The 461373-nt window shown below is 40.3% G+C and carries 402 protein-coding genes, 4 tRNA genes, 2 other RNA genes and 1 riboswitch (2 of these 409 only partly in view); of the genes, 166 read left to right on the forward strand and 242 right to left on the reverse strand.

Going from position 1 to position 461373, the window contains the following annotated elements; all coding sequences use genetic code 11:
- The 7 genes from H4075_RS12670 to H4075_RS12700 all read right to left on the reverse strand — a co-directional run.
- Positions 1-434: the 5' end (the start) of a serine hydrolase domain-containing protein gene (locus H4075_RS12670; protein WP_182801209.1), read on the reverse strand. The gene continues 970 nt to the left of window position 1, outside the view; the window shows 434 of its 1404 coding nt (coding positions 1-434); it begins with the start codon at positions 432-434; its stop codon lies off the left edge, out of view.
- 373 nt (positions 435-807) lie between these two features.
- Entirely contained in the window at positions 808-1425 is a 618-nt protein-coding gene (locus H4075_RS12675; RefSeq protein WP_182801210.1) for a hypothetical protein, read from the reverse strand.
- A 371-nt stretch (positions 1426-1796) separates the two neighbouring features.
- A complete protein-coding gene (locus H4075_RS12680; RefSeq protein WP_182801211.1) occupies positions 1797-2732 on the reverse strand; it encodes a methyltransferase domain-containing protein in 936 nt (311 codons plus the stop codon).
- 302 nt (positions 2733-3034) lie between these two features.
- Complete coding sequence (locus H4075_RS12685; protein WP_182801212.1) at positions 3035-3613, reverse strand: cupin domain-containing protein; 579 nt, start codon at positions 3611-3613, stop codon at positions 3035-3037.
- A 120-nt stretch (positions 3614-3733) separates the two neighbouring features.
- Complete coding sequence (locus H4075_RS12690; RefSeq protein WP_182801213.1) at positions 3734-3961, reverse strand: CDGSH iron-sulfur domain-containing protein; 228 nt, start codon at positions 3959-3961, stop codon at positions 3734-3736.
- 354 nt (positions 3962-4315) lie between these two features.
- Positions 4316-4894, reverse strand: a complete 579-nt coding sequence (locus H4075_RS12695) for a hypothetical protein (RefSeq protein WP_220494750.1) — start codon at positions 4892-4894, stop codon at positions 4316-4318.
- A gap of 131 nt (positions 4895-5025) precedes the next feature.
- A complete protein-coding gene (locus tag H4075_RS12700; protein WP_220494752.1) occupies positions 5026-5616 on the reverse strand; it encodes a 2OG-Fe(II) oxygenase in 591 nt (196 codons plus the stop codon).
- A 125-nt stretch (positions 5617-5741) separates the two neighbouring features.
- Between H4075_RS12700 and H4075_RS12705 the strand changes: the two genes are divergently transcribed.
- The gene (locus tag H4075_RS12705) at positions 5742-5951 is read left to right on the forward strand and encodes a VF530 family protein (RefSeq protein ID WP_182801215.1); all 210 of its coding nucleotides are present in this window, start codon (positions 5742-5744) and stop codon (positions 5949-5951) included.
- Positions 5952-6031: 80 nt separating this feature from the next.
- On the opposite strand, the gene H4075_RS12710 is transcribed toward H4075_RS12705, so the two are convergent.
- The 9 genes from H4075_RS12710 to H4075_RS12750 all read right to left on the reverse strand — a co-directional run bounded on the left by H4075_RS12710 (position 6032) and on the right by H4075_RS12750 (position 14600).
- Positions 6032-6598, reverse strand: coding sequence for a DUF4256 domain-containing protein (locus H4075_RS12710; protein WP_182801216.1), 567 nt, complete (start codon positions 6596-6598; stop codon positions 6032-6034).
- Positions 6599-6657: 59 nt separating this feature from the next.
- Positions 6658-7236 (reverse strand): YdeI/OmpD-associated family protein, encoded by a 579-nt coding sequence (locus tag H4075_RS12715; RefSeq protein ID WP_182801217.1) that lies wholly within the window; start codon positions 7234-7236, stop codon positions 6658-6660.
- A gap of 8 nt (positions 7237-7244) precedes the next feature.
- Positions 7245-7649, reverse strand: a complete 405-nt coding sequence (locus H4075_RS12720; protein WP_182801218.1) for a DoxX family protein — start codon at positions 7647-7649, stop codon at positions 7245-7247.
- Between the two features lie 6 nt (positions 7650-7655).
- The gene (locus H4075_RS12725) at positions 7656-8120 is read right to left on the reverse strand and encodes an SRPBCC family protein (RefSeq protein ID WP_182801219.1); all 465 of its coding nucleotides are present in this window, start codon (positions 8118-8120) and stop codon (positions 7656-7658) included.
- 6 nt (positions 8121-8126) lie between these two features.
- Positions 8127-8450: an ArsR/SmtB family transcription factor gene (locus tag H4075_RS12730; protein ID WP_182801220.1), complete on the reverse strand. Its 324-nt coding sequence runs from the start codon at positions 8448-8450 to the stop codon at positions 8127-8129.
- A 199-nt stretch (positions 8451-8649) separates the two neighbouring features.
- Positions 8650-9033 (reverse strand): nuclear transport factor 2 family protein, encoded by a 384-nt coding sequence (locus H4075_RS12735; protein ID WP_182801221.1) that lies wholly within the window; start codon positions 9031-9033, stop codon positions 8650-8652.
- A gap of 191 nt (positions 9034-9224) precedes the next feature.
- Positions 9225-10055, reverse strand: a complete 831-nt coding sequence (locus tag H4075_RS12740; protein WP_182801222.1) for a hypothetical protein — start codon at positions 10053-10055, stop codon at positions 9225-9227.
- A gap of 105 nt (positions 10056-10160) precedes the next feature.
- Positions 10161-12446, reverse strand: a complete 2286-nt coding sequence (locus H4075_RS12745) for a cation:proton antiporter (RefSeq protein WP_182801223.1) — start codon at positions 12444-12446, stop codon at positions 10161-10163.
- A gap of 921 nt (positions 12447-13367) precedes the next feature.
- Positions 13368-14600 carry an ABC transporter permease gene (locus H4075_RS12750; protein WP_182801224.1) on the reverse strand — a complete coding sequence of 411 codons (1233 nt, stop codon included), beginning with the start codon at positions 14598-14600 and terminating at the stop codon, positions 13368-13370.
- Between the two features lie 156 nt (positions 14601-14756).
- Here H4075_RS12750 and H4075_RS12755 point away from each other — a divergent pair, with 156 nt between their 5' ends.
- From H4075_RS12755 to fsa, 3 genes are all read left to right on the forward strand, one after another.
- A complete protein-coding gene (locus tag H4075_RS12755; protein ID WP_182801225.1) occupies positions 14757-16061 on the forward strand; it encodes a type IX secretion system plug protein in 1305 nt (434 codons plus the stop codon).
- Between the two features lie 126 nt (positions 16062-16187).
- An RNA gene (gene ffs, locus H4075_RS12760) (signal recognition particle sRNA small type) lies at positions 16188-16287 on the forward strand.
- A gap of 73 nt (positions 16288-16360) precedes the next feature.
- Positions 16361-17014, forward strand: a complete 654-nt coding sequence (fsa, locus tag H4075_RS12765) for a fructose-6-phosphate aldolase (protein WP_182801226.1) — start codon at positions 16361-16363, stop codon at positions 17012-17014.
- An 89-nt stretch (positions 17015-17103) separates the two neighbouring features.
- Here fsa and H4075_RS12770 read toward each other — a convergent pair whose 3' ends face one another.
- Together H4075_RS12770 and H4075_RS12775 are read right to left on the reverse strand one after the other, a co-directional pair.
- A complete protein-coding gene (locus tag H4075_RS12770; RefSeq protein WP_182801227.1) occupies positions 17104-17796 on the reverse strand; it encodes an SIR2 family NAD-dependent protein deacylase in 693 nt (230 codons plus the stop codon).
- Positions 17797-17818: 22 nt separating this feature from the next.
- Positions 17819-18448: a flavin reductase family protein gene (locus H4075_RS12775; protein WP_182801228.1), complete on the reverse strand. Its 630-nt coding sequence runs from the start codon at positions 18446-18448 to the stop codon at positions 17819-17821.
- A gap of 52 nt (positions 18449-18500) precedes the next feature.
- On the opposite strand from H4075_RS12775, the gene H4075_RS12780 reads away from it, so the two are divergent.
- From H4075_RS12780 to H4075_RS12805, 6 genes are read left to right on the forward strand one after another with little or no spacing between them, the layout of a single operon-like run.
- Positions 18501-19982, forward strand: coding sequence for a cryptochrome/photolyase family protein (locus tag H4075_RS12780; protein WP_182801229.1), 1482 nt, complete (start codon positions 18501-18503; stop codon positions 19980-19982).
- Positions 19979-20251, forward strand: coding sequence for a TIGR03643 family protein (locus H4075_RS12785; RefSeq protein WP_182801230.1), 273 nt, complete (start codon positions 19979-19981; stop codon positions 20249-20251). The genes H4075_RS12780 and H4075_RS12785 overlap by 4 nt, the downstream gene beginning before the upstream one ends.
- Before the next feature lie 3 nt (positions 20252-20254).
- Positions 20255-21703: an SDR family oxidoreductase gene (locus H4075_RS12790; protein ID WP_182801231.1), complete on the forward strand. Its 1449-nt coding sequence runs from the start codon at positions 20255-20257 to the stop codon at positions 21701-21703.
- A complete protein-coding gene (locus tag H4075_RS12795; protein ID WP_182801232.1) occupies positions 21700-22083 on the forward strand; it encodes a DoxX family protein in 384 nt (127 codons plus the stop codon). The genes H4075_RS12790 and H4075_RS12795 overlap by 4 nt, the downstream gene beginning before the upstream one ends.
- A gap of 7 nt (positions 22084-22090) precedes the next feature.
- The gene (locus H4075_RS12800; protein WP_182801233.1) at positions 22091-23185 is read left to right on the forward strand and encodes an FAD-binding domain-containing protein; all 1095 of its coding nucleotides are present in this window, start codon (positions 22091-22093) and stop codon (positions 23183-23185) included.
- 50 nt (positions 23186-23235) lie between these two features.
- Positions 23236-23952, forward strand: a complete 717-nt coding sequence (locus H4075_RS12805; protein ID WP_182801234.1) for an SDR family oxidoreductase — start codon at positions 23236-23238, stop codon at positions 23950-23952.
- 59 nt (positions 23953-24011) lie between these two features.
- On the opposite strand, the gene H4075_RS12810 is transcribed toward H4075_RS12805, so the two are convergent.
- From H4075_RS12810 to H4075_RS12820, 3 genes are all read right to left on the reverse strand, one after another.
- Positions 24012-24518, reverse strand: coding sequence for an SRPBCC family protein (locus H4075_RS12810; RefSeq protein ID WP_182801235.1), 507 nt, complete (start codon positions 24516-24518; stop codon positions 24012-24014).
- A 2-nt stretch (positions 24519-24520) separates the two neighbouring features.
- Positions 24521-24814, reverse strand: coding sequence for a hypothetical protein (locus tag H4075_RS12815; protein WP_182801236.1), 294 nt, complete (start codon positions 24812-24814; stop codon positions 24521-24523).
- Positions 24815-25288: 474 nt separating this feature from the next.
- Positions 25289-25372: transfer RNA gene (locus tag H4075_RS12820), tRNA-Leu, on the reverse strand.
- Positions 25373-25542: 170 nt separating this feature from the next.
- Here H4075_RS12820 and H4075_RS12825 point away from each other — a divergent pair.
- Positions 25543-26742, forward strand: a complete 1200-nt coding sequence (locus H4075_RS12825; protein WP_182801237.1) for an NAD(P)-dependent oxidoreductase — start codon at positions 25543-25545, stop codon at positions 26740-26742.
- 9 nt (positions 26743-26751) lie between these two features.
- Here the strand turns inward: H4075_RS12825 and H4075_RS12830 are convergent, their stop codons facing one another.
- The 3 genes from H4075_RS12830 to H4075_RS12840 all read right to left on the reverse strand — a co-directional run bounded on the left by H4075_RS12830 (position 26752) and on the right by H4075_RS12840 (position 29950).
- Entirely contained in the window at positions 26752-27513 is a 762-nt protein-coding gene (locus tag H4075_RS12830; protein WP_182801238.1) for a tRNA1(Val) (adenine(37)-N6)-methyltransferase, read from the reverse strand.
- Positions 27514-27581: 68 nt separating this feature from the next.
- The gene (tsaD, locus tag H4075_RS12835) at positions 27582-28622 is read right to left on the reverse strand and encodes a tRNA (adenosine(37)-N6)-threonylcarbamoyltransferase complex transferase subunit TsaD (protein ID WP_182801239.1); all 1041 of its coding nucleotides are present in this window, start codon (positions 28620-28622) and stop codon (positions 27582-27584) included.
- 80 nt (positions 28623-28702) lie between these two features.
- Positions 28703-29950 carry an ABC transporter permease gene (locus H4075_RS12840; RefSeq protein WP_182801240.1) on the reverse strand — a complete coding sequence of 416 codons (1248 nt, stop codon included), beginning with the start codon at positions 29948-29950 and terminating at the stop codon, positions 28703-28705.
- A gap of 166 nt (positions 29951-30116) precedes the next feature.
- Here H4075_RS12840 and H4075_RS12845 point away from each other — a divergent pair, with 166 nt between their 5' ends.
- Together H4075_RS12845 and H4075_RS12850 are read left to right on the forward strand one after the other, a co-directional pair.
- Complete coding sequence (locus H4075_RS12845) at positions 30117-31709, forward strand: peptide chain release factor 3 (protein WP_182801241.1); 1593 nt, start codon at positions 30117-30119, stop codon at positions 31707-31709.
- A gap of 125 nt (positions 31710-31834) precedes the next feature.
- A complete protein-coding gene (locus tag H4075_RS12850; protein ID WP_182801242.1) occupies positions 31835-32374 on the forward strand; it encodes a GNAT family N-acetyltransferase in 540 nt (179 codons plus the stop codon).
- A gap of 38 nt (positions 32375-32412) precedes the next feature.
- Here H4075_RS12850 and H4075_RS12855 read toward each other — a convergent pair whose 3' ends face one another.
- Positions 32413-32928: a YkgJ family cysteine cluster protein gene (locus H4075_RS12855; protein ID WP_182801243.1), complete on the reverse strand. Its 516-nt coding sequence runs from the start codon at positions 32926-32928 to the stop codon at positions 32413-32415.
- Between the two features lie 240 nt (positions 32929-33168).
- Between H4075_RS12855 and xerD the strand changes: the two genes are divergently transcribed.
- Together xerD and H4075_RS12865 are read left to right on the forward strand one after the other, a co-directional pair.
- Positions 33169-34074 carry a site-specific tyrosine recombinase XerD gene (xerD, locus tag H4075_RS12860; protein WP_182801244.1) on the forward strand — a complete coding sequence of 302 codons (906 nt, stop codon included), beginning with the start codon at positions 33169-33171 and terminating at the stop codon, positions 34072-34074.
- Between the two features lie 26 nt (positions 34075-34100).
- Entirely contained in the window at positions 34101-35192 is a 1092-nt protein-coding gene (locus H4075_RS12865; protein ID WP_182801245.1) for a glycoside hydrolase family 18 protein, read from the forward strand.
- A 9-nt stretch (positions 35193-35201) separates the two neighbouring features.
- Here the strand turns inward: H4075_RS12865 and H4075_RS12870 are convergent, their stop codons facing one another.
- The 6 genes from H4075_RS12870 to H4075_RS12895 all read right to left on the reverse strand — a co-directional run bounded on the left by H4075_RS12870 (position 35202) and on the right by H4075_RS12895 (position 41115).
- Entirely contained in the window at positions 35202-35660 is a 459-nt protein-coding gene (locus H4075_RS12870; RefSeq protein WP_182801246.1) for a hypothetical protein, read from the reverse strand.
- 28 nt (positions 35661-35688) lie between these two features.
- Entirely contained in the window at positions 35689-36963 is a 1275-nt protein-coding gene (locus tag H4075_RS12875; protein WP_182801247.1) for a coiled-coil domain-containing protein, read from the reverse strand.
- A gap of 230 nt (positions 36964-37193) precedes the next feature.
- A complete protein-coding gene (locus H4075_RS12880; RefSeq protein ID WP_182801248.1) occupies positions 37194-37784 on the reverse strand; it encodes a T9SS type A sorting domain-containing protein in 591 nt (196 codons plus the stop codon).
- Positions 37763-38086 (reverse strand): hypothetical protein, encoded by a 324-nt coding sequence (locus tag H4075_RS12885; RefSeq protein WP_182801249.1) that lies wholly within the window; start codon positions 38084-38086, stop codon positions 37763-37765. The genes H4075_RS12880 and H4075_RS12885 overlap by 22 nt, the downstream gene beginning before the upstream one ends.
- An 11-nt stretch (positions 38087-38097) precedes the next feature.
- The gene (locus H4075_RS12890) at positions 38098-39144 is read right to left on the reverse strand and encodes a carboxypeptidase-like regulatory domain-containing protein (RefSeq protein ID WP_182801250.1); all 1047 of its coding nucleotides are present in this window, start codon (positions 39142-39144) and stop codon (positions 38098-38100) included.
- 93 nt (positions 39145-39237) lie between these two features.
- Complete coding sequence (locus tag H4075_RS12895) at positions 39238-41115, reverse strand: vWA domain-containing protein (RefSeq protein ID WP_182801251.1); 1878 nt, start codon at positions 41113-41115, stop codon at positions 39238-39240.
- A 96-nt stretch (positions 41116-41211) separates the two neighbouring features.
- Between H4075_RS12895 and H4075_RS12900 the strand changes: the two genes are divergently transcribed.
- The 3 genes from H4075_RS12900 to H4075_RS12910 all read left to right on the forward strand — a co-directional run bounded on the left by H4075_RS12900 (position 41212) and on the right by H4075_RS12910 (position 43983).
- Positions 41212-41793 (forward strand): RNA polymerase sigma factor, encoded by a 582-nt coding sequence (locus H4075_RS12900; protein WP_255460188.1) that lies wholly within the window; start codon positions 41212-41214, stop codon positions 41791-41793.
- Between the two features lie 66 nt (positions 41794-41859).
- Positions 41860-43074, forward strand: a complete 1215-nt coding sequence (locus H4075_RS12905) for a carboxypeptidase-like regulatory domain-containing protein (RefSeq protein WP_182801253.1) — start codon at positions 41860-41862, stop codon at positions 43072-43074.
- A 75-nt stretch (positions 43075-43149) separates the two neighbouring features.
- Positions 43150-43983, forward strand: a complete 834-nt coding sequence (locus H4075_RS12910; RefSeq protein ID WP_182801254.1) for a DUF2911 domain-containing protein — start codon at positions 43150-43152, stop codon at positions 43981-43983.
- Positions 43984-44047: 64 nt separating this feature from the next.
- Here H4075_RS12910 and H4075_RS12915 read toward each other — a convergent pair whose 3' ends face one another.
- The 5 genes from H4075_RS12915 to H4075_RS12935 form a co-directional block, all read right to left on the reverse strand.
- On the reverse strand, positions 44048-44524 hold the full coding sequence (locus H4075_RS12915; protein WP_182801255.1) for a hypothetical protein: 477 nt from the start codon (positions 44522-44524) through the stop codon (positions 44048-44050).
- Between the two features lie 27 nt (positions 44525-44551).
- Complete coding sequence (locus H4075_RS12920; protein ID WP_182801256.1) at positions 44552-46267, reverse strand: sodium:solute symporter; 1716 nt, start codon at positions 46265-46267, stop codon at positions 44552-44554.
- A 113-nt stretch (positions 46268-46380) separates the two neighbouring features.
- Positions 46381-46551, reverse strand: a complete 171-nt coding sequence (locus H4075_RS12925; RefSeq protein ID WP_182801257.1) for a hypothetical protein — start codon at positions 46549-46551, stop codon at positions 46381-46383.
- A gap of 25 nt (positions 46552-46576) precedes the next feature.
- Positions 46577-49144: a PIG-L family deacetylase gene (locus H4075_RS12930; protein ID WP_182801258.1), complete on the reverse strand. Its 2568-nt coding sequence runs from the start codon at positions 49142-49144 to the stop codon at positions 46577-46579.
- A 142-nt stretch (positions 49145-49286) separates the two neighbouring features.
- Positions 49287-50693 carry a nucleoside recognition domain-containing protein gene (locus H4075_RS12935; RefSeq protein WP_182801259.1) on the reverse strand — a complete coding sequence of 469 codons (1407 nt, stop codon included), beginning with the start codon at positions 50691-50693 and terminating at the stop codon, positions 49287-49289.
- Positions 50694-50918: 225 nt separating this feature from the next.
- On the opposite strand from H4075_RS12935, the gene ychF reads away from it, so the two are divergent.
- On the forward strand, positions 50919-52019 hold the full coding sequence (ychF, locus tag H4075_RS12940; protein WP_182801260.1) for a redox-regulated ATPase YchF: 1101 nt from the start codon (positions 50919-50921) through the stop codon (positions 52017-52019).
- Between the two features lie 143 nt (positions 52020-52162).
- Here the strand turns inward: ychF and H4075_RS12945 are convergent, their stop codons facing one another.
- A complete protein-coding gene (locus H4075_RS12945; protein WP_182801261.1) occupies positions 52163-52414 on the reverse strand; it encodes a type B 50S ribosomal protein L31 in 252 nt (83 codons plus the stop codon).
- A gap of 396 nt (positions 52415-52810) precedes the next feature.
- On the opposite strand from H4075_RS12945, the gene H4075_RS12950 reads away from it, so the two are divergent.
- Positions 52811-52948 carry a hypothetical protein gene (locus H4075_RS12950; RefSeq protein ID WP_182801262.1) on the forward strand — a complete coding sequence of 46 codons (138 nt, stop codon included), beginning with the start codon at positions 52811-52813 and terminating at the stop codon, positions 52946-52948.
- Positions 52949-53254: 306 nt separating this feature from the next.
- Here H4075_RS12950 and H4075_RS12955 read toward each other — a convergent pair whose 3' ends face one another.
- The 14 genes from H4075_RS12955 to H4075_RS13020 form a co-directional block, all read right to left on the reverse strand.
- Positions 53255-53746, reverse strand: coding sequence for a YajQ family cyclic di-GMP-binding protein (locus tag H4075_RS12955; protein WP_182801263.1), 492 nt, complete (start codon positions 53744-53746; stop codon positions 53255-53257).
- Between the two features lie 149 nt (positions 53747-53895).
- A complete protein-coding gene (locus H4075_RS12960) occupies positions 53896-56370 on the reverse strand; it encodes an outer membrane beta-barrel family protein (RefSeq protein WP_182801264.1) in 2475 nt (824 codons plus the stop codon).
- A gap of 294 nt (positions 56371-56664) precedes the next feature.
- The gene (locus tag H4075_RS12965; RefSeq protein WP_182801265.1) at positions 56665-57954 is read right to left on the reverse strand and encodes a prolipoprotein diacylglyceryl transferase; all 1290 of its coding nucleotides are present in this window, start codon (positions 57952-57954) and stop codon (positions 56665-56667) included.
- 91 nt (positions 57955-58045) lie between these two features.
- Positions 58046-59068, reverse strand: a complete 1023-nt coding sequence (locus H4075_RS12970) for a Smr/MutS family protein (protein ID WP_182801266.1) — start codon at positions 59066-59068, stop codon at positions 58046-58048.
- 142 nt (positions 59069-59210) lie between these two features.
- The gene (locus H4075_RS12975) at positions 59211-59678 is read right to left on the reverse strand and encodes a DoxX family protein (RefSeq protein ID WP_182801267.1); all 468 of its coding nucleotides are present in this window, start codon (positions 59676-59678) and stop codon (positions 59211-59213) included.
- 91 nt (positions 59679-59769) lie between these two features.
- Positions 59770-60222 carry a methylglyoxal synthase gene (locus H4075_RS12980; protein WP_182801268.1) on the reverse strand — a complete coding sequence of 151 codons (453 nt, stop codon included), beginning with the start codon at positions 60220-60222 and terminating at the stop codon, positions 59770-59772.
- A gap of 1 nt (position 60223) precedes the next feature.
- Positions 60224-61915, reverse strand: a complete 1692-nt coding sequence (locus H4075_RS12985) for an amino acid permease (RefSeq protein WP_182801269.1) — start codon at positions 61913-61915, stop codon at positions 60224-60226.
- Between the two features lie 87 nt (positions 61916-62002).
- Positions 62003-66958, reverse strand: a complete 4956-nt coding sequence (locus H4075_RS12990) for a PKD domain-containing protein (RefSeq protein ID WP_182801270.1) — start codon at positions 66956-66958, stop codon at positions 62003-62005.
- Positions 66959-67166: 208 nt separating this feature from the next.
- Positions 67167-68129 (reverse strand): polyprenyl synthetase family protein, encoded by a 963-nt coding sequence (locus H4075_RS12995; RefSeq protein WP_182801271.1) that lies wholly within the window; start codon positions 68127-68129, stop codon positions 67167-67169.
- 235 nt (positions 68130-68364) lie between these two features.
- Complete coding sequence (gene rnr / locus H4075_RS13000; protein WP_182801272.1) at positions 68365-70455, reverse strand: ribonuclease R; 2091 nt, start codon at positions 70453-70455, stop codon at positions 68365-68367.
- A 6-nt stretch (positions 70456-70461) separates the two neighbouring features.
- Entirely contained in the window at positions 70462-71538 is a 1077-nt protein-coding gene (gene lpxK, locus H4075_RS13005) for a tetraacyldisaccharide 4'-kinase (RefSeq protein WP_182801273.1), read from the reverse strand.
- Positions 71525-72097 (reverse strand): 5-formyltetrahydrofolate cyclo-ligase, encoded by a 573-nt coding sequence (locus H4075_RS13010; protein WP_182801274.1) that lies wholly within the window; start codon positions 72095-72097, stop codon positions 71525-71527. The genes lpxK and H4075_RS13010 overlap by 14 nt, the downstream gene beginning before the upstream one ends.
- Positions 72094-72642, reverse strand: coding sequence for an RsmD family RNA methyltransferase (locus H4075_RS13015; RefSeq protein WP_182801275.1), 549 nt, complete (start codon positions 72640-72642; stop codon positions 72094-72096). The genes H4075_RS13010 and H4075_RS13015 overlap by 4 nt, the downstream gene beginning before the upstream one ends.
- Entirely contained in the window at positions 72630-73481 is an 852-nt protein-coding gene (locus H4075_RS13020; protein ID WP_182801276.1) for a DUF3822 family protein, read from the reverse strand. Before H4075_RS13020 ends, H4075_RS13015 begins: the two co-directional genes overlap by 13 nt.
- 189 nt (positions 73482-73670) lie before the next feature.
- Here H4075_RS13020 and H4075_RS13025 point away from each other — a divergent pair, with 189 nt between their 5' ends.
- The 5 genes from H4075_RS13025 (at position 73671) to H4075_RS13040 (ending at position 77655) form a co-directional block, all read left to right on the forward strand.
- A complete protein-coding gene (locus H4075_RS13025; protein WP_182801277.1) occupies positions 73671-75029 on the forward strand; it encodes an MATE family efflux transporter in 1359 nt (452 codons plus the stop codon).
- 99 nt (positions 75030-75128) lie between these two features.
- A complete protein-coding gene (locus tag H4075_RS13030) occupies positions 75129-76046 on the forward strand; it encodes a hypothetical protein (protein ID WP_182801278.1) in 918 nt (305 codons plus the stop codon).
- A 323-nt stretch (positions 76047-76369) separates the two neighbouring features.
- Entirely contained in the window at positions 76370-76792 is a 423-nt protein-coding gene (locus H4075_RS13035) for a hypothetical protein (protein WP_182801279.1), read from the forward strand.
- Between the two features lie 53 nt (positions 76793-76845).
- A complete protein-coding gene (locus H4075_RS21625) occupies positions 76846-77031 on the forward strand; it encodes a hypothetical protein (protein ID WP_220494754.1) in 186 nt (61 codons plus the stop codon).
- Positions 77032-77034: 3 nt separating this feature from the next.
- Positions 77035-77655, forward strand: a complete 621-nt coding sequence (locus H4075_RS13040) for a metallophosphoesterase family protein (protein WP_255460454.1) — start codon at positions 77035-77037, stop codon at positions 77653-77655.
- Positions 77656-77681: 26 nt separating this feature from the next.
- Here the strand turns inward: H4075_RS13040 and H4075_RS13045 are convergent, their stop codons facing one another.
- The 8 genes from H4075_RS13045 to H4075_RS13080 form a co-directional block, all read right to left on the reverse strand.
- Positions 77682-78326 (reverse strand): protein-glutamine glutaminase family protein, encoded by a 645-nt coding sequence (locus tag H4075_RS13045; RefSeq protein WP_182801280.1) that lies wholly within the window; start codon positions 78324-78326, stop codon positions 77682-77684.
- Between the two features lie 43 nt (positions 78327-78369).
- The gene (locus H4075_RS13050) at positions 78370-79089 is read right to left on the reverse strand and encodes a hypothetical protein (protein ID WP_182801281.1); all 720 of its coding nucleotides are present in this window, start codon (positions 79087-79089) and stop codon (positions 78370-78372) included.
- Between the two features lie 25 nt (positions 79090-79114).
- Positions 79115-81310: a B12-binding domain-containing radical SAM protein gene (locus H4075_RS13055; RefSeq protein WP_182801282.1), complete on the reverse strand. Its 2196-nt coding sequence runs from the start codon at positions 81308-81310 to the stop codon at positions 79115-79117.
- A 57-nt stretch (positions 81311-81367) separates the two neighbouring features.
- On the reverse strand, positions 81368-82126 hold the full coding sequence (locus H4075_RS13060) for a tetratricopeptide repeat protein (protein ID WP_182801283.1): 759 nt from the start codon (positions 82124-82126) through the stop codon (positions 81368-81370).
- The gene (gene folB / locus H4075_RS13065; RefSeq protein WP_182801284.1) at positions 82123-82485 is read right to left on the reverse strand and encodes a dihydroneopterin aldolase; all 363 of its coding nucleotides are present in this window, start codon (positions 82483-82485) and stop codon (positions 82123-82125) included. Before folB ends, H4075_RS13060 begins: the two co-directional genes overlap by 4 nt.
- A gap of 59 nt (positions 82486-82544) precedes the next feature.
- On the reverse strand, positions 82545-83486 hold the full coding sequence (gene trxB, locus H4075_RS13070; protein WP_182801285.1) for a thioredoxin-disulfide reductase: 942 nt from the start codon (positions 83484-83486) through the stop codon (positions 82545-82547).
- A 90-nt stretch (positions 83487-83576) separates the two neighbouring features.
- Complete coding sequence (locus H4075_RS13075) at positions 83577-84467, reverse strand: DUF4249 domain-containing protein (protein WP_182801286.1); 891 nt, start codon at positions 84465-84467, stop codon at positions 83577-83579.
- Between the two features lie 172 nt (positions 84468-84639).
- On the reverse strand, positions 84640-85500 hold the full coding sequence (locus H4075_RS13080; protein WP_129132464.1) for a sigma-70 family RNA polymerase sigma factor: 861 nt from the start codon (positions 85498-85500) through the stop codon (positions 84640-84642).
- A gap of 281 nt (positions 85501-85781) precedes the next feature.
- Here H4075_RS13080 and H4075_RS13085 point away from each other — a divergent pair, with 281 nt between their 5' ends.
- The gene (locus H4075_RS13085; protein ID WP_182801287.1) at positions 85782-86804 is read left to right on the forward strand and encodes a threonine aldolase family protein; all 1023 of its coding nucleotides are present in this window, start codon (positions 85782-85784) and stop codon (positions 86802-86804) included.
- 47 nt (positions 86805-86851) lie between these two features.
- On the opposite strand, the gene H4075_RS13090 is transcribed toward H4075_RS13085, so the two are convergent.
- The 6 genes from H4075_RS13090 to H4075_RS13115 form a co-directional block, all read right to left on the reverse strand.
- Positions 86852-89008 carry a carboxy terminal-processing peptidase gene (locus H4075_RS13090; protein WP_182801288.1) on the reverse strand — a complete coding sequence of 719 codons (2157 nt, stop codon included), beginning with the start codon at positions 89006-89008 and terminating at the stop codon, positions 86852-86854.
- Positions 89009-89286: 278 nt separating this feature from the next.
- A tRNA-Pro gene (locus H4075_RS13095) sits at positions 89287-89360 on the reverse strand.
- Positions 89361-89456: 96 nt separating this feature from the next.
- Complete coding sequence (locus tag H4075_RS13100; RefSeq protein WP_182801289.1) at positions 89457-90401, reverse strand: DUF2167 domain-containing protein; 945 nt, start codon at positions 90399-90401, stop codon at positions 89457-89459.
- A gap of 83 nt (positions 90402-90484) precedes the next feature.
- Complete coding sequence (locus H4075_RS13105) at positions 90485-91471, reverse strand: phosphodiester glycosidase family protein (RefSeq protein ID WP_182801290.1); 987 nt, start codon at positions 91469-91471, stop codon at positions 90485-90487.
- Between the two features lie 6 nt (positions 91472-91477).
- Positions 91478-92407, reverse strand: a complete 930-nt coding sequence (gene lipA, locus H4075_RS13110; RefSeq protein WP_182801291.1) for a lipoyl synthase — start codon at positions 92405-92407, stop codon at positions 91478-91480.
- A 30-nt stretch (positions 92408-92437) separates the two neighbouring features.
- Positions 92438-93265, reverse strand: coding sequence for a hypothetical protein (locus H4075_RS13115; RefSeq protein WP_182801292.1), 828 nt, complete (start codon positions 93263-93265; stop codon positions 92438-92440).
- A 100-nt stretch (positions 93266-93365) separates the two neighbouring features.
- Here H4075_RS13115 and H4075_RS13120 point away from each other — a divergent pair, with 100 nt between their 5' ends.
- Positions 93366-93770 (forward strand): OsmC family protein, encoded by a 405-nt coding sequence (locus tag H4075_RS13120; RefSeq protein WP_182801293.1) that lies wholly within the window; start codon positions 93366-93368, stop codon positions 93768-93770.
- On the opposite strand, the gene H4075_RS13125 is transcribed toward H4075_RS13120, so the two are convergent.
- The 5 genes from H4075_RS13125 to H4075_RS13145 form a co-directional block, all read right to left on the reverse strand.
- Positions 93760-95028, reverse strand: a complete 1269-nt coding sequence (locus H4075_RS13125; protein WP_182801294.1) for a DUF2851 family protein — start codon at positions 95026-95028, stop codon at positions 93760-93762. The genes H4075_RS13120 and H4075_RS13125 overlap by 11 nt on opposite strands.
- Before the next feature lie 105 nt (positions 95029-95133).
- Positions 95134-95700: a Maf family nucleotide pyrophosphatase gene (locus tag H4075_RS13130; RefSeq protein WP_182801295.1), complete on the reverse strand. Its 567-nt coding sequence runs from the start codon at positions 95698-95700 to the stop codon at positions 95134-95136.
- Positions 95700-96644: a geranylgeranylglycerol-phosphate geranylgeranyltransferase gene (locus tag H4075_RS13135; protein WP_182801296.1), complete on the reverse strand. Its 945-nt coding sequence runs from the start codon at positions 96642-96644 to the stop codon at positions 95700-95702. Before H4075_RS13135 ends, H4075_RS13130 begins: the two co-directional genes overlap by 1 nt.
- A gap of 128 nt (positions 96645-96772) precedes the next feature.
- A complete protein-coding gene (locus tag H4075_RS13140; RefSeq protein ID WP_182801297.1) occupies positions 96773-97297 on the reverse strand; it encodes a KdsC family phosphatase in 525 nt (174 codons plus the stop codon).
- Between the two features lie 24 nt (positions 97298-97321).
- Positions 97322-98089, reverse strand: a complete 768-nt coding sequence (locus H4075_RS13145; protein ID WP_182801298.1) for a Rossmann-like and DUF2520 domain-containing protein — start codon at positions 98087-98089, stop codon at positions 97322-97324.
- A 65-nt stretch (positions 98090-98154) separates the two neighbouring features.
- Between H4075_RS13145 and H4075_RS13150 the strand changes: the two genes are divergently transcribed.
- From H4075_RS13150 to H4075_RS13180, 7 genes are all read left to right on the forward strand, one after another.
- Positions 98155-98997 carry an alpha/beta hydrolase gene (locus H4075_RS13150; protein ID WP_182801299.1) on the forward strand — a complete coding sequence of 281 codons (843 nt, stop codon included), beginning with the start codon at positions 98155-98157 and terminating at the stop codon, positions 98995-98997.
- A 37-nt stretch (positions 98998-99034) separates the two neighbouring features.
- Positions 99035-99472 carry a DUF3592 domain-containing protein gene (locus tag H4075_RS13155; protein WP_182801300.1) on the forward strand — a complete coding sequence of 146 codons (438 nt, stop codon included), beginning with the start codon at positions 99035-99037 and terminating at the stop codon, positions 99470-99472.
- 154 nt (positions 99473-99626) lie between these two features.
- On the forward strand, positions 99627-102221 hold the full coding sequence (gene topA / locus H4075_RS13160; RefSeq protein ID WP_182801301.1) for a type I DNA topoisomerase: 2595 nt from the start codon (positions 99627-99629) through the stop codon (positions 102219-102221).
- A gap of 367 nt (positions 102222-102588) precedes the next feature.
- Complete coding sequence (locus H4075_RS13165; protein ID WP_182801302.1) at positions 102589-104514, forward strand: TonB-dependent receptor plug domain-containing protein; 1926 nt, start codon at positions 102589-102591, stop codon at positions 104512-104514.
- Positions 104515-104643: 129 nt separating this feature from the next.
- On the forward strand, positions 104644-106197 hold the full coding sequence (amaB, locus tag H4075_RS13170; RefSeq protein WP_255460189.1) for an L-piperidine-6-carboxylate dehydrogenase: 1554 nt from the start codon (positions 104644-104646) through the stop codon (positions 106195-106197).
- A 170-nt stretch (positions 106198-106367) separates the two neighbouring features.
- Positions 106368-108065 carry a S8 family peptidase gene (locus tag H4075_RS13175; protein WP_182801303.1) on the forward strand — a complete coding sequence of 566 codons (1698 nt, stop codon included), beginning with the start codon at positions 106368-106370 and terminating at the stop codon, positions 108063-108065.
- 98 nt (positions 108066-108163) lie between these two features.
- Positions 108164-108673 carry a DinB family protein gene (locus tag H4075_RS13180; protein WP_182801304.1) on the forward strand — a complete coding sequence of 170 codons (510 nt, stop codon included), beginning with the start codon at positions 108164-108166 and terminating at the stop codon, positions 108671-108673.
- A gap of 41 nt (positions 108674-108714) precedes the next feature.
- Here the strand turns inward: H4075_RS13180 and rnpB are convergent.
- Both rnpB and H4075_RS13190 read right to left on the reverse strand, forming a co-directional pair.
- An RNA gene (gene rnpB, locus H4075_RS13185) (RNase P RNA component class A) lies at positions 108715-109079 on the reverse strand.
- A 148-nt stretch (positions 109080-109227) separates the two neighbouring features.
- Positions 109228-109644 (reverse strand): BrxA/BrxB family bacilliredoxin, encoded by a 417-nt coding sequence (locus tag H4075_RS13190; RefSeq protein ID WP_182801305.1) that lies wholly within the window; start codon positions 109642-109644, stop codon positions 109228-109230.
- Positions 109645-109849: 205 nt separating this feature from the next.
- On the opposite strand from H4075_RS13190, the gene H4075_RS13195 reads away from it, so the two are divergent.
- Positions 109850-110281: an Hsp20/alpha crystallin family protein gene (locus H4075_RS13195; RefSeq protein WP_255460190.1), complete on the forward strand. Its 432-nt coding sequence runs from the start codon at positions 109850-109852 to the stop codon at positions 110279-110281.
- A gap of 121 nt (positions 110282-110402) precedes the next feature.
- Positions 110403-111656 (forward strand): hypothetical protein, encoded by a 1254-nt coding sequence (locus H4075_RS13200; protein ID WP_182801306.1) that lies wholly within the window; start codon positions 110403-110405, stop codon positions 111654-111656.
- A 50-nt stretch (positions 111657-111706) separates the two neighbouring features.
- Here H4075_RS13200 and H4075_RS13205 read toward each other — a convergent pair whose 3' ends face one another.
- Entirely contained in the window at positions 111707-112159 is a 453-nt protein-coding gene (locus H4075_RS13205; protein ID WP_182801307.1) for a nuclear transport factor 2 family protein, read from the reverse strand.
- 59 nt (positions 112160-112218) lie between these two features.
- Between H4075_RS13205 and H4075_RS13210 the strand changes: the two genes are divergently transcribed.
- Positions 112219-112770 carry a T-complex 10 C-terminal domain-containing protein gene (locus H4075_RS13210; protein WP_182801308.1) on the forward strand — a complete coding sequence of 184 codons (552 nt, stop codon included), beginning with the start codon at positions 112219-112221 and terminating at the stop codon, positions 112768-112770.
- 78 nt (positions 112771-112848) lie between these two features.
- Here H4075_RS13210 and H4075_RS13215 read toward each other — a convergent pair whose 3' ends face one another.
- From H4075_RS13215 to thrS, 5 genes are all read right to left on the reverse strand, one after another.
- Positions 112849-114282, reverse strand: a complete 1434-nt coding sequence (locus H4075_RS13215; RefSeq protein ID WP_255460191.1) for a type III PLP-dependent enzyme domain-containing protein — start codon at positions 114280-114282, stop codon at positions 112849-112851.
- A 167-nt stretch (positions 114283-114449) separates the two neighbouring features.
- On the reverse strand, positions 114450-114794 hold the full coding sequence (gene rplT, locus H4075_RS13220) for a 50S ribosomal protein L20 (protein WP_182801309.1): 345 nt from the start codon (positions 114792-114794) through the stop codon (positions 114450-114452).
- A gap of 44 nt (positions 114795-114838) precedes the next feature.
- Positions 114839-115036 (reverse strand): 50S ribosomal protein L35, encoded by a 198-nt coding sequence (gene rpmI / locus H4075_RS13225; RefSeq protein ID WP_182801310.1) that lies wholly within the window; start codon positions 115034-115036, stop codon positions 114839-114841.
- Positions 115037-115329: 293 nt separating this feature from the next.
- Positions 115330-115908: a translation initiation factor IF-3 gene (gene infC, locus H4075_RS13230; protein WP_182801311.1), complete on the reverse strand. Its 579-nt coding sequence runs from the start codon at positions 115906-115908 to the stop codon at positions 115330-115332.
- An 84-nt stretch (positions 115909-115992) separates the two neighbouring features.
- The gene (thrS, locus tag H4075_RS13235) at positions 115993-117924 is read right to left on the reverse strand and encodes a threonine--tRNA ligase (RefSeq protein WP_182801312.1); all 1932 of its coding nucleotides are present in this window, start codon (positions 117922-117924) and stop codon (positions 115993-115995) included.
- A 138-nt stretch (positions 117925-118062) separates the two neighbouring features.
- On the opposite strand from thrS, the gene H4075_RS13240 reads away from it, so the two are divergent.
- The 6 genes from H4075_RS13240 (at position 118063) to H4075_RS13265 (ending at position 126804) form a co-directional block, all read left to right on the forward strand.
- On the forward strand, positions 118063-119106 hold the full coding sequence (locus H4075_RS13240) for a hypothetical protein (RefSeq protein WP_182801313.1): 1044 nt from the start codon (positions 118063-118065) through the stop codon (positions 119104-119106).
- 615 nt (positions 119107-119721) lie between these two features.
- Positions 119722-120324, forward strand: coding sequence for a hypothetical protein (locus H4075_RS13245; RefSeq protein ID WP_182801314.1), 603 nt, complete (start codon positions 119722-119724; stop codon positions 120322-120324).
- A gap of 169 nt (positions 120325-120493) precedes the next feature.
- A complete protein-coding gene (locus tag H4075_RS13250; protein WP_182801315.1) occupies positions 120494-120913 on the forward strand; it encodes a hypothetical protein in 420 nt (139 codons plus the stop codon).
- Positions 120914-121041: 128 nt separating this feature from the next.
- Positions 121042-122127, forward strand: a complete 1086-nt coding sequence (locus H4075_RS13255; protein WP_182801316.1) for an efflux RND transporter periplasmic adaptor subunit — start codon at positions 121042-121044, stop codon at positions 122125-122127.
- 26 nt (positions 122128-122153) lie between these two features.
- Positions 122154-125399 (forward strand): efflux RND transporter permease subunit, encoded by a 3246-nt coding sequence (locus H4075_RS13260; RefSeq protein WP_182801317.1) that lies wholly within the window; start codon positions 122154-122156, stop codon positions 125397-125399.
- Entirely contained in the window at positions 125377-126804 is a 1428-nt protein-coding gene (locus tag H4075_RS13265; protein WP_220494758.1) for a TolC family protein, read from the forward strand. The genes H4075_RS13260 and H4075_RS13265 overlap by 23 nt, the downstream gene beginning before the upstream one ends.
- A gap of 227 nt (positions 126805-127031) precedes the next feature.
- On the opposite strand, the gene H4075_RS13270 is transcribed toward H4075_RS13265, so the two are convergent.
- Positions 127032-129008, reverse strand: coding sequence for a KUP/HAK/KT family potassium transporter (locus tag H4075_RS13270; RefSeq protein WP_182801318.1), 1977 nt, complete (start codon positions 129006-129008; stop codon positions 127032-127034).
- Between the two features lie 233 nt (positions 129009-129241).
- Between H4075_RS13270 and H4075_RS13275 the strand changes: the two genes are divergently transcribed.
- Complete coding sequence (locus tag H4075_RS13275) at positions 129242-130318, forward strand: sensor histidine kinase (protein WP_182801319.1); 1077 nt, start codon at positions 129242-129244, stop codon at positions 130316-130318.
- Positions 130315-131004: a response regulator gene (locus H4075_RS13280; protein ID WP_182801320.1), complete on the forward strand. Its 690-nt coding sequence runs from the start codon at positions 130315-130317 to the stop codon at positions 131002-131004. The genes H4075_RS13275 and H4075_RS13280 overlap by 4 nt, the downstream gene beginning before the upstream one ends.
- Before the next feature lie 216 nt (positions 131005-131220).
- On the opposite strand, the gene H4075_RS13285 is transcribed toward H4075_RS13280, so the two are convergent.
- Complete coding sequence (locus tag H4075_RS13285) at positions 131221-131685, reverse strand: hypothetical protein (RefSeq protein ID WP_182801321.1); 465 nt, start codon at positions 131683-131685, stop codon at positions 131221-131223.
- A gap of 173 nt (positions 131686-131858) precedes the next feature.
- On the opposite strand from H4075_RS13285, the gene H4075_RS13290 reads away from it, so the two are divergent.
- Positions 131859-132956, forward strand: coding sequence for a D-TA family PLP-dependent enzyme (locus H4075_RS13290; protein ID WP_182801322.1), 1098 nt, complete (start codon positions 131859-131861; stop codon positions 132954-132956).
- A gap of 133 nt (positions 132957-133089) precedes the next feature.
- Here the strand turns inward: H4075_RS13290 and eutC are convergent, their stop codons facing one another.
- From eutC to eat, 3 genes are read right to left on the reverse strand one after another with little or no spacing between them, the layout of a single operon-like run.
- Complete coding sequence (eutC, locus tag H4075_RS13295) at positions 133090-133863, reverse strand: ethanolamine ammonia-lyase subunit EutC (protein WP_182801323.1); 774 nt, start codon at positions 133861-133863, stop codon at positions 133090-133092.
- Between the two features lies 1 nt (position 133864).
- A complete protein-coding gene (locus H4075_RS13300; RefSeq protein ID WP_182801324.1) occupies positions 133865-135238 on the reverse strand; it encodes an ethanolamine ammonia-lyase subunit EutB in 1374 nt (457 codons plus the stop codon).
- Positions 135239-136555: an ethanolamine permease gene (gene eat / locus H4075_RS13305; protein WP_182801325.1), complete on the reverse strand. Its 1317-nt coding sequence runs from the start codon at positions 136553-136555 to the stop codon at positions 135239-135241.
- A 146-nt stretch (positions 136556-136701) separates the two neighbouring features.
- On the opposite strand from eat, the gene H4075_RS13310 reads away from it, so the two are divergent.
- The 9 genes from H4075_RS13310 (at position 136702) to H4075_RS13350 (ending at position 145307) form a co-directional block, all read left to right on the forward strand.
- Positions 136702-137967: an NRAMP family divalent metal transporter gene (locus tag H4075_RS13310; RefSeq protein ID WP_182801326.1), complete on the forward strand. Its 1266-nt coding sequence runs from the start codon at positions 136702-136704 to the stop codon at positions 137965-137967.
- A 112-nt stretch (positions 137968-138079) separates the two neighbouring features.
- A riboswitch (cobalamin riboswitch) is annotated at positions 138080-138351 on the forward strand.
- Between the two features lie 112 nt (positions 138352-138463).
- A complete protein-coding gene (locus tag H4075_RS13315) occupies positions 138464-139435 on the forward strand; it encodes a ribonucleoside-diphosphate reductase small subunit (RefSeq protein ID WP_182801327.1) in 972 nt (323 codons plus the stop codon).
- 138 nt (positions 139436-139573) lie between these two features.
- Entirely contained in the window at positions 139574-141970 is a 2397-nt protein-coding gene (locus H4075_RS13320) for a ribonucleoside-diphosphate reductase subunit alpha (RefSeq protein ID WP_182801328.1), read from the forward strand.
- 143 nt (positions 141971-142113) lie between these two features.
- On the forward strand, positions 142114-142551 hold the full coding sequence (locus H4075_RS13325; RefSeq protein ID WP_182801329.1) for a hypothetical protein: 438 nt from the start codon (positions 142114-142116) through the stop codon (positions 142549-142551).
- Positions 142552-142680: 129 nt separating this feature from the next.
- A complete protein-coding gene (locus tag H4075_RS13330) occupies positions 142681-143145 on the forward strand; it encodes an HAD domain-containing protein (protein WP_182801330.1) in 465 nt (154 codons plus the stop codon).
- Between the two features lie 102 nt (positions 143146-143247).
- The gene (locus tag H4075_RS13335) at positions 143248-143517 is read left to right on the forward strand and encodes a hypothetical protein (RefSeq protein WP_182801331.1); all 270 of its coding nucleotides are present in this window, start codon (positions 143248-143250) and stop codon (positions 143515-143517) included.
- A gap of 61 nt (positions 143518-143578) precedes the next feature.
- Complete coding sequence (locus tag H4075_RS13340; RefSeq protein ID WP_182801332.1) at positions 143579-143788, forward strand: hypothetical protein; 210 nt, start codon at positions 143579-143581, stop codon at positions 143786-143788.
- Positions 143789-143797: 9 nt separating this feature from the next.
- Positions 143798-144103 carry a hypothetical protein gene (locus tag H4075_RS13345; RefSeq protein ID WP_182801333.1) on the forward strand — a complete coding sequence of 102 codons (306 nt, stop codon included), beginning with the start codon at positions 143798-143800 and terminating at the stop codon, positions 144101-144103.
- A 232-nt stretch (positions 144104-144335) separates the two neighbouring features.
- Complete coding sequence (locus H4075_RS13350; RefSeq protein WP_182801334.1) at positions 144336-145307, forward strand: methylenetetrahydrofolate reductase; 972 nt, start codon at positions 144336-144338, stop codon at positions 145305-145307.
- Positions 145308-145416: 109 nt separating this feature from the next.
- Here the strand turns inward: H4075_RS13350 and H4075_RS13355 are convergent, their stop codons facing one another.
- The 4 genes from H4075_RS13355 to H4075_RS13370 form a co-directional block, all read right to left on the reverse strand.
- Positions 145417-145809 carry a GreA/GreB family elongation factor gene (locus tag H4075_RS13355; RefSeq protein WP_182801335.1) on the reverse strand — a complete coding sequence of 131 codons (393 nt, stop codon included), beginning with the start codon at positions 145807-145809 and terminating at the stop codon, positions 145417-145419.
- 282 nt (positions 145810-146091) lie between these two features.
- Positions 146092-148779 (reverse strand): glycoside hydrolase family 3 protein, encoded by a 2688-nt coding sequence (locus tag H4075_RS13360; protein ID WP_182801336.1) that lies wholly within the window; start codon positions 148777-148779, stop codon positions 146092-146094.
- Between the two features lie 181 nt (positions 148780-148960).
- Positions 148961-151324 (reverse strand): TonB-dependent receptor, encoded by a 2364-nt coding sequence (locus tag H4075_RS13365; RefSeq protein ID WP_182801337.1) that lies wholly within the window; start codon positions 151322-151324, stop codon positions 148961-148963.
- 141 nt (positions 151325-151465) lie between these two features.
- Positions 151466-152044 carry a DUF3347 domain-containing protein gene (locus H4075_RS13370; protein WP_182801338.1) on the reverse strand — a complete coding sequence of 193 codons (579 nt, stop codon included), beginning with the start codon at positions 152042-152044 and terminating at the stop codon, positions 151466-151468.
- A 223-nt stretch (positions 152045-152267) separates the two neighbouring features.
- Between H4075_RS13370 and H4075_RS13375 the strand changes: the two genes are divergently transcribed.
- Positions 152268-154250, forward strand: a complete 1983-nt coding sequence (locus H4075_RS13375; protein ID WP_182801339.1) for an ABC-F family ATP-binding cassette domain-containing protein — start codon at positions 152268-152270, stop codon at positions 154248-154250.
- A gap of 555 nt (positions 154251-154805) precedes the next feature.
- Positions 154806-155183 (forward strand): rod shape-determining protein, encoded by a 378-nt coding sequence (locus H4075_RS13380; RefSeq protein WP_182801340.1) that lies wholly within the window; start codon positions 154806-154808, stop codon positions 155181-155183.
- Between the two features lie 174 nt (positions 155184-155357).
- Here H4075_RS13380 and H4075_RS13385 read toward each other — a convergent pair whose 3' ends face one another.
- The 3 genes from H4075_RS13385 to H4075_RS13395 form a co-directional block, all read right to left on the reverse strand.
- Entirely contained in the window at positions 155358-155732 is a 375-nt protein-coding gene (locus tag H4075_RS13385; RefSeq protein WP_182801341.1) for a hypothetical protein, read from the reverse strand.
- Positions 155733-155997: 265 nt separating this feature from the next.
- On the reverse strand, positions 155998-156420 hold the full coding sequence (locus H4075_RS13390; protein ID WP_182801342.1) for a hypothetical protein: 423 nt from the start codon (positions 156418-156420) through the stop codon (positions 155998-156000).
- Between the two features lie 281 nt (positions 156421-156701).
- Positions 156702-156775 (reverse strand) — tRNA-Arg (locus H4075_RS13395).
- A 155-nt stretch (positions 156776-156930) separates the two neighbouring features.
- Between H4075_RS13395 and ung the strand changes: the two genes are divergently transcribed.
- Positions 156931-157608: a uracil-DNA glycosylase gene (gene ung, locus H4075_RS13400; protein WP_182801343.1), complete on the forward strand. Its 678-nt coding sequence runs from the start codon at positions 156931-156933 to the stop codon at positions 157606-157608.
- The gene (locus H4075_RS13405) at positions 157605-158348 is read left to right on the forward strand and encodes a lysophospholipid acyltransferase family protein (protein ID WP_182801344.1); all 744 of its coding nucleotides are present in this window, start codon (positions 157605-157607) and stop codon (positions 158346-158348) included. Before ung ends, H4075_RS13405 begins: the two co-directional genes overlap by 4 nt.
- A 2-nt stretch (positions 158349-158350) precedes the next feature.
- Here H4075_RS13405 and H4075_RS13410 read toward each other — a convergent pair whose 3' ends face one another.
- Positions 158351-161179, reverse strand: coding sequence for a putative LPS assembly protein LptD (locus H4075_RS13410; RefSeq protein WP_182801345.1), 2829 nt, complete (start codon positions 161177-161179; stop codon positions 158351-158353).
- A gap of 54 nt (positions 161180-161233) precedes the next feature.
- Here H4075_RS13410 and H4075_RS13415 point away from each other — a divergent pair, with 54 nt between their 5' ends.
- The 3 genes from H4075_RS13415 to H4075_RS13425 all read left to right on the forward strand — a co-directional run bounded on the left by H4075_RS13415 (position 161234) and on the right by H4075_RS13425 (position 165304).
- The gene (locus H4075_RS13415; RefSeq protein ID WP_182801346.1) at positions 161234-162205 is read left to right on the forward strand and encodes an N-acetylmuramoyl-L-alanine amidase family protein; all 972 of its coding nucleotides are present in this window, start codon (positions 161234-161236) and stop codon (positions 162203-162205) included.
- A 204-nt stretch (positions 162206-162409) separates the two neighbouring features.
- The gene (locus H4075_RS13420; RefSeq protein ID WP_182801347.1) at positions 162410-163399 is read left to right on the forward strand and encodes an MlaD family protein; all 990 of its coding nucleotides are present in this window, start codon (positions 162410-162412) and stop codon (positions 163397-163399) included.
- 6 nt (positions 163400-163405) lie between these two features.
- Positions 163406-165304 (forward strand): OstA-like protein, encoded by a 1899-nt coding sequence (locus tag H4075_RS13425; RefSeq protein ID WP_255460455.1) that lies wholly within the window; start codon positions 163406-163408, stop codon positions 165302-165304.
- Here the strand turns inward: H4075_RS13425 and nhaD are convergent.
- Positions 165301-166578, reverse strand: a complete 1278-nt coding sequence (nhaD, locus tag H4075_RS13430) for a sodium:proton antiporter NhaD (protein ID WP_182801349.1) — start codon at positions 166576-166578, stop codon at positions 165301-165303. The two genes, H4075_RS13425 and nhaD, sit on opposite strands and share 4 nt — an antisense overlap.
- Positions 166579-166827: 249 nt before the next feature.
- Here nhaD and H4075_RS13435 point away from each other — a divergent pair, with 249 nt between their 5' ends.
- The 3 genes from H4075_RS13435 to H4075_RS13445 all read left to right on the forward strand — a co-directional run bounded on the left by H4075_RS13435 (position 166828) and on the right by H4075_RS13445 (position 169992).
- Entirely contained in the window at positions 166828-167286 is a 459-nt protein-coding gene (locus H4075_RS13435; RefSeq protein WP_182801350.1) for a hypothetical protein, read from the forward strand.
- An 81-nt stretch (positions 167287-167367) separates the two neighbouring features.
- The gene (locus tag H4075_RS13440) at positions 167368-168867 is read left to right on the forward strand and encodes an NAD(P)H-hydrate dehydratase (RefSeq protein WP_182801351.1); all 1500 of its coding nucleotides are present in this window, start codon (positions 167368-167370) and stop codon (positions 168865-168867) included.
- A gap of 12 nt (positions 168868-168879) precedes the next feature.
- Positions 168880-169992, forward strand: coding sequence for a BamA/TamA family outer membrane protein (locus tag H4075_RS13445; RefSeq protein ID WP_220494760.1), 1113 nt, complete (start codon positions 168880-168882; stop codon positions 169990-169992).
- A gap of 55 nt (positions 169993-170047) precedes the next feature.
- Here the strand turns inward: H4075_RS13445 and H4075_RS13450 are convergent, their stop codons facing one another.
- The 3 genes from H4075_RS13450 to H4075_RS13460 all read right to left on the reverse strand — a co-directional run bounded on the left by H4075_RS13450 (position 170048) and on the right by H4075_RS13460 (position 171524).
- A complete protein-coding gene (locus tag H4075_RS13450) occupies positions 170048-170443 on the reverse strand; it encodes an Hsp20/alpha crystallin family protein (protein ID WP_182801352.1) in 396 nt (131 codons plus the stop codon).
- Positions 170444-170598: 155 nt separating this feature from the next.
- Positions 170599-170958, reverse strand: a complete 360-nt coding sequence (locus H4075_RS13455; protein WP_182801353.1) for a hypothetical protein — start codon at positions 170956-170958, stop codon at positions 170599-170601.
- A gap of 11 nt (positions 170959-170969) precedes the next feature.
- Positions 170970-171524, reverse strand: a complete 555-nt coding sequence (locus tag H4075_RS13460; RefSeq protein WP_255460192.1) for an RNA polymerase sigma factor — start codon at positions 171522-171524, stop codon at positions 170970-170972.
- A gap of 377 nt (positions 171525-171901) precedes the next feature.
- On the opposite strand from H4075_RS13460, the gene H4075_RS13465 reads away from it, so the two are divergent.
- The 4 genes from H4075_RS13465 (at position 171902) to H4075_RS13480 (ending at position 177761) form a co-directional block, all read left to right on the forward strand.
- Complete coding sequence (locus H4075_RS13465; protein ID WP_182801354.1) at positions 171902-174274, forward strand: sodium-translocating pyrophosphatase; 2373 nt, start codon at positions 171902-171904, stop codon at positions 174272-174274.
- A gap of 163 nt (positions 174275-174437) precedes the next feature.
- Positions 174438-175241, forward strand: coding sequence for a DUF4382 domain-containing protein (locus H4075_RS13470; RefSeq protein ID WP_182801355.1), 804 nt, complete (start codon positions 174438-174440; stop codon positions 175239-175241).
- A gap of 146 nt (positions 175242-175387) precedes the next feature.
- Entirely contained in the window at positions 175388-175768 is a 381-nt protein-coding gene (locus tag H4075_RS13475; RefSeq protein ID WP_182801356.1) for a BlaI/MecI/CopY family transcriptional regulator, read from the forward strand.
- A 4-nt stretch (positions 175769-175772) separates the two neighbouring features.
- The gene (locus tag H4075_RS13480) at positions 175773-177761 is read left to right on the forward strand and encodes a M56 family metallopeptidase (protein ID WP_182801357.1); all 1989 of its coding nucleotides are present in this window, start codon (positions 175773-175775) and stop codon (positions 177759-177761) included.
- 3 nt (positions 177762-177764) lie between these two features.
- Here H4075_RS13480 and H4075_RS13485 read toward each other — a convergent pair whose 3' ends face one another.
- From H4075_RS13485 to H4075_RS13495, 3 genes are all read right to left on the reverse strand, one after another.
- Positions 177765-178787 (reverse strand): PorP/SprF family type IX secretion system membrane protein, encoded by a 1023-nt coding sequence (locus tag H4075_RS13485; RefSeq protein WP_327059377.1) that lies wholly within the window; start codon positions 178785-178787, stop codon positions 177765-177767.
- Between the two features lie 10 nt (positions 178788-178797).
- Complete coding sequence (locus tag H4075_RS13490) at positions 178798-183168, reverse strand: gliding motility-associated C-terminal domain-containing protein (RefSeq protein WP_182801358.1); 4371 nt, start codon at positions 183166-183168, stop codon at positions 178798-178800.
- Between the two features lie 91 nt (positions 183169-183259).
- Positions 183260-183859: a WbqC family protein gene (locus H4075_RS13495; protein WP_182801359.1), complete on the reverse strand. Its 600-nt coding sequence runs from the start codon at positions 183857-183859 to the stop codon at positions 183260-183262.
- A gap of 294 nt (positions 183860-184153) precedes the next feature.
- On the opposite strand from H4075_RS13495, the gene H4075_RS13500 reads away from it, so the two are divergent.
- On the forward strand, positions 184154-184615 hold the full coding sequence (locus H4075_RS13500; RefSeq protein WP_182801360.1) for an LEA type 2 family protein: 462 nt from the start codon (positions 184154-184156) through the stop codon (positions 184613-184615).
- A 350-nt stretch (positions 184616-184965) separates the two neighbouring features.
- Here the strand turns inward: H4075_RS13500 and H4075_RS13505 are convergent, their stop codons facing one another.
- A complete protein-coding gene (locus tag H4075_RS13505) occupies positions 184966-185325 on the reverse strand; it encodes a heavy-metal-associated domain-containing protein (RefSeq protein WP_182801361.1) in 360 nt (119 codons plus the stop codon).
- A 21-nt stretch (positions 185326-185346) separates the two neighbouring features.
- Entirely contained in the window at positions 185347-185982 is a 636-nt protein-coding gene (gene pyrE / locus H4075_RS13510) for an orotate phosphoribosyltransferase (protein ID WP_182801362.1), read from the reverse strand.
- 225 nt (positions 185983-186207) lie between these two features.
- Here pyrE and H4075_RS13515 point away from each other — a divergent pair, with 225 nt between their 5' ends.
- Positions 186208-186825, forward strand: a complete 618-nt coding sequence (locus H4075_RS13515) for an NUDIX hydrolase (protein ID WP_182801363.1) — start codon at positions 186208-186210, stop codon at positions 186823-186825.
- Between the two features lie 85 nt (positions 186826-186910).
- Here H4075_RS13515 and H4075_RS13520 read toward each other — a convergent pair whose 3' ends face one another.
- The gene (locus H4075_RS13520; RefSeq protein ID WP_182801364.1) at positions 186911-187306 is read right to left on the reverse strand and encodes a VOC family protein; all 396 of its coding nucleotides are present in this window, start codon (positions 187304-187306) and stop codon (positions 186911-186913) included.
- Positions 187307-187515: 209 nt separating this feature from the next.
- On the opposite strand from H4075_RS13520, the gene H4075_RS13525 reads away from it, so the two are divergent.
- The 4 genes from H4075_RS13525 to H4075_RS13540 all read left to right on the forward strand — a co-directional run bounded on the left by H4075_RS13525 (position 187516) and on the right by H4075_RS13540 (position 189672).
- Positions 187516-187785, forward strand: a complete 270-nt coding sequence (locus H4075_RS13525; RefSeq protein WP_182801365.1) for an RNA recognition motif domain-containing protein — start codon at positions 187516-187518, stop codon at positions 187783-187785.
- A 47-nt stretch (positions 187786-187832) separates the two neighbouring features.
- Complete coding sequence (locus tag H4075_RS13530) at positions 187833-188087, forward strand: short-chain dehydrogenase (protein WP_182801366.1); 255 nt, start codon at positions 187833-187835, stop codon at positions 188085-188087.
- A gap of 31 nt (positions 188088-188118) precedes the next feature.
- Complete coding sequence (locus tag H4075_RS13535; protein WP_182801367.1) at positions 188119-188499, forward strand: hypothetical protein; 381 nt, start codon at positions 188119-188121, stop codon at positions 188497-188499.
- Positions 188500-188598: 99 nt separating this feature from the next.
- On the forward strand, positions 188599-189672 hold the full coding sequence (locus H4075_RS13540) for a 3-oxoacyl-ACP synthase III family protein (protein WP_182801368.1): 1074 nt from the start codon (positions 188599-188601) through the stop codon (positions 189670-189672).
- A gap of 9 nt (positions 189673-189681) precedes the next feature.
- Here H4075_RS13540 and H4075_RS13545 read toward each other — a convergent pair whose 3' ends face one another.
- A complete protein-coding gene (locus tag H4075_RS13545; RefSeq protein WP_182801369.1) occupies positions 189682-190929 on the reverse strand; it encodes a DEAD/DEAH box helicase in 1248 nt (415 codons plus the stop codon).
- A gap of 362 nt (positions 190930-191291) precedes the next feature.
- Between H4075_RS13545 and H4075_RS13550 the strand changes: the two genes are divergently transcribed.
- The gene (locus H4075_RS13550) at positions 191292-191735 is read left to right on the forward strand and encodes a cold-shock protein (RefSeq protein WP_182801370.1); all 444 of its coding nucleotides are present in this window, start codon (positions 191292-191294) and stop codon (positions 191733-191735) included.
- A gap of 75 nt (positions 191736-191810) precedes the next feature.
- On the opposite strand, the gene H4075_RS13555 is transcribed toward H4075_RS13550, so the two are convergent.
- From H4075_RS13555 to H4075_RS13590, 8 genes are all read right to left on the reverse strand, one after another.
- Complete coding sequence (locus H4075_RS13555; RefSeq protein ID WP_182801371.1) at positions 191811-192560, reverse strand: sterol desaturase family protein; 750 nt, start codon at positions 192558-192560, stop codon at positions 191811-191813.
- Between the two features lie 114 nt (positions 192561-192674).
- The gene (locus H4075_RS13560) at positions 192675-193649 is read right to left on the reverse strand and encodes an ABC transporter ATP-binding protein (protein ID WP_182801372.1); all 975 of its coding nucleotides are present in this window, start codon (positions 193647-193649) and stop codon (positions 192675-192677) included.
- A 53-nt stretch (positions 193650-193702) separates the two neighbouring features.
- A complete protein-coding gene (locus H4075_RS13565) occupies positions 193703-194137 on the reverse strand; it encodes a hypothetical protein (protein WP_182801373.1) in 435 nt (144 codons plus the stop codon).
- A 141-nt stretch (positions 194138-194278) separates the two neighbouring features.
- Entirely contained in the window at positions 194279-194596 is a 318-nt protein-coding gene (locus H4075_RS13570) for a CHY zinc finger protein (protein WP_182801374.1), read from the reverse strand.
- 10 nt (positions 194597-194606) lie between these two features.
- Positions 194607-194993, reverse strand: coding sequence for a DUF3037 domain-containing protein (locus H4075_RS13575; protein ID WP_182801375.1), 387 nt, complete (start codon positions 194991-194993; stop codon positions 194607-194609).
- Complete coding sequence (locus H4075_RS13580; protein ID WP_182801376.1) at positions 194971-195768, reverse strand: HipA family kinase; 798 nt, start codon at positions 195766-195768, stop codon at positions 194971-194973. The genes H4075_RS13575 and H4075_RS13580 overlap by 23 nt, the downstream gene beginning before the upstream one ends.
- An 88-nt stretch (positions 195769-195856) precedes the next feature.
- On the reverse strand, positions 195857-196288 hold the full coding sequence (locus H4075_RS13585; protein ID WP_182801377.1) for an acetyltransferase: 432 nt from the start codon (positions 196286-196288) through the stop codon (positions 195857-195859).
- A gap of 12 nt (positions 196289-196300) precedes the next feature.
- The gene (locus H4075_RS13590; RefSeq protein WP_182801378.1) at positions 196301-196990 is read right to left on the reverse strand and encodes an alpha/beta fold hydrolase; all 690 of its coding nucleotides are present in this window, start codon (positions 196988-196990) and stop codon (positions 196301-196303) included.
- A 91-nt stretch (positions 196991-197081) separates the two neighbouring features.
- On the opposite strand from H4075_RS13590, the gene H4075_RS13595 reads away from it, so the two are divergent.
- Both H4075_RS13595 and H4075_RS13600 read left to right on the forward strand, forming a co-directional pair.
- The gene (locus H4075_RS13595) at positions 197082-197762 is read left to right on the forward strand and encodes a helix-turn-helix transcriptional regulator (RefSeq protein WP_220494763.1); all 681 of its coding nucleotides are present in this window, start codon (positions 197082-197084) and stop codon (positions 197760-197762) included.
- 80 nt (positions 197763-197842) lie between these two features.
- Positions 197843-198343, forward strand: coding sequence for a DinB family protein (locus H4075_RS13600; RefSeq protein ID WP_182801380.1), 501 nt, complete (start codon positions 197843-197845; stop codon positions 198341-198343).
- A 32-nt stretch (positions 198344-198375) separates the two neighbouring features.
- Here the strand turns inward: H4075_RS13600 and H4075_RS13605 are convergent, their stop codons facing one another.
- The 6 genes from H4075_RS13605 to H4075_RS13630 form a co-directional block, all read right to left on the reverse strand.
- A complete protein-coding gene (locus H4075_RS13605) occupies positions 198376-199626 on the reverse strand; it encodes an FN3 domain-containing metallophosphoesterase family protein (protein WP_182801381.1) in 1251 nt (416 codons plus the stop codon).
- 71 nt (positions 199627-199697) lie between these two features.
- The gene (locus H4075_RS13610) at positions 199698-200324 is read right to left on the reverse strand and encodes an endonuclease III domain-containing protein (RefSeq protein WP_182801382.1); all 627 of its coding nucleotides are present in this window, start codon (positions 200322-200324) and stop codon (positions 199698-199700) included.
- Between the two features lie 57 nt (positions 200325-200381).
- Positions 200382-201140 (reverse strand): DNA alkylation repair protein, encoded by a 759-nt coding sequence (locus tag H4075_RS13615; RefSeq protein ID WP_182801383.1) that lies wholly within the window; start codon positions 201138-201140, stop codon positions 200382-200384.
- An 18-nt stretch (positions 201141-201158) separates the two neighbouring features.
- On the reverse strand, positions 201159-201605 hold the full coding sequence (locus tag H4075_RS13620) for a VOC family protein (RefSeq protein WP_182801384.1): 447 nt from the start codon (positions 201603-201605) through the stop codon (positions 201159-201161).
- Positions 201606-201784: 179 nt separating this feature from the next.
- A complete protein-coding gene (locus H4075_RS13625) occupies positions 201785-202486 on the reverse strand; it encodes an outer membrane beta-barrel protein (RefSeq protein WP_182801385.1) in 702 nt (233 codons plus the stop codon).
- 150 nt (positions 202487-202636) lie between these two features.
- Positions 202637-203512, reverse strand: coding sequence for a TolB-like translocation protein (locus tag H4075_RS13630; RefSeq protein WP_182801386.1), 876 nt, complete (start codon positions 203510-203512; stop codon positions 202637-202639).
- Between the two features lie 140 nt (positions 203513-203652).
- Here H4075_RS13630 and H4075_RS13635 point away from each other — a divergent pair, with 140 nt between their 5' ends.
- The gene (locus H4075_RS13635; RefSeq protein ID WP_182801387.1) at positions 203653-205281 is read left to right on the forward strand and encodes a beta-N-acetylhexosaminidase; all 1629 of its coding nucleotides are present in this window, start codon (positions 203653-203655) and stop codon (positions 205279-205281) included.
- Positions 205282-205292: 11 nt separating this feature from the next.
- Complete coding sequence (locus tag H4075_RS13640) at positions 205293-207125, forward strand: AAA domain-containing protein (RefSeq protein WP_182801388.1); 1833 nt, start codon at positions 205293-205295, stop codon at positions 207123-207125.
- On the opposite strand, the gene H4075_RS13645 is transcribed toward H4075_RS13640, so the two are convergent.
- The 7 genes from H4075_RS13645 to H4075_RS13675 form a co-directional block, all read right to left on the reverse strand.
- The gene (locus tag H4075_RS13645) at positions 207126-207605 is read right to left on the reverse strand and encodes a hypothetical protein (protein WP_182801389.1); all 480 of its coding nucleotides are present in this window, start codon (positions 207603-207605) and stop codon (positions 207126-207128) included.
- A gap of 2 nt (positions 207606-207607) precedes the next feature.
- Positions 207608-208633, reverse strand: coding sequence for an FKBP-type peptidyl-prolyl cis-trans isomerase (locus H4075_RS13650; RefSeq protein ID WP_182801390.1), 1026 nt, complete (start codon positions 208631-208633; stop codon positions 207608-207610).
- A gap of 129 nt (positions 208634-208762) precedes the next feature.
- Positions 208763-210724, reverse strand: a complete 1962-nt coding sequence (locus H4075_RS13655) for a T9SS type B sorting domain-containing protein (RefSeq protein ID WP_182801391.1) — start codon at positions 210722-210724, stop codon at positions 208763-208765.
- Between the two features lie 184 nt (positions 210725-210908).
- A complete protein-coding gene (locus H4075_RS13660) occupies positions 210909-213419 on the reverse strand; it encodes a S9 family peptidase (RefSeq protein ID WP_182801392.1) in 2511 nt (836 codons plus the stop codon).
- Positions 213420-213640: 221 nt separating this feature from the next.
- Positions 213641-214351 (reverse strand): membrane or secreted protein, encoded by a 711-nt coding sequence (locus H4075_RS13665; protein ID WP_182801393.1) that lies wholly within the window; start codon positions 214349-214351, stop codon positions 213641-213643.
- A gap of 25 nt (positions 214352-214376) precedes the next feature.
- Entirely contained in the window at positions 214377-215612 is a 1236-nt protein-coding gene (locus H4075_RS13670; RefSeq protein ID WP_255460193.1) for an exo-beta-N-acetylmuramidase NamZ family protein, read from the reverse strand.
- 99 nt (positions 215613-215711) lie between these two features.
- Positions 215712-216137, reverse strand: a complete 426-nt coding sequence (locus tag H4075_RS13675) for an SRPBCC family protein (RefSeq protein ID WP_182801394.1) — start codon at positions 216135-216137, stop codon at positions 215712-215714.
- A 191-nt stretch (positions 216138-216328) separates the two neighbouring features.
- On the opposite strand from H4075_RS13675, the gene H4075_RS13680 reads away from it, so the two are divergent.
- Positions 216329-217138, forward strand: coding sequence for a cyclase family protein (locus H4075_RS13680; RefSeq protein WP_182801395.1), 810 nt, complete (start codon positions 216329-216331; stop codon positions 217136-217138).
- 72 nt (positions 217139-217210) lie between these two features.
- Here the strand turns inward: H4075_RS13680 and H4075_RS13685 are convergent, their stop codons facing one another.
- The gene (locus H4075_RS13685) at positions 217211-218206 is read right to left on the reverse strand and encodes a YihY/virulence factor BrkB family protein (protein WP_182801396.1); all 996 of its coding nucleotides are present in this window, start codon (positions 218204-218206) and stop codon (positions 217211-217213) included.
- A gap of 230 nt (positions 218207-218436) precedes the next feature.
- Here H4075_RS13685 and H4075_RS13690 point away from each other — a divergent pair, with 230 nt between their 5' ends.
- Positions 218437-219033 (forward strand): PhnA domain-containing protein, encoded by a 597-nt coding sequence (locus H4075_RS13690; protein ID WP_182801397.1) that lies wholly within the window; start codon positions 218437-218439, stop codon positions 219031-219033.
- Positions 219034-219100: 67 nt separating this feature from the next.
- On the opposite strand, the gene H4075_RS13695 is transcribed toward H4075_RS13690, so the two are convergent.
- From H4075_RS13695 to H4075_RS13730, 8 genes are all read right to left on the reverse strand, one after another.
- Positions 219101-220861 (reverse strand): CHRD domain-containing protein, encoded by a 1761-nt coding sequence (locus H4075_RS13695; RefSeq protein WP_182801398.1) that lies wholly within the window; start codon positions 220859-220861, stop codon positions 219101-219103.
- A gap of 143 nt (positions 220862-221004) precedes the next feature.
- Positions 221005-221922, reverse strand: coding sequence for a glycoside hydrolase family 16 protein (locus H4075_RS13700; RefSeq protein WP_182801399.1), 918 nt, complete (start codon positions 221920-221922; stop codon positions 221005-221007).
- Positions 221923-222097: 175 nt separating this feature from the next.
- Entirely contained in the window at positions 222098-222883 is a 786-nt protein-coding gene (locus tag H4075_RS13705; protein ID WP_182801400.1) for an alpha/beta hydrolase, read from the reverse strand.
- Positions 222884-222967: 84 nt separating this feature from the next.
- Positions 222968-223573: a Crp/Fnr family transcriptional regulator gene (locus H4075_RS13710; protein ID WP_182801401.1), complete on the reverse strand. Its 606-nt coding sequence runs from the start codon at positions 223571-223573 to the stop codon at positions 222968-222970.
- A 50-nt stretch (positions 223574-223623) separates the two neighbouring features.
- Complete coding sequence (locus H4075_RS13715) at positions 223624-223908, reverse strand: hypothetical protein (RefSeq protein ID WP_182801402.1); 285 nt, start codon at positions 223906-223908, stop codon at positions 223624-223626.
- 40 nt (positions 223909-223948) lie between these two features.
- A complete protein-coding gene (locus tag H4075_RS13720; protein ID WP_255460194.1) occupies positions 223949-224452 on the reverse strand; it encodes a YqgE/AlgH family protein in 504 nt (167 codons plus the stop codon).
- Between the two features lie 64 nt (positions 224453-224516).
- On the reverse strand, positions 224517-225563 hold the full coding sequence (locus H4075_RS13725; protein WP_182801404.1) for a serine hydrolase domain-containing protein: 1047 nt from the start codon (positions 225561-225563) through the stop codon (positions 224517-224519).
- A gap of 153 nt (positions 225564-225716) precedes the next feature.
- Positions 225717-226049, reverse strand: a complete 333-nt coding sequence (locus H4075_RS13730; RefSeq protein ID WP_182801405.1) for a hypothetical protein — start codon at positions 226047-226049, stop codon at positions 225717-225719.
- 612 nt (positions 226050-226661) lie between these two features.
- Here H4075_RS13730 and H4075_RS13735 point away from each other — a divergent pair.
- The 3 genes from H4075_RS13735 to H4075_RS13745 all read left to right on the forward strand — a co-directional run bounded on the left by H4075_RS13735 (position 226662) and on the right by H4075_RS13745 (position 228574).
- Complete coding sequence (locus H4075_RS13735) at positions 226662-226976, forward strand: hypothetical protein (RefSeq protein WP_182801406.1); 315 nt, start codon at positions 226662-226664, stop codon at positions 226974-226976.
- A 51-nt stretch (positions 226977-227027) separates the two neighbouring features.
- A complete protein-coding gene (locus H4075_RS13740; RefSeq protein ID WP_182801407.1) occupies positions 227028-227180 on the forward strand; it encodes a hypothetical protein in 153 nt (50 codons plus the stop codon).
- Between the two features lie 212 nt (positions 227181-227392).
- Positions 227393-228574, forward strand: a complete 1182-nt coding sequence (locus H4075_RS13745) for a T9SS type A sorting domain-containing protein (protein ID WP_182801408.1) — start codon at positions 227393-227395, stop codon at positions 228572-228574.
- A gap of 190 nt (positions 228575-228764) precedes the next feature.
- On the opposite strand, the gene H4075_RS13750 is transcribed toward H4075_RS13745, so the two are convergent.
- Positions 228765-229112 carry a hypothetical protein gene (locus H4075_RS13750; protein WP_182801409.1) on the reverse strand — a complete coding sequence of 116 codons (348 nt, stop codon included), beginning with the start codon at positions 229110-229112 and terminating at the stop codon, positions 228765-228767.
- A 320-nt stretch (positions 229113-229432) separates the two neighbouring features.
- A complete protein-coding gene (locus H4075_RS13755) occupies positions 229433-231898 on the reverse strand; it encodes a TonB-dependent receptor domain-containing protein (protein WP_182801410.1) in 2466 nt (821 codons plus the stop codon).
- A gap of 218 nt (positions 231899-232116) precedes the next feature.
- Between H4075_RS13755 and H4075_RS13760 the strand changes: the two genes are divergently transcribed.
- Positions 232117-233325 carry a glycosyl hydrolase gene (locus H4075_RS13760; protein ID WP_182801411.1) on the forward strand — a complete coding sequence of 403 codons (1209 nt, stop codon included), beginning with the start codon at positions 232117-232119 and terminating at the stop codon, positions 233323-233325.
- A 186-nt stretch (positions 233326-233511) separates the two neighbouring features.
- Here H4075_RS13760 and H4075_RS13765 read toward each other — a convergent pair whose 3' ends face one another.
- The 4 genes from H4075_RS13765 to H4075_RS13780 form a co-directional block, all read right to left on the reverse strand.
- A complete protein-coding gene (locus tag H4075_RS13765) occupies positions 233512-233985 on the reverse strand; it encodes a DUF1772 domain-containing protein (protein WP_182801412.1) in 474 nt (157 codons plus the stop codon).
- Between the two features lie 46 nt (positions 233986-234031).
- Entirely contained in the window at positions 234032-234763 is a 732-nt protein-coding gene (locus H4075_RS13770) for a hypothetical protein (RefSeq protein WP_182801413.1), read from the reverse strand.
- Positions 234764-234831: 68 nt separating this feature from the next.
- Positions 234832-235680, reverse strand: a complete 849-nt coding sequence (locus H4075_RS13775) for a helix-turn-helix domain-containing protein (protein ID WP_182801414.1) — start codon at positions 235678-235680, stop codon at positions 234832-234834.
- Between the two features lie 121 nt (positions 235681-235801).
- Positions 235802-236668 carry a hypothetical protein gene (locus H4075_RS13780; RefSeq protein WP_182801415.1) on the reverse strand — a complete coding sequence of 289 codons (867 nt, stop codon included), beginning with the start codon at positions 236666-236668 and terminating at the stop codon, positions 235802-235804.
- A gap of 387 nt (positions 236669-237055) precedes the next feature.
- Between H4075_RS13780 and H4075_RS13785 the strand changes: the two genes are divergently transcribed.
- Positions 237056-238159, forward strand: coding sequence for a CARDB domain-containing protein (locus H4075_RS13785; protein WP_182801416.1), 1104 nt, complete (start codon positions 237056-237058; stop codon positions 238157-238159).
- Positions 238160-238351: 192 nt separating this feature from the next.
- Here H4075_RS13785 and H4075_RS13790 read toward each other — a convergent pair whose 3' ends face one another.
- The 5 genes from H4075_RS13790 to H4075_RS13810 all read right to left on the reverse strand — a co-directional run bounded on the left by H4075_RS13790 (position 238352) and on the right by H4075_RS13810 (position 247277).
- Entirely contained in the window at positions 238352-239122 is a 771-nt protein-coding gene (locus H4075_RS13790) for a Type 1 glutamine amidotransferase-like domain-containing protein (protein WP_182801417.1), read from the reverse strand.
- Positions 239123-239497: 375 nt separating this feature from the next.
- A complete protein-coding gene (locus H4075_RS13795) occupies positions 239498-241711 on the reverse strand; it encodes a hypothetical protein (protein WP_182801418.1) in 2214 nt (737 codons plus the stop codon).
- Between the two features lie 322 nt (positions 241712-242033).
- Complete coding sequence (locus H4075_RS13800; protein WP_182801419.1) at positions 242034-245174, reverse strand: VPS10 domain-containing protein; 3141 nt, start codon at positions 245172-245174, stop codon at positions 242034-242036.
- Between the two features lie 311 nt (positions 245175-245485).
- Positions 245486-246388 carry a hypothetical protein gene (locus tag H4075_RS13805; RefSeq protein WP_182801420.1) on the reverse strand — a complete coding sequence of 301 codons (903 nt, stop codon included), beginning with the start codon at positions 246386-246388 and terminating at the stop codon, positions 245486-245488.
- A gap of 61 nt (positions 246389-246449) precedes the next feature.
- The gene (locus H4075_RS13810) at positions 246450-247277 is read right to left on the reverse strand and encodes a helix-turn-helix domain-containing protein (protein ID WP_182801421.1); all 828 of its coding nucleotides are present in this window, start codon (positions 247275-247277) and stop codon (positions 246450-246452) included.
- Between the two features lie 70 nt (positions 247278-247347).
- On the opposite strand from H4075_RS13810, the gene H4075_RS13815 reads away from it, so the two are divergent.
- Positions 247348-248979 (forward strand): M28 family peptidase, encoded by a 1632-nt coding sequence (locus H4075_RS13815; protein WP_182801422.1) that lies wholly within the window; start codon positions 247348-247350, stop codon positions 248977-248979.
- A 133-nt stretch (positions 248980-249112) separates the two neighbouring features.
- Positions 249113-250417 (forward strand): hypothetical protein, encoded by a 1305-nt coding sequence (locus H4075_RS13820; RefSeq protein ID WP_182801423.1) that lies wholly within the window; start codon positions 249113-249115, stop codon positions 250415-250417.
- Between the two features lie 7 nt (positions 250418-250424).
- Here H4075_RS13820 and H4075_RS13825 read toward each other — a convergent pair whose 3' ends face one another.
- A complete protein-coding gene (locus H4075_RS13825) occupies positions 250425-251321 on the reverse strand; it encodes a hypothetical protein (RefSeq protein ID WP_182801424.1) in 897 nt (298 codons plus the stop codon).
- Between the two features lie 241 nt (positions 251322-251562).
- On the opposite strand from H4075_RS13825, the gene H4075_RS13830 reads away from it, so the two are divergent.
- Complete coding sequence (locus H4075_RS13830) at positions 251563-252015, forward strand: hypothetical protein (protein WP_182801425.1); 453 nt, start codon at positions 251563-251565, stop codon at positions 252013-252015.
- Between the two features lie 42 nt (positions 252016-252057).
- Here H4075_RS13830 and H4075_RS13835 read toward each other — a convergent pair whose 3' ends face one another.
- Positions 252058-252933 carry an NIPSNAP family protein gene (locus H4075_RS13835; RefSeq protein WP_255460195.1) on the reverse strand — a complete coding sequence of 292 codons (876 nt, stop codon included), beginning with the start codon at positions 252931-252933 and terminating at the stop codon, positions 252058-252060.
- A 33-nt stretch (positions 252934-252966) separates the two neighbouring features.
- On the opposite strand from H4075_RS13835, the gene H4075_RS13840 reads away from it, so the two are divergent.
- From H4075_RS13840 to H4075_RS13850, 3 genes are all read left to right on the forward strand, one after another.
- Complete coding sequence (locus H4075_RS13840) at positions 252967-254067, forward strand: nickel-binding protein (protein ID WP_182801426.1); 1101 nt, start codon at positions 252967-252969, stop codon at positions 254065-254067.
- A gap of 112 nt (positions 254068-254179) precedes the next feature.
- Entirely contained in the window at positions 254180-254563 is a 384-nt protein-coding gene (locus H4075_RS13845) for a DUF4242 domain-containing protein (RefSeq protein WP_255460196.1), read from the forward strand.
- A gap of 268 nt (positions 254564-254831) precedes the next feature.
- On the forward strand, positions 254832-255437 hold the full coding sequence (locus H4075_RS13850; RefSeq protein ID WP_182801427.1) for a hypothetical protein: 606 nt from the start codon (positions 254832-254834) through the stop codon (positions 255435-255437).
- A 78-nt stretch (positions 255438-255515) separates the two neighbouring features.
- Here the strand turns inward: H4075_RS13850 and H4075_RS13855 are convergent, their stop codons facing one another.
- The 3 genes from H4075_RS13855 to H4075_RS13865 form a co-directional block, all read right to left on the reverse strand.
- Complete coding sequence (locus H4075_RS13855) at positions 255516-256022, reverse strand: fasciclin domain-containing protein (protein ID WP_182801428.1); 507 nt, start codon at positions 256020-256022, stop codon at positions 255516-255518.
- Positions 256023-256170: 148 nt separating this feature from the next.
- A complete protein-coding gene (locus H4075_RS13860; protein WP_182801429.1) occupies positions 256171-257445 on the reverse strand; it encodes an aminotransferase class V-fold PLP-dependent enzyme in 1275 nt (424 codons plus the stop codon).
- A 40-nt stretch (positions 257446-257485) separates the two neighbouring features.
- On the reverse strand, positions 257486-258202 hold the full coding sequence (locus tag H4075_RS13865) for an SDR family oxidoreductase (protein WP_220494764.1): 717 nt from the start codon (positions 258200-258202) through the stop codon (positions 257486-257488).
- A 126-nt stretch (positions 258203-258328) separates the two neighbouring features.
- On the opposite strand from H4075_RS13865, the gene H4075_RS13870 reads away from it, so the two are divergent.
- From H4075_RS13870 to H4075_RS13880, 3 genes are all read left to right on the forward strand, one after another.
- A complete protein-coding gene (locus H4075_RS13870) occupies positions 258329-259573 on the forward strand; it encodes a PQQ-dependent sugar dehydrogenase (protein WP_182801430.1) in 1245 nt (414 codons plus the stop codon).
- A gap of 176 nt (positions 259574-259749) precedes the next feature.
- Complete coding sequence (locus H4075_RS13875; RefSeq protein ID WP_182801431.1) at positions 259750-260283, forward strand: DsrE family protein; 534 nt, start codon at positions 259750-259752, stop codon at positions 260281-260283.
- Between the two features lie 62 nt (positions 260284-260345).
- Positions 260346-261074: an EcsC family protein gene (locus tag H4075_RS13880; RefSeq protein WP_182806686.1), complete on the forward strand. Its 729-nt coding sequence runs from the start codon at positions 260346-260348 to the stop codon at positions 261072-261074.
- A gap of 9 nt (positions 261075-261083) precedes the next feature.
- On the opposite strand, the gene H4075_RS13885 is transcribed toward H4075_RS13880, so the two are convergent.
- The 3 genes from H4075_RS13885 to H4075_RS13895 form a co-directional block, all read right to left on the reverse strand.
- Positions 261084-262460, reverse strand: coding sequence for a DUF418 domain-containing protein (locus H4075_RS13885; protein WP_182801432.1), 1377 nt, complete (start codon positions 262458-262460; stop codon positions 261084-261086).
- A 175-nt stretch (positions 262461-262635) separates the two neighbouring features.
- Positions 262636-262989, reverse strand: a complete 354-nt coding sequence (locus tag H4075_RS13890; protein ID WP_182801433.1) for a VOC family protein — start codon at positions 262987-262989, stop codon at positions 262636-262638.
- A gap of 166 nt (positions 262990-263155) precedes the next feature.
- On the reverse strand, positions 263156-263647 hold the full coding sequence (locus tag H4075_RS13895; RefSeq protein WP_182801434.1) for a DinB family protein: 492 nt from the start codon (positions 263645-263647) through the stop codon (positions 263156-263158).
- Positions 263648-263804: 157 nt separating this feature from the next.
- Between H4075_RS13895 and H4075_RS13900 the strand changes: the two genes are divergently transcribed.
- Both H4075_RS13900 and H4075_RS13905 read left to right on the forward strand, forming a co-directional pair.
- Positions 263805-265256 carry a DUF418 domain-containing protein gene (locus H4075_RS13900; RefSeq protein ID WP_182801435.1) on the forward strand — a complete coding sequence of 484 codons (1452 nt, stop codon included), beginning with the start codon at positions 263805-263807 and terminating at the stop codon, positions 265254-265256.
- A 40-nt stretch (positions 265257-265296) separates the two neighbouring features.
- Entirely contained in the window at positions 265297-266619 is a 1323-nt protein-coding gene (locus H4075_RS13905) for a DUF418 domain-containing protein (RefSeq protein WP_182801436.1), read from the forward strand.
- 73 nt (positions 266620-266692) lie between these two features.
- Here H4075_RS13905 and H4075_RS13910 read toward each other — a convergent pair whose 3' ends face one another.
- Together H4075_RS13910 and H4075_RS13915 are read right to left on the reverse strand one after the other, a co-directional pair.
- A complete protein-coding gene (locus H4075_RS13910; RefSeq protein WP_182801437.1) occupies positions 266693-266878 on the reverse strand; it encodes a hypothetical protein in 186 nt (61 codons plus the stop codon).
- Positions 266879-266980: 102 nt separating this feature from the next.
- Positions 266981-267787 (reverse strand): M48 family metallopeptidase, encoded by an 807-nt coding sequence (locus H4075_RS13915; RefSeq protein WP_182801438.1) that lies wholly within the window; start codon positions 267785-267787, stop codon positions 266981-266983.
- A 301-nt stretch (positions 267788-268088) separates the two neighbouring features.
- On the opposite strand from H4075_RS13915, the gene H4075_RS13920 reads away from it, so the two are divergent.
- From H4075_RS13920 to H4075_RS13930, 3 genes are all read left to right on the forward strand, one after another.
- Positions 268089-268409, forward strand: coding sequence for a carboxypeptidase regulatory-like domain-containing protein (locus H4075_RS13920; protein ID WP_182801439.1), 321 nt, complete (start codon positions 268089-268091; stop codon positions 268407-268409).
- 79 nt (positions 268410-268488) lie between these two features.
- Positions 268489-269343, forward strand: coding sequence for a L,D-transpeptidase (locus H4075_RS13925; protein ID WP_182801440.1), 855 nt, complete (start codon positions 268489-268491; stop codon positions 269341-269343).
- A 497-nt stretch (positions 269344-269840) separates the two neighbouring features.
- On the forward strand, positions 269841-270719 hold the full coding sequence (locus H4075_RS13930; protein WP_182801441.1) for a lytic transglycosylase domain-containing protein: 879 nt from the start codon (positions 269841-269843) through the stop codon (positions 270717-270719).
- 142 nt (positions 270720-270861) lie between these two features.
- Here H4075_RS13930 and H4075_RS13935 read toward each other — a convergent pair whose 3' ends face one another.
- Together H4075_RS13935 and H4075_RS13940 are read right to left on the reverse strand one after the other, a co-directional pair.
- Positions 270862-271542 carry a GNAT family N-acetyltransferase gene (locus H4075_RS13935; RefSeq protein WP_182801442.1) on the reverse strand — a complete coding sequence of 227 codons (681 nt, stop codon included), beginning with the start codon at positions 271540-271542 and terminating at the stop codon, positions 270862-270864.
- Positions 271543-271606: 64 nt separating this feature from the next.
- Complete coding sequence (locus H4075_RS13940; protein ID WP_182801443.1) at positions 271607-272590, reverse strand: hypothetical protein; 984 nt, start codon at positions 272588-272590, stop codon at positions 271607-271609.
- Positions 272591-272827: 237 nt separating this feature from the next.
- On the opposite strand from H4075_RS13940, the gene H4075_RS13945 reads away from it, so the two are divergent.
- Positions 272828-273274: a peptidylprolyl isomerase gene (locus H4075_RS13945; RefSeq protein ID WP_182801444.1), complete on the forward strand. Its 447-nt coding sequence runs from the start codon at positions 272828-272830 to the stop codon at positions 273272-273274.
- A 90-nt stretch (positions 273275-273364) separates the two neighbouring features.
- Here the strand turns inward: H4075_RS13945 and H4075_RS13950 are convergent, their stop codons facing one another.
- The 11 genes from H4075_RS13950 to H4075_RS14000 form a co-directional block, all read right to left on the reverse strand.
- Complete coding sequence (locus H4075_RS13950; RefSeq protein WP_182801445.1) at positions 273365-274330, reverse strand: Gfo/Idh/MocA family protein; 966 nt, start codon at positions 274328-274330, stop codon at positions 273365-273367.
- 46 nt (positions 274331-274376) lie between these two features.
- Positions 274377-275474 (reverse strand): SGNH/GDSL hydrolase family protein, encoded by a 1098-nt coding sequence (locus H4075_RS13955; protein WP_182801446.1) that lies wholly within the window; start codon positions 275472-275474, stop codon positions 274377-274379.
- 179 nt (positions 275475-275653) lie between these two features.
- A complete protein-coding gene (locus H4075_RS13960; RefSeq protein WP_182801447.1) occupies positions 275654-276241 on the reverse strand; it encodes a hypothetical protein in 588 nt (195 codons plus the stop codon).
- Positions 276238-276723: an RNA polymerase sigma factor gene (locus H4075_RS13965; RefSeq protein WP_182801448.1), complete on the reverse strand. Its 486-nt coding sequence runs from the start codon at positions 276721-276723 to the stop codon at positions 276238-276240. Before H4075_RS13965 ends, H4075_RS13960 begins: the two co-directional genes overlap by 4 nt.
- Position 276724: 1 nt before the next feature.
- Positions 276725-277561 carry an alpha/beta fold hydrolase gene (locus tag H4075_RS13970; protein WP_182801449.1) on the reverse strand — a complete coding sequence of 279 codons (837 nt, stop codon included), beginning with the start codon at positions 277559-277561 and terminating at the stop codon, positions 276725-276727.
- Positions 277562-277770: 209 nt separating this feature from the next.
- A complete protein-coding gene (locus H4075_RS13975) occupies positions 277771-278847 on the reverse strand; it encodes an acyl-CoA dehydrogenase family protein (protein WP_182801450.1) in 1077 nt (358 codons plus the stop codon).
- Positions 278828-279454 (reverse strand): nicotinamide riboside transporter PnuC, encoded by a 627-nt coding sequence (gene pnuC / locus H4075_RS13980; protein ID WP_182801451.1) that lies wholly within the window; start codon positions 279452-279454, stop codon positions 278828-278830. Before pnuC ends, H4075_RS13975 begins: the two co-directional genes overlap by 20 nt.
- Positions 279455-280146: 692 nt before the next feature.
- Complete coding sequence (locus H4075_RS13985; RefSeq protein WP_182801452.1) at positions 280147-281985, reverse strand: C1 family peptidase; 1839 nt, start codon at positions 281983-281985, stop codon at positions 280147-280149.
- Between the two features lie 323 nt (positions 281986-282308).
- Positions 282309-284843, reverse strand: coding sequence for a pullulanase X25 domain-containing protein (locus H4075_RS13990; RefSeq protein WP_182801453.1), 2535 nt, complete (start codon positions 284841-284843; stop codon positions 282309-282311).
- A 649-nt stretch (positions 284844-285492) separates the two neighbouring features.
- Entirely contained in the window at positions 285493-286293 is an 801-nt protein-coding gene (locus H4075_RS13995; protein ID WP_182801454.1) for an MBL fold metallo-hydrolase, read from the reverse strand.
- A gap of 72 nt (positions 286294-286365) precedes the next feature.
- Positions 286366-286929, reverse strand: coding sequence for a Crp/Fnr family transcriptional regulator (locus H4075_RS14000; protein WP_182801455.1), 564 nt, complete (start codon positions 286927-286929; stop codon positions 286366-286368).
- Positions 286930-287201: 272 nt separating this feature from the next.
- Here H4075_RS14000 and H4075_RS14005 point away from each other — a divergent pair, with 272 nt between their 5' ends.
- From H4075_RS14005 to H4075_RS14020, 4 genes are all read left to right on the forward strand, one after another.
- Positions 287202-287693: a YdeI/OmpD-associated family protein gene (locus H4075_RS14005; RefSeq protein WP_182801456.1), complete on the forward strand. Its 492-nt coding sequence runs from the start codon at positions 287202-287204 to the stop codon at positions 287691-287693.
- 428 nt (positions 287694-288121) lie between these two features.
- Positions 288122-288835: a hypothetical protein gene (locus tag H4075_RS14010; protein WP_182801457.1), complete on the forward strand. Its 714-nt coding sequence runs from the start codon at positions 288122-288124 to the stop codon at positions 288833-288835.
- 216 nt (positions 288836-289051) lie between these two features.
- Complete coding sequence (locus tag H4075_RS14015; protein WP_182801458.1) at positions 289052-290842, forward strand: MEDS domain-containing protein; 1791 nt, start codon at positions 289052-289054, stop codon at positions 290840-290842.
- A 97-nt stretch (positions 290843-290939) separates the two neighbouring features.
- Positions 290940-291695: a GDSL-type esterase/lipase family protein gene (locus H4075_RS14020; RefSeq protein ID WP_182801459.1), complete on the forward strand. Its 756-nt coding sequence runs from the start codon at positions 290940-290942 to the stop codon at positions 291693-291695.
- Between the two features lie 207 nt (positions 291696-291902).
- Here the strand turns inward: H4075_RS14020 and H4075_RS14025 are convergent, their stop codons facing one another.
- The 4 genes from H4075_RS14025 to hutH all read right to left on the reverse strand — a co-directional run bounded on the left by H4075_RS14025 (position 291903) and on the right by hutH (position 299662).
- A complete protein-coding gene (locus H4075_RS14025) occupies positions 291903-292595 on the reverse strand; it encodes a hypothetical protein (RefSeq protein ID WP_182801460.1) in 693 nt (230 codons plus the stop codon).
- Between the two features lie 153 nt (positions 292596-292748).
- Positions 292749-295652 (reverse strand): TrlF family AAA-like ATPase, encoded by a 2904-nt coding sequence (locus H4075_RS14030; protein ID WP_182801461.1) that lies wholly within the window; start codon positions 295650-295652, stop codon positions 292749-292751.
- Between the two features lie 553 nt (positions 295653-296205).
- Entirely contained in the window at positions 296206-297981 is a 1776-nt protein-coding gene (gene hutU / locus H4075_RS14035) for a urocanate hydratase (RefSeq protein ID WP_182801462.1), read from the reverse strand.
- Between the two features lie 187 nt (positions 297982-298168).
- On the reverse strand, positions 298169-299662 hold the full coding sequence (gene hutH / locus H4075_RS14040; protein WP_182801463.1) for a histidine ammonia-lyase: 1494 nt from the start codon (positions 299660-299662) through the stop codon (positions 298169-298171).
- A gap of 424 nt (positions 299663-300086) precedes the next feature.
- Here hutH and H4075_RS14045 point away from each other — a divergent pair, with 424 nt between their 5' ends.
- The 3 genes from H4075_RS14045 to H4075_RS14055 all read left to right on the forward strand — a co-directional run bounded on the left by H4075_RS14045 (position 300087) and on the right by H4075_RS14055 (position 302200).
- The gene (locus H4075_RS14045; protein WP_255460197.1) at positions 300087-301082 is read left to right on the forward strand and encodes a WD40/YVTN/BNR-like repeat-containing protein; all 996 of its coding nucleotides are present in this window, start codon (positions 300087-300089) and stop codon (positions 301080-301082) included.
- A 197-nt stretch (positions 301083-301279) separates the two neighbouring features.
- Positions 301280-301594, forward strand: coding sequence for a GIY-YIG nuclease family protein (locus tag H4075_RS14050; RefSeq protein WP_182801465.1), 315 nt, complete (start codon positions 301280-301282; stop codon positions 301592-301594).
- Positions 301595-301786: 192 nt separating this feature from the next.
- Positions 301787-302200, forward strand: a complete 414-nt coding sequence (locus H4075_RS14055) for a hypothetical protein (protein ID WP_182801466.1) — start codon at positions 301787-301789, stop codon at positions 302198-302200.
- Between the two features lie 25 nt (positions 302201-302225).
- On the opposite strand, the gene H4075_RS14060 is transcribed toward H4075_RS14055, so the two are convergent.
- From H4075_RS14060 to pyrR, 4 genes are all read right to left on the reverse strand, one after another.
- On the reverse strand, positions 302226-302558 hold the full coding sequence (locus tag H4075_RS14060; RefSeq protein ID WP_255460198.1) for a DMT family protein: 333 nt from the start codon (positions 302556-302558) through the stop codon (positions 302226-302228).
- Positions 302559-302563: 5 nt separating this feature from the next.
- On the reverse strand, positions 302564-303496 hold the full coding sequence (locus H4075_RS14065; RefSeq protein ID WP_182801467.1) for an aspartate carbamoyltransferase catalytic subunit: 933 nt from the start codon (positions 303494-303496) through the stop codon (positions 302564-302566).
- Positions 303497-303584: 88 nt separating this feature from the next.
- Positions 303585-303920, reverse strand: coding sequence for a four helix bundle protein (locus H4075_RS14070; RefSeq protein ID WP_182801468.1), 336 nt, complete (start codon positions 303918-303920; stop codon positions 303585-303587).
- A 103-nt stretch (positions 303921-304023) separates the two neighbouring features.
- Positions 304024-304533 (reverse strand): bifunctional pyr operon transcriptional regulator/uracil phosphoribosyltransferase PyrR, encoded by a 510-nt coding sequence (pyrR, locus tag H4075_RS14075; protein ID WP_182801469.1) that lies wholly within the window; start codon positions 304531-304533, stop codon positions 304024-304026.
- Between the two features lie 58 nt (positions 304534-304591).
- On the opposite strand from pyrR, the gene H4075_RS14080 reads away from it, so the two are divergent.
- Complete coding sequence (locus H4075_RS14080) at positions 304592-305290, forward strand: DUF2459 domain-containing protein (RefSeq protein ID WP_182801470.1); 699 nt, start codon at positions 304592-304594, stop codon at positions 305288-305290.
- A gap of 47 nt (positions 305291-305337) precedes the next feature.
- Here H4075_RS14080 and H4075_RS14085 read toward each other — a convergent pair whose 3' ends face one another.
- Positions 305338-305910, reverse strand: coding sequence for a porin family protein (locus H4075_RS14085; protein ID WP_182801471.1), 573 nt, complete (start codon positions 305908-305910; stop codon positions 305338-305340).
- Positions 305911-306383: 473 nt separating this feature from the next.
- On the opposite strand from H4075_RS14085, the gene H4075_RS14090 reads away from it, so the two are divergent.
- The gene (locus H4075_RS14090; protein ID WP_182801472.1) at positions 306384-306935 is read left to right on the forward strand and encodes an outer membrane beta-barrel protein; all 552 of its coding nucleotides are present in this window, start codon (positions 306384-306386) and stop codon (positions 306933-306935) included.
- Between the two features lie 37 nt (positions 306936-306972).
- Here H4075_RS14090 and pruA read toward each other — a convergent pair whose 3' ends face one another.
- Together pruA and prfB are read right to left on the reverse strand one after the other, a co-directional pair.
- Positions 306973-308604: an L-glutamate gamma-semialdehyde dehydrogenase gene (gene pruA / locus H4075_RS14095; protein ID WP_182801473.1), complete on the reverse strand. Its 1632-nt coding sequence runs from the start codon at positions 308602-308604 to the stop codon at positions 306973-306975.
- 181 nt (positions 308605-308785) lie between these two features.
- Positions 308786-309881 (reverse strand): peptide chain release factor 2 gene (prfB, locus tag H4075_RS14100; protein ID WP_407657665.1). Its coding sequence is split into 2 segments (ribosomal slippage): positions 308786-309832 and positions 309834-309881, totalling 1095 coding nucleotides; the frame shifts between segments, so codons are not numbered across the junction.
- Positions 309882-310006: 125 nt separating this feature from the next.
- Here prfB and H4075_RS14105 point away from each other — a divergent pair.
- Positions 310007-310831 carry an alpha/beta fold hydrolase gene (locus tag H4075_RS14105; RefSeq protein ID WP_182801474.1) on the forward strand — a complete coding sequence of 275 codons (825 nt, stop codon included), beginning with the start codon at positions 310007-310009 and terminating at the stop codon, positions 310829-310831.
- Here H4075_RS14105 and H4075_RS21760 read toward each other — a convergent pair.
- Positions 310824-311627: a helix-turn-helix domain-containing protein gene (locus H4075_RS21760; RefSeq protein ID WP_327059378.1), complete on the reverse strand. Its 804-nt coding sequence runs from the start codon at positions 311625-311627 to the stop codon at positions 310824-310826. The two genes, H4075_RS14105 and H4075_RS21760, sit on opposite strands and share 8 nt — an antisense overlap.
- 524 nt (positions 311628-312151) lie before the next feature.
- Between H4075_RS21760 and H4075_RS14115 the strand changes: the two genes are divergently transcribed.
- The 3 genes from H4075_RS14115 (at position 312152) to dnaG (ending at position 319179) form a co-directional block, all read left to right on the forward strand.
- Complete coding sequence (locus tag H4075_RS14115; protein WP_182801475.1) at positions 312152-315592, forward strand: tail fiber domain-containing protein; 3441 nt, start codon at positions 312152-312154, stop codon at positions 315590-315592.
- 5 nt (positions 315593-315597) lie between these two features.
- Positions 315598-317124 carry a T9SS type A sorting domain-containing protein gene (locus tag H4075_RS14120; protein ID WP_182801476.1) on the forward strand — a complete coding sequence of 509 codons (1527 nt, stop codon included), beginning with the start codon at positions 315598-315600 and terminating at the stop codon, positions 317122-317124.
- A 126-nt stretch (positions 317125-317250) separates the two neighbouring features.
- Positions 317251-319179, forward strand: a complete 1929-nt coding sequence (gene dnaG / locus H4075_RS14125; protein WP_182801477.1) for a DNA primase — start codon at positions 317251-317253, stop codon at positions 319177-319179.
- Here dnaG and H4075_RS14130 read toward each other — a convergent pair.
- The 9 genes from H4075_RS14130 to H4075_RS14170 form a co-directional block, all read right to left on the reverse strand.
- Positions 319176-319790 carry a phosphatase PAP2 family protein gene (locus tag H4075_RS14130; protein WP_182801478.1) on the reverse strand — a complete coding sequence of 205 codons (615 nt, stop codon included), beginning with the start codon at positions 319788-319790 and terminating at the stop codon, positions 319176-319178. The genes dnaG and H4075_RS14130 overlap by 4 nt on opposite strands.
- Before the next feature lie 13 nt (positions 319791-319803).
- Positions 319804-320325 carry a class IV adenylate cyclase gene (locus tag H4075_RS14135; protein ID WP_182801479.1) on the reverse strand — a complete coding sequence of 174 codons (522 nt, stop codon included), beginning with the start codon at positions 320323-320325 and terminating at the stop codon, positions 319804-319806.
- Between the two features lie 57 nt (positions 320326-320382).
- Entirely contained in the window at positions 320383-320829 is a 447-nt protein-coding gene (locus H4075_RS14140) for a hypothetical protein (protein WP_182801480.1), read from the reverse strand.
- Positions 320830-320982: 153 nt separating this feature from the next.
- The gene (locus H4075_RS14145) at positions 320983-321795 is read right to left on the reverse strand and encodes a M48 family metallopeptidase (protein WP_182801481.1); all 813 of its coding nucleotides are present in this window, start codon (positions 321793-321795) and stop codon (positions 320983-320985) included.
- Between the two features lie 75 nt (positions 321796-321870).
- Entirely contained in the window at positions 321871-322497 is a 627-nt protein-coding gene (gene plsY, locus H4075_RS14150) for a glycerol-3-phosphate 1-O-acyltransferase PlsY (protein WP_182801482.1), read from the reverse strand.
- A gap of 1 nt (position 322498) precedes the next feature.
- Complete coding sequence (gene prmA, locus H4075_RS14155) at positions 322499-323317, reverse strand: 50S ribosomal protein L11 methyltransferase (RefSeq protein WP_182801483.1); 819 nt, start codon at positions 323315-323317, stop codon at positions 322499-322501.
- Between the two features lie 77 nt (positions 323318-323394).
- Positions 323395-325572 carry a polyribonucleotide nucleotidyltransferase gene (gene pnp, locus H4075_RS14160; RefSeq protein WP_182801484.1) on the reverse strand — a complete coding sequence of 726 codons (2178 nt, stop codon included), beginning with the start codon at positions 325570-325572 and terminating at the stop codon, positions 323395-323397.
- A 160-nt stretch (positions 325573-325732) separates the two neighbouring features.
- The gene (rpsO, locus tag H4075_RS14165; RefSeq protein WP_182801485.1) at positions 325733-326005 is read right to left on the reverse strand and encodes a 30S ribosomal protein S15; all 273 of its coding nucleotides are present in this window, start codon (positions 326003-326005) and stop codon (positions 325733-325735) included.
- An 85-nt stretch (positions 326006-326090) separates the two neighbouring features.
- Positions 326091-326558 carry a nuclear transport factor 2 family protein gene (locus H4075_RS14170; RefSeq protein ID WP_182801486.1) on the reverse strand — a complete coding sequence of 156 codons (468 nt, stop codon included), beginning with the start codon at positions 326556-326558 and terminating at the stop codon, positions 326091-326093.
- 305 nt (positions 326559-326863) lie between these two features.
- Here H4075_RS14170 and H4075_RS14175 point away from each other — a divergent pair, with 305 nt between their 5' ends.
- Genes H4075_RS14175 through H4075_RS14185 form a run of 3 tightly spaced genes read left to right on the forward strand, consistent with a single transcriptional unit; the run spans position 326864 to position 329501 of the window.
- Positions 326864-327226, forward strand: a complete 363-nt coding sequence (locus tag H4075_RS14175; RefSeq protein ID WP_182801487.1) for a hypothetical protein — start codon at positions 326864-326866, stop codon at positions 327224-327226.
- Positions 327227-327268: 42 nt separating this feature from the next.
- On the forward strand, positions 327269-328390 hold the full coding sequence (locus tag H4075_RS14180) for a glycosyltransferase (RefSeq protein ID WP_255460199.1): 1122 nt from the start codon (positions 327269-327271) through the stop codon (positions 328388-328390).
- On the forward strand, positions 328383-329501 hold the full coding sequence (locus tag H4075_RS14185) for a glycosyltransferase (RefSeq protein ID WP_182801488.1): 1119 nt from the start codon (positions 328383-328385) through the stop codon (positions 329499-329501). Before H4075_RS14180 ends, H4075_RS14185 begins: the two co-directional genes overlap by 8 nt.
- Here the strand turns inward: H4075_RS14185 and H4075_RS14190 are convergent.
- Complete coding sequence (locus tag H4075_RS14190; protein ID WP_182801489.1) at positions 329482-330168, reverse strand: cell division ATP-binding protein FtsE; 687 nt, start codon at positions 330166-330168, stop codon at positions 329482-329484. The two genes, H4075_RS14185 and H4075_RS14190, sit on opposite strands and share 20 nt — an antisense overlap.
- Before the next feature lie 60 nt (positions 330169-330228).
- Here H4075_RS14190 and H4075_RS14195 point away from each other — a divergent pair, with 60 nt between their 5' ends.
- From H4075_RS14195 to H4075_RS14205, 3 genes are all read left to right on the forward strand, one after another.
- Positions 330229-330636: a GldM family protein gene (locus H4075_RS14195; protein ID WP_182801490.1), complete on the forward strand. Its 408-nt coding sequence runs from the start codon at positions 330229-330231 to the stop codon at positions 330634-330636.
- Between the two features lie 79 nt (positions 330637-330715).
- Positions 330716-331087, forward strand: a complete 372-nt coding sequence (locus H4075_RS14200) for a BlaI/MecI/CopY family transcriptional regulator (protein ID WP_182801491.1) — start codon at positions 330716-330718, stop codon at positions 331085-331087.
- A gap of 449 nt (positions 331088-331536) precedes the next feature.
- A complete protein-coding gene (locus tag H4075_RS14205) occupies positions 331537-333567 on the forward strand; it encodes an N-acetylmuramoyl-L-alanine amidase (RefSeq protein ID WP_255460457.1) in 2031 nt (676 codons plus the stop codon).
- 1 nt (position 333568) lies between these two features.
- Here the strand turns inward: H4075_RS14205 and H4075_RS14210 are convergent, their stop codons facing one another.
- Positions 333569-334741, reverse strand: a complete 1173-nt coding sequence (locus tag H4075_RS14210) for an AIR synthase related protein (RefSeq protein ID WP_182801493.1) — start codon at positions 334739-334741, stop codon at positions 333569-333571.
- A gap of 71 nt (positions 334742-334812) precedes the next feature.
- Between H4075_RS14210 and H4075_RS14215 the strand changes: the two genes are divergently transcribed.
- Entirely contained in the window at positions 334813-335748 is a 936-nt protein-coding gene (locus tag H4075_RS14215; RefSeq protein WP_182801494.1) for a bifunctional riboflavin kinase/FAD synthetase, read from the forward strand.
- A 27-nt stretch (positions 335749-335775) separates the two neighbouring features.
- Positions 335776-337404 carry a glucose-6-phosphate isomerase gene (gene pgi, locus H4075_RS14220; protein ID WP_182801495.1) on the forward strand — a complete coding sequence of 543 codons (1629 nt, stop codon included), beginning with the start codon at positions 335776-335778 and terminating at the stop codon, positions 337402-337404.
- Between the two features lie 56 nt (positions 337405-337460).
- On the opposite strand, the gene H4075_RS14225 is transcribed toward pgi, so the two are convergent.
- The 3 genes from H4075_RS14225 to H4075_RS14235 all read right to left on the reverse strand — a co-directional run bounded on the left by H4075_RS14225 (position 337461) and on the right by H4075_RS14235 (position 340177).
- Positions 337461-338255, reverse strand: a complete 795-nt coding sequence (locus tag H4075_RS14225; RefSeq protein WP_182801496.1) for a M57 family metalloprotease — start codon at positions 338253-338255, stop codon at positions 337461-337463.
- 165 nt (positions 338256-338420) lie between these two features.
- Positions 338421-339215: a M57 family metalloprotease gene (locus H4075_RS14230; protein WP_182801497.1), complete on the reverse strand. Its 795-nt coding sequence runs from the start codon at positions 339213-339215 to the stop codon at positions 338421-338423.
- 152 nt (positions 339216-339367) lie between these two features.
- Positions 339368-340177: a M57 family metalloprotease gene (locus H4075_RS14235; RefSeq protein WP_182801498.1), complete on the reverse strand. Its 810-nt coding sequence runs from the start codon at positions 340175-340177 to the stop codon at positions 339368-339370.
- Between the two features lie 271 nt (positions 340178-340448).
- Between H4075_RS14235 and H4075_RS14240 the strand changes: the two genes are divergently transcribed.
- Positions 340449-343031 (forward strand): S8 family peptidase, encoded by a 2583-nt coding sequence (locus tag H4075_RS14240; protein ID WP_182801499.1) that lies wholly within the window; start codon positions 340449-340451, stop codon positions 343029-343031.
- 51 nt (positions 343032-343082) lie between these two features.
- Here the strand turns inward: H4075_RS14240 and H4075_RS14245 are convergent, their stop codons facing one another.
- A complete protein-coding gene (locus H4075_RS14245; protein WP_182801500.1) occupies positions 343083-343982 on the reverse strand; it encodes a nucleotidyltransferase family protein in 900 nt (299 codons plus the stop codon).
- Here H4075_RS14245 and H4075_RS14250 point away from each other — a divergent pair.
- The 3 genes from H4075_RS14250 (at position 343981) to H4075_RS14260 (ending at position 346589) form a co-directional block, all read left to right on the forward strand.
- Complete coding sequence (locus H4075_RS14250) at positions 343981-344943, forward strand: 1-aminocyclopropane-1-carboxylate deaminase/D-cysteine desulfhydrase (RefSeq protein WP_182801501.1); 963 nt, start codon at positions 343981-343983, stop codon at positions 344941-344943. The genes H4075_RS14245 and H4075_RS14250 overlap by 2 nt on opposite strands.
- 54 nt (positions 344944-344997) lie before the next feature.
- Entirely contained in the window at positions 344998-345699 is a 702-nt protein-coding gene (locus tag H4075_RS14255; RefSeq protein WP_182801502.1) for a hypothetical protein, read from the forward strand.
- Positions 345700-345782: 83 nt separating this feature from the next.
- Entirely contained in the window at positions 345783-346589 is an 807-nt protein-coding gene (locus H4075_RS14260; protein WP_182801503.1) for a hypothetical protein, read from the forward strand.
- Here H4075_RS14260 and lipB read toward each other — a convergent pair.
- Positions 346584-347309 (reverse strand): lipoyl(octanoyl) transferase LipB, encoded by a 726-nt coding sequence (gene lipB / locus H4075_RS14265; protein WP_182801504.1) that lies wholly within the window; start codon positions 347307-347309, stop codon positions 346584-346586. The genes H4075_RS14260 and lipB overlap by 6 nt on opposite strands.
- 57 nt (positions 347310-347366) lie before the next feature.
- On the opposite strand from lipB, the gene H4075_RS14270 reads away from it, so the two are divergent.
- On the forward strand, positions 347367-348443 hold the full coding sequence (locus H4075_RS14270) for an RluA family pseudouridine synthase (protein ID WP_182801505.1): 1077 nt from the start codon (positions 347367-347369) through the stop codon (positions 348441-348443).
- A 190-nt stretch (positions 348444-348633) separates the two neighbouring features.
- Here H4075_RS14270 and def read toward each other — a convergent pair whose 3' ends face one another.
- The 4 genes from def to H4075_RS14290 form a co-directional block, all read right to left on the reverse strand.
- Positions 348634-349212: a peptide deformylase gene (def, locus tag H4075_RS14275; protein WP_182801506.1), complete on the reverse strand. Its 579-nt coding sequence runs from the start codon at positions 349210-349212 to the stop codon at positions 348634-348636.
- Positions 349213-349373: 161 nt separating this feature from the next.
- Entirely contained in the window at positions 349374-349784 is a 411-nt protein-coding gene (gene ruvX, locus H4075_RS14280) for a Holliday junction resolvase RuvX (RefSeq protein WP_182801507.1), read from the reverse strand.
- Positions 349785-349889: 105 nt separating this feature from the next.
- Positions 349890-350825 carry a UbiA-like polyprenyltransferase gene (locus H4075_RS14285; protein ID WP_182801508.1) on the reverse strand — a complete coding sequence of 312 codons (936 nt, stop codon included), beginning with the start codon at positions 350823-350825 and terminating at the stop codon, positions 349890-349892.
- Positions 350826-350840: 15 nt separating this feature from the next.
- Positions 350841-351377: an RNA methyltransferase gene (locus H4075_RS14290; protein ID WP_182801509.1), complete on the reverse strand. Its 537-nt coding sequence runs from the start codon at positions 351375-351377 to the stop codon at positions 350841-350843.
- 264 nt (positions 351378-351641) lie between these two features.
- Between H4075_RS14290 and H4075_RS14295 the strand changes: the two genes are divergently transcribed.
- From H4075_RS14295 to H4075_RS14310, 4 genes are all read left to right on the forward strand, one after another.
- Positions 351642-353360 carry a DEAD/DEAH box helicase gene (locus H4075_RS14295; RefSeq protein WP_182801510.1) on the forward strand — a complete coding sequence of 573 codons (1719 nt, stop codon included), beginning with the start codon at positions 351642-351644 and terminating at the stop codon, positions 353358-353360.
- 732 nt (positions 353361-354092) lie between these two features.
- Entirely contained in the window at positions 354093-355601 is a 1509-nt protein-coding gene (locus tag H4075_RS14300) for an Ig-like domain-containing protein (protein WP_182801511.1), read from the forward strand.
- Between the two features lie 747 nt (positions 355602-356348).
- Positions 356349-357572: an Ig-like domain-containing protein gene (locus tag H4075_RS14305; protein WP_182801512.1), complete on the forward strand. Its 1224-nt coding sequence runs from the start codon at positions 356349-356351 to the stop codon at positions 357570-357572.
- 628 nt (positions 357573-358200) lie between these two features.
- Complete coding sequence (locus H4075_RS14310; protein ID WP_182801513.1) at positions 358201-359439, forward strand: Ig-like domain-containing protein; 1239 nt, start codon at positions 358201-358203, stop codon at positions 359437-359439.
- Between the two features lie 138 nt (positions 359440-359577).
- Here the strand turns inward: H4075_RS14310 and H4075_RS14315 are convergent, their stop codons facing one another.
- From H4075_RS14315 to fusA, 3 genes are all read right to left on the reverse strand, one after another.
- Positions 359578-364806, reverse strand: coding sequence for a SprB repeat-containing protein (locus H4075_RS14315; protein ID WP_182801514.1), 5229 nt, complete (start codon positions 364804-364806; stop codon positions 359578-359580).
- Between the two features lie 786 nt (positions 364807-365592).
- Positions 365593-365793, reverse strand: a complete 201-nt coding sequence (locus H4075_RS21825) for a T9SS type A sorting domain-containing protein (RefSeq protein ID WP_182801515.1) — start codon at positions 365791-365793, stop codon at positions 365593-365595.
- Between the two features lie 56 nt (positions 365794-365849).
- The gene (gene fusA, locus H4075_RS14325; RefSeq protein ID WP_182801516.1) at positions 365850-367994 is read right to left on the reverse strand and encodes an elongation factor G; all 2145 of its coding nucleotides are present in this window, start codon (positions 367992-367994) and stop codon (positions 365850-365852) included.
- A 478-nt stretch (positions 367995-368472) separates the two neighbouring features.
- Here fusA and H4075_RS14330 point away from each other — a divergent pair, with 478 nt between their 5' ends.
- On the forward strand, positions 368473-369822 hold the full coding sequence (locus H4075_RS14330) for a hypothetical protein (protein WP_182801517.1): 1350 nt from the start codon (positions 368473-368475) through the stop codon (positions 369820-369822).
- A 120-nt stretch (positions 369823-369942) separates the two neighbouring features.
- On the opposite strand, the gene H4075_RS14335 is transcribed toward H4075_RS14330, so the two are convergent.
- From H4075_RS14335 to rpsL, 4 genes are all read right to left on the reverse strand, one after another.
- The gene (locus H4075_RS14335; RefSeq protein WP_182801518.1) at positions 369943-372207 is read right to left on the reverse strand and encodes a DUF3857 domain-containing protein; all 2265 of its coding nucleotides are present in this window, start codon (positions 372205-372207) and stop codon (positions 369943-369945) included.
- 5 nt (positions 372208-372212) lie between these two features.
- Complete coding sequence (locus H4075_RS14340) at positions 372213-374084, reverse strand: transglutaminase-like domain-containing protein (protein ID WP_182801519.1); 1872 nt, start codon at positions 374082-374084, stop codon at positions 372213-372215.
- Between the two features lie 277 nt (positions 374085-374361).
- The gene (gene rpsG, locus H4075_RS14345; protein WP_182801520.1) at positions 374362-374829 is read right to left on the reverse strand and encodes a 30S ribosomal protein S7; all 468 of its coding nucleotides are present in this window, start codon (positions 374827-374829) and stop codon (positions 374362-374364) included.
- A 25-nt stretch (positions 374830-374854) separates the two neighbouring features.
- A complete protein-coding gene (gene rpsL, locus H4075_RS14350; RefSeq protein WP_182801521.1) occupies positions 374855-375235 on the reverse strand; it encodes a 30S ribosomal protein S12 in 381 nt (126 codons plus the stop codon).
- Positions 375236-375511: 276 nt separating this feature from the next.
- Between rpsL and H4075_RS14355 the strand changes: the two genes are divergently transcribed.
- Positions 375512-380332 carry a PKD domain-containing protein gene (locus H4075_RS14355; RefSeq protein WP_182801522.1) on the forward strand — a complete coding sequence of 1607 codons (4821 nt, stop codon included), beginning with the start codon at positions 375512-375514 and terminating at the stop codon, positions 380330-380332.
- A gap of 98 nt (positions 380333-380430) precedes the next feature.
- Complete coding sequence (locus H4075_RS14360) at positions 380431-381753, forward strand: sulfatase-like hydrolase/transferase (RefSeq protein WP_182801523.1); 1323 nt, start codon at positions 380431-380433, stop codon at positions 381751-381753.
- Between the two features lie 53 nt (positions 381754-381806).
- Here H4075_RS14360 and H4075_RS14365 read toward each other — a convergent pair whose 3' ends face one another.
- Together H4075_RS14365 and H4075_RS14370 are read right to left on the reverse strand one after the other, a co-directional pair.
- On the reverse strand, positions 381807-382580 hold the full coding sequence (locus H4075_RS14365; protein ID WP_182801524.1) for a hypothetical protein: 774 nt from the start codon (positions 382578-382580) through the stop codon (positions 381807-381809).
- A 117-nt stretch (positions 382581-382697) separates the two neighbouring features.
- Positions 382698-383762 (reverse strand): branched-chain amino acid aminotransferase, encoded by a 1065-nt coding sequence (locus H4075_RS14370; protein ID WP_182801525.1) that lies wholly within the window; start codon positions 383760-383762, stop codon positions 382698-382700.
- 17 nt (positions 383763-383779) lie between these two features.
- Between H4075_RS14370 and H4075_RS14375 the strand changes: the two genes are divergently transcribed.
- From H4075_RS14375 to H4075_RS14395, 5 genes are read left to right on the forward strand one after another with little or no spacing between them, the layout of a single operon-like run.
- Complete coding sequence (locus H4075_RS14375) at positions 383780-384364, forward strand: hypothetical protein (RefSeq protein ID WP_182801526.1); 585 nt, start codon at positions 383780-383782, stop codon at positions 384362-384364.
- 7 nt (positions 384365-384371) lie between these two features.
- On the forward strand, positions 384372-384950 hold the full coding sequence (gene rdgB, locus H4075_RS14380) for an RdgB/HAM1 family non-canonical purine NTP pyrophosphatase (RefSeq protein WP_182801527.1): 579 nt from the start codon (positions 384372-384374) through the stop codon (positions 384948-384950).
- Between the two features lie 12 nt (positions 384951-384962).
- Positions 384963-385496 carry an RNA polymerase sigma factor gene (locus tag H4075_RS14385; RefSeq protein WP_255460200.1) on the forward strand — a complete coding sequence of 178 codons (534 nt, stop codon included), beginning with the start codon at positions 384963-384965 and terminating at the stop codon, positions 385494-385496.
- A gap of 12 nt (positions 385497-385508) precedes the next feature.
- A complete protein-coding gene (locus H4075_RS14390; RefSeq protein WP_182801528.1) occupies positions 385509-386525 on the forward strand; it encodes a hypothetical protein in 1017 nt (338 codons plus the stop codon).
- Positions 386526-386543: 18 nt separating this feature from the next.
- Positions 386544-386975 carry a thioesterase family protein gene (locus H4075_RS14395; RefSeq protein ID WP_182801529.1) on the forward strand — a complete coding sequence of 144 codons (432 nt, stop codon included), beginning with the start codon at positions 386544-386546 and terminating at the stop codon, positions 386973-386975.
- A 37-nt stretch (positions 386976-387012) separates the two neighbouring features.
- Here H4075_RS14395 and H4075_RS14400 read toward each other — a convergent pair whose 3' ends face one another.
- The 4 genes from H4075_RS14400 to H4075_RS14415 all read right to left on the reverse strand — a co-directional run bounded on the left by H4075_RS14400 (position 387013) and on the right by H4075_RS14415 (position 390905).
- Positions 387013-387840 carry a tetratricopeptide repeat protein gene (locus tag H4075_RS14400; protein WP_182801530.1) on the reverse strand — a complete coding sequence of 276 codons (828 nt, stop codon included), beginning with the start codon at positions 387838-387840 and terminating at the stop codon, positions 387013-387015.
- 48 nt (positions 387841-387888) lie between these two features.
- The gene (locus tag H4075_RS14405) at positions 387889-388620 is read right to left on the reverse strand and encodes a shikimate dehydrogenase family protein (protein WP_182801531.1); all 732 of its coding nucleotides are present in this window, start codon (positions 388618-388620) and stop codon (positions 387889-387891) included.
- Positions 388620-389390 carry a phosphosulfolactate synthase gene (locus H4075_RS14410; RefSeq protein WP_182801532.1) on the reverse strand — a complete coding sequence of 257 codons (771 nt, stop codon included), beginning with the start codon at positions 389388-389390 and terminating at the stop codon, positions 388620-388622. Before H4075_RS14410 ends, H4075_RS14405 begins: the two co-directional genes overlap by 1 nt.
- A gap of 93 nt (positions 389391-389483) precedes the next feature.
- Positions 389484-390905: a tetratricopeptide repeat protein gene (locus H4075_RS14415; RefSeq protein ID WP_182801533.1), complete on the reverse strand. Its 1422-nt coding sequence runs from the start codon at positions 390903-390905 to the stop codon at positions 389484-389486.
- 153 nt (positions 390906-391058) lie between these two features.
- Between H4075_RS14415 and H4075_RS14420 the strand changes: the two genes are divergently transcribed.
- Positions 391059-391409: a hypothetical protein gene (locus tag H4075_RS14420; RefSeq protein WP_182801534.1), complete on the forward strand. Its 351-nt coding sequence runs from the start codon at positions 391059-391061 to the stop codon at positions 391407-391409.
- 40 nt (positions 391410-391449) lie between these two features.
- Here H4075_RS14420 and H4075_RS14425 read toward each other — a convergent pair whose 3' ends face one another.
- Positions 391450-392115, reverse strand: a complete 666-nt coding sequence (locus tag H4075_RS14425) for a hypothetical protein (protein ID WP_182801535.1) — start codon at positions 392113-392115, stop codon at positions 391450-391452.
- A 113-nt stretch (positions 392116-392228) separates the two neighbouring features.
- On the reverse strand, positions 392229-394079 hold the full coding sequence (yidC, locus tag H4075_RS14430) for a membrane protein insertase YidC (protein WP_182801536.1): 1851 nt from the start codon (positions 394077-394079) through the stop codon (positions 392229-392231).
- A 272-nt stretch (positions 394080-394351) separates the two neighbouring features.
- On the opposite strand from yidC, the gene H4075_RS14435 reads away from it, so the two are divergent.
- Positions 394352-395548: a DUF4407 domain-containing protein gene (locus tag H4075_RS14435; RefSeq protein WP_182801537.1), complete on the forward strand. Its 1197-nt coding sequence runs from the start codon at positions 394352-394354 to the stop codon at positions 395546-395548.
- 156 nt (positions 395549-395704) lie between these two features.
- On the opposite strand, the gene H4075_RS14440 is transcribed toward H4075_RS14435, so the two are convergent.
- The 3 genes from H4075_RS14440 to purL all read right to left on the reverse strand — a co-directional run bounded on the left by H4075_RS14440 (position 395705) and on the right by purL (position 400641).
- Positions 395705-397354 (reverse strand): CTP synthase, encoded by a 1650-nt coding sequence (locus H4075_RS14440; protein WP_182801538.1) that lies wholly within the window; start codon positions 397352-397354, stop codon positions 395705-395707.
- Positions 397355-397499: 145 nt separating this feature from the next.
- Positions 397500-398294 carry a pyrroline-5-carboxylate reductase gene (gene proC, locus H4075_RS14445; protein WP_182801539.1) on the reverse strand — a complete coding sequence of 265 codons (795 nt, stop codon included), beginning with the start codon at positions 398292-398294 and terminating at the stop codon, positions 397500-397502.
- Between the two features lie 112 nt (positions 398295-398406).
- Positions 398407-400641: a phosphoribosylformylglycinamidine synthase subunit PurL gene (purL, locus tag H4075_RS14450; protein ID WP_182801540.1), complete on the reverse strand. Its 2235-nt coding sequence runs from the start codon at positions 400639-400641 to the stop codon at positions 398407-398409.
- Between the two features lie 85 nt (positions 400642-400726).
- Between purL and H4075_RS14455 the strand changes: the two genes are divergently transcribed.
- From H4075_RS14455 to H4075_RS14470, 4 genes are all read left to right on the forward strand, one after another.
- Positions 400727-401977, forward strand: a complete 1251-nt coding sequence (locus H4075_RS14455; protein WP_182801541.1) for a hypothetical protein — start codon at positions 400727-400729, stop codon at positions 401975-401977.
- 146 nt (positions 401978-402123) lie between these two features.
- Positions 402124-403137, forward strand: a complete 1014-nt coding sequence (locus H4075_RS14460) for a glutamine synthetase beta-grasp domain-containing protein (protein WP_182801542.1) — start codon at positions 402124-402126, stop codon at positions 403135-403137.
- A 157-nt stretch (positions 403138-403294) separates the two neighbouring features.
- Positions 403295-405484 carry a glutamine synthetase III family protein gene (locus H4075_RS14465; RefSeq protein ID WP_182801543.1) on the forward strand — a complete coding sequence of 730 codons (2190 nt, stop codon included), beginning with the start codon at positions 403295-403297 and terminating at the stop codon, positions 405482-405484.
- A gap of 114 nt (positions 405485-405598) precedes the next feature.
- Complete coding sequence (locus H4075_RS14470; protein ID WP_182801544.1) at positions 405599-406423, forward strand: hypothetical protein; 825 nt, start codon at positions 405599-405601, stop codon at positions 406421-406423.
- A 65-nt stretch (positions 406424-406488) separates the two neighbouring features.
- Here the strand turns inward: H4075_RS14470 and accC are convergent, their stop codons facing one another.
- From accC to efp, 4 genes are all read right to left on the reverse strand, one after another.
- Positions 406489-407826: an acetyl-CoA carboxylase biotin carboxylase subunit gene (gene accC, locus H4075_RS14475; protein WP_182801545.1), complete on the reverse strand. Its 1338-nt coding sequence runs from the start codon at positions 407824-407826 to the stop codon at positions 406489-406491.
- A gap of 108 nt (positions 407827-407934) precedes the next feature.
- A complete protein-coding gene (gene accB / locus H4075_RS14480; RefSeq protein ID WP_182801546.1) occupies positions 407935-408423 on the reverse strand; it encodes an acetyl-CoA carboxylase biotin carboxyl carrier protein in 489 nt (162 codons plus the stop codon).
- 174 nt (positions 408424-408597) lie between these two features.
- On the reverse strand, positions 408598-411225 hold the full coding sequence (locus H4075_RS14485) for a DUF7619 domain-containing protein (protein WP_182801547.1): 2628 nt from the start codon (positions 411223-411225) through the stop codon (positions 408598-408600).
- A 287-nt stretch (positions 411226-411512) separates the two neighbouring features.
- Positions 411513-412079: an elongation factor P gene (gene efp, locus H4075_RS14490; RefSeq protein ID WP_182801548.1), complete on the reverse strand. Its 567-nt coding sequence runs from the start codon at positions 412077-412079 to the stop codon at positions 411513-411515.
- Positions 412080-412173: 94 nt separating this feature from the next.
- Between efp and H4075_RS14495 the strand changes: the two genes are divergently transcribed.
- Entirely contained in the window at positions 412174-412677 is a 504-nt protein-coding gene (locus H4075_RS14495; protein ID WP_182801549.1) for a redoxin domain-containing protein, read from the forward strand.
- Positions 412678-412746: 69 nt separating this feature from the next.
- Here H4075_RS14495 and H4075_RS14500 read toward each other — a convergent pair whose 3' ends face one another.
- The 3 genes from H4075_RS14500 to H4075_RS14510 all read right to left on the reverse strand — a co-directional run bounded on the left by H4075_RS14500 (position 412747) and on the right by H4075_RS14510 (position 415835).
- The gene (locus H4075_RS14500; protein WP_182801550.1) at positions 412747-414759 is read right to left on the reverse strand and encodes a M56 family metallopeptidase; all 2013 of its coding nucleotides are present in this window, start codon (positions 414757-414759) and stop codon (positions 412747-412749) included.
- 67 nt (positions 414760-414826) lie between these two features.
- Positions 414827-415186: a BlaI/MecI/CopY family transcriptional regulator gene (locus H4075_RS14505; RefSeq protein ID WP_182801551.1), complete on the reverse strand. Its 360-nt coding sequence runs from the start codon at positions 415184-415186 to the stop codon at positions 414827-414829.
- A gap of 133 nt (positions 415187-415319) precedes the next feature.
- Positions 415320-415835 (reverse strand): SRPBCC family protein, encoded by a 516-nt coding sequence (locus H4075_RS14510; RefSeq protein ID WP_182801552.1) that lies wholly within the window; start codon positions 415833-415835, stop codon positions 415320-415322.
- A 116-nt stretch (positions 415836-415951) separates the two neighbouring features.
- On the opposite strand from H4075_RS14510, the gene mdh reads away from it, so the two are divergent.
- Positions 415952-416881 (forward strand): malate dehydrogenase, encoded by a 930-nt coding sequence (gene mdh / locus H4075_RS14515; RefSeq protein ID WP_182801553.1) that lies wholly within the window; start codon positions 415952-415954, stop codon positions 416879-416881.
- A gap of 250 nt (positions 416882-417131) precedes the next feature.
- Positions 417132-417707: a hypothetical protein gene (locus H4075_RS14520; RefSeq protein ID WP_182801554.1), complete on the forward strand. Its 576-nt coding sequence runs from the start codon at positions 417132-417134 to the stop codon at positions 417705-417707.
- A gap of 34 nt (positions 417708-417741) precedes the next feature.
- Here H4075_RS14520 and H4075_RS14525 read toward each other — a convergent pair whose 3' ends face one another.
- From H4075_RS14525 to H4075_RS14550, 6 genes are all read right to left on the reverse strand, one after another.
- A complete protein-coding gene (locus H4075_RS14525) occupies positions 417742-418371 on the reverse strand; it encodes a response regulator (protein ID WP_182801555.1) in 630 nt (209 codons plus the stop codon).
- A gap of 45 nt (positions 418372-418416) precedes the next feature.
- Complete coding sequence (locus H4075_RS14530) at positions 418417-421467, reverse strand: sensor histidine kinase (protein WP_182801556.1); 3051 nt, start codon at positions 421465-421467, stop codon at positions 418417-418419.
- A gap of 50 nt (positions 421468-421517) precedes the next feature.
- Entirely contained in the window at positions 421518-422513 is a 996-nt protein-coding gene (locus tag H4075_RS14535) for a glycosyltransferase family 9 protein (protein WP_182801557.1), read from the reverse strand.
- A 78-nt stretch (positions 422514-422591) separates the two neighbouring features.
- Complete coding sequence (locus H4075_RS14540; protein ID WP_182801558.1) at positions 422592-423851, reverse strand: MFS transporter; 1260 nt, start codon at positions 423849-423851, stop codon at positions 422592-422594.
- 12 nt (positions 423852-423863) lie between these two features.
- Positions 423864-424916 carry a DedA family protein gene (locus tag H4075_RS14545; RefSeq protein WP_255460201.1) on the reverse strand — a complete coding sequence of 351 codons (1053 nt, stop codon included), beginning with the start codon at positions 424914-424916 and terminating at the stop codon, positions 423864-423866.
- A complete protein-coding gene (locus H4075_RS14550) occupies positions 424885-426183 on the reverse strand; it encodes a dicarboxylate/amino acid:cation symporter (protein ID WP_182801559.1) in 1299 nt (432 codons plus the stop codon). Before H4075_RS14550 ends, H4075_RS14545 begins: the two co-directional genes overlap by 32 nt.
- 150 nt (positions 426184-426333) lie before the next feature.
- Between H4075_RS14550 and H4075_RS14555 the strand changes: the two genes are divergently transcribed.
- Positions 426334-427953 (forward strand): amino acid permease, encoded by a 1620-nt coding sequence (locus H4075_RS14555; RefSeq protein ID WP_182801560.1) that lies wholly within the window; start codon positions 426334-426336, stop codon positions 427951-427953.
- A gap of 95 nt (positions 427954-428048) precedes the next feature.
- Positions 428049-428771, forward strand: coding sequence for a YebC/PmpR family DNA-binding transcriptional regulator (locus H4075_RS14560; protein WP_182801561.1), 723 nt, complete (start codon positions 428049-428051; stop codon positions 428769-428771).
- A gap of 72 nt (positions 428772-428843) precedes the next feature.
- On the opposite strand, the gene H4075_RS14565 is transcribed toward H4075_RS14560, so the two are convergent.
- The 5 genes from H4075_RS14565 to H4075_RS14585 all read right to left on the reverse strand — a co-directional run bounded on the left by H4075_RS14565 (position 428844) and on the right by H4075_RS14585 (position 437505).
- Positions 428844-430091, reverse strand: a complete 1248-nt coding sequence (locus H4075_RS14565) for a hypothetical protein (protein ID WP_182801562.1) — start codon at positions 430089-430091, stop codon at positions 428844-428846.
- Positions 430092-430109: 18 nt separating this feature from the next.
- Positions 430110-433223, reverse strand: a complete 3114-nt coding sequence (locus H4075_RS14570) for a membrane dipeptidase (RefSeq protein WP_182801563.1) — start codon at positions 433221-433223, stop codon at positions 430110-430112.
- A gap of 12 nt (positions 433224-433235) precedes the next feature.
- Positions 433236-434522, reverse strand: coding sequence for an OmpA family protein (locus H4075_RS14575; protein ID WP_182801564.1), 1287 nt, complete (start codon positions 434520-434522; stop codon positions 433236-433238).
- Positions 434523-434594: 72 nt separating this feature from the next.
- Positions 434595-435239 carry a response regulator gene (locus H4075_RS14580; protein WP_182801565.1) on the reverse strand — a complete coding sequence of 215 codons (645 nt, stop codon included), beginning with the start codon at positions 435237-435239 and terminating at the stop codon, positions 434595-434597.
- A 49-nt stretch (positions 435240-435288) separates the two neighbouring features.
- Positions 435289-437505: a tetratricopeptide repeat-containing sensor histidine kinase gene (locus tag H4075_RS14585; RefSeq protein ID WP_182801566.1), complete on the reverse strand. Its 2217-nt coding sequence runs from the start codon at positions 437503-437505 to the stop codon at positions 435289-435291.
- A gap of 100 nt (positions 437506-437605) precedes the next feature.
- On the opposite strand from H4075_RS14585, the gene H4075_RS14590 reads away from it, so the two are divergent.
- A complete protein-coding gene (locus H4075_RS14590; protein WP_182801567.1) occupies positions 437606-438001 on the forward strand; it encodes a thiol-disulfide oxidoreductase DCC family protein in 396 nt (131 codons plus the stop codon).
- 130 nt (positions 438002-438131) lie between these two features.
- Here the strand turns inward: H4075_RS14590 and H4075_RS14595 are convergent, their stop codons facing one another.
- Both H4075_RS14595 and H4075_RS14600 read right to left on the reverse strand, forming a co-directional pair.
- On the reverse strand, positions 438132-441464 hold the full coding sequence (locus H4075_RS14595) for a hypothetical protein (protein WP_182801568.1): 3333 nt from the start codon (positions 441462-441464) through the stop codon (positions 438132-438134).
- A gap of 30 nt (positions 441465-441494) precedes the next feature.
- The gene (locus H4075_RS14600) at positions 441495-441947 is read right to left on the reverse strand and encodes a TIM44-like domain-containing protein (protein WP_327059379.1); all 453 of its coding nucleotides are present in this window, start codon (positions 441945-441947) and stop codon (positions 441495-441497) included.
- A 241-nt stretch (positions 441948-442188) separates the two neighbouring features.
- Here H4075_RS14600 and H4075_RS14605 point away from each other — a divergent pair, with 241 nt between their 5' ends.
- Both H4075_RS14605 and H4075_RS14610 read left to right on the forward strand, forming a co-directional pair.
- Positions 442189-445293, forward strand: coding sequence for a sensor histidine kinase (locus H4075_RS14605; RefSeq protein WP_182801570.1), 3105 nt, complete (start codon positions 442189-442191; stop codon positions 445291-445293).
- Entirely contained in the window at positions 445284-446048 is a 765-nt protein-coding gene (locus tag H4075_RS14610) for a LytR/AlgR family response regulator transcription factor (protein WP_182801571.1), read from the forward strand. Before H4075_RS14605 ends, H4075_RS14610 begins: the two co-directional genes overlap by 10 nt.
- Here the strand turns inward: H4075_RS14610 and H4075_RS14615 are convergent.
- The 3 genes from H4075_RS14615 to H4075_RS14625 all read right to left on the reverse strand — a co-directional run bounded on the left by H4075_RS14615 (position 446045) and on the right by H4075_RS14625 (position 450042).
- Positions 446045-446845, reverse strand: coding sequence for a PhzF family phenazine biosynthesis protein (locus tag H4075_RS14615; protein WP_182801572.1), 801 nt, complete (start codon positions 446843-446845; stop codon positions 446045-446047). The two genes, H4075_RS14610 and H4075_RS14615, sit on opposite strands and share 4 nt — an antisense overlap.
- An 80-nt stretch (positions 446846-446925) precedes the next feature.
- Complete coding sequence (locus H4075_RS14620; protein WP_182801573.1) at positions 446926-447528, reverse strand: trimeric intracellular cation channel family protein; 603 nt, start codon at positions 447526-447528, stop codon at positions 446926-446928.
- A gap of 135 nt (positions 447529-447663) precedes the next feature.
- Positions 447664-450042 (reverse strand): alpha-ketoacid dehydrogenase subunit alpha/beta, encoded by a 2379-nt coding sequence (locus H4075_RS14625; protein WP_182801574.1) that lies wholly within the window; start codon positions 450040-450042, stop codon positions 447664-447666.
- Between the two features lie 220 nt (positions 450043-450262).
- Here H4075_RS14625 and H4075_RS14630 point away from each other — a divergent pair, with 220 nt between their 5' ends.
- From H4075_RS14630 to H4075_RS14645, 4 genes are all read left to right on the forward strand, one after another.
- On the forward strand, positions 450263-450739 hold the full coding sequence (locus tag H4075_RS14630) for a DUF1573 domain-containing protein (protein ID WP_182801575.1): 477 nt from the start codon (positions 450263-450265) through the stop codon (positions 450737-450739).
- Positions 450740-450757: 18 nt separating this feature from the next.
- A complete protein-coding gene (locus H4075_RS14635) occupies positions 450758-451138 on the forward strand; it encodes a DUF1573 domain-containing protein (protein WP_182801576.1) in 381 nt (126 codons plus the stop codon).
- A 97-nt stretch (positions 451139-451235) separates the two neighbouring features.
- Entirely contained in the window at positions 451236-452435 is a 1200-nt protein-coding gene (locus H4075_RS14640) for a pyridoxal phosphate-dependent aminotransferase (protein ID WP_182801577.1), read from the forward strand.
- A gap of 45 nt (positions 452436-452480) precedes the next feature.
- Positions 452481-452554, forward strand: a tRNA-Met gene (locus H4075_RS14645).
- Positions 452555-452617: 63 nt separating this feature from the next.
- Here the strand turns inward: H4075_RS14645 and H4075_RS14650 are convergent.
- Complete coding sequence (locus H4075_RS14650; protein ID WP_182801578.1) at positions 452618-453382, reverse strand: oxygenase MpaB family protein; 765 nt, start codon at positions 453380-453382, stop codon at positions 452618-452620.
- A 171-nt stretch (positions 453383-453553) separates the two neighbouring features.
- On the opposite strand from H4075_RS14650, the gene H4075_RS14655 reads away from it, so the two are divergent.
- Positions 453554-453847, forward strand: coding sequence for a hypothetical protein (locus tag H4075_RS14655; RefSeq protein WP_182801579.1), 294 nt, complete (start codon positions 453554-453556; stop codon positions 453845-453847).
- A 30-nt stretch (positions 453848-453877) separates the two neighbouring features.
- On the forward strand, positions 453878-454156 hold the full coding sequence (locus tag H4075_RS14660; protein ID WP_182801580.1) for a hypothetical protein: 279 nt from the start codon (positions 453878-453880) through the stop codon (positions 454154-454156).
- A 35-nt stretch (positions 454157-454191) separates the two neighbouring features.
- On the opposite strand, the gene H4075_RS14665 is transcribed toward H4075_RS14660, so the two are convergent.
- Positions 454192-454944: a sulfite exporter TauE/SafE family protein gene (locus H4075_RS14665; protein WP_182801581.1), complete on the reverse strand. Its 753-nt coding sequence runs from the start codon at positions 454942-454944 to the stop codon at positions 454192-454194.
- A 175-nt stretch (positions 454945-455119) separates the two neighbouring features.
- Between H4075_RS14665 and H4075_RS14670 the strand changes: the two genes are divergently transcribed.
- Both H4075_RS14670 and H4075_RS14675 read left to right on the forward strand, forming a co-directional pair.
- Positions 455120-456592, forward strand: coding sequence for an alkaline phosphatase PhoX (locus H4075_RS14670; RefSeq protein WP_182801582.1), 1473 nt, complete (start codon positions 455120-455122; stop codon positions 456590-456592).
- Positions 456593-456667: 75 nt separating this feature from the next.
- Positions 456668-458479, forward strand: a complete 1812-nt coding sequence (locus H4075_RS14675; RefSeq protein ID WP_182801583.1) for a cytochrome-c peroxidase — start codon at positions 456668-456670, stop codon at positions 458477-458479.
- Positions 458480-458482: 3 nt separating this feature from the next.
- Here H4075_RS14675 and H4075_RS14680 read toward each other — a convergent pair whose 3' ends face one another.
- The gene (locus H4075_RS14680; RefSeq protein ID WP_182801584.1) at positions 458483-458653 is read right to left on the reverse strand and encodes an LPXTG cell wall anchor domain-containing protein; all 171 of its coding nucleotides are present in this window, start codon (positions 458651-458653) and stop codon (positions 458483-458485) included.
- A 277-nt stretch (positions 458654-458930) separates the two neighbouring features.
- Between H4075_RS14680 and H4075_RS14685 the strand changes: the two genes are divergently transcribed.
- From H4075_RS14685 to H4075_RS14700, 4 genes are all read left to right on the forward strand, one after another.
- Entirely contained in the window at positions 458931-459230 is a 300-nt protein-coding gene (locus tag H4075_RS14685) for a cytochrome c-type biogenesis protein (RefSeq protein WP_182801585.1), read from the forward strand.
- Between the two features lie 176 nt (positions 459231-459406).
- Positions 459407-460111, forward strand: a complete 705-nt coding sequence (locus H4075_RS14690) for a hypothetical protein (RefSeq protein WP_182801586.1) — start codon at positions 459407-459409, stop codon at positions 460109-460111.
- A 1-nt stretch (position 460112) separates the two neighbouring features.
- Positions 460113-460955, forward strand: coding sequence for an MlaE family ABC transporter permease (locus tag H4075_RS14695; RefSeq protein ID WP_182801587.1), 843 nt, complete (start codon positions 460113-460115; stop codon positions 460953-460955).
- Positions 460952-461373, forward strand: partial view of an ABC transporter ATP-binding protein gene (locus H4075_RS14700; RefSeq protein ID WP_182801588.1) — the 5' portion only. 364 nt of this gene lie beyond the right edge of the window; the window shows 422 of its 786 coding nt (coding positions 1-422); it begins with the start codon at positions 460952-460954; its stop codon lies off the right edge, out of view. The genes H4075_RS14695 and H4075_RS14700 overlap by 4 nt, the downstream gene beginning before the upstream one ends.

Raw genomic sequence — 461373 nt, forward strand, 5'->3', positions numbered from 1 at the left:
CAATAATTAAAATTATTGGTATAGTCGCCAAAGCCGCTGGTATGATTTAGCAGGTTGCGAACCGTAATAGAATCCCATCCTGAAGGTGCATCCGGAAAATATTTAGACAGCTTATCGTCCAGGTTCATTTTACCATCCTGCACAAGGAGCATTACAGCAAATGCAGTGAACTGTTTGCCTACAGAGCCCGCCTGGAAAACGGTTTCGGGTTTTACAAGAACTTTATGTTCGAGATTAGAGTAGCCATAGCCTTTTACATAATCAATTTTTCCATCACGTACAACTACAAGAGAAAGTCCCGGTATTCGTTGGCTCTTCATTTCTGCATTTACCAATGAATCAACATGCCACTTTATTTTAGATGTTATTTTGCTTTGTGCAAAGCTGTTGAAGTATTGCAAAAAGAAAAATAGTAGGAATAGTTTATTTTTCATTCGTTACAGTTATTTCTTATTAATATTTCTCTTTTTTTGGTTCAGGTAACAATTTGATACATGCCTATTTTTAGGATGAAAGTTTTAGTTTCTAGTATTCAATTTATAAGGTTGTTTAAACTCGTTATTAAATTGGAATGGCGTGTCTCTGTAGGGTGACATACAACGAGCAGGTATTGCCGATGCTTGGGAATTTTATATTCGTCCGCCCGGAACCACTGCCTGGCTTTTTGATAAAGTTAAATATTAAGAACTAATGCTTGGCTTTATTCGTCAAGCCCTGAACTGCAGCACAGCAGAATTACCGCTGCTGATTACTCCAATGTCAAGCCCCACTATTGGCAATACCAATGTTAGCAGCATGTCATAGGAATTAGCTTTTCTTTTTACTATTTGTTAATACTGTCGGGTTATAAGTTGTAGTGCCTGAAGATTCCGGAAAATGTGTTGGTTGTCCGAGTATTTTGTCTTGGTCGGAAAAATTGATTTCAACTATAGACATAAACCCGTCATTAATTTTTGCTTTATTTAAAGAGTTGCTTGCTTTTTTAATTTCGTTATTAAATTTTTGTACCGCTAACTTAAAATCACTAAAAAGTTGCTCCAAAACAAAAATCTTTTTTCCGTCAACAGACCTCAAATGCAACTTTAAGTCTGCTTTATTTTTACAATTTGACGTCAATAATATTGTGTCGCCCGGTCTGTATTGATGAATTAAAGGGCCTCTAAAATCTTTAAACATCCAGTCTCCGTTGTTTTTATACCATTTGTTTTTAAAAAGATTGGAAAGTGCATTCTTAAATCTTGTGTCGGATTGTCCAAAATCATTAAAATCTTTTTCGTCATAGAAACTGCCCATAAATTCAATTCCTAATGCAATAAGTATAAAAGCAATAAAATCTTGCTTATTAGAAATCAGGCCATCAATGTCAGCAATTATTATGTCGAGATGGTCGAGTCCTGAATTTGTCTTTTTGATTATAGAGTTCATAGATGCTTGCTGCTAACGCTTGTATTTGCGCTATTATACGCAACATATCCCAAATAACAAAGCTTGTAAATCAAATATTTAGTGTTCGCCCTTTTGTATTGTTGTTGCGCAATTGCATATTTCATACACCTGTGTGCAAACGTTTCATAAGCGTTTGCACATGCTTTATAACTGTTTATCTTTTTCAAGCCGTAAAGAAAAAATCAAAAGCCTGTTCTTATGTATAATGTTAGCCTTCCCTTTACATTGGGTCTGTCCGGCGGCTCACGAAGTAGACCCCCGGAATTTATATTTTCTAACTCCAAGGATCGGTTACATCAACCCCGGACTAGCCCACCACTTACCACTTACCACTTACCACTTACTACTTATTACTCACCACTCCCTTTCTTAATATGCAAAAACAGGTTGATGCCTTCCGGCTCTCTGCCAACGTGAATTTGTTTGGGATGAGCTCCTGCTGCTATGGCCAGCTCAATGAGCTGATCAGCGCTGCGATGGTTCAATATCCAATCGCCCACCATTTCCATGTAAATGCGGCTGGGGTTTTCATCACTGAAATTGCCGATGATAATTTCACCATCTTTTGTTGCAAATGCAATCAGTTTTTTCAATACTGCTACAAAGCTGCGGTCGCAGAAATAATCAAACAAACCTGCTGACCAAACAATGTCGAATCGTTCTTCGGTACGAAACTTAAAAATGTTTTGATTGATGAATTTAATTTCACCCGCATGCGATGCATTGATGTTTGTTGCATGTTCTATTGCCCGGCTATCCATTTCCACACATGTCACCTTCATACTTTCAGGTTGAATGATTTCAAAAAGTTCCTTGAGGTCTCTTGCAGGTCCGCTTGCCACATCGAGCAGGCGTAACGGTTTTTTTGAATGTTCAATGCGGTTGGTCATTACATTTTTAAAATAATCTTTACGGTTACGAACTGCTTTTGCTGCCACGTGCTCCAGCGAATATTGATCCCAGTAATAATAACCGGTTGATGGTTGTGCTTCGTTGAGGTAGATGCGTTCGATGATCATAAAATCACCGGCATAGCCATAGGGCTTGTTACGGATATGCCCCATAACAGAATCACTTGTTTGTAAAAAAACACATTGCTTCAATAACTTACTGCCAACTTCGGCAGGCAGTTCTGCTGCTTTTATTTTTTTACCGATTTCTTCAAACAGGTAGTCGGCATAAGCATATTGATGTGGACGTGGGCCTCCCTGTTCAATAAGGTTTTCAATTTCAGCTACAATAAAATCCTGCTGTGCAATTTGAGTTGAGATAGGTGTTGTGTGCATTTTTTTGTGCGTTTGATAAATAAAATGTTGATGTAAATGCCCATGAAGATGAATCCTTCAATTGCATTTCATAGCACAAAAATGTATGCAGAAACACGAGCCGGCAATTAAATACAACCGAACAGTAGAATAATTAAGTTGAACAGTTGATAAAATAATTTGAAATCTAAGAGCGGGATTATTGGTTAACGAAACCCGGCATACCTTGAAGCTCACGCAGAGGATGCAACGAACAACAGCACACATAAAAAGATCAACAGCCCGGAAATACTGTTTTTTGTTTGTCGACAAGAACTTTTCGCTCATGATTTTTTTAACTGGTTTAACGGTGGCCCCATGTGCACAAAACCATGTGCCTTCCTCGCTGCATCTTTTTCTTCTTCCGTCATTTTAGCCACCACCCCGTCATTTACGAGGTTAAACCATTCTTCCATTTTACCCGCTGGTTGAAACAACATAATGAGTTTACTTTCTGCTTCGCCCACTTTGGCAAATGTATGTGGCACACCACGAGGCCCAAATACACAGTCGCCGGCTTTTGCATGAAAAATTTCATCACCTACTTTAATCATGTATTCGCCGGTGATAATATACCACCACTCATCCTGGTGCGGATGATAATGCAGGGGTGGCCCTCCTTCTTTCAAACGGGTTGAATCAAAGATGTACAAATCTCCATCGGTATCCTTGCCGGATACTTTGCAGTAAAATTTATCTCCGTCAAAAAGAGAAAGCGGTTTATTAAATCTGTCTGATCCGTTTTTTACCAGAATACCTTTTTGAGCTCTTTGTTTTGTGATGTTTTTTGCAGCAAGTTTAAACGGAGTGGCAGCTATGCCGCCCACTGCCAAACAAAACTTCAGAAAGGAACTTCGTTTCATAAAATCTGTTTATCGTGATGTAGAATAGAACTTTCCTGCTCACTCCAACAACCTTACAAAACGCCGGCGATACTTGTACTTACTCCCCCGCCAACGTGAACATTCCCATATGGTAAATGATTAAACTGTTTTTTTAGGTGGTAAATCAAAAGCAATGGCCTCATGTTCAAAATGCCCTTTGTGTGAACTGTCACAGAATGGTTTATTTTTCGACAAACCGCAACGGCATAACGAAACAATTTCCCTCCCCTGCAGATTATACACAGCACCGTTTTTATCCACTATCTCAAAACTGCCTTCAATTTTCAATGACCCGTTGTTATTAACCGTAATTTTTGTTTTTGACATCTCTGTTTAATTTCTTTAAAAGTACATACTAAATTGAAAATGATGTTGAATAGCTTTTTCTGCAGCGCAGCTCCGTTTGCAAAAAAACAGTGTTTACGATACAAAATCTCATTATGCAGATGTGCAGATGGCTTTGTAATCCTTCATGTTAATGATCAATTAAAAAAAGACAAACAAATGACTGAGAAATTGCATGCATCGCTGTTTTTTAAACCATATTTGGATTCATCATTGTCGAATTTCCTATATAAAGAAATTCGAGCGGCCGACTCTTTTCAGAGTTGGCCTTTTTAATGAGCGCTGTTGATGATGCGATCAACAATGATGTAACCGGGAAGTAACAAGAGCGTTCAATTAAAAAACACCGGAAATAGTAACCCCAACAGCATTGGCTCTGTACGATACGTTATCGGCATCCTTATACGTCATTAATGTGTAAGACAATGCAAACAAACCGTAACCCGCTTCAAATTGCAAACCCGGTGAAGATGTAAATTTTGCATTTGGTCCCAGCCCATCAAACTTCAGATTAATTGCCTGGTGCGAAACGATACCCGTTGCAAAGCGCCATTTTTTTACAGGCATATAATTAAGTGATAGCTGCAAAGGAATACGGGTAAGACGTATATGCGCATTGTCGGCTTTGGTTGTAAGGTATTTTATACCCACACTCCCACGCAGGAATAATTTTTCTGATTTGTTTAAACGCAACTGACCGCCTGCAAACAAAGTGCCTCCTTGTCCGCTGTTCATTTTTTGTACGCTGCCATCCGTAAAATAAACTTCTGCAAGGTTATCGCCTCCAAATTCGAAGGCTGCTCCCAGTAAAAAGCGAACCGGCTTCTGATTCCCTGAAGTAGTTTTCGTTTGTGCGTTGCCGGTAAAGGCAGGGCTAAGCAAAAGAATAAGGATGATCCGTTTTAGTTGATGCATACAGGTTTTGATTTTGGGGCACGAAAATAATGGAAAGATCAACTTCATGATTTACCTGTTGAACTTTTTCTTTCCGGTTGATGAGTTCATCAGGTTTCATTACCCGATAGTAGTTACGGATTGCATCTTTCTCATGACTTTAACCATCCCGTAATACTCATTCGTGGTTTGTTGCTGAGTAACACTTCATGTTCCAGCTCACTGCTTTTAAAGAAAACTGTTTTGCCGCTTGTGGGAGATATATTTTCGGTATGATCGTGATGATGAATACTCAGCTCTCCCCCATCGCCTTCTTTCCATTCACTGTTGAGATACATGATCATGGAATACTTGCGGCTGTTGTTATTTTTAAATTGATCGAGATGTTTTTTGTAGAAACTCCCCTGTTCATACAACGCATAATGAAATTCGTAACCGGTGATGCCGGTGTAGCAGGTTTCGTTCAGAAAAACAATGAAGCTATCCATAAGATCGAAGAAGGTATTCTCATGTGCGTTGTTATGCTTCCTGTCGAGCCAATAAATAACATCGCTTCTGAATAATTGATCATAGTGAACATTTATGTTTCCTCCGGTACCGGCCGATTGCATTTCATGAGAAGCATAAAGTGTTTGCAGATTTGCTTTTAACTGCAACGAAAGCGTTTGACTTAAAAAGTTTTCTGCAATTCCTACGTTGTTATTGATGAAGCTGTTGACGAGTGTATTAAAAATCTTTTCCAATAAACGGGTTGAAGCGTGAGCGAAGGTGAAGATAGACTTATTAAATCCAGCCAACCATAATAAAAACATCCGTACTGCTGCTTCAGAAAAAATGCTGTTCTTTGCCGTAAGATCAAACACTGCACATGCAACAATCGAACGATCCCCTGCACGGTAAAACTCTCGAAATGATTGTAACGGCTCTTGTTGACCATTTTGGCTGGAAAGAGTTGGGACAGATCATCCGTATCAATTGCTTTAACAGCAACCCCAGTATTAAATCGAGTCTTACGTTTTTACGCAAAACGCCGTGGGCAAGAAAGAAGGTGGAAGAATTGTATCTGTCAATTTTATAATTACCCGGGACTTAAGTGCGGGGTAATGAAGTTTCGATGGTTAAGGGCTTTAGCCCTGATATTATAATTACAACAACTGGCTAAACCCGCAGCCAACCACGAAAGCCCCGTGCTGCATAGTAAGATTCTGCACCATTGTGATAAAGAAACACAGTATTGTACCTGCGGTCGCAGAACAATGCACCGTTGAGTTTTCTGATAGCGGGAGGAGTTAATATCCAGCTTGAGGTTTTTAAATCAAATTCGCCTAGTTGCTGCAGTTCACGGTACTGTTCTTCTGTCAACAATTCAATACCCATATCGTTAGCCATTTCAACTGCACTGTTTGCAGGTTTATTTTCCTTGCGTTTTTCCAATGCTTCATGATCGTAACAAATACTCCGGCGGCCTTTCGGACTTTCAGCTGAGCAATCATAAAAAATATAGTCGCCGGTTTTCTTATCAACCCCAACAATATCAGGTTCACCACCGGTTATTTCCATTTCATTAAGCGACCACAGTTTTGCGGGACTTGCTTCAAGTTTCTTCTGCACATTAACCCACTCAATACCTTTATGGCGCTTCATATTTTTTTCGAAACGTATTTTCAAAATGTTGATTAATTCTCCATTCTGTGAAGCTGATAACTTCTTTTTAGAATTACTCATTGTTTTATTTATTCGTGATGATAATTGACCATTGCGTATTGCTCATTGCATATTCACCACTAATCATCCAATCCTTTCCCATCGAGAATTTTCTGCAAATATTTTTCAACTCTTGCTTCTCTTGTCTTGGCTTGTTTGGCTGAAGAGAAATGAAGCAGGTACCCTCTTTGTCGCCCCGGTGTTAATTTTTCAAATGCTGCTTTCAGTGCTTTGCTCCTGGCTAACTTCTTTTGAAACTCTTCGGGCATATTGTATTCAGCAACTTTTTTCAACTTTACCTTCAACCCGGCTTTCTCTATTTCAATGGCTTCATAAATATAAGCTTTCAATATTTTTTCCAGCTTCACTATTTCCTTACTGTTGGTGAAGCGTGCCTGCCTTGCAGACTGTACATTCTCTGTTTGCTGAATAAGAATACCACTGGCGTCATTCAGCAATGCGCCTTTAAAAAATAAAACAGCACAGTATTCTTTAAACACGTGTATCAACACAATGTTACTGCCTTCATGCATGTAACAGGGACAACCCCACTTCAACTCTTCTGTTAATCCACAGGAAAGAATGATCGTTCTTAATTTAGTAATCTCTTTCTCCCATTTTTCGTTTTTACTGAAGTAAAAATCAACTTTCGGATTCATATCGCTTATTATTGATTCGCTAAGATGAGCTTTCTATCTGCAGGACGGAAATACCATGATACTACAGTGAGTAACAACAGCAGCAGCGAAGGAAACAGTTCATTCACCGAACTGCCTGCTCTTATATGCGAAAAGATGGCACCTGTTGTGAGAAAGAAAAAACCCGCATAAGCCCATTCTTTCAGCAAAGGAAATTTTGGTGAGAGTACAGCTACAACACCGAGAATTTTCCAAACACCGATGATGGTTAGAAAATAAACGGGATAGCCTAGTGCTTTAATACCATAAACACTGGGCGGTGCCACAGCTCCTTCCTGTTCTACTTTTAATAATTGTTGAATTCCTGTTGCTGTCATTCCTAAAGAAAGCCAGACGGTAGCGATCCAATAGATGATTCGGTTTATTTTGGTCATGGTATGTTATTTTAATTTGCTTAGAATTTCCTGTATACGGTTATGTGCCATATTGATCCCTTGCGCAAACGGCATTTGCAACAATTGATCCCGTTGTACAACTGAGCGATAAATCACATGCATTGTGAGTTTACTTGTATCATCGGTGAGTTTTTCAAAATCAAGGTATTCAAGCCAGGCATCAAACGGCGTATTCTCCATTTCAAACGTGCGTGTGATCTTTTTCTCCGGGATAAACTCATGAATAGTTCCATTGAACGCATGTTTGTTCCCCATGGGATCAGTTGTTTCGAATTGATATGCACCGTGCTTTTTACTTTCAAGTTTCAGCACTTTCGTGCCCATCCATTGTTCAACGATCTCTGCCTCTTCATATGCTTTAAATAATAACTCTACCGGCAGATCAAACTCCCTGGTGATGTTTAGTTCCTGTTTACCTTCTTCGGCATTTATTTTTGTTTTCCGTTCCATGTCACTCTATTTTTTTGTTTTGTAGTTCTTCATAACGCTTTCCAGTTTATTAAACCGGTCATCCCACATGTTGCGGAATGGCTCAATAAAGTCGGCCACTTCTTTCATTTTCTTTGCGTTGATGTGATAAGAAATTTCCCTGCCGCTCTGTTCTTGCTTTAACAGCTCACATTCCGTGAGTATCTGTAGATGTTTTGAAACGGTGGGTCTCGCTGTGTCGAAGTTGGCCGCTATTGCGCCTGCGGTCATTGATTGTGAAGCAACCAGCAGCAGTATCGCTCTTCTGGTGGGGTCGGCAATTGCCTGGAATACATCTCTTCGCAAGTTCATTGTGTAGCTATTTGGCTACAAATGTATATGTAGTTATTTAGCTACACAAGTTTTTTTGAAGTTTTTTTCTCAATATATGTTATTGAGAGATGGTACGCTGTGGAGTTATAATGAGGATCGGCCAAACGTCTTTGCATTGTTGCTCTTTGGAGATAGTACCTTTCAATTGATGAGAACTGCCTGCAGACAGGAGATGTTTTTAATAGAAGAATTGCTCAAGAATGATCTTGCCGTCTTTTACTTCGTAAAGCATAACTTCGTTCAATTGTATTCGTCCAAATCCACGAACAGTAGCATCCATTTCTCTCCCAACTGCAAAATGATTGCCTGCAACAACCGGTTCGGTTGTTGACGCACCATGAAATGCTTCGATCTTGCTTACAAAGCTTTCACCTTTTTTGCGAACAGCATCTTTGCCTTCCGCATAACCCATATAAGCTGAGTTGGGTGGATCTACACTTCTTACATCTTCCGCAAAAAGTTCTTCCTGAATTTCAAACCATTTTTCCTGTTGGGCAAGTTCATTGAATCGTGATGCAACTTCCTGCGTTGTGAGTACATGGTTTTGTGTTGAGGTTGTCATTTTAGCTATTTGTGATTGTTAAGAATTAACCTGTCACAAATTTATTGCCCAATTCATGTTTACGTGGGGCGTAAATTGGACTTTATAGCGGGTTGATCTAGACAGGACTTCAATCACCGTCATAAAAAAACCACTGCACCTTAGTATGGTTGCAGTGGTTTGAATATATGTTGACAAGGAACTTCTGGCTTCTATTTTGTTTTTAATTCCAATACACTGCAATCAGTATCGGTTGAATAGCTGCCGCCCGGTGTAAATTCAAAATTCCAGGTAAAACTGCTGGCAGTTGTTTTAGCCGTTGCATATATTCTTCGTTTACTAATTGTGGGAAAGCAAACTGTGAACGTGCCGTCTTCATGACATTTGGGTGTATATGTTAGCGTGGGGATGTATTTTTCCAATTTACCGATGTAGTGATTATCTACATATATATCAATGATCACTGGATCATGTGTATAAAAACTCTTTGCATAAAATTCGGCATACACATATTCATCAAATTCTTCTTCGTCTTTCGCCGACATCTGGTAAGCGCCGCTCACATTTACATTCTTGAATGTAAAATTGTAGGTTTCGGTACCGGCACCACTGCCTTCAAGAACATCAATTACTTTAACGGAACGTGGCAGGCGGGGAAAATCAATACGCAGCATCATGGGCGTTCCCAAATTGTAAAGAAAAAATTTACTATCGGCTCTTGTGGGCAGACCATATGTATTGCTGGCAGTATACGTTTTACCGGTTGCCTTATCAACAATACGGAGATTGTTAAGATACAAACCTGAGAAAGCTGTTGCCTTATTTACACAGGTATAGGTAACATACAATGTTGTAGTACTGTATGATTGCCGGATATAAGCAAGCTTTAATGTTCGATCGTTGTTTAATTGTTTAGGAGCCACATTGTAATCTTCAAGATCATCAGGACTGGCCTGCTGAGATGTAGCTGTGAACGATTGAACAATTAAAACAAAAAAGAAAATAGTTTTCAAATAAAATGAAGGATTGGGTACTGTGTGCATCAGGTTGGTAATTTTATCGGTCAAATTTAGTAAATCTGAATTAGCCGCCAATACCCACAAAGGAGTAGTCTTGAATAGATTTCCTGCCATAACCGGAAACAAACACTATTGTTCTTCTTCTTTTGTTGATACGATAAGTGTTGATGGAATGCTTTGCAGCCAACGGCTTTTACTCTCCACCATTTTCTTCCAGCTTTCAAAACTGATCAGTATCAGATCCTGCTGTTTCAGGAATTCTTTTTCCACACCTGTTTGTGTAATGAGTAAGATATGATTGGGTAAAACCTGTTGCGCCTCTCTTATTTTTTCCAAAATGTGCGGATTGTTTTTGATATGCCCTTCCGTATCGAGAATAACCACCTGCGCTCCGTTGTTCTCAATAAATTTCTGTGCATAGCTGATGAGAAAAGCATCTTTCTCATCATAAAACGGAATACAGATATGATCCGTCTTTTCGAAATTCTTATCAATAAAAACGCCCACAGGAATAGTTGATTTCGATAAGATCAATTTTGTGCCTTCATCAAATGTGGAGTTTCCGAATAAATTTTCTTTACCTGTTACAGTGTTCAGTAATTTTTCAGGATTGATGATGCGTGTGGTGAAGCCAAGTAACTTACCCAAAAAACTCCCTTCATAGATCGACTCTTCCAGTTCAATCAACAGCAGATCATAATCGCCTTTGTTAGCAAGAGTTGTTATTTCACTGTCCACATCGGCCGATGCTTTAAACAAAGTGGTGATCTCCTGATCCACCTTTACGGATTCCGCAACAACCGGTTCGAATAGTTCCTTTTCGTATTCATCAATATCAAACTGGTGCAATTCATTTGTTGGAGAAATATGCATAGCCGTTAAAGCAGCACTGTCCTTCCTTCTTCCGGTTAAACTGTTTGCCAGCTTTAATAAAACTTTCCCCGATTCAGGATTGCCAAATGAAAAAAGTATTTTGAATTTGCTGATCACTTTTATTTCTGTTACAGGTTCTTCCTGTTTTGATTTAAACAACCAGTTGATCAGGTCCAATGCTGGCCCTGTCATAAATGTGGTGACCAATGCCATGATCACCATCATGGCAAAAATTTCAGGTGTGAGCACACCAAGATCATAACCGATATTCAACACTACAAGCTCCATCAGCCCTCTTGTGTTCATCAATGCACCAATGGTTAAACTGTCTTTCCAGGTTTGTCCGGTATATTTTGCAGCCAATGCACTGCCTGCAAATTTTCCTACCACCGCCACCAGGATAATTAGTCCGGTTACTTTCCATAAGTAAGGATCGTTGAGCAACCCTATCCGTGTACGCAAACCGGTGAATACAAAAAACAACGGCAGCAACAACACCACAGCTACATCTTCAATTTTTTCAATAAAGAGATTTCTGAATTTAATGTTCTCCGGCATTATGGCACCCGCCATAAAAGCACCAAACAATGCATGGATACCGATCACTTCAGTTGCGTAAGAAGAAACGATCAACGTTAGAAAGAAGATGGCAACAATTGATTTACTTAAACTTTCTTTTGATGCATGCAGATCACCTACACGTTTTAAAAACGGCCTCACCACTTTTATCATCAGCAAAACATAAGCAACTGCTAATAAAATAGTGTAGAATGAACTTACAATAGAACCTGCTTTTACAATGGCGATTACTGCAGCAAGGATGCACCACGCTGTGATATCATCAGCAGCAGCACAGGTGATTACAATAGTACCAAGCTTTGTTTTATGAATGCCTCGCTCCTGCACAATTCTTGCCAGCACAGGAAACGCTGTAATGCTCATGGCAATACCCATAAACAACCCGAATGAGATGAACTGAATACCAACCGGAGCGAATGATTGATAAATGAAATAAGCTAACCAAAGACCCAACGCAAATGGAAAAACAATACTTGCATGACTGATAACCACCGCATCCTTTGCTTTTGTTTGCAGCACTTTAAGATCAAGCTCCATACCAATCACAAACATGAACAGGATAAGACCTATCTGACTCAGGAATTGCAGATTGCCCAACGACTGTAAGGGAAATAACGTAGCTGAGAATTCAGGAAAAACAGTTCCAATAACAGATGGGCCCAACACAATACCGGCAATGATTTCACCGATGACGGTTGGTTGCCCGATTTTCTTAAATACCCATCCAAAAAAACGTGCGGCAAAAATGATGGTAACAATTTGCGCCAACAGAATCGCTAAGGGATGCTGCAGGTTATGAAGAAGAGAATCGGTAAAATCGTCCCACTTTTTTTTTTCAGAAACAGCGATCTTGATCTGTCTGCCCTGTTCCAGTTTAATGCCCATCAGGATGATCCAATACATTAAAACAGAAAATGCACCAATGGTCGTTATATAGAAAAAGCCGTTCTTGAATTTTTTCATTTACGCCGTATTTAAAATCTGTTAGCTACAATGCAAAAACGGGGCTACTAATTCGAGAAAAGCGAATTTACGGTTTAATGCAATTAATTTTCTTGAAGGAATAAGATTTTAGGAAACTGAAAGATGAAGAAATTGTGAACCCTGTTGAAATACTTTTATCGACAATGATTGCAAGGGAAAAAGAGTTAAGCGCTATGGGTGGTTGGCAAGTTGATAAAAACGAAAGCAGTTATCATTTGGCGCAGAGATAACTCTGCGAAATCCTCTGCGTTCTTATTTCTCTGCGGCAAAATTATGTAGCAATGGTTTGCCGACAGATCCCTCCTTCGTCGGGATGACAGCTTTGCCGGGCTTGTGTACAAATGCTCATCATCTCTTGTCATTTCGAGGAACGAGAAATCTGATGAGGTATTTTTCGGAGCTCCTCACTTTTTTCGAAACTGGTCATAAATAAAATCGTGAATATACATCTGCTTATAATGTCGCATTTTATAAGTAATGACAATGCCGTAATCGAAAGTTTCTATTGTATTAAAATTATATTTCTTCCCATTATTCATAATAACAGTTGCATCAAAAAAACCTTTATTCATTTTTAACTCAAAGCTTCCAGCAAATGTCCTGTCATTTATCAACTCGCAAAATTTATTCTTAGATTCTTTATCAACGATAATGATTGAACGGGGTATTGCGCTATCTCCTAGTCGATTAACAATTTCGATTCGGTCAATATTAGAACAATCAATCTGTTCTACATCATGCGAAATACAGGCATAGAAAAGAAATGGCGAGAGGAGTATCAGTAGTATATGTTTCATCCTATCAAGCATGTTGCTTTCGTTTATTACTATACATCAAAAGCTAAAATGGAACAGTTCATCGCCTTAACCACAATTGGGTGTTCGTACCTCGTAATTGTTATCATTCAAACCTTAACGCCTTCACCGGGCTCATCTTTCTTACCAGCAAAGAAGGAATGAATAGAATCAGGAAACTCACTACAAACGTCACCACATTAATCAGCAGTACTTGCCACCACAACACACGAACCGGTGCAGTAGAAACATAATAAGCACTCTCATCGAGTTTAATAAAACCAGTTGCTTGCTGTAACCAGCAGATACCAAGACCGAGCAATGTGCCCAATGTAAGACCCACCACTGCAATGATCAACGCCTGGTTCCAGAAAATCACCTGCACCTGACTGTTAGTAGCGCCTGTTGCTTTTAGTAGCCCGATCATACGGGAACGTTCGAGTACAAGAATAATGAGGCAGGAAATTAAATTGATCACCGCCACAATACACATGATAATTAAGATCACCGTTTTGTTGGTGCTTTGTAATGCCAGCCAATCGAAGATGTTGGGATAAATTTCACGTAGTGGTGTACTGAACCAGACAACAGGTAACTCATCCAGCAATTCATTGTTTGTTTTATAATCAGTTCGGTAATCGTTCAAGGTTACTTCATAACCACCGATCTGCGTATTGCTCCATCCATTTAATCTACGGATGAGGTTCATATCAATAATGGCAAATGTTTTATCGTATTCTTCAATGCCTGTTTTATAAATGCCACTTACCATAACAGGCCGCACACGTGGAGCCGTACTGTTGTTGTCAATAAAATAAATGAGAATGCGGTCGCCCACTTTGGCATTGATCTGTTTCGCTGTGTAGGTGGAGATAACGATCTGGTTATTCTGTACACTGTCATCAAACTCCAGCCACTTGCCTTCCTGCATAAACGGCTGCAATCGTTCTTTGGAAAATTGTTTATCCACTCCTTTCAGTAAAACACCTTCAATGGTTTCGCTGGTTTTAAGCATCGCCGATTTGGTGGCGAATGCATCCACCAGTTTTACATTAGGGTGAGCTTTGAGTGAATTGTACACCGTATCGTTTTTCTCAACAGGTAATTCTTCGGCCAAACCGGAAACGGATGATTGCTGTTGCTGCACACGCAGGTGTCCCCAAAAGCTGAATACCTTACTGCTCACCGTGTATTGAAAACCTTCCACAAATGCAAACGCAAGGATCATCACCGCAACACTGATGGCTGTGGCAGCCGCCGATAACCGGATGATGAACCGTGAAAAAGATTGGTTTCGTTGAAAAACCAACCGCCGTGCTATGAAGGATGCAATGTTCAAATCTTTATCTTTGAAAGGTTGTAAAACTAATGGTTTCTGTCATAAGGTTGCCAACCTTGTAACGGGTTATTGATTTTTCAAGATAATATTTGAAGGTTGGCAACCTTCTGCTCTTGTTTTTAATCTCTGTAACAGCAGGTTTTAAATTATCGCATCATGCAACAGATAAAACGCCTTTTTGCTTGTCTTGTTTTGGGTTTCTTTTTCAGCAATACTCTGATGGCACAGGAAGCTGATAAAATTTACAGGAGCAATATCCGTTCAGTAAAGTTTCATGTAAAAGGCGATCAACTCAGCTACCCTATTATACGACTTAACAGCGGCGATCAACTGGAACTGCATTTTGATGACATGGATGCCGATGTAAAATATTATTCCTATACATTCACACTTTGCAATGCCGACTGGACACCAGCGATGTTGAGCCAGTTCGATTACATGAAAGGCTTTTCGAATGTACGTATCAATACTTACCGTAACTCTTCGCTTGTACTTACCCGTTACACACACTATACGGCCAACCTGCCCGATCGTAATACAACTCCCACACGCAGCGGCAACTATCTGTTGCGGGTATTTACCAATGGCGATACATCGCAGGTGGCATTCACCAAACGTTTCCTGGTGATCGATCCAAAAGTTACAGCAGGTGCAACTGTTGTGCAGCCATTTAATTCAACCGTGTTTAAAACACATCAGAAAACACAGTTCAGCGTAAACGTGCAAAACATCAAGCCCACCAATATTTTTCAACAGATCAAGGTAGTGATCCTGCAGAATTACCGTTGGGACAACAGCATTACGAATCTGCAGCCAACTTTTATCCGTCAGAATATACTTGAGTACAATACCGAAGCACAGGCATTGTTTCCTGCACAGAAAGAATGGCGCTGGGTTGATCTTACAAGTTTTCGTTTACAAACCGATCGTGTAGAAAAAGGTGATTATACCAATACAGGCCAAACACTTTTTATAAAACCCGAAGGCGAGCGGAAAGATCTTCGTTACATGTATTACCGTGATTTCAATGGTTTTTACCAGTTAGGAAATATTGAACAGAACAATCCTTACTGGCAAGGCGATTATGCAACGGTATATTTCCGTTATTCAACTCCTGACCGAAAAGAAATACCCAACAAAGATTTGTATCTCTTTGGCGAATTCACCAATTATGAATTAACGGATGCCAACCGTTTAAAGTTTAACGCAGAAACGGGTATGTATGAAACAAAACAGTTTCTGAAGCAGGCCTTGTACGATTATATTTATGTAACAAGAGATAAAACCAGCAAACAGATCAGTACGGAAGTAACAGAAGGAAACTGGTGGGAAGCCGAGAATACGTACACCATCCTTATTTACTACAAACCATTAGGCGGCCGTGTTGATGAATTGGTTGGTATGACGCAGGTGAACTCATTAGCAAACAGACCGAACTTTAATAACAACCGTATATTGTAAGAAGTAGAAGAATGCCGTACATTTTCTACCGCCGTGAGATTTTGCAACCGCTGACGGAGTTTTAAACATACTTTCAACTTTTCACTTTCTGCTTTTCACTTAATCTTCATTCCCTTATCTTTGCGCCGGCAGGTCTTGCACGACCAGCTCCTGCTGAACTCCCCCAGGGTGGGAACGCAGCAAGGGTAAGCGGTTGTAGCGGTGCGATGTAAGTAACCTGCCATTTTTTTCTTTTCCTGTTTGAAGATGCCCCTGACAAACGAACATTTTTTCATCTTCAAAACAACCAAACATTACGCATGAAATTTTTCATTGACACAGCCGACCTTTCACAAATTAAGGAAGCGAACGAATTAGGTATTCTTGATGGTGTTACTACCAACCCTTCATTAATGGCCAAAGTAGGCATTAAAGGAACCGATGCAATTATGCAGCACTACAAAACCATTTGCGAAATGGTTGATGGCGACATCAGTGCAGAAGTGATCAGTACCGATTTTGCAGGCATGGTAGAAGAAGGAAAGAAACTGGCTGCCATTCACCCGAACATTGTGGTGAAAGTGCCAATGATCAAAGATGGTATCAAAGCCTTAAAATATTTTAGTGACAACGGTATTAAAACCAACTGTACGTTAGTATTCAGTGCAGGTCAGGCAATTCTTGCTGCTAAAGCAGGTGCTACCTATGTCTCTCCGTTTATTGGTCGTATTGATGATGGCGGTTGGGATGGTATGGCATTGATTGGTCAGATCGCTAATATTTATTCTTTGCAGGGTTTCGAAACAGAAATTCTCGCTGCTTCAATCCGCACACCTTTGCATATTATCCAGGCTGCTGAGTTAGGTGCAAATGTTTGTACCTGTCCGTTGAGTTCAATCCTTGGTTTGTTAAAACACCCGTTAACAGATATTGGCTTGGCGCAATTTTTAGAAGATGCGAAGAAATTTCAATAATTGAATTCTTTCTCAATAAGAAAAGCTGTTCCAAAAGGAACAGCTTTTTTGTTTATGACTTGCCCGGGTTTAAACCCGGGGCAAGTCATTTATTTTAATCGCAATAATATTTCCCGCAGATCCTTTACCCCTTCCGTTGCAGGCTTTTCAATCGCTGTTACATTATGTATTGCTGATGTGTAAGGAATTTTCTTATCAACAATAAATTTCGGAATGGCATCATCGGCTACAGTAATTAATCCTGCTGCCGGATACACCACCAACGAAGTTCCAACCACTGCGAAAAAATCAGCTTGGTGTACAACCGGTACAGCCACTTCAATCATTGGCACTGCTTCTTCAAACCAAACAATATTCGGACGAAGTTGAGCGCCGTCTTCAGCAGTATCGCCTAAATTGATATCGCCTTTAATCTCATACAGCAACTCTTCATCACGTTCGCTCCGCATTTTAAAAATCTCGCCATGTAAATGCAATACGTTGGTAGAGCCGCCACGTTCATGCAGGTCATCAATATTTTGGGTGATGATCGTTACATCAAAATCATGTTCCAGTTCGGCCAGACCGAAATGTGCAGCGTTGGGTTGAGCAGCTGCTACATCCCTCCTTCTGTAATTATAAAAGTCGAGAACAAGTTGCGGATTCTTTCGCCACGCTCTTGGTGTGGCTACATCTTCAATTTGATAACCTTCCCACAAACCATCGCTGTCACGAAATGTACGCAAGCCACTTTCGGCACTGATTCCTGCACCGGTCAATACCACCAATTTCTTTTTCTGCATACATCAAAAATAAAGAAAGACTTTAATCGATGCGGGTGAGTTCTTTGCCCGGCTTTGCATAACTGTATCTCGCCAGTTTCTCTGTCGAGTAATACCCGTCAATACCAAGTGAAGTGACGATGTTGGCTTTCTCCAGGTCGAGGAAACCATCAGTTGCTAAGATCTGTTCATCAATGAAGACTCCTGTTACTGCACCAATCACAAAAAATGTATTGTTGAATTTGATGGGTATGATCTCTTTCAATTCCATGGCATATTTCACAGGACTTTCAAACACAAAGGGAGATTTGCTGTATTCCGTCAATTCTTCGGTTAAACCAACAGCATTAAACTCGCTCTCTGCATATTTTGCACTTGTTTGATGCGCCTGTTCAATGAGATTTGCAGGAATAAGATTGATGGTGTACGCTCCTGTTGTTTCGATATTGCTGATGGTATGTGGAGCGGCTTCCTTTGGTCGGTTGACAAAGCCGATCAATGCAGGGTCGGCACCGATGTGTACAATATTGCTGAAGATGGCAAGATTGCTGATCCCTTCGTTATTAACTGTTGCAATTAAACTGGCACTTTTGAAACCGCTGAGACTGTTGATGAAATTACCTCGGTAAAAACGTTCCCAACCCTGAATATCTGAAAGACTGAAGAAAGCCATTGTTCTTTTTAATTGTTAAACATTCTGTAGTGAAAATTGTTTTACTGTTCGTATGTCTTCGGTTACATTAATTTTCCCTCATCAGCTGTTTAAAGAACACCCGGCCATCAATCGTGGTCGCTCTGTTTATCTGGTGGAAGAATGGTTGTTTTTCCGTCAATATAAATTTAATAAGCAGAAACTGCTGTTGCACCGTGCATCCATGCAGTTTTATGCACAATGGCTGAAGGAAAATAAATACAGGGTGAATTATGTCGAAAGTACCGAAGAAGAAAATGATGTTCGGAGTCTGATCACCTCTTTAGCAAATAAACAGATCAACGAAATTCATATTGCTGATGTGGCCGACAACTGGTTATTGAAGCGTATTAAAGAAACCTGTCTGCAACATAAGATCAAACTCATCATACATGACACACCCGGATTTATCAATACGATGGATGAAGTGGCTGATTACTTCAGCAAAAAGAAAACTTACTTTCAAACCGACTTCTATACACATCAACGTAAGCTTCGAAAAATATTGTTAGAGAAAGATGGCAAGCCCCTCGGCGGCAAATGGACCTTTGATGCAGAGAACCGGGAAAAATATCCGAAGAAACAAACGCCTCCGGCTGTCAACTTTCCAAAACCAAACAAGTTTATCCAAGAAGCAACAGAATATGTAGAACAATATTTTGCTGAAAACTACGGTTCTGTTGATGCGCCGCATTTTTTTGTTTGCAGCTTTGATGAAGCGGAAAAATGGCTCGATGATTTTATTGAGCAACGCTTTCAGCAATTTGGTATTTATGAAGATGCTATTGTAACGAAAGAAACGATTCTTCATCATTCAGTACTTACACCGATGTTGAATACTGGTTTGCTTACACCGCAACAGGTGCTGGACAGAGTGTTGAAGGAAGCAGCAAAACACAACATACCACTTAATTCACTGGAAGGATTTGTTCGGCAGATAATGGGCTGGCGTGAGTTCATCCATATAGTTTATGAACTTGAAGGAAGCAAACAACGAACCAAAAACTATTGGCAGTTCAAACGAAAAATACCGGAGAGTTTCTGGAACGGTACTACAGGCATATTACCAATTGATGAAACAATAAAGAAAGTACTGAAGACAGGTTATTGTCACCACATTGAACGGTTGATGGTGCTGGGCAATTTTATGTTGCTCTGCGAATTTGATCCGGATGAAGTGTATCGTTGGTTCATGGAATTATTTATTGATGCATACGACTGGGTGATGGTGCCGAATGTGTATGGCATGACGCAGTTTGCAGATGGTGGATTGATGACCACCAAACCTTACATCAGCGGCAGTAATTATTTAATGAAGATGAGTGATTATGAAAAAGGGAACTGGCAAACTGTTTGGGATGGATTGTTCTGGCGGTTCATGCATGTACATCGGGATTTCTTTTTGCAGAATCCACGATTGGGTATGTTGATTAACACATTTGATAAGATGGCGATTGAAAAACAGCAAACACATTTACACAATGCTGAAAAGTTTTTAAAACAACTCGACCAATGAATTTTACACTAGAAGATAAAGACCGCATTATTGAAATGGCCTGGGAAGACCGCACTCCGTTTGAAGCCATTGAACTGCAGTTTGGCTTAAAGGAAAAAGATGTGATTGCTTTTATGCGGGCTAACAGCAAACCATCGAGCTTTCGCATGTGGCGAAAACGCATGGCCGGTCGCTCTACAAAACACACAGCATTGAGAAGTGGTGATGTGAACCGTTTTAAATGTAACCGTCAACGAACTATCAGTATGAATAAAATCAGTAAACGATAAACAATGAATATCCTCCTTACAGGTGCCAATGGTTATATCGGCCAGCGACTCATTCAGTTGCTGTTGCAGGAAGATCATCTCATTTATTGCTGTGTTAGAAACAAAGAACGTTTTGATGCAGAGTATCGTCATCCGAAAATCAGGATCATTGAAATTGATTTTCTAAATCCCGGTACCGTCCAGTTACCGGTTGAATTGGATGTTGCATTTTATCTCATTCATTCTTTAACATCGGCTGCCGGAACATTTGAAGCAGAAGAACAAACCTGTGCAGAAAATTTCAATCGACTCATCAAACAAACAAATACACAACAAATCATTTATCTCGGAGGCATAGTTAATGCAGCGCATTTATCGCAACACCTCTCCTCCCGTTTGCATGTGGAGCAAATTCTCAAAGCAACCAATATTCCGTTAACCATTTTACGTGCAGGTATCATTGTGGGTTCGGGCAGTGCATCATTTGAGATAATCCGTGATTTGACAGAGAAACTACCGGTCATGATCACCCCACGTTGGCTCAATACGAAATGCCAACCCATTGCGGTGCGAAATGTGTTGCAGTATTTGATGGGTGTAATGTTGAAAGAGTCTACCTACAATCATGATTTTGATATTGGTGGAAGGGAAATACTGACTTATAAACAAATGATTCTGCAGTTTGCAGAAGTACGTGGATTGAAGCGCTACATCTTTACACTCCCTGTAATGACGCCACGCATTTCTTCCTATTGGTTATATTTTCTTACATCAACCACCTATTCTCTTGCAGTGAACCTGGTTAACAGTATGAAAGTGGATGTGATTTGCAGACCGAATAATCTTGAAAAAGAATTAAATATAAATCCATTCACGTACAAAGAAGCGGTGTCACTTGCATTTGAAAAAATTGAACAAAACATGGTGGTGAGCAGTTGGAAAGATGCATTCAGCAGCAGCAAAACATCCTTGCAGTTAATGCAATACATGCGGGTGCCTGAGTTTGGTTGTTACAGAGATGTAAAACATCGGGAGATAAAACCGGAACAAATTGATGCGATACTGAATAAGATCTGGAGTATTGGCGGACAAACAGGTTGGTATTATGGAAATCAACTCTGGCTCCTTCGTGGTTTTCTTGATAAGGCTTTTGGTGGTGTTGGTTTACGTCGTGGACGAACGAATACCAACAAAATCGAAGCAGGCGATGCATTGGATTTCTGGCGGGTACTGGTTGCAGATAAAACACAAAAACGTTTATTGCTGTATGCCGAAATGAAATTACCAGGCGAAGCATGGCTGGAGTTTCGCATCATGAAACGAAAAAATAAATTGCAGTTAAGGCAGGTTGCAACTTTTCGTCCAAAAGGAATCTGGGGACGGTTATACTGGTATTGTGTAGTTCCTTTTCACTTTTTAATTTTCAATGGCATGATCAATCAATTGATTAAAGCAGAACAACAAAAAACATGAAGAAACAGCTACCCAAAATTGCCGTTTATCTCTTAGGCATTTTCTTTATTCTTGGAGGCGTTAATCATTTTATAAACCCGGATTTTTATTTACCGCTTATACCTGATTACATTCCTTATCACTCTTTACTTAACTATGCCAGTGGTTTCGGCGAAATACTGGCAGGTATTGCTGTGCTCATTCCTTCAACAAGAAAACTTGGCTGCAATGCCATCCTGTTTTTATTGATCGCTTTCCTACCTGCACATATTTACTTTATACAGAAAGGCGGTTGCTTGAGTGATTCACTTTGTGTGCCTGCATGGGTGGCATGGGTTCGTTTACTTGTTATACATCCTATATTGATTTACTGGGCTTACAAATGCCGTACGATTAAATAAGCTGAACATGATTTCATTTCCTACAGACTACTCTTCCATTATTGAACGGATTGAAAATGTTGATCCAATCCGTTACGGGAAAACAAGAAATTTTATTGATGGTGATGTCACCTATCTCTCACCTTATATTTCACGAGGTGTGATCAGTGTAAAACAAGTGAAAGAAATTGTAATGCAGAAAGGTTACAAACCGTATCAAACAGAAAAGTTTTTGCAGGAACTTGCCTGGCGTGAATATTTCCAGCGTGTATGGCAGTCAAGAGGTACAGCTGCCATCAACGTTGCATTAAAACAAGAGCAGATTGATGTTCAACATGAAAAAATGATCAGCAGTGTTGCAAACGCCACAACCGGCATTGAAGCCATTGATGAACAGATCAACAAACTCTACGAAACAGGTTACATGCACAACCATGCACGTATGTACACGGCCTCCATTGTTTGCAACATCGGTAAAGCGCATTGGCATAAACCAGGTAAATGGATGTACTATCATTTATTGGATGGCGATCTTGCAAGTAATAACTGCAGCTGGCAATGGGTTTCAGCGGTCTTCTCTTCCAAAAAATATTACTGCAATCAGGAAAATATCAACAAATATTGTAACAGTCATCAAGTTTCAACATTTCTTGATAAGAGTTATGAAGAATTACCGGAGATGAATATCCCGGATGCATTGCAACAAACAGTTGAATTATCATTACAAACGGTGTTACCAAAAGCGGATACAGTCAACATCGATCCATCAAAACCGGTATTGATCTATAACTCCTACAATCTCGATCCCAACTGGCGCAAAGAAGAAGATGCCAACAGAATACTGTTACTGGAACCTTCGCATTTCGCTAGTTATCCTGTAAGTGAAAAAGTATTGGAGTTCATCCTTGATCTGTCAAAGAACATTGAAGCCGTTCAGCTTTTTGTCGGAGAGTTTAACGAACTGTTGCAATTAACAGGCGATGCGGTCATCATTTCCAAAGAACAGCCGGCCTTTGAACATTATACAGGAACAAAGGACAGTCGTGACTGGATGTTTCCGCAGGTAACGGGTTACTTCAATTCCTTTTTCAGCTTCTGGAAAAAATGTGAACGTTATTTATAGCCATCGTTCAACCAAAGCATTTCTTTTTTGTTGAAGCATAAACTCATTTCATGGAATCGGTAAAAAATAAACACGTATTGATCGTTGGGGCAACGGGCGGCATTGGCAGCAGAGTGGCTAAATTATTAGCTGGCAGCGGCGCTCATTTATTCCTTGCAGGCCGTAACAGCGAAAAACTTGCAGCATTAGCCAATGAATTAAATCTTCCTTCATCCAAAACACTGGCACTCGACATCAGCAAACCGGCAGAAGTAGCAATTTTAAAAGAACAGTTCTTTGCGCAATATCCAACCATTGATGTATTGGTGAATGCGGCAGGTCTTGGTATCATTAAATCATCCGATACTTTAACGGAAGAGGAATTCATGCAAACCATCCACACAAATCTTTATGCACCCTTCCTTCTGGTTAAAGCATTTTTACCGAGCATGAAAGAAACAAAGAAAGGATTGATCATTAATATCCCCGGCATTCTTGGCAAAGTGCCAATGCTGGGTGCTGCGGCTTACAGTGCATCGAAGTACGGACTGAACGGCATGATGCAAAGTATTCGTGAAGAAGTGAAGCGTACGGAAATACGTATTACCAATTTATTTCTCGGTGGTGTTGATACGCCTTTCTGGGATACAATCGATTTACGTGTGCAGCGGGATAAAATGGTGATGGCTGAAGAAGCTGCAAAAGCCATTTGGTTTTTGTGCCAGCAGCCAACAAGTGCTGTGGTAAGTGAAATGGTGGTGCAACCGTTCAATCATCAAGCGATCTAAAAAGAAAAGCATCCCGACTTTGTCGGGATGCTTTTCTTTTTATGCAAGCGGTTTTTCGTTTATGCTGCTTTGTGAAATTCCACACTATTCGTTTGTGTTGTGGGCCACTTGCCAAACAATTCTTCAACCACTTTAATTCTGTATTCAAAGATTTGTTTCAGCTGTGCTTTAACAAGTAATGCATTAGCGATGTTACCTAAAAAACCAAGCGGATTGCGGTAATGTACAATATCCGTCATCTCCACTCCACCATCAATCACTTTAAAATGATGTTGATGATGCCATAGTTGATATGGACCAAAGCGTTGCTCATCTACAAAAAATTCTTTGTCTTTTACATGAGTGATCTCGGTCATCCAGTAAATGGGAATTCCTAATATCGGTTTTACTTTATACTCGATAATCTGACCGGGATACATTTTTTCTCCATGATGTTTGGATAGTATCTTAAAGCCAAGATTACCAGGTGTGATCTTTTGAAGATTGGCCGGATTAGAAAAAAATTCCCAGGCTGTTTCAATATCAACAGGAATTTTCTGAACAGTCTTTAACGAAAACGTTGCCATATTTAATTGTAAAGATTATTGGCGATCACAATTTCAGGGTATTCATTTTTTTCACTTGCCCATTGGTATAAAAGGTCGCTGCCAATAGGTTCGTAAATATCTCTTTTCAAAGGATCGGTGGGCAGTTCCTTCATTGGCACGAGCACTAAAAAATGCGGTTCTACGTAATCGTAATGTTTATCAACTGTCAACCCTTTAACCTGAACAAACTTATAACCCTTGCTTTGCAACTGATCTAATGCTTTTTTATTGAATTCGATTGTGGCACTCCGGGCTTCTGCAATTCCTTTTCGCATGGTGATTGAATTATGTAATGAATAATAAACGGGAGGCGAAATTGTTCGCTCAGCAAGGGATTTTAACGAATGTTGATCGAACGATCGGCTTTCAAAGTTACGAATTCAACAAACGACAACTTTCATAAACTTGAACGAATGATGGGAACGATTGCGTAAGTAGCTAAACAGAAATATGCTTTTGTGTCTCTATTATTTAAACAAACGAACAAGCGTAAAAACTTAGTGACGACAATTGTAAACAAGCATATAAAGAAATTCCCGTCAGACGAGGACGCCAGGCAGGCAATAAAAAACCCGCCTTCAGTTGAAGTGCGGGTAAAAAAAATTGTGCCCACGAAAGGAATCCCCGCCTGACCGAATCATTCGGCAGGGAACCTTCACATCCTTGCGAATGTTGATAGTTATTCTTTACAATAAATAAATCTGAAAAACAAAAAACCCGCCTTCAAATGAAGAGCGGGTAAAAAAATGTGCCCACGAAAGGAATCGAACCTTCACATCCTTGCGAATGGCAGATTTTGAGTCTGCTGCGTCTACCAATTCCGCCACATGGGCATGTAACGATGATTTTTTAAAGAACTTATCCCGCAAGCTCAAGTTTGTCACCGAAACAGTGAGGCTTTCCTTTGGGGCTGCAATATTACAGAATCTTTGCTTTCGTATGAAATTTTTTATGCCTTATCCTTTTTCTTAAATCTTATATTGCAAGCCCTTAAACGATTGAAATGCTTACGATAGGACTTATCAGAGAAGGAAAAACACCCGCCGACAACCGTGTGGCACTTACCCCTGCCCAATGCAAATGGATTCATAAAAATGCTGCCGCAGTAAAAATTGTGGTGCAATCCTCGCCTCAGCGCTGTTTTACCGATAAAGAATACCGCTCAGCAGGAATTGAAGTGATTGAAGACATGAGCCACTGCGATGTATTGTTCGGTATCAAAGAAGTACCGGTTGAACAACTGATTCCCAACAAAACATATCTCTTCTTTTCGCATACCAAAAAAGCCCAGCTGCATAATCAAAAACTGATGCAGACAATGGTAGAGAAAAAGATCACCCTCATCGATTACGAATGCTTGACGCATGATGACGGACAACGTATCATTGGCTTTGGTTTTTTTGCAGGTGTGGTGGGCGCTCATAATGGCATGATGGCGTTTGGCAATCGCACCGGTGCATTCAAGTTAGGACGTGTAGGTGATGTGCGTGATTACCGTCAACTCATCCATACTTATTTTGGATTGAAATTACCGAAGATCAAAATCGCCATAACAGGCAGCGGCCGTGTAGCACATGGCTTACTTGAGATCATGAACCTGTTAGGAGTTAATGAGGTGGAGCCGTTCGATTATTTACATCGTCAATACGAATACCCGGTATATGTGCATTTGAAAGGCCGTGATCTGTACGAACGAAAAGACGATGGCACGTATAACCGTGATAACTTTCATGAACATCCCGAAGAGTACAAATGCAGCTTCTCACCTTTTGTAAAGCAAACTGATATTTTACTGAACGGGGTGTATTGGGATAAAACCATTCCGTCGTTGTTTTCGTTGGATGAGTTTCGGAATGCATCGTTCAATATCCAGACCATTGCGGATATTACAAACGATACAGGCGGTTCTATTCCGATCAACATTGGCGATTCAACCATTGCAGATCCAGTTTACGGAGTTGATAAAATTACATTGCAGAAAACGGCTCCCTACTTACCTACTTCGGTTGATGTGATGGCTGTTGGTAATTTGCCGAATGAGTTACCAAGAGATGCTTCCCGTTATTTTGGTGAACAACTCATTAAATATGTGTTGGAAGATCTGGTGAAAGGTAGTTCCACTATTTTAGATCGTGCAACGATGTTGAGAAAAGGTATCTTGATGGAGGAATACAGTTATTTGAAAGAATATGCAGGTGTCTGACCGAAATAGTTACAGATACAAATAATAGTCCTTCAGCAAATTCACAAATTGAGTTGTGTATTCATTGTTTTCGTCTTTAACAGCAAGTTCTTCAACAACAGGTTCTGTTGTCGTTTTACTAAACAACAGCATTGATCTAAAGTAACCATGCTTAACTGTTTGCTTTACCTGTATATGAGTACGGAGATGCAGATTATACCCTTCGGCTAATTCAATCATCCGCTCTGTACGCACATAAGGAAGCAACACAGCAAAGCTTCCATCATCTGTTAAATTATCATTCACAATCCTGATCAATTCATCCAGCTTTAAGCCTTCATCATGCATTGCTACATTTCTGTTTGCAGTACCTGATTTCAAATCACCTTCATAAAAAGGAGGATTAGAAATGATAAGATCATATTTTTTTGAGAAGCTGAATTGTTTTACATCAGCATGGAAAAGCTGCAATCGCTCTTTCCAAATTGAAGCTTCAATATTTTCTTCTGCTTGTTGATAGGATGGTTCATCAATTTCAATTCCATCGATCAATGCATCATACTTTTGAGCAAGCATTAGCATTAACAATCCAGTACCTGCACCAATATCAAGAATAGTGAGTGGTGAATGGTGAGTGGTGAGTGTGTTTGATCCACTTCGTACCTCGTACTTCTTACTTCGTACTTCCCCGGCAATCCACGCCCCAAACAAACAACTATCGGTGCTCACTTTCAACGCAGCTTTTTCCTGCTGAACTGTAAATTGTTTGAATTGAAAATAATTATTGGGCATGAATGATGAATAATGAGTGATGAGTATCGGACTACGACTAACAACTATCGGCTAAAGGCTAACTAAAACTACCATTCCGCCCTTGCACTCGGCTGCACACTCAACGATGCAAAATCATTCGCCAGGAACTTGTGATAACCTGTAATAGCGATCATGCCTGCATTATCGGTACAATATTCAAATGAAGGGATAAACGTTTTCCAATGATACTTCTCGCCCATTTCAGTAAAGGCTTTACGTAATCCGCTGTTGGCACTCACTCCACCTGCCAAACAAATTTGTTTGATGCCTGTTTGCTGCGATGCCTTTTTCAGTTTGTTGAGTAAGATCGAAATAATACGTTGCTGAACGGAAGCACAAATATCATTGAGGTTTTCGGCAATGAACTGCCTTTGTTGTTCTTCACTTGCCAAAAACTCTTCCTTGTAAACAAGGCTTGTTCCTGCATTGCGCAGGAAATAAAGAATAGATGTTTTCAATCCACTGAAACTGAAATTAAGTTCAGGAATTTGCGGTTCAGGAAATTTGAACCGATCAGGATTTCCGAGTTGTGCATACTTATCGATCAACGGCCCACCAGGGTAAGGAAGCCCCAGCAACTTCGCTGTTTTATCAAATGCTTCGCCTGCAGCATCATCAATCGTTTCGCCCAACACTTTCATTTGCGTAGCACTTTCGCACAAAACAATTTGCGTATGTCCGCCACTAACTGTTAAACAGAGAAAGGGAAAGGAAGGTTTTTCTTCCGGAATTAAATTCGCCAGTACATGCGCCTGCATATGATGCACAGCGATCAATGGAATATCCAACGCAAGTGAAAGTGATTTGGCAAACTGAGCACCCACCAACAACGAACCGATCAAACCCGGGGCTTGCGTAAACGCAACAGCGCTGAGTTCAGTTTTTTCGATACCTGCTTTCTTCAACGCTTCATCAACAACAGGAACAATATTCTGCATATGTGCACGGCTCGCTAATTCAGGCACAACACCGCCGTATTGCTCATGCACAGCCTGTGTGGCAATTACATTTGAAAGAATAACACCGTCACGACAAACTGATGCTGATGTTTCATCGCAGGAAGATTCAATAGCGAGAATTGTGATCAAAACAGGAATGAAGAATTAATAATTAAAAATGGGAAATGTAAAATTACAGCAACCTGACCATTCATCATTCATTTCTCATTTTACTTACTCCTTATCGCCACCACCGGATCCATCTTTGCTGCAATAAATGCAGGAATAATACCCGCCAATATGCCTGTGAAGATGCATACAGCAACAGCTCCAAGAAATAAACCGATAGAGATAAATACTTTGAATTTAAATACGGCTGAAAGGATAAATGTTAATCCAAACACGAGTGCAAGTCCGATGATACCACCCAGCACACAAAGGAATGCACTTTCCATCAGGAACTCGGCAAGAATTGTTCTGCGTTTAGCACCTATTGCTTTTTTCAAACCAATAATACTTGTGCGCTCACGAACAGTTACGAACATGATATTGGCCACGCCAAAAATGCCGACAATAAACGAGAGAATTGTAATAGCAATACCACCAATGGTCATACCATTAAAAATAGAAGTGATCTGTGTGGCACCACTGCTAACATCGTTCAAAGCAAAATTATCTTCCTGTTTAGGATTGAGTTTACGCACACTACGCATTACACCACGTAACTCATTCTTCATGTCTTCGGTTGGTACATTTTCTTTTCCTTTCACGATCATAAAACCATCACTGCGGCTTTCGTTACCCACCTGGCTGGCAAAACGGTAAGGAATAATAATTACGTTATCAAAATCCCAACCACCCAGCATGTTTTGGCCCTGCTTTTTTACAATACCAATCACATTTACTTTACGTCCTTTTATCTCCACATTTTTACCTAAAGCGTATTCTGCTTTTTCAAATAATTTTTCTGCAACATTATATCCCAACACCACACTGGCAGTACCGTATTCAAATTCATTGGTTGAAAGATAACGTCCCCACCCTATTTCAACAGGTTGAATTATACTAAACTCTTCAGTAACACCATACCAGCTCACACTCGAAAGCGACACATCTTTGTAATCAATAGCAGATGCATTGAAATAGGTATAAGCCACATTACTCGCCAGCGACATTCGCTGCTTTACAGGAGCCATTTCTTTAAACTTCGAATTAGGTCGGTTTGCATATTTCCACCAGGGGTATTCGCCACCGCCGCCCCATGGCCATTTCTGAACATAAATTGTGTTATTGCCGAACGATTTGAATTCGCTTTTAATACTGCTCTCAAGGCTGCCCACTGTAGCCATTACACTGATGATGCAAAAAATACCAAACGTAATACCCAACAGGCTTAAAAAAGTCCGCAGTTTGTTCTTCCGTAACTCCTGAGTGGCAAAAAGGAGGCTGTTCCAGAAAATTTCGAAGGTTTTACGCATACCCAAATTTATAGTGATTTGTCGATGCACAAAGAAAATTGTTACAAATGGAAGCCCTCTGCGGCTTACCTTTGCGGGCTTGAAAAAGAGCCGATAGCCTTCGTCGCAAGCCATTAGCAATACCTGCCGGCTTGCAGCGAACAGCTTGAAGCTTGCAGCTTTAGTTATGAAGTTTACAAACGAAATCAATCGCCGACGGACATTCGCTATCATTTCTCACCCGGATGCCGGTAAAACAACGCTCACTGAGAAGTTGCTGTTGTTTGGCGGTGCCATCCAGGTGGCAGGTGCCGTAAAGAGCAACAAGATCAAGAAACACGCAACGAGTGATTTTATGGAGATCGAACGGCAGCGTGGTATCTCCGTGGCTACATCGGTTATGACCTTTGAATACAACGGCACACTTATTAACCTGTTGGATACGCCTGGTCACAAAGACTTTGCAGAAGACACTTACCGTACGCTCACGGCAGTCGACAGTGTTATTCTTGTGATTGATAGTGTGAATGGTGTAGAAGATCAGACCCGTCGTTTGATGGAAGTTTGCCGGATGCGTGATACACCGGTGATCGTTTTCATCAACAAAATGGATCGTGATGGTAAGAACCGTTTTGATCTGCTGGAAGAAGTGGAGAAAGAATTGAATCTGCATCTGCACCCCATGACATGGCCCATTAACAGCGGCAAAGATTTCAAAGGTGTGTATGATCTCGATAAAAAATCATTGGTACTGTTTACCCCCAATACAAAAGCGAGTGATGAAGATGTGGTAGAGATCAAAGATCTTTCTGCTACTGTACTTGATGAAAAAGTAGGCGAGATTGATGCCAAAACCTTGCGTGAAGATGTGGAACTGGTGGATGGTGTGTATGGTGATCTTGATACAGCTGAGTACCTGAAAGGAAAAGTTGCACCTGTATTCTTTGGCAGTGCCGTAAATAATTTTGGTGTGAAGGAAATGCTAGATACGTTTATCCGCATTGCACCTCTGCCGCAAAGCCGTGAAACTTCAACCCGTCATTTAGATGTGCAGGAAGATAAATTCAGCGGATTTATTTTTAAGATCCACGCCAACCTTGATCCGAAACACCGTGACCGTATTGCGTTCCTGCGTGTGTGCAGCGGTAAGTTTGAGCGTAATAAATATTTTCATCATGTGCGTTTAGATAAGGATGTACGTTTCAGCAATCCTTATTCGTTCATGGCCCGTCAGAAAGATGTGATTGAAGAAGCTTACCCCGGTGATGTGGTTGGTTTGTTTGATACCGGTAATTTTAAGATTGGTGATACCTTGACCGAAGGTGAAGATTTTTACTTCACCGGCATTCCTTCTTTCTCACCAGAGTTGTTTAAAGAAGTGGTGAATAAAGATCCTATGAAAACAAAGCAACTGGAGAAAGGTTTGTTACAGTTGACTGATGAAGGTGTTGCACAATTGTTCACACAGTTTGGCGGTAATAAAAAGATCATTGGTTGTGTGGGCGAACTGCAGTTTGAAGTAATACAATACCGTTTGTTACAGGAATATGGCGCCAGTGCCGAGTTCAGAGCTATGCCTTATTACAAAGCCTGCTGGATCACCAGTAAGGATCAAAAGAAGCTGGATGATTTCACCCGTTTTAAAACAAATAATATTGCAGCCGATAAAGACGGGCATTTGGTGTACCTCGCACAAAGTGAGTGGTTCTTAAATACAGAGCGTCAGAACAATCCTGATATTGAGTTTCACTTTACGAGTGAGATACATAAAGAGGGATAAGAAGAAGTAGGAAGTACGAGGAACGAAGTACGACATACCTGATCTCTCGAAGCACATTTTACACCCTGGCGATAATTGCAGATTGCAGAATTACGATTTCAAATTAACAGCAGCAGCAACTTGTAATGATACTTTTCACATCAGAACGCTTATACGTACAGCCTTACACAAAGGATGATGCAGATATTTTCTTTGCATTGAATGGCGATGCAGAGATCATGCAGTATATCCGTGAACCGAAGAGTAAAGAAGAAAGTGATGCTTTCCTGGAAGAAAATCTAAAATTCTACAATGATCATCCCGGTTTAGGCCGCTTTGCGGTGTTTACAAAAGACGACAACAGCTTTGCAGGTTCCTTCTCACTCCTGTCAATTGATAACAGCGAAAACATTCATCTTGGATATGCGTTGCTGAAACCGTTTCACGGCAAAGGATTAGCAACGGAGTTAGTAGTGGCTTCGTTTGATTATGTATTCCGTACCATTCCGAACGAGAGCGTTCATGCATTAACGGTTGCTGAGAATATTGGCTCGCAGAAAGTGTTATTGAAATGCGGCTTCAGGTTTATTACGACAATGGACCATGAAGGTGATGAAGTAATGGTTTATGAGTTACAAAGGGACAAGGCACAAGATTCAAGTAACAAGTCTTTAACTCACCGTTAAAAAAGTCCTGCATCAGCCATCCTAAATCAGAAATCCAGTTAAACCTTCCCTATCTTCTCCATCATCTTTTCTACCAATTTATAAGTAGCAGGGCAATACTCAACATTCTGTTTGTACACATGCACCCACTCGGTAAAATTCTTTTTGGTGTGATGAGGGAATGTGGCACAATCAACAGGACGTATTTCGTAAATAGAACACTTATTATCTTTTAAGTTGAGGAACTGGCAAGGTTGCTTTTTGTTCATTATATCACCGGTGCTGCGTTCTTTGTACAACCACTTTGCGGTAAACTCTTCCGGTGTTTGATCGAAGTGAGCAGAGATACGTTTAATATCCTGCTTGGTGAAAGTAGGGGTCATTGTTTTGCAACAATTCGCACATGCAAGACAATCTGTTTCTGCCCACACTTCTTTGTCCATTTCCTTTGCAATTTTATCTACACCTTTTGGTTTCACTGTTTCCAATCGGGTAAGGAAATAACGGAACCGACGACGGTTAGTGTTCATTAAACGCTTAAAGAAAGGAAGGTGCATGGGCTTCGATGATTGCATACAGGGATTGATTATTAAGCAGCGAATATAATGAGCAATTGGCAATGAACAATAGGCCACGGAGAATAAGCAATTAGCAAGATTGAATTGGCAATAAGCAGTGGGCAATAGGCAATCTGCAATGAACCTCATTCTTGACTCTCTCAATCTTTCCGTCTTTCCGACTTCCAGACTTTCCATTCTACCCACTTTCTTACTTTAAAATCTTCTTATCTTCCAAACTTCAACCGTGTTTGTAATATGTGGGATCCATATAAGAAAGGATTTAAAGCTTACCTGCAACTGGAACGTTCGCTGAGTGAAAACTCGGTGGAAGCTTACCTGCATGATGTCGAAATGCTTACACAATACCTGCAAACTGTAAACGATCTGAAGAACCCATCAGAGCTTGTATTGAAAGACCTGCAACAATTTACAAAGTGGGTAGCTGAACTTGGCATGAGTGCCGGTAGCCAGGCAAGGATCATCTCCGGGCTCCGGCAATTTTATAAATACTGTTTGCTTGAACAGATCAGTACAACCGATCCTACTGCATTGCTTGAAGCGCCAAAGCTGAAACGAAGTTTACCCGATACGTTGAGTTATGAAGAGATCGAAAGCATGATCAACAAGATCGATCTCAGTAAACCGGAAGGTGGGCGTAACAAAGCCATTCTTGAAACAATGTACAGCTGTGGTTTGCGTGTAAGTGAAGTGGTGAATTTAAAATTATCGAATCTTCATCTCGATGTAGGCTTTATTCGTGTAATTGGCAAAGGCGATAAAGAACGCTTAGTGCCAATTGGCAGCAGTGCCGTTAAATACATTACGATTTATGTAAAAGATATTCGTGTGCATGTGCAGCCGAAAAAAGGAAAAGAAGATTTTGTTTTCCTCAACAGGTATGGCAGCGAGTTAACAAGAGTCATGATCTTCCTCATCATTAAGCAACTGGCAGCACAGGCGGGTATTACAAAAAATATTTCACCACATACCTTCCGGCATTCATTTGCCACGCATCTGGTGGAAGGTGGTGCCGATCTGCGTGCCGTACAGGAAATGCTGGGACATGAAAGCATTACCACCACTGAAATTTATACCCATCTCGACAGGGAGTATCTCCGCAAAACGCTGGAAAAATATCACCCGGGTTTTGGGAAGAAATAATTAATTAAACTACGAATACTAAAGCGATGAAACAACGCATTTATTTCACTCTATTCTTGCTCCTTTTTTCTTTTACATTTTGTGCAGCACAAAAAGGCAGCAAGATGGAAGTGATCGCTTATTATTCAGGAAGTATTGACGCGATTGACAAATACAATGTTGAAGAACTCACACAGATCATTTTTTCATTTGGACATTTAAAAGGGAATCGGTTACACATCAGCAATGCAAGAGATACGGCCAGGATTCAAAAACTTGTATCACTCAAACAGCGTAATCCAAAATTAAAAGTGTTGTTATCACTTGGTGGCTGGGGAGGTTGTGCACCATGTTCTGATGTGTTTTCAACTGCTGATGGTAGAAATGAATTTGCGGTATCAACAAAAGAACTACTAGCTTTTTTTAAAGCAGATGGCATTGATCTCGATTGGGAATACCCGGCTATTGAAGGACATCCCGGTCATGCATATAAAAAAGAAGACAAGGCGAATTTCACTTCGCTGGTACAGGCACTTCGCAAGTCATTGGGCAAAAAGGCAATCATTAGTTTTGCTGCGGGCGGATTTGATAAATTTTTACAGGAATCGATCGACTGGCAGGCTTTAATGCCAGTGATCAATTATGTAAACCTGATGAGTTATGATCTTGTAAGCGGCTTCAGTACTGTTACAGGTCATCACACCCCACTCTATTCAAACAACGAACAGAAACAATCAACTGATAATGCGATCAGGTATTTCAAATCGATCAATGTGCCTCTGCAAAAAATTATTATTGGTGCTGCTTTTTATGCACGAACCTGGGAAAATGTAAAAGATGTAAATAACGGTTTATACCAGAATGGAAATTTTAAACACTTCATTTCATATAACCAGTTTGACCAGCGATTAAATAAAGACAGTGGCTTTGTTTATTTCAGGGATAGCTTGGCCCGGGCACCCTATGCATATAATAAACGAAACAACACATTCGCCACGTTTGATGATGAAGTGTCTGTTGCTGCAAAAGTGAATTATGTAAAACAACATCAACTCGGCGGCATCATGTTCTGGGAATTGTCACTGGATAAACCGGTGAACGGTTTACTGGGTATTATCAATAAAGAGAAAAACAAATAACACCACTATCTAAACCGGCAAGAACATCAGTAAACTTTTCACTTGCTCCCTGATACGCTCGACAGCCGTTGAGCGATGCTTAAATTCAATGCCGTGTATCTCAGCCATTAATTTTTCAAGTTTTGCTGCCGAACTATACAAATGTTTCGTAGAATAAAGTTTGCCATTCTGCAATGTGAACGGGATCGATATATCTAACCTGTTGGCATAATAACGGCTGCCCAATTGAAACTGCATCCGGTAATTGTTATTGATAGTTCCGGGCTCAAAGATCAGGATCATATCATGAAGCCTGTCGAAGCGCCAATGCTTTTCATAAAAAAGAAAATTAAATACCTGTAATTGATAAGAAGGATGTATAAAAATGGCATCCCTGCCTGCTGCCTGCAGGGATGCCAAACTGATCACTTCTTCTCCTAACTTGTTTTGCAGCTCTTTTGAAATTTCAGCGGTATTGAATAACAACATATTTATCATTAAGGGATATCAGAAAATCTTAACGGTACTGCATTTCGCCTTCGCCATTTACTACAGCTGCCTCCGCAGTTGCATGATTAAAATGAGCAAATCTTGTTTCAATATCTTTCATGGCCAGGATCATTTCTTTCGACAGTTGTTCACGCTCACTGAGTTTATGCTGTAACAGTTCAATCTGCAAAGAGAGTTCGTCTTTTTCACGAATGAATTCTGCAATGGTTTGTTCTTTCTCGTGAACCTGTTTACTCATCAGCGTAAGGGATGATTCAAACGCCTGTAATTTTTCTTTCCAGGTATTCTCCTTTTGTTCAAGCGATGAGTTTACCAACTGAAATTGTTCTTCCAGCTGTTGCTTCTCTTTCGCTATGTGTTGCAACTCCACAATATCCTCTTCAACCATTCGCTTTTCCTGTTGCAACCTTGCTATATTTTCATTTAACCGTTCATTGCTGGCAAGCAATTGTTCATACGAATAGGTATCACGCAGTATTGCAGTTAAATGATCTCTGAATTCTTCAACTTTTTCTGCCACTTGCGTAGCATGAATGCGGGTGGCAGTAATGCCGGCCTTTTGTACAAGAATATCTTCATTTATATTATTTGTTGCTGCTATATTATTCAGTTGTTGCTTTAAGCGTTCAATTTCTTCTTCTAATGCCTGCTCCCGTTCAGTAGTTTTGGCGAGCAACACCTGTTGCTGCAGTTGCTCAACCTGCAATCTTGCTTCTGAGAGTTCAACACCAAACTGCTCTTTTAATTTTTCTGCTTCGGCAAGCTGTTCCTGCAGCTGCTCTTCAAACTTTAATTTATCGTGGTTAAACTGCTCCACCAACAACTCCTTTGAGCTGTTGCTCTCCCTCAATTGCTCGTATGCTTCGTTTACATGAAGTTTTTCCTGTTCGGTATTGCGTAATTGTTGTTCTAACTCAAGTAAACTACGCTCCTGTCTTGCTATTTTATCCTGAAGATTCTGTAATATTTGTTGGCCAGCCTCTGTTTCTACATCTTCTCCTTCAATAACATTGCCTTGCCGAAGTTGCTCGATATGTGTTAACGCTTTTGCATACTGCACCTGCAGTTCCATATGTCTTTTTTCTGCTGCTTTCAATTCATCCTGCAACATCAATTCAGCTTCTTCTTTACGTAATATCTCTGAGCTGAATTTATTCTGCAATGTTTCCAATTCAAGTTGCAACTCTTCAGTTTCGTTTATACCAGTTCTTGAACGGTACTTATCGAAGAAGAGTTTTGCCAGATAGCCTGTTGCCAGTGCCAGCAAGATGGTTAAAAACAATTCAGGTGTGTTTAAGGAATAGATTGTTCCCGGGATCACATAAACATTCATAATAAATTCTCCTTTATGTAAGTTTCATTGCTACAGATCAATTCAGGGGTAAATCGTTCAACAAAAAGGATTTGCGGGAGTTATCAGCTAAAATGCAAATATCAAACCAAACTTATTTTTTGTGGATAAGAAAGAAGGCCGCTAAAGCGGCCCGTTTATAAGTGTTCTTCCTATGCTGTTTATTGAACAACTATTTTACTGCTTTGGATAAGCTTCTTTTGCTCATCTATTATCTGAACGATGTACATACCGGGCAGAGTTTTGCCGTTTAAATGTATTTGCTCCGTTTCGCCTTTACCGCTGACCTGTTTTTGAAAACTGGAAATCAATTGGCCTGAAGAGCTAATTATTCTGATTTGATATTGACCGGATTTTACGTTAGAGAACGAAATATTGATGGAAGTAGATTGTGAAACAGGATTGGGATAAACATAAAAAGCACTTTTTGCAATTGATAGCATCTCATTTTTTTGATCCAGAGGTTCTAATTTAATCTCACTTTTACTATTTAGAATACTCTTTAAGTTTAGCTTGCTGGTTTTATAACCAATCGATGAAACGATTATGTCATAATCATTTGTCTTTAATGAATCTGTTTCAAATCGTCCGTAAGCATCTGCAATAAAATAACTCACTTTACCTGTTTTTACTGACTTTGCTTCTACTGTTGCATTACTTACTGTTAGCAAAGTCTTAGCATCCCGAATAACAAATTTTCGATGATACGCTTTTTTGGTTGTAATGATGATTACGCCATGTAATGCACGCAACCATAAATTGATTCGGCTGTTGGCGTTTTCAAAATTTGTATTTCGAGAATGTCAGCCGGATTTATTTGAGCGATATCCGAGGACTCATACAATACCCCATTAACAACATACAATGGAATGTTATTACTGCTAATACTTCTTGAACATCTAATGCGAATAGTTAATGCCGGGCCGGGACGCCCACCTTGTAATATCTGTTGAACTGCAGTTGGCGCTGCTGACGGCAATGCAAACATTTGCTCCTGGCTAAACGAGTGACAAACCAACAAGAGCCACCCGATTAAACTCATACATTTTTTCATGAGTATCGTTTTTATTGAACTGAAAGTTTTGTTGTCTGTACCAGTTTCTTTTGCTCATCCAATACCTGCAGCACATACATACCTGCGGTCATGTTACTACTAAGGTGTATCTGTTCTGTTTCACCTCTGCCGCTGATCTGTTTTTGGAAACTGTAAAACAATTGTCCTGTTGCATTCAATAAACGTATTTGGTATTGCCCGGGTTTAACATCGGGGAATGAAATGTTGATAGTGCCTGTTGCAGCAACAGGATTGGGATAAACTTTTACTTTAGCCGGCAGCAATGTATCTAAAATAGAAACCCTGCTACGTGTTATGATTGAAACAGCGCCAGTCATCCCTCCCATTCTTCGGGTTTGATACCCTACTACTATTACACCCAACATGTCAACTGTGGCCGCTTTCATTTTTACTATAGCTTCATTCGCCCTTTTCAGTTCACTGGCTTTTATTTCTTTCATTTCATAACCAATACTGCTGAATTGGAGCTCCGATTTCTTTGAAGGAAGATAAATGGAATAGAGCCCTTTTTCGTTTGTTACAACTCCCTGGTTCGTGCCCTTTATCATAATTGAAACACCCGCCAATGGCTCTTTTGTTATTTCATCAATTACGCTTCCTGAAATAAATAAAATTTTTTGTTGCCTTGAGGTACTATACCCGCCAATTACTATAACTTGTTCCTTAGCTGTTTCCGATGATGGCAAACAAACTGTCTTATTTGCCTGTTTCGGCACCTGCTCTTTAAACTGTCCCTTCGCTTTTGTTGCAAACAAAAAAGCTGGTAACAATAAACCGGCTGCATATTTCAAGAAAGATGAAGCTGGTTTCAATTCTATTTTCTGAATAGGTCTGTCTAACTGGTCATCGGTAAAACGGCCGCAGGCAGAACCATTGTAATTATTAAAGAACGAAATGATCTCTTCATCTGTTTGCATAGTGAAATCAACAACATTCTTTTGACAGGAAGAACAGAATCGTCCCTGTTCAACCGGCGTCATTTTGTTCCAGTCTTCATGACAGGGATCAGCAATACTGAGGTATAATTTTTCGCTCATAGCAGTTTTGGTTTAGTGGTGAATAAAAAAGAGACTGTGTGTTATTGGAGGATTAGGGCCAGGCCGCTAAAAGCGGCCAGACCCGGTGATGCATTAGTCAATCACTACACTTTCATCTCGCTTGGTATGTTTCTTTGCCAATGATTGCACATTCTGTACAAGCTTGATAAATTCAGTTCGATATCCCTCTTTATCCGCACCAATAGCGGCATTGGCCTGGCGGATCACTTTTTCATACGTGGTATTGCCTTTAAATTCAGAGTTGCGTAACAGCATACCAAACTGTGCAACAGCAGTGGCAAAACGGAAGTTTTCTGATGTTTTCTCAAACGGTATCTTTTCATCGAGTAACGGATGAACCATCAGCTTACTTTCATTTGCATCGGGTTCTTTATAACGGAACTTAATGGTCATGATTTCGTTTTTCAATCCACTTTTTTTATTCTTCGCTGGTTGCTGGTATTTCAATTCATCTACATCTTCAATAAAATCACTTTCAACACCCACCGGAATAATTTCATATAAAGCTGTAACAGTATGTCCGCTTCCTAATTCACCAGCATCTTTTTTGTCGTTATTGAAATCTTCTTTATTCAATAAACGGTTTTCGTAACCAACCAAACGGTAAGCCTGTACCAATACCGGGTTAAATTCAACCTGCAGTTTTACATCTTTTGCAATGGTGAACATGGTGCCGCCAAATTCATTCACCAATACTTTCTTTGCTTCATTCATTCCATCGATGTAAGCATGATTGCCATTGCCTTTATTCGCCAGCTTCTGCATTTTGTTGTCTTTGTAATTACCCATGCCATAACCAAGCACGGTTAAGAATACACCGCTTTTGCGTTCTTCTTCAATCAGGCGTTCCATTGCATCATCGCTGCTCATGCCCACATTGAAATCTCCATCGGTACAAAGGATCACACGGTTATTTCCTCCTTTTTTGAATTGTTCTTTAGCAACATTGTAAGCAAGCTTGATACCTGCACCACCTGCTGTGGAACCACCAGCTTCCAATTTATCAATGGCAGCCATAATTTTTTCTTTATGCATTCCATTTGTAGAAGGTAATACCAAACCGGCAGCGCCGGCATAAACTACGATTGCCACATGATCCTGTTCACGCAATTGATCCACCAATAATTTCAATGACGCTTTCACCAAGGGGAGTTTATTTGCATCACTCATTGATCCGCTTACATCAATCAGAAAAACAAGATTAGATGGAGGAAGATTTGTTGTAGCAATTTCTTTTCCCTGCAAACCAACCATCACCAGTTTATGTTCTTTGTTCCAGGGGCATGCACTCATTTCAGTATTGATGCTGAATGGATCGTTACCAGTTGGCTGCGGATAGTTGTATTTGAAATAATTGATGAATTCTTCAACACGCACTGCACCTTCGGCAGGCATTTGTCCATAGTTGATCATGCGGCGAACATTACTGTAAGAGGCACCATCAACATCAATGGAAAAAGTAGATAGTGGTTCATCAGTTACTTTACGGAAACGGTTTTCAGTAATGCCATCGTAGTCTTCAGTATTGTAAACTTCAGCATCATGCATTGATAAACCTGGTGCTCTTGAACCATAAATTGCAGATGGTGTTGAATAAGTCAACTCTTTTCGCTTTTTTGTTCCATAACCAATCACCACCACCTCTTCCAGTTTTCCTACTGATGGTTTTAATTTAATGTTCACAGTTTGCTGGCTATTCAGTTTTACTTCTTGAGTTTCGTAGCCAACATACTGAAACAACAATGTACTTTTTGCTGATGCCACTTTTATACTGAAGCTTCCGTTGGCATCAGTAGCAGTTCCGTTCTTTTGTCCTTTCTCCGTAACTGAAACGCCTGCTAATGCAGCGCCGGTTTCGTCTGTTACTTTACCGGTAACAAGTACAGGTTCATAAAATGCAGTGCTGAACATGGCAGCAATAAAAACGAGTGTGGTGAATATGTAACGCATAAGTTAAGATTTGGGAATAGGATGCAGCCATTTTTAGAATTACACAACATCTCCAAAAAATATTTTTACCTAACTTCCCGCCTCAACCTGTTTGGCTTGGCATTTATTAAGGCAAAAGATGAAACCACATTAACTGACGCAGAGCTGGTACAACTGTACCGGGCAAATGCTGATTTGAATGTGCTCAGTAATCTTTACCAGCGATACATGGACCTGATCTATGGTATTTGCCTCAAGTATCTGAAAGACCCGGAAGCAGCGAAGGATGCCGTGATCAATATTTATGAAGAGCTGATCGCTAAACTGAAGCAGCACGAAGTGAGTAATTTCAAAAGCTGGTTATACACGCTCAGCCGTAACCATTGCCTCATGCAGCTACGGAAAGAAAAAGGTCATCATACAGTTGAAATTCCTGAAACGTTTATGCAAAGCGGCGAATTAATGCATCCAGATGCCGTAGAGCAAAAGGAGGAACAGCTTAACAGCATGGAAAAATGCCTTGAACAACTGCCGGCAGAACAAAAAACCTGTGTTACTTTGTTTTACCTGCAGGGCAAATCTTATGACGAGATAACTGTACAAACGGGCATTGAATGGAATAAAGTGAGAAGTTATATACAGAATGGACGAAGAAATTTGAAACTTTGTATGGAGAAAAAAGCAGCCGATAGTATTTAGTTATCAGTAAAAAGTAAAAAGATCAATTACAACGCACACGATATTGAACGTTACCTCAAACGGCAAATGAATGCTGCCGAGATGCATGCCTTTGAACGGGCCATGATGGACGATCCGATGCTGGCCGATGCAGTGGATGGTTATCAATCTGTAATTACTGAACGAAATATTGATGCTGATCTTGCCGATTTAAAAACAAAAATCAATCCCAAAAAAGAAAATGGGAAAGTGATCACGGGCTTCTTTCGCCCTTGGATGAGTGTGGCAGCAGGTCTAATTATTGTTTTAACGGCGGTATTGTTTTACCGTTATCAAAACCAAAACTCACCAGCGGAAATAGTTGCCGTGAAGGAACAGAAAGCAGAAGATACCGTTCCAGCACTGAAAGAAACAGTTGTTGATTCAACTACAGTTGCAATAAATGATGCACAACCTGTGATCACGGTTTCACCAAAAGTTTTACCACTTAAAAAAAGCAAGCAAGTAAAAGACAATGCTGCTTTAACAGAGGATAAGAGTGATTTTGCAAAATCGGAAGCAGTTGCCGCTCCACCGGTTTTGAATGAAGTTGTTATTGCACCCGCAACACCGAAACCTGCTGCAGCTCAAAAGAAAAATGAACCCTTTACTTATTCCATTGCCGATTCAGAAACAAAAGCAAAAACTAAATTACCAACACTCAATAAGTTTACCGGGGTTGTGGTTGATGAAAACAATAATCCCCTGCCCTTTGCAAATATTACAGAAGTAAAAAGTCGTGTTGGAACCTATGCCGATGCAAAAGGTAACTTCACTATGGTAGCTGCCGATTCTGTTATATCTATTGAAACAAGATCGGTAGGTTACAGCAATGCAAATGTGTTGTTACGCAATAACCAGCAACAAAAAATTGTATTGAAAGATGAGGCTGTTACTGCAGGCACCCCCACCCGGGATCAATTGTTTGAGCGGAACCGTAACCGCACTTCGGTGATGAAAGAAGAAGTAACAGAAATGGAAAGTGAGCCAGCCGACGGATGGGATAAATATTCAACTTATGTGCTAAATAATCTCCGGACTCCTGATATCAACGACAAACGCAGGTTCAACGAAACGCAATTACAAAAAGAAGTAGAACTTTCGTTTGATGTGAATCCCGATGGCAGTATTGCCAATTTTAAAGTGGAACGTTCCAACTGCAGCACCTGTAACACCGAAGCCATCCGCATTATCAAAGAAGGGCCAAAATGGAAATCGAAAACAGGCAAAAAAGAACGGGCACGGTTTACCGTTCAATTTTGATTTTCGGCAATTTATCAATACTTCTTCCGGCTTTCGTGCAACTCCCTACCTTTGCGTCCTAAATAATATTGTTATATGAAAAAGTTACTTCTCGTTGCCTTTTGTATGGGCGCACTTGTAATGACAGAAGCACAGCAATTAAGAACACCACAACCTTCCACAACGCAAAGCGTTAAACAGGAACTCGGCTTGGGAACAATTGAACTTTCTTACAGCCGTCCGAACATGAAAGGACGCAAAATTTTCGGCGATCTCGTTCCTTTTGATAAAGTATGGCGCACAGGTGCCAATGGAGCAACTACCTTAACCTTTACTGATGAAGTAATGATTGGTGGCACAAAAGTACCTGCAGGTAAATATGGCTTGTTATCGATCCCTTCTGCTGGCGAATGGACCATCATCATCAGCAAACAAACTGATGTTACATCACCTGCTGCTTACAAGCAGGATATGGATGTTGTAAGGGTAAAGGCGAAACCAATGCAACTTCCCTGGAGCTTTGAAACCTTTGGTATTTCTTTTGAAAACATCAAAGACAATGGCTGCGAAGTAATGATGGCTTGGGATAAAACATTAGTTTCTTTCCCTATTACAACAGATGTTGATGGCAAAGTAATGAAGCAGATCGAAACCATTATGAAGAGCGACAGCCGCCCTTATTTTGCTGCTGCATCATATTACGCAAGCAATGGCAAAGATCTGAATCAAGCGATTGTTTGGTTTGATAAAGCTATTGAGCAAAATCCAAAAGCATTCTGGGTGTATTATCAAAAAGCAAGTGCATTAGCTAAGCTTGGCAAAAAAGCAGAAGCAATTGCTGTTTCTAACAAGTCAATTGAATTGGCGAAAGAAGCAAAGAATGATGATTATGTAGCTTTAAATGAAAAGCTGCAAAAAGATCTGAAATAATATTTCTTCCAGTAAACAAAAAACCTCACAGCATGCTGTGAGGTTTTTTTATGCGGCAACATTTTTATTTTACGATCGGGTAACTGTTCTGTGGTAACGCTAACGGTGGCGTAAGATCAGCTGTATTGAATTTGTTGAGTGAAAAGTAACTCTTATCACAGCATTCTGTTTGTCTTGTATTATAACCAAAGAGAAGTGAATCAGTAACAGTATTGTTCAATGAAAGGTAATAGGTTGAAAAATCTTTGTTAACGGTAAACCCGGTGATATAATTAGTATCGGCAATCACCTGGAAAGAACGTTTGATATTTTCAACTGCACCACTGCTTGTTCGCTTGGCAAAGATCTTTACATTGGCTGTATCATATCGCTTTTTCACACCACCAATGAGATCATTACCTGTACTTCCAACCAAGCGGAAGGAAAACGCAGGGAGAATCGGATTTCCGCAATCTGTTCTTGCACAATCTGCGCCACCGCAGCGGCTGCCTAAAATGGAGAAAACCAAAACCGATGAAACGATCAAAAACTTATTCTTCATGGCGCAAAAATAACAGCATTTAAGTAATCAGGCCTTTTCTTTACCTGTTAAAGTTTGTATGATGAGCGACAACAGTACAACAGCCACAGCCCCAATTACATTCAACCACAGGAAAGAAATAATATCGAGATAATACACGCTTATCACAATCACCTCTGAAATAATTGCTGCGATAAACACAGCATTCCCCTTTACCTGCTTCAGATAAAAAGCCACGAGGAAGATCCCAAGTATCGTACCATAGAACCAACTGCCGAGAATATTTACAGCTTCAATTAAGCTGTTGCCGAGGTTATATGCAAAAAAGGCAATGATCATACAGAAGATGCCCCACAGCAACGTGTAGATCTTACCCCAGCGATATTCTTCCCGTTCTGTCAATGGCTTTTTTGAAAATTTCTGGTGAAAATCGCACATGGTACAAGATGCCAATGAATTCAATGCGGCAGCAATACTGCCCCACGCTGCAAGAAAAATAATAGCAATGATCAATCCAACAAGTCCAGTTGGTAATACATCACCAACAAAACGCAGAAAGATATAGTTGGTATCGTTTGTATCTGCATTGGGATCAGCTTTTTTGATCAGGCTTTTCATTTCTGTCCTGATGGCTTTGCCTTTCGTTTCAATTTCCTGCAGTTCCTTTCTTGCTACATCAACAGCTGCGTTCTGCTCAGTTTTTCTTGCATTGGTCAACGCAATGGCAACTGTCTTCTTCTGTTCCTGTAACTGATCATAATAGTTACTTGCTTCTTTATACTCATTCGCATAACTGCTCTTTAGCACCACTGCTTCCTGTGTTTTATTAAAGAATGCAGGTGCTTTAAAGAAAGAATAATAAGCAAAAAGCAAACAGCCAATGATGAGGATCAAAAATTGCAGAGGCACTTTCACAAAGCCATTCATTAATAATCCCAAACGGCTTTCACGTGTGTCCTTTGCCGTGAGGTAACGCCCAACCTGGCTTTGATCAGTTCCAAAATAACTCAACGCTAAAAAGAAACCACCAATCACCCCACTCCAGATATTATAACGGTCTTTCCAATCAAAACCATTTTCCGTTACACCTGTTGTGATCACATTCAGTTTACCGGCTTTACCTGCCACATGCAATGCATCTGTAAAACCTAATCCTTCCGGCAAAGATGTAATGGCATAATAACCGGCAATGAACATCGCTGCGTATATGATGATAAACTGCACTTGTTGTGTATAGGCAACCGCTTTCGCTCCGCCTGTTACAGTGTAAACAATCAATAAGCCACCTGTTACAATATTGGTAACATAAATATCCCAACCCAGCATACTGCTTAATACCAACGATGGTGCGAATATGCTGATGCCCGTACTTAAACCTCTCGACAGTAAAAAAAGAAAGGATGTGAATGTTCTTGTTTTGAGATCAAACCGTTTTTCTAAATACTCGTAGGCAGTAAACAGTTTCAGTTTATGAAATACCGGAACAAACACAATACATACAACGATCATGGCAAACGGCAAACCAAAATAGTATTGCACAAAGCGCATCCCATCGGTATACGCTTGTCCGGGTGCAGTTAAGAACGTAACAGCACTTGCCTGTGTACCCATGATGCTTAACAAAATCACCCACCAGGGCATTTGCCTGTTGCTGAGAAAATAACCTTCGAGGTTTTTAGAATGGCGGCTACGGTAAACGCCATATACAATAACAGCCAGCAGCGTTACTATAAGAACGATCCAATCGGTGAGTTGAAAATTCATGCAAACTGTTGGGTGAAGAAATAAAAGAAAACAATGAGCAGGATGAGTACAGTTGCCACAGCAATATACCATCCATTCCAGCCCGATTCATTTTTATTTGACAAGTTGTTCATTTATTCTTTTTCGTCATTACGTGGACGTAAATAATACATCATAAACAATGCGATACCAATACCCAACAGCAGACCATAAGCAATTCGTTTGCTGATAAAACCGATCAACAAACCAAGCCCCAACCCTACTAACAATGTGCGTTCAATACCTGCCTGTTTCTTTGTGCTCATACCTGTTTACTTATCTACTTCAAACTTATTTATTCGGCTTCGCCAGCAAGTTAGCGATTAACCTGTAAGAACCCGGAACACCTGCAGGCAGTTGCCGAAAGAAAGCCAATGCCGAATATACAAATCTTCCTTTGCCATAATCAGCAACGATCAAACTCCCGTTACGCTGCGGCTCACCAGCATCATTCATGCCAAACAGCGATGTAAATTTTGCATCGATATTATCGGCTTCGTACACGCTGCGTTCCTGTACCCAACCTTCAAAATCCTTTTCGGTGATCTTGTTCGGATAGTTCAATACGACATGATTTGGCGCAAGAAAATTCACTTTTGCATTTTCCTCCGTTACACGGTTCCTTGAAATAACAAATGGATAGGGAGAGATTTTTGATCGCAGCTGACCTAATTGATTGCTGGTGTTGTACTGCACCAGCAACACACCACCTTCTTTCACATATTGCATCAACTCGTCGTACGCATTACTCAACCATTCATGAATATTGTATGCACGAATACCTGTTACCACCGCATCGTATTGTTTCAGGTTAGCATACGTTACTTTGTCTTCTGTAAGCATTTCAACCGTGTAGCCTAATTGCTGCAAACTGTAAGGCAGAAAATCACCGGCACCATTAATATAGCCGATCTTCTTTCCAACAATCTTTGCATCAACCGTTACAACTTTTGTAACAGCATCAGGGAAATAAGTGATCACAGGAATATGATCGTATTGAATTTTACGTACACGTTGCTTATTGATAAATGAAACACCTGAAGAATAATTGGGTTGTATAAATCCTGACAACCCATTACTAAACTTTTCAGGTCTCACTTTTGCATTTAATTGATAATCGTTTCCTTTAACGAATTCAAACTTACCATTGTCTGAATTCACTTTCCATCCTGAAGCACCATTGATTGAAACAGTTCCATTTGTTTTAATGGTTGCCTGTGGTATAAATGAAAAACTGATTTGCTTTGACGTTGTGTCTTTAAACAGCAAAAGCGAATTTCCTGCTTTGATCAACGCAGGTGGATACACGATAAGTTTTTCATACAACTCTCCTTTTACAGGATCGGTATGTTTATACATTACCGGTTTTACAAACGAAAAATCAGTTCCGTAAACTGAAATATGAAATACAGCGGTATAAGACGAACTGTTTTCTGCCATTCCAATTTTTCGTTGATCATCCACCGTAAAACTTCCGGTACTCATTGGTTTTACGATCCAATATGGTTCGGTCACTTGTCGTTTTACAAGGATGCGTCTTGCAAAGTTTATATTTTGATTTGGCGTGAGTTGCTTATCAAATGTTGAGTCAACAAAATAAGGCTGCTCACTCATTTCTTTTTTCAACGCTTCATCATACCAACTAAGTTTTGATTTCAAGCTGTCACGGCTTGCCAACAATGAACTGCTATCAAGCATCACTCTCTTTAAAAGAACCGGGATCGCTGTACGGTTGATCACATTAAAGTTTACACGCAAACTATCGCCTGTAACAATATATTCCTGGTTAGTGCTCGCCTCCATCCATAAACCTGCGCATGCTTCAATCAATGACTTTACTTCATTGAGCTTTTTTATTTTCCAGTCGCCATCGTTTACTTTTTCAATTGCGTTGTATAAAGCAACGAGTGATTGAACAGATGCTGAAGGATTTTGAACTGAATAGTTTGCTACGATCTGATCGATCATCGCATTGATAGCTGCGCCACCTTCAAACCTGCTCCAATCGTTGATAATTCCTTCAGCCAGATCTTGCTGTACAGGTTCTCCTGCAGTAAGTGTAAAAAATTCCGTTGATGATCCACGCTGACTAGGCACACCAAATCCCTGGCTCTTGTGCATGCTTCTGCTTTCACTGGCAATTTCGCCATAGCCTTTACCAAGTAATGGATTAAAAGCACCCACATCTAATTTTAGCTGATCATTTGATGTGGTATTATTTCCACCAAAATTGAAGGTGTTCCAGAAAATCCGTTTTGTCTTCCATGGCTTCACACCATATTTGAATTGTTCAGGAAAACGGTTGGGATCAGCAGCGGCATCAAACGCCTCACGTGCAAGTACAGCCGAAGCTGAGTGATGCCCATGCCCTGCCCTGTTATCGGGAGGAAAACGTGTAATGATCACATCAGGTTGAAACTTGCGTATCACCCAAACAACATCACTCAATATTTTTTCTTTCTCCCAAATGCTTAATGCTTCTTCGGTTGTTTTAGAGAAACCAAAATCATAAGCACGTGTAAAGAATTGTTCAGCACCATCAATGCGTCGTGCCGCCAGTAATTCCTGTGTGCGGATAAGTCCCAGTTCAATACCCTGCTCATCACCAATAAGATTTTGTCCGCCATCACCACGTGTCATGCTTAAATAACCGGTGCGGTATAAACGCTCTTTGCTGAAATAAGCGAGTAATCTTGTATTCTCATCGTCGGGGTGAGCAGCAACATAAAGGACGCTGCCAATGACTTTGAGTTTCTTAAGCCCGAGCAAAATTTCCGCACTGTTCATTGTTTGCGGAGTTTGCGCTTTGGCTGTAAACAGTATAACGAATGAAAGAATAAAAGCGATTCCTTTTCTCATGGAAGACAATTGTTGGCTGCGAAGATAGAGTTTGCCCCTATCTGTTTCCTACCGATGCTGTAAATTTTAAATGATTAACATTTTTGCAATAAACATATTCCATACAATCACTTGCGTCTGACTACTTACCACTTACCGCACTTTACAATGACGAACCGAAAAATAAATACGCCAGTAAGATGGATGTGATAATACCAACGAGATCGGCCAGCAACATGGCGCCTACGGCATAACGGGTATTCTTAATTCCCACAGCTCCAAAGTAAACAGCGATCACATAGAATGTTGTATCACTGGAACCTTGCAACACCGATGACAAACGACCGGCAAAAGAATCGGGACCAAATGTTTTCATTGTATCAATCATCATACCTCTTGCACCACTGCCGCTTAATGGTTTAATAAGTGCCGTTGGTAACCCATCAACAAAACGTGTATCAGCTCCCATCCACATAAAAATTGATTTCATGCCATTGATCACAACATCAAACGTACCACTGGTGCGCAAAAGACTAATGGCAACTAACATCCCAACTAAATAAGGAATGATGCGCACAGCAGTTTCAAATCCTCCTTTTGCTCCTTCAATAAATGCATCAAACACATTGATCTTTTTATACAAAGCCCCCAAAACGATCGCAAGAAAAATAAACAGGATCAAGCCGTTGCTGAGCACGCTGGAAAAAGATTGAACACCATCTGCATCTAAGCGAACAAGATAAAGTACCAATGACGCAATGATAGCGGAGATACCAAGTACCCATGCCAATATCACCGGTTGAAACACATTGATCTTTTGTTTGAATGAAACGATAAACATCGCTGCCATCGTTGCAGCAAATGTGGCTACCATACAAGGCACAAAAATATCGGTGGGATTGCTGGCTTTCAGTGACGCCCTTGCAGCAATAATTGTAACAGGAATAAGTGTTAAGCCTGAAGCATGCAAACATAAAAACATCAGTTGTGCATTGCTGGCTGTTGTTTTGCTGGGATTAAGTTCCTGCAGACTTTCCATTGCTTTTAAACCGAATGGAGTTGCTGCATTATCTAAGTTGAGCAAATTGGCACTAAAGTTCATCATCATATGCCCGAATGCAGGATGGCCTTTCGGTACTTCAGGGAAAATGCGTGAAAAGAATGGACCGATAATACGTGATAACAAATTGATGCCGCCCGCTTTTTCTGCAATACTCATAAAGCCCATGAACAGGGCCATGATGCCGATAAGACCAATACAAATGGTCACAGCATCTTTACAAGTTTCAATCACCCCATTTGCATTCTGAACTCTTACCGCAACAACCTCTGATCCTTCTCTTTTATAGGTGATCTTATTCTCAGTAACTCGTGAAGAAGTATCTAAGGCCTGCAGAATAGCCGGAGAAGCACTTGTAGAATTCATCGACTTCACTTCCAGCGAATCACCATTTTTGCCGATGATCATAGAAGAAAATATCTGCTTTTCCCCCCCCATGGGCAGGTACTTGAATAACGCAACTGTGATTGCTATCAGGATGAACGCACTCCAGATTCTGCTTAACGCCATACTTCAATTTTAGATTACGGATTGAAGATTGCAGATTTTTACGAAACAGCCAAAACCATCTTTTCACAGGTTTCGCTGCTAAGTTTCGAAGGCTTATCTTTGCGCCTCGAAAAAAAGCAGATTAGAATTGTTGTGGTTGAAGTGTGCAACGCAAGGAACGGTGAATAGAATTAAAGGGCCGACAACAAAATCTGAAATCTAACTTCTAAAATCGTATATCGAATCATGGGTTTAAAAGCAGGTATTGTGGGTTTGCCAAACGTTGGAAAGTCGACCTTGTTCAACGCCGTAAGTAACAGCGCCAAGGCACAGGCGAGTAATTATCGTTTTTGTACCATTGAACCCAATGTTGGTTTGGTGGATGTGCCGGATGTGCGGATTGATAAACTGGCGGAACTGGTGGTGCCGGATCGAACTGTTCCAACACAGATCGAGATCGTTGATATTGCCGGTTTGGTGAAAGGTGCCAGCAAAGGTGAAGGCTTGGGTAATAAGTTTTTGGCAAATATCCGTGAAGTAGATGCGATCATTCATGTGATCCGTTGTTTTGAAGATGAAAATGTGTTGCGTGAGGAAGGTGCCATTAACCCTGTAAGCGACAAGGAAATTATTGATACCGAATTGCAGTTGAAAGATCTTGATACTGTTGAAAAGAAAATTCAACGTATCGAAAAACAGGCACGTGTTGGTGATGCAAAAGCAAAAGCTGAGCTGGAAGTCTTGCTCGCTTGTAAAGCACATTTGGAACAGGGTAAAAGCATTCGTGGTTTAGATCTGAACAGTGCTGAACTTGATCTCATCCAGGATTCTTTTTTCCTGACGCAGAAAAAAGTATTGTATGTGGCGAATGTGGATGAAGCCAGTATGCATACGGGTAATAAATATTCAGAGGCTTTGATTGCCGCTGTAAAAGATGAAGGTGCAGAAGTGATTGTGATGAACAACAGCATTGAAGCACAGATCAGCGAAATGGAAGATCCGGATGATAAGCAATTGTTCATGGATGAATATAAGATGACAGAGCCTGCATTGAATCGTTTGATCCGCACGACATACCACCTTCTTGACCTGCAAACATATTTCACGGCGGGTGTTCAGGAAGTTCGTGCATGGACCTTCCACAAAGGCTGGAAAGCGCCACAATGCGCTGGTGTGATCCATACCGATTTTGAAAAAGGCTTTATCAAAGCGGAAGTAATTGGGTACGATGACTATGTTACCTATAAAACCGAAGCTGCAGCACGTGAAGCAGGAAAATTAAGAATTGAAGGAAAGGAATACCTGGTGAAGGATGGCGATGTGATGCATTTCAGGTTTAATGTGTAATAAGACTTGCAATAAAGTTTAAAAGCGGCGCTTAAAGAGCCGCTTTTTTATTTGCCCATCATTTGTAACTGGGCGCAAAAAAATCCCCCGGAAAACCGAGGGATAACTTATTTACTGAATGGCTCTTAAAGAAACTGTTCAGCTTATGCTTTCTTAGCGTATTTTTTCTTGAATTTGTCGATACGACCAGCAGTATCCACAAGGATATTCTGACCAGTAAAGAATGGATGACTCATGCTGGAAATCTCCAGTTTAATAAGAGGGTATTCATTACCATCTTCCCATTTTACTGTTTCTTTTGACGGGGCAGTAGAACGGGTTAAAAATGAATAGCCGTTACTCATGTCTTTAAACACTACAAAACGGTAATTAGCGGGATGAAGTTCTTTTTTCATAATTCCTGGGAGTTTTCAGCACGGATTTGGCCGTGCATTTTTTTTAACGAAAGCGCAAAAGTAAAGATTCTGTACTACTGAGCCAAATGAAATTTTAGATAGATCACGGCCGTCCAAAAATAGTCGCCGGCGGCTTTCAGGCAACTCTTTTCTTTTTATTCTGAAAAAGGCAACATAAACTTAAACTTATGTACTAATGAAAGGTCTGATAAAAGCTGAAATTTGTCCGATAAAACTGGTAAATGCTCAATCGCTTTTAAATAATGATGGCCAAGACTGATTCTATAAAATTTCGATACAAAGAGTATGAAAAGCACTTTTTTTATTGTTCCTTTGTCCTCCTGTGAAATCCATAAGGTTCAATATCCGGATTATTCCAACTATTAAACGAACATTATGTTGACTCACCTATTGGTAATCGGATCGATCATTTTTCTTTTTGTAAGCATTCAATGGCTTTCCCGTCGCAAGCAGGCAAAATTCCGCCAATCAGCACAACGTCAATTTCATCCAAAACAGGAAGCTGCAGCCTGAGTTTCGTCTATTTTATTCTTCTTACCTAGTTGATATAGGGGCATAAAAAAAGCACCGAATTGTTCTTTATAATCGCTTGCGCTTTTATACTTACTAACCCAGTGCTTCCGGAATCAGCAATTATCTTTTAACGGACTTTTGCTGCTCCACCACTTTCACTTTTATTGCTAAAATTTCCAGCGGCTTTGTATGTTAAAAGTAGTCTTTGATTCCTATTCGTTCCAACTTTCAGGGGGCTTTGATATGCACCAGTTAAGCACCTGGTTATCCACCGGAAACAGCCCAAAAACCTCAGTTCTGCACAGTTTATGAACGCATGTTCTCGAATTGTAAAGGAACGCCGAGATCCCAGCCTTTAGAAGCCTGGATCACTTCCTGCAGATCATCAATTTTTTTCCCCGTAACCCTAACAATATCATCGTTAATGGAAGCCTGCACCTTTAACCCGGAGTCTTTTATCAGCTTTACGATCTTTTTGGCATCCTCCTGTTTCAAGCCATTGCGCACCAGTACTTCTTTCTTAACGAGTTTACCACTCTGGAACGATTCCTTGCTTTGATCGAATGCTTCCGGTGCTATCCCCTGCTTGTGTGCACGGCTGATCAATACATCGATCAACTGCCCCATTTTCATTTCATCTTCCACCTCAATATTGATCTTAAACTCTTTCTTGTTCAAATCAATTTTCACATGACTTGCTTTAAAATCAAAACGATTGGTGATCTCCTTGGTGGTAACGTTCACCGCATTGTCCAGTGCCTGGGCATCAACTTTACTAACAATATCAAATGATGGCATAACTAAAAATTTGAAATAAGACGTACAAAATACGAAGTGTTTCAATGCAAAAATAAATGTTGTAAAATAAAAACGGTCTGTAAAAAGAAACCCCGGTAGAAACCGGGGTCGTCAATCAACATGAGAAAATATATAGAGAGAATAAAAACTTATTCAACTGATTTCACACGATTTTGTTCATCTGCTGCACCGCTTGCTTTACGACGGCCATTACCGTTGATCTTTCCTTTACTGAAACGGTAAGTGAATGTCATACCCACAGTTCTTGAATCTCTTCTTTGTTGGAAATTTGCGTGGATCAAACCATATTTGATTTCGCCTTGTCCTCTTTGTGTCCAGAGAATATCTCTAACACTTAACCGGAGCGTTCCTTTTCCTTTTAAAACTGGTTTGCTTACCCCAAAATTCAATTCACCTAAAGGCCGGATATGAAATACTCCTTCATAACCTGCAGTTCTGTAAAAACCACTGATTTCAGTTGTCCAGTCTTTTCCAAATCTGTATGAATTAGAGGCACTCAACACCATTGTTGTTCTGCCCAATGTTACGAAATCGCCATTTACTAAGCCTTCAAACTTGTTATTGTAAACATTCACATAAATATTACCGTTCCACTTTTTAATTTGTTTGAATGCACTTACTGCGATACCAAATTGTTGTTGTTTGGCTATGTTTGCACGTTTGATGTAAGATTCGTTTCTTTCTTCATTCTGTTCCAGTACTTCCTGAATAATATTATTCGTATTGGTATAATTCAATGTGGTAGTTAAGAAACCTTTATAAGTATGTGACAATTCGATGTTATGGCTGAACTGAGGTCTCAAGTTAGGGTTCCCTTGCTCGTATGTATAACGATCAATAAATTCTACAAAAGGATTTAAACTTTCATAATCAGGTCTGCGGATCCTTCTTCCATAATTCATACCGAATGAATGTTTTTCATTAACTGCATATTGAATGTATACAGTTGGAAACAGTTGTGTATAGTTTAAATTAAACGTTGTATCAAAATCAGCGAATTTTTCGTTGTCTTTATCGTAAGCATAGCCTTTAGAATAACCTTTTGCTGAAGTATTCTCTAAACGCAATCCAACTTGTGCACTGATCTTTTTGTTGATTTGCTTGCTGAAGTTGACATAAGCTGCATTGATATTTTCTTTGTACACAAAATCATTACGACGGGCTGAATCCAACTGCCTATTGTTATTGATCAAACTATCGTAACGTGCAACATTATCTGTTTCAACAAAACTTGTTTTAAATCCAGCTTCAAACTTCAATCCTTTTTTAAATGGTTGAACATAATCAACCTTTGCGCTGTAGATGTAGATGTTCTGCGGAAGATTACCATACAATGTATCAGGCATTTTAGGTTGATTTCCATTTTCATATTTATTAACCAGACTTTGAGTATTAGTTGCACTATATCTTAAGTGATCCACATCAGCAGAAATTTCTTTTCCTGTTGTATCAAATACATGTCTGAAATTAAAGTTTGTACCAAAATGTTTCCAGGTTGATGAATTATCTGCTTTACCCATTGTCTTGCTCAGTAAAGTATGATCTGGGCTAAAAATATTAATGTCACTTGTGCTGAGGAATTGACCAGGGCTATAGAAGCCATTTGCTGTAACACCCAAAGTTGTTTTCTTTGTTGCGAAAAAGTCCATCCCTACTTTACCGTTCAAGCTTCTGTTCTTATGAATCATTCTTGTCTCCTGTTCAAATAATGAAACAACTTCTTTAGTTACGGAATTTGAAAAACTACGTTGAATATCTAATTCCTGGAAAGAGTTTCTTGCATTGTAATTTCCGTTTGCAAAAAGATTCACTTTGTTTTTTCTGTAGTTAAATGTAAAGCTGTTGGTATAACGCTGGTAACGTCCTTGTGTGTAGCCGGTTGTTACACTTCCGTTATATCCAAATTGCAAAGTGCGCTTGGTTTTGATGTTGATGATACCACTGTTGCCTGCTGCATCATATTTTGCAGGAGGGTTGGTCATGATCTCAATCTGATCAAGTTGCGGACCTTGCAGGTTACGCAAATAATTGGCGAGATCTGCACCGGATAAGTAAGCTGGTTTGCCATCAATAAACACCTGCACTCCGGCTTTACCTTTCAAGCTGATGTTGCCGTCTTTATCAACGGTAATACCGGGCGACTTTTCCAATACTTCCAAAGCATTCGCTCCGGCATTTGTTGGAGAAGCATCCACGTTTACAACCAGCTTGTCGGCCTTTTGCTCAAACATGGGCCTCTTTGCTGTTACGGTTACTTCTTTCAAACCTTTTGCTTCAGGTAACAGATTGAACGATGGAACAGTGATCTCCGCCCCTTCTTTCACTTCAATTACACCACTGATCTTTTTTTGGTAACCTACGCTGGTAATGCCAAGCAGGTAAGAACCATTTTTTACAGATTCAAATGAATAAGCACCGCTTTTATCGGTGATAGCCGCTTTTACAAGCGAGCTGTCTTTGCCACGCAACAGCGACACGGTAATGCCGGAAATGGGCTTTTGGCTTTCGTCTTTTACATCGCCTTTTACACGTGAAGCTGTTTGAGCAAATGAGAAGGTGCAGGTTAGCAAGGCCGCAGTTAGGAATGCAGAAATCTTTTTCATGATGATGATAAGTTTGATGACTCGGTTTAAAATGATAAGGTTTAACAGTTGACAGTACCTGTTCTTTTCTATTACATGTCAAAATTAGGTTCTATGTTTTGCATAGTACATTGTTTTATGCTGAACGGTAATTTTAACTTATGTTCGGCAAAACAATGACATACATGTGACGGCTGACGCACAAACATGTTACAAAAAACCTCCACATTAGGGACGAGCGGAAGAAATTGGATATAGCTGGAAAAAAGAAAAGGCTTCCGGTAAGAAGCCTTTATAAATGTGAAATCAGGAAAGTTATTTGGAAGATTCGGCTTTTCGCTTCGCTACAAAATAGAGAACGATCCCTAAAATTACCAAGCCCAACGAAATAAGCTCAGCCTGTGTAGGTTGAAAAGGAAGGTCTTCATACTTTGTATTTACCCTGATCTTTTCAATAAAGAAACGCTCCAGTCCATTTAAAACAAGATAAAGGCAGAATAATCCCCCCGCCAGTTTTATGCGCCCACGGGCAAATAAAAGAATACCGAAAAGCAAAAGACACATCACGGTTTCATAAAAAGGAGTTGGGAAAACAGGCAATGGAAGATAATTGCAATGTTCAGGCTGATCGCAACCCGGAAGCTTTACGCCCATGCTGTTTACATTGTGCGGATAGGTATACGCCACCATCCAAACAGGAAGGAATGAAGGCCCTTTGAAATTTACTGATGGTACATTCTCAACTTTAAATTCACGGCCAAACTCCTGGCGGATATATGTTGTATTATTTTGTACTGCCTGTTGAAATTCACCGGGTTTTGCCAACTGAACTGTAGCGGTTGAGTCGGTTACATAAGCTGCATTAGGCACACCCCAGTCGCCATCGCCGGCAACCTGGCAACCAATCCGACCAATAGCATATGCCAGCATCAATGTTGGTCCCATGGTATCTGCAAGGTGACGTATTGAAATTCCTTTACGTTTGGCATATACAATAATGGCAATGGCAGCACAGATCAAGCCCCCGTAAAACGTTAAACCGCTGAATGATACCAAAGAACCGATTGGATCAGCCACAAATTCATCCCAGTTCTCGAGGTTATGAAACACTTTGGCCCCGGCAAATCCAAAAATGGCAGCCATTACAGTGATATCTCCTACCCTTTCATGTGGCCAAACACGTACTTTGCGTTCCTCTGGCTTGGCCGCTTTCTGTTTATTTTTTTCGTACCACTTTAACCAGGCAAAAAACACTGCAAGTGCAATACCCGCACCCCAACTGCCTTCTGATGAGAATATATATTCCTGGGGATTTACGCCATCGCCTGCATTCATGAATGCGCCAATGATCTTGTATCCCATTAAAAAACCCAGCAATGCATTCAATAGCAATTCAGTTGTTGTGGCTGGCTGACCAAACATCCGCTTTTCTTCTTTCGGAAATAAAAAGCCCTGCTTCTCTTTTCGTTGAAGCCCTTTTGTTAATACAATAGCACCTGCAATGAATGCAAGCGCCACAAAGAAGCCAAATGAATTGAGAAATCTCGCCCCTTCCCACTCCACACCAAATGCATCTTTTAAGAAATAATACAGATTAGGATACATGCTGAATATTTGAGTTGCAATGATACTTGAAAAATTTGGATTGATGCAGGGAGCTGCCTTTTACTGATGCAACCTGCAGAAAACAGCTTTATCAGTATTGAAAATAAATTTCTGTTGCGCCATAACCATACAAAGGATGGTATTGGTTCACAAACGATTTTACTTCTGATTTAAGACGGAGAATATCATGAATTTCATCCCGCAATTTTCCTTCGCCTACACCATGAATAATAATGAGTGTTGGTTGCATGTGCAAGACAGCCAGTTCATAATATTTTTCAAACTCACGCAACTGTGCCGTGAGAATTTCAAAATTGCTGAGATGTTTCCAGTCGTTGCTGATCTTTTCAATATGCAGATCAACTACCGAACGTGCCGGTGGTATATGCTGACGGGCCTGACCTGCATCGTACACTTTAAACCCGGCTGCTGATAGCTTATGCAGATCAACTTTATCAGTATGCACTTTATCGGGATAGGTTTCCATTAACAGGTAACTGAAACTTGCTTCCTGTTTTTTGAGCATTTCTTCAATTCGCTGAAACAGTTGTTTTGCTTTCATCTTGAGCGATGCTTCAAAATGATCAGCTTTCTTTTTATCAGGTGTTACCAAAGAAAATTCAAAATCAAAACGTGGTGCATCGTTCAGCTTTTCAAATTCCACATCATGAATATAAAAATCGTTGAACGGAAGAATTTCATTGCGAAGATTAAATTCACTTTCGCCGGTATAGCGTAAATGATAATCGAATTTAAAATGTGTATCAGTATTGTTCACGAGATAAATGCGGAAATATTCCACCACGTCATCATCGAAAATATCTTTATCAAACACCGGCAGAAAAGAGATCCATACCCCTTCGGCAACATTGTAACCTTTAATGGCACTACCCTTTTCTTTTTTTACATCATCTACATATTTCTTTTGTTTGGGTGGCGGTGCTTTCTTTTCGGTAAACCGTTTGAAGTATGGGAAATCAATCTGATCAGTATATACGGGGAACTGAACGCCTCCAACATCAACAGTCACCATTTTCTTGTCAATAATGTCAACCACTTCACCTTCCTCATTTGAATGCAGCAACAATACCTTATCTCCTATCTGAAATTTCATACACTACTTTTTATTTGATCTTATACACGAAGTAAACCCGAATGTTCGTATTAAGCTGCAAAAATAACCCCGGTCAACAAATCCTGTTCAAACAATCGTTGTAAGAATTTATTGCCGGGGTAATCACACCACACTGGAACCATCAGCCCCACTTATGTTTGTGAGGCCGCTCATCAGGATTTTTCCGCATCCATTCATCCACACTTAGCTTACCGCTGCCCTCTACCACAAAAAACACCAGCAGGATGAGGATAAGCACAGATAACCATAACTCTGAATGTGGTTGAAAAATACCGCCCGATATGTTTACGAAAATAATAGCGCCTAATAGAACGGGGATCTGCACCAGGCAGGCAAACCTTGTAAGTAAACCAAAGGCCACCATAAGACCACCCAGCAAATGTGCAAACACTACATAGTGTGCAAGAAGTCCGGCAGATAAAGAACCGAGAAAACCACTATTAGCAATCAAATCAACCAAGGGTTGCATGTTGTTGATGAACTGCACACCTTTTAAGGTAAGGATGATTCCCAAAACAATACGGATGAAATCGATCCATTTAGGGTGATGTGTATCGCCCCATTTTTCCATGCGTTGTACGAAATTCATAATGGCAAATTTTAAATGTGAAAGAAGCTATGCAAAAGTTACAACGGTTTTCCCGCTTTTGCAAGCCAAATTCTGCACATAAAAAAGCCTTTTACTTGATCTTACGCTTGAGATATTGACTGTAATCTTCCAGCTGAATAGTATAATCGTCGAGGATAAGCGGTGATGTAAAAATGAAATCGGCTGTTGCCCGGTCGCAGGCTGTTGGAATATTCCAGGTAACGGCTAAACGAAGCAATGCTTTTACATCGGGATCATGCGGTTGAGCTTCCATAGGATCCCAAAAGAAAATGAGGATATCAATTTTCCCTTCGGCAATCAATGCACCAATCTGTTGATCACCGCCTAATGGACCACTGAGCAATTTCGTTACCGGTCGATCGAGTTTTTCTTCGAGCAATTTACCGGTAGTGCCCGTGGCAAATAGTTCATGTTTTGATAAAGCAGTTCTGTTGAAATAAGCCCAATCAATAATATCAGTTTTTTTATGATCGTGTGCCACTAACGCAATGCGCTTGCGGACTTTCATTTTTCTTGTTGGCATACTAAACTTGTTCTGTTGCTAATTTGCTTTTGCGGTAACCATAAATAAAATAGATCACTAACCCGATTCCCATCCATACAAAAAACCAGAACCAGCTGTTCACCGGAATTTCGATCATCAGGTATAAACAACTCAATGCGCCTAATACAGGTATCAATGAATATTTCCGAATAAAAGTAAATACAGATAATACAATTGCGATTATGATAAAGAGCAGGAATAACACTTCCTGGTGATTTTCATTAAACAGGTTTGTAACCGAAGCTGTTACTCGTTCACGGAAGAGGAAGATAAAACCGGCAACGATCAATGGAAGAATAAACTGTGCATTGATATACGGCAGCTTGAATTTACCTGAACCTTCTGCACGAAGCTTGGGCAACAACAAAACACCTAAACACACCAATACAAATGCAAACAAGGTGCCGATACTTGTAAGATCCGTCATAATCGATGAAGGAAGAAACAAAGCAGGAATACCCACTAAAAATCCTGTTACAATTGTTGCAAAAGCAGGGGTCTTATATTTCTTATGTACGTTTGAAAAACGTTTTGGTAATAAACCATCACGGCTCATGGTCATCCAGATACGTGGCTGACCCAATTGAAATACTAGCAACACACTTGTTGTAGCTACCACTGCACTGATGCTGATGATATAGCCGATCCATTTCAAACCCAATTTATCAAATACATAAGCAAGAGGGTCATCAACTTTCAATTCGCTGTAATTCACCATACCGGTTAATACCAATGCAATGAGGATATAGAGGATCGTACAAATAAGCAACGCATACATCATACCTCTTGGCAAATCACGTTGCGGGTTTTCACATTCTTCTGCCGTAGTACTGATTGCATCAAAACCAATATAGGCATAGAACACAGCACTCACACCCTGCAATACACCTGTAAAACCATTCGGCATAAACGGATTCCAGTTTGCTGTATCAACATAAAAGAACCCAATAATAATAACGAAAATGATCACAATGATCTTGAACACCACCATCGCATTCGCACTCTTTTTACTTTCTTTCATACCAATATACGCCAGTGCAGTAATGAGTGCTACGATCAAAAATGCAGGAAGATTCAGAAACAATTTTGTTCCACCTAAATCAGGTGCACTGTTAAATCCATTGATGATGGTTTGCATTTCAGGAGTTGCTGCAGCACCTGTTGCTAATTGTGCATTAACAGCAGCCAATGCTTCCTTTGCAGTTGTGAGATTGGTCGTTAACCAAAACGGCAAATGAATATTTAATCCCTGTAAAAGATTATTAAAATAACTGCTCCAGCTGATAGCCACCACAATATTACCGATGGCATATTCAAGTATCAAGGCCCAGCCAATGATCCATGCAACCAATTCACCAAAACTCACATAGGCATAAGTATAGGCACTACCGCTCACGGGCACACGACTGGCAAACTCTGCATAACACAAAGCAGAAAAGCCGCAGGTAATAGCGGTGATCACAAATAACAATGAAACACCAGGACCGCCGTGAAAAGCTGCCGAACCAATAGTTGAAAAGATACCTGCACCAATAACGGCGGCAATACCAAAAAAAGTAAGATCACGTACATTCAGTATCCTGTGTAATTTACTTTCACTGCCATGTATTTCACCCTCACCATCCGGAAGTATAGCATTGATCTTTTTTTTACGAAATAACTGGTTGGCCATATTAGTTGCTTTTTGCGGTGTTCAAAATAGGGAAAAATGATGAAACACAAATTTCATTGAAAGAAAGAATAGATTTTTTTGCCGGCCTTACCTGATAATGATAACCGTTCCGCTTCGCACAAAACTTTCGCCGGTGGCATCGCAGGTGAGTTGGATGGAGTATGTAAAGCTGCCGATTGGCGCCGGATAACCTTTATAATTACCGTCCCATTTTGCTGCGGGATCGTCAACCGAAACATTTTTTCGTTCAAACACTTTGTTTCCCCAACGATCGTAGATCACAAATAATTTAATGAGCGATGCTCCATTACCCAGCACAGAGAAATAGTCATTCTTTCCATCACCGTTTGGTGTAAACGAATTAGGGATGAATATCTGGCTGCCGTTGCAGAGTATTTCAACAGTTACCGAATCGGAAGCTGAACAGTTTTTATCTGTCTTTGCTTCAACAATATAAGTGATGGTTCTGTTCGTTGAACTTACAGGCGATGGGCATTGTACACAACTCAGAAAATCAGGTGGCCGCCACATCCATGTGCTGATGTTATTACTTCCTGTGGCATTTAACTGTACGCTGTTGCCGGGAAGCGACTGCACATCGGGCCCTGCATTTACTGTTGGTCTTGGATGAACCACAACATTTATATCCAGTGTATCAGTAAAACAATTTTCAGCATCATAACCAACAACGGTATAAGTTGTTGTTGAAGTTGGTGACGCTGTTGCTGAACCTGATGATGTTGAACCAAGCCCTTGCGTATTGTTGATCCATTTATAAGATGATGCACCTGTAACAATTAACTGTGCAGATTCGCCTTCGCATATTGAATAATTATTATTTCCGGTAATGCTGATCGGCTGCACTACTCTTACGGTTACTGAATCTGTTTTCTTACAACCATATTGATTAGTTACAAGCACACGGTATGTGGTAGAAACAGAAGGTGAAGCAAATGGAGATGCAGATACTGGATCAGATAGTCCGGCAGCAAGCGACCATTGATAAGCTGTTCCACCTGCTGCAGTCAATTGAATACTGCTGCCTAAACAAACTTTTGGTTGCGTTGGCGATAGTTGAACAACGGGTAATGTATTTACCGTTAAGATATGCATCGCTGTATCTAAACAACCTTGATTGTTGACTACGAGTGTAATTGGGTAACTGCCTGCCGTAGTATAAGTTTGTGCTGATGGATTTTGCGTAGTTGCTGTTTGTCCGTTTTTAAAATCCCAGCTCCATTGTACGCCATTGGTAATCGTTGCAGCAGAAGTAAAAGTTGCAGTTTCACCTGCGCATATAGCAGATGGTGCGGTAATTGTTCCTTTGGATGATTCTTTTACAACAACTGTTTCTGTTACATCTTTTACACAACCTGAACGTGCAGTAACACGTAAAGTAACAGTATAAGTTCCAGGCGAGCTATATTGAAAAACAGGATTTGCTGTATTTGCTGTATCGGCCGCATTACCTGTACCGAAATTCCATTTATAAGAAAGGAAGTTTTGATTTTGTGCTGCACCTACGCTATACACTTCAGCATTGAAATTGATCTTTACCTGGTTACATGCCTGCAACGGAATACCCTTGATCTTAGCCGACAAACTATCAATGGTGATTTTTTCTGTTGATGGCGCAGCAACTGTGCAACCATCCGTATTTGTAATAAGAAGCGATGGTTTATAAACACCCGGCCCACGATAAGAATGCACCGCACTACTATCGGTTGATGAAAACAATTGTCCATCACCAAAATCCCATACATAATTGGTAACACCCGTTGCAGATGCATTAAAGTTGACCGGTTGTGAAGAACAGGTTTCCTTCGGATCGAATTTAATCGCAGCATCCAAGCCTTTCACTTTTACAGAATCGGTATAGGTGCCTGTTAGTCCATTGTAACCATATACATACAAAGTAACAATGTAAGTACCGGCTTTGGTATAAATATGAGATGGATAATTGACGTTGTCAGCAGTGGTACCATCGCCAAAATCCCATTTCACTCGCACGGCTCCTGCCGAAGTATTATTAAACCTTGCCATCACCGGCGGACAACTTGCATTGCCAACAAAGGAGGTATTGAAATTAAATGCCGAATTAAAATCTCTTACCACAATAATCTGCGTTGCTTCTGATGTGCAACCTGTTACCGGGTCGCTTGCTGTGAGTTTAACAGTATATGTACCTGCTGTTATAAATGTATAAGCAGGTGAATGCTGTGTGCTTGTTACACCATTACCAAAATCCCAACTGTATTGCGTGTTGTAGGTGTTAAATGTATTGCTAGTATTATTAAAATTTACAGTTGTATTCAACGGAACGTTGGTGCCGGATGTATAAAACGAAGCCTTAGGACCGTTGACCTGTACAAACCCTGTGTAATATTCGCTTGTTGAAGTACAACCCGAAGCATCGGTAACTTTCAGTGTTGGATAATAATATCCGGGGCTGGCATACGTATGCGTTACCAATCCTCCGTTTGCAGCAGCCTGGTACTGTCCATCTCCAAAATTCCATTCACGGGAAATAATAGGTGTAACACCTGCCATGTCTGATGTATCATTGAAAACAACCGGCAAATTAAAACAGTGGTTACTCACCTGCACTTCAAATTTTGCACGCACACCCCTTACCTTGTATGTTATATAATTCGTGGTATCCAAACAATTGGTAAGCTTGTTTAATAAAATAAAACGTAGTTTACTTTTTGCAGGATCAAGGTAGTCGGCTAACAAATAACCGGTCATGGGTGTAATGTCAATATCAAAATAGCGGTTAACTCCATTGTATTCGGATCCGTCTTCGTACTCAACTCGATAAATTAAATAATTATAATTTCCCAATGGTGATACCGCAAGTCCGGATACAGCATAACTGAGTTTCTCTTCAAGGCACAGATCAGACTTATTCACGGTTAGTTGTGGCTTTTTTCTGATAATGACTGTAACCTTTGCAGAATCGGTTACTGTACAACTTCCGTTTGTAACACTTAACTTGACGTAATATATTCCCGTTGCAGTATAGGTATGTTTTATTTGCGACTGGTATGTTGTGTAGTTTACGGGAGTACTGCCATCGCCAAAATCCCAGCGCCAGCCTGTTGCATTTTCCGACTTTTCGGTAAATGTTATATCTCCACCTGTTCCGCTGCAATCAGGATAAATCGAATCAAAATAAACAAAGGGTGCTTTCACTGTAATGTAGTCGATCTTAGTCATCGTATCCCTGCAATAATTATTTGTTGCAACTAAACTGATGCTGTATTTTCCTTCAGCCTTGAATTTGTAAAAAAGATCTTTCCCAAAATAAGGGTCAATGCTGATGGTTTTTTCTCCATTGATGAACCACTCACCAAAACCCGACATATTCGTTGACAAATTTTTAAACTGTGTAAGTGAGTTTCCGCATATATCCGTTCCTTGCATTGAAATGAAATCAGCAACCGGCTTCGGTAATACCTGGATATTGTTATACTGTACAGTGCCTGAACAACCGCTTACAGTTGTATAATTTAAAAAAACATTGTGTGTGCCAACTGCTGAAAACAAATATTCGGGTGTTGGGTCGGTTGAAGTACTTCCATCGGGAAAAATCCATTTATAAGTGGCAATCGGCTCACTTGAAGATGTGGTAAATTTTATTGTATACGGTATACATGAATAAAAAGGATACGTACTGGAAGAAAGTACCCTTATTTCAACCAGTGCACTGGCAACAGAAACATATTTCGATATGGTGCTGCTACAGCCTTCTGCATTACTAACTTTTAAAAACACATTGTAAGTGATATTCCTGGGATAAGTGTGAACAGGATTTTGAATAGTTGAATTAACAACCTGGTTATAATAATCGTATTCAAAAGACCAGTCCCATTTTATTGCGCCAGGGGTGGTATCTCTGAACTGCATTCTGGCAGGAGCGCCGCATTTATCAATCAACGAATCTACAAAGCCACGCAGCCACACTCCTTCTTTCAGGTTAACAGTTTTGGTTACCGAATCTTTACAGGTTCCAAAAGTATTTACCAGCTTAATATCATAACTGCCCTTTTGCGTGTAATAGTAAGACAACCCGTACAATTCATTATAAACAGATCCATCGCCCATGTACCACAACGATTGTGTTGGAGCCGGCGCACTTGAGGCTGTCAGCTGTAAAGCATTACCTGTACAGATATCGGTACCACTCAGTGTAAAATCCGATTTGAAGGAAGCAACATTTACCAGATTTTGTTTTGACTTTACTACGCTGCAACCATCTGCTGTAGTAACAGTTAATTTAACAGAATAAACGCCCTTTTGTGCAAAAACATGTTTGGGGTCTTTTTCGGCAGAAGTAGTTCCATCTCCAAAATCCCACCCGTAACTTAATACTCCCGGCCCTGCGCTTTTGTTTGTAAACTGTACTTCATCTGTAATACGGCAAAGAATGGCCTGATCAACTTCAAAGTCTGCAGTCAAGGGATCGAGCACATCAATAATATCATTCTTCACAATTGTGTTATAACAACCGTATTGATTTACCACCGTCAGACTTACTGATGCTTTTTGTTTGATCTGATAGGTGTGCGTTGTTGTGGGTGAATATGTTTGTTGTGTTGAACCATCACCGAAATCCCAGAAATAAGAATTAATGATACCATCACCCGCAATAGATGTGCTGTTGAATGTAACCGTTAGCGGAGAACATCCCTTTACACTTGAAAATGTAAAATCAGCCTGCGGCTTTTTGTACACTTTCACTTCTCTTGTTTTAGTTGAAGTCTGATTACCATCTTTAACCGTTAATGTAACAGTGTAAGAACCTTCCGTTAAAAAAACTGCTGACGGATCTTTTAACGAAGACAAATTACCGTTTCCAAAATTCCAGCTATAAACTGTGCTTGCCGAAATGCCGGTTGAGAGATTACTGAAGGAGGTTTTTAAAGGAACACAACCTTGCCCGTTTGTAATAGAGAACTCCGCATTCAGCTGTGCGTTTAATGTCAGCGAAATGAACAGGAGAAAAAAAGTAAGGATGGTTTTGGTTACTATTCCGGTCATGATTAACGGGCGGAACAATGATAGTGCAAAATGATCTGTCAGCGAAGTTTTGCTGAACCTTTTTTGCCTTTCTAAGTACATTCTTTTCAGCTGTTTTTGCAATGTCCATCAGACAAAAAAAACACTGCAAAATCAAGAACATAAATAAGTGAAGCAATTTTACACATTAGTGTGCTATTTCGGCTTGTGAGCGATGATTACCGAAAGATCAATACTCACGCTGCACTAAAAATTGAGCAAGTTGTTTTAGTGGCTCTTTTCGTTTATTCAGTACCGCAATATCTTCTAAATGCTGCATGGCTTTTTCCAAGTATTGATTTTTTAACTGCATCGCCCATTCATCCACACCTGCTGATTTAAAAATTGCAACTACCTGTTCCACTTTATCAGCAGGATTATTTTGCATCAGTTCTTTCAACTGTTTTTGTTGTGCAGCAGAAGCTGTTTCCAATGCATGGATCATTAGAAAGGTTTTTTTATTGGCTTTGATATCGCCACCAACCTGTTTACCAAACTTTACCGGATCACCAAAGCAATCAAGATAATCGTCCTGCACCTGGAAGGCGATACCGAGGTTGCGACCGAATTGATAAATGTGATCTGTATTACCAATGCTTGCTCCGCCGATCATTGCACCAAGCTTTAAACTCGCTGCTAAGAGTACCGATGTTTTTAATTCGATCATCCGTACATATTCATCGAGATGAACTGTTTCTCTCTTTTCAAAATCCATATCCATCTGCTGACCTTCCGATACTTCCAGTGCAGTTTTATTGAACAATGCAAGAATAGGTTTCACATCGCCTTCTACCCTGCCCAGATAATCGTACGACATAGTTAATGCAACATCCCCTGCAAGAATAGCGGTGTTAACTCCATGAATCGAATGCACGGTTTGTTTACCTCTGCGCAGTGGAGCTTGATCCATAATATCATCGTGGATCAACGAAAAATTATGAAACAGCTCAATGGCTGTTGCTACCTGCCAGGCATCAGACTTGATCTCATCAAACAACTCGTTGCCCATTAACACAGCAACAGGACGCACACGCTTACCACCAATGCTGAGGATATGCTGTGCCGCATCATACAACGATGCCGGTTCATTGGGAAAATGACGCTTGTTAAAATATTCTTCGAACTGCTTTAGTAATTGCTCAAACGACTGCATAGCTTTTGATCTCTGATGTATGATTTAGGATGTCTGATTTATGAACGCATGCAAGATAATGAAGTATGGTTATGATGCAACTCAGGTGTTGGTCGGTACGGTCACAGACCGTCAGACCGCTGGTTGATATTTTTTGATAAACAAAAGACTTGAAATGGTCTGACGGCCTACAGCCGTGCCGACCAATGTGCTACGCCAATCCGAAATCATACATCCTGAATCCGACATTAACCTCCTACTTCTTCCCTCTCTTCTTCTTCGGATGCTGAAACTTCGTTGGCTGCAATACTTTTTTCTCAGTAGAATCAATATGCCCCAATACCAATTCATAATCAAGTTGACGCTTTTCCAGGTTCGCTGCCACTACTTTGATCGTTACTTTATCACCCATTCTGAAACTGCGACCGCTGCGTTTACCCACCAGGCAATAATCTTCTTCCATATGTCTGAAATCATCAAAATCACTCAGCGAAAATAAACTCACCAAGCCTTCGCATTTATGTGCAACAGTTTCAACCCAGAAGCCAAACGATGCGACACCACTCACCACCCCTTCGAACTCTTCACCAAGGAACTGGCTCATGTATTCCACTTGTTTGTATTTGTTGGCAGCACGTTCGCTTTCCATAGCCGAACGTTCACGCTCACTGCAATGTTTGCATTTCGCTTCCATCTTCTTATCGATCTGTGGTTGTTTATCCAGACATTGCTGCAACACACGATGCACCAATACATCAGGATAACGACGGATGGGTGAAGTGAAATGACAGTAATGTTCAAAACCCAGACCATAGTGACCGATATTCTCAGCAGTATAAACGGCCTTGGCCATGGTGCGGATGCCCAACGCTTCCAATACATGCTGCTCAGGTTTACCATGTGCATCTTTCAGCATCTGGTTAAACGATTCGGCAATACGTTGCGGCGATGATACATCAAACGTGTGCCCGTATTTTTTAGCGAATACCATAAACGGACCAAGTTTTGCTTCATCGGGTGTATCGTGTACACGGTAAGGAAACGGAACAGGTTTCTCTTTTACCGTGATCTTACCAATAAACTCTGCCACATGTTTATTTGCCAGCAACATAAACTCTTCAATCAGCTGATGCGCTTCTTTACTTTCTTTAATGGTAATACCGATCGGTTTACGGTTTTCATCTAACACAAAACGCACTTCCTGCGAGGAGAAATTAATCGCTCCTTTTTTGAAACGCTCTTTCCGCATCTTTTGTGCAAGGGTGTTGAGCAACATAATTTCATCGCCATACAAACCCTCACCACCTGCTTCAATAATTTCCTGCACTTGCTCATAGCTGAAGCGATGATTGGAATGAATGACTGTTCTTCCCAGCCACACATCTTTGATCTCGCCTTTATCAGTCATTTGAAAAACGGCAGAGAACGTATACTTATCTTCTTTCGGACGAAGCGAACACAATTCATTCGAAATACGCTCGGGCAACATGGGCAATACACGATCAGGTAAGTACACAGATGTAGCTCTCGCATACGCTTCATCATCGAGTTTTGTTCCCGGCTCAACATAATAACTTACGTCAGCAATGTGTACACCAATCTCATATAAACCATTTGCATTTTTCTTAATGGAGAGCGCATCATCAAAATCTTTTGCATCAACAGGATCAATCGTAAACGTTAATACATCACGAAAATCCCGGCGCTTCTTTGCTTCGGCGTCACTCACACCATCAGGAAAACGTTCGGCCTGCTCCATCACTTCATCATCAAAACTTAAATTGAAACCTGCACCCAGCAAGATTTGCTTCATGGCAATATCGTTCTCAGCTTCCTGTTTCACCAGTTCAAGCACTTCACCTTCAGGTACACGTTTGGCCTTATCCCATGACGTTAGTTTCACCACTACTTTATCATTATTCACTGCGCCATTCAACTTATCTGTTGGGATAAACAGATCGGGCATTGGCCTGTCTGTCTCCGGAATAAAAAAGCTGTAATTCTTTTGGATACTGATGCGGCCAATGAATTGCGTTTGTTTCCGTTCGATGATACGGACGATCTCTCCTTCCACTCTTCCGCCGCCGCCACCACTTTTGGTGATCTGCACTTCAACTGTATCGCCATGCAGTGCAGTATTAAAATGTTGCGGACGAACAATGACATCACGTTCCATGTCCACCACAGTAACATAACCCATACCGCTTCTTGTAATATCAATAACACCACGATGACTTGCACCCGGATGTTTATGTTTGCCACCCGAAACCTTGGATGATTTATGTTTTGCAGATGAATCTTTGGATTCTTTCTGCTTCGATTCTTTGTTGATTTTCTTTTTCTTCATAGTGTTTTATTTCTTGGAGAACTGCTGAATAAAATCAATCACTGATTTTTTCAACTGCTCTTCCCTGTTAAACAAGATACGATGACGGATGGGTAAAACGAACAACGGAAGATCTTCCAGTTCTTCTTTGAACTTTACCAACCGCACCGCATCTTTCTCAGTTGTAATAATAATTTTTGCTTCGTGATCCATTTTGCTGAAACGCTTACGCACCTCTTTCAGATCATCAATACTGAAAATATGGTGATCACTGAAGGTTATTCGTTCATACGTGTAAGAGTTTGAGAGGATATGTTCTTTCAACGGTTCAATATTGGCAATACCTGTGAGTAACAAAACTTCCAGTTGCTTGTGCAGGTGATACTCCTGTTGCGGATGCAGAATATGATAAGGCACGCCGTATTCAATGGTTGAAAAGAACAATTGCTGATGTGGCAACGGGTTGATCTCTTCTTCAATTTTCTTCTGCTCAACTTCGGTTAATGCAGCCGGGCATTTGGTTACCACAATGATCTCTGCACGTTTGTAACTGCTTCGCTCATCACGCAGGTCACCGGTGGGCAAAAAGAAATCACGGGTAAAAAGATTACTGTAATCCGTCAACAAAATATTCAACCCTGCTTTAATGGCCCTGTGCTGAAAACCATCATCCAAAATGATCGCCTGTGTTTTTGGTCGGTCGTGCAACAATTGTGGTATGGCTTCCAGTCTCGATTCACCTACAGCCACTACCACATCAGGAAACTTTAAGTGAAACTGCATGGGTTCATCACCAATTTCCAATGCGTTGGTTGTATCGTTTGCCAATACATATCCTTTTGTTTTGCGTTTGTAACCACGACTGAGAGTTGCAATATTCACTTCATCTTTTAATAACCGCAGCAAATATTCTACCATTGGCGATTTGCCTGTGCCGCCCACACTCAGGTTGCCCACACAAATGATGGGCATATTCACCGATGTGGATTTGAGCACATTATTATCGTACAGTCTGTTGCGCAGCCATACAATTGCACCGTACAGCAAAGCAAACGGCACCAACAAAAAACGAATGGATTGGAATGTGAGATTAGCCAAATTCATATATGCGCTGTGGCGTAATGCAATAGTTTAAAGGTATATCAAATTGTGCACGGTCGGTGATGGTATCAATAGCTTCAAAATAACTCAATCCAACCTTCAGCACATCGGGCCGGCATTTAGACAAAAACTTATCGTAAAAACCTTTGCCGTAACCAACACGATAACCGTCTTCATCAAAGGCTAAAAGTGGAACAAACACCAGGTCGATCTGTTCTTCGCTGATAAGATTCCCGTTCACAGGTTCATGAATACCCCATTTGTTCTTCATTACATCCACCATCTCGTCATACTCAATATGGAGCAGTTCATTTTTTTCATGATCCATACGTGGTATAACGATCTTCAACTCCGGGTTACGGAATTCGAGGTAATGCAGCAAATGATCGGTTTCTATCTCCTGCTGTTCTTTAATGGCCAGGTAAGTGTGAACGTAAAAAAGATCAGGTAAAGGCAGTTGCTGAAAATGGATGAGAATAAGATCATCAAACCTGTTACGTTCTCCCACGGTGAGGCTTAACCGCTTTTCTTTAAATACTTTCCTTGCCTCTTTTTTCGTCATTCTTCTTTGGGTTTGTTTACGAAGATAGAAAAGATGGTGGTGCCGTAGTTACGTTCCGCCCTGTAAAACGGGAACTGTGTATAACTGTTGCGGGGAGTATGTTCCAATACAAACCAACCACCTTCATTCAGTAATTCATGTTTAAAGATCATCTTGGGCAGTTCATCAATAGTGCCCAAGGCATATGGCGGACCTGCAAAAATGAAATCAAACTTTTCATTGCACTGCTCAATGTATTTGAACACATCCATCTTCACCACTTTCAGATTGGTACCGAGTTTATTATTGGTCTGCTGAATGAACGCAGCCATATTGGTATCTTTTTCTACAATGGTTTGATCGGTTGCGCCACGGCTCGCCAGTTCGTAGCTGATGCTGCCCGTTCCGCCAAACAAGTCTAATGTTTTCAGACTTTCAATATCGAGATTGTTTTCAATTACATTGAACAAGCCACCTTTTGCAAGATCAGTTGTTGGTCTTGTGTAAGGCATTTTAGCCGGTGGCTGAAATGTTCGTCCGCCGAATTTTCCACTTATGATACGCATGATAAAACCTGGTCGAGTGAAGCTGATAAATGTACCGGGTGTTCTTCGGTTGCTGCCGGGAAACTAAACTGCAGTTCATCTTTCAACTGCAAATTTAAAATGTAGAGATGCAACACATCATACAAAGCCGAATGCTGATCGATCATCCCCTGCAAATAAACAGTGGTTTCTTCCTGGGTTAGATCGAGCTGTTGCATGGCGTTGAGAATATAATACAACACATCTTCGGGTGTGTGATAATTATACGACTGCAATAATAACCAGTTGCCGTTTTTCTCAACTGTTAACTGCACTTCATTAAAACGGATGGTTGCTGTTACCCTTGCTCCTCCTGCTGCTGTTTTTGTTAACAGTAAGGATTGCACATGCCACCACTCTCCTTTCGGGAAACGTTTATTTAATAACGATGCAAGATCTGCATCAACAGCGTAATGATTCACTAAGCTTTGCTGCAACACAATATCTTTCACTAATACACGGTTTGTTTGCGGACCATGCACCAGTTGTAATAATTGTTCTTTACCCGCTTCGGTGTTGAGGATAGCAGGCACCAGCACATTTAAAGGAGCATATTGCAACAAGATCACTTTCTGGTAATTGGTGTGCACCCATGTGTAAGCGGCTGCAATGGCGCTGAGCTTTTCCTCCAATTGTGCAGCGCTGATCTGTTGATCAAGTTCAAACACGATCCAACTGTTCACTTTCTTTTCCGTGGGCTGAAACGATGCAAAACCAATAAACCCGGTACCCGTTTGCACCAGAAGATAAGCTGTTGCAGTATCAACATGTTTTGCTTCGTTCGATTCAATAAATACAGATGGGTGTAACACAGTTATCATTGTTCAATTGCTGCAATAATATGAATAATACGGCTGATGCTGAAGAATCGTGCCAGATTTCAGGACAGAGTCACGGATAACACAGATCATTGCTGATAAGTACGGATTTTGTTTTCCATCTGTTCCATCCGTCCAAATCCGTGTCATCCGTGACTCTATCTTGCTTATTTTCGCCAAAAACGACATTGCTTGGAAACAGCTTTACCGAAGAATAACCTGCAACTGGAAATTACCAACCGACAAATTCTTTCCATTTCATTACCCATCAGTTTATCGCTGCTGGTACCCTTTCTTAATTTCACGGCCAATAATTTTTTCCTGAGTGGATTGGGTGAAGCTGCACTCGGCACGGCTGGTATTACCGGTGTTTATTTCCTGGTGGTGGCTGTTGTTGGCAATGGATTGAACAATGCCATTCAATCGCTCATTGCACGCAGGGCCGGTGAAAACAGGTTGGAAGAGATCGGTAAGATCTTTTCGCAGGGTGTGCGTATCGCTTTCATTTTTGCATCAATCGGTATTACACTCACTTATTTGTTCGCACCCATGATCTTTGATTATGCATTGCGTTCACAAAACATCGATTCCAGTGCGGTGAACTTTTTAAAGATCCGTGTATGGGGACTTCCCTTTCTTTATCTCTTCCAGATGGGGAATGCATTTCTGGTGGGAACGAATAACAGCCGCTACCTCATGATCGGTACGTTGTTTGAAGCAGGTGCCAATATCTTTTTTGATTACGGATTTATTTATGGTCATTTCGGATTACCTGAGCTGGGTTTTAATGGTGCGGCTTATGCATCGGTGCTGGCAGAGTTCATTGGTATGATCGTAGTGTTCCTGCTGATTTTTATTAAACGACTGCATCTGCGTTTTCATTTATTCAATTACCTGCGTTACAGTAAAGAACTCACAAAACTCATTCTGAATATTTCTGCACCATTGATCGGACAGTTTTCCATCAGTCTTATCAGTTGGCTCATCTTTTATATTTTAATTGAACATCACGGCGAACGGGCTTTGGCTATTTCAAATGTGATGCGGAATATTTTTTCACTTGCAGGTATATTCATCTGGGCCTTTGCTTCCACTACCAATGCCATGGTGAGCAATATCATTGGCCAGGGACGGAGTCATGATGTACACAAACTCATCAACCGCATTATGAAGCTGAGTTTTATTTCAGCCTTCTTTATGTTTATCCTCTTCAATGTATTTGCACATGAGTTGTTATCGGTATTTCAATTGTCGAAAGAGTTTGTTGATGCGGCGGTACCTGTGTTGCGGATTGTAACAACGGGGATGTTGTTTATGTCGATCTCTGTTGTGTGGCTCAATGCAGTAACAGGCACAGGCAATACACGTATGAACCTGATCATTGAAGCGGTGACGATTGTTGCTTATCTCGTTTATGTGTATCTCGTATTGGAAGTGTACAAACTAAGTCTGCTATGGGCATGGGCATCTGAATTAATTTACTGGAGTGTGATCTTTGTCATGGCGTTTAATTATTTGAAGAGCGGGAAGTGGAAGGGAAAGGTGATATAGTGCATAACACGAAAGAATTGACTCACACGCACTCCCTTGCTGAAAATGAATTATATCATAAATTAGAGAGTTGGCAGTAAACATATTACAGCCGAAATCATGCAAACAGGAATACTCAAAAATATTAGAACAGACAAAGGAGAAGATCAATTTCAGATTCGTTTTCTAAAGAATGAGGGCGTCGGGCTTTTGACAACAAAAAACAACACCAACTATCTTATTCTAGATAGCTTGGATTATTGGTACGACCTTATACAGAATGAATATCCCAAAAAGAAAAAATGCACTTGCAATAATGAATGGTTTAATCTTCAATTTGAATATATAATAAGACTGGGAACCGATGATTATAGAGAAATAAAAATCACAACAACTTGTACAAATTGTAATAAGACAGCAAAACCAATTTCTATCGATATAGATTATTCGCCAACAAATCATCTTTTATCAAACCCATTAAATTATTGCGAGGCTCCAAACATAAAATACAAATTCAGTGAGTTGACCAGTTATTGGTCAGGAGACAACTTAAAAGACTTTTTATTTTTTATGTTCAACGACCTCAATTTAAAAGCATATTGTTGGTTTTTTAAGTATCCGGATAACCATAGGTTTTTCGAAAAAGTAACGTTTGAAAAAGCCCTCGAAATAATAACATTTAATCATCGGTATTTGAATTTTTACTTTACGAAAGATGAAATAAATATTGACGACATTAAGAAACTTGAAGATGAAAAGGGCGTTTATATAAAAAAAGACCTTTGGAGGAAAAATGAAATCATAGAACTTTCATCTCCATTTGTCATTAGTGATTACGGACTTCTATACTACATTCATTTTTGCAATCAATTCCTTTACAAAGGCGAAGTGAAAGACAAATCAAAAGCCTTTGAAAAAGACACAACTAAATTGAAAAATTGGTTAAAAGGAAAATTTATCACCAAACGTGGAAGAAATTGCTTTGACGGCGAAGAAGCATATACCAAATTCATAACAAAACATAATTCCTTACGATAAATTCACGCAGGCTCACGTAGGCGCAAGCATCCGCTTGTGCCATCAGACTATTCATTACTATTATCAAACCAATCGTACCTATGGTACGAAAAAACACGCCACACATTTCTTCTTCCAATATGTTGTACCTGACGGCACAAAGACGAAGGAACCTCAACCAACTATATTTTCTGTTCGGCTGTTCCCTAGGAACAAACCATTGGTAGAAAAACAACAAACAGATGTACAGCGTGCCCTAGGTACGCAATCTTTTTGTATCCACAATTCCCGGCGTTACGAAATAATTTATCTTACAGCCCAATCACTACTCAGCTTCCGTTTATATGAAACGAAACCTTAGCATCTGGACAAAACTATTTATCGCTGCATTCTGTTTCGGTATTGCCATTGTTGGGTTTATGCTCAAACTACCTTCTATGTTCCGGGGAATGGATAAAGAAATGCATGCTGCCTTTTATTTTCTTGCTGCGGCTTTTTTAAACATCCTGTTTGCAAAACGAAATCTCATCATTCACGCTTTCATCTTTGGTTTCCTGTATATGTTTGGCTATGTCATTGAACTGGCGCAGGAATATTCCAACAAATTCTTTCACAAACGAATTCATGGCCGCTTTGATCCCGAAGATGTTGCATCGAACCTGCAGGGGTTGATTTACTTTTCTGCCATCTGGCTGGTGTACGTAGCAATAAGCTTCCTTTTAAAGAAATCAGCTCCTGTAAGAGAAGCATCCACAACTGCAGAATAAGAACAAACTGTGACCTGCTGTTTTTTTTCGTTCTGAATACTTAATTTCATTTCATGCAACGAAGACTCTTTTTACAGAAGATCAGTTTATTGAGTTCATCGCTCATGGCAGCGCCCTATCTCAGCTTTGGAGGAACAATACAATCAGCAACTCCAAGACTTAAGTTTATTACAGCATCCGACGGACATTGGGGACAGCCGAATACTGATTTTGAAACTTCCCATCGCAACCTCATCTAAGCGATCGGCAAAGAAGAACATGTTGACTTTGTGGTGTTCAATGGCGACCTCATACATGACAAGCCCGAGCTGATGCCGGATGTAAAAAAAGTATATGATACATTGAACGTACCTTACTATGTAGCAAGGGGTAACCACGACAGAGTAAGTCCGGAAACCTGGTTGCAGATTTGGAAACAGCCTGAAGATTTTGCATTTGTTTCGAAAGAAAAACATGGCATCATTCTGCTCAACTGTTCAAACGAAGCAGGTAAATATCTCTGTGCAAATGTTGAATACGCAAAATTAAAACTGGAAGAGTTTAAAAATTTGCCGCAGGTGTTTCTATTTGTACATATCTCACAAAACACCTGGACACAACATGGTGTTTCCTGTTCTGAATTGATGGATACGATCGCTGAATATCCAAATGTAAAAGCAACTTTTCACGGCCACGATCATGATGTAGATGGCATCATGCTTTACAAGAAAAAACCTTTCTTGTGGTCGGGTCATTTTGGAGGGAACTGGGGTAATCCCTTCCCTTCGTACCGTGTGTGTGAAGTTTCAGAAGATGGAAAGACCGTTGTTACTTATCTCAAAACAGTAAAGGATGGCACTGTTTTAAACAGGCATAACTTATGATTGATTGATCAACATCACTGTATTTCTTAACCAACAAACAGTGTTGGCTTTGCTGCTTTCAATTTCTTCAATCGTTCTTCGGTTGCTTTGATCCTGTTCTTATTAAAACAAAGCCGTGCTTTTCCAACCGGAGAAACAGCATTGATACCGGCCAGCCCCTGTATCATCCATTTCGTATTTTGTTTATCTCTCTGATGCCAGTTGTCTTTCCAGATCTTTCCTGCAGGAAAAATATACCAATCTGCAGATTTAATGAGATGATAACTATGTGGATAAGCGGTTACAGCAGCAGCCCAATCGTAAAGTGTTTGTAATTGTTTGGATGTTGCCGGATCAATTACATAAAAAGTAATCCTGTCGTCTTCTTTCACCTGCAGTAATGCACAAACATGATAGTTCCATAACTGTTTCAATCCGCCAATATGATTGCGGAGGAAAGCACCACTGAACACCCAGCCTTTGTAATTTGGAATTTTCCAGGCATCTAATAACACACAAACAGCATCTGCCCTTGCTTCGCAATTGTTATGTACATCGTGCCATTTAAAGAGAGAATGGTTCTGAAAAAAAGTAAACAATTTCTCCGCTTCTTCTTTTGTTACGGACGCATCTGGATGTGTTGTATCAGATAAGAGATAATCAAAAAGTGTAGGAACCAAAACTTCATCCATTACAATGAAGGTAAAGTATTTGAGTGGAGATATCTAAGGCATGCTACTGCTTTTGCAACCTGAACTCCATGTTCACCGATCCCTGCAGTTGCAACTCAACGGTTGAGCCTGCGAATTTCGTTACCTTAAACTTGCTTTGCTGTTCGCCATTATAAGAATTCACACTTGTTCCAAAATCAACAGAGATCATTTGGGATGCTTCGTCAAAAGTCCAGGTACCGTTTTTTGTATTGCCACTGGTTGATTCGGGTACATATTGAATAGTAGAACAGGGTTGCTTGATCAGGTTCACATATTTCGAATGCTTATAAGCTTCCACCCATTCAAACGAATTGGCATCTTTTAAAATAAGATCGTAAGCAGTCAATTGCGTCCACACCGTATCACGCATTACGATTGTTCTTCCACAATCGGAAGAGATTACTCCAACAATTGATCCTGCAGATTCATAGTAAGCGCAATTTATATCAGAGAGATAATATGACTGACCAACCCTGCTGTCGTTTACGCAATACAGCTCTTTTACATAAGTTGTTTTGCCGTAATTAAAATTGGTCCATACGCCTTGAGGATTCGATGAATCAGGCCCTTCTTTTGTGGCAACAAATTTCCACTTGCCTTTGAGATCGTTAAGCGTAACCTCCGGTTCATTTTCGCCGGATTTCTGACAGCCAATAAAGAGTGTGGTTAAAACAAATAGAACAGGAATACAATTTTTCATAAACGTTGTATGGATTGGATTGTAAGCTACAAATAATTTCATAATCTGAGGAACAGGTATGGCATACCTACAACTTCAACAGTCCCGCCTTATACAAATTGCTGATGGGTTTATTATCCCAGAACAATTCAAAATCTTCAAGTTCCTGCTGTTCATAATCATCTTTTATTTCCTGCATGCTCAACAGTTTCTCGTTCTGTACATTGATTTTTGGTAAGAGTTGCAGTAACCACTCTCCTTTTGCCGTGTCGGTATTGATGGTAATGTTTTCTTTTTTTGTAACAAAGGTGATTTGTAATACTTCCCAAGTGCTTCCCTTCTTTGATTTAGTGATCAATTCTGATTGCAGTACAGTTCCGAGGAATACCACTTTGGCTGCCGGTTTAAACAAGGGAATCTCATCATCGAGCAACACCTTTACAATGTGATCAGGTGCAACGGTGGTCTTTGGCACTTTCACATCAAACCATTTTTGCAAAGGATCATCCAGGCAAAGTCCCTGCATATAATTAAACAATGATTTCTTTAAACCAAAACTGAAACTTTCATGATCAGCACCCGTTTCATCAATATGCTCCACATCATTATCTGCAAATAAAATAGCTACTTCTTTTGCTTTCTTTACTTTGAAATGTTCCGGGTTCATACCAACCGGACTATGAGCTGTCATTGCAAATTGATGCCAGAATGCAGATTGCAATACCCCTGTCTTAAACATCTGCCGAACCATTTCTAACGAATCAATTGTTTCCTGTGCTGTTTGTGTTGGGAAACCATACATGAGATAAGCATGTACCATAATGCCTGCTTCGGTAAAATGTTTGTTCACTTTTGCTACCTGCGCCACAGTTACACCTTTACTGATAAGTTCCAGCAAACGATCACTTGCAACTTCCAGCCCGCCGCTTACTGCAATACAACCGCTTGCTTTTAAGAGTAGACAAAGATCACGTGTGAAACTTTTTTCAAAGCGCACATTCGTCCACCAGCTTACTACCAATTTTCGTTTAATGATCTCCAATGCCAATGAACGCATCAATGCAGGTGGTGCAGCTTCATCTACAAAATGAAAACCATTGTTACCTGTTTGTGCAATGATCTCTTCCATACGGTCGCACAAAAGTTTTGCAGCAATGGGTTCGTACAGTTTAATATAGTCAAGCGAAATATCACAGAAGGTACACTTGCCCCAATAGCAACCATGTGCCATCGTTAATTTATTCCAGCGGCCATCGCTCCACAAACTATGCATCGGGTTTACCACTTCAATTACTGAAATATAATCGTGTAACAGCAGATCAGTATAATCAGGTGTGCCAACTTCGGTTTGCTTATAGTCTTTACAGGAACTGTTGTTGATGTAAGTAACGATTCCATCCTGCAATAGAAATGTACGCTTCAATTGAGTTGCATCAATTTCTCCTGCGATAAATTTTAACAGTTGTTCGATGGGCGCTTCACCATCATCAAGCGTAATAAAATCGAAGAACTCAAATACACGTTCATCTTTTAAGGAACGCAGTTCTGTATTAGGGAAACCACCACCCATTGTTACCTTGATGTGTGGATGATTTGCTTTGATCCATTGTGCACTTCTGAACGCCGCATATAAATTTCCGGGAAAAGGAACAGAGACGGCAACAAATTTCGGTTGAACTTTTTCAATATGCTTTTGCAGGCGTTCAATCAATAATTCATCAACAAGCGTTAAAGGTTTTTGGAGTTCTGCATACAGTTCATCAAAACTGTTGGCACTTCTTCCCAAACGTTCTGCATAACGACTGAAACCAAAATGCTCATCAACACATTCTTTAATGAGATCGGCCAGGTCTTCAAGATAAAGTGTAGCGATATGTTTGGCTTTATCCTGTAAACCCATTGCACCAAATGCCCAATGAAAATCGGTAAGCTCGGCAAACCTTCCTGCTTCAGGCAATAAGTTTCGTGATGCGATCAAATGTGCAATGGTTGGGTTTTTTCCCTGCAGAAACAACACCACGTCATCAATACTTTTGATGTACTCTTCTTTTAAAGCAATTATACGTTTTGCATTGGCAGAACAATTTTGTTCATCAGCAATGGATGAAAATACATTTGATAAGCCTTTCTTTGAAAACAATTGCAGGGTTACTTCAATTCCAAGATCACTTTGAAAAGAAGAAATACCTTTTGTATTGAGAAAACCTTTCAGGTAAGCCGTTGCAGGATACGGCGTATTTAATTGTGTAAAAGGAGGCGTAAATAAAAAAACCGTTGCGTTCAAATGTGGCGATTAATCTGCAAACGTACATGAAATTTTTTGTCTGTAAATCCCGGCTGCTTATGCTTTCCAGGTAGAGAGTAATTGCTTTGCTTCAGATTTAATGGTGGGATCATCCGCAGCAGTATTGGGCAGGCGTAACAAATGATTCAATGTTTCAATTGCCTTGGCCTTTTTGTTATTACGGTGATAGGCTTTGGCCAGTTCAAGATAATTCAACACAAACTCAGGACTCAATGCTTTTACTTTTTCATAATAGTACACTGCTGAGTCGAGTGAGTTTTTTTGCAGTCCACCAAAGAACACTTTTACTGCGGCCTTTTCCATCCCATTCAAATTACTTACTTCGTAATGCCAGCGGGCAATCACAAACAGTGCTTTAAAATTTTGCGGATTGTAAAGGAGTGCCCTATCAGCATAATTCTTGATCTCACGAACGTATTCTACTTTTTCTTTTCCGTTTTTAAGTAATGACATCCGTGCGTAGGCAAATGACATGGCAACATTGGCTTCACTGTCTTTTGGATTCACCCGCAACGCACGTTCAGCATAGATCTTTGCTGCTTGATAAAAATCCATTTGCTTTTCTTTCGTTGACTGACGACGGCCAATACGACTGGCCAACTCGCTGCAACGGGTCAATGCATGCAAATGGGTTGGCTGTTGCTTAATAATTTCTTTAAATTTCTGGTAGGCTTCTTCTTCTTTCAATTGCCGTTCGAGTATATCGCCCTGCCTCACAAGTTCTTCAACCGACTGTGCAAATGAGACACCCGTAAATATGAGTGCACTAAAAAAAACAACAATTACTTTCTTCATGTGATCCGGTTAAATGTTTTATGCAAGGTTATGCCGGTTTTACCTTGAAAGTTTTCAATGGGTGGCGAACACTTATCAATTTCCACCTTTATTTCCATAATAACGGGAAAACGGGTCTTAATCGTATCACAAATATCCTGCGCCACTGTTTCTATCAGACTGCTTTTTTGCATCATTCGTTGCTTCACAATCTCAAACAAAGCAACATAATTGATTGTTTGCTCGATAGATGTGATTGGCCCGGCAGGTTCATAATACACCGAAAGATTTACTTCAAACGGTCCGCCTGTTTTATCTTCTCCGGCATATAAACCATGGTGTGCATGAAATTTCAACTCTTTTAAATGAACAGCTATCATGTGCCGAAAATAAAAAAGTCCTGCTGTATCAGCAGGACTATCTTTTCACAACAATAGAATTATACAACTCCTTTTGCTGATAAATAACGTTCTGCATCCAATGCAGCCATACAACCACTGCCTGCAGCGGTTACTGCCTGGCGATAAATTTTATCCTGCACATCGCCACCTGCAAACACACCTTCTACATTTGTTTTTGAAGTACCGGGAATGGTCTTGATGTAGCCGGCTTCATCCATATCAATAAAATCTTTGAAAATTGCTGAGTTAGGTTCATGACCGATAGCAACAAAGAATCCCTGCACAGGTATTACCGATTCTTCATTTGTTTTATTGTTCAACACTTTCATGCCATCTACTTTATTGTCGCCAAGTATTTCGATGGTTTCAGTGTTCCAGTAAACTTTGATATTCGGCGTGTTGAGTACACGATCCTGCATTACTTTACTTGCACGCATCGCATCTTTACGAATCAACATGTGCACTGTTGAACAAAGCTTACTGAGATATAATGCTTCTTCTGCAGCGGTATCGCCGGCACCAACAATGGCCACTTCTTTACCACGGAAAAAGAAACCATCGCACACTGCACATGCGCTTACACCATAACCATTGAGACGTTGCTCACTTTCCAATCCAAGCCATTTCGCACTTGCACCGGTACAAATGATCACGCTATCAGCTTCAATGAGCTTTTCATCATCGATCCAAACTTTATGTGGTGTTGAACTGAAATCTACTTTTGTTGCCAATCCATAACGGATATCGGCACCCATGCGTGCTGCCTGCTTTTCAAAATCAACCATCATCTCGGGACCTTGTACTCCTTCTGCATAACCGGGGTAGTTTTCCACTTCTGTTGTAATGGTTAACTGTCCGCCGGGTTGAATTCCCTGGTATAACACAGGTTTCAGGTTTGCCCTTGATGCATAAATAGCGGCGGTATAACCTGCAGGACCTGATCCAATAATCAAACAATGTACTTTTTCTGCTGCTTCCATATTCGTCTTCAAATTTTTAAGTCGACAAAAATAGTCCTATCCATCCAATTGAAATGTAACCGTGGTTACATGCGCAGCCGGTGTGGATAATTAACGGGGAATAATAACCGTAGTAAACTGGTTGGCATAACCGCCAAAATAGCCTAATGCACCATTACTGATATTGCCCAGTATTTTGGTGGGAGAAGAAAACGGGTTGCCGATGCTTTGGTAACTGAACTCTACTGTTCGCCAGAAATCGAATGTGGCTTTATCAATATTGCTGAATTTGACGGTAACAGTATCTCCTTTTTTGAAAAATCCATACTCATCAAAATCCAGGTCAACATTACGATCAATGCCACGGTCCACATCAACCATATAAGTTGTGCCATTCACAAACGCATCATCAAACACAGAGTTAAAACCAGGCAAGAACGGTTCGCTGTTAACTTTGGTGAAATAACGTGCATAATCGCCAAATGGCTGCGGGTCTTTCACTTTTGCCCTTACAACTATCTTTTTGCTTGTATCAGGCGTATTGGGCGCCTTTACCCACCATAGTGAATCGATCGTTTTTCTTATCTGCGGAATATTTGTTGTGGCATTGTATTCTTTTTGCTGCCAAACAATACGGAGCTGGTATTGCTTCCCTAATTCTCCTTTTATGATTGTTAAAGGATTTGCTGGGTCGCTGCTGTAAAAACTAAAGGGAACAGTTGTACCCGGTATCACCATGTCGTACCTGCGTAGCTGATGTGTGGTGCTGCCATTGGAAATAAAAACCTCTGCATCTTTCACCAATGAATTGCTGATCACATCGGCTGAAACTTTTGAAAAATAGTTGAGGCTTTTTGTAAGGATCACTACCGGATCTTGCCCGTTTTCAATAGAAGCATCAACAGTGAGTAACTGAGCGGCGTCTTTCAGGTCAAAATCTACTTTCTTTTCACATCCCAGCAGTAACAGGAACAAACTGCTGAGCAATACAAGTCGTTGCATAGATCAAATTTACGTGATGATCTTTTCAGATAAACATGAAGAATATGCTAATTGTTTATTTGGATTTGTATCCCGGCTGCGCTCAATACAAATAAAAGCCCCTTGACTACCGCTCGGGACACAAAAAACCCCGACACTGAGGCCGGGGTTTGATACTTAATACCCATTATAATTAATTTCCGAGATAGCTCTTCAGCGCATTGCTGTAGCGGGCTTTCTGTAAACGTTTGATCGCTCTTTCTTTGATCTGGCGGATACGCTCTTTGGTCAAATCATATTTCTGACCGATCTGCTCAATGGTAACACCATTTTCGCCATCCAATCCAAAATAAGCATTTACGATCTCCGCTTCACGTGGGCTGAGAGATTTCAACACACGACGGATCTCGTTACGCAAAGAATCCTTCATTACATCTTCATCTGTATCATCACTGCCTTCCAGCAAATCACCCATTGCTACATCTTCTGCTTCGTGCACAGGTGCATCTAAAGAAGTGTGACGGGTATTGCTTTGGAAGATATTGTTGATCTCTGTTTCGCTCATTTCAAGAATATCAGCAAGCTCCTCAGTTGAAGGCTCACGCTCATGTTCCTGTTCAAACGCCATGTATGCCTTGTTGGCTTTATTATAAGTACCGATCTTATTCTGTGGCAAACGCACCAAACGACCCTGTTCAGCCAAAGCTTGCAGAATTGATTGACGGATCCACCAAACAGCGTAAGAAATGAATTTAAAACCTTTGGTTTCATCAAAACGCTGAGCGGCTTTGATCAAACCGAGATTACCCTCATTGATCAGGTCACTTAAAGATAAACCCTGGTGTTGATATTGCTTGGCTACTGATACTACGAAACGAAGGTTCGATTGTACCAATTTATCCAAAGCTCGCTGATCACCCATTTTAATACGCTGAGCAAGAGTTGTTTCCTCCTCGGGCGTGATCATGGGGATCTTTGATATTTCCTGTAAATACTTCTCAACCGCTTGTGAATCACGATTGGTAATCTGAGTTGCAATTTTGAGCTGCCGCATATTAAATTCCTCTTAATTGTTTGAAACGTTACTAAGACAGGGAAAATCGACCGGGAGTTGGGAAAATCTCGTTAAGAATCCACTGTAACCGTCTGCAAAGTTAATCATCAATCGCCGTTTTTCATAGCCCATGTGTATAATTGCGGCTCTTGTAGGCATCCTTGTATCGTTTTCAGTGGAAACTTAACACTGATAAACAACAATTTAAAGGTTCAGAAAGTTTATTTTCAGACGATAATTTTACATAAACGGTTAACTTGCCTACTCAATAATTAATTGATATGGAATGGATTGATTTAAGAAGTGATACTGTAACCCAACCAACCAAGGGGATGAAAGAAGTTATGTGGCAGGCTGAGTTGGGTGATGATGTGTTTGGAGAAGATGCCACTGTTAATAACTTGGAAGAAACCGCCGCAAAACTGTTTGGAATGGAGGCTGGATTGTTCTGTCCATCAGGCACAATGACCAACCAGATCGCCATAAAAATGCACACCCAACCCGGTGACGAAGTGATCTGTGATGAATTAAGCCATGTTTACCAATACGAAGGCGGAGGTATTGCCTTCAACTCCGGTGCTTCTGTACGATTATTACAGGGCGATCGTGGGCGTATAAAAGCCACCCATGTTTCAGATGCCATTAATAACAGGGATGATGTGCACAAAGCCATTTCAAGCTTAGTGGTGCTGGAAAATACCAGCAACCGTGGCGGTGGCAGTTGTTATGAACTCGAAGATATAGCGGCCATTAAAGACGTCTGCAAAGCAAATAACCTCATCCTGCATCTTGATGGTGCCCGTCTTTTCAATGCCTTGGTAGCGAAACAACAATCGGCAATGGATTACGGACAGTTATTCGATTCTATTTCTATTTGTTTGAGTAAAGGGCTTGGCTCACCTATTGGCAGCGTGTTGCTCGGAACAAAAGAAAAGATAAAAAAAGCAAGACGACTCCGGAAAGTATTTGGCGGCGGTATGCGGCAAGCCGGGATCATCGCTGCTGCAGGTTTATATGCATTGGAACATCATGTTGAACGATTGGCAACAGATCATGAGCATGCGAAATTGATTGAAGCAACGCTGCTGAATAATCACAATGTGGAAACCGTATTACCGGTTGAAACCAACATCGTCATCTTCCGTGTAAAAGAAAACATCAATGCAGATGAACTTGTATTGAAGCTAAAAGAAAAAGGCATTCTTTGCTTTACAATGGGTAAACAGCAGATACGTTTTGTTTTGCATCTTGATGTAACAGAAAGCATGGTTCAACGTACAATTGAGTTGCTACAAAAAATATAAACCCCGGCGTATGCCAGGGTTTAATTATTTCGATCAATTTAAAATTATCATTTACCGTCGGTACGTGCAGCCTGCTTATTCTGCGCAATAAAGTACTGCTGAATCATATCGTTCATGATGTTCACAGTTTCACCAAGATGAAGATCATTTTTAAGTCTGTTAATAAAAGACTTGTTACGTTCTTCTTTGTTGGTATTTCCTTTAATAGCTGCAAGATCAACCTCAAGGTTAGAAACCTCTAATGGCGCACTCAGCTTCGTTAAAGAATCGATTGTTTGAATAGTGTTGCCCAACGTTTTCTTGTCCTGGCGGAACTTATCGATCTTCAATGAGAAATGCTTGTCATCATATTTCGATAACCAATCGCTTTTTTCACCAATCAATTTGAATGTAGGACTTTGGCTGATACGTTGTTTACTTTGCTGAACAATGTAATTGAAATCAAAATCAGATTTCCATACTTTGTATTGTGCACTTCCGATCTCATCCCATGTCAAAGCGAAAGGTTCATCTTTTTCACGAAGCTTCAGGTATTCGTATTGATCAGGCAGAACAACATCAGGTACCACACCTTTCAATTGTGTGCTTGCACCTGTAACACGATAGAACTTTTGTAGTGTTAATTTGATATTGCCGAGTTCAGATGGGTTATTGCTTGTCCAGCTTGCACGGTCAAGTTCAATATTACGTTGCACTGTTCCTTTACCATAAGTTGAAGTGCTGCCTACAACCAATCCACGTTTGTAATCCTGGATAGCTCCGGCAAAAATTTCAGAAGCAGATGCACTGAATTCATTCACCATTACAGTTAGTGGGCCATCCCACAATACATTTTTATTTCTGTCACGAAGGATAGTTGGCGATTCATCTCTGCTCTTCACCTGCACAACAGGGCCTTCTTCAATAAATAACCCAACCATTTCAACAGTTTCCATTAAGGATCCACCACCGTTGGTACGAAGATCAATGATCAAACCGTTTACTCCTTCAGCTTTTAATTTGATAATTTCTTTTGCAACATCCTGTGCACAACGGTTGCCGTTTGCGTCCTGAAAATCAGCATAAAAAGCAGGAAGATAGATGTAGCCGATCTTGTGATTATCCGGTCCTTTAATGATTGTACTCTTTGCACGGTTTTCTTCAAGGTCGATCTTTTCACGGATCATTGTTACCACCTTAATGGCTCCACTTGGCTTTTTGATCGTAAGTCTTACTTCCGTACCTTTCTTACCACGAATCAAACGTACTGCATCAGGCACTTCAAAACCAATCAAATCCTGTGGTTCAGCAGCTCCCTGTGCTACTTTCAATACAAAATCACCAACTTCAATTTCGCCCGACTTTGCAGCAGCGCCACCGGCAACTACTGAAGTAATTTTGATATTCCCTTCTTCTTCCAAAAGTGAAGCTCCAATACCAAAAAATTCGCCACCACTCATTTGCTCGTCAAATGCAATTTTTTCCAATGGAGGTAAATAGCTTGTATGCGGATCCATCGTTTCAGTGATACTGTTTACGAGGTAATTGAAACGATCTTCATCTTTAAAACGGTTGCGGAAACGGTCAAACATACGATCGAAGGTTTTCAACACTTTTTCACGTGCTTCTTTTTCCATCTGCACAGTTGTCTTCGCTACAAAACCGTCTTTGCCTTTATTTTTTTCCTGTTGTTCAACAAGATCAACATAACGGTCGAGTGTGTAATATTTTAATTTCAGACGCCATGCTTCCTTGCGCTCAGCTTCTGTTTTTGCATATGTACGTTTATCCTCATCATCCATATACTTTTCTTCCACTGAAAAATCGAATGGCTTACTAAGTATTTCTTTGTACAACAGCGCTACTTCTTCCATGCGCTTTTTATACACAGTATTTACAGCATAAAACGATTCAAGACGGGCCCCATGGATCTCATCATCAACTTTTGTTTCATATTTCTTGAATTGATCGATATCCGATTTCAGAAAATAGGTTTTGTCTCCATCAAGATCCTTCAGGAACTTGGCAAACACCGTTTTTGAAAACTCATCATCGATCTTTTTGGGGTTGTAATGCCCCTCTTCCAAAAACTCACCAATCAACTGCAGGATACGTTCAAAACGGTTGGTTGGTTCATTGCGGGTAGCGGATGATTGTACGGCGTAAAAGATACTGCCCCCCAACATGAGGACCAGTATGATCAGCAAACTCTTTTTACTAAACATATATTGGATAAAATTTGACATAAAACAATTACCGTAAAAATAACGAGAAAAGGCGTGCCATTATTGGCCGTTTATACAAATACAGGCTTTTAACAAGCTGTTTGGTCAAAAGTTGTGCCCTAAAATGATCTGATTCAAGCTTACAGCGTACTTACACTCATTATTTACGCTTGTAAAAGCATTTTTTTTACTGGTGATTTCATTCTTATATCAGAAATACAGGCAACTGTTATTTGGGAAAGATGACTAATAACGTTCACATCAAAGGAAATCAGAAGTCGGGATGACTGGATTCGAACCAGCGACCTCTTCGTCCCGAACGAAGCACGCTACCGGACTGCGCTACATCCCGATATTGACCGTTAAGTTGGATATTCAAATTTATAAAGAATTAAAAAACCAGGACAGTAGCCCTGGTTTTCCATTTTACAATGCCGCAGTGTTATTTTTATACTTCAGCCGTTGGTTCTTGTTGTTGTATCTCTTCTTCTTTCTTTTTTCTACCGGTAATAAAACGCCACACACCTCCACCTACTGCCGCCAAGGCAATGATCACCAGTTTGATATTTTTCAGGATCAACGCAAAGAAGCCAACTTTCGCCAGCACTTTTCCTGCTACAAGCCCCCCAACAGTCCAGGCTGCCACATTATCAACCTTCGAATCAAATTCAGCATAGGTATTTCCTTTTGTGAATGAAGGAATCGCAAGTACTTTGTCAATATCATTTTTCACCATTGCCAATTCTGTCATTGAAGCAACAGCATTGAGCGAAAGCACTCCTTTGCGGCCAAGTATGCGCACTTCATAATTGAGCGTATTGCCATCTGATGCTTCGCCAAATTTCAATTCTTTTGCCCAATGCAATACTTTGCCGTTCTTATCATAAAAAGGCTTTTGTGCCCAGCCAACAAAATGGATAGCTTCATACCCTTGCTTTGCACGCTCTTCGTTTTCTGCCTTTTCGCCTGTCTGCATTTCTTTGAGCATGTCATCATAATTAATTTTATCTGCATCATCATCCTTAACATAGCCCATTGGATCGTAGGTGATCACAAACGCATAACTGCTGTCAGCAAACGGACTGCCTTTATCGGGAAAAAGCATCCCTAGTACACCGTCCTGCGGAGGATTACCCCAAATCTCAGTAATGATATAAGTACTTTGTTCTTTGTTTAAAAACTTGAATCCCTCGGGAACATTTAATTGAGCAACACCATTGTCGAGAGAAATGATTCCGGTTTGGTATTTCATGGCTTTTTCAACCGAGTCGGCCAAACGTAAATAACTTACAATATCTTCAGTTGGGCGAGCAGTAGTAGAGTCACCATATACACCCGCCAATAAAAAAACAGGAAGAACAAATGCAATAAATGCAGACATGGTCTTTTTCATGCAGTTAATTTTGGTTTCGCTAAAAATAATGAAATATCAATATGCTGCAGAACGATTTTTCAACTTAAATAAAAGAGTAAGTATTAATCTGTAGTGATCATAAAAACACCGGGTACCGCACGTTGCCCCTCTTTATCACTTGGCTTGATGGTTTCCTTTCCATTCACCAACATGCAGCTGCTACCGCCACCGTCGAGGTTTAATGCTTCCACGCAACCAAGATCAAGTAACAGTTTTGCCAAGTGCGTTAATGAGGCACCTTCTGCAATACCGGGTATACGACCTTGCACAACAAGAATGATGAGCTTGCCATCGGCAGTATAGCCCATAGCAGTTCGTGGATGCTTATCATCAATGGCTTTACCTGTGAACATACGCTCTTCATTGTTGGTAACTTTTACCGTACTCTCCTGAACAAGGACCGGACCTCCGGCAATGGCGGTTTGCATTTTCCATTTCTGAAACCGTCGCTTATACAATTCACTATGTAACCGGTATGTATATTTTATTGACTTGATTTTGTGTTGTACAATAGGAAAAGAATCTTTTACAGGTCCGTACACTTCCTGAGATGCAAAAGCATGTTTCTTAGAACTATCGGTATACAACCAGGCCACATCAGCCTTTCTTTTTTTATTGATGCCAATCGCAGAACGAAACGTGTGCATATACATCAATGTATCTTTTCCTTTCAATGCAGTTGTATGAACATTGTACGAAACCAGTTTCCCATCTTTTATCACTGCATTCAAATTCCTGTTCGTAGCAAAATCAAAAAAAGTTCCGTTCACCACCAGCAATGGCTGTTGGTTCTTATCATAAAACTGTTGCGGGGTAAAGCGGCGTTGATAAGTTGTATCTGTTTTAAAGTTCAGTTTCCTGTCTTTCAGATCGGCAATTACATAGTAAGCAATGTTTGGTTTACCATCAATTAGATCAGTTGTTGTAAACACATGAACCGACGATGGTATTGATCCATAAAGCGAATCAACATTTTGCCACTTCACTTGCGCCAAACAAAAAGGAGCAGTGATGACGTACAACACTGCTCCAAGTAATATTTTCTTCATAAAGATCTATGCAATAAAATTCGCTTTCTCTTCTTCCCATTTCGCTTTACCATAACCGGGAAGCACATGCTTTTCGCTGTGATAACTTGAACGTACCAACGGACCACTCTCTACATAATCCAATCCAATGGTATAACCAATTTCACGGTACTCAGCAAATTCGTCAGGATGTACGAAGCGTTGTACAGCTAAATGTTTTTTTGTCGGTTGCAGGTACTGCCCAATTGTTACCACATCAACACCATTATTCTTCAAATCATTTAATGTCTGTATTACTTCTTCTTTCGTTTCACCCAAACCCAACATAATGCCACTCTTCACCCGCATACCGTTCTCTTTCAGGTAACGCAACACATCCATACTGCGCCAGTACTTTGCCTGTATGCGCACCTGGCGTGTTAAACGCTCCACTGTTTCAATGTTATGTGATACCACTTCCGGATGTGCTTCCACAATACGCTGTACATTCTCCATCTGTCCTTTAAAATCAGGGATCAGGGTTTCCAATGTTGTGTCGGGATTCAATGCTTTTACTGCACGAATGGTGTTATACCAGATAATACTGCCGCCATCTTTTATTTCATCACGGTCTACAGATGTGAGCACAGCATGTTTTACCTTCATCAAGTGAATAGCTTCAGCAACACGTTGCGGTTCATCCCAATCAACCGGATCGGGGCGGCCAGTTGCAACGGCACAAAAACCACAGCTGCGGGTACAGGTATTACCCAATATCATAAACGTGGCTGTACCTTCTCCCCAGCACTCGCCCATGTTTGGACAATTACCGCTTTCGCAAATAGTATGAAGTTTATTCTTATCAACAAGGTTGCGCACGTGGCGATAACTTTCGCCAATAGGTAAACGAACTCTTAACCAATCCGGCTTTTTCAGTTTCTGCTCTGCGGCAGCATCATTCACTACAATTTCCTGCATAATTTCAACTAAATGAGGGGCAAAGTTAGGCTACTTTCGTTTACCAAACATAAGGGCAATGTAGCCGTTAAAAAACACCTGCTGATCAGGGTTCAGGAGCATGATCTGCACTTTACGGGAATATGCTTCGATATTCATACCTATTTCAATAGCAGTCACCACTTCATTGAAACGTCCGTAATCGAAACGGAGAGCTGCTTTTGCATGAACGCCGGGTACAAACTTCAATTCGTTCCAGCCATAACGCAAACCGGTGCCCATAAGAATATTTGGAGCAGGTGCCAGGAAGAGACTGCTGTCGGCCGGTGTGTATTTTATATTTCTTGTGCCCTCGGGGCTATTATCCTGTACACGAACATAATAAGGACGTTCAAATCCGGCTGAAATTCCACCGGCATAAATAGCGTGCACCGCTACACCGTTCTTATTTGTTTTACCACCGAGCATTCGTTGCTGGCCGTATGATAATTTCAATTGGTAAAAACTGTTACGCTTACCATAAACATAAGGATTGCCTATTTGCAGGAACCCATTATTATTTAAAACGTTGTTGATCTTTTGTTCTTTGGGATGCTTTTTTTCGTTGAGCTCAAGTGCAAAAAGATTGGTCGTTTTTACAGTTTTCAAATAACCTTTTTCATAAACCACGCCCCACCCATCAGTGTTAAGTCGTAATCCAAAAACATTTTGTTTATTGAAAACAAGTGCACCCTCTTCCTGCTGACGGATAAGATTATCAATTTTCTCCCTGCGTGCATCCTTCTTTGCACTACGCTCTGTTTTGCGGCTATCCTTTTCCTGCGCAACAGTTGTACTCACTACCAGAAGAAGAGCGAAGCTGAGGTATATTATTTTCACAAGCCTGAAATTATTGTTTGAACGTAAATTTACAGATTAAAACGATAGATGCGGCATTGTGGTATATTGCCGCCAATTTCTGAACTATAAATTTAACAACATGACCTCCTCAATTGTTTATAAAGGTGAATTACGTACCGAAGCAGAACACCTCCACAGCCACAGAAAAATTGAAACCGATGCCCCGCTCGATAACCAGGGTAAAGCAGAACGTTTTTCTCCAAGTGACCTTGTTGCAACTGCGTTAGGCAGTTGTATGCTCACCATTATGGGTATTAAAGCAAGAGATATGCAGGTTGATCTTGAAGGTGTGCAGATCGATATTCAGAAACACATGAAATCGGAGCCACGTCGTATTGGCGGGGTTGATGTAACCTTTCATTTCCCTTCCAACCTTCAGTTAGATGAGAAACAGAAAACCATTTTGAAGAATGCTGCACTCACCTGCCCCGTTGCCAAAAGCATTCACCCCGAAATTGAACAGAACGTAGTGTTCAACTGGTAAGTTTCATTTTTAAAATACTGTTACCAACAGCACATTGCAGACAACGCTTTGCAGTGCAGTAATTCTTTTTGAGGTAAAGCAATGCCTGAGAATCGAATGCTGACTGGTGAGTTGCGCCTGCAGTTTCCCATTGCTGTGTAATACTGTTTTTCTCTTTGGGCATTTGTTGTAACCATTGAATGGCTTTCTCTTTAGTGCCTTCATTGTGCTGATCATCGGCATAAACATACAACAATGGAATAACGGTATTGATAAGCAGGTTATCGATCATTGTTTTACCCAATTGCTTTTTTCGATATGCACTTTGTTCATTCAACATGTAATGATAATGCCAGTAATCATTTGCTGTTACAGAAAACATTTGCCTGATGGCTTCAACGCTTTTTGCTTCCATCACATTTGAAAACAAATGACTTGATTGATGGATAAGCATTGCCAGCTGTGCCAACCTGATCGTTGGAAAATTGGATGGCCGCATCCGCAAAAAATGAATGGGATGAGCAACCGGCTTCAACTGATGTTTCTGCTGCAGAAATTTATATTCCTTCTGTAGCATGATGGGATAATCTTCTCCGAACTCTCCTGTTAATAACCCTGCCTGCCCCAACAGCAACGCTTCAATTTGATGGATATGGTTCTTATGTTTGGCTAATAAGGTAACAGGTAAGCTTTGCGCAATTGACTCAAACGCCTCAGTATTTAACGGACTGCCGAAATTCCGTGCAAGCAATTGCCAGAAAGCTTCTTCCCAATGACGATTGGTTTGGTTCAGTATATTTTGAATATGCTCATTTTTCTGTTGCAAACGTTCAGCTACCATTCGTTCTTTCCAGCTATCCCAAACAATTGTATTTACTTGTTGCAGCTGATTTTCGCAGGCTACAAAACTGTTTTGTTCCATCAGTTCACGATAGTGTTGCAACAAAGATGTTGAAATGCGATTCTTTAGTTCAAGTACAGGAATTTTGCCTGCAGTTTTTTCATCGTGTTCATATACCACGTGCAGGATCACATTGTTGTAATGCTCATCATTGGTATGACCATGTTTTTTCCAATCACTTGTTTTAAGATGAAGCTCAATGGTGCCCGCCCATGTAACATTGTTGATAAACAATTTCGCATGTAGAAAATCAGGACCTTGATTTGTATTGAGCAAGCCTTGTGAAAGAATTTGTACAGGCTCGTGTTGAACAGTAGAAAGTTGATCACGGTTAAAGTATAGGTGCTGCCAGATGAATTGCAGCAGGTGTTCGTTCATGGAAATAATTTGAAAATGTACAAATTTGAGAATTTGAAAATTAAAAAAAGAAGGTCAGATTGTCAACCCCCTCTACTGCATTTGCATGCTCAAATTTTCAAATTGCTAATTGTCAAATTCCATAATGGCTTTCATCACCCTGCTCACTGGCAAGCCCATTACATTATAAAAATCACCTTTTACACGTTTGATACCTACCACACCAATCCATTCCTGGATGGCATAAGCACCCGCTTTATCGTAAGGCTTGTATTTGTTTACGTAAAACTCGATCTGCTGCTTGCTGAGCTGATGAAATTCGACTTCTGTAATATCAGCGAATGCCGTTTCCGTATCATCACGCATCAACACCACACCGGTGATCACCTGGTGAACCTGTCCCGAAAGTTCACTTAATATCTGTATTGCATTTTCTTTACTTGTTGGCTTGCCGATCACTTTTCCATTCAATACCACAATGGTGTCAGCAGCAAGGATCAAACGGTCGTGACTCAATTCTTCTTTTACCGCCAATGCTTTGTTGCGTGCAATGTACACGGGTACTTTTTCAATACTCAACGTTGCAGGGTACATTTCGTCTGTCTCCTTCACCATTACATCAAAAGGAATTTCTGCCCATTCGAGTAATTGTTTGCGCCGTGGCGATTTTGAAGCAAGTATGATCCGTTCCATCAGGCAAAAAATTTAAACAATACCATGGAGACTATTCCGGTGAAGATCACAGCCTTGATCCATTTGCTTAATGCAGCAAAATCTTTTGTTTGCTTTGCATTAAACAACAGGTATAAACAATATACAGCCGGCAATATGATCAACACAAGATTATAGCCCGCTGCTATCCACATTTTAAATTGTAATACATAGAAAAAAACAATAAGAAGCAGTGCCAGCAAGATCACTAACCAAATGCTGGTAAACACTTTTGAGAATGATACGCCCCAAACAATGGGCATTGTCTTGCAACCGTATTTTGCATCACCATCCATATCTTCAATATCCTTCACCACTTCCCGGATAAGTGTAATCACAAATGCAAAACTTGAATAAAGAATGGCCAGCCGCAATAACTTTTGATGTGCTCCGGGTTGTACAGGATGCATCAGGTAAAAACTTTGCTGCACTGTTAAGAGATACACCACAAAAACAACCCATGCAGTAAGCAATGAAATGAGAATATTACCGGTCAATAATTTCTTTTTAAACGTGGTACTGTAAAACCAAAGCACAAATACACAACCGGTATTGGCGAATCCAATGATCCAGTTGCCATTCTGTAAACCAATATAAAAACCCATCAACACACCGGCAAACGAAAAGAAGAGATGAAAGAATATAGCCCAACGTCTGCTGATGCTGCGATCTACCACCATACGGGTTGGCTTATTCACCAGATCAATATTCAGATCAAAATAATCGTTGATGACATAACCGGCAGCTGCGATGAACACTGAAGAAATGCTGAGAACTGCAAAGAGCTGATGATACATCCTTGGCATGTACAGGTTACCAAAAAGTACAGGCTGTGCCACGCAATAGAAAAACAACAGCTGTGTTAACGCAATAAAAACAAGATTGGGCCAACGAATCAGTTTAAAAAAATCAGCGAGCTTCTGCATCTGTTTGTTTATGCGGTGAAGATAAGTTGAAATGCGAATTAAGTTAAGAGTTATAAGTTATGAGTTACGTGTGGCTCTCTACATTTAACTCATACCACATAACCCGTAACCAACTTTATAAGTGAAAATTACAATGCACTTATTCCGGCTGCATCAACCACCCAATCGTCATTCAGCTTTAACACTTTTTCAATTACTTCCCGCACACAACCTTTACCGCCGTTGATGGTTGAAATGAAGGTTGATACAGCTTTGATCTCAGGCACTGCATCCGCCGGGCAGGCAGAAAGCCCCACCAGCTTCATGACTTCCAGGTCGGGAATATCATCACCCATAAACAAAGTTTCTTCCCACTTGAGATGATTCGACAAAAGGAACTGTGCCAGCACTTCTTCTTTATCCTTCACCTTCATAAACACATTGCGTATACCAAGATATTCCAACCGTTCCGCACATGGTTTACTCACACTTCCCGAAATCACGGCAACGTTATAGCCTTTCTTCACAGCTAACTGCAAAGCATAACCATCTTTGATATTCATGGTGCGGATATGTTCGTTACCGGGCATGATGATGAGTGAGCCGTCGGTAAGCACACCATCCATATCAAATACAAAAGTCTTAATACTGGAAAAACGTTCGAGCAGGTTCATATAAAATTGTTGCGGCCGAAGTTCTTATTTTTTTCGATACAGCCTCCGGATGCTTTCGGAAAGTTCGTGGTAGAGATCCTGCAGATGCTCATCGATCTCCAGCAACAACAGATGTTTCTTGATCGTTTCTTCATCGCCTCTTCGTGCCGGACCTGTTTGCATATCCACTGCACGACCTTGGGTTAACCTGCAGGCCACTTCAATAATAAGCGGATGTAATAGTTTAAAATCAAGATGACGGTCTTTGCAATAATCTTCGGTCAACGCATATAAATGATTGGTAAAGTTGCTCACCATTACCGCTGCCAGGTGCATTTTTAATCTCGTATCATCATCGGCCGGTTGTACGTTGTCGGAAAAGGAAGCAGCAAAATCAGCCAGCAGCACATTCACTTCATCCGAATTTCCATCCACCAAAAAAGGAACCGGGGGAATAACGATCATTTCCTTTCGCAGACTTTGCAATGGATACAGCACACCATAGTTAGGCGAACTGTTACGCAACACATCTTTGTTTACACTACCTGCAGTATGCACTAATATCTTCCGTTTTAAATGCAACTGTTTTGCCAGTTCAGGAATTGCAGTATCTGTTACTGCCATGATACAAATGTCTGCTTCAGCGGTAATATCTTCTAATGAAGTAATGGCTCTTGCATTCACTTTAGCGGCAAGCGCTTCGGCATGTGCAGCATTCCTGCTCCACACCTGTGCAATTGTGTGGTCTGCTTTTTTGATCATTTTAGCAAGCACAGTGGCCGTATTACCAGAACCGAGAAGAACAATGTTCATACAATGCAACAGTTAATGAAACGGAAGAAGTAATTTGCAACAAAGTAAAACAGTATTCCTGAAATATGAAACTCGCCCAGAAATTAGTGATCGGTTATTACAGGGCAAAGCTGAACCTGTTCGCCAAGCTATCAAAACGTAAAGCAGCTGAAAAAGCATTCGAATTATTCTGCACACCATATATATCTAATAAAAAGAAAGCACCGGCGGTGTTTGATAAAGCAGAGAAACTGCATTTGAAATTTGAGAACTATCAGTTAGTGGGTTATCGCTGGAATCATCCACAACCCAAGAAGGCACTTATCCTGCATGGCTTCTCCTCTACCGTTAAAAAGTTTGATCATTTTGTAATGCCACTGGTGAAGAAGGGTTACGAAGTAATTGCATTTGATGCACCGGCACATGGCGACAGCAGTGGCAAAACCATCAATGGTTTCCAGTACAGGGATGCGATCAAAGCAGTGTATGAAAAATTCGGACCCATTCATTCCTTTATTGCGCACTCGTTCGGCGGTTTAGCACTTTCACTTTTTATGGAAGAACAGCAATACCAGGAAAATAAAAAACTGGTATTGATCGCCCCGGCCACTGAAACCGACAGTGCCATCAACAGCTTTGCTGCTTTTTTAAATATTGACGAAGAAGTGAAAGCAGAAATGCGCAAGATTATTCTCGAACGCAGTGGGCGAACGACTGATAGAATTTCTATTCGTCATGCTGCACAAAAAATAAAAGCAGAAGTATTATGGATACATGATGAAGACGATGATGTAACGCCATGGGCCGATGCAGAAAAAATTCAACTGGACAATCACTCCAACTTTCAGTTCATGCTCACCAAAGGTTTGGGGCATCGACGCATTTACAGAGATAATAAAGTGAAGAAAGCGATTATGGAGTTTTTGTAAAAGCCAACCTACCCTAACTAAATTCGAAGCCCGGACTATGAAGCTAACAGAAAAAATTATTCAACTAAGGATCAAACTGATCATATCTATTTATATCATCCTGTTTGCAGGAGTTGTGTCAGTTACACGAACACCCGATTTCTTTTCAGGAAAAATTACAAATGGGGTTATTGATACATTTGTAACTACGCATGTACATGTAAAAAATTCATCTTTTGAATCGCAGCCTTTTCCGGCAATCTCCTTCAAACCTGCGAATGACAGTATTATTTATTATGCGTATGCTGACAGGAATTTTTACCTGCGGCCCTACCGGGTTGGCGATATAGTTAAAGTAATCTACAACCCTCAAATACCTGGCGAAGCCAGTTTATATTCTTTTCCGTATTACTGGATTGGTATGATTGAATTGTGGTCAGGATTTTTTGTTTTAGCGTTTATACTGCTCATTTTTGCTAAGCAAAAAGTTATTTGAGTCAGACACAAATCGATTGATTTTTCTTCATTTTCTATCATTCATTTACCTATTCTTAAACACCCCTCCCAGCACTCTTTTCTTCCATTTATCAATCATTTTATAATATTGTGCTGCCGATGTCCTCTAAAAAGCCGGCTTGTGGAACCAATTTATGGCTAAGAATTTACTGATTGTAGAGAGCCCTGCCAAAGCAAAAACGATAGAAAAGATCCTTGGAAAAGACTTCGAGGTGAAGAGCTGCTATGGCCATATCCGTGACCTTGAGAAAGATGAAATGGGTATTGATGTCAACAACAATTTCGAACCCCGTTACATTGTCCCCGACGAAAAAGAAAGAGTGGTAAAAGACCTGAAAGCGCTGGCCAAAAAAAGCGACGAAGTATGGCTGGCAACGGATGAGGACCGTGAAGGAGAAGCCATCAGTTGGCATTTATGTGAAGTGTTGGGCCTCGATCCCTACAAAACAAAACGCATTGTTTTCCACGAAATTACCAAGCCTGCCATCCAGAAAGCGGTGCAAAATCCACGTACCGTTAATATGGACCTGGTGTATGCCCAGCAGGCAAGAAGAATATTAGATCGTATCGTGGGTTTTGAACTCAGTCCTGTTCTTTGGCGCAAAATGAGCATGCGGAACAACCTCAGTGCCGGCCGTGTGCAAAGTGTGGCCGTTCGGTTAATTGCTGAACGTGAGCGTGAGATCAACGCCTTCGCTCCCACTTCTTCTTTTAAAATTGAAGCATTGTTTACCGCTAAAGATCTTGGCGATCGCAACGTTACATTTAAAGCCGAAGCAAAAAAGCAAAATGCTGCAGAAGATGCAGAGAAGTTCTTGAACAGTTGCAAAGGCGCTTCGTATAAGGTAAAGGACATACAGGTGCGTCCCGGCAAAAAATCACCGGCACCTCCTTTCACCACTTCAACCTTACAACAGGAAGCCAGCAGAAAGCTTGGTTATTCCGTAAGCCGCACCATGCAGCTTGCTCAAAAGTTGTATGAAAGTGGTAAGATCACTTACATGCGTACTGATAGTGTGAGTTTGAGTGATACTGCCCTTGGCGATCTTACACGTACTATAAAAGGTATGTATGGCGATAAGTATCACCAGTTTCGCAAATTCAAAAACAAAAATGAAAGTGCTCAGGAAGCGCATGAAGCCATCCGTCCTACTTACATGGAAAATACAACGGTTGAAGACCAGGATCTGAAACGTTTGTATGAACTCATTTGGAAACGTACGATGGCAAGCCAAATGGCTGATGCCGAACTGGAACGCACAACAGCCAATATTTCTATTTCTACCAATAACGAAGAATTAAAAGCCGAAGGTGAAGTATTAAAGTTTGATGGCTTTTTAAAAGTATATCGTGAAGACCGTGACGATGATGAAGTGAATGAAGATGAAACGCAGGAAGGTATGTTGCCGCCGTTAGCTGTTGGTCAGCAATTACCATTTATTGAGATGAATGCAACAGAACGTTTCACCCGTCCTGCTCCACGTTATACAGAAGCATCGCTTGTAAAGAAACTGGAAGAATTGGGTATTGGTCGTCCTTCGACTTACGCCCCAACTATTTCTACGGTATTGAAAAGAGGTTATGTTGAGAAACGTGATAAAGAAGGTGTACGTCGTGATTTCCGTGTATTGCAGTTGAAGAACGATGCTGTGAGCAAAAGCATGGAACAGGAAAACACCGGTGCAGAAAAATCGAAACTCTTCCCTACCGATCTCGGTTTGGTGGTAACGGATTTTCTGAAGCAACATTTTGAAAGCATCATGGATTATGGCTTCACCGCACATATTGAAGGTGAGTTTGATGATGTGGCCGAAGGCAAGTTGAAATGGAATGCAATGCTGGAAGAATTTTACAGTCCGTTTAAACGGGATGTAGATAATACCATTGAAAATGCAGAGCGAATTAAAGGCGAACGTGAATTAGGTATAGATGCTGAAAGCGGCAAAAAGATCGTTGCACGTATGGGACGCTTTGGACCAATGGTGCAAATTGGCGATGTGAGTGATGAGGAGAAACCACGTTTTGCTGCATTGCGAAAAAACCAAAGTATTGAAACCATTACTTACGAAGAAGCGATGGATCTGTTCAAACTTCCATTAACGCTGGGTGAATATGAAGGTGAAGAAGTAAGTGTGAATGTTGGTCGCTTTGGACCTTATGTAAAATTTGGTGAGCAGTTTATTTCTATTCCACGTGGTGAAGAACCATTGGAAGTAACCATGGATCGTGCAATAGAACTCATCAAAGAAAAACAAACAGCCGATGCACCTGTTGCCATGTTTGAAAACAAACCGGTAACAAAAGGCAAAGGACGTTTTGGTCCGTTTATTAAATGGGATGGTTTGTTCATCAATGTTCCCAAGCGATATGATTTTGAAAATCTTTCAAACAACGATATCAATGAATTGATCGAAGCAAAGGTGGAGAAAGAAGCAAATCGTTTTATTGTTCGTTGGCCCGATGAAAACATTGCAGTGGAGAATGGACGCTGGGGACCTTTCATCCGCTTCGGCAAAAAAATGTTGAAGATCGATAAGAAAAAAGATGGTGAAAAATACACCACAGAAGAAGTGGCGCAAATGCCTGTGGAAGACATCAAGAAAATGATCGAAGCACAAATGCCGGGTGCTTTCTCCAAACAAATAAAAGCAGCAGCAAAAAAGGCTGCTACGAAAAAGAAAGCAGCGACAAAGAAGGCCGCTACTAAAAAAGCAGCAAAGAAGAAATAATCGAAAGTCCCGTTATAAAACGGGACTTTTTAATTTAATGAGCTACACAAATGTTACTGCAACATTTCATCAAACTGCGTCATGTCGACGAAGGATACATCTCCGAAGAATTGTATTGAAATAATTTAATTAGAATCTCAATACTTAACTCTTCTGAATTTTAGAGATGTCTCCTTCGTCGACATGACGTGGTAAGAGTTAGATTAATTACATCAGAAAAACTTTTGCAGCTCTGATTATCCATTCAACCGATTGCACAAACTGACATTTACTAATAACACTCATTCATTAGTATTTTCATTGAGAAAAATCAGTCATTTACACTTCCACTACCTATATCTTTGCGACGATTATAAACTTAAAACGAATGAAACTGCTAAAACTCTCACTCTCGAGTCTTGCCCTCTTGAGTATGTTCTCCAACAGTAATGCACAACAAAAAGAAATTGAACTCGACCCTATTACTGTTACTGCTTCTTTAACTCCGGTTAGTGCTTCAAAGACCGGTCGAAACATTTTAATTATTAAAGGTGATGTACTGCAAAAACTTCCTGTGCAGTCAATTGATGAATTGCTGCGTTATGTACCGGGTGTGGAAGTGCAAAGCCGTGGACCAATGGGTGCGCAGGCTGATTTCACCATTCGTGGAGGTACGTTTCAACAGGTGTTGGTGATACTTGATGGCATTCGTTTGAATGATCCGTTAACAGGTCACTTCAGTTCTTATATCCCCATCTCTCCTGCCGAGATCGATCGTATTGAAGTGTTGAAAGGTGCATCTTCTGCGATCTATGGTACAGAAGCTGTTGGTGGTGTCATTCATATCATCAGTAAAACATTCGCTGCAAAGAAAAATACCAACGGACATAAGATCAATGCACAATTAACTGCTGGTGATTTTGGCTTATTCAATGCACAAGCTGGTGCATTTATTCATCAGAAGAATACAACTGCATCTGTTGGTGTGATCACGAATAATACAAAAGGGCAACAACTGCGTGGCACAAAAGGTTATTTCAACCTCACCACTATTTCTGCTTCTGTTAAACAAGCACTATCTGAAAACACAAGTGTTGCTTATCGCTTTGGCTATGATGATCGTGATTTTAACGCTCAGAATTTTTATACAACATTCTTAAGTGATACTGCGACAGAATCAGTGATCAGTCGTTGGCATCATCTCAAATTCATGCACAAAAAAAACAAGCATAGTTTTTCGTTTGATGCAGGTTATAAAGAAGCAAACGATGTGTATCGTTTCCGCAAAGCAGTTAGTGCAAACGTGAATAATTCATCGTTGTTTCAGGCACTGGCCTTACACGATTATAAAATCAATGATAACTCAACCATTACATCAGGTGTGCAATTTATCAGCCGTAAAATTGTTTCGAACGACAGAGGCAATCATGAAGTATCGAATGCAGGTGCATTTGTGGTGTTGAATCAAAAGATCGGAAAAGCATTGCAATTAAATCCTGCCTTGCGTGTTGACTGGAATGAGCGTGCCGGTTGGGAATTGATTCCACAGTTGAACGCTTCGTATCGTTACGAATCATTTTTATTCCGTGGAAGTGTTGGTCGTACAACAAGAGATGCCGATTTCACGGAACGTTTTAATAACTATCAGCGTAGCCCTGTTCCATCCGGTCAACGTATCGGAAATCCTGATCTGATCTCAGAAGCATCTTTGAGTTATGAAGTGGGTGCTGATTATTATCTCAACTCTTCATTAAAAATTTCAACCACCTGGTTCGAACGTTTCCAACAAAACCTGATCGATTACGTCTTCACGTCTTATGCAAATATGCCCCGCCAGGTAAATCTTGTTCCCGGTGGTAATTATTTTCTTGCAAATAATATCGACAAAGTAAATACTACAGGTATTGAAACCGATGTGCAGTACACGCACGAGTTTAGTGATAAGCATTCATTATCCGGTGGACTTGGTTTCGTATGGATGCGTAGCCGCAGCAGTGATACGATTCCTTCGCTTTATGTTTCAAACCATGCAAGAGAACTCATCAACTTTAATGTGATGTACCGTTATAAAAAAATTGCAGTGAGTACAAATGGTTTATTCAAAGCAAGAAGACCACAATCAATTGCAGCACCGTTCGTTCCAATCAGCGCCAATTATTTTATTTTGAATACACGTGTTGATCTCTTTTTGCTGAAAGACAAACTGGGTGTATTTGTACAGGCCGATAATATTTTCAACCGTCGTTACAGCGATCTGCTCGGCAGCATTATGCCAACACGTTGGGTAATGGGTGGAATAAAAGTGAATTTATAAATATCGCTTTAAAAACATCAAACTGTATATCCTCTCCCTGGAGGGGCCGCATGCGCTCAAAAAAAGAACAACCGAAAGGGGTGGGTGAAAACTCGCCCCTTCGTTTTATCCGAACTAATTTCTTGATATTTGCAGTCCATAAAAACGATTGATCGTATGCATGATTTTATTCAACAACTCGGCATCAAAGCACAGAATAGCGGCGTTTCAACAGGAATAAACTGGTTAACATCAAGCGGTGAAACAATTACTTCTTCTTCACCCGTTGATGGAAAAACAATCGCATCAGTTACTTCAGCCGATAAAGCAACGTATGAAACAGTGATTGCAAAAGCACAAGCAGCCTTTGCAGAGTGGCGCACATGGCCTGCACCTAAACGTGGTGAAATTGTTCGACAGATCGGTGAAGCATTGCGTGCAAAAAAAGAACCTCTCGGTCGATTGGTATCTTATGAAATGGGTAAAAGTTTACAGGAAGGTTATGGTGAAGTACAGGAAATGATCGACATCTGCGATTTTGCGGTCGGTCTCTCCCGCCAATTACATGGATTGACCATGCATAGCGAACGCCCATTGCATCGCATGTATGAGCAATGGCATCCGTTAGGTATTGTTGGCATTATCTCAGCATTCAATTTCCCCGTTGCAGTGTGGAGCTGGAACACCATGCTTGCATGGATCTGTGGAGATGTGTGCATTTGGAAACCATCAGAAAAAACACCTTTGTGCGGCATCGCCTGTCAACATATCGTTGCAGAAGTCTTTGCAAAAAATAATGTACCCGAAGGTGTGAGTTGTTTGATACAAGGTGGCAGAGAAATTGGTGAATGGATGAGTAACGATACTCGTGTCCCGTTGGTATCTGCAACAGGAAGTACTCGTATGGGCAAATCAGTTGGTGCAGCTGTAGGACAACGTTTAGGCAGAAGTTTATTAGAGCTAGGTGGTAACAATGCCATCATCATCAGTGAACATGCAGATCTTAACATTGCGATTCGTGGTGCCGTGTTTGGTGCTGTTGGAACGGCTGGTCAACGTTGCACTACTACCCGTCGCTTGATTATTCATGAATCGGTCTACGATACGGTTAAAGAAAAATTGGTTGCTGCTTACAAACAATTAAGCATTGGTGATCCGTTGAATGAAAGCTACCATGTTGGTCCATTGATCGATACTGATGCAGTAAACGCATATAGCAAAGCAATTGAACAATGTAAAGCCGAAGGCGGACATTTCATTGTGGAAGGCGGCGTTTTATCAGGTGCCGGTTATGAAAGCGGCTGTTATGTAAAACCATGCATAGCTGAAGCAAAATCAGGTTTCAAAATTGTTGAGCATGAAACCTTTGCCCCTATTCTTTATTTGTTGAAATATAAAACCATTGATGAAGCAATTGCTATTCAGAACGGCGTGCCGCAAGGTTTATCATCTTCCATCATGACCTTGAATATGCGTGAAGCGGAGCAGTTTTTATCAACTACCGGCAGCGATTGTGGAATTGCCAATGTAAATATCGGAACGAGCGGCGCTGAGATAGGCGGTGCCTTCGGTGGCGAAAAAGAAACCGGTGGCGGCAGGGAAAGTGGCAGCGATGCCTGGAAAAATTATATGCGCCGTCAAACCAACACGATCAACTATTCAACAAATCTGCCTCTGGCTCAGGGAATTAAGTTTGATATTTAAGTATCCCTTAACAGCCTTTGCCAATAGATTAAACGACTAATCAACAGCCGTCTGAAAAGCAATGAGGGCGGCTGTTTCACTCAAAAAATTCTGCAAAATGTGGGTAAACGGTATATTTATTTGCCCAACATGCCGCAACTTTACAAATCGTTTTAAAATAAGAAAGACATATGCAGTTAAACAAAGTGTTGCTTGTAACATCCGTATTCGCCCTCTCCTCGATCTGTGCCTTCTCCCAGGCTTCTGTAAAAGAAGATCAGTTTAAAGGCTGGCATCTCAAAAATCAATCTTCTGATGGATTTTATGGTATTAGTCTTGAACAGGCGCTTGAGTTTGTAAAAAACAAAAAAAGCACAACCGTTATTGTGGCGGTGATCGACAGTGGTATTGATACCTTACACGAAGATCTGAAGCCGGTATTGTGGCGTAACCCAAAAGAAATTCCCAACAACGGAATTGATGATGACAAGAATGGTTATGTAGATGATTACTATGGCTGGAATTTTCTTGGTGGTAAAGATGGCAAAAATGTAAAAGAAGATTCTTACGAAGCTGCACGTTTGTATCATGCACTCAAACCTAAATATGGTGGCACTGTTGATGAAAGCAAATTGTCAGCAATTGAAAAAGAAGAATACCGCATTTTCAAAAAAGCACAGGGAGATATTGAACATGGTTCAACTGAAGCACAAACACAAGTTGTATTTCTGAAAAGTTTGTACAACAAATCAACTGTTGCTGACAGCATATTGAAATTGAAATTCAAACCGGAATATACTGGTAACGATCTGGCAACATTTAAACCTGCCAATTCAAAAGAAGCCGATGCAAAATCAACCATGTTTGCATTGTTCAAAGGTTTTGAATTGATGGATGCCAACAACGACTTCATCATTAAAGAGTTTACCAGTTATTACCAGGGCCAGGAGAAAAAAGCTTCTGCTTCAACTAGCGCTCCTAAAGATTATCGTGGTGAAATAGTAAAAGATAATTATTACGATTTCAATGATCGTTTTTATGGCAACCCCGATGTTATGGCGAACACTCCCTTCCATGGAACACATGTAGCCGGCATCATTGCCGCTGCACGTAACAATGGTATTGGTGTCGATGGTGTAGCAAATGATGTACGCATCATGACTATCCGTGCCGTGCCTGATGGTGATGAGCACGATAAAGATATTGCACTTGCTATCCGTTATGCTGTTGATAATGGTGCGAAAATCATCAACATGAGTTTTGGTAAAAGTTTTTCCCCACAAAAGAAATGGGTTGATGACGCAGTTCGTTATGCACAAAGCAAAGGTGTACTATTAGTACATGCAGCAGGTAACGATGGTAAGAATGTAGACAGTTCTGAGAACTATCCTAACCCGAATATTGTTGAAACAAAAATGAAAGCTCCCAACTTTATTACTGTTGGTGCAAGCGGCGATCCCAAAACAGGTGGTCTTGCTGCAGACTTCAGTAACTATGGTAAAAAGGAAGTGGATGTATTTGCTCCGGGTGTAAAAATTTATTCAACTATTCCCGGTGGTAATACTTATGGATTTGCACAAGGAACAAGTATGGCGAGCCCTGTGGTAGCTGGTTTAGCAGCGTTCATTCTATCCTACTATCCTGATCTGTCACCGGAACAGGTGAAGTTTTGTATTGAAAAAGGTTCAGTTAATCCAAACATGCAGGTAACAAAACCCGGCAGTGAGGAGAAAGAAGATTTTGCAAACTTCAGTCGCACAGGTGGTTTATTAAATGCATACGAAGCAATTAAAGTTGCTGCAACATTAAAAGGTGAACGCAACACTACTGCTCCGGCAGCACCTAAACCGCAACCAAAACCAAAAGTTAAGAAATCGAAAAAAGGATAATACTTTGACTTTAAAACCCGCTTTTCAGCGGGTTTTCTTTTTATGTTTACAATATCTGAAGCAGTTTGCTGTTATGCATATTCCAAAACCTGATTATCATGTCACGACCAACCACTAACGACTACTCATCTTTTTATCACAACTATGTAATGAATGTGCAGGAAGATGATGTAAAGAAAGCTTTCGAAAATCAATTTGCAGTACTCGATTCTTTTCTTGCATCAATACCGGATTCAAAAGCTGATCATGCTTATGCTGAAGGTAAATGGACGGTGAAACAATTATTGCAGCACATGATCGATGCGGAACGCATCTTCACCCACCGTGCACTATGGTTTGCACGCCAGAGCCCCTCCCCACTTAGTGGTTTTGATGAAAATGAGTATGCGGCCATTGCGGATGTAAGCAAACGCACAATACAATCGTTGGCCGATGAGTTCAAAGCCGTTCGCAAAAGCAGCGAATTGCTGTACAATAGCTTCTCCTGGAAAGAATTAAATACCAGCGGTATGGCTAATAACAACTCCATTACCGTGAATGCAATTGGGTATGTAACACTCGGGCACTTTCTGCATCATAAACGCATCCTCGAAGAACGATACTTGTAAAAAAGGTCAGGCTTCCGTTGTAACGGAAGCCTGATGTTTTAAAATACTGTAAACCTGTAAGCCGGATTTTGTCGAGAGCTATCATTTATCTGTCCAACAACTTACGCTGAAGGATCAATCTGCCTACCCTCCGTCATCGAACGAGCCGTTCTCAGGCGACGGTATATGTGGCATTTCAGCACGTAAGGTTTACCCCGCTATAACATTGCTGTTATAACCCGTAGGCTCTTACCCTACGTTTTCACCTTTTCCCACCATAGCCTTGGCGTAGGTGGGTAGTTATTTTCTGTGGCACTTTCTGTTGCTCCGCCTGAGGCGGAACACCCGGCTCTTCACCGGTACGTTGCTCTATGCTGTCCGGACTTTCCTATCCCGCCGAAACGGGAACGATAGCTTAGTTTACAGTAACTGCAAAAATAAGATTTTGGGCTGAGGTATGTCCTACTTATTGCAGGATGGAACATTTTATCAATCGTTATAAGTATGACATACCTATCACCCAAAAAAATCCCCCAACAAAAGTTGAGGGATGCGATAAACATTCAATGTGTTAGCTAGTTGCAATGCTCTTCAAATGCACTGATAAGATTTTGTGCGATCATTTGCGCCGGACGACCTTCGATGTTGTGGCGTTCGATAATGTGAACCAACTGACCATCTTTAAATAATGCGATAGCCGGTGAACTTGGAGGATAAGGCAACAAATGCTCACGGATCTTTTTCACTGCATCAATATCAAAACCAGCGAAGCTGGTCAATAAATGATCAGGACGCTTCGTGCTGTTATGCACAGCCATCAACACACCTGGTCTTGCACTACCTGCCGCACAACCGCAAACTGAGTTAATAAAAACGAGACTTGTCCCTTTCTGCGTTAATGCACTGTCAACCGACTCTGCTGATAACAATTCATCAAAACCACCTTCAGTCATTTCCCCTTTCATGGGTAATACTATTTCTGCTGGATACATAATGTAATAGTTTAAATTTTATGCAAAGCTACAGGAATTGAAAATTCAATCAGTAAAAAAAGAAATTTTGACAGAACCATTGCAGGATAGTAGACTTTTTGTCGCATTTATATTCGTAAATCTGAAATGACGGCGCAAAAAAACCTGTTGGAATATGCTTTGATGATTCCATACCATTATTAAAAACAATTAAAACTTTAATACTATGACAATGGTAAAATTGCACAGCCCCGTTCAGAAAAACCTCAACAACTTCTTTGATGAGTTTTTCAATGAGTTACCTGCTTTTGGTAAAACAGTCAACAATCTTTTTTCTCCTGCAGTAAACATCGTTGAAACTTCTGATGCTTATCATCTTGAGCTAAATGCTCCGGGCCGCAATAAAGAAGACTTTCATGTTTCTGTAGACAAAGGTTTATTAACCATCAGCTACGAGAAAAAAGAAGAAGCGAAGAATGAAGATGCGAAAGTAGTTCGTCGTGAGTTCAGCTTCCAAAGCTTTAAACGCAGCTTTACAGTTGATGAGAAGATCAATGCAGAAGCTATCCAGGCGAAATACGAAAATGGTTTGTTGAAATTGTTACTGCCTAAGAAAGCAGAACAGCAACAACCTGTGAAAACGATCACTATTCAGTAATAGATTTCATATAGCTTGTTTTATAGCAGTTGGTTTTGGTTACCCCGTTGTTTTTACAACGGGGTTTTTGTTTCTGTTAACAAGTGTTTCAGCAGACATGATTATCTTCGCCACAATCGACATGAAAGCTCTATTAACCCTTCTTACCGGCCTGTTTATCCTGTTGAGCACCAAGGCACAGGATATTCCTGATTCTGTTCATGCAATTCCACCTGCAGTGGATACAACGTTGCGTATCCGCAACCTGAACCCTTATTTTACATTACATGTAGACAGCTCACTCAGTTATAAACTGGAGATCAACAAAGAGATCACTAATTATTATTGGTACCTTAAGAACTCACCTGTTGGTTTACGCATCAATAAAGACAACGGCCTGCTCACATTCAAAGCAGATAAAGCTTATTTTCTTTCCGGACGATTGAAGTATGACGTTGAATACAAAGTGCAGCTTGGCGTTCAAAATTTAAATAACCCGGTTGAAAAAGCTGATACAGTTTTTACGATCGTATTCTTTAACACAGAGATCATTCAATCGAAAATAAGACCATCGGTTTCATCAACAGTAACAGTTGACGAAGGTGATACTGCACGTTTTGTGTTGAACTGTGAGAACGGCAACTTCCCCATCGAATACATCAATTTTGAAAGCAGCATTCCGATAAAACCGGAAAACGCCATCACCAAATGCAAAGATGAATTTGTGTGGTGGATCCCGTATGATTTTGTGAAAGATAACGATAGCGGGAAAGTAAAAATATTTCGTTTGTTGTTTGTTGGCGCCGATAAATTCAGAAACAAGGATACGGCTACAGTACGCATTATTGTAAGGGATGCAATTAACTATCCGCTGAAAAAGCAGGAATATGATAAAGTTGTTACCGATTATAACCGATACATCCAGCAATTAAAATTCACTTTCCGCACGCTTGATAAAAAAATTAAACATACCCGCAACAAAAGAGTTGCTTTTGATATGACTTCGTCTTCCTCAGCTTTAGCAGGAACCATTCTGAGTACATCAAAAAATGAAGAACAGAAAAATGTAGGTCGTGTGTTGCCTGCGGTTGGTGTAACCCTCGTACCCGTAAAAGAAGCTGTTGCACCAAATAAAGTAAACGATCAGAACTCTGTTTCAGTGGTGCGTACAAGTATCAGGCGATTAGAATATATTCTGCAGGAGAACGGACTGGTGAGTGAAAAGGATCCCGACATCATTACCAAAACAACAAAGCTGAAAACCGATCTCAAACAAATTCAGTTACAGCTCATCGATGTACCGCTTGAAGAGATCAACATTGAAGACCCTAAAGATGCCAACAAATATTTCGATGATCCAAAAGTGAACAGGAAGTATCGAAACAAAAAGAAATAAATAAAGAAGCCGATGAACATTCATCGGCTTCTTTATTGTTTGTGTACATTTTATTTACAATCCGTCTTCCGTCTTGTATCGATCAGGTACTGCACCTTCCATACTCCATTGATCCGAACAAGTTGAAACGAGTTTACGCCGCAATGGCTGAAGGTTCCTTTCAAATAAAATTCATACGGCGTCCATACACTTGCCAACGCACCATCAATATGAACTGCTCCAAAACTTATACGTTCATCAGCATCACCTTTGTTTGATTTACCAACAAAAGATGCGAACTGACTGATGTTATCAGTACGTATCATCGTTGCCCCTTCTTTTGTACGACTGATGGTTTGCAACACAGCCCATTCAGAGAATACATTTTTCAATGCAACTGAGTCAGCATTTTTCATCGCTGCAAATAAATTGTTAACAACAGCCTTTACAGAATCTTCGGTGCTTTGAGCAGAAGCATATGCAGCAAGCAATATTGTTAAATAAAGCGTAAGAACACATTTCATACCCGTTGTTTTTGGCATTTGGCAAATAGTTTGAATTACAAGTATAAAACATACCTACTATGCTAAACTTAAAATTCTACAAATGGTCAATAGCCCTGATGATGATCGTAGCAACTACTTCAGCATCGGCTCAGATATTTCCGAAAGCAGGAGATATTTTCGGCAACCGTACAAACCGCCCCGTTGTAAGACAGGATGGTAGCCGTCAATGGCCCGACGGAACAATTCAGTATCCGGATGGAACAACACGTTACCCCGATGGCGCTGTGCGTTATCCTGATGGCCGCATGAGCTATCCACGTAACCAACGCAACAATGATTACGGATATAATAGCAACAACAACTGCAATCATCGCAATCTGCCTCCTGGCCAGGCCAAGAAGGTTTATGGTGGTCATGCAAAGGATTATGCGAAAGGAAGAGGCAAGGGTAACAAGAACGGCAATTGCAATCATCGCCACGATGATGACAGGGATTGGGACGACAGAAATGTAAGAACCTATCCGCAGCAATATCCACAGTATCCAAGTTATCCGCAACAACGATACCCAAACAACACACCGCAAAACGGTGGTAAAAGACCAAGTCGCACCAGCAACCCTAACTTATAATTAGTAAGTAGTAGCAATTGAAATAAAAAAGCCCCCCGATAAATACATCGGGGGGCTTTTGCTTTATCTGTTGTTTGATTAGTATCCCAATATCTTCAGCATACTTTGTGCCGTTTGTTCTTTTGCATACACCCAATCAACCAGTTTACCATTCTTGTCGTGCCCGACAATGATATGCTTCGGCGAAGGGATCATACAGTGCTTAATACCACCATAACCGCTGATCTGATCCTGGTAGGCACCAGTATGGAAGAAGCCGACATACAAAGGCTCAGCAGCACTGTCGCCATTTAATTTGGGCAGAAACACTTCATTGATATGCTCCTCTGAATCATAATAATCATGACTGTCGCAGGTAATGCCACCAAGCACCACACGCTGGTAATCATTATCCCATTTATTGATCGGCAACATCAGGAACTTTTCACCAATACCCCAGGTATCAGGCAACGTAGTAATGAATGATGAATCGATCATGTACCAGTTCTCACGGTCGTTCTGTGTTTTCTGTGCAAGCACAGAATAGATATGCGCCATGCTCTCTCCCACTGTAAAACTTCCGAACTCTGTATAAATATTTGGCATTGGTACACCGGCTTTCTTACAGGTCTTTTTGATTGTGGCTACAATTTCGTTGATCATGAATTGATAGTCGTACTCAAAACCAAGCGAGTGCTTAATCGGAAATCCGCCGCCGATATTGATTGAATCTAACTCAGGGCAGATCTTCTTCAACTGGCAATACAGGTTCACCACTTTATTCAACTCACTCCAGTAATAAATATCATCTTTAATTCCTTTGTTCAAAAAGATGTGCAGCATCTTCAACTGGAAACGGTCTTCATTTCCTTCGATCTTATCAACATAAAACTCGAGAATATCTCTTGCACGAATGCCAAGACGAGACGTATAGAAAGGAAAGTTCGGTTCTTCTTCTGCAGCTACACGAATACCTACTTTAAAAGGCACTTTCACTGTTTTCTTATACTGCTGTAATTCTTCCTTGTTATCCAGAATAGGTGTAACGTTTTTGAAACCGGTATTCAGCAATTTGGCGATACGTGTGATATAACTCTTTTGTTTATATCCGTTACAAATGATCTGTATATCCTTCGTGATCTTTTTCTTTTGATATAGCTTGTTGATGATTTCAATATCGTAAGCAAACGAAGTTTCAAGATGCACTTCATTTTTTAATGTTTCTTCCACTACAAAAGAGAAGTGACTGCTCTTGGTACAATAGCAATAAAAATATTTGCCTTCGTACCTGTGCTTTTTAAAAGCGGTATCGAACATCTTCTTCGCCTTTTTGATCTGCATACCGATCTTTGGCAGATAAGTCAGCTTCATGGGCGTACCATACTTATCGATCAGGGCCTTGAGATCAAGATGGTTAAACTGCAGGTAACCGTTTTGTAAATGAAAATCTTCTTGCGGGAAGTTAAATGTTTGATGCACCAGGTCGGTGTACGTTTGGTTGGTCAGTTGATAACTACGTGGGTCGTTTGTCACCTTTAAAATTTTGCACAAACTTATTGTAAAAATAAATGCTGGGGGATGAAGATTTTTGAGAGCTACGAAGACAAGGAGAAGAAGCCCTCAGTTATGAGCCGTTATTAGCTGGCGAAAACAAAAAGCCCCAACATTTCTGTCGGGGCTTCGTATAAATCAGTTGATGATTATTTTACTGATGCAACCAGTTGCTTAAAGCTTTCCGGTTCGTTCATCGCTAAGTCAGCAAGGATCTTACGGTCAAGATCAATGTTTTTTGCTTTCAGCTTGTTGATGAATACAGAGTAAGTCAATCCTTCTTCTCTTACTGCTGCGTTGATACGTGCGATCCAAAGTGCACGGTATTCACGCTTCTTGAGTTTACGACCAACATAACTGTAGGTCATACCTTTTTCAACTACGTTTTTGGCAACGGTATAAACGTTTTTACGTTTGCCATAAAAGCCTTTGGCTTGTTTGAGAATTCTTTTGCGGCGCTGCTTCGATGCAACTGCGTTTACTGAACGGGGCATATCTTAATGTTTTTAAATTATAAATTAGTGTTTACAGCTGCATCTTATTTAAGACGCAATAAACGTTTTACAAAATGTACATGAGATTGTGCTACTTCTCCGTCCATACGCATGTTACGCTTACGTTTCTTTGATTTCTTTGTGAGGATGTGACGTTTGAAACTCTTCTGATGCATGATCTTACCGGTGCCGGTTACTTTAAACCTTTTTTTGGCACTTGAGTTCGTTTTTACCTTTGGCATTTGAATGCTCTTTAAGAATGATACCCTGCTGGCGGCTCTGCACAGGCAGAACACTTAGGGGGCCGTTTGGGCAATACCGGCTGTTTTCAGCCTCCCGATTTGGGAGCGCAAATGTAGGAAATAACTGCTTAAAAGAAGGGATTGGGGGTAGTTTTTTTGTGGTTGCTCGCAAAGAACGCAAAGTTGCAAAGACGCAAAGGCAGCTTGTTCCTTGTCCCTTGTGCCTTGTTCCTTTCTTCTTGTGCCTTATTACTCAATGAAAAAACCGCCTATTTCGAAGGCGGTTTCTGCTATTATTCAGCGTTTTCTTTCTTTTTCTTCGCCGTTCTTGGCGCAATGATCATCAGCATCCGCTTTCCTTCCAGTTTTGGAAATCCTTCAACCTGGCCCGCATCTTTCAGGCGCTCTGCAAATTTCAGCAGCACCAGCTCTCCTCTTTCCTTAAACTGGATGGCACGACCCTTAAATTGTACATAAGCCTTCACCTTATTGCCTTCTTTGAGGAAGTTTTCGGCGTGCTTTGCTTTAAAATCAAAGTCGTGGTCGTCCGTATTTGGTGTAAAACGAATTTCTTTCAGTTCAGCCGACTTACTCTTCGACTTCATTTCCTTTTCCTTCTTCTTCTTCTCGTAAAGGAATTTATTGTAGTCGATTGCTTTACAAACAGGCGGAACCGCCTGCGGAGAGATCTCCACCAGGTCTAAACCTAAGTCTTGTGCAATTTGTAATGCTTTCTGAGTTGGGTAAACGCCCACCTCAATATTATCACCAACCAGGCGTACTTCCGGTACACGGATCATGTGGTTGATGCGATGTTCTGGCTCTTTACGGGGAATAAAACGTCCCCTCGGAGGTCTTTGTGGAAATGCCATATTAATTCTGCTTCCATACCCCTTTCAGGAAGCAACTGTTCATTTGTGTTTATAATTCTCTTCAGGGGCAGAAGAGAAATAAAATTATTCTGATTTTCTTTCTTTGATCTCAAGTGTGGCAGCAGCAATAAATTCATCTGCATCAAACACACCTGCATCACCTTTACCTTGTTTACGAACCGCTACTTTTCCTTCGTTCACCTCTTTCTCACCCACCACCAGCATATAAGGAACTCTTGCCAGCTCGGTATCCCTGATCTTCTTTCCTATTTTTTCGCTGCGGTCGTCAATCTCAGCACGAATATCTGCTTTTTTCAGTTTATTCAACAGGGTTTTTGCATAATCCATGAACTTATCACTGATCGGCAGAATTTTCACCTGCAAAGGTGCCAGCCATAACGGGAATTTGCCCGCATAATGCTCCAGCAAAAAGCCAATGAAACGTTCGTGGGTACCAAGCGGTGCACGGTGAATGATCAATGGCACTTCCGGTTGGTTGCTTTGATTGGTGAACGACAGTTTGAATTTGTTACCGCTGTTGAAATCGACCTGGTTGGTGGCCAATGTAAACTCACGGCCAATAATGCTCCAGATCTGTACATCGATCTTCGGTCCATAGAATGCCGCTTCATCCTGCACTTCAATGAAGGGAATATTTGATTCGATGAGCACTCTGCGTACCATCGCTTCTGTTTCCTGCCACAGTTCGGGTTCGTTCACATATTTCTGACCCAGCTTAGCAGGATCATGCAAACTCAGACGCATCACATATTTATCTACGCCAAATATCTTGAAATACTTCAGGTACATATCATTCACCGCACGGAACTCATCGGCAAACTGATCACGGTTGCAATAGATATGCGCATCGTTCATGTGCAAACAACGTACACGCATCAAACCAAACAACTCCCCACTCTGCTCATAACGGTAACAGGTACCGTATTCGGCAATGCGGTACGGAAGATCTTTATAGCTCTTTGGCTCAGCATCAAATATTTTATGATGATGCGGACAGTTCATCGCCTTGAGATAATATTTCTCGCCATCCATTTCCATTGGAGGAAACATACTATCTGCATAATACGGCAAGTGACCACTGGTGAGGTACATGCTTTCTTTTGCGATATGCGGCGTAACCACACGCTTGTAACCTGCTGCTCCTTCGGTTTCTTTTGCCAGTTTTTCCAGCTCTTCGATAATGATGGTTCCGTTGGGCATCCATAAAGGCAAACCCTGACCCACATCATCATCCATGGTGTAGATACCCAGTTCCTTACCCAACTTACGGTGATCCCTTTTCTTTGCTTCTTCCAGCATCGCCAGGTATTCATCCAGTTCTTTTTGTGACGGGAAGGTTACACCATACACACGTGTAAGCTGTTTATTTTTTTCATCGCCTTTCCAATAGGCACCGGCAATAGAAGTTAATTTGATTGCTTTGATAAAACCGGTGTGCGGAATATGTGGCCCACGACACAGATCGGTAAACTCACCTTGAGAATACAAGGTAATACCACCATCTTCAAGGTTCTGCAACAGATCGAGTTTATATTCATCGCCCTTTTCAGAAAAATAAGCAACGGCATCCTGTTTGGAAATTTCTTTGCGCTGGTAAGGACTGTTCTTCTTCGCCAGTTCATTCATCTTCTTTTCCAGTATCCCCAGGTCTTCCTCGTTCATCTTCTTATCGCCTAAGTCCATATCATAATAAAACCCTTTCTCCAAAGCCGGACCTACCCAGAATTTCACACCCGGGAATAAGCTTTCAACAGCTTCCGCCATTAAATGGGCGCTGCTATGCCAAAACGTGTTCTTTCCTTCAGCATCATCCCACGTCAACAGTTTCAAAGAAGAATCGTTGTTAATGGGGCGTGTGAGATCCCACACCTGTCCGTTAACATTTGCGGCCAACACTTTTCTTGCTAATCCTTCGCTGATTGATTTGGCGATGTCGAGGGCTGATGCACCTTGCTCATACTCCCTTACTGCGCCATCGGGAAAACTGATCTTCATGAACTTCGTTTGATTTTTTAGGTGGACAAAGGTAACGAATCATTGCTGAAGGAAAATTAACAAAGCCTTTCGCCTGCCCTTTTTTTTCAAATGTGTAATTTGCGGAAGTATTGAACAGAACTTACATTCAAGAAACACATGAAGAAGATTCTTTTACTGGCTTTCCTATTTTGTTCTGCAAACCTGTTTGCCCAAAAATACAGTGGACAATGGAGCGGCAGCTTTGATGCCAAAGGCGAACCCGGAGGATCACGCACGGAGTATTTCCTGGAACTTGAAGTAAACGGCACAAAAGTAGAAGGAACCTCTACCACCTACTTCATTATTGAAGGCAAACGTTTTTATACCATCTGCGCCATTGAAGGCAATCTCGATCCACGCAGCAAAACCATTACTGCCAAAGAAGTAAAACGTGTAAAGGCGAATACACCCCAATGGTTCAAAGATTGTTTCCAGGTGCACACACTCACTTATTTTAAGAAAGGCGATACTGAAGAACTGGAAGGGAACTGGAAAGGTGCACGTGATGAAGATAAATGCGGCATGGGCACAACGGTGCTTTCACGTAAGCAATTGGTGAAAAACATCATCACTACACCGCCGGCGCAAAATAATAATACCGTACGTACCAATCCGAAGCCTGCTCCGGCACAACAAAAGCCAACAACAAAACCAACCACTCCGCCAAAAGAGAAACCGGAAGTTGTAAAAACACAACCGAAGAAAGAAACGCCTGTTACAACAGGTCCGGCAATTACGAAAGTGGACAATCAAACAGAAACAAAAACAAACGCTGAAGTAAAAGCAAATATTCCTGCACCTAAACTGCCGAATGGTTTAGAGAAACGTGAAAGCAAAGTGTTTGAAACAATACCCATTGAAGAAGAAGAGATCACCGTGAATTTGTATGATAATGCAGAGATCGATGGAGATATTATTACGGTGTTATTCAATGGTGAAGTTGTTGTATCGCAAAAAACACTGAGCGATAAACCCATTGTTGTAAAACTGAAAGCAATACGTGGACGAGATAATACACTCACCATGTATGCAGAAAACCAAGGACGCATACCACCCAACACCGCTATTATGCGTGTGCAAAACGGCGAACAATACCACAAAGTATTTTTAAGTGCCGATGATAAGAAGAATGGCAGCGTGGTGTTTCGGTTTAAGAGTTGATGCGATAATAAAAATAATTCAAGCCACTACTTTTGCAGTGGCTTTTTGTTTTTAGCATAATTATTTATCTATAATACTTTAACAACTCAAGTAAAAAGAAAAGTAAAAAAATAATGCAAGATTTAGAAAAACAACTTGACGAGGGTCTTGACTGGATTATACACCAATTGACAAAAGGGAATACAATAAAGGGGCTTAAAAATAACAAGATATATTTTGAATTTGAACAAGTCAAAGAGTGGAAATTGAAATATGGGTTTCAATTTCAAATTTATTCAAATGACCATTTTATCGATAACAAGCCGCATTTTCATCTTGTAAAAAAAAAGTAGCGATATTGATTGTAGAATATTCTTTGATGGAACTATTTATGATTGTAAAGGAAAAGGGCAGCTAGACCGTAGAGCAAAGGAAGCGATTGACTATTTCTTAGAAAATCCCGAAAATCAAGATATTCTCAAGAAGCTTTGGAATAATAAAAATCCTAATTTACTTGTTTAAATCGAGAAGCATTTTCTTACAAGTTGGTGCCTCCACCAACCGAAATAAATTCACAACTTTTAGTTGGTGAAGGCAGCAACCACTAACCAAAAAGTAGAATAGGAAACAACAATTATGCATCAAAATGAAACAAAAGCAGCCAAAAGAATACTTGTCACGAGTAAGAGCATTCTCCTGATAACAATACCTGTTTCAGCATTAACAATTTTCAGCATTTGGTTTTGGGGACTTGGCGAGCACAGAACATTATTTGAAAATTCTATTTTGTCAACAAGCATTCTATCGATTGCTTTTTTCTTATTCCTGACTATTGGCCTATACAAAGGAATTAAACTAAAAGATGACCTTGGAAAAATTACAGACAAAATAAAAATTGACAATATACCCGACCTATCCGGCATGGAATTGTCAGGTGACATGCTTGACGCTGACGAAGGAATTGCAGGTATTATCTTCGGAATTATTGCCTGGCTTTTGTTTTCGATATTTCTTATAGTTTTTATTTGGTTTTTCAGTGCAATTGTTTGGGCCATGATATTAGCATTTGCTGCTATGCTATACTGGATATTTTTCAGGGCATTACGACTTGTTTTCAAAAATTCAAATAAATGCAAAGGGAAGCTAATGAGCAGTATGCTTTACGGATTGGGTTATACAGTCCTTTACAACTTTTGGATCTATGGCATTATGTTGACAACACATTATTTGATAAAGTGACCGCATGCATGTAAAGTCACCTTTCAGGTGAACAGACATAGTGCCCTCCCCTAACGCCCGTTATCATGTTAATTTTTTCTACTTTTTTAAGATGTAGCGATCTGTTTGTACTTTCGCCAACTGAATGCAGGGAAAAAGCACGAACATAAAATTCACCAACCAACTTTATTTGTCAGTAAAGGCAGCGTTTAAATACTGTCTGTTCCTGCTTTTTGTATTCGCCTTTTCGTTGCAACAGTTTTCTGCATTTGCTTACACACAACTGGCAGCAAACACAACAAAAGAAAACGGTTCCCATCTTCATTCACAACGCATCTTTTCGAACGCACAGCTTTCATATCATCTGCCCTTCCAGCCAAACCCGCTGGAATGGGAAATGGAATTTGTTGAAGAAGATGATGAACACAACAACAGAAAGATCTCCGTTGATGATTACAGGACCCAGTTTAGTAAGACGCATTCATCAGATGAATTAGCATATGCTACCGGTTTAAAAAGCCGTTACCTGCAACTGACATCCTCTGTCAGCAAGCGGCCATCCATTCCTTTTTTTATTCTCTACCATTCCTGGAAGAGCCACCTCTCTTAAATTTTCGGTAACAGCCAAACGTTTGCAGTATATGGATCATTCCATATAGCCATCATTGCATTGGAGCATTCATATATGCTTAATGAATGTTCTGTTTTATTTATTTACCAATCTTAAAACGAAATTTAATGAAGAGGATATTTATTCTCGCCATTGTGGCAACTGTATTTATTTTTTCATCCTGCAAACACAAAACGGAAGAAAAAGAAGCAGAAACAAAATTCTTAGTCACCAGCCCTATTGAACGTGATACGATCGTTTACAAAGAATATGTTGGTCAGGTTCAGTCTTCGAGTCATATTGAAATACGTTCGCAGGAAAGAGGTTATCTCGAAAAGATCTTTGTAGATGAGGGACAGTTTGTAAAGAAAGGTACCCTGCTGTTCAAGATCATGCCCATTATTTACCAGGCAGAAGTAGCAAAAGCAAAAGCCGAAATGGAGTTTGCTGAAATTGAATACAAGAACACCAAAAGTCTTTCCGATAACAATGTTGTATCGCCCAATGAACTTGCGCTTGCCAAAGCAAAGCTGGATAAAGCAAAAGCAGAGCTGGCCTTAGCACAGGCACATTTAGGTTTTACAGAAATACGTGCACCGTTTGATGGTATCATGGATCGTTTTCAGAAACGTTTAGGAAGCCTCATCGACGAAGGCGAATTGCTCACTACACTTTCTGACAACAGCAGGATGTGGGTATACTTTAATGTACCTGAAGCCGAATACCTCGACTATATTCAGAAAGCAAAATCAGCAAGCGCACAAAAAGTGCAACTGCAAATGGCCAACAAAGAATTGTTTGAGTTACCTGGTGTTGTTGAAACCATTGAAGCTGATTTTAATAATGAAACAGGCAACATCGCTTTCAGAGCAACATTCCAAAATCCAAAAGGAATTCTTCGCCACGGTGAAACAGGAAACATTATGATGCCTGTTAATCTAAAAAATGCTGTACTCATTCCGCAAAAAGCAACCTTCGATGTGCTGGATAAAAAGTTTGTGTACATCGTTGATGAAAACAATGTACTGAAGGCAAGACAGATCACCATCGCACAGGAATTACCACACTTATATATCGTTGCTTCGGGGCTTAGGGCAACAGATAAAATTCTTGCAGAAGGTTTAGGTAAGGTGAAGAACAACGAGAAGATCACCTATGATTTTGTTCCTTTTGCAAAAGAATTAGCTGAGTTAAACAATTTACACGCCGAGTAAGGCAGGAACCAAAAAACTATATTACAATGTTTAACAAGTTTATAAAAAGACCGGTTCTTGCTATTGCCTTATCTGTCGTGATCGTTTTCATGGGATTGTTGGCAATTAAAACATCACCGGTTGCACAGTTTCCGGAAATAGCTCCACCAAGGGTAAACATCTTTATTGAGTTTCCCGGATCGAATGCAGACGTATTGGTGAAATCAACACTTACAATCCTCGAACGTGCAATCAATGGTGTACAGGGTATGCAATATATTTTGAGTGATGCTACCAGTGCAAGTGAAGCAACCATTGAAGTAATCTTTGAACCGGGCACCGATCCAACTCTTGCGGCAGTAAGAGTAAAATCAAGGGTTGACCAGGTGATGACCAACTTACCTCCGTTGGTACAACGTGAAGGTGTGATCATCTCTCCGTTACAACCAAGTATGTTGATGTACCTGAACCTGTACAGCAAGGAAAAAAATGTGGATGAAAAATTTCTATTCAACTATGCCAATACGTATATCCTTCCCGAACTGCAACGGATTAAAGGGATGGGCTTTGCACAGGCAATCGGAAGTCGTTCGTTTGCCATACGTGTATGGCTGAATCCGGAACGAATGAGAGCTTACAGTATTTCTGCTGATGAAGTATTGAAAGCAATTGATGAGCAAAGTGTATTGGCAAGACCCGGACGGGTTGGTTTGAGTTCCGGAAAAACGGCGCAATCGCAGGAATATGTGTTTACCTACAAAGGCTGGTACAATACACCTGAGCAATACCAGGATATCATTATCAAAGCCAATTCCAATGGCGAATTACTAAAGCTGAAAGATATTGCTGAAGTTGAAGTTGGAAGTGAATTTGTTGATATCTACTCAAACAAAGACGGGCATCCTTCAGCATCACTTGTACTCAAGCAAAATCCCGGCAGTAATGCGAGTATTGTAATTGAAGAAGTAAAAGCAAAACTGCAGGAATTAAAAAAAGATTTTCCTCCAGGTATTGATTACGAGATCAACTACGATGTATCAAAATTTGTGGACGCATCAATTGAGAAAGTATTGCACACACTGGTTGAAGCATTTATTCTGGTAGCCATTGTGGTGTTTATTTTCCTTGGCGATTGGCGATCTACATTCATCCCCATTCTTGCAGTACCAGTATCACTCATCGGTGCATTTACCTTAATGAAGTTCTTTGGGCTAAGTATCAACCTCATCACCTTATTTGCATTAGTACTTGCCATTGGTGTGGTGGTGGATGATGCCATTGTGGTAGTGGAAGCGGTGCATGTGAAGATGGAAGAAGAAAACCTCTCTCCTTTCGCTGCAGTGAAGAAAGTGATACGGGAGATCAGTGGTGCCATCATTGCCATCACATTAGTAATGATCTCGGTATTTGTTCCTGTTGCATTTATGACGGGACCTGTTGGTGTTCTCTATCGCCAGTTTTCATTGACAATGGCAAGTGCCATTTTCATTTCCGGTTTTGTAGCGCTTACACTTACACCTGTGTTATGTGCCATCTTACTGAAGAACACGCACGGTAAACCAAAAAGGAAAACGCCGATCAGTATGTTTCTCGATTGGTTTAACAGAACCTTCGAACGTGTTACCGGTAAGTACACCAAATTCCTTACGCTGATCGTAAACAGAAGAGTGATTACGTTCGGAGTTTTAATTGCATTTGCGTTTGGTATAGCTGGTGTAAACAAAGTGTTACCTGCAGGATTTATTCCCAGTGAAGACCAGGGACAGATCTATGCCATCATTCAAACACCACCAGGTACAACGCTTGAACGTACCAATGAAATATCAAGAAAGCTTCAGTTCATTGCCAGGAAGATCGAAGGCGTTGCATCAGTTACTTCGCTTGCAGGTTATGAAATTCTTACTGAAGGACGTGGATCAAATGCAGGTACTTGTTTGATCAATTTAAAAGATTGGTCGGAACGAAAGCAATCTGTAAAAGAAGTGATCGAAGAGTTGGAAAAAGAATCCAAAGACCTTCCGGCCAACATCGAATATTTTGAACCACCTGCTGTTCCGGGTTATGGTACATCGGATGGTTTCTCCTTGCGTTTATTAGATAAAGGCAGTGATGTAGATTACCAGGAATTCGACCGTGTGAATGCAGAGTTTTTAGCAGAACTGAAAAAAAGAAAAGAGCTGAATGGATTATTTTCTTTTTACTCAGCGAAGTATCCGCAATATGAAATTATAGTTGATAATGAATTAGCGATGCAGAAAGGTGTTTCTGTTGGTGATGCAATGGAAAACCTCAACATCATGATCGGCAGTACTTACGAGCAGGGCTTTATCCGTTTCAATAACTATTACAAAGTGTATACGCAAGCCGGTCCTGAATTCAGGAAGCAGCCATCAGACATTCTCAACATGTTTATTAAGAATGATCATGGTGAAATGGTTCCCTACTCTGCTTTCATGAAAATAAAAAAGACACAGGGGCCAAATGAAATTGCACGTTATAACTTATACATCTCCTCTTTAATTAATGGTATACCTGCTAAGGGTTATTCATCAGGCGATGCCATCAGAGCCATTAAAGAAGTAGCTGCACAAAAATTACCACGTGGTTATGACATTGCATGGGAAGGTCTTTCGTATGATGAAGCAAGAAGAGGAAACGAAGCGTTGTATTTATTCCTTGTCGTACTCTTCTTTGTGTATTTGATTCTGGCTGCACAATATGAAAGTTTTCTGTTGCCGTTTGCAGTGTTGCTTTCTCTTCCGCCGGGTATATTCGGTTCGTTCCTGTTGTTAAAAAGTATGGGCTTAGCGAATGATGTGTATGCACAGGTTGGGCTGATCATGTTGGTTGGTTTGCTTGGAAAGAATGCAGTGTTGATCGTTGAGTTTGCTGTGCAGAAACACAACAAAGGCGCTACTGTTCTGGATGCAGCCATTGAAGGTGCAAAAGCCCGTTTCCGTCCCATCTTAATGACCTCGTTTGCATTTATTGCGGGTTTGATTCCTTTGGTACTTGCTACAGGACCAGGTGCTGTTGGTAACCATACCATTGGTGCATCTGCATTGGGTGGTATGTTGTTCGGAACAGTTTTCGGTGTCATCATTGTACCGGGTCTTTACTTCATATTCGGTAAACTGTCTGAAGGCAGACATCTCATTAGAGATGAAGATGAAAATCCGTTGAGTGAAGATTTTGTTGAAGGTGGCTCTGATGCTGCGTTGAGCAAACGAATCAAAAAAATTATCAAACGAATCAGAAATAAAAAAGAAGATGAAAATGAAAATAACAGCTAAACATCTTGCACTATTTATCTGCATCGTATGGCTTGGTGCCTGTAAAGTTCCTGCTGTGAGCAGTAAACAGGAAAACAAGCATACTCCTGCGGCTTACAGTAACTCACAGGATACAACCAACTCGGCACAGATAAAATGGAAACAATATTTTACCGATCCAAACCTTCTTGCATTGATCGATACAGCGCTCATTAATAACCAGGAGTTGAATATCACGCTGCGTGAAATTGAAATGAGTAAGAATGAGATCATGGCGAGGAAGGGAGAATACCTGCCCTTCCTTCATTTGAAAGGCGGCGCAGCAGCTGAAAGAGCAGGTAAATACACTTGGGATGGCTTATCTGAAGAAGACTGGAAAACAAGACCCGAAAAGGGGCATCCGTACGTTGGTGATTTTATGATCGGCACTTATTTTACATGGGAGCTGGATGTGTGGAAGAAATTACGTACTGCAAAAAAAGCAGCGGTGGTAAAGTATTTATCAACCATTGAAGGAAAAAACTTTATGGTCACGAATATCATTGCTGAAATAGCCAGCTCTTATTATGAGTTGATGGCACTTGATAATCTGCTGGCTATTATTCAACAGAATATTGAGCTGCAAAGCAATGCCCTGCAGGTGGTGAAACTGGAGAAAGATGCAGCGAAGGTTACACAGTTAGCAGTTAACAGGTTTGAAGCTCAATTGCTCAATACAAAAAATCTGCAATACGAAATTCAACAGAAGATCATTGAAACAGAGAATAGGATCAATTTTTTGGCGGGACGTTTTCCGCAACCTGTTGTACGCAACTCTGCAGCATTTAATAACCTTGTACTTGATCCGATCTTTGCAGGCATTCCATCTCAACTGCTATCCTATCGTCCGGATATTCGGCAAGCTGAATTAGAACTTGCAGCAGCAAAATTAGATGTGCAGGTAGCGAAAGCGAATTTCTATCCTTCATTCAGTCTTACAGCCGGTGTTGGCTTGCAGGCATTCAATCCGGTGTATTTGATCACACCAGAATCGATACTGTATAATTTAGCTGGCGACCTGGTTGCACCACTCATTAATAAGAATGCAATTAAAACCACTTACTTTAACGCCAATGAAAAGCAGATACAGGCTGTTTACAATTATGAGCGTTCTATTTTAAATGCGCATATTGAAGTGGTGAATCAGCTTTCAAGAATGGATAATTTCACGAAGAGCTATGAAACAAAAGCGAAGGAAGTGGACATCCTCACTCAGTCGATCACTATTTCAAACAACCTGTTCCGTTCCGCAAGGGCAGATTATATAGAAGTACTGTTAACACAACGTGAAGCATTGGAATCGAAAATTGATCTGATCGAGATCAAGCTGAAACAACTTGATGCCAAAGTAAATATTTACAAAGCGTTGGGCGGCGGTTGGAACTGATACTTAGTTAAATCAAGGCTTCATCAAAAATATAATTTGATGAAGCCTTGATTATTTAAAGACAAGCAATCAAAAGAGAGCTGGAATTGCGAAAGTTATATAACGACTGCAACTAAGAACTGACTTTTGGCATGAGGTGAATAATTTTTTGAACCACGAGATATAGTATTGCCAACGCTATGATCCAGAAAAACAGCACGATCAACACAGAAACAATATTGTTTCGTTTATCCCTCATACTCTTCCACTCGTTTTAACCGAAGATTACTTACCGGTGCAACGATCAACGGAAACTTTTCTACTGTTACATTACTCGGATCTAATCCAAATCCTCTTTCTTCGGAAAGTGAAATTTCCTTTAACCAGAAATGGAACTTCATCAGAATCCTTTCCCAGAAAGGCAATTCATTATCCTGGCTTAAATACTTTTCCATAACAATGAATTGCACATCACCGGCTATATGGTTTCGTTCAAGGCTAACATAACGGCTCGTTACGTTCACTTCACGGTTTTTCACCAGGTCTTCCACTACTTTCCTGAACATACTGTCAATACGAGTCTGAACCCTGAATCCTAAACGAAATTCGATCCTGATAATATCATTGGGAATGATATGCGTAACACTGTATTCCGTTGTATATGGGTCATCAACCGTATCAACATGAATAAACCAGTAGATATCGGCCCGTTTGGGCTTTCGGTTCATGATGGAATAAATGATCTTATGCTCAATCTCCTTGGGGTTATCAGCACTGGTGAGATAAATAAGATGTGTTGCATATTTAGGCACTGTAACATCGTTACTTAATTCCTGTAGCTTTTGTATGTAATGATCAAGACGTACAAATTCGATGTATCGGTTCTTGATCTTTCTTGCTCTGAACCAATCGTACATTACAAAGAACAACAGCCCTCCCACCAGCAATGTAACATAACCCCCATGCGGAAACTTCTCCAGATTTGCATAGAAGAAACTGAACTCAATGGCAAAATAAACAGCCAGGTATAAATAGATGAAGCCGGGTTTGGTACGTCTTGTAACAAGATAGTTTGCAAACAGCACCGATGTAGCGATCATGGTAACTGTAATGGCAAGACCGTATGCTGCTTCCATATTTGAAGCTTTTTTAAAGAACAGGACAATACCAATACAACCTGTAAACAATAAAAGATTTACAGCAGGTATATACAGTTGTCCTTTTGCCTCCGTGGGATAATTGATCTTAAATTTCGGGAAAAGATTGAGCCGCATAGCTTCACTCACAAGCGTGAACGATCCGGATATTAATGCCTGGCTGGCGATGATGGTGGCAGCAGTGGCAATCGTTATACCGAAGTAAATAAACCAATGCGGCATGATACCGTAAAACGGATTAAACCCTTCTTCGATCAGTGACGAGCTGATCAACTCACCATGATGATTCAGCAGTAACCATGCTCCCTGCCCCAGGTAATTAATGATCAAACAGGTTTTTACAAATATCCATGAATAACGGATGTTCCATTTGCCGCAATGCCCAAGGTCGGAATACAATGCTTCTGCACCTGTGGTACACAAAAACACACCACCTAAAATGTAAAACCCTTTAGGGTAAGCGATCAACAGCTTAATACCGTAATAAGGATTAAACGCTTTGAGTATCGACAGGTCTTGCACTAGCTGGGCAAATCCAAGAGCAGCAAGCATTACAAACCATACTGCCATAACAGGTCCGAATGATCTTCCAATAAAAGCTGTTCCAAACTGCTGCAAAAAGAAAAGCACCGAAAGAATACAGATCACAATGATGATCACCGTCCATTGGCTGATATCATGAAATGCAGGAATTTGTTTCAACCCCTCAATGGCCGATGTTACTGAAATAGGCGGCGTGATCATACCATCAGCAAGCAATGCAGCACCACCGATCATTGCCGGTATCACCAACCATTTTCTTCTGCGGCGCACAAGTGCAAACAAAGAAAAGATACCACCTTCACCTTTGTTATCTGCACGCAACGTAAGAATAACATATTTCACCGTTGTTTGCAGTGTAAGCGTCCAGATAATCAACGATAGCGAACCAATGATCAGTTCCTCTGTAATCGTTTTGCCGCTTGTGATGGCGTTTAAAACATAAAGTGGTGAAGTACCAATGTCGCCGAAAATAATACCCAGTGCAATCAAAAGACCTGCAAGACTTACCTTGTTATGCGATGACATTTATCATTTAATTTTGAAGATCAAAAGTAGGTTGGGTAATCAGCGGAAACGAAAACCGGCCAAAATCCTTATAAAATCTTTATACGGTTTAAATGCATGCTATCTTCTGGGAAATAAACTGCATATTACATTTGATCTGAATTTCATAAAACGAAATGAGCCACACCAAAGGTTGAAGCCAACCGAGGTGTTAATCGGCGAATACGATGTGACAAAAAAATATCAATGAACACATGAATAAACTGCTGTTCAATAATCTCACAAAGTCAAAACAATACTTGTTAAGCATTGCTGTTATTGTTGTTGTTGCAGCATTCTGTTTCCTCTTTTCTGATTTTATGGGTTACAGGGTGGCAGCATTGGTGCTGTTGGTAACAGTTTCGCTGCTGGCGATGATCTTTGATGTATTCCCTGTTTTATTCTCAGCAGCATTGAGTGCCCTTATCTGGGATTTCTTTTTTATACCACCACGTTTTACCATTCATATTGACACAACAGAAGACAGTATTCTCCTTGCCATGTACTTCGTGATCGCATTGATCAATGCAGTACTTACTTATAAAATAAGGCAGATCGAAAAAGATGCACGTCTGAAAGAAGAGAAAGCAAACAGCGTGAAGCTTTACAACACCATTCTCAATTCATTATCGCATGAATTAAGAACACCTATTGCTGCGATCATTGGTGCTACTGATAATTTGCAGACCAACCCCCATCTTACGAAAGAAAACCATGAGCAACTCATTGCTGAAATTGCAAAAGGAGCTTTCCGGTTAAACCAGCAAGTAGAAAACCTGCTCAACATCTCCCGTTTAGAATCGGGCCATATACAACCGAAATACGATTGGTGCGATGTAGAAGAATTAATTTACCAGGTTGTACACTCGGTTGAAGAGAATCATAAGAACAGGAAAATAAACATCAGCATTAAACCCGGACTTCCTTTTTGCAGTATCGACAAAGGCATGCTCGAACAGGTATTATATAACCTTTTAAGTAATGCAGCGATACACACACCCGACACTTGCAGTATCACCATATCAGCGGTATGTCATGCAGACATCCTGCAAATCATCATTGAAGACAGTGGCAATACATTCATTGATACTGAAGCCAACGATATACTCAACAAATTTTCAAGAGACAGTAAAAGCAAAACAGCAGGCTCAGGTCTTGGTCTATCCATTGTAAAAGGGTTTACGGAAGCGCTTGCGGGTAATGTGGAATTGGAAAAATCTTCATTGGGTGGCGCAAAATTTACGATATCGTTTCCTGTACGATCAAATCGATTTGAAACCATTAAAGCATGAACAAATCAGAAATATTAATTATCGACGATGAACCCCAGATGAGGAAGCTGCTTGAAATTACCTTGCAGAGCAATGGCTATTTGTCAAAAACGGCTGCTTCAGCAAAAGAAGGTTTGATCATGGCTGAAAATCATCCCCCGGAATTGATATTGCTTGATCTTGGTTTACCTGATGAAAGTGGTCACAACGTATTGCAAAAACTCAGACAGTGGTACACAAATCCCATTATTATTCTATCGGTGCAAAAAAATGAATCGGATATTATCAAAGCATTGGATAACGGCGCAAATGATTATTTATCTAAACCATTTCGCACAGGTGAATTGCTGGCCCGTATCCGTTCTGCATTACGAACCATCAATACCGATGAAGGTGAAACAACCATCTCATTCGGTGATCTGAGTGTTGATCTTTCAACAAGATCTGTCTGGAAAAATGATCAGTTGTTGAAACTTACTGCAACAGAATACAACCTGTTGGCATTGCTCATCCGCAACGAAGGCAAAGTGCTTACACATCAATACTTACTACGTGCCATTTGGGGGCCGGGCTATATCAATCAATCGCAATACCTTCGTGTATTTATTGCGCAGATCAGAAAGAAGATCGAAGAAGATCCCAACCGACCGCTTTATTTATTGACTGAAGCCGGTGTTGGCTACCGCTTTATCAGTACTTCTAATTGAAATAACGTAAGTATTCGCTAAAACTATTTACCTATTGATTTTAAAGCAGTATCGTCATTTAACTTTCAGATCATCACATGCGGCGAATAAATAAATTTTCAGGAATCCGTTTGATTGAAATCTGACACAAGTGAGAAATGAAAACTGTAACGCAAATAATTGCATGAGGTGAACGATTTGTTCACCTCATGCAGTTCAATTAAATTCTGTTCAACATTACTTACCCGTCACCGAATTTTTATTCGCTTGTACTATCCCTGCCAGCAAGCGACCCTGTGGTGCTTCTTTAGAACTGTAATAAAGATAGATGGTGCCGTTACCGAGCTTCTCCTGTGAATCAAGGATCTCTTTTACTGCTACCGTGATAGCAAAGTTTTTTCCTTCGCTGTTATCAAACTCCCAACGCTTTACTGTTTTTTGATCTGAATTTTTCAGTTCCAATATGCGGCTTTTGCCAGCCATACCGCAATGATAATATTTCACCTTCAGTTCGCTTTTGCTCTGAGCTTCCGTGAGCTGGATATTCTTCAGCTGTTTCATCTCCTGGTTAAACTGCTGCAGCACCAGTTTATTATCAACATAAATTTCGAACCCCTCCCCGCCCATCGGTGTAACGAAAGAATAAATAAAGGAGCTGGCCGCAACCAGGAATACCATAACGAATAACTGTTTTGCTTTCATAACTATTAATTTAAAAATGATGTAGATAGATGAACAGTGTAAAGTTGAGAAAGCATTCAGCCGCCTGCTAATTAGTTTGACCAATGGAGGCTGTTACTTGATGTAATGCCAAAACCGTCCATTTGGATGTATTACCACAATCAAGTAGTTTTAAATCCCTCAACCTTTTTACTATGAATTGGTATAACATAAAAAATATCGATACGATCGACTCTCCTGCCTTGCTGCTTTACAAAGAACGTGTGCAACAAAATATCAATCGTGCAGTGGAGATGATCAAAGATGTGAACCTGCTTCGTCCGCATGTAAAAACAAACAAGACTGCAGAAGTATGTGCGATGATGATGACTGCAGGTATTACCAAGTTCAAATGCGCCACTATTGCAGAAGCAGAAATGCTGGCGATGTTGAAAGCAAAAGATGTGCTGCTGGCTTATCAGCCTGTAGGGCCAAAAGCAAAAAGGTTATTAGCACTAGTGCAGCAATATCCGCAAACTACATTCGGATGTGTGACAGATAATATTGAAACAGCAAGAGCATTAGCAGATCTGTTTTCTGCTGCCAATAAACTGATCAACGTCTATATCGATCTCAACACAGGCATGAACAGAAGTGGGATTAAACCGGCAGACGCATTTGTTTTAGCTGAGCAGTTGATCAGCTTGCCCGGTATTCAATTCAAAGGATTGCATGCATACGATGGACATTTACGGGATACTGATCTGCAACAACGTCAGCAAAAAAGCAATGCAGCATTTGATGAAGTGCTTACGTTGGCAACACAAATCGAAAAGCTTACCAACAAACCAATAACCATTGTTGCAGGTGGCTCCCCAAGTTTTCCAACACATCTTAGACGAAATGTTGAATGCAGTCCCGGCACATTTGTTTATTGGGATTGGGGTTACAAGCACCAGGTGCCTGATGAGCCGTTTGATTATGCAGCGCTTGTTCTTACAAGAGTAATTTCTATTGTTGATGGGCAAACCATCACCACCGATCTCGGACATAAATCTGTTGCTGCTGAAAATCCATTTCCACGTGTTCATTTTTTAAATGCCTCAGATGCCACTCCCTTTTCACAAAGTGAAGAACACCTGGTGTTGAAAGTAGCAGATAGTAAATCATTCAAAGTGGGTGATGTGTTATACGGCGTGCCTGTTCATATTTGTCCTACCGTTGCGTTGTATGATAAAGCAGTTGTTATTGAAAACAACGAAGCCGTAACAACATGGAAAGTGATAGCGAGAGACCGTGCTATAAATGTATAGGCTGCAACAATTTATTATAAGTTAGCTATCTTTTTCCGCCGCAGAGAATAGAGAACGCTAAGACATGCGCAGAGTGTACACTCTGCGTTAACTTCTATTCTCTTTTCTCTGCGGTAAAAATTCAGGTTAACCATTATTCTTTCTTCTTTTCTTCAAGAATATCCAGCTCCTCATCTTTCAACAACACTCCGCTATACTGCAAACGAAACGATGCAGTAATGAGGTAATGAATTTTTGCTGCAGCTTTTGCATAGTCCATTCCTTCAGGCCGGATATTGGAAATACAATTCCTGCTTTCATCTGTTAATCCAACAGTCGGATTATAGGTTAAGTAAGCACCCATACTATCAGCAGCGGATAAACCTGGCCGTTCACCGATCAATACCAACGACAGCTTTGCATGCATCAATGAACCAGTGGTATCGCCAACAGCAACTCTTGCCTGTTGTGCAGTTGTGATGGCAATCGAAAAATTCGATTCTTGTAACAAAGGGATCAGCAATTGCAACAAAGGCACTGCATGATGATTAACAGCCGTTGCTGACAAACCATCTGCCAGGATCAATACAATATCAAAAGAAGCACTTCTGTTTTGCAGGAGCTGAACAGATGCATCATTCAACTGGCGGCCAAGATCAGGATGAAGCAAATATTCATTCCTGTCTTTAGCTTTGCTGTGCAAGGAATAAACCGGCAGATTGAATTGCTGTAACTGCTGTACCAATTCCTGCGAATGCAAACGTGCATACACAGCATCTCTTGCATGTGCATGTGCAAGTCTGAATTTGAGCAGCTCTTTTAACGGAATAGCATTACCAGTTCGTCCCAATGCGATCCTTGCAGCCGTAAATTGTTTTAACGGATGCCATGCATCTTCTTCAACAGTTTTCTGTTTTTGAATATCCATGTTATATGTTCTTCAACAAATAATGATTGGCATCGATCGTTAACCTGTTTCCTGCATCATCCAATATGCCCTGCTGTATTAACCACGCTTCAAATTCAGGCGAAGGTTTTTTATTAAGCACTTTGCGTACATACAATGCATCATGAAAAGAAGTGGATTGATAGTTGAGCATAATATCATCAGCACCCGGCACACCCATAATAAAATTGCAACCGGCTACACCAAGTAACGTGAGCAGTGTATCCATATCATCCTGATCGGCTGCTGCATGATTGGTGTAACAAATGTCCACTCCCATTGGCAATCCCAATAACTTTCCACAGAAATGATCTTCCAATGCTGCACGAATGATCTGCTTGCCATCATACAAATATTCCGGACCAATAAATCCAACAACAGAATTCACCAAATGCGGTTTGTAGTTGCGTGCAACAGCATAAGCTCTTGCTTCGCATGTTTGCAGATCAACGCCTTCGTGTGCATTAGCTGATAAAGAAGACCCCTGCCCTGTTTCAAAATACATCACATTGTTACCAACAGTTCCTCTTTGCAGACTTTTTGCTGCTGCATACACTTCATCCAATAAGGCAAGTGAAACGCCAAAGCTGTGATTTGTTTTTTCTGTTCCGCCAATCGATTGAAAAACCAGATCAACAGGTGCGTTGCGTTGAATGAGTTGCAACGTAGTGGTAACATGACTCAACACACAGCTCTGTGTGGGTATATTGAATTTATTGATCACATCGTTAAGCATGTGCAATAATGTTTCCACTGCTGCCGGACTATCAGTTGCTGGATTAATACCGATCACAGCATCGCCGCTGCCATACAACAATCCATCCACCATACTGGCTGCAATACCTTTTACATCATCGGTTGGGTGATTAGGTTGCAGCCTCGTTGATAATCGTCCCTTTAATCCAATCGTATTCCGGAAACCTGTTACCACTTCACATTTCTGTGCCACTGCAATTAAGTCCTGGTTACGCATCAGCTTACAAACAGCAGCGATCATCTCCGGCGTAAACGCAAATGCCAGTTGTTGCAGGAGTTTTGTATCTGCTTCATCACTCAACAACCAGTCACGCAGCTCACCTACGGTAAAATGGGCAATGGCTGCAAAGTTGTTTGCATCATGTGAATCAATGATCAGTCGGGTAACAGCATCTGTTTCGTAAGGAATCACTGCTTCATTCAAAAATGTTTTTAAAGGAATATCTGCCAATGCAATTTGTGCTGCAATACGTTCTTCATACGTTGATGCTGTTAACCCGGCCAATGCGTCACCGCTGCGGTAAGGCGTTGCTTTGGCCAACAATGTTTTCAAATCATCAAACACATAAGTAAAACTTCGTATGGTGGAGCGATACGCCATCTACTGATTATTGCCTGCAGTTAGTTGTTTGTGTTTACCTAAAGTTACAAACAGTATCAGGAGCAGCGCTAACGATGCAAAAAAGATAATACTGAGCAAGGGATTATAATAAACAATGGCAACAAGACATATCGTTGCCAACAACAAAGCAATAACAGGAAAGTAAGGGTATAACGGAGCTTTGAACGGTCGCTCAAGTAAAGGTTCTTTCTTCCGCAGCACAAATAAACTCACCATGCTGATGATGTACATCACAATAGCGCCAAGTACAGAAAAAATGATGAGTTCATTTGTTTTGCCTGAAACAATGGCAATGATACCGATGATACCCCCAACAATTAAAGCCCTGTGTGGTGTTTGAAAACGTGGATTCAGTTTCGCCAACCCTTTAGGTAAGTACTCTTCTCTTGCCAATGAAAACAATTGTCGTGAATACGTAAGAATAATACTGTGAAAAGAAGCAATCAATCCAAACAGACCAATACCGGCGAATAGTTTGGTGAGCTCACTATCTCTTCCTAACGCAATACCTACGGCTTCGGGTAAGGGATAATCAATATTCGTTAAGTTTTTCCAATCGGTAATGCCTCCTGTTAAGATCATTACACCCAATGCCAGTAATACCAATGTTACAATACCTGAAATATACCCTTTAGGAATTGTTCGCTTTGGGTCTTTTGTTTCTTCCGCCACCATTGCCACTCCTTCAATCGCCAAATACAACCAGATAGCAAACGGCAATGCCGCAAACACGCCTTTCCAGCCAAAAGGCAAACTATCCTGCATAAAATTCTTCAACTGAAAATGCGGTGCTACTATTCCCATAAACACCAACAGCTCGATCACTGCGAGCAAGGTGACCAGCAATGTAAACAGTGCCGATTCTTTAATGCCCAGCATATTGATGGCTGTAAACACAACATAACAACCAATGGCGGTGTACATCACATTCATGGATGGATATAGAAAATGAATGTAGCTGCCCAATGCATAGGCAATGGCCGGTGTGGCAAATAAAAATTCGATCAAGCTGGCATACCCGGCGATCAATCCACCAATCGGGCCAAGTGCTTTATGTGCATAGGTAAACGGACCACCTGCATTAGGAATACTTGTTGTAAGCTCCGTAAAGCTGAAGATAAATGTGATGTACATCACCGTTACTGCAAGTGTCGCAATGAGCATGCCCATGGTGCCTGCTACTCCCCATCCGTAATTCCAGCCAAAGTATTCGCCTGAAATAACCAATCCCACAGCAATGGCCCATAAGTGAACTGCCGAAAGCGCTTTCTTTAAACCGGGTTGTTTTGCTGCCATAATTTTATAACGGTATTTTCAAAAATAACTTTTCTTATCATTCATTGCAGTATAGTAACGAAGAACAATCTGTTGTGTGAGCACAATCAGTGAAGTGCACCAGTTCTTATCGTATCTTTTACGTGTCTATCTCAATTGTTTATTTCATGCATCATAAAAAAAGTTCTTCGCAAAAGCTGGTAGGGTTGTGGAAAAAGCTTGGCCCGGGATTAGTGACAGGCGCAAGCGACGATGATCCTTCAGGTATTGCAACCTATTCGCAGGCGGGTGCTGCTTATGGCTTATCTACTCTCTGGACTTCGATCGTTGCATTTCCACTCATGGCCATTATACAGCAAATGTGCGCACGCATTGGTTTGGTTACATCGCAGGGATTAACAGGTACCCTAAAGAAACATTATCCCAAACCTGTGTTGTATGTAATGCTGCTGTTCAGTTTTCCGGCAATTGTGATGAATATTGGTGCCGATATTGCAGGCATGGGTGCCGTCGGCAACCTGTTGTTTCCTGCGGTTGATGCAACTTATTTCAGCGTTCTGTTTACCATCATTCTATTGGTTTTGATCATTTACCTGCCCTATCAAAAAATTGCGGCTGCTTTAAAATATCTCTGCATTGTCATGCTTGTTTATTTTATTGTTCCGTTTTTATATAAGCAGGACTTCGGAGAAATCTTAAAATCGACTTTTATTCCTACCATCAAATTCGATAAAGATTTTATTGCGATTCTTGTGGGCATACTCGGCACCACCATTTCACCCTATTTGTTTTTCTGGCAAGCTTCTGTTGAAGTAGAAGAAATGAAACACAGGAAAAAACACCTGGTTGTTGATAAAAGACTGGTACATGCTATGAACAGGGATGTAGACCTGGGCATGAGTTTCTCCGGTTTTGTGATGTACTTCATTATTCTTACCACCGGTACTGTTTTGTTTAAAGAAGGTATTCACCAGATCGATACCGTTGAACAAGCCGCCAGTGCATTAAAACCTTTGGCCGGAGATTTAGCCTACCTGCTTTTCTCCATTGGTGTTATTGGCACTGGGTTGATCGCTATTCCGGTGTTGAGTGGTTCGATCTCTTACATCATCACTGAAACATTTGGCTGGGAAGAAGGGCTTGATAAGAAGTTTCACGAAGCAAAAGCTTTTTACATCATCATTGCAATATCGCTTATCCTTGGTTTATCGCTCAACTATGTAGGAATATCGCCTGTAAAAGCGTTGATCTACACGGCCATTCTCTATGGTATTACGGCACCTGTGCTCATTGCGATTATTCTGCACATTTCCAACAACAAAGAAATTATGGGTGAGAATGTAAACAACCGCACAGAAAATATCGTTGGTTTTATTGCTTTGGCAATCATGGCGATCAGTGCAGGTACCTTATTATACCTGCAATTTGCGTGAAACTAAGTGCAGATGCGGGTTTTCGTTCAACCTGTTTCCGGCCAACAATTCTTTTTCTTTTTTTTCAACATAACGTGAATAACAACTTCTGCTTATTCAACCGATTGGGGTTTATTTTACAGTCCGTCTCGGTTGACAATACGCTTCAGCGCATTGCATTAAAAGGGAATCAGGTGTAAATCCTGAACTATCCCCGTAGCTGTAAGTTCTTTCAGTGAATGCTGAATAGTCAATGGTGAATGCTTCCTCAGCGGAAACACTATTCACCATTCACAACTCACCACTCACCTGTTGACTCTACATACCACTGTTCCGCTTCAGGCGAAATGGGAAGGTGCTCAGCAGCGAACAAGTCAGAAGACCTGCCGGTTGGAAAATTTAGTCACAACGCTTTCGGGAGAAAAGCATTTGTACTGATCGTTTTCGTCACCTCTAAAGTGACTCACTCTTTCAGCACTATACTTGTCCCCGGTAGTCAACACGTAAAAGAAGAAAAATGAAGCAAGAAGAAGAAATCCTGTTAAAGGAAAACAAAGACCGTTTTGTAATTCTACCAATTAATTATCCTGAAATATGGAAACATTATAAGCAGCACGAGGCAAGCTTCTGGACAGCTGAAGAAATTGACCTGAGCGGCGATCTGAAAGATTGGGAAAACCTCAACAGTGGCGAACGTCATTTTATTTCCCATGTACTCGCCTTTTTTGCAGCAAGTGATGGTATCGTGAACGAGAACCTGGCGGTGAATTTCATGAGCGAAGTGCAGTTGCCCGAAGCAAGATGTTTTTATGGTTTCCAGATCATGATGGAAAACATCCACAGCGAAACCTATGCACTGTTGATCGATACTTATATTAAAGACCCGCAGGAAAAACATAAACTGTTTCATGCGATTGATACCGTTCCTGCTGTAAAGAAAAAAGCAGAATGGGCCCTGCGTTGGATCGAGAACGGAAGTTTTGCGGAGCGTCTGGTTGCCTTTGCTGCAGTAGAAGGTATTTTCTTCAGCGGTAGTTTCTGTTCTATTTTCTGGATGAAGAAACGTGGCTTGATGCCGGGTTTAACATTCAGCAACGAATTGATCAGTCGCGATGAAGGTTTGCATTGCGAATTTGCCTGCTTACTCTACAGCATGTTGCAAAACAAACTTACTGAAGCAGAAGTAAGAGCCATCATTACTGATGCTGTGGAGATTGAAAAAGAATTCATCACGGAAGCGTTGCCTGTTGCCTTGATTGGTATGAATGCAAAACTGATGCAGCAATACATTGAGTTTGTGGCTGATCGTTGGTTAGCAGAACTGGGTTGTGCAAAAGTGTACAATGCCAGCAATCCATTCGACTTTATGGAAATGATCTCCCTGCAGGGCAAAACAAATTTCTTTGAGAAGCGTGTAGGCGATTACCAGAAAGCCGGTGTGATGGGCAATAAAGAATCGCAGATGTTTTCAACGGAAGAAGATTTTTAAGAACTGTGAGTGGTGAATGGTGAGTCGTGAGTGGTGCCGAACAAATAGAATACTATTAAACTGGGTACGCAGCTCACCACTGACTACTCACTAATTACCAAATTACATTATAGCAAATCATAAAACTTACACCCCATTATGTTTGTAGTAAAAAGAAACGGCAAAACAGAATCAGTAAAATTCGATAAGGTTACAGCGAGGATCGAGAAGTTGAGTTACAGCCTCAGTCCAATGGTGAACCCTATTGATGTTGCCAAGAAAACAATTGAAGGTATTTACGAAGGCGTTGCAACAACCGACCTCGATAACCTCGCAGCAGAAACTGCAGCATCACTCACCATTACACATCCTGATTATGCAATTCTTGCATCACGCATTGCCGTGAGCAACCTGCACAAGAATACGATCAAGAGTTTCTCGCAAACCATGCGAAACCTCTACAACTATGTTGATAAAGCAACAGGTAAAAAATTACCGTTGATTGCTGATGATGTAATGAAGATCATTGAAGATAATGCGGAGCTGTTAGACAGCACCATCATTTACGATCGTGATTTTGCATTTGATTATTTCGGTTTTAAAACACTGGAAAAATCATATCTCTTAAAGATCGATGGAAAAATTGCAGAACGTCCGCAGCACATGTACATGCGTGTGGCTGTTGGTATTCATAAAGAAGATATTGAGAGCGTGATCAAAACCTATCACTTAATGAGTGAACGTTGGATGACGCATGCCACTCCTACTTTGTTCAACGCCGGTACACCAAAACCACAAATGAGTTCATGTTTTCTTTTAACGATGAAGGAAGACAGCATTGATGGTATTTACGATACGCTGAAACAAACAGCAAAAATTTCACAAAGCGCAGGTGGTATTGGTCTGGCTATTCATAATATCCGTGCAACAGGTAGTTATATCGGCGGCACCAATGGTACCAGCAATGGTATCATCCCGATGCTGAAAGTATTTAATGATACAGCACGCTATGTAGATCAAGGCGGTGGTAAGCGTAAAGGTGCATTTGCGATTTATCTGGAACCATGGCATGCAGATGTATTCGAATTCCTCGATCTGCGTAAGAATCATGGTAAAGAAGAAATGCGTGCAAGAGATCTGTTCTTCGCACTGTGGATCTGTGATCTGTTTATGAAACGTGTGGAAGCAAATGGCGAATGGAGTTTGTTTTGTCCAAACGAAGCACCGGGATTAAGTGATTGCTGGGGTGATGAATTTGAAAAACTTTATACCAAATACGAAGCAGAAGGTCGTGCAAGAAAAACCATCAAGGCGCAAGACTTATGGTTTGCTATTCTGCAATCGCAGATCGAAACAGGCACACCTTACATGCTGTATAAAGATGCAGCCAACAGCAAATCAAATCAACAGAACCTTGGTACCATTAAAAGTTCCAACCTGTGCACAGAGATCATGGAATTCACCAGCCCGGAAGAAGTGGCGGTATGTAACCTGGCATCACTGGCACTCCCCCGTTTTGTAATTGACGGCAAATTCGATCATGAGAAATTATACGAGGTTACTTACCAGGTAACCAAAAATCTCAACAAGATCATCGACAACAATTATTATCCTGTTGAAGAAGCAAGAACATCAAACATGAAACACCGTCCTGTTGGATTAGGTGTACAGGGTTTGGCTGATGTATTCATCTTGTTGCGTTTGCCGTTTGAAAGTGACCTCGCAAAAATGTTGAACAAAAACATTTTTGAAACCATCTACTTTGCGGCAATGACTGCAAGTAAAGATCTGGCGAAAGAACAAGGTGCTTATGAAACCTTTGCAGGTTCACCGGTATCGAAAGGTATTTTCCAGTTTGATATGTGGGGCACCACACCAACCGACCGTTGGGATTGGGCTACACTGAAAGAAGAAGTAAAACAATTTGGTGTACGTAACTCGTTGCTGGTTGCGCCAATGCCTACAGCTTCTACATCACAGATCTTTGGCAACAACGAATGTTTTGAACCATACACCTCCAACATTTATACACGTCGTGTATTAAGTGGTGAGTTTATTATTGTCAACAAACATTTGCTGAAAGATTTGGTGAATCTTGGTTTATGGAACAACAGCATGAAGAATAAGATCATTGCAGCCAATGGTTCTATCCAGCACATTGAGGAGATCCCTGTTGATATCAAAGAACTGTACAAAACAGTCTGGGAGATCAAGCAACGCAATATCATTGACATGGCTGCTGATCGTGGTGCATATATCTGTCAATCACAATCGTTGAATTTGTTTGTTGATAATCCAACGGCTTCCAAACTCACCTCGATGCATTTCCACGCCTGGAAGAAAGGTTTGAAAACAGGTATGTATTATTTGCGCACACAAGCTGCCACACAAGCGGTGCAGTTTACCGTAGAGAAACAGGCGAGCAATGAAATAAGCCCGGTGATTCCTTCAACAGAAAAAATACAGGCAGCACAAACAACAACCGACATTGAACCTACGCAAGTAGATGGCCCAACCTGCAGCATGGAAGATGGCTGTATCAGTTGCGGTTCGTAAAATGATAAAGAAGAAAATAGAAATCCCCTTGTTGAAGCAAGGGGATTTTTTGTGTTGATTAACGAGAAGTTTGGTTTTATGAGGAGTGGCGTATAATTTAGTGTTGTACGCAAATTTGACCATCACAAGCTTTTAACAAGTCAATGGGCTATGAACTTCATATAACAAGGCGGGAACATTGGGCTGACACAGAAACCTCGGACATTTCAATAGAGGAATGGCTTACTTATGTAAACAGTGATAAAGAACTGGAGTTGACGAATGGTTATGACATCAAAATTGGTTCAGAAGCCTTGCATCAAAATGTAATAGGCTATTGCGAGTGGAAGGCTCATCCTACAGAGCAAGAAGCAAACTCAAGACCTTGGTTTTCTTATTGGAAGGGAAGTGTTGACACAAAGAACCCCGATGCACCGACCATTCGCAAAATGATACAGATTGCTTCGGCATTAAAAGCTAAGGTGCAGGGTGACGATGGTGAATTCTACACAGAAGAAGATGTGGCTAATATAGAAAAAGAAGAAGAACAAAGAGCCTTAGCTAAACAACAGACGGAAAAGCGTTGGTGGAAGTTTTGGTGACACTTGACGATGCGTACAACATCAGCTTTCGTTCGCAGGCGAGTCTGGTGAAACCGACTCGCCGTATAATGGAAAAGAAAAGAAGCAATAACGGCGAGTCCCTCTCAGGAGAATCGACTATAAAAAAAGATGATAATCTTACTAGATATAGACGGAGTTTTGGTAACGACCCCATCTTGGAGGGCGACAGAAATTCTTGCAGACGGTTTTATGAAATTTAATGACAATGCAGCGACGAACTTACAGCGTCTGATTATAGAAACTGAAGCTGACATTGTTTTAACCTCAACTCACAGAGTTAATTACTCCATCGAGACTTGGAAAAAGATCTTTAGGCAACGGGGTATTTTGACGAATTCAATTGCAAAACTTAACGAAAAAAAATCAATCGAAACAATGTTGAACAGAGCAACAGAAATTAAAGAGTGGTTTGACAATGGTGGTCACAAATATAATTTTGTAATTATTGACGACGACCTTTCGCTTAATGATTTGCCAGTAGCTATTAAGAGCAGATGTGTCATAACAAGTCCGTTAATTGGACTGAACGAAGATGCGACTAACAATGCTTTAAAAATCTTGCTGGCAAAATAACGGTCTTCATTCGCAGGCGAGTCTGGTGAAACCGACTCGACGTATAAAACACCACCAGATCGCCAAAGCATTCATTTTAACCACAACTATTGATAAATCCTTATGATTATAGAATTTAAAATTCTTAAAGTATTCGACCATCACAATCGTGGGCAATTTATCGTAGCACGACAATTAAATTTTAAGGAGCCTCTTGTTGTAAAAGAAGGCTCGTTATTAAATGGCATTCCAATCTTTCACTATTTAGAGATGTATCCCTTTTCAAAAGAGGAAGACCCTCAATTTGACATTTACGTTTTTCGACCAACAGAATTGAAAGGTTATCCAAAGGAATTTTTTCAAGAAGGGCAAGTCGTTGAACTCACTGTATAAAATTCGTTATACGGCGAGTCTTTTGCCGTTGTTGGTATTACCTAAGCCCAACAATGTACATATGAACAGACTTGCACCCTGCCGCCGTTGTTGTGTCTCCCGATCAACAACACTTACAACAACACAAAGAACATCTCACATTCATTTCACCAATCGTACCTACGGCACGAAAACATCATTCAACAACATCATTCTACCCGGCAATTGTTCCTACGGAACAGAATACAACCCTACTCAACAAATGAATGCACATAATAGCCCTACTCCGTAGGAGCAACTGGTGGGTAGACAAATACAAAAGCAAGGAAAGCGTGCCGTAGGTATGCATGGTCTTTTGCCGTTGTTGGTATTACCTAAGCCCAACAATGTATCTATGTATGAACAGACTTGCACCCTGCCGCCGTTGTTGCGTCTCCGACCAACAACACATGCAACAAAACAAACAACATCTCATCTTCACTTCACCAATCGTACCTACGGCACGAAAACATCATTCAACAACATCATTCTACCCGGCAATTGTTCCTACGGAACAGAATACAACCCTACTCAACAAATGAATGCACACAATAGCCCTGCTCCGTAGGAGCAACTGGTGGGTAGACAAATACAACAGCAACGTGAGCGTACCGTAGGTACGCATGGTCTGATAAAGTGCATCGTTTTTATCCGTTATACGAGGGCACCAGACAATGAACCCCTTCAAAACCCAAATTAGCTTATAATAAAGCTGCTCTTGAATTTTCCTATCAATTGTTTGTTTGTCTGCACCTACCTTTGACCGTTCTTATAACTAAATTGAACTGTTTATACAACGAATGAAATCATTAAAGGAAAAAATAGAAGCCCGGGAAAACGGATTACTGCTTTACAGTTTTGCGCCGCCGAAGATCACTACCGAAAAAGAAAAACTGCAGATCATTGCAGAAAAGCAGATCAACCGCATCAACGATCTTGCAATTGATGGCTTGATCCTTTACGATATCCAGGATGAAAGTCACCGTACAAACGAACAACGCACATTTCCGTTCATCCAGACTGTTCCACCCGAAGAGTATTTCCGGAATTATTTGAGCAGCATCAAAACACCCAGCATTATTTATAAAAGTATTGCCAACCAAACAAAGGAAACCTTCAATGAATGGCTCAGCAAAAACAACGATCTCGAAAACTTTGTGTTTGTTGGCGCATCTTCCAGTGCACAGATCGCTGAAACAAACTTTGCATTAACCGATGCATACGATCTGCGAAAGGATCAGCATCAGCATTTATTGCTGGGTGGTATTACTATTCCGGAGCGTCATTCCAAAAAAGGCGACGAGCACAAACGTATCTTTTCTAAAACAGAAAAAGGCTGCAGCTTCTTTGTATCGCAATGCGTGTACAACGTGTACGAATCAAAGAACCTCCTCTCCGATTATCACTACGATTCGATCGATAACAGCTATGAACTGCAACCCATCTTCTTTACACTAAGCCCATGCGGTTCCATCAAAACTTTGGAATTTATGAAGTGGCTGGGCATTGAAGTGCCGAAGTGGTTGTACAATGATCTGAAACATGCGAAAGATATTTTAAATACATCGGTAAAAACATCGATCATGATCGCTGATGAAATCTTAGAATTCGCAGCACAGAAACAAATACCGGTTGGCTTTAATGTTGAAAGTATTTCGAACAAGAAAGATGAGATCGATGCAGCAACGGAAATACTCAATACAATTGCGGATCGTTTAAAGCATACAAGAAAGAAAACCAGTGCTGAAAAAATTACAGCAGCAGAAGTATAATTGTTTTCATATTTAATTTTCAGCGCAACAAATAACTTAAACCCCTTGTTTACTCAACAAGGGGTTTCTTCTTTCATTCAGTCCTGTGTCAATTAATACATTGCTCTTCTCAGGCGGGCAAAGGCGTTTGCACTTCCTTAATCAGAATACGTTTTAAACCGGAGGGCATTTCCCATATCACTTCTTCGCCCTGGCGAAAACCAATAATGGCAGCAGCCATTGGCGAAAGTATAGATACAAATTTCCGTTTGATGTCGACAGCAGAAGGCATTACAATCGTAAACTCATGCGTCTTTTTTGTTTCCACATCTTCAATACAAACTGTTGATCCGATCCGTATTGTATTAGGTGGAAAGGAATCATTCTTTACAATAATAGCTCTTGCTATTTCATGTGCAAGACTCATCTCGCCCTGTTTAGCAGAACCGGGCAATGCTACCAATTGTTTCAGTTTAGAAAAATCTTCTTCGCAAAGAACCACCGGGTTCAATTCGTTGTTCATAACGCATGTATTTAAAGTTTAAGAAAAGAAAATAACAGAAAGGACCATCCCCGATTGGTTAGCAGGAACCAACAGGGCAAACAGGGAGAAAGATAAAAGCGTATGTGTTGCAATTATGCATAAACGGCAAAGATAACTGAATGCATCAGTTGTAAAGTGTTACAGTATTGTGAAGGGTTGCAGAAAAGGCAGCCTATGACAGTGTCAATAACTTTAAAATAGATTTCAGTGGTAAAAGTTGAGCAGTACAGCTTTTTTCTATTTATATACAAGCACTCATCTTCATTTTACTTCCAGCAGAGTCCTTAACCGTATATCCATACTGGAGCTGCCGATCATGATACGAAATGCACCCGGCTCAATGACTTCTTTCATATTTACATCAAACATTTTGAGCATGTCGGGTGTAATGGTGAAAGCTACTTCTTTCTCTTCTCCCGCTGCAAGCGTTATACGTTGAAATCCTTTTAATTCTTTAAGAGGTCTTGCTACAGACGACAACTCATCACGGATATACAGTTGCACTACTTCATCGCCTTTTACTTTTCCCGTATTTTTCACTTTGAATGATACACGCATACTCTCACCTGCACGAATAACTTCCTTATCCATTTTCAACGAAGTGTAATCAAAACTGGTGTAACTCAACCCAAAGCCAAATGGAAATAATGGCTGACCTGTAAGATTATTATAATCATCCCCACGGCCAGTTGGTTTGTGATTATATACAAGCGGCAACTGTGCTTCTGCTACAGGAAAAGTTATCGGCAATCTTCCGGCCGGGCTATAGTCACCAAACAACACATCGGCAACAGCGTTACCACCTGCATCACCGGGATACCAGATATCGAGCACACTGTTTACTTTATCCAACCAATTGGTCATGGTAATGGCGCTTCCGCCAACCAACAATACCACAACAGGTTTGCCTGTTGCAGCAACACGTTTGATGAGTTCTTCCTGCTTACCCGGTAACGATAATAAAGCACGGTCGTTAAATTCCCCTTCTTCAATTCCAACTACCACAACTGCAACATCACTGTTCTTTGCAACCTGTACAGCTTCCTGTATTTTCTGTTCACTGTTATCCTGCACGCCCACATTCCAGATCAAACGCATCCATGCATTACCTGCAGGTTCGTAATATTCAATACGGATATCATACTCCTTCCCTTTTTCAAAATAATGATCAACAAGTGCAGTTGAGTACGATTGTTTTTTCCAGTTATCAATGATCATCTTATTGTTGATGTATAATCGATAGCCATCATTTCCATCAATACCGATTTTGTAGTTGCCGGTTACAGGCGATTTTAATTTACCTGTCCATCTTCCGGAGAAAAAATCATAATTGATCTTTGCCTGGTCGGGAGAAAACAAAGTCCATTGAAATTTTATTTCTTCATCAATACGTTCAACCACAGGTTGTCCCTGCATGGTTACGTTATTGAAATATTCTGCCTTTAACCCTTTTACTTTCTTTCCATCTTTTACAGTTGATAAATTGCTACCGGGTACAAAGGCCCATGTCTTATGTTCTCTTCCGGGGCCGGGAGCATACAATACATTCGTCGTCTTTCCTGTTTTTGCTTTGATGCCATCAAGTATCGACACTTTTATATTGCCGGGACCGCTGTAACCACCCAATCTTTTTTCAACAGCATCAACACCAATGACTGCAATTCGTTCTGTTGATTTATTTAATGGCAATACGTTTGTTTGTTTGCCGGGTGCGCTTGTATTTTTCAATAATACAAATGAGTTGCGTGCAGCTTCTCTTGCAAGATCGTGATGCAATGCAGCAGTCCATTGCCCGGCATCTTCTACCTTTGCATAAGGATGTTCAAACAAGCCCAGTTCAAATTTGATACGTAACACTCTTGCCACAGCACTGTCAATAGCAGCCTGGTTCATTGTTTTACCAAGGAAATGCGGATCAAATAATGTATGATGTTCAAAGGCTGTTTGAAAAATAACATCCAATCCGTTCTCAACAGATGTCTTTCCTGCTTCTGCATAATCTTTTGCTGTAAAGTGTAACACATTGGCACCGCCTGTTGCGCCTGCATCAGAAATAACAAAACCATTGAAGCCCCATTCCTTTTTTAATTTTTCATTCAGCAGCCAGTTGTTGGCTGTACAGGGAGAACCGTCCAGTGAATTATACGCCGTCATCATACTTCTTGCGCCACCCTTTTGCACCACTTCTTTAAACGGAACGAAATAAGTTTCCTCAAGCAATCTGTTGTTGTAGTGTATAGGGTAACTGTCTCTTCCACCTTCACCATGATTCACAGCAAAATGTTTGGGAGTAGTAACAACACCACGTTGTTCAAATGCCTTTACAAAAGCAATCCCCATAGTCGAAGTAAGAAAAGGATCTTCACCATAGGTTTCTTCCACTCTTCCCCAACGTACATCTGTTGCAAGGTTTACAACCGGAGAAAGTATCTGGCGAATACCTCTTGCTTTTGTTTCCATTGCAATAGCCGCAGCCACTTTATTCATCAGCGATGTATTCCATGTAGCAGCCAATGCAATGGCCTGCGGGAAAGCAGTTGCTTCATAACGCACAAGACCATGTAAGGCTTCATCAAATGCAATGATGGGAATGCCTAACCTTGTTTGCTCAACAAAATATTTTTGTATTTCATTGATCTTGGTAAGTGTTTGTTTGCCTGTTTGTCCCGGTTTATAGTTGAGGATTTGTGCTGCTGCACCATGTTGTTGCTGAACTGTATTCACCTGGAAACCAAAGATGCCATTTTTGTATTGCGATGGATTATCGCCAAGATCGCCGGGTATCATGAACAACTGCCAGAATTTTTCTTCCGGCGTCATACGTTGCAGCAGATCTTGTACTCTTCTTTCTATTGGCAAATCCGAACGTTTGTAATCCGGTATTGCCTGGGCTTGTAAATGAACTGTTGCAACAAGGACGGCTAAAAGAAAGAAAATAATTTTTCGCATAAACAAGCGTATTCGATTTTATTCATTGCTAAGCAGCAAGGTGGCAAATCTAAGCAAACTCTAAATATTCTTTGTTGAGTCCTTAGGCACGAAGAAACACGAAGTATAAAAGCAGAGAAGCCAATTAATTTGATTCCTCTTTGTGCTGCTTTGCGTCTTCGTGGCTTTGAGATAAATGCGTTTACAACTTAAAATTCAAGGTGACACTTGGGATGATGGGGAACAATGATACCTGTCTTGCTTCCACTTCCAATGTTCCCTGCAAAGGATTTCCTTTTTGATCGTAGTAAATAAAGTAGGGGTTTTGCCGGCTGTACGCATTGTACACACTGAACACCCATTCTGTTCTGAGCTTACGCACTTTCTTTGGTTGAGGTGTTAACGTAGCAGAAAAGTCGAGGCGATGATAAGCAGGTAAACGGTATTGATTAATGCGGCTATACTGCTGCGTGAGCACACCATCCACCAAAAAGAAACGTTCAGGCAATGTGAAAGCATTACCGGTACCAAATACAAACACAGCCGAATATTTCCATTTCTTGTTTTGCTGATAGTTGGTCACAACACTCAGATCATGCCGGCGATCGTAACGGCCGGGATATTTATCACCATCATTCAATTGAGGGAACCTGCGCCATGTCCATGAAAGAGTATAACCGATCCAACCTGTAAACTTACCTCTTGCTTTGTTTACATAAAACTCAGCACCATAACTCCATCCTTTACCAAATACAAAACTTTCTTCGGGATCACCAATGCCCGGTGTATACCCTTCTTTGTATTCGATCTGGTTCTGCATGGTTTTGTAATATACTTCAACAGAGGTCTCCCACATGTTATCCTTAAAGTTTTTAAAGAACCCTGCTGCATACTGCCAGCCGATCTGTGGTTTTACTCTGTATGTACTCGGCACCCAGATATCAGTTGGCAACGTAGTTCCCGAGTTGCTCACCAAATGAATAAACTGCAGGTTTCGTGTTACCGCTCCTTTCAACGAGGTTTCATCATCTAATGCATAACGAAAAGTAACACGTGGTTCAAAACCGCCATAGGTTTTTATTTTATCATTACGGCCAAACACCGTGCTGTCGAGTTTATTACCATCAGGATCTTTTACAAACAGTTTGTAAGGGCCTACCTGTTGAAAACTGGTGTAACGGATGCCATAATTAATTTTCAATGCATCATTCACTTCCCAATCGTCCATGATGTAGGCAGCCATTTCATGGGCGAACTTGTTATTCACTGTTTGAGGTTCAAACGTGATGTCGCCGCTTTTACCACTGGCTGTTTGCGGATTGAATTTATGATAGGTATAGTTGATACCATACTTCAACTGATGACCACTTATGGGATAATAATCAAAATCGATCTTGGCACTCACATCACGGATGGCTGAATTGAGATTGATCTCAAAATCACTTTGTGTGCCACCGAATGCAAATTGATAATCGTTCCATACCAGCGATGTGTTGGCAAAGAGTTTACTGTTGAACACATGATTCCAACGTACCGTACCGGTTGAATTACCCCATGGAATACGTGCACCGAAGCTGCGTTCTTTGTTGTTGAATGTAAACACATCCCGTCCGAAATAACCACTTGCATACAAACGGTCTTTCTCCGAAAATTTATAGTTGAATTTTGTATTGAGATCGTAGAAATAATAACCACTGCCGTAGAAAGCACTTTCTTTTTTTATGAAAGGCTTTGCAAGAATATCTACATACGTTCTTCTTGCCGATACAATGAACGATGCTTTTTCTTTTACAACAGGACCTTGAATTGATACACGTGAAGAGATCGTACCTATTCCGCCTTCTACCTGGAACTTTTTGTTATTGCCTTCTTTCATGGCAATATCCACCACACTGCTGATACGGCCACCATAGTTAGCCGGCATACCACCTTTGATCAAACTCACATTCTTCAACGCATCACTGTTGAATACCGAGAAGAAACCAAACAGGTGACCGGGATTGTACACCACTGCATCATCTAACAAAATCAAATTCTGGTCGGGCCCACCACCACGCACATACAAACCACTATTGCCCTCACCTGCATTACGTACACCCGGCAACAATTGCAATACTTTAATCGGGTCAACTTCACCTGCAAGGGCCGGAATCGATTTGATCTGGTTCATGCTCAGTTCAAACTTGCCCATTTGTGCGCTCTTAACATTCAGATCACGTTTTTTGGAATAGATGATCACTTCCTGTGCAATGGAAATGCGTGGAGCAAGATCAAAATTGAGTTGGGTATTACTCTTCAGATCAAGCTCAATTTCTTTGGCAACAAACCCAACATGAGATACTGAAAGTGTATAACTGCCTTTATCGAGTGTGATAGAATAAAATCCGTATTGGTTAGAGCTGATGCCTTTGCTGCGGCCTTTAACGCTGATGGTGGCACCAATGATAGTTTCATTACTGGTGCTGTCTTTTACATAACCGCTGATGGTGAATTTCTCTTGTGCAGTTGCAGCAAAAACTGTTACAATACAGATCAGCAGTGAAATGACAGGTTTAAAATAGTACATGCGGAAAATTTCCCGTTTTATAAGTGTCCTCCTATTACAAGTGATCGGCAGCAATTGTTGTCGAAAATCGTGAATCGTTAGTCGTGAATAAAACAGTTCCGGATTTTCCACTCACGACTAACGACTCACCACTCACGTTTCTTAGAATTTCAACGTCTCCTTTACTTCACCGCAAGTCAACATTTTCTTACCGAAGTAAGGATTCATAATACTATCAGCATTGCTGAGCCAATAAGCACCTTTATCGTTAAATGCCATCGGGCAATATTGATAGTAGATAGTAGCACCTGTGGGTTTAATTACACGCACCATATCGTAAAATGCATTCGATACCATTTCGAAAGATTCACGTTTTTTCTCCAGTTCTTTTTCGCCCAACATACCACTCAGTTCTGCAGCAACATCACCTGCACGACCGTTGATACTCGAGAAACCAAGTGTATCAAATTTCTGTACCTCATCGAGCTTTAAACTGTCGAGTAAGGATTTTAATGCTGCACCTGCCGCATTCACTTTCACTGTATCGCTCGCAACAAACGCATCTTTCAGGCTATAATACGCATTCAACACATTGTTCATCGATTGGTTGAATGTTTCGCTGTATGCATACCCGGCTGCAGCTTTCGGTTCAGTCGTTGTTGTTTCTTCTGTTTTGTCTTCTTTGTTTTTACAGGCTACCGCTAGAAAAATGACGGAGAGGATAAGCAAAGTCTTCTTCATAAAAAAAATTTTGGCAAAGATAAGACCTACGGGGTTTGCTGCGAGCTGTCAGGAATACCAAACATTCAACCGCCGTCAGGGTTACCAACCGCTGACGAGGTTCCCGCTTCGTACTTCGTACCTCTTACCTCGTACTTCGTACTCAATCCCTCTTACCTCCTACTTCTTACCTCTCACCCCGCACTTAAACCTTATCTTTGCGGCTCATTTTTAAGTAAGAATTATGTTAGCTGGTTTTCAGAATGTAACGTTTGAGTTTGGTGCAAGAGCTATTATAGAAGATTCTACCTGGCATATTCACCCCAATGAACGCATTGGTTTGATCGGGTATAATGGTACGGGCAAGTCTACCCTCCTGAAACTGCTGGTGGGCGAATACCAACCTTCCAAAGGTGAGGTGATCCGCAGCCGCAATACCAGCATTGGCTATCTGCACCAGGACCTTCTGAGTTTTGATACCAGCGAATCGATTTTACAGGTGGCGTTGGGTGCGTTTGAAAAAGTACTGCTGCTCGAAAAAGAAATTGAAGAGCTGGGTATTCAGTTAGAGAAGAATCATGAAGATGAGGCTCTCCTCCATCTTTATTCTGATAAGCTCCACGAAATGGATACGCTGGATGGTTACAATATCCATCATAAAACAGAAGAAATTCTGCAGGGGCTTGGTTTTGCCAATGCCGATCTGCAACGTCCGTATAAAGAATTCAGTGGTGGCTGGCGCATGCGTGTGCTGCTGGCGAAAATGATCTTACAACAGCCCGATCTGTTGTTGCTGGATGAACCGACAAACCACCTTGATCTACCGAGTATTGAATGGTTAGAGAAATATCTGTTGCATTATCAAGGTTCAGTAGTGATCGTGTCGCATGACCGTTGGTTCCTTGATCGCATGGTGACCAAGATCGTAGAAGTATTTCAGCAAGGCTTGCATATCTATGGTGGTAACTATTCTTTCTATCAACAAGAAAAGGAAATACGGATGGAATTGCAGATGAAGGCGTTTGAAAATCAGCAGGACTTTATCCGTCAGCAAGAACGTTTTATTGAACGTTTCCGTGCAAAAGCCAGTAAAGCCGCTGCTGCACAAACTGCTATTAAGAAATTAGAAAAGCTGGATGTGATTGAAGCACCAACAAATGACCGTCCGAATATCCGTATCAACTTTGCGATTGATAAAATGCCGGGTAAAGTATTGTGCGAATTAAAACATGTAAGCAAACATTACGGCGCCACCAGAATTGTAACGAACGCTAGTGCAGAAATTGAACGGGGTGATAAAATTGCGTTGATCGGTGCGAATGGTAAAGGTAAATCTACCCTGCTCCGCATTATCGCAGGTGTTGAACAATACGAAGGTGAACGCAAATGGGGACACAATGTTGATGAAAGTTTTTATGCCCAGCATCAGTTGGAATCATTAGGTCTTAATCATACACTGCTTGATGAATTAAAAACCTGCGGCACACAGAAAACCGACCAGGAGTTACGCACCCTTCTTGGTTGCTTTCTATTTGGTGGCGATGATATCGATAAAAAGATCAAAGTATTGAGCGGTGGTGAAAAAGCAAGAATTGCATTGGCAAAAACGATCATCAGCAAGGCTAACTTCCTGATGCTCGATGAACCGACGAACCACCTGGATATGCATTCGGTTGAACTGTTGATCGAAGCATTGAACAAATACCAGGGCAGTATTATTTTGGTGAGTCACGATCGTTTCTTTGTTTCGCAAACAGCCAATAAGATCTGGGAAATTGTGGATGAAGAAATCAAGGAATTTAAAGGCACTTACACTGAATATTTAGAATGGAAAGAGCGGATGGCGAAACGAGAAGCCGATAGTAAATCATCTGCAGCTGCCAGTGAAAAAAAAACGGAAATAAAAAAAGTAGTTGAGGAAAAACCGGCAGTTCAACAACAGGCACCTGTTGCAGATACCAAACAGGTGATCAATAAAGAAGCGAAGAAAGAATTGCAGAAGCAGCAACGTATTTTACAGCAGTTGGAAGAAAAGATCAACGCTACCACCATTGAAAAAAATAAAATGGAAGCGCAACTCTCCGACCCTTCTACCTATTCTGATAAAGACAAATTCAAGCAAACCGAAACTTCTTATCAAAAGCTCAGCAAGGATCTGAAAGAATTGAATGCAGAGTATGAAGCGGCGTTTGAGAAGGTGATGGAGTTGGAGAGTAAGATGGGATGATTTATGAATGAATGGGCAATAGTCAAAAGGCAATAAACAAAAGTGGTTGCTTGCATTATCTAACCAAATTACTAGCAGCTAACCCGAGAGTGAAATAAAATGAGGACAATAAAATTCATTGGCTATTTATTCCATCGTTATTATTCAAAAGGATCTAGAGCTAGTATCCCCTATTTCAGTGCCATTTGTTCAATGACATTATTAGTTTTCATACATCTAATGCAAATTCTCATTCTTCTCAACAGCATTCCCGACATCACGGCCGATAAGTTAACTAAGAGGTTAATAGTTTTTTTAACAATGCTGCCCATATATTTCGTGATGACGATTCTTTTCAAAAAAAGTGATTTAGCTCCACTTAAAGAGAAATATGATCGGGATTGGGACAAGGTTTTTAAAGGTAATGTCTGGTTGGTGTTTTACATCATCACTTCATTTGCCTTATTAATTATACTTATGTTGTGGAAAAAGCACAATGGCGCAAGCCTCTCGCTTGTGCCGAATTACAAAAACGCTATGGTTCTATAATCAAACCAATAAACTACAAGGCATCCTATGTTCAAATTAAAATCCATCTACATCAAAATCAAACGCAATCATGTTGAAGTAACAGATTTGAATACTGGTGAAACAGTTACCCAACAAGCGATACGACCTTTCTCAAGCGTAAGAAATGTTGTCAGTAGTTTTAACCCTGCTAACGAAACTATTCAATCAGCCTTAGAAAAACTTGGTTTAAAAGGAAGATCCTTTCTATCAAAGATGAATATCCTGATTCAACAACTCGAAGGGCTTGAAGGCGGGTTAAGTGACATTGAAAAAAGAGCACTTCGGGATCTTGCAGAAATGGCCGGAGCAAACAAAGTTTTTATACTTGAACAAACTGAGCCCCTTTCTGCTGAAGTCGCATTGGCTTATCTCAAAGAAATGTAATCAAGCTTATACATCTATTTCAAAACAAGTTTTCGTTTACCTGTCAGATGATGGCGTCGGACGGGCCTACTTCCGATTTTTCACTTTCCCCTTTCGATTTAAAATAAAAAGCCATCCTTAAGAATAAGGACGGCGTATTTACCTATAAGAGAACCAACAGTTCGTTGAATATATTTAGAATGATTGCTCGCTTACAATTCTGTAAGTGCCATCATTGTTCATTTGTTTAATGCGGTAATATGTTTTTGAAGATGCCGTTTTCTTCATTTTGTATTGATAGCTGTAATGTGCCTCATTTGCAAAACCACCCAATACAATTGCAGATGCTTTATATGCAATACCATCAACACTTGTTTCAACTTCGTAGTAAATGTCTTTGGGTTCGTTATCTGCTTTCCACTCAAGCACAACAAAAGCGCCTTTCTGTTCAAACTGAACATCATAAACTTTCGGCCAGACTTGTTTGGAAAAAATAGTTCCGGAGGTGCCTGTGTTTACAAACAACAGGATCATGAAGGCAGCAATTACAGGTACAAATTTCGTTTTCATTATATACAAATTGATAAAGTACAATCTCGGGTATAGGATTGGAATCAATTTGGTTCAAATAAGGAATTTTGGAAGGGGCTTCCGGATATGAGATATTAAAAGGGGAATTAAATCGGTGGAGAATATTTGTTAGGGCCGGATTCAATTCTGACCGTAAAATTACTGTCTTCTTTTACATATGCAAGTTTTTAGCAGAATATTTTCAGCTTTTTTTCTGTGATAACTGCGCTCGTTTGCTGAAACTCAATGCAGACAAGGCTTTGCTCTATTTATAATTAAACTTCATACCCACACACGCAAAGAAATAATTGGGAATATAGTTTGCTGAATAGTAAAAATTTCCTTTTTTAAACCGCTTTGTGTTGTATTCAATCCCTCCGATCCAGGAATTTGTATTGAGTGCTTTGTGGCTGCTTGATACCTGTTTGCGTACATAACCGCCATACATTCGAACCGACTTTGATAATTTATATCCCACCTGAACATTCATTAACAAGGGCTGTGCATTATCGATCAGCGCAAAATAACCGATACCGATGGTTGTTTTTTTCTTTAGGGAATAACCTACCTGCAGATCAGCACCGGCATTACCGTTTGTTGTAACACCTCCCCCGGCTTGTAAATAAACCTGTGAACGGACTGCAGTAAAACTTAGCATGAACACGCAAAGACCTAAAACCTTTTTCATTCGTTTTCTCTTTTATATAAGCAATTGGGATTACGGCCTTTTAAAGGTTTGCTTAAGGATCTTCAGGAGAATTGGATATACGTGTAATAACTATTACAACTAAATGAAAAGGTTGTTCGGTGAGAAACGGGGTAGCGGATGTTTAACGAAGGAAATTGGTACGGAGGGGTTTTAAGAAGTTAGCCAGCAATCGTTCGGGTATAAATATAGAGGTTAATTTGAGAAACCGGTTGTAGAATTTATGCGACAAGAAAAAAGCCTCATTTAATGAGGCTTTTTTGTGATCCGGATTGGATTCGAACCAATGACCCTCAGCTTAGAAGGCTGATGCTCTATCCAGCTGAGCTACCGGACCAGCTGTTTTATTAATATGTAGTAGCGTCTTCGAACCTTTGACCCTCCCGATTTAGAAATCGGGATGCTCTCTATCCAGCTGAGCTACCGGACCAGCTTTTGATTAAGAGGCAGCAAAGGTAATTTTTTGTACCATTGCATCCAAACGTATTGTGCATGGATGTTCAGATAGAAGATAGTTGGAAAGAAGAGTTGAAACAGGAGTTCAGCAAAGCCTATTTCCAACAGATCGTAGCCTTTCTTAAAACCGAAAAAATACAGGGCAAAACTATTTACCCGCCCGGCTCTCTCATATTCAATGCTTTTACCCAAACACCCTTCAATAATGTAAAGGTGGTGATCATTGGCCAGGACCCCTATCACGGGCCAGGTCAGGCGCACGGACTTTGCTTTTCGGTACAGGATGGAATTAACCCTCCGCCATCCCTTATTAATATCTACAAAGAAATAGAAAAGGACATGGGCGTTGGCATGTCGGCCAAGCATGGTAATCTTATTAAATGGGCACAACAGGGTGTGTTATTGCTCAATGCTTTTCTAACGGTAAGGGCAAATGAGCCTGCCAGTCATTCAAAAATTGGCTGGGATAATTTCACGAATGCTGTCATCAAAACAATTTCAGATCATAAAAAAGGAGTTGTGTTTTTGCTCTGGGGAAAATTTGCACAGGAAAAACAAAGCCTCATTGATGAAACCAAACATCATGTGTTGAAAGCAGCACACCCCTCGCCTTTCAGTGCCGATAAAGGCTTCTTTGGCTGCAAACATTTTTCGCAAACGAATGAATTGTTATTGAAAGAAGGACTTGAACCCATCGATTGGAAATTACCATGAACGTTTTAAAAAACATACTTGGACGCATATTCGCTTTGTGGGCAATGCTTACGTTTATTGCCACCATGCTTATTATATTAATACCTACATGGGCAATGGGTCTGTTGCCTGAACCAAAACGTACACGCTGGTTTATTGCCATGTCCAGAATCTGGATGGGTGTGTGGTTACCTCTTGCTGGTATTCGATTAGTAATAAAAGGAAAAGAGAAATTTAAAAAGGGCGAAAACTATGTAGTAGTGTGCAATCATAATTCTTTTATGGATGTACCTGTTACATCGCCCGGTATACCCGGCGCCAATAAAACGATTGCAAAAATTGAAATGGCGAAGATTCCGTTGTTTGGCATTATCTATCGCAGAGGAAGTGTATTGGTCGATCGGAAGAGTGAAGAAAGCAGATTGAAAAGTTATGCTTACATGAGACGAGTGTTGGATATGGGTTTGCATATGTGCATTTATCCGGAAGGAACAAGAAACAAAACCAACCAGCCGCTGAAAGAATTTAAAGACGGTGCTTTCCGTTTAGCCATTGAAACAAAGAAAGCAATTGTTCCTGCTGTATTATTCAACACAAAAAAAGTATTACCGCAACATAAAGGTTTTTACTTCTGGCCATCAAAAATTGAAATGCATTTTCTCGATCCTATTGCAACAAGCGAACTTGGAAAAGAAGATATAAAACAACTTCGTGAACATGTGTACGAATTGATGTGGAATTATATTGAATCAAGGAAATAATACTACTGCGGTAAGTTATAGAAGAACTTGGAGCGGTTGATACGCAGATCTCGCAGCAAACCTGATTTTGGATTGATGCTGATACTGAACGAACGATAAATACCAACCGGTGTAACGTTAATGGCCAATTGCCAGCAATGCAGATCTCTCGAAATAGAAGTAGTTAAATACTGTAATGTTTTTGTTTGAATATCAAACGTACCATTCGCCTGCACTTTCCATTTCTCTGTTAAATTAAAATCGCCGTTGAAGTTCACCGATTGTGTGATCAATGTTTCGAACCCGGAGTAATCCAGTTTTAATTGGCGGTTCAGATTCAAAGAATAGCTGAAGCTTAAACTCCAGGGAATATTAAAATCAGCAAACTCACCTGGGTTACGTTGTATTGCATTCAGCTCACGGCTTTGTTCATCATAATCTCCATTATTCCGCCTGTTGCGTTCTGATTCTTGTTTTTCTTTTTCTTTCTTTTCGTCTTTTGGTTTGCTTTTGAATTGCGTACTCACTGATACAAACCCACTGGTAAAACGGCCTAACGAAAACTTATCGGCCTGCCATGCATATTCCCGTTTACGGAATCCTGTTTTAGGATCTACCTGGTAAGGCGAAACATTTGCACCGGCAGTTAAGCTGATCTTTTCAAACAAATTACTACGCAGGTAAAAATTAAAATCACTCAGCGCAAATGAATCGGCAAGCATATTATAACTGGTGCTCACACCAAAACCATCTATCAGGCGTACCTTTTTATCTGCTGCCTCTGAAGTATCTTTTTTATCCCGCACTTTCATCTCCAGGTTATTATCGATCGATAAATTGATAGAACCCGAACGGCCATCAGGAATATTAGCTGCCTGTGAGCCATTAAACTTATCGAACCATAATTCTCGTCCTGTTGAATCAACCTGTGCACGGTACCATTTGCTCCTGTTCATATCCGGTCTGTATCCCAATCCAAACGTGGGACGAATAACATGACGCAACGCTTTGACGTTTCCTTTCTTAAAATCAAGTTTACCAAACACAGCCGTACTGAAGTTCAAACCAAAGCTCATTTGCCGTTCCTGGTAAAAACCTTTTTCACTAACTGTTTCAACCGATTTGGTTGCAGGGTTCCAGCGGCGTACAAAAGTGCGTGAGTGCCATGTTTCATCGTAACTGATGGCAGGACCAACCTGCAAGGGTCCTAATGCAGGTAAAGAAAGCTGAATAGGAATACTGTGTCGTGCACTCCATGTTGCCGTATCGAGTAAATGTTTGAGTGTAAAGGTTGAATCAGTAAATGAAACCTGGTTACGGAAAGTTCCATTATACGACACACCTAGTTTTTCGTACCATTTAGGCGTACCAACAAATTCTTTTTTCTGAAAAGGATACAGTGTGTTCACAGTAAAACCAATATCGGGCAAGCTGATATTGTATTGTTTCTGATTCGTGTTTTGATTATGATTTGCAGTTACCGATAAATTAAAAGGTTTGCCCGCCCATGTACGTTGGTAAGCAATGGAAGATTGCAAGGTATTATTGAAGTTCTGCGACGCATTGTTGGGGAAGTAACGGTTAAACAAACTCGTGGCAACGTTTACACTTGCACTGAATGATTGCCCGGGTCTTGCCTTGCCATCTAAACTATGATTCCACTGAACAGAAAAGTTACGGTTTGGCGGAACATAATCAGGATCGCCCTTGAAACCAATTTTTGTATTGAGGTAACTGATGTTGAACCCGCCATTGTAGCGGTAACGCTTACGATATGTTGGTGAAAGAAATAAGCTATACGAACCGTATGAATAAATATTGGCCCTGATGGTAGCATCCCAATATTCACCAACTGTTTTATAATATCCCAATCCTTCCAAACCAAAACCCAACTGATCATTCGCTACAGGTTGCGGTGGTAACAGTCCTGTTCTTCTACCCTGTTTCATGGGGAATAAACCAAACGGCAAACCAAGAGGGATCGGCACGTTTTCAAACTCAGGTCGCACCAAACCTGTAACAGCCACTTTATTGCTGATGAATTTTACTTTACGTGCTTTAAACGCAAAGTGTGGTGTATCATAATTACAGGAAGTGAACCTTGCTTTCTCAGCAAAGAAAACAGTTGGGCTGATACGTTTTACTTTCTCCCCATAGATAAACATCTCCCCTTCCTGCGTATAAGTACCGATGGTTAAGCCACGTTGTGTTTTAAAATTATAACGGATGGTATCTGATGTAAATGCACTTTCACCTTGTTTGAAGGCCGGCACGCCAATTGGTTTGCCCGTACTGTCCTTGATAGAAAAAGCGGTGAGTATCTGTGTGGGTTGATCGAGCCGTATAACAGAAGCATCGAGTGCCACATCTTTAAACTTAACCGATGCTTTGTTATAAAGGAAGATCTGTTTACCCGGGATATCGATCACCATTGAATCTTCGGCTTCAAAATCAACCGGCGCATCAATAGAATCTTTTGACAGTTTAAAATCAAACGTATCGATCTTCTGCACCAGCGAATCTTTGCGTTGTAAAGAATCGACAAGATTGACTGAATCTTTTTTAACCGGCACTGTATCAATTAACATTCTGTTCTGCTGCGCTGCTGCGCCTTCTCTCGTCTGTAATGCAGGTTTAGTGATCGGCTGTTTTTTTGGTTTAACAGGTGTTGTATCAGCAACTGCAAATGTTAAAGCTTGCAGAAAATGAGATGATGAATGAAATGCAGAGCGACCACTTACCGTTAGGCCATAGAGCAGCAATGCTGCAACAGCGGTGATGAAAACAGATTTATGATTAACTTTACGGCGTTGGAACATATACGGTGGCGACAAAAATAGCCACAATTGCATTAACGAACTGTGAATGTTGCTTTTGAATTACTAACTCAAAACGAAATTCGAACTATGAACAAGAACTGGTTTCCCGGAATTGCCTGTTTGCTGATGGTGGGTGTGGTGGCTATCTCCTTCACCAGTAAAAAAAATAATACATCTGCTGCAGCAGGAAAGATCAGGACCATTGTTATTGATGCCGGCCATGGTTTTAAAGGAACTATTGGTGCACGCCATGGCTCATTTGGCACAGAAGTATCCGAAGATCAGATCTCGTATGAAGTTGCCAAACGATTGGTGACTATTCTTCAGAAAGAAATGCCTGAAGTGAAAATTCTTGAATCGAGACCCTCCATTTATTTTGTAGAGAACAAGGCACGTGCTGAATTTGCCAACAATAATAAAGGCGATCTGTTTGTATCCATCCACTGCAACTATGTTCCTAAACTGAGAGAAGTAGTGAGAGAAGGCTCTCGTAAAGAAACCTACTATGTTACAACCGGAAAAGGCAAGAGCAAAAAACGTGTAAAGAAAACAAGAACAGTTCCTGTTTATAAGACCTACTACCACGCCAATCCTGCACACGGCACCGAAACCTATGTGTTTGCCGCCCACAAACAGGACGATAAAGAAGATTTCATTCTTGAAAACGGCGATATTTTCAGCAATGAAGAAGATGATGGTACTATTAATGCCAACATTAACGACCCCATTGTGAAACAACAAGTAGCCCTCTGGACCAAACAGTTTTTTGGGAACAGCGTAAAACTGGCCTCTATTGTTGAGGAAGAATTTGTAGGCATCGGCCGTTTCAGCCGTGGTGTGAAGCAACGCCAGAAAGGTATTTGGGTATTGCAGGCCACTGCTATGCCAAGTATTTTGATCGAGTTGGGCTTTTTATCGCACAGACCCGAAGAGGAATACCTGATCAGTGAAGAAGGCCAGCAACAAATGGTTGAAAGTATCGCCCGTTCAATCAAGCGCTACAAAGACCTGGTGGAAAAACCTGCGGTGCAAAATGCGGCTAATAATTCCCGTAAGTAATTAGTTTACAATTTTTAACAGCTGTTTCTGCCCTTCTTCTTGGCGGCGGGTAAACATTTCTTATTTTTGGCCAGAGATGCAGCAAAATGCTTCTCCTTCACCAACTCATGAAATGAGCCATAAAATTTCCGAGCTATTATCATTTACCAGCTCTCCAAATTTTACGGCGAATTGCATGTGGCCAAAAGCAATTAAAATTAACACATGAAAGTTTCCAACGAAACCAAGGTAGGCGCCTTAACCGTAATAGCTGTTACCCTTTTGATCCTCGGTTTTAATTTCCTGAAAGGCAAAACCATACTCAAAAAATCAAATGTGCTGTATGCACGTTTCCCCGATGTATTGGCGCTTGAGCCGGCCAACCAGGTGAAAATAAAAGGCTACCGGATCGGCAATGTGTACAAAATCGATAAGCTGGATGAGGATGTGAGTGAGGTCATTGTTACAATAAATCTTCTGGATGAAATTAATATCCCCAGTAATTCTGTGGCCATTATTAACAGCAGTCTTACGGGTAATCCATCCATCAGCATTCTTCCCGGCGATTCTAAAACCTATCTGAAAAAAGGTGATACCCTCCAAAGTCTCAGTAACCCAGATATTCTTTCGAAAGTGATGACAAGCATTGACCCTGTGATGGCCAATGTGAAGCAGGCGGTTGATTCGCTGAAACTATTGTTGAGTAATGTGAATAGTATGTTCGATGAAAACACAAAATCGAACCTGAAACATACAATTGCCAACCTGAAAACCACATCCGATAATTTATCGGTGATGCTCAACAGTAAAAATGGTGCATTGGCAAAAACATTAACCAATGTTGAAACCTTTACTACCAATCTCAATACCAATAACGAGAAATTGAATACCACAATTGAGAACTTCAAAACAACTTCACAAAAGTTATCGGAACTGGAGTTGAAAGAAACAGTTACCAATCTTAACAACAGTATCACACAATTACAGGGAATTTTGCAGAAGGCTAATAGCAAAGATGGTTCTCTTGGTATGCTTATCAACGATCCGAAACTGTATAACAACCTGCAGAACACAACCCGCAGCTTAAATATTCTGCTGGATGATTTTAAACTGCACCCGAAACGTTATGTAAGCTTCTCTGTATTCGGCAAAAAAGACAAAACAGAACCATTGAATGCGCCATTGGCCGATAGCATCAATAACAATCAAAAATAATTGAACGTGTTTGTTCGCATTGGTTTACTGTGCTGTTTGCTTTTTTGTGTGAGTGTATTATCTGCCCAGCAAAAAACACTTCCTCCCCGCCCCTCACAATCAAGTGATACGGTAAGGATCGTTGAGATCCTGAAGACCAATCGCTTTGATTTCAGAACAATTGATTCTGCTACACAATTGCAGATACTTGTGGGTGATGTACACATTCGCCAGGGACGCACATTGTTTTGGGCCGATAGTGTTGTGTACAATGAAAAAACAAATTTCATGCAGGCCTATGGAAATGTACACATCAATGATGCGGACTCTGTCAACATTTACTCCCAGTACATGCAATACGACGGCACGAAGAAACTAGCCACCTTTCGTGAAAAAGTAAAACTCAGCGATGGTAACAGTACACTGTATACGGATGAGATGGATTACGATATGAATGGAAAGGTGGGTACCTACCGTAACGGTGGTCGTATTGAAAGTAAACAAACCACACTATACAGCAAAGAAGGTTTTTATTACGCCGATATAAAAGATATTTACTTTGTTGGCAATGTAAAAATGAGTGATCCCGAAGTGGCGCTGGCAAGTGATTCGCTGTTATATAATACCAGCAGCCAGGTTGCAACGTTTATTGCTCCAACAACTATTAAGAGCGGCCAATCGATCATCAATACAAGAGAAGGTTATTATGATCTGAAGTTGAAGAAGGCAAAGTTCGGCAGCCGTTCACGCATGCAGGACAGCACTTCCACTATGATCGCTGATGATTTTGCTTTTGATGATAAATCCGGTTATGGTGAAGCAAAAGGAAATGTACAATATAAAGACACTGCACAAGGTGCATTACTGTTTGCCAACAGGGTTTTCTTCAATAAAGAGAAAAAGAATTTTCTTGCCACGGAAAAACCGGTGATGGTAGTAGTACAGAATAAAGATTCGGTATTTATTGCAGCCGATACCATTTACTCAGGATTGATGAGAGACCTGGCGGGGATGAAGAATGGTTACATCAGTGCATTTGATACACTAAAAGGAAAACAGGTTATTAATGTGGATTCGATCTTACAGAATGATTCCAGTAACATCATGAAGGATTCATCCATAGTTGTTACTGATAGTATTACTATTGTTCAATCAAAAGATACCATTGCAGCAGTTGTTGAAAAACCAATCATCGTTGCACAAAAAGACAGTATCAGCAACAAACCTCCCCCACTCAAAGTAAAACCCGTATTGGTATTAAGCGATTCAACAAAACTGCCGACCGTAGATAGTAATGCTGTTGCAGCTATTGATTCATCTACTATTAAAAAAATACGACCCAAAGAAGAAACAGATACACTTCGTTTTATTACGGCCTTTCGTCATGTCCGCATCTTTAATGATTCATTGCAGGCTGTAGCCGATAGTTTATTTTATTCAGGGGTGGATAGTGTGTTTCAACTCTTTCATGATCCAATTGCATGGAGCAAAGGCAGCCAGGTAAGCGGCGATACTATTTACATCTTCACCGAAAACAAAAAGCCAAAGCGTCTTTATGTTTTTGAGAATGGTTTGCTTGTGCAAAGTGTAAAGGAAAGTTCAAGCTTCTTTAACCAGATCAAAGGACGAACCATCAACGGTTATTTCATCAATGGAGAACTTGATTTTGTAAAAGCAAAAGGCACCGCAGAAAGTATTTATTACGCACAGGACGATGACAGTGCTTTTGTTGGCATGAACCGCACTACTGCCGATATGATTGATATGTATTTCAAGGAACGCAGTCCGCAGAAAGTAAAATTTACCAGTTCGGTAAAAGGCACCACCTTCCCTATTCGTCAGCTGCCGGAAGATCAAAAGAAACTCTCTAATTTCCAGTGGCTCGAAAACAAACGGCCAAAAAATAAACTCGAGTTATTCCTTTAATACAACAGAGCTCTCTCGAGAAGGAAGACTGCAATTGCCGCAAAGAAACCAACCAATGCCAGCCAGCTTATTTTTTTTAGATACCATACAAAATTGATGGCTTCAATACCCATGGCTGCTACACCTGCTGCCGAACCAATAATAATGGCGCTGCCGCCTGTACCTGTAGTTAATGCAAGAAATTCCCAAAACGGATGATCTGTTGGATAGGTTGAAAGATCATACATTCCTTGTGCTGCTGCAACAAGCGGAACGTTATCAACCAATGCAGAAAGCAAACCCAACGCTGTTCCAATTAAATAATCGTTTTTGAAAAAAGCATTGAGATGCGTGGCTGCCTCTTTTAATAACCCGTTCGACTGTAAAGCTGCAACAGCTAATAAAATACCAAGAAAAAATAAAATACTGGGTGTATCGATCTTTTGTAAAGCACCTGCAACACTGTACCGTTGCATCAGCGTCTCCTCTTTCTTTTTATGAAGAACAGTTGTAATGATCCACATACAGCCCAACGCAAGTAACATACCCATGAACGGTGGTAAATGAGTAACGGTTTTAAACAGCGGAACAAAAACAAGGAAGCCCAACCCGGTAGCAAGAATAATCTTTCCCTCTTTTTTATCAGCATCTGTAGATATAGCTTTTGGCATAGCAATGATCTTCTTCCCCCTGAACCTGTACATCACAATCAACATGGGAATGGCAGATGCTATCAAACTCGGCAGAAACAGTTGCTTGATAATATTTACGGCGGTTATTTGTCCGCCGATCCACAACATGGTTGTGGTCACGTCGCCCAATGGCGACCATGCACCACCGGCATTGGCGGCAATAACGATCATACCTGCAAACCAAAGCCTGTCTTCTTTTTCACTCAACAATTTTGTACATAAGGAAGTCATGACAATTGTTGTTGTCAGGTTATCGAGTATGGCCGATAAGAAAAAAGTAATAAATGTTACAATGAGCAATAGCCTGCTCTTACTGGTTGTGTTGATCTGGCGGGTAATAATAGCAAAGCCATTGTGTGAATCGATCAGCTCCACAATCGTCATGGCACCCAACAGGAAAAACAGGATTGAAGCAATTTCGCCAATATGATGCATCAACGCCTCGTTTACTACATGTGATGTACCACTTTCAATCATAAAAATGGTCCAGCAGATTGCTCCTGTTAGCAAAGCTGTTGCTGCTTTATTGATCTTTACAATATGTTCAAATGCGATCAGTAAATAGCCAAGAATAAAAATACCGATGATTAAAAATGTAGCCATACTGAACCAGGTTGAAAGCTTCAAATATAAAGCATAATAAAAGAATCGTTACCCGGAAGTGGTATTCAATTTACTTCAAACCGGAAACTCATTTCCTGCCACGTTATTTGTTAAGTTTTCTTTCACACAGATAAACAAAAAACAGCCGTTATAATGATAGCGAACCCGGTAATTGAGTTTAACAAGTTGCATGATAACCGCAGATCTTATTGGCATTATTTTAGTTTATAAGAACGCAATTTTATTTCCATGATTCAAAAAAGTATTCTTGCATCGTTTGTTCTGATTCTGTTTTTTGTCAACTCCTCTTTTGCACAATACCGTCACCAGGCAGGTGTGCGCTTAGGCAGTGCCGACCAGGTTGTATCAACCGGTTTTACTTACCGTTATCATTTCAATAATGGCAAAGCAGTGGAAGCAATTCTGAATCTCAGAGATCCTATTGCATTAGGCGCTTTGTATGAAGTATTCAAACCTATTAACGCTGTTCCCAACCTGCAATGGTTTTATGGAGGAGGTGCCTATGTTGGGTTTAAGGGAGATGATAATTTCGGTATTGCCGGTATTGCTGGTCTCGATTACCAGTTTAATGAAGTGCCGATCAATTTATCAATCGACTGGAAACCCGAATTAAACTTTATTCAATCGGTTCGTTTCCGTGCATCCACTGTTGCTGTATCTGTAAGATTTTCGTTCCTTAAAAAATAATTTCGTTCTCTTGGTTTCTGAAAAAGGTCTGATCTTCATCAGGCCTTTTCTTTTTCATGATTGCTATTGTAACTTTAGTATATGAAGATGTTTACTGCCGATCAGATCAGGGCATGGGATGCATATACCATCGCACATGAACCAATTGCTTCCATTGATCTCATGGAGCGTGCTGCCCTGGCCTGCAGCAACTGGATATTGCAACATCTTTTCTCAAAAAAGAAACTGCACATTTTCTGCGGCAAAGGAAACAATGGTGGTGATGGATTAGCTATTGCACGACTTCTTTTGCAGGAAGGGGTTTCTGTTGTTACTTATATTTATGAAACAGGCACCAAAGGCACCGATGATTTTCAACATAATCTTGAACGGCTGCACAAGCTTACCAAAGAAATTCATTTCATTCAATCAGCAGAATTCTTTCCCGCTTTAACTGCTGATGATGTGGCGATCGATGCATTACTTGGCACCGGCCTGAATAAACCAATCGATGGTTTAATGCTGCAACTGGTAGAGCATATCAGCAACTCTCCTGCTGCTGTTATTTCCATTGATATACCAACAGGCATGTTTGCTGATAAAAGCTGTAAAGAATATACCTGCACAAGAGCCGATCATACGTTGAATTTCCTGGTGTACAAGCTTTGTTTTATGATGCAGGAAAATGCGGATTGGTTTGGCGAAGTTCATCTGCTTGATATTGGATTACATCCAACTTACTATTATGAAACAATTGCGTTTCATCAACTCATTGATCAGGAGATCATTTCATCCATTTATCGTAAACGAAAGCCATTTTCACACAAAGGCGTGTTTGGTCATGCGTTGATCATGGCCGGCAGTTATGGAAAAAACGGTGCAGCCGTTTTATCTGCAAAAGCTGCTTTGCGAATTGGTGCAGGATTATTAACGGTGCATACGCCGAAGTGCGGATATACGGTATTACAATCAACAGTGCCTGAAGCAATGCTTGAAACAGATGTTGAAGAACAACACCTGTCAACATTGCCAACAGATATGTCGAGATATACTGCTATTGGTATTGGACCCGGTATAGGATTGCATGAACAAACGGCAGAACTTTTAATGAACCTGTTGCACACAGCACATCAACCCGTGGTACTCGATGCTGATGCATTAAATCTGTTATCGATCAAAAAAGATCTGACGAAACACTTGCATGAAGAATGTATACTTACTCCTCACCCAAAAGAATTTGAGCGTTTGTTTGGCAAAACAAATAATGATTTTGAACGCAAGGAACTGGCACTGCAAAAAGCGGAAGAGTTGAATTGTGTAATTGTATTGAAAGGACATCACACATTTATTGCCAGCCCGAATGGTGATGCATGGTTTAACAATACAGGCAATGCCGGTATGGCAACAGCAGGCAGTGGCGATATATTAACCGGAATATTAACCGGCTTGCTGGCACAAGGTTATAATGCAGAAGAAGCAGCGATACTCGGCGTGTACATTCATGGAGCAGCAGGTGATCTTGCTGCACAACAGTTATCGCAGGAAGCAATGATGGCGGGTGATATCAATCAATACATCGGCAGCGTATTTCTTCAACTGTAACAAACTAACTACATGCAGTTGAAGATCTTTCTGAAATTGTTTACCTCTACCCTGCTGTTCATGTATAGTGCGTTTGATGCCGCCGCACAAACAAAAAACGATTCATCAATTAACAAAAGTCATTTACTTGCATTGCCGGTTATTTCCAGATCCATTGAAACGGATTGGTCGTTTGGCGCCGGTGGCACTTATACATTTTATACAACAAGGAAAAAAGATTCTACTACCCGAACCTCCTCAATTCGTTTTCTCGGAAGCTATTCACTGCGAAAACAATTTTTATTTACAGTGAATGGACCGGTATTCTTTCCCGGTGAAAAATATATTCTCAACAGTCATTTCTCCTTCAGTTCTTTTCCTGATCGTTTTTGGGGAGTGGGCAATCATACACCTGACGACAACGAAGAAGAATATGTTTTCAAACAATTCTATGTTCGACTGCATGGTGAACGGCTCCTTGGGAAAAATTTTTTTGCGGGATTGATTTACGATTTTCAACGGGTGATCAATATTAATACACAACCGGGTGGTTTGTTTGATCAGCAAAATGTTGCGGGCAAAAATCCATATCAGGTTTCAGGTTTAGGATTAAGCTTTTCATGGGACACACGTAACAATACCTTCTGGCCAAACAAAGGACATTTATTTTCGTTGCAGGCAACGCATTATACATCGCTGTTATTTTCTGATCATCGTTTCAACAATATTATTGCCGATGCAAGGTGGTTCAAACAGATCACACGTAAGCAGATACTTGCATTGCAAGGTTATATCTTTTTAAATACAGGTGCCGATGTGCCCATTAGAAGTATTGCATCTCTTGGTGGCGCCGACAGGATGCGTGGTTTTTACAGTGGTCGTTACAGGGATGATCATTTGCTGAGTTTACAAACAGAATATCGTATTCATTTGTATAAACGCATCAGTGCTGTTGGCTTTGCCGGTATGGGTGATGTGGCAGGACGTTTCAGTAAACTTTCAATGCAGCGTTTGAAATATTCGTATGGTGGCGGACTTCGTTTTGCTGTAAACAAAAATGAAAAACTGCATATCCGTTTCGATTATGGTTTTGGAAGCGGCAAAGGCAACAATGGTTTTTATTTGCAGTTTGGAGAAGCGTTTTAAAAACAAAAGGCAGTCCGTATAAACGGACCGCCTTTGAACTTAACCAAAAACCAACCTAACTGATCTTTATCTCCTGTTGCTTGGCTTGCGCACCTGCAATAACAGGTAAGCTCACCTGCAACACACCATCTTCATACTTTGCTGAAATAGCAGAAGCATCAATGGTTTCATCCAGCGTGAACGTACGTACAAAACCACCACGGCTGTATTCACGCAATACCCAATCGAATTTTGGAAAACCATCCGGTGGTGTGTAGGAAATTGTTAACTCATTCCCTTTTACATTCACCGCAAAATGCTCCTTGATTCTGCCGGGTGCAAATACCAGCATTTCGAAACTGGTTTCGGTTTTGTAAATATTAACTGCGGCTCTTTGCATTGAACGGTAAAGCAGGTGCCGTTTGCTGCTTCCGTAATGATCGCCTTTTGCGGCGTGTGACTGATGATACATAGTCATTTCTTTTTTGTTAGAAAAAATGTTTACCCTAAAAAAGACGGGCAGTTAAAAAAAATACTTTAACTGTTTTTGTTAACGATGCTGCACAAAAAACCCGGGCATTGCCCGGGTTAAAAAATGTTCTGTTTTGTTTTATGTGATACTGAAATTTATTCAGCACCTTGCTTTGTTTCCACTGTTGTAGTTGTTTCTTTTTCTGTAGGATAATGACCACATCGCTTCCACCACTCCTGTTTAAAACGGGCTTTCTCTTCATCGGTCATAGTACTCCAGTTTTGTTTCCAGCCGGGGCCACCTCTGTGTTTTCCTTTTCCGCCAAAACCGCTGAACAATATCTTACTCAATAAAAGTATACCTATCGCCTGCCAGAACGAGATCATGTTAAAACCTGTTGCAGGCACCAATGCTGTATTCCACAAAAACATCACGAGCCATCCAAACCCAAACACTGCTGCTATGATCAGCAGGGGTATAAAGGCCATCCATTTTTTACTCTTATTCCTCATCATCGTTAAAAATATTAATTGTTTAGAAAATCGTTGTACAATGTTTCAAGTCTTGTGCGCAGGTGTAACACTGCATACCGCTTGCGTGAGATAATGGTTTTAATATTTTCGTTTTCACGGTCGGCAATTTCCTGCAGCGTCATATCTTCCAGCTCATTCCATACAAATACGTTTCGTTGCTTTTCAGGAAGTTCCTGCAGGGCATCCATCAACTCATCCCAAAACAAACGCTGCATGCTTTGTGTTTCCGCATCTTCATCCTCACTCCGGAGTATGGATGAAAAGAAACTTGTACCCTCATCATCTTCATAAGAATAATCATCGATCAACGCATCTTTCTTCTTTCTCGATTTATCAATAATACGGTTGCGGGCTACCCGGAATAACCAGCCCCCTATATTATTAATATCATCCACAGCCGGTAAGTTGCTGAACTGGTACCAAACATCCTGCAGAATGTCTTCCGCATCTTCATTGGTCTTTACACGGCTACGTATAAAGCCAAACAACTGCCTGCTGTAGCTGCTTATGGTTGATATGATCGTTTGCTGTCGGGCCATTGCCTCCATGCCATCGTACATTTGTTTAAGAAAGAACGAAGGCTGATTAATTTTACTTTAAAGATGGGGAAAAAGGGACAAGGTGCAAGATTCAAGGTGCAAGGCACAAGAAAGAAAGTCCAAATTCCAAAAAACAAAAGCCAATAGCAAGAGGTTAGACGAAAGGCATGCCCCAACTTAGAACTTAAGACCTCAGAACTTCCTCCCCGAACTCTTTAGCATAGCCAAATCCCAAAAATCAGTCCTAAACAACCCGTTTTTTCAGCTTTTCCACAACACTTAACGCCTTATATTATTTTACACCCATTCCCCTATCTTTGCCGCCCTTGATCACGCTGGCTTTTAGGGTGATCTTAATAAAAATCAACAACATAGAATTATTGTTTATGGAGAATTTGATTTATCTCGTTCCCGCTATGGCAGTCGTTGGCTTGCTGTACATGTTTGTGAAGTACAACTGGGTTTCCAAACAGGAAGCCGGTAACCCAAGGATGCAGGAAATCAGTAATTACATTGCTGAAGGCGCAATGGCCTTCTTAAAAGCTGAGTGGAAAGTGCTTGGCTATTTCGTAGTTATTGTTGCTATTCTATTGGGCGTAATGTCAATGGCCAATCCTAACAGCCACTGGAGCATTGCCCTCGCTTTCATTGTGGGTGCAGTATTCAGCGCAACTGCCGGTTATATTGGTATGAAGATAGCTACCAAAAGCAATGTACGTACGGCACAGGCTGCACGTACAAGTTTAAGCAAGGCATTAAATGTGTCGTTCACAGGTGGTTCTGTAATGGGCCTTGGTGTGGCAGGTTTGGCCGTGCTTGGTTTGGGTGGTTTATTTATTATACTCAAAGCCATCTTTGTTCCTGCAGGTGCAGATGTAAATGGTGCAGAAATGCTCACCGCAATTGAAGTGCTTACGGGCTTTTCATTGGGTGCTGAGTCAATTGCCCTGTTTGCCCGTGTGGGTGGTGGTATTTATACAAAAGCGGCCGACGTAGGCGCTGATCTTGTTGGTAAAGTAGAAGCAGGTATCCCTGAAGACGATCCACGTAACCCGGCAACAATTGCTGATAACGTAGGTGACAACGTGGGTGATGTGGCTGGTATGGGTGCCGATCTGTTCGGTTCTTATGTAGCTACTGTGTTGGCAACAATGGTACTAGGCCAGGAAACCAAATCAATCGATGCATTCGGTGGTATGGCTCCTATCTTGTTACCAATGATGATCGCCGGTATCGGTATTCTCTTTTCGATTGTTGGTACCTGGATGGTTCGTGTAAGCGACAATGCAGGCATCAGTACAGATAATGTACAGAAAGCCCTGAACATGGGTAACTGGGGATCAATTGTTCTTACAGCTATTGCCTGTGTTGGCTTGGTTTATTTTATTCTTCCTGAAACAATGGTGCTGCGTGGTGCTGAATTCACCAAATGGGGTGTATTGGGAGCTATCGCAGTCGGTTTGGTGGTAGGTGCATTAATGAGCATCATTACTGAATATTATACAGCTATGGGTAAACGCCCCGTGCTGAGCATCATCCGCCAGTCTTCTACAGGTCATGCAACTAACGTAATTGGTGGTTTGGCTGTTGGTATGGAATCTACCTTCCTTCCAATTCTTGTATTGGCTGCAGGTATCTATGGTTCATTCTTATGTGCCGGTTTATATGGTGTGGCCATTGCTGCTGCGGGTATGATGTCGACTACTGCGATGCAGTTGGCAATTGATGCCTTCGGTCCTATTGCCGATAACGCAGGTGGTATTGCTGAAATGAGCGAATTGCCAAAAGAGGTTCGTGAAAAAACCGACGTATTGGATGCTGTGGGTAACACCACTGCTGCTACAGGTAAAGGTTTTGCCATTGCTTCTGCTGCTTTAACAGCGCTGGCTTTGTTTGCTGCCTTTGTTGGTGTTGCCGGTATCAGCGGTATCGATATTTATAAAGCTGATGTATTGGCTTGTTTATTTGTTGGCGCAATGATTCCGTTCATCTTCTCTTCACTGGCCATTCGTGCTGTGGGTGAAGCTGCGATGGCAATGGTGGAAGAAGTGCGCCGCCAGTTCCGTACCATTCCGGGTATTATGGAAGGTACAGGCAAACCTGAGTACGATAAGTGTGTGGCGATTTCAACAGAAGCTTCGATCAAGAAAATGATGTTGCCCGGTGCTATCACCATCGCTTCTCCATTGATCATTGGTTTTGCAATGGGACCTGAAGCATTAGGTGGTTTCCTTGCCGGAGCTACTGTAAGTGGTGTATTGATGGGAATGTTCCAGAACAATGCAGGTGGTGCATGGGACAATGCGAAGAAGAGTTTTGAAAAAGGTGTTGAAATTAACGGCGAAACATTCTATAAAAAATCAGAGCCACATAAAGCATCTGTAACGGGTGATACCGTTGGTGATCCGTTTAAAGATACTTCCGGTCCGTCAATGAACATTCTTATTAAATTGATGTCGATCGTTTCATTGGTTATTGCTCCTACTCTTGCACAGATGTATGGCACAGGCGGTCATGCAAACCATGAGCAAAAGGTGGAAGTTAAAATGGAACAAACAACTTCATCAACAGACGCGAAATTTGAAAACCCATTCGTAGCAGCTATTGTTGCTGATGGTTTAGTTGATGCAAAGAAATTCAGTATCGAATTAAAGGATGATCAACTCAGCATTAACGGTGCTGTGCAGCCGAAAGAAGTATTGGAAAAATACCAATCACTGCTGAATGGTAAAACAGAATTAAAGATCGATGTGAACTGATCGATCATATGATAGATTTTAATGAACTGACCCCGGGATTTTTCCTGGGGTTTTTCATATCCCAACAAAAAAATCCCTGTAAATTGCCGTTTTGTAAAAACTGGAATGATGTTTGGATAAGTATGCATCACGAATTGGATTCTTTAACAATAAAATTTACTTTATGAAACTGAAATTCAGTACAATCCTTTCAGGGATTGTGATCATGACTACAGTGTTACTGGCTGTTGGTTGCCAAAAGAACAAGAGCAATGGCGATAAGCCCCGTTTACAGGTTCGTTTAACCGATGCACCGGATCCTAATGTAAAGGAAGTTTGGGTTGATATTAAAGGTATCGCTATTAAAATGGGCGACAGCGCCGAGATCACTTTGGCAAATTCATATCCCGGTCTTTACAATCTGCTCAACTTTACGAACGGTAAGGATACCATTCTTGCTGATGCCGAAATTCCTGTAGGCCGTATTTCACAGATCCGCCTCTTACTTGGCGATAACAATTACATCATTACAAAATCCGGTGAAAAAATTAATCTCACTACACCTAGTGCACAACAATCTGGTTTGAAAGTACAGATTCAGCAGGATGTTACAGGTGGCATACTTTATCGCCTCATATTAGATTTTGATGCCGGTAAATCGATTGTAAAAGCAGGCAACAGTGGTCAGTATATTCTGAAACCAGTATTGCGTGTGCTTTCATTTGTTCCATCTGGTGGTAGCGTAAAAGGTGTAGTTGCTCCTGATTCAATTGTAACAGCCATTTATGCGATCAAAGGACCTGATACAATCGCATCAACCTTTACACAAGTGGGTAACGGTAACTACATGATCAAAGATATTCCTGCAGGTAGCTACAGTTTCTCCTATGTTCCAAACGATACGATTCATAAAACAGCAACACGTACAGTTCCTGTAACACTTGGTCAAATTACTATTGTTGATACAGTGAAACTGGAGAAAAAATAATTGTTTCCTTTGATGTCCGTTTAAACCGCCCATGTTTGGGCGGTTTTTTTTATGCCCTAGCTTTTGTTAACCATTTCTGAATTTTACGAGCGGTCTTGGTTTTTACGAACAGGGTCGTATATTTGATACGAAACAAGTCGTAAATAATGAATATTAAGCAACTGAAACCTACGGAGAGTGAATTAGAGATCCTTCGTGTTTTATGGGAGCGTGGCGAAGCAACCGTAAGAGACGTACACGAAGAACTGAGCAAAACCAAGGATGCCGGTTATACCACTACCCTGAAGTTGATGCAGATCATGCATGAAAAAGGAATGGTGAAACGTGACGAAAGCAGCAAAACGCATAAATACACCCCGTTGATCTCTCGTGAAAAAACACAGAAACAATTTGTAGGTAAAATGATCGATACGTTGTTCCAGGGGTCTTCTTCACAACTGGTGATGCAGGCACTGGGTAACCACAAAGCATCGAAAGAAGAGCTGGATGAAATTCAAAAACTAATTGATAACCTGAAACAGCAGTAACCGCATGCAGGATCTATTCCAATCTGCATTTTTACAGGCTTTGGGAAAAGCAATTGCCGACAGTATCTGGCAAATGGGTCTGTTGTTTTTGCTTTATCAGCTGCTTGTATTTTTATTCCGCATCAAACAGGCTACCGTTAAAAACTTCACCAGTACTGTTTTTGCATTGGGCGGATTTGTATGGTTCATTTCAGGCATTGCACTACGCTGGCAACAACAACTTCAACAGAAAACAGCACTTATCATCAGCGAAGGCAATTTGAATAATTCGCTGCTGAGCAATTTTACAAAAGATAATCGCTGGGAATTATTCTTCAACTGGCTCGATTATAAAATACAGTTTGTTCTCCCCTATCTCTCGATTGCTTACTTATTTGTATTGCTTTGGTTTGGGGTGAAACTGATCGTGCAGTTACAAGCTGCAAATTCGTTACGCTATAAAGGGTTGAGTTCTGTTAACGATGACATGCAGGAGTTCTTCTCCTATTTAGTTGAAACAATGGGATTGCAACGTCCTGTTCAGCTTTTCATCAGCAAACAAATTGATATACCCGCTACACTTGGTTTCTTAAAACCAATTGTATTGTTACCTGCAACAGCAGTTACACATTTAACAGCTGCACAATTAGAAGCAGTATTGTTACATGAGTTGGCGCATATTAAACGCAATGATTATTTCTGGAACCTGTTACTTTCTGTTTCAGAAACCATGTTGTTCTTTAATCCATTTGCATTATTACTCATTGGTATTGCAAGAAGAGAACGGGAAAACAGTTGTGATGATCATGTAATGAACTTTCAGCAGAATGCAGCGGTGTATGCAGAAGCATTACTGAATGTAGAGAAAGCAAGAATTCAAAACCCGCAACTGGTCATGGCACTTGGTGACAACAAACATCACCTGATGGATCGTGTGAAACGTATCCTCAATATGCCTGCTGAGAAAAACAAGATAAGTACCAGATTACTTGCATTAGTCCTCTTCACGATTGTGTTTGCTTTAATGGGTTGGTTGATCAAAGAACGCCAACCGGTTAAAGAAGAAATGAAGCAGGCTGTATTAAAAGAGCAACCATTAAAGGAAAAAATCAAGACCGTTTATTTTACAACAGACGCCGTAGTGAAACAAAAGAATGATGCTGTGTTGCTGCGTGATGATCAACAGAAAATCAGACTCGAACTGAAGGATAAAATAAATGAAGAAGATATTCTTGTATGGAATGAAAACGAAGACAAAGAGATCAAGTTTGACAAAGTGATCTTTAATGATCTTCCTGTTGAGTGGTTTGAGCAATTGGTGAAGCCAGGCGTACGTGTTCGTGTACCTGATGTGAAGCAAAGACCGGGCATCCTGTTGCATCATGGACCTGACTCTGCCTTTATTGCTGAACGGGAAAGAGAAATGGAATTGTATGTTGAAAATGTTGATCGTTTAAAACAATGGCGTGAACGTTTTCCGCAACCCAGGATGCGTAACAAAGGTGGCGCAACAATGATGCAGTATCCTAAAGGCGCAAACTTTGATTCACTCATGCAAAAATTAAGCGGCCAGTTTAATTTTACCTTTGAAGGAAACCACCCATCTCCTGAAGTTATGTTCCGTGAATACTTTACAACGGAAAGTTTTTTTAATCATTCAAAAGGAGCTGCTCAGCAACAGGCAGCAGATGATGAGAAGAAAGAGCGCCTCAAAACTAAATTCATTATTAACCGCAAGCCAAGAAAAGATACAACCGATAATGCACAAGTGAAAAGCAGAATACAGACTGCAGCACCTGTAGTTGCTTATCTCTATAACGACAAGGGATTACGTGAAGACATGCAACTGGCACAACAACATGTGCAGATCATTTTAGAAAACAATCATGTGCGGTTGATGAATCAACAACCTTGCGGCTGTCCCGATTCATTGCAGGTGGAAGGACAACGGACTCCACAAACTCCACCTCCACCAAAACGAGTTATCAGAAGATTAGAAGTGATCAAACTGTAATCATCACCAAACACGGCGTGGACAAAGATCGCCGTACTTATTTCCTAACAAAAAGCCGATCACAATTTCATGTGTGCCTCTTTGTGCGTATTGCAGAAGATATTTTGAATTATTTACATCATAGGAGTAACCTACGTTCACTACATTGGAAATATTGAAGCCAGCCATCGCCGCAAAACCTTCTTTAATGCGATAGTTCCCTCCTATCCAGAAACGGTCCTGGTATTGTGCTTTCACATTTATATCTACATACAATGGCATGCTTGGAATATAACGCAGCATCACGGATGGCATCACATTCACATCTTCACCAACAAGCACACGGTAACCGGTTGTAACAAATACATGCGGCACCAATGTTGATTTATATAGATTATCATCTACCAGGTTTATTTTCTGCGGAATGATCTGCTGCACCGATGCACCTGCAAAAAATTGATCAGAATAAAGCCATAGCCCCGCATTCAGTTCAGGTTTTATCTTACGCAGCTCACTTGTAAAACCACCAATTGCAGGATCAACAGGATTTGCCAATTGAATTTTTGAAGCATCCACATTAACACCTGAAATACCTGCAGCGAAACCTGCAGATAAATTAAGTTTTGGTGTAAGTCCTAAATGATAAGCATACGATGCTGTTGCATAAAACCGATTGATGTATCCTGTTTTGTAATTCACCACACTTGCTCCCACTCCATGATGTGCTTCAGCAGCAGTGTATTCTTCCCAATATTGTTTACCTCTTGGATTTTCGCCCGGCACTCCAAATGAAGTAGCACTGGTTCTGTAATCTTCTTTACCTATTGGTGTGTGTATGGTTGCGTAAACTGTTTGAGGTGCCCCGGGAAAACCAACCCATTGGTTGCGGTAACTCAATTTTATATCTGTATAATTTTCTATTCCTGTTAATGCAGGATTAAGCACATAAGGATTTAAAATGTATTGGGTATAATGCGGACGTTGCTGTGCTGCAGCTATCACTCCTATCATCATCAAACCAAAAACTAATAATTGCTTTCTCATCATTGCTGCTGCATTATCGTAAAATAGTTACATAACCTGTTATCCGTTTGCGACCGTTTTTTGGATCGAGCACATAGTAATAAGTACCGGCCGGCAAAGGCGATCCTTTGTACTTACCATCCCACGGTGTGGAATAACCTACAGAACGATACATCATTGAACCTGCCGTATTGTACACTTCAATAACAGCCCCCGGATAATCATTCAGGAATTTGATTTCCCAGAAATCATTGATGCCATCACCGTTCGGTGTAAATGTATTTGGCGGCGTTGGTGATTTAAGAATTTTCACAAAGAGATCATCGGTTGCCTTACAGCCAAACCCGTTTGTAACAGTGAGTAAATAAGTGATATCATCTTTTGGTTGCAGAATTGTTGGTAACTGCAACGTAGCATTATCCAGATAAGTTGATGGCGACCATAAGAATTGTAAACCTGTTCCACTCGCCGTAACATTTGTGATCTTACGAACACCATCTTCCAGCACAGTAAGATCAGACCCCGCATTTACAATGGGTACCGGCCACACTTCAATTGTTTGATCACTTGTACTTACACAACCATTGCTTGCATTGAACGTGTAACGGATATTATGCGTACCAACGCCTGCACCTGAAGGATTGAATAATCCATTTGCATTTACTCCCGGTCCTGTGTAAACGCCCGTACCACTAAGCCCTCCCATTTCGTTACCCTGCATTAATTGGAACGGCACATCATTTAAACAAACACCAAACAATGCATTGAACTGCGTAAGCGGACTTGCATTAACGGTGATGGTTTTACTCATCTCATTTACACAAAGAATACCTGAATAAGATCTGTAACGAACCTGGTATGTTTTGGTCAATGGCGATTGAAATTCAGGATAACGATGTTTGTACACTTTACCGGCAGCAGGTTGATCATCGGTTTCTACCACAGTTGGCGCATTGGCATTATCCCAATAGATCTCTACTTTGGTGACGCTGCCAAAATCAACAGTTGATCTGTCTTCCAGTTCAACATCCTGGTTACTGCAAAGTGCATTTGCTGAACGCACTGAGAAATCAGCTTTTGGAATAGAACCATTCACGGTAAACGGTATAGCAACAGCAGAATCACGACAACCATCTTTTGATGTTACCTCAAGCGATAATAAATAGTTATCTGCTTTATTAAACTTCACTGAAGGCGTTTTAGATGTACTCGTTACAGGCGTTGGGCCCGACACAATTGCAGGAGTACCTGTATTAAATTTCCACAAGTAACTCATTTGCCCTGCACTGCCATCTGCAATGGAAGATGTATCTGTAAAGATGGCTTGTGCATCACTCAAACAAACTTCAGGCAATACAAAACCAACTTTGGGCAATGGATTAATGCGCATAGTACGCACAAGTGTATCGCTGATACAACCCTTCGAATTTTCTGTTACAAACCGAATGGTATAATCACCCCAAACGGTATAAGTATGCGTTGCAGTAAGATTCGTGTTCGTACTTGTATTGCCATCGCCAAACTGCCAATAGCTTCTTACAATTGAACCCGTGTTTGCAGTTGACGTATTAGTAAATGTGATCGCATTCTTTTCACAAACCAAAGTGCTTGTGGTGAAGTTTGCTGTTGGCCACGGATTCACCACAACTGTTTTTACAACCGTATCACTTACACAGTTCTGATCAGTAAATACCCAAAGTGTTGCAGTATAAGTACCGGGGTTCGTAAAATTCTTTACCGGGTTTTGTTGTGTTGATGATGTACCATCACTGAAACGCCACTCCCATTTTGTAACAGGATGTGTAAACCCGTTTGATGCATTGGTAAATGTTATTGGTGTTTGCCAGCATACTTCAGCAGGTGCAGTAAAATCAGCTTTGGGCTGCGGATAAATTTTATCTACTGCTTTCGTAGTTGAATCAGTACAACCATAAGCAGTTGTTATTTTAAGTTTTGCATTAAACGGTCCAACTGATGGATATAGATGAGAAGGACTTTGAATGGTTGAACTATTCAATGCCCCGCTTGCAGCATCACCAAAATTCCAGAGATAATTAAATGCGCTTTGCGATCCATCAGCAATGGTTGAGGTGCTGTTGAAACTGATTACAGGATTCGGCATACAGCCATACGAAACAGTAAAATCAACCACAGGATTTGGCCTGATGGTAAACGGCAAAGAATAAACCGGGCTCAAACAACCGGTATTTGTTTTCAGTTGTAAGGTAGCGGTATAATTTCCTGTTGCAGCAAAAGTGGAACTTACGTTTGCCGCCGTTGTATTATTAATTGGCGAACCTGTACCAGTATTCCATGTCCAGTTTGTGATTGCACCAAACCCTCCGGGTAGTGAAGATGAATCTTTGAACGTAAGTGTTTTGCCAACACATAACGGATCAATAATTCCAAACTTTGCAACAGGCGCCTTTGTAACCGTAATGAACTGCTCGGTGGTATCACTTAAACAACCTGCATCCGTCATGGCCACATATCGAATCTTAAATTGCCCGGGATTGCTGAATGCTTTTGAAGGATTAAATGTGCCGGCAGTAGTTGCATCGCCAAAATCCCAATAATGTTTGATGACAGGTCTGCCACTGCTTGTATTAATGCCTGTGAAGGAAATCAATGAATCGGTACAACCTGCAGACGGCGTGTTTGCCCATGAAAAAGTTGCTGCCGGCGGATCAAGCACTTCGAGGTCGAAATTGATGATCTGTTCACCCAAACAACCATCGGGCGTTGGGTTGTTCACTGTTACCACAACAGGATACTTCCCTGCTGTATTGTAGACGTAATTACCCGGCAGTTTAAATACATACAATGTTTTGCCATTCAGTATAAATGTTGAATCAGCAACAGGCGCATTATCAATTACATCAGGATAGCCTGTGAAATCCCACTTCATACTGATAGGTAAATATGGAAGGGTAAGTGAAAGATTAAAAGGCGAGCTCTTACAGGCAACCGGACTTTTAATCACCGCATTGGCATTCTGCGTTGTTACATACTGATACAAATCGATCACATTGGTACCTGCGTTATAACCATACGATTCGGCGTTACCAAAACCATAAGCAATGGCATTGAAACCGGAATCTGATTGGATGGTATAAACACCGGAGGTTGGTAAACTTTGTTTCAGGTAAGAATAATTGGCATCGCCGGGGTGAACCGTAAATGCACCGGTTGGTAATGTATTACCACTTGCATCTTTTAATCTGAATGAACTAACGCCAGTCCCTTTATTCGGGATCACGACGTTTATATAATGCTGTGTGATGGCAAAGTTTGAGGTAGCATTCCAGATTACTTTGTTGATATTTTGTTCAACCGGACTTAGATATATTACTTCAGGATCACTGGGAGCTGTATTACCACATGCTCCTTGCGATGTAAAATACTGGGCAACGGTAATAGGGTTGTCAGCCTCTATCAACATCGGTTGATTGGTTAATGGAAGATCATAATAAAAGCCTCCAACCAATGAGGCCGATGGAAGTGTTACACCATTTACTTTTACCACGGTTCCTGAACTCGATACACAAATCCTGTAAAGATTGTATGCCTGCGGACTCGATGCAGTTGCAGTCAAATACTTTTTACCCCAGGCGTTCTTGGGAAATGCCTGGGCCATATAATTATCAGATGACGATGACGTACTGTTTGTTGGACAGGTGATACTGATACGACCGCTTCCGGAAAACACAGCGATTTTTTTACAGCCGCTTCCTGTGTTGATCGAACGAATAAAAGTTCCTGTAAGATCGACACCTGAATGATTGTTACCCGAGGAAGCATTGGTAAACTGCCCCATAATATTATATACTTGTCCCTGGGTAAGTTTTACAGTAAATGGAACTCCCGCTGGATGGCCTAAGGTTGGCTGGCTCGGGATAATTTCAACGCTGGTAGTACCGGTATCGGCAGCAATTACATAGGCCCATGAATTAGAATTTACCGTATTTGATCTGTTCTGAAAATTGATGGAGTAATATTCACGTCCCAATGTATTGGTTGGAAAAAGAATGGTAGCACCCGACACACTCTGGTTATAAATATGGGCATAAGCCACGATGGGTTGGTCACTTGTAATATGGATACCTTTGTTTTCAGGAGCTGAACTTTCGTTCATTAAACGTGCATCCTGTGCGCCTGTTTTGGGCAAAGGACTTGATGCTGAAACTGTGTTAGCGGGAACGAAATATGTAGCAGAGTAACCAAGGCCCGGAATAGTGACCGTTACATTTGTGGGGGCTTCTGTGGCAAAGTAGAGCACCATTTCCTGACCGTTGCCTGTTGTCATCACCTGGTGATAACCGTAAGCAACCCAAAAGTCTCTTCCTTTATTGGAGAAATCCTGGGCGAAGGAGTACAGATTAGTCAGCAGCAAGCAGGCTGACATCAACATCAATTTTCTCATTACGTAAGCATGTGGATGTGGACGTACAAGTTAAGTGTTTTCTTGTACAAGACAGGGTGCTACCAGACCAATTTCAGGAAATTTTTATCCTGCGGAGATAATCTGTGGCAAGCGGTCCTTCACAAAATAACAAATCCAGGATGCCAAGGTTCGCCACAAAGCCATGTCTTTCTGAAAATACCTGTTGGTAAACAGGGAAGTTTTCAGCCGGAACTGGTTCGCTTTTTCCTGGTCGATGTGAATTTAGTTTCATCGCCTCCCCCTCGGTATAAGCCAAAATGTCAACTTTCAGTTTTAAGCGTTGAAGACAGTATCCCATACTTTTCAGGTTCAGATCAAGCAGATATTTTTCCTTCTTCAAAAACAGTTGCTCCAGCTCCGGGGCATAATCTTCAAACCAGGGAGCCTTCCGGTAATTGTCGTGGATGCCCCGCCAATGGATCCGCTGCCAGGGTTCGGCATAGTTGATCTTCACATCCTTCCATTTTACTTTTTGATCACGACCACCTTCCAACGGCACCGAGAGAGGGAGGGGACCATTTGCGCCCATCAGCTGCATACGGTTCAAATGGAGGGCACGGAAGTAGCTTTCGTATGCAGAAAAATACACATTTGTTTGATTGATAAACTTTAAATAAGAGTAAATACTTCCAAAATATTGTAATTCAATCATTTGATTAATTTTATTTACCTCCAAAACGAACGCTGAATCATGATTCATTTTACAAGCCCTATTTCGATTTTTTGACTCAATTAAAGTAGTTTATTAATTCTAATAAAACATAGTTAACTGACTTTAAAACAATTTTTTAAATAATTTTTTTTAACCTACATTTTTGGGTGTTGATTTTCAGCCTTCTGCGTACTGGAATCAGCTAACTATTTTAGCGCAAATTTAAGGCTTCTTTAAAAGCCGGCCGAAGAAATATCAACAGCTTGGCTTAATTTGCGGCAAAACAATTTGAACGTGTACAGGCTCCCCTCGCTCCTTTTTTTGATCTGCATCTTTAGCCTTTCCTGCAACAGTTTTAAGATCCCTGAATACAAGGAATTTCAAAACCTGCGGCTTGAGTCGATTGGATTGAATGAGACCACGGTGTACATGGAACTGGTTTACAACAACCCGAACCGGATTGGTTTTCGGGTTAGTCATACTGAATGTGATGTGTATGTTGATGATGTTTATTTGGGGAGGGCGCTTAGCGATACGTTGATCAAGGTTGCCAGAAAGTCAGATTTTATTATTCCACTCCGGATCAAAACCGATATGAAGAATGTGTTTAAAAATGCCTGGTCGGCATTGTCGGCTCGTGAAGTAACGGTGAGAGCATCAGGTGTAATTACAGCCGGAGTTGGCGGACTTTACAAAACCATTCCGTTGGCTTATGAAGGCAAACATGAGGTTGGGTTGTTTGAACCGAGGCCATAAAATTTTATCCGGAGTCTGTTCGGGCCCTCTTCGTACCTCGTTCGGAGTTTCTACGTCGCACCCCGGAGAAGATCCGAACATGGTACGGCAATGGGGCGAAGGAGGTCATGATAAGATCGTCCTGATTTTTGATATTATCGAGAGTTAAACGCTGAAACGGGAGAACCGCCTCAACGTATTTTTAGCCCACCATGGCCCGGTTTCCGTGTCGCTGTCTGAGCGCTTTAAGTACGCTTTATCCTGCCTTTATTTATGCTTTATCTATAAGGGATGTCAAGTCTTTGTCTAGTCCTAAAATAGCATAAAAAAATCCCGGCAGTAACTATCAGGATTTTTCTATTTCTATTTTTTTAATTCTTCTTCGGTGGTCCTCCTCCATCTTCCACCCGTTTGCAACAGACCGGCAAACGTTTATAAACTTCTTCATTTGCTTTTTCATCATCTGCATCAAAACCAAGATTATTCATAGCGGCCCTGATATTTTCAATATTGGTGCGGTCGCTGAGAAAAGTAATTGTTGTGATCTTTTTCCTGATATCTACCACAACTTTCGCCACCCCTTCTTCCACTTTCATGAATTTTTCGATCTTGTCTTTACACTCCGCACATTGCGCCTGTGGTGTTTTTATCTGCACAACAATGGGCTTTTTGTACTGTGCAGAAAGGCTCACCGTTACGGATAGAAATAATACAGTTAAGAACGTCTTCATCGGTTTATATTTTCACCCAATTTATTTAATTCCTGTCCAATTTGCCGGGTCGGCGCTCCATTTTAACAAAACTTCCTGTTCGCTTGCTTCTACAATGTTCTTTTCAATGGCAAGTTGAATGAGTGTTGAGTAGTTTGTGAGGGAGCGATAGCCAAGATCATACTTTTCAAACGCCTGTTTTGCCACATCAAAACCATAGTTGAAAATTGAGACCATGCCAATCACCTCTACACCTGCCTGACGCAATACATCCACCACCTGCAGACTGCTTTTTCCCGTTGAAATAAGGTCTTCAATTACCACCACCTTTTGTCCGGGTTCGTATGAACCTTCGATTTGGTTACCCAACCCATGTTCTTTTGGTTTTGGACGAACATAGATATAGGGCAGCTTTAACTGATCGGCAGCCATGGCTCCCCATGCAATACCTGCAGTGGCAACACCTGCCAGCAGTTCTGCTTCAGGAAACTCTTCGAATATAACGTTGCACATCTCACTTTTTATGAATTCCCGTACGTGTGGAAAGGATAATACCTTGCGGTTGTCGCAGTAGATGGGGCTTTTCCAACCACTTGCCCAGGTAAAGGGCTCTTTTACATTTAACCGAATGGCCTTAACTTGTAATAGTTTCTCAGCAACAGCTTGTTCATTTGTCATGCGGCGAAGGTAGGAAAAGAGCGTTTAGCTTCCAGCGATTAGCCATTAGCAACTGGCAAAAGACAAAAAGGAATTGGGAGTTGGGAATTTGGGATTGAGAGTCAAACAACAGGCAATGAACCATAAGCAATGCGCAAAAACTATAGAAGAGAGAATCTGCAATCGTAAATCAAAAATCTGCAATGAAAAAGTCCCGGACCTTCAACCCTAAACCTTAAACCTTTTATGTATATCAAAATCTACTTTGGCGATAAGCCTGTTTTTCTTTGCGATGAAATTGATGAGATGATCCATGAATACATGCATCACCCTGATGCGGTGTTTATTGATGAAATATCAGGTCCCGCCATTAAATCCTTACTTCACGAAATTGTGAAAGAAGAATTTCATGCAGGTATTTTATGGAATGAAAACCTGGAAAAGTTGAAGAAAGCTTTTTTTAAACATTTTACCATTGTAACTGCTGCAGGTGGATTGGTGGAGAATGAAAAAGGAGAATACTTATTGATTCATCGCAGAGGTAAATGGGATCTGCCAAAGGGCAAGCTTGATCCCGGTGAAACTATTGAGCAATGTGCCGTGCGTGAAGTGGAAGAAGAAACCGGTTTACAAAAACCTGAACTAAAAAAACCAATCACCATTACTTATCATACCTATGATGAATTTGGTAAACACATTCTGAAAGACTCACATTGGTATAAGATGAAAGTAAAAGGGGCGCAAACCATCAAACCACAAACAGAAGAAGATATACACGATATTAAATGGGTGAAGAAAAAAGATCTTTCAACGTATATGGAAAATACGTTCCCTTCTATTAAAGATGTGTTGGCGTTGGTTTGAGATTGTGACCCACCCCTGTCTATAATCAGGTAAGTGTGACATACTGAAGCCCCCAAGGAGGTGACAAACAGTTTGCACTTTGTTATTATTTTTCTATCGGCTCAATTAAGTCCCACAGGTTTCCATAAAGATCTTCGAATACAGCAACAGTCCCGTATTCTTCTTTTGATGGAGGCCGCAGGAACTTTATCCCTGCAGAAAGATAGTATTCATAATCACGCTTGAAATCATCGGTGTATAAAAAAAGGAACACCCTGCCGCCTGTTTGATTTCCTACTCTGCTCAATTGTTCTTCGTTGGCTCCTTTTGCCAGCAACAGATATGTATTGCTAGTACCTGGAGGTGCCATTACCACCCATCTTTTTGCTTCACTTAATGTAGTGTTTTCTATTAACTGAAACCTCAGTTTATCCCTGTAAAATGCAATGGCTTCGTCGTAGTCTTTGACAACCAATGCTAATTGTGCTATTCTTTGCTGCATAAGATCAATTAAGTGTTAAATATAATACCGCCCGATTATCCTGCTTAACAAGGCCATGCAGCGAAAATAAATCGCCTGATGCGGTCAATAAAGCTTACCTTTACACGTCATTTGAGTAACTTCTGTAAGCGAATTATCATTTCCTACCTCGTATTTTTCTTTTACACCAGTATTCTGCTCAAGTTTTTAATATTTAAATTCTCCTTGGTATGAATATTTATGTCTCCAATTTAGGTTTTAACGTGCAGGATGCCGAATTAAAACAACTTTTCAATTCGTATGGCGAAGTTACTTCTGCCAAAGTGATCATGGATAAATTCACAAATCAGAGCCGTGGTTTTGGTTTTGTGGAAATGCCTGATGATGCTGCTGCACAAAAAGCAATTGATGAGCTTAACGGTACTTCAACCGATGGCCGCTCATTGAAAGTTACTGAAGCAAGACCCCGTGAGGAAAAACCACGTACCAACAGATGGTAATTTTTAATACCGTACAACTTATTTTATCACTTTAATCAGAATACAGTATGACGAATGATATGATTGAAAAGTTTATTGAAACAAAAAATCGTGAAAATTCTCAAGTAAACATTCACTTTAAGCAGAGAGATACTGTGAAAGGTGTTTTTATCCGTAACAATGACTATGACGAGCTGAAAAGTAAAAACTTCTGGCGCATTGTTTCAGAATCAAAACTGGAAGAATGGAAAAAAACAAAAGACAATACGCTTGCCCGCATTTTTAATGGTGCAGAATTTACCCGTTTAAGCGAAATAAACTAAACTGATATCGGTATCAATAAAAACTCTGAATATGTTTACACAAACCTGGAAAAAATATTTACCAGTGATTTTAATCCTGATGAAAAGAGCTTCACAGGAAGATCAGGTATTAAAAGTGAACCAAACCGATTTTGAACGGGCAGCAGGCGGTCGTAAAATTAAATTCAGCTTTGGCAACGTAGAGTTGAAGAAGGCGAAATTAAATTCACAGGCAAAGCATTCTCCTTTTGCAAAAGATTTTGCAACAGTTATGCAGGAAGATGATCTTACACGAGGTTTTCTTTTGCAACGCTGGTTTGAATTTTCGATGAGTACCGATTTTCAACTCACAATCAAACAACATCCACTGGAAGCAGAACCGTCGCAAGACACTGCGGAACTTGAAAATAATGAAGTAGCACTAGCTGAATAAAGAATTGCAAAACACATCATTCAGCTGTCCTTAAACTAACAGCCTATACCGCTGTCTGCAACAATTGCAGACAGCTTTTTTCATTTCAAGGATTATTTTATGCAACGTTCCGTAATTACAGGTACAGGCTCCTACATACCTCCCGTTATTCAAACAAATACAGATTTTGCAAAGCACTTATTTTATTCCGAGGATCATCAGCCATTGCCTACTCCGCCCGGCGAAGTAGTAGAAAAATTTAAGCAGATCACCGGCATTGAAGAACGCAGGTACACTTCGGATGATTTGAGTACCGCAGACATTGGCGCTGTTGCAGCAAAAAAAGCATTAGACGATAGCGGTGTTGATCCGGAAACCATCGATCAGCTGATTGTTGCACATAACTTTGGCAATGTATTAAAACATACGATTCAAACGGATGCAGTGCCTTCTCTTGCTGCAAGTATCAAACATCAACTCGGCATAAAAAATCCAAACTGTGTGGCATATGATGTTTTGTTTGGTTGTCCCGGTTGGTTGCAAGGTGTAATACAAGCTGATGCATTTTTTAAGGCGGGTATCGCTAAAAAAGCGTTGATCGTTGGCGCTGAAACATTATCAAGAGTAATTGATATATATGATCGTGACAGTATGATCTTCAGCGATGGTGCCGGTGCAGCTGTATTGGAATATAATGAAACAGGTGAAGCTGGTACAGGCATTCTCAGTGCATCCGTGCAAACACATTCATTGGAAGAGGTTGATTACATCAACATGGGACCTTCATTTTATCCCGACAGTGATCCGCATGTACGTTACATTAAAATGAAAGGAAGAAAAGTGTATGAATATGCGATGAAGCATGTGCCTGCTGCCATGAAAGATTGTTTAGATAAAAGTGGTGTTTCTATTTACGATCTTAAAAAAGTTTTCATTCACCAGGCCAATGAAAAAATGGATGAAGGCATTATCAACCGTTTATATAAACTATATAATATCCCTACACCAACTGAGCATGTAATGCCCATGAGCATTCATTGGCTTGGTAACAGTTCAGTGGCAACTATCCCAACACTTCTTGACCTTGTTCGCAGGGAAGAAATTAAAAATCACCGGCTTTCGACCGGTGATGTAATTATGTTTGCCTCTGTTGGCGCAGGTATGAATATTAATGCTGTCTGCTACCGTTACTGAACGTTATGATCAACGTTGTGAAAACGTTTTTCCATAACGACGACCACCACCCGCACTTCTCATAGTACTCACAGGTGCCGCACCAGCTGATGCCGCCACAGGTGAGTTGTGCATAAAGCTGATATCAAACGGATGATCTTTTACAACATCGATCTGCTTTTTGATCAGTTTCTGAATATCGGTGAGGAATGTCTTCTCACTCCAATCACAAAACGAAATGGCAACGCCACTTGCTCCTGCCCTTCCTGTACGACCAATACGGTGTACATAAGTTTCAGGTACGTTTGGTAATTCGAAGTTGAATACATGCGTCAATTCATCAATATCAATACCACGTGCAGCAATATCGGTTGCAACAAGCACACGTGTTTTACGCTTCTTGAAATTGCTCAATGCATTTTGTCTTGCATTCTGCGATTTGTTTCCATGAATAGCTTCTGTACGTATACCGGCATTATTCAGATTCTTCGCTAATTTATCAGCTGCATGTTTCATTTGTGTAAACACGAGTACTGATTCAATACTGGTGTCTTTCAACAACTGCACCATCAACGGAAGTTTATTCTGCTTCTCTACATAATAAACAGATTGCTGAATGATTTCGACAGTAGATGATACCGGTGTTACTTCCACCTTTACAGGATTGGTAAGCAACATCGATGCTAACTGTTGAATTTCCGGAGGCATGGTTGCCGAGAAAAATAATGTTTGACGCTTGGCAGGTAATTTAGCAATGATGCGTTTTACATCATGCACAAAACCCATATCAAGCATACGATCTGCTTCATCCAATACAAAGTATTTGATGTTGTTGAGGTTGATGTGACCCTGTTGCATCAGATCGAGTAAACGACCGGGGGTAGCAACAATAACATCCACACCACGTCTTATAGCTTGCACCTGGCTGTACTGCGGTACGCCGCCAAAGATCACCTGGTGTTTAATGTTCAGGAAATGACCATATGCGTTTACACTTTCACCGATCTGGATGGCCAGCTCCCTGGTGGGTGTAAGAATAAGGGTTTGTAATTGAGCCTGTTTTTTGCCTGAATGTTGCTGCTCAAGATGCATGAGCTGCAAAACAGGAATAGTAAAAGCTGCTGTTTTTCCGGTACCGGTTTGCGCACATCCAAGCAAATCTCTTTGTTGTAAAATGGCGGGGATTGCTTTTTCCTGGATAGGTGTTGGGCTGCTGTAGCCTTCTTTGCTCAATGCCTGTAATACAGGCTCAATGAGCTGTAATTCGTTAAATAACACGTAAAAGTTTTTTAGTTTAAAAATGTGATAAGGCTACCAAAAAAGAATTTGATACTTTATCTGCCTTAGGTTAACATTCACATATTTGAGGAGGGTAACTACTACACAAACAGGGAGAGATAACAATAAGAGAAGCAAAGCTACCTATTTTTTGGCCAATACAGGTATTTATTTTCTATGGGCTCAATCGCAGACGTTTTCCACAATTAGCAAAAGCGAATGATCAACACATAGTTTTCGCTTATTGATCGGCAGTAAAATCGTACCTTTAACCAGTCTTCAGAAATTACAATCCCTTTTTCTCAGAACTTTTTGGCAATTCCGGCAACGGGGATTCTTCTATCATTAAATCATTTATACGTATGGCTGATACTTGGAACAAAAAAGAAAGAGAAAAGAAAAAACAACAAACAAAAAAGGAAAAAGAAGAACGCAAACAAGAGCGTAAGGAAAATTCAAAAACAAAAACGCTCGATGATATGCTTGCGTATGTGGATGAAAATGGAAACATTTCAGCTACACCTCCCGACCTGAGCAAAGTAAGAAAAGTAAAACTTGAGGATATTGAGATTGGTGTGCCTAAACAGGCTCCTGTTGATCCTGCAGATCTTATCAGAACAGGTATTGTTACCTTCTTTAATGAATCAAAAGGATATGGTTTTATTAAAGACCTTCAAACCCAGGAAAGTGTATTTGTGCATGTGAACGGTTTAAAGGAAGCAATCAAAGAAAATAACAAAGTGAGTTTTGAAGTGGAGATGACACATAAAGGTGCCAGCGCCATTAATGTGAAACAGGTTGTTTAAAAAACTCAGTTACTGAAATACAAAAGGTATCGCATTAAGCGATACCTTTTTTGTTAGCGGTATTTTTATTGATAGCTACGGCTTATCTACTTCACGGAACAACAGCATATCGCCTATACGTGCTGAAGCACCATCATAAAATCCTGTTTCATATTCGTATGCTGATGGATTACGGAATGTTCCAAAGAGCAGATCAAACAAGGGCAGATCAGAATAGTTATACGCATGAATTCCTTTTGCATGATGCACAGTATGACTTTCAGGCCGCTGAATAAAATATCCTAACCATACAGGTGTTTTAATATTTGCATGCTGAAAGATGCTGAAAAAATTTGTTACCAGCAGGATAACAGTAATGGCCTGCGGTTCAAATCCTGTAAGGATTGAAAAACAAATGGTACCGAGTGCTGTCCATCCAATAATATCGAGCGGACTGAAATAAAATGCACCATAGGTATCTAAACGTTCTGCACTGTGATGCATCTGGTGAAACATCTTCCACAAATATTTATTACGGTGCATGGTTCGGTGCCACACATACATACCAAATTCATACAACAGGATACCTGCAACTGCTCCGCCAATTGTACCTAGCCCGGACAAATCGAGTAACTGAGCTGATGGTAAATAACTTGCCCACAGCAATGGCAGGTAAGATGAGATGTAGAAATAGCAGATGAATACAATGATGCCTCTCAGCTTCCAGTATTTTACAACAGGAAGTTTACGGCCGGGAAAAACAGCCTCCCATATCATGAGTGTTGCATACATGCCGAGAATGGCAAGTGAAATCGGATCTAGTAAAAGGTCTAATGGTGATGGCATATACTGATGTTTATTGTTTCAACAGATATGCAAAACTCCATTATTACAATGCCTCACACAATCCCTCACTCAGGGAAAGAGCTAACCAAAACCGGTGATAAAAAAACTGGTGAATTATAAGTACCAGCGATCGCCAGCAGAAATATTAAAACCAAGCACCTCTCCTTTTTGTGGCGTACGACCACTATGAAATACATTGAATCTTTGCTGTTTTAATACTACTTCAAGTAACATATATGCACCACGATAATGCACAGCTTCAACAATTCCTTTTAAAGATGAAATTCCATTTGTACTGATCTGCACTTGATGCGGGCGAAGAAAAAGTTTTTGTTGACCGCTTGAAAGATTCTTTTCTAAATGAATGACTGTAGTATCGATCAAACTGTAATCACCTAATAAACCTGCTGCATATTCATTCACTGGTTGCAGATATACCTGCTGTGCTGTTCCTTGCTGTACAATTTGTCCATCTTTCAACAGTAATAATGTATCGGCCCATGAAAGCAGATCAGCAGGCTCATGACTAACCATGATGCAAGTAATGCCTAACTGATCACCAAGATCATGAATCACCTGCTTCATAGTTTGTTTATGCAGGAAATCAAGATTGGAAAACGGTTCATCCAATATCAGAAGTTTAGGAGAACCTGTAAGCAGCCTTGCCAGTGCTATGCGTTGCTTTTCGCCGCCTGAGAGTTGATGGGTTCTTCTCCGTAACAAATGTTCAACCTGGCAAACAGTATAGATCTGCATGGCTTGCTCCGGCGTGAGTTTGTTGGCCATTTCTAAAAAATCGCCCACCCAATAATTATTCCGGAGTTCAAAATGTTGTGATAAATAACCAATGCCTTTGTGACCGGGAATAAGTTGATCCCACGGACCCAATACTTTTTCTCCAAGAAAAAAAACTTCACCTGCATCGGGTTGTGCAAGGCCTGCGATTATTTTCAGCAGTGTTGTTTTGCCCGATCCTGTTTCGCCTGCAATACCAATTTTTTGAAAAGCAGTTTGTGTAAAACTGATGCCGTTTACTGCAACAGTATCTCCTTCCTTTTTATACAAATCATTTACCTCTAAAAAAGCCATGCCCGAAAATAGAACATAAGCTTAATACAGCAAACTGTCATTGCAAGTCATACTTATTGACTGTAACGTTGAGCCAGTGAATGGGAGATCACTTTAAACTCCTGTTCTTTCATTGCAAGTTGATAACTGTTATCAATAGCTTTGATGTTGGGGTTGGAAAGATGTCGCTCATTATATGGTCTTATGAGATCTATTTCACGAACGACCTTGCCATTTTCATCAATGGTTTTTGCAAACACCCTGTATTGAAAATGCCATGGGTTCAACTGATCATCAGCACCGTTGGAATTATAGGTGTCGTTAAAGCCTTCAAAGATCAGTTCGCTGCTGTATTCAGGATGTTCGTGGAGGAGATCAGTGATGTTGATGAATTGGTTGATCTCAGGATCGCCATGTACAATACCACTGTCCCAAACCGTTTCGCCGTTCAGGAATATAACCAGCCTGTTATCAACGTGTTTCACGTTGATCCAATACTCTTTTTTCATATTACTTACATTAAATCGTTAAAGAATTTGTGTTGAATAACAGGTATAAAAGTCCAAAATCTGCAAAACGCAGGTAATGACGAATGTTATTTTTCCAACTGATTAACGTCCATTTTTAGTGTCTGAAAAAGAGTACACTTGTTATACTTCGAAATAGAGGTGATTATGATTGCTGCACTTGGGATTGAAGTTTGTGCGGCATTTAGGGCATTGATAATTACTGTGTTGATATTGGTTGATGGTCATCTCCTGTTGGCAAACGCCGCAAAGAATTGCTTTGTTATCAAATTCATTTTTGCTCCATACTTCAGCTTTATGTCCTGCTGTTTCTTCATGACAATAAAAGCATGGATAATAAGTATCGCAACATTTAAACTTAATGGCAATTACATCAAGCGGAGAATGATAATGCGTGCAACGTGTTTGTTCATCAACTGTTTTTCCTTTTACTACGATCATTGTGTGTCGTTTAACTTACTACTAATTGCTCCAGCAGTTTTTCTACTGTTTTCTCCGCATCACTGCAGATACCGGGGTGCACAGCCGACGTTTGCACAACTGTACTTCGCTTTGCTGTGAGCCAGCGAAATCTTGCTGCATGATCGAGCAAGGCGATAGGGCCGGCTTCCTTATTTCCCTTACTGATCTGTTCGAATGCATTCAAGTGTTGACGTATATCGTTAATATCAGTTTTTGGATACATTGCCAATATCCTCTTCTCATCCAACATGTATTTCATTTCAAGAAAAGCAGGGCGTTTGCAGAATACAATAACACCCACATTCAGGAATTCTTCCCGTTCCACACGTGGCACAACCCGTATGATCGCATACTCAAATGTGAATTTTTCCTGCATTGATCGCTTCGTTTACAAAAATGGATGAATGTATTATTCTTGTTGTGAGAAATTGATAATAGACATTTCTTATTTCATCAGCCGCAAGTTGTCCTTCCTCATCTTTCAACCATGTATCCGGCAAAACAGAAACGATTGCCTTTATCCGCTCAGGAACCAATATCTGCTTGAGTAAAGAATCTGTTTCATCAATGCTTGCTGCCTGTTGCAACAGCACATGATCTTTGATCTGTACAAAAGGTCTTACTGCCTGTTCTTCCCAATTATATCCGGAATGATGAAAATATAAAGACGCTCCATGATCGATCATCCACAATTCATTTCGCCAGGTGAGCATGTTTGTATTGCGGGCTGTGCGATCAACATTCATCAACAACGCATCGAGCCAAACAATTTTTGAAGCAGTTGATGTATCAATTTTTGAAACAGCAGGATCGTAAGTAATTGCTCCGGATAAATAATGCAGACCAAGATTCAATCCTTCACTTGCCCGCAACAGATCCTGAATTTCTTCATCGGGCTCCATTCGGCCAAAGGCTTCATCCAGTTCAGCAAAAACAAGTTCAGGAACTTTTAAACCAATAGCTCTTGCTAATTCAGCGCCAATCACATCTGCGATCAATGCTTTTGCTCCCTGTCCTGCTCCACGAAATTTCAATACATACAAGAAGCCATCATCTGCTTCGGCTATGGCGGGCAATGAACCACCTTCACGCAACGGCGTTACATAACGTGTTACCTGCACAGTTCTGATATCTGGTGGCTGAATATTCATTCGTGAATTACAGATGGAATAAATGCTAAGCTAAAGTAAGATTACATCAAAACAAAAAGAGTATGTATGAAGTATAATGAAAGTGGTTCTATTGCGTGTATTTCATACTCAGCAATGGAAACGGCCGGCCCAATCCATCTGTTTCTTTTCGTTCAATAACGGCAAAGCCCATGTGCCGGTAAAAGCCAACAGCCTGTTCATTTTGTTCGTTTACATCCAATTCATATGCGCCCAGAATATGCATTGAGTAATGGAGCAATATTTTACCAATCCCCTTCCCTCTTGCTTCGGGAATAAGAAAAAGCATTTCAATTTTACCATCAGCTACCCCGGTAAATCCAAGCAGTTGCTTTGATTCATCAACATATACATACATCGTGACTGATGGGAATATAGCAGGAAGCATGAGCTTGATTTCCTGCAAATAATCTTCAGGCAGAAAATGATGTGTTGCCCTGACAGACTGTTCCCACACATCAATTAAAACCGGGTAATCTTTTTCCGTTGCAACTCTGATCATATCTATGTTCTATTAACTTTTACAAAATCCACGAATAATATCAGCCAGCACAGTACTGTTTGCTTTTTCAATAGGATGAGCTGTTTGTTCGAGTAGTTGAAAGCTGCTGTTTGGCAATGCTTTTTGAACAGCTTCTGTTTCCTGTCTTGTAACCATCTTATCATTATCGCCCAGCAACAAAAGCACCGGTTGATTGATGGCTGTATAATCGCTTAACTGAAGTGGATTCTCCTTCCCCATTTGCAGCAGCATCTCTTTTGTTTTGTTCAATACAAGTTTCCAATCGTTTGGTGCATGTCGTTGTTTTAACTGTTCTGCAAATACGGGTACTTTTTCAAGTATAATTTCTGTATTTAACATTGCAGATTCCTTTGCTGCTACTGCCTCATCCCACTGAAATTTTGTTGCAAGTGTTATAATTGCACTGAAGAATTGCGGTTGTTGTTTAGCAAGATACAATGCTACATAGCCGCCCATGCTGTAACCAAATACAGATGCTTGCTGAATTTTCTGCATGATAACGTATTCCTCTAATTCGGATGCAAATGCCTGTATCGAAAAAGGTTCTTCTGCAAATGGCTTACCTCCATGTCCGCTAAAGTTGAAAACATGAACCACAAAATCATTCTTTAATAAATCAGCCAATGGTTGCAGTTGATCTTTTGCACCAATGGCACCATGCAATAACAACAGATGTTTCATGGTATAAATAAACTCATTTTTCAGTAATACAACAACAGTCTTTGAATTTTCGGTTAATGAAAAAATCCATTTACTTTACCGTATGAACCGGATGGATCGCCTTTTAGGAATTGTTACACTGCTGCAATCGAAAAAATATGTGCCTGCAGAAAAGATCGCTGCTAAATACAACATCAGCGTACGCACTGTTTACCGTGATGTAAAGGCATTGGTGGAGCTGGGCATACCGGTAAGTTTTGAACCGAACCGGGGTTACTTTGTAGTGCAGGGTTATTTTCTGCCACCTGTTGCTTTCAGCAGCGAAGAAGCAAATGCGTTGTTGTTGACGGAATCGCTGGTGTATGGCTTTGCAGATAAATCGATCCAGAAGCATTACTCTTCAGCATTGAATAAAGTAAAAGCTGTTCTCCGTTCAACACAAAAAGAAAAACTGGATTTTCTGGATAGGAGCATTCGTATGCAAATGCATCCGAACCTGCAAATGAATTTTGAATACCTGTCGCAATTACAGGCAGCTATCACCAATCAAACCATCATTCATCTCGATTATACAAACGCCAAAGAAGAAAGCACTAAACGAAAACTCGAACCCATTGGTCTCATCTATTATGCATTCAGTTGGCACCTGATCGGTTGGTGTTATCTGCGAAAAGATTACCGTGATTTCAAGTTGATGCGTATCAAAGGTCTGCAGGTTACTGATCAACCATTTCAGAAAAAAGATCACATCAGCATTTCGGAATTCATGAAGCAATTACCGGTTAATTATTAAATTTTTTGCGGACGAAAAAAGCACTGCCATAGGGTTGTCAGCGGGTGATTGTTGTTTTGTAGTTCAAAAATCAAAACATCATGACATTTACCGAATCATTCCTCAATGAACTCAATCAAGAAGCTGTAACAACCCGTAAAATGCTGGAGCGTGTGCCTGCCGATCTTTTTCATTGGCAACCGCATCAAAAAAGCATGACGTTGAAACAACTTGCCACACACGTTGCTGAATTACCTACATGGATCAATCTGGTGATCAACACGAAAGAACTCGACTTTGAAGCTAATCCTTATCAGTCTGTGCCTCTTTCGAGTGAACAGGAATTACTTGCTTACTTTGAACAATCGTTGACAGAAGGACAAGAAGCTTTGGCAAATGCAACAGATGAACAACTTACCGACCGCTGGGTTTTGCGTAGCGGTGAAACAATTTACAGCAATGAATTAAAACGTGATTTTCTGCGTCAATGCTTTTGCCAGGTGGTACACCATCGTGCACAGTTAGGCGTATATCTTCGTTTGCTCGATATTCCTATTCCGGGTAGTTATGGACCAAGTGCTGATGAACAAAATTTTAATTAGTGTGCATTAACCGGGGCTTGCAAAAGCTCCGGTTACTTTATACTGTATTTCCCGACTTCTTTACCTGTATCATCAAGCATTTGAACTTTCAATTCCTGTTGACTGGCATTGATCTTAATTAATGTTCTTGTGCCGGGCTTTGGTCCTCCGCCAATAATGATCGGGTAATCATGTTGATCTTTTACCGGAGGATGAACGCCATGAACATGTGTGTGACCGCATACAACAAGATCAACTTTATATTGATCAAACAGTGGAGAAAACAATTTACGACTATGCATGCTTCCATGTGCATCGTTTGAATAAAACGGAGGGATATGCATAAATACAACTTTATAGCGTGCATTCCTGTAAGCTTCCGATTGCATTAACTTCTCCAACCAGACAGCTTGTTTTTCCCTGAATGCATCGAAAGCTGCAAGTCCTGCATATACAGGTCTGTCATCTTCTTTATCTTCTCCCGTATCTAATGCAATGGCAAATACAGGTCCGCATTGAAAATGAAAATAATAACCCTGCGGATAAGAAAAATAATCTTTTAACTGATGTGCGAATGGCCCTCGAAGTTCATGGTTGCCACGCACAAACAACATTGGTTTTTGTATGGCAAAACCATTTGTACAAGGCGTAATAAGATGATTGATGATCTGCTCCTCTCCTTTTTGATAGTTGAACATATCGCCATTGAGAAAAACGAGATCGTAGGGATCACTACCGTTCAGTTTCAATAAGTGAGGGAAAGAAGAAGGCGTATCATGCAGATCATTTAACACAAGAAGATTCACTTCATCTGTATCATCGGCAATTGTTTTGAATGTGTATGTTTTGCCGTAAATAGTTTCACCAAACACAGCAACATCTTCATCCCAACGCCTGATCTCTTTGGAAGCAACACGGTATTGATAGGTCTTTCCCGGAACAAGATCATCTAAGACAATTTCATGCACACGGTTATTTGCATTCACCAAACCATCAGTAACAGCATGAATCTTTTTGTCAAGAGCAGTTGCTTCACCATACTCCACCCAACTGTAACAGTTACGATTGGTGATCCAGCGGATATACATCTGCTTATTATCAAGTGTGTGCAGGTATGGTTGCGTAAGAAATTCGTGTTGAATAATTGGAGGCGGAACAGCGATTGGTTTATCATCGTTATTACAACCCCTGATGTAAATATAACCCGCAGCACCAACGCCTGCAATTTTTGCAGCATTGGTTAAAAACTTACGGCGGTTAAAGGATGGTTTTTGGTTTTCCATTTTAAGGATGGGCTTTTTCATTTGCAGTGGTCGAAAAATAAATCTGCTGCAGCCCAATATTACAACCAACGCCGTAATTATACAAATTGGGTTTAGCTATTCGCTTTATAATACGCACAAACCGTATTCATCAAACACTTTTCACAATTCGGTTTTGGCCGGCAGATCTCTCGTCCTAAAAACGACATAGCCATACCTGCATCCCAGTCTTTTTGCGGCAGCACTTCCATGATCTGTTTTTCAATTTTCTTTGGATCGGTGCCTGTTGCTATTCCTAACCGTGGTGCAACACGAACAACATGCAGATCAACAATTACACCTTCAGCCGGTTTACCGCTTTCACGCAGGATAACACAAGCTGATTTACGGCCAATACCTGGCAGTTCCACCAACTCATCAAGTGTTTCAGGAATATTGCTGTCCTTTTTAATTTTTTCTGCAATACCTGTGAGCCATTTTGCTTTGTTGCCAAAGTTGCGCACTTTACTAATGAAGGGAAACAACGTTTCTTCTGTTGCTTTTGTGAGCGCCTGCATGTTGGGATAGGCTTCAAAGAGTTTTGGTGCAAGACTATTGATATTCCTGTCGGAATCCTGTGCAGATAATACCACCATCACCACCAACTGGTAAGTATTTTTATACTCCAGCGGATGTTGCTTGCCTTTGTATTTTTTAAGTAATGGCTTTATGGCTTCCGGCCAGTTGGTTTTCGTTGGCATGATGAATGGTTTTATTGCAATAAATCTACATTATTTAAAAATACGATCAATTGAATTTTACTTCAGCGCCATGTAATGTGTTTTTTCTTTTTTACTCATCTTCTCAATTGAATTGCGCAGCATCACACGTGGCATAACCGCCGCATGTTTATCAAGAAAACTGAATAATCGTTTCTTGTCCTTATCACCTGCAAAACGCAACATCCATCCTGCTGCTTTCTGCACCAGGTCTTCTTTATCTTTCAGTAATGCTTCTGCAAGTTTATAGGTGTCGTCCAGGTCGTTTTGCCTGATGAAATAACAGGTGCTTAAAATAGCTGAGCGTCGTTCCCACATATTTTTTGAACGTACCAGTTTGTAAAGGATCTTTCTCGGTTTGTCAAACAGATAACTTCCCGTCATGTACAAACATCCAAGATCTACAAGATCCCAATTATTCACACGATCATGTTTGCGGATATATAGTTCAAAGAAAGATTTCAATCGCTCGGGTGTTATCTTTTTGCTGCGTGATTCTTTATCCATGATGCTGATAGCACCAGCCCTTACCTCGTGGACAGGACTATCAAGCAACTTTTCAATTTCAGTAACAAGTAACCCCGCAAATGAAATGGCCAATTTAAAGAGATCCCCCATTTTCACACCCATAAACTGATCACCATGCCCATAATCGCCTTCAGCACTTTTAAAATAACGCTGTATCTTTTTCAACTCTACATCCGACTGCATTGCTTCCAACCGTTCAATAAACAGTTTCGCAGTAAGCTTCTCTTCGTTTAACGGAGATGCTTTCGCAACAGCAGTCTTCTTTGTCATATATCTTTTGCTTGATGATTATGCATTCTGCAGATCGGCAATAATGATCTTCTTCATCTGCATCATGGCCTGCATGGCCCGACCTGCTTTTTCACGATCAGGATGACTGAGCAATTCTCCAAGTACCGGAGGAACGATCTGCCAGCTTACACCAAATTTATCCTTTAACCAGCCACACATGCTTTCCTGCCCACCGTCAGCTGTTAAGCTATTCCAATAATAATCAATTTCTTCCTGCGTATCAGCATTTACAAAAAACGAAATAGCCTCATTGAATTTAAACATCGGGCCGGCGTTCAGTCCTTTAAACTCCAAACCATCGAGTTCAAACGAAACGCCCATGACTGTTCCGCCAGGACCAGGCATCGTTGAAATTTTCTTTGAATTCTTAAACACAGATAAATAAAAATTCATGGCTTCTTCGGCATTGCCATCGAACCATAAAAACGGAGTGATCTTTTGCATGATGATGTAGTTTTTGTTGTTAATGAGCACAACAAACATAGAACCATTCTGCAAAGAATAAAAGGTGTAATAACGACAATCTCAGGGCTGTTTGCGAATTGGGAACTGATGCTTAAAAACAACAAAGGCAGGAATAAATCCTGCCCTCTATTAACCAGAAACCTGCAAGAATATTTTTATCAATAATCCTTACCGTCACCACCTGATTTCCGACAGGTAAGCGTTGCTTGTTTCATATGACCTGATGTGGAAGAACCCATTGTAAAACTCAGCAACAGAAAAGCCATTCCGTTTCTTGAAGAACGGCGTGCTTCTGACGCATCAACATTTACAAAGCCTCTTTGCACTCCGCCTTCCAATATTATTCGTGGAGTTATGCGATAACCAGCTGTCAGCATTGCACCTGCATCATAATTTTTATACTTTTCAAAATTCAAACTCATCTGTTCAGTCCTGTGCGACAACAAAGCTGCAATGTATCCTCCGCCTCCGGTAAATAATCGTTTCGAGCGACCTATATAAAAATGATACTGCACAGGAATGTTCAGATAACGTAACAGGAGAAGCCCGTCTTCAACACCCTTTGTTGTGACATTTACACCTGCCTCTTTATATTGTGCCCCAATTACCAACCGGCCAACACGAAAATCATCAGCTATAAATGTGATGCCTCCAAGAAATGATAACTTAGGGCTTAGAGTTGTACGTGGCGAAAGATCGGATATTGACATCGTTGAAAATGATTCACCTGCTTCAACTTTCCAACCGTATTCAACATTTCCTTTTTTAGTTCCTCTTCCGGAGGTATCGGGTTGATTGTCGTGTGCATAGTTTTGAACAACAATTAATAGGCTGATAAGTGATCCATAAATAGCTTTCATTGTAAATAGTTTTAAGTTTAGGTTTATACGAAGTGAAACGGTGCATCTTCTTCGTTTTGGTATCGGATGTAAAACTATCTGTTGCTGAAAAAGAAAACAGCCTGCAACTTAGTTACAGGCTGTTGTTGTTGAGTTAACGGCAAATCAGTATCAGCGATACTTGCTTACATCAAATGGCAACCAATATGACTCTTCTATAAAACGATTGGTTCCCGCAATTTTTTTCTGCCGTGCGAAGTAAATACGTTTCTCTTTCTCATGAACAAAAGGACAAAACTCTGCATCAACAGAATTAATTGGTAAGCCAAGGTTTTTAGGCGACGTCCATTTGCCATTATTTTTGAAACTGATGTAAAGATCAACATCGCCATATCCTTTCGGATCGGTTGAAAAATAAATAATATAATCTTCCTTTGCTGATATGTAAGGATTCGATTCACGCTCGGTTGTGTTGATGGGCAAACCGATATTTTGTGCTGTTTGATATTCTCCATTTACTTTCCTTGAAAAATAAATATCTGAACTACCCTTACCATCTTCATTCGCTTTCATAAAATAAATGGTTCCACTATTAGTCACAGAAGCAAATGATTCAGAGGAATCGGTATTGATCACATTGCCGAGATGTTTTGCTTCACTCCATCCGTTTTTTGTTTTGGTTGATTGCCAGATGTCAAAGCCTTTCCGTTTCGGTTGACCTAGCACAGGTCTGTTCGATTGAAACAACACTGTCTTTCCATCAGGACTGAATATCGGATCAATATCTTTCCATTCAGCATTTCTTGTAGAAAAAACGGCGGGCACCGGTTTCTGCCATTTACCATTACGTTTTTCTGATTGCAGAATGATCAAGGTATCCCTACCACCGTTCGACCTTACCCAAAAAGCAGTTTTTGAATCGGGCGAGATGGTCAAACCGAATTCGCCACCTGTAGAAATAATACCGGGCTCAAAGACCTGGGGAGTTTTCTGTGCAGAAATAAGAGCAGCGCTAAAGATGGCTGCTAAAAATAATATGCATTTCATGTATAGCTGTTTCGGTAAAAATAAAAGAAGCCCTTAAACTACTTAAAAAATTATGATGAGCGAATTGTTAAAATCATAAAACTTTAAGGGTGAACCTGATCGCAATACCACGCTTTTCTGTGAGTTCCTATCTTTACAGCATGCAAGGACTTTTTTCTACCGTAGTTTTTCTTTTATTATTTTCTGTAACTAATGCTCAGCAGCTGAATAATATTATTCCCAAGCCTGTAAAAACAGAACTGTTTACCAGCAATGTTGTTGTACTTCAAACAGGATCTGTTATTGAGTTTGATGCAAGATTTAAAGAGCAGGCAAATTACCTGCTACAGCAATTGCTGCAACAATGTGGGTTGCAAACAAATTTGCAGATATCCAAAGTTGAAAAAAGTAAAGCAGCAATTGTTTTGCAGTATGATGCATCAGTCATTACAAAAGAAGAAATGTATGAGCTTACAATTCAGCAGCAACAGGTTGTCATTAAAGCAAGATCCATTCGTGGTGTGATGAATGGCATGCAGACATTGTTTCAATTATTACCACTGCAAAAAACAGAAAAAATAAGTTTACCTGCCGGTCGCATTACCGATTATCCACGCTTTGCTTATCGTGGAATGCATCTCGATGTTGTGCGACATATGTTTCCATTAGACTACATCAAAAAATATATTGACTATCTGACATTTCATAAGTTCAACACGTTTCATTGGCATTTAACAGACGACCAGGGTTGGCGTATTGAAATACTTTCTTATCCAAAACTGAATAGCGTTGGCTCCTGGAGAGATTCAACACTTATCGGTCATTTTAAAGATACACCTGCCCGTTATGAACATAAACGTTATGGCGGTTATTATACCAGGGCCGAAGTGAAGGAGATCATTGCATATGCAACAGTGCGTGGCATTACGATTATTCCGGAAATTGATATTCCGGGTCATAGTCGTGCAACCATTACAGCCTATCCTGAATTCAGTACCGATCCTACAAACAAATGGGGCGTTGCAGCTACATGGGGTATGTACAATCGTGTAAACAATGTGCTTGCACCTAATCCTGCAACCTTTACTTTTTTACGCACCGTGTTTCATGAAATAGCTGATCTGTTTCCATCGCCCTACATTCATGTTGGTGGCGATGAGTGCAGTAAAATGTGGTGGAAGCAAAGTGCAACTACACAACAATTCATCAAAGACAACAAACTGAAAGATGAAGTAGCGTTGCAAACATATTTCATTGAACAGGTGAGCAAATACCTGAAAGAAAAAAAGAAAAAAGTAATTGGCTGGCACGAGATCATGGAAGGCAAACTGGATACATCAACCATTGTGATGAACTGGGCCAACGATGCCAAAGCAATTGAGGCTGCGGGTAAAGGATTCAACGTGATCATGACACCCGGTAAGCCTTACTACTTTGATCATTTTCAAAGCAAGGATCCGAAAGACAGTTTAGCTATTCACGGTTACAATTCATTGCAGGTGGTATATAATTATGATCTTGTTCCTGCATCCATCAAACAAAAAGGATTGGCGCATAAGATTCTCGGCGGGCAAGCCAATGTGTGGACCGAGTATATGGAATGGAGTACAAAAGTCGATTATATGGTATTCCCAAGAATGACTGCTGTGAGTGAAAGTTTATGGAGTCAGCCTGCACAAAAAAATTACACTGATTTTATACGACGTTTGAAAGCAAACATCATCCCCCGTTATCAATACTGGAACAGTTCCTGGTTCAAAGGTTTTGAAACATGGACAGCGGATAAATAATATTAAAGAAAATGCATCCGCACATAAACAAATTACTGAAGTGTATTGATCTTGAGGAAAAAGAACAGGCAAACCGTTACCAGCTTGACCAATCGCATACATTAAAACAACTCAAAGCAGAAGGGTTAGCACTGCACCCAATCATTGTTACACGCAGAACATTTGGGTATGCAGATTATCCTGAGATCAGCTTTAAATTAAGTTTCCCACCCGAAGCAAATATGTTTAGAGATGGCGCTGCTATTGAATGTTTTATTTCAGGTGAAGAACCGGTGAAAGGAGTTTTATTAAATCTTGATGGAAAGAATGGGGAGTTCCGTTTGTTTGCACCTGACTTTCCCGACTGGATCGAAGACAATGGAGTTGGCATTAAACTCGCTCCTGATACACGCACCACAAGTATCATGAAAAAAGTATTGCAGGGCTTGGAAAATAATAAACCACCGTACGGATTATTTGAACAACTGCATACTACTTCTACTCAACCCACTTCAATCGTTCAGACACAAACAAATAACATTCAATTCAGGAATATAAAGCTGAATGAAAGTCAGCAGCAGGCAATTGTAAACATCATAGCCAATGATCAGCTTTGTATTGTGCATGGCCCTCCCGGCACGGGTAAAACAACTACGCTTATTGAAGCAATTGTTCAGCTCGTGCAACAAGGTGAGAAAGTATTAGTATCGGCACCAAGCAATACAGCTGTTGATCACTTGGCAAAAGGATTATTACAACAAGGCATTAACCTGTTACGTGTGGGCAATACAAGCAAAGTAGATGAATTGATCTACAAACATACACCGGAAGGAAAACTGAATAACAGCAGTGCCTTAAAAGAGATCAAGCAGTTAAAAATACGTGCTGAAGAATTCAGGAAGATGGCGTTGAAGTACAAACGAAGTTTTGGGAAGTCGGAACGTGAACAACGAAGCTTGTTATTTAAGGAAGTAAAAAACATCCGTACTGAAATAAAAAAACTTCAGCACTACAACGAAGAAAAATTGTTTGCAGAGGCACAGGTGATTGCAGGAACTCCCATTGGATTGTATGATGCAGATTTGAAACAATCGTTTCATACACTTGTGATTGATGAAGCAGGACAATGCATTGAACCATTGGCCTGGTGTATTTTCCCAATGGCTGAAAAGATCGTACTTGCCGGTGATCATTGGCAATTACCTCCTACTGTGTTAAGTAATGAAGCAGCAGTGCTTGGCTTCAATCGTTCGATCTTGGAAGTAGCTATTGAAAAAACAACAACAGTTTCCTTATTGAATATTCAATACCGGATGCGTAAAGCCATAGCAGGTTTCAGCAGCAGTTATTTTTATAAAGATCTGTTACATACGGCTGAGCATTTGCAAAACACAGGTGTACATTTAACTTTTATTGATACTGCCGGTTCAGGCTATAACGAAACCCATGGGCCGGACGGTGTAAGTTTACAAAACGAAGGCGAGCTAAATATTGTACGTCAGCTTTTGGAGCAGGAGCAACTTGATCCGATTCATACAGCTTTCATATCGCCTTATTCAGGACAGGTAACAAAAGCAAAAGAGCAACTGCCAACAGGTTTACGCATCAGCACCATTGATAGTTTCCAGGGTCAGGAAAAAGAAAATATTGTTGTATCGCTTGTGCGGAGTAATGAAGATGGCGATATTGGTTTTTTAAAAGACTACCGCAGGATGAACGTAGCTATGACAAGAGCAAAAGAACAACTCTTTGTGATCGGCGACAGTGCAACAGTTGGCGCTGATCCTTTCTACAATAAATTCCTCAGCTATGTTGAAGAACATGGAACGTACAGAACAGTGTGGGAGTTTGAAATACAGATCTGATCAGCTAGCTTCAAGTTTCTTCACTGCTTTTACATAATCGTATTGCAGATCTTCATGCATCGATGCAATGGCTTTGTTGATCTTTTTCAACTGTGCCTTGTAAATATTGCTGATGATGGTGTTGCTGTTAATGGTGGTTCCAAGCTCTTTGATTCTTGTGCATAAATGAATCAATACTTCTGCTTCTACTGTTTCACTGCCGCTGTAACGAATGTATTTGGCGGCTGTTCTTGCGATCTTACGTAGAGTCTTCTTTACAAAATACACATTGCTCTTGTTGATCTCTTCAAACAACTCATCTACCTCTTCATTTACATGCTTGATGTATAGAGCCGTATCATCTGCCTCAAACAATAAATAAGTAAGCAGCTCCTTATTCTCTTTTTTGAAACGTGCCAGCCGCAAACAAAGCTCTGTTACTTTTGCCTGTGGCAGACTCACCAACTCCTGTTTGATCTCCTGTACTGTTGCTGCTTTCATAATTATAACTGCGGCTTTACATCAATCACTTCAACTTCAAATACCAGCGGACTGTTCGGCGGAATTTTTGCCGCACGTGTACGGATAGAATAAGCAAGTCCGGATGGTATCACTATTTTGATCTTTCCTCCCACTTTGCAAAATGGAATACCCAACTGCCAGCCACGTATCAACCTGCTCAAAGGGAAAGTTGCAGTCTTCTCTTTTGTTTGATCAAACACAGAACCATCTTCCAATAGATAACCTTTGTAATAAACCACCACTGTATCTGTTACCAGTACATTTCGTCCTGTGCCTTCTTTCATTATTGTATAGTAAACATCGTTATCCTTCTGTTTTGCATCCGTCTTGCCAGACATGATGGCCTGTTGAATGATCTGTTCATCATTTGCTGCCTGCTGTATGCTGTCAATATTGGAGAACGGCGCCAGTACTGGCGCCTTTGCAGCTGTTGCAGATAATTCGATAAACGATCCATTACCACGCTGTACCCAAGCCTGGGGAATACTCAAAGCCGCAGGTTGCTTTTTCCTGTTTACAGTAAAAGTTGAGGCTGATTTTAAAGCACCCCATTTGTCCTTTAATTTGCAAGTGCCGATCAACTTCCATTTATTTTGTGCAGGATAATAAACATAACCGGAGTACAGTATAAAATTTGTAGCAGAGTCGCTGGCGGTTGCAAGATAGAGTTGCACAGTTTCTTTAACCACTGATTCATCTTCCCATTCCAGTTCATCTTTCCCGTCTTCTTCCACATTCATTCCTTTCGCAACAATAGTGGCTGTTTCAGGAAAACTGAATACAATCTCTTTTTCTTTCTTGTCAGCTTCAATAAACAATTTCACATCCCCACTCTGCACCCCCGCTTTTACTTCTTTACGTGTGTTGATCTGTTGTGTGTTTATTTGCACAAGTAACCCACTTGCTCTTAAGCTGTCTGCAAGGGAATACGTTTTAACCACATCGTTCTGAGCAAATACATTTGCATGGGTACAAATGCTGATCATAATAAATAAGAAGTATTTCATGTGTGCTTTGTTGTTTTTTATTTTCCCATATCACACGAATAGCCATTGCATCTATGAATGGAATAAGGCTTCAAACATACTAAAGCATCAGCAATAAGAATAAAAAGAGATTGGTTGTTTAATAAACTATCAACGGATAATGGTGAGCATACCCTTGCGGTTATAAATTTTTCCATCAATACCTATACCGCTGAACTGCCACACGTATGCGCCGGGAGCCTGGTGCACTCCTTTATAAGTTCCATCCCAACCAAGACTACCAACCGGCCAGTTAAAGAGTTCCAGACCCCACCGGTTAAATACTTTAAAGGAGTAAATCTTTTTAATTCCATCTGTTACAGGATAAAAACGATCGTTGAGATTATCGTTGTTAGGTGTAAATACATTGGGCACAAAAACAGTTACTTCCTTAATTGTTTTTACCAGTTGTGTGTCTACTGTAACGCAACCTACTGCTGTAACCATTCGTATCTGGTATAACTGATCACCAATGTTATCACGTTCAAATATTGGTTGTGCAATATTGGCATCAGTAAGGTAAAGCGGAGGTGCCCAAGCTACCTCGATACCAATAGGTCTTGATTGCAATGGAAGCACTGTGTTTTGGAATGTATACTGTATTGGATATGTTTGACCCGGCAACGGATCTTCAATGGTAACAGAAACACTTCTTGTATTTAAAGCACATCCATCAGCATTTTTTACAACAGCATAATATCTACCTGACTGCGTTAACCGCAATCGATTTTGATTTACACCAGACAAAATAATGCCATCCCTGAACCACTGCACATTTACATCTGGCGAAACGATCAATACAGCGCTGTCTGTTGCCGAGGTTCTGCAAAACATCGTTGAACCTAAGAACTGTAAAGTTGTATCGGGAGAAGTAGATGTTACAAAAACAGTATCCCGTTTAAAACATCCTCCTCCTCCACTCAGGACTGTAAGTATATACTGTGTAGATGTAGCCGGCGTTGCAAACGGGTTGGCAATATTTGGATCGGATAATCCTGTTGCAGGCGACCAACGGTAACTTAAACCCGGTTTCGGATTTTCGCCAATGAGAATAGGATCAGAGCCACAATAAACAGTATCCCGCCCCGCATTCGCTTTCAACGTAAGGGTATCAACTAATCTTGCATACAACGTATCCTTACAGCCATAGCCGTTGAAAGGTGTTACTTCTACAGCAAGCAACGAACCGGTTGGGTATGGAGGTCTTAAAACTAACTGCTGGCTGCTTCCCAGCATTTGAGAGAAGTTACTATTGAACCATCTATAATCCTGGAAACCGTATGGCGCTACTACATTCACGAGTGTATCGTTAGGACAATAAGTAGCTCCTGTAAACTCACCTGTACATTCTGTATTCACATCAATGTATGCATAACCGAAATGGCGTACAAACGTGCAATCGGCAGTTTTGAAAAATAAGCGAATGGTTTTGCCAGCCTGACCATTTAAGTTGATGGTTACAGCTGTCCAGTCTTTTACCCACACCGGTGTATTTTCATTGGCTCTTACAGGTGCCTCAAAAAAACCGGGTAAGCCACTTCCAAACGGAATGAATTCAAATGAAGAACATTCGATCACTTTATTATCTGATACATTCAACACTTCAATTTCAAGACGTGGTTGTTCTTCTAACCGATGGTTTGGTCCTTCAAATACAACTGCATAATGATAAGTGATGGAATAAGTGTTCATGTTCGCAGGAATCGTGAACTCGTAAGACAAACCTTCTGCCTGCGCACCACCCATTGTATTGCCTAACTTAACAGAATAACCACTTCCATTTGGACACACAACCGGGAAGCCACCAAACATATCAATATCGCCGGCATTTAAAGAGCGACTGAATATTTCGTGTTGACCATTAAACCCAACTCCATTGGGTGATAATGTAATAGTATTGGTACCTCCTCCTGCAGATACTGATCCTGTGTATGCAGTCCAGTTAGAAAAATCGCCTTTCTCAAAATCAATATTGGGGGGACAAATTTGTGCGTTGGAAATTGAACATAGAAACAAAGTGGTAAACAGAGCTACCATGTGTGTACGAATCGTTCCATGTTGATGAATCTTCATAATGTAAGAGTCAGGTAAGGAGTACCAGCCCCGGCTTACTAATTTACCAAAAAAACAAACCCCTAGTATATGAATTTTTAAATGTTGAATGTTTAGACAATGTTTTTAACGAAAAAACTGACAGAACATAAAAAAGCCGGTCAATTAGCATTGACCGGCTTTCAATTTTATGACAATTGGGTTCTTATTTACCCGGGTCGCCACGCTCAATTTCCCTGTTCATCTCTTCCATATCCACCGGCTGCGAATCATCGCCAAGGAGGTAACGACAGAAATAATCGCACATTTTCCAGAAGAAATATTCCGTCATTGTTCCATATCCATGACGTTGACCAGGCAACACCACAAGCTCAAATCGCTTATTGGCTTTGATCAATGCATTTGCCATACGAATGGTATTAGCAGGATGCACATTATTATCAATATCACCATGACTCAACATCAAACGTCCTTTCAGGTTCTTTGCTAATTCAGGATTACGTTCAATGGAATAAACAAAGCTTGTGTCGCCTTTATCACTCACCTGTTCTTTTACACCATGATGTTTTTCACTCCACCAGCGGTTGTAAATATTATTCTCATGATTTCCGGCACTGCTCACTGCTACTTTAAAGAAATCAGGATACACCAGCATAGCTGCTGTACTCATAAAGCCACCACCACTATGTCCGTGAATACCCACTTTGTTTGCATCAATATACTTATGACGATAACTCAATTGTTCAATTGCTGCTTTCTTATCAGCCAAACCATAATCACGAAGGTTACCATAACCATAGTTGTGATACCATTTACTGCGTGAAGGATGACCACCTCTGTTACCAACCGTGATCACCACAAAACCAAGTTGTGCCAAACGGTCAACACGATCCATACCACGACCAAACGCTTTGTTTACAGCTTCTGTTTGCGGACCTGGATACACATACTCGATGATGGGATATGTTTTTGTACTGTCAAAATCAAACGGCTTATACATTACACCGTACAGATCAGTAATGCCATCAGCTGCTTTTACTTTAAATGGTTCAGGGAATTTATAACCTGCCTCAAGCAAGCCACTCATATCTGTTTTTTCCAGTTCCATAATAGTGCGTCCGTTATTATCCTGCAATAACGAAACAGGCACCGTATTCACACGTGAATAGGTATTTACAAAATAGCGGATATTATCATCCATACTCGCATTGTTATCATAACCTGAACGAGTAAGTAATTTCAAACCCGTACCATCGAAGTTAATGCGGTAGAGATGCAGGTAATAAGGATCTTCATTTGGTTCACGACCATTGGCAGTGAAATACAATACACGGTTCTTTTCATCAATGCTTTCAATATCCTCGCAATGGAAAGCGCCACTTGTGATCTGGTTTTTGAGTTTACCATTTTCATCATACAAATAAAAATGTGCCCAACCATCACGTTCACTCCATTCAATTAATTCCTTACCCTCGTTTACCAAGCCAAGCCTGCGGTTCTCAACATAAGTATTCATGCGCTCCTCAATGAGCGGCGTAACAGAAGTACTGTTTACGTTTACAACGCATGCATCAATACGTTTCAGATCACGACTTGTGCGTGACATATAAAACTTCTCATTGGTGCCATGCCAGATCGTTGCACGGTTTTCTTCATCACGCTGACTTTGCTTTAACGGAGCAGACCACACAGCGATTTCCTGATCTTTGAATGCAGCCGCATTTATTTTCTTTGATGTTTTACTTTCGAAGTTGAAAATATATAGCTCACGGATGGGTGCTTCTTTTTCACCCGGCATCTGGTACTTGTATGTTTCAAGCGTAGGGCGAGGTTCTGCAACGTTATTGATCACCCAGAGATCTTTTACCTTACGGTTATCAGTACGTGTAAGTACAAAATGTTTACCATCGGGGCTCCACATTACAAATGCAGATTTACGCTTATCCTTATTTTTTTCTTTATCGACGTTGGTTTCATTACCAAAACCTCCACCGTAACCATAATCTTCCACACCATCAGTTGTTAACTGGTACTCAACAATAGTGCTGTCTTCTTCTTTGATCTGTGCTTTACGATAGTTGGCGCTATCCATATAGTACAGGTTATGCTTTTTAGAGAAGAGTACATATTTTTTATCTGGTGAGAACGAAGCCCACATCAAACGGTCTTTCGGTTTCTGATAATCTTTTAATTCAGTTAATACTGCTGTGTTGAGGTTGTATTCAAAATAGAATATTTTTTTCTCTGTTGCTGCAGGTACGCCAGGGCGTGCTCCAGCACCAGCTCTTCCACCTGTACGGGCAGTTGCAGTATCTTTCTTTACTTCATCAATGGTACTCTTGATTTCAAACGTAATACTGTTTTCATCTTTTGTGAATTTCAGTTTCTCAATGGGCAAATGCTGTGCATCAAAAGGATCCTTTACAATTTTGGTGATCTCTGCTGCAAGCTTTGCATGATCGAACATGGCACGCTTGCTGCCTTTGGTTGCATCAACAATGTACCAGGTCTTTCCTTCACGTGTTTCGTACACATACCAGAAACGATCGGTCAGTTTCAGCCAATGCGGATCAACCGAAGTGCTGAACAGCATTTTATTGATTTTCTCCGGTGAAAAACGGGCAGCTAAAGCGTAATTGCCTTTTTTAGCGGCGGGCTGCTGTGCAAACAATGCAACAGACAGAAACATCATAAAGATGGTTACAAAAATTCTCATGCGTGGATGGTTTGTATTGAATTGGAATGACGGGTGTATACCCGGAAAGCTTTAAAGATAAGGGGCGAAGGCAAACCAACGTCTTCGTGACTTTATCAATTACATGAACGGTTGAAGAAAACTACAAGCCGTCCGCTTCCAGCTGCCAGCAAATACAAGAATATTATGAATAGGATAAGTTGAATTGCTTGCAGCTAGTAGCTAATAGCCTGCAGCTCTTTTCACAATCCTTTCGTCCAGATTTCATGAATGGGTTCACCACGGGAACTGAGTCCTGAATGATGCCAGTTATTTCCTTCCACTTTCCCATCAAAACTCAAGGAGGCGCCTACCCTTGTACTGTCTCTTGAAAAGAATTCAATATTCTCTGTATATTTTCCATTAACGAAGCTGTATGAGCCACCACCGGTTCCAAAGAACTCTTTGGTTTCAATATTGATAGCAATCCATTGAAAGCGAGTACCGGTGAGGAGTTTAATGGTTCGTCTTGCACCGGGTGTAATGGTTTGCATGTTTCCATTGTTCATACGACCTGTGATAAGCCAATGACCGCCGAGTGCTCCTTTACTGTCATCAACCCGTGAATAGACTTCCTTTGTTCCATTAGCACTGAGGCTGAGTGTTTGTTTATCGATCAGCATTTCCATTGTTTCACTGCTGCTTACTTTTTCTTTTTCGGCTGTATGAAACAGATAAGTGATCGAAAGTTTGTTACCATCGGCTTTGTAGGAACCGCCTTTTGTAAAGCTGAATACTTTATTGGCCACATCATACTTCGTGTACGAATAATATCCATCCTGAAAAAGCAACGTAATATTGAATGAACCTTCCTGTTTGGTCCACGCACCTTCAATAGATGTTTGTGCAAAAGAATGATGACTGCTCATAAAGAACAGCAGGAAAAGAATAGCAATCATTTTTATCTGTTTCATAACCTTCAATTAATTGTGTGATTGATTATGGATACAACAAGTATTTTTTTCGCATGGTCTTGTACTTTGATAAACCCGGTTCCCATGACGCATAAATTTCAGCAGCAGATTTACCTGCAATGATCTGTTCCTTAAATTCTGCTGTGCCCGCCAGTTTATTAATATCACCCATCTGGTTACTTTGTGAACGATCGAAGAATTTTGGTTTATCAGGAAATGCTGCATAGAGTTCTTTCATCCATTGTACATTGATGCGTTTTGTTTTACGCAGTTGATTGATATCGTACTTGCGCAGATCAAGTCCAAAACATTCTTTATTCATATGCAATGGCGTTTCTGCCATACCCGGAATACCAACCGGTGTAAAGGAGAATTGATATTTTCCCTTCAGCAACGGGCTTCCTAAAACTGTAAAAGGAAAATAAGTACCACGACCGTGATTGAGTGCAACACCTTCAAACAAGCAAGTGGATGGATACAGCATAATACTCTGCTGTGTATTTAAATTGGGCGATGGTGCAACAGGTAAGGTATAAGCCATGTCGTGATTATAATTCGCCACCTTAATGATCTTTAATTTACATTTTAGTTTATTGGGCAACCAACCTTGTCCGTTGATCATTTGTGCAAACTCAGCAATGGTCATACCATGTGCAATAGGAATAGGAAACATACCAATGCCCGATTTATATTTCATATCAAGCACAGGGCCATCAACCAGGTAACCATTGGGGTTTGGACGATCAAGTATCAACAATTCTTTATTATTCTCAGCACAGGCCTCCATGATATGGCTCAGCACATTGATGTAAGTATAAAACCTGCAACCAACATCCTGTATATCGAAGATCACCAGATCAACATTCGCCATATCCTCTTTTGATGGCTTTCGCTTTGGCCCGTACAATGAAATAACAGGCACGCCTGTTGCAGGATCTTTTTCATCTTTCACTTTTACACCGGCACTTGCTTTACCACGAAAGCCATGTTCGGGACCAAATACTTTCACAATATTTATACCTAAAGAAAGTAAACTATCCACTAAATGTTTCTTACCAATAATTGTTGTTGGATTCGCCAACACTGCAATACGTTTCCCTTTTAAGTAAGGAAGATATTTTTCTGTTTGATCTGCACCGGTGATCAACGGTTTCTGCTGACGGACTTCACTATTTTTATTGTTAACACTTTGCAGTAAAGCAAGACAAGCGATCCCTGCAACCAAAAAATAAAATGATTTTGTTCTCATGATCAATTTCATAATGCTAAACTATTTCTATTTACAATACCACGAACTACCACTCAAAAAAAAGCCGGGCTTTTAACAAAGCCCGGACTTCGATTGACAATAAAGAATTGATTACAATTGCTCAGTATAGTTTTTGAAATTATCAAGTATCGCCTGCCATCCTGCTTGTTGCATATCTATTGAGTTCTCACTTTCTGCATCAAAACTCTCCACTACTTTTGTTGAATTGCCATCGGCTGTAAAATTTATTTTCACCTTACGTCCGTCTTCCATTGTGTAAGAAATGTGTTCATTGATAGTAACCGCATCATAAACGCCGCCAAATTCAAAACCAAAACTTCCATCTTTTGCTTCCATGCGTGAAGAGAAGCTGCCGCCCACACGAAGGTCGTTCTTCGCCCAGGGCGTGTGCCAGTCGGGTGATGCGAAAGCCCACTTTGTAATATGTTCAGGGTTATTCCAGCTTTCCCATACGGTTGCTATTGGCGCATTTACTACTGTTTGTACTGTGATAACTGTTGCTGCCTGTGTTTCCATGTTATTTGTTTTAAGAATAATGATGATTGTTTAACAGTACAAACTTCCGATCTATTTTTCAAATTGAGGCTGGGTAAAAACGAAATAATAACGGGCTAAATGCGACAAATATTCATCAGCATAAAAAACGCAGCGGCGGACTGTCAACATCCACATAACAGAATAATGTATTTTTAGAAAAAGTATTTTGTATGAAACAATACCTCCCCTTTTTGTTCATCATTGCACTTGGCTGCAATCAACCTGCAGAAAAACAAACGCTCTCCCAATTTCTTTCAAAAGGAAAATGGATCGACCTGAGTTATGATTTTTCCAGTGAAACAATTTATTGGCCCAACAACCCTGTTGGCTTTAAACTCGATACGCAATTCAATGGCAAAACTGCCGGCGGATATTATTATTCATCCAACGCATTCTTTTCGCCCGAACATGGTGGCACACACCTTGATGCACCGGTGCATTTTGCAGAAGGCAAATGGAGTGCAGATAAAATCCCATTAGAGCAATTGCTGGGAGAAGCAGTTGTGATCGATGTAAAAACTAAAACAACCAACAATGCCGATTACCAAATAACAGTGGATGATATTACTGCATGGGAAAAAGAAAACGGTACTATTCATGATGGAGCGATTGTTTTATTTCGCACAGGATGGGGTAAGTTTTATCCTGATGCAGCAAACTATTTAGGCACAGCCGAAAAAGGTGAAGCCGCTACAGCTAAACTGCATTTTCCTGCCATTCATCCGGAGCTGGCAGCGTGGCTGATCAAAAACAGGAAGATCAAAGCTGTGGGTGTTGATACGCCAAGTATTGATTACGGACAATCGAAAGATTTTAAAACTCATCAATTGCTGTATGCAGAAAACATTCCCGGTTTTGAAAACGTGGCGAACCTTGATTCACTGCCAGCAAAAGGTGCTTATGTTTTTGCATTACCCATGAAGATCAAAGCAGGAAGCGGCGGGCCATTGCGCATAATCGCATGGGTGGAGAAACCCTGATCATTGCTGCACTTGATCATTAGCAATAACGCAGAGGATTTTTGTTGATATGTATAGGTAATGATTAAAAAGCTATTTATCATTCTTTTTAACTGAGGTAGCCGGCACTTCGATCACCGTTTTTGTTTCAGGTTGCTGTTCAATTGATTTTTCTGATTCTACTTCTATTTCCTGTACCCACACAGCATATTTGTTGGGGTATATTTTTGATCCTGTGTGTGCGGCATATACATGTGTAAACACAGCACCGAAATATAAGATCATTGCTGAATAGTAAACCCACAATAATAAAACAATGGCAGAACCCGCCGTGCCATAAGTTGTGGAGAGTTGGCTTTGACCAAGATAAAAACCGATCAGAAATTTACCCACCATAAAAAGAATGGCTGTTGTAAATGCACCGATGCGTACATGCTTCCATTCAATTTTTGCATCAGGAAGTATTTTAAAGATCATCCCAAACAATAAAGATGTAATGCCAAACGTGAGGATGAGATTAAACACATACACCATGATCACCGTTATTTCAGGAAAAATAACAGTTAGTCTGTTCAATAAAAGATCCATCAAACCATTTATCACCAACGATACGAGTAAAATAAATCCAAGGCCAACCACCAATGAAAATGAAAGTAACCTGTTCACGATCAAACGGAGATAACCTTTCCCTTTATATGGTTTTGTTTTCAATTTCCATATCTGGTTAATAGAATCCTGAATTTCACTGAATACACTTGTAGCACCCACTAACAATGTTACCAAACCGATCAATGTTGCGAATTTACTTTCGTAGGATAAAGCCGCATTGCGGATCGTTTCCTGTATTTGCACAGCAGCTTCCGTTCCAACAAAGCCGGATATCTGATTGTACAAGGTTCCTTCAATCGCTTCTCTGCCCCAGAAAATATCGCTCACAGAAATAATAATAATGAGCATGGCTGGCAGTGAGAAGATGGTGTAAAATGCCAGCGCTGCACTCAACTTTAATACCCGGTTGTCAATAAAATCGGAGAATGATTGTCTGATGATCGACCACATGGTTGTAAATAAAAGTTTTATTTTTTTCATTGCAGCAAAATTTTCAGCAAGCACCTCCATCCTTTTATTCACTGCTGCCGGTTGATTGTTTGCTAAAGATAGCTGATCGCAGGGCAAACAACTGTAATGCTTTTCCCTGTAAATTCATTCATTAAGCCTTCTTAAACAGGTTAAAAACGGCAAATACTATACCTGATGATAAAAAATGAAAGAGGATGTTTGAAATAATTACCTTCGCCGCCATAATCAAAAAGGAAACAATGAAACTGGCAGACCTGCTGCAACAACGAAGCGAAAACAAATGTGAACTCTGTAAATCGGAGGTAAACCTTGGCGTTTACGAAGTGCCGCCACAAGATCAATCAAATGCCGATAACAGCATTTTTATCTGCAGTAAATGTTTAGCGCAGGTTGAAAAGAAAGAAGAACTTGACAGTAAGCACTGGAATTGTTTAACTGAAAGTATGTGGAGTGAAGTACCGGGTGTGCAGGTTGTTTCGTGGCGGATGCTTAACCGCTTACGTAATGAAAGCTGGGCAGCTGATAATTTAGATATGATGTATCTCGATGAAGATCGTTTGGCCTGGGCCAAAGCAACAGGCGATCATGAAAATGATGGCAGTGTTGATCTGCACAAAGACTGTAACGGGGCACAATTGCTAACCGGCGATTCCGTTGTTTTGATCAAATCACTGGATGTAAAAGGCTCAACACTTAATGCAAAGATGGGAACAGTAGTAAAGAATATCCGTTTGGTGGCAGAGAATATTGAACAGATCGAAGGAAAAATTGAAGGGCAAACCATTGTGATCCTTACAAAGTATGTACGCAAACAGAATGCATCACAAAACACTTGAAATATCTAAAAATAAAGAGGCACGATATTAGATCGTGCCTCTTTATTAAAATCAACTTCCAATATTATTATTCCAGTTTTATCAGTTTCATCAATGAAACTTTATCGCCGCTTCTTATCTCGGCCATATAAATACCTGCACCCAATGTACTTCCTACACGTATGATCTGTGAAGATGAATTTGCCGCTTCCACCATTCTGCCTGTCATATCAAACAATCTTACAGAAACATTTTCAGATCTTGTACCCGGCTCAACACTCAATGTGAAATAATTCTTTGTTGGGTTGTTATACACCGAAACAGCCAATGTGTTTTCACCTAATCTGCCAGGATTTGCACTTGATTTAACCGACATATCGTGCGGCACTGTTACAGTTGTGGTTTCCTCACTTGTATTACCAGCCAGGTCTGTACATCTCATCGTAATTGTATATACTCTTCCTGTACCTGTACCTGAGCGCTCTGCTCTTAATTTAACTATATGATTATTTATAATTTCCCAATCGGGGCTTGTATTACCATCACCCACACCATTCACCGGCTCATTACTTATAACACTTAATACACAGTTAATTGGCCCGGGGCAATTATCAGTAACACCATCTATGATATTAAGGGTATCTGCGCTAAGAGTATCTGCAAAGGTTCCAGTCGTAACCTTTATTATCCTCATTTTACCGTTTGCAGGCCATAATACCACCGGATCAGTTTTCAGGTCATAGATCTGGGGTGCTTCTGTATCATTTACTGTTACTGTAAACGAACAGGTAGAAATACCTCCACCGTTAATTGCTGTTGCCTTAACAGTGGTAGTGCCAACAGGGAATATGTATCCAGGGAAAATAACTTTACCATCAACTTTGTAAGTGATGAAATAATCAGGTGAGCCTGTTACAGTCGCTTCAAATGCAACACTTGCAGAACATAAACCAGCATCATTTGAAACAGTGATATTAGCAGGGCAAGTAACAACCGGAGCAACAAAAGGTGCATCAAAGAAAATCTGAGTTCTTATTTCACCACCTGGAAATAAAGTTGTGTGAATGTTTGAATACATTAGTCCCGCCAAAAGATATTTTTCCTGCACATCATTAAACACATTCGTTCTGCGATAAACACCACTTGTAACACCCGTTGGGAAACCGGCATTGCCAAGCGTTACAGGTGCAGTTGTATCAGGCATTGCAGGTGCATGGAAATGGGCAGCTATAGCATTGGCAGAAAGTCCGCTGAACTCAATAGAATAAAAGATCCTGTTAATAGCAGCGTTATACGCACCCATTATTGTGCCTGTGGCTGTTGAAGCATTTGCCGGCACTTCATTTGCCCCACTATATGTTCTTTTGAACGTATAAATTTCAGTTGATGCTGCACCAAGAACGATCTGCGCCCTGATTTCTCCACCGGGAAATGCTGATGTATGTATGTTGGAATACATTAAACCGGCTTTCAGGTTAGTTTCCTGCGCATCGGTAAACACATCGATCTTGGTGTAATTGCCAGTTGTTACACCTGTTGGGAAACCAACATGAGCAAGTGTTACTCCGGCGTTAACTCCCGGTCCTGCCGGCGCATGAAAATGTGCTGCCGTGGTAGCAGCTGATAGACCGCCGAAGGCAATGTTGTAATAAATAGTGTTAGTAGCATCGTCATACACACCTATAATGCCCCCTCCTCCAGTGGATGCATTGGCAGGAACTTCATTTGCTCCCGAATAAATAGCAATGAACGGGAACCGGTCGGCTCTTGCCTTTAGGATACTGCAACTGACAATTAGAAATAATAGACAACGAACTCTCCAGGGAGAATTTAAGTAATTTTTTTTCATGCCGTAATATTTTAGAATGAATAATTACGGTTCCTCATAAGACGTTGAACATCGAATGAGTTTAATGGACAAACTGTAAGTAGTTCTTTAAAGTTACAACATTCAATCAGCTATCCTACTATTTCTGATAAAGTTTTAATGCGTCAGTTTGATGTAAATACTTTTACAAAATCAACATACATGCTGCCGGTTGTTATTAGTGCGGGGGTAAGATTGGAGAAGAAATTACCACCAACAGCCAGGTTAAGTACAATTCGCTCTGTTTTGCCAAATAAGTTTGGTATGTATCCTCCGGTTTTTGTTTCGATTACATTTCCATCGAGCAACGATGTTAAACTGTTTTGCGACCAGATCATTTCATACACATGGTAACAGGTTGTAAGATCTACACTGGATGTAATAAAGCCAACCTGGTTCTTTACAAGGTTGCGGTTGGCAGCCCGTCCGTAAAAATAATTAGTTTGATACTTGAACGGCTCCTGGCCCCGTGCTTCAATAATATCTATTTCACCCTGTGTAGGCCAGGGATCGCCATAACTCCAGAATGCCGGCCACATACCATAGCCGGATGCAAGTTTTACACGGGCTACAATTCTCACTTTTGGTGTAGCTGCGGATGCAGAAATATTTGTCTTGCACTCAATACGACCTGATGTATAGTTGAATGTTTTTTGTGTTGCATCAAAAGGATTCGTTACTCCTGTTACTGTTTCTTTTCTTGCAGTGATCACAAGATTTCCGTTCTGTATTTCCATATTACCTGTCTGGTAGTATTGTAATTCATTATTAAATGCTCCACCTGTCCATACGTTCCATTTGCTGAGATCGGTATCAAAATTATCTTCAAATTGCTTGGTATAACCGGCGGCTGTTACTGCTGCTTCATTGAATGTATAATCGCAAACTCCTGTTGCATTTACATAAACATTACGTGCAGCAACTACAATCTCGCTTTTGGATGGCAGATCAGTTTTATTGATTTGTTTTTTACAAGCAGAAAAAGCAGCAATAACAATAATTGAAGTAACAAGTAAATGATTTGCAAGAATCATCTTTTTCATATTCAGCAATTTTGGATGAAGAATTAGAGGATATTGAATATACAATAAAAAATACCGGAATTAAAAGAAGTAAGATAAAAACCCGAAGCTGTGCATTTACATTCATTACATTCTTAACGGCGAAAGGCTGGACTTTGTTCAACCCTTCACCTTTCATCTATCAGTAAACAACCCATCAAAGCTGCTGTATCCAGTTGTAGATATAACCTGCAGTAGTTTCATAATTCGGCAAGCCAACTACAAAGTGATTATTCTCAGGAAACTCTTTCCAATCTGTCACTGAACTTTTATTGGTATAACGTTGGAAGTTTCTTTTGTTGAGAGAGGCAGGCAGTATATTATCCTTGCCGCCCGCAACAAATAATAGCGGTGCATGTGGCTTGCTGAAATCAATTTTTGCAGTGAAGGTCAATGCACCACGTGCTGCTCTTTTTGATTCAGGAATAGTGTTGGCTTCATAAGCTGCTTTCTGATCTTCAAGACTCATACCATTGGTGAATGCATACTGCCATGTTTTGAACGACATTAAATAAGTTTTATCGGATGATGTAAACAAACCCAACGATCTCCATCCTGCTTTCAGGAAAGAAAATTCATAAGGAATCACACCCAGTGGGGGAACTGACTGGAGTGCAACAGCTGCAGCTGCCAATCCACGGCTTACCAATAACTGTGTAATTAATCCACCTAAAGAGTGACCAATAATGATGGGTTTTTCAGGAAGAGTTTCGATAAATGCTGCATAATGATTTACCACTCCTTTTAAAGTAACTCTTGCTAAAGGCACATCATTTGGTTGACGATCCCTTACCTCTTTTGCTGTGCCTTCTTTATGAGGCCAGGCAGGTGCATAGGTTTTATAACCTTTGCTTTCGAAATAACGCTGCCATTGTTCCCATCCAAGATTGGTTACAAATGCACCTGTAACGAATACGATTGTTTTTGATTGAATTGCTTTCATGATGCTGTGTTTTAATTGTTTTGATTTGATAACACAAAGCTCATGACAAGCGACCGCAATAACTTTAACCTAAGTTAAAATCGGTTATTTCCCTGAAATTCTTTTTCTGATACGACTAAGCGAAGGTCCTTGTATACCCAGGTAAGAAGATATATGATAGAGCGGAATACTATTGAAGATTGCAGGATGATTAGTGACCAGTTGCATATAACGTTCCTCGGGTTTCATAAACAAAAAACTTTCGGTGCGTTGCATAGAAATAGAAAAAGCCATTTCTGCAATGATGCGCCCTACTCTTTCCCATTGATGCGATTTTTTATACAGGTCCTGCAGATCATTTACATGAATGTATAATACTTCTGAATCAGTCATGGATTGTGTATAGTAATTACAGGGAGCCTGTTTTATAAAACTCTGAAACGAAACCACTACCTGGTGCTGCGAAAAGAAAAATACATTTTTATCTTCTCCGGTTTTCTCATCAATATAATAAGTGCGGAACACACCATCCAGTATAAAACCAAGATGTTTGCATATATGACGGTACTCGTTGTAGTATTCATTTTTTGAAAAGGCTTTATGTTGCCACAGATCGTAGGATAAAGCAAAATGTTCTTCATCCATGCCTGCAATTGTTTGCATTGCCTGTTGCAGAATTTGTATTGGTGCCTGTAATTCAGATTGACTCATGTTGCAAGATAATACCCATAAACTCTTTTTCCAATCCGCAACAGAACAAATCAAAGCAATGCTTTTACGATTGTCTCCCATTCCTCCTGCAGGGAAACGGATGGCCTTGTTTTGCCGGCACGACGATACCAGTAATCAGCATTGGCAATATCATCTTCCTTGCGATGAAGATAAGCATGCACCCAGCAAGCTGTAAGATCATGCATATGATCAACCAATGAATGCGCCTCATGCCAATCGCCTTTTGCATCATACCACATTGACTGTAGATACACACTACTTTTGAGTGGCGGAGTTGATCCGGAAATACTTTGAAGAAAGGCTTCGAATTGCATGGATGATTTTATTTTAAGAAAACAGTACGATAAAAAGAATTTATACTTGCTGGGTTACATACAACTCTTTCCATGCTGATTCAGTTGAAGTTGAAAAAACAAGATCAACCGATGCATTGGTCAATTGCCAGCTGCCTTCAGCAATTTCCGCTTCAAATTCATTTACATCCCAACCACAATAACCAATATAAAGCCTTACATCAGCAACAGGTAATTCCCTACTGTTCAATAATTGTACAGCTTTTTTAAAATCGCCTCCCATGTGTACATTGTTTGCAACCTGTTGCCCATCTGCAATAAGATCGGGTCTGCAATGCATAAAGTAAAGCATATCCGTTTGTACCGGACCTCCTGCATACAAAGGAACAGGAATAGAATGTTTAAATTCTTCCAACTCATTAAATTTCCTTGGAAACAGTTGATTGAATACATAACCGATCGTTCCTTTTTCGTTGTGCTCAGTAATGACGATCGCCACTTTTTCAAACTTAGTGTCATTCAGCAAATCGGTACTGATGATGATATTGCCCGGTTGTAAGTTCATGATCATGTTTTAACAGCAAACAAGGTAATTAAGAAACAATAAGAATAGCAATGACGGAAAGCAGTTAATCTTTATAGAGTATCTCCGAAATACCCTGTGCAATAACACCTGCGTTCGTATGATCTGAATTGGTGAGAATGATGACTGCTGTTCTATCAGAAGGAAAACGATAATAAATACTCCGAAAACCCGGCAATGATCCGCCATGATTCACCAATAAACGACTTTTAAAATCTGTTACATTCCAACCATAGCCATAATACACAACCTTAGGACTGATAACACCGGTTTTAACAGTATCCGTCCACATTTGCTGCCAGTTTTCTTTTGATAAGAGCTTGGCATCCTGCATCAGTATTTCCCATTTCAACATATCGGTGATACTTGAAATGAAAGCACCACTAGGCCGAAAGGCGATATAGTCGGTTGCATTATACAAAGAATCCTTACCTGCCAGTACGTAACCATCGGCTCTTTCCGGCACGATCATCCGGGTTGAAGTAGCCTGTATGTTTAATCCCTGCTTTGAAAAAACCTCTTCCTGCATAAACTCAGGAAAAGGTTTACCACTCACCTGCCTGATGATATCTGCTAACATAAAATAACCGAGGTTGCAATATTGCCACTTGGTTCCCGTTGCAAATACCAATGGCATTTTGTAAGCTGCCTTTATCAAAACAGTATCGTGTTGTACCAGCATAGGTAGAAAAGCCGGCGATTCTCGTACTAAGCCGGATGTATGGTTCAACAGATGACGAATAGTGATGTTACCCCATGTTGCAGGTGCGTCTTTAAAATATTTTGTAACGGTATCGGTCAGCTTAATTTTTCCTGATTGGATCAACGTCATGATACCAACAGCCACAAACTGTTTACTCAGCGATCCTATTTTGTACACGGTTTTTTGTGAAGCAGGTATCTTATGTTCTACGTTCGCCAGACCATATCCTTTGGCCAGCACGATTTTACCATTCACGATAATACCAATACTCAGTCCGGTGATCATTTGATCCTGTACTTGTTTTGAAACAAACCTGTCGATCTCATCAAGTTGTTGCGCATTTAAAGCCAGTGAACCAAGCAGAAGAATAAAGCAAAGAAATGATCTCATGATAAGTAAGATTTTATTGAACCGATGTAGCAGCGGTACTAAAATTGAAGATACTGATATCAGGGGAAGTACAATTCTACAGTCAGATCATAACATACAGAACTGCTGCTTAACTTTAGAAAGGTTCAATAAAGTTGATATAAAAGAAAATAATTAAAACCAGAAACCAAACTTTCTTAGGAAAGGCTCTTTCGTATGAAGTTTCTTCGACACTGATCTGGTATAATGACGTAATATTTTTATTGAAGCAGGGAGCACGCTTGCTACAGCCGCATTTTGTTCCGGAATTTCATTCAACTGTGTAATACAATTATCTAACCTTTCAGCAAACGTAGCATATAAAGGATCTTCCTGAAGCTGATTGATCAGATAAACAGCATAAGAAAGCGTATCACTGATTACATGGTGAGGGCTGTTGCTCAACGGCATGTCTGCAAGAAATTCAGTTACTTGTTTCAGCTCTTCTAATATGTAAACCTTATCCATGAAATACTGATTTGTAGTTATAATAAAATTATAAACGATAGATACTGTGTTTCTCAGCGATGTTCTGTCAATTGGATAAAGGAAAGATTCGATCAGTTATGGTGTTTCTACAGGAGGTTGCGCTTTTCAGACGGCTGAGGCGTTTTAGCACCGGATTCTTCAAGAGAAAAAGGATACTGCGATTTGAGTGGGCATGTAAAATACAACTTTCAGCCAGCGAATGTAATTTTTTGACACATTAATTTTGTTAACTAAACAGCGTTCGTAATTGCTTCGTACAGGAAGGTTTGCTGCAAAAAGATGCACGTTCACCACTATATCTTATCAACACTATTGAAGGAAAGCGAGTAACACATCATAATATTATAAAATCTATACCAGGCAAGGCTTTCACGCACTGCGATACCACGCTGCGATCCAAAGTTCAAAAAACAGAAATGCGGCCGGACGAAACAGCTCCGAAGGTGAAAGCAGGGATTGTGAAAAGCGCTTCAACTGCCATTTCACACAGTTTACCTGCCCAATTCAACTATTTACTCATTTATTTTAGACAGCATTTCTACGTTACTCTATTTTCACGCTGCATTTAACTGTGATCATTTTATTAGCGAAATGAAAATAAGAGCTGTCATATTATTAGTTTGTTTCTGCGGATTATTCAACGGTACAGAATTGTTCACTGATTATGTAGGGGCATTATTCACAAGCCAATCCTGCAGCAAGAAAACTGATCAGCAATCAACCAATACCGGCAACAATGAAGAATCATGCTGCTGCAGTAATTCCGTGAGTTCCGTCTATGTAGTACAGAATGGATTCAGCTATAACCCATCTTCAAAACCATTTTTAACCCCTGTTGCATTTGTGGTGAATCATTACCGCACATCCTATTTATCAAGTGTATGGCGTCCGCCATCAGTTGCATGAGATGATAGCAAAACAAACAATTTCACTACAATCAATTTAAAAAATAAAAAAATGAAAAAGATATTATATATAGCTATTGCCTTTGCTTTTGTAAGCAGTGTTTATGCAGGTGTTACTTCCGACAAACCAAAAAAGAACAAGAAAAAAACCGAGCAGTGCTGCAAAAAAACAGAAGCCTGCTGCAAGAAAGAAGCAACAAAATAATAAATGCTGATTTCGTTTAAACTTGAGCTGCCTCTTTAAGAGGCAGCTTTTTTATTGCTGTTAAGAAAGTAACCATCTAGCAAAGCAGGGTAAATATCAGTTTACGAAATAAGTGTAAAACTGTAAATACAATAATGAGCACTTATCAGCTCTGAATATTGGCTTAATCTTGCATTGTAAAACCCAATGTAAAATCCAAAATCCAACTGACTATGAAAAAGTTCTTCTTTTCCATTTGTTTTTCCTTTTCATTAATCCTGCTAAATGCACAGGCCACCAGTGTACCTTATACAGGTTTGTTGATTGCCAGTGGCACAGCAGGCCCGGCGGGCGATGATGTTGTATCAGATGCAAACATCCCTTTTACATTTAGTTTTTATGGAACCGGCTATACCACTGCACGCATCAGCACCAATGGTTTTATTTGGTTATCTGATGCCGGCAGTGAAGGCTGTTGCAATGGTTTTTCTATTCCCGCTGATCCGGGTATAACAAATGCTTTCATCGCACTTACCCAAACCGATTGGCTTCCGGACGGCCCTGCAAATGGCACTATTTTTTATGCTGTAACAGGTACCGCACCCAACCGTGTATTTGTGGTACACTACGAGAACATACAACACATTTCATCAGCCGATAGAATGACGGGAGAGATTCAACTTTATGAAACTACCAATGAAATCAGGTTAGTGATGAGTAGCCTCACAGGTATTGCAGGTGGCTACACTGCAACAATGGGTATTGCAGCCGGCGATGGAGTTAATGGCTATGCTGTTGGTACCCGTAACCAGAGCGCCAGCTATTCAATTACTAATGAAGCCTGGTCTTTAGTTACACCGAGCTCTACCTTACCAGTTAAACTAACAGGCTATGACGCAAGAAAAATATCGGCTTCTGCTGTTTTAGAATGGAGTACCGAATTTGAAGAGAACAATAGTCATTTTGCAATTGAGCGTAGCGCAACAGGTCGTGATTTCAAACAAATTGCAAAGATCAATTCAAAAGGTAATACTACAGCAGGTCATCAATACAATTATACAGACGTTAACCCATTAAACGGAAAGAACTACTATCGTTTGGTGCAATACGATCTTGACGGAAAATCTGTTTACTATGGTATCAAGTTGGTGAATTTCGAATCAGTATCGCAAATAAAAATAATGCCTAACCCTATTGATGACAACTTCAGCATATCAATTCAAAGTTTGCAAACGGGCGATGTACAAATAACTGTCTTTGACATTCATGGCAGAAAAGTAGCAGCACTCACAAAAAATGTAAGAACAGGCACCAATATAATACCCATTATTTCAAGAGAATGGTCAAGCGGTTTTTATACTGTTAAGATCGATCAGGATGGAATGATAAGCACACATAAATTAGTGAAGAAATAAATCTAACAGCTCTGTTTTGAAATTACACAAGCCATATGCGCAATCATATGGCTTGTTTTTTTGATTCTCACAAACGCTAATCTCAGTTCATCTTAAATAGAACGAGAGACTATTTTTCAACCATAGCTTTAAATGCTTTAATAAATACTTCAAAATCCTCTTTTGTTTTCATGTTTTTTCAAAGTTAGCTTTATAAACAAGTTCTGGTGCTTGTTCTTTTACTGATCAAACCGCCTGCTTTTTTAAGCAAGTAGCAATGTCCTTTCATACACGACTCACAATGATTAAGTGTTGAAACTTTCAACTCAATCGCATTCATCTCTATCTGCAAAAAAGATGCGGTTTCCATTACTGCCGTACCGCTGGTGTAAAGGTATGCCGTATGCACACTACGTTCTGCTGAGGCTTTTATATTGCTTAAGCAAATACCTTCGAGGTAAAAACCTGTTGTAATATCTTCGCCATCCTTGTTGGAGCAGGCACGAAAGGAGCCCTGATAAATGAAATCAATATGTCTGTAGATCTTGCCTTCTTTCACGCTGCACTCACCTTTTTTAAATTCCCATATACTCAACACGCTTTCAATCAGCTACCATGTTTCCTTGGAAAATGAAGTTAATGTGCTGATGTGTTTATTATAAGATGAAAAAATTGTGGAAGCGCCAGGCGGTTTCATGATGCTTCAAAAATAATGAATTAATGAACGTTGGAGGTTGTGTGAGAAGTCTGGGCAATTTTCAGCTATCTGCAGAAGCATGCCCGATGCAAAACAGCAATCGATAAAAATCAACTTGATTCTTTTAACGGTAAGCTCATCGGGAAAGATCATTCAAAAAAGATCCCATTCATCAGCTTTCATTAAAACTCCTTCTCGCCCATTTCACTTACCGGCAAATTGATCTTTCTGTTTTTACGCAGCAGGTTAAAACTTAACGACAGTTGTACCTGGTCTGTTTCGTAAATGTAATTAGTGGTTGTATAAAAATCAGCTCCGTAAGTAGTGATGCGCTGGCGATTCGATTTCTTTAACCCGGCATCCATATTCAGCCATTGTAACTGAAAACTCCAGCGTTTATCCATACTCGTTTTCTTCACTGTAAAATTCGGAGTTAAGAAATAACCATCTTCACCTTGTGCAGTGGCCCGCAACGACAGATAATTTACACTCAACTGCAGCAACCATCTTTTTGGCAAGCTGAACGATTGCGTACTGTTGATGCTACACACCCAGCTGTTATTACGCACCGCAAAGGCACCGTTAAAAATGCTTCCCTTGATATCGTACTTGTACAAATTGCCACCTACAATCGTTTGCCATACATCTGTTACCTGGTAAGTAAAGTTTGCTTCAACACCTGTTTGTATGGCACGGCCTGCATTGGTGTACACACGGTTCAAAATAGTATCGTTAAATACTTTATTCACCCGTTGAATGGGATTTTTTGTTTGCTGATGGTACAGCGTAACATAAAAACTTCCTTTTGTAAACTGCTGCTCAACACCCAATTCATAGGTACCAATAAACTCAGGCAACAATTGCGGATCACCTTGCTCCAGTGTTTCAGAGTGTTCACGTTCAGGAAATGGATTCAGCTCATAATTGTTGGTGCGTTTGATGCGTCGGCTGTAACCGGTTTTCAACACAGCTCTGTCCCATGGTTCGTAACGTAATTGCAGCGAAGGAAAGAAATTCGTCAATGGCAGCTTTGTTTTCTGATTATTCAGTGAAAACAAAAGATTACGTTCCGATTCTTCTACCCGAATACCTGCACTGTAACTGAAGCGTTTTACTTTTTCTGCATACTGTACATAACCTGCATGAATATGATTGGTAAGATTTACATTGCTGGTAAAATTGGAATCTACTGTAAAGTTATTTGTGCCCAACACTTTTGTGAGATAGAGAAAACGTCCATCCTGCACATCATACCTGTATTGATAACCCGCCTGTAAATTTCCGTTACCCACTTTTCTGTTATAATCCAATTTCAACCGGTATGCATTCAATGGATTTGAAGAAGGATTTTCTGTGTACTGTATGGTATCAGTTAATGACGGATAAGAGAGATTATTATTCGTGGTTAATCCTGAAAGATTCGCCCGTTCAAACAAAGCAGAAAAAACAAGTTTCGATTTGTCTGCAAACAAATGCGTGTAATCCAGATTAGCCAATGTGAACACACCTTCTTTCTGTTGTGTGTTTTTATTGAAGTAGGTAAAGTTGCTCACCGTTCCTGTTGAAAGATCTTCACGTTGATTATTGTACAACAGATCGGCCACACGTGTTTGATAACGCTTACCAATATAAAAACCGCTGCTGATGTTATTGCTTTTATTGATCTCGTAAGCAACAGCTAACCTTCCACCATAATTGTAACGGTTAAAACTTCGTTCGCCATTTGATGGAAATGTTGTTTTGATATTGTTGATAACAGTAAACACATCACCTTCCCTGTAACCGGCCAGATCGTTACGCAGGTAATTAAATCCACCGCTGATATCCCATTTATTTTTTCTGAATGCAGCCGACACATCGGCACTGTGCCGATGCGGATATTTATTGCGTTGATTATTGTAGTTATTAAATGCAGGTAAGCCACCCATTACGTTGGCCTGCACCATTAACCCATCTTCCACCCCATTTTTTGTGATGATGTTGAGAATGCCGCTTTTCCCATCTGCATCATACATCGCCGAAGGATTGGTAATGATCTCAATACTTTCAATGGCATCGGCAGGCAATTGATTCAACACAAATGCAGGATCGCCCTGTGTTGTTTTACCGTTCACCAATACTAAAAAACTGGTTGATCCACGTAGTGAAATATCGCCTTGTCCGTTTACAGAAACAGAAGGCAGGTTACGCACCACATCAATACCTGTACCATTGGATGCAGCAGCAAACTGCGATGCTTTAAAAACCTGTCGGTCGATCTTAAATGAAACAGGTGGTTTAATCCCTTTCACAATTACTTCCGCCATGGATGAAACATCGGGATAGAGATACAGTGAACCAAGCTTGTACTCCTGTGCCAGCTGATCGTAGGTGAGCTGAACGGTTTTTGTTTTAAAGCCTGTAAAACTGATGATGATCTCCCGCAGCTTTTTCTTCTCCGTACTCAGCTTAAAAAATCCCTTTGCGTCAGAGGAAGTAGTTTTCAATTTCACACCATTTGAATCAACAAGCGTGATGGTTGCTCCCTGCAAAGGAATTTGCTGCATGCTATCGACCACATTCCCAAAAACTATATTGGATGCTTGTGCCTTTACCTCGCTGCAACACACTACCAGGATGATGATTACCAATAACTTCACTGATTTCATGCTGTTGATTAAAATAAGTAGCAAATATAACCGCAGAACGCCAATTTATACCTCTGTGTATCACTCTGTCCGATTTCAATTATGAGGGGTTCTCCGTTCAAACTGTGTTTTGTTCTGTTTTGTGATACTGCAGCAATTTATATTTGGTAGTGCCGTGCAGAAAAAGCTGAGAAGTTGTATCTGCTCCCGGCACAAAGAATTTTAAAAAACGAATGAACATGCGAAATCTCCATCTTGTTCTCTTGCCATTGTTGATCGCTTTTGCAGCCTGTAAAAAAGAAGCAGCTCAACCGGTCAATAATACACCCAATAACAATACAGGTGGAAACCAGCAGGGAAATTATTCCGGTACAAAGCTCACGCTATCAAAAGGAGAGAAAGTTGTTTCACCTTGGGTTGAACTTTCAGCCGATTCTGTTTATACTTCCGAAACTGCAGTCGCTACCTTGTTTAGAACTTTCCCCGCAGATTTTGAAGATAAGGCAGTTTCCTTTTTTCTACCCAAAGGTTATATGGCTGTATTTGCTGCCAACTCCGATGGTACGGGTGAGTCGATCAGTATTGTAGCAAAAGACAATGACATCAAAGCGAATTTACCAGCACGTTTACGCAACAACATTTCATTTATCCGGTATATCAAGATCAGCAATCCCGATAAGAAAGGAACTGCCTCTGTAAGTGACGCAGCAGTACAGGCCTTTGCAGCGCAATGGTATTATGGATGGAGCCTCAACAAATCTTCGTTTCCTGATCAGCAATTTATTCCCATGACCTGGGGCAAGGGTTCCTGCACCAACGCAAATGTGAAATACCTTGTTGAACGCAATGATGTAGATCATTTACTGTCGTTCAATGAACCGGATAATTCTTCACAGTCCAATATTCCTGTGATCGATACAGCGATTCAACGTTATAAAATAATGCAGAAGACCGGTTTGCGATTGGGTTCACCTGTAACAGAGCAAGACAATACGTTTGGTGCGGGTAAATGGCTTACCAATTTTATGACGCAGGCGCAATCACAAAAATTAAGAATAGATGTACTGCCCATTCATTGGTACGATTGGGGAAACCAAACCAACAATGGTGCTACCGATTCATTAACGGCTGAAAAAGTATTTACAAGGTTTGTAGCCTTTGTTGAAAAAGTTCGCCTCGCATATCCTAATCTGCCTATTTGGGTAACGGAGTATAATGCAAATCCAAATCGTTCTTCCGACGTTGTTCACCGGTATTTTATGAAACTGTCAACCGAATGGATGAACAGCACTTCATATATAGAGCGCTATTCTTATTTCTTCCCTGCTGCTGTTCCGGCAGTACAACCGGATAACAGTTTAACAGTTGCCGGTGCTTATTGGAAAAGTTTGCCTTCTACTAAATCACTATCGGGAAATATTATTGCAGATGCGGTATTGGTGCAATAAGAAGAAGGAGTTGTTGTGATACTACAAAAGGATGCCAATCTTTAAAAGGTTGGTATCCTTTTTTCAAATACGATTCTCCTGCAAGGGACTCGTCGTTTATATATTATTTCTTTATTACCCGATTGTCAAACGGCGAATGGGTTGCAACAAACTCAGCTGCGAAGGAAGTTTATAAACTGTAACATCTTATTTGATTGAGGTATATTTATCCAAAGCCAGGAAGGAACAAATAAGACCTGTTAACCAGATGAACGACCTGACCCAATTCATATTTCCCCATTCAGATGCAACACGTTTGAGCGTTTCTTTCTCAGGAAATTGTTTTGAGAGAAACATCATCTCATTTCGGGGAAAAAAATAGGTAAAGTTTAAAATCATAACCGATACATAGCAAAGCAAAGCTATCCCCAGATACAATCGAATAGAAGTTGATTTTTTCCAAAATAAAATCAATGCCAGCACAATCAAAATCATATTTGCTGGGTCTATCACTCCAAAAAATGTACCCGGATTAGCCACTCCAAAAAAATCTTTTGCTGCGGTTATGGATTTAGGTACGTTGCTTTCCCAATTGGCTGCATTGACAATAGAATTATAAATGTTAGTGAAGAACAATCCGCTTGAAAATGCTACGACAGTATAAAGAAGGATCTTTTTCATTTTCATTATTTCAATTTTTCATTAAAGTCACTCAGAAGAAGAAACACTATTTTTTACGTTCCTCGAGTTGTTTGATATACAGTTCTAAAAACTCGTCAATGGGAACTCTTTTATAGTTTTCGTAGATATCTACAAATTGACTGAATTGGAAATAACCGTATTTCTCGGGTTGCGGGCCCAGCTCCCAATAATTTGTATTGAACCATGTGATGCGGTTTTCCTCAGCTTTCGGAACAGGGTCTGGCACTTTCTGTAGAAATGCTTTGGCAAATCGATAGCATTGTTCCAGTTCAGCAGATTTACCCACACTGTGCCAGTAGTTCATAGCAAGTATATTCACTTCTAACTCTTCCTGATACATCGCTTTAGGGTCGTGAAGTCCGTAAGCTGCTACCAGCCCATGACCCAGCTCATGCGCTATATAAAACCCGTTGAAGAAGCCGGCAAAAAACTTTTTGGCTTCAGCTTCATTGTCTGAATAGGTGGCAAAGAACGTCTTATGTTCTGTGGGTAATTCGTGATAGAGTGAAGTAACAATGTTTTTGCTTTTTGGGGCATAATACACCATGGCAGGAGTAGTGTAAACCACAAAGCCCACTTTGAAATCTAATTGAGGCCTGATGGCATTTACCCGTTTGTTGAAATCGGCAACCATAGGTTTTGCATCACGAACGAGTGAAGCAGAATCGGTATAAAGCGAAAACAATTTATCCTGTGAATACAAGCCCGTCATAGACACACACAAGAGTGTGGTGAGAATAAAGATTGATCTTTTCATACTCCGTTATTTTTACTTCTGCAAAGCTATCCGGAGAGAAAAGCTGTGATAGTAAAAAAACGGCAAAATCAAATCTTGTCCCAATCCAATTGAAACTGTATATGTTCTTCTGATAATTCTTTGTACAGGAGCGTAGGTGTGAGCCCGGCAAATTCTTTGAAATCTTTGATGAAGTGTGTTTGGTCGTAATAGCCTAATTCGTATGTCAAATCTGTCCAGGAGATGATGGGTCTGCTTTCGAGCATTTTATATGCTTTATGAAACCTGGCTATGCGTGCATACATCTTAGCAGGCATGCCTAATCGCTCTTTGCATTTTCGCTCAAAACTACGGATACTCATACAAGCCATTGATGCAATCTTGTCCATGTTCAAATTGTGGTTTGTCAAGAGTTGTTGCAGGGCAAAATCAATGGGTAAGGGTTCTTTTATCTTCGATAGTTTTTTTAGAAAATAGGACTGTATAATAATATCCAACTCGTTTAACGTAATCGTGTCGTGCGATTTGTCTAAAAGTTCTTCTATCTCCCTGCCTATCACTTCTCTTGCACTGTAGCCATCGTTAAATAGTTCTGTCATCGGAATATTCAAAAACCGGTTTAGTCCTCCGGGCTGAAAAATAATGGATACGGTTTTATGACTTTCTTCTACCAATAGTTTGAAGGGAGTGATTTGTGCCCCCATCAATGTACAGGACGTAACGGTATTGAAATTGTTCTCGCCTGATCTTTTGGATTTAAGCCGGGTATAAAGATTGATGAACATTGCCTGGTCGGGTGACGGCATAAAATTGCCAACCAGATGTACAGGAACGTTGCCAAAGTCAGCTTCAATAATAACAATATACCTTATTAGTGAGTGCAACGCAGGATGCACTGCACAACGTTTTGTTTTGATATTTTCTGCCGGATCAGGCATCTGAAAAATTATTTACTTTCTATTTTAATATGAAACTAAGGTTTGTATTACCTGCTGTTGTTGGTTGTTGGTATCGTGCTTGCATAAAACCCACTATTGTGCCTTCTGGCTTTTTAATAGGTTAATTTAAATGATATTCTTTTTTGATCAAAGCAATTAGTTGATTGGCCTGATTTAATTGATCAGTTAAATTGTTTTTGTGTGCGCCTTGAGTAATCATAGCACCTGTTGCCATTAAATTAGCCATTTCGTCCCACTTTTTCTTATCGGGATCAATCACCCGCAATGTTTTTATAGAATCTAACGGAACTGACATTCCACGATTGTATACTAATTGACTAACCCAAAGCTTGAAACTAATTACTCTGCCAGCTTCCCTGTAAATCATATACCTGTCCAGCGATACACCTGAAGCATCAATACTTTTCCAGTAGCTGAGGATAGCATCACTAACATGTTTGTTTCTGATCAGCCGCATAGATCCGGAATTTTTTAGTTGTGTAGAGGTGCGGTCGGTATGAATATGATTTTGTCTCTGCCCGGCAGTACCGATCATATCATCGAAATGAGCAGGCAATACCTCTCCTATTTTGTAAGTTGATAAGAATATGAGGACAGAATCAGTATACCGGGAAACTGATTCACACACTTTAAGGGCATTGTTCAATTCTGCAGTATCCGATTCCAGATCTTCTACCAGTGAAATCATAAATTGTTTTTCTCTGTTATGTTCAATTACATGCTCCAACTGGTACTCGGCCAGAAATCCACAGAATACTGCAAGGAACAGCATTAAAAATTCCCAGAAATAAGATTTCCAATTTTTCTTTCCTTCATGATGTGCATGATGATGTACTTCCATATTTTCAGTTTCTTGATTGGGACTAACAGTCTCCTTGTCAGTAGCAGGAATAATTTCGTCAGGAAGATTTTCCGATTGATTGATGATCGGATCATCTAAATGTTCTTCATCAGTATTATCTGCCATTTAGTTTTGGTTGATTAAGTTATTAGCGTGTTTAATCGCATGACGCATACCACTCTAATTTATGATATAATATGATACCGTACAAAAAGAGGGCGGTATTGGTACAATAAGAAAAAGGAGTTGATATAATATGGCCTGTGCTTTATTCAGGTACAAGAAGTCAAGGCTCTTTTCTTCTGCACAACTCTTGCGCCAGCCTTCCGATTATTTAATTGAGTAGATACTTGCGCTAAAAGACGAAAGTACAAGTGTTATCAAGTGCATTGTCGTTGCTTTATCAACTAACTGAATATTATGCAACAGAAACAGCGGCAAAAAAATCCCTGTTTTAAAGGATAGAAAAACCGATACTGTTCCTGCATTTTTACAGTCTAAATCAATGCAGTAATGAAAAAGTCAATCTTTCCCGCTTTGTTTGGCATGGCATGGGTGATGAACAGTTTTTCTCAAATCAGAATAATGGAGAGAACAACGCCCATAAAAATGTCACCTACCACTACTACGGCAGCACCGACAAATTTGGTACAAGGGAAGGATTTAAGCGTGAGCATTAAGAGCTTTCAGTACGATCCTGCCAACGGGGGAAGTTTAACGGCCACGTATGTGGTTCGTAACAACGGAACAGAGCCGGTTGATGTAAATAACATATCCTTACAGGGATATATTGAAAATGTATCAACTTTACCAACAATGACGCCGGCAGATTATCCATTGAACGGCAAAAATTATTATGCTGCCGGGGGTACTTCACTGGCAACGTTCTCCACGTTGTTAAAGGGGGGAGAGCAAATAGAACGGGTGATCCGTTGTTTCGATCTCAGTAAGCGAATGTACCTGAATACTGCCTCAAATTGTAATTATGTACTGGTGTTAGACAATGATAATAAAGTGAACGAAGCTAATGAGAGCAACAATATGGTTACGCAACCGTTCAGAGGTTATGCAGGACAATATCAACCAACCGTAAATCCAAACCTGTATTATTTAACAGGTGCATTTTTAAAAATAAAAACGGGGAGCGACAGTAAGGAGATGGAATCAGCAGTGAATATCCGTTTAATACCCAGCACCATTAAAAACCTGAACGATGTTACGAATGAGTTTGTGAAGACCATTGCTAAAAATGAGAAGCCGCTTTTTAGTAATTTAACAGAAACGCTCATGCTTTTATTAAACCGACCTTCCACCTACACGCTTCAAAACCCTGCTACCAACCTTACTTCCTTCAGTTTAAACGGACTGGGTTTAGTGATTGAGTACAAACCAAATCTTTTTACAGATGCATGGAAAATCGACCAGGTGGAAGTAGTACTGCATTTCAAAGATGCAAACGATTACTATCATCCAACACAGGGTGTGATTACGATTCCGTTTACAATGCCTGCCAATACTTTTTTAGATGGGTTTGCCAAACGCATGCTTGTGTGTAAAGCAGATGGAAATTTTAACCCGGCTTCGATAAAAATCATTGAAAGAATATCAGCTTATTAGGTAAGAGTGGCAGCTTAACTAATTCGTTGGTTGAATGATGGAATACGTTTGCGCCAGCGAAGGAAGATAGTTTTGCTCTGTAGTACGCAACGTCCTCACACAGCTTAAAGCCAATAGTTATCTTTTTCCATTGGGAGACGTTGCTGAAAATAAAGCCATACTTGCTTAAAACCGGTTGTTGGCTGCAGCCTTTTACTCTTTAATTATTTCTGCCGGCAATAATTCTTCTCTAATTTTTCCGTCAACAACCGAAACGAAATAATTATTATTATCAACATTTTGAGAAACTGATTTCTTAACTACACCATTTATAAATAAAAGTCCAGACCTGTCATCACAAGCATAGCCCGGCTTAAGTTTTCCTGTTAAAATAGCGTTGTGATATAACGGTTGTCTTGTGGGTTCGCTGTGATAATGTGGCGAATGACTATAATTCAAAAAACTAAGTCCTTCAACAAATGACAATTCTTTTGGTCGTGAGTCAGTAGACCCACTGATAAACCAACATAAAGAACCTGCACTACCACCAGCTAAAATTATACCTCTCTCATAAGCCTTTCTTAGTACAGTGTCAATGCCTTGTGCTCTCCAAACAGCTAACATGTTGAGTGTATTTCCCCCTCCTACAATAACTGCATCGCATTCCAGTATTTGTTCTTCAAATGTTTTTTGTTTTGGCGATGAGTTTATGAAAGTTCTTAGAACGTATGGTATAAACGGTAATTCAGCACAATTGCTATACCAATTATTAATATAATTTGCGTTGTCAGCTGCACCAGTTGGAATAAATAAAATCTTTGGATGAGGCTTTTTTGTCAGACCAACTACATAATTAATAAAAACTTTATTAAAGTCTCCGCCATACACAAAAATTGTTTTGTCAATGTCCTTAACTGCCACCTGTCCAAAAGTGATAGTGAAAAAAAACAAAGAAAGAATAAGTATTTTAAACATTAGTTTCATGAGTTGTCGTTTTAGGCTGCAGCCAATGAGCAGTGCTTTATGCAGCTTGAGAATCAGTATTCGTCTGCCCATAACCGCTGCTGATTGACAATATATTGATGAAGTTAAGTACAAAAGCTGATAGGTTTCTGGTGCAAGTATTCCGCAGGATCCGTGTTGCCATTTATTTCTGTTCCGATTGCATCGGAAACTTCAAGCGCTCAACTGTTGCAGGAATTTATAATCCCGTGCTTATTTACAAATGCTCAGCTATTGTTTTTCAAATTCGCATATACAATCATCGCCGAATCAATTGGCATCAAGTGACCCACAGAGGTGGAACACTTGCGCCAGTAGGGAACGTTGCTGAGAAAAAAGACTTGCAACAGAAAAAATTTATTCAGTTCGCTTAACTCTAAACCTACACATTACATTATGAAATATCCCGTTATCATCAACTACCCTTCCTTTCATTTCACCTGTTACAAATGAACCAACCGGCCCGTATTCAAGAATATCAACAAGCGAACTATCGACGCTTGTATATTGATATAATTCAGGGAGCACGAAGTAGGGCGACCATTGTTTTTGTCCAACAGCAATATTTTGTTTCATAAAATTCACATAGACCCCTTCATGTGGTGGCCTGCCCTGTTGTAACCCGGCAACCGTAATCCACCCTTCCTGCGCATCTACATACTGTCTTAATTGATCTCTTGGAAATAAAATAGTTCTTACGACAGTATCATCAATAATATAATTCAGATACTCTGCGTTGGGTGATGAGGTTAAACATACAGGAATTGCAGGCAACCCATTTGAACCAACAGAGATCATCGTATTAACAGAATCGCCAGTTAGCAATTTAGTTGCATCAACAGGGAAAAGTGTAATTGATTCGGCGACTCCTCCACAAACAGGAATTTTAAAACTAAATGTTCCATTACTGTTAACTGGAAATACCGTTCTTCGTTCATTTTTAATCATTACAACACTTCCGTTTGAGACCGGATTCACATTGCAATCAATTAGCGAACCGGTTACAGTTGCAAACGCCACTCCCGGAACAATAATATCGGCAAGTGTTGTATCATTAATAATTGTAGAAACCGGATAAGTGTACACAGGGCTTACACATTTCACAGTGCTGTAAATTTCTAAATGGTATGCTGTATTTGTTTTAACATATGCTGCAAAAGAACCATCCATAACTGTTGTTTCAAGATAATCATAAGTAGTATTAACTCCTACTTCTTTTATTTTAATAATTACGTTTGATAATGCAGTCCCAGTTTGATCTTTCAATTTAGATCTCAAAATTACATCATAGCTTTTCCCGCATACACCCAGGTTGCCAAGATTGTTATGCCCTTGAACCATTTGAATAAACTTAACATCACCGGTTTGATTTGTAGAACGTTCGATTGGGGTAATAATTAAGGTATGAAAAATTCCAGGGTCGCAGTTTGTAAGCGTAAATTCGAAATTGCCATCGCCTGTTGTATTGTATTTGATTTTTTCATTTCCTCCGTAAGAAACAAATACGTGTCCGTCGGGTACGTTCGCTCCATTACATGCCTTAACAGTACCACTAACGGAAAAAGTTTGATTAGGCGGTAGCTGAATATTACTTAGCTTGATATTATTTTGCTGAACTGCTACCGTGGTTTTTAAAATTGACTGACGGCATACATTACCCGTTACTTCAAGAAATTGTTGTGTATTTACTTCAGCAATAGCTAAAAAATTTCCATTTAAATCAGAATAACTATATATAGGAGTACCAGGATCAGCAGCTTCTTTCGCTAAATGAACTTCTTGAAAAGCAACCGGCTTACTTCCAACACTGACCAGCCTACCTGTAACTTCTACATATTCGGAAGGATCAGCAAAGACCAATGAACTTGCCTGTGTAACATTAGCAGAATAACCCGATGCATTCTGCGAAGCCCTGCCTTGTTGTTTCCAAAAACCGGTTGATGTATCATAATACCAAACTGCAATTGACCCCGGGTTTCTTAATGGTTTCAAAGCCATCATGGAAACACTTATCGTTTTACCAGGAGCCAATTGTAATTTTTGACCATTTTTGCCAGTAAATTCCAATAATACCCCATTTGCAAAGTGAAGCATTTTCAATTTACCTGATGAATCAATCCCCCTCCTGTCTCCAATCAATTGTTTTCCAAACTCGTCCTGTGGAGAAAGCCCGTAAGCAAAATAAAAAACCTCCCCGGAGTATAGTAAACCGGTTGCTGTTTCAACAAACGGATCTCCCGGAAGAGTTATTATTGGACTACCCGTTGCATATATGTTGATTGTTGCTCCGCTGCCACCGTTTGATAAATAAGAACCAAAATTTTTCAATTTAACTCTGGTAAATACAGAGCCACCATCTGAAACTTTAAACGTTTTATAACTCGTAGAGTGCTTGCCTTTTGCAATAATTAATTGGGCCGCATCAGCTATTACATCGGCATCATTTATTTCAAAATATCCAAACTTGTCAGTATATGTTAATTTGTTCCCCCATTTTACTTCCGCTGCTTCAACGTATCCTGGTGCGCCTACACCGTCCGCTTCAACAAAACCTGATACAGAAGCCTTCACTTTATTAACCAGGTCCGGAATTCGTACACTGGGTTGAGGGGATGGATTTGTTGTGCTCTCTGGTTTTTTCTTGCAGGAGACCGCAATCAGAAAAAGAAAGATTGCTGTTTTACAAACAAGATTTGGGTGGCGGGGCATGAGGTGTTTGTTTTATCTGATCTGTAAAATAGAAAAAATACTGTCTAAAAAGAAAGGTTTCTGATTTTGAATTTCGGTTAAAGATTTAGCTGGTGCTTTAATTAGCATCCCTAAACAGGAACCCCGACAAGGTTTACAACCGTTGTCGGGGTTCCCACAATAAAAAATAAACTATCAACTAAATCTACTTCCAAATCGGCCCCACTCCCGCTTCACTCAATTTCTTATTCAACGCATTCAAACGAACTTCCAATGCATCGGCTCTTTGTTTTAGCGTTGTCCATTGTGCATCGTATTCTTTTTTCAAATCAAGGCTTGGCTGGTTTACTCTTGGAATATCACTTTCGGTTTGGTTAATCAGGAAGAGATAGTTGGCGGTAAACTTATTCGGGAAATTCTCTACATCATCATAAGCTTTGCTTTTGCGCTGCACCATGTCTTCGTCCCATGCTTTCATGTCTTTGCTCAACGCTTCTGCTTCTTTTTTGATGGCTGCGTATTTGGTATCCATTAAATTCTTCACGAGGTCATCAATCTGCAAACGCTTTCCGTTGAGTTTGTTAATGAGGTTGTGCATCACCGTTACATCAGCTTCCATTGTACTCATCAACGCATCATAAGCAGCATATTCAGCAGGCGTTGTGGGGTATAGAGGATTGGCAGCAATCACAGCCGTGGTGGTTGTTTGCTGTGTGCCTGCTTTGATGGTAACAGTGTAGGTACCGGGAATAGCTTTATGTCCTGCATAACTGCTTTCGATATAAACATTCGGTATGCCGGGCATGGTTGCATGACGCATATCCCACACAAAACGATTCAATCCTTTTTGTTTGCTGAGTGAAGGATTCGGCGGTGGTGCACCATCGTAATACGCTGCATTCTCTACAACTGTACTAAAGCTGCGGATGAGTTTACCTTTTGCATCAGTGATGGTCATTGTTACAGTATCCGTTGCTTTCAGTTCTGGTAAGTTGTAATACAGCACCACACCGTTGGCAGGGTTTACACCAGCGCCACGACCTACACCTGTTGCATTGGCTGCATTCATCGCACTGAAACCATTGGCGATATACGCATCTTCGGGTTGAACCAATTGTAAACCGCTTTGTTCTTTTTTGTATTGACGCAATACATGCAGATCATCCAATACCCAAAAACTGCGACCTGATGTTGCTGCAATGAGATCGCCTTTGTGTACACGCAGATCGGTGATTGGTGTAACGGGTAAATTCAATTGAAACGGTTGCCATTGTTTACCGCCATCAAAAGAAATGTACACACCTAACTCTGTACCTGCATACAACAAATCTTTCCGCACATCATCTTCACGCACGACTCTTGTAAACGCATTGTTCGGAATGCCGTTGTTGATCTTTGTCCATGTTTTGCCATAGTCGGTCGATTTGTATAAACCAGGTGTATGATCATTAAACTTATAACGTGTGGTGGCAATGTACACGGTTGCTTTATCGTGTGGCGATACTTCAATAGCATTGATCAAACATTCCTGTAAACCTGTTGGTGTAATATTGGTCCAGGTGGCACAACCATCTTTTGTTACATACACATAACCATCATCACTACCGGTATAGATCACGCCTTTTTCCAATGGCGATTCCAGAACGTATGCAAGTGTACCATAGTTCTCTGCTCCCACTGCTTCGTTGGTATAAGGCACACCACCTTTGCCTTGTTTTTCTTTTTCGTTACGTGTAAGATCGGGTGATACTTCTTTCCAACTGCGACCCATATCAGTGGTCTTCAACAACAATTGTGAACCATGATAGTATGTGTTCGGTTCATGTTTGCTCCAGATGATGGGTGCATTCCAATTGTAACGGTACTTGATATCTTTTGCATCTTTACCGAGATACTGAATCGGTGCAGGCATAATGTTGGTACTTGCTTTTGCCTTTGTATCGAGTACTTCAATGGTACCCTGGTAACTTCCACCCAATACATAACGGGGATCGTCAGGATTAAATGCAAGGAAAGCACTTTCGCCACCTGCTGATGCTTCCCAATCGCTGGCGGTAATAGAACTTCCACCAAATGAACGATGCGGAATAGAAACAGACGTATTATCCTGCTGACCTGCATAGATGCGATACGGAAACTGGTTATCGACATTGATGCGGTAGAACTGTGCCGTAGGCATTTGATTTTGCGGACTCCATGTTTTTGCAAAGTTGACTGATACGGAACAACCTCCATCGTTACTGATGATCATGTTGTTTGAATTCTTTGGATTGATCCAGAGATCATGATAATCGCCGTGTGTGCCGCTGAGATTTTCCCATGTTTTGCCGCCATCTCTTGAACGGAGTGCAGGCGCACTTAACACATAAATGGTTTGGTCATTATTGGGATCGATAAAGAGTTCAATATAATACCATGCACGTTGAATGAGACGATGATCATCTGTAATCCGGCTCCAGCTTGCACCTGCATTATTGCTTACAAATAAACCACCTGCTTCTTTTTCACTATCGCTTTCAATGAGTGCATAAACTTTCTCAGGATTGGAACGACTAACGGCAATGGACATCTTCCCCATTTCCGTTGGCAGTCCGTTGGTTAACTTCTGCCATGTATCACCACCATCAACAGATTTATACAATCCGCTTCCTGCACCACCGCTGATCACCTGCCAGGGTTTGCGGCCATGCTCCCACATCGATGCATAGATGATGCGTGGATTATTCATGTCCATACTTAATTCATTACAACCTGTGTTTTCATTTACAAACAATACATTCTTCCAGGTTGCACCACCATCTGTTGATTTATAAATACCACGCTCTTTACTCTTGCTATACAATGCTCCCTGTGCTGCAACTAATAATGTATTGGGATCTTTTGGATGCACCACAATGCGTGCAATATGTTGTGTGGCTTCAAGTCCCATTTGTTTCCATGTTTTTCCCGCATCAGTACTCTTGTACACACCATCACCATGATGCGTCATTACACCACGCACTGCATGTTCACCCATACCAACATACACAACATTGGCATCGCTCTCCGGCACAGCCACTGCACCTACGCTTCCTGTTTTAAAATAACCATCGGAGATATTCGTCCAGTTGAGACCAAGATCATCGGTCTTCCACAAACCACCACCTGTGGTGCCCATGTAATAGGTGTTGATGTCGCCGGGTACACCTGTGCCACAGTTTGAACGTCCACCACGGAAAGGTCCGATACTGCGCCATTTGACAGCGGAGAATTGTTTGTTGAGATCAGACTTGCTTGTGTCGGGTTTTGTTTGTGCGTTGATGGTTGTTGCTGCGAGAAGAAGAGCAACGAGGAAATATTTCTGCATGCTTATTAATTTGGATTTGTAATATAAAGCATAACAGTGAAACTTCGATCGTCTTTCCATTCTATTGCAGAATGCTTCGCATTCTTTGTTTTTCTTTTTCTTTTTGCTTCTCCAAAAAGAAACAAAAAAGAGCCCGATTTCGAATGACGGCCCGAAATCGGATTGTTCCCTGATTAAGCGTTTGCAATACTGTGGTGAATTACAGTTGTGCACTCACGATCATCCTCTGTAATACTCTTTAACTAAACGGCAAGCCGAAAAATAATTTATTGATATATTTCTTTTATGTCATGATATTTCATCCACCTTCATTATTTTATCGTTTCATTTTCCCAATTACGGATCATATCGGCGATGCTTTTATGTGATGATGTTTCAAGAAATAAAATCAATTGCTCATCGGTTAATTTTTCTTTTTGCTGTTTGAATGCATTCCAGAGTTTTGGCACCAATTGTTTTCCACCTGCATCATACATGTCGCCTGCTGCTTTATGCCAGCGGCATTGATACCATCCATAATTCTTTCCATGAAACTGACCTATTTCATTGTAATTTTCATGTACGTCCTGCAGACTGGTGAACTTAAATCCCTTGGTTCCATTGTTGATCACCATTCGGGGAAAAACGGTGAGCGCCGGTAATTGCCCCGGTTCATTTTCTGCAATATAGGTATGTAGTAAAATATTGCAGAACAGTTCACCCATCCATTTCCGTTGCATGGTTAGCCCACCTTGTATATGAAACGCATGACCGAGTTCATGCAATGCCAGCAAATCAAAAAATGCTTCCATGCTGATGTTGCCATCGGCATTACGATACACTGTTTCAATTTGTTTCCGCAGCTCAGTTGGTAATTGATCAAGGGGCGGAAGAAAACCTTTCCACATGGCGTTGTCTTCTGCTGCTACAATTAAGGTTTGTTCATCGTTATAATGCGGCATACCATACACAGGGAATGTTGTATAACTACTCCAGTCTGCAGCTGATAACACCAACAGCGTAACGGTTGGTTTAAAACCAATGAGTTGACTATGAAAGTTTAACGCCTTCTCCAACCTGCCTGCAATGGTTGCTGTTTTTTTCGCATGACCGACACTGTAATACACACGTATGTTTTTGTTTTCGAGTGCAGTGAGCTTGTCGAAATTTTGTGCAGTGGAAGTATACCGTATTGAAACGAGGAAAAGCAGCAAGAGAAAAATTGTTTTTTGCATGGCGATTTATTTTACACAAATCTCGCCACGCATGAAAACGATAAATAGTATGAAAACGACATTATAAACGAAGAGATGCCTGCAAACGAACAGGTGTATCGCCCAGTTCTTTTTCGATGACACCCGGTGCCACACCGGCAAACTGTTTAAAGTCACGGATGAGATGCATCTGGTCGAAGTAATTACATTCATAGGCGATCTTTGTCCAGCTGATGCCGGGCATCTGTTCTTTGAGCCGGTAAGCTTTTGAAAAACGAACGATCCTGGAGAATAACTTCGGCGGAAGACCAATACGTTCTTTGCTCACCCGTTCAAACTGGCGCAGACTTAAACAAGCCATCGATGCAAGTTTTTCGATGGATACATTTCCTTCAACACGCAACAACTCCAGCATTGCTTTATCAAACGGTAAGATATCTTTTAAACTTTTTGCTTTTTTCAACAGGAATAGTTCCACCACATCTTTAATGGCATCAAAACTATTTGCTTCCTGCATTTTTTCATTGAGCTCATTCATTTCATTGCCAAATACATCTTCTGCATCATAACTGCCGTCGATCATTTCAGCCATTGACAAACCAAGCAGGCGATGCAAACCGCCGGGATGAAGACCTACACGTACTGCTTTGTGATCCCTGTTGATATCGATGGTTACACGGTTCAGTTGCGGACCAACAATAACACTGCGTGGTTGCAGGATAAATGTATCAGTTCCTTCCTGCTGCACTTTGATCCTGTCGTTGATATAGAAGAACAATGAATTTTGCGGTGTGGGTGGATAAGGACATAACACAGCAGGCACTTCGGGATCTATTTCTGCATGCACCAGCATAATGCATTGCACAAACTCCTGCAACAAAGGATGAGGTATATAAAATCTGGTTTGCAACTTATTTTGAAGCTACGCAAACTTATTGAAGGCTCAAAAGACCGAATCTAATTTTCACTATCTTGTCGCTATGAAAAAGTATGTATTTCTGCTGCTCGGTTTTGCAGCATTCCAAAGTTCTGCACAGCAGGTAAAGATTTCAAAAAGTATTCAACAGGCGATGAACAGGATCGATACCAATACCATCCGTTCACATATTGCCTATCTCGCCGATGATAAATTGAAAGGACGTTTGCCCGGTACCGAAGGTTATCAAATGGCCGTTGATTATGTAGTTGATCAATATAAAAAAATGGGTGTGGCACCCGGTGGCGATAATGGTGGTTACACACAGAAGTTAATCTTACGCCGTTCGTTGCTGAATAATAAATCATCAGTAGCTGTGTTGAAAGATGCAAACGGCAATATTGATTCGCTGGATTTTGCTGTAGACTATACAGCCATTCCACACCCCATGCTTACAAGTGCAGCGGCGCAGGGCCAATTGGTATTTGCAGGTTATGGTGTAGAAATTCCGGGACAATATTCTGACTATACAGGTATAGACGTGAAAGGAAAAATTGTGGTATTGGTTGCTGGTGCACCTGATGGATTGATTTCAACACTCACTGCCCATTTCTCCAATGCGGGCAATAAAATGAACACTGCATTTACCAAAGGAGCAATCGGCGCCATCATTATTAATTTAGCTGTAAGACCTTCTGGCAATGTTGCTGCCGCTATACAATCAAACGTGGCGGTAAATCCTGAGAAGACGGCTGCATATGGGCGGGCATTTACCGGCAACCTGAAAGTTGCATTGAACGGAAGTAAATCTTTATTGAGCCGTTTATTTATGCATTCCGGTAAAAACATGGAACAAGTGTTGGCCGATATTAAAAAATCAAAAGCATCATCCTTTGCATTGCCCTACAGTATTTCCGTTTCGTACAATACTTCGCATACCGATTTTGAAAGTTATAATGTGGTGGGATTAATTCCCGGCAGCGATAACGTATTGAAGAATGAATACGTGGTGCATTCTGCACATCTTGATCATGTGGGTATCGGTCGGGCAGTAAATGGTGATTCTATTTATAACGGCGCACACGACAATGCATCGGGTGTAGCTTCATTGCTGGAGATTGCACGTATCTATAAAACATCAGGCGCAAAACCAAAACGCTCCGTATTGATCGTGATGGTTACTGCTGAAGAAATGGGATTGGTTGGTTCTTCTTATTTCGCTGCAAATCCTACTGTTCCAAAAGCATCGATCGTTGCTGATGTAAATACCGATATGCCAACAGTGATTGCTCCTTTGCTTTCTGTTGTGCCCTTAGGTGCAGAACATAGCAGCATTATGAACAATGTAAAATTTGCTGCTTCGTATTTAAAACTGGATGTAGAAAAAGATCCTGAGCCTGAACAAAACCGTTTTGTGCGTAGTGATCAATACAGTTTCGTGATGAATGGAATTCCCGCCCTGCATATCAAGTATGGCAACAAAACAAACATCCCCGGTTTTGACCTGGATGCCTTTGTAAAACAATGGCGTGCGAAATACTATCACCAGAGTGCCGATGGATTGGATGGGATATTCAACTTCACTGCAGCAAAAACATATGTGCAGTTGAATTTCTTAATCAGTTATTCAATAGCACAAACAACTGAACGGCCGAAGTGGAATGCAGGTGATCTGTTTGGTGCGGTGCAGCAATAAACGAAACCTACCTATAAGAAACAGCCGGACAGAAATGATCCGGCTGTTTTGTTTAAGTTCCATCATTCTATTTAACATTTACTTATTTACTTTTACAGTGTATACATCATCCTTACTGAAACAACCACCGTATATGAAACGCTCTGTATTGTTCGCTTTGTTTTTGTTCTTGCTGATAGCAGCAACAGAAGCACAGGATATTTACCTCAACAAAGACACAACCATTAACAACACCTGGAACATTCCCAAAGGAACCATCCTTAAATTCGGCAGCAAAGGAAAAATTAACGGCACCGGTACCATCAAAGGCGGTATTATTGATGCAGCACTTACACAATGGATCTTTGATACAACGCTCACTGTTTCTCCCGAAGGAACGTATAACAATGTATTCAGCGCAAAATGGTTTGGTGCAGGGTCTGTAAAAGACAATGCAGGCGTGTTACAAAAAGGGATCAATACGGTGTTAGCCAACAGCGGAACATTGCGCAACTTCTTTATTCCACGTGGGGTTTATCCGTTCAGCAAATCATTAACTGTTGCAAGTTTATACAAAGAACAATATACCGGATGTACGATTCATATTTATGGTGAGTCTTCTTTCTGGGATAGTGGTACAGGCACCACGTTGCAATACACCGCAACCGATGGTTTTGCGTTAGGATTACAACTCAACAAAGGAAGCGAGATCAATAACCTGACTATCCTTGGTCAGTTTAAAGCACCATCTGCTGTTGATTCTGTTTACTATAATATTCCGTTTGATCAATATAATGATATGAATGGAAAATGTACGCCGCAGTATTCAGGTCTGGTGATTGATTATGATGGCAGCAAAAATGCGAGTGGCTCAACAGGTATAAAAATACACGACATGAACATTGGTAACTTTACCATCAATTATCTTATCAGTCCCAATGGTAAAACCGTAAATGCAGATATTCTATTGTTTGAAAATATCCGCTGCGGTAATGGAAAAGTTGGTTTTGCAACCGGGCAGGCACAAGAAAAAGGAAATGTGATTCGTGGTATTTACAGTTGGGGCAGCATTCATACATTGTACGTTGCAGGTAAATATGGAAAAGCACAGGCCGGCAGTTATACCATTGATGGCGGTAATGTTGCCGGACGATGCATCCGGTTGTTTGATATTGCACAGGCAGGTTGGTACAGCACCAACATCAGTAATCTGTTTGCAGAGAGCTTGGGCAGCATTGGCAACATCAGTACACAAATACCATTGAACATCAGCAACAGCACATTTCACTTTGTGTATCCCAATAAAATCGGAAGGCAAACATTACTCAACAGCAACAATGAAAAAGTAGCTTTTTCGAATTGCATTTTCCGTTATTATGGTAAAACAGATCCTATGAAGTTTGTTGGCAGAGCAACGTTTACGAATTGCCAGTTCAGCGGGCCACAGGTGAAAGAATAAACAAACGCTATTGCTTTAAATAATATTCATCGGTTTCTATAAAATAGCCGTCTGCCATCAATTTCATTAATTCAACAGTGGTCCATGTTGCATTGAAGTAGAATGTATGATCCTGGTATAAGTAAATAAGTGAAGGCAAATCTTTCGTTTTACGACTGCATTCCCAGGTTGAAAAAATATGGTCTGCTTTTTTTTCGATGATATACAGTTGCCACCAGTTATTTCGTTCACCTGTTACACTTCCACGGAAACTCACTGCATAGAAGCGATCATTCAATTGACGAAGCACCGCATTTTTTCCAAGATCAAAATAAATGGTGTCGATCGATCTCATGATAAATGTATCCTGTTCCTGCCAATACGCTCTGCCTGTCGACATTGTGCCTTCATAATCAACGTCATACATCTTTGCATTACGGGAAATGAATTGATCAACCGTATCAACAGGTTGGCGCAGACTATCGTAAACGATCAATTTCTCAAATTCATACACTTCGCCTTCCGGATAAACAAACTCTCTTGCTTTGTTAAGTTTAGGCCATGCACCTTTGGCAATTTTCTCAATCCCGTTTATGATAACAGCAAAAAAAGTTTCCTCAATCAATAACGAAAGACTGTCGTTGGAAGAATAAAAAGGCGAACGTTGCTGTGCTTCCGGTTTCCAATAGAACGGCATACTGTTCGTTCCTGATGATATTTTTCCTGAATCAGGAAAATTGATCATATAAACACCTGTATCCGGTAACGATTGCCAGGTGCCTGTTAAATGCGCCGGAAATTCATTGCTGTTTGGTCGGTCTGTCGGCAGGGGTTGTTCAAAATAAAACGTGGTGCAGGAACTTACCTGTACAAAAAGCAAACAAACAGCTATGCTTTTAAGAGCATTGGTAAAGCATCCGCACATATTTACCTGTTTTGGCAGAAGGTACAACACTTGTCACTGGTTTTCCAATGATACGCATCATTGATCAGATTGAATGTTGATCACAACCTTCACCATTTTCAGGCTTATACATGAGATAAGGTGTAACAGTGCCCGTTATTCAATAGCAGGCACAGTTATTGACATACAGTAGTATCGCCATATTATGATCTGTATTGCCCAAAAGCACACAGACCAGATTATTCACATTAAAATAGAATTTATGAAGCAGGTACTCATGTTTGTTTTTTCATTGCTCTTCACCGGTTCGTTTGCTGTTGCACAGGAAACCGATGTACGGAAAGAAAAGAAACGTATTAAACAGGAACAAAAACAGGTAAAGGATTTAAACCTCGACCGCAACCAGGGGCAACAGATCAAAAGTATCAACAACCGTTACAGAGATGAGCATAAAGCCATCATGCAAAACGATGCACTTACTCAACAACAAAAGCAGGATCAGATCCAGGCGTTAAATAAACGAAGAGTCGAGGAAATTCATAACCTCATTGGTCAGGATAAAGCAAAAGACTATGACCGCATCCGGGAAAATGAAAAAATGAAAGACAAGGTTAAAGAGGAAGAAGAGAAAGTGAAAGACAAGCAAAAAGAGAAAAAAGTAAAAGAGGAAAAAGTAAAGAAAGAAAAAAAGGAAAAGAAAAACGGTAAAGGATAAACGAATAAAAAAGTCCGGCAGATGATCTGCCGGACTTTTTTATTAATAATCTGAATAGTCGGTGGGGCGAAGAAACATGATATCAATATGCGATACATTGTTCTTGTACTCCGGCATGGCGGATAGCTTCTTCCAGGCGGGATCGCTGCCAAAACTCTTCCAATGCGCATCTCTGTCGGCCATATTTTCAAAGCTGGTCATATACATCAGGTTGGGCATTTTGCTGCCGGCAATTACTTCGCTGTAAAAAATAGCGTTGAAGTTTAACCGTTTGAATAAACCGATCTCATCACCTTCATTAAACATGTGCACTTTGTTCTGAAAGATCTTTTCCGTTGCACTTTCGTAGCTGCGTAATTCATACACACGTTCTTTCTTTGGTGATTTCAGTTGCGGCAGTTGCATAACAGGTGCCAGCGAAAAAGCCTGCAACAGAATTGTTTCCATTCTTGTATACGGAGCTGCAGTATACACCGCATTCAAATAAGCGGCCCCACTTGCCAGGTAAGCTTTGTCGGACGATAGTTTTTTCGTCAGCTCAGTAACTGCAGTTAACGATTTGAGCGGAATCAACACATATAATTTTTTCACAACAGCTGTATCATTAGCAATTGCTTTAAATACTCCCACTGATTTAATGTTGATGCGATGCAGGGCAGGTATCAATGCCTGCTGCAGATAAGTATCTAACACTTGCTCCTGTTCATTACTGCTGTAATGATAAACTGTGAGCTGATAATATTCACGGGCAGGAGCTTCGGCAGCATGCCCCGACTGAAGAACAAAAAACAACAATAACGATGCAATGAGTAAAAACTTATTTATCTTTTTTTTCATATAACAACTGCTTGTGCGATGAAGATAAACAAAACAAAGGAAAGCATTCATCACCGATGCTTCTGTTTGTTTTTCGCTCATTTTTTTTATACTTTACCAGACAAATCATTTTCTATGCCCATCTACATGGACCTTCATATTGTTCCCGGCGTTACGGCAAAAGATGTAGCTGAAGCACATAAACTGGATGTGTATCTCGAAAAAGATCATAGCTGTAAATGCATGACCTATTGGGTGGATGAATTAAGGGGACACGTATTTTGTTTGATTGATGCACCTTCCAAAGAAAAAGTAACGGAGCTACATAACAAAGCCCATGGGTTAACACCACATAAGATCATTGAAGTGCAACCTAACCTTGTTGAATCGTTTCTCGGCCGCATCAGCGATCCGGAAGAAGCAGAACTGACAGACACCGGATTAAAGCTGATCAATGAAACATCATTCCGCATTATCCTTGCAACAAAAATGAACGACCCTGTATTGCTGCAACAGCAAATAGGTTTGGAAAAAGCAACTGCAATGATCAGGCAGTTGAATACAATTATAAGGAGGGAGATTGCCAATGGCAATGGTCTTGAAACAGAAAATGCCGGTTCTGATTTTATCGTATCATTTACATCGGCAGCAAAAGCCATTGCGTGCGCCTTTGCTATACAACAGGCACTAAACGATAACGATCTGAAACCTGCAGGGTTGAAAATGAGTATTCATGCCGGTCAGCCTGTTGCAAAAAAAGAAGATCTGTTTGGTGACACCATTCAACTGGCCGAACGTTTATGCTTTATCGGTAAACCTATGCAGATAAGTATTACATCAACAGTAAAAGAACTGGTATCAAAAGATCTGTTGCTGAATAAAGAAACCAATCTTTATACACTGTCGGCTCAGGATCAAAATCTGCTTCACTTATTATTTTCAACGCTCGATGAAAATTTTCAGGATCCTGATTTCAATATGGATGAATACTGCAGTTCAGTTGCCATGAGCAAATCGCAACTGTACAGAAAAACGATGGCGCTTTGCGATATGTCGCCGAACAATTTATTAAAAGAATACCGTCTTGAGAAAGCAACGGAATTGATGAAGCGTAAACAACCAAGCATATCAGACATCACATTCGATTCAGGATTCAACAGTCCCTCCTATTTTACCAAATGTTTCAAAAAGAAATATGGCATTCTGCCGATGGCCTATCTTGACATGCTGAAATAACAATCAACTACTGTTTGACAGAATTTTACCATTTATTGGGTGATTTGTGATAGTAAATGCGGTTTGCATGAAACTATCTTTGATTCATCTATCACCAATAAAACTGTTTGTTATGAAATCAATCACGAAACACCGCTATTTGTTTATGACGATGTTATTGTTTGCCGGTTTTACTTCGAAGGCACAAACAAGTAACACCACTTCTAAAAAGGAACCTGTGATGAAAACCTATCTTATTGAAAGAGATATTCCCGGTGCCGGTCAATTTACACCTGTTGATCTGAAAGCTATTTCACAAAAATCCTGCAGTGTATTAACAGAGATGGGCCCAAAAATCAAGTGGCTGCACAGTTATGTAACAGGTAATAAAATTTACTGTGTGTATCAGGCCGAAAACGAAGAACTTTTACGTGAGCATGGAAAGAAAGGTGGCTTCCCTGTTACCAATATCACAGAGATTGGAACAACCATCAGTCCTGCAACAGCGAAAGAATAAGATCACTGCAAAACACCTTCAACAGTATGTTGCTGTATTATCAAAAAATATGGTAACAACATTTCTGGAAACACCTGTCTTTATTTTTTCCGACACAATTTAAGATCGACCCTTCTTTTGTTTTGTTTACACAAACGAATGTGAATTCATTTTTTGTTTGCGTAAAGTAAAGCATGGCGGAGCTATGCCCTGAAAAACCAATATTCATCCTATCCTTCACATGAAGCGATCACCTATTTTCTATAACCAAAAAACAAAGGAGTATAACATGAAACAGATCTTTCACAAACAACAGCACAAAGCCCTTCCTAACCCATTCCTCTTTATGATTTTACTGCTGGCAATATTTTCAGCAGGCAGTTGCAGTAAAGAAGCCAGTATCAAATCTGACCCCTTACAAAAGGAATTATCGATGAGTAAAACAAGCATGCTTATTCCCGGCGCCATGCTTACCAATTACAGTGGATTAAATGCTACTACCTTATGGGAACTGCAGCAGGCACGTGCCGCAACAGCAAAATACAGGGATATTAAAAATGCAGTAAAGGACGGATATGTTGACATTGATGTAGTGCGACAAAACATGGGTTATCATTTTTTAAAAATGGATAATCTTGATGCAACGTTTGATTTCAGAAAACCGGAAATACTGGTGTATAACAAAATGGAGAATGGCAGTATGCAACTGGTAGCAGTTGAATATGCAGTACCTATTCCTCTTTCACCAAACAATGCACCTGCCGGTTTTACAGGAGCTAATGATGTATGGAAATATGATACTGATTTTAACCTCTGGCTTTTACATGCCTGGGTTTGGTATCACAATCCTGAAGGTGTTTTCAATCCAACTAATTCATTGGTGCATTTACATTAAGCTGCAACGAAAATCAAAATGATTGCAACAAAAACAGGTCGGTTAAAACCGACCTGTTTTTATACATGAACGATGTAATTATTTAGGAAGAACTACTCCGTCAATTACATGCACAATACCATTGCCTGCTTTAAGATCAGTAGCTACAACAGTTGCTGTGCCACCATTCTCATCAGTTAAAATTACTTTACCATCAACAAGTGATGCGGTTAACTTACCACCGCTTACTGTGGTTAAAACAGCTTTGCCCTTTCCTTCTGTAATTGCTTTTACAACTCCCGCAGCATCAATATTACCTGCCACTACATGGTAGGTCAATACCTTTGTTAATGTTGCTTTGTTTTCAGGCTTTAATAATGTTGCTACTGTGCCTGCAGGTAATTTGTCGAACGCAGCATTTACAGGTGCAAATACAGTGAACGGACCAGCGCTTTGTAAAGTAGCAACCAGATCAGCGGCTTTAACTGCGGCAACTAATGTGGTATGCTTTTCAGAACCAACAGCAATATCAACTACTGTTTTTTGTGCAGATACAACTGAAGTGAATGCAATCGCAATTGCAGACAACATGAGAAACTTTTTCATAATGATGTGTGTTTTTATGGCGATTATTACACGATCAAACAAAAAAGGTTTACGACAAGCTTGATTTTATTTTGATTTAACAAACCTGTCTAAGGATGTTTCTGAAAAGCGAATAAAGATGTAAACAAAATTATTGAGCAATCAATTCTCAGGAAGCTGCGCAGGCTTTTACCGCAATTATAAACTGCCTTACTTCATCTGCTGAATTATACACTGACGGTGTAACACGCACACAACCATCTTTTCCTAATGTGCGGGCCACTGTAAATATCTTATGTTGCTTAAATAAATAATCAGCTACTTCTGCTGCTGTTTTATTTTTTATGCGGAAAGAAGCAATACCGCAGGAGAACTCAGCGGGCACAGCTACTTCAACGTTCGGATGTTCTTTCAACTCGTTTACCCACAAACTTTTGAGATAATGCAGTCTTGCTGAAATTCGTTCAATACCCAACTGCTGTTGAAATACAAGACTGGTTGGAATGGTCATGTTCACTGCAAAAGGAGTTGTACCAAAATGAGCCAGCTTATTGATACTTGTTTCTGCTGCACTTGTATCACCAAACAACGCTTTCAGTTCCTTTATGCGTTCCTTTTTCACATAAAGAATTCCTGCACCAACAGGATTACCGATCCATTTGTGCAGGTTCATTCCCACAAAATCTGAATTCAATTCTTTCAAGCTGAATTTTATTTGTCCTAATGCATGTGCTGAATCGGTCATTACATCCACTCCCCTTTCTTTAGCCATTGCTGCAATTTTTGCAACCGGCACAATCAAGCCATTGATATTTGAAACATGCGTGAGCAGGATCACTCTTGTTTTATCGGTGATCAATTTACGATAGATCTCTACGATCTCGTCTTCACTTTTGGGCAACAACGGCATTTCAAATTCTTTGACGCTGATCTCTCCTCTTTTCTCCAGCATACGAAATGTTTCGATCATACTGAAATAATCGAGTTGATTCAGGATCACTTCATCACCCTGTTTAAACGGATAACCCTGTATAGCAATATTTAATGCTTCCGTTGCATTACGAGTAATGATGATCTCTTCATCCGCAACACCTAAGAAAGCAGCTACTTCTTTCTTTGCAGCAGCAGCAATAGCAGGATAATCTTTTCGTGCAAACCTTGCCGCCTGTGCATTGGCCTTTACAATATTCTTTTTAAATACTTCTAACACGGGCTTTGGCTGAATGCCATAGAATCCATTTTCAAGATTGATATAGTCTCCATCCAGTTCATAATATTTCTTAGCGATCTTCTTCCAGAATTTTTCATCTGTGGCAGCACCTTCAGCAGTAAAATCATTTTCATCAATTGATGTATTGGTATTTGCCAAAGCAATGGATGGTATACCTGCAATCACCAACCCGCTGCCCAGTTGTTTCAAAAAATCTTTCCTGTTCTGTTCCATAAAATAATCGCTTTAAAAAATCAAATACTATTCAGCTTTATTACTTGCCCGGCGGCATACTTGGCCGTACTTCAATTTTACTGGGCAAGGTACGTGGGTTCATTTGCAGAATATTTATAACCAATTCGCCAATATCTTCTGGCTGTATCTTCCACGCATCTGCATCATTAGGCACATGATTATTAAAATAAGTAGCAACAGAGCCGGGCATAATGGTAGTTACTTTAATTCCATATTTACGCAAGTCAAGCATCACAGCCTGTGTAAATCCAACCAATCCGAATTTACTTGCATTGTATGCTGATGCGTTTTCAAAAAAGTTGGTACCTGCAAGACTTGCAATGGTAATGATATATCCTTTTGTTTGTTTCAATGGATCGATACCTGCCTTCACTGTATTAAATACACCGGTTAAATTTGTGTCGATCGTTTCTTTCCATAGCTGCTCCGTTAAATCTTCAATCGATGCAAAATGACCAACACCTGCATTTGCAACAACCACATCCAATTTGCCAAAGTGAGCAATCACGGCTTCCACTGCTTTTTTCTCCGATGCCAGTGAACTTACATCTGATTCCAGTGCCAATACTTTTGAAGGATCTGTACTCAACGCTTCAGCAGCTTTTACTGCCGATTGTAAAGAACGTCCCGTAATGGCAACCTTCATTCCTTTCTCCAATAACGATTTGGCAATGCCATAACCAATACCTTTTGTTCCGCCAGTTATGTAGGCTACTTTCCCGTCTATCATATTCATGCTTGCTTAGTTTAGTTTTGCTTTGAAATTACGAAATAATAACTCCACAAAATGGCAATGGAAATTGATTCATCTGTCTTACTGTGAGTTTCTTTACTTTTACCACTCAATTAAAATTATTTACGCATGAAGGCGAAACTATTTTTTTATACTTCTGTATTCCTACTCACCGGTTACACAGCCGCCTGTACGGATAAGAAAACAACGGGGTCAAATGAAACCGGTGCTGACACAATGCAGTTGCCACCAGTAGAAACGAAAGCTGCAAACACAAATTATAAACCTGCCTTCGCCGGACAAACAAGAATTGGCGGAGTTAAAACAACCACAGCTTATAAAGTAGAAAAACTTGCTGATAAAATAGGACGTCCCTGGGCCATTACGCCAATGCCCGACGGACGTTTACTGATCACCGATAAAAGAGGTGGCTTTTTGCAGATCTTCGATGCGAATGGTGTGCTGGTAAAAAAGATTGAAGGTTTGCCGGCGGTTGATGCAGGTGGACAAGGTGGTTTGCTTGATGTGGCACTTGATCCATCATTCAGCAGCAATAACATGATCTACTGGTCGTATTCAGAAAAATATGATGTTGGTAATTTAACAGCAGTTGCAAAAGGTAAGTTAAACGAAGCAGCAGGAACGGTTGAAAACGTCACCGTTATCTTTCGTGCAACACCCGCACTGGCTGGCTCTACTTATCACTATGGTTCACGCATTGTGTTTGATAAAGACGGAACCATGTTTGTAAGTTCTGGCGAACGCTCTAATCTCGATGGAAGAGTGCAGGCGCAAAAATTATCTTCAGGACTTGGAAAAGTATTTAAAATTACCACTGATGGTAAACCGGCACCGGGCAATCCATTTATTAACCAGCCTGGCGTGATGCCCGAAATTTATGCGTATGGAAACCGTAATGTACAGAGTCTCGACATTCACCCGGTTACAGGTGAATTATGGGAAGCAGAGTTTGGCCCTCGTGGTGGTGACGAATTAAACATTATTAAACCGGGAAAGAATTATGGCTGGCCAATCATTACGTATGGCATTGAATATGGTGGCGATAAAATTGGTGATGCTATACAACAGAAAGAAGGCATGGAACAACCTGTTTATTACTGGGATCCCGTTCTTTCTCCAGGCGGTATGGCCTTCTATAAAAGCAAAACAATACCTGAATGGGAAAACAATCTTTTTATTGGCGGATTGAGCAGTTCACATATTGTGCGACTTGTTATTAAGGATAATAAAGTTGTGGGCGAAGAACGTTTACTGGCAGATAAAGGTGAACGCTTTCGTGATGTGGCCTATTTCAATGGTATGCTGTATGCCGTAACAGATGCGGGAAGTATTTACAGAATCAGTAAACAATAATGTTTCCAGATTTTTTTAAAAAGTCCCCGGCAAAATGCCGGGGATTTTTTATTGAACAAACCGAGTTAAAGCATGTAAATATCTTTTTACAACCGGTTACTCCATAAAGAAAACAAACCGTCTGTATGGTTTAGTCCTTCCCTCTCCTTTTGTTTGTTTACTTTAATAGAAAAAAAATGAAACCTTATCTGCTCAACATTCTCTGCATCTTTTCAACGATAATGGCATGTGCACAAAACAAAGTAAACCCCGTTATCAGATCTTACGGAACTGTTTTTGAAATACCTACGGCCGATCACAAACCCGATCCTTCGTTGGAGTATAAGATCATTGTAGAACTTACAGAGAATACGCCCAAGACCGACTCATTGAATATTTATCTTGAAGCCATTGCCACCCTTATCAACTTACATGCGGCCGAAGGCGTACCTCAAAAGAATATTAAACTGGTTGTGGTGCTTCGTAAAGGAGCAACCTACGCAGTGTTTGGTGATGAATTGTATAAGAAATACTTCAAAGTAGAAAATCCCAACAGACAACTCATTAAAGAATTAACTGATGCAGGTGTAGAGTTTTATGTGTGCGGCCAAACCATGATCAAACGAAATACAAAAGAAGAAGAGTTGATGCAGAGCACAAAAATTGCAAGTTCAGGATTAACAGCTATCAGCACATATCAACTGAAAGGTTATACCATGATCAAATTCTGATGCAGTTGCAATTTTAAAACGGATCTGCAATTGCAACTTACAGCCATTATCTTTAATGATTGATGACAACCAATGACAAAACATACGAACGAACAGCGCAATCAGAAATGCAGACATGGCAGCGGCAAATGTTGCGTAAACCTTCATTACTGAACAGCCTGTCGAAACGGATGCAAACAAAGATCAACACGTGGATACCTGAAAAAATCCATATCGCCATAACAGCAACGATAAAGCAATTGATCAAGGGTGTGCTCTTTGGCGCAAAACATACAACTTCTGAACCTTTATTAAACGTAAGCCTGCAGGAAAGAGAAATTGCTGTCGAAAAGAAAATTGACAACTATAAAAAAACTGCGGCCGTAGAAGGTGGCATTGCCGGTGCCGGAGGAATTCTTTTAGGGTTAGCTGACTTTCCTGTTTTGATTGGCATCAAACTGAAATTATTATTTGATATAGCCAGCTTATATGGGTTTGATGTAAATGATTATAAAGAACGGGTATACCTGTTACATATTTTTGAACTTGCTTTTTCAAGTCACGCACACCGCAAAACGGTGTACTTAAAAATGACTGATTGGGAAACAAAGAAACAACTACTGCCAGATGACATCAACCAATTCGACTGGCGCAACTTTCAACAGGAATACAGAGACTATATTGATCTTGCAAAAATGGCGCAGCTCATTCCATTAATTGGCGCTCCCGTTGGGTTGATCGTTAACTACCGCTTACTCAAAAAACTTGGAACAACTGCAATGAATGCTTATCGCATGCGGTTATTACAATAATCAACAGCATTATTTATTCATAATTCTTACCAACGAGAGTTTTCCAATTAACCATTTTGGGAAATTCAGTTTGATCTGTTTGTAAGTGAGCGAACGCCATAACCATTCCAACGGACCGAATTTGAAATGTTTGAGCCAAAACGGACTGTAGATCAACTGCAGCACCCATATTACTCCTACTACATAAAACAATTGATAAATTTCCAGTTGATCATAATAACCAAGTCCATATCCAAAGAAGAAGAAAGAACAAAGTATGGTTTGAACAATATAGTTTGTGAGCGCCATTTGTCCTGCTGCCTGTAACCGTTTACACAAGGCCGTTAGATAACCTGATTTGATCAACAGTATGATGGCTGCACAATGTGCCATTACCATAAAGATGCGCTGCAACGGGTACAATAAACTTTTCCAGGGAACAGGATTTTGCTCCATCTGTTGAATGATTGCCGCTGCAGAAGAAGTATAATGAGCGTTATACCACAATTCATAAACTGCTACGGGAAGAGCAACAACATAGCCTATCAACATCGTTAAACGGTATTGCCGGCTGCTCCATTTTCCGGTTAAGAAGCCCCACTTCAACAAAGCTATTCCCAATAACATCAATGCAATATTATCGCCCAGTTCAACCAACAAATAAGTTGTTTCAGCTTTGAAAGCTTTAGGTCGAACCTCAGATGCTACCACTTCATAGGTTCCTCTCATCCTCTCAACACTTGCCTGTGCACCAGCTTCATCGGGCAGCATTGTTTTTTCCGCTTCCTTCCAATCCGCAATTGACTGCTGCTGCAAAGCTGTTAACTGTTGCCCTGCCTGTTGCACTTTATCAGCTTCGTTAAAAGCAAGACGTTTATCCCGCATATCACGGTAAAAAAAAGTACCCATCACAAACCAGATGACTGTAACTAACGGTATAGCCATCAGCATATAACCTGGCTTCATCTTACGTAACAGAAATACAATCATGCCAAACAACCCATAGAAAAAAAGAACATCACCATTCCATAAAAGCAAATGTGCGTGTGCAAGACCAAACACGATCAACCAGGCCAAACGCAGATACAACAGCCTTGTAACACGTTTAGGATCGATCGTATCCTTGTTCATGCTGAATAAAAGTATACCTGCACCAAAAAGCATACAGAACAAAGCCCGCATCTTTCCCTCAAAAAAAATATACATAGCGGCATAGGTAAAAAAGTTGCTGCTGGTTTTATCTGTAAATAATTTATTCCCGAAATCACCTCCAGTTGAGATGCCAAATCCGCCAATATTCACTACAAGAATTCCTAATACGGCAATGCCTCTTAATACATCAATAAATACAATACGGTTATTACGGCTTAACGGGGCCGCTGCTAAAGAAGAAGATCGAAACTCCATGGGTTGGTTGGTTGAATGTGGAGGCAGCGGGTGCAGGTACGTTTTTTATGAGGCTATACCGTAAATATATTTCTTATACCTGCATGAAGTTGCAGCAGAAGCAAGTTGCTGCGTGAAATAAGGAATAACACTTAGTGGGTGTTTATTAAATGCGATTAAATAAGACGAAGTTTGTTTATTGCTGTACGAAATGCCAGCATACTCCTGCAAGATCAATGATGTTCACTTCTCTTCCATAAGGTTGATCGGATACTTCTCCAATGCGAATGCCATATTTCTGCGGTAATTGTTTTTCCAACACCTCAGCACGAAAGGCATCTGCATTTTCAACACCAACACTCAGCATAAAATTTTCAGCGAATGCTTTATTATCGTATTTCTGTAGAATAAAGCGGAAGCCATTATTTTCAAACCCGGTATAATCGCCCATATCCCAAGTGAGGTTAAACCCAAGCTCAGTAAAAAAAGCTTTTGATTCTGCAAACGTGCTGCCCGAAGGAACAAATGGCTGGAGAGAAAGAAATTTCATACAACGATGTTTGTCTAAAGATAATATTTTACAGACTGACGATTTAGAACCGTGCCGACCAATGTTAACAACCAGCAGACTAAGTGAAGTTTTGTAAAAGGGAGAATTAAGTAAAAGAAACAGCCCGTACAAATTGCACGGGCTGATAAACTTTGAACCAAGATTTTTATTTCAATAACAACATTTGCCCAAGGTGATTGGCCATGTGACCCGTGCGGTTCATCAATACATTTAATTTGTTGCGATGCGGTTCATTGGCAAAATCTTCTGCCGATACAGCCGTATGCCGCTCGAGCCATTCATCAACATCTGTTGTTTCAAAAATGGTTGCGAGTTTTGCATTCACTGCCTGCAGTTTTTCTTTCAGCTCACTTACAGTTGGCATAGCAAACCCCGACTTGTCAGGATTCTTAATGAACACTTCTTCCAGCTCTGGATATAAGCGATCACTAAAACCCAGCAGTGGTAATAAAGCATCACTTACTGCAATCAAATGCCCCAACAGGTAAACACCGGTATTGCGTCCCGGAGCTATTTCTTTTTTCAGTTGCTCATCTGTTAACGCCTCAAGCAATTTATTGAGTTGTTTGTTTTGTGATTCCCATGCGCTGATCGCCATTTTCACCAGCAGGTTCAATTGTGTAGTTGTATTTTCCATTCTTCATTATTTGAACAGCAAATCTACGTTGCTTTACCACAATACCGGTATGCTGTTTAATCCCCACTCTTCAAGAATCAAAAGAAACTGCTTGCATTTTCCAAATCTAATTTCTAAGTTTATCTATTCCCTCATTTCAACCAACCAAAATCTGCGTATGTCGAACAATTTTGTTGACATGGAACAGGACAGTTCTGTTCCTTCTCCAGTTAGCACCAATCCCATTCCAGAAAGGCTGTTTTCGCTCGATGTAATAAGAGGCATCGCCTTGCTGGGTATTTTACTCATCAGCATCTGGGAGTTTGGCGGTTTCAGCACCAACGAACAAAACCGGTTACGCTTACTGGGTAAAGGTTTCGATTTTAATTTATTTGCCTCTGCCCTGCTGCTGTTCGAAGGTAAAATGCGTGCTTTGTTTTCTTTGGTATTTGGTGCAGGTATAATCCTTTATATGCAAAAACCAAATCAACCTGGTTTACCTTCTACCCAGGAACTATATATCCGCCGGCAAATGTGGTTGATGGCATTTGGTGTGATCAATGCCTTCCTTTTGTTATGGCCCGGTGATATTCTTTTTCAATATGGAGTGATGGGTATTTTATTATTCCCTTTCTTCAGAATGAGTAAAAAAGGTTTATTGATCGCTGCAATTATTGTAACACTCATTTACTGCGGAAAAATGTATTGGTTTTATGCAGATGACCATAAAGCCTATAAAAAATTCAAAGCCATAGAACTGATCGAACAAAAAAATAAAAAGGACAGTGCTGCACAGCATATAAAAGACAGCTTGTCCGGTATGTCAAAAGCAGATCTGGCAAAAAGTGATTCGCTCTTTAAAGAAAAAACAAAACTGAACAGAATACAGGAAGGCGATAAATCACGTTGGGAAGGATTGGTAAAGGGTTTGAAATACGATTCAACAAAAGCTCCGGAGAAAGGCGAAAAAACTGCTATGTGGGGCAACTATAAAAAAGTGTGGCAACATCTTTACCAACGTGCACAAGGAAAAGAAGCAGCATGGCTTTACAGGATCGGCATATGGGATATTGGTTCAATGATGTTATTGGGAATGGCTTTACTCGGCTTTGGTTTTTTCAGCAACCGGTTTTCAACAGGCACTTATGTATTGCTTGCAATTGCGGGTATTGCTCTTGGAATCTTTTTAGGCTGGCTGCGGCTCGATCTGCAACACAGCAAGCATGTTGACTATATAAAATACCTCAGCAAGAAACCTATCTCTCCTATGCAATTCTTTCCCATTGAAAGATTATCACTTGCATTAGGTTATGCAAGTTTGATCATGTTGTTGCTACGAATGAAATTGTTGCAATGGTTGTGGCAGGCATTTGCAGCAACAGGCCGGCTTGCATTCAGCAATTATTTTATGCAAACAATTATCTGCACACTTTTCTTTTATGGATATGGGTTTGGATACTTTGGCAGATTAACACAAGCTCAACTTTACTTTTTTGTTGTAGAAATATGGATCGTACAAATGGTGTTCTCCGTTTTCTGGTTAAGGTTTTATCAATACGGGCCCGTGGAATGGCTATGGCGATGTCTTGTATATCGCAAACGTTTTTCAAATAAAAAGGAAAACGCATAGTACAGCCGAACCATTTTTGTAACAACTCAAACTCTACTTCATGCAAACATATTCAACCGACAATCACTTGAAACCGGTTCAGCAGGCGGAGCGTATCAAAACAGTGGATATGATCCGTGGCTTTGCCTTACTGGGTATTTTACTCATGAACATTCCCGGCTTTGGTATTAACTGGGACGCATGGCACAGGATCATGACCGGTCCTGAAAACACAAAAGACTATTATACGTTCGCAGCGATTGCTACTTTTTTTGAAGGCACCATGCGTGGACTTTTTTCCATGCTCTTTGGTGCAGGTATGATCTTATTTACACTCAATAAAAAGGATACAGCTACAGGTCCAACAGTTACAGAATATTATTACAGAAGACTATTGTGGCTGGTTTTATTCGGAGTGTTCAATGCATTTGTTTTGCTTTGGTTTGGCGATATTCTCTTTTACTATGGCATGTGTGGTATGATGCTCTATGCATTCCGCAACACAAATCCTAAATGGCTATTGGTATTGGGTTTTGTTTGCATGGGTGTTACGATGCTGAAACAACAATTAAACTGGAATGAAACTACAGAGAAGCGGAAAGCTTATAACGAAGCGATAGCAGTTAGTAAAACGGGTAAACAGTTAAGTGCTGAACAGCAAGCTGCAAAAGATGAATGGCTTGAAATGGAGAAAAGAAGAAAGCCCGATACTACAATTACCAATCGTAACCTGCGAACAATGCAATCGGGTTATATTACCATTTATCAATACTGGATCCCAAAAAATGCAGATGGTGAAACATGGGGTCTATATCACCAATGGTTCTGGGATGGTTTAACCATGATGTTTATTGGCATGGCATTGTTTGGATGGGGATTCTTCAGCAACAAACTTTCTACATCAACCTATGGTATGTGGCTGCTTGTTGGTTATGGAATTGGAATACCCATCAGTTGGTTCGTTTTCAGAGGAAGTCTTGAGGATGCACGGAACATTGGATTGTATGCTGATCGTTACTATGTAAACCACACACTGTTGTACGATGTAAGAAGAATATTGTTATCCCTTGGACATGCAAGTTTGTTGATGGTTATTTTCAGAAGTAATATTGTGCCCTGGCTTATGCGGGCATTGGCAAATGTGGGTCAACTTGCATTTACCAATTACCTGATGCAATCGATCATTTGTACATGGTTCTTTTATGGCTATGGTTTCGGATGGTATAACAAATTAGCATTTTACGAACTCTATTACGTTGTATTTGCTGTTTGGATCTTCCAGCTTATATTCTCTTCGATCTGGTTAAAGTATTTCCGGTTTGGACCGTTTGAATGGCTATGGCGTTCATTAACGTACTGGCAAATGCAACCAATGAAGAGATGATGAACGAAGAGTATTCCGGCAATAACCTGTTCGTTAAAAAATAACAATAGTAAAGCGACTGAAAAAAGATTCACTATTTTTTCAGTCGCTTTACTGCTTCAACAAATTCCCAGATCGTGTCTGTGGTTTTGTCTATCAGTTCAGGTTCCAGGTATTCATAAATATCAATAACTTTTCCCGCATGTGCTTCTGCAAGTGCATCCAGCAATTGAGGCATTGTCATTTCTTTTAAGCGGGCAATAATATATGCTTGTTCCATTTTTAAAAGTAAAAGAAACCACGCACAAAAAGAACGCCCCTTAACCGGCTACTGCCTGGTTAAGGGACGACGAAATTTGAGTTTCATGGTTTTCAGCGATAATTATCGCTTCAAGGGTTTATAATATTTCAATGCTTCGGGCATATGTCGTTGAAGATTGGCAATCCTGGTTTCATCAGACGGATGACTGCTTAAAAACTCAGGAGGCTTTGTTCCGCCAGCTGCTGCCATTCGTTGCCATAAAGCAATTGCTTCCTGCGGATTGTAACCTGCCATTGCTGAAAAATAAAGTCCGTACTGATCGGCTTCATTTTCATCCTTTCTGGAAAAAGGTAACATAACTCCCACTGTAGTTCCCACACCATACGCTGTCATAAACATATTTTGTGTTTCAGCCGGTTTATTGGCAAGAGCAATTTGCAATGCTGCTCCACCCAGTTGTTGCAACAAACCCTGGCTCATACGTTGGCTGCCATGCTGTGCAACAGCATGTGCAATTTCATGACCTATCACCACTGCTAATGCAGCCTCATTTTGTGTGATGGGTAACAATCCGGTATACACAACTACTTTACCACCGGGCATACACCAGGCGTTTGCATCTTTGTTATCAATTAAATTAAATTCCCACTTATAACCATCCAATACGGTAGTGAGCCCTTTCGCATCATAGAACTTTTGTATGGCTGATGCAATACGTGTTCCAATACGTCGAACCATTTCGGCATCCTTGTTTACACTAGCATTGACAACTTTATTCTCACTTAAAAAAGTATTGTATTGTTGCTGAGCCATTGACTGTAACTCAGTTTCAGACACAAGGCTCAACTGTTTGCGCCCGGTAACCATGTTTTGGGTACATCCTATGAACAGGATTGCCACCATGAAAGAAGTAAAAAGATTTTTCATTCTGCTATAATTATTTTTTACAGTACTATTCGATTCTCAAACCTGTTTACAGAAATAAATGTTTTGTTACTGAATCAACAGAATACTGCGTTTGCAAAGATTGCGCTGTGCCTTCGGTTAAATGTTATACAATTCAGTGGATTCGTTGTATCATTCACATGTTTGGTGGTTTTTTATACAATTCAGCGCCATAACAACATCTGTATCAAAACGATCTCACCTCATTTATCAACATCTTTTCTAATGGCATGATGCTTGTTTAATCTATGAAGTCAGTCTTATAACCTTAAACTCCTATACAATGAAAGCAAACTATTTCGATTTTGCAGCCATGCTGCTCTCCGTTTTGTTATTATCAGCATTTGTTTTTCAAAATGGCGGCACCATAAAAGGAAGTGTAATACCTGTAGAAAATGCATTCAGAGCCTTCGCTATTCTTGAAAAGGATACCATCAAAAGCAATATCGTTGGAGGCAATTTTGTGCTCACTGATCTGAAACCGGGGACTTATCAACTCATCATTGAAGCGATTCCGCCATACCAGCACAAGTTCCTTACAGGCATCGCTGTAAAACAAGGCGAATCCACAAACGTCGGGGAAATTCAACTGTTGTTGAAATAAGAATGTAGCATTTAGTATTTTTTTGTGGCATAACCTTTGCCAAGCAGGAGTATACACTCAAATCACAACGGCAATGAACATGCGTTACTCCCATATTGTATTTATCCTGCTTACCGCATTTGCCTTTATGCAATGCGAACAACCGGTTGAACAAAAAAAAATCGCAAAGAAAAAAAGATCGTGGATAAAACCTGCCAGCCTGAGCTACCATGTTGAAAAACCGAATGAATGGTTACAAAAAAACGCAACAGCTCCACAAAAGAAAATTGTATTGGCAGTAAACCGAACAGACAGCAGTTTTTTAAAAAGAATGGATTCGATACTTGTGCCTGATGATCTCAGCGGCGATCTTGAATTATATCTCCCTTTTCCAACAAGTGTATCTTATTTAAGTAATATTGAAAAAATTATTTTCTTCTCTTATCCTACCCAAACATTTGGAGCGTATGAGTATGGAGAGCTTATATATGCAGGCCCGACAAATATGGGACGTAAAGCAGATCCTACTCCAACAGGTTTGTATTACACCAACTGGAAAGCAGAAAAAACAACCAGCACATTTAATGATGAGTGGGATCTCTTATGGAATTTCAATATTGAAAATAAACTGGGCGTAGGTTTTCATCAATATGAGTTGCCCGGTTATCCTGCATCGCATTCCTGTTTGCGGTTGTTAGAGAGTGATGCAAAGTTGTTGTATGAATGGGCCGATCAATGGGTACTTGACAAGAAAGAAGAACTTCTTGCAAAAGGAACACCTGTCATTGTATTTGGCAGCTATCCTTTTGATGGAGTAAAACCATGGTTGCAATTAATCAGTGACCCGCATTCATTGGATGTAACAGAAACAACAATACAACAGATAACGACTCCGTTTATAAATGACATTTTGAAACAACAGGAAAAGAGAATGAAAGTTGTTGTAAGTAAATGATCATGTTTTATCGATACGAGATTATTTAAACTGAACTTTTCTGAATCAATAAACATAATGTAGCTTAAAAATATATTCTTGTGTAAATTTTTCTCTTCAATATATTTTTCGTGATTAGTAAAATAATTATCGGTTGTATCGTTGCACAAAAAACACAAACACAATGTATTATCTCTTTCAAAAGAATAATGATCACGCATGTTTACGCATAATCGTAAATCTCCCTGACATTATTGCTGTGGAAAACTTAGCACAGTGTTTGTCAGTGCATTAAGCTGTCAGCGTAGTTTTACGTACCCGGTTTATTATGATTCGCCGAAAATGCATTCTACTTTTGTTCTCGCATCGCTTACAATGATGCATGCAGTTACAACCGTACTTTAAATAAACCGTAACCCGATCACTGTTTTGTAACTGCAGTTCTCTCCAATACTTTATAGAAAAACTGTTTTTAGAAATCCATTTCCCATGAGCATTTCTTTACTAAAAACAGTACAATGAAAACGACTCTATGGAAACAGGTTGGTTTGTCAATTATCTTATTACCTGTGTGTAATAGGATGTATGCAAAATCACCACAACAGCCACATGAATCTTTATTATCACATTTGTATGTAACAAATGCTGTATTGCATGATTCATTAATCGCTAAAACAACTGCAGCAAAGAATTTGATCATCCCAACTGTTCAGTTGCAATCTTCCGTTCGTGGTTTTGTTGATCAGTATCTTGATGAACATGCTGAGATGCTGGAGAATATTAAAGAAAGAAACAGCAGCACATTTAAAACCATACAGAAGATACTCGTGAAACGTGGTATCCCTGCTGAATTGATCTATCTCGCAGTGGTAGAATCGAAATTAAAAAACAGTGCCACTTCCGGTGTGGGTGCTGCGGGTGTTTGGCAACTGATGCCTGTTACAGCAAGACATCTTGGTTTACGTGTGGAAGGAAAAACAGATGAACGCAGATATCTATATAAGAGTTCTGCCGCCGCTGCTGACTACCTCGTTGAATTATACAAACAGTTTGATGATTGGTTATTGGTTGTAGCTGCTTACAATTGCGGATCAGGCAATGTGTACAAAGCCATCAAACAATCAGGCAGTCGTGAGTTCTGGAAACTGCAACGCTACCTCCCTTCTGAAACCAGGAACCATGTAAAACGCTTTATTGCCACTCACTTTTATTACGAAGGTGAAGGCAGCCTTGCCACTCTTACTAAAACTGAACGTAACATCTATCTCGCTTCTTTAATTGAAGCTGAAGAAGAAACTAATGAAACAGATAGTACTCCTGCAAAAACTAATCAACGTTTTAATTGGGTATCAATTACACAGCACGAAGGTGAAATGAACTTCCTTCTCAGGAAATAAAAAACCTGGAAACAATTCTATACTTAAAGAGCAGTTGTGGTTACTCAACTGCTCTTTTTTTGTTTGTTCGGCCAGGCATTTACACCTCAACCAAACTGCTGTTCTATAATCTGTTGAACGAGTATGGCATATTTATAATTACTCACAACCTCTTCATAAAATAAAAATTCATCGGTCTTGAAACCTTAAAACCCAACCGTTCATAAACAGCAATAGCCCGGTCATTATCATCACGCACATGTAAGAACGGGTGTTGACCATGGTTGAGAATGATCTGCAGTTGATGCTGCATTAAAGCTGAAGCATAACCTTTACCCAAATGATCGGGATGTGTACAAACTGCACTGAGTTCTGTATAATTCTCTGCATGCAGACGCTGGCCTGTCATGGCGACTAATTTCCCTTTATCAAAAATTCCGTGGTAATAACCAAAGTCGATGGTTCTCTTTCCAAACGGACCGGGTTTTGTAAGCTTCACCAGTTCGATCATTTCATCAACATGTTCATCTGCTAACGAAACAATGTTGGAAAAATCACCTTCAATATTTTTGCTGCCTTCATACACAAATTGCAATCCTTTTATTTCGTGCTGTAGTTGCCAGCCTTGCGGTATTACAGCAGGTATTGGTTTTGCATACAAAACTCTGCGACCTTCTGGCAGTAATTCATACAAATCAGCAAAACCATTTGCGTCATCATGTGCAAAGCCAACATAAGGCGACACTTCTTCGTTAAAATATTTTATACGTTCCGTGCCGAAAGCAAGATGGCTGTCACCGGTGCGCAAAGCACTATAAACGGGATTTTCTAATACATGATTCACCCTGCAAAAATACCTGTTTTGAAAACCAGTTTTGCTCCCACAATGTGGGGATGTATTTTTGCATTTATTGTTGCTCTTTACTTGTTTTAGGCTGTTCTTTTGGTGTGGGTTGTTTTGTTTTCGGTGCGTCTTTTTGTATGCGGATGATCTTACGAATGATTTCTGCTACTGGTGCGCCTATTCCCAGGCGTTGTGCATTGGAGTTGGCAGGGGTAGCCATCCTGTTTACCGGATCGAATAACAAATAATTTCCATCCTGCATACCTGTTGAATCTAATGTGCCAGCAGGAACATATACCTGTATTTTAACCTGCTGGTAACCGTTAGGGAAATAACGGAGGTAATATCCTCCATCCTGTTTATACCACTGTTCTTTTTTGTAGTCGACCTTATGAACAACTGATTTTTCACGCAGCACAGCCACCCGTTCAAATGCTTCGTATGTATTGGCACCCGTTTCAAACATTTGTCTCATGTTGATATGAGCACCCGTAAATTTCGTTTCAGGCAATGCCTTTGCAACTGTTTTAACCACTCCCATTACACCACCTTTCAATTCAAATATCTGTTTACGTGTCAGCAACTCCTGTGCTGTTAATTGCACCGGCCATGAAAGTTTATTGTAATCAGAACCGCTTACAACCGACCATAACAAGAGTTGAATATTTTTCTGATTGAGATGAGGCTTTGTTAATGAATTACGCAAAGCTGTTTCTACGATCTCTTTTCGGTGGGTTTGCAAGGGAGTTTGCAGATATGCATCCTTGTCTGTAGGGTCAGGTGTGCCGGGCTGCAGACAATAACTTTTGTAATTGGCTTCATAGTATCCTTCAGCTAATACGATCTGCCCTTCTTCTGTTTGTTGCAAATCTGTTAATGGTAGTGGTTGAACCCCAACAAGCATTGTATCTATAAACAATAATGTTGATGTTGCAGGTTTTACAACCTGTACTTGGTTACGATTGCTGCTGAGATGATCTTGTGAAACTGTGGCGCAGGCTGTTATGAAAAGAAGCACCCACACATGTTTGAGTAGAGTTTTTGGCATACGGTACGTTTTAAATGAGGTTGATGTCAGAATGGCTTCCGGATCAACTGTAAATGCTGCTACAAAATAGAAAACGCTTTTTTGATTTGAAAGTTGTGCGTGGCAAAACATTGTTAAGATTGGGAAGAACGCTCCAAAAAAGCAACAAAACCATTTGCAACAAAACAGAAAAATGACCGGCGCAGGAATTACTATTGACAGCTAAATGCTACTTTCGCAGTCTTAAAAAAAAATACGATGAGCGAAATAAAATTAACAACCGGCGAAATACATACAGCCAAAGGCATCATGAAATTTGAATTGTATGATGACGATGCCCCCATTGCTGCGGCAAATTTTAAAAAATTAGTAAGCGAAGGATTTTACAACGGATTAAAATTCCACCGTGTGATCCCCAACTTCATGATCCAGGGCGGATGTCCTGATGGTACCGGTGCAGGTGGCCCCGGCTATACCATTAATTGCGAATTAACAGGCCATAAGCAAATACACGACCGTGGAGTAATGTCGATGGCGCATCGTGGAAGAAATACAGGTGGCAGCCAGTTTTTCATTTGTCATAACCGCAACGGTGTAAAGCATCTCGACGGTGTGCATACCTGCTTTGGACGTATTACCGAAGGAGTAGAAATTGTGGATGAAATACGTGGGGGCGATGTAATGCTGAAAGTTATACTGACGTAACAATATACTTCTTACATATTCAAAAAGTCTCCGGCATTGCGTAGGAGACTTTTTTGTTTGCAGATTATATAATCAATTGTTTTTGAAAATCTATTTTGTGATCTGTCCTATCCATCGCATGATCTCTGCCCCTTCTTCAGCAGAGCAAGGATTAGCACTATGGCCTGAAAAATAGCTCACCACTTCAGCGATCATAGGTTGCTGTACGTGTGGCAATGGAGAGAAATTGAATTGCGTGATTTCTCCGATGATCTTTTGCTCAATCGTATGTCCACTAAAAAAACTAAAACGTATCGAACCTTTACTGCCAATGATCTCACATACATCATTTGGTTCTGCAGCGGCAAAACACCAACTGCCATTAAAGACAATACCATTATTGAACTGAATAGTACCGGTTACAAGATCAGGTGCATTGTAATAAGCCCCCTGATTTGTTGCAAGACCTGTAACAACTTTTGCGCTGCCGAATAAATAATAAAGAATATCTAACTGATGCGGAGCAAGATCATGAAAGAGCCCGCCACCGGAGATAGCAGGGTCAAAACGCCATAAATATTTTTCATCACTGAGCTGCGCAGCAGTCGGTGGTTGTTGATCGAATTGTAAGCGAACCAATCGTACTTCACCAATTATATTTCCTTCAAGCAGTTCTTTCAACTTTTGAAACAAAGGCCAACGTCTGCGGTAATGTGCAACCGTCAATTTTACATTGGCAACATGGGCTGCCTTTGCCAAGTTTTGTGCGGCCGCATAATTTACCGTCATTGGTTTTTCTACATACACGGGCTTGCCTGCTTTGATAGCTGCGAGTGCATATGCTTCGTGTGATGATGGCGGTGTGGCAATATAAATGGCATTCACTTCATCATCATGAATAAGCTCTTCTGCATCGGCGTACCAACGTGGCACGCCATGTCGCCTTGCATAGTCTTCTGCTTTAGCTGCATTTCGACGCATCACTGCTACCAGTTTTGAGCCGGGCACTTTGTTGAATGCCGGACCGCTTTTGATTTCGGTTACATCGCCGCAACCAATAATGCCCCAGTTGATCATGTGCTGTTCGCTTATATTAGAAACGGAAAGTTATTGCTTTCATTTCTTATTTTTGTTGTTGAACCAATGAAAGGTAAGGAGCTAAAGATGTGTACACCGTATCTGCAAATGCCTGTGCACCTTCCTTACGAAAATGCATCAGATCATAATACATCTGCCTGCTTTTAGGAAAAGAAGAGGCAGCATCAATAACAAAACATTGTTCTTCATTTGCAGTTTCAATTGTAATGCGGTTATAAGCTTGTAACAGTTCCCAAAATTCATTTCCTTTCATGCTGGCCGTAACCTGAATATGAGCCATGTTCTTACCGGTTACACTGTCAACCGCATTTCCTGTAATACAAGGTTGTGTTATAAACACGGGATTGATCTCATTTTTACGGCAGAGCTCAATGAGCGAGAGAAGCCGCTTTTTATATGTTGCTTTTAAACTGCCATCGCCCCCTTGTAAGTTGAAGTTTAGTTTTTTCATGTTCGCATCGCTCATGGCGGTTTTACCATCAATGATAGCAGAAATGCTGTTATGCGTTAGACTTTTATCTCTTGCTTTTTTTGTACGATACAGATTCAACAGCGTACTCCACAACTCACTATACTCAGCAGCACGTACAAACAAAGGAGCTTTGTTGATGGATACAAGATTATCGAATCCGTTTATATCAACACGATTGATATCGTTAATGCCTAACATAAAGATGATCATCTTTGGTTTAAAGCGCAACAGATGTTGCTGCAATAATAAAATATGCCCGTACGAAGATGCGCCATCAATTCCTGCATTATTGATCCACAAGTTTGGGTTCTGTGGTTGTAATTTCTTCAACAATATATTCGGCCAATCTTCTCCATCACTCAACAGTAAACATTCTGTTGAACTTCCCCCCACTACAAAAATGGAATAACGGTTTGCAAAATCTTTCCCCATATCAGGACCACGAAAGCCTAATTGATTTTTTGTGTGTATGATCACTGAATCAAGTCCATCACTTGCGTTGGTTGAAATTTTATATTTCTGATTAACCGGAAGCTGCACCGTATTTCCCTTCACCCGAAAATGAAATGGATTATAGATTCGCAACACAATTTCAGCCAGTAAAATTGTGCTGATGAAGAGAAATAAAACATAACCTGCCTTTTTTTTCATCCGCTTCATATTTGCAGAGATACAAAAAATACAGTTGTAATTGCACAATCAAATTCTGATTATAAGGATGACAAGTTGTGATTCGGGCTGATCAATTTATAATGTTTGTTTTGATGATCGATGGGGTTGTCATCCTGTGGATACAAGGGATCTGCCGGGATCACATTCAAAAAATCAACTTACACATTCTCCTTCTTTGCCGACTGTTTCAAATGCGCCAATAACTTCAGTTCACGCTTGTTTGCTTTTAGAATTACAAATGCCAGCACAGCCATGCTTACAAATCCTGAAACAAGTACATAGATATAAAACGCTTCAGAAAACTGTTCCTGAAATACGGGCAGCAATAAAACAAATCCTGTTACATAAGCTGCAAACAGCAACGGTGTAATGATGAGATGGATCAAACGACGATTAGTATAAAATGCTGTTACCCGTTTTGTGTAGGTTTTAAAATCGGCACGTACATCGATCGTATGCAGCTTTCTGAAACTGATGTATTCAATCACAATACGGATCAATAAGGACACGATCATCAGTAACAAACCAATGGAAAAACGATTGAAGGTTGTTCCGGCATAGGTTGCAAAATACCAGATGATCACAAGCACGGTGATCGATAGAATGGCCATCGTCACCACGTGTTTAGTTCGTACCTGTTTAGCTTTTTGTTCAGCTAACCTGATCAATGTTTCCGGTTGCGGCCGTTGCTCACCCGAGCCGGGTTGCTGTTGCCAAGCGTTTTCTAAATCTGTAAAGGAGGTCATAGTTGTACACAAGTTGAAAGTTGTTTTTTAATACGGTGGATCCGCACCCGCAATGTTTCTTCGGTGCTGCCCACCACTTCTGCAATGGCACTGTACTCCACTCCTTCCAGCACCATCAGGATGATCATCTTCCCCGTTTCATCTAATTGCTGAATACAGCCATACATCTTTTTCAATCGTTCGTCTGTTACAGGATTGTATTCTTCGGCAACAACATCGGGTAACTGTTCGGTTTTTATTTCTTTTGTTGTGGCCGGTTTACGCAACTGCAACAGGCAGGTGTTTACAGCAATGCGGTAGAGCCATGTACTCAGTTTTGCTTCGCCACGAAAGCCGTCGAGGTGTTGCCAAACTTTCAGAAAAATTTCCTGTGTTGCGTCGGCCGCCATTCCTTCGTGCCCGTTGAAGTAACCTTTACACAAGCGGTGCACTTTGTCGTAATGTGTTTGATAGATATTGTTAAACAGTTCCTGTTGCGGCACGTTACTGAATGTTTTCTTTTAGTTTAGTGAGATACCAATCGGGTTGATCATACATTACAAAATGCGCTGACTGATCTGCATAGTGAATCATTTTGTTGCCCAGCTTTGCATATTGTTCGTTGTATGTTTTTTCGATCATGGCTTTGTTGGGATGTGTGGCCGCTAATACAATAACCGGAATCTTAATATTGGCCACGTCTTCCCGCAGATCCAATTTAAGCAAATCAATATAACCATACACATATGTTTGCCGATCGGCCTGCATCATCCAGTCAATCACCTTGCTTTGTTTTTCTTTATTCAACATCATAAATGCCACCTGCTGTTTGGCCTGTGTGCGGAAGGTAGCTGTATCGATCTGCAGCATCTGTTTGCTGTACGGGTTATCGTATATCATTGTTGCAGCATTGTAATTCGGTACCATCAATGCACCGGTGCAAGGCAAAGCATCTACGGCAATTACTTTTTTAAACAGGGTTTGTTCTGTTGCTGCCAACCACAAGCCGAGTGTGCCACCCATGCTGTGACCAATGATCACTGCATTGTTTAACTTTTTTTCTTTTACATATGCTGTCACCTGGTCTTTAATTTTTGGAAGCCAGGGTTTTTCAATCGCAGGTACATCGCCAAAACCTGCAAAGGTGAACACATGACATTCGTATTTTTTTGATAAAACCGCTACCGTTTCATTAAATACATCACCAGTGCAGGCAAAGCCCGGAAACAATAACACGGGAGCTCCTTTACCGGTTATGGTTACACGAAAAGCATGCTGGGCATTGGCATGGAAAAGGATCACAAAAAAGCTGAGGACGAGCAGTAAGGCTTGTTTTTTCATTGCTAAAATGTTTAAAATTTCCTTTATGATACAGGGGTTACAGAATTGTTACAGGAAATCTGAAACTTTTTTTGGGAAGGAACGGGTACCTGCTAACCGGCATACTGAAGCTGACTACCGCAAGAACTTTTCCTGCGCAGATATCTGAGTTGCTGCATCACTGTTACTTAATTTGATTTTAGATTGTACTTCTTTACAAAACAACTCTTCTATTTCCCATACGTCAACAACGCATGCTGACTGGCTGTAAACAAATCCCTGAACACACGGTTGAGTTCTGATGGCTGTGTTGTTGCTGATAATCCGCAATAAGGATAAACCTCTGCTGCATGGCTTCTGCAAAGCTTTACCAATTTCCTGCTGATTGTACTGATCTGCTTTGTTGTTTTTGCAGAGATCTTTTTCTTAGTAATGAGTTCATTCCAGGATTGCTCAACGATATTATAAAAAGCAATACGCATCTTACTGATCTCCTGCCGGGCTGTTTGCAGTGCAGCATCGGCTTGTTGAAAAGCAACAGGGTTCGGTTTCTTTTGTAAAAAGACAGTTGCGGCTTCATCGAGTAAATGACAAACCATGCCCAACGTATTTACTGCTAATGTTGTTTCCGCAAAAGGCATAAACGGATAAGTATAGATGGGATGATCCAGTGTGGCATGTGCAGCATCAATCATGAAACTACGCTCAGCTTTTACTTTTAATTTCTTTACACTGTAACTGTGACTGGCGGTTGCTTTCAAGCCCATTGCTTTCCATTCGTGATGAATCTTCACTTCACTGCGTTTGAAATAAAACGAACGGATCAATGCAGTACCATCTTCCTGCAAAACAGGTTTGCCGTTTTTATGAATGATGCAGTTGGCTGTAAAATGTGTGAGATGCGGTGTACCTGTTGCATACTTCCATCTGCCTGTTACTGTATATCCATCCTTTGTTTGCGTGGCAATTCCTGTGGCTGCTCCGCTTCCACCCATACAGATCTTATTTACATGAAACAGTTTGCCAATTTTTTCCTGCTCCATAAAGCCCGCAAAGAAATTAGCACCTGAGCAGAGTGTAACCGTCCAGGCAAGACTGCCATCGATGTATGCCAACTGTTCTTCCAGTTGTAATGCATCAACTAAATTCAAAGCAAGTCCACCCTGCGCTTTTGGAATAAATAACTTGAACCATTTCTTTTTGTAGATGATGTTTAACAACGCAGGCGTTAATGCCCCTTTCTGTTCCGAAATAGAACAAAGACGTTTTATTTCAGCGATCTCTTTTTTATTCAACTGCAGGTGCATGTGTTTGTTGTTTGAGGGTTTTATTCCAATCAATATAACCGAAGATGGCAATGACGAATAAGAACAAAGTCAATGCAGCATACAGCGGAAGCTCTTTATACAGCAGTAACGGAATGGCGAAGGCATTACTGATGTTGAGTAATATCCAGTTCTCGATCTTGCGTTTGGCCAATAACCACATGCCAGCCCATGCCGTGGCACTCACCCATGCATCAGCAAGCGGAACAGTAGAATCAGTAAAGTTTATAAGCACGGTGTACAACAACACAAATGCTGTAACAACAATTACAATTGTAATTGTCCAGTCTTGCTTTGTACTTCTGCTGATTGCAGGTGCTGCATGATGTTTTCGTTTTAACCAAAACCACCAGCCATACACGCTCATGATGAAGTAGTAGAGATTCAATGCACTTTCTGCATACAATCCTGCATTGAAAAAGATATACGTTGAAATGATAACGGCAATAATACCGCAGGGATACAATGCAATTTTATTGGCCCTTGCCAGTAATACTTCGGCTACGCCAAAACCAACACCGATCCATTCGAGTAAGGGAACTGCTTTCAGTTGCACTGCAAATTGCTGCGCCCATTCGTGAACATTCATAACTGTTTATTTTATTCACTCAAGGGCATGCACATGCAACTTGTATTTTCCTACGCCGGCATTACCCGGATCAGGTATGTGGGTATGATCTCAGCCCTGTTTAGTGTGGCACCCCATGAGTTGGGCAAAGATAGGGATGGTTGAAGAATATGATTGATGATTGTGAAACAATACAGAATCATTCTCCTACCCTTGTTGTGAATACTTAGTGAAGTTTAAGGAATCAGCAACAAGCGGTTTCACTTCTGCTGCGATACAAAGTGATGAGGTTCTGGTAGTAGTTGTGTTACCACAACTGCTTTTTCTTTTGTCTTGACACAAAAGAAACAAAAAGTCAAGCAGGAACATATTACCCCCATGTTCCTGCAAACGCCTTGATTAAGCTTTTGTACTACTGTGGTGAAATACATTTGTACTTACACAATCATCCTATGTGCTGCAGTATGATTATTAGCTGACTTACATTTTGCGGTACAAAAAAGCTGTCATCTCGACCTGTCCCGCAATCGGCGGGAGGAACGAGGGATCTCTATCTCATTAGAGTGCTATTGTTTTAACAGCATGATTGTATTGCAACAGTTTCAGTATGTAGAGATGTCGTCCCGTAAGGCGGGACAGGCTCTATCGTCGACATGACGCAGCTCCGTAGGGTGGATGATCTACCAACGACATGAAGGGCTCCGTTTACAACACTACTTTTTAATATTCTTAATGATCGTATCAATAGAAGCAACATCATTGTCAAATCCGCCATGCGATGTGCTTTTGCTGTACACTCCCGGACTGTGATACGATTTTATATTCGCCAACTGATAATTGCTTTGTTTTTCAAAAAACTTCTGCATACCTAAGATGGGCGTTTTTCTTCCCGGCTCAAAGGAGTTGGAAACAAGGTAGAGCAATGATTTGGAATAGATGGAGCAATTATCTTTCAGTTCAACATCATCACTCAAATGATACTGATAATAGTTGCTTACTTTTTTATTTTGAAGCGCTTTGAGAATAGTCACATCAAACAATTCATTCGTTACTGCCGGGGCCATAAAATGAATCGTTTTAAACGACCAGCCAAGGCTCACTAATTTCTCTACCAAATGACTGTGCACAATACTACCTGCCGAGTGCCCGATGAGATGAATATTGATATGACTCTTTAATTCACTTTTGGCTGATGTTGCATATTTATAGAGCAACTGTCCGCCGCTGTTTTTTTCATAGCTGATGGCCTTTGCATTTTCCTTCATCTCCTTCCATACTTTACTGCCAATAGGTGCTGCCAACCGTTCAAGCCGTTCATCTTTCCAATTGATGATCCTGTCAATGAAACCACCTGTGGTTCGTGGTTCCTGATCGAGCAAAGTATCTTTGATTATATTGTTGATGGTGCTTAAAATATCCGTTTCCCACATCAGCATAATGGGAAAGATCTGTGCATCATATAATTTTTTACACCAAACGGCATAGCTATCCGCTGCCGATTTTTCACCCACCAAACCACCATGTGCGTAAATAGCAACATCCATCGCTTTGTTTTTTAATCCCCATCGTTCTCTTGCAATGCCTGCGTGTTGTGTTACCAATGCTTCAATATCCATTTCGGTAGTGCGGTATTCTCCTGAGTTACTCAAGCGGCCATTGTTTTCCATGTCAATGATAAACGGATCGAGTTCCCTTTTCTTGAGAATAGAATCAGCAGCAATCGCCACTTTATTATTTTTATCAAGCCGCAGTGTAGCTGATCCGGCAATGGCCAAATGAAGATCGGTGGTAACACCCATCTGCGCTACCCAGCAATCCATGGCATTCACTTGCCAGTCTTCATACGTTAACACGGCATAACCATCGGTACCCCAACCCTTGCCCCATGAATTCTGAATAATAAAACCTGTTTGATTATAACCTATGATCACAAAGGCATGTCCCCCATCACTCTCCTTTACTTTTGTTTTTGGAATCTCCATGTACGGATGATGCGTTGATTTTTTCGGATGATCCCAACCCGCATGACAAACGGCGCTTGCATATAAAATACCCAGGTCGTTGATGGCACAATGCATGTCTTCAATACTTTTCGGTTCCACTCTGTAATACGCACCTAACGGATAGTTCACGGAATTGAGCCACCAGTCGCCTTCTTCCCCTTTAATATCGGGCTTAGGCATTTCAAGTGTTTTCCAGAAACGGTTTTCGCAGGCACCATGTTTATGCCAGCCTTTGATGGCACCTCTTAAACTGGAACCTTCATCTTTCAGATAGCCCGGAAATTCATCGTAACGGCGGGCCATAGAATACAGCATAAAGGGTGATGCGGCAAAGTTTTTATTCTGTTCATAATCGATCTTGCGTGCGAGATAATTCACCACGGTTGCCAATGCAAAGCCGGTGCAGGCGCTGGTTTCTTTTTGATGCAATACCGGCAATTGTATTTGCTGAATAAATTCTTTGCGGGGAGCCGTTGTAACAGCGGGTTGATACATCCTGTCACGGATATCAATTTTATCCGGAACAACATTGTCTTTCCTGTTTTTCATCTTTCAAGTGTTTTGAAACAATGTAGAAATTAAACGGAAAACATGCAATGGTGAAAACACGGGCATTTGTGAAGCGGGGGTAAAACCACAGCTTTTCTTGCCCAGGTCTCTGACCTGATTCTTAACCGTGACTTTTTTTGCCTGCTGATGCTGTAACAATTTGTTATTGTATGCAATCACTGTATACAGAAGACAGCTTACGAGGCGTCACAGGTCGGGAGACCTGCGCCATCGGAAGATCGAAACAATTCATTTTCTGAAAAACTTTACCATAAAAAAGCCACCCGCAAACGGGTGGCCCTTGCTTTACAGTGAATCGGTAGTTATTGTTTTACCAATTTCATTGTACTGCGTTCATTACTTCTTATCAGTTCAACTAAATAAACTCCCGGTTTAAACTGCTCCCCAAAACGATAATCGGTATTTGCAAAACCTTTTACTGTATAAACCTGTTTACCGGTTACATCTAATACTCTGATTTGCACCGGCTCGTTTACAGCAGCATCTGAAAAGCGCAATGTAAAGGAACTGTTGCTTGGGTTTGGCCATATTTTCAAAGCATTCACTCTTGCAATAACAGGCTCCTCTGTTACACGTGCAGGTGCTGTTGCTCCGCATGGTTGCAGTTGCACAAATGTCAAATTATTATTTGCATGATCCAATGCATCTTTCAAACACTCAAGATAAGACCGCTCAGGATCATTACCTGTTGATGAAGGAGTGAATTGCAGGTAATAATTCGTATACCACATCAATACATTCACATTCATAAACTTCCCGCTCCAGAAACCGCAACCCGGTGTATAGACGTACCTTCCTGCATCAACATATCCCATCAGATAATTCAAATACATAACAGAGAGCTGTGCAGACAACATGTGCGACATATTTTTTGCATTTGCATTCTGTAACCAGTTTCTGTAATCAGAAAACAAATATGGATCAAATGAACCACCATCTGCATTACGTAAATTCAGATTGCGTAATTCCCATAAAACCTGATCCATTTTGAACGCAGCTTTCACAGCAGCTTCACCTTGTTTATTCATCCAGTAACCCATGCCCTTTGCTCCTCCTGCTCCTAAGCACACATTACCAAAGTTTACAGTTGCCATACCATCATACACGTAAACCATTTGCGAATCAGCAATCGTTGTATAGTAACCTGCAGGTATAGTTTCTTTGATCATATATTCCCCGTTCGGCATTCCGGTAAAGGCAACTCTTCCTTCGCTGTTTGTAACAGCTGATTGCGTAAATCCGTTACCTGTAATAGTAAAAGAAATACCCTGCATCAGTTGTTCACCATAATCAGTATATCCGTTTATATTCGGATCGTACACTTTTGTTACGCAAACACCATTTGTTATAAATTGTGTATTTACCCAATGACCGTCATGATTATAACGGAAAATAACATTTGATGGGAAACAAACATCCAGCACATAATTATCGCCGTTCAACTGACCATACATACCATAATTTTCAACCCATGAATTATTGAGTATTACTTTAAATTCCCATTTACCTGCCGGAATAAAAAACGTATCAACCCATGATTGAGCAGCAGCATCAAACTGCAAACCCGTGTTAATACAACCGGCCTGCCAATCGCCACTGCAACCAAGTTCACTCTGAAAACTACCTACAATTGTAACAGCATTTGGCTGACATACGAAACTGTTATACAGCGATTGCACCATATGTGTAACTGGATTGTAGGTAAACTTTACCTGTGTTGTGCTGCCCGGAACGGACAGTAAATAGTTCGGATCGGCAGGGTTTCCATACCGGCCGAAATTTGTTACCCAGTCGCCGTTTTCTACAACCCTGTATTCATAACAACCTGCGGGTATCATAAATGTTCCTTCAAACAAACCGCTTGTCGTATTAAACGTAAGTTTTGAATTTACACATGCAGGATCCCAATCGCCACTGCAACCCAATTCATTTTGCATTGAACCTGCGAGTACCACCTGTGGCAAACAATAAGAGGAAAAACCACTTGCATAAGGCGATGTGGTAACAAGATGTGTAGCGGGATCGTATGTAAATGAAACAGCTCCTGTAACGGGTACAGCTAAACTGATGTTTGCCCCACCTGCAATGCCTTGGTCGCCATAATTGATTGCCCAGCTACCTCCAACTGTTACTTTGTATTGATAACAACCGGCGGGTATATTTAATGTACCACTATACAAACCGGTGCTGTTGTTATAGGTTAAGGCTGTCGTATTACAATCCGGCATCCAATCGCTGCTGCAACCTAACTCACTTTGAAAGTTTCCTGCTATAATTACCAGCGGTGGAGTTGCTGCTCCAATTTGTTGCAACAGTACATTATCAAAATACATCCCAATATTTTGCCCGCCCATTTCAAAACTTAATTTGTGTAATGGAAATACAACTGTTGCATCAAACTCCATTGTTTTGGTTTGCCAGTTTGTGGTTGCTGTCTGATTATAATTACCGGCGTTGAGATTTGTCCATCCTCCTCCATTTTCTCCTACATATACACCAAAACTGCGATTGGCATCTGCTTTTACATCAAAGCTTAAACGGTAACGCATGTTTTGCGTCAGTACAAAACCCCATTGGTCTAATTGCACTTCCCATGAGCTGCTGCCTGCATTGGACAGATAGTAATGACAAACACCTGCTTCTACTACTGCATTGATGTTTGTTCCTCCATTTTGCCAACTGCTCCAGGTATAATATGGAACAGGATCTGTGTAAAATGCTGTAATGGATGTAGTGGTATTAAAACCGCCATCTGCTAATAAGTTCTGAGACTTGCCCTGCGTTGCAATAGACAAAGCACTCCACAAAACAATCAGCTTTAGTAAAATTGCTTTCATGATTATTATTTTAGCGATGTTACAATTACAGGGCAGGAGAAAATTTACACAGTAATGGACAGATGAATGGTGTGAAATAAATTGAACAGATGATCAAAATCGGGCCTCCATAGAATCATCTGTCTAACGATAAAATAGCACTAAGCATAGAATTGCATGGCCAACACTCCGTTGTTTAAGAACAAACAAAGTACAACTGCAATATTCCTGTTCATATGACGATGATCAGAAATCGTTACGATTAGTGAAATTGATATCATGTAAAACCGGAGTCTTCGTGCAGCGCCTGCACAAACTGATGGCGCTGACTGCCGCAAGGATGAGGCGACGGCTGAGCAAAGCCGATTGCGGCTTACTGCACAATTGACCAATAAATTTAGAAAGTATGTTATACAGGCACACGACGCCAACACACAAAATCTTCTCATTATTCCTACACCAGCGTTTCTATACTTTGACAGACATGAAGGTGCATTGTTGTTGAATGATGGTGCAAGATCTTACTGCAAAAAAAGGATCTTCAGTTTGCTGCTACCCCGATGTAATCGGGGCAGGATTAATTGGCATCAAGTGATTCACGGAGGTGGAACACTTTCGCCAGGAGAGGCATACGACATTGTGTAAGCGCTACTCTGTTTCTCTGAAATTTCTATTCAGCCAATGCTGTTTCAACCCCACTTTCAAGCCATAAGAATTTTTCATGCAGACCTGATGCTGTGATTTCATTTTTCAACGACTTAACAGGTTGCTTAAAATGCCACCATCCTTTGTAATGAATGGGAATAATAAGATTGGGATGTAAAAGCTTAGCCGTTTCAATTGCCTCTGCTCCATTCATTGTAACCCGTAAATTCTTTTTTAAATACGGAAAAGCTCCGGCGCCTAAATGTAAAATAGCGATATCTACTTTTTTTCTTTTTGCTAATTCATCAATCCCTTCGAAGAGAACCGTATCGCCGGAAATATACATACAGCCATTTGATTGCCCCTCCCATTCGATTGTAAAACCCAACACCTTACCCATCACTTTATTCAGTCGTTTGATATTTGTATGCTGCGCAGGTATCGCCGTTATTTTCAGTTGTTTTACCTTCTCCGTTTCAATGTGATATTCCTGCCAATCGTGGAGACCGATCGTGTTCTTATTTTTTAACCGACGCTGCGCATCTTTTGTAGAAAGTACCAGTGGAACAGTTTGAATAAAAGCCCTGCCACGCTTATCCAGGTTGTCGCTATGATGATCGTGACTTAATAAAACCAAATCAACTTTCCCGATCTCATCAACAGTCAAAGCAGGATCAATATATTTTTTTGAAAATGCCAACGGGCGGCTGACATATTGCGGGAAGAATCCATCTTTTTTATCTAACGTAGGATCGGTTAAAATTTTAAATCCATTGATATTGATTAATACACAGGCAGTATCAATATGTGTAATGGTAACCTTCATTTGTATTTTATTTTGTTGATTAAAATAGAATACAAACCTACCTTTCTAAACTGTGGAACAAATTGACTTTGGTCAAGAAATGCGTTTCCTGATGCGGCTTAACGTTTCGGGTACAACACCGATATAGGATGCAAGATATTTCAAGGGAATCTGCTGAATATATGCCGGCTGTTCTGCCAGTAATTTTTCATATCGTTCACGGGGCGTTTTTGTCAAGAGGTTTAATTCTCTTTTTACTTTCTTGTCTAACAGATATTCAGTTGAGATCTGACCAAGTTTTTTGGCCGTTTCACAGGTTTGATAAAGATGCTGCAGATCGTCGTACGATATAGAATACAATTGACAATTCGTTAATGCCTGGATATATACTTCTGTTTTCGTTCTGTTGTAAAACGAATCATAAGCACAATAAAAAGAATTCTTAAAAGCAAAATCAAATGTAATCTCTTTGTCTTTTACGGCTGCATAATACCGGATAGTGCCGGTATCAATAAACGAGAGATAGTTCTCTACTTGTCCTTTCGATAATATCAATTCATCTGCAGTAAATGTTCGTGTTCTTATACAACTTAAAAATGCAGACAAATCATTTTCTGAAAAGCCTTTCTTTGAAAAATATGTAATGAGTGATTTCACTTCTGTTTTTTATAATGACTGTTTTTGCAGCATAACGTCTTACACTAAATTATATGCCGCTAAGTACACTACCAAATTTTACGGGCCGATTGATGCCAACGTTTTCCCCGATACAATCGGGGCAGAATTAATTAGCATTAAGTGATCCACTGAGGTGGAACACTTCCGCCAGTAGGTTAATTAACAATAGTCTCAAACTGGCAAAGGCACTCTGCTGTAATTTTCTGCAATATAGCTCAACAAATTTGTTGAAGTATCCGTTATACTTAGATATGAAAATGGCCAGAGCTTATACAATTCAGAAGTTTGGAACCGGTTATATGCATTATATTGAGTTAGGCAGTGAGGATGTTCAGCGACTGACAGCCGACGGGAATAAACGAGTTGTTTGCAAGATGAATAATAAGCTGGAAATACATGCTGCTATTATGAAAACAAAGGAAGGAATGTATTACGTGATGATTGCTGCAAAGTATTTAAAGCAATTGAACTTAACGATCAACAGTAAAGTAACAGTGGCTATTGAAATTGACAAGACAGCATTACAGTTCAACGTTCCTGAAGAATTTGCAGAAGTAATGGCAACCGATAGCAAGGCAAAAGAAGTGTTTGACCACTTGACCGCCGGAAATAAACGAGGATTGATTGCCTTAGTGAACATGGTAAAATCAAGTGATAAAAAAATTGAGCGTGCATTATTGATAGCTGAAAAATTAAAAGCAGGTATTACATCTCCTCAAAAAATAATGGCAAGAAAACCCTGATAATTTTTTTGGCATGCTGTCTCGCCCTCGGACATGGGTCTGCTGCAATGCATGAGCGGTTGCTGATAACACGCAACGGCGGCGTGCATATGAATTACTATTTATCCGGAACACCAACAGCGGCAAAAGATGGTTGAAGACCATAAACATGACATCAAATTAGAAAACAAGAAAGCCTGTTTATGACAACACTGTTCGGCAGATCCCTCGTTCCTCGGGATGACAGCTATATTAGGCGGAGAGGAATATTGAGCAGTTGAATATTCGTCGGCACACGGTCTGCTGTAACCGACTCTTTGTAATAGAATATATAAATCCCGAGGTCCACTGCGTGACAGCTTGGGGCAGACTCAATAATTACTTTTTTATTGGCACGAGAATTTGCAAAAAAATAAAGCGATGTGTATCTTTCGAAGCAAATCATTACCATGAAAAAAACAGCCTCCCTCTCTTTTCTTCTTTTTATGATTATCGCCGCTTGTAAAAAACCAAAAGACCTACCTGAAGAACAAATTTTGACAAGCAGAGTTTTTGTATATGACGAAGGAAGAACAAAGCAAAGTAGTCTGGGAACTTCAATATTCGTAGAAAATTCAAATCCACTAATTACTACGAAAGCCAATAATGCAGGAGAATATCAATTGCTTACCCCTTCTACAGGAGATTCGCTTGTGATTGTATGGGCAAAACCAGGGTATGGTACATACAAAGTTCATATCAAGTCTGTCAATTCATCGCTGGGAATTAATGACATTAATTTGGGATCTCCAAGTACAGTTACAGTAAATTCTTTATCCGCAACTATGATTGGTGACAGTGTAAAACTTACAATAGATATTTCTTCTCCCAATATAACAGGAGAAAAATATGTACGATTGATCCATCGAAAAAACGCAACTGGCATATCGATTGATTCTCCAATTAAAGCCGACGGTGGAATATATCAAGTTCAAAACGGAGTTAATGTACTTACTATTGCCAAAATAGCATTTTCTAACTACGTCCCTCATACCGGCGATATAATTTATATTAGAGCCTATGGCGATTCATTCTATGGGAATTTATATTCAACCCCATCCGAGAAGCTTGTGTTTCCAAATCTTAACCGTAATACCTGCCCCGAGACTTCTTTTGCCTGGTAGTAACAATTGGACATTAAGATAGATTTGAAACAGAACGGCTGCTAAAATATGTATCGTTGTGCGTCGTGCTATTTGACATTTATCTACCATCGAACAACCTAATGATTAGCTAAAACTATTCCGTCGGCCCCGGGATTCAGTAGTACAAACGTCTTCATCAAAACAATACCCGTCTTTCAGAAACAAAAAATGTATATTTAAGAGAAATACGCTCCTATGCCCAGCAATTCAGCAAATGAGGGCGATCAGCTTGAACTTAGAAGTTCAGGGATAGAAGTTCTGGGAGAACTACCATGGGGTTCACATTTTTGTAATTTTTTTGAATCAAAAGAAGACCTGCTGCAAATACTTGTTCCCTATTTCAAAGCCGGGTTACTCAGTAATGAATACTGTCTATGGATCACCTCCGATCCTGTATCGGTAGAAGATGCTTACGACGCATTGCGAAATGAAATGCACGACTTTGATGACTATCAAAAAAATCAACAGATCGTTATTCTTTCCCACACCGACTGGTATTTGAAAGACCAAACATTTGTACCGGATATTGTGATCAATGGCTGGTATGAACAATTGAACTTATCATTGACCAAAGGATTTGATGGCATGCGTGTAAGCGGCAACGAGGCCTGGCTCGAACGGGACATGTGGAAAAATTTCATCGACTATGAACGAAGCCTGAACGACAGCCTCAAAGAGCATCGTATGATTGTGCTTTGTACCTATCCTCTTGACAAATGTGATGCACAGGCAGTATTTGATGTATCGCAGGTACACGAGATAGCCGTGTCGAAAAGAAAAGGCAATTGGGAAATTGTAGAAGTGCCGGCAATCAAAAAAACAAAATCGCAACTGGCAAGCGATAAAAAAGAACTGGAAGAAAAAGTAACAGAACGTACGAAGGAACTTTCACTGATCAACTCAAAATTGATACAGGAAATAGAACAGCACAAACGAACCCGTGATACACTACTGCGAACTGAAGCCCGGCTCCGCACAGTATTTGACGTAACTGATACTGCTTACTTATTACTTGAATCCGACTTGACCATTCTTCTTTTTAACCACCGTGCAGCCGATTATGTGAAAAAGGTATTTTCCTGGTATTTGAAAACGGGAGACAATATTCAAGATTTTCTTACAGCCGACAGGAAATTGCTTCTTGCAGACAGAGTACAAAGAGCAGTAAAAGGAGAACAAGTAACATTTGAAACAAGGTATGATCTTGCAGATAATTTGTCGTTCTGGTATGATATCAGACTTTTTCCGATCCCCAATGAGGAGAAAGAAATATTTGGTCTTGTGCTTGCATGTACAGATATCACAGAACGAAAGCAATTAGAAATTCAGCTCGAACAAGAAAGAATGGAACGGCAACTGCAGATCACTGATGCTGTTATAACTGCAGAAGAAAACGAACGGCAGGAAATAGGCCGTGAACTGCACGATAATATTCAACAGATACTGGCCAGCGCCCGCCTCTTTCTTTCGATGATCAATAAAGAGAACAGTTCGGAACCACCTTTTTTATACCAGCGACAAACAGATGAATTGATTTCGACTGCTATTCATGAGATCAGAAATTTATCGCACTCCATGATCACTCCGTTTATGGAGAAAACGACGTTGAAGGAGGCCATTGAAAAAGTGATCTACAACATCACAAGTACCAGCGACATAAAAATAAATCTGGAAACTGCCGGGTTGGATGAAGAGAAGCTGTCTGAAAAGCTACGGCTCACTGTGTATCGGATTATCCAGGAGCAGTTCAGCAATATTTTGAAATACGCAAAAGCGTCTGCAGTATCGTTGAACATTGTGCAGGATGATGAGCAACTAACATTAACGATACAGGATAATGGTATAGGTTTCGACACATCAAAAAAAGCAACGGGTATCGGGCTGATGAATATCAAAGCAAGGGCTTCTCTTTTTAACGGAGAGGTTACGATCCGTTCTTCACCGGGACAGGGCTTTGCGTTATCTGTTGTAATGAAGCTTAGCTGATTTTCGCTGACTGGCGCACGAATAAAATAAATTGTAAATTGGTGAATTCGTTTTCAGTTTAACGTTTACTTCTTTTTAGACAACAGCATTTTATAGTATGAAAAAAGCGTGTACAGGTTTATTTTTCCTCCTCTTCAGCATCGGCATTTTTGCACAATCGTCACAACCTTCGGCCCGGAAGATGAAGCGATTATTTCCGAAGAAGGAAAACACATCTTCCTATCACAACAACTGGACAAAAAATTATTATCCAAAACGAATCGAAGAGTTTGCAAAGGACCCCTTGACGTTTAATGAAATTGTATTTATCGGTAACAGTATTACAGAAGGCGGAAAAGACTGGAGCAGCCGGTTCGGAATTGCTCATATCCGTAACAGGGGAATTTCTGGCGATGTTACGGATGGCGTACTCAAACGTTTGGATGAAATTATTTACTTCAAACCAAAAGCTGTTTTTATTTTAATTGGAATTAATGATCTGTTCAGTCTTCATCATACTGAAGATAACCGTACGCTTGTGTATGATAAATTTGTTCCATCAGCTGAGTATATTGCAACCAACATCCTGAAAATTGCAAAGCGGATTCACCGTAAATCGCCCACTACAAAGATCTATGTGCGCACACTGCTTCCAACAAGAAGGCCTTTTTTGAAAGACGATATTATTTTGATCAACGAACGCATTAAAAAAAACAGGGCGAAAGGCTATTACCAGGTGATTGATCTGTACACTCATTTTGCAGACGCATCCGGCGAATTGATGCAGGAACTAACAAAGGACGGCGTTCATTTAAATGACCAGGGTTATGAGCGATGGGTGGAATTTGAGAAAGCCATTATTGAAGGTTTGTGAAATGATGTGCTGATTATTACAGAGTGTTATTGCGAGGGTATGAGAGCCTTGGCCACAATTAACCAACAAATTTAAACAGTCTGATTTAGGCACTACTTGTCCCGCTATGCGGGAAGAAGCCAATACACAAAAGCTACGCCTCATCCGATAGTTATCGGATCTTGCGCCAGCGTTACTATACTTGGACCAGATGGGGGTGGCTAAAGTCTAAACTAAATTTCTCTGAACAAAAGTCGGATACGGTGGGGGGTTGCCAGGCACCACAAACATACTTCTGTAAGACAAATCAAGATCTATGTGAAAATCTGAAGGTATACGGACTCTATTAACCTCTAAATTAAACAACTCTCGATTAGGTGAAAAAGGTTGATGCAATCTATTAGCCAATCGAATACCATAAATGTTTTGACCGGTAATGTCAGAGTACATTAATTCAATTGATGGGGCACTTCTAATCCAAGTCAAAACTAAGGGTGTTTTATTCTTAGAGAAGGGAGGACACAAAACCCATTTCGTAAAATTTGCCCCTCCCAAATTAAACCTTACAAAAACATTAACGGCAGGCGCTTCTGAAACCAAGGTAAGTTGCCAAACGAAAGAATGATTAGCCATACTTGAGGATACCTCTTCAAGAAATAAATGCGGTCTTAACTGAATCTCATTGTAATTTCTTGAGGTAATAAATGTCTGTAATGATATATAGCCTAATAGAATTATGCTTGTTAAAGATAAAAAGGGATTCATAAAATCACCAAAAGTTCCAAAATCACCTTTACTATCTGACATGAAACCACCAAAATTTAATCTATAGACTATTACGGGCACAACAATAAATACAATTGAAAGACCTGAAACAATCCAACCTATCCTTTGCCATAAGAATCTGCGAAATCTTCCCATACTACAATGTATTAATATTTTTTATTTTTAGAACGATAACCGGTTTGATGAAGACATTTTATAAAGGATTATCACAATCGGGGCAGAATTAGTTAGCATCAAGTGATCCACTGAGGTAGAACACTTGCCAGTAGAGTTTACTATTAAAAGCTTCTACTTGATTGAATACTTTCTCTCTCTCTGTTTAAAAGCCTCATCGCCACCTTCTAGAATATCACAAACATGCTCTTTGATTCCCTGTTGCATTAATACCGTAGTTGTTGTGCTTGCTGATTCAAATGAATGTTCAAGTGAACCATTGACATATTCGAATCTTGTTACACCAGGCCGCAAAGGCAACCCTTGACCTTCTTGATTTGCTACAATTATATTCTCAGTATCCGTTGCTACCACCAAATTTGCATTGTGGGAAACAATTATTATTTGACGTTCCTTCTTTTTTTGCTTTATCATTTTACAAAGCAATTCATAAATTGTTCTATTGTCTAGATTATCCTCAGGCTGGTCAATTAAAATTGGATATTCAGAAGAACTTATTTGCAAAAAAAGAATAAGAAGAACTGTGCCTTTCTTACCTGGGGACATATTAAGCAAATCATCTCCTTTATAAGAAACAGTATAATCTAATTCAAAGGAGTCGCTAACTATTCCCCTTAAAACAGCCTCAATTCCAATCTTTTGCCGCAATGGGATAGAAACAGAAGGGGACACTACCAATTTTTCATCTATTATTCTTAAGGAATTAGAATACAATTCTGGGACCTTGGCATAATCTACAAGATTCATTGAAAACAAAGTATTAAAATAATGATCATTTGAAATCGCAGCTTTGTTTGCTTGATCGAAAAGAGCAAAATTTTCTTTTTTAAAAAGCAACTTGCAGTTAAGTGCTATCTCAGGGCCAATTATTTGTTTAGTTTCGTTAATATGAGATACTATTAACTGATATAGAGCATACCTTTTCTTTAGTAGTAGAACTGTTTGCTTTTTAATATTTTCATGATCATCTCTTAGTACCTGTATTTGCTTTTCAAAATTTACGGCTTGTTGGTATTTTAATCCTTCAGCATCTAATTGTGCGGCCAGTTTTTGGATTTCACTTTGTCCTGCAAGCTTCTCTTGGAATGGAGCCAACTTACTATTCAACTCTAATACTTGATCCTTAATAGCAATTTTAGTTTCACTAAACTTAATATCTGCTACTCCAGCGTTAAGATTTCTAATTAGGCTATCATAATCCTCATCTAACTTCACTCTTATCTTACCCACATCATCTGGTATTTCAGTGAGTTCATCAATAATCCGATCTACCTCCCCTTTCAAATACATATCCTTTTCGGTATCATTGATACCTAACAATTGATGCCTTGTTAAAACAACTTCATTAAGTACTTTCACTAAAACGGCTTCTTTACTTTCAAGTTGGACAAGCTGAGTTTCCAATGTTGATTTTAAGGACATCAAACGACTATACTCTTGAAATTCTTCTTCAGAAAGGTTTGACAACTTTTGTCCTTCTGTAATTGCCGCTTGTATTCGTTGCATCCCATTTTGTATAGAATCAGATCGTCCCAACTCATTGGATTTTTGCAAAATGTCATTCCCTTTGGACTTAACCTGCAAAAAGCTATTTAATAATTTTTCAATTTCATTAGAAGTGTCGCTAATTTCACCGGCTTTTTTATCAAAAAAATCCTTAAAAACAGTGTCTTGAAGAAGAATGTTTTTTATTAAAGTATTTAGTTCTTCCTTATTGTTTTTTTCTACCAAATAATTTATATAGAGTTGTGGGATATAAATTATTTTATGAAGTTTACTCGTTAAGTCGTCATTTCTTAATGTATCTACATCGCCATTTTTCCAAGTTACTTTAAAGTCAAATGATGGTTCAAAATTATACCCTTCAAAATCAAGACGCTTTGAAGCTTTATTAACTTGTTCTGGATCGATGGACTTAGCTGCGGAATATAAAAGCAGAGATTTACCTGAAGATTTACCTCCAATTATTGCATTTAGATTTTCATTCAGGAAAATTTTCTGATTCCCGAATAAATGATTTGTATCACTAAATTGTAATTCAGAAATAACAAATCGTTCGTTCTTTATATCTGGTTGTAATGCTTGAATTTTAACTCTATCGGTTGGCTCATATAATGTTTGCTTTAAGCCCTCAAAGGTCGGGTCTGCTTTTATCCAACAAAACCTATTTCCATCAGGCTTGAATATTTTGAGATTATCATGAGCGTCACAACCATGAAAACATGGCATTAAAGAACCACATTTTTCAATAACCGTATTTTTATTGTCAGGACCCATTGCAGTGAAATAAAGAACATCATTTTCATTGGACGAAAATATCGCATCAGAAAACTGATATATACTCCAACGAGTAGCGTCTAACTGTGACTCACTTGCACTTACAAAAAAATCTTCGTGCTTTCTTATTCCCGAAACGCCATCGGTACTTTTATTAGAAACCACAATAATTGTATTCTCTCTGAGTTTAACATCCCTCTCAAAAATCGTTCTTAGAGAGTCAATACTAATAACATATTGACTAACTCCTGCTTTTAAAGCTGCAGCATCATCTAAAGTACTATTACCTGGCAGCACCCTCCCCAAACGAATTAATTCTTCTTTCTTTGCCGAATAATCACTACCGCCGTATGAGAATTTGAGTTTTGCTAAGAACCTATTTTCTATATCAGTATCAATATCTGGATTAAATAAACAATGAATATTAATGGGAGTGGCAGAAGCTGTTACTGGCGAAACCCTAATTTCGATATTTGGCAATATCATTTCAAATTTCTTTGTAATAATTCCAATGTCGGTCAGCTCTTTAAATTTAAAGTAGTTATCTATACTAAAATAGTCGGTTACACCAACAACGGAGATATCTTCTGTCGATTCATTAATTGCTTTAGCATAATTATCCCATTTTTCAACGGAGTTTGCGCCTTCGAAATTATCGTTCTTCTTTGTTTCAGGTGTGTGAATATGTAAATCCCACTTCCTCCATTCGGACCCCCTTTTATATTTAGTGTAATCTGCCATAAAAAGTTAACATCTATTTTATTTTAAAAAACTTTCTCGCTACCTCGCCTAAAAATCACGTCATTTCTTAAACCTTAAAAAACAATAACACAATATATAAGTTAAATCCTCAACTAAGTAAACAGATATTCCACAAAATATTAATGCTTGTAGAGTGAAGTGCTTTTTGCAAGTTGATAAACAATATGTTGCTGAAAGGATTGAGGTTTTCCATCGCTGAATTCATGGAGGGAAAATGGGTGGACAGCGTACATCCGGGACTGTTAGTGAGGCATACAAGTGGAGTGAATAAGGATGGATTTTAGGTGTATTTTTTGATGCATAGAATTCCCAACCGCACAAGAGTGCGACGCAACAGCAGCACAATAGAAGCACTTGATTCCGCTACAAAATCATTTGTATTTGGTTTTATCCGGCAGAGCTATGTTTGGCACTTGCAATGCAGATTAATAAAGTTGTCATTTCGACGAAGGAGAAATCTGTTGGGCTGTGGTACGTGTGTTGGGCAGATCCCTCCTGCGTCGGGATGACAGCTGTATTGAGCAGTTGACTATTACTTCAACCGCTCTTTAAAATCAAGATCGTTTGCTTGTAATGTTTCCTGTGCTAACTGGTATCCGGCGTCTGCATGTCGTATCACACCCATTCCAGGATCGTTACGCAATACACGTTTCAAACGTTCTTCGGCATCAGTTGTACCATCGGCAACAATCACCATTCCGGCATGGATCGAGTAACCCATCCCTACTCCACCACCATGATGCAGGCTTACCCAACTGGCGCCACCTGCTGTGTTTACGAGCGCATTGAGGATGGGCCAATCGGCCACGGCGTCGCTGCCATCGAGCATGGCTTCGGTTTCACGGTTGGGGCTGGCCACACTGCCGGTATCTAAATGATCACGACCAATAACAATGGGCGCTTTTACTTTGCCGGTGCGTACGAGTTCGTTAAAGGCGAGTCCTGCTTTCTCCCGTTCGCCCTGGCCCAGCCAGCAGATGCGTGCAGGTAATCCCTGGAAAGCAATTTTTTCTTTGGCCATGTTCATCCAGCGGATCATGCCTTTGTTATCGGGGAACATGTTCATGATGAGTTCGTCGGTTACAGCAATATCATTTGCATCGCCACTGAGGGCTGCCCAACGGAAAGGGCCTTTGCCGAGGCAGAAGAGGGGTCGGATGTAAGCGGGGACGAAGCCGGGAAACGCAAAGCAGCGGCCGGGTTGAAAGTTGTAAGTTGTAGGTTGTAAGTCGGAAGAAGGTCTCTCAAGGTTTGAGGTTTCACTTATTACTTTTAACTTATTACTTACAACTCTCTCTTCCTGTTCTTTCGCTCTCGCCCTGATGTTATTTCCATAATCAAACGTAATGGCTCCCTGGTCCATGAGTTGCAACATGAGTTGCACGTGGAGGTACATGCTTTCGTAACTGAGTTGCAGGTAATGGTCGGGATCTTTTTCACGGAGCTCGTTGGCTTGCTGATTGCTGAGTGTGTGCGGTATGTAACCAATGAGCGGATCGTGTGCACTGGTTTGATCGGTGAGTGTATCGGGAATGATATCACGGGAGATCAAATGATCGAGCAGATGAATGGCATTGCATACCACACCAATGCTGCGGGCAATGCCTTCCTTACGGTAATGCACAGCCGCATTAATGGCTTCATCGATGCTGGTATATTTTTCGTCGAGGTATTTTGTTTCGATGCGTTTATCGATGCGCCACTCTTCTACTTCTGCTATTAATGCCACACCTTCGTTCATTGTTATTGCTAAAGGTTGTGCGCCACCCATGCCGCCGAGTCCGGCAGTAACGTTCAATGTTCCTTTGAGTGAGCCGCCAAAATGTTTATCGGCAATGGCAGCATAGGTTTCATAGGTGCCTTGCACAATGCCTTGTGAGCCGATGTAGATCCAGGAGCCGGCAGTCATTTGTCCGTACATCATGAGTCCTTTTTTCTCGAGCTCTTCAAAATGTTTCCAGTTGGCCCAGTTGGGTACGAGCTGACTGTTGCTGATGAGTACCCGTGGTGCATCTTTGTGTGTTTTTAATATGCCGACGGGTTTACCACTCTGGATAAGTAATGATTCATCGTTCTCCAATACTTTCAATGCGGCAATGATGTTATCGAGTGCTTCGAAATTGCGTGCTGCTTTACCACGGCCACCGTAGACAATGAGATCGTCGGGGCGTTCGGCTACTTCGGGATCGAGATTGTTGAGGAGCATGCGCAAGGCTGCTTCCTGGATCCAGCCTTTGCAACTTAGCTGTGAGCCGGTTGGAGTTTTATACTTGATTGCATCGTAACGTTGAATGGTTGTTGTTGACATGGCAAAGAGTTTTTGGCCTCTTATCCCTCTCCTTAATGAGAGGGACGGTGCTGCATATTTAAATTAAACATTTCGTTCTTCCACTTCGGCTTTGAATCTTTTATCATCACATTTCGAAGAGCCTTATAACAATTTTACTTTTTGAAAAGCAAGGGCTGTGTGTAGCAGTTCTCCCCCTTTGGGGGAGTTAGAGGGGGCTGCTGATAAACTTCACTGCAGCGATCATATCCTCATGCAACACTCTGTCTTTATCAACAAAGCTTACCTGTTGACGAAAAGCACTCATCACTTCTTCTACTTTTGCTGAACTTTTTAATGGCCGACGGAAATCCAATGCCTGTGCAGCACTGAGTAATTCAATCGCCAATACTTTTTCAACGTTCTTCATGACACGATAAGCTTTGGTGGCTGCATTGGCGCCCATGCTTACATGATCTTCCTGGTTGTTGCTGCTTGAAATACTATCGACACTGGCAGGTGTGCAGAGTTGTTTGTTTTCACTTACAATGCCAGCAGCTGTGTATTGCGGTATCATAAAACCACTGTTCAGTCCGGCTTCTTTTACAAGGAACATCGGGAGGTTGCGTTGTCCGCTGATGAGTTGATAGGTTCTGCGTTCGCTGATGTTGGCGAGTTCGCTCATGGCTATCGCAAAATAATCTAATGCTAACGCCAACGGCTGACCGTGAAAATTTCCACCGCTCACGATGAGATCTTCATCGGGAAATACGTTGGGATTATCGGTTACTGAATTGATCTCGGTTAAGAATACATTCTTCACATGTGCCAATGCATCTTTGGTGGCACCATGCACTTGCGGTATACAACGGAAACTATATGGATCCTGTACCTGTTGTTTTTTCTGTTGACCGATTTCACTTCCGCTTAATATGTTTCTTAATTGTTGCGCTGTGTGTATTTGTCCGCTATGCGGACGGATAGTTTGTATTTTTTCGTGAAAGGGTTGATCGATGCAATCAAATGCATCAAAGGAAATCGCTGCAATGAGGTCGGCCCATTGCATTAACCGTTCGGCCTGTACCAAACAGTACATCCCATAGGCACTCATGAATTGTGTACCGTTGATGAGCGCTAAGCCTTCTTTACTTTTCAAAGCAATCGGTTGCCAGTTGAGTTGTTGCAACACTTCCTGTGCCTTGAACCTTGTGCCTTGATAGTTGACTTCTCCCATGCCGATCAATGGCAAACTCAAATGACTGAGTGGTGCCAGATCGCCGCTTGCACCCAATGAACCTTGTTGATAGATAACAGGCAGCACATTGTTGTTGTGCATGTCCATTAAGCGCTTTACTGTATCTACCTGCACGGCACTGTAACCATAGCTGAGCGATTTTATTTTCAACGCCAGCATGAGCTTTACAATTTCTTCGGGCACTTCCTCTCCCATGCCACATGCATGACTCATTAATAAATTATTCTGCAGTTGCTCGAGCTGATCATCGGCGATGATCACGTTTTGCAGAAAACCAAAACCGGTGTTGATGCCGTAGAACGGTGTATCGCTTTCGGCTACTTTCTGATCGAGGTATTGTCTGCACTTTTCGATCTTATGGTGTGCACGGAATGTAATGGAGACAAACTGTTTGAACTGCAGATAATTCTTCACTTCATCGAAGGTGAGTTGCTGCTCGTCGAGGGGGAGATAATTGTATTCGGTCATAGTTTTTGCAATCGGGACGAATGTAGGAAATAATGGAGAGAATGCGAACTGGTGTTAGCAATACAGAAGTACGAGTTAAGATGTACGAAGTACGAAACCCCTTAAGCGGCCTGCACTCAGATAAACCGAAGCAGCCTGACGGCGGTTGCACCGCAGCTCTTTCTGTTCTTTTGTCTTGACACAAAAGCCCCCCGCCTGACTGTCGGGCAGGAAAAAGTCAAGACGGAACATATTACCCCCATGTTCCGTCGAACGCCTTGATTAAGCTTGGGTACTACTCCCGCTTGAGGCGGGACAGGTGTGGTGAATTACTGTAGTAGTTACATCAGCATCCTATGTGTAACACCTTGTGTTTATAGCGGCATGATTTATGCAAAACTTTGTTGCATTTTAAAAAATGGTTAATACTTACATTTGAATGAATATGAAACAACTTCTTTTTTTCGTGTTGCTTGCAGTTTGCTGTTTGCAATTATCAGCACAAAGCATTCAACAGCTTGACAGTGCTAAAACAACTTCCATTCGTGGATTGAGTGTGGTGAATGATAATATTGTTTGGGTGAGTGGTGCAAACGGAATGGTTGGTCGTTCGATTGATGGTGGTGCTTCGTTTAAATGGACAAAGGTTGATGGCTTTGCAAAAACTGATTTCAGAGATATTGAAGCGTTTGATGCAAATACTGCGATCATTATTGGAATTGATACACCAGCGGTGATCTTGAAAACAATTGATGGTGGAATAACCTGGAAGATCGTGTTTCAGGATAAACGTCCGGGTATGTTTTTAGATGCGATGGAATTTTTTAATGAAAAGAGTGGTGTGGTAGTTGGCGACCCGATCAATGGAAAAATATTTCTTGCGGTTACTGTTGATGGTGGTGCTACGTGGCAGGCAATACCTGAAAGTCTTGCCCCTGCTGCAGAAAAAGGTGAAGCGATGTTTGCAAGCAGTGGTACCAATGTACGGACGGTTGGTAAAGAAGTATTATTATTTATTACCGGTGGAACACGTTCCAGATTATTTCTTCGGAATGATAAAATCGATTTGCCGATCATCCAGGGAAAAGAAACAACGGGCGCTAATTCATTAGCGGTATGGGATAAAAAAACATTTGCCATTGTTGGTGGTGATTTTAATAACGCCGCTTCAACGGAAAAGAATTGTGTGCTGACAAAAGATGCAGGTAAAACTTTTTTAACTCCTACTACACCACCACATGGTTACAGAAGTTGTGTGGAGTATTTATCAAAATCAAAACTCATTACCTGTGGTATTACGGGTGTTGATGTGAGTGAAGATGGTGGTACCAACTGGCGGAATATTTCTGCACAAGGTTTTCATGTGGTACGAAAAGCGAAGAAAGGAAAGGCGGTTTATTTAGCTGGCGGGAAAGGACGAGTAGCGAAGTTGGTTTGGTGATGAGTATTGCTGTGATCAGCCAATTCATGCTGTCATCCCGACGTCAGGAGGGATCTGTTGGGCCGCAGTACAATAGCTGGGCAGATTCCTCCTAACGTCGGAATGACAAAAGACTTCAGCAGATCCCCCGTCGTACCTCGGGATGACAAAAAATTTCATCTTTTGTATTATTTTCAACTGCAGTAAACTCAACTGCAATGAAACCTATCGGAACACACAACTACTTCGCATACATCACTACCAATCGAAACAAAACTGTTCTTTACATTGGAGTAACCAATAATCTTTCTGCAAGACTCTTCCAACATCAACAGAACGCAGCACCTTATACACATACAAGTTTCGCAGGAAAATACAATGCTTATTATTTGCTTTACTACGAACGCTTTGGTTCAATTGAACATGCCATTGAACGGGAGAAAGAGTTGAAAGGATGGCGTAGGAGTAAAAAGGAAAAACTGATCAATTCATTTAATCCTGAATGGAGATTTCTGAATGATGAGATAGAATAAAGCTAAATAGAGCTGTCATCCCGACGCAGGAGGGATCTGTTGGGCTGCAGAACAAAAGTTGAGCAGATCCCTCGTACCTCGGGATGACAGGTAACTTCAGCAAAATTATCTGACAACAATCATCGCTTCTTTTGATGGCAGACATAGGGTTTTGAAAAAAGGGCTTCTACCTTCACTTATAAATCAAAACCTATGCATATTCAATTACACGACGATATCACACTCAAAGAAATAAAAACTGTTTTTTCTGATTATTACCCCTATCTGAAACTGGAATTTTATTCAAAGCCACATCTGTTGTATGAATCATCAGACGAATGTGATGTGTTGCCGGATGAAAAACGGTTAAAGGATATTAAGGAAGTACATATTGATGGTGTGATCGATATTCAACCCACAGAAAAAGTAACTGATCTTGAATTTGAATTTCAACGCCGGTTCGGTTTACCTGTGCAGGTGTTGCGCCTGGAGCAGGGCAAATGGCAGCAAACAACAGGCATGGATACATTCACGTTGAGGGATGTAAACCAGTTCAGCAAAAATGATTCGGATGATGATCTCGTAGAAGATTATGAAGAGGGATTTGAAGAATTAAAAACTGAATAATGTTGGTGTTATTTTAAAAACAGTTTTACTTTTTAAACATAAAGTAAACGGCACCTAACAGAAACAGAAAACTCACAATGTATTTCCAGTGAAAGGGTTCTTTTAAGTACACAACTGCAAAAACGCCAAACACAACAAGCGTAATTACTTCCTGGATCATTTTTAATTCAAACGCATTTACACCGCTTTGGTAACCGATGCGGTTGGCAGGCACCATCAAACAATATTCAAAAAAAGCAATGCCCCAACTGATGAGTACAACTTTCCAAAGCGGTACGTTTTGATGACGCAGATGTCCGTACCATGCAATGGTCATGAAAATATTTGAGAAGAGCAATAACAGAATTGCACGGATCATGACTGCTAATTTTCTGAACGTTTGCCCGCCAGTAAATACAATGCAGCCATACGCACTGCCACGCCATTCTCTACCTGTTGCAAGATGATGGATTGTTTACTGTCGGCCACATCACTGTCCAGTTCCACACCACGATTGATAGGGCCTGGATGCATGATCACAATTTCTTTGGGTAAGGAATCCAATAATTTTCTGTTGATGCCGTAAGCAAGATTGTATTCACGTAATGAAGAAAACAACGGTTGACTTTGTCGTTCCAATTGAATCCGCAATACATTCGCCACATCGCACCACTTCAATGTTTCTTCAATATTGTACGATACGTTTACGCCAAAGGCTTGCTGTAAATATTTCGGGATGAGTGTGGGCGGACCGGCAACGGTTACTTCAGCACCCATCTTCTTCAACAAATAAATATTGCTGAGCGCTACACGACTGTGCATGATATCACCAAGTATCGCCACTTTTTTTCCTTCCAGTGTTCCTAATTTCTCTCTAATTGAGAATGCATCGAGCAAAGCTTGCGTTGGATGTTCATTAATACCATCGCCTGCATTTACAATGGCAGCAGGAATATGCTTTGCTAAAAAGTGAGGAGCTCCGCTTGCGCTATGTCGCATCACTACGAGGTCAACTTTCATGCTCAGTATATTATTCACCGTATCGAGGAGTGTTTCACCTTTTGCGGCTGATGAACCGGATGCAGTAAAATTGATGGTATCGGCACTTAATCTTTTCTCCGCCAACTCAAACGAAATACGTGTACGGGTGGAGTTCTCATAAAAAAGATTCACAATTGTTACATCACGCAGCGATGGAACTTTTTTAATGGGTCGTTGTAAAACTTCTTTGAATTGAGCGGCTGTATCGAGGATGAGTTGAATATCCTGTGCCGTGAGATCTTTAATGCCGAGCAGATGACGAGTGGATAGTTGCATTAAAAAGCAAAATTAAGGGAAAAGAAGAAAAGGAACAAGGGACAAGGAACAAGGTGCAAGGCTTAATGCAGTTAGTTCGAAAGATAGTTTAGCCTCCAAGTTTGTTGATGATGGCAGAAAGAATTTTCCGGATTTGTTCTGCTTCATCAATTAGCCACTTTCGCTCGGCTTCCAGTTGTTCATTCCCGTAGGTTAAAATCAGGCTAAGCCATTGAATTGATTCTTTGGTCTCTCTCCTTGATACCTTAATCTTCATCTTTTCATCGGCCCTACCCAAATCATCCGAAGCCTCAATATAGTTAGCAGAAACAGATCCACTTGATCGTATTAATTGTTTAATGTATTCGGTGTTGATAATATCCCATTTTACGGAACGACAAAAATCCCGGCTACGTTCAGCAAACTTGAAAAATCGTATTTCCAATTCCTACGACATAGGTTAGCATTTATTATGATGACTATTACTTATAACGACTGAATCTCACCTGTGTCTTGCACCTTGTTCCTTGTGCCTTGATCCTTGTGCCTTATAGGAGTACAACTTCGGGTTTTTCCCAATCCACCGTCACTTTCTGGCTTAGAATGGAATCGATGGCTTTGCCGGTGTAATCGGGTTGGATTGGTAGTTGGCGGTTGAAACGGCGATCGACGAGCACCAGGAGTTCTACTTTTGCGGGACGGCCAAAATCGACAAGGGCATCCATGGCTGCACGTATGGTACGACCCGTGTACAGCACATCATCGATCAGGATCACATTTTTATTTTCGATATTGAAGTTGATGGTGGTTTGGTTAGCCACGTGCAGTTCCTTATGCACATCATCACGATAAAATGTTATATCCAGCTTACCGTATTGCAGTTTTTGATCGGGGTAAATGTCTTGAATGATCTGTACGATCCGATCGGCCATATAAATACCTCTCGGCTGCAGACCAACAAATACGGTGTCGGTAAACGGGTGATGATTCTCGATCAACTGGTGACTGAGACGCTGTATGGTGAGTTGTAACTGTTCGTTTGATAAGATGGTCTTCACTGCTCTGAAATTTTGATAAAAATAAACACTTCGTGGTAAAATACTTAAATTGGTTTTGATGCATTTGCTGAAACGCTTTGCCCGGCTTCTCCTGTTTGTAGTGCAGCTACTGGCCGATCTGCTGGTGCTGTATGTTTGCTTTGTATTGATCGGTTGTTTCTGGCCGAGAAATAAAGATGAGATCAAACACAGCAAGGGCATTCCTTTACTGATTCACGGCGATGGGTTTCATACTGAATTGTATTTACCTGTGGAAGATTCATTGCAGATCATCAACTGGATGGATTGGTTTGATGATTCGATCATGCGCAGCAAACATATAGATCGAAAACTAATCAGTTTTGCCTGGGCCGATGAGGACTGGATGACTGAAGTTGCACAAGACAGATCACATCGTATATCAACGATTGCTGAAATAGTTGCGAAGCCCGGCAACAGCAGTGTGATGCACATCCAATGGCGGGATACAGTCTGGCCGCTGAAACTACCGGTTACGGTGAAGCGCTTTTTGTCTGTTGAGCAGTATCTGCAATTGATCAGTTATATCCAATCAGGATTTAACATTGAAAACGGGAAACCTGTTATACAATCGTACCTGGGGTTTTACGGTTACGATTATATGTACAGATCCACGTTCAAATACGGACTTTTTACCACCTGCAATCAATGGACGAGTAATGCACTCAATGCATGCGGCATACGCACTGCTTCGTTTTCACCATTTGGCTGGGGATTATTTTATCAACTAAAAAAATAAGCTGCATGCACAAGTGCACACAGCTTACCGTTCTTCATGGGTCGTTTTTAATACTTGTGTTTGAACACATAAAATAAACCCACCTGGAACCCTCTGTTATATAAATTGATTCCGTCGTTTTCATTGATGCGGGTGATGCCGTGGTTATAACGGCCATCGATACCAAGGCCTGATTCGCCAACATAACTTGCACCAATGGTCCAACCTAATTCTGCGGTTTTAAACGATTCTTTTACGTCTGTCTTTGAATCACCCTGCTTAATATTTGCTGCAGCCAATATGCCCAACTGTGGTCCGGTTTGAATCCGGAAACCTTTATCAAACATATATTGCAGTTGCAAAGGCACATTCACATAATCCAATTTAACTTTCGCATCGTTTGTTTGTGCACCTTGACCTGAGTACATTATTTCAGGCTGCAATGCCCATGATTTACTCAAGTGAATGTGTGCAAGACCACCTGCATGAAATCCTGCCTTCGTCTCATAATTAGCATCAGGAGAACTTGCAAGATTTGTAATATTTAACCCGCCTTTTATTCCAAAATGTACGTTACTCTTATGCTGTGCATGTGCAAAGCCTGCCAATAATAATGCTCCTGAAATGAATAATGCTTTCATCTGATTATTTTTTAAAGTGTTATTGCCAAATGTTATTCACCGAAATACATTTCACCATGTTTTTTTGAAGAATGAATATTTTATCGGCTCATATCATGATAAATGATTTTGATTAAACAATTCCGTGCACGGAGACAACCCATCACTTTAAAAAATCATGCCAAAACAACTTCACAACAAGAACAACTTGTTTTAAATCATTAAAAGCAAATGCATTAACCCTAAAAAAACAAAGAATTTCATCAACCATCCTAAGCCCATTGAATGAAAATAACTTTTGACAAAATTTTTATTCGCCTTTATCTTATGTGCCTGCCTCTCCTTAGTAAAAAATACTAAACCACCAGACATGCATGCAAAAGCTTTGAATTCTTATAAACAGTTATTATTTTTAATTATCAATAGTTCTTACTTAATCGATTGCAGATTGATTTTTTCTGTGCCTTATAATTTTTAACCCAAAATTTAAAACAATGAAAAAATCAGTTCTCGCAGCATGTCTGCTGCTTCTCTTTGCCAACGTCACCAATTCACAAATCACGAAAGGAAACCTGCTTCTTGGCGGTACGACCTCCTTTTCTTCCAGCAAGTCGGGAGATTATAAGCTTACAGAATTCAGCTTTGCACCCAACATCGGGTATTTTTTTGCAAACAACTTTGCGGGAGGTCTGAGAGTCCAAATTGATACCTATAAAGAGGATGGAGACGAGGATGCATATACTTCAACCAGTATTGCACCATTTGTAAGGTATTATTTCATACCTGCATCCAAAGAACAAAAAGTAAATATTTTTGCTGATGTTGCTTATGGATTTGGCTCCTCAGGCAGTGGCGATGATAAATTCAATATGAACGGATACTCATTGATGGCCGGCCCTGCAATATTTTTAAATCCGCATACTGCTCTTGAAATTACGCTCGGGTATTCTTCCATGAAGTTTGAAGATGAACCTGACCGTTACAACACATTCAAAATAAATGTCGGTTTTCAGATCCATTTAAATGCAGCGAAGAAAAAAGAATAAATAAAAAGAAGGCCGGAATAATTCCGGCCTTCTTTTTTTATTCTTCACCTAAAAACGGATAACGATAATCTGTTGGCGGGTTAAATGTTTCTTTGATTGTCCTGGCACTTAACCAACGGTAAAGATTTAAAATACTTCCTGCTTTATCATTAGTACCACTTACCCTTGCACCACCAAATGGCTGCTGACCAACTACGGCACCTGTAGGTTTATCATTGATATAAAAGTTACCGGCACAGTTACGAAGTTTTGCAGTAGCCAGTTCAACTGCATCACGATCCTGCGAAATAACAGCACCTGTTAATGCATATGGTGAAGTTGTATCAACAAGCTCCAACGTTCTTTCAAAACTGTTTGCAGGATATACGTACACCGTTAGTACCGGTCCGAATATCTCTTCGCACATGGTTACGTATTTCGGGTTCTTTGCTTCAATCACCGTTGGTTGTACAAAGTATCCCTCTTTCTTATCGCACTTACCTCCTACCCATATTTCTGCCTTCTCATCTTTCTTTGCATTATCAATGTAGCGTTTGATATTGTCGAAACTTTTCTCATCAATCACAGCATTCACGAAGTTGGAGAAATTCTCAACCGTTCCCATTTTGAAACTCTTCACACCTGCAATTAATTTCTTCTTCACATCTTCTGCAATGTTGCTTGGAATGTATGCTCTTGATGCAGCCGAACATTTTTGTCCCTGGTATTCAAATGCACCACGTAACAATGCTGTTACCACTACATCAGGATCTGCACTTTTATGTGCCAATACAAAATCCTTTCCACCTGTTTCACCAACAATACGTGGATAGCTGCGGTACATACCCATGTTCTTACCAATGGTTTCCCACATGTTGTTGAACACACCTGTTGAACCCGTGAAATGCACACCTGCAAAATCTTTATGATTGAAACATACTTTACCAACTGTAGGTCCATCAACATAAATCAAATTGATGACACCATCAGGCAATCCTGCTTCTTTCAATACACGCATGATCATTTGAGCACTGTACACTTCTGTGTTTGCAGGTTTCCATACCACTACGTTACCACACATGGCAGCACTAGTTGGAAGGTTACCTGCAATTGCTGTAAAGTTGAATGGTGTTACAGCTAATACAAAACCTTCAAGCGGGCGATACTCCATGCGATTATGCATGCCCGGACCACTGATAGGTTGCTGACGATAAATATCACTTAAGAAATGAACATTGAAACGGAGGAAATCGATGATCTCACAGGCACTGTCGATCTCGGCCTGGTACACGTTTTTACTTTGACCCAACATGGTTGTTCCATTCATGTAAGGACGATACTTGGTTGCAATGAGATCAGCAGCACGGAGAAAAATATTTGCACGGCTTTCCCAACTCATGTTGGCCCAGCTTTCTTTCGCAGCTAATGCTGCATCAATTGCCTGTTGTACATGCTTTTCTTCACCTTCATGAAAATAACCGAGCACATGCTTGTGTTCATGCGGCGGACGCATGGCATGTTTTTTATTGGTACGTACTTCTTTGTTACCAATATACATGGGCACATCGATCTCTGTACTTTTTAATTCAGCTAATACTTCTTTTAAGCGTTTCTTTTCTGCTGAACCGGGAGCATAGTTTAATACGGGTTCATTTACCGGTAAAGGATAGTTGAAATAACCGAGGTTCATACTGTTTTGTTTTTGCTTGTTGCTTTTTTACGATCGGAGTACACAATTACGTTCTAAAAAGTAACGCCTGTTCTCCGTTTAATGGGCTGCAAGGTACAAACTATCGCTCATATGCTTTGCGCTTCCGTTTGCACAAAAAAGCCCCGCATTTTGCAGGGCTATATAGCAAATTCATTCATCTTTATTTTGCTTCCGCTTCTTTCTCACTCATCAAATAAGCTTTGATGAAGCCATCGAGTTCCCCATCCATAACCGGACCAACATTGCCCACTTCATAATCGGTACGATGATCTTTGATCATCTTGTACGGATGGAAAACATAGCTGCGTATCTGGCTGCCCCACTCGATCTTTTTCTTCTTTGCATTGGTTGCATCCTTCAGCTCATTTCTTTTCTGCAATTCCATTTCATACAAACGGCTCTTCAACATCTGCATGGCCAGTTCACGGTTACCCAGCTGGCTTCTATCCTGCTGACAAACCACCACAATGCCTGTTGGAATATGCGTTAACTGTACTTTCGTTTCTACCTTGTTTACGTTCTGTCCACCGGCACCACCACTTCGTGATGTTTCCATTTTTACATCAGCCGGATTGATCTCAATGGTAATGGTATCATCGACTAACGGGTACACATACACGCTCACAAACGAAGTATGTCTTCTTGCATTACTGTCAAAAGGTGAAATACGCACCAAACGATGCACACCGCTTTCTGCTTTCAGAAAACCATACGCAAACGGACCATCAAACTGGTAAGTACAGGTTTTAATACCGGCACCATCACCATCCTGCCAATCCATTTCGGTTACTTTCCAGCCTTGTTTCTCGCCATACATGCGATACATACGTGCAAGCATTTCGGCCCAATCCTGACTTTCTGTACCACCTGCGCCGGAGTTGATCTGTAAAACTGCGGGTAATTCGTCTTCAGGTTGATTAAGCGTGCTTTTAAATTCAGCATCTTCAATCGCATTCACAGCTTTGTCGTATGCCTCTTTTGTTTCTTCTTCTGTAGCGTCGCCGCCTTTCCAGAACTCAAACAGCACAGCAAAGTCTTCAACGGCCGTATTGGTATCCTCATAGAGTTTTACCCAATATTCGTTGTTCTTCGTCTCCTTTAAAATTTCGGTTGCCCGCTTATTATCGTCCCAGAAACCGGGACTTAGAGAGAGTTGCTTGTCTTCTGCGATTTTATATAGTCGGTTCTCGACGTCAAAGAAACCTCCTCAGGACAAGAATGCGTTCCCTTATATCGTTTAATTTTTCAAGTGTCATAACGGGTGCAAATGTAAGGGAAAAGTGCATTATAGGGCTGAATCGTTTTGAAAATCTGGCGGGTTGAAAAGAATTAGTAGTAGGGCTTTTGTATGGTTTAGTTTATATTTATAATTCACGCTGTCATGAAATACCAACATATAAATATTGAAGGGATTCAACTCGCTTTTCTCGAATCAAAAGGCATTACAGATGATATTATTTTTTTGGTTCACGGCAATTCAACTTCTGCAAGGTCGTGGAATAAACAACTAAAAAGCCCCGATCTTTCTTCCTATCGCATGATTGCATTTGATCTTCCTGAACATAGCGAATCCGGTTCTTTAGTTAACACTCGTTTTACATGCAGCCTGCCTCAATTGGGTGAAATTCTATCAGCAGCAGTAAAACAGCTTTCAGGTAACAATCGTTTTATTCTCGCAGGTGTATCTCTCGGTACTAATATTATTGCTGAAACACTCAAGTACAGCATTCATCCTTCGGGCATTGCCCTAATTGGCTCCTGTGTAATTGGCGGCGAATTTACATTGGAAAAAATATTTAAAAAGAACATTGATCTGCATGCAGGGTTTACAGATTCTGTTTCTGAACATGAACTAAAAAAATATGCTGCACTTGCCTTTTCATCTGATGAAGAAAAAGATTGGCTTGATTTTTCAACAAGTTACTATCAAGTAAAAAACAATTTCAGATCAAAAATGTTTGCAAGTGTTGCGGCAGGAGATTTTAGCAACGAGATAGATTTACTAATACAACAATCGGCCCCTGTACTTGTAATTTTTGGAGAAGACGAAAAAGTATGCGAGCCAGATTACCTTGATGAAGCCGGATTAAACTTGTGGGAAAACAGAACATTCAAAATTGAGAATGCGGGCCATTTTGTAAATAACGATAATCCTGAAGTATTGAATAGTTTATTGGGTGAATTCGCTAGTGAAGTTTTCAGATAATTTCCTGCCTTAACGCAAAACTTACCAGTTCCGGAATATTACGGACATTGCATTTTTGCATCATGTTCCGGCGGTGATTAATCACTGTATATTCGCTGATAAATAATCTATCAGCAATTTCTTTACTGGTGAGTCCATCTGCTATCCAAAGCAAAATTTCCTTTTCTCTTTTCGAAAAAAGGCTGTCTTCTTTATTCAGATAATATGCCTTTTTTGAAATGATGGCGGCTTCATCAAAAAAGCCATTGGCATTAATTTTTTCGACAACCTGTATAACGGGATTTTCCTTCTTGAAATGATTAATATTCGTAATCACTCCAAAACTTAATAAAGGATTACCGTTTACATCTGATTTAACAAAACAATTTCGTTGAAGCAAATTCATAAAATCACCATTTTTAGTTTTGTACTGAAAATTATAGCTGAAAATGTAATTCGAATGCTCCGATGGTGGAATTTTTTTCAATATGCTTAACCTGTCTGGAAATATCTCCTCATTAAAAAGTTTCAAATGGTTTGACTGGTAATTTTCGAGTACAGTATGAACACCTCCGTTCAAAAAATATTCGGGATCATATCCCAACATTATTTTCATAGATTTCGAGATCAGCAAATATTTACAGGTTGTGTAATCCAGCAGGTATATCCATGGAATGCTATGGTTGAATACGGCATGAGTTTGCTGGTTAATATTGAGAATATGTTCAAGCCCTTCTGTGTGCAACTGGTCAGGAGTAAACGAACGCTGCTGCATCGTTCCCATATAATCGAGCCAAGAGGTTTTACTTTTTCCCATAAACGTTATGTCGATTTCACAGGAAAGAACGGTTATAGAATTTCAAAGGGTACCTCTTAACTTATAATACAACTAATTTAATCATTCTAAATGACAAGTTATTGCTATTTTTTTTAACCTCTTGTAGCAATAATTTCACTTTCGGGTTAAGAACTGAAAAACGAACACCTGAAACCTTATGGGAAAATTGAATCAAAAAAGAAGCCTTGCGTTTGTCCCTGTATTATGTGAAAAAATAATCATCAAGTTTATAACATGCAGCAAAATTTTATTAGAAAAACATCGTGTCATACAAAGTACAAACACAGTCTTAATTTTTATGCAGTAAAATAGCATTCATACCCGTATTTTTCCCGTATGTATTAGCTTCCGGGATAACTATCTTCAACCATCCAATCCTGCAAAAATCAATTTCCTCCAAACCTTGTAATTTTTTAGATGAGTTTTTAAAAATTGGTAGCAATACCTAATGGCATTGTATTGTCCAAGCTCGTATAAAATTTCAAACAACTTAAACCTGCGAAATGAAAAAACTACTGTTCTCGCTTATTTGCATCCCGGTTGCTTCAATACTTTATGGCCAAAGTCTTGGTATTAATGCCGATGGCTCCGATCCTGATTCAAGTGCTATACTTGATGTGAAAAGCACAAACAAAGGTGTGCTGATACCACGAATGAATCAATCACAGCGCAATGCAATTGTACTGCCTGCAATAGGCTTAATCGTTTATCAAACAGATAACACACCTGGATTTTATAATTATAATGGCTCGGTATGGACAGCTGTTTCACCTACTACAAATAATTTATGGAATATAAACGGTAATGCTGGAATTACATCAGCAAATTTTATAGGAACAACGGACAATCAGCCCCTTGTTTTTAAAGTAAATAATACTCAGGTTGGTAAATTCAGTAATGTAGGTGGTAATGTATTACTCGGTTACAATTCCGGAACAATGATAACCTCCGGCACTAATAATACTGCTTTAGGCAACAGTGCGCTTTACTCAAATACAGAAGGACATCATAATGTAGCTATCGGCATAAATAGTTTATTTACAAATAATATTGGTGCCGCTAATATTGCTATAGGTCCGGATGCACTATATAGCAATACTACCGGACAGGTCAATATTGCAATAGGGCGTGCAAGCCTGCGGAATAATACAAATGGCCAGTTTAATACCGCTGTTGGCTATGAGGCATTAACAAATAATATATCAGGGTATAGTAACACAGCAATGGGAAATCGGGCTTTGATTAACAATCAGTTTGGAACCTTTAACACAGCAGTAGGCGATGCTGCTCTAAATGCTAATGTAAATGGCTATGGCAATACTGCAATGGGAAATAATTCCTTACTGAATACAAATTCGATTGGTAATGCAGGTTTTGGGGGCGCCTCATTATATCAGAATACTACAGGGAGTCAAAATACTGGAGTAGGTGAACGTTCACTCCAATCAAATATCACCGGCAGCCTGAATACTGGTCTGGGTTCACTCGCTGACGTTGGTATTGATGGAATCTATAATGCAACAGCAGTAGGACAAAGCGCAAAAGTTGATTGCAGTAATTGTCTTGTACTTGGTGCAATTAGTGGTGAAAACTATTGGTGGGGTGATGATGTTCGGGTTGGGATTGGTACAACATTGCCTAATTCAAATGCAGCATTAGAAATAAAAAGCTCAAATAGAGGCGTATTGTTACCCCGGCTAACCCTGTTGCAGAGAAATGCGATCGTATCACCTTCAAGTGGTTTACTAATTTACCAAACAGACAATACACCCGGTTTTTATTATCACAATGGGAACGCATGGACTGGGGTTTCAACGCCAACAAATAATCTATGGAATGTTAATGGCAATGCCGGAACTACAGCTTCAAATTTTATAGGCACTACCGATATTCAACCGCTTATTTTTAAATTTAACAATGAAGTAGCGGGACAGTTGAATAATACAAATAATACAGCATTTGGTCGTGGTGCATTGTTGAATAACACCAGCAGCGGTTCAAATACAGCCTTTGGAATAAATGCTTTACGGCTCAATACAACAGGTCAGGGAAATACAGCAACCGGAGCCGGTGCACTGAATCAAAACACTACCGGAACTCAAAATACTGCAATTGGTTCAGGTTCATTAACAAATAATACTACTGGCAATGCTAATACTGCAACAGGAGCAGGAACATTAGTTTTAAATACAACTGGCTTTGGCAATACTGCTAATGGCATTAATTCCCTTTTAAATAATACAACTGGAAATCAAAACACTGGTTATGGCGGCGGGGCCATCAATTTCACTACATCCGGTAATGATAATACAGGGCTAGGTTATGGATCGTTAACGACTAATACAACGGGAAGTCAGAATACTGGTGTTGGCTCAGGTGCAAATGTATTAACTGCTAATTTGAGTAATGCAACTGCAATTGGAGCAAAGGCAAGAGTTGATTGCGATAATTGTTTAGTGCTTGGTTCAGTGAATGGAATTAATGGCTCTACGAGTGATGTAAAAGTTGGAATCGGTACAACAAACCCAAGCGCAAGTGCCGTTTTAGATATTTCGAGTACAGATAAGGGAGTATTAATTCCAAGAATGACATTAGCACAACGTAATGCCATTACATCCCCGGCAACGAGCTTACTAATTTATCAAACTGATAATACTCCCGGTTACTATTATTATAATGGCACTGTATGGGCATCAATAACAACAAATACCAACAATTTATGGTCAGTTGATGGCAATACAGGCACCAACCCATCAACCAATTTTATCGGCACAGTGGATAATCAGCCATTAGTATTTAAAATAAATAATCAAACCGCCGGCTTTTTGAGATCAGATGGTAATGTTGCATTTGGCCTTAATGCCCTTGTATTAAATACCAATGGAATTCATAATACTGGTATGGGATGGATGGCTCTTAATCATAATACAACAGGATTTAACAATACAGCCAGCGGCACTGAGGCATTAACAAATAATACTACTGGCTCTAATAATACCGCTATTGGAATGGGTAGTTTAACAACAAATAATACAGGATCTTCAAATACAGCTACCGGGGCTTACGCTTTGCAATTCAACACAAGCAGTGGTAATACTGCAACTGGCTTTCGGTCTCTATGGAAAAATACTAACGGATATGCTAATACATCAACCGGCAATGAAGCTTTGGCAAATAATACTACTGGTTTTGTAAACACAGCTCATGGTAATGCAGCATTAACAAATAATTCTGAAGGTTATTTTAATTCAGCATTTGGCTCATCAGCTTTAGCAAGTAATACCACGGGTTATGCAAACACTGCGTTTGGCAATGGGGCTCTATCAAATAATACGACTGGTTATACTAACACTGTTATTGGTAATTATGCAAATGTTAGTTCCGGCGATTTAAACAATGCCACTGCAATCGGAAACAACGCTATTGTGGATGCAAACAATAAAGTACGTATTGGAAATTCTAATGTCACCGTTATTGAAGGACAAGTCCCCTTCACAACACCATCTGACGGCCGTTATAAATTTAATGTACGTGAAGATGTTGGTGGGTTAAATTTTATTCTGAAATTACGTCCGGTAACCTATCAGTTCGACACAAGAAAATTTGATGCTGATATTTACCCGGCTGGTTTCAGAAATACCAACTACAATTCTGCTAATGAATCAATTACTATTCGTCGCACCGGTTTTATTGCACAAGAAGTGGAGAAAGCCGCAACAGAAACCGGTTATAATTTCAGTGGTATTATAAAACCTAAATCTTCAAATGATCATTATGGGCTGAGTTATGAATCATTTGTAGTGCCATTGGTAAAAGCCATACAAGAACAACAACTACAAATAAGTGAATTGAAAAAAGAAAATGATGAATTAAAAAAACTTAAAGAGCAAGTAGAAACCCTTTCAAAAATTGTACAACAGCTATCCGCAAAAAAACAAAAATGATAAGTATGAAAAAGATAACTCTCGTGCTTATTATTTTTGCCGGTTGCCCAAATGCATTTTCACAGGGCCTTATAAAAATAACTGCCGGGACAACGGTAAAAAGTAATAAATCAGTTTACCTGGTAAGTAGTAAAATGAATATTTTAACCAACGGCACATTGCAACTGGATCAAAATGCAGGAACATTAAAACTTACAGGTAATACCGATGATAGCATTGCCGGAAATGGCACCGTTATTCTGAACCGGTTGCAGATTTCAAAAAACAGCGGAACCAAAGTTAATTTACAAAAAAACATAAGTGTAAGTTCTGAATGTGTCTTTGCTACTGGCAACTTAAATCTTGACAACTACGAAATAGACTTAGGAAATAATGGCGCCTTAATAAATGAATCTGAGATAAACAGGGCTTACACAAATGGAACCGGAAAAATAAAATCAACTGTAATTCTGAATTCTCCTTCAGGAATAAACCCGGGAAACCTTGGTGCTGTGATAACATCCGGAGCAAACTTTGGAAGCACTACTATTTCCCGTGGGCACAAGGCACAACAAAATGTTTTTGGAACCGGAAACTCAATACAACGCTACTACGATATAGCTCCGGCAAACAATACAAATCTTAATGCCACGCTCCGGTTATACTATTTTGACAATGAATTAAACGGTGTTCCTGAAACAGGTTTAAGTCAATGGAGAAGTCAGAATAATATCAATTGGGTTTTTATGTGTAGTAATACCAGCAATAGTTTCGGTAATTATGTTGAAAGTGGTGGTATTAGTAGTATGGCAAGATGGACACTTGCGGCTTCTACACCTCCCTTAAATGTATCAATTCCGCCAACATATACGGCAAATCCCGGAGGGGCAGCAAACACAATCTATATTGGTTATGGCCCCGCATCCATTACATTGAATGCGCAAGTAACAGGTGGCGCCCCACCCTACTCCTACAAATGGACAATCGGAAGTTCAGCAGGGCCTGCAATTAATACAACATCGTCATATACGGTAAGCCCATCTGCAACCACAACTTACTACCTGAATGTTAAAGACGCTTTCGGTTGTGCAGTAGCTGCGATTACAAGACAGGTTAATGTCGTAGATATCAGATGCGGAGCAAATCTTAGTAAAGTAACAGTTTGCAAATTTCAAAATGGGAATTACAACACCGTTTGCGTAACAAGCGGATCCGTCGCCGGGTTGTTATCAAGCGGATCTTACCTTGGCCCATGCAACTCCCCAATTGCTTTGTCTTCTCCCATAATGAAAAAGTCCGGTTTGGATGAGAAGGCTTTAAATGTAACTGCCTTCCCGAATCCATCAGAAAACTATTTCAACCTGATTGTAGAAGGAAATTATAAGGGTGAGGTACTCATCAATGTGTACAATATAAAAGGGTCACTTATTTACCAGGCAAAAGGAATGGCCAATCGCAATTATACATTTGGTAATAACTGGATAAGTGGCGTTTATTTAGTACAAGTGAGACAGGGGACAGAGATGAAGGCTCTAAAACTAATAAAACAATAATTGTTTGTCTGTTTTTCAAAAGGGTCGCCGGTATAGTGGCCCGTTTTATTTTAAAATGTAATAGCTGTGGCTCTTATGAGGATTAGGGACTTAAAGATGAACCTAAATTTCGTAATTTGCCAGCCCGTGATAAGTCAGGATACCATACAACAGATCTTAAGCCGCATTGATATTGTGGAAATAGTGGGCGGTTTCGTGAAGCTGAAGAAACGTGGCGCCAATTATCTCGGCCTCTGCCCTTTTCACAATGAGAAAAGTCCTTCGTTCACTGTATCTCCCGCCAAAGAACTATACAAATGTTTTGGTTGTGGCAAGAGCGGCAACGCTGTGAGTTTTTTGATGGAACACGAGAAATACAGTTACGTTGATGCTTTAAAATTTCTTGCAGCCAAATACAATGTTACAGTTGAAGAAACCTATTCTTCTCCAGAAGTAAAAGAACAACGCCAAACAGCCGACAGTCTTTACATCATCAACTCCTTTGCTCAACAGTTTTTCAGTAAGCAGCTGTTTGATACCGAAGAAGGACAAGCTGTTGCTTTAAGTTATTTGAAAGAACGTGGTTTCAGAGAAGATATCATTCAGAAATTTCAACTCGGTTATTCGCCACGTCAACGTGATGCGTTTACAAGTGAAGCTTTGAAACAACAATACAATGCAGAGCTGCTCACCAAAACAGGTATTGTTGCTGAACGAAACGGTGAGCTGATGGATAATTACCGTGAACGTATCATCTTTCCTGTTCATAATAACACAGGAAAGATCATTGGCTTTGGCGCACGTATCATTGGTAAAAAAGAAAATGCGCCGAAGTATATCAACACACCGGAAAATGAAGTTTATATCAAGAGTAAAATTCTCTACGGCACTTACTTTGCACGACAGTCGATTGATAAGAACGATGAATGTTTACTGGTAGAAGGTTATACCGATGTTATCTCTCTTCACCAGGCTGGTATTGAAAATGTGGTGGCAAGCGGCGGCACTTCACTTACTCCTGATCAATTACGGTTGATCAAAAAATACAGTAACAATCTTACGATTTTATATGATGGTGATGCTGCAGGTGTAAAAGCAGCCATGCGTGGTTTGGATCTGGCATTGGAAGAAGGATTGAATGTTCATCTTGTATTGATCCCTGATAAAGAAGATCCTGACAGTTATGTCAATAAAGTTGGCGCTTCAGGTTTTATTGAATTCATCAAACAGAATAAAAAAGATGTTATTCTCTTTCAGCTGGAGGTAATGCTGAAAGATGCCGGGAACGATACAACGAAAAAAGCAGCGGCTGTTAATATTATTGCTGAGAGTATCAGTCGTATAAATAAGGTTGAAGACTTTACACGTCAGCAAGATTATATCCATAAGAGTGCTGAGTTATTGAAGATCGATGAAGCAGGCTTGCATTCGTTGGTGAATAAGTTCATTCGTGAGCGAATGACGAAGCTGGAAGCAAAAAACACACGTGATGAAGAACAGCTTCCTGATTTTCCATCAACTGACAATTATGAAGACCCAACACTTCAACTCTTCAATACCGATGAGGTGCATGAACGTGCATTGGTGCGTTGCCTGCTTGAATTTGGCTTATTGCCTTGGGATGAAGAAACAACACTTGCGCAGCATGCATTGGCAGAGATTGATGAATGGGGCATGGTAGAACATCCTGACTTGCTGAACCTGGTTGAATTATATCGCCAGTTATACAATGCCGGTAGTGAACCAACCATGAAAGGTTTTCTTTTTCATGAAGATCAAACGGTGAGTAAGCATGTGGTTTCGTTAGCTGATTTCACGGAAGAGCTGAGCCCAAACTGGATACGTATTTACGAAAAACCATTTCCTACAAAAGATGAATTGTACCTGCAGGAAATGCAATCGATCCTTACTTATTTAAAGTTGCGCAAGATCAAAAAGATGATGGATGAAAACCAGCGTGACATGGAACGGGAGCATACCTCAGAAGAATTGGTAACGCTCATCAAAACACATCAGCATCTGAAACAACTTGAAATGGAACTCACCAAAGTAATGGGTACTGTGATCTTCCGTTAATCCCATTCTTTTTTTCGCAGCAGCCAGCACAAAAAATACGAGCTGATAAATCCTAAGGCTGCACCTGCCAATACATCTTCAGCAAAATGCGCTCCCACATAAATGCGTGAATAGCCAACAAGCACAGCAACTCCAAAAAAGAAAAGTTGTACAACTTTATTTCGTGAGGCAAAAGCAAGTAAACTGAAAGTTGCAAAAGCAGTTGTGGTATGGCCACTCGGGAAACTGTTATTCCCTTTCAGCAATTTATCGTCTACCCGATGAATACGTTCCGGTTGTTTGAAATAAGCACCGGGTCTTGGTCTTTGCTCAATACGTTTTATTGATTGCGCCAGTAATCCACTTAATAAGAACGAAAGAACCAGAAGTAATCCGAGTTTGCGTTTACCAACAAGAAATAAGATAACACCAAGTGCTGCCATAAAAATACCATCGCCGATGTAGGTGAAATATTTCAATATAACATCAGCCACATCTGTATGGCGGTTATTGAGAGCAAGAAATATCTGTTCTTTATTCCAATAGAAAAGAGCTGCGACACCAAGCACCAGCAGCAAAAGTGTTGCGTATGTAAAAAGATTGCGTACGGGATGATTGTATTTCCAGTTCATACCTATTACAAAACTAAGATTGATTCATCAACAGATCACTGTAAGAATGCGTTAAAAGATCATTCTCCCCTATTTGGAATTGCTGTAAATAAAAATAACATTGTTCCTTTATTTTCTCAAGACCAAGGCTGCCATCTTTATCAATTGCTTCAATTTCCACAAAACTGCCAAGCCCCTCTACTTCATCAATATGGAATTTCACATTACCGATGAACCAGATCTCCCGCTTCTTCTTCACCACTACTTTTACTCCGTGAGCTTTTATTAAGATTTCTTTCAGCAGATCAGCATTGTTATCAAGCGGCAACAATTTCACCTCACTCAACTTTGGACCGGCCTTGTTTTCACGATTGTAATAAATAAGTGCATTTTCAATAGGGCCTTGCCTCATTTTCAATCGTCCATTGGTTGTGTTAAAATAAGTGTCGGTTTGATCATCCACACCAATAAACCTGGCCTGTTGCTGCTGCAGGTAATTGCGGATAAAAGAAGCATTGGCAGAGCGTGCCTTTATTTCAATATTCTGATGACTCATGTAAACTAAAAAGCCGCCTTTGCAGACGGCTAGTGTAATTAGTTGGTGAAACCGGACTTAAGCTTCAGCTGGAGTTAACCTTGAAGTTCTGTTTGTTCTGGTTGGTTTTGGAGCTAATGCAATAGCGTGTTCAAAACGCATTGCTGTCCAAACATGATCCAACACTACTTCTTCTGAAGTTTCAAATCCGCACTGGCAAACAAATTGCCAGCTTCCATCACGGTTTAAATCGCTCACAATCTTGGAAGCAGATTTAGGATAAGCTACCCAGAATTTGGCATTTGGTGCCAAGGCAGGTAACACTTCCTTTAAGATTCCATTTAATTGATTCTGATTTACCGCAAAGATCAGGGCGAAATCGATCTTCTTACTACGCAGCAACGGAGTAACATTCTTGGCGAATGATAACTTTACAAATTGCTTTTCGATTGAAGAGGGTAACCCCTGGATTAATAAGTTCTTTTCTTCGTTCAATTGGAGTTTTTCCAAGAGAGAAATAGACATGCCAATGTAAATTTTGATGAGAACTAAAGTGGACTGCAAAGTTAGACCTTTTTTACCATTTCTAAAGGTCGTTAGCTAAAAATTTTAAAAAGAAGCGAATAAAAAATCCCGACTCAAGCAGTCGGGATTTTAAACCAATCTATTACGAATCAACTATTTACCTAATGGTTTGTAATAAGGCATCGCCTCTTTTACATATTGCTGCATTTTGTTGATACGTGTTTCGTCAGACGGGTGAGTACTTAGTATCTCAGGTGGTTTTTGTCCACCGCCAGCTTTTGCCATTCTTTGCCAGAATGGAATTGCCTCTTGCGGGTTATAACCGGCCATTGCTGCAAAACGTAACCCAAATTGATCTGCTTCCAATTCCTGTTTACGGGAGAAAGGAAGGGTACCTCCAACTGTAGTACCAATACCGTATGCATTCATGAACAGGTTTTGAGTTTCTGCTGATTTATTTGCAACAGCTACAGACAATGCAACGCCACCTAATTGCTGCGCCAAACCCTGGCTCATACGTTCGTTACCATGCAGGGCAATCGCATGTGCAATTTCGTGACCCATTACCACTGCCAAAGCGGCTTCGTTTTGGGTTACCGGTAACAGGCCTGTATATACTACTACTTTGCCGCCCGGCATACACCATGCATTTACTTCCTTATTATCAACAAGGTTAAATTCCCATTTATACCCGTCGAGAATATCAGACTTGCCTTGTTGTTTTAAGTAGTTGGTGATAGCTGCTGCTATCCGTGTTCCAACACGACGCACCATTTCTGCATCTTTATTCACACTTACCGGCACTACTTTACTTTGTGACAGGAACTGCTGATATTGCTGTGTTGCCATGGCCTGTAATTCTTTTTCAGGTAACAACTTAAGCTGACTGCGACCTGTGATCTGGTTCTTCGCACAACCTACCATCAGGAACGCCACCACTATAAATGAGCTTAGTATCTTTTTCATCTTATGTTTATTTTTCTTATTGATTTCAATTTACGTACCAAGTTTAAAACTGATGCTTTGCAAAGAACGTTAAGATTATTTTTTCTTACGCAACCCTTTGAACTTGTTTTCAGTCCCCGCAATTAACCGTTTAATATTTGAACGATGCATTACAATTACAAGCAAAGCTGCAATCACTGAAAACCAACGCATATATACATTCGTTTCTTTTACTGCAAACCAAACACATGCTGCAAAAACAATAACGGCGATGACGGAACCAAGTGAAATATACTTTGTTAAAAAAACAACAATAAGAAACGCTCCAATGCTGATGAGTGCTGTCCAGGGTTGTATTGCTAGTACCACACCAAATAAAGTTGCCACTCCTTTACCGCCCCTGAAACCTGCGAATACCGGGAATATGTGCCCAGCTACTGCTACCAAGCCGAATATCAATTTCCAGAATGTCTGTTCACCACTCAACCAATCAGACGATTGAACTGCATGTGCAAGTTGCACTGCTGCTATTCCTTTCCCCATATCGATCACCAATACAATAATCCCCCATACCGAACCCAACACACGAAATGTATTGGATGCTCCCATGTTTTTACTGCCGTGTTCACGGATATCGATATTAAAAAAAAATTTACCGATCCAGTAGGCAGTAGGTATTGAGCCAATGAGATAAGCTGATATGATGAGCAGAAATAAATTCATCTTAGCTTAATTTCTGAAATAACAAAGCACTCCAGTTATTACGATCAGATGATGTGATCAAACTCAAGTGATGAGCGTTTGCTGCATCAATGAGCAATTGATTCTCCTCTTTATAAAATCCACTGATGATGATAGAGCCACCACTGTTGAGCGATGCAGCCATGGTTCCCATGTACTGCAAAAGAATATGACGATTGATATTGGCCAGTATAATATCGAATTGCTGTGTTGAAGGAACCTCAGCTTTTTGCACCGTAATGTTCCTGCAATGATTGGCTTCAACATTCTCTCTTGAATTTTCAATGCACCAATCATCGTTATCAACTGCCAACACCGATGATGCACCTAATTTTTCTGCAAGGATAGCAAGCACAGCAGTACCACACCCAAAATCAAAAACAGATTTATTGTTGAAGTCAATTCCCTGCATTAACTTCATTACCTGCCAGGTGGTTGCATGATGACCTGTACCAAAACTCATTTTTGGTGTGATGACAATTTCATGCTGCACTGTTGCAATCGGTTGATGAAAGTGTGCACGCACAGCAACAAACTCATCCACAATAACAGGTTCGTAGCTACTCTCCCATTCTGCATTCCAGTTTTTAGGAGCAATTACTTCTTTCGTGTACCCTAAACCAAAAGGTTGTAACAACTCATTCAGCTGTTTTTCATTGTACACATCTTCATTGATGTAGGCGTTCAATTCAGTTCCTGTTTCCTCAAAACCATCATAACCTTCTTCACTTAACAATGCCAGCAGAATTTCCTGTTGCTCGTCGCTGGCAACAGGCAGTGTTATTTTGATGTAGTTATTCATAATAAATCTTCATACCTGACGTAATAAAAAAGTCCCGCTTTTCAGCGGGACTGTAAAGGTCATTTATTTAAATGAAATTAAAGACGCTCTTCGCCATTGTTCTCATCTTGTCTTGGCTGAACCTGTGGTCTTGGTGCTGCGTCTGGTTTCGGCATCAAGGCTTTGCGGCTAAGTTTGAATTTGCCTGTGCGAGGATCTAAACCAATCAATTTCACTTTCACAACATCACCAACATTCAATACGCCTTCCATGCTGTCTAAACGTTTCCAGCTTATTTCACTGATGTGTAACAAACCTTCTTTCTTTGGCAGGAATTCAACAAATGCGCCGAATTCTTTAATTCCTTTTACGGTTGCTTCATATACAGCACCTACTTCCGGAACCATTACAATACCTTTCACCCAAGCCACAGCTTTATCCAATCCTGTTTTCTCTTGTGAGAAGATGCTTACCTCACCGTAGTTACCTACTTCTTCAATTGTAATTGTTGTACCTGTTTCACGCTGAATTTCCTGGATCACTTTACCACCGGGTCCGATAACTGCACCAATAAATTCTTTATCAATGATCAGTTTCTCCATACGTGGTGCATGTGGCTTCACCTCAGGACGTGCCTCAGGCATACACTCATACATTGCATCAAGAATGTGCAAACGACCAGCTTTTGCCTGGTTCAATGCTTCACGCATTACATCCATGCTCAAACCGTCAACTTTAATATCCATCTGCACACCGCAAATACCTTCACGTGTACCTGTTACTTTAAAGTCCATATCACCAAGATGATCTTCATCACCAAGGATGTCAGTTAAGATCGCATACTTACCATCACCACGTGTAATCAAACCCATTGCAACACCACTCACGTGTTTTTGCACCGGAACACCTGCGTCCATCAATGCCAATGAACCGGCACAAACGGTTGCCATAGATGATGAACCGTTTGATTCAAGAATATCACTCACTACACGAACAGTGTATGGATATTCGCTACCAGGCATCATTTGCTTTAATGAGCGTTGTGCAAGCATACCATGACCAATTTCACGACGACCGGCACCACGCATCATTTTTACTTCACCTGTAGAGAATGGAGGGAAATTATAATGCAGGAAGAATTTTGAATAGTTGCTGTTAGCAGCACTCTCCACCAACAATTCATCAAGCTTAGTACCTAATGTAACTGTTGTTAATGATTGTGTTTCGCCACGTGTAAACAACGCCGAACCGTGTGGCGTTGGCAATGGTTCAATTTCCATTGCAAGCGGACGCACCTCATCTAACTTACGGCCATCCAAACGCACACGATCTTCAAGGATCATATCACGCACCACTTCCCATTTCAGATCTTCGTAATATTTCTTGGCTAATTTTTTCTCAACATCAGTTGCTTCTTCACCAAGGCTGGCAATCAATTCTTCTTTCAGTTTGCTGTAAGCTTCACTGCGTTCGTTCTTAGCACTGCCCGCTTTCGAAATAGCGTATACTTTTTCTTTTGCGAAAGTGATCACCTTCTGGTTGATCTCCTCGTTACCTTCAGGCTTTTTGTACTCACGTTTTCCTGTAACACCTTTTGCATCTCTTAATTCTGCCTGTGCTTTGATTTGAATGCGGATAGCATCATGTGCCATTTGCAATGCATTCACCAGGTCTTCTTCACTGCATTCTTTTGCTTCGCCTTCCACCATCATCAGGTTCTTTTCAGTAGCTGCGATGAGGAATTCGGAAGTTGCTCTTGCTAATTGTGAACGGGTTGGGTTGATCACCATTTCGCCATCAACATTTGCAATACGCACTTCAGAAATAATTTCTTTGATCGGAATATCTGAAACAGCTAACGCTGCAGATGCAGCCAAACAAGCCAATGCATCGGGCATAACCTCTGCATCAGATGAAACGAGGCTGATCAACACCTGTACATCGCATAAATAATCCTCAGGAAATAAAGGGCGTAAAGCACGGTCAACCAAACGACTGGTAAGAACTTCGTAATCGTTTAATCTTGCTTCACGTTTAAAAAATGAACCCGGAATACGACCGGCAGAAGCGAATTTTTCCTGGTAATCTACTGACAATGGGAAAAAATCCTGGCCTTCTCTTGGTTCTTTATTGGCTACAACTGTTGCCAGAATAATACAATTGCCCTGGCGAACAGTTACAGCACCATCTGCCTGGCGGGCAAGTTTACCGGTTTCAATGGTAACGATGCGGCCACCACCCAGATCGAATGATTTACTGATAGGTTGTGATAACATACTAAAATGTTGTTTGTGAATTGACAAGCAGGCAGGCGGGGAGAAAGCCATACAGGCAATTCTGTGATAAATTTAATTGAAGGGAGAAACCTGTAAGAAAAACAAAATTCCCAACCGCATTAAATGTGTTGGGAATAATGATTTATTTACATATCCGTAATTATTTACGGAGTCCGAGTTTCTCAATCAGTGCACGGTAACCCTGGAGGTTAGTTTTGCTCAGGTAGCTGAGTAAACTTTTACGTTGACCTACCAGTTGCATCAAGCCACGGTTAGTAGAGAAATCTTTTTTGTTCTCTTTCTGGTGAGTGGCGATGTGGTTGATACGCTCAGTAAGAAGAGCGATCTGTCCTTCAATAGAACCGGTGTTTTTTTCAGAACCACCGAAAGTTGCGAAAATGCTTGCTTTTTTTTCTTTTGTAATTGCTGACATCTCAGATTTTTTTAATTGACATCCAAATTTTTCATCTATAAATTGGCGGCAAAGGTAGGGGAAAAGTCTGTAAAATAGCTACATCTCAGGCCGAAAAATTCCTTGAAATGTAGCGATTGAGGCCTTCACGGGCTGTTTTTTGTACTTTTTTCCTGAAAAATGCGGTGCCCCCCAGCAATTTCCCTTTGAAGCCAATGGCCTGGGCAGCCCATTTATGCAGATCGAAACTATCGGTATGGCGATAGATCTTCCCGTCTTTAAATTCAAATTCAGCATGAATACGGTTGATGACCCGGCGCCCCGTGGCTGAAAAGATGTACACAGCCACCCAATCGGCACTGCCTCCTTGTTCGTTTGCCTGCACATGGCTGTAGGTGATTTCCAATTCTCCTTTACTGCGTTCAATAAGCATCTTCCACATAGCCGGCACTTCTTTTCCCTTCAAACCAACAAATACCTCGTCGGTAAATTCGGCTTCGGGATGGTAACAGGCCTCCATCGTTTGCGCATCGCCACGACCGAAAGCGGAGTAAAACGTTTCAATAATATTCATCTATTCAAGTTAGAAATTCAATTGCAGAATTTCGCTATTCTTTCTTTATTTATCTTTCACGCTAAAAACCGATGCAGTACTTCTACAGTTTATTTCTTTTACTCGTCTGTTTGGAAGCCACATCGCAAGAAAATCAATATACCAGCAAGCTTACAACGGCAAGCATTCTTTCGCCAGGTTTAACTTATGAGCATCCTCTAACAAATAAATTAACCATAAAAGGGAAGGCTGCATTTGCTGTTGGTTGGTCTTTCGTAGTTTCTTAGTCATTCGGTCAATCATATTCGTTTTCTCCTACAGGTGTAGTGGCAAGTCAGCTTCGCTACTATTACAATTTTGCTTTGCGTGAACAGAAAGAAAAAAACATTGCTCATAATTCAGCTAACTATATTTCGTTTTTAGCCAAGTATTCGTATTCAGGTATTACTTATTACCGTGGCGACTCATTTAGTGAATCAGTCGGCGGCCCGAGAAATTATTCTGTCAAAGAAGCTTCGCACATGCCGAATGTTGGAATTGTGTGGGGTATTCAACGTAATTATAAAAATCGTTTCAGTATTGATTGCAGTGTTGGACCAAGCTTGTATGCGCCACTGGTGAACAACGAGTTCAATTTTATTGCAGATATATCAATTGGAATTTGGCTTGGGAAAAAATCTAACGAATAACTGATCATTCTATTTCCTAATTTGCGCAAAACCAACTCCCGCTTGGCAAGCATTATCTGTACAGTAACCAATGACCTTACCTACGATCAACGTATGATCCGTATCTGTTCCACCCTTGCACATCAAGGATACACTGTTACGCTGGTTGGTCGTGAGTTAAAAGAATCAGCCGTTTTACAGCAACAGGCATTTATCCAAAAAAGACTGTATTGCTTTTTTACCAAAGGGCCTTTATTTTACGCTGAATACAATCTCCGTTTATTTTTCTGGTTGCTGTTTCAAAAAGCCGATTGTATCTGTGCAATTGATCTTGATACCATCCTCCCCTGTTTATTTGCATCGCAACTGAAAGGAACGAAACGGGTGTACGATGCACATGAGTTGTTTTGTGAGATGAAGGAAATTATAACGAGACCATCACGTTATAAAATGTGGAAATGGATCGAACAGTTTGCTGTTCCGAAATTTAAGCATGGTTATACGGTATGTGAACCAATTGCAGATGAATTTGAGAAAATGTATGGAGTGAAGTATGAGGTTGTGAGAAATGTTCCCTTTGAAAAAAAATCCAAAATCCAAATTCCAAGGGACAAGGAACAAGAAACTTCAAACTACAAACCACAAACTTTCTTGCTCTATCAAGGTGCCGTAAATGAAGGCCGCAGTTTTGAAACGTTGATCCCGGCCATGAAACATGTTGAAGTGCCTTTGCATATTTATGGTGATGGTAATTTCATGGAGCAGACGAAAAAATTAATTAAAGCAAATCATTTACAGGATAAAGTATTGTTGAAAGGAAAAATAAAACCAGCAGAGCTGAAAGAAATTACTGAGACTGCTTATGCCGGCATTACACTGTTTGAAAATAATGGCTTGAGTAATTATCTTTCACTTGCCAATCGTTTTTTCGATTACATACAAGCAGGTACTCCGCAACTGTGCGTTGATTATCCTGCTTATAGGCAGATCAATGATCGGTTCGGCATTGCGTTGCTGATACCTGATACAACAGAAGAAAGCATTTCAAAGGGTTTAAACCTTTTACTGACTGACGCTGTTCTATATGCACAACTGAAGGAGAACTGCAAACAGGCTGCTGCCATCTTAAACTGGCAGGAAGAAGAAAAAATATTGATTCAATTTTACAAAAAGCTACTTGGATAAACATTTACATATCGTTTCATTTGACGTTCCTTATCCCGCCGATTATGGTGGCGTTGTGGATGTGTTCTATAAAATAAAAGCATTGCATCAACTGGGTGTTCATATTCACCTGCATTGTTTTGAATACGGACGTGGAGAGCAACCTGAACTGGAAAAATATTGTACAGAAGTACATTACTATCCAAGGCAGGAAGGTCATAAAGGTTTTTCATTGCAACTCCCTTACATTGTTGCCTCACGCAATGATGAGGAATTATGGAAACGTTTAAATGCAGATGAACATCCTGTTTTATTTGAAGGAGTGCATTGTACCTACGGTATTTCAAACGGAGCCATCTCAAAAAAAAATATTGCGATACGGCTGCATAATACAGAGTTTGAATATTACAAACAGTTGGGCAAATGGGAATCATCGTTAGTACGCAAAGCCTATATGAACCATGAAAGCCGTTTACTGAAACGTTATGAAGAAAAATTAAAAGACCATCTCATTCTTTCATTGTCAAAGGACGACTGTACCACCTATCGTAAACTCTTTAAAGCAACCAATATCCATTACCTGCCTGCATTTATTCCAACAAGTATGGTTACGAGCAAAACAGGCAAAGGCAATTTTATTTTATACCATGGTAATTTATCAGTTGCTGAAAATGAAAAAACAGCTACCTGGTTATTAGAGAAAATCTTCAGAGATCTGGATATTCCGTTTGTTATTGCAGGGAAAAACCCTTCAGATAAACTGGTTGAACTTTCACATAAATGGCCACACACCTGTATTGTGGCAAACCCGAGTGAAACAGAATTGAATGATCTTATTCAGAAAGCACAGGTTCATATTCTTCCATCGTTCACACAATCGGGAATTAAATTAAAATTGCTCAATGCTTTATTTAAAGGACGACATGTATTAGCGAACGATGCCATGATCAATGGAACAGGGCTTGAAAATGCCTGTCAGAAAGCAAATAACACAACTGAATTCAAGTATCATGCCTTCCGTCTATTTCACAAAGAATTTACGGATGATGATATCCAAATAAGAGAAGGACTGTTGCAGGAACAGTTCAACAATAAAAAAAATGCAATGGTGCTTATGCGTGTTCTACAGTAGCATTATCCCACACTTTGCCGGCTTCCGTTTTCACCATGCGTGCAGGAAATTTTTTGATCACCATAAAATCATGGGTTGCCATAATAACCGTTGTGTTATAATCTTTGGCTACCTGTATCAGCAGGTTCATGATCTCATCGCTTGTTTCGGGATCGAGGTTACCCGTAGGCTCGTCAGCCAATATTAGTTTAGGAGAGTTGAGCAAGGCACGTGCAATATCAACACGTTGCTGTTCACCGCCACTCATTTCAAATGTCATTTTAAATCCTTTCGATTTCAATCCCACTTTATCCAACACATCATTGATCTTTTCTTCCATCAGGTTTTCATCTTTCCAACCGGTCGCCTTCAACACAAACTTTAAATTCTCATGTACATTACGATCGGTGAGTAATTGAAAATCCTGGAACACCACACCGAGACTACGACGGAGAAAAGGTACTTTCTTCCAATCCATCTCCCGCAGGTTAAACCCGGCCACAGTAGCATCACCTTCAGTTAAGGCCAATTCACCATACAATGTTTTCAGTAAGGATGATTTACCGGTACCAGTTTTACCAACGAGGTACACGAATTCACCCTGATTTACTGTAAGATTTACATCACTGAGAATCAAATTTCCGCTCTGGTATATATTAACGTTCTTTATTTCTACGATTGGAGGCATTCTTTTTAGCTTTTGGCAAAAGTATGTAAATTAGAATCAAATAAAAGCTTCCTGCAAATCATGAAAAACATATTAACGCTGCTTTTGCTGATTTCAATCAACAAAGTATTTGCGCAAACATCTACTTCCGGCAATGGCTCACAAACTCCGAAAGACCCAACAGCATTCGTTGCCGGATCATCGGGTGGAAAAATTGCAGCAGCTGTTTTTAAAGCAGCAAAAACGATTGAAGTAAAAAGTCCTGATACTTCTGCCGCAGTTACTTCTTACACAATTTATTTTCAAAGCAAAGGTTTTGAAACTGCACCTGGTATATTAGAAAATATCAAAGGCAATCTTTTTACGAAAGATGTTGTCCGCTTACTTGCAAGATGTGTTCCCGGCACCACCGTTACCATTGATGCTATAAAAGTTATGTCGGGTGGCGTTATCAAAAAGGTTCCATCGCTCCATTTTATTCTTCAATAACACGAATCAATTTCCTGCAAAAAATCCTTTAACTAAAAATTTAGTTGTTAAACTAATTTTTTAGTTATACATTCGGTTTATGAATACGGAAAAACTTAAACCGCTTACAAAAGCTGAAGAACAGGTGATGCAGATTATCTGGAAACTCAACAAAGCTTTTTTGAGAGAGATCGTGGATGCTATGCCAATTCCAAAGCCACATCAAAACACAGTAGCAACGATTCTTAAGATTCTGATCGATAAAAAATATGTGAAGGCTGATGTGATTGGCCGTATGCACCAGTACTACCCTGCTATATCGAAAGATATTTATTCGAAAGCCAGTATGAAAAACCTGGTGAAAGGATATTTTGAAGGATCGTTTTCAGAAGCTGTTTCCTTTATGGTAAAAGAAAACAACCTGAGCATTGAAGAGCTGGAGCTTCTATTACAAACACTGAAAAAGAAATAACCATGACTGCCTTTGCTGAATACCTGTTAAAAGTAATGATCTGTTCCGGTGTATTGACCGGTTATTACTGGCTTGCACTCCGCAATAAATTATTTCATAGCTGGAACCGCTATTACTTGCTGGCTGCAGTTATCATATCGTTACTGTTGCCATTTGTCAAGATCAGTTTTATTACTGAACCTCAACCCGAGAACTTACCCGCTTATACAATTCTGCAAAGCGTTACTACCAACGAAGTCTGGTTTCCTGAACAAACACCTGCTGCAACTGAAACCTTCACCAGAGAGCAAGCAAGTATTATGTTATATGTGCTTGTATCTATTGCGCTTTTTATAACACTTCTTATAACGTTATTACGAATCAAAAAACTGATCACTGCCTACGAACATTGGAAAATGAAAGACCTCACATTTGTTGATACTGATGCGAAAGGGACGCCGTTTTCTTTTATGCGATTTATTTTCTGGAACAGGGAAATTGACTTTGATTCAGCACAGGGGCAACAGATATTTAAACACGAACTCATTCATGTAAAAGAAAAACACAGCATCGATAAGTTATTCCTGCAGCTTGTATTAATTATGTTCTGGATCAATCCATTCTTCTGGATCATACGGAAAGAATTAACGATGATCCATGAATTTATTGCCGACCGAAAATCTGTGAAAGACAGTGACGCATCTGCACTTGCAGCTATGATCCTCACCACTGCTTTCCCCGGGCATACTCTATCGCTCACCAATCCATTTTTTTATTCACCTATTAAACGAAGACTCCTTATGCTTTCCAAACTTCAAAACCCGAAAGTAGGCTACATCAGCCGTTTACTGTTACTGCCGTTGCTAACCATTTTATTTACCGCCTTTGCAATTAAGATCAAAGAGAATGATCGTTCCTCTTCTATTCCACGATTAGAAAAACAACTGACCGTTGTGATTGATGCAGGTCATGGTTTTAGAAATGGGACACGGCATGGCGCTGTTGGATTAAATGGAATAACAGAAGATGAAATTGCTTTGGCGATTACAAAAAAGATTCAACAATTGAATACAGATAAAAATCTGAAATTAATTTTTACAAGGAACGATGAAAAATTTGTTGAAACTAATGAGCGGGTAAAAATAGCAGAAGAAAATAAGTCTGACTTGTTTATATCCATTCATGCATCATATGTACCAACCCTGAAAAAAGATGGAAAAGAAGTTGAGAATCCAGCGAACGGATTTGAACTCTATATTGCAAGAGATGGAATAGCAAATGTACCTGCGAGCAGAGAATTAGGTTCGGCCATTATAAATGAAATGAAATCCGTAGTGTCTATCAGAGAACCAGGAATCAAACAACGTCAAATGGGTATTTATGTTTTGACTGCCTTGCAATGTCCGTCAGTACTGCTTGAATGTGGCTTTATTTCCAATTCAAAAGATTTAGCTTTTCTTACCAATGAAAAGAACCAAGAGAAAATTGCAGAAGCTGTGTTGAAAGGGATTGTGAATTATGCAACTGCAAAGCATCAAAATATATCAACTACTTTAGATACCTCTCCACTAACAAAAGATACAGTACCAAATACCGAAATTGTAATTCCTAAAGGCACTCCAATTTTTACAAAAGCTGAAATAATGCCAGCGTTCCCGGGAGGCGAAACTGCATGGAATAAATACATGGAAAAAACAATACGGGAAAATATAGATGCTTTGATGAAAGAAGGTAAGGAGGGGATTTGCGAAGTAGAATTTATCGTTAGCCCCGATGGCCTTGTTAATAAAGTAAAAGCCAAAACTATGGAGGACACAAAACTTGCAGACGTTTTAATCGAAGCTATTAAAAAAGGTCCCAAGTGGGTTCCTGCAAAACAAAACGGAAGAAAAGTACATTGCTGGACTACACAAAAACTAACATTACGTTTGCCTGTCAGCCAAAATGCCCCGATTTCCGTAGCAAATGCGTTTATGCAAAATTTGTTCATCGGCATAGATAATCCTTTGGTTGTATCAATGGGTAACACCCCGGGAAGTCAGTTACACGTTACGTCAAACAATGGTACAATAACAAAAGTAAATGGCACATGGGTGGCAAGACCCGCCTTTGAAGGGAAAGCAATTATTACAATTACAGATCAAACCACAAATCAAGAAGCGAAGGTACTTTTTACTGTAAAGCAGTTGGCTGTTCCTGCTATTACCTTTGGAGATTCAAAAGGCGGAAGAGTATCAGCAGAAAAAATATTACAATCAAAAAATCTACTGATTGAGGACGACTGGGAGTTGACAAACTATACTATTTATTTTACCGGAAAAGGTTTTGATGAACCATTTTTTGTAGCTGCAAACAAGTCACGTGAATTTAATCAACGGATACTTGAAGCTATTGCAAAATGTGGGCCCGGCACAACGATTGTAATTGATGAGATTGCTGCAAAGATGAAAAAATCAGAAATTATAATAAGGTCAACACCTCTTGCATTCAACCTCTATTAAATCAAAAAACTAATTCTTCATCCTTCAACTTAATCACTAACTCTTTCTTCTCACTCGCTTCTACCCTGCCAATCACCTGTGCATCTACACCAAACGACTTCGAGATGTTGATCAATGTATCAGCATCTTTTTCATTTGTATAGATCTCCAGTCTTGTGCCCATGTTGAACACCTGGTACATTTCACGGGCATCAGCACCAGAAGCATCTTTGATCAAATCAAAAATGATCGGCGGCGTAAAGAGATTGTCTTTTATGATCTTCATTGGTCCCGGTAAATATTTCATACACTTGGTTTGTCCACCACCACTGCAATGGATCAAGCCATGTACTGCATCAAAATGATTTTGCAATATTTCTTTCAGTACAGGTGCAAATGTTCTGGTTGGTGAGAGTAACAAGCGACCGATCAAACTAGTTTCGCCATTTGGTAATTTCACTTCATCAGCTAAACGATGCTTACCAATATACACCACATCATCACTCAACTTCGATTCAAATGTTTCAGGAAAATGATGCGCATAATATTTTTCCAATACATCATGTCGTGCACTCGTTAATCCATTACTTCCCAAACCACTGTTGTAAGATGTTTCATAATTCGCCTGTCCAAATCCTGCAAGCCCAACAATCACATCACCAGCCTTGATCTTATCATTACTGATCACTTTGTTCTTTGGCCAGCGAGCCGTCATTGTTCCATTGACAGCAATGGTACGCACTACATCACCCACATCCGCTGTTTCACCACCGAGGTAATGAATATTCACGCCATACTCTTTCAGCTGTGCAAACAACTCTGCAGAACCATTGATGATCTGCTCCAGCACTTCACCCGGAATGAGTGTTTTATTACGATCGACAGTTGAAGAGAATAAAATATTATCGTAGATCCCAACACAAAGCAGGTCGTCCAGATTCATCACAATGGCATCCTGTGCAATGCCTTTCCAAACAGATGCATTACCGGTTTCTTTCCAATACAAATAAGCAAGAATACTTTTGGTTCCGGCACCATCAGCATGGGTTACGTTTACCCAATCGGCATCGCCACCCAAATAATCGGGATAGAGTTTGCAAAACGCATTCGGGTATAATCCCTGGTCGAGATGTTCTACTGCCTTATGTACTTCTTCCTTTTGTGCCGAAACACCCCGTTTATTGTATAATGACATTCCGCTTTGTTTATGAGCCGCAAAACTAACACTTCCACGCTTCAAATGTGTTACTTTTGTGCCTTCAAATTATGAAGGTTTACAGAAGTTTGCAGCAGTTGCCCGTTTTTACGAACGCCGTTGTTACAATCGGCACTTTCGATGGTGTGCATCTTGGTCACCAGCAAATCATCCGGCAATTATGTGCCGAAGCAAAGGAAAATGGGGGCGAATCGGTCCTTATCAGCTTTTACCCACATCCACGGAAAATTGTTCAGCCTGAACGGTACATTCCTGAACTCACCACACTGGAGGAACGTATTGAACTGTTGAAACAGCAAGGGTTAGATAACCTGGTGGTAGTTCCTTTCAACAAAGAATTTTCGCAGCAAACAGCGCAGCAATACATCAAAAATTTCCTGGTCGATCGGTTTCACCCGTCGCTGATCATCATTGGTTACGATCATAAGTTTGGTAATAACCGTGAAGGCGATTATCGACTCTTGGAAAAAATGGGCGAAGAATATCAATACAGTGTAAAAGAAATTCCACAGCAGTTGCGGAATGAAGTGATTGTAAGTTCAACCAAAATAAGAGAAGCGATTGCCATTGGCGATGTAGAGAAAGCCAACCAACTGTTAGGTTATTCCTATTTCTTTCGTGGATATGTGGTGGAAGGAAATAAACTCGGTCGTAAGTTGGGCTACCCTACTGCGAACCTGCAGATACAGGATGCAGATAAATTAGTTCCTGCAAATGGTGTGTATGCGGTACAGGCACAAATAGAAGGTGAGTCGGGAATATTGAAAGGCATGATGAATATTGGCACAAGACCTACTGTTGATGGTACCACCAAAACCGTTGAAGTAAACCTGTTTGATTTTGAAGAAGACATTTACAACCGTCATTTAAAAGTGTTTGTAAAATATCATCTGCGGAATGAAGTAAAGTTCGACGGGTTGGATAAACTGATTGAACAATTACATAAAGACAAAGAAATATCTATCAGCAAACTGGCTGATAACTGAACTTAAGACAAACCTAAACTACTCAACATGCTCTCATCGATTAACCCAACTACAACCAAGGCCTGGCAACAATTGACTGCACATGCTGCACAAATGAAAAAAGTGCACATGCGTGATCTGTTCAAAGCAGATGCCAATCGCTTTCAAAAATTCAGCACTTGTGAAAATGACATGGTGTTTGATTATTCAAAGAATATCATCACGGAAGAAACCATGCAGTTGCTGTTGCAACTGGCTGATGAGTGCAAGGTGAAAGAAGCAATTGATAAAATGTTTGCGGGCGATGTGATCAACCATACTGAAAAAAGAGCTGTACTTCATACTGCACTTCGTAATTTCTCCGGTAAAGAAGTTTTGGTTGATGGAAAGAATGTGATGCCGGATATTCAACGTGTATTGGAGCAGATGAAAAACTTCTGCGCCAATATTCATAGTGGTGAATGGAAAGGATATACCGGCAAGAAAATAAAATACATTGTCAATATTGGTATTGGCGGAAGTGATCTTGGCCCCGTGATGATCACCGAAGCATTAAAACCTTATTGGGTGGAAGGTATTGAAACATATTTTGTAAGTAATGTTGACGGAACACATATTGCTGAGACCTTTAAGAAGGTTACACCTGATGAAACACTCTTTCTCATTGCTTCCAAAACATTTACCACACAGGAAACCATGACCAATGCACACAGTGCAAGAAATTGGTTCCTGGAACATGCGAAAGACGAAGCACATGTGGCTAAACATTTTGCTGCATTATCAACCAATGAAAAAGATGTGGTGAAGTTTGGGATTGATAAGGCGAACATGTTTGAGTTCTGGGATTGGGTTGGCGGTCGTTACAGTTTGTGGAGTGCCATTGGTTTATCCATTGCATTAACGATCGGCTACAACAACTTTGAAGAATTATTGAAAGGTGCTTACCAGGCCGATGAACATTTCCGTACTGAAAAATTTGCAACGAATATTCCGGTGATCATGGCCTTGCTGGGCACATGGTATGTCAACTTCTTTGATGCAAAGAGTGAAGCAATACTTCCTTATGATCAATACCTGCATCGCTTTGCTGCTTATTTTCAGCAAGGCAACATGGAGAGTAATGGAAAGTATGTTGATCGGAGTGGTAATAAAGTTGATTACAGCACAGGCCCGATCATTTGGGGTGAACCTGGCACCAATGGTCAGCATTCATTCTATCAATTAATTCATCAGGGCACGCATTTAATCCCTGCTGATTTTATAGCACCGGCCATCAGTCATAATCCGCTGAGCGATCATCATCCAAAACTCATGAGTAATTTCTTTGCACAAACAGAAGCACTCATGAACGGTAAATCAAAAGAAGAAGTAATTGCTGAAGGCGTAAAAGAAGAACTGGTTCCTTATAAAGTGTTTGAAGGGAATCGACCCACTAACTCAATTCTATTGAAGAAGATCACACCATTCACATTAGGTGAATTAGTTGCGTTGTATGAACACAAGATCTTTGTACAGGGTGTCATCTGGAATGTGTACAGCTTCGATCAGTGGGGTGTTGAATTGGGTAAACAATTAGCCAATAAAATTCTGCCTGAATTGATAACTGATGATACGGTATCATCGCATGATGCGTCTACGAATTCACTCATCAACTTATACAAGAACTTCCGCAAATAAAGAAAAGCCCCCGATAAGATCGGGGGCTTTTCTTTATTCATTTACTTACACTACTATTAATATAAGTAACCTAATGCTATTACATCATTAGCGTTAAACGGACGGTTTACACCATTTCCAATACAAGCCAACATCCAGCTATTCGGATCAGCAGTTGTAGGCGTACCTGGAATATGTATAGCTCCAACAGTGCTTGCACCTTCGTTGTATCTTCTGCCACCACAGCTATACTGACGATTCATATAATCAGTATGGCGGAAGCCAATGCAATGCCCCATCTCGTGTGCAAGAATAGACACCACGGTATTCGTATTCCATGTGTCCATATAAGAACGGTTTACCAAGATTGAATTGTGAGGATTACCTGCTGAGGTTGGGAAACCTGCAGAAGCAAGATAACCTGCTCCTGCCGGTGCAGGAGAAATAACAATATCTCCACCTGATGAAACACGCTGGAATGTGAGCGTTAATCCTAATGCATTGTACCGTGCAATGGCTGCATCAGTGTTTGTTACATAAGCTGCAGGCAAGCTGCTGCTAACCTGTACTGTAATTGTACGTGGCAAGCCTGTAACAAGGTTGGTTGTTCGGTACTGCTCTTCACTGGCAACAACAAGATTGGGACTTGTTGATACTTTACCAAGATCGGCACGTGGGATGAAAATATCACCTTCTACAATAAAACCATCCGATTCAATCATTACACCATCAGTTGAAAAACCCATAGCGGCGATCTGGTTTAATTCTTCCTGTGAAACTTCAGTTTTGGTTGTCTTTACATCTTTTTGACAGGAAACAAAAAGTACGGACATCGAAATTGCGGCAACAAATGCCATTTTCATTTTCTTCATGCTTGATAATTGTTTAGGTTTAAAAATCGAAACTTCAATATAAAGAAAAATCCGACAAAGGATATCTGCTGTTTATTCTTTTTTTTAAATGAAAATGAATTAATGCAATGACATAAAAAAACACTCTCAAAATTGAGAGTGTTTAAATACACTACTAAGTCATTATTAGTATAAATATCCTAAAGCCTTTTTGTCATTAGTGTTAAACGGACGATTTGTTGATGCGCTTAAACATGCCAACATCCATGAATCAGGATCAGGACCTGTTGGTGTACCATCAATATGCACAGCACCAACTCCTGTTGTTGATTGTCCCTCATTACCGCCTGAACCGCAACTGTAAGCACGGTTCATATAATCTGTATGACGGAAGCCGATACAATGACCTAACTCATGTGCAACTACAGTTGTCATGAAACCATCGCTAAAACCAGTTGTATACTTTTTTGCATACTTTATTTCATTGTATGGATTACCCCCGCTTGGGAAACCTGCCGACGCAATGTACTGGCCTGTGTTAACAATACGTATGTTAATATTTCCACCACTTGCTACTCGGGAAAACGTCAGACCAAGGTTTTCAGCATTGTAACGTGCGATTGCATTGTTTACTGCAGTTGAAAAAGCAGCACTAACAGTTCCACTTACACTTATTGTAATTGCTCTGGGAGTACTAACCAGATTAAAGGTGTGGTACTGCTCTTCCTGAGCAATAATTAAACGGGGGGAAGTTGGCCTTGAAGCAGCAAGATCTTTTGGATCTAAGAAAATATCTCCTTCAACAACATAACCTCCATCAGCTGCAATTACGTTACTCGTAGAGAAACCCAAGGCTGCAATACTGTTTAACACATCCTGCGAAACTTCGGTTTGCACATCTTCTTTGGACGCCTTTGAACAGGCAACAATAAACAATGCTGAAAATGAAACAACAGCAATGATCGAAAATAGCTTTCTCATGTTTTAAATGTTTAGGTTTAGAATTGACTCTTAAATTAAACAAAATAATTGAAGTTTCAAGGGATACCTACTACCGTAAAACTACGTATAGCTATCTCTCCATAAAAAAGGCATCCTTTACAGGATGCCTTTAAGTATAAAATACACATCGATTAATAAACGTAATTCAATGCTGTTTGATCGGCACTTGTGAACGGACGGTTAAATGAAGATGATGTGCTTCCGCAAGCCAGCATCCATGAACCGGCACTTGGACCAGATGGTGTACCCGGAATATAAATGGCACCCACACCTGCTGAACCTTCGTTGTATGCAGAACCACCACAACTATATGAACGGTTCATATAATCTGTGTGACGAAACCCGATGCAATGACCCATTTCATGTGCAATGGTTGTAGCCAATGCATTTACAGCAACTCCCGAATTATACCAATAGGTATTCATCTGGATCTGACTGTATGGGTTACCCGAACTAGTTGGGAAACCTGCAGAGCCTAATGTATTGCTTACCTGGTAATAGGTAACAATATTAATGTTGGCAGAAGTTGAACCGGTTACACGCTGAAAACGGATGCGTAAACCCAATGCATTGTAACGACGGATAGCTTCATCGGTTGCAGATACAAAATTTGATTGCGTTGTGTTGAGTTTCACCGTAATTGTTCTTGGCAATCCTGTTACCAGGTAAGTGGTACGGTAATGTTCTTCATTCGCATAGATCAATTCGTTTGAAGTTGGCGTATGCCGGAGGTTTTCATCAGTAAGAAGAATATCTCCTTCCACTAAATAACCAGCATCAGTCTGCACAACTCCTTCAGTTGAGAATCCCTGTGCAGCAATTTGATTTAATACATCCTGCGACACTTCAGTGTTTACAGTTTCTTTGGCAGCTTTTTTACAGGCTACGATAAACAACGCTGAAAATGACACAGCGATGAAAACAAAAACAATTTTTCTCATGTTTAACTTGTGTTTAGGTTGAAAAATGATTGACACTTTAAATTATTTATTTTTATAACCTGTAAACAAGTGATCATTGCAGCAGTGTTGCAAACAAACGGCATCGTTCAACAAAAAGTAAAAACACTAAGAAAGTTTACACAAATAATAATTAAAGCTTAAGTTTTATTTTTTTTAAGGAGATTTATACACGATGAGATTTTATTCAATCAATTCATTCTTTTGTGAGACAATAAAATGGAGAACCATCCTGTGTTCTATATTTTTTTTATTGACCATTATTGCAGGCGCACAGGTAACCGACAAAAAAATTGTGGATAAGTTATCACCTTTGTTAAAGGAGCAAATGCGTTTTTCAAAACCAACCGGCAAAGGTTTGTATACAGTTGCAGTTGCAGATCTTAAACAGTTTGAAAAACTCATACAAAAAAACAAATCGATTCAACTCGTTTCCATGTACACACCTGCAAAAATTGTGGTGGTTGAATGTTACTGGAACGAGTTAGAAAAAATAGCAACTGAATCACTTCTTCTCGCTATCGATACAAAGAAAAAAGCAAAAGAAGAATTGTTGTTTGGTTTTGTTGATTATGCTGTGAACCGTATCTCCACCATTCAACATCGTTACCCCTTATATAATGGCAATTCAATTCATCTGTCGGTAAAAGAGCAAAAGTTTGATACAACAGATATTGATCTGAAAGGACGTATTCTTCCCTCAGCATTTGCTTCAACAACCGGAAGCAATCATGCAAGCATCATGGCCACCATGATGGCAGGAGGCGGTAACACCTGGTATAATACAAAAGGTGCGGCATGGGGAACGAATCTCAGTTCAGCAAGTTTTCAAAATCTGTTGCCTGAGCCTGATACTTATTACAATGGTTCATCGGTGTTGTTACAGAATCATTCTTACGGAACAGTTGTTGAAAGTTATTATGGCGCTGAAGCTGCAGGTTATGATGCATCTGTTATTAATAACCCATCTTTATTGCACGTATTTTCTGCAGGTAATTCGGGTTCACAAGCTGCACCAACGGGAACGTATATCAATTTATCGGGTTACTCTAACCTCACTGGAAATTTTAAACATGCCAAAAACATTATCACCGTTGGGCATATTGATTCATTTGGCACGGTGTTAATCCCCAGTTCAAAAGGTCCTGCATTTGATGGCAGGGTAAAACCAGAACTGGTTGCGTTTGGCGAAGATGGAAGTTCAGGTGCTGCTGCGTTGGTATCAGGTATTGGCGGGGTACTTCATCATATTTATAAACAACAGCATAACAATACAGCTGCTCCTGCTTCATTGATCAAAGCAGTATTGTTAAACAGTGCTGATGATGTGGAGACAACCGGCATTGATTTTAAATCGGGCTATGGAAGTGTAAATGGACTACATGCAGTTGAAACCATCTCAAACGGACAATTTTTGCTTGGGTCTGTTACCGCAAACACTCAACAACAATTTACAGTTAGCATTCCTGCTAACATCAAACAACTGAAATTAACATTGGTATGGAACGATCCTCAGGCAGCACCAAACACAACGAAAGCATTGATCAATGATCTTGATCTTGAGTTAACACACATAACGAGTAATACAAGCTGGTTGCCCTGGGTGCTCAACAGTTCACCAACTGTTGTTGCCTTACAACAATTACCAACCCGAAAGCGTGACAGTTTAAATGTGGTTGAACAGATCACAGTTGATAATCCTGCAGTTGGCGATTATACAATTACTGTAAAGGGATTTTCTATTCCGGCAGGCTCACAAAATTTTGCAATCGCTTACCAACTCGATACCATTGATACGTTCAGCTGGCACTTCCCTACTGCTTCTGATCATTTATTTCCCAACCAGACAAACGTGATACGTTTTCAATCAGGTTTTGCAAATACAACAGGAACTCTTGAATTAAGCACTGATAACGGAACGAGCTGGCAAACGATATCTCCACAAGTTGATGTGACGAAAGGATACTACAAACTTCTAACTCCCAATATTACTGCCAGGGCATTGCTGAGGTTATCTATAGCAAATACAACATTCACATCAGATACATTTACGATTTCGCAACGTCCCTTTACCTCTGTTGGTTTTAACTGCGTTGATTCATTTTTAATTGCATGGCCACCCGTTACGGGAGCAACAGGTTACCGCATTTCGAAATTGGGAGCAAAGTACATGGAGCCATCATTGATTACTGCTGACACATTTGTTGTGCTTTCAAAGCAATCAAATCCATCATTACATTATTCTGTTACACCGTTATTATCAGGCAAAGAAGCTTTAAGAAGTTATACATTCAACTATGAGCAGCAAGGCTCAGCTTGTTATACCAGGAGCTTTATTGCAGATCTTACAGCCGATAACAAAGGAGCACTGTCGCTTTTATTAAGTACCACGTACAATATAAGATCAATCAGTTTTGAAAAATACTTAGCAAATGGTTTTTCACTGTTAGACAAGCAACCTTCAGCAAATAAAACACTCTACCAGTTTACAGATCAAACATTAATTGCAGGTACTAATTTATACCGGGCAATTATTGAGCTTAGTGATGGAAGAAAGTTCATTTCCGATACAGCCAGTCTTTTCTTTACATCAAATAAAGTTGCTGTTGTTTATCCTAACCCTGCCTTAGCAAACGGCTTTGTTACGGTCCTTACTGAACAGGATGATGATGTGATCTTTCAGCTTATTGATAATTACGGTCGGGTTGTGTTGCAAAAACAGCTCAAAGACTATCCTGAACAGGTATCGCTTTTGGGATTACAGAAGGGAATTCATTATTACCGCATTTTAAAGAAAAACAAGAAAGTACAAACAGGCATATTGATCATCCAATAAAAAAGCTGCTTACAATGTAAGCAGCCCCCTATTCTTAAATTACTTTTTTAATTAACTCCATAACGAAGAAGGATATTCGCCGGCAGCAACAAGATCATCTACACTTTTCTGCACTCCCGGTGCATCTTCTTTGTATGTAACACCAAACCATTGGGAAGATGTTGGAATCACTTTCACCACACCAAGCTCCTGTTTAATATATGTATCTGCAACAATCGGAATAAAGAATTCTGATTTCTCTTCCTGACCATGTTCTTTCAGAAATGTTGCGAACAGATCTTCAGTCAATTTGAAAATCGATGCATCAAAACACCAGAAATTCATACTCACACTGGAGTTGTAAGGTACTTCATGTTTACCGGCAGCATCTTCATAAACAATTTTTTCGCCTTCAGCATAGATCTTGGTACGTTCTGAAATGCTTACAAGATTATTCTCTCCATCAACATCGCACACTCCACGACTCACTGTACCGTTTGCACTTAACGTTCTTGCCAGTTCGTATCCAATGATTGATTGCTGTTTTGGACTGCAGGCAGTAGTTAAAAATGTATATGCTTTTTCAAAGGCATCACGGCCATAGAAATCATCAGCATTGATGACTGCAAACGGTTCGTTGATGGCATCTTTTGCACAAAGAATTGCATGGGCCGTTCCCCAAGGCTTTGTTCTTGATGCGGGAACTGGATATCCGTTGGTTAATGAATCGAGCTGTTGATATACATAATCAATTTCAATGCGGCCCTTCAGCTTTGGTTCGAACACCGCTTTGAAATTATCAGCAAAATCTTTTCGAATGATAAATACCACTTTTCCAAAACCTGCACGTATAGCATCATAAATGGAATAGTCCATAATTGTTTCGCCTGCGGGGCCAAAGCCCTCCATCTGTTTCATACTGCCATAGCGACTGGCCATACCTGCCGCAAGAATCAATAATGTAGGTTGCATGTATTCGTTTATTTTTGAGCGGTGCGAAGATAGGAAACAATTGTTCCGTTACATCATGCAAACGATACCACGAATAATTTCAAATAATACAGTAGAATGGCCACTCAAAAATGGGAATTCTTTTTGCTTTACTGTTGCAAGGCTTGATCTGTTACACCCTTTCATTTCAGGCAACAAATATTTCAAACTGAAGTATAACCTGGCGGAAGCAACTAAACAGAATAAGGAGGGCATTATTACGATGGGCGGCGCCTACTCCAACCACCTGGCTGCAACAGCATTTGCATGCAATGAACTAGACATGATTTCGGTGGGTCTTGTGCGGGGCGAACTAATAGAGCCGCTGAATCCTACACTTTCGTTTTGCAGAAAACATAACATGAAATTAATTTCTGTAAGCCGTGATGATTATGCCTCAACCAATGAGGCGATTCAGAAAATCATCATGCAACATCCACATTTATTCTTTGTTCCTGAAGGAGGAAATAATGAAATGGGAATGAAAGGTTGTAAGGAAATATTGCAACACATACACGCAGCAGATGAATTCACACATATCGTTTGTTCTATGGGAACAGGCACAACATATAAAGGAATTGCATCTGCTGCCAACAGATCACAAACGGTGATCGGTATACCGGCACTGAAAATAAAAGCCGGTGAACAGGAACAATTTATGCAGCAACATGCTGCTGTTTCGTCTGCTGCAAAACAAATGATCATGTTTGATTTCGCAGGTAAAGGTTATGCCCGAACTGATGAATCATTATTCAATTTTATGAATTCATTTTATAAAAAAACATCCATCCCTACCGATATTGTGTACACAGGTAAATTGATGCAGGCTGTTATTTCTTTAGCAGAAGAAAGTTATTTTTCAGATGACGGTAAACTATTGGTCATTCACTCAGGCGGTTTACAGGGAAACAACAGTTTGCCATCCGGAACGTTATTATTCTGAACGGCACTATATTTGTGCAATCAGAGAACAATCAACAGAACGCACATCAATTCCATGAACAAACTGATCTTACCCATTCTGCTTCTTTTTATTGCCTCATCTGCAATGGCACAACAGGACACGCTTCCTAAATTCAATGCAGTAAAAAAAATGAATGGTGAAATTGTGCTTAGCTGGATCAGTACATTTAAAAATGTATCACAGATCAATATTCAACGTTCAAAAGACAGTTTACGAAACTTCAGCACCATTCACTCTGTGCCTAACACCGGCAGCAAATCGTACACCTATGTTGATAAAACAGCCAAAAACGATAGTGGGTATTACCGCATCTTTATTTTATTCGAAGGTTCAAACTATGTATTTACACCTTCGAGAAAATTAACGATCGATACTTCTTCAACAACAGTAGTAGTAAAAGCGCCAACTAACAAACCTGTTCAACCGCAAAAAGAAGTTGAAAAAGAAGATAAGCCATACGTTGCACCCAAACCAGTTTGGGTTCCCTCGGTATATATTTTTACAGGTGACGATGGCAACCCTGTCATTCGTTTACCCGATGCATTATCTAAAAAATACAGCGTAAGGTTTCTGAAGGAAAACGGCTCACAGTTGTTTGTTATTCCCAAAATAACCGACACCTATCTTACCCTCGATAAAGTCAATTTTATGAAATCGGGCTGGTATCACTTCGAATTGCTTGAAGATGGCAAGCTGAAAGAGAAGAATAAGTTCCTGATTACAAGGGATTATTAAATTTTTTAATAGGTTATTTGAAGAATGGCCTTGTTTTTGTATTTTGCTCCACCGTGCAGATTGCTTCCCCTGCATACCCATTTATGAAACAATTGTACTTACCCTTACTCCTTGCTATATTGCTTTTCGCTCCTGAATTTTTATCGGCCCAACGTGTTGGAAGAAGAGGCGTTAATCCCGTTAATACAACCGCATCAAAAAAAGGCCCTGTTTACAACTTTACCTTAGCTCAATTACAAGGCAGATGGCAGGAAACAAAACGTACAGATGCTGATAAATCAGCGCTCCCAATTGGTGATACTATTTATTTGCATTTTACCGAAGCTGACAAAGTGGAAACAAGAGACGGAACAAAAACCATCATGCGTGGTGTTGCGTTTATTGATGAACCCGGAAATATATTAGTTGCGGCTGCAGATGTTTATACAATTGGTGCAATCTCAGAAACAGAATTATTATTGTTAGATGATGACGGCACTGTACATACATTAACAAAGAAAGATATCTTCTGGCGTGAAACGCTTGGCAAAAATGCCGTCACAGACCCCGTGCTTGATACGCCGCTGGATCCAAATCTTGCAGATCTTGCCGGTATTAACTGGACGGTGTACCGTCGCAGAGCAAAGCCGGGAGCTGTTAGTAACGAATCAGTTTTGATCCGCTATATCAAATCAATTAAAGATAATGGAGATAAAACCGCAACAGCTGAACTTACGTTTTATTCAAAAGATAAAACAGAAGTAATGCCTTGTACGATTACCGTGGTGAATAATCAGATCGAAGTAAAATCGGGTGGGCATTCATGGCTGATGTATGTTTACAAAGTGGAAAAAGACGAATGGATATTTGGCGATCATAAAACATTGCTCTACTTCGCCAAGCCGTTATAATTTTACATCAAATACTTTTTCGAAATTTCTTTTTACTCTTTCTTTCGCTTCTTCGAAATCAACTTTACGTCCTAACTCGTTTTCCAAAGAAGTCACCTGTTTGTTTTCTATACCGCAGGGTATGATGTAGTTGAAGTAATTAAGATCGGTATTTACATTAAATGCAAAGCCATGCATGGTGATCCAGCGGCTGCAACGCACACCCATGGCACAGATCTTTCGTTCCTTCCCTTTTATATCAGGATCGAGCCACACGCCTGTTTCTCCTTTGCTGCGTTCACCTTTCAAACCGTAATCAGCCATGGTTAAAATAATTACCTCTTCAAGTTTGCGTAAGTATTTACCAATATCAGTTTCAAATTTTTCCAGATCAAGGATAGGATAACCAACGATCTGTTGCGGTCCATGAAAAGTTATATCGCCGCCACGGTTGGTTGGATAATATTCAATTCCTTTAGCTGCACGTTCATCTTCACTGATCAGAATATTTTCGATGTGGCCACTTTTACCTAAGGTGTAAACGGGAGGGTGTTCAACAAAGAGAAGATGGTGTGTTGTAGTTGGAATTGGGAATTGGGAATCTGGAATTTCTTCGCTACCGGCTAAAACACGTAAATCACTCTTCACTTTTAAGTTCTGTTGCAACAAACTCTCCTGGTAATCCCAGGCCTGCTTGTAAGGCATGTTCCCCAAATCTTCAAACTGCACCAATTGTGTCATAGCCTGCAAATTTACTTGATTTGAACAGATGAAACACAGAGCTTACTTTTGCGGATTATGATCGACGAAGAATTATTAGAAGAAGACAGTGAATTAGAGAACGGAGATGGCTCGGAAGAGTTGTTTGAAAAGAAGCGTTTTGTGGTAACGCAGGGACAGGAACCGTTGCGTATTGATAAATACCTGATGACCAAGATCCAGGGTGCAACCCGTAACAAAGTGCAACGGGGAATTGAAAATGGTATGGTGCTGGTAAACAACAACACGGTTAAAGCAAACTACAAAGTAAAACCGGGTGATGATATTGTAACGTTTACAGATACAGCACCGGAAGATACCAATCTCAAAGCAGAGGAACTACCACTCAACATTGTATATGAAGACGATTCTGTAATGCTGGTAAACAAAGTGCCCGGTATGGTGATGCATCCCGGCTGCGGTAATTATTCCGGCACATTGGTGAACGGGGCATTGTGGCATTTTCAACAACAGCAACCGAATTTAACAGAAGATGAATTGCCACGCTTTGGCATGGTACATCGTATTGATAAGAATACAAGCGGCCTGGTGATCATGGCAAAAACTGAACAGGCCAGCGTACATTTAGCAAAACAGTTTTTTAATCATACAGTAGAACGGAAGTACGTTGCATTGGTGTGGGGTGATATAAAAGAAGATAGCGGAACAATCACAGGCCATGTAGGTCGTCATCAACGTTTCCGTAAGATCATGGATGTATATCCGGATGGTGAATATGGTAAAGAAGCCATCACTCATTATACTGTACTTGAGCGTTTCGGTTACACCACACTGGTAGAATGTCGATTGGAAACAGGACGTACGCACCAGATACGTGTGCATATGCAGCACATTGGTCATCCTTTATTCAATGATGATACCTATGGCGGAGATCGAATTGTAAAAGGAACTGTTTATACCAAGTACAAACAATTTGTAGATAATTGTTTTACCATTTGTCCACGTCATGCATTGCATGCACAAACATTAGGCTTCACACATCCAAAAACACAAGAACGGATGTTGTTTGAAAGTGAACTGGCAAAAGATATACAGCAGGTAATTGAGAAATGGAGGGTGTATACAAAAGCAAAGAATTTAACGGGAGATGAATAGCCTCATCCCTCTTATCCCTTCTCCTTCAGAGAAGGGACGGTGCTCCATCCAATGCTATAAATTTAGTTCTACCACATCATCACTAATTCTTTAATCGGCATTCATGATGCCGTTGAACAAATCAGGTATTTTGAATAGTGTGGGCTGCGCAATGCAGTTCCCCCTTCAGGGGGCGGAGGGGGTTTAGGTTTTATTTCGGAAACACCATTTTATAATCCACACTCACCTTTCCTCTTGAAATATCATCAAGCTTTCCTTTGATCATTTTTCGTTTCAATGGTTTCAGGTAATCGATAAAGAGTTTTCCTTCAATATGATCATATTCGTGAAGTATCACACGGGCAGTGATACCATCAAACGTATTTACGTGTTCCTTAAAATTTTCATCCATGTAACGGATGGTTACTTCTTCAGCACGATACACATCTTCACGGATCTTGGGAATGCTTAAACAACCTTCGTTATACAACCAATCATCACCCAACAACTCTTCTACCTGTGCATTAATGAAAACCTGTTTGATACCAGGCTTATCAGGATACAGCAACGTTTCTTCTTCATCCATGTTGGCAAACATCTGCGCACTATCCACCACAAACAACCGGATATCACGGTTGATCTGCGGCGCAGCGAGCCCCACACCATTTGACGAATACATGGTTTCCCACATATCTGCAATCAACTTTTCCAACCCGGGGTAGTCGGGAGTAATGTCTTTTGCTGTTTTACGAAGCACATCAAAGCCGTAGGCGACAATAGGAAGAATCATGCGATTTATGATTTATGATGGCGGATTTATGATTTATAACCCGACCTCAATAAAAAAATTAGTTGCAAATATAAGCAAAGCCGATCAAGCGTTCGTAAATCACAAAGTAAGAACCTGTAACTATCAGAGACTCATACATCATAAATCAGACATCTGCCATCCTAAATCCTCTCCAGGTATTCCTGCAGCATAATGGTGGCAGCTATCTCATCCACAAGTTTTTTATCCCTACGCTGACTTTTTTTGAGTCCCATTTCGAGCATGGCATTCTTGGCCATTTTAGAAGTATAGCGTTCATCCACCGTTTCAACAGGAATCTTGGGGAAATTTTTCTTCAGTTGCTCAATGGCACGTTTCACTAACGGCGTGGCATGGGTGTCGCTGTCATCCCAATTGGTGGGCATACCAATAAGAATCAGTTCCACTTGTTCTTTGCTGAAATAATCTTTCAGAAAAGGAATGAAGTTTTTTGTTTCGATGGTTGTTAAACCGGTGGCAATGATCTGGAATGGATCAGTTACCGCAATGCCAGTTCGTTTGCCGCCGTAATCGATGCACATTATTCTTGCCATATTTGGAAGTTGTCATGTCGACGAAAGAGACATCTCTAAAATATTAAACAGCCTGAATTTTATGAGACCTCTCCTTCGTAGACGTGACGTTCTATGTTTAATGCGTTAAATAAATATATCCGTTATCACAAACACCGCAAACACCACGCTTGCAATTCCATTCGCCGTCATAAATGCAATGTTCACTCTACGCAGATCATCTGGTTTTACGATAGAGTGTTGATAAATCAGCATACCGATGAATACTGCAACACCGATCCAATAGAATAATCCAAAATTTCCATATACACCTGCTGCAATTACACAAGCTGCTGAAAGTACATGCAGGAGTTCAGACGCACGCAATGCTTTTGCTTTACCCAACCATGCAGGGATCGATTTCAATTCATATTTCTTATCAAACTCTTCATCCTGCAAAGCATAAATGATATCGAAACCACTCACCCAAAATAAAACTGTAAATGAAAACAATACTGGCAGTACAGCAAACGCACCTGTTACAGCAAGATATGCACCAATGGGCGCAAGCGATAAACCAAGTCCTAATACCAGATGACAAAGCGGAGTAAAACGTTTGGTATAACTATAGCCAAGCACTACAAATAACGCAACCGGTGACAATGCAAAACAAAGTGTATTGATGAAGAAGGTGGCAACCACAAACAACACACTGTTGACGATGGTGAATAGCAAAGCACTATTGGCCGAAATAATTCCCGCAGGTATCTCACGAATGGCAGTACGTGGATTCTTTGCATCAAAGCTTCTGTCTAAATAACGGTTGAAGGCCATGGCTGCACTGCGGGCGAAGATCATGCAGAGAAGAACAAGCAAAAATTTCATCCCGATTGTTTCATTCCAGGCGGATGGCACAAATATGTCTTTATCAGTACCAAACCCGATTGTCTTATTTAAATTCCAAATCTCTGTTCTGAAAATTGTATTCTGCGAACCCAAAAAAAATCCAATCAACGCAAACGGTAATGCAAAAATGGTATGCGAAAATTTTATAAGCGATAGATAACTCTTTACAGTACTCATGTTGTTCAATCCTGATTATTGGTTCAATATACCTTTTCTCGCCATTTCCCACAGCACCACGCCTGCTGCTACCGAAATATTCAGCGAATGCTTCATCCCGAACTGCGGTATTTCAATGCAACCTTCACATTCGTGCAAGGTTTCCTGTTCCACTCCTTCGGCTTCGTTACCAAAAATGAGGGAAATTTTCTCATCCGGGGCTTTTTCAAAATCCTGGAGTAAAATGCTTCCCTCGGTCTGTTCAATTCCGAACAATTTATAGCCGTTTGCTTTCAGCTCCGCAATTGCCTCAGCTGTTTTGGCAAAATACTTCCAGTTCACTGTTTCAGTTGCACCCAAGGCTGTTTTATGAATATCCCTGTGAGGAGGCTGCGGGGTGTAGCCAATCAGGTAAATGGCTTCCACCAAAAAAGCATCAGCTGTGCGGAACACACTGCCAACATTCTGCATGCTGCGGATATTTTCCAGCACAACAATCACCTTGTTCTTCTCCGCTTCCTTAAATTCATCAACCGATTTGCGGTTGAGCTCATCCATGCCCAGTTTTCGCATGGCGCAAAGGTAATGGTGAACGGTCAATGGTGAATTGGCAATGGGCAAAACACAATCAGCAATAGGCCATGGACAAAAAATCTGAAATCGCACATCTAAAATCCGAAATTAACCTGTTTTGTGTGCTTCCGTCTGACGAGGGCGTCAGACGGGGCGTGCCTTGTGCCTTGAACCTTGTGCCCTCTGCCTCTTACTTCCTACTTCCTACCCTTCCTTCCCCCATAAAACCTTACCTTTGCCGCTTATTATAACAGAAAATACAGAATGAACACATTTGAAGCGCTTGGACTGGATGAAAGATTGATGAAAGCGATTAGTGAACTCGGTTTTACAACTCCCACTCCTATTCAGGAAAAAGCAATCCCCGTTCTGCTCAGCGGAACCACGGATTTGATCGGCCTTGCCCAAACGGGTACCGGCAAAACAGCAGCCTTTGGTTTACCATTGCTGCAATTATTAGACGAAAGCAAAAAACACCCACAGGCATTGATCGTTTGTCCTACACGTGAACTTTGCCTGCAAATCGTTAAAGAGATAGAAATTTTCAAGAAACACATGAAGGGAATGCAGGTGGTAGCTGTTTACGGCGGCACCTCTATCGGCATGCAGATCCGTGATATCAAGCGTGGTATCCAGATCGTTGTTGCCACTCCCGGTCGTTTGATTGATCTGATCGAACGCAAGGCCATCAACCTTGGTGAAATTAAGTATGTGGTGCTTGATGAAGCAGATGAAATGCTGAACATGGGTTTCCAGGATGATATTGAATTCATTCTGCAGAACACGCCTAAGAAAGAAAGTACCTGGTTATTCAGTGCTACCATGCCACCTGAAATTCGTAAGGTGAGCCGTAAGTATATGAAAGAACCGGTAGAAGTTACTGTTGGTAAAATGAATACAGCCAATGTAAATATCGATCACCAGTATTTTGTGGTGTCATCACAACACCGCTACGAAGCATTGAAACGTTTGATCGATTTCAACCCCGGCATTTACGGGATCATTTTTACACGTACCAAAATTGATGCACAAAACATTTCCGAGAAACTCACACGTGAAGGATATGATATTGATGCATTGCATGGCGATCTTACACAGCAGCAACGTGATGCGGTAATGGGTCAGTTCCGTGACAGAACATTGCAACTGCTTATTGCAACAGATGTAGCTGCACGTGGTATCGATGTAAAAGATATTACGCATGTCATTAACTACGAATTACCCGACGATATTGAAGTGTACACCCACCGCAGTGGTCGTACAGGTCGTGCCGGTAAAACGGGTATCTGTATGAGCATTGTACACAGTCGTGAAATTGGCAAGGTTCGCCAGATCGAACGTATTGTGCAATCGAAGTTTAATAAACTTGAAATACCAACCGGTAAAGATGTTTGCCGTAAACAGTTCTTCTCGTTTATGGATAAGCTCATCAACATGGATGTAAGCAGTGAAGAATACGAAACTTATGTACCGATGCTGCAGGAAAAATTTGCTGACATCAGTAAGGAAGAAATTCTGAAGCGTGTTGCATCAATGGAGTTCGATCGTTTCCTCAAGTATTACGAAAACGCAGAAGACCTCAACATTCGTGAGCGTGGCCGTGAGTTTGATAAATTCAAGCGTGATGGTGGTGGTCGTGGTATCGAAAGAGAAAGACCGGGATCAGGACGTACACGTGAACGTGAGCGCCAACCTTACCGTGATACACAAGGTCGTGATTTCAATGGTGGTGGCGGTTCAGGCAATTACACCCGCTTGTTTGTAAACCTCGGAACAAAAGATGGTTTTTACAAAGCAAGTTTCCTGCAATTCATTTTAGATATGAGCGATCTTAAAAAAGATTCACTCGGCAAAATTGATATGCGTGAAATGAACAGCTGGGTTGAAGTTGACAGTAAAGCAGCAACGCAGATGATCCGTTCTATTGATGGAAAAAAGTTCAAGGGACGAAACATCCGCATGAATGATGCGAACAGCAGATAAACTGTTTTTAATTATATAAGGAAAGGAGTTGCGATTGCAGCTCCTTTTTTGTTGCATCAGATTTAATACTGCCTGTAAAAAGTATTATTTTATCGAATCATCTTCTCGCTTACAATTGTGAACAAACTGGTGATAAAATAACTAATGTGCAGAGACGTAATTATCAGATAAATCAAGTGAACAGAGTTTCTTTTTTATACATGTGTTAATCTTATTTAATCAGTGGTTTACTTACAGCGCTTTTCGCAGCATAACTGCATCTATCAAAATGATACCTACAAAAGCTCTTGTTTTGCATGTAGTATAAAAAGTGATTTTTCTGTCCTTAAAAGTCATTCGCTCGCTTTCAGCATCAAAACAAAATATCTTTACTAACATATAAATATGATAAGCGATTGCAAAGGTGAGTGGCATAGTTATTGTTTAATACCTGGAGATTAACGACAGCGTAAACAGGATAAAATTTTGAGACAGAGCGGAATTGATTTGTTAAACAGAGAACCCTGAGAACAATATCCAGATCATAGAAGAACCATACTCCAACAGAAAGTACCAGCTACAATTTCCCACAAGATTTATCAAAACAGGATGCGCATGTAAATGCATTGCATTTGCAAATGGCAAAGCTGAATGACCTGTCAGGCATTGAAATACATCTATACCTGAATGCAATACCTATGGCCATCACCGGCAAAATATTTTTAATACTAATAAAAACCAACAGCAGATTAAATGAAAAGAATTACAATGCCGAAGGGCTTGTTTGGGCTATTGATTGTATCCGTTCTATGGACATCCTGTGCAAAAGAAAAATCAACAGCAATACCCGAAAGTGAGACAGGAATTTCTCAAACGAAAGTTTCAGGAGTTGTTGACGACAATCCTGTGTTACAGGCAAAAGTACCCTTGATCGTTTCTTCCGGATTTTTATCGAACGCTCCTGAAGCGGGCAGCGAAGTTTTTAATGTATCAATGCTTGCTGCAAGAGGTAAACGTGATGCAACTGCACCAACCATCAGCATTATTTCTCCAACATCCGGTTCGTTTATCACAGGTACATCTGCCGTGCAGGTTAGTGCAAGTGATAATGTTGGTGTGACATCAGTTAGTCTTTCTGTTGATGGTGTTTCAATCAGCAGCAGCAGTGTTGCTCCATTTACAACTACATGGAATTCTGCAACTGTATCAAACGGAACTCATACTTTAACAGTAACAGCAAGAGATGCTGCAAACAACAGATCAAGCAGCTCTGTTACAGTGAGTGTAAACAATGTGACTGTTGGAGATGTTACAGCACCAACTGTAAACATTACTTCACCTGCGAATGGTGCTTCTTACAATACAGGAACCACCATTAACATTGGCGCATCAGCAACTGATAATACCGGTGTAACTTTTGTAAGCATCAGCATAAATGAAACAGTAGTTGGCAGTTCATCGTCATCGAACTACAGTTACTCATGGAACACAACAGGTGCTGCAAGCGGCATTTATACAATTACAGCAACTGCAAGAGATGCTGCAGGTAATCAATCAGTGAGATCAATCACAGTAACACTTAATACAACGGTTGTTGAACCACCTTCTACTTCGGGCTTCAGATTAACAATGCCACCTGTAAGTAACCAGGGAAGCGAAGGTTCATGTGTTGCATTTGCAGTAGGCTATGCAGCACGCTCAGCTGAACAATATTACAGAACAGGTGCAACATCTTACAGCAATAGTGCGAATATTTTCAGTCCTGAGTTTTTATACAACCAGGTAAAATTCAGCGTCGAATGCAGTTCGGGTTCAGCCATGCAAACTGCTCTTGATTTTATTAAGTTAAATGGCATCTGTACTTTTCAAACAATGCCTTACAGCAGTACGAATGGTTGCTCAACGTTACCAACTTCATCACAATCGTTGGAAGCGCAGAATTACAAGATCAGTTCATATGCGAAACTTTACACGACAGATGAAGCAGCTATCAAATCAATGGTTACGCAAAAACATCCTGTCATCATTACTATACTTGCCGACAATTCATTCATCAGTGCAAAAGCGGGATTTATCTGGAAAACCTATTCCGGTTCGGGTTCACTCGCACACTCCATTGTTATTTGTGGTTATGATGATGCGAAAAACGCATATCTCATCATGAACTCATGGGGCACAGGCTGGGGTGATGCAGGTTATAGCTGGATCGATTATGATTTCTTTCTTACAAGAACAGGCACATATTGCTATGCAATTAATTAAGACTAGTTGTTATGCATAGTAAACAACTTTTCAACCGCTGATCAAGAGCACAATGAAAAGCTCATTAAAAATAAACTCAAAGAAAAAACCGGACCAAAGTCCGGTTTTTTTATCACTATCAAATACCTTTTGCAGTTACAATGAAACGACTTTTACAGCTATCCCTTTAAGTATATAAGCTATGCTTAATAAAAATACACTGTAAAAACATATCAGCCAATTTTCATACCTACATTAGTCATATCAAATCAACTTCTCAAAATAAAAGTAAAAGAACAACGAATAAAAATTACAGCTAGGTAAATAAAAAAGTAATTACTAACCATAAAAGTTTATTTGCTTTCAAATCAAATTTCATCAGCTAATTTTACGTTGTACAATAAGAGAAACCGTAATAAAAAAGTTACTGGCATCATTATTGACATTTTACTACAAAAGAATAGTAGTTTATCATAGTAGTAGACCTTTGAGAATAATAGATGATTGATTAGTTTTACAAAAGATTAAAAGACAATATCCGGATACCCTAGAAGAGCCATTCTCCAACAGACAAAATCAAGTCGATCTCACAAAACTTATCGTTGTTCTATGAATACATGAAACGACTAATGTTGTTCCAGTATTTGTTCTATTGTTTAATCAACACCTGTTCAGTATAATTAAAATGATACCGAACAAAATATCTATACTTATGTTAAGACAAGATTGAAATTTGTATTTATTACTTTAAAACCAATATTTCGAAACATGAAAAATTTAATCCGACCCTTAAGCATGTCTGCTTTAGTTGTCGTAACATTTTTAGCAGCATGCAAAAAAGAGGTCTCCAATCAATCCAATGAAAACCAGGCAGAGCCATCGCAGGTAAGATTATCAGGGGCAATTGATGATCCACAGGCCGTTGTTATCAAAACACCATTTATTGTTTCTTCAAACTTATCAAAAACGGCTGGCAAGGTTTCATCTTATTCAATTGCTCCATTGTTGAAAGGCCGACCAACAAAAGGAGATATTACAGCTCCCACAGCAAAAATCACTTCTCCCGGTAACTCAACAACAGCGTCAGGAATAATTACAATTGCAGCAGAGGCAACCGACAACGTAGGGATTGCTTCTGTTAAGCTTGTAGTGGATGGCGTTACAAAAGACAGTTTAAAAACTGCTCCTTATAATTTTTCATGGAATGCAAGTTCTGTAGCCGATGGCACACACACTATAACTGCAATTGCAAGGGACGCTGCCGGCAACACGGGCTCTTATACAATTACTGTTGCTGTAAATACAACCATTACTGTTCTTCCGCCTGCAACAACTCTTCCTTCAAGTTACATGTTGGCAACTCCACCTGTTAAAGCTCAGGGAAATGAAGGAAGTTGCGTGGCATTTGCAACTGCTTATGCAGCCCGTTCGATTGAACAATATTACCGTTCAAATGCAACTGGCTTTGATTATGCTACCAATGTCTTTAGTCCGGAATATGTTTACAATCAAACAAAAATTGCATCTGATTGCGGTTCAGGTACGGCAATAACATTAACACTTGACCTCATGAAAAATAAAGGTGTAACGCCCTGGACTATCATGCCATATAGTGATGTTAATGGTTGTTCTCTTTTCCCAACATCTACTGATGACGCTGTTGCAGCTGGCTACAAAATTGGTGGTTATTCTAAACTGCTTAACACAGACAAGACTGCCATCAAAACAATGCTCGTTGCCAATCACCCGGTAATTATTTCTGTTATTCTCGATGATAAGATATCAAACGCCGGACCTGGTTTTATCTGGAATTCTGCCGGTACAGGAAATATTGGCCATGGCATGATCATCTGCGGATATGACGATTCTAAAAATGCTTATAAAGTAATGAACTCATGGGGTACAGGTTGGGGTGATGCAGGTTTTACCTGGATCGATTATGATTTTTTCCCCACCAGAGCCGGCTATTATGTTTACGTAATGAATTACTAAATAAAAAATCGGTAACAGATAAAAAAATCATAGCATCACTACTCATAAAAGACAACTAAAATCAAAAAGAGGATCGAACACACGGTCCTCTTTTTAATTTTCAAAGCCTGCATAAAACAGGCAACAGCATTCAATTCTTCTGGTTTCAATGTAAACAGGCTTTGCAAATCAGAAAACCAATCCGCTTCTTACATTTAATCAAAAACTCATAAAAGTCTTTTACTGCCTGATTATGTTTTACTAAAAAACACAAGCATCTGAGAAAAAGAAATTTAGAATTGAATAAAAAAAAACATGAATAATTGCCCGGACAGATGGCATCATCTTTGCCTTTCTTTCACCTCGAAATAGCTATGGAACGTGAATTTTGAATAGGAATACCTAAAGAAGACTAAAAGTTTTAAAAGATCAATATCCAGCCTCGTCAGAAGAACCATTTCCCAATAGACTAAATCTGAGGTCTCTTTTTCCAAACACCTGCAAGTAAACGAATGTGTCTTAAGTAGAAAATTATTTAAGCATCCGGCCCTTTTGTGTATGATCTACTGTATTGTTTTTTAATTCAACGATCAACACAAACAGAAAATAAAACTGAAAGGCTTTTTGAATTCTTAAATAAATAAAAAAAATGACAAATCTAAAATCCAACTTTACGATCGCTGCCCTGGTAGCTGTATCCCTCATGTGGACTTCCTGTAAAAAAGAAGTATCCAATCAATCTCCTGAAGAACCCACAACTGAAATCAATCAATCACGACTTGGAGGTATTACACCAGACGACCCGATTCTTGTAAGTAAAATTCCATTGGTGATGTCGACCAACACCAATGTGAATGGACGATTTTCATCAGAACTTTTCTCGGCAAAAGGAAAGCCAACCGGTGGTGGCGGCGGTGGCAGCACAACCGATAACACACCTCCAGCGGTTACAATTATGTCGCCTGCTAACGGATCAACAGTATCCGGTTTAGTTACAGTTTCTGTAGCGGCATCAGATAACGTAGGCGTATCCTCTGTAAGTTTTAGTGTGAATGGCGTTGTGAAATCAACACTTACAGTTTCACCTTATAATTTTTACTGGGATGCTTCTACTGTAACAGACGGTACACATACATTAACAGCCACTGCAAAAGATGCCAAAGGCAATACCGGATCTTACAGCATTACTGTTGCTAAAAATACAATTGTTACCCCACCACCATCAGGCACACCACCTTCAAGCTATTTCCTGCAGACGCCGCCTGTTGGCAACCAGGGTTATGAGTGGACCTGTGTTCCTTTTGCAACAACTTATGCAGCACGTTCAATAGAACAGTATTATCGTACAAATGCTTCAGGTTTTGATCTTGCAACAAACATCTTCAGCCCCGAGTATGTTTATAATCAAACGAAAATTGCATCCGATTGCGGTTCAGGTACTGCAATTACATTAACACTTGATTTAATGAAGAATAAAGGTGTGTTGCCATGGTCGGCAATGCCTTACAGTGATCTTAATGGCTGCACTTTATTACCAACTTCGGCACAGGATCAAACAGCTGCTGCTTATAAAATTGGTGGGTACTCTAAAATCATCAACACCGATAAGAACGCAATTAAATTAATGATCGCAGCAAAACATCCTGTTATTGCTTCTCTCACCATCGATAATAATTTCCAGAATGCAGGCCCTGGTTATATCTGGAAAACAGCAGGAATAGGAAACATCGGTCATGCATTAATTATTTGTGGTTATGATGATGCAAAGAACGCCTATAAAGTAATGAACTCATGGGGTACGGCCTGGGGTGATGCAGGTTACTTGTGGATCGATTACGACTTCTTTCCAACACGTGCAGGTTACTATGTTTATGTAATGAATTATTAATAAACAATTCATCTTTTATAGCCTTATTAAAAAACCGGTTCAATTATTTTGAACCGGTTTTTAAGTATATGCGAAAAGCGCCCCAATTAAGGAGCGCTCTTCTGTTTTTCCCTGTTTATCAACCCTAAGTTTTAAGTATTAATAATTATTGTTTCGATCGCCCGGAAGCAACTTGCCAACCACAGCTTTACCATTTACAGTTAATCTGTAAATCATTGGCACCTGTTGTGAAACCGGCACTCTGTAAGTTACTGTGCGTTGAACATTTGCATCCACATGTCCTGAATATACAATTGAAAGTTTCCTTCCTACCATATCATACACTTCAAGGTTTGCATATCCTGATTCAGGAGAAATAAAGCGGAAGTTTATTTCACTGTTGAATGGATTAGGATAAGCCTGCACTGTTATTTGCCTGCTGGCATTAAGCGTAACTTCATTATTGAGATTAACTCTGCCGCTTACAATGGATGAAGTGAGAATGGTACCTGGTAAACCACTGCACAAACTATGATCCTGGTTATTTGCATTATCAAGGTTTGTTGCCAAAGGTTCGTATGTGCAGGTGTTAAAGCCATTCTTAATTGCATTATACAAATCAGCAAAACTTGCAAAACCGGTCGCATCAAGATAATCTGCACCGAATACGGCTGCATTCAACAACGCTGCTACAGCTGTTCTTGCCAGTTTATTGCAACTGCCACCAGCGGCAGCCATTGCAGCACCCATTGTGCTTGGCAAATTATTAATCCGGCAACCACCACCACAGCCATTGTTGGTAATACCAAAGTATGCCACAAACGGTGTACTTGTTGTAAAGTCAGCACCCGGAGTAAAGTTGCCAATTGTACCTGTACCGGTACATGATGCACCAGGGATTGCCTGTACTACACCATCACTGCAATTATCCCAAAGGTCAGGATGTGTTTTCCAGAAGCCCGGAGTACATCCTTTACCACCATCGCAAGTTAATGTTACTGTACAGTTTGATGTGCAATTATTCGCATCAGTAACTGTAACTGTAAGCACTGTATTTGCTACACCTCCTGAGGTATAAGTAACGGTGATTACGCCAGCAACTACTTCACAGTTTGTAACAACCCATCCAGCATTTACACCTGTAGCATCAAATGAAGCAGAGCATGTGTATGGACCGGTACCACCACTTACTGTACCGCTGACTGTGCTGCCGCTTGTACCACAAACCGGAATTGAAGGAGTGGTAAGACTGCAACTGAGAGCATCAGGCTGTGTAACGGTTTCTGAACCCGATTCTTCACAACCATTCGCATCTCTCACTACCCATGTGTATGCACCTGCTGCTAAACCGGTGTATGTTTTAGGTGATGTTTGAGCCGCAAAACCTCCGCCATTAAAGTTCACCTCGTATGGTGCTGTACCGCCACTGAACGTAACAGTTACACTACCATTACTGCCACCAAAGCAACTTACATTGGCATGGTCATCACTGGCAAGAACATCACTTGGCTGTGTAACGGTTTCTGAACCCGATTCTTCACAACCATTTGCATCTCGCACTACCCATGTGTATGCACCTGCTGCTAAGCCGGTGTATGTTTTAGGTGATGTTTGAGCCGCAAAACCTCCGCCATTAAAGTTCACCTCGTATGGTGCTGTACCGCCACTGAACGTAACAGTTACACTACCATTACTGCCACCAAAGCAGCTTACATTGGCATGGTCATCACTGGCAAGAAGATCACTTGGCTGTGTAACGGTTTCTGAACCCGATTCTTCACAACCATTTGCATCTCTCACTACCCATGTGTATGCACCTGCTGCTAAGCCGGTGTATGTTTTAGGTGATGTTTGAGCCGCAAAACCTCCGCCATTAAAGTTCACCTCGTATGGTGCTGTACCGCCACTGAACGTAACAGTTACACTACCATTACTGCCACCAAAGCAACTTACATTGGCATGGTCATCACTGGCAAGAACATCACTTGGCTGTGTAACGGTTTCTGAACCCGATTCTTCACAACCATTTGCATCTCGCACTACCCATGTGTATGCACCTGCTGCTAAACCGGTGTATGTTTTAGGTGATGTTTGAGCCGCAAAACCTCCGCCATTAAAGTTCACCTCGTATGGTGCTGTACCGCCACTGAACGTAACAGTTACACTACCATTACTGCCACCAAAGCAACTTACATTGGCATGGTCATCACTGGCAAGAAGATCACTTGGCTGTGTAACGGTTTCTGAACCCGATTCTTCACAACCATTTGCATCTCGCACTACCCATGTGTATGCACCTGCTGCTAAGCCGGTGTATGTTTTAGGTGATGTTTGAGCCGCAAAACCTCCGCCATTAAAGTTCACCTCGTATGGTGCTGTACCGCCACTGAACGTAACAGTTACACTACCATTACTGCCACCAAAGCAGCTTACATTGGCATGGTCATCACTGGCAAGAAGATCACTTGGCTGTGTAACGGTTTCTGAACCCGATTCTTCACAACCATTTGCATCTCGCACTACCCATGTGTATGCACCTGCTGCTAAGCCGGTGTATGTTTTAGGTGATGTTTGAGCCGCAAAACCTCCGCCATTAAAGTTCACCTCGTATGGTGCTGTACCGCCACTGAACGTAACAGTTACACTACCATTACTGCCACCAAAGCAACTTACATTGGCATGGTCATCACTGGCAAGAACATCACTTGGCTGTGTAACGGTTTCTGAACCCGATTCTTCACAACCATTTGCATCTCGCACTACCCATGTGTATGCACCTGCTGCTAAGCCGGTGTATGTTTTAGGTGATGTTTGAGCCGCAAAACCTCCGCCATTAAAGTTCACCTCGTATGGTGCTGTACCGCCACTGAACGTAACAGTTACACTACCATTACTGCCACCAAAGCAGCTTACATTGGCATGGTCATCACTGGCAAGAAGATCACTTGGCTGTGTAACGGTTTCTGAACCCGATTCTTCACAACCATTTGCATCTCGCACTACCCATGTGTATGCACCTGCTGCTAAGCCGGTGTATGTTTTAGGTGATGTTTGAGCCGCAAAACCTCCGCCATTAAAGTTCACCTCGTATGGTGCTGTACCGCCACTGAACGTAACAGTTACACTACCATTACTGCCACCAAAGCAGCTTACATTGGCATGGTCATCACTGGCAAGAAGATCACTTGGCTGTGTAACGGTTTCTGAACCCGATTCTTCACAACCATTTGCATCTCTAACTACCCATGTGTATGCACCTGCTGCTAAACCGGTGTATGTTTTAGGTGATGTTTGAGCCGCAAAACCTCCGCCATTAAAGTTCACCTCGTATGGTGCTGTACCGCCACTGAACGTAACAGTTACACTACCATTACTGCCACCAAAGCAACTTACATTGGTATGGTCATCACTGGCAAGAACATCGCCCACTGTTACATCAATACCGCATGGTGCCTGATTAAGAGCAGGGTTAGCATATGTAATGGTAAGTTCAAGCCGGTAGTTGGTCAAACCTGCTGTTACTGTAACATTTTGTTCATTGTCTGCGCCGGTAATTGTTGCATCGCCCGATACAATATTCCAATCGTAGAATGTAGTAGCACTGGCAGGTTCATTAAGAGGCCCTCTGAAAGTAGAAACACTTCCTGCGCAAGGAGTACAATTGGTTAAACAAGTAACCACACATGTTGCTGTACCATTTACAGGTACGGTAACAGTTGCATTATTTGGACACAATCCTGTTGTACCTGCTTTTGGTGTAAGCGTTACATTAAATGTAATGGTTTGTCCCTGGTCTGCAGGTGCTGCAGTATAAACAGGACTTACGATGTTGTTAAAGTCTAAACTACCTGCACCATCTTCTGTCCATAACAAATCATAATCACCAATACTTCCGGGAGATACACTAACATTCAGTGTAGTGTTATGAGCAGCTGTTCTGATATCGATAGCTGTTGGATTCGCTGTAGCAGTTGCTGTTGCACCGGTTGTAATGTTTACAGTTTTTGTACAAGTACTGGTAAACGCTATTCCGGAGAATGTTCTTGAAACAAAAAGCTGAACAGTGAAAGAAGTTCCTGCCGCAAAACCACCTACAGGTGCACTTATACCAACACCTGGAATTGCTGTTACGCCTGAACCAACTGAACCGCTTAAGCTTCCTGTAAGAGTAGCGCCTGCTGTATTTGCTCCAACAAGACTCCATGTATAGGAAGTTGTAACGCCGGCTGAATTAGTTAAGGAAGCACTTGCAGTTGAACTTGTTGTGAGCGGACAGAGATCAGGTGAAGTTATATTACAACCAGGAGGAACAACTACCGCATCGGCTTTTAATGAACGATCCTGGTTACCACCTGATCCATCCAGTTCAATTAAACGTGTATGATAAGGAGAACCACTGATATCACTCGCTGATTCGCCAATACCCCAATCAGATTGTGAAGCTATATGACCGCCCCAGCCAAGTATCACCGTATTGGCGCCACCACTGAAATTAGCAGTGAACGTAATCGATAATCTTGTTTTTGAATTATCAGCAGTTAAATCACCTTCTGAAACATAACTCATAGCAGTTATTGTTCCATTGTAGATTGTGAAATCTTTTAGGTTCAACGTATTAAAACTATTTGTAGGTTGACCTGCAACAGGTGAACCTGCTGAACTTGGTGTAGGTATAGTCCATGTATTTGTTGAACTTACTGTTAACCCGAAGCCAGGATTTACTACTTCTGCATTGTGCCCAAAAAGAGAACTATGCAACGTGTTACTGCCAAGATTCTGGAAATGTGTAATGTAATCAATGGCATGTTTAGTGCCTGATGATCCCATAATATCCCACTCAATAATAATGTTATGCGACGTATTATTGGTTAAGCCTGTAATCCGCATACGATAAGGGATCGACCAGCTTTCAATAAAATGTGAGTTCTCCGGCCCTGCATTACCATTTACCCAGTTGTTGGGTGTTGGAGCCTCGCCTATTCCACCATTCCTTAGTTGATCAAGATCAGCTGCCGCTGGGGGTGCAAACTTTGTATTTACAACCAGGGAGCGAATGGGATTCATCGCATCCAATGTAAACTGAACATTTGAATTGCTGATCAATGTTCCGGTTTGTATTGTATTCCATTCGTTCGGAACATGAGTGATCTCTGCATCGGCAGCACCCGCATGCTGACCGATGTAGAGAAAACTGTTTGCATTTAACGGATTCCATTTGTCAGCATTACCATTGTTCAATGGCAATTGGCCAATAGCACTGAATGAAAAAATTAAAAGGTTAAGAAAAAGAAGCGTTAGATTTTGTTTGATGTTTGATGTTAATCCATTGCACCAATTTATTTTGGTTTGGGTGTAATGAATATTACATCGGGCTGTAGAAATATTCATAAAATCAGCTTTAAGAGTTAAAAAATAACTTAGCCTGTTTCCACCGGTGGATCGGGTAATTGGGTTGGTGCAGGTATTTTTCTGTACCATTAAAATTCAACCATTACAAAAACAATTTCTTTCGAAGGAAATGGATGGTTGATTTTTCAGGATATAAGTTTGAGAACATTGGAAATAAAGACAGGACTGTTTGTGAAGGACATTGAAATAAAGACAGGACAAAAAGTAAATGGAAATTCTGAAGGATGATTGGGTGTTTGGCAATCGAATTAAAAGATGAACATGAGTTCAGCTTTTATTATTGAACATGATATGCATCCATCCCGCAATGCATGCAATCAATTCAATACATAGGTGTATCTCCCCGCCGCTAGCTTCTGTTAAAAAACTGACGATGGTCATAGTAAATTATTCAGCATTGTATTCCGTATTAAAACTGAACACGCAGCCAAGCAATCTGAACCACTAAAGCAGAGTACAGATGTTGTAACGGTTTCGAAGTAAGAAATACTGTTTTCGAAATGATTAAAAAACTTTTACAATTACAATTTGCTGTTTAGAAGGGAGGGTTAAGAAGGGAGATTAAAACAGGGGGTTTGGGTAGGTGTACAGCTTAAAAAACTTTTGCGGGACTATGAAATTAAATAATGATTTTACCAAATGCAAGTAAGTGAACAAATATTTTAATTATTGAATTGAAAATAAAAAATCTTACCGCACAAGAAACACAGATAGAAAAACAGGATTGATAAAAAGCAACCCCCGAAAATTCCGGGGTTTGCTTTTCTACTGAAGAATTATTTTCTGCCACCATCTTTTCCCTTTCTGTTGCAGTTGTATATAATACACACCTGAAGAAAGCTTTTCCAGGTTAACAGGAATGTTGTTTGTTTCAGCAACAGAATTCCTTGTAATTGTTTGCTGAGAGATGATACTGCCGCTGTTATCAATGATCCTTAGTTCAAAATTCTCTTTGTACCAATTCAATAAAAAAATCCCCTTGCTTACGCAAGGGGATTTCTATTTCAATCAACTTAATTTAATTAAGCACTCACTTTTCCTTTCACCTTCGCAATTACCTCTTCGGCAACGTTGTTTGGTGCAGGTGCATAGTGACTGAACTCCATGGTTGAAGTTGCACGACCAGAAGATAATGAACGTAACTGTGTAACATAACCAAACATTTCACTCAAAGGAACTTTGGCTCTGATCACCTGTGCATTACCTTTTGTATCCATACCTTCCAGCATACCACGACGACGGTTAAGATCACCCGTAACATCACCCATGTACTGATCAGGCGTTACAACTTCCACTTTCATAATTGGTTCAAGCAATGTTGGTTTTGCTTTGCGTCCTGCTTCACGGAAACCACTCTTCGCACACAATTCAAAACTCATTGCATCAGAATCCACATCATGGTAGCTACCATCAAACACACGCACTTTCATATCTACCATTGGATAGTTAGCGAGTACCCCATTACCCATTGATGATTCAAAACCTTTGATGATGGCAGGAACAAATTCTTTTGGAATTGATCCACCAAACAAATCATTTACAAACTGGTATGATTTGCCCGGGTTTTCTTTCAGCCACTCTTCATCAGCAGGTCCGATTTCAAAAATGATATCAGCGAACTTACCACGACCACCCGACTGTTTCTTCAACACTTCACGGTGTTCAACTTTTTGTTTGAACGCTTCTTTATAAGCCACCATCGGTGCACCCTGGTTTACTTCTACTTTAAACTCACGACGCATACGGTCAACGATGATCTCAAGGTGCAATTCACCCATACCGCTCAATACAGTCTGACCAGTTTCTTCATCAGTCTTTACACGCAGTGTAGGATCTTCTTCCACCAATTTAGAAATCGCTAAGCCCATTTTATCAACGTCGGCTTGTGCTTTTGGTTCAACAGCTAAAGAGATTACAGGCTCAGGAATGAACATGTTCTCCAAAGTGATCGGATGATTTTCATCACACAATGTATCACCGGTTTTGATCTCTTTAAACCCTACCGCTGCACCAATATCACCTGCTTCAATAAAATCAACAGGGTTTTGTTTGTTTGCAAACATCTTCATGATACGGCTGATACGCTCTTTCTTACCGCTTCTTACGTTCAACACATAAGAACCTGCATCAAGATGACCGGAATAAACCCGGAAGAACGCCAAACGACCTACGAAAGGATCGGTCATGATCTTAAATGCCAATGCTGCAAATGGTTGTTTCGCATCTGGCTGACGAGTCATTTCTTCACCTGTATCAGGATCTGTTCCTTTAATTGCTTCCACATCTAAAGGAGAAGGCAGGTAACGACAAACCGCATCCAATGCAGTTTGCACACCTTTATTCTTAAATGAAGAACCGCACATCATTGGTACAATTGAAAGATCAATTGTTGCCTTGCGTACAGCTTCGTGAATTTCATCTTCAGTAATTGTATCAGGATTATCGAAGAATTTCTCCATCAACTTATCATCGTATTCTGCAACTGCTTCTACAAGCTGTGCTCTCCAGTCTTGTGCTTCTTCCAACATATCAGCAGGAATTTCGATCTCATCGAACGTCATTCCTTCTGTTTCCATATGCCAGATGATCCCTTTCATTTTAATGAGATCCACCACACCTTTAAAATCATCTTCTGCACCAATTGGCAACTGAAGAGGAACGGCTTTTGATCCCAACATTTCACGCACCTGCTTCACAACGTTTAAGAAGTCGGCACCACTGCGATCCATTTTATTTACGAAACCGATACGTGGTACATTGTAACGGTTAGCCTGGCGCCATACAGTTTCAGATTGTGGCTCCACACCATCAACCGCACTGAACAAAGCGATCAAACCATCCAATACACGCATTGAACGTTCTACCTCTACGGTAAAATCCACGTGACCGGGAGTATCAATAATGTTGAAAGAATACTTCTTTGTATCTGGTGTTTGCTTACCCAACACAGTAGGGAAGTTCCACTGACAGCTTACAGCAGCTGAAGTGATGGTAATACCTCTTTCTTTTTCCTGTTCCATCCAATCGGTTGTAGCTGCACCATCGTGCACCTCACCAATACGGTGAATCATACCGGTATAGCGGAGGATACGCTCAGTAGTTGTGGTCTTACCGGCATCAATGTGAGCCGCAATACCAAAGTTTCTCTGAAATTTTAAGTCTGCCATGACTGTTTTAATTTGAATGTTTATCGTTTAAAAAATCTTGAATAATTATTATGATCGTCTTCCTTAATCCTGTGCAACCACATCGGCGTCGCACTCTTTTACTCTATGAATTCTATTGAACTATTATCTCCTGTTTGGAGACATGCTGCCCGCAGGTAACATCCTTTTTGAGGATGGGGGCTGATATGTAATGATTATACTCTCATACTATGCCAATCAATTTCGAACCTCCTATCCTCTGTTCATATGCACCTTTGGTTGGAAACTTTGGCGGCCGCAAAAGTAAGGATTTTTCCCTTTCGAAATGCATTTTGCACCAAAAGCCATCGCTCCTGAGTTTCAACCATCTCACCCTTGACCCTCCAGCCCCACCTTGCATGAATTCGCCTTTTATACAAACGGTCAAAATCATGCAAACGATTGTCCCCGCTTTTGCCGGGTAAATGCGATTTACTTTGTACGAAACAACTCTAAACCAATGAATAAAGTTCGAATCCTGATTGCATTGCTTGGCTTTACAGGCATTTTACGGGCGCAAGTTCAAAGCGATACGCTTCGTCCCAACCGTACAGAGATCATCAGTCCCATTCACAAATCAACTTTCAATAATAATGGCCAATGCCCAGAAAGAAAACAAGGTGGTAATCCCCGCATGGTAAACGGTTACCTAGTGTTCGATGGCTCATTGGATGGCAACCGCCAGGTTGATCCGCAAATTGCAGTTGGCGGTGGCTATGTGTTGCACGGCACCAACAATGGCTTGGTCATCTACAGCAAAAAGGGCGAATATGTACAGGGCATTTCGCAGAAATGTTTCAACAATGGTATTGATCCAAAGCTGTTTTTTGATGCACACAACCAGGTATTTGGTTTTGATCTTTGGGTGTATTGGGATTCAGCTAAAATTAAACCGGTAAACGTTTCTGTTTCCGAAACCAACGATCCACGTGGCGCATGGAACACCTACCCTGTTCCTGCACCTAAAGGTGTTGATGGAGGTGGCATTGGCTATAGTCGCAAATGGATCGGTTATTCATTTCCCGGCGGTGATGAGCGGACTTTTGTATTAAAAACAGCAGATGCAAAATCAGGAAAGCCGGCAACTGTTTATCATTTCAAGGGAAGTCTTGGACATCCTGTTTACGGACAAGATGGAACAGACGATATCTACTTCTTCGATATTGAACGTGATAAATTTATGATCCGTCGTGTAACTGAAGCTGCTGATGGTACGCCTGTTTGTATTTTAGTAAGCAGCAAACCGCACAATCTTAAATACATTAATCAACCACCACAATCGCCACAATTCAATACGCAGCAAAAAGTTTCTTCCGGTGATCGCAATCCAAAAAATCTTGTGTTACAAAGTAGCAGCATCTGGTTTTCACAAGCAGTTAATTGCGAAGGTCGCTCAGCAGTACAATGGCACCAGGTAAATGCAACTGATGGAACTATTCAGCAAACAGGTTTAATTAAAAGCGACACCACAAACTATATTCAAACAACGCTTGCAGTAAATAAAAACAAAGATGTACTCGTTGGTTTTCAGGAAGTGAATGGCAATATGTTTGTGAGTCCACGTTTTGCCTATCGCAAAGCAACTGATACAGCAGGTACTATTCGTGAAATAGTTCGTGTTGGTGTAGGAACAGGTGCAGCAGATGGTGTTGCCTGGGGCGATTACAGTGGCAGTGTTGTTGATGGTGATAACCAACTTGATCTGTGGACCATTCAAAGCAGAGCAAATGAAAAAGGCAGAGGTGAAACAGTGATTGTGCAATTGCCGGCAAAAAAGATCAAGAAAGAAAAAAAGAAAAAGAAGAAATAAGTGTGTTAATGATTATGCCTTTTATTTCAAAAAATGATTTTAATAAATCGGGCAATGATCGCTGAAATTATTCATTGATCATTGCCCGATCTTTTGAGAGGTAAATGCACTGCTCCCAAATTATTTTTTCTTCAATAACAACTTTGCATTCGTCCACTCGCTGGATGCATTTACAAAGGCCAGTATTTTTTCGAAGTTTTGCAATGGTTCATAACTATTCAGGTAATGTTTCATGATTTTTACAGAAACAGTTTGTCCGTTACTGGTTGCTTCGGTAATAAAATATCCGGTTTCATTTTGAACTTTTGAATTAAGAGCAGCAACTCCTTCAGCTGTATAACCTTCCGGAATTGCAATCTCCAAATGATACTCAATACTTCTTGCAAAAGGCATATAAATATCAAGTGCCCGTTTTTTTTGTTCTTCTTTAATTACAAGAGGCGTTCCTTGTATTTTTCCTATCTCAACAATAATATTATTTCCTGCCTTTTTAACCAGCCCTCCCAGTTGAAAGTTTGAACTGTACACAAAATCCGGTGCATTGTGGCGTATACCCGGGTTTTCAATTTTATAATCCTTCATCTCTGTCACCTCTTGTTCAAACCAGTCTTTTGCCTCTTTTGAAAAAGCATCTTTCTGCTTTTTTCTTTCTTCTGCAAAAGCATTTCTTACTTCATTAATATACTTTTTTCCACTTTTTGAATTGGCTATTTCGTCCAGTAAAAGCTCTTCCTGCTTAAATACTTTACACTCATAATCCATAATGTCTTCATAAACCACAAGTTTGGTTTGTTCATCAAGTTTATAATGCCCCTTCAGTATTGTATTCCTTTTTACGTTTAGCGAGGTTTTTTCGGCTGTTAATGATATCTGCAGTTTTTCAATTCTTGCATTATCTGTCGACTTACTTGTTGCTACATTAGGCCCTGGTGCAACTTCAGTTAGATTGGCAACTTTACCCGGCCCTGCCATTGCCGGGTGTTCAAATGTGAAACTCTTAGTGTTTTTTGCTCCCTCAGCACTTCCCGGCACTACAAACGGAATATCAAAAACTGATGTCAATGAAAAAAACTTATTTGTACCCGGCAAATAGGCAATTGCCCCAAGATCACTTCCGTTCATTGCTTCATTCATTCGAAATCCGGTACGATCCTCATACACCATAATTGCAGGATCAAGATCCGCAGCTTTCAGTAAAGCGAACATGGAGAATGGGAATCCATCAAAACGTCTGGACGGAAGATTAATTTTACCTTCTAAATTATCGATAGAAAACCGCAGCAACCAATCGAACCGGGCTGTATAATATATAAGCGCTGCCCTTTCTTCCCTGCTCATACTTTTATATTCAATCCCCATTTGTTTGGCTTTACTTTTCGCCAATTTTTCCATTGAAATGTACTCCTCTCTACCGTTTCGCATCCAATATCCGTTGTAATACCGTAGCGAAAATTCACGGGATTTTTCTTCCAATGCATTTTGACTATTAGCTATCTTTTTAATTTCACCAGGTCTGCTCATGCCCATAGCGGCACTACCAATGCCTTTATAACCCTGCCCTATATTCATACGTATAAAGGGTAACTGCCTGGTGGCAGAAACCCAAAGACTTGTTTCAAAAGGAGGCATATCATTCTTCTGCACGCTTATTTCAATATCGCTTTCTGCACTTTTTTTGACCGCCAGTTCAGGCGCTCCGTTATAGCTTCGGTATTCAACAGCAAATTTTTTCCCAAGCTGACTGTGAAATGAATAACTCAACACAGGTGCATTATCAAACAAGAGTAGTGTGTACACTTTTGTTGCGAAATCATTGGTTGTATTTTGAGCAGTAGCAAAAAAATAGTCAAGGATATCGCCTGGCTGCAGATCCGGGATGGCAAGTTTTGCCTGCTTTTCATTTGCAGCATCTTTTGTCAGCACTATTTCGTCAGCATTAATTTCTTTTACCGTACCATCTCCTTTTATCACACGTACTCCAACGTAAGTGCTTGATTTATCTGAGGTGTAAAAGCCACTTCGTTTTTCAAATTGAGTAAAACTCAGTTCTGAATATTCTGTTACCGCATTCTTATCATTTAGTTTTACAACTTCTCTTACTATTTCAGTTAGGTTTTGCTTATGCTTTGTGCCAAACCCTAATCCGTAAAATGCAATGGATGATTTACTGTCGGCGGTTAACTCAGTATGATGAGCAATGATAATTTTCGATGCGTTTGCATATTTCTGCGGAATGTCTTTGACTTTAAATTTAGGATCTTCCCAGGCCCAAACCGACTTACGCATTTCTTCTGACTCTTTACGATAGGCGATGGTTTCCTTCGATTGAGCGAAAGAAGTAAAAAAAGCAAAACACAATACTGCTGCAAAAGATAATTGTTTCAAGATGGTTATTTTTTAGAGGTAAGTACTACTTGCTGGTCGTAAAAATCTGTAAGCTGTTTTATGTCTTTGTTCCATTGTGAAAAATTCTCCGGAAGAATTTCGGCATTTTGAATAATGATCTCCGTGCGGTACCTGAGCTTTCCTGTTTCGTTTGTGTAAGCGGCATTAAAGCTATAACCAGGTTGCTTAATGGCAATTTTACCCGGCAATTCGGTTATGGTTTTATCAGCAGGGAGTATTAATTCCATTTCAAACACAAGATTATTTTTAAACTGTATCCAGTATGGAAGTTTTCGTTTGTCGGCATCAATTTTATAATCCTTAAAATGCGTCCTGTTATCAATACTCAGGTAGGCATCTTTATCAAACACTGTTACTGCATTTTTCCATAATACATCGTATTCAATTTTGAGATCGTTGTTATAGTCTGTAAGGTTTGTGATCTTCAAATTACTTATTTCAAAACCACTTTCCCCTTCAGCAAGAAACTGCTTCAATGCATTTTCCTGTTTATCTTGTTTGATATCCGCAAGTGCATTTAATAACCATTCTTTGTTCTCGCCTTTCCATACATGTGTTACATGACCTTTCAGGTTATTACCCTCTATCACTAACTTTCTGTTTTCAGTAGAAGTGTTTTGTAAATAACTCGCAACAGGCACTTTCTCCAACAGGTATTGATTCCCGTTCTCAATAAGTGTTTGCCGACCTTGAATTCGTTCGGCAGTTTCTCCAAAACCAATATACTTTTCTGTTGCATCTAAATAAACCGGTTTCCCGTTTTTCATCCATGCACAGATCATGTGATTATCTACTGAAAGAGAGGGTGTGCTGTAATCGTATGCAATATGCTTGGTGCCAATCCAGCATCTACGTGCATCTAACTTTATTGAACGCAACATAACCGTAAGTAAATTAGCCATGCCTTTACAATCGCCATATTTTTTTCGTAACACTTCTTGTGCTTTTTCCGGTTTAAACCCTGCTATCCCATTTTCAAAAGCGATGTAACGGATATTGTCTTGCACCCATTGAAATATCTTTTTTACTTTCTCTTCTTCATTACTGATTCCTTTTACGATCTCTTCTGCTTTTTCTTTTATAACTTTTTCGTCATCACCAATTGCCTGCACAAGACTTTGATACCACTCATACTGTTCTTTTACTGTTTTAAAATAAGTATAAGAAACGTCTTTTGGTTGAGCCGATTTACAAAGCACAAGAATATGTGGTGCGTAATAGGTTAACCCGGGGGCCGATGATTCCTGTTTGAATTTTGGAATATCATTCATCGAAAAAGTATAAACAGTTTCACCGCTTTCCTGTGATACAGATTTACGGATGTTGTACTTTCCAAAATGATATTCTTTAATATCAAGACTAACCCAAGCTGGTACATAGAGTTTAATTTCCTGTTCATTAATGGCGTGGCCTTCCGTGAAAAAAATATTCGTAAAATACCTGGGATCCTTGATTGTCTTTTTGATCGTTACTTCTGATTTACTGCCGATCTTTGAAACAGGCAAAGCAAAATAGCAAACCTGCTCATCAGAGTAGAAAATACCATCACGGTTATAATACTCATACCTTGGAACAATACCATGGCGTTTCGATCCATCAACACGTATATCAACATCATCCATTGTTTCTATACTGTTGAAGAGTTCAACTACAGGCACATCAGTTCTGTACTTGTTGCAAGTGAAAGTTCGGCTATGCTCCTCTTTTACAACTACAGGGTTCTCGGCTGTGCCTTTTACAAACCTGAATGTGCGCACTGATTTTAGAATCGAAATGTTCTCATCATCCGCTTCCTGTGACATAGCTGGTATCTGGCACAAAAAAAAGGCAGTGAAAAGCAAGGAAGTAATTTTCATATTACATAAAGGATTTTGAAAGGTGAAAAAGGATTTTAGCCGGGGGATTACCGCTGATTTCAGCAACAATTGAAATAAAGGGGAGTTAGGGATTGTCAGGATAAAATAAAATTGGTTTCATTACAAATATATTCCCCGAAGCGAAATAAAAAAAGACTACCACTAAAATTGAGGGAATCCACTTAACAGGCGAGTAGAAAAAACAATAACTGCTGTATGTACAAAAAAAAATCCCTCCGTTAAACGAAGGGATTCCTGAATATGATCTTTTTGAAGATTAAGCTCTGAAGTGAGCGAAAGCCTTATTGGCTTCAGCCATACGGTGTGTATCTTCTTTCTTTTTGAAAGCACCACCTTCACCTTTGCTTGCACTTACGATTTCGTTTGCTAATTTATCAGCCATGCTGCGACCGTTACGTTCACGGCTATAGCGAACCAGCCATTTGATACTGAGAGAGATCTTTCTGTCAGCACGAACTTCAGCAGGAATCTGGAAGGTAGCACCACCAATACGACGGCTGCGTACTTCAACAGCAGGAGTTACGTTCGCAACTGCTTTCTTCCAGATTTCATAACCGTCTTCGCCGGTTGTTTTTGCAACTTTATCAATTGCATCGTAGAAGATAGTAAAAGCAGTGCTCTTCTTACCTTGCCACATTAAATTGTTTACAAAACGTGTCACCAACGTGTCGTTAAACCTTGGATCTGGTGCCAGCGCTATCTTTTTAGGTTTCGTCTTCCTCATTGTATATAAGAATTACTTAGTCAGATTATTTTTTAGCTTTTTCCTTCTTCGTACCGTACTTAGAACGGCTCTTCTTGCGGTCTTTTACACCGGCAGTATCGAGCGAACCACGAACGATATGGTAACGTACACCTGGTAAATCCTTCACACGACCGCCACGCACCAATACAATTGAGTGCTCCTGCAGGTTGTGACCTTCACCGGGGATGTAGGCAATCACCTCAATTTTGTTGGTTAAACGCACTTTCGCTACTTTACGCAAAGCCGAGTTGGGCTTTTTAGGCGTGGTTGTGTACACACGTGTACATACACCTCTGCGAAACGGGCAGCTATCCAGCGCACGGGATTTGCTTTTGGCCCTAATGATTTCTCTTCCTTTTCGTACTAATTGTTGAATTGTAGGCATTCCTTACCTTATTATTTTTCGGACGGCAAAGGTAGGTGTCCTCATTTAAAGTACAAAAAACTTTCACAGATTTCTATTAACATCTGTGTAAATAACTAAAATTTCCTGAAAGGCATTATTCCCCATGGTTTTGCGTTTATATTAAAAAACTGAGGTCGCTGAGCTGGATTTCAAGTTCATTTTCTATAAAATACTGAAAATGAAAGCTATATTTGTTCATAGCACAGCTATCTATAACCAATATCTCTTTTTCGTTCAGAAAAGACCTGACTTAATATGACAAAACTGAGTGCTGACACAACACCACCACTATTGAGAAAATCCTGCAAAGTCCTGACCCTGACTGTAATTGCATGTTTTTTCTCCACTTCGCTCTGGAGTCAACTTTCCACAGCGTTTAAGGCATCCCCTACCAGCGGATGCGCCCCATTACTTGTAAACTTTACTGATGAATCAACCGGCGGAGCAACAGGCTGGCGCTGGGATTTAGGCAACGGTACTATTTCTACAAATCAAAACCCGTCAACTACTTATTTAACTCCCGGCATCTATTCCGTAAAACTTATTATCACCAACGCTTCCGGCAAAGACTCATTAATTAAAACAAACTACATCAACGTTTTGCAGCCTCCACAGGTTGCATTCACCACTTCTACCAGTTCAGTTGGTTGTTTTCCGCTCAGGGTTCAATTTGTTGACAACTCAGTGGCTACTTCAGGCGGAACCATCACATCATGGGAATGGGACTTTGGCGATGGCACTACGAGTACAGCCCAAAACCCCTATCATGTTTATTACAATAGCGGTAATTATAATGTTGCCCTGAAGGTAACCAACAGCAGTGGGTGCTTTACATTGTTAGTAAAGCCATCGTTCATTCGGGCTACCACAGGTGTACGGGCCGATTTCAGCGCCAGTGCTCCAGTTAATTGTAAACCACCTGAAGCAATAACGTTTACAAATCTCACCACCGGCCCCGGAACTGTTACCTATAAATGGGACTTTGGTGATGGCGGCAATTCAACAGTTACAAATCCCTTACATACCTATACTACAGCAGGCACTTATAATGTCCGGTTAATTGCAGAAAGTGACCAAGGCTGTATTGACACGATTACAAAAAACAACCAACTGAGTATCGGCAACTTCAATTCTAATTTCAGTTTCAGGGACAGTGTTTGTATTGGCGATACGGTGAAGTTTACCAATCAATCAATACCGGTTCCAAATTCATCTACCTGGTATTTTGGTGATGGCACGTCATCAATCACTGCCAACCCAATAAAGATCTTCAGCACAACGGGTGCTTACACCGTTAAGCTGGTGAACAATTACGGAGCCTGCGTTGATTCATCGATCAAAACGATCAATGTTATCAGTAACCCTGTTCCAAACATTATAGTAAATGATTCAATTTCCTGTCGTGCACCTTTTACCGTGAATTTTTCGAACACTACTCCGGGTGCAAAGCAATGGTTGTGGGATTTTGGCGATGGAACTATCTCAACACAACAGAATCCTTCACATACTTATACGGCGGAAGGAAATTATACAGTAAAACTTACCGTTCAACTTTCAGCCGGCTGCACAGGATCGCTCACAAAAACAAATTTCATCAGGGTTCAGAAGCCGGTAGTATCAATACTTGGTATGCCAACGGGGGGATGTTTCCCTTATACATTTAATCCTGTCCCATCAGTAATATCAGCCGACTCTGTTGTATCATGGTTATGGGATTTTGGTGATGGCGGCACATCAACACAACAATTCCCGAGTCATCTTTATCCGGGTCAAGGCAGTTACACCATTCGTTTAACTGTAACAACAAGAAGAGGATGTACTGAAACGATCACTTATGTTGATGGTGTAAAAACAGGAACGAAACCAACTGCGAATTTTTCTGCTGCACCGCTTATAAGTTGTGCAGGGCAGCCCATCAATTTCACTGATCTCAGTACTGGCTCACCAGATGCCTGGCGTTGGGAATTTGGCGACAATAAAATAAGTACTAATCAAAATCCAACACATGCTTATGACACTGCAGGTTTCATCACAGTGCGATTGATTGCTTTTAAAAATGGTTGTCCTGATACAGCAACTAAAACAAGTTACTTACAGATACTTCCACCTGTTTCGAAATTTGGTATTACATATGATTGTAACACCACATCGACTGTTGCGTTTTCTGACAGCTCAGTTGGAGCAATAACACGTCTCTGGAATTTCGGTGATGGCAATACATCTACTGCAGTTAATCCAACATATGCTTATGCCGCACCGGGTACATACACTGTTACGTTAAGTGTTACCAATGGAAGTTGTACAGATACATCGCAACGTGTAATCAATTTCTTAAACTTCAATCCAACCATTGTTACCGATCAGAATGCAAAATGTAAATTCCAATCATTTAGTTTTTCTGCAGGCAATGTAACACCGGCTAACATCACATCATGGTCATGGGATCTTGGTGACGGAACAACCAGCAACGCTGCTTCATTCAATCATTTTTACACCGCTGTTGGCAATTACACAGTTAAACTTGTTATTACCGATATAAACGGATGTAAAGACAGCACAACGAAAGTATTGAATGTTTATGGAGCAACGCCATCCTTCACTGCACTTCCAAATCCACAGTGCGTAGGGCAAGCAGTAACGTTTACAAGTACTTCTGTAACCGACGGAACACATCCCATCACAAATTACTTATGGAAATTTGGCGATGGCAACAGTTTGAATGGGAACAATGCAACGGTGCAACACAGTTATACAACAGCATCAACTTATTTTCCTAAACTAATAGTAACTGACTCCTATGGTTGCACCGACAGTACCTTAACAAGTACAATACTCGACATCTTTGAATCGAAACTTGGTTTTTATGCTGTTGATACGTTATCGTGTCCCAATGGCAATGTGCAATTTGTAAATACATCAACAGGCAGTAACTTAAGTTATACCTGGGATTTTGGTGATGGCAATACATCAACTGCTGTTAATCCTTCGCACAGCTATGCAGCAACCGGAACATACACAGTGAAACTGATCGGTCGTGAAGCGATTGGTTGTGTTGATTCAATCATCAAAACAAATTACATTACTGTGGATGTTCCGCAAGCAAATTTCATTGCAAGCGATACATTCACAATTTGTCCGCCACTGCAAGTTCAATTCACGAACACATCAACTTTTTACAAATCGATCCTTTGGAATTTTGGTGATGGGAATACGTCAACTGCAGCAAACCCATCTTACTCTTATGCAATTCCGAATGATTACATCGTTACATTAACAGTAACATCAGCAGGTGGTTGTACTTCTACAAAACAAATGACGATTCGTGTATTGTCAAATACAATCGGCAACCTCAGCTACAATCCGATAACAGGTTGTTTCCCGATGCAGGTAAACTTTGCTGTTACAGCAAATAACAATGTGAAATACCTGTGGGATTTTGGCGATGGCAATACATTGTTTACAACAGATTCAACAGTTGGTTTCAATTATCAATATCCCGGTTTTTATGTGCCGAAAGTAATTCTGCAGGATACGCAAGGTTGTTTAACACCACTGATCGGCATTGATACCATCAAGATCTTCGGATCGAAACCTGATTTTGGTTTTGATAAAACAGTTCTTTGTGATAACGGCACTGTTCAGTTCCGTGATTCATCTGTTACAGCAGATCTTGTAAGCAGCTATGTATGGAATTTTGGTGACGGAAATACAAGTGGTTTGCGTAGTCCATCGCATACATACAGCAATACTGGTGTGTATGATGTAACGCTGACGATCAACACCGTAAATGGTTGCAGCAATACCATTACCAAACCGCAACTGATAAAAGTTGTGCCTACTCCGCAATTAAGTATAACCGGAACTACTATTTATTGCAGCCCGGCAACTGTTAACTTAACCGGCAACCTAATTAATCCTGACACATCTGCAATACAATGGATATGGAAAGTTGATAACCGTATTGTGAATACAAAAAATCTTTCCAACTTTTCTATTCCCGCCGCAGGAACTTATACTGCATGGTTGATAGCAACAAACAGCAGCGGTTGTACCGATAGCACTTCAACAACTATTACTGTTAATCAAACACCGACCATTGATGCTGGCAAAGACACTACGATTTGTATTGGCAGCAGCTTCGTATTAACACCATCGGGCGCCACAAGCTATTTATGGTCGCCGGGAACTGATTTGAATTGTACCAATTGTACAAACCCCGTTTCTACTCCGCAGAATAATATCCGTTATTATGTAACAGGTACATCTTCAGGTTGCAGCACCGTTGATTCTGTTTTCATTCGTGTGAAGAAACCATTTACTGTTACAGTAAGTGCCGATGACACATTGTGTTTGGGTCAGAATATTCGACTGCAGGCAAGTGGAGCAGAGTTATACAGTTGGTCGCCTGCAACAGGTTTAAGCAGCAGTACTGTTAGCAACCCGTTAGCAGCACCGCTCACCACCACCACGTATACAGTAACCGGAACAGACAGCAGCAGTTGCTTTACCGATTCAAAAACAGTTACGGTGTATGTTTATAATTATCCAACGATCAATGCAGGAAATGATACAGTGATCATTGCAGGTACAACCGCACAATTACTGGCAATCGGTTCGCCGGATATTATTTCTTACAGCTGGACACCTTTCAACACGTTAACTTGTACAACATGTACAAACCCTGTTGCAAATCCAAAAAATAATACAACATACAAAGTTGAAGTAAGCAATATTGCGGGTTGTACATCCTTTGACGAAGTAACTGTTTTGGTTGGATGTTTGGCAGGACGTATTTACATTCCGAATGCATTCACACCAAATAATGATGGAAAAAATGATCGTTTCTTTGTAATTGGTGATGGTGTTGATAAGATTAAACGAATCATCGTGTACGACCGTTGGGGTCAACCTGTTTATTTAAAAGAAAATATACAAGGCAACAATCCTGCTGTTGGTTGGGATGGCACACGCAACGGTTACGAGCAACAACCGGGCATGTATACTTACATTGCCGAAGTTGTTTGTGGTGATGGTGCTGTATTTAAAATGCAGGGAACGATTACACTCATCCGGTAAAATTCTCTTATACTTCCAAAAAAAAGCTGTGTCCGTCCACAGCTTTTTTTATTGCAAAAGAAAATTGGAAACGATAACTTGTAGAAAAGCAAATCAACATGAACAGCAAATGGTTTATTCTAGCAGCAGTTCTTCTTGTGTTGAATAATTTCTCTTTTGCACAGCAACGACCAAATATCATTTACATCATGGCCGATGATCTCGGTTATGCAGATCTCAGCTGTTACGGACGTAAAGATTATCAAACACCACATCTCGATAAACTTGCATCGCAGGGAATGAAGTTTACAAATGCTTATGCCGGAGCTCCTGTTTGCACGCCCACACGCACATCGTTTATGACAGGCCGTTATCCTGCCCGTACTTCTATTGGTTTGCTGGAGCCATGGGTGCCTTCAAAACGGGATAGCGCCATTGGTTTACATGCAGCAGATCATTCAGTAGCGGCGTTGGTAAAAAAAGCAGGTTATGAAACAGCACTCATCGGTAAATGGCATTTAGGCGTGGGGCCATCCTTCTCTCCGCTTGACAATGGATTTGATTATTTCTTTGGCATATACACCGGTGCTGCTGATTATATTTCGCACAAAGGTGATGGAGGAAAAAATGATCTGTACGAAAACAGAAATCCTGTTTACACAAAAGGATATACAACGGAATTACTTGGAACAAAAACAATTTCATTTTTAAAACAAGCACATAACAAGCCATTCTTTTTAAGTCTTCAGTTTACTGCTCCGCATTGGCCATGGCAGGGACCAAATGATCCTGCGTTGCCCGATAGTATTCCCATGAGTGCAAAGCTTATGCAAACAATGGGAAAACCGGACGCCTACAAAGAGATGATGAAAAGTTTAGACGACCAGGTTGGTGTTATCATGAAAACATTGGACGAAACAGGATTGGCTGCCAATACAATTGTCATCTTCACCAGTGATAATGGTGGTGAAAAATTTTCCGATATGGGACCTTACGCAAAAATGAAAATGACCGTATGGGAAGGTGGTGTGCGTGTGCCTGCTTTTGTACGTTGGCCCGGAAAAATTAAAGCGAATACGGTATCGCATCAACAGGTGATTACCATGGACTGGACAGCAACCATTCTTGCAGCAGCGGGTGCAAAAACAAATGAAAAATATGCACTTGATGGCATTGATCTTCTCCCGGTTCTTACAGCTAATCAACAAATAGTACCACGAACATTTTACTGGCGCATTTTTCAACGACGTAATCAATACGCCATACTTGATCATAACTGGAAATACATTGTTGATGAAACAGGAGAATATCTGTTTGACTTATCGGTTGATGAAGGCGAACGAAACAATCTTATTACTACCAAACCTGCGAAGGCAGAAGAGTTAAAGAAAAAATATAAAAGCTGGGAGCAATCGGTGTTAACCCCGCTGCCGTTGCAATGATTTTTCAAATTAGCCACTTCAAATCACCTCGTTCCATTTTAACCCACTAAACATCAAGCTAGCATTGCTTCCAATTCATCAATCGAAAAATACTTTCTAAAATCTTGAAGTTTTTGATAATTGTCTTGCTTGTCAGATTCAGATAAATTATCGAATAGAATAACTTTAATGACATTCTCATTTATTTTGGCTACCGACTTTGCCGCTTTGTACCTCAATAATTCAGATGCAGATATATAATGAAACATCTCTCTCCCAAAATACATTATCGGAGAAACAGACAACCACATACCTTTAACAAGGGTCATACGTGCAGGGTTAGCTTTAATATCTATTTGTTCTTCGTTAAAAAACTTATTCCAATACAACTTAACACCGACCATTGGCTTCTCGAAAATTTTATAATGACTTGGATATATTTCAGATTGCCACCGCACAAATTCAGAATCGTAACCATACCCAATAATAAAATTTTCATTACTAATAAAGGAATCCAATACTGAGTCAAATACTGCATACTTCTCTATTGGAGCTGATAATGTAACACTCTGACAAGACTCTCTTTTCGCTGTATTAGTAATGTTAAAACTAATTGCCTCTGAATCGTCTAAAATCGTTAAGGAAATATTTTCTTTTACATTAGCAATTTTCTTTAGAATCTTATCTGTAATAACCTTAGCAGTATAAATACCTGCTGACGTAAAGACAATCTTAGAAGGTATAAAGCCCAGATGTTTTTCATGGTCCCTCACAAAATCACATACCATTTCGCCATTGAAAGTATTTTTAGTAAAACAAAGCCGATAAGAAATTATTTTGTCCGCCATATTTAAATAAATGAATCAAAGCTATTGGTTTTTTGTCTTCCAATTATCGTTTGACTGACGCATATGAAGTAAAAAAGCGGCTCTTTTCAAAGCCGCTCCACTGTTTTCATTGCAGGTTTATATTTTGAATAACCATTCGTGTATATCTGCTGCCCTGCCTTCACGGATATCAGTTAAACGACGTTTCACTTCAGGAGAGATCGTCCATTTGTCTGTATCAAATTCCATCACTGTGTCTTTGTATCGTAATTCTTTGATCATGGAAATAGTTGCTGCGGTACCTGTACCAAACACTTCTTTCAATGTTCCGTTGTTGAATGCGTCTACTACTTCATGAATACTGATCGGACGTTCTTCAACAGTTAAACCCATATCTTTTAAAATCGCAATCACACTGTCTCTTGTAACACCGGCAAGAATGGTGCCTTCATCAAGATTTGGTGTGATGGCTGTATTACCAATGATCACAAACCCATTCATCATACCAAATTCCTGCAGGTATTTGTGTTCAATTGCATCAGTCCATAATACCTGGTCGTATCCTTTTTTCTTTGCTTCATTTGTTGGATACATCGATGATCCATAGTTCCCTGCTGCTTTTGCAAAACCAACACCACCGGGTACTGCACGAACAAAATGTTCTTCCACATATATCTTCATTGGTACTGCATAATATGGACCGGTTGGACAAAGGATGATCATGAATCTGTATTTATCACTCGGCTTCACTCCTATCACATCATCATTCGCAAACATGAACGGACGGATGTATAATGAATGATCTTTCTTCATCGGGATCCAGTCTTTATCTACTTCAATCAGCTTACGCATGCCTTCAATAAAAATTTCTTCAGGCACTGCAGGCATCTGCATACGTTCTGCCGATTTATTGAAACGCTGAAAGTTATCGAACGGACGGAAAATATACGCTTCACCATTTTCATGACGATACGCTTTGATACCTTCGAAAATACTTTGTCCGTAATGGATCGCTGCATTGGCAGGAGAAATGGTAATCGGCTGATAAGGTTTGATCTCTACATTCTTCCACTCACCATCTTCATAATCGGCCACCAGCATATGATCAGTAAAATGTTTACCAAAAGGAACATTACCCAGATCAAGGCTGCTCAGTTTACTTGTTTCAGATTTTGTAATTAAAATATCCATAGCACCAATCATAACTCGTTATTTTTGTGATGCAAAGAAACGAAAAAAATAAACAACGGTTTTACTGCCCATCAACTATGTCGTTCGACAATATTCAACTTACTGACGATCAATTAGCCGATTTCTACGGTAAACAACTCGTACTTGTTGAAAAAGCAGACAATACAGGCAAAACGGAAACAAAGGCAGTTAAAACAGTCACCGCACCTGAACCTGTTACCGCAAACGCTCCTTTGCAGGGAATTACAGGCAAAAACAAAAAACAGTTTGTGTGGCTGGTAGAAGAACATTATTTCCCTTATCTCAACGATGCCGATTTCCAGTTCCTGGGCGATGTATTGACCGCCTGCAAAATGAATATGGAAGATATTGCCCTCGTGAATGTGGCCAATAACCGTAATCATTTCGATGAACTGGTGCAGCAACTGCAACCGAAATTCGTGATTGCATCGGGTGTGCAGGTAGATGCCTTGCCCATTCAATCGGCCGATTACCGTGTGCAGGAACAACAGGGTTATTTGATCTGTTGCACTGAACCACTGGAAGCCATCCGCACCGATAAAAGCAAAAAATCAAAACTATGGCTGGCATTGAAACAAATGCTGGGCCTGTAACCTGTTTATGCAACAACTCATTTTCGCCAGCGGTAACCGGCACAAAGCCGAAGAAATTGAAGCCGCACTTCCGGAAGGTTTCCGCATCCTTACCATGAAAGATGCAGGCGTGGAAGAAGAAATTCCCGAACCATTTCATACACTCGAAGAAAATTCAAAACACAAAGCACAGTTCTTAGCAGAGCGTTTGCAACAGGATTGTTTTGCAGAAGATACAGGGCTTGAAGTGGAAGCACTGAATGGTGAACCTGGCGTTCATTCGGCTCGATATGCAGGTGATGGCAAAGATTTTTCTGCCAATACTGATAAGCTGCTCACAAATATGCAGGGCCAAAGCAACCGCCGGGCACGTTTCCGCACCGTTTTTTCGCTTATCCTTGATGGTAAGCTTTATCAGTTTGAAGGAATCTGTAACGGCACGATTTTAGAAAATAAAGCAGGAACAGGGGGATTTGGATACGACCCTGTATTTTTACCCGACGGAAGCAGCAAAGCTTTCGCCGAAATGACGATGGAGGAAAAGAACAAATACAGTCACCGGAAAAAAGGGCTCGACCTGATGATCGATTTCCTCAAAAAAAGTTAAGGAGAAACCAAGATGCAAAGCAACCAAATGATTCCTGATACCGACTTAATTAGTGGATGCATTTCCGGCGACCGTCGTATGCAGAAAGCGATGTACGACAAATATGCCGGTAAAATGTATGCCGTTTGCCTCCGCTACATGGGCAATGCCGATGACGCACAGGACATTTTACAGGAAGGATTTGTCAAGATCTTTAAAAACCTGGAACGTTTCAGAGGCGAAGGATCATTTGAAGGATGGGTACGACGCATTTTTGTAAATACCGCTATTGAACAGATCCGTAAAAAGAAAACAGACTTATCATTAACAGAGAAAGAAGAAAGTATTGAATACAAATCTGTTTCAGCGATTGAAAACATCAATGAAAAGGATTTGCTTAGGATCATTAAAGACTTATCACCAGGTTACAGAAGTGTATTCAACCTTTATGTAGTGGAAGGATATAGTCATAAAGAAATTGGCGAATTACTGGGCATCAGCGAAGGCACCAGCAAATCGCAGCTTGCAAGAGCAAGAATGATCTTACAGGAAAAAATAAAACGCTGAGCTGAATAAATCATGAACGACTCCACTCTTCAACAATTACTTCTGCAAACAGAAGTTGCCCCGCCGGAAATGGTTTGGGAGAAGATTGCTGTTGATCTTGATGAACTGGAAGCAGATAAACCATTGCAGCAACAGGTAATTCAGCTGGAAGAAGAAGCCCCTGCATTTATTTGGGAACAATTACAACCTGCATTAGACGATCTGTCAATTCAAAAAAAAATAAACTCAGTTGAAGAAATTGTTCCTGCATCTGCATGGGAGCAAATTGAACAGCAGTTGAACATTGAACAGAACGACGCATACATTGCCGCAACGTTGCAATCAACTGAAGTAACACCACCTGCAACTGCATGGAGCTTCATTGAACAATCATTGGAAGAAAGCGGGGCGAAAGTAATTTCCATCAACAGAAATTCTACCAAACGTTTTTATCGTATAGCAGCAGCCGCAGCTGTTGTTGGTATTCTTGCATGGGGTGGTTACCGTTTGCTGAATAATAATTCAACTACATCAACAACACCAATAAGTATTGCAGCAAATCCAGTTGAAGAGAAGCCTGCCACAACTCCTGCAACAAATTCACCCGATACGAATGTAACAGGTACTGAAGAGCCCGCAGTTGCAACAACTAGTCGCACGCAGATCAAAGAACGCATCAAGCAAAAATTAGCTTCACCTGATGCATTGGCTTATGTTGAAACTCCTGATCACAGTTTGGAAAATAATGTTGCCTACCAGGGTATTCATCATAAGCAACCCGAGAAAACGAAAGAAACAAATGGCTTTTCTGAAAGTCAATACTTCATGGTGCTGAACGATAATGGCGAGTTGGTTCGTGTGTCAAAAAAGATCAGCAACCTGAAATGTGCCGGCACAACAACTGTTGATGCGGCTACCGCACTTCAATCGAAAGATTGTAATGAACAGATCAAACTATGGCGTGAAAAAATGGCGATGGCTGCCGTGCTCTCTGCTTCTGCCGGTGATATTGATCTGAATGCATTGATCAACAGTACCGATCAACAATAAACACTTATCAACTTCTTCATGTCACGTATCAAACTCACTTTACCGGAACAGTTTACGTTTACCGCAACTATTCCTGTTCGCATTACCGATCTCAACTATGGCAACCATGTTGGTAATGATGCGGTGCTTTCTATCATACACGAAGCAAGAATGCAGTTCCTCTCCCATCATGGCTTTGCTGAATTGGATTGTGCCGGTGTAGGTTTAATTATGAGTGATGTGGGCATTGAATTTAAAAAAGAAATCTTCTACGGCGATGTTTTATCGGTGAACATTGCTGCGGTAAACTTTACGTCAGTTGGGTTCGACCTCTATTATCAAATTCTGAACAGAGAGAAAGCAGTTACAGCGTTGGCAAAAACCGGGATGGTTTGTTACGATTACGGAAAGAAAAAGATTGCAGCGGTTCCGACTGTGGTGAAAGAGAAGTTGGCGAGTGGTGAGAAGTAAGTGGTAAATAGGCAATAGACAATTGGCAAAAAAACACTTACTTCATCAACTTAATTTCATTCAAAAGTAAAGCAGCGTAGTTGCTATTGAGTTGTACTAACTCATTATATTTCTGTACAGCATCCTGCTTTTTATTTTGCTTTACCTGACAAAGTCCCATATAATAAACAGTGGTTTCAAAACCTGCTTTCAATGTATTGGCTTTGGTAAGATGAACCATTGCTTCATCGAACCTGTTCAATGAAAAAAGTGAGAAGCCTAATTCGGAATAAGAAAGATAATTCTGTTCTTCAAAGCTGGTTGCTTTCTGTAAATATGGAACAGCGTCGCTGAATTTTCCGAGATCGTTATAACACCAGCCAATGCGGTAATGTATCTTCTTTTCAGTGCTGTCTAATGACAGTGCTTTCAGGAAATCGGCCAATGCAGCAGCGGTATTCTTCTTTGCATCTTTATACAAATCACCTCTTGCGATATACACTTTTTCATAATTGGCGTTGAGCTTGATCACCTGGTTGAAATCAACCAATGCTTCTTCTACCCTGCCCAATTTATATTTCGCAAATCCTGCTTCGTAGAGCGAACGAAAACCTGTTGGTTCTAATTTCACGGCCTGCTGAAGAATGGGTAAAGCAATATTGTATTGTCCCAGCTCATTGTAACACCAGCCTAACTCATAATGAGCAGCTGCTAGCGTTGGCTTTTGTTCAATTGCTTTTTTGAAAAGAGGAATAGCTTCTGTGCATTTACCATCACGGCGAAGCTGACGACCAGCCTGGTAATTTTCTTCGGCTTTATCTGCCTGTGCAGAAGCTGCCATGAAGCCAAGTAAACTAATGATGAGTATAAAGAGTTTCCTGCACATTGGTTCTGTATTCAATCACAATAATAACGGAAGCTGTTGAAAGATCATTCAACTGTTCCAGATCTTCCAGCTTTCTTCGGCCTGAATCACCAGCATATCTCCTCCATTCTTGATTGCTGCACCATGCTCTTCGGCTAATTGCAGAAAAGCTGTTTTTGCAGGGTTGTAAACAAGATCGTAACAGAGATGATGATTGGTGAAGTATTGATAAGGTAATGATGGTTTATCATATACATTCGGTTGCATACCCAAGGGTGTAGTGTTGATAACTACCTGGTATTGTTGCATAACTGTTTCGTCGATGTCTTCATAACGAAGCATATCATCAGCCTTTCTGCGGGAAACATATTTGTAGCCGATGCCGATTTGCTTGAGCACCCATACCACGGCTTTTGCAGCACCACCTGTGCCGAGCACCAACGCCTGCTTATGATGTGGTTTTACAAATGGTTCAAATGATTGACGGAAACCAAGCACATCTGTATTGTAGCCGGTGAGTTGTCCATCTTTGATCTTGATACAATTGCATGCACCAATCTCCTTCACAGCTTCTGACTGATGGTGAAGAAATGGCAATACTTCTTCCTTGTAAGGAATGGTGACATTGATACCTTCAAGTCCTTCTAGACTTGCAAGTAGTTGCGGGAACTGATCAATGGAAGAGATAGGATACAATTCATAATTGCAATTGTTGATACCCTCTTCTGAAAATTTTTCTGTGAAATATTTTTTTGAAAACGAATGACTCAACGGGTATCCTATCAAACCAAATTGACGCATTATGCTTTCTGTTTATCGAGGAACATATGGAAGGTGTCGCCACGTAAACCCAAACGCATGGTCTCAAGCGGAATTACTTCTGACGGAGCAATATTCCCAAGGTTCACATTATGACCAACCAATTCAATAAAGTAAAGTTGTTGTGCTTTTTGCGGAGCTTCCCATATGATCTTTTCTTCAGGGATCTGTGTAAGAATTTCCTGCACCAGACCTTCACGCACTTCACCACTGCCACGATAAATACCCACATTACCGGCTTCACGGGCTTCAGCAATTACATAAGTAGAACCGGCTTCCAGTTCAGCACGCATCAATTCGATCCATTTATAAGGGGGAATGATGTGCGCTGCATCTTTACTGCCCACTTCGCTCAACACCGTTCCGTGTTTCGTTAATTTTTCAATGTAACCGCACTTTTCTGCATGTGGAATTTCAATGGAACCATCACTTACTTCCATGTATGTAACGCCATATTCTTTACAAACGCTGATGTAATCTTCAAACTGGTTACGGATGAGGAATGCCTCAAACAAAGTGCCGCCGAAATAAACGGGAATGTCGTAAGAAGCATATACATCAAGCTTAGCCCGAAGATTAGGTGTAACGAACGAAGTTCCAAAGCCCAGCTTCACAATGTCCACATGTGGCTCAGCAATGCTCATAAAGTTCTTAGCTTCTTCAACACTCAGCCCCTTATCCATTACCATTGTAATGCCATGATTGCGGGGTTTCTTATTACGCTCAGGAATCTGTGTAAGGTTAAAATTCATCGACATACTTTTTTTGATCGTCGGCAAAAATAGGGAAGCAACGGCAACCTGCAATTACAGATTTACTGACAGTGGTCAAGCCAATGATTGACTTTAAATAAAGCGTGAGCGTTTGTAACGGGCAATAATATCCACAACCTGTGGATGTTGCATCAGTTTAGGCTGCAGTTCAATGAGTTTTTTAATGAGTTTGGGCGCTTTTGCCATGGCATATTCAAGCTGTGTCATGGCTTGCTTGGTTTTACCTAAGGCAAAAAAGATTGCTGCCCTGTAAAAAATAAATACCGGCTTGCTTCCCGTTGCTTCGTATGCAGCAAGGGCATATTCATCCGCATTATCCAGCAAATCGGCTTTGAGCATACATTCAAGAATGGCACTCCAGCCTTTTACATTTTTGGGTCTTGATTTGATGACATTGGCATAATGCTCAATAGCCGTTTTGTATTCACCTATTTCCACAAGTGCCATGCCCATTGCCAGGTTGTATTCCGGTTGAGTACGATGGATACGCAATGCCTGTTGCAATTGCTTGATGCCGCTTTCGTATTGAGATTCGTTGATGTAGGTACAGGCGATCTTATAATAAAGTTTGCTGTCCTCAGGATTCATGTGTGAAGCCTTACGGTAGTGAAACCTTGCCTGCGCATACTGTCCCATCCTGTCGTAACAATAGCCAATTGCTTCATGGATCACTTCTTCCGGCCTGCTGAGTTCAAGTACCTTTTCCAGCATTTCAATGGCATCTTTATACTTACGCAGACGGATATACGCATCACCAATGTTGCGGTAAGCATAATCGAACTTCTCATCAATGGCAATACAGTACATGTATGCATCAATCGACTTCTCATATAGTTTCAATCCCTGGTAAGCGGCGCCAAGGTTGAACCAGGCCAGCTCACTGTAAGGATTATCATTAATGATACTGAGGTGAAGTTTGATGGACTCTTCGTTGCGGCCTGTGAAATCGGTCCAGAAGCAGATCTTATAAAGGGCTTCTTCGTTGGTAGGTTCTTCTTCCAAAATTAACTTAAGGCAATCGAACACTTTTTCAAATTCCTCGTAGTCATCATACACATCGGCCAGCTCAAACAATAGTTCCAATCGTTCCTCTCCGTTAAATAACAGCAACCCCTCTTCAAGCAATTCCACAGCTTTCTCCTGTTGATCCAAAGCCAGATAAGCATCGGTGCGGAGAATAAAAAGGTTGATGTCATTATGGTCGAGGAGTTCTGCCTGATCGAGCGTTTCAAGAGCAGCCTTGTATTGGCGTGTAGCCAGGAGTAAATCGGCCTTCTTTACCAGCAAAACAGAAGAATAAGGATAGATCTCAATACCAAGTTCAGCCGCCTGCAATGCCTGCGGATAGTCCTCCTTATCGTCAAAATAGTCTACGAGTTTTTCAAAACTTTCTTCTTCTAGGAATGATTGCGAACGCCCGTTCTTCAGATTTTCAAAAAGACGCAGCAGTTCCCTGATTTCTTCTTTATCGTTTCTGGAGGGGTTTTGTTTCATGTAGTTGCGGGTGGGTTACTGTAATTTACCGTCTATTTCATAAAATTTCCTATAGCCATGTAACATTTAGTTATCAACACACGTTAATATAATTATAAAATAATGATAGACGGAGAGCGTATTCCAATTATTCATCGTTAAATTTGTAATCAAATGACTGCTAAAACAACATATCGCCAAAACTTTCTTCGGAACAGTTTACTGATTATGAGCTGTTTTGCTGTTTTTTATTCTGCTTCTTCTGCCACATTTTACAGTGGTGGCGGTAAGAAAAAGGATAACAAATCAACGCTTACCTCACTTAATCTGAAAAACAACCCACTGAGCCTTCAAAACGGATTCCGTTTCAAGAGTGGCTTTAATTTCTCAACCAGCAATAACAATAACCTTACCATGAGAGGTAACAGTATTACCTTTCAGAAAGGAAATAACCTGTATGTTTTGCCGGTGAAACAGAAAGTTGTCTTCAGCAAGTTTAAAGCTCCACAAAAGGAAATCAAATAAATTAAAAACCCCGATTCATCATCGGGGTTTTCTTTTATCATTAATTCTTCCGAATGTCTTTGATCTCTTTATAGGTCATTTCACGATAACCTGTTTTTGGGGTGTCGAACATTGCAGCAGGCACCGGATCAAAACTCACTTTATCTGCAATACAGGTTACTTTCATTTTCCCTAACTCAGATTCATATTCAAGCGGAAAGCCCGGCAGGTTTTTAAACTGTGCACCATAGTCTTTATTCTGAAACACCAGGTCAGTTGTGTAATAAACTCTGAACGTACTGCCATCTTTCAATTTGGCAATCGCCAGCTTACAGTTGTAACCAAGTATCTTTTTTGTTTCAGTCTGATATTCAAACTGGATGCCTGCATATTTACTGTTACGGTCTTCGTAATCATCCTTGGTCATACGAATGAGGATCTTCTGCTCACCATATTCATTCATCACTACTGCATTTCCTTGTCTGGAATCGTGCAGGGTAATTGTTTTACCCAGAATGCTCGATAACTCTGTACGTGTGTTGATGCCCTTAAAGTAGATCTTCTGCGTAGCACCATCTAACAGGTCTGCAGCTTTTGTTTCGTTATTCCCTGTATTCACTACAATATTGTAGGTTACAGTTCCCTCACCGTACACCTGCTGTGCACGCAAAGCAGCGAATGGAGCCATCAACAATAAGAATAAAGCCGTTCTAAGTAAATTCTTCATTTTTTGTGTTTGTTCGATACAGGTTAAAGATATAAAAATAGTATACCAAGTTGCACGTCTGGAAAACAAAAAACCCCGACGCTTCAGTCGGGGTTGTATAGCTTTTGTTAAGATTATTTTTTGCCGCCTTGTTTCTTCTGCATGTCCTGCACTTTCTGGTTGCTTTGCTGAACCTGCTCGAGACGTTCCTGCCATTTTGATTTCGTTACAGGCTTCTTCTTATTCTCCTGCAATTTGGCGTGTATTTTCTCTTCATTGATAATAAACTTCTGGATCACAAACTGCAAGCCCAATGTTACAATGTTTGATACAGTATAGTACCATGTTAACGCTGAAGGAAGACTGTTAAAGATGAATAACAACATAATCGGGAAGAAATAGATCATGTACTTCATCACCGGGTTATCCTGTGTTGGTGTCATCTGCATATTGTATACAGAGATCAATAAACTGGTGATGGTTGCTGTAATGGTAAACAAGCTCACATGATCACCATAGAACGGAATGTTGAATGGTAATGTAGCAATTGTATCATAAGACGAAAGATCTTTCGCCCAAAGGAAGCTTTCGCCACGCAAACCGATGTTTGCATTAAAGAAACTGTATAAGGCAAAGAAGATAGGGATCTGCAACAAAGCAGGAATACATCCACCCAATGGATTTACACCCGCCTGGCGGAACAATTTCATTTGTTCCATGCTCATTGCCTGTTGATCGCTGCCGTGTTTCTTTTTCAGCTCATCAATTTCAGGACGTAACACTTTCATTTTTGCACCACTCAAATAACTTGAATAAGTAAGCGGAGAAATGATCAAACGAATGAAGAAAGTGAGCAAGAGAATTACAATACCCATGCTGCCGATATTCCGATCAAAGAAATCGAACACAGGCATCACTACAAAACGGTTGATGTATTTTACAAACGCAAAGATGCCATAACCAAGCTGCACATGACTTTCGAGTTTGTTGCCGATTGCTTTGAGTGTATGAAAATCGTTCGGACCATAATACAACTGCATCGGAATTGTACCTTGCGACGCACCTGCAAGATTAAAACGCAACACTGATTTTACATCCATCACCTTTTGCAGTGAATCATCTTTCTCTTCAGGCACTGCCCATGTTGATTCTCCATAGGCAAATGTTGAGCCTGCAAGGATCGTAGTATTGAAGAACTGTTGTTTTACACCAACCCATTTTGTCTTATCCCCAAACTTTTTGGTATCACCTGTTCCTGCTGCTTCAAAATCATAATCTCCTTCTTCCATATAACCGAGATTACTTTGCCCTTTCTCATACTTCAGGTCTTTCTCCTGTTGTTTGGCAGTAATATCCCAGTTGAGATTAAGAATGCCTTGCGTCAATAATTTATCAGCACCTTTTAACTGCACATTCCAATCAATGAGGTAGCTGTTATTCTTGATTGTATAAATATGCTCGATTGATTTTCCTGCTGAATCAGCAATACGAAAAGTGATGGTTTGTCCATCAGTTGTTTTTGTAATGCCTGCATTGATAAAATTCAGTTGAGAAGTGAGGGCTGCTTTATTATTTGCGGTATTAACCGAATAGATCAATTGGTGAGCATCACCGCCCAACACTACCTGCTTACCATCGTAACGTTTGTAATTCTTTAATTCAACTGATTTAGGATAACCACCTTTATTGGTAAAGCTCACCTTCATCAATTCATTTTCAACAACCGTTAATTCTTCGGCCAGTGCAGGTTGAAACTCTCCTGCTGCCTGAGCAGTTATTGTTGAATCCTGTACAGCAGCCTGTTGTCTAACTACAGCTGTGTCAACCAACTTCTTTTTTGCAGCTTCCACTTTCGCTAAAGAATCGGCTGTTTTTTGTTTTTCGGCTTCCAGGGCACCTTGCTGGCGTTGGGTAAAAAAGATATAACCAAACAACAGCACCATCATCGCAGCAAAGCCAATAATCGTATTCCGGTCAAAATTCATCTGAGTATTTATTTTGGAGCGGCAAAGGTAGGTATTTGAGGCGAAGGACGAGGGAAGAAGTGTGAAGGCACGAGGTTCAAGAACCAAGGCACAAGCCTCAAACCACAGCCACTCTGTTTCTTTTTTGAATCTTGTGCCTTGAACCTTGTGCCTTGGATTTTGTGTTCTTTACCATTTCTTTTACAATAACTACTTTCACTACTCGTTTCTATCTTGCTTTAACCACGTTGCTGTTCCCGCTTTAACCAACCAAACTTTAAAATCATTTAATTATGAGTCAACAGGCTACGCCCATGTACGCCGGAGAAGCGTATGTGCCCACCCAAACCGATGAACTGCTTTGGTGGTTAGCTACCGCAGAAAAAGAACTGATCAAAGATTGTGTGGTTGACCGCAACCGCTACCGCATTGTTGGTATGAGTGTACTCGCCACCTGGATCTTCGCCACACTGGCCTGGACCTATTTCTTCTCAACGGTTATCGACAATGTGTTTCTGTATGTTGGCAGCGGTGTGTTCATGGGGTTTGTCATCCTTAGTATCGACCGGGCATTGATCAAAGGCATCAATCAATTCAACAAACGAAAGATCACTCCTCTCCTTTTCCGTGGATTGCTGGCACTAACCATTGGTACCTTTATGGCACAACCTGCTATTCTTTACATGTTTGATAAAGAAATAAAAATGCAGGTATCGCTTGATAATGAAAAACGAAAACTCACCAAGCGAACAGAACTTGATCTGTTATACAAGAACCGTAAAGATGAATTGCTGCAAGAAAAAACAGCTTTGCAGAAAGATCTTGCTGCGAAGTATGCAGAGGTAAACACAGCACGTGAAAAATTTATTGCTGAAACCGATGGCAGCGGTGGTAGTGGCAAAGTGGGCATACAGGATATAGCCATTGCCAAACGAAATGAATACCAGAAACTGGATGGAGAATATAAAGCATTGCAAACACAGCAGCAGCAACGCATTGGAGCCATTGATGAAGAACTGAACGGCATGGAAACCACCATCAAAAAACAGGAATCAGAATTTTTGAATTATCTCAACACCGGTTTCTTAACCCGTATTGAAGCAATGAACAACCTGCTGAAAGAAAATGATGCATTACAGTTTCGTTATTATCTTATTCTCATCATCCTGATGTTGATCGAGCTGATGCCGGTGATCGCTAAAACATTATTACCAGTGGGCGTGTACGATGAAAAAGTAAAACAACGTGAAGCACTGGAAAAACAAATGGCCGAAGAAAGTGTGGATTATGAACGTGAAATGAAACGGCTGTACAATAAACTATCGATGCAACAGGATACGGAAACAATGGAAGAGTTTTTCCGTATGCAGAAAGATGAACAGAAAACCAAGCTCAATCATTTTGGTAAAGACTGGAAACGAAATGATGAAAATGTGCAGGGGTTCTGGGAAAAAATTAAACAGCAGATGATTGGAAGGCCGGAGAATTAATTGTGATTTTTGATCGCAGATTTACGATTTCAGATTTTTGGTTTAGTTCATACTCAGATTATAAATAAAAAGGTGAAGATCAAAAGCTCTTCACCTTTTTTATGTTCAATTTCGATTGAGAATATATCTGAAATCGTAAATCTAAATTCTGCAATCTTAAATCATCTCACTTTCCAGCAACGGATTTTTGATCGACTGTTGCTTCTCTGAATATTCTTTTGCTGCTTTAATAAAGTGTACGAACAAAGGCGCCGGACTTTCAACTGTGCTTTTTAATTCTGGATGATATTGTACACCAATAAAGAACGGATGTTTAGGGTGTTCTATGATCTCCACTAATCCTGTCTCCGGATTTTTACCACTCGGGATCATACCCGACTGCTCAAATGCATCCAGGTATTTATTGTTGAATTCGTAACGATGACGGTGACGTTCGTTGATATGCAGACTTCCGTAAATCTTTTCAGCCAATGAACCTTCTTTGATATCGCATGGATAAGAGCCCAAACGCATTGTACCACCTTTACTGGTGATCTTCTTCTGCTCTTCCATCATATCAATAACCGGATCCGGCGTATCCGGATTCATTTCAAATGAATGCGCATCTTTTAATCCTAATACATTTCTTGCGTATTCAACACAAGCCATTTGCATACCTAAACAGATGCCGAAGAAGGGCAATCCGTTTTCACGTGCATATTTAATGGCAGTGATCTTTCCCTCAATGCCACGGTTACCAAAACCCGGAGCAACCAGCAAGCCATCAAGGCCCGATAACTTCTCAGCAACATTCTGATCAGTAATAAATTCGCTGTGTACATTCACCACATTCACTTTGCATTCATTCATGGCACCTGCATGAATAAAGCTTTCGAGAATTGATTTGTATGCATCCTGCAGTTCAATATATTTTCCAATCAAGCCAATATTTACCTGGCTTTTTGGATATTTTAATTTATCAAGGAATTTTTTCCAGTTTTCTAAATCGGGCTCAGGGAAAATAGTTACGCCGAGCTTACGCAGGCAGATCACATCTAACTTTTCCTTCAACATAAAGAGCGGCACTTCATAAATAGTAGAAGCATCGCTTGCTTCAATTACCGCTTCCGGTTTTACATTACAGAACAAAGCGATCTTACGACGAATTTCAGTACTCAATGGTCGCTCGGTACGACAAACGATAATATCCGGATGTACACCTTCCTGGCTCAGCATACGAACACTGTGCTGGGTAGGTTTTGTTTTTAATTCTTTTGCAGCTTTTAAATAAGGGATAAGTGTTAAGTGAATCACCAGGCAATCTTCTTCAGGCAATTCCCATTGAATCTGACGAACAGCTTCTACAAATGGTAATGATTCAATATCGCCCACCGTTCCACCAATTTCAGTGATCACAATATCATACTTCGAATCCTTACCCAACAATAACATACGGCGTTTGATCTCATCAGTAATGTGCGGAACTACCTGTACGGTTTTGCCGAGATAAGCGCCTTCACGTTCTTTATTAATGACTGTTTGATAAATACGTCCGGTTGTAACGTTATTCGCCTGTGTTGTGTGGATATTCAAATAACGCTCGTAGTGACCAAGATCAAGATCCGTTTCTGCACCATCTTCTGTTACAAAACATTCACCGTGTTCGTAAGGGTTAAGTGTGCCGGGATCTACGTTGATGTAAGGGTCGAATTTCTGGATGGTTACTTTAAAACCACGGGACTGTAACAATTTGGCCAACGATGCGGCAATAATTCCTTTACCCAATGATGATGTAACGCCACCGGTTACAAAAATGAACTTGGCCATAAAAATAATTTACGTGTTTAGAGACCTGCCGTAATGTAAAATGGAATAAATAAATAGTGGAGGTCATGCAAACCTACGATGATTTTTTTGATTGAAAAAATCGGCCGGCTGCGTGTGGAAAATAAGAGAGAAGAAAGATTTGGAATTATTTACCAATACTCTCGTAACTCGTTTTTATACCTTTTATGAGTGACGAGCTGAAGCCACTGTGTTCCATTTCATTAAGTCCGGCAATGGTGCAGCCACGTGGTGTGGTTACTTTATCGATCTCTGCTTCAGGATGCGATCCTTTTTGTATCAACAGTTCAGCAGCACCATTCACCGTTTGCGCCGCAATGAGGGTAGCTGTTTTTGCATCAAAACCAATTTCAATACCACCTTGTATACTTGCACGGATATAACGCAACGCATATGCAATTCCACAGGCTCCAAGTACTGTTGCGGCATCCATCAATTTTTCATCGATCAATGCAACACGACCAAGTTGTGAAAAAAGATCATGCACATAATCAAGTTGCTCCTGCACAGTATTAATTGAGCTGATGCAGGTCATACTTTCCTGGATAGAAATAGCTGTGTTGGGCATTGCACGGATAACAGGCATATTTGTTCCTACCCACTCCTGCATATCTTTTATACCAACACCGGTAATTACACTCACCAATACATGTCTTGTATGATTAAGTTCTTCCTTCATATCAAGCAATACATCTTTTATCTGGAAAGGTTTTACTGCCAATACAACGAGATCAGCATAACGGGCAGCTTCTTTATTATCACTTGATACCAGCACGCCTTTACTTTCAATTTCGTTAAGTGTTTTAATATTCCGCTTGGTGATAATAATATGGCTGGGCAAACAAAATCCGCTTTTGATCAATCCTTCTGCAATGGCAACGCCAAGGTTTCCTCCACCAATAATGGCAATCTTTTTATTCATAACTCAATTTTTTGCTAATAAAATGCCGCAGCGATTTTCACTGCGGCATGCTTTCGTTACAATGCTAAAATTAAGATTTATTATTTCAACGTAACAATTTTCATTTAACAGATCACAATGCAGTTAACGCATGTTCGCTTTCATGACCGGCGAGTAAGTTTTCAATTGCTGTATCATACTTTTCTTTCCAGCTTAACACTGTACCCCACTCCATGCCATCAACTTCAACACTTCCGTTGGTAACAACACCAAGCTCAGCATAAGGATGATTACCCAATGCTTTTTTGAATGCTGCCACTTGTTCTTCTTTCACCGTAACAACTACACGGCTTTGCCCTTCACCAAACCAATACGCATCTTTACGGATGTTACTGTCGTTGGCAACCACATCAAACCCGAGATTATTGTTGAATGATGCTTCTAATAACGTTGTAAACAAACCACCCTCACTCACATCATGCGCAGATGCAATTAACTTTTGTTTGATGAGAGAAGCAATTGTTTGCTGCAATACAAATTCTTCTTCCAGATCAAAATGTGGTGCCGGGCTATACTCAACCTTATGCAGTTTGTGCAAATATTCACTCGAGCCAAGATCTGCAGTTGATTTTCCTATTAAAAAGATCACATCACCTTCAGCCTTGAAATCAAGCGTCATTTTATCATTGATGTTTTCAAGCAATCCCACCATGCCAATTGTTGGTGTTGGGTAAACTGCTCCATCCGGACTTTGATTATAGAAACTTACGTTACCACCGGTAACAGGTGTATCAAACTTTTTACAAGCTTCACCCATACCTTTAATCGCATGCACAAATTGATAATACACTTGGGGATCGTAAGGATTACCAAAATTGAGACAGTTGGTGATACCTAATGGCAAACCGCCGCTGCAAACAATATTACGTGCAGCTTCACTCACAGCAATCATTGCTCCTTTATAAGGATCAGCAAATACATATTTACTGTTACAATCAGTTGTTACAGCTAAACCTTTGGTTGTTCCCTTTACATGAACTACGGCTGCATCGGTTGGCGCATTTGTGCTGGAGTTACCAGTACCCACCATGCTATCGTATTGATGATATACTGTACGCTTACTTGCAATGTTTGGAATTTGAATGATCTGCTCAGCAACTGATTTCAAATCATCAGGCACTTCAATGCTGTTTGCATCAAAAGCTTTTATCTTACTGAAATAGGCAGGCTCAGCATATTCTCTTGTGTATTGTGGTGCACCTCCGCCCAATACTAATTCATAGGCAGGTAATTCTGCTTCCAGCTCACCATGCATATAAAATTTCAGCATACCATCTGTTGTTACTTCTCCAATTTCAGAACAAGGCAAATCCCATTTCTCAAATACATCTAACACTGCTTGCTCCTTTCCTTTCTCTACCACCATTAACATACGTTCCTGGCTTTCGCTCAGCAATAGTTCCCATGTTTTCATGTTTTGCTGGCGTGTTGGAACTTTATCCAGGTCAATGCGCATCCCCACTTCACCCTTTGCACTCATCTCTGCAGTAGAACAAATAATACCTGCTGCACCCATATCCTGCATACCTACCACAGCACCTGTTTGAATTACTTCCAGACAAGCTTCTAATAATTTCTTTTCCTGGAATGGATCACCAACTTGTACTGCTGGCAATTCTTCTGCGCTCTCCGCCGTGATATCAGCACTGGCAAAACTTGCACCGCCAATACCATCTTTACCTGTTGCACTGCCTACAAAGAAAACGGGGTTGCCTTCGCCAAGTGCTGTTGCAGAAACAGTTTCACCTGCTTTTACGATACCCACACTCATAGCGTTCACCAGAGGGTTTGTATGATAACAATCTTCAAAATAAATTTCACCGCCAACGGTTGGCACACCAAAACAGTTACCATAATGACCAATGCCATGCACGATACCGCCTAATAAATGTTGTGTTTTAGCTTCCTTCAGATTACCGAAGCGAAGTGAATTGAGGGCAGCAATTGGTCGTGCACCCATGGTGAAAATATCACGGTGGATACCGCCTACACCCGTTGCAGCACCTTGAAATGGTTCAATGGCCGATGGGTGATTATGACTTTCAATTTTAAATACAACACCAAGGTTATCGCCAATATCCATCAGCCCTGCGTTCTCTTCTCCTGCTTTAACTAACATACGTCCGCCTTCACGGGGTAATGTTTTCAGCCATTTGATCGAGTTCTTGTAACTGCAATGCTCACTCCACATACCACTGAAGGCGCAGAGTTCATTGAAGTTGGGCGTGCGGCCGAGTTTCTGTTTAATTAATTCGAATTCTTCTTCGGTCAATCGAAGCTGCTGTGCGGTTTTTGCTGTTATTTCCATGATGTGTAAGAAAGCGCAAAAGTACAAATGCAGGGGCAACAGTTTGACTGTATGAAAAGAAATATTTTAATTTGCTGCTAATCACATGACATATTTACTGTTTGCTGTATACCTCGTTCTGTTCAGCTGGCTAATTACCAGGGTGAAATTTATTCAACAATCGGGGTTACCTAATTACTGGCTTATTGGATTATTTATGCTGAAAGTTGCGGCAGGAGTTGCCTATGGTTGGTTTTATACCACGATTCCAAACTATGAACAGTCAGCCGATAGCTGGAAATTCTTTTTTGACGCCAAAAGCGATACCCAACTTCTTTACAATGATCCTTTGCGTTATTTCACCAGTATTTATGACAATCCTTACGACAGAGACTATCGTCACCTTTTCTCCAGTGTAAATTCTTATTGGAACGATCTGAAACATACTTATATGGTTAAGATCGTTTCGCTTTTCAATGTATTCAGTGGATCAAGATATTATGTGAATGTGATCTTTTATTCATTCATTACCTTCTTTGGTCCCATTGCATTTATACGTGTAATGAATGACGTGTTCCCCGATCGGAAACTACTGATCACCTGCGGTACATTCCTTTTTCCCTCTTTTTTATTCTGGTCATCGGGAATTCATAAAGATGGACTCATCTTCACCTATATATCATTAATTGTATTTGTTGTTTACTTCGGCTTGAAGAAAAACAAATTGAGCATCAAAGATTTTTTGCTCGTTGGTTTACTGTTGATGTTGATCTTCCCGGTACGTAATCATGTTGTACTGGCTTGTATACCCGGTTTATTTGCCTGGTGGATAGCAGAAAAATTTTTCAAACGAAAATGGATCGCTTTTGTGGGAGTAACTGTTCTCGGTACTGTGGCCTTCTTTTCTGCAAAATATGTTCATCCAAAACTTGATCTGCCAATATCCATTGTTCTGCGCAACAAAGATTTTATTAAGCTCGGGGGAAATTCATTTTTACCTCAGCGAAAACTTGAACCAACATTCACGGGCTTTGTTCAGAATGCACCGCAGGCATTGAACCACACATTGGTTCGTCCCTATGTTACAGAATTTTTATCGCCGCTTTATCTTGCCAGCGCATTGGAAATATTACTTATCTGGATACTAGTGTCTGTATGGTTTTTTCGCTACACCGATAATCCTTATAAACATTCTGTTGTGCAGTTTCTCTTTCTTGTATCAATGGTGTTGTTATTACTCACAGGGTATATTGTTCCGCAGCTAGGCGCTATTGTTCGTTATCGTGCCATCTTCTTTCCATTTATACTTGTTCCAATCATTGCAACAATCTCCTGGAAACAAAACAAATTACAATAAAATACATGTGACGTTTTTCCACACTAACAAACGTTTCAATGGGGGATTTCTTGAAATTTTTTTAGATTAAAAACAATTTCAATCGTAAATTAGCAGCGCAAATAACAATATTCATTGTTTTTCTAAACTTATCAAAGCGGTAACACATGTCATTGTCAAAACTTGAGTACATCTGGCTCGATGGTTACAAACCAACGCAAAGCCTTCGCAGCAAAACAAAAATTGAAAAAGACTTCAGTGGTAAATTGGAAGATTGTCCAATGTGGAGTTTCGATGGTTCTTCTACTGAACAGGCCTTGGGCGGTTCATCTGATTGCTTGTTAAAACCTGTATATATTATTCCTGATCCACAGCGTAAAAATGGCTTCCTCGTTATGTGTGAAGTATTGAATGCTGATGGTACTGCACACGTATCAAATGGTCGTGCTTTAATTGAAGATGATGATAATGATTTCTGGTTTGGTTTCGAACAGGAATATTTCCTTTGGAATCCTGAAACAAACAAACCTCTTGGTTTCCCTGAAGGTGGCTACCCGGCTCCTCAAGGTCCTTACTACTGTTCAGTAGGTGCAAACAATGCATATGGCCGTAACATCATTGAAGAGCATTTAGACGTTTGCTTAGAAGCAGGCTTAAATGTGGAAGGTATCAATGCTGAAGTAGCAGCAGGTCAGTGGGAATTCCAGATCTTCGCAAAAGGTGCAAAAGAAGCCGGTGATCAGATCTGGCTCGGTCGTTATCTCCTCGAAAGGATTGGTGAAACATATGGTGTTTCTATCAACTGGCATTGTAAACCTCTTGGAGAATTAGATTGGAACGGTAGCGGTATGCATGCTAACTTCTCTAATACATTGTTACGTACAGCAGGCAGCAAAGAGATCTTCGATAAAGTTTGTGAAGCTTTCCGCCCTGTAGTTAAAGAACATATTGAAGTATACGGTGCAGATAACCATCTGCGTTTAACAGGTAAGCATGAAACTGCAAGCATTCACGATTTCAGCTATGGTGTTTCTGACCGTGGTGCTTCTATCCGTATTCCTGTTGTAGTTCCTAAGTGGGGCTGGAAAGGTTATCTCGAAGATCGCCGTCCAAACTCTGCAGCAGATCCTTACAAAGTAGCAGCACGTATTATCAAAACAGTGAAATCTGTAAAAGCATAATTACTGAATAGAACTTTCAAAAATCCCCCTTGTAAAAAAGGGGGATTTTTTTTCTCCATTACTTCCCGTTAAAAATCTGAAATTCGCAACGCAAACTGATTGTATTATTTTCAACTGATTGATGCCATTGTGCTGATCAAATTATTAAATACACTTTATGTCATTACGTTTACAGGCCATTAAAAATTTACAGAACCAGCAATCACTTGATATTGGTTCACCTGCAAAGATCACAGCAATTTTTTGTCAGAATGTTTTTACACTTAAAACTGCCCGTGAGTATCTGAGTGATGAAGCATACAAAAGTCTTTCATCATCAATCAAAGGAAATAAAAAGATCGATCGTACCAATGCCAACCAGATCGCTGCAGGTATCCGTCAATGGGCCGAAAGCAAAGGCGTTACACACTACACACACTGGTTTCAGCCATTAACCGGATCAACTGCGGAAAAACATGATTCGTTCTTTACATTAAAAGGCGATGGTACTGCAATTGAAGAGTTTGATGGCGGTGCACTCATCCAACAGGAACCTGACGCATCATCATTCCCAAGTGGCGGTATTCGTGCAACATTTGAAGCACGTGGTTACACTGCCTGGGACCCCTCCTCTCCTGCCTTTATTATGGAGATCGGCAATGGTAAAACATTGTGTATACCTACACTCTTTGTTTCTTACACAGGTGAGTTACTTGATTATAAAGGGCCTGTATTAAAAGCATTGGAAGCAGTTAGCAAAGCAGCAGTTGATGTTTGCTATTACTTCGATAAGAATATTACGAAGGTTACACCAACACTTGGTTGGGAACAGGAATATTTTGTGGTTGATGAAGGATTGTATAATGCACGACCTGATCTGTTGTTGAGCGGACGTACCGTGTTTGGTCATCAATCTGCAAAAGGTCAGCAATTGGAAGATCATTACTTTGGTTCTATTCCTGAAAGAGTGTATGCGTTCATGCGTGATTTTGAAAATGAATCGTACAAACTTGGTATTCCTTTACGCACACGTCATAATGAGGTCGCACCTGCACAATTTGAGTGTGCTCCCATTTTTGAAGAAGTTGCAGTTGCCATTGATCATAATTCTTTATTGATGGATGTAATGGATCGTGTTGCACGCCGTCATAAATTAAGAGTGTTGCTGCATGAGAAACCATTTGCCGGTATTAACGGAAGTGGTAAACACAACAACTGGAGTTTAAGTACTGATACAGGTGTAAACTTATTGGCACCAGGTAAAACGCCTAAGACCAATTTGATGTTCCTCACGTTCTTTATCAATGTTGTTCGTGCAGTTGATCAGTACGCTGATATATTGCGTGCTTCTATTGCAGGTGCAGGTAACGATCATCGTTTGGGTGCAAACGAAGCACCTCCTGCTATCATTTCTGTGTTCGTTGGTAAATATTTAACTGAAGTATTAGACGCAGTTGAAAAACGTGTGACCACCAAGTTTGATGAACAGGATGAAGCTATTCTTAAACTCGATCTGCATAAAAGTATTCCTGAGCTTATGCTGGATAATACAGATCGTAACCGTACTTCACCATTTGCCTTTACCGGTAATAAGTTTGAGTTCCGTGCTGTTGGTTCAAGTGCGAACTGTTCAAATGCCATGACGGTATTGAATGCAATTATGGCGCAAACATTAACTGAGTTCAAAGAAGAAGTTGATGGGCTGATTGAAAAAGGTGAGAAAAAAGAAATTGCCATCATGCATGTTTTGCAACGCTATGTAAGCGAAAGCAAGAAAGTATTGTTTGAAGGTGATGGTTATAGTGAAGCATGGGCCAAAGAAGCAGAGAAGCGTGGATTACCCAATGTAAAAACAACACCATACGCATTGGATGCGATGGTAACAAAAAAAGCAAAAGCACTATTTGAAAATACTGGTGTGTATACACATGCTGAACTTGAAGCACGTCATGAAATTGAATTGGAGAAATACATTAAGCAGGTACAGATCGAAGGACGTGTAATGGGTGAGCTTTGTACAAGCCATGTATTACCGGCTGCTGTTAAATACCAGAATGTATTGATCACAAACATTAAAGGGTTAAAGGATATTGGTATCAACAAAGAATCTTACGCCAACCAATTACAGATACTTGAAAAAATATCATTGCACATCAACAAGTGCAGCGACCTGGTGGAACAAATGATTGAAGCACGTAAAAAAGCAAACGTGATTGAAGACAGCAGGGCAAAAGCTATTGCTTATTGTGATGATGTGAAAGGCAAGTTCTTTGATGAGATACGTTACCATGTAGATAAACTTGAACTGCTGGTTGATGATGCCAGTTGGTATTTGCCGAAGTACAGAGAGCTGTTGTTCTTGCGTTAAGCTACTTACTATGCCAATTATACAAAGACCTGCAGATTGTTGCGGGTCTTTTTTATTTCATCATATTGGGTTGTTAAATTAAAGATGAGAATACACCAATAAAAAATCAAAAACTTGGAAGTACAAAAGCTTACATTTAATTTAGAGCTACCTGTAATTAGTCTTACTATTTATCTAATAATAATGAACATATTCCAACTCATTGCAAGATCAATTATTAAAAGATCATTTCATTTATCTGTTTGGACAATTGAACAATTTCATGACATTGCTTTGTATGAACAGAAGGCAAAGAAATTACAAGAACTCCCAGAGGGAACACTTGGAAAAGATATTGCAAATTGCCTGGAGAAAAATGGCCTACGATTAGTCCCAAACTATGAGAGCCATGATTTAAAACATGTATTGCTGGATTTTAAAATGACCCCCGTTGATGAAATCAGAATGCAGGCATTTATGCTTGGTAACAGAAACTATTCCATTCCCAGTTTTGCGATTTTTGCTTTTGGAGCATTATTTCTTCCTGACTTATGGAAAACATTCTATAAAGATTTTTTAAATGGACGAAATGCAAAACCAATCGGTACATGGACGATTGAAGAGTTTGCACACTGTCAGACAACTACTCTTAGAGACATTGTTTTTAACTATTCCCCATCACATCAAAATATTTATGACTTGAGATCATTGATAAGATTTGGTGCTTATACAGCTATTGCCTTTGGAACATTGGGAATGCTTTTTTGCTTGCCTTTTCTATTCTCTGCTTCTATTCCTGATTTAATTGGTGCAGGCTTTCCTTTTTTAGGTGGTGCAATAATTGCAAGTGCAGGTCTTATTGCATTATCAAATTTGGCGAAACAAACTAAAGTCAGAAACGAAAATTTGAAAACCTCGCCCTTATTTCTCGCCGACCAACAACGACACCAAGAGGCATGAGTAACGGCACATCAACCAATTCAACCCCAAATAAAAAGTCCCCCGTTTCTGCGGGGGACTTTTCTTTATTTCATTTTGAAACTTTCCAAAAACTTCGTTGTGAAATTTCCTTTCCGGAAATTCTCATCGAGCATTAACTGTTGATGGAATGGAATGGTCGTCTTCACTCCTTCAATCACATACTCACTTAATGCACGACTCATGGTATTGATGGCTTCCTCACGTGTACGTGCAACTGCAATAATTTTTGCGATCATGGAATCGTAATAAGGAGGGATCACATAACCGGCATACACATGCGAATCGATACGTATGCCATGTCCACCGGGCTGGTGCAATGTGGTGATCTTACCTGGTGATGGTCGAAAATCGTTGTACGGATCTTCAGCATTGATGCGGCACTCGATGGCATGCATCTGCGGTTCATAGTTTTCCCCGCTGATCTTTTCGCCCTGTGCGATCAATATCTGTTCTTTGATGAGATCGAAGTTTGTTACTTCTTCTGTTACGCAATGTTCTACCTGGATACGTGTGTTCATTTCCATGAAATAGAAATTGCGGTGTTTATCAACCAGGAACTCGATCGTACCTACACTTTCATAACCAATTGCAGCTGCTGCTTTACAAGCAGCTTCTCCCATTGCTTTACGTAATTCAGGTGTCATGAAAGGTGATGGAGATTCCTCCACCAGTTTCTGATGGCGACGTTGAATAGAACAGTCACGCTCACTTAAATGACAAACAGTTCCGTAACGATCGCCTGCAACCTGTATCTCAATATGACGTGGCTCTTCTACAAATTTTTCCATGTAGATACCATCGTTCTTGAAAGAAGCACCAGCTTCCTGCTTTGCGGTATCGTAGTTACGTTCCAATTCTTCCTCGTTCCACACAACACGCATTCCTTTACCACCACCGCCTGCAGTTGCTTTTAAAATAACAGGATAACCAACCTCTTTTGCAATTTCTTTGGCTTGCTCAGCACTTTCCAATAATCCACCACCACCGGGTACAACAGGTACACCTGCTTTGATCATGGTTTCTTTTGCTGTGATCTTATCGCCCATTGAACGAATTTGATCAGGTGTGGGACCAATAAACTTGATTCCGTTTTGTCCGCATATCTCAGCAAACTTTGCATTCTCTGCTAAAAAACCATAACCGGGATGAATAGCATCTGCGTTGGTGATCTCTGCTGCAGCAATAATATTTGGTACGTTGAGGTAAGATTCTGCACCTGCAGGTTTACCAATACAAACCGCTTCATCAGCAAACTTCACGTGCAGGCTTTCACGATCGGCCGTTGAATAAACAGCAACCGTTTTAATGCCCATTTCACGACAGGTGCGGATGATACGCAATGCAATCTCACCACGATTGGCAATTAATATCTTTTTAAACATAAGTTTAATTTGAAAATTTTAGAATTAGCTAATTTGAAAATGATGTACAACAAGAAAATCGAAAATGAGTTTTACATTTTCAAATTTTCAAATTGATTAATTATCAAATTAACTAGGATCTACCAGGAACAAAGGCTGATCGTATTCAACAGGCGATTGATCTTCAACCAGTACTTTCACGATCTTACCCTTCACTTCACTTTCAATTTCATTGAAAAGTTTCATTGCTTCAATGATACATACCACTTTACCCGGCGTTACTTCCGATCCTACTTCTACAAATAAAGGTTTATCGGGTGAAGGCTTGCGGTAGAACGTACCGATCATCGGGCTTTTAATCGTGATATACTTGCTGGTATCATCAGCTTTTGTTGCTGGCGGAGGAGCAGCAGAAGCAGCGGCAGGTAACGCAGCTGGCGCAGGAGCCGGAGCAAACTGCTGTGGAGCCTGCTGAAACTGACCTGAGATGAGTGTTTGCTGAATGATCTCTTCTTTTTGTTTTATCGTAACCTTAAAGTCTTTTTCTTCGATGGTGAGTTCACTGAGGTTGGATTTGTTGACCAGTTTAATCAATTCCTGAATTTGCTTAAAATCCATGATCGTGAGGTTTAAAATGTTAAGTAATAACGGGCGGCTAAGATAAGGGAATCAATTCCAGAAATGAGCAAATTTTTATGATTTTGGCTAAAAATGAGCCAAAATCACCCAAAAAGAGAGAAAAAACTACAAAAAACGAGCGATTTTAATCTTGTCTACCCTACCTCAAATTGCTTATTGAAGTATGAATTTTGTTGTGAACGAAGTCTTCCCAACCTGCAATTTCACCACATATACTCCCCTCGATAAATCACTGATATCAATACTTTGACTGAATTGATCGACTGCTATCCGTCCCAGATCTGTTTGATGAACCAGTCTTCCGTCCATGTCGGTAATATAGATGATCGCATCTCCTGCCATCCGTTCTTTCTTTGCAATAGTTATCAATCCGTTTGAAGGATTGGGATAGAGGAACAGCTGATTGTCGGGACGGTTAAGATCAACCACCGAAGTAATGACCGTATTCCTGAGAACCGTCAATTCATCATTCGTAATCACCGGCAGGTTGTAATCGAAATAAATATGTGCCCTGTTAAGCACGGTGTCGCCAACTGAAAGATTTGATTTTGGTTTGATGCGGTAAGCGATGAAACCGTGACTAGCCGGTTCGTTTTTATTGCTGTCAACCAACAGAATGTTCGGGAAGCTCCATTCAAGGATATGTGGTTTGATCATGTACAATTGATAAGGATGGCTGGAAGACAGCATTTCAAAACTGCCCCAATCCAGTTTGTTTGTGAGCGTATCCCTGATCATTACGTTGAAAGCTGTATCTGTGCCTGTGTTTTGAAAACGGATGAGGTAAGTGAGATAATCATTACCAGCCAATTGCTCGGGTGTAATGATGCCGCCATGTGTTTCTGTTTTATCGTTGGGGTCGTAAGAACCTTGTACCTGTTGAACTAAGTTAAACTGATTGTCTTCCGGGGTTTCATCAGCAATTATTGGGTATGCAAATGATTTAAATAAAAGTGTATCTGTATTATTGACCGCTGGCGGTGCGGCAATTCTTAAATTCAAATTAATGTACGACGTATCAAAGGGGCTCAAAGAAGTAATATTCCAGATCAATGTATCGCCTACAGTTGTATTTACTACCGGTGATGAAGAAACAAAGTTTACTCTTGGGTTTTTCAAAAACTTCACCTGCGCATTTGAAATGGTTTCTGTTCCTTGGTTCGTGCATATCAATTGATATTGAACAGGGAAACCGGGGCGGGCAATGTTTAAGGGAAGAAGATTGATACTAAGGTCTTTTTTGTTCGGGATGGGTTGAAGGGCAAAGTCAGCAGAATCACTCTCACCAAAAGTCGTGAATTGAACATTCGCTGCCGTAGGAACTATATTATAATATGGCAATGGAGAAGTTACTTTAATATTATAACTACCTGTATCCAGGGGCAAATTAAATCTGCCTTCTGTATCTGTTGTAACTGTAAATAAATTATTCTGTTTTTGAGCTTCAATTTTTATTCCATTTAAAAACGGCTCACCCACATCAAACAGATTGTTTTTATTGTTGTCAACATATACTTTTCCTTTTATAAAGTTAAACTGATCAGCAAAGCTCATTACGGCTTTACTGTACACATTCCAGTCCGGATCGGTTGTTCCAGTATAGTATTCAAACTTGCCTTTATTTCCAATTAAAAAAAGGTCGCTTCTATTGTTACCCTGCACAGCATGATAACCGTAAATCCATCCAGGAATTTTCATGACTCCTTTTGGTTGGAGTGTGCTGTCATATAAAGCAATCCCAGCATTTCCTTGTGGTTGGTAGATAAACCCGCTTTTATCAAAGTATCCGAAATAATTAAACAATACAGCTCCTGAATTATGTTCACGAATAACCATTCCGTTATAATTTAATTCTCTAAACTTTACCGAATCCGTCAAAAACAACCTGTTATCTTTTTCGAAAAAAATACTTTTTCCAACAAAACCTGAATCAAGCAACTTATTCTGAACGATGTTTAGTCCTGTGTCAAGATGAAGCATCCAAAGCCCTCCCTTTGCTCCAGTAGCAGGCAAATCCATATCTTTTGAATCAGAGAATCCGATAGCCACATAACCGTAAGTTGGATGATCCTTTAAGTGCACTAACTTATCGGACCCACTGCCTCCAAAACATTTGGCTTTTATTAATTGACCAGAGGCTGAAAATTTTGCTATAAAAGCATCGTTCATTGCCCTGTATTGCTCGTACAGTTGCTTTCTCAATACAGTATCAACATTAGTTACACTGTCAGGAGTTATTAGTACGCCATGCATTTTGTAAGCAGCCGCAGAAGTGTCTACTGAAAGTCGAATTCCGGCAAAATTATCAGAAGCTGACCAAGTATGACCAGCAATTAAAATATTGCCGTACCTGTCTTCATTTAATGTATAAGCAAAATCCCATCTGTTACCTCCAAAATATTTTTCCCAAACAAGATTGCCATTGGTATCGTATTTACACAAATAAACATCTCCAAAAAAAATATTATCTCCCGAATAAACAGGCTGATCAAAACCAAATTTGATTGTTGGAGTTACTATAAGACATACGATTCCACCATCTTTTGTCTGAATTACTTCAGAAACATCAACAGTATGAGAATACCAATCATCGCCAAACTTTCTCTTCCATTGCAGTTTCCGATTCTTGTCGAATTTATGCAATGTAACAGCCCCTAATCGATCAACCGGAATAACATTTATCAGACCAAAAGCCCCAGCGGGAAAGAGAGTTGATTGATGAAGCCGCTCTACGTCCACATAGGCATGCCTGCCAACCAAAAGCAATTCGTTTTCTCCCATTTCGATTATCTTTCGAATGCTTTCAGAAGGAGGATTATCCCCTCGATAAAACACTGAATCCAAAATCTTCTGCTCCCACTTCACCCCCGAAAACTGGGCATAAGAACATAAACTATTCAGCAAAAAAAACAGTAGAAAAGTGTAAGAAATCAGGTAGCGATTAGCCATTGGGTGATTTTAGGTGTCATAAAAATGCTAAAAAAAGCCAGTAAATGCAAGCGGGAAAATTCCCTGAAATAAAAAACCGCCTATTTTCAGAGGCGGTTCTACTATGCATTGCACAAATACTATTCTTTCACTCTTTCCACATAATCACCTGTTTTGGTGTTGATGCGGATCAGTTCGCCTTCGTTTACAAACAACGGAACCATTACAGTAGCGCCGGTTTCAATGGTGGCCGCCTTCAAGGTACGGGTAGCCGTATCGCCTTTCATACCAGGTTCGCTGTAGGTTACCAGCATTACAATTTTATCAGGCAATTCCACCGTCATCGGCAATTCTGTTTCGGTATTAAGAAGCACAGAAACTTCAGCACCATCTTTCAGAAACTGAGGCGCATCGATCAATGCTTCCTGAACCACGATCTGCTCAAATGTTTCATTGTTCATGAAATTATAGCCCGTATCATCTTTATACAGGAACTGGAAATCTTTGCGTTCAACACGCACGGGATAAATAGTTTCACCACTGTTCCAGGTTATTTCTACTGAGCGGGCATTATCTACGCCTTTCAGCTTTGCCCACACTTTAGCTGCAGCACGGGCCGTCTTGTTTTCGCCAAATTCCACAATCTTGTATAAGCTGCCGTCAACTTTAATAATCATACCACGGCTGATGTCGGAAGTAGTTGCCATAAAAACTCGTTATTTAATTTGAGGCTGCAAATATAAGGCAACTGCCCTTGCCAGCAAATTGAAGATAAATCATCTCTTGACCTATCTTGCAGACATGAAGAATGTCCTCTTTGTATTGAGCTTTTTGTTTGTCTTTCAAGTGTCTGCATCTGCAAACGGCAAAGATTCTATTCCTCTGCACCTCAAGAACCTGAAGCTCCCCGATTTTAAACTGTTACTGCCAGATAGTGTTACAGCTTTTTATACAGAACAGCTATCCGCAAAAAAGATAACCATCCTTATCAGCTTCAGTCCTGAGTGCGACCATTGCAAGCAACAAACCAAAGAGATCATCGAAAACATCAAAGAGTTGAAAGACGCCCAAATTGTAATGGCCACTACCCTGCCGTTTGAGATGATGAAAGCATTTCATGAAGAATACAAGATCGCTTCTTATAAGAATATTATTATGGGAAGGGATGTATTATATTTTTTCCCGAAGTATTTCCTCAATCATTACCTGCCGCTGATTGCTATCTATAATAAGAAAGGAGATTTAGTGCATTATTTTGATGGCGGGGTCTCAACAGCCGAACTTATCCGTTTAAGCAAAGAATAGAAAAGCGAATCACGTTTGAAAATGATTCGCCTCTTTGATAATAAGGTTGAATGATTGCGGGTTAACTGATCAGCATTTTTCTCTTTCTTTCTGCCAAGGGGTTGTAAAAAAATTGAATGTTGTTGTTTTATTTTTTGTCTTGATGATGATCACACCGTTTTTACCTTTTACTCCGTATGCTTTTTCGGCACTCTCTCCCTTTAATACGCTCACACTTTCAATATCGTCCGGCTCAACTTTACTGACTTCATCGTAATTCACTTCCTTACCATCAAGTATATAAAGTACAAGTTCAGGTTTAATTCCGTTCTTAAAGCCAAGACCAAGGTTTGATTTATAGGTTGTATTTGTACTACCAGTTGCGTAACCAACTACAGTTACTTCCTTTAGTGAAGCAGCAGGAGAAGTTGAATTTACCGATCCTGTTACAGGCTTGCCTTCAACGGTTGCAGCTGTTTTTGTTCCATAACCAACAACGGTTACTTCTTTTACAGGCGATACAGGAGAAGTTGCACTTACTTTACCAGGAACACTTACTGCTGCAGGACTTCCTGCTGTTGTTGCAACCGAAACTTTTGTTGGAACTTCTGGTGCAGGTGGTGGTGGCGGTGGAATTTTACCATACTTCTTCTCATACTCTGCTTCTTTCTTTGTCCAGTCGGTGAGTTTTAATGCTTCAACAATGTTCTTCTTTTTATCTTTTACAATTACCACACATTCACCAAGATTATCGGCAATAGTTACATAATATCCTTTTTCATTTAATGCTACAGATTCATGAGCCGGTGCTGCGGGAGCTACAACAACTGTCATAGGAGCTCCAGGTATTGTAGTGGTAACGTGGTATTTCTTTTCAACTGCTTCACGCTGTTCTTTAATTTCAAGATCATATTTTTCAATGGAGCCATCTTTCAAACGTATCTGGATTGTATTTTTTCCATTCTCCTTTTTTACATCAACTGATTCAACATTGTTTGATTTAATTACGACCGGTGGTGCAGGTGGGGGTGGCACAAGTTTATCGATCTTACCATATTTCTTCTCAAAGGCAGCTTTTTCTTTTTCATCGTTCAGGTTATAAGTTTCTGTTGTGCCATTCTTCAAAGTAATGGTGATGGTTTTCTGATCGTTGTTTTTATTGACATTGATATTTTCAATGTCGTTTGCCGGAACAGTATCTCTAAGCAAAGCGTTTTGCTGAGCAACATCGTTACGTTTTTCTTTTTGTTTTACTTCCCTGAAGGCAAGCAAGAGCACTGCCACCAGCGGCAATACAAACAGGAAGCGGATGATCTGCACACGGGCAGATTTGATTTGATTCATCATGATGATTCGGTTTTTAAGTGATGAGAAATTAAAATTCGGTGCAATGCTGTAATTGGTGTTACCCACAACTTTCAGCAACAGGTATTGGTATTGCTTTTTATCAACGCCGTCCTGCAATACTTTTTCATCGGCAATAAATTCAAGATTTTGCCTGATGGCTTTGCGGATGAGCCATGCTGCGGGATGAAACCACAACAGCATACATAACAATTCAGCCAGCATAATATCAATGCTGTGTTTCTGTTTAACGTGCACAAACTCGTGGCGGATGATCTCCTGCAGTTCAGCTTCCGTATGCAACTGACGGTTGATATAAATACCATTGTTAAATGAGAAGGGAACGATCTGTTCATTCACATCAAAGAGTTTTACATCGCCTTCATTCAATAATGTTGCATTTGTTTTGATCCGTTGTAAACTGAACAACTGTATCAATATCCTGATACCCATGATCAACATACCCGTTACAAGTACAGCTATTGAAACAGTCCATTCGTTCCATTCAAAACCCGGACTGTTCAGTTGTAGATTATATACAGGTATAAGTTGTATAAACTGTGCTTCCTCCAGTTCATGCCGAAAAAGGAAATCGGTAATGTTCATGAAAGGTATAGCAAAGCATAGCAAGCTATAACCCACCAGGTACCAGCGGTTCCAGTTATAAAATGTTAACCGACGTAATACCAATTGGTAAAACAGGTACACCACCGTAAGAGCGATGGATACTTTCAGCAGATATTCTATTAATACTGGCATTGCAATTTGATAATTTAGAATTTGAAATTTGAACATCAGCAACTCATCACTGATCATTCATTACTCATCATTTCTTCCCCTCAATCATCTCAACAATTTCTTTCAACTCTTTTGGTGATAGTTTTTTCTGTTCCACAAAAAAGTTCACCAACTCTTTATAAGAGTTTTCGAAATACTCTTTTACAAAACCATTCATGAATTTCTTTTTATACTCTTCTTCCGTAATAGCCGGTTTATATAAATAGGCATTACCAACAAGCCTGCTGGTAAGGTATCCTTTCTTCTCAAGATTTTTAATAGTAGAAGCAAGCGTTGTGTAAGGAATATCAATATCCAGGTTATCGAGGAATGCTTTCACATTTCCTTCGCCATTTCGCCAAACGGCCTGCATGGCTTCCTCTTCCTGTTGTGTGAGTTTCTCGAGCATGTCTACGAATTTTTCGTAAAGCTACGGATTTTTCGTAGCCGCCCAAATTTATTTTCACCTCATTTGTTAACTTATTGACAAAACAAAGGCCGATCAATTTGACCGGCCTATCTTATAAATAAAACACTTATTCTTATTTCTCACACATTTCTTTCAGGTTACGTAACCCGTCTTCAAATTGTGTGTTGAGTTGCTTTGTGATCGATGGCCCCATCAATCGTGCAACCGGAAAAGGAAATGCACCGCTGTTACGCCATACTACTTTTGTTCCTCCATCTACTTCAGTAAAATCCCATGCATCAATTGCCTGCGATTTAAATGGCTTTAGAAATACCAGATCGAAATTGATGGCTTTACTTGGCACTGTTGAACGGACAGTTAAACTCCCCTCACCTACTTTTTTCCCATTCCAGTAATACTTGTGTCCCACATGCATGGGCTCACCTGTAATGGTTGTTTGAGCGTCGGGGTCAGTTTTTGCCCAAGGGTTCCAATCACGGTAATGATGCAGGTCAGCAATCTTGTTATACACTTCTGCTGATGGTCTGCTAATGACCGTTGATTTTTCAACAAGATACTTACCTGGCAATACAGCCGCCACCAGTAAAACAAGAGCAATGATGCCCAGAATAGCATAGAGAATGATCATATTGGGTTGTTTTTGGTTTGTTTAAAGATACTAATTCCTGTTTTGACATTTTGCCGTTCCTCCAATACCTTTGCCCCACTAAAAATTTTTCATTCTTAATTTAAATTGATAGATCCATGAAAGTTACTGTAGTAGGTGCCGGTGCCGTGGGTGCAACCTGTGCTGATAATATTGCCCGTAAAGAATTGTGCTCTGAACTTGTGTTGCTCGATATCAAAGAAGGTGTTGCCGAAGGTAAAGCCCAGGATATGATGCAAACTGCTACTCTGCTTGGTTTTGATACCAAGATCGTGGGCAGCACGAACGATTACAGCAAAACCGCTAACAGTGACGTAGTAGTGATCACTTCAGGTTTACCACGTAAGCCCGGTATGACCCGTGAAGAATTGATTGGTGTAAACGCAGGCATTGTAAAATCTGTTTGCGAAAACATTTTGAAATTTTCTCCAAATGCCATCATCATCATCATCAGTAACCCAATGGATACGATGACGTACCTGGCATTAACTTCAACCGGTTTACCAAAGAACCGCATCATCGGTATGGGTGGCACACTCGATAGCAGCCGCTTTAAATACCAATTGAGTCAGCATTTGGGTTGTTCTCCTTCTGATCTGAATGCAGTGGTTGTTGGTGGACATGGCGACACAACGATGATTCCTTTGATCCGCATGGCTACATGGAATAGTGTTCCTGTAACAAAATTCTTAAGTGCAGAACAGCAAGAGAAGATCATTAAAGACACAATGGTTGGTGGTGCTACACTTACTGCATTGATCGGTACATCTGCATGGTATGCACCAGGTGCTGCGGGAGCCGCATTGGTTGAAAGCATTTTACGTGATGAAAAGAAACTCTTTACCTGCTGCGTAGCGTTGGATGGAGAATACGGACAGAAAGATATTTGCTTAGGCGTTCCTGTTACAATTGGTCGTAACGGTTGGGAAAAAATTCTCGACTTTGAATTGAATGCTGACGAACAAGCTCTCTTTAACAAGAGTGCAGATGCAGTTAGAAATATGAATGATGTGTTGAAGACATTATAATTTATAACATATCTCGGTAAGGATAGAAGTTGAAAGTCCCTAAAGTCTGTAAGTGTTACAGAATTTAGGGACTTTCTTACATAATACTCAGGACTATCTCAATTTAAGGACCCGATGATTTTAACTTCTGCTTTTATTAAGTATATTTATACACCCAATAATTCTGTGAACATTCCTCCCTTTTCCAATCTCTCCTGTAACTGACCTTACACTTATCGATTGCCCTATTGTTGCAACTTAAATTTTGGTTATGAGAACTCCACATGTGTTTTGGTCTACGTTCGTTTTTTTATGTTTGCAAACCGCAGCAGTATTTGCACAGGAGCCGGCGCAACTACACAACCCGAAAATTGATCTTAATATCAGCCCGGGACATAACCCGAGTATCAATCCGCAAAAGAACCCCGGTATCAATCCTAAGATGAACAGTAATATTAATCCGGTTTTGAATAAAGAAATTAACCCGGTAGAAAATAAATCGATCAATCCAAAAGTAAATGCGCTAATCAATCCATTAAAAAATCAACTGCTCAATCCGTTAATGTATAAACATCTCTACCCAAGCAGCGGTTCGTGGAAAGGTTTGTATATCTACAACGAAAAAGATAATCTCATTGGTTACATCACAAGGCCAACAAGAGATGTGTTGATTTGTTTTGACGTTACAGGTGTATGGACCTGTTATTATGTTCTTACTGCACAGGGAACTTACAACCATTTTGACATGGATGGAAACTGGACAGGCGACTACATCTGCTCCGATTCAAATGCAGGATTCAATGTATTTAACAAAGAAGGAGAATGGACAGGGAGACATATTAAATAATGAGCAGGGGAAATAACAACCAAAGCAGGCTCAATTAAACCAGACGTTCTTTAATAGCTTTACTCACAGCTTCTGTGGCAGAATGCACCTGCAGTTTCTCATAAATTTTTTTGATATAAGATCGAATCGTTTCAAATGCATAACCGGTTTCGTCAGCTATCATTTTATAACTATTGCCTTTGCACAAGAGGGAAAGGATAAGTTTTTCTTTTTCGTTAAATTTATAAATATTAGTTGCCGTTGATTGTTGCATTGAGTTCACCACCATTTTGGCAATAGACGGGCTCATAGGTGCACCGCCTTCTAACACTTCTTTTATAGAAGGAATTAATTTCTCTGAAACATTTTTCTTTAAAAGATAACCGGAAGCACCTGCGCAAATGGCATCAAATACATGTGTACTGTCGTCGAAAACAGTAAGCATAATGATCTGCACATCTTTGTTAAATGAGCGTATAATTTTTACCGCTTCAATGCCGCTTCGGCCGGGCATATCAATATCCATTAATATCACATCGGGATTATTCTCTTTCACCTGCTGCTCAGCCTGAATACAATTATCATGGGTAGCGATCACTACAAACTCATCTGTAAGTTGCAGCAATTCCTCAAGCCCCTTGCGTAAACCGCTGTTGTCCTCAAATATGATGATTTTTTTGACCATCTGTTTCACAAGTTAATAAAGTAACAATAGTTCCTCTACCCCAATTCAGGTGTTTGGTAAGAACAATTCAATCGTTGTACCCTTACCCGTTGCAGTATTAACCAGCAACACACCGCCCAGTTCTTTGGCTCGTGACTGCATATTCTGCAATCCATTACCTGTATTCTTCTTAACATCCGCAAATCCCTTACCGTTATCCTTGACTGACAGATGCAATTTATGATCCGGTAACATTGCCAATGTAATTAACAGCTTTTCACAGTTACTGTATTTCACTGCATTGTTCACTGCCTCTTTAAATATGAGAAAAACATTTTTCCGGTAAGCCACATCGAGTTTACGGCTCATCATATTTTCATCAGCTTCAAAAGCCAGTTCAATTGCTCTTGCTTCGCACAACTCTGCTGCATATTCTTTCATGCGAACCAGCATGCTTTCCAGCGAATCGTTTGTTGGATTGATGGCCCACACAATATCACTCATACTCTCCATTGTTTGTTGCGCCGAATCTTTAATACGGGTGAGATAACCTTCAATACTTTTTTGATCATCGCCTTTATTAAGTGCCACTTTACTCAACACGTTAATTGTTGTAAGCGCTGAACCGATATCATCATGCAGGTCTCTTGAAATACGATGTCTTAACCTTTCCACCTCCAGTTTTTTATTTAACTGGTAACGATATATGCCATAAACAATGGCGGCAACTGCTAATAAACACAATAACCTGAACCACCATGTTTGCCAAAAGAACGGATCAACAGTAAATGAAAATACTGCTTCCTTCAATGATGCAGTACCTGCATGACTTTTTGCTCTTAACCTGAAACGATAATTCTTCGGCGGAAGATTTTGATAGTTTAACGAGTTGATGTTTACAGCTTCTTCCCATTTGTTATCATAGCCTTCCAGCATATACTCATACCTGTTCAATGATGGCAATGAAAATTGCAGTGCAGAAAAATTAAATACAATTTGCCTTACAGGCGATGAAAATGAGAGATGATTGTTGTCCTTGAAAATACTGTCGGTATATAATACATCATTTACTTTAAGCGACGATAAGACCAATGGGAATTGTTGCTGAGGCATGCTGCCTTTATTACGTAGAAACAATAACCCTCCCCCAACACCCACGAGTAATTCCTTGCGTTCATGATCATAAGCGGTATAATGCGGAATAATTTCATCACTTGAGAAAGAAGAAAAACTAAACATCTCCTCTCGGGAAAAAGGAGGCAGTACTTTCATTGAATAAGTATTGATGGCGCTGATATGTTTGCCGGACGTGACCCACAATAATGAATCACCATAACTAAGTGCATATATATTATTGCTCACCAACCCGTCTTTCATACTCAGTCTTGTAAAGAATTTGCTTATCGGCTTGCCTTTATTTGAATAGTACAATCCTCCTGTATGTGTTGCAACCCATATTCTGCCGGAAGCATCCTGCTCAATATCATTCACGAGGTTAAGATCAGTATAATCAGGAGCATCACTTGTTTCGCTGTATAATGTAAACTTGTTTGTAAGCAGATCATATTTATAAATACCGTGACTGAATGTGCCTATCCAGACACAATGATTTACAGTATCGGAAAGAAGTGCAGTGCTGGCAACAATACCTTTGAAACGAATTGAATCATTACCTGGTATAATGTATTTCTTAAGCGAAGCATCGTAATAATAAAGCTTCCCATGAAAACTTGAAAACCAGTAATTGCCTCTTTCATCCTGCGCCATATCTCTGAAACTTATTCCAGTTCCCACCGATGGTATGGGAAAAATTTCAAACTTATTTGTTTGCTCATTAAATGAATACACAGCATTTTTCGTGAGCAACCATATTCTTCCTGCACGGTCGGCACAAACATTGTAACACCTGTCGAGCTGTTTGCCTTTATGATCAACTCTGATTTTTTGTATGGTTCCTGTTTCACGACTGATGATAAAGACTGCTGTACTATCTGAACTGCAAACAAAATACCGTTGGCTCCTTTTATCATAATACACGCCACCCATTGGATTATTGCTCACTTGATAAGTAACAGCTAACAAAGGAAGAAAAGATGATTGTTGACTATTGCGATCGAACTTAACAATACCGTTGTTGGAGGCGACCCAGCTGATACCTGTTGCATCATGATAAATTGTTTGTACAGACCCTTCTGCGAGCGAGGAAGATAAATGCGGAATATGTTTTTGCAGAAAAGTATTCTTTGTTCCCGGTTCAATAAATAACATTCCGTTTTCTGTACCAAGCCAGATGTAGTGATCCGCAGGGGTTGAAAAAAATCTTGATGGATAGGGAAGCTCAGCAGGTTGCAGTTGTTTGTACTCATTCAATTGCTCGTCATAACAGAAAAGCTTTTCCTCCGCAGCCGTTAAATATACTTTCCTGTTTTGCTGATCGTATGCAAGATCAATAAAGTCGCCATAGTATCCTGTGCCAATTAACGTATACTTGCCCGACAGTTTATTAAAACTGAATAAACCCAATGTTGTTCCAAGCCAGAATTCATTCTTATTCTTTGCAATAATTTTTATTACTGAACAATAACGATTATAATATTGCGGCAACAAAGTATTTACCACCTTCCGCCATGGGTAATGACGAAGCTTTTGTGTTCTACTGCTGTAAACAGATAAACCACGACCATCAGGTGCCATCCATATTTCATTGTTATCATCAACGTAACAACTCCAAACATTCGGATTGAGAATAAATGTTGATGAGTCTGTTCCCTTTGCATAAAATGTGAACCACTGTTTTGTTACAGGATCGTAACGGTTCAATCCATTTGCAGTAGCCACCCATATCTTTCCATTCTTATCTTCTGCAAGATCATTGATCACTTCGTTTGACAATTCATTCACACGGGGATAAAAAACAGTGAAGTTGTAACCATTGTAGCGGTTAAGTCCGTTACGTGTACCCACCCATAAGTAACCTGTTTTATCTTTTAAGAAACAGGTAACTCTGTTATCAGACAGGCCATCTTTTTCAGTAAGTGTCTCGTAAAACGGTTGTTGCTGCGCCTGTAACGAAAGCACAAGAAAGTAACAGAGAATAAGCAACAGGTATTTACCCATTTGCTAAAAATACAAATCTCTTGTGGAGTATGGTAGTACCCGGCTTATGATCAACGTAATTCCTTTGCCCAGGCTTGAGCCGTAGCTGCAATAGCTTCAACATCCTGCAGCATCATACACTTGAAATGTTTTTTGGGACATTTATCTCTGCCGATCTTTGAACAGGGCCGGCAACTGAGTTTCTCTACTTCAAACTTTGTAGTAAGTACAGGCGCATTACCATAATAAGGAGCAACGCCCAGCAATGGCATGGTATTTCCCCAAACGGCAATCACAGGTTTTTTTAATGCTGCAGCAATATGCATCAACCCCGTATCATGTGAAATAACAAGCTTTGACTTGCGCACAAGATCGGCGCTTTCATTAATAGAAAATTTGCCACTTGCATTATAGATCTTTATGGGGTCGATAACTGCAATCGCATCGCCTGCTGCTTTATCATCGGGACCGCCAAGTAACACAATAGGATGATGCAACGAAGCACAAAGCTTTTGTAATTTTTCAACAGGCAAACGTTTGGTAAAATGAGCAGCGCCAATAACGATCGCTACATAACCAAGCGAATGCGAATGCGGGAGATCGCCTTGCTTTATTTCTTCATCCTTGGGAATAAAATAATCCATTCCCTTTCCATCGTTCTTTACGCCAAATGATTTTACTGTTTCAAAATTCCGATCAACGATATGCACATCGGGCATGAGATTGATCTTGAAATTCGTGAGCAGGAACTTTTGGATATTCAGTTTATTGAAGGAGAACGCTTTTACTTTCAATGTGCGTTTGATACGGAGCGTTCGGAGATTGTGATGCAGATCTATGATGTAATCATATTTCTCCTGCTTCAATTCATGCATTAACAGATCCCAATCGTTGTTGAGATAATAAAATTTATCAACGTAAGGATTCCCGGCTATGACTTTATGAAAACTGAACTTGGTGAGGTAATGCACTTCTGCATCAGGTACCTGTTGTTTTAAACAACGTACAACGGGTGTGGTAAATACAATATCACCAATGGAACTGAAACGAATGATGAGAAATTTCATATTGTAAAGTTCATAGTTAATGGAAAATGGTTCATGGATGCGCCTCTAACTATTAACTATCAACCATGAACTATCAACTTAAGGCAGCATTTCTTCTCCTTCAATATAATTGAGATCCTTATGAAATGTTTCCTGTGTAAAGTAAGCTGCTACTAACGTGATCGCCATCACAATTACACCTGTAGTGATACCGCTTTTCGTTAAGCCCCAGCCCCAGTTTTTCTGAAACAGGTTCAGAAACATTAAATTGATCAAGGGCAATGCACCACGCACCATATTCGGGATAGTTGTTGCAGCTGTCGCACGCAAATTCGTACCAAATTGTTCTGCACCCATCGTTACAAAAATTGCCCAGAAGCCAGTGCTAAAACCAAGCCATGCACAAATGGCATACATGGCGACATCACTATTGTTGATTGGAGAAAAGAATAAGACCAACCCGATAATGGTAAAGCCATAAAAGAGATACAACGCTTTCTTTCTGCTTTTGAAATACTGACTTATCAAACCAATCAGAATATCACCGGTAGCAATTGCAGCATACGCAAACATGATTGCACGGCCACTGTCAATTTTTGAAGCACCATAAAATTCGTTGGCAAAACGGTTACTGAGGTTTACGAGAACACCAATCACATACCAGGTAGGCAAGCCAATTAAAATGGCGAGCATATATTTCCTGAAACGTGTTGCGTCATTAAAAAACATGAGCACATTACCACGGCTCACTTTCGTTTGCTTTAGCTCTTTAAACATACCACTTTCAGCAACACTTACACGAAGCAGTAACAAACCAATTCCTAATCCTCCACCTATTTTATAACATAACCGCCAATCCTGTGTATACTGAAAAGTGAAATAGGCAAACACGGCGCCGAACAAACCTATCCCTGCAACTAGTGATGTACCAACACCTCGTTTATTCTTCGGAAGCAATTCACTTACCAATGTAATACCTGCACCAAGCTCACCAGCTAAACCAAGACCTGCAACAAAACGTGCATAAGCGTATTGGTCTACTGTTTGTACAAAACCTGTAACAAAGTTTGCAATGGAATATAAGACGATGGAACCAAAGAGTACACTTAAACGTCCTTTCTTATCTCCTAATGTGCCCCATAAAATTCCACCGATCAACAACCCTACCATCTGCCAGTTGATGATCTTTGTGCTGGCGGCGATCATTGCAGCCGTATCGGTTTTAGCGATGCCCAGTCCAACAATACTTGGCTCACGCACAATAGTGAACAGCAGGAGATCATAAATATCAACGAAGTAACCCAAAGCTGCCACAACAACAGCCAGAGAAAAAATGGAATGCTCTTTTTGGTTGGTCATAAGCAAGAAATATCAATCGTTCTTTGTCTTCGGCTTCTCCGCTTTTTTACCGAAGAAAAATTTCCAGAATACAGGAGCCGTTGTTACCGCAATGATGATGATCACGATCAACTCCAGTTTATCTTTTAATTCAATGCCGAATTGGTTCTTTACCCATATTTGTAAAAAGTGACCCGCAAAGATCATACTGATCACCCAGGCTACACAACCAATCACATTGTAGAAAGCAAATTTCTTACGATCCATGCCCACAATACCTGCCACAATGGGTGCAAACGTGCGGATGAACGGAAGAAACCTTGCAAACACAATAGCGCCACCACCATGTTTATCATAAAAATCATGCGCCTCGTGCAGGTAACGTTGTTTGAACAGGAAGTTATCTTTCCAGTTATACATCGCAGGGCCAACCTTTCGGCCTGTCCAGTATCCAATTATATTTCCTAAAATCCCGGCCAATGAAATAAGTGCACAGAGAATTAATAATTCAACCCACTCATTGGTTACAGAATCCATACCAATCACTTTCATAAACTCATGCGCAAGATTGCTGCTGTAAATACCTGCAACAAACAATAAACTGTCGCCCGGTAAAAAGAAACCGAACAACAGCCCTGTTTCGGCAAAAATGATAAAGAGGAGCAACCACAATCCGCCATATTTAATATAGAACATGGGATTGAGCAGATCTTTCCAGGTAAATTGTTTATACAAATCAACTGTCATCCCATCTTTGAGATCGGTCACCGCATATTTCTTTGCATCATATTCTTTACCCGCAAACGTAACAGAATCGGTTTCGTTAATGGTAAGTGTAATGGTTCCATCTTTTGTGGTGGTATATTCTACCCCATCAACCGTAAACTTATCGGCTGGTGCTTCGTACTGATTAAACACCCGCACATTCACTTGTTTTTGTGCAGAAAGATTGGCAACTGTAATTGTTGCAATAAATAACATCAATACCTGAATCAAACTTTTATTCATTTTCGATTTATCCTTTTTTATAGTTGTCCTGTTCGTTTGGTTGAGATCAGGCAGTGTGTGAATGATTGTGATGTTCATGATGGCCGTGATCATGATGATGCCCATGTCCATCGTGCAACTCACCTTCCCACTTACTTACTACCGATGTTGCCAACGCATTACCAACAACATTGGTTGCACTGCGGAACATATCGCAGAAATGGTCGATGGGAAGAATCAATGCCACGCCTTCAGGTGGAATATTAAACATGGCGCATGTTGCCAACACCACCACCAATGATGCACGAGGCACACCGGCAATACCTTTACTGGTGAGCATTAATACAAGCAGCATCACAAGCTGTGTTCCAAGATCGAGCTGTATACCATAGGCCTGTGCAATAGCCAAACTTGCAAAGGTCATATACATCATACTGCCATCTAGGTTAAATGAATAACCAAGTGGCAATACAAACGCAACAATTTTATCCTTGCAACCAAAACGTTCCAGTTCTTCTGTGAGTTTTGGAAATACTGCTTCACTGCTGGTTGTGCTGAACGCAATGAGCAATGGACCTCCAATACGGCGTAGCAACAGCTTCATGCGATGTGGGCCGAGAATTAAAAATCCTACACCTATTAACAGAAGCCAAAGAATCGCAATACCTAAAAGGAAGTATAAAAAGTAAATAAGATAAAACTGGAAGATGCCAAGTCCTTTTGCGGCCACTACTGCTGCCAATGCACCAAATACACCAATGGGTGCAAAGTTCATAACATAATTCACCATTTTTAAAATGATATGCGATGCTACATCCAATGCTTTTATCAATGGCTTGGTATAATCACCAATAGCAGCTGCCGCAACACCAAAGAAAATAGAGAAGACAACGATCTGCAAAATCTCATTCGAAGCCATTGCTTCAAACAAACTCTTTGGAATGATATGCTCAACAAAATTCTGAATGGAGAAAGAAGATGTTTTGGTCATCAGGTCTTTTACACCTTCTGTATCAGCCTGGCTAAGATCAATATAAGCACCAGGTTTAAATATATTCACCAGTAACATCCCTAATAATAAAGAAGCAAGTGATGCGGTAATGAACCAAAGCAGGGCTTTACCACCTACCCTGCCCACAGCTTTTAAATCACCTAATTTAGCAATACCCACCACCAATGTACAAAACACCAATGGTGCAATGATCATCTGTACAAGACGAATGAAAATACTGCTGAGCAGTTTGATATTTTTTGAGAAACTCTGTATTGTTTCGGCCGGTGCACTTACATGAACAATATATCCAACCAGGATACCCAAGGCCATTGCCACAAGGATATAAATAGTTAACCGATTTCCCTTACCCATGCTTTTTAATTATGTGCCGCAATATACGGCTTTCGGGTTGCACGTAAGCGCCGCTAAACCGTTAATAAATCTTTTGATGGTTATTTGCAATAAATCTCTATTTTTCCAGCTTATTACTGTTAGTACATTAAAATCTATAACCAATCAAGTATGAGTTTATTTGCAAAGAAACCATTAGATCAAATGCTTGCTCAGGCCGAAGGAAAAGGTCTTAAACGTACCCTGGGAGCAGGTAACCTGGTGGCCTTGGGAATTGGGGCAATTATCGGTGCGGGTCTTTTCGTTAGAACTGCTGCAGCTGCTGGTCAGGCTGCAGGTCCGGCCGTTACACTTTCATTTGTTGTGGCAGCAATAGGCTGTGCGTTTGCCGGTTTATGTTATGCCGAATTTGCTGCAATGATCCCCATTGCCGGTAGTGCTTATGCCTACAGTTACACCACCATGGGTGAATTAATTGCCTGGATCATTGGATGGGCCCTGATCATGGAATATGCTCTTGGTGCCGCCACCGTTTCAATTGCCTGGAGTGAATACCTGAATAATTTATTAGGAGGATCAATACCATATGAATGGTGCCACTCCCCGTTTGAAGCATTACATAAAGTAACCGGTGATGCGGTCAATCAAATTGTTGCTGTTATGCCGGATGCGGTGAAATCAGTGAAAGACGGTGTGCTTGTGCTGAGTGAACGTCAATTTGAAGCATTACCAGCTAACCTGGCACAAACAGTAGACGTTACAAAAGGTATTATGAATGCTCCTGCATTGATCATCTTGTTATTACTCACCCTCTTGTTAATTAAAGGCTCGCAGGAATCAGCTTTTGTAAATATGATTATCGTATTTGTAAAGGTTGCGATCGTTTTATTATTCATTGGATTTGGCTGGCAGTTCATTAAACCCGAAAATCATACGCCTTATATGATCCCTGAAGGAACGTTGGGTCATGAAGGTTTCTTTAAATGGGGATGGGGCGGAGTTTTAGGAGGTGCAGCCATTGTGTTCTTTGCATTTATTGGTTTTGATGCCGTAAGTACTGCGGCACAGGAAGCAAAAAATCCGAAGAGAGATATGCCGATTGGTATTCTTGGGTCGCTGGTAGTATGTACCATCTTATACATCTTATTTGGACATGTGCTTACAGGTGTTGCCAATTACACTGAGTTTAACACAGCCGGTAAAGAAGCCTCTGTTGCATATGCCATTCAAACCTATATGAAAGGTTACGAATGGCTTGGCACCAGTGTTACTGTTGCAATTCTTGCCGGTTTCTCTTCTGTTATTTTGGTGATGTTGATGGGCCAAAGCCGCATTTTCTATACCATGAGTAATGATGGATTGATTCCAAAAGCATTTGGTGAACTGCATCCAAAATACAGAACACCTTACAAGGCAAACTGGATCTTGTTCATTTTTGTAGGTTTGTTTGCAGCTTTCGTTCCGGGTAGTGTTGCAGGCGACTTAACAAGCTTCGGAACATTGTTTGCATTTGTATTGGTAAGTATCGGCGTTTGGATATTGAGAGTAAAATCTCCAAACATTGAACGTCCGTTTAAAGCACCAATAGTACCTGTTGTATCAACGTTGGGTGCTCTTATTTGCACCGGTATGATCGTAGCACTGGATGCACAAACACTGAAAGTAGCGTTTGGATGGATGGCCGTTGGTTTGGTTGTTTACTTCCTTTACAGCCGCCACCACAGCAAGCTCAAGAATTTTAGTGAGATATTACCACACGCTTCTGATTTTGAGAGAAAGGACAAAGAATAATCAATACTTTCTTTTTATAGAAACGTTCCGTCAATTGGCGGAACGTTTTTTGTTTACGGGCATTACCCTAAATTTGCGCCCTAATCAATTTTATAATGGGACGGATTTTTGAAGTTAGAAAGAGTACCATGTTTGCCCGTTGGGATCGCATGGCCAAACAGTTTACCCGTATTGGTAAAGAAATTGTGATTGCTGTTAAAGCTGGTGGCCCTGATCCCGGAACAAATGCCGCTCTGCGTCGTTGCTTTCAAAATGCCCGTAGTGTGGGTATGCCAAAGGATCGTGTGGAAGCTGCCATTAAAAGAGCGCAAGGCAAGGAACTCATTAACTACGATGAAATTTTGTACGAAGGTTATGCACCGCATGGTGTTGCCATTCTCGTTGAAACAGCAACTGATAACCATGTGCGTACAGTGGCGAACGTAAAAAGTCATTTCAATAAAGGGGGCGGTACTTTGGGTAACAGCGGATCAGTAAGTTTCCAGTTTAAAAAGATGGGTGTGTTTAAATTAAAGCCAGAAGGTTTGAATGCAGAAGAAATGGAACTGGAGCTGATCGATTTTGGTTTGGAAGAATTGGGTGAAGGTACCGGTGAAAATGGTGAAGATGTATTAGTCGTTCGTTGTGCATTTGCTGATTTCGGTAACATGCAAAAAGCATTGGAAGATAAAGGCATTTCACCTTTGAGTGCAGAATTGGAATGGATACCCTCCACTACTGTTCCTGTAACAGACGAACAAGCCGAAGACATCAGTAAATTAATTGAACGCCTTGAGCAGGACGATGATGTGCAGAAGGTATTTCACAACATGGGATAAGAAGTTATTGGTGATAATACTCAAAAAACGGCTGAAATAATTTCAGCCGTTTTTTATTGCCCTATCTGCTCTTTAATCACAAGGTGTAATTGCCCGCATCATTGCTCTTGCCTTTTCTGAATATTGTTTACCAGGCTCATTGCGGTATTGTGTATTGATCTGCTGAAACTGCTGCTTGGTTTGCTGTTGCGTTGCAAGTGCATTCTGCAGACAATCGATCTTACGTTGTGTTGACTGGCTTGGATTTCTCGATTGACGTTGTTGCGCACGGCAAAGTTTCAGTTCTGTTTCATAGATCATTTGCTGAATTGCATCATCATAATTCATTAAGTCGACCTGCGCCTGCTGGGTTCGTACATTTTGTGACAAATTTCCTTGCCTGGCCGATTGCATATTTTGCTCTTGTCTGTTCAATGATTCTTTCTGGTAGTTGAGCAGTATTGTTTTCTTAGATTGACATGCAGGCTCCTGTTCCTGCTTTGCTTCTTCTTTTGCAATTTTTTCACGTTGGCGACGGATCGATGCTGTCATTTGTGTATTCTGTTCTTCTTCAAACATCTTAAATGAAGATGGATCGAAACAAATATCCATATCCTGAATGTCTGTTACTTCAGCACTATAATTTGGAGCTGTAACCTGCATGATAATAAACAATCCTTTGTCGGTGTATTGATAACCCACTGCATAACTTCCAAGAAATTTCTTTGGCGTCATCATGATTCTTTCCGGTTCTGTTTTACCGAAGAGCCACCATGTTTCCGGCCTGCCTTCAGCTTTGTAAGCCCATGCTTTTGCTTTGCCGCCAATAAACAGTTTACTCTCTGCTCTTCGTGTAAGGGCAATGGATTCTGCAGAACTGATAAACTGGTATTGATAATTTTCACTGTTGCCGGTGGTTACCCAATGCTCAAGGCGGTCTTTCTTTTTTGCATTGAAATAATTGTATGTGTTGCCTTTTAATCCAATCAATACCAAACCAAAATCAGGGCGATTGATATTAAGATCACAAGGTGGTGCTGCACCACGTTTAATGGGTGTGCTCGCCATCAATCCTTTTTCTGTGTTGATGAATAAACAACCTTCGGCAGCTCCGATGGATGTTTGCGTTTTCAGTTTAAAAATTTTATCGAAACAGATGCGTTCTCTCGGCACAATGGTTACGGCAGTTGCTCTTCCTTCTAAAACAGGTGCCTGCATAATCGAAAGTAAGAATGGACGATGCGGCGAACGGGACCATGATGTATCACGACGGGTGGTATCACGTTGTGATGATGCTGTAAATAAACTACACGAAAAGAAAATAGCCAGTATTAATTTCATACGCTGTTTTTGATGCTGTTACCGAACAAGCACTTTATTGCGCTCGCATAATTGCCAAAGGTTCATAATGTAATCTGCCGCCGAGAAAAATACCTGTCGTTCATTTTTTGACATACCCTGATTCTTCAGATCCTGGAAATAATCCGGAAACAATCCGATATGTGCCACACCATCCGTATTGTAATCCCATGTTTTATTTGCCGGACCGAAGCTGTATTTCGTCATTGCTGATTCACTGGTTGAAGGAAAATATTTTACTGCCGAACCGGGACGTGGCGATGGCATCACCACAAATCCATTAATATCACTGCCCATAGTAACAGCCTTATTCCCCATCATTGATAATGCTTTCCTGTAGTTGGTTAAAAATGCTCTCGAATCGCTTTCACCAATACCCAATCCAAACACACCCCCTATATTCCGCAACCGATCCATTTGTGCCCTGCTTCGGTTATTCTCATTTACTTTATGATCAGGATGTGCATTGTAACCTTCCCTTAAACCATTATGACCTGATATTAATGGATACCTGAATTCTTCCGCTATTGCAAACGCATCAGCCACAGATTTCTCACTCATGTGATCTATATCGATGATCATACCCAGCTTCATCATTTCCCGCACAGCAAATTTGCCCATTGGCGAAAGACCATATTTATTTACATGCCCGCCACTCACTGCATTATAAAAATCCCAACCGGGTTCGCTCAATAAACTTGTAATGATCTTGAACTGCGGAATACATTTTATTTTCCCTTCAATACAATTAATCAGATCAATCAAAAAAGGGAAATGCATTTCGCCAATAAAATCAAGTAAAGGTTTTGCTACAATTGTTAAACCTGCAGTTGTTCCCGGAGGCAGATTCTCATCGAGCAACTTCAGTTTATAATTGATCCTGCTATCGCTTGCTGTTTCTACTTCCAACATAAATCCCGGTGGCAACATACTTCCATCAGGCGTAGGTCTTGTTCTGGCATATTTATTACTGAATGCAAAAAGTGCACTGTAAACAGCCATACCGCCAAATGCATTATCAGTTAGGTGAATGGGAAAAATATAACGAACACCTTTCGTGTAAAGACGCTGTATCTCTGCTTTCACTTTTGTTTCGGTTGCTCCATTCCCTGCATAATTAAAGTTGCCTAAATTGTCAACTTCCACACCTAACAACACCGCCATTTTACCTGATTGTATAATACGGCGCATATCTGCGGTGGTTAATGCAAGCTCCATAAAATCATTATGCCTTTGTACAAAACTCTTTATCTCATCAATCTGTAAATTATATGCAGCTACATCATCATAGGGAGGATCGCCGGCAACCATGTTACCCAATAATTCATTGTTAACAGCTAATGTAACCAATACACGTAAGCCACCTTCGTATGCACGTTTGATCCAGTCAACATACATCTGCTGATGACTCATAGAAGAAAAATGCGGCCAGTGTACAAAATTTGGATAACCTGCATGCGGGTGATCGCCATGCATATTGGTTTCAAAAGGTACACGGTGTACATACGAACCATCAAATGCTACATTGATGAGCATTGCACGGAGATAGTTGCCACATGTATTATCTAAACCCCATCCGCCATGTGCTGCATTACAATTTCCCAAAGCCTGCTCCAGGGAAGATGCACGTACAGGTGTAGTGTTACAATCTTTGGCAAACGGATCGCCATGATCTGTATGAATGGTTCCTGCTGTCATTAGCGAACCTATATCGGGGGCACCGTACATTAACTTACCTCCCATACTTAAATGGCTCATTAAATGCGTATGCGTATCAGCAGCACCAAATAAGGGTGTGTAATAATCAACATACACAAGTTGTTTTGTATTGTTTACAAAATCATCCACTTCAATACGGTGTATGCGCAACGAATCTTCGCCGGTATAAGCTGTTGGTAGTTTATCAAGAAAACGAAAATCATCAACATTAATAAAACCCCATCCGGTATTTACTGTTGAATTATCTGTAATGCTGATTACATAATAAGCTGACGTATCAACACGACTTATGTTCCACCACTCACGCCGGAACTGTTCACTATTATGGCCTGTTTTCGGATCCACCCCTAACACAGGAACATACGTTGTGTCCATTGACGTTTGCACAGGCTGACGTTGCGTACCGGGCAGTTGTGTTTTTTGAAGAGTAATATCGCCGCTTATGCGTGGGCGGACCTGCATCCGAAGCAATTCAACCTTTAAATTCTGTTCATCATTGCCTCCTCCAACTAAAAAGCTCAGGTATCGTTGAAAATGATAGATCTTAAATGGCTCTGATGTAAGCGTGCCTTTGTAACGGCCGCTGTTTCTTTTTCTTAATTCCCAAGTACCACCGATCATTCCCTTTAATGATGTTACCCAATACCGTTTATGATAGCCTCTTGCATAATCAAGATCTTTCCAGTAATCACCACCCAGCTTCACCACTTTCATTTCTTTCCAGGTAAGCTGATTGCTTCCTTCGTGTGAATCATTGAAAGCTTCGCCTAATTTTTTCCAATGCGGGATAGCGGGCCCCATTTCAAAATCGGGGTTCTTTAAATACTCATATTGTTTTACCGATTGCGTTACAGCAACCGTATTATTGAACACTGCCACCAGAGAGTCTGATCTGCTCCCACCTGCATCTGTAAAAACAACATCATAAATAATTTTATTATAACGCACTTTACAGGGATACAATTTGCGAAACTGAAGAGTATCAGCAGGTCGCTTATACCGAAAGTTCATTGTATTACCACTAAAGCTGATCGTTTTATTTTGCTGCATCCGCTCAGCAGTAATAATATTAATATCGCTGATACATTCCTTTTGAACAAAAGGCATAGGTTTCTTATCTGTAAATACTGATGTTGGTTTATTTCGTTCAAAATATTTTCCGTCAACATCAAATGCGATTGTATAAGATGGATTGTTAAACAACGCCCCGTACATCATTTTAATCTGCGGAGTATCACTGGCTTTCTTCACTTTAAAAATGATACGGTTCCCCTCCTGCTTTACATAACCCGATTGCTTCAATGCCTGCAACATGCGTTCTGCATCCCCTGCCGGCTGTTGTGCAAAATGAATGAGAGGAATAACAACAAGAGTAAATAACAAATAAGCCCGCATGAATTATAGAGATTACTGTTTAATAAATTCAACTCTCCTGTTCTTTGCTTTTCCTTCGGGAGTTGTATTAGCTGCCACAGGTACTGATGCCCCTTTCCCTTCGGTTGAAATGCGATTTTCATCAATACCAAAGTTGTTGATGAGATAACTGCTTACAGCTTCTGCTCTACGTTTTGATAAGGAAAGATTATCAGCAGGCTTACCATCACCATCGGTATGACCAACGATCTTTATTTTAAGTGTTGGATTACTCTTCAACGCTTCGCCAATCTGGTTGATGATACTGAATGATTCTTTCTTGATGATGTCTTTATTGACATCAAACAGAATTTCATTGGTGGATGCCTTTCCTTTCTCCAACAGATCCTTAACTAACAAACTTCTTGCATCCACATCACCTGATGCAATACGCAGGTTGCTGACAAATAAACCAATTTCAGAGGCAGGTATTACAGTTCCGTTACAGATATAAAATGTATTACGCAGATCAGCTGTTAACGCTGTTGGCAGATCAATAATCTTAGTCTTATCAAGATACACACGCACCCTTGCTTTGTTGACAGCAATACTTACATGCAGAATTTTATTGGTGTAAGAAACAATAGGAAAATCATTCTTCGTACCCGTTGGATCTTTAAAGCCATACTCGATCAGTTTCTCATTTGCATCACTGTAATGCCAGATGGTAGTGTAAAACTTATCACGGTAAAACAAATCTTCTCGAAGAATATTCTTAACGGGTGTAAAGCCAAACTGAATGAAGGGAGTATTTCGATCGCCTTGTTTCATCAGGAAAAGATCAAACTCGATCGTACAATTTTCAGGTAATGGTTTGTTGAGTACCGGATGCACAACTGATCCGTGTGCAACTTCCAGCCATTTGCCATCCTTTCCATCAATGGTTGAAATACGACCGCTTCCATTGGTGTTCCATTGCGCAGGAAAATCACCCTCGGCATCTTTCTCAAACTTATCTTCAAACAACACTTTACCGCCAGGCACAAAATCAGAAAACGATCTGCTTCCTGCCGGACTTGTTGTGTCAGCTTTCGCTGATGAGCTTTTTTTATCGGTTGTTTTCTTCTCATCCTTTTTTGTTGCGTTCTTCCCTGCTTTGTTAATTCCTTCTTCTGTCTTATCAAGTCCTTTGTCTATTGATTCATCTACTTTTCGGTTGATGCGATCATTCACTTTCCGTTTAACACGATCACCAATTGATTGGCCCGTTGAAGAAACTGCCGTAAATAAGAGAAAGAATAGTAATGATAAAATAGGTAATGCAGTTGATCTGTTTTTCATTATTTACAATTTGCTGTAAAGTTGAAAAATAACCGGGCGCCTGTCAATTACCTTTTTGTGTAAGGAGCTTTACTAATCGATTTTTACGATCTTATGCTGCAAAGCTTTGGCTACTGCTTCGGTACCGCAGCTGACATGAAGTTTACTGTAGATATTACGCAGATGCTTTTTTACCGTGTCAACCACGATATTACTTTTTGCAGCAATCATCTTATAAGAATTACCCTGCACCAGCATTTCGAGAATTTCTTTTTCCCGGTCACTTAAATTAAACGGGTCGCTGGCAGGAAGATTTTGTTTACGGAAGTGTTGAAATACTTTCTGTGCCACAAACGGACTCATGGGTGCACCACCCTGCATTACTTCCAGTAATGATTGTATAAGTTGAACGGGAGATGTGTTCTTTAACAAATAACCATCGGCTCCTGCACAAATGGAATCAAATATTCGGTTATCATCATCAAACACAGTATGCATGACCACTTTTACATGCGGGAATTTGTTCTTGATCTGCCGAACTCCTTCAATGCCACTCATGCCGGGCATATCTATATCCATCACCACAAGATCAGTTCCGCTACTTTCTACCTGCTCTACAGCATGTATGCAATCGGCAAATGCACCAACCACTTTAAAGTTCACTTCATCATCCAACAACATTTCAAGTGATTGACGCAAACGTGCATTATCCTCAAATATCAACAGGCTATAAGGCATAGTGCAAATTATAAACGAACAGGCAAAACTGCAACTACTCATTTGGGTACTATCCCAGCGGCATATCCAGGTTAACAGTTGTTCCTTTACCTGGTTCCGATTCAACTGTAAGCGATGCTTTCAGCAGTGCAGCTCTTTGCTGCATGTTCCGCAAGCCGTTTCCTTCCTTTACTTCATTCATATCAAACCCACCACCATTATCTTTCACTAACAGCTTCATACTGTTTGGACTGATGAGTACTTCCACTTTTGCATTAGTTGCCCTGGAATATTTGACCATGTTATTTACTGCTTCTTTAAAGATCAAGTAAAGATCCCTACGTTGGTCCATTCCCAGTTTTACTTCTGATGCATCCTCAGGAAAATTCATTTCATAGCTGATATTCTTACCATCCATCATGTCGGCTGCGTAACGCTTCATGCGTACAAAAAGATTATTCAGTTCATCGTAGCGTGGATTGATGTTCCATACAATATCACTCAGGCTTTCACTTACATGCTGGATATCATCCGCTGCCTTGCTTAAATATTCTTTTGCTTTATCAGGATCAGTTGCATTTCTTCTTGCGAGTTCAGTGAGTATATTGATGTTGCTCAGCGATGCGCCAATATCATCGTGCAGGTTTCTTGAAATTGAATTGCGCATTTCCTGCAGGTGTACCTGTTCCTCAAGTTTTTTCTTGATCTGGAAACGGTTGAACAATACAACAGCCAATATCAGAATCAATAAAGCTCCTGCAATCAGCAGATTTCGCAGTTGTTTCTGTGCCTGAATCTGCTTATCCTGTAATTCTTTTTCCTGTTGTGCAAGTTTAAGTTGCTGCTGATCATTTCTTGTAACGAGTAATTGCTTTTCCAGCTCTTTATCTTTCTCTTTTAACCGCAGATCCTGTAATTCCTGTTGCTGCATCAGTAAATTAATTTCGCTCTCCTTTTGCTTTGCCAATGAAAGATTGCCAGTGATCACAGCTTTCTGTTTTTCTATTTCCAACTGACGGATACGTTGCTCTGTTTTCAACCGTTCAATTTCAAGATCTTTTTTTTCTGTTTCATACTTTGTTTCAATGTCTGCTATTTTACTGCTCGTTTCCAATGAAACAAGACTATCACGGTACAGGATATGCTTTTTATAATCGTCCAAAGCTTTCGCATAATCTTTGTAATTATTGAAAAATGCTGAACGGAAATAATACCCATCCCGAATATTCATACGTGAATTGATTCTTGTTGCCAGGTTGATGGCCTTATTATAGAACGATACAGCTCCTGCACTGTCGTTCACTTCTTTTGAACTGGAAAGAATCGCAGCAGAAATATACCTGCGTGACAGCATCACATTGTCGCCTGTTTGCTCTAGAATTGCAATAGCTTTCTTTTCATAACCGAGTGCTTCATTATTTTTTCGTTGCCGGTTCATTAATAACACCATGCTGGTATAAGCATGTGCCAGTTTGTTTTTTGAACCGCTCAGGCCTGCAAACTTCAATCCCAACTCACCATAATGTTGTGCCTGTTGAAATGAATCGGCAAACAGATATATCTGTGAAAGATTATTGTAGGTTGTAGAAAGCTCATCGTAATTACCAATCCGTTCCCGGATCACTACTGCACGTTTTCCATACATTATTGCTTCCTGTTTTTTACCCAACTCGTAATACAAACCGGCGATATTATTCAATGTTTGTGCAATGCCATCATCATCGTCCAGCTTCTCATACAATGTGAGCGCTTTCGTTTGCCAGAGCATTTGATTTTCAAAGTCACCCATTTCCATAAATGCCTGCCCCATGCTATTGTATACGGATGCAGTATTAGATGACTGTTCAAGTTCATAAGCCGATTTCAATGATTTTTCGAACAATGCAACTGCTTCCTCATGTTTTGAAAAATAACTTGCGTGTAAACCCATCTGGTGATAAACAGCGGCAAGTAACGGACCATCATTTAATTGCAATGCGATTTTTAATGCCAACGAATCGTAGTGAATTGCCTCTTTATTCTCTGATTGTTTGAACAACAGTTCAGCTTTTTTTAAAACAGCATAACCTTCACCTCGTTCAAATTTTAATTTTCTGCTTTGCTCCACAGCGGTTGAATTTATTTTCAAAGCAGAATCAATCCGGCCAACAGCAGCCAGTTCATCGGCACGTGCAATTAATGTATAAACGGAGAGCGTATCTTTTGTGTTATTTTTTTGGGCATACAAATTACCGACATACAAGTATAAAAAAGTAAGCAGGAAAAGGTGCACATTTCGAAGATGCATAAATTGCCTTTTAAAAACTGTAAGTTAAAACATTGCCGTGGCAGTTCATAGTACCGCTTTGGGTACTTGATTTTCGTAAATTTGTAAAATGCAAGAGGCAATGAACAGGCTGGTTTTATTTGATGGCGTTTGCAACTTCTGTAATTTCTGGATACAGTTTGCATTAAAGCGAGATAAGAAAGGAAAGTTGACCTTTGGTTCACTGCAAGGCGAAACGGCGCAACGGATATTACCACAGTATAACATCGACCCTTTGGTTATTACTTCTGTTATTTTTATTGAAGATGGTATTGCCTACCGTGAATCGACTGCAGCATTGAAAGTGTGCAGGCATTTAGATGGTGGTTGGAAATTGTTGTATGCACTCATTGTTATTCCAGCATTTATCAGAGATGGTATTTATAAATGGATCGGTAAGAACCGTTACAAATGGTTTGGCAAACAGGAAAGCTGTATGTTACCAACACCAGATCAAAGACAACGATTTGTTGATTGAAAAAAAGAGGCCGTATCAAAATAATGATACGGCCTCTTTTTTTGCTGACTTTCATAGAAGCAACCCTCAATATGTTGGGTCACTGTTGAGTCTACTTTTAAACCAGTGATGATTTTACAACCATTAGCGTTTAATTTATGCCAACGATTTTTCCTGTTTTGATGATACCATTAATACTAACCTTATAAAAAATAGTACCGTTGAATTTTAACCCTGTGTTTGGAACAAATACCTGTTCATGAGCTTTCACCTGTTGCTCGCCGGCATAAATTCTTGCACCTGTCATTGTAAAATATTCAATGGTTATTTTTCCGGCAACCGGCGATTGAACTCGTAAACTGAATGTTCCCTGGTGAGGATTGGGAAATGCGCCCACTTCAAGACTTTCAATGAGCAGGTTATTTTCCAATCTCACAATCGGCTGTTCAGTAATAACTGCGGATGATGATTTTGTTCCGCCTCCTATTACAATTACACTGTTAGCACCAACCGCCTGTATTGGCAAAGCTGCATCACTTGCTCCCGGCTGATTATCATAAATAACCTGGCCATTATTTTTGTTATATATCTTCATTCGAATTTTGTCAATGCCTGTTCCATCAAGCTGGCCATCAACAACGGTCATTGTGAATCCAATACCACTTTGATCTCCAATGATCTTACCTGTGCCCTTGAATTGTGACATGGAATTACTGATCACCAGGTACTCGAAATTCAATGCATTGAATTCAAAATCGCCTACCTTAAACTCAAACTGTGCTTCACCTTTAGGATATGTGGCGTTTTTATAATTCACAGTAAATCCGTAAGTAGCATCGCCTTTAGCAGTTGGACTTTTTACCAGAGCGCCAGCCGGAGAAACAAAATAACCGCCTCCGTAAGTGTATCCGCCATTTGGATCATACACTACAAGAATGGCATCGAGATTTTCGTTGGTATTGCTGTAGCTGGTTACTCCATTTTGATCAATTACATTCATCCTTAACTTGTAAACTCCCGCAGCAGTGAATTTATTAGAACCGGTTACTGTTCCATTATTCATACCTGATGGTTCGGTTACAGTGCCAGCAATCGTTTTATCATCAATCAACCATTTAGCGGTATGTGTTTTGCCGGGCACATCCCAAAACTCACCGGTTAAACTTACTGTTGTGCCAATTTTTACTGAAGCGCCACTAGCCGGCGTAATAATGTTATGTGAAACTGTAACATCGGTAGTAGCCGTACTGGCATTGCCCGCAGCATCTGTACAGGTAACCGTAATTGTGTAAACCCTTTTAACACCTTTCCTCGGAATTTCAGCTCTTAGATTAACTGTATTGTCACCTGTTATTTCCCAATCTGGGCCAATATTGTCTCCTGCAAATTCGCCTGCTTTAATAGCAACAGCAGTGATCTTACACGTAGTACCGGGGCAATTATCGGTAGAGGTGGTAGTTACCGTGACACTTTTCATTTTACGATCTGATGGCCATATGGCTTGTGGGTTAGGCACAACAGATATTATTGTTGGAGGAATATTGTCAACAACAGTAACGTTAGCTGTACAAGTTGAAGAGTTGTTATTGTTATCAGTTACGGTTAATGTAACAGTATTGTTGCCTTTATTACTGCAATTGAACGTTGTTTTATCAAGGCTATAACTTTTAATTCCACAGGCATCTGTTGAACCATCATCAATCTGAGAAGGAATAATGCTGGCATTGCCACTTGCATCAAGATTAACTGTAATGTTTTTACATTTTGCTACAGGAGCTATCTTATCTACAACAGTAACCGTTGCTGTGCAGGTTGATGAATTACCATGAATATCGGTCACTGTTAATGTTACAGTATTCGATGCAGGATCACTGCAACTGAAACTTGTTTTACTTAATACACGGGATTGAATACCACAACCATCCGAAGAACCATTATCAACCTGTGCTGCAGTAAGCGTACCATTTCCTGATGCATCAAGCTCAACAGTAGCATCTTTACATTTTGCCACCGGTGCATCCTTATCTGAAACGGTAATATTAAACGAACAGGTTTGGGTAGTTATGTCGGTATAAGAATAAGTTACTTTTGTTGTACCCAATTGAAATTGTTTGCCGGCAACCCCACCTTCACCTTGAACAACTGTATTATTATATTCTATTTTATGCTGAACATTGGCATATAAAGTACTGGAAGACATGATTGCATTGATGCCGTTTACAGTAGCATAACATTTTCCTGCATCAACATTGTACGGATTCTCAGGTGAAGGGCAAGTCATACGTACATCGCTGCCATCGTAAGCAAGAATGGTTCCGTAAGCAAAACTGTTAACGATATAGCCTGATACATATAATCGCCTGTTACGGTAGAGTACCCCAAGCGGATAACCATTAAGGTTTAAGTCTGTAGTTACATAACCATCCGTACCAAAGGAAGGATCGACAGTACCATCAGTTTTAAACCGGCCCATTTTAAAAACAGTATTGCCGCCAATGGCAAGAATTTTATTATCGGGCTGTACCAGCAATTTTGTAGGTGAGAAATCGGGAGTAATGCTTAAGTCTTCGCTCCCGTCGGTATTGAGGCGTTTGATAACACTGTTATTTAAATAGACGATTTTTGAATTGCCATCAGTAAGTAATGACCGCACAACAGCATTTGTTTTTACATAGGGAAAACTGGTTTCCATTGATCCATTTTCCTTGAACTTGGAAATGTAATAACCGTCTTCTTCATTATAAAAACCATCTTCCCATAAAATGATGTTGTTAGCAGCATCGGTTGTAACCCTTTCTCCCGAATAATTATAGCTGGAGTTTTCAACCAACACCCGGAACCCTCCGTTAAAAAAAGTTTCATCAAAGCTACCGTCACTTAACAGCCTTGCAATGTATGTTCGGTTTCTGTCTGAAGCTGTCATTCCTCTTACAAATCCTGTAACAACAATTCTGTTATTTTTATCAACTGTGATATCGTTTAGTCTAACAGCAAAATAACCAAAGACAGATAGCTCTGCCAGTATGCCGCCACCTGTTCCATCTGCATTAAATATCCAAACCCTGTTTAAAGGAGCGGGGCTGTTCCCAAGAGTTTGTACCGATTCTGTAGCAACAATTCTTCCGTCTGCCAATACTGCAAATGATGTAAAATATTGATGTATCTCATCACTTAAAAAGAACCTGCGTTTACCATTACTGCCATAGGTAAGATCAGGAGTACCGTTGGCATTATACCTGCGAAATATACTGTAAGTATAAGATTCGGTAGCTCCGTTTTCATAGTAACGTACTGCTAACTCATGATCGGTGAGAAGGAACTGTCCGTTTGATAAAGGCAGTATGTTCTCAAACCTCGACATACTTTCAGTAGTAACAACAATCCCGAAACTTCCAAATGATTGATCCAATGCGCCAGGTTGTGCATTGCCCGTTAAGCAATAAAAAAAACTAAATATTGCAAAAAGTAAATGTTTTATTCTCATAATTGTCAATTTTAAAAACTGAAGTAATAGTCAATGTTTCATTTCATGCAGCAACCACCAATCGCCTTGTCGAACAAAAGAGCAGTTAAATGAAAACCGGTGCTGGTTATTATCTAATACAGTACTGCCTTCCTTTCTCAAATAGCCTTTTATTGATGCTTTAAACATATCTGGTTTATTATTTTTTCTCTCGCATACCGAGATCACTGCCAATTCTGTGATCACAGGGTTTTCATTTGAATTTAACAAGCCTTTCTTTTTAATGCTATCCATCTCTTTTTCAAGTTCCTGATAACAGGAAAGAGTAACATGCTTTTTTAATGACTCTATTTTACCAGTATTCATTGCTTTTTGAACCAGGTAAAAAAGAATTCTTGAATTTTCAATCATACTGCCATGATCCCAAATTTTATCTTTCTGTACAAGATGGCTTAGTCTTGCACCTGCAATTGATATTTGTAAGCTGGTCCAGGAAAATTTCATTACTAATCTGAAATTATTGTGTGCAAGTGCATACAGCACGAGGAACTGTATTTGTGGTGGGTTCAATTGTTTGAATGGAAGTAGAACAATTAAAAAAATAGCGTACTTGTTACCGTGTACGGCAGGTATGAAGCTTTAAAAGGCCGGTTGGAACTGATAAACGGCGATACGATAAAAAAGGGCAAATGGCAATTGAATAATTGCAATCTAGAAAGTAACTTTAAGCAGACTAGTGCGTAACATGCCTATACGCTCCTTTTATATAACACTGCTTATACTTGGCTATACAAAGCTTTTTTCACAATCTTTTGATGAGAAAGATTTTACCCGTTATACAAAACTCGATGGGTTATCACATAACAGCGTCACGGGCATTGTGCAGGATTCATCAGGCTACATCTGGGTAAGTACAAAAAAAGGTCTCAATCGTTTCGACGGAAGATCGTTCAGTAATTTTTTTAAACGAACTGATAATTTACCACTGCCGGAAAATGATATCCTTTACTTATCATGGCAACAAAACGAGATCATCGGTTCCACTGCCGTAGGCGCATTTGCATATAATACCAATACAAGAAAACTCAGATCCTTTTTTGTTCCTGCTGATTCCACAATTTATTTCTGGTCGAATCAGGTATGGCAAACATTAAAAGACAAGTCAGGCAATTATGTGTTATCAACAAAAACGGGTTTATATATTTTCAACGGCAATGGAAAGCTTATCTCCCGTTATGATCATTTTTCTCCAAAGGATGCAGGACGTAAAGAATTGTGGTTTGGGAACTGGCTGGCACAATTAAGCGACGGAAGAATATTCCAAGAGAATAACCTTGCCGGATCCTTCTACAATTACAAAACGAAAAAAATAGAAGCACATTCATTTGGGAAACATCCCTCTCTCAGGAAATTACTTAATTTCAAAACAGATGAAGAACGAATTTCGTTTTACGCCGGCAACGATCAATTGATAATTCCCGGTTCGGAAAAAAACACATTGGAAATCCACAACCTTGTTAACGGCCAACATACATCCTTCACCATTCCAAAACATGTTATTCCCGATCTTGATTGGTACAGCAAACTATTTTTTATTAATGACAGCGTTGCTGCACTTACCAGCAAAGTTGGAGGATTTTACCTGCTTCATTTTGCAGAAGCAACAAATCAATGGTCTTCCGACGGGAGAAAATTTTTTGCAGGAAAGTATTGTACTTCAGTTTTCACTGATAAAAAAAATCGCTTGTGGATAGGCACCAACGATGGATTGTATAAACAAAATATCAGGAATACTTTTTTTGATGATGAAGATCTGTCGCAGCAACATCCTTCAATAGTAAATACAGGCATTCAAAGTGTTTTCATTTCGCAGAACAAAATGTTTGTGGGTTTAAGAAACGAGGGAGGGCTGCTTGTGTTAAACAATCAAACTAAAAAGATCGAACAGGTTGTTGATCTTTCAAAACACGGGGCCGGGAGCAACAGCCTGAATTTTATTTTCCAATTTAATCAAGATACATTATGGCTAGGTACTGCAAAAGGTATTCTATGGTTCAATAAAAACAATTTTTCAAATGGAAGATTGAATATACCGGGCCAACCTGCATGGTTTTACGATACAAAAACAAGAAGCTTTCTTAAAGATTCCGAAGGTGACCTATGGTTATCATTTGGTATTTTGAATAGCCTTGTACAATACAAGCGATCAGAAAATAAATTCTATGACTTTACAGCAAGCCCTTTACTGAAAATCACCTTTTGCTTTAGCATGGAAGAAGATAAAAAAGGGAATGTTTGGATAGCCGGGGATGGGCTCTGTCGCTGGAACAGGAAAAAAAATAAAATCGATACGCTCATCCCTTACCCTACCGTAATTAAAACGGTAACAAATTACATGCGACTGCTTGATTGTGACAATGAAAACAATTTATGGCTTGCTTCTTATGACAATGAGATCATTCAATACAACACTAACGAAAACAAAATGTATCTGCGTGTTGCAGAGAATAGCACGATCGATGGACATTCGGTTACCAGTTCTGATATTATAGCTGACCACATCTGGCTTGGTATGGCAAATGGCATTTCTGCATTTAATATAAAAGATCATTCCATTAAGCAATTTAATTATTCCGACGGATTACCTTCAGCAGTTGTTACCTCACCACGCAATGGCAGCTTTTATGATTCTGTAAAAAATCGTTTTTATTTTGGCGCAGGGCAGTATCTGATTTCATTTGTTGCCGACGCAAGAGCTGCGGAAAAAACAGTTCCTCTTTTTTCGGTAGAAGTGATGGGTGAAAACCAAGTACAAGATCAAAAAATTGTATTACCCTATTCAAAGAATAATGTTGAACTAACCTTAAACGCCATCAATTTTACTGACCCTGAGGAAAATCGCTTTGCTTATCGATTCCTGAATGACAAAAATGAAAATTGGAATCAATTAAATACAAAAAATGTGGTTGTGTTAAGTAAATTAACGCCAGGCTCTCATCACATTGAAGTAAAAATGTTTTCGGTCAATAATCGGTGGCAGCCGCAAACGCAAACCATTCACCTGCAGATTAAACCACCGTTCTGGAGATCACCCTATTTCCTCTTTCTTACCATTGCAGCTTTCGTAATCCTCGTTGTATTTCTATACCAAAAGCGGGTAAAACAAATTAATCGCCAGGCAAATATTGATAAACAGCTTACACAAACTGAAATGAAGGCACTTCATGCACAAATGAATCCGCATTTCATTTTTAATTGTCTGAACAGTATTCGTGAAATGATCCTGAATAATGAGAACGAGCAGGCTTCGCTGTATCTCAGCAAGTTTGCAAGGCTTATCCGTATTACGTTAAATCATTCAGCCAAACAATTTGTGAGCTTAACTGATACGGTGGATTATTTAGAAAGATATGTTGAAATGGAAAGCATCAGGAACAACCAGTTTCTCTATAAAATTGATGTAGCAAAAGATTTAAATGCACATATCATCATGGTTCCTCCAATGTTGATTCAGCCATTTATTGAAAATGCTATCTGGCATGGTTCGGCGCAAAAAAAGAACATCACCATACAGATCAGTTTTAAACAACAGGATAATCAATTGATCTGTATTGTTGAAGATGATGGGATAGGAATTGAAGAATCATTAAAAAGAAAAAAAGATATTACTCATGAACCATCTGTAGGAATTGATAATATTAAACAACGTATTGAATTGCTCAATGAAAAATACAACCTGCGTAGCACGATTCATATCCAGGACAAACTAACTCTATCACCGGCAAATGGAACCGGAACAATTGTTACGCTTCATTTACCAATTAAAACAAATGAAAACCTATGGACTTAAAAGCCGTTTTAATAGATGATGAACCCCGTGGCATCAGCTCAATGCAAAAACTTTTGCAGATCAATTGCCCCGATGTAACTGTTATTGGCAGCTTTACGGATGCCAATGAAGCAATAGATCAAATAAAAATTCTGGATCCCGATTTGATTTTTCTTGATATTGCCATGCCTGTAAAAAGTGGCTTTGAATTATTGAAAGAATTAAAAGGTGCCAACTTTGAAGTGATATTTGTTACTGCCCACAACCAGTTTATGGTGGAAGCATTTCATTTCAGCGCCATTGACTACTTATTAAAACCGGTAGAAGATAATTTATTGATCGATGCAGTTGAACGGGCAAAAAAAAGAATTAATGAAAAATCCGGGAACAAAAACATCGAAACATTTCTTCACAATCTCACGCAAAAACAATCGCCTCAAAAAATGAGGCTTTGTATACCGTCCTTAAAAGGTTTCCAGGTGATTGAGCTCGATGATATTTTGTACGCCGAGTCATCGGGCAACTACACGAACCTGTATTTTGCAAACAGCAAAATGACCTGCACCTCAAAACCGATGCATGAATATGAAAAGCTGCTGGAAGATGCAGGCTTTGTTCGTATTCACAAATCAGTTCTTGTAAACCTGAAGCATATAAAAGAATATTTTCGGGGCGAAGGCGGATCAGTTCTTCTTTCAAACGGGCATGAATTGGAAGTTGCCCGGAGAAAAAAAGATCTGTTGATCGCAAGAATGAAGGAATATTACAAATTCTAACCTGCTATTTCAAATTCTCCCTTCATATAAAATACGCATTCTCCACCCATCATTAAACGTTCTGTATTTTTCTGTTCGCAGATAATATCGCCTCCACGTTTACTCAACTGTTTTGCAATCATTCTTTTTTTATCCAGCTTCTCACTCCAGAAAGGAATCAACTGTGAATGCGCAGAACCTGTTACCGGATCTTCATCAATGCCTGCAGTTGGTGCAAAAAAGCGTGAAACAAAATCAACTGTATTTCCTTTTGCAGTTAGAATAATCATTTCGCCGGTTTTCTTCATGGCAGTAAAATCAGGTTTTGCATTGACTACTTCTTCTTCAGTAGCTACCTCTATCATCAGATCACGGTATTTATAAGCACCAAGGATTTCTTTCACGCCAAGAATTTCAGCAATACCTTCCGGATAATCATTTATACGTTCCGGTTTCCATGATGGGAAATCCATTTCATAATTAGTGCCATTTTTCTCAACGGTTAACAACCCACTTTTTGAACTGAATGTTACAGATGGTTTGTTATAACCAAGCTGTGTGTACAATACAAATGCACTTGCCAATGTAGCATGACCGCATAAATTAATTTCAAGCTCAGGTGTAAACCAGCGGATATCGTAATCGGCACCTTCTGTTTTCGATGGCACAAAGAATACTGTTTCGGCCAAATTATTTTCCATCGCCAGTTTTTGCATCAATTCATCATCAATCCATTTTTCTAATGGTACTACAGCAGCCGGGTTTCCTTTGAACAATGTTGAAGTAAATGCATCAACCTGGTATAATGATAATTTCATATAAAAAATTTAGAGTTGCAAATTAGGAAAGTATCACCGACATAAATATGTGATTTTGCGACAACGATGTGAAGGAATCCTTAATAAATTCGTGGTAATGCCAGTTTATACCGCACAACAATAATTCGAAATGCAACAATAAATACAATGGCAATGATCGTTGCAAAAGGACTGAACATATCAACTTTTAACAACAAGAGGTAAAGTATCCCACCCAAAATAGAAACAGAAGCATAAATTTCTTTACGGAAAACAAGCGGCACATTGTTCAGCAGCACATCTCGTATTACACCACCAAACGACCCGGTAATAGTGCCCAATGCAACACATATACCCGGACTGAATTGCAATTGCAATCCTTTCTCCACACCGATGAGTGTAAAAAGGCCAAGACCAAATGCATCAAATAAAAATAAGGTACTTGTAAAACGTTTGAGGTAGTTACCAAAGAACATGGTACCAATAGCCGCTGCAATAATTACTATCGTTGTTGTTCCGTTCCGCAACCATCCAACAGGTGTATCACCAATCAACACATCCCGCAATGTTCCGCCGCCAATAGCTGTAACAAAGGAAAGGATGATGACACCAAACGGATCAAGCTTTTTTTCCATTGCAGAGAAGGCACCTGAAACTGCAAATGCAAACGTGCCGAGTATATCGATGATGGAAAGGAAGGACATGTTTGTGAATCGCTGATAGTGAATAGTGAATGATTAAAAACGTAAAGAGTTTAATTAAACTTGAGAGTCATAAAATTTTTTCGTCTGACAGGGGCGTCTAACGAGGCGTATTCACAATTCACCACTCACCACTTATCACTCTCTCATCATCTCCTGCAACACCGTCATGATCTCTTCAACATTCGGTTTGCTGAAGTAATCACCATCACTGCCATAAGAAGGACGATGTGCTTTGCCTGTGATAGTGCGAGGAGCAACATCAAGATATTTATAACCGCCTTGTTCTTCCATTACTTTATTGAACATGTAAGCTGCTGCGCCTCCGGGTACATCTTCATCAATGAAAGCGATGCGGTTTGTTTTCTTTAATGATTCAAGAATAACATGATCAACATCAAAAGGCAAGAGTGTTTGTACATCAATAATTTCGCAACTGATGCCAAAACGTTCAAGCTGTTGTGCCGCATCATCAATAATGCGCAGAATAGAACCGTATGATACAATGGTAATATCTGTTCCTTGTCTCACCACTTCCGGTACACCCATCGGCACCGTGAAGGATGAAAGATTAGAAGGCATTTTTTCTTTTAAGCGATAGCCATTCAAACACTCGATCACCAGACCCGGTTCATTGCTTTGCAACAATGTATTGTACATACCTGCTGCCTGCACCATATTGCGTGGCACACATACATACATTCCCCGAAGACTGTTAATGATCATACCCATTGGCGAACCACTATGCCAGATGCCTTCCAAACGATGACCTCGTGAACGAACGATCAACGGTGCACTTTGCCTTCCTGCTGTTCGGTATTGCAATGTTGCCACATCATCAGTGAGCGGCTGCAAGCCATAAACTAAATAATCGAGGTATTGAATTTCTGCTATCGGACGAAGGCCACGCATTGCCAGACCAATACCTTGTCCCATAATGGTCAACTCACGAATGCCTGTATCAAAAATGCGGTTCTCACCGTGTTTTGTTTGCAAGCCGGCGAAGCCCTGGTTTACATCACCAATAAAACCGAGATCCTCACCAAAAGCAACTGCTTTTGGATTGTTCGAAAATAGCTGATCAAAATAACGGTTGAGAATTTCATAACCATTCAACAACGATGCATCAGCTGCATATTCTGCTTTTACTTCAGGTACTTTCATGGCACTGGCTGCACCTTCATGATACAAATGCGAGCTGAACAATGCTTCGTTTTCTTTCTGCAACTTTTTATACAACTCATTTGCAGCAGACGAAACACCTGCAACAGAAATGCCTTTATACAAAGCACTCATTACATCCCTGCGGTTAGGCTCACGAAGTTTGTTTAATTCATTGATCACCTGTTCAACTTCTTCTCTATTGTGAGATAATGCAGCGGCCTGTTGCAATGCAGCAACTACTTCTGTAACCTGTTCTTTAACCGGCAATTCAAATTCTTTCCACGCTTCATTTTTTTCATTGCGTACAAATTCTTTTGTTTCCCTTTCAATTGTGCTGAGCTGTTCTTCATCTGCCAGGTTGTTTTCGATGATCCACTCCTTCATCTTCTTGATACAATCCCACTCACGCTCCCATTGCAAACGATCCGCTGTTTTGTAGCGCTCATGACTACCCGAAGTGGAATGACCTTGTGGCTGCGTTACTTCTTCCACATGAAACAATGCAGGTGTATGCGTTGCACGTATTTTTTCAATACCCGCTTCAAACACTTCGCACATGCCGGCATAATCCCATGCTTTCACTTTATAAATTTCAATACCGGTGGTTCCGTCTTTTTTCTGAAAGCCTTTCAGGGCTTCTGAAATGGAACCTTTGGTTGTCTGATATTTTTTAGGAACAGAAATGCCATATCCATCATCCCAAACAAACACAGCCAAAGGAATCTGTTGCACTGCAGCAGCATTCATCGTTTCCCAGAAATGACCCTCACTTGTTGATGCATCGCCAATAGTAGCAAAACATACTTCGTTTCCTTTATTTGAAAGCTGGGTGAACTGCTTCAGCACATCTGAATGACGGAATAATTTTGATGCTAATGCCAAACCAACCGAACGGGGCATTTGTGCTGCCGTTGGCGCCATACCTGAAGTAAGGTTCTTACGATTCACCAGGTCGAGAACATTGCCATTTGCATCTACAAATTCAGAAGCAAAGTGTGAGTTCATCTGGCGGCCTGCACTGTGTGGATCATGTGCCGTATCGGGATCAGCATACAGCTGGGCGAAAAATTCTTTTATTGATGCAACACCTGTTGCAAACGCAAAGGTCTGGTCACGGTAATAACCACTGTAAAAATCGCCGGGCTGGAAAAACTTAGCCATTGCAAGCTGCGGCACTTCCTTACCATCGCCAAAAATGCCAAACTTGGCCTTACCCGTAAGAACTTCTTTACGGCCAAGAAGACTGGCTTCACGACTAAGGCAAGCGATGCGGTAATCCTGCAACACTTCCTGCTGAAAATGCTCAAATGAGAGCTGCTGGAGTTGCAAGGTTTCGTTAGTGGTTGATTCCATGCGGCAAAAATAAATGATTTGCTCCCACGTTAACACTTGTAAGCCGAATTGGTGAAAACAACCCTTTTACTGTGAAAAACCGTGCGGGAGGTAAAATTCGGCCCCAAGCTATGAAAATTCCGGGCTAATTGCCGCTAATAAAATTTTGTGAAAGGCAACCATACAGGGTTATGAACTGTCTGTACTAATACTTACTTTTACAACTCTAATAAAAGCATTTATGAAAAAACATGTTATTACCCTTTGTGCCGGTTTACTGCTGGGCTTTGCAGGCATGGCTCAAAACCATGACGGGCACAACCACAGCACTGCCACAACCCCCACAACTCCTGCTCCAAAACCTGAAAGCATTAAACTTTCTGAAACAACATTTGATTTTGGAAAGATCCCGCAAGGAAAACCTGTAACACACATTTTCACGGTTGAAAATATTGGTAAAGATTCGTTGAAGATCGATAACGTGCAGGCATCCTGCGGATGTACAACTCCTGAATGGAGCCGTACAGCTGTAGCTGCCGGTGGCAAAACAACCATTAAAGTTGGTTACAATGCTGCTGCAGAGGGCGTGTTCGACAAAACCATCACCATTTATTATAACAACGGAGAAGTGAAAGTGATGAACATTAAAGGAACCGTTTGGAAAACTCCTGACCAATCGGCACCAACCAACCAGGCATTAAATATCTTTAAACAATAAAAACAAAATCAGCATACGATGAAACAGTTCATGATCGCCTTTGTAGCACTATTTGTTTTCACTGCAGTGAATGCACAAACAAAAAAGCCAGCTGACCTTGTAAAATTTACAAGTGAAACAGTTGACCTCGGTAAAGCCAAATTGAACAGTCCTGTAACAGCAACGTTTACATTTACCAATAACAGTAAAGAAGATGTGGTGATTGAAACAGTTACGCCGGGTTGCGGCTGCACAAAATCTGATTATACAAAAGAACCTATCAAACCGGGCAAAACGGGCACTATTACCGCCACTTACAATGCCGCCACACCGGGCAAATTCTCAAAGCAAGTAAGAGTAAAATTGCTGGGGATTGATCAGGAGCAGGTGCTTACCATCTTAGGTAATGTTGAACAATAAATAAACCATCTCCATTTATAATCAGCCTCCGGATTTTTCGGAGGCTTTTTTATTTCCAATACTAATAAATGTAAGTACCAACCCTATCTTTGCCCGCATGTTAGCAATCAGTAAACGTGGCGAACAAATGCCGCCCTCGCCCATTAGAAAATTAGTTCCCTTTGCAGAAGCTGCCAAAAAGAAAGGCATCAAAGTATTTCATTTGAATATTGGTCAGCCCGATATTGAGACACCTCCTGCTATTCTTGATGCGGTGCGCAATACAGATATTAAAGTACTCGAATACAGCCACAGCGCCGGTAACGAAAGCTATCGCCGTAAACTGGTGCAGTATTATAAAAAAGTGAGGATTGATGTGAGTTACGACCAGATCATGATCACAACCGGTGGTAGTGAAGCAATCATGTTTGGTTTTCTCACCTGTTTAAATCCAGGTGATGAGGTAATTGTTCCTGAACCGTTTTATGCGAACTATAATGGATTCGCCTGCGCTGCGGGTGTAACGGTTGTGCCCATTACTTCAACCATTGAAACGGGTTTTGCCCTGCCTCCTATTGAAGATTTTGAAAAAGTAATTACAGCAAAAACAAAAGCGATTATCATCTGCAGTCCAAACAACCCTACCGGTTATTTATACAGCAAAGAAGAGATGTATAAACTGAAAGAGCTTTGTTTGAAGTACAATCTCTATCTTTTTAGTGATGAAGCATACCGTGAATTTTGTTATGATGGTGACTATGTCAGCGCCTTGCATGTTGAAGGACTTGAGCAGCATGTGGTATTGATGGACACCATCAGTAAACGATACAGCGCCTGCGGAGCAAGGCTTGGCGCACTTGTTACAAAGAACAAAGCGGTGTATGATGCTGCCATGAAATTTGCACAGGCAAGATTGAGCCCTCCCGGCCTGGCACAGATCATGGGCGAAGCAGCGATTGATTTGCCTGAATCTTATTTTGAAGCGCCGAAAGCTGAATATCTCTCCCGCCGAAATCTATTAGTAAGGCGATTGAATGCAATGCAAGGCGTGGTTTGTCCCAACCCGGGCGGTGCTTTTTATGCCATGGCGAAATTACCGATAGATGACAGCGATAAATTCTGTCAATGGTTGCTTGAATCATTTTCTTACAAAGGACAAACGCTAATGCTGGCACCAGCAACAGGTTTTTATGGTACACCAGGACTTGGAAAACAGGAAGTAAGGCTGGCTTATGTGCTGAATTTAACAGCACTTGATCAGGCAATGGATTGTTTAGAAGAAGCCTTGAAAGTTTATCCGGGAAGAACCGAAAATTGATTTCAACAATTAGCTGTATTTCTCTATTTTTGCAGCCCCAAATAGGCCGGGGTAGCTCAGCTGGTTAGAGCATCGGATTCATAACCCGAAGGTCGGCAGTTCAAGTCTGCTCTCCGGTACTTAATATAAAAGTCCTGCTAATGCAGGACTTTTTATTTTAATAGAGTAGACGCTTGCGTTTTTTACCTTGCATACACATCCAGTTCATGTATCTGATCTTTATAATCAGCAGGAAGTAATATGCTTTTCAGCATCCAGTCCATCTTCATCAGCCTGCTGATCTTATATAAAGGCACAACGGGTGTAAGCAATGAGAAATCACGAAGCTGCAACAGCTCTTTCACTGTATCCGGCACTACAAGTTTTTGTCCTTCGATCAACACTTTAAACCGCATGCTGCCAAGATGCTTTTCATACTGCTTAAAAAGGTCAGCGGTGTATTCACTCTTTTTGAGGTCGGCTATTAAATGGGCTTTACGTACTGGTAGCCATTCAACATAATTAACCGGCAATTCTTTCAAGCCCATTCTTATACCCACACGATAAAACACATTATATACCTCTTCTTTTTCTTCATCGCTTAACTTTTCTTCAAGCAACTCATACGATGCAATGGAATAATGGATCAACATAAACAACACATCCCGGTAAGCCCATTCGGGAATTTTATAGCCACGACTTTGTTCTACAGCAGTATGAATGTGATGCATCATATCAATTGCCTTGTAAGCCTCATCCTCAAATGAAAAAATGATTTTTTTCGCATAGGAAACCGTTGAGAATAACCTTCCAAGCGGATCGGCAGGCAGCTTGCCCGTAAAGTAAAGCCAATCAACAGCTTTGTTAAGCGCAAACTCGGCTGAGGCGCCTGCAAAAATAAACAGCACGGTATCGCTTTTACCCCAGATCTTTCGCACAACTGAATGATGTTCAACAAACACTTTCATACACAACTTATTTCTGTTTAGTTAGCTATCAACTGCAGCCGTTCTTGCTTAACCGCAAGGGCCAGCTATCCTTAGGCGGAAAGAAAACTTTTCAAAAATCATTTGATTGATTCACAAATATACACTTACTTTGTATTTCAAAGTACTTTTAAAGTATTAAACCTTTTCTTTATGACCTACAAATTGAACATTGGGACTATTATCAGCTGGATCTTTGGCGTAATTGTTTTTGCTATCGGCATTGTGAATACATTTTGGGGAAACGATACTGCTTTCGGAATTTTTATTCTGCTTCTCTCGTTCGTTTACTTTCTACCGGCAAATGAACTACTTAAGAAGATCACAGGTTTTTCAATTCCAAAAATGGGATTAATAAAAATCGGTTTGGGTTTCTTTGTTATCTGGGCATCATTAGGTGTGGGAGAATTATTTGATAAAGTTGAACTCATGCTGAAAAGCTTCTAACCCACATTAGTGATTTTAAAAACAAACCTGATGCAAGGAAAAATTTCTTTACAAAATGTATTCAGCTGGTTTTTCGGCTTAGCTGTTCTAACCATAGGAATATTAAATCTGGTACTTATACATCCTGTTCCGGGCATAGTTGGCATATGTTTATCCTTGCTTTTCTTTCCACAGGTAAATGAACTATTGAAAAAATGGTTTGGTTTCGTCCTTCCTTTTGCAGTAAAAGTTTTTCTGGCACTCTTTATTTTCTGGTTCACCTTAGGTATCAGTGATCTCGGGGATGTGATTGATGGGTGGGCCCGTTAAAAAGGATGTAAAAACCGGATCGGCAAACCCATTTCTTATTTCTTCATCAACATCAACACCGAACCTGCCAAGGTTAACAGTAATACCATCTTCCGGTAATGCAGATCTCTTATTTTTTGTGTTAAACGAATACCCAGTAAGAATCCAAGAATCAACGCAGGCAATAATACAAGATCGGTTTGCAGTGTTTGTACATTTATGTTCTTCCAGTAAAAAACCTGGAAAGGAAGTTTAAATAAATTCATCACTAAAAATATCCATGCCGCCGTACCAATAAAATCATTTTTAGGTAAACGCATTGCAAGGAAATAAAGATTTGCAAATGCACCGGCAAGGTTACCGATCATGGTCGTAAAGCCCGCCGCCAATCCTGTACCCGTTGCGAATAATGGATGTTGTGGTACCGATGTTGATTTACGGAACTCCAACCATAACACAAGGACGATGGTAATAACAATGATCACAGCCATTATTTTTCGAAAAACAATCTCGTCCATATCTTTTCCTGAAAACACACCTAACAGAATTCCAATGATCATCCATGGAATTACTTTCCAGAAATGTTTCCATTGTGCATGGCGGTTGTAATACGATACGGCACCTATATCTGCAAAGCATAGCAACGGCAATACAATTCCTGTTGATGACTTACCGCCAAATGCAAGCGCCATGATGGTAACAGCCAACATGTCAACACCTTTCAATCCACCTTTCGCTAATCCAATTGCAAAAGCAGCCAGTAAAATAAATGCCCAGTATGAGAGGGAATACAATGAAAGAATTTCCATGAACTGTAAAGAAAAGAAAAATATTAATTAATGGCTGTTTTACGATGTTTCTTCTGAAAAAGCAAAACCTCAAACAAAACAATTCAGGTAACAATTTGCTAACCGCATATTCACCATTCCCTAACAATTTGGAAACACTGCCCCTCCATCTTAGCGGCAATAAAACTTTCCAATTATGCTCCGTTCATTATCACTGGCATCTGTTGCCGTTGCAGGATTTCTTTTTTCATCCTGCGACAAAAGCGAGAACAAAAAATTTTACAACAACAACATTGAATTCGCAAACAAATCAGTAAATCCGGCACTTGCATTTACAATGCCCGGTTTCAACAACGTAGGTATTTACACACTGCTTAGCAGTGAAGATGCATTACCCAATTCTCCTGGATTTGTTTATGGCGCACAGCCCGATGGAGCCGGGTTATTAAAAGATCCGAACAGTGATGGTTATGTACTCATCACCAATCATGAGATCATCAGATCAGTATCGAGAGTATTTCTCGACAAAACATTGAAGCCAACAAAAGGCGAATACATTGTTGATGCCATTGGTGGCGTGTGGCGTTTGTGTTCGGCAACAATGGCTACTCCGCAGGAACATGGCTTTGGTCCTTTATTTTTAACAGCAGGTGAAAGCGGACAGGAAAGTATGGTACATGGTATTCATCCCGGAAGTCTTGTTGGCGATAAAGCACGTCAGGATCGTGTACTGCCTGCGCTCGGCAAAGCAAGTATGGAAAATGCTGTGCCACTTACCAAAATTGCTTACCCAGGTAAAACAATAATCATGATTGGTGAAGACCAGAGTTATTCAAGCAATCACCTTAGTGCAGGCCAGTTGGCAATGTATATGAGCAATACTGTTGGTGATTTAAACAATGGAAGTTTTTTTACACTGAAACGCAAAGATGGCAACCAGGTTGAACTTGATATGACCATCGGTAATTCATATGAAGTTGAATTCGTAGAAATACCGAATGCAAAAAATATCAGTGGTGCAGAAATCAACACACAGGCAAATGCTTTAGGTGCAATCCGTTTCTCACGTGTTGAAGATGTTGACTACGGTAAAGGCAATCCTTCAAATAACCGTGATGTATATTTTGTTGCAACAGGTCAATCGCCGAATGGTGAAACAAACCAGGAAGGCTATACCATGTGGGGGCGTTTGTATCGTTTGAAAATGAATGCAGGTGACCCAACAAAAGGCACACTGGAAGTTTTAGTTGATGGCGACTTAACTCCAGGCACAGGAATTATTAATCCTGATAACGTTTGTGTTACAGAAAATTATGTTTACATACAGGAAGACGGAGATTCGTATTATCCTGCTGCTACGCATGATTCTTATGTTTGGCAATACAACATCAAGACAAAAGAAAACAAGCCGTTCCTGAACATGAATCACAAGAGAACAGACGCAGCATGGAACAGCAAATACAATACAACCAACAATAATCGTTTAGGTAGTTGGGAATGGGGTGCAATGTGGGATATCTCAGATATTATTGGTGTACCAGGGACATTCCTTGCAAACATTCATCCGCACACATGGCAGGATAATAAATTCTTTAATCCTGATGGCAGTGGATTGAACTTAAACCGTGAAGGTGGACAAACAGTTATTCTGCGCAACGTACCAAGATAATTATACCAAGGGAAACATCGGGAACTTCTGTTTATTCAGGAGTTCCTTTTCTTATTTTGACTAAGGCTTCACGACATGAAAACGAATTCAGCAGCATTTACACTTCTTATTATCAGCCTGTTTACATTATTCCAATTCTGCAACAAGCCCACTTCATCTTTGCATGATTTAAAAGCTGATGTTGTAAAAGAAATTGAACAGCTTCAATTGTTCATTAAAGACAGCTTGCAAACATCTGCTGCAAACAGCAACAGCAGTTCAGTGCTACAGGTGCAGTTTTCCAAAGCAAGATATTCCTACAAACAAATTGAATGGGCTGTGGAATATTTTATGCCCACTACTGCAAGGTTTGTAAACGGCCCGGCGCTGGATGAACTTGAGATCGAAGAGAATACTGCGTTTGAACCGGAAGGTTTCCAGGTGATGGAGGAATTGATCTACCCGGTATTTGATACCAGTAACCGTACAGAACTTATTCGTCAATGTAAAATTTTACAAAGTACTTGTGAGCGCATGAAAAAACATTTCAGCGCCATCAACTTTACAGAAGCCCAGGTAATCGATGCATTGCGGTTGCAAGTCCATCGTATTACTGGTTTAGGTATTACAGGTTTTGATAATCCGATAGCATTGAATGGCATTGAAGAAGCAGCGTGGAGTTTACAATCAATCGATCATTATTTACATCTGTTCCAACAATCAGTTGCACATAGTAGCGATAAAGAAACCACTACCCTACGCCAACAATTAAAAAACGCAATTGCTTTTTGTCAAGAACAAAATAATTTTGAAACATTTGATCGTGCTGTATTCATTACACAACACCTCAATCCCATTAGTATCGCCTTATACAATTTTCAGGTAGAGGCAAAGATCCCTTTCATTAACGACGGAAGACATTTCAGAAGTGATGCCCCTACCCTGTTTGCGACAAACGCTTTTGATGTAAATACGTTTATTCCTTCGCCTGAATACAAAAGCAACAACGACAAAGTAAAACTGGGCGAGCGTCTGTTTTATGATCCGGTTCTTTCGATCAATAACAAACGCAGTTGTGGCAGTTGTCACTCACCTGAAAAGGCATTTACTGATGGTCTTGTTACAAGCACATCGCTTAATGGAGGTTTTATTAAACGAAATGCTGCATCCCTAAATTATGCTTCTTTGCAACATGGTCAGTTTTGGGATATGCGTCGTCCGGATCTTGAATCGCAAACAGCCGATGTAATTGCCAACAAAGATGAAATGCATGGTTCACTAAACGATGCTGCTGTTAAATTACAGCAGCAGGTATCGTATAAAACCCTATTCAACAAAACGTTTCAATCAAACGACTCTATCAAAATATGGCAGATACAAAATGCACTGGCAAGTTATATCCGTTCACTGGCGGTATTTAACTCACGATTCGACAGGTATATGAATGGATATCGTTCGTCGCTTACAAAGGAAGAGGTTAGCGGCATGAACCTGTTTCTTGGCAAAGCCAAATGCGGCACTTGCCATTTTCTTCCGTTGTTTAATGGAACAGTTCCGCCATCTTTCAACAAAACAGAAAGCGAAGTACTGGGCACTCCCGCTGCTGATGGCATAAAACCTGATAATGACCACGGACGTTATGCACAACACCAAATGCCGCAGTTATTGCATTCATTTAAAACACCTACTGTGCGCAACATTGCACTAACTGCACCTTATATGCACAACGGCGTTTACAAAACACTGGAAGAAGTAATTGAATTCTATAACAAAGGCGGTGGGGCAGGTTTAGGTTTTACGGTGGATAATCAAACATTACCTCCCGATTCTTTAAACTTAACTGCTGAAGAAAAGAAAGCACTGATTGCCTTTATGCATAGCTTAACTGACGAAAAACACAAGCAGTAAACGCTACTTCGTTATTTCATCACTTACCGCATCACCTTCTTCATCTTTTGATTTGTGGTAATCTTCATTTACTAAATGCTCAAATTCTTCTTCATCTTTCATATTTCTACGAATCAGGAAAACAACTAATGCAATCAATAAAAGTCCAACTCCTATGATAACCGGCCAGTTCATAAAAAATCGTTTTCTTAAAGTTGAGAACTTTTCCGCAGGTTTTTATGAATTCTGTATTAAGTTTTTGCTACACCGGGATAAACGAAGGTCCTGAGTTACAGGCACAAACGGACAATTTCCTGTACCCTACCCGTTAAATGTGTGAATGATATAAGTTTTGATTAGAAGCCTGTAAGAGGCAATAATCAGATTTAAAGCACCTTTACCTGCCTGCACCAGGTTGGCATAATTTGTGTCAGCAATGGATTGTAGGTTTCACTTTTAAATTTAAAGGATCATGAAAACAGTAAAATACATTCTTGTAGCGTTTGTGCTCTTTCTTGCAGCACCGGCCTTTGCTAACATTGTTTCCGATTCTTCTGTACGTGTTGAAACCGAAGCACGTGTTAAACAATTAACGCAACGCCTTGCTGAAGTTAAAGCCATCGACAGATCTACTTTGACCAGTGACGAGAAAAAAGCATTACGTCAGGAAAAAAAGGAACTTAAAAAAGAAATGAAAGTAATCAGCGGCGGTGTTTACGTATCCGTTGGTGCACTTATTCTGATCCTTATTCTGCTCATTATCCTCCTTTAGAAAGACCGCTCCGATCTACTTCGTACCGATAAAAATTATACCTGTCCCGCTGCATTGGTTTGCATGGAATGGTAAACGTATGCTGTTGCCATAACATCGTAAACAACAATATTCACTTTGCATTTTCAGCAAAGGGGAAAGCCATTGCTTTCCCCCTCATTTACATTATTTATTACATGAAACGTTTTACTAAGGATCGCATCTCTACTTTTTTACAGGTATTACTTGTTATTTTTCTTTTTGGCTATTCAGCCGTAAAAGGCAATCCTGAATCAAAAGAAAATACAATTACAAATTCCACTGCATCTTTTACGGGTGATGTTGCATTAACCGCACAAATGCTTGATTTGTGGGAGCAACATGTTGCCTGGAACAGGAATGTGATGCTGTGCATTGTTGACGAATTACCGGGGACAGCACTTGCCATTGAACGCTTGCAACAAAATAAAATTGAAATAGGTAATTCCATCAAGCCATTTTATGGTAATGAAGCAGGCGATGAATTAACTGAACTGTTGCAGGCACACGTAAGCATTTCAGTGGAAGTAATGAAGTTTGCCAAAGAACAAAAACACACCGAACTGCAGGAAGCAAATAACCGCTGGTATGCAAATGCTGATGCTATTGCTTCATTTCTTGCCGATATCAACAGCTACTGGGCAACTGATAAAATACAACTGATCATTAAAGATCAGTTACGCTTTACAACAACACAGGCTGTATGCCGCATCAATAAAGACTACCCTGCCGATATTATTGCTTATGACAAGGCCCATGCCGACGTTTTACAGATGGCTGAAATTTTTGCCGATGGTATTGCCAATCAGTTTCCTGAAAAAATTAATCCTGTTGCTGATGTGTTTATGATCAATAATAATTAATATGGCTATACTAAAAGCTGCAGGCAAATTAAAAACAATCGCCAGCAGACAAACCGTTCTTGTTAGTGAAAAAGCGATTGCAAATACAAAAGATGCGGGTAACTTCTTAACAGACATTGCCGATATTTTTTTATTTGTAGGACGCATCATCAAAGAAACATTCAGCGGTGGTTTTGAATTCAGAGAATTTCTACGGCAATGTTTCCAGATAGGTTACAAATCATTACCGCTGATCTCTATTACTGGAGCCATTATGGGTCTTGTATTAACGATACAATCAAGACCGGTGTTGGCCGATTTTGGTGCGGTTACCATGTTGCCCAGCATGGTAAGTCTTTCACTCATCAGGGAAATGGGGCCGGTTATTACAGCACTTATCTGCGCAGGTAAAATTGGCTCGGGCATGGGTGCTGAACTTGGTTCAATGAAAGTAACCGAGCAAATAGATGCGATGGAAGTATCATCCATCAACCCGGTTAAATACTTATTAGTGACAAGAGTGTTAGCAGCAACCATCATGATTCCTTTGCTTACAATTTATGCAGATGCATGTGGTATTGCAGGCAGTTGGGCCGGTGCTAATATTAAAGGTGATGTTTCACTTGTTTTATTTTTTTCGCAGGCATTTGCACCGGTTGATATGATCGATGTACTTCCTGCCGTGATCAAAACTTTTTTCTTTGGTGCAGTTATTGGATTGGTTGGTTGCTATAAAGGATACAATGCCGGAAGCGGCACACAAAGTGTGGGTGTTGCAGCTACCTCGGCTGTAGTAATGGCATCATTACTGGTGTTTATTGTAGATATGATTGCCGTACAAATAACTGATCTTATTATCTCATGAGCAACGTAACAGAACAGGATATAACAAATACACTACCGAAAACAACAGTTGAAAATCCGGTTATTGATATCAGGCAGTTGAAAAAATCATTCGGCAGCCAGGAGATATTAAAAGATATAACACTTCAACTTGGTTCGGGTGAAAACCTGGTGGTGATGGGCAAGTCTGGTTCCGGAAAATCGGTCTTAATAAAATGTCTGGTGGGATTGCTGACGCCTGACAGCGGAAGCATTACCATCCTTGAACAGGATGTTACCGGCTTACAACGAAAAGAATTAAATCAACTGCGGCAAAAGATTGGCTTTCTTTTTCAAAGTGGTGCGTTGTATGATTCAATGACGGTGAAACAGAATATTGAATTTCCCTTACGTCGGATAAAAAAAGGTTTAACGGAAAAAGAGATCACTGAAAAAGTGCA

This window comes from Lacibacter sediminis, assembly GCF_014168535.1.
GTDB classification, from domain to species: domain Bacteria; phylum Bacteroidota; class Bacteroidia; order Chitinophagales; family Chitinophagaceae; genus Lacibacter; species Lacibacter sediminis.

Excerpts from the sequence above, each read along its gene's own strand:
- H4075_RS12675 (WP_182801210.1), bottom strand. The coding sequence starts at position 1,425 with ATGAACTCTATAATCAAAAAGACAAATTCAGGACTCGACCATCTCGAC.
- H4075_RS12680 (WP_182801211.1), bottom strand. The coding sequence starts at position 2,732 with ATGCACACAACACCTATCTCAACTCAAATTGCACAGCAGGATTTTATT.
- H4075_RS12685 (WP_182801212.1), bottom strand. The coding sequence starts at position 3,613 with ATGAAACGAAGTTCCTTTCTGAAGTTTTGTTTGGCAGTGGGCGGCATA.
- H4075_RS12690 (WP_182801213.1), bottom strand. The coding sequence starts at position 3,961 with ATGTCAAAAACAAAAATTACGGTTAATAACAACGGGTCATTGAAAATT.
- H4075_RS12695 (WP_220494750.1), bottom strand. The coding sequence starts at position 4,894 with ATGCATCAACTAAAACGGATCATCCTTATTCTTTTGCTTAGCCCTGCC.
- H4075_RS12705 (WP_182801215.1), top strand. The coding sequence starts at position 5,742 with ATGCAACAATCGAACGATCCCCTGCACGGTAAAACTCTCGAAATGATT.
- H4075_RS12710 (WP_182801216.1), bottom strand. The coding sequence starts at position 6,598 with ATGAGTAATTCTAAAAAGAAGTTATCAGCTTCACAGAATGGAGAATTA.
- H4075_RS12715 (WP_182801217.1), bottom strand. The coding sequence starts at position 7,236 with ATGAATCCGAAAGTTGATTTTTACTTCAGTAAAAACGAAAAATGGGAG.
- H4075_RS12720 (WP_182801218.1), bottom strand. The coding sequence starts at position 7,649 with ATGACCAAAATAAACCGAATCATCTATTGGATCGCTACCGTCTGGCTT.
- H4075_RS12725 (WP_182801219.1), bottom strand. The coding sequence starts at position 8,120 with ATGGAACGGAAAACAAAAATAAATGCCGAAGAAGGTAAACAGGAACTA.
- H4075_RS12730 (WP_182801220.1), bottom strand. The coding sequence starts at position 8,450 with ATGAACTTGCGAAGAGATGTATTCCAGGCAATTGCCGACCCCACCAGA.
- H4075_RS12735 (WP_182801221.1), bottom strand. The coding sequence starts at position 9,033 with ATGACAACCTCAACACAAAACCATGTACTCACAACGCAGGAAGTTGCA.
- H4075_RS12740 (WP_182801222.1), bottom strand. The coding sequence starts at position 10,055 with ATGCACACAGTACCCAATCCTTCATTTTATTTGAAAACTATTTTCTTT.
- H4075_RS12745 (WP_182801223.1), bottom strand. The coding sequence starts at position 12,446 with ATGAAAAAATTCAAGAACGGCTTTTTCTATATAACGACCATTGGTGCA.
- H4075_RS12755 (WP_182801225.1), top strand. The coding sequence starts at position 14,757 with ATGCAACAGATAAAACGCCTTTTTGCTTGTCTTGTTTTGGGTTTCTTT.
- fsa (WP_182801226.1), top strand. The coding sequence starts at position 16,361 with ATGAAATTTTTCATTGACACAGCCGACCTTTCACAAATTAAGGAAGCG.
- H4075_RS12770 (WP_182801227.1), bottom strand. The coding sequence starts at position 17,796 with ATGCAGAAAAAGAAATTGGTGGTATTGACCGGTGCAGGAATCAGTGCC.
- H4075_RS12775 (WP_182801228.1), bottom strand. The coding sequence starts at position 18,448 with ATGGCTTTCTTCAGTCTTTCAGATATTCAGGGTTGGGAACGTTTTTAC.
- H4075_RS12780 (WP_182801229.1), top strand. The coding sequence starts at position 18,501 with ATGTCTTCGGTTACATTAATTTTCCCTCATCAGCTGTTTAAAGAACAC.
- H4075_RS12785 (WP_182801230.1), top strand. The coding sequence starts at position 19,979 with ATGAATTTTACACTAGAAGATAAAGACCGCATTATTGAAATGGCCTGG.
- H4075_RS12790 (WP_182801231.1), top strand. The coding sequence starts at position 20,255 with ATGAATATCCTCCTTACAGGTGCCAATGGTTATATCGGCCAGCGACTC.
- H4075_RS12795 (WP_182801232.1), top strand. The coding sequence starts at position 21,700 with ATGAAGAAACAGCTACCCAAAATTGCCGTTTATCTCTTAGGCATTTTC.
- H4075_RS12800 (WP_182801233.1), top strand. The coding sequence starts at position 22,091 with ATGATTTCATTTCCTACAGACTACTCTTCCATTATTGAACGGATTGAA.
- H4075_RS12805 (WP_182801234.1), top strand. The coding sequence starts at position 23,236 with ATGGAATCGGTAAAAAATAAACACGTATTGATCGTTGGGGCAACGGGC.
- H4075_RS12810 (WP_182801235.1), bottom strand. The coding sequence starts at position 24,518 with ATGGCAACGTTTTCGTTAAAGACTGTTCAGAAAATTCCTGTTGATATT.
- H4075_RS12815 (WP_182801236.1), bottom strand. The coding sequence starts at position 24,814 with ATGCGAAAAGGAATTGCAGAAGCCCGGAGTGCCACAATCGAATTCAAT.
- H4075_RS12825 (WP_182801237.1), top strand. The coding sequence starts at position 25,543 with ATGCTTACGATAGGACTTATCAGAGAAGGAAAAACACCCGCCGACAAC.
- H4075_RS12830 (WP_182801238.1), bottom strand. The coding sequence starts at position 27,513 with ATGCCCAATAATTATTTTCAATTCAAACAATTTACAGTTCAGCAGGAA.
- H4075_RS12840 (WP_182801240.1), bottom strand. The coding sequence starts at position 29,950 with ATGCGTAAAACCTTCGAAATTTTCTGGAACAGCCTCCTTTTTGCCACT.
- H4075_RS12845 (WP_182801241.1), top strand. The coding sequence starts at position 30,117 with ATGAAGTTTACAAACGAAATCAATCGCCGACGGACATTCGCTATCATT.
- H4075_RS12850 (WP_182801242.1), top strand. The coding sequence starts at position 31,835 with ATGATACTTTTCACATCAGAACGCTTATACGTACAGCCTTACACAAAG.
- H4075_RS12855 (WP_182801243.1), bottom strand. The coding sequence starts at position 32,928 with ATGCAATCATCGAAGCCCATGCACCTTCCTTTCTTTAAGCGTTTAATG.
- xerD (WP_182801244.1), top strand. The coding sequence starts at position 33,169 with ATGTGGGATCCATATAAGAAAGGATTTAAAGCTTACCTGCAACTGGAA.
- H4075_RS12865 (WP_182801245.1), top strand. The coding sequence starts at position 34,101 with ATGAAACAACGCATTTATTTCACTCTATTCTTGCTCCTTTTTTCTTTT.
- H4075_RS12870 (WP_182801246.1), bottom strand. The coding sequence starts at position 35,660 with ATGTTGTTATTCAATACCGCTGAAATTTCAAAAGAGCTGCAAAACAAG.
- H4075_RS12885 (WP_182801249.1), bottom strand. The coding sequence starts at position 38,086 with ATGAAAAAATGTATGAGTTTAATCGGGTGGCTCTTGTTGGTTTGTCAC.
- H4075_RS12890 (WP_182801250.1), bottom strand. The coding sequence starts at position 39,144 with ATGAGCGAAAAATTATACCTCAGTATTGCTGATCCCTGTCATGAAGAC.
- H4075_RS12895 (WP_182801251.1), bottom strand. The coding sequence starts at position 41,115 with ATGCGTTACATATTCACCACACTCGTTTTTATTGCTGCCATGTTCAGC.
- H4075_RS12905 (WP_182801253.1), top strand. The coding sequence starts at position 41,860 with ATGAATGCTGCCGAGATGCATGCCTTTGAACGGGCCATGATGGACGAT.
- H4075_RS12910 (WP_182801254.1), top strand. The coding sequence starts at position 43,150 with ATGAAAAAGTTACTTCTCGTTGCCTTTTGTATGGGCGCACTTGTAATG.
- H4075_RS12915 (WP_182801255.1), bottom strand. The coding sequence starts at position 44,524 with ATGAAGAATAAGTTTTTGATCGTTTCATCGGTTTTGGTTTTCTCCATT.
- H4075_RS12920 (WP_182801256.1), bottom strand. The coding sequence starts at position 46,267 with ATGAATTTTCAACTCACCGATTGGATCGTTCTTATAGTAACGCTGCTG.
- H4075_RS12925 (WP_182801257.1), bottom strand. The coding sequence starts at position 46,551 with ATGAGCACAAAGAAACAGGCAGGTATTGAACGCACATTGTTAGTAGGG.
- H4075_RS12930 (WP_182801258.1), bottom strand. The coding sequence starts at position 49,144 with ATGAGAAAAGGAATCGCTTTTATTCTTTCATTCGTTATACTGTTTACA.
- H4075_RS12935 (WP_182801259.1), bottom strand. The coding sequence starts at position 50,693 with ATGGCGTTAAGCAGAATCTGGAGTGCGTTCATCCTGATAGCAATCACA.
- ychF (WP_182801260.1), top strand. The coding sequence starts at position 50,919 with ATGGGTTTAAAAGCAGGTATTGTGGGTTTGCCAAACGTTGGAAAGTCG.
- H4075_RS12945 (WP_182801261.1), bottom strand. The coding sequence starts at position 52,414 with ATGAAAAAAGAACTTCATCCCGCTAATTACCGTTTTGTAGTGTTTAAA.
- H4075_RS12950 (WP_182801262.1), top strand. The coding sequence starts at position 52,811 with ATGTTGACTCACCTATTGGTAATCGGATCGATCATTTTTCTTTTTGTA.
- H4075_RS12955 (WP_182801263.1), bottom strand. The coding sequence starts at position 53,746 with ATGCCATCATTTGATATTGTTAGTAAAGTTGATGCCCAGGCACTGGAC.
- H4075_RS12960 (WP_182801264.1), bottom strand. The coding sequence starts at position 56,370 with ATGAAAAAGATTTCTGCATTCCTAACTGCGGCCTTGCTAACCTGCACC.
- H4075_RS12965 (WP_182801265.1), bottom strand. The coding sequence starts at position 57,954 with ATGTATCCTAATCTGTATTATTTCTTAAAAGATGCATTTGGTGTGGAG.
- H4075_RS12970 (WP_182801266.1), bottom strand. The coding sequence starts at position 59,068 with ATGAAATTTCAGATAGGAGATAAGGTATTGTTGCTGCATTCAAATGAG.
- H4075_RS12975 (WP_182801267.1), bottom strand. The coding sequence starts at position 59,678 with ATGAATTTCGTACAACGCATGGAAAAATGGGGCGATACACATCACCCT.
- H4075_RS12980 (WP_182801268.1), bottom strand. The coding sequence starts at position 60,222 with ATGCCAACAAGAAAAATGAAAGTCCGCAAGCGCATTGCGTTAGTGGCA.
- H4075_RS12985 (WP_182801269.1), bottom strand. The coding sequence starts at position 61,915 with ATGGCCAACCAGTTATTTCGTAAAAAAAAGATCAATGCTATACTTCCG.
- H4075_RS12990 (WP_182801270.1), bottom strand. The coding sequence starts at position 66,958 with ATGACCGGAATAGTAACCAAAACCATCCTTACTTTTTTTCTCCTGTTC.
- H4075_RS12995 (WP_182801271.1), bottom strand. The coding sequence starts at position 68,129 with ATGCAGTCGTTTGAGCAATTACTAAAGCAGTTCGAAGAATATTTTAAC.
- rnr (WP_182801272.1), bottom strand. The coding sequence starts at position 70,455 with ATGAAGAAAAAGAAAATCAACAAAGAATCGAAGCAGAAAGAATCCAAA.
- lpxK (WP_182801273.1), bottom strand. The coding sequence starts at position 71,538 with ATGAATTTGGCTAATCTCACATTCCAATCCATTCGTTTTTTGTTGGTG.
- H4075_RS13010 (WP_182801274.1), bottom strand. The coding sequence starts at position 72,097 with ATGACGAAAAAAGAGGCAAGGAAAGTATTTAAAGAAAAGCGGTTAAGC.
- H4075_RS13015 (WP_182801275.1), bottom strand. The coding sequence starts at position 72,642 with ATGCGTATCATAAGTGGAAAATTCGGCGGACGAACATTTCAGCCACCG.
- H4075_RS13020 (WP_182801276.1), bottom strand. The coding sequence starts at position 73,481 with ATGATAACTGTGTTACACCCATCTGTATTTATTGAATCGAACGAAGCA.
- H4075_RS13030 (WP_182801278.1), top strand. The coding sequence starts at position 75,129 with ATGCAAACAGGAATACTCAAAAATATTAGAACAGACAAAGGAGAAGAT.
- H4075_RS13035 (WP_182801279.1), top strand. The coding sequence starts at position 76,370 with ATGAAACGAAACCTTAGCATCTGGACAAAACTATTTATCGCTGCATTC.
- H4075_RS21625 (WP_220494754.1), top strand. The coding sequence starts at position 76,846 with ATGCAACGAAGACTCTTTTTACAGAAGATCAGTTTATTGAGTTCATCG.
- H4075_RS13045 (WP_182801280.1), bottom strand. The coding sequence starts at position 78,326 with ATGGATGAAGTTTTGGTTCCTACACTTTTTGATTATCTCTTATCTGAT.
- H4075_RS13050 (WP_182801281.1), bottom strand. The coding sequence starts at position 79,089 with ATGAAATTATTTGTAGCTTACAATCCAATCCATACAACGTTTATGAAA.
- H4075_RS13060 (WP_182801283.1), bottom strand. The coding sequence starts at position 82,126 with ATGAAGAAAGTAATTGTTGTTTTTTTTAGTGCACTCATATTTACGGGT.
- folB (WP_182801284.1), bottom strand. The coding sequence starts at position 82,485 with ATGATAGCTGTTCATTTAAAAGAGTTGAAATTTCATGCACACCATGGT.
- trxB (WP_182801285.1), bottom strand. The coding sequence starts at position 83,486 with ATGGAAGCAGCAGAAAAAGTACATTGTTTGATTATTGGATCAGGTCCT.
- H4075_RS13075 (WP_182801286.1), bottom strand. The coding sequence starts at position 84,467 with ATGCAACGACTTGTATTGCTCAGCAGTTTGTTCCTGTTACTGCTGGGA.
- H4075_RS13080 (WP_129132464.1), bottom strand. The coding sequence starts at position 85,500 with ATGCGGCAGCTCAAAATTGCAACTCAGATTACCAATCGTGATTCACAA.
- H4075_RS13085 (WP_182801287.1), top strand. The coding sequence starts at position 85,782 with ATGGAATGGATTGATTTAAGAAGTGATACTGTAACCCAACCAACCAAG.
- H4075_RS13090 (WP_182801288.1), bottom strand. The coding sequence starts at position 89,008 with ATGTTTAGTAAAAAGAGTTTGCTGATCATACTGGTCCTCATGTTGGGG.
- H4075_RS13100 (WP_182801289.1), bottom strand. The coding sequence starts at position 90,401 with ATGAAAAAGACCATGTCTGCATTTATTGCATTTGTTCTTCCTGTTTTT.
- H4075_RS13105 (WP_182801290.1), bottom strand. The coding sequence starts at position 91,471 with ATGAAGAAAATATTACTTGGAGCAGTGTTGTACGTCATCACTGCTCCT.
- lipA (WP_182801291.1), bottom strand. The coding sequence starts at position 92,407 with ATGCAGGAAATTGTAGTGAATGATGCTGCCGCAGAGCAGAAACTGAAA.
- H4075_RS13120 (WP_182801293.1), top strand. The coding sequence starts at position 93,366 with ATGACCTCCTCAATTGTTTATAAAGGTGAATTACGTACCGAAGCAGAA.
- H4075_RS13125 (WP_182801294.1), bottom strand. The coding sequence starts at position 95,028 with ATGAACGAACACCTGCTGCAATTCATCTGGCAGCACCTATACTTTAAC.
- H4075_RS13130 (WP_182801295.1), bottom strand. The coding sequence starts at position 95,700 with ATGGAACGGATCATACTTGCTTCAAAATCGCCACGGCGCAAACAATTA.
- H4075_RS13135 (WP_182801296.1), bottom strand. The coding sequence starts at position 96,644 with ATGCAGAAGCTCGCTGATTTTTTTAAACTGATTCGTTGGCCCAATCTT.
- H4075_RS13140 (WP_182801297.1), bottom strand. The coding sequence starts at position 97,297 with ATGAACCTGCTCGAACGTTTTTCCAGTATTAAGACTTTTGTATTTGAT.
- H4075_RS13145 (WP_182801298.1), bottom strand. The coding sequence starts at position 98,089 with ATGAACATTGTTCTTCTCGGTTCTGGTAATACGGCCACTGTGCTTGCT.
- H4075_RS13150 (WP_182801299.1), top strand. The coding sequence starts at position 98,155 with ATGAAACTCGCCCAGAAATTAGTGATCGGTTATTACAGGGCAAAGCTG.
- H4075_RS13155 (WP_182801300.1), top strand. The coding sequence starts at position 99,035 with ATGAAGCTAACAGAAAAAATTATTCAACTAAGGATCAAACTGATCATA.
- topA (WP_182801301.1), top strand. The coding sequence starts at position 99,627 with ATGGCTAAGAATTTACTGATTGTAGAGAGCCCTGCCAAAGCAAAAACG.
- H4075_RS13165 (WP_182801302.1), top strand. The coding sequence starts at position 102,589 with ATGAAACTGCTAAAACTCTCACTCTCGAGTCTTGCCCTCTTGAGTATG.
- H4075_RS13175 (WP_182801303.1), top strand. The coding sequence starts at position 106,368 with ATGCAGTTAAACAAAGTGTTGCTTGTAACATCCGTATTCGCCCTCTCC.
- H4075_RS13180 (WP_182801304.1), top strand. The coding sequence starts at position 108,164 with ATGTCACGACCAACCACTAACGACTACTCATCTTTTTATCACAACTAT.
- H4075_RS13190 (WP_182801305.1), bottom strand. The coding sequence starts at position 109,644 with ATGTATCCAGCAGAAATAGTATTACCCATGAAAGGGGAAATGACTGAA.
- H4075_RS13195 (WP_255460190.1), top strand. The coding sequence starts at position 109,850 with ATGACAATGGTAAAATTGCACAGCCCCGTTCAGAAAAACCTCAACAAC.
- H4075_RS13200 (WP_182801306.1), top strand. The coding sequence starts at position 110,403 with ATGAAAGCTCTATTAACCCTTCTTACCGGCCTGTTTATCCTGTTGAGC.
- H4075_RS13205 (WP_182801307.1), bottom strand. The coding sequence starts at position 112,159 with ATGAAATGTGTTCTTACGCTTTATTTAACAATATTGCTTGCTGCATAT.
- H4075_RS13210 (WP_182801308.1), top strand. The coding sequence starts at position 112,219 with ATGCTAAACTTAAAATTCTACAAATGGTCAATAGCCCTGATGATGATC.
- rplT (WP_182801309.1), bottom strand. The coding sequence starts at position 114,794 with ATGCCCCGTTCAGTAAACGCAGTTGCATCGAAGCAGCGCCGCAAAAGA.
- rpmI (WP_182801310.1), bottom strand. The coding sequence starts at position 115,036 with ATGCCAAAGGTAAAAACGAACTCAAGTGCCAAAAAAAGGTTTAAAGTA.
- infC (WP_182801311.1), bottom strand. The coding sequence starts at position 115,908 with ATGGCATTTCCACAAAGACCTCCGAGGGGACGTTTTATTCCCCGTAAA.
- thrS (WP_182801312.1), bottom strand. The coding sequence starts at position 117,924 with ATGAAGATCAGTTTTCCCGATGGCGCAGTAAGGGAGTATGAGCAAGGT.
- H4075_RS13240 (WP_182801313.1), top strand. The coding sequence starts at position 118,063 with ATGAAGAAGATTCTTTTACTGGCTTTCCTATTTTGTTCTGCAAACCTG.
- H4075_RS13245 (WP_182801314.1), top strand. The coding sequence starts at position 119,722 with ATGCATCAAAATGAAACAAAAGCAGCCAAAAGAATACTTGTCACGAGT.
- H4075_RS13255 (WP_182801316.1), top strand. The coding sequence starts at position 121,042 with ATGAAGAGGATATTTATTCTCGCCATTGTGGCAACTGTATTTATTTTT.
- H4075_RS13260 (WP_182801317.1), top strand. The coding sequence starts at position 122,154 with ATGTTTAACAAGTTTATAAAAAGACCGGTTCTTGCTATTGCCTTATCT.
- H4075_RS13265 (WP_220494758.1), top strand. The coding sequence starts at position 125,377 with ATGAAAATGAAAATAACAGCTAAACATCTTGCACTATTTATCTGCATC.
- H4075_RS13270 (WP_182801318.1), bottom strand. The coding sequence starts at position 129,008 with ATGTCATCGCATAACAAGGTAAGTCTTGCAGGTCTTTTGATTGCACTG.
- H4075_RS13275 (WP_182801319.1), top strand. The coding sequence starts at position 129,242 with ATGAATAAACTGCTGTTCAATAATCTCACAAAGTCAAAACAATACTTG.
- H4075_RS13280 (WP_182801320.1), top strand. The coding sequence starts at position 130,315 with ATGAACAAATCAGAAATATTAATTATCGACGATGAACCCCAGATGAGG.
- H4075_RS13285 (WP_182801321.1), bottom strand. The coding sequence starts at position 131,685 with ATGAAAGCAAAACAGTTATTCGTTATGGTATTCCTGGTTGCGGCCAGC.
- H4075_RS13290 (WP_182801322.1), top strand. The coding sequence starts at position 131,859 with ATGAATTGGTATAACATAAAAAATATCGATACGATCGACTCTCCTGCC.
- eutC (WP_182801323.1), bottom strand. The coding sequence starts at position 133,863 with ATGGATATTCAAAAACAGAAAACTGTTGAAGAAGATGCATGGCATCCG.
- H4075_RS13300 (WP_182801324.1), bottom strand. The coding sequence starts at position 135,238 with ATGGCGTATCGCTCCACCATACGAAGTTTTACTTATGTGTTTGATGAT.
- eat (WP_182801325.1), bottom strand. The coding sequence starts at position 136,555 with ATGGCAGCAAAACAACCCGGTTTAAAGAAAGCGCTTTCGGCAGTTCAC.
- H4075_RS13310 (WP_182801326.1), top strand. The coding sequence starts at position 136,702 with ATGCATCATAAAAAAAGTTCTTCGCAAAAGCTGGTAGGGTTGTGGAAA.
- H4075_RS13315 (WP_182801327.1), top strand. The coding sequence starts at position 138,464 with ATGAAGCAAGAAGAAGAAATCCTGTTAAAGGAAAACAAAGACCGTTTT.
- H4075_RS13320 (WP_182801328.1), top strand. The coding sequence starts at position 139,574 with ATGTTTGTAGTAAAAAGAAACGGCAAAACAGAATCAGTAAAATTCGAT.
- H4075_RS13325 (WP_182801329.1), top strand. The coding sequence starts at position 142,114 with ATGGGCTATGAACTTCATATAACAAGGCGGGAACATTGGGCTGACACA.
- H4075_RS13330 (WP_182801330.1), top strand. The coding sequence starts at position 142,681 with ATGATAATCTTACTAGATATAGACGGAGTTTTGGTAACGACCCCATCT.
- H4075_RS13335 (WP_182801331.1), top strand. The coding sequence starts at position 143,248 with ATGATTATAGAATTTAAAATTCTTAAAGTATTCGACCATCACAATCGT.
- H4075_RS13340 (WP_182801332.1), top strand. The coding sequence starts at position 143,579 with ATGAACAGACTTGCACCCTGCCGCCGTTGTTGTGTCTCCCGATCAACA.
- H4075_RS13350 (WP_182801334.1), top strand. The coding sequence starts at position 144,336 with ATGAAATCATTAAAGGAAAAAATAGAAGCCCGGGAAAACGGATTACTG.
- H4075_RS13355 (WP_182801335.1), bottom strand. The coding sequence starts at position 145,809 with ATGAACAACGAATTGAACCCGGTGGTTCTTTGCGAAGAAGATTTTTCT.
- H4075_RS13360 (WP_182801336.1), bottom strand. The coding sequence starts at position 148,779 with ATGCGAAAAATTATTTTCTTTCTTTTAGCCGTCCTTGTTGCAACAGTT.
- H4075_RS13365 (WP_182801337.1), bottom strand. The coding sequence starts at position 151,324 with ATGTACTATTTTAAACCTGTCATTTCACTGCTGATCTGTATTGTAACA.
- H4075_RS13370 (WP_182801338.1), bottom strand. The coding sequence starts at position 152,044 with ATGAAGAAGACTTTGCTTATCCTCTCCGTCATTTTTCTAGCGGTAGCC.
- H4075_RS13375 (WP_182801339.1), top strand. The coding sequence starts at position 152,268 with ATGTTAGCTGGTTTTCAGAATGTAACGTTTGAGTTTGGTGCAAGAGCT.
- H4075_RS13380 (WP_182801340.1), top strand. The coding sequence starts at position 154,806 with ATGTTCAAATTAAAATCCATCTACATCAAAATCAAACGCAATCATGTT.
- H4075_RS13385 (WP_182801341.1), bottom strand. The coding sequence starts at position 155,732 with ATGAAAACGAAATTTGTACCTGTAATTGCTGCCTTCATGATCCTGTTG.
- H4075_RS13390 (WP_182801342.1), bottom strand. The coding sequence starts at position 156,420 with ATGAAAAAGGTTTTAGGTCTTTGCGTGTTCATGCTAAGTTTTACTGCA.
- ung (WP_182801343.1), top strand. The coding sequence starts at position 156,931 with ATGGATGTTCAGATAGAAGATAGTTGGAAAGAAGAGTTGAAACAGGAG.
- H4075_RS13405 (WP_182801344.1), top strand. The coding sequence starts at position 157,605 with ATGAACGTTTTAAAAAACATACTTGGACGCATATTCGCTTTGTGGGCA.
- H4075_RS13410 (WP_182801345.1), bottom strand. The coding sequence starts at position 161,179 with ATGCAATTGTGGCTATTTTTGTCGCCACCGTATATGTTCCAACGCCGT.
- H4075_RS13415 (WP_182801346.1), top strand. The coding sequence starts at position 161,234 with ATGAACAAGAACTGGTTTCCCGGAATTGCCTGTTTGCTGATGGTGGGT.
- H4075_RS13420 (WP_182801347.1), top strand. The coding sequence starts at position 162,410 with ATGAAAGTTTCCAACGAAACCAAGGTAGGCGCCTTAACCGTAATAGCT.
- nhaD (WP_182801349.1), bottom strand. The coding sequence starts at position 166,578 with ATGGCTACATTTTTAATCATCGGTATTTTTATTCTTGGCTATTTACTG.
- H4075_RS13435 (WP_182801350.1), top strand. The coding sequence starts at position 166,828 with ATGATTCAAAAAAGTATTCTTGCATCGTTTGTTCTGATTCTGTTTTTT.
- H4075_RS13440 (WP_182801351.1), top strand. The coding sequence starts at position 167,368 with ATGAAGATGTTTACTGCCGATCAGATCAGGGCATGGGATGCATATACC.
- H4075_RS13445 (WP_220494760.1), top strand. The coding sequence starts at position 168,880 with ATGCAGTTGAAGATCTTTCTGAAATTGTTTACCTCTACCCTGCTGTTC.
- H4075_RS13450 (WP_182801352.1), bottom strand. The coding sequence starts at position 170,443 with ATGTATCATCAGTCACACGCCGCAAAAGGCGATCATTACGGAAGCAGC.
- H4075_RS13455 (WP_182801353.1), bottom strand. The coding sequence starts at position 170,958 with ATGATGAGGAATAAGAGTAAAAAATGGATGGCCTTTATACCCCTGCTG.
- H4075_RS13460 (WP_255460192.1), bottom strand. The coding sequence starts at position 171,524 with ATGGAGGCAATGGCCCGACAGCAAACGATCATATCAACCATAAGCAGC.
- H4075_RS13465 (WP_182801354.1), top strand. The coding sequence starts at position 171,902 with ATGGAGAATTTGATTTATCTCGTTCCCGCTATGGCAGTCGTTGGCTTG.
- H4075_RS13470 (WP_182801355.1), top strand. The coding sequence starts at position 174,438 with ATGAAACTGAAATTCAGTACAATCCTTTCAGGGATTGTGATCATGACT.
- H4075_RS13475 (WP_182801356.1), top strand. The coding sequence starts at position 175,388 with ATGAATATTAAGCAACTGAAACCTACGGAGAGTGAATTAGAGATCCTT.
- H4075_RS13480 (WP_182801357.1), top strand. The coding sequence starts at position 175,773 with ATGCAGGATCTATTCCAATCTGCATTTTTACAGGCTTTGGGAAAAGCA.
- H4075_RS13485 (WP_327059377.1), bottom strand. The coding sequence starts at position 178,787 with ATGATGAGAAAGCAATTATTAGTTTTTGGTTTGATGATGATAGGAGTG.
- H4075_RS13490 (WP_182801358.1), bottom strand. The coding sequence starts at position 183,168 with ATGTCAGCCTGCTTGCTGCTGACTAATCTGTACTCCTTCGCCCAGGAT.
- H4075_RS13495 (WP_182801359.1), bottom strand. The coding sequence starts at position 183,859 with ATGATTGAATTACAATATTTTGGAAGTATTTACTCTTATTTAAAGTTT.
- H4075_RS13505 (WP_182801361.1), bottom strand. The coding sequence starts at position 185,325 with ATGAAGACGTTCTTAACTGTATTATTTCTATCCGTAACGGTGAGCCTT.
- pyrE (WP_182801362.1), bottom strand. The coding sequence starts at position 185,982 with ATGACAAATGAACAAGCTGTTGCTGAGAAACTATTACAAGTTAAGGCC.
- H4075_RS13515 (WP_182801363.1), top strand. The coding sequence starts at position 186,208 with ATGTATATCAAAATCTACTTTGGCGATAAGCCTGTTTTTCTTTGCGAT.
- H4075_RS13520 (WP_182801364.1), bottom strand. The coding sequence starts at position 187,306 with ATGCAGCAAAGAATAGCACAATTAGCATTGGTTGTCAAAGACTACGAC.
- H4075_RS13525 (WP_182801365.1), top strand. The coding sequence starts at position 187,516 with ATGAATATTTATGTCTCCAATTTAGGTTTTAACGTGCAGGATGCCGAA.
- H4075_RS13530 (WP_182801366.1), top strand. The coding sequence starts at position 187,833 with ATGACGAATGATATGATTGAAAAGTTTATTGAAACAAAAAATCGTGAA.
- H4075_RS13535 (WP_182801367.1), top strand. The coding sequence starts at position 188,119 with ATGTTTACACAAACCTGGAAAAAATATTTACCAGTGATTTTAATCCTG.
- H4075_RS13540 (WP_182801368.1), top strand. The coding sequence starts at position 188,599 with ATGCAACGTTCCGTAATTACAGGTACAGGCTCCTACATACCTCCCGTT.
- H4075_RS13550 (WP_182801370.1), top strand. The coding sequence starts at position 191,292 with ATGGCTGATACTTGGAACAAAAAAGAAAGAGAAAAGAAAAAACAACAA.
- H4075_RS13555 (WP_182801371.1), bottom strand. The coding sequence starts at position 192,560 with ATGCCATCACCATTAGACCTTTTACTAGATCCGATTTCACTTGCCATT.
- H4075_RS13560 (WP_182801372.1), bottom strand. The coding sequence starts at position 193,649 with ATGGCTTTTTTAGAGGTAAATGATTTGTATAAAAAGGAAGGAGATACT.
- H4075_RS13565 (WP_182801373.1), bottom strand. The coding sequence starts at position 194,137 with ATGAAAAAAGAGTATTGGATCAACGTGAAACACGTTGATAACAGGCTG.
- H4075_RS13570 (WP_182801374.1), bottom strand. The coding sequence starts at position 194,596 with ATGATCGTAGTAAAAGGAAAAACAGTTGATGAACAAACACGTTGCACG.
- H4075_RS13575 (WP_182801375.1), bottom strand. The coding sequence starts at position 194,993 with ATGCAGGAAAAATTCACATTTGAGTATGCGATCATACGGGTTGTGCCA.
- H4075_RS13580 (WP_182801376.1), bottom strand. The coding sequence starts at position 195,768 with ATGAATATTCAGCCACCAGATATCAGAACTGTGCAGGTAACACGTTAT.
- H4075_RS13585 (WP_182801377.1), bottom strand. The coding sequence starts at position 196,288 with ATGATCAGAGTTGCAACGGAAAAAGATTACCCGGTTTTAATTGATGTG.
- H4075_RS13590 (WP_182801378.1), bottom strand. The coding sequence starts at position 196,990 with ATGAAACATCTGTTGTTATTGCATGGTGCCATTGGTGCAAAAGATCAA.
- H4075_RS13595 (WP_220494763.1), top strand. The coding sequence starts at position 197,082 with ATGGATCGCCTTTTAGGAATTGTTACACTGCTGCAATCGAAAAAATAT.
- H4075_RS13600 (WP_182801380.1), top strand. The coding sequence starts at position 197,843 with ATGACATTTACCGAATCATTCCTCAATGAACTCAATCAAGAAGCTGTA.
- H4075_RS13605 (WP_182801381.1), bottom strand. The coding sequence starts at position 199,626 with ATGAAAAAGCCCATCCTTAAAATGGAAAACCAAAAACCATCCTTTAAC.
- H4075_RS13610 (WP_182801382.1), bottom strand. The coding sequence starts at position 200,324 with ATGCCAACGAAAACCAACTGGCCGGAAGCCATAAAGCCATTACTTAAA.
- H4075_RS13615 (WP_182801383.1), bottom strand. The coding sequence starts at position 201,140 with ATGACAAAGAAGACTGCTGTTGCGAAAGCATCTCCGTTAAACGAAGAG.
- H4075_RS13620 (WP_182801384.1), bottom strand. The coding sequence starts at position 201,605 with ATGCAAAAGATCACTCCGTTTTTATGGTTCGATGGCAATGCCGAAGAA.
- H4075_RS13625 (WP_182801385.1), bottom strand. The coding sequence starts at position 202,486 with ATGAAAGCTATTTATGGATCACTTATCAGCCTATTAATTGTTGTTCAA.
- H4075_RS13630 (WP_182801386.1), bottom strand. The coding sequence starts at position 203,512 with ATGAAATGCATATTATTTTTAGCAGCCATCTTTAGCGCTGCTCTTATT.
- H4075_RS13635 (WP_182801387.1), top strand. The coding sequence starts at position 203,653 with ATGCAAGGACTTTTTTCTACCGTAGTTTTTCTTTTATTATTTTCTGTA.
- H4075_RS13640 (WP_182801388.1), top strand. The coding sequence starts at position 205,293 with ATGCATCCGCACATAAACAAATTACTGAAGTGTATTGATCTTGAGGAA.
- H4075_RS13645 (WP_182801389.1), bottom strand. The coding sequence starts at position 207,605 with ATGAAAGCAGCAACAGTACAGGAGATCAAACAGGAGTTGGTGAGTCTG.
- H4075_RS13650 (WP_182801390.1), bottom strand. The coding sequence starts at position 208,633 with ATGAAATACTTCTTATTTATTATGATCAGCATTTGTACCCATGCAAAT.
- H4075_RS13655 (WP_182801391.1), bottom strand. The coding sequence starts at position 210,724 with ATGAAGATTCATCAACATGGAACGATTCGTACACACATGGTAGCTCTG.
- H4075_RS13660 (WP_182801392.1), bottom strand. The coding sequence starts at position 213,419 with ATGAGAATTTTTGTAACCATCTTTATGATGTTTCTGTCTGTTGCATTG.
- H4075_RS13665 (WP_182801393.1), bottom strand. The coding sequence starts at position 214,351 with ATGAAACAGATAAAAATGATTGCTATTCTTTTCCTGCTGTTCTTTATG.
- H4075_RS13670 (WP_255460193.1), bottom strand. The coding sequence starts at position 215,612 with ATGAAATTGATCATGAGAACAAAATCATTTTATTTTTTGGTTGCAGGG.
- H4075_RS13675 (WP_182801394.1), bottom strand. The coding sequence starts at position 216,137 with ATGGAAACACAGGCAGCAACAGTTATCACAGTACAAACAGTAGTAAAT.
- H4075_RS13680 (WP_182801395.1), top strand. The coding sequence starts at position 216,329 with ATGAAACAATACCTCCCCTTTTTGTTCATCATTGCACTTGGCTGCAAT.
- H4075_RS13685 (WP_182801396.1), bottom strand. The coding sequence starts at position 218,206 with ATGAAAAAAATAAAACTTTTATTTACAACCATGTGGTCGATCATCAGA.
- H4075_RS13690 (WP_182801397.1), top strand. The coding sequence starts at position 218,437 with ATGAAACTGGCAGACCTGCTGCAACAACGAAGCGAAAACAAATGTGAA.
- H4075_RS13695 (WP_182801398.1), bottom strand. The coding sequence starts at position 220,861 with ATGAAAAAAAATTACTTAAATTCTCCCTGGAGAGTTCGTTGTCTATTA.
- H4075_RS13700 (WP_182801399.1), bottom strand. The coding sequence starts at position 221,922 with ATGAAAAAGATGATTCTTGCAAATCATTTACTTGTTACTTCAATTATT.
- H4075_RS13705 (WP_182801400.1), bottom strand. The coding sequence starts at position 222,883 with ATGAAAGCAATTCAATCAAAAACAATCGTATTCGTTACAGGTGCATTT.
- H4075_RS13710 (WP_182801401.1), bottom strand. The coding sequence starts at position 223,573 with ATGAGTCAATCTGAATTACAGGCACCAATACAAATTCTGCAACAGGCA.
- H4075_RS13715 (WP_182801402.1), bottom strand. The coding sequence starts at position 223,908 with ATGCAATTCGAAGCCTTTCTTCAAAGTATTTCCGGATCAACTCCGCCA.
- H4075_RS13720 (WP_255460194.1), bottom strand. The coding sequence starts at position 224,452 with ATGAACTTACAACCGGGCAATATCATCATCAGTACCGATTTGCTGAAT.
- H4075_RS13725 (WP_182801404.1), bottom strand. The coding sequence starts at position 225,563 with ATGAGATCATTTCTTTGCTTTATTCTTCTGCTTGGTTCACTGGCTTTA.
- H4075_RS13730 (WP_182801405.1), bottom strand. The coding sequence starts at position 226,049 with ATGGATAAGGTTTACATATTAGAAGAGCTGAAACAAGTAACTGAATTT.
- H4075_RS13735 (WP_182801406.1), top strand. The coding sequence starts at position 226,662 with ATGAAAATAAGAGCTGTCATATTATTAGTTTGTTTCTGCGGATTATTC.
- H4075_RS13740 (WP_182801407.1), top strand. The coding sequence starts at position 227,028 with ATGAAAAAGATATTATATATAGCTATTGCCTTTGCTTTTGTAAGCAGT.
- H4075_RS13745 (WP_182801408.1), top strand. The coding sequence starts at position 227,393 with ATGAAAAAGTTCTTCTTTTCCATTTGTTTTTCCTTTTCATTAATCCTG.
- H4075_RS13755 (WP_182801410.1), bottom strand. The coding sequence starts at position 231,898 with ATGAAATCAGTGAAGTTATTGGTAATCATCATCCTGGTAGTGTGTTGC.
- H4075_RS13760 (WP_182801411.1), top strand. The coding sequence starts at position 232,117 with ATGCGAAATCTCCATCTTGTTCTCTTGCCATTGTTGATCGCTTTTGCA.
- H4075_RS13765 (WP_182801412.1), bottom strand. The coding sequence starts at position 233,985 with ATGAAAAAGATCCTTCTTTATACTGTCGTAGCATTTTCAAGCGGATTG.
- H4075_RS13770 (WP_182801413.1), bottom strand. The coding sequence starts at position 234,763 with ATGAAAAGATCAATCTTTATTCTCACCACACTCTTGTGTGTGTCTATG.
- H4075_RS13775 (WP_182801414.1), bottom strand. The coding sequence starts at position 235,680 with ATGCCTGATCCGGCAGAAAATATCAAAACAAAACGTTGTGCAGTGCAT.
- H4075_RS13780 (WP_182801415.1), bottom strand. The coding sequence starts at position 236,668 with ATGGCAGATAATACTGATGAAGAACATTTAGATGATCCGATCATCAAT.
- H4075_RS13785 (WP_182801416.1), top strand. The coding sequence starts at position 237,056 with ATGAAAAAGTCAATCTTTCCCGCTTTGTTTGGCATGGCATGGGTGATG.
- H4075_RS13790 (WP_182801417.1), bottom strand. The coding sequence starts at position 239,122 with ATGAAACTAATGTTTAAAATACTTATTCTTTCTTTGTTTTTTTTCACT.
- H4075_RS13800 (WP_182801419.1), bottom strand. The coding sequence starts at position 245,174 with ATGCAGAAATATTTCCTCGTTGCTCTTCTTCTCGCAGCAACAACCATC.
- H4075_RS13805 (WP_182801420.1), bottom strand. The coding sequence starts at position 246,388 with ATGCAAAAAACAATTTTTCTCTTGCTGCTTTTCCTCGTTTCAATACGG.
- H4075_RS13815 (WP_182801422.1), top strand. The coding sequence starts at position 247,348 with ATGAAAAAGTATGTATTTCTGCTGCTCGGTTTTGCAGCATTCCAAAGT.
- H4075_RS13820 (WP_182801423.1), top strand. The coding sequence starts at position 249,113 with ATGAAACGCTCTGTATTGTTCGCTTTGTTTTTGTTCTTGCTGATAGCA.
- H4075_RS13825 (WP_182801424.1), bottom strand. The coding sequence starts at position 251,321 with ATGTGCGGATGCTTTACCAATGCTCTTAAAAGCATAGCTGTTTGTTTG.
- H4075_RS13830 (WP_182801425.1), top strand. The coding sequence starts at position 251,563 with ATGAAGCAGGTACTCATGTTTGTTTTTTCATTGCTCTTCACCGGTTCG.
- H4075_RS13835 (WP_255460195.1), bottom strand. The coding sequence starts at position 252,933 with ATGAGCGAAAAACAAACAGAAGCATCGGTGATGAATGCTTTCCTTTGT.
- H4075_RS13840 (WP_182801426.1), top strand. The coding sequence starts at position 252,967 with ATGCCCATCTACATGGACCTTCATATTGTTCCCGGCGTTACGGCAAAA.
- H4075_RS13845 (WP_255460196.1), top strand. The coding sequence starts at position 254,180 with ATGAAATCAATCACGAAACACCGCTATTTGTTTATGACGATGTTATTG.
- H4075_RS13850 (WP_182801427.1), top strand. The coding sequence starts at position 254,832 with ATGAAACAGATCTTTCACAAACAACAGCACAAAGCCCTTCCTAACCCA.
- H4075_RS13855 (WP_182801428.1), bottom strand. The coding sequence starts at position 256,022 with ATGAAAAAGTTTCTCATGTTGTCTGCAATTGCGATTGCATTCACTTCA.
- H4075_RS13860 (WP_182801429.1), bottom strand. The coding sequence starts at position 257,445 with ATGGAACAGAACAGGAAAGATTTTTTGAAACAACTGGGCAGCGGGTTG.
- H4075_RS13865 (WP_220494764.1), bottom strand. The coding sequence starts at position 258,202 with ATGAATATGATAGACGGGAAAGTAGCCTACATAACTGGCGGAACAAAA.
- H4075_RS13870 (WP_182801430.1), top strand. The coding sequence starts at position 258,329 with ATGAAGGCGAAACTATTTTTTTATACTTCTGTATTCCTACTCACCGGT.
- H4075_RS13875 (WP_182801431.1), top strand. The coding sequence starts at position 259,750 with ATGAAACCTTATCTGCTCAACATTCTCTGCATCTTTTCAACGATAATG.
- H4075_RS13880 (WP_182806686.1), top strand. The coding sequence starts at position 260,346 with ATGACAACCAATGACAAAACATACGAACGAACAGCGCAATCAGAAATG.
- H4075_RS13885 (WP_182801432.1), bottom strand. The coding sequence starts at position 262,460 with ATGGAGTTTCGATCTTCTTCTTTAGCAGCGGCCCCGTTAAGCCGTAAT.
- H4075_RS13890 (WP_182801433.1), bottom strand. The coding sequence starts at position 262,989 with ATGAAATTTCTTTCTCTCCAGCCATTTGTTCCTTCGGGCAGCACGTTT.
- H4075_RS13895 (WP_182801434.1), bottom strand. The coding sequence starts at position 263,647 with ATGGAAAATACAACTACACAATTGAACCTGCTGGTGAAAATGGCGATC.
- H4075_RS13900 (WP_182801435.1), top strand. The coding sequence starts at position 263,805 with ATGTCGAACAATTTTGTTGACATGGAACAGGACAGTTCTGTTCCTTCT.
- H4075_RS13905 (WP_182801436.1), top strand. The coding sequence starts at position 265,297 with ATGCAAACATATTCAACCGACAATCACTTGAAACCGGTTCAGCAGGCG.
- H4075_RS13910 (WP_182801437.1), bottom strand. The coding sequence starts at position 266,878 with ATGGAACAAGCATATATTATTGCCCGCTTAAAAGAAATGACAATGCCT.
- H4075_RS13915 (WP_182801438.1), bottom strand. The coding sequence starts at position 267,787 with ATGAAAAATCTTTTTACTTCTTTCATGGTGGCAATCCTGTTCATAGGA.
- H4075_RS13920 (WP_182801439.1), top strand. The coding sequence starts at position 268,089 with ATGAAAGCAAACTATTTCGATTTTGCAGCCATGCTGCTCTCCGTTTTG.
- H4075_RS13925 (WP_182801440.1), top strand. The coding sequence starts at position 268,489 with ATGCGTTACTCCCATATTGTATTTATCCTGCTTACCGCATTTGCCTTT.
- H4075_RS13930 (WP_182801441.1), top strand. The coding sequence starts at position 269,841 with ATGAAAACGACTCTATGGAAACAGGTTGGTTTGTCAATTATCTTATTA.
- H4075_RS13940 (WP_182801443.1), bottom strand. The coding sequence starts at position 272,590 with ATGCCAAAAACTCTACTCAAACATGTGTGGGTGCTTCTTTTCATAACA.
- H4075_RS13945 (WP_182801444.1), top strand. The coding sequence starts at position 272,828 with ATGAGCGAAATAAAATTAACAACCGGCGAAATACATACAGCCAAAGGC.
- H4075_RS13950 (WP_182801445.1), bottom strand. The coding sequence starts at position 274,330 with ATGATCAACTGGGGCATTATTGGTTGCGGCGATGTAACCGAAATCAAA.
- H4075_RS13955 (WP_182801446.1), bottom strand. The coding sequence starts at position 275,474 with ATGAAAAAAAAGGCAGGTTATGTTTTATTTCTCTTCATCAGCACAATT.
- H4075_RS13960 (WP_182801447.1), bottom strand. The coding sequence starts at position 276,241 with ATGACCTCCTTTACAGATTTAGAAAACGCTTGGCAACAGCAACCCGGC.
- H4075_RS13970 (WP_182801449.1), bottom strand. The coding sequence starts at position 277,561 with ATGAAAAAACAAGCCTTACTGCTCGTCCTCAGCTTTTTTGTGATCCTT.
- H4075_RS13975 (WP_182801450.1), bottom strand. The coding sequence starts at position 278,847 with ATGCACCTGCAGTTGAATAAAAAAGAGATCGCTGAAATAAAACGTCTT.
- pnuC (WP_182801451.1), bottom strand. The coding sequence starts at position 279,454 with ATGAATGTTCACGAATGGGCGCAGCAATTTGCAGTGCAACTGAAAGCA.
- H4075_RS13985 (WP_182801452.1), bottom strand. The coding sequence starts at position 281,985 with ATGAAAAACAGGAAAGACAATGTTGTTCCGGATAAAATTGATATCCGT.
- H4075_RS13990 (WP_182801453.1), bottom strand. The coding sequence starts at position 284,843 with ATGAAAGCAATTTTACTAAAGCTGATTGTTTTGTGGAGTGCTTTGTCT.
- H4075_RS13995 (WP_182801454.1), bottom strand. The coding sequence starts at position 286,293 with ATGAAGGTTACCATTACACATATTGATACTGCCTGTGTATTAATCAAT.
- H4075_RS14005 (WP_182801456.1), top strand. The coding sequence starts at position 287,202 with ATGAAAATGGCCAGAGCTTATACAATTCAGAAGTTTGGAACCGGTTAT.
- H4075_RS14010 (WP_182801457.1), top strand. The coding sequence starts at position 288,122 with ATGAAAAAAACAGCCTCCCTCTCTTTTCTTCTTTTTATGATTATCGCC.
- H4075_RS14015 (WP_182801458.1), top strand. The coding sequence starts at position 289,052 with ATGCCCAGCAATTCAGCAAATGAGGGCGATCAGCTTGAACTTAGAAGT.
- H4075_RS14020 (WP_182801459.1), top strand. The coding sequence starts at position 290,940 with ATGAAAAAAGCGTGTACAGGTTTATTTTTCCTCCTCTTCAGCATCGGC.
- H4075_RS14025 (WP_182801460.1), bottom strand. The coding sequence starts at position 292,595 with ATGGGAAGATTTCGCAGATTCTTATGGCAAAGGATAGGTTGGATTGTT.
- H4075_RS14030 (WP_182801461.1), bottom strand. The coding sequence starts at position 295,652 with ATGGCAGATTACACTAAATATAAAAGGGGGTCCGAATGGAGGAAGTGG.
- hutU (WP_182801462.1), bottom strand. The coding sequence starts at position 297,981 with ATGTCAACAACAACCATTCAACGTTACGATGCAATCAAGTATAAAACT.
- hutH (WP_182801463.1), bottom strand. The coding sequence starts at position 299,662 with ATGACCGAATACAATTATCTCCCCCTCGACGAGCAGCAACTCACCTTC.
- H4075_RS14045 (WP_255460197.1), top strand. The coding sequence starts at position 300,087 with ATGAAACAACTTCTTTTTTTCGTGTTGCTTGCAGTTTGCTGTTTGCAA.
- H4075_RS14050 (WP_182801465.1), top strand. The coding sequence starts at position 301,280 with ATGAAACCTATCGGAACACACAACTACTTCGCATACATCACTACCAAT.
- H4075_RS14055 (WP_182801466.1), top strand. The coding sequence starts at position 301,787 with ATGCATATTCAATTACACGACGATATCACACTCAAAGAAATAAAAACT.
- H4075_RS14060 (WP_255460198.1), bottom strand. The coding sequence starts at position 302,558 with ATGATCCGTGCAATTCTGTTATTGCTCTTCTCAAATATTTTCATGACC.
- H4075_RS14065 (WP_182801467.1), bottom strand. The coding sequence starts at position 303,496 with ATGCAACTATCCACTCGTCATCTGCTCGGCATTAAAGATCTCACGGCA.
- H4075_RS14080 (WP_182801470.1), top strand. The coding sequence starts at position 304,592 with ATGCATTTGCTGAAACGCTTTGCCCGGCTTCTCCTGTTTGTAGTGCAG.
- H4075_RS14085 (WP_182801471.1), bottom strand. The coding sequence starts at position 305,910 with ATGAAAGCATTATTCATTTCAGGAGCATTATTATTGGCAGGCTTTGCA.
- H4075_RS14090 (WP_182801472.1), top strand. The coding sequence starts at position 306,384 with ATGAAAAAATCAGTTCTCGCAGCATGTCTGCTGCTTCTCTTTGCCAAC.
- pruA (WP_182801473.1), bottom strand. The coding sequence starts at position 308,604 with ATGAACCTCGGTTATTTCAACTATCCTTTACCGGTAAATGAACCCGTA.
- H4075_RS14105 (WP_182801474.1), top strand. The coding sequence starts at position 310,007 with ATGAAATACCAACATATAAATATTGAAGGGATTCAACTCGCTTTTCTC.
- H4075_RS21760 (WP_327059378.1), bottom strand. The coding sequence starts at position 311,627 with ATGGGAAAAAGTAAAACCTCTTGGCTCGATTATATGGGAACGATGCAG.
- H4075_RS14115 (WP_182801475.1), top strand. The coding sequence starts at position 312,152 with ATGAAAAAACTACTGTTCTCGCTTATTTGCATCCCGGTTGCTTCAATA.
- H4075_RS14120 (WP_182801476.1), top strand. The coding sequence starts at position 315,598 with ATGAAAAAGATAACTCTCGTGCTTATTATTTTTGCCGGTTGCCCAAAT.
- H4075_RS14130 (WP_182801478.1), bottom strand. The coding sequence starts at position 319,790 with ATGAACTGGAAATACAATCATCCCGTACGCAATCTTTTTACATACGCA.
- H4075_RS14135 (WP_182801479.1), bottom strand. The coding sequence starts at position 320,325 with ATGAGTCATCAGAATATTGAAATAAAGGCACGCTCTGCCAATGCTTCT.
- H4075_RS14140 (WP_182801480.1), bottom strand. The coding sequence starts at position 320,829 with ATGTCTATTTCTCTCTTGGAAAAACTCCAATTGAACGAAGAAAAGAAC.
- H4075_RS14145 (WP_182801481.1), bottom strand. The coding sequence starts at position 321,795 with ATGAAAAAGATACTAAGCTCATTTATAGTGGTGGCGTTCCTGATGGTA.
- plsY (WP_182801482.1), bottom strand. The coding sequence starts at position 322,497 with ATGAATTTATTTCTGCTCATCATATCAGCTTATCTCATTGGCTCAATA.
- prmA (WP_182801483.1), bottom strand. The coding sequence starts at position 323,317 with ATGAATAACTACATCAAAATAACACTGCCTGTTGCCAGCGACGAGCAA.
- pnp (WP_182801484.1), bottom strand. The coding sequence starts at position 325,572 with ATGTTATCACAACCTATCAGTAAATCATTCGATCTGGGTGGTGGCCGC.
- rpsO (WP_182801485.1), bottom strand. The coding sequence starts at position 326,005 with ATGTCAGCAATTACAAAAGAAAAAAAAGCAAGCATTTTCGCAACTTTC.
- H4075_RS14170 (WP_182801486.1), bottom strand. The coding sequence starts at position 326,558 with ATGAATATTATTGAAACGTTTTACTCCGCTTTCGGTCGTGGCGATGCG.
- H4075_RS14190 (WP_182801489.1), bottom strand. The coding sequence starts at position 330,168 with ATGCCTCCAATCGTAGAAATAAAGAACGTTAATATATACCAGAGCGGA.
- H4075_RS14195 (WP_182801490.1), top strand. The coding sequence starts at position 330,229 with ATGAAAAACATATTAACGCTGCTTTTGCTGATTTCAATCAACAAAGTA.
- H4075_RS14200 (WP_182801491.1), top strand. The coding sequence starts at position 330,716 with ATGAATACGGAAAAACTTAAACCGCTTACAAAAGCTGAAGAACAGGTG.
- H4075_RS14205 (WP_255460457.1), top strand. The coding sequence starts at position 331,537 with ATGCGATTTATTTTCTGGAACAGGGAAATTGACTTTGATTCAGCACAG.
- H4075_RS14210 (WP_182801493.1), bottom strand. The coding sequence starts at position 334,741 with ATGTCATTATACAATAAACGGGGTGTTTCGGCACAAAAGGAAGAAGTA.
- H4075_RS14215 (WP_182801494.1), top strand. The coding sequence starts at position 334,813 with ATGAAGGTTTACAGAAGTTTGCAGCAGTTGCCCGTTTTTACGAACGCC.
- pgi (WP_182801495.1), top strand. The coding sequence starts at position 335,776 with ATGCTCTCATCGATTAACCCAACTACAACCAAGGCCTGGCAACAATTG.
- H4075_RS14225 (WP_182801496.1), bottom strand. The coding sequence starts at position 338,255 with ATGAAGAAAATGAAAATGGCATTTGTTGCCGCAATTTCGATGTCCGTA.
- H4075_RS14230 (WP_182801497.1), bottom strand. The coding sequence starts at position 339,215 with ATGAGAAAGCTATTTTCGATCATTGCTGTTGTTTCATTTTCAGCATTG.
- H4075_RS14235 (WP_182801498.1), bottom strand. The coding sequence starts at position 340,177 with ATGAGAAAAATTGTTTTTGTTTTCATCGCTGTGTCATTTTCAGCGTTG.
- H4075_RS14250 (WP_182801501.1), top strand. The coding sequence starts at position 343,981 with ATGTATTCGTTTATTTTTGAGCGGTGCGAAGATAGGAAACAATTGTTC.
- H4075_RS14245 (WP_182801500.1), bottom strand. The coding sequence starts at position 343,982 with ATGCAACCTACATTATTGATTCTTGCGGCAGGTATGGCCAGTCGCTAT.
- H4075_RS14255 (WP_182801502.1), top strand. The coding sequence starts at position 344,998 with ATGAACAAACTGATCTTACCCATTCTGCTTCTTTTTATTGCCTCATCT.
- H4075_RS14260 (WP_182801503.1), top strand. The coding sequence starts at position 345,783 with ATGAAACAATTGTACTTACCCTTACTCCTTGCTATATTGCTTTTCGCT.
- lipB (WP_182801504.1), bottom strand. The coding sequence starts at position 347,309 with ATGACACAATTGGTGCAGTTTGAAGATTTGGGGAACATGCCTTACAAG.
- H4075_RS14270 (WP_182801505.1), top strand. The coding sequence starts at position 347,367 with ATGATCGACGAAGAATTATTAGAAGAAGACAGTGAATTAGAGAACGGA.
- def (WP_182801506.1), bottom strand. The coding sequence starts at position 349,212 with ATGATTCTTCCTATTGTCGCCTACGGCTTTGATGTGCTTCGTAAAACA.
- ruvX (WP_182801507.1), bottom strand. The coding sequence starts at position 349,784 with ATGGCAAGAATAATGTGCATCGATTACGGCGGCAAACGAACTGGCATT.
- H4075_RS14285 (WP_182801508.1), bottom strand. The coding sequence starts at position 350,825 with ATGAGTACTGTAAAGAGTTATCTATCGCTTATAAAATTTTCGCATACC.
- H4075_RS14290 (WP_182801509.1), bottom strand. The coding sequence starts at position 351,377 with ATGCGAAAACTGGGCATGGATGAGCTCAACCGCAAATCGGTTGATGAA.
- H4075_RS14295 (WP_182801510.1), top strand. The coding sequence starts at position 351,642 with ATGAACACATTTGAAGCGCTTGGACTGGATGAAAGATTGATGAAAGCG.
- H4075_RS14300 (WP_182801511.1), top strand. The coding sequence starts at position 354,093 with ATGAAAAGAATTACAATGCCGAAGGGCTTGTTTGGGCTATTGATTGTA.
- H4075_RS14305 (WP_182801512.1), top strand. The coding sequence starts at position 356,349 with ATGAAAAATTTAATCCGACCCTTAAGCATGTCTGCTTTAGTTGTCGTA.
- H4075_RS14310 (WP_182801513.1), top strand. The coding sequence starts at position 358,201 with ATGACAAATCTAAAATCCAACTTTACGATCGCTGCCCTGGTAGCTGTA.
- H4075_RS14315 (WP_182801514.1), bottom strand. The coding sequence starts at position 364,806 with ATGAATATTTCTACAGCCCGATGTAATATTCATTACACCCAAACCAAA.
- fusA (WP_182801516.1), bottom strand. The coding sequence starts at position 367,994 with ATGGCAGACTTAAAATTTCAGAGAAACTTTGGTATTGCGGCTCACATT.
- H4075_RS14330 (WP_182801517.1), top strand. The coding sequence starts at position 368,473 with ATGAATAAAGTTCGAATCCTGATTGCATTGCTTGGCTTTACAGGCATT.
- H4075_RS14340 (WP_182801519.1), bottom strand. The coding sequence starts at position 374,084 with ATGAAAATTACTTCCTTGCTTTTCACTGCCTTTTTTTTGTGCCAGATA.
- rpsG (WP_182801520.1), bottom strand. The coding sequence starts at position 374,829 with ATGAGGAAGACGAAACCTAAAAAGATAGCGCTGGCACCAGATCCAAGG.
- rpsL (WP_182801521.1), bottom strand. The coding sequence starts at position 375,235 with ATGCCTACAATTCAACAATTAGTACGAAAAGGAAGAGAAATCATTAGG.
- H4075_RS14355 (WP_182801522.1), top strand. The coding sequence starts at position 375,512 with ATGACAAAACTGAGTGCTGACACAACACCACCACTATTGAGAAAATCC.
- H4075_RS14360 (WP_182801523.1), top strand. The coding sequence starts at position 380,431 with ATGAACAGCAAATGGTTTATTCTAGCAGCAGTTCTTCTTGTGTTGAAT.
- H4075_RS14365 (WP_182801524.1), bottom strand. The coding sequence starts at position 382,580 with ATGGCGGACAAAATAATTTCTTATCGGCTTTGTTTTACTAAAAATACT.
- H4075_RS14370 (WP_182801525.1), bottom strand. The coding sequence starts at position 383,762 with ATGATTGGTGCTATGGATATTTTAATTACAAAATCTGAAACAAGTAAA.
- H4075_RS14375 (WP_182801526.1), top strand. The coding sequence starts at position 383,780 with ATGCAAAGAAACGAAAAAAATAAACAACGGTTTTACTGCCCATCAACT.
- rdgB (WP_182801527.1), top strand. The coding sequence starts at position 384,372 with ATGCAACAACTCATTTTCGCCAGCGGTAACCGGCACAAAGCCGAAGAA.
- H4075_RS14385 (WP_255460200.1), top strand. The coding sequence starts at position 384,963 with ATGCAAAGCAACCAAATGATTCCTGATACCGACTTAATTAGTGGATGC.
- H4075_RS14390 (WP_182801528.1), top strand. The coding sequence starts at position 385,509 with ATGAACGACTCCACTCTTCAACAATTACTTCTGCAAACAGAAGTTGCC.
- H4075_RS14395 (WP_182801529.1), top strand. The coding sequence starts at position 386,544 with ATGTCACGTATCAAACTCACTTTACCGGAACAGTTTACGTTTACCGCA.
- H4075_RS14400 (WP_182801530.1), bottom strand. The coding sequence starts at position 387,840 with ATGTGCAGGAAACTCTTTATACTCATCATTAGTTTACTTGGCTTCATG.
- H4075_RS14405 (WP_182801531.1), bottom strand. The coding sequence starts at position 388,620 with ATGCGTCAATTTGGTTTGATAGGATACCCGTTGAGTCATTCGTTTTCA.
- H4075_RS14410 (WP_182801532.1), bottom strand. The coding sequence starts at position 389,390 with ATGAATTTTAACCTTACACAGATTCCTGAGCGTAATAAGAAACCCCGC.
- H4075_RS14415 (WP_182801533.1), bottom strand. The coding sequence starts at position 390,905 with ATGAAACAAAACCCCTCCAGAAACGATAAAGAAGAAATCAGGGAACTG.
- H4075_RS14420 (WP_182801534.1), top strand. The coding sequence starts at position 391,059 with ATGACTGCTAAAACAACATATCGCCAAAACTTTCTTCGGAACAGTTTA.
- H4075_RS14425 (WP_182801535.1), bottom strand. The coding sequence starts at position 392,115 with ATGAAGAATTTACTTAGAACGGCTTTATTCTTATTGTTGATGGCTCCA.
- yidC (WP_182801536.1), bottom strand. The coding sequence starts at position 394,079 with ATGAATTTTGACCGGAATACGATTATTGGCTTTGCTGCGATGATGGTG.
- H4075_RS14435 (WP_182801537.1), top strand. The coding sequence starts at position 394,352 with ATGAGTCAACAGGCTACGCCCATGTACGCCGGAGAAGCGTATGTGCCC.
- H4075_RS14440 (WP_182801538.1), bottom strand. The coding sequence starts at position 397,354 with ATGGCCAAGTTCATTTTTGTAACCGGTGGCGTTACATCATCATTGGGT.
- proC (WP_182801539.1), bottom strand. The coding sequence starts at position 398,294 with ATGAATAAAAAGATTGCCATTATTGGTGGAGGAAACCTTGGCGTTGCC.
- purL (WP_182801540.1), bottom strand. The coding sequence starts at position 400,641 with ATGGAAATAACAGCAAAAACCGCACAGCAGCTTCGATTGACCGAAGAA.
- H4075_RS14455 (WP_182801541.1), top strand. The coding sequence starts at position 400,727 with ATGACATATTTACTGTTTGCTGTATACCTCGTTCTGTTCAGCTGGCTA.
- H4075_RS14460 (WP_182801542.1), top strand. The coding sequence starts at position 402,124 with ATGTCATTGTCAAAACTTGAGTACATCTGGCTCGATGGTTACAAACCA.
- H4075_RS14465 (WP_182801543.1), top strand. The coding sequence starts at position 403,295 with ATGTCATTACGTTTACAGGCCATTAAAAATTTACAGAACCAGCAATCA.
- accC (WP_182801545.1), bottom strand. The coding sequence starts at position 407,826 with ATGTTTAAAAAGATATTAATTGCCAATCGTGGTGAGATTGCATTGCGT.
- accB (WP_182801546.1), bottom strand. The coding sequence starts at position 408,423 with ATGGATTTTAAGCAAATTCAGGAATTGATTAAACTGGTCAACAAATCC.
- H4075_RS14485 (WP_182801547.1), bottom strand. The coding sequence starts at position 411,225 with ATGGGAGAAAACGAATTGCTTTTGGTTGGCAGGCATGCCTATGTGGAC.
- efp (WP_182801548.1), bottom strand. The coding sequence starts at position 412,079 with ATGGCAACTACTTCCGACATCAGCCGTGGTATGATTATTAAAGTTGAC.
- H4075_RS14495 (WP_182801549.1), top strand. The coding sequence starts at position 412,174 with ATGAAGAATGTCCTCTTTGTATTGAGCTTTTTGTTTGTCTTTCAAGTG.
- H4075_RS14500 (WP_182801550.1), bottom strand. The coding sequence starts at position 414,759 with ATGCCAGTATTAATAGAATATCTGCTGAAAGTATCCATCGCTCTTACG.
- H4075_RS14505 (WP_182801551.1), bottom strand. The coding sequence starts at position 415,186 with ATGCTCGAGAAACTCACACAACAGGAAGAGGAAGCCATGCAGGCCGTT.
- H4075_RS14510 (WP_182801552.1), bottom strand. The coding sequence starts at position 415,835 with ATGATCATTCTCTATGCTATTCTGGGCATCATTGCTCTTGTTTTACTG.
- mdh (WP_182801553.1), top strand. The coding sequence starts at position 415,952 with ATGAAAGTTACTGTAGTAGGTGCCGGTGCCGTGGGTGCAACCTGTGCT.
- H4075_RS14520 (WP_182801554.1), top strand. The coding sequence starts at position 417,132 with ATGAGAACTCCACATGTGTTTTGGTCTACGTTCGTTTTTTTATGTTTG.
- H4075_RS14525 (WP_182801555.1), bottom strand. The coding sequence starts at position 418,371 with ATGGTCAAAAAAATCATCATATTTGAGGACAACAGCGGTTTACGCAAG.
- H4075_RS14530 (WP_182801556.1), bottom strand. The coding sequence starts at position 421,467 with ATGGGTAAATACCTGTTGCTTATTCTCTGTTACTTTCTTGTGCTTTCG.
- H4075_RS14535 (WP_182801557.1), bottom strand. The coding sequence starts at position 422,513 with ATGAAATTTCTCATCATTCGTTTCAGTTCCATTGGTGATATTGTATTT.
- H4075_RS14540 (WP_182801558.1), bottom strand. The coding sequence starts at position 423,851 with ATGACCAACCAAAAAGAGCATTCCATTTTTTCTCTGGCTGTTGTTGTG.
- H4075_RS14545 (WP_255460201.1), bottom strand. The coding sequence starts at position 424,916 with ATGAACATCACAATCATTCACACACTGCCTGATCTCAACCAAACGAAC.
- H4075_RS14550 (WP_182801559.1), bottom strand. The coding sequence starts at position 426,183 with ATGGGTAAGGGAAATCGGTTAACTATTTATATCCTTGTGGCAATGGCC.
- H4075_RS14555 (WP_182801560.1), top strand. The coding sequence starts at position 426,334 with ATGAGTTTATTTGCAAAGAAACCATTAGATCAAATGCTTGCTCAGGCC.
- H4075_RS14560 (WP_182801561.1), top strand. The coding sequence starts at position 428,049 with ATGGGACGGATTTTTGAAGTTAGAAAGAGTACCATGTTTGCCCGTTGG.
- H4075_RS14565 (WP_182801562.1), bottom strand. The coding sequence starts at position 430,091 with ATGAAATTAATACTGGCTATTTTCTTTTCGTGTAGTTTATTTACAGCA.
- H4075_RS14570 (WP_182801563.1), bottom strand. The coding sequence starts at position 433,223 with ATGCGGGCTTATTTGTTATTTACTCTTGTTGTTATTCCTCTCATTCAT.
- H4075_RS14575 (WP_182801564.1), bottom strand. The coding sequence starts at position 434,522 with ATGAAAAACAGATCAACTGCATTACCTATTTTATCATTACTATTCTTT.
- H4075_RS14580 (WP_182801565.1), bottom strand. The coding sequence starts at position 435,239 with ATGCCTTATAGCCTGTTGATATTTGAGGATAATGCACGTTTGCGTCAA.
- H4075_RS14585 (WP_182801566.1), bottom strand. The coding sequence starts at position 437,505 with ATGCATCTTCGAAATGTGCACCTTTTCCTGCTTACTTTTTTATACTTG.
- H4075_RS14590 (WP_182801567.1), top strand. The coding sequence starts at position 437,606 with ATGAACAGGCTGGTTTTATTTGATGGCGTTTGCAACTTCTGTAATTTC.
- H4075_RS14595 (WP_182801568.1), bottom strand. The coding sequence starts at position 441,464 with ATGAGAATAAAACATTTACTTTTTGCAATATTTAGTTTTTTTTATTGC.
- H4075_RS14600 (WP_327059379.1), bottom strand. The coding sequence starts at position 441,947 with ATGAAATTTTCCTGGACCAGCTTACAAATATCAATTGCAGGTGCAAGA.
- H4075_RS14605 (WP_182801570.1), top strand. The coding sequence starts at position 442,189 with ATGCCTATACGCTCCTTTTATATAACACTGCTTATACTTGGCTATACA.
- H4075_RS14610 (WP_182801571.1), top strand. The coding sequence starts at position 445,284 with ATGGACTTAAAAGCCGTTTTAATAGATGATGAACCCCGTGGCATCAGC.
- H4075_RS14615 (WP_182801572.1), bottom strand. The coding sequence starts at position 446,845 with ATGAAATTATCATTATACCAGGTTGATGCATTTACTTCAACATTGTTC.
- H4075_RS14620 (WP_182801573.1), bottom strand. The coding sequence starts at position 447,528 with ATGTCCTTCCTTTCCATCATCGATATACTCGGCACGTTTGCATTTGCA.
- H4075_RS14625 (WP_182801574.1), bottom strand. The coding sequence starts at position 450,042 with ATGGAATCAACCACTAACGAAACCTTGCAACTCCAGCAGCTCTCATTT.
- H4075_RS14630 (WP_182801575.1), top strand. The coding sequence starts at position 450,263 with ATGAAAAAACATGTTATTACCCTTTGTGCCGGTTTACTGCTGGGCTTT.
- H4075_RS14635 (WP_182801576.1), top strand. The coding sequence starts at position 450,758 with ATGAAACAGTTCATGATCGCCTTTGTAGCACTATTTGTTTTCACTGCA.
- H4075_RS14640 (WP_182801577.1), top strand. The coding sequence starts at position 451,236 with ATGTTAGCAATCAGTAAACGTGGCGAACAAATGCCGCCCTCGCCCATT.
- H4075_RS14650 (WP_182801578.1), bottom strand. The coding sequence starts at position 453,382 with ATGAAAGTGTTTGTTGAACATCATTCAGTTGTGCGAAAGATCTGGGGT.
- H4075_RS14655 (WP_182801579.1), top strand. The coding sequence starts at position 453,554 with ATGACCTACAAATTGAACATTGGGACTATTATCAGCTGGATCTTTGGC.
- H4075_RS14660 (WP_182801580.1), top strand. The coding sequence starts at position 453,878 with ATGCAAGGAAAAATTTCTTTACAAAATGTATTCAGCTGGTTTTTCGGC.
- H4075_RS14665 (WP_182801581.1), bottom strand. The coding sequence starts at position 454,944 with ATGGAAATTCTTTCATTGTATTCCCTCTCATACTGGGCATTTATTTTA.
- H4075_RS14670 (WP_182801582.1), top strand. The coding sequence starts at position 455,120 with ATGCTCCGTTCATTATCACTGGCATCTGTTGCCGTTGCAGGATTTCTT.
- H4075_RS14675 (WP_182801583.1), top strand. The coding sequence starts at position 456,668 with ATGAAAACGAATTCAGCAGCATTTACACTTCTTATTATCAGCCTGTTT.
- H4075_RS14680 (WP_182801584.1), bottom strand. The coding sequence starts at position 458,653 with ATGAACTGGCCGGTTATCATAGGAGTTGGACTTTTATTGATTGCATTA.
- H4075_RS14685 (WP_182801585.1), top strand. The coding sequence starts at position 458,931 with ATGAAAACAGTAAAATACATTCTTGTAGCGTTTGTGCTCTTTCTTGCA.
- H4075_RS14690 (WP_182801586.1), top strand. The coding sequence starts at position 459,407 with ATGAAACGTTTTACTAAGGATCGCATCTCTACTTTTTTACAGGTATTA.
- H4075_RS14695 (WP_182801587.1), top strand. The coding sequence starts at position 460,113 with ATGGCTATACTAAAAGCTGCAGGCAAATTAAAAACAATCGCCAGCAGA.